Source organism: Paenibacillus sp. J22P169 (assembly GCF_059691995.1).
In genome coordinates this window covers 1-364,608 of sequence record NZ_JCAUAO010000007.1, presented here as the reverse complement: position 1 = coordinate 364,608, position 364,608 = coordinate 1, and the positions used below count along the sequence as shown (strand labels likewise).

At 45.2% G+C, this 364,608-nt stretch carries 324 protein-coding genes, 1 pseudogene, 4 riboswitches and 1 other annotated feature; of the genes and pseudogenes, 65 read left to right on the top strand and 260 right to left on the bottom strand.

What is annotated here, in order from left to right; genetic code table 11:
- Positions 1–329: 329 nt before the first annotated feature.
- From AC58QG_RS27555 to citZ, 4 genes are all read right to left on the bottom strand, one after another.
- The gene (locus tag AC58QG_RS27555) at positions 330–764 is read right to left on the bottom strand and encodes a hypothetical protein (RefSeq protein ID WP_497365283.1); all 435 of its coding nucleotides are present in this window, start codon (positions 762–764) and stop codon (positions 330–332) included.
- Between the two features lie 268 nt (positions 765–1,032).
- Positions 1,033–1,974 (bottom strand): malate dehydrogenase, encoded by a 942-nt coding sequence (gene mdh, locus AC58QG_RS27550; protein ID WP_497365282.1) that lies wholly within the window; start codon positions 1,972–1,974, stop codon positions 1,033–1,035.
- Between the two features lie 50 nt (positions 1,975–2,024).
- On the bottom strand, positions 2,025–3,323 hold the full coding sequence (icd, locus tag AC58QG_RS27545) for an NADP-dependent isocitrate dehydrogenase (RefSeq protein ID WP_236286047.1): 1,299 nt from the start codon (positions 3,321–3,323) through the stop codon (positions 2,025–2,027).
- Between the two features lie 153 nt (positions 3,324–3,476).
- Positions 3,477–4,589 carry a citrate synthase gene (gene citZ, locus AC58QG_RS27540; protein ID WP_497365281.1) on the bottom strand — a complete coding sequence of 371 codons (1,113 nt, stop codon included), beginning with the start codon at positions 4,587–4,589 and terminating at the stop codon, positions 3,477–3,479.
- A gap of 299 nt (positions 4,590–4,888) precedes the next feature.
- Between citZ and AC58QG_RS27535 the strand changes: the two genes are divergently transcribed.
- A complete protein-coding gene (locus tag AC58QG_RS27535; protein WP_497365280.1) occupies positions 4,889–6,427 on the top strand; it encodes a Ppx/GppA phosphatase family protein in 1,539 nt (512 codons plus the stop codon).
- Here the strand turns inward: AC58QG_RS27535 and AC58QG_RS27530 are convergent.
- Positions 6,393–8,525, bottom strand: coding sequence for an RNA degradosome polyphosphate kinase (locus AC58QG_RS27530; RefSeq protein WP_497365279.1), 2,133 nt, complete (start codon positions 8,523–8,525; stop codon positions 6,393–6,395). The two genes, AC58QG_RS27535 and AC58QG_RS27530, sit on opposite strands and share 35 nt — an antisense overlap.
- Before the next feature lie 186 nt (positions 8,526–8,711).
- On the opposite strand from AC58QG_RS27530, the gene ytvI (AC58QG_RS27525) reads away from it, so the two are divergent.
- Complete coding sequence (ytvI, locus tag AC58QG_RS27525; protein ID WP_497365278.1) at positions 8,712–9,848, top strand: sporulation integral membrane protein YtvI; 1,137 nt, start codon at positions 8,712–8,714, stop codon at positions 9,846–9,848.
- A 33-nt stretch (positions 9,849–9,881) separates the two neighbouring features.
- Here ytvI (AC58QG_RS27525) and AC58QG_RS27520 read toward each other — a convergent pair whose 3' ends face one another.
- The 8 genes from AC58QG_RS27520 to AC58QG_RS27485 all read right to left on the bottom strand — a co-directional run bounded on the left by AC58QG_RS27520 (position 9,882) and on the right by AC58QG_RS27485 (position 19,177).
- Positions 9,882–10,277 (bottom strand): FxsA family protein, encoded by a 396-nt coding sequence (locus AC58QG_RS27520; protein ID WP_497365277.1) that lies wholly within the window; start codon positions 10,275–10,277, stop codon positions 9,882–9,884.
- Positions 10,278–10,281: 4 nt separating this feature from the next.
- Positions 10,282–10,722 (bottom strand): acyl-CoA thioesterase, encoded by a 441-nt coding sequence (locus AC58QG_RS27515; protein ID WP_497365276.1) that lies wholly within the window; start codon positions 10,720–10,722, stop codon positions 10,282–10,284.
- Between the two features lie 135 nt (positions 10,723–10,857).
- Positions 10,858–12,612, bottom strand: a complete 1,755-nt coding sequence (gene pyk, locus AC58QG_RS27510) for a pyruvate kinase (protein WP_497365275.1) — start codon at positions 12,610–12,612, stop codon at positions 10,858–10,860.
- Positions 12,605–13,585: an acetyl-CoA carboxylase carboxyltransferase subunit alpha gene (locus AC58QG_RS27505; protein WP_497365274.1), complete on the bottom strand. Its 981-nt coding sequence runs from the start codon at positions 13,583–13,585 to the stop codon at positions 12,605–12,607. The genes pyk and AC58QG_RS27505 overlap by 8 nt, the downstream gene beginning before the upstream one ends.
- Positions 13,575–14,441 carry an acetyl-CoA carboxylase, carboxyltransferase subunit beta gene (accD, locus tag AC58QG_RS27500; RefSeq protein WP_497365273.1) on the bottom strand — a complete coding sequence of 289 codons (867 nt, stop codon included), beginning with the start codon at positions 14,439–14,441 and terminating at the stop codon, positions 13,575–13,577. The genes AC58QG_RS27505 and accD overlap by 11 nt, the downstream gene beginning before the upstream one ends.
- A gap of 66 nt (positions 14,442–14,507) precedes the next feature.
- Positions 14,508–14,696: a glutamate decarboxylase gene (locus AC58QG_RS27495; protein ID WP_497365272.1), complete on the bottom strand. Its 189-nt coding sequence runs from the start codon at positions 14,694–14,696 to the stop codon at positions 14,508–14,510.
- 262 nt (positions 14,697–14,958) lie between these two features.
- Positions 14,959–15,459 carry a phosphatidylglycerophosphatase A family protein gene (locus AC58QG_RS27490; RefSeq protein ID WP_497365271.1) on the bottom strand — a complete coding sequence of 167 codons (501 nt, stop codon included), beginning with the start codon at positions 15,457–15,459 and terminating at the stop codon, positions 14,959–14,961.
- A 112-nt stretch (positions 15,460–15,571) separates the two neighbouring features.
- Positions 15,572–19,177: a DNA polymerase III subunit alpha gene (locus AC58QG_RS27485; RefSeq protein WP_497365270.1), complete on the bottom strand. Its 3,606-nt coding sequence runs from the start codon at positions 19,175–19,177 to the stop codon at positions 15,572–15,574.
- A gap of 123 nt (positions 19,178–19,300) precedes the next feature.
- On the opposite strand from AC58QG_RS27485, the gene AC58QG_RS27480 reads away from it, so the two are divergent.
- From AC58QG_RS27480 to AC58QG_RS27470, 3 genes are all read left to right on the top strand, one after another.
- Positions 19,301–19,633, top strand: a complete 333-nt coding sequence (locus tag AC58QG_RS27480; RefSeq protein WP_477590243.1) for a YtrH family sporulation protein — start codon at positions 19,301–19,303, stop codon at positions 19,631–19,633.
- A complete protein-coding gene (locus AC58QG_RS27475) occupies positions 19,630–20,121 on the top strand; it encodes a sporulation membrane protein YtrI (RefSeq protein WP_497365269.1) in 492 nt (163 codons plus the stop codon). The genes AC58QG_RS27480 and AC58QG_RS27475 overlap by 4 nt, the downstream gene beginning before the upstream one ends.
- 85 nt (positions 20,122–20,206) lie before the next feature.
- Positions 20,207–20,500 carry a YtpI family protein gene (locus AC58QG_RS27470; protein WP_497365268.1) on the top strand — a complete coding sequence of 98 codons (294 nt, stop codon included), beginning with the start codon at positions 20,207–20,209 and terminating at the stop codon, positions 20,498–20,500.
- On the opposite strand, the gene AC58QG_RS27465 is transcribed toward AC58QG_RS27470, so the two are convergent.
- From AC58QG_RS27465 to AC58QG_RS27435, 7 genes are all read right to left on the bottom strand, one after another.
- Complete coding sequence (locus AC58QG_RS27465) at positions 20,497–21,825, bottom strand: DRTGG domain-containing protein (protein ID WP_497365267.1); 1,329 nt, start codon at positions 21,823–21,825, stop codon at positions 20,497–20,499. The two genes, AC58QG_RS27470 and AC58QG_RS27465, sit on opposite strands and share 4 nt — an antisense overlap.
- 175 nt (positions 21,826–22,000) lie before the next feature.
- Positions 22,001–22,402: a hypothetical protein gene (locus AC58QG_RS27460; RefSeq protein ID WP_497365266.1), complete on the bottom strand. Its 402-nt coding sequence runs from the start codon at positions 22,400–22,402 to the stop codon at positions 22,001–22,003.
- Positions 22,389–23,117: an oxygen-insensitive NADPH nitroreductase gene (nfsA, locus tag AC58QG_RS27455; protein ID WP_497365298.1), complete on the bottom strand. Its 729-nt coding sequence runs from the start codon at positions 23,115–23,117 to the stop codon at positions 22,389–22,391. The genes AC58QG_RS27460 and nfsA overlap by 14 nt, the downstream gene beginning before the upstream one ends.
- A 584-nt stretch (positions 23,118–23,701) precedes the next feature.
- A complete protein-coding gene (locus AC58QG_RS27450) occupies positions 23,702–24,757 on the bottom strand; it encodes an acyltransferase (protein WP_497365265.1) in 1,056 nt (351 codons plus the stop codon).
- Positions 24,758–24,873: 116 nt separating this feature from the next.
- Entirely contained in the window at positions 24,874–25,446 is a 573-nt protein-coding gene (locus tag AC58QG_RS27445; RefSeq protein WP_497365264.1) for a ferric reductase-like transmembrane domain-containing protein, read from the bottom strand.
- Positions 25,443–26,408, bottom strand: coding sequence for an FAD:protein FMN transferase (locus AC58QG_RS27440; protein ID WP_497365263.1), 966 nt, complete (start codon positions 26,406–26,408; stop codon positions 25,443–25,445). Before AC58QG_RS27440 ends, AC58QG_RS27445 begins: the two co-directional genes overlap by 4 nt.
- Positions 26,409–26,438: 30 nt before the next feature.
- Positions 26,439–26,756: a hypothetical protein gene (locus AC58QG_RS27435; RefSeq protein ID WP_497365262.1), complete on the bottom strand. Its 318-nt coding sequence runs from the start codon at positions 26,754–26,756 to the stop codon at positions 26,439–26,441.
- Between the two features lie 412 nt (positions 26,757–27,168).
- On the opposite strand from AC58QG_RS27435, the gene AC58QG_RS27430 reads away from it, so the two are divergent.
- From AC58QG_RS27430 to AC58QG_RS27410, 5 genes are all read left to right on the top strand, one after another.
- Complete coding sequence (locus tag AC58QG_RS27430) at positions 27,169–28,557, top strand: YheC/YheD family endospore coat-associated protein (RefSeq protein ID WP_497365261.1); 1,389 nt, start codon at positions 27,169–27,171, stop codon at positions 28,555–28,557.
- Positions 28,558–28,571: 14 nt separating this feature from the next.
- The gene (locus AC58QG_RS27425) at positions 28,572–29,678 is read left to right on the top strand and encodes a YheC/YheD family endospore coat-associated protein (RefSeq protein WP_497365260.1); all 1,107 of its coding nucleotides are present in this window, start codon (positions 28,572–28,574) and stop codon (positions 29,676–29,678) included.
- Between the two features lie 105 nt (positions 29,679–29,783).
- Positions 29,784–31,148, top strand: coding sequence for a YheC/YheD family endospore coat-associated protein (locus AC58QG_RS27420; RefSeq protein WP_497365259.1), 1,365 nt, complete (start codon positions 29,784–29,786; stop codon positions 31,146–31,148).
- Positions 31,148–32,275, top strand: a complete 1,128-nt coding sequence (locus AC58QG_RS27415; RefSeq protein WP_497365258.1) for a YheC/YheD family endospore coat-associated protein — start codon at positions 31,148–31,150, stop codon at positions 32,273–32,275. The genes AC58QG_RS27420 and AC58QG_RS27415 overlap by 1 nt, the downstream gene beginning before the upstream one ends.
- A gap of 6 nt (positions 32,276–32,281) precedes the next feature.
- Positions 32,282–33,391 carry a YheC/YheD family endospore coat-associated protein gene (locus tag AC58QG_RS27410; protein ID WP_497365257.1) on the top strand — a complete coding sequence of 370 codons (1,110 nt, stop codon included), beginning with the start codon at positions 32,282–32,284 and terminating at the stop codon, positions 33,389–33,391.
- A gap of 63 nt (positions 33,392–33,454) precedes the next feature.
- Here the strand turns inward: AC58QG_RS27410 and AC58QG_RS27405 are convergent, their stop codons facing one another.
- On the bottom strand, positions 33,455–33,814 hold the full coding sequence (locus AC58QG_RS27405) for an ArsR/SmtB family transcription factor (protein ID WP_497365297.1): 360 nt from the start codon (positions 33,812–33,814) through the stop codon (positions 33,455–33,457).
- A gap of 45 nt (positions 33,815–33,859) precedes the next feature.
- A complete protein-coding gene (locus AC58QG_RS27400) occupies positions 33,860–34,891 on the bottom strand; it encodes a cation diffusion facilitator family transporter (protein WP_497365256.1) in 1,032 nt (343 codons plus the stop codon).
- Between the two features lie 55 nt (positions 34,892–34,946).
- Between AC58QG_RS27400 and AC58QG_RS27395 the strand changes: the two genes are divergently transcribed.
- On the top strand, positions 34,947–35,087 hold the full coding sequence (locus tag AC58QG_RS27395; RefSeq protein ID WP_497365255.1) for a hypothetical protein: 141 nt from the start codon (positions 34,947–34,949) through the stop codon (positions 35,085–35,087).
- On the opposite strand, the gene AC58QG_RS27390 is transcribed toward AC58QG_RS27395, so the two are convergent.
- The gene (locus AC58QG_RS27390; RefSeq protein ID WP_497365254.1) at positions 35,084–35,308 is read right to left on the bottom strand and encodes a spore germination protein; all 225 of its coding nucleotides are present in this window, start codon (positions 35,306–35,308) and stop codon (positions 35,084–35,086) included. The genes AC58QG_RS27395 and AC58QG_RS27390 overlap by 4 nt on opposite strands.
- A 75-nt stretch (positions 35,309–35,383) precedes the next feature.
- Complete coding sequence (locus AC58QG_RS27385) at positions 35,384–36,055, bottom strand: HAD family hydrolase (RefSeq protein ID WP_497365253.1); 672 nt, start codon at positions 36,053–36,055, stop codon at positions 35,384–35,386.
- Between the two features lie 249 nt (positions 36,056–36,304).
- Here AC58QG_RS27385 and nagB point away from each other — a divergent pair, with 249 nt between their 5' ends.
- Positions 36,305–37,033, top strand: a complete 729-nt coding sequence (gene nagB, locus AC58QG_RS27380) for a glucosamine-6-phosphate deaminase (protein ID WP_497365252.1) — start codon at positions 36,305–36,307, stop codon at positions 37,031–37,033.
- Positions 37,030–38,202: an N-acetylglucosamine-6-phosphate deacetylase gene (nagA, locus tag AC58QG_RS27375; protein ID WP_497365251.1), complete on the top strand. Its 1,173-nt coding sequence runs from the start codon at positions 37,030–37,032 to the stop codon at positions 38,200–38,202. The genes nagB and nagA overlap by 4 nt, the downstream gene beginning before the upstream one ends.
- Positions 38,203–38,651: 449 nt before the next feature.
- Here nagA and AC58QG_RS27370 read toward each other — a convergent pair whose 3' ends face one another.
- The 11 genes from AC58QG_RS27370 to AC58QG_RS27320 all read right to left on the bottom strand — a co-directional run bounded on the left by AC58QG_RS27370 (position 38,652) and on the right by AC58QG_RS27320 (position 50,072).
- Positions 38,652–39,221 carry a manganese catalase family protein gene (locus AC58QG_RS27370; RefSeq protein WP_497365250.1) on the bottom strand — a complete coding sequence of 190 codons (570 nt, stop codon included), beginning with the start codon at positions 39,219–39,221 and terminating at the stop codon, positions 38,652–38,654.
- Between the two features lie 15 nt (positions 39,222–39,236).
- Positions 39,237–39,503, bottom strand: a complete 267-nt coding sequence (locus tag AC58QG_RS27365) for a spore coat protein CotJB (RefSeq protein ID WP_497365249.1) — start codon at positions 39,501–39,503, stop codon at positions 39,237–39,239.
- Positions 39,496–39,732, bottom strand: a complete 237-nt coding sequence (locus AC58QG_RS27360) for a spore coat associated protein CotJA (RefSeq protein WP_497365248.1) — start codon at positions 39,730–39,732, stop codon at positions 39,496–39,498. Before AC58QG_RS27360 ends, AC58QG_RS27365 begins: the two co-directional genes overlap by 8 nt.
- Positions 39,733–39,894: 162 nt before the next feature.
- Positions 39,895–40,941 (bottom strand): sporulation integral membrane protein YtvI, encoded by a 1,047-nt coding sequence (gene ytvI, locus AC58QG_RS27355; protein WP_497365247.1) that lies wholly within the window; start codon positions 40,939–40,941, stop codon positions 39,895–39,897.
- A gap of 14 nt (positions 40,942–40,955) precedes the next feature.
- Positions 40,956–42,293, bottom strand: coding sequence for a hemolysin family protein (locus AC58QG_RS27350; protein ID WP_497365246.1), 1,338 nt, complete (start codon positions 42,291–42,293; stop codon positions 40,956–40,958).
- A gap of 25 nt (positions 42,294–42,318) precedes the next feature.
- A complete protein-coding gene (gene yfkAB, locus AC58QG_RS27345; protein ID WP_497365245.1) occupies positions 42,319–43,446 on the bottom strand; it encodes a radical SAM/CxCxxxxC motif protein YfkAB in 1,128 nt (375 codons plus the stop codon).
- Positions 43,447–43,573: 127 nt separating this feature from the next.
- Positions 43,574–45,799, bottom strand: a complete 2,226-nt coding sequence (locus AC58QG_RS27340; protein ID WP_497365244.1) for an MMPL family transporter — start codon at positions 45,797–45,799, stop codon at positions 43,574–43,576.
- Between the two features lie 66 nt (positions 45,800–45,865).
- Positions 45,866–46,963, bottom strand: a complete 1,098-nt coding sequence (locus AC58QG_RS27335; RefSeq protein ID WP_497365243.1) for an HD-GYP domain-containing protein — start codon at positions 46,961–46,963, stop codon at positions 45,866–45,868.
- A gap of 153 nt (positions 46,964–47,116) precedes the next feature.
- A complete protein-coding gene (locus AC58QG_RS27330; protein ID WP_497365242.1) occupies positions 47,117–47,929 on the bottom strand; it encodes an undecaprenyl-diphosphate phosphatase in 813 nt (270 codons plus the stop codon).
- Positions 47,930–47,977: 48 nt separating this feature from the next.
- On the bottom strand, positions 47,978–49,432 hold the full coding sequence (locus AC58QG_RS27325) for a bifunctional metallophosphatase/5'-nucleotidase (RefSeq protein ID WP_497365241.1): 1,455 nt from the start codon (positions 49,430–49,432) through the stop codon (positions 47,978–47,980).
- A gap of 169 nt (positions 49,433–49,601) precedes the next feature.
- Positions 49,602–50,072: a molybdopterin-dependent oxidoreductase gene (locus AC58QG_RS27320; RefSeq protein ID WP_497365240.1), complete on the bottom strand. Its 471-nt coding sequence runs from the start codon at positions 50,070–50,072 to the stop codon at positions 49,602–49,604.
- A gap of 123 nt (positions 50,073–50,195) precedes the next feature.
- Between AC58QG_RS27320 and AC58QG_RS27315 the strand changes: the two genes are divergently transcribed.
- From AC58QG_RS27315 to AC58QG_RS27305, 3 genes are read left to right on the top strand one after another with little or no spacing between them, the layout of a single operon-like run.
- Entirely contained in the window at positions 50,196–50,900 is a 705-nt protein-coding gene (locus AC58QG_RS27315; RefSeq protein WP_497365239.1) for a molybdenum cofactor biosynthesis protein MoaE, read from the top strand.
- 21 nt (positions 50,901–50,921) lie between these two features.
- Positions 50,922–51,986: a ThiF family adenylyltransferase gene (locus tag AC58QG_RS27310; RefSeq protein WP_497365238.1), complete on the top strand. Its 1,065-nt coding sequence runs from the start codon at positions 50,922–50,924 to the stop codon at positions 51,984–51,986.
- Positions 51,987–52,032: 46 nt separating this feature from the next.
- Positions 52,033–53,082, top strand: a complete 1,050-nt coding sequence (locus tag AC58QG_RS27305; protein ID WP_497365237.1) for an HD-GYP domain-containing protein — start codon at positions 52,033–52,035, stop codon at positions 53,080–53,082.
- A gap of 12 nt (positions 53,083–53,094) precedes the next feature.
- Here AC58QG_RS27305 and AC58QG_RS27300 read toward each other — a convergent pair whose 3' ends face one another.
- The 6 genes from AC58QG_RS27300 to AC58QG_RS27275 all read right to left on the bottom strand — a co-directional run bounded on the left by AC58QG_RS27300 (position 53,095) and on the right by AC58QG_RS27275 (position 57,465).
- Positions 53,095–53,484, bottom strand: coding sequence for a DUF350 domain-containing protein (locus AC58QG_RS27300; protein ID WP_497365236.1), 390 nt, complete (start codon positions 53,482–53,484; stop codon positions 53,095–53,097).
- On the bottom strand, positions 53,481–54,131 hold the full coding sequence (locus tag AC58QG_RS27295; RefSeq protein WP_497365235.1) for a signal peptide protein: 651 nt from the start codon (positions 54,129–54,131) through the stop codon (positions 53,481–53,483). The genes AC58QG_RS27300 and AC58QG_RS27295 overlap by 4 nt, the downstream gene beginning before the upstream one ends.
- Positions 54,128–55,324 (bottom strand): glutathionylspermidine synthase family protein, encoded by a 1,197-nt coding sequence (locus AC58QG_RS27290; protein ID WP_497365234.1) that lies wholly within the window; start codon positions 55,322–55,324, stop codon positions 54,128–54,130. Before AC58QG_RS27290 ends, AC58QG_RS27295 begins: the two co-directional genes overlap by 4 nt.
- 4 nt (positions 55,325–55,328) lie before the next feature.
- The gene (locus AC58QG_RS27285) at positions 55,329–56,009 is read right to left on the bottom strand and encodes a hypothetical protein (protein ID WP_497365233.1); all 681 of its coding nucleotides are present in this window, start codon (positions 56,007–56,009) and stop codon (positions 55,329–55,331) included.
- A complete protein-coding gene (locus AC58QG_RS27280; RefSeq protein WP_497365232.1) occupies positions 56,006–56,227 on the bottom strand; it encodes a hypothetical protein in 222 nt (73 codons plus the stop codon). The genes AC58QG_RS27285 and AC58QG_RS27280 overlap by 4 nt, the downstream gene beginning before the upstream one ends.
- Positions 56,228–56,349: 122 nt before the next feature.
- Positions 56,350–57,465, bottom strand: a complete 1,116-nt coding sequence (locus AC58QG_RS27275) for a C40 family peptidase (protein WP_497365231.1) — start codon at positions 57,463–57,465, stop codon at positions 56,350–56,352.
- Positions 57,466–57,656: 191 nt separating this feature from the next.
- On the opposite strand from AC58QG_RS27275, the gene AC58QG_RS27270 reads away from it, so the two are divergent.
- The gene (locus AC58QG_RS27270) at positions 57,657–58,082 is read left to right on the top strand and encodes a PH domain-containing protein (RefSeq protein WP_420874465.1); all 426 of its coding nucleotides are present in this window, start codon (positions 57,657–57,659) and stop codon (positions 58,080–58,082) included.
- 56 nt (positions 58,083–58,138) lie between these two features.
- Here the strand turns inward: AC58QG_RS27270 and sufB are convergent, their stop codons facing one another.
- The 8 genes from sufB to AC58QG_RS27230 all read right to left on the bottom strand — a co-directional run bounded on the left by sufB (position 58,139) and on the right by AC58QG_RS27230 (position 65,004).
- Positions 58,139–59,536 (bottom strand): Fe-S cluster assembly protein SufB, encoded by a 1,398-nt coding sequence (gene sufB / locus AC58QG_RS27265; protein WP_056624188.1) that lies wholly within the window; start codon positions 59,534–59,536, stop codon positions 58,139–58,141.
- Positions 59,537–59,598: 62 nt separating this feature from the next.
- Positions 59,599–60,033 (bottom strand): Fe-S cluster assembly sulfur transfer protein SufU, encoded by a 435-nt coding sequence (gene sufU / locus AC58QG_RS27260; RefSeq protein WP_057310356.1) that lies wholly within the window; start codon positions 60,031–60,033, stop codon positions 59,599–59,601.
- On the bottom strand, positions 60,020–61,246 hold the full coding sequence (locus AC58QG_RS27255; protein WP_497365230.1) for a cysteine desulfurase: 1,227 nt from the start codon (positions 61,244–61,246) through the stop codon (positions 60,020–60,022). Before AC58QG_RS27255 ends, sufU begins: the two co-directional genes overlap by 14 nt.
- Positions 61,243–62,538 carry a Fe-S cluster assembly protein SufD gene (gene sufD / locus AC58QG_RS27250; protein WP_497365229.1) on the bottom strand — a complete coding sequence of 432 codons (1,296 nt, stop codon included), beginning with the start codon at positions 62,536–62,538 and terminating at the stop codon, positions 61,243–61,245. Before sufD ends, AC58QG_RS27255 begins: the two co-directional genes overlap by 4 nt.
- Before the next feature lie 53 nt (positions 62,539–62,591).
- The gene (gene sufC, locus AC58QG_RS27245; RefSeq protein ID WP_497365228.1) at positions 62,592–63,422 is read right to left on the bottom strand and encodes a Fe-S cluster assembly ATPase SufC; all 831 of its coding nucleotides are present in this window, start codon (positions 63,420–63,422) and stop codon (positions 62,592–62,594) included.
- Positions 63,423–63,588: 166 nt separating this feature from the next.
- Complete coding sequence (locus AC58QG_RS27240; protein ID WP_497365227.1) at positions 63,589–64,158, bottom strand: DUF1802 family protein; 570 nt, start codon at positions 64,156–64,158, stop codon at positions 63,589–63,591.
- A gap of 129 nt (positions 64,159–64,287) precedes the next feature.
- Positions 64,288–64,446 carry a hypothetical protein gene (locus AC58QG_RS27235; RefSeq protein WP_497365226.1) on the bottom strand — a complete coding sequence of 53 codons (159 nt, stop codon included), beginning with the start codon at positions 64,444–64,446 and terminating at the stop codon, positions 64,288–64,290.
- Between the two features lie 99 nt (positions 64,447–64,545).
- On the bottom strand, positions 64,546–65,004 hold the full coding sequence (locus AC58QG_RS27230; protein WP_497365225.1) for a Dps family protein: 459 nt from the start codon (positions 65,002–65,004) through the stop codon (positions 64,546–64,548).
- Between the two features lie 239 nt (positions 65,005–65,243).
- On the opposite strand from AC58QG_RS27230, the gene mtnK reads away from it, so the two are divergent.
- Positions 65,244–66,464, top strand: a complete 1,221-nt coding sequence (gene mtnK, locus AC58QG_RS27225) for an S-methyl-5-thioribose kinase (protein WP_497365224.1) — start codon at positions 65,244–65,246, stop codon at positions 66,462–66,464.
- Positions 66,461–67,558: an S-methyl-5-thioribose-1-phosphate isomerase gene (mtnA, locus tag AC58QG_RS27220; protein ID WP_497365223.1), complete on the top strand. Its 1,098-nt coding sequence runs from the start codon at positions 66,461–66,463 to the stop codon at positions 67,556–67,558. The genes mtnK and mtnA overlap by 4 nt, the downstream gene beginning before the upstream one ends.
- 571 nt (positions 67,559–68,129) lie before the next feature.
- On the opposite strand, the gene AC58QG_RS27215 is transcribed toward mtnA, so the two are convergent.
- Together AC58QG_RS27215 and AC58QG_RS27210 are read right to left on the bottom strand one after the other, a co-directional pair.
- Positions 68,130–69,092, bottom strand: a complete 963-nt coding sequence (locus AC58QG_RS27215) for a cupin domain-containing protein (protein ID WP_497365222.1) — start codon at positions 69,090–69,092, stop codon at positions 68,130–68,132.
- 35 nt (positions 69,093–69,127) lie between these two features.
- A complete protein-coding gene (locus AC58QG_RS27210; protein WP_497365221.1) occupies positions 69,128–70,144 on the bottom strand; it encodes a Gfo/Idh/MocA family protein in 1,017 nt (338 codons plus the stop codon).
- 248 nt (positions 70,145–70,392) lie between these two features.
- On the opposite strand from AC58QG_RS27210, the gene namA reads away from it, so the two are divergent.
- Positions 70,393–71,397 carry an NADPH dehydrogenase NamA gene (gene namA, locus AC58QG_RS27205; protein WP_497365220.1) on the top strand — a complete coding sequence of 335 codons (1,005 nt, stop codon included), beginning with the start codon at positions 70,393–70,395 and terminating at the stop codon, positions 71,395–71,397.
- Between the two features lie 46 nt (positions 71,398–71,443).
- Here the strand turns inward: namA and AC58QG_RS27200 are convergent, their stop codons facing one another.
- The 13 genes from AC58QG_RS27200 to AC58QG_RS27140 form a co-directional block, all read right to left on the bottom strand.
- Positions 71,444–72,331: a M15 family metallopeptidase gene (locus tag AC58QG_RS27200; RefSeq protein ID WP_497365219.1), complete on the bottom strand. Its 888-nt coding sequence runs from the start codon at positions 72,329–72,331 to the stop codon at positions 71,444–71,446.
- 178 nt (positions 72,332–72,509) lie between these two features.
- Positions 72,510–73,805 (bottom strand): homocysteine synthase, encoded by a 1,296-nt coding sequence (locus AC58QG_RS27195; protein WP_497365218.1) that lies wholly within the window; start codon positions 73,803–73,805, stop codon positions 72,510–72,512.
- Between the two features lie 155 nt (positions 73,806–73,960).
- A complete protein-coding gene (locus AC58QG_RS27190) occupies positions 73,961–74,845 on the bottom strand; it encodes an ABC transporter ATP-binding protein (protein WP_497365217.1) in 885 nt (294 codons plus the stop codon).
- A gap of 2 nt (positions 74,846–74,847) precedes the next feature.
- Positions 74,848–77,748 carry an FtsX-like permease family protein gene (locus tag AC58QG_RS27185; protein WP_497365216.1) on the bottom strand — a complete coding sequence of 967 codons (2,901 nt, stop codon included), beginning with the start codon at positions 77,746–77,748 and terminating at the stop codon, positions 74,848–74,850.
- Positions 77,749–77,812: 64 nt separating this feature from the next.
- Complete coding sequence (locus tag AC58QG_RS27180; RefSeq protein WP_497365296.1) at positions 77,813–78,847, bottom strand: efflux RND transporter periplasmic adaptor subunit; 1,035 nt, start codon at positions 78,845–78,847, stop codon at positions 77,813–77,815.
- Positions 78,837–79,526, bottom strand: a complete 690-nt coding sequence (locus AC58QG_RS27175) for an ABC transporter ATP-binding protein (RefSeq protein WP_497365295.1) — start codon at positions 79,524–79,526, stop codon at positions 78,837–78,839. The genes AC58QG_RS27180 and AC58QG_RS27175 overlap by 11 nt, the downstream gene beginning before the upstream one ends.
- 148 nt (positions 79,527–79,674) lie before the next feature.
- On the bottom strand, positions 79,675–81,255 hold the full coding sequence (locus AC58QG_RS27170) for a response regulator (RefSeq protein WP_497365215.1): 1,581 nt from the start codon (positions 81,253–81,255) through the stop codon (positions 79,675–79,677).
- An 8-nt stretch (positions 81,256–81,263) separates the two neighbouring features.
- Complete coding sequence (locus AC58QG_RS27165; protein WP_497365214.1) at positions 81,264–82,934, bottom strand: sensor histidine kinase; 1,671 nt, start codon at positions 82,932–82,934, stop codon at positions 81,264–81,266.
- Between the two features lie 723 nt (positions 82,935–83,657).
- Positions 83,658–84,389: an amino acid ABC transporter ATP-binding protein gene (locus AC58QG_RS27160; protein ID WP_497365213.1), complete on the bottom strand. Its 732-nt coding sequence runs from the start codon at positions 84,387–84,389 to the stop codon at positions 83,658–83,660.
- Between the two features lie 3 nt (positions 84,390–84,392).
- Positions 84,393–85,040, bottom strand: a complete 648-nt coding sequence (locus AC58QG_RS27155) for an amino acid ABC transporter permease (protein ID WP_497264576.1) — start codon at positions 85,038–85,040, stop codon at positions 84,393–84,395.
- Positions 85,041–85,124: 84 nt separating this feature from the next.
- A complete protein-coding gene (locus AC58QG_RS27150; RefSeq protein ID WP_497365294.1) occupies positions 85,125–85,865 on the bottom strand; it encodes a basic amino acid ABC transporter substrate-binding protein in 741 nt (246 codons plus the stop codon).
- Between the two features lie 275 nt (positions 85,866–86,140).
- Positions 86,141–86,443: a YunC family protein gene (locus AC58QG_RS27145; RefSeq protein ID WP_497365212.1), complete on the bottom strand. Its 303-nt coding sequence runs from the start codon at positions 86,441–86,443 to the stop codon at positions 86,141–86,143.
- Positions 86,444–86,904: 461 nt separating this feature from the next.
- Positions 86,905–87,090, bottom strand: coding sequence for a hypothetical protein (locus AC58QG_RS27140; RefSeq protein ID WP_497365211.1), 186 nt, complete (start codon positions 87,088–87,090; stop codon positions 86,905–86,907).
- 104 nt (positions 87,091–87,194) lie between these two features.
- Between AC58QG_RS27140 and AC58QG_RS27135 the strand changes: the two genes are divergently transcribed.
- Positions 87,195–87,689: a hypothetical protein gene (locus AC58QG_RS27135; protein WP_497365210.1), complete on the top strand. Its 495-nt coding sequence runs from the start codon at positions 87,195–87,197 to the stop codon at positions 87,687–87,689.
- A 43-nt stretch (positions 87,690–87,732) separates the two neighbouring features.
- Here AC58QG_RS27135 and AC58QG_RS27130 read toward each other — a convergent pair whose 3' ends face one another.
- The 8 genes from AC58QG_RS27130 to AC58QG_RS27095 form a co-directional block, all read right to left on the bottom strand.
- Complete coding sequence (locus AC58QG_RS27130) at positions 87,733–89,598, bottom strand: putative bifunctional diguanylate cyclase/phosphodiesterase (protein ID WP_497365209.1); 1,866 nt, start codon at positions 89,596–89,598, stop codon at positions 87,733–87,735.
- 191 nt (positions 89,599–89,789) lie between these two features.
- Entirely contained in the window at positions 89,790–90,158 is a 369-nt protein-coding gene (locus AC58QG_RS27125; protein ID WP_497365293.1) for a DUF423 domain-containing protein, read from the bottom strand.
- 35 nt (positions 90,159–90,193) lie between these two features.
- The gene (locus AC58QG_RS27120; RefSeq protein WP_497365208.1) at positions 90,194–90,496 is read right to left on the bottom strand and encodes a hypothetical protein; all 303 of its coding nucleotides are present in this window, start codon (positions 90,494–90,496) and stop codon (positions 90,194–90,196) included.
- Positions 90,497–90,594: 98 nt separating this feature from the next.
- Entirely contained in the window at positions 90,595–91,515 is a 921-nt protein-coding gene (locus tag AC58QG_RS27115; protein WP_497365207.1) for an AEC family transporter, read from the bottom strand.
- 39 nt (positions 91,516–91,554) lie between these two features.
- Positions 91,555–91,995, bottom strand: a complete 441-nt coding sequence (locus tag AC58QG_RS27110; RefSeq protein WP_497365292.1) for a MarR family winged helix-turn-helix transcriptional regulator — start codon at positions 91,993–91,995, stop codon at positions 91,555–91,557.
- 120 nt (positions 91,996–92,115) lie between these two features.
- On the bottom strand, positions 92,116–93,714 hold the full coding sequence (locus tag AC58QG_RS27105) for an extracellular solute-binding protein (RefSeq protein ID WP_497365291.1): 1,599 nt from the start codon (positions 93,712–93,714) through the stop codon (positions 92,116–92,118).
- A 74-nt stretch (positions 93,715–93,788) separates the two neighbouring features.
- Positions 93,789–94,679 carry a carbohydrate ABC transporter permease gene (locus AC58QG_RS27100; protein WP_497365206.1) on the bottom strand — a complete coding sequence of 297 codons (891 nt, stop codon included), beginning with the start codon at positions 94,677–94,679 and terminating at the stop codon, positions 93,789–93,791.
- A 13-nt stretch (positions 94,680–94,692) separates the two neighbouring features.
- Positions 94,693–95,616 carry an ABC transporter permease gene (locus AC58QG_RS27095; protein WP_497365205.1) on the bottom strand — a complete coding sequence of 308 codons (924 nt, stop codon included), beginning with the start codon at positions 95,614–95,616 and terminating at the stop codon, positions 94,693–94,695.
- Between the two features lie 272 nt (positions 95,617–95,888).
- Between AC58QG_RS27095 and AC58QG_RS27090 the strand changes: the two genes are divergently transcribed.
- From AC58QG_RS27090 to AC58QG_RS27080, 3 genes are all read left to right on the top strand, one after another.
- On the top strand, positions 95,889–98,174 hold the full coding sequence (locus AC58QG_RS27090) for a helix-turn-helix domain-containing protein (RefSeq protein ID WP_497365204.1): 2,286 nt from the start codon (positions 95,889–95,891) through the stop codon (positions 98,172–98,174).
- Positions 98,171–99,109 (top strand): hypothetical protein, encoded by a 939-nt coding sequence (locus tag AC58QG_RS27085; RefSeq protein WP_497365203.1) that lies wholly within the window; start codon positions 98,171–98,173, stop codon positions 99,107–99,109. Before AC58QG_RS27090 ends, AC58QG_RS27085 begins: the two co-directional genes overlap by 4 nt.
- A gap of 76 nt (positions 99,110–99,185) precedes the next feature.
- A complete protein-coding gene (locus AC58QG_RS27080; RefSeq protein ID WP_497365202.1) occupies positions 99,186–99,425 on the top strand; it encodes an NHLP leader peptide family RiPP precursor in 240 nt (79 codons plus the stop codon).
- A gap of 51 nt (positions 99,426–99,476) precedes the next feature.
- Here AC58QG_RS27080 and AC58QG_RS27075 read toward each other — a convergent pair whose 3' ends face one another.
- The 7 genes from AC58QG_RS27075 to AC58QG_RS27045 all read right to left on the bottom strand — a co-directional run bounded on the left by AC58QG_RS27075 (position 99,477) and on the right by AC58QG_RS27045 (position 110,317).
- Positions 99,477–101,381 carry an ATP-binding protein gene (locus AC58QG_RS27075; RefSeq protein ID WP_497365201.1) on the bottom strand — a complete coding sequence of 635 codons (1,905 nt, stop codon included), beginning with the start codon at positions 101,379–101,381 and terminating at the stop codon, positions 99,477–99,479.
- Positions 101,382–101,661: 280 nt separating this feature from the next.
- A complete protein-coding gene (locus tag AC58QG_RS27070) occupies positions 101,662–101,901 on the bottom strand; it encodes a hypothetical protein (RefSeq protein WP_497365200.1) in 240 nt (79 codons plus the stop codon).
- Positions 101,902–102,186: 285 nt separating this feature from the next.
- On the bottom strand, positions 102,187–103,143 hold the full coding sequence (locus AC58QG_RS27065) for a 3'-5' exoribonuclease YhaM family protein (protein WP_497365199.1): 957 nt from the start codon (positions 103,141–103,143) through the stop codon (positions 102,187–102,189).
- A gap of 349 nt (positions 103,144–103,492) precedes the next feature.
- Entirely contained in the window at positions 103,493–104,101 is a 609-nt protein-coding gene (locus tag AC58QG_RS27060) for a hypothetical protein (protein WP_497365198.1), read from the bottom strand.
- A 176-nt stretch (positions 104,102–104,277) separates the two neighbouring features.
- Positions 104,278–106,116: an FAD-dependent oxidoreductase gene (locus tag AC58QG_RS27055; RefSeq protein WP_497365197.1), complete on the bottom strand. Its 1,839-nt coding sequence runs from the start codon at positions 106,114–106,116 to the stop codon at positions 104,278–104,280.
- 213 nt (positions 106,117–106,329) lie between these two features.
- Positions 106,330–107,577, bottom strand: a complete 1,248-nt coding sequence (locus AC58QG_RS27050; protein WP_497365196.1) for an NAD(P)/FAD-dependent oxidoreductase — start codon at positions 107,575–107,577, stop codon at positions 106,330–106,332.
- Positions 107,578–107,671: 94 nt separating this feature from the next.
- Positions 107,672–110,317: a winged helix-turn-helix domain-containing protein gene (locus AC58QG_RS27045; RefSeq protein ID WP_497365195.1), complete on the bottom strand. Its 2,646-nt coding sequence runs from the start codon at positions 110,315–110,317 to the stop codon at positions 107,672–107,674.
- Positions 110,318–110,609: 292 nt separating this feature from the next.
- On the opposite strand from AC58QG_RS27045, the gene yhbH reads away from it, so the two are divergent.
- Entirely contained in the window at positions 110,610–111,767 is a 1,158-nt protein-coding gene (gene yhbH, locus AC58QG_RS27040) for a sporulation protein YhbH (protein WP_497365194.1), read from the top strand.
- Positions 111,764–113,197, top strand: a complete 1,434-nt coding sequence (locus AC58QG_RS27035) for a SpoVR family protein (protein ID WP_497365193.1) — start codon at positions 111,764–111,766, stop codon at positions 113,195–113,197. Before yhbH ends, AC58QG_RS27035 begins: the two co-directional genes overlap by 4 nt.
- A 143-nt stretch (positions 113,198–113,340) precedes the next feature.
- Here AC58QG_RS27035 and AC58QG_RS27030 read toward each other — a convergent pair whose 3' ends face one another.
- Together AC58QG_RS27030 and AC58QG_RS27025 are read right to left on the bottom strand one after the other, a co-directional pair.
- Positions 113,341–114,444, bottom strand: a complete 1,104-nt coding sequence (locus AC58QG_RS27030; RefSeq protein ID WP_497365192.1) for an ABC transporter permease — start codon at positions 114,442–114,444, stop codon at positions 113,341–113,343.
- Positions 114,441–115,388: an ABC transporter ATP-binding protein gene (locus tag AC58QG_RS27025; RefSeq protein ID WP_497365191.1), complete on the bottom strand. Its 948-nt coding sequence runs from the start codon at positions 115,386–115,388 to the stop codon at positions 114,441–114,443. The genes AC58QG_RS27030 and AC58QG_RS27025 overlap by 4 nt, the downstream gene beginning before the upstream one ends.
- Positions 115,389–115,613: 225 nt before the next feature.
- On the opposite strand from AC58QG_RS27025, the gene AC58QG_RS27020 reads away from it, so the two are divergent.
- Both AC58QG_RS27020 and AC58QG_RS27015 read left to right on the top strand, forming a co-directional pair.
- Positions 115,614–115,826 carry a hypothetical protein gene (locus AC58QG_RS27020; RefSeq protein WP_173111184.1) on the top strand — a complete coding sequence of 71 codons (213 nt, stop codon included), beginning with the start codon at positions 115,614–115,616 and terminating at the stop codon, positions 115,824–115,826.
- A 158-nt stretch (positions 115,827–115,984) separates the two neighbouring features.
- Positions 115,985–116,779, top strand: coding sequence for a hypothetical protein (locus AC58QG_RS27015; protein ID WP_497365190.1), 795 nt, complete (start codon positions 115,985–115,987; stop codon positions 116,777–116,779).
- Between the two features lie 351 nt (positions 116,780–117,130).
- Here AC58QG_RS27015 and AC58QG_RS27010 read toward each other — a convergent pair whose 3' ends face one another.
- The 7 genes from AC58QG_RS27010 to AC58QG_RS26980 form a co-directional block, all read right to left on the bottom strand.
- On the bottom strand, positions 117,131–117,910 hold the full coding sequence (locus AC58QG_RS27010; protein ID WP_497365290.1) for an aldo/keto reductase: 780 nt from the start codon (positions 117,908–117,910) through the stop codon (positions 117,131–117,133).
- Positions 117,911–118,121: 211 nt separating this feature from the next.
- Entirely contained in the window at positions 118,122–119,591 is a 1,470-nt protein-coding gene (locus tag AC58QG_RS27005) for a nicotinate phosphoribosyltransferase (protein ID WP_497365189.1), read from the bottom strand.
- 39 nt (positions 119,592–119,630) lie between these two features.
- Positions 119,631–120,179 (bottom strand): cysteine hydrolase family protein, encoded by a 549-nt coding sequence (locus tag AC58QG_RS27000; RefSeq protein WP_497365188.1) that lies wholly within the window; start codon positions 120,177–120,179, stop codon positions 119,631–119,633.
- Between the two features lie 190 nt (positions 120,180–120,369).
- Positions 120,370–120,690 carry an SPW repeat domain-containing protein gene (locus AC58QG_RS26995; RefSeq protein WP_497365187.1) on the bottom strand — a complete coding sequence of 107 codons (321 nt, stop codon included), beginning with the start codon at positions 120,688–120,690 and terminating at the stop codon, positions 120,370–120,372.
- A 138-nt stretch (positions 120,691–120,828) separates the two neighbouring features.
- Positions 120,829–121,941: a stalk domain-containing protein gene (locus AC58QG_RS26990; protein ID WP_497365186.1), complete on the bottom strand. Its 1,113-nt coding sequence runs from the start codon at positions 121,939–121,941 to the stop codon at positions 120,829–120,831.
- 117 nt (positions 121,942–122,058) lie between these two features.
- Positions 122,059–122,337 carry a hypothetical protein gene (locus AC58QG_RS26985; RefSeq protein ID WP_497365185.1) on the bottom strand — a complete coding sequence of 93 codons (279 nt, stop codon included), beginning with the start codon at positions 122,335–122,337 and terminating at the stop codon, positions 122,059–122,061.
- 120 nt (positions 122,338–122,457) lie between these two features.
- On the bottom strand, positions 122,458–122,745 hold the full coding sequence (locus AC58QG_RS26980) for a hypothetical protein (protein WP_497365184.1): 288 nt from the start codon (positions 122,743–122,745) through the stop codon (positions 122,458–122,460).
- Positions 122,746–122,971: 226 nt separating this feature from the next.
- Between AC58QG_RS26980 and AC58QG_RS26975 the strand changes: the two genes are divergently transcribed.
- Positions 122,972–126,760: a response regulator gene (locus AC58QG_RS26975; protein WP_497365183.1), complete on the top strand. Its 3,789-nt coding sequence runs from the start codon at positions 122,972–122,974 to the stop codon at positions 126,758–126,760.
- Between the two features lie 81 nt (positions 126,761–126,841).
- The gene (trhO, locus tag AC58QG_RS26970; protein WP_497365182.1) at positions 126,842–127,747 is read left to right on the top strand and encodes an oxygen-dependent tRNA uridine(34) hydroxylase TrhO; all 906 of its coding nucleotides are present in this window, start codon (positions 126,842–126,844) and stop codon (positions 127,745–127,747) included.
- Positions 127,748–128,046: 299 nt separating this feature from the next.
- Here trhO and AC58QG_RS26965 read toward each other — a convergent pair whose 3' ends face one another.
- Both AC58QG_RS26965 and AC58QG_RS26960 read right to left on the bottom strand, forming a co-directional pair.
- Positions 128,047–128,589 (bottom strand): hemerythrin domain-containing protein, encoded by a 543-nt coding sequence (locus AC58QG_RS26965; protein WP_497365181.1) that lies wholly within the window; start codon positions 128,587–128,589, stop codon positions 128,047–128,049.
- A gap of 274 nt (positions 128,590–128,863) precedes the next feature.
- Positions 128,864–131,071, bottom strand: a complete 2,208-nt coding sequence (locus tag AC58QG_RS26960) for a methyl-accepting chemotaxis protein (RefSeq protein WP_497365180.1) — start codon at positions 131,069–131,071, stop codon at positions 128,864–128,866.
- 348 nt (positions 131,072–131,419) lie between these two features.
- On the opposite strand from AC58QG_RS26960, the gene AC58QG_RS26955 reads away from it, so the two are divergent.
- Genes AC58QG_RS26955 through AC58QG_RS26945 form a run of 3 tightly spaced genes read left to right on the top strand, consistent with a single transcriptional unit; the run spans position 131,420 to position 134,728 of the window.
- Positions 131,420–132,874, top strand: coding sequence for a circularly permuted type 2 ATP-grasp protein (locus AC58QG_RS26955; RefSeq protein WP_497365179.1), 1,455 nt, complete (start codon positions 131,420–131,422; stop codon positions 132,872–132,874).
- A gap of 34 nt (positions 132,875–132,908) precedes the next feature.
- A complete protein-coding gene (locus tag AC58QG_RS26950; RefSeq protein ID WP_497365178.1) occupies positions 132,909–133,868 on the top strand; it encodes an alpha-E domain-containing protein in 960 nt (319 codons plus the stop codon).
- Positions 133,865–134,728, top strand: a complete 864-nt coding sequence (locus AC58QG_RS26945) for a transglutaminase family protein (protein ID WP_497365177.1) — start codon at positions 133,865–133,867, stop codon at positions 134,726–134,728. Before AC58QG_RS26950 ends, AC58QG_RS26945 begins: the two co-directional genes overlap by 4 nt.
- Positions 134,729–134,786: 58 nt before the next feature.
- Here AC58QG_RS26945 and AC58QG_RS26940 read toward each other — a convergent pair whose 3' ends face one another.
- Positions 134,787–136,013: a GNAT family N-acetyltransferase gene (locus tag AC58QG_RS26940; RefSeq protein ID WP_497365176.1), complete on the bottom strand. Its 1,227-nt coding sequence runs from the start codon at positions 136,011–136,013 to the stop codon at positions 134,787–134,789.
- 178 nt (positions 136,014–136,191) lie between these two features.
- Here AC58QG_RS26940 and AC58QG_RS26935 point away from each other — a divergent pair.
- Positions 136,192–136,260, top strand: a pseudogene (locus tag AC58QG_RS26935) (AraC family transcriptional regulator); the annotation flags it as partial.
- A 57-nt stretch (positions 136,261–136,317) separates the two neighbouring features.
- Here AC58QG_RS26935 and AC58QG_RS26930 read toward each other — a convergent pair.
- The 7 genes from AC58QG_RS26930 to AC58QG_RS26900 form a co-directional block, all read right to left on the bottom strand.
- Positions 136,318–137,286, bottom strand: a complete 969-nt coding sequence (locus tag AC58QG_RS26930; RefSeq protein ID WP_497365175.1) for a GNAT family N-acetyltransferase — start codon at positions 137,284–137,286, stop codon at positions 136,318–136,320.
- A gap of 1,013 nt (positions 137,287–138,299) precedes the next feature.
- A complete protein-coding gene (locus AC58QG_RS26925) occupies positions 138,300–139,382 on the bottom strand; it encodes a Gfo/Idh/MocA family protein (protein WP_497365174.1) in 1,083 nt (360 codons plus the stop codon).
- Positions 139,383–139,412: 30 nt separating this feature from the next.
- Complete coding sequence (locus AC58QG_RS26920) at positions 139,413–140,318, bottom strand: helix-turn-helix transcriptional regulator (RefSeq protein ID WP_497365173.1); 906 nt, start codon at positions 140,316–140,318, stop codon at positions 139,413–139,415.
- A gap of 98 nt (positions 140,319–140,416) precedes the next feature.
- The gene (locus tag AC58QG_RS26915; protein ID WP_497365172.1) at positions 140,417–141,598 is read right to left on the bottom strand and encodes an N-acetylglucosamine-6-phosphate deacetylase; all 1,182 of its coding nucleotides are present in this window, start codon (positions 141,596–141,598) and stop codon (positions 140,417–140,419) included.
- Positions 141,588–142,370 (bottom strand): glucosamine-6-phosphate deaminase, encoded by a 783-nt coding sequence (locus AC58QG_RS26910; RefSeq protein WP_497365171.1) that lies wholly within the window; start codon positions 142,368–142,370, stop codon positions 141,588–141,590. Before AC58QG_RS26910 ends, AC58QG_RS26915 begins: the two co-directional genes overlap by 11 nt.
- An 18-nt stretch (positions 142,371–142,388) precedes the next feature.
- Positions 142,389–143,405, bottom strand: a complete 1,017-nt coding sequence (locus tag AC58QG_RS26905) for a Gfo/Idh/MocA family protein (RefSeq protein WP_497365170.1) — start codon at positions 143,403–143,405, stop codon at positions 142,389–142,391.
- Between the two features lie 2 nt (positions 143,406–143,407).
- Entirely contained in the window at positions 143,408–144,262 is an 855-nt protein-coding gene (locus tag AC58QG_RS26900; RefSeq protein WP_497365169.1) for a sugar phosphate isomerase/epimerase family protein, read from the bottom strand.
- Positions 144,263–144,541: 279 nt separating this feature from the next.
- Between AC58QG_RS26900 and AC58QG_RS26895 the strand changes: the two genes are divergently transcribed.
- Positions 144,542–144,778, top strand: coding sequence for an AbrB/MazE/SpoVT family DNA-binding domain-containing protein (locus tag AC58QG_RS26895; protein WP_497365167.1), 237 nt, complete (start codon positions 144,542–144,544; stop codon positions 144,776–144,778).
- A gap of 242 nt (positions 144,779–145,020) precedes the next feature.
- Here the strand turns inward: AC58QG_RS26895 and AC58QG_RS26890 are convergent, their stop codons facing one another.
- A complete protein-coding gene (locus AC58QG_RS26890; RefSeq protein ID WP_497365166.1) occupies positions 145,021–148,137 on the bottom strand; it encodes a beta-galactosidase in 3,117 nt (1,038 codons plus the stop codon).
- Positions 148,138–148,382: 245 nt separating this feature from the next.
- Here AC58QG_RS26890 and AC58QG_RS26885 point away from each other — a divergent pair, with 245 nt between their 5' ends.
- The gene (locus AC58QG_RS26885) at positions 148,383–149,453 is read left to right on the top strand and encodes a LacI family DNA-binding transcriptional regulator (protein WP_497365165.1); all 1,071 of its coding nucleotides are present in this window, start codon (positions 148,383–148,385) and stop codon (positions 149,451–149,453) included.
- Positions 149,454–149,518: 65 nt separating this feature from the next.
- Here the strand turns inward: AC58QG_RS26885 and AC58QG_RS26880 are convergent, their stop codons facing one another.
- The 8 genes from AC58QG_RS26880 to AC58QG_RS26845 form a co-directional block, all read right to left on the bottom strand.
- A complete protein-coding gene (locus AC58QG_RS26880; protein WP_497365164.1) occupies positions 149,519–149,791 on the bottom strand; it encodes a hypothetical protein in 273 nt (90 codons plus the stop codon).
- 116 nt (positions 149,792–149,907) lie between these two features.
- Positions 149,908–150,477 carry a peroxiredoxin gene (locus AC58QG_RS26875; RefSeq protein WP_497365163.1) on the bottom strand — a complete coding sequence of 190 codons (570 nt, stop codon included), beginning with the start codon at positions 150,475–150,477 and terminating at the stop codon, positions 149,908–149,910.
- Positions 150,478–150,503: 26 nt separating this feature from the next.
- A complete protein-coding gene (locus tag AC58QG_RS26870) occupies positions 150,504–150,743 on the bottom strand; it encodes a glutaredoxin family protein (RefSeq protein ID WP_497365162.1) in 240 nt (79 codons plus the stop codon).
- A gap of 27 nt (positions 150,744–150,770) precedes the next feature.
- Positions 150,771–151,694, bottom strand: a complete 924-nt coding sequence (locus AC58QG_RS26865) for an NAD(P)/FAD-dependent oxidoreductase (protein ID WP_497365161.1) — start codon at positions 151,692–151,694, stop codon at positions 150,771–150,773.
- A gap of 187 nt (positions 151,695–151,881) precedes the next feature.
- A complete protein-coding gene (locus tag AC58QG_RS26860) occupies positions 151,882–152,313 on the bottom strand; it encodes a hypothetical protein (RefSeq protein ID WP_497365160.1) in 432 nt (143 codons plus the stop codon).
- A gap of 97 nt (positions 152,314–152,410) precedes the next feature.
- The gene (locus AC58QG_RS26855; protein WP_497365159.1) at positions 152,411–153,355 is read right to left on the bottom strand and encodes a copper amine oxidase N-terminal domain-containing protein; all 945 of its coding nucleotides are present in this window, start codon (positions 153,353–153,355) and stop codon (positions 152,411–152,413) included.
- 41 nt (positions 153,356–153,396) lie between these two features.
- On the bottom strand, positions 153,397–153,960 hold the full coding sequence (locus AC58QG_RS26850) for a hypothetical protein (RefSeq protein WP_497365158.1): 564 nt from the start codon (positions 153,958–153,960) through the stop codon (positions 153,397–153,399).
- A gap of 37 nt (positions 153,961–153,997) precedes the next feature.
- A complete protein-coding gene (locus AC58QG_RS26845) occupies positions 153,998–154,720 on the bottom strand; it encodes a hypothetical protein (protein ID WP_497365157.1) in 723 nt (240 codons plus the stop codon).
- A gap of 220 nt (positions 154,721–154,940) precedes the next feature.
- On the opposite strand from AC58QG_RS26845, the gene AC58QG_RS26840 reads away from it, so the two are divergent.
- Complete coding sequence (locus AC58QG_RS26840) at positions 154,941–155,078, top strand: hypothetical protein (protein WP_497365156.1); 138 nt, start codon at positions 154,941–154,943, stop codon at positions 155,076–155,078.
- 253 nt (positions 155,079–155,331) lie between these two features.
- Here the strand turns inward: AC58QG_RS26840 and AC58QG_RS26835 are convergent, their stop codons facing one another.
- The 38 genes from AC58QG_RS26835 to AC58QG_RS26650 form a co-directional block, all read right to left on the bottom strand.
- Positions 155,332–155,460: a hypothetical protein gene (locus AC58QG_RS26835; protein ID WP_268796258.1), complete on the bottom strand. Its 129-nt coding sequence runs from the start codon at positions 155,458–155,460 to the stop codon at positions 155,332–155,334.
- 46 nt (positions 155,461–155,506) lie between these two features.
- Positions 155,507–155,594: riboswitch (cyclic di-GMP riboswitch) on the bottom strand.
- Positions 155,595–155,691: 97 nt separating this feature from the next.
- On the bottom strand, positions 155,692–156,747 hold the full coding sequence (galE, locus tag AC58QG_RS26830) for a UDP-glucose 4-epimerase GalE (protein ID WP_497365155.1): 1,056 nt from the start codon (positions 156,745–156,747) through the stop codon (positions 155,692–155,694).
- A gap of 247 nt (positions 156,748–156,994) precedes the next feature.
- The gene (locus AC58QG_RS26825; RefSeq protein ID WP_497365154.1) at positions 156,995–158,521 is read right to left on the bottom strand and encodes an MATE family efflux transporter; all 1,527 of its coding nucleotides are present in this window, start codon (positions 158,519–158,521) and stop codon (positions 156,995–156,997) included.
- A gap of 91 nt (positions 158,522–158,612) precedes the next feature.
- Positions 158,613–159,671, bottom strand: coding sequence for a polysaccharide pyruvyl transferase family protein (locus AC58QG_RS26820; protein ID WP_497365153.1), 1,059 nt, complete (start codon positions 159,669–159,671; stop codon positions 158,613–158,615).
- A gap of 5 nt (positions 159,672–159,676) precedes the next feature.
- The gene (locus tag AC58QG_RS26815; protein ID WP_497365152.1) at positions 159,677–160,687 is read right to left on the bottom strand and encodes a glycosyltransferase; all 1,011 of its coding nucleotides are present in this window, start codon (positions 160,685–160,687) and stop codon (positions 159,677–159,679) included.
- Between the two features lie 139 nt (positions 160,688–160,826).
- Positions 160,827–161,960 (bottom strand): O-antigen polymerase, encoded by a 1,134-nt coding sequence (locus tag AC58QG_RS26810; RefSeq protein WP_497365151.1) that lies wholly within the window; start codon positions 161,958–161,960, stop codon positions 160,827–160,829.
- Between the two features lie 515 nt (positions 161,961–162,475).
- The gene (locus AC58QG_RS26805) at positions 162,476–163,549 is read right to left on the bottom strand and encodes a glycosyltransferase family 1 protein (protein WP_497365150.1); all 1,074 of its coding nucleotides are present in this window, start codon (positions 163,547–163,549) and stop codon (positions 162,476–162,478) included.
- Between the two features lie 22 nt (positions 163,550–163,571).
- Positions 163,572–164,771, bottom strand: a complete 1,200-nt coding sequence (locus AC58QG_RS26800; RefSeq protein ID WP_497365149.1) for a glycosyltransferase — start codon at positions 164,769–164,771, stop codon at positions 163,572–163,574.
- Between the two features lie 42 nt (positions 164,772–164,813).
- The gene (locus AC58QG_RS26795) at positions 164,814–165,947 is read right to left on the bottom strand and encodes a glycosyltransferase family 4 protein (protein ID WP_497365148.1); all 1,134 of its coding nucleotides are present in this window, start codon (positions 165,945–165,947) and stop codon (positions 164,814–164,816) included.
- A 3-nt stretch (positions 165,948–165,950) separates the two neighbouring features.
- A complete protein-coding gene (locus AC58QG_RS26790; RefSeq protein ID WP_497365147.1) occupies positions 165,951–166,799 on the bottom strand; it encodes an NAD-dependent epimerase/dehydratase family protein in 849 nt (282 codons plus the stop codon).
- Positions 166,796–167,425, bottom strand: a complete 630-nt coding sequence (locus tag AC58QG_RS26785; protein ID WP_497365146.1) for a sugar transferase — start codon at positions 167,423–167,425, stop codon at positions 166,796–166,798. The genes AC58QG_RS26790 and AC58QG_RS26785 overlap by 4 nt, the downstream gene beginning before the upstream one ends.
- A gap of 58 nt (positions 167,426–167,483) precedes the next feature.
- Positions 167,484–169,190, bottom strand: coding sequence for a polysaccharide biosynthesis protein (locus tag AC58QG_RS26780; protein ID WP_497365145.1), 1,707 nt, complete (start codon positions 169,188–169,190; stop codon positions 167,484–167,486).
- 139 nt (positions 169,191–169,329) lie between these two features.
- Positions 169,330–170,019 carry a CpsD/CapB family tyrosine-protein kinase gene (locus AC58QG_RS26775; RefSeq protein ID WP_497365144.1) on the bottom strand — a complete coding sequence of 230 codons (690 nt, stop codon included), beginning with the start codon at positions 170,017–170,019 and terminating at the stop codon, positions 169,330–169,332.
- Positions 170,000–170,764, bottom strand: a complete 765-nt coding sequence (locus AC58QG_RS26770) for a YveK family protein (RefSeq protein ID WP_497365143.1) — start codon at positions 170,762–170,764, stop codon at positions 170,000–170,002. Before AC58QG_RS26770 ends, AC58QG_RS26775 begins: the two co-directional genes overlap by 20 nt.
- Positions 170,765–170,893: 129 nt before the next feature.
- Positions 170,894–173,296 (bottom strand): S-layer homology domain-containing protein, encoded by a 2,403-nt coding sequence (locus AC58QG_RS26765; protein ID WP_497365142.1) that lies wholly within the window; start codon positions 173,294–173,296, stop codon positions 170,894–170,896.
- 35 nt (positions 173,297–173,331) lie between these two features.
- Positions 173,332–174,102: a tyrosine-protein phosphatase gene (locus AC58QG_RS26760; protein ID WP_497365141.1), complete on the bottom strand. Its 771-nt coding sequence runs from the start codon at positions 174,100–174,102 to the stop codon at positions 173,332–173,334.
- A 443-nt stretch (positions 174,103–174,545) separates the two neighbouring features.
- Positions 174,546–174,869 carry a hypothetical protein gene (locus tag AC58QG_RS26755; RefSeq protein ID WP_497365140.1) on the bottom strand — a complete coding sequence of 108 codons (324 nt, stop codon included), beginning with the start codon at positions 174,867–174,869 and terminating at the stop codon, positions 174,546–174,548.
- The gene (locus AC58QG_RS26750) at positions 174,841–175,062 is read right to left on the bottom strand and encodes a hypothetical protein (RefSeq protein ID WP_497365139.1); all 222 of its coding nucleotides are present in this window, start codon (positions 175,060–175,062) and stop codon (positions 174,841–174,843) included. Before AC58QG_RS26750 ends, AC58QG_RS26755 begins: the two co-directional genes overlap by 29 nt.
- Positions 175,063–175,210: 148 nt before the next feature.
- Positions 175,211–177,106, bottom strand: a complete 1,896-nt coding sequence (locus tag AC58QG_RS26745) for a PrkA family serine protein kinase (protein ID WP_056624593.1) — start codon at positions 177,104–177,106, stop codon at positions 175,211–175,213.
- Positions 177,107–177,283: 177 nt separating this feature from the next.
- Positions 177,284–179,572: a glycoside hydrolase family 95 protein gene (locus tag AC58QG_RS26740; protein WP_497365138.1), complete on the bottom strand. Its 2,289-nt coding sequence runs from the start codon at positions 179,570–179,572 to the stop codon at positions 177,284–177,286.
- Positions 179,573–179,583: 11 nt separating this feature from the next.
- Entirely contained in the window at positions 179,584–181,419 is a 1,836-nt protein-coding gene (locus tag AC58QG_RS26735; RefSeq protein ID WP_497365137.1) for a cache domain-containing sensor histidine kinase, read from the bottom strand.
- Entirely contained in the window at positions 181,416–182,435 is a 1,020-nt protein-coding gene (locus AC58QG_RS26730; protein ID WP_497365136.1) for a response regulator transcription factor, read from the bottom strand. Before AC58QG_RS26730 ends, AC58QG_RS26735 begins: the two co-directional genes overlap by 4 nt.
- Before the next feature lie 78 nt (positions 182,436–182,513).
- Positions 182,514–184,634, bottom strand: a complete 2,121-nt coding sequence (locus AC58QG_RS26725; protein ID WP_497365135.1) for a glycoside hydrolase family 31 protein — start codon at positions 184,632–184,634, stop codon at positions 182,514–182,516.
- Positions 184,635–184,652: 18 nt separating this feature from the next.
- Entirely contained in the window at positions 184,653–185,615 is a 963-nt protein-coding gene (locus AC58QG_RS26720; RefSeq protein ID WP_497365134.1) for a Gfo/Idh/MocA family protein, read from the bottom strand.
- 164 nt (positions 185,616–185,779) lie between these two features.
- A complete protein-coding gene (locus AC58QG_RS26715; RefSeq protein ID WP_497365133.1) occupies positions 185,780–187,357 on the bottom strand; it encodes an extracellular solute-binding protein in 1,578 nt (525 codons plus the stop codon).
- A gap of 251 nt (positions 187,358–187,608) precedes the next feature.
- Positions 187,609–189,174: a type 2 periplasmic-binding domain-containing protein gene (locus AC58QG_RS26710; RefSeq protein WP_497365132.1), complete on the bottom strand. Its 1,566-nt coding sequence runs from the start codon at positions 189,172–189,174 to the stop codon at positions 187,609–187,611.
- 171 nt (positions 189,175–189,345) lie between these two features.
- Positions 189,346–190,215 carry a carbohydrate ABC transporter permease gene (locus tag AC58QG_RS26705; RefSeq protein WP_497365131.1) on the bottom strand — a complete coding sequence of 290 codons (870 nt, stop codon included), beginning with the start codon at positions 190,213–190,215 and terminating at the stop codon, positions 189,346–189,348.
- 28 nt (positions 190,216–190,243) lie between these two features.
- Positions 190,244–191,200: an ABC transporter permease gene (locus tag AC58QG_RS26700; protein WP_497365130.1), complete on the bottom strand. Its 957-nt coding sequence runs from the start codon at positions 191,198–191,200 to the stop codon at positions 190,244–190,246.
- A gap of 101 nt (positions 191,201–191,301) precedes the next feature.
- Complete coding sequence (locus AC58QG_RS26695) at positions 191,302–192,504, bottom strand: glucuronate isomerase (protein ID WP_497365129.1); 1,203 nt, start codon at positions 192,502–192,504, stop codon at positions 191,302–191,304.
- 152 nt (positions 192,505–192,656) lie between these two features.
- Positions 192,657–193,649, bottom strand: a complete 993-nt coding sequence (locus AC58QG_RS26690) for an aldo/keto reductase (protein ID WP_497365128.1) — start codon at positions 193,647–193,649, stop codon at positions 192,657–192,659.
- Positions 193,650–193,688: 39 nt separating this feature from the next.
- The gene (locus AC58QG_RS26685) at positions 193,689–195,476 is read right to left on the bottom strand and encodes a glycoside hydrolase family 36 protein (RefSeq protein WP_497365127.1); all 1,788 of its coding nucleotides are present in this window, start codon (positions 195,474–195,476) and stop codon (positions 193,689–193,691) included.
- Complete coding sequence (locus AC58QG_RS26680; protein WP_497365126.1) at positions 195,473–195,847, bottom strand: cupin domain-containing protein; 375 nt, start codon at positions 195,845–195,847, stop codon at positions 195,473–195,475. Before AC58QG_RS26680 ends, AC58QG_RS26685 begins: the two co-directional genes overlap by 4 nt.
- Before the next feature lie 4 nt (positions 195,848–195,851).
- Positions 195,852–198,062, bottom strand: a complete 2,211-nt coding sequence (locus AC58QG_RS26675) for an alpha-galactosidase (protein ID WP_497365125.1) — start codon at positions 198,060–198,062, stop codon at positions 195,852–195,854.
- Positions 198,063–198,086: 24 nt separating this feature from the next.
- The gene (locus tag AC58QG_RS26670; RefSeq protein ID WP_497365124.1) at positions 198,087–199,469 is read right to left on the bottom strand and encodes an MATE family efflux transporter; all 1,383 of its coding nucleotides are present in this window, start codon (positions 199,467–199,469) and stop codon (positions 198,087–198,089) included.
- Positions 199,470–199,482: 13 nt separating this feature from the next.
- Positions 199,483–200,868 carry a family 4 glycosyl hydrolase gene (locus tag AC58QG_RS26665; protein ID WP_497365123.1) on the bottom strand — a complete coding sequence of 462 codons (1,386 nt, stop codon included), beginning with the start codon at positions 200,866–200,868 and terminating at the stop codon, positions 199,483–199,485.
- Between the two features lie 166 nt (positions 200,869–201,034).
- Complete coding sequence (locus AC58QG_RS26660; protein WP_497365122.1) at positions 201,035–204,538, bottom strand: fibronectin type III domain-containing protein; 3,504 nt, start codon at positions 204,536–204,538, stop codon at positions 201,035–201,037.
- 118 nt (positions 204,539–204,656) lie between these two features.
- On the bottom strand, positions 204,657–205,460 hold the full coding sequence (locus AC58QG_RS26655) for a hypothetical protein (protein WP_497365121.1): 804 nt from the start codon (positions 205,458–205,460) through the stop codon (positions 204,657–204,659).
- A gap of 355 nt (positions 205,461–205,815) precedes the next feature.
- On the bottom strand, positions 205,816–207,114 hold the full coding sequence (locus AC58QG_RS26650) for a sn-glycerol-1-phosphate dehydrogenase (protein ID WP_497365120.1): 1,299 nt from the start codon (positions 207,112–207,114) through the stop codon (positions 205,816–205,818).
- Positions 207,115–207,231: 117 nt separating this feature from the next.
- On the opposite strand from AC58QG_RS26650, the gene AC58QG_RS26645 reads away from it, so the two are divergent.
- Positions 207,232–207,945: a DUF2161 domain-containing phosphodiesterase gene (locus AC58QG_RS26645; protein WP_497365119.1), complete on the top strand. Its 714-nt coding sequence runs from the start codon at positions 207,232–207,234 to the stop codon at positions 207,943–207,945.
- A gap of 67 nt (positions 207,946–208,012) precedes the next feature.
- Here AC58QG_RS26645 and AC58QG_RS26640 read toward each other — a convergent pair whose 3' ends face one another.
- The 5 genes from AC58QG_RS26640 to AC58QG_RS26620 form a co-directional block, all read right to left on the bottom strand.
- Entirely contained in the window at positions 208,013–208,963 is a 951-nt protein-coding gene (locus tag AC58QG_RS26640) for an NAD(P)/FAD-dependent oxidoreductase (protein ID WP_497365118.1), read from the bottom strand.
- A gap of 74 nt (positions 208,964–209,037) precedes the next feature.
- Complete coding sequence (locus tag AC58QG_RS26635) at positions 209,038–210,267, bottom strand: MFS transporter (RefSeq protein ID WP_497365117.1); 1,230 nt, start codon at positions 210,265–210,267, stop codon at positions 209,038–209,040.
- 104 nt (positions 210,268–210,371) lie between these two features.
- Positions 210,372–211,694 carry an ABC transporter substrate-binding protein gene (locus tag AC58QG_RS26630; protein ID WP_497365116.1) on the bottom strand — a complete coding sequence of 441 codons (1,323 nt, stop codon included), beginning with the start codon at positions 211,692–211,694 and terminating at the stop codon, positions 210,372–210,374.
- Between the two features lie 159 nt (positions 211,695–211,853).
- A complete protein-coding gene (locus AC58QG_RS26625) occupies positions 211,854–212,690 on the bottom strand; it encodes a carbohydrate ABC transporter permease (protein WP_497365115.1) in 837 nt (278 codons plus the stop codon).
- Positions 212,690–213,559: a carbohydrate ABC transporter permease gene (locus AC58QG_RS26620; RefSeq protein WP_497365289.1), complete on the bottom strand. Its 870-nt coding sequence runs from the start codon at positions 213,557–213,559 to the stop codon at positions 212,690–212,692. Before AC58QG_RS26620 ends, AC58QG_RS26625 begins: the two co-directional genes overlap by 1 nt.
- Before the next feature lie 198 nt (positions 213,560–213,757).
- Here AC58QG_RS26620 and AC58QG_RS26615 point away from each other — a divergent pair, with 198 nt between their 5' ends.
- Genes AC58QG_RS26615 through AC58QG_RS26600 form a run of 4 tightly spaced genes read left to right on the top strand, consistent with a single transcriptional unit; the run spans position 213,758 to position 218,744 of the window.
- A complete protein-coding gene (locus tag AC58QG_RS26615; protein WP_497365114.1) occupies positions 213,758–215,557 on the top strand; it encodes a cache domain-containing sensor histidine kinase in 1,800 nt (599 codons plus the stop codon).
- Position 215,558: 1 nt separating this feature from the next.
- A complete protein-coding gene (locus AC58QG_RS26610; RefSeq protein ID WP_497365113.1) occupies positions 215,559–217,187 on the top strand; it encodes a response regulator in 1,629 nt (542 codons plus the stop codon).
- 52 nt (positions 217,188–217,239) lie between these two features.
- The gene (locus AC58QG_RS26605; protein ID WP_497365112.1) at positions 217,240–217,671 is read left to right on the top strand and encodes a hypothetical protein; all 432 of its coding nucleotides are present in this window, start codon (positions 217,240–217,242) and stop codon (positions 217,669–217,671) included.
- On the top strand, positions 217,671–218,744 hold the full coding sequence (locus tag AC58QG_RS26600; protein WP_497365111.1) for a phosphodiester glycosidase family protein: 1,074 nt from the start codon (positions 217,671–217,673) through the stop codon (positions 218,742–218,744). Before AC58QG_RS26605 ends, AC58QG_RS26600 begins: the two co-directional genes overlap by 1 nt.
- Positions 218,745–219,021: 277 nt before the next feature.
- On the opposite strand, the gene AC58QG_RS26595 is transcribed toward AC58QG_RS26600, so the two are convergent.
- Positions 219,022–219,276 (bottom strand): AbrB/MazE/SpoVT family DNA-binding domain-containing protein, encoded by a 255-nt coding sequence (locus tag AC58QG_RS26595; protein WP_497365288.1) that lies wholly within the window; start codon positions 219,274–219,276, stop codon positions 219,022–219,024.
- A gap of 194 nt (positions 219,277–219,470) precedes the next feature.
- Positions 219,471–219,935, bottom strand: a complete 465-nt coding sequence (trmL, locus tag AC58QG_RS26590) for a tRNA (uridine(34)/cytosine(34)/5-carboxymethylaminomethyluridine(34)-2'-O)-methyltransferase TrmL (protein WP_497365110.1) — start codon at positions 219,933–219,935, stop codon at positions 219,471–219,473.
- A gap of 142 nt (positions 219,936–220,077) precedes the next feature.
- Between trmL and AC58QG_RS26585 the strand changes: the two genes are divergently transcribed.
- The gene (locus AC58QG_RS26585; RefSeq protein WP_173110967.1) at positions 220,078–220,791 is read left to right on the top strand and encodes a response regulator transcription factor; all 714 of its coding nucleotides are present in this window, start codon (positions 220,078–220,080) and stop codon (positions 220,789–220,791) included.
- Between the two features lie 79 nt (positions 220,792–220,870).
- Here the strand turns inward: AC58QG_RS26585 and AC58QG_RS26580 are convergent, their stop codons facing one another.
- The 23 genes from AC58QG_RS26580 to liaF all read right to left on the bottom strand — a co-directional run bounded on the left by AC58QG_RS26580 (position 220,871) and on the right by liaF (position 245,792).
- Complete coding sequence (locus tag AC58QG_RS26580; RefSeq protein ID WP_497365109.1) at positions 220,871–222,424, bottom strand: MDR family MFS transporter; 1,554 nt, start codon at positions 222,422–222,424, stop codon at positions 220,871–220,873.
- A gap of 57 nt (positions 222,425–222,481) precedes the next feature.
- Positions 222,482–223,222, bottom strand: a complete 741-nt coding sequence (locus AC58QG_RS26575) for a hypothetical protein (RefSeq protein WP_497365108.1) — start codon at positions 223,220–223,222, stop codon at positions 222,482–222,484.
- A 25-nt stretch (positions 223,223–223,247) separates the two neighbouring features.
- Positions 223,248–223,928, bottom strand: a complete 681-nt coding sequence (locus AC58QG_RS26570; RefSeq protein ID WP_497365107.1) for a bactofilin family protein — start codon at positions 223,926–223,928, stop codon at positions 223,248–223,250.
- A 13-nt stretch (positions 223,929–223,941) separates the two neighbouring features.
- Positions 223,942–224,571, bottom strand: coding sequence for a YhbD family protein (locus AC58QG_RS26565; protein WP_497365106.1), 630 nt, complete (start codon positions 224,569–224,571; stop codon positions 223,942–223,944).
- A 215-nt stretch (positions 224,572–224,786) separates the two neighbouring features.
- Entirely contained in the window at positions 224,787–225,773 is a 987-nt protein-coding gene (gene nrdF / locus AC58QG_RS26560; protein WP_497365105.1) for a class 1b ribonucleoside-diphosphate reductase subunit beta, read from the bottom strand.
- Positions 225,774–225,794: 21 nt separating this feature from the next.
- Complete coding sequence (gene nrdE / locus AC58QG_RS26555; protein ID WP_497365104.1) at positions 225,795–227,879, bottom strand: class 1b ribonucleoside-diphosphate reductase subunit alpha; 2,085 nt, start codon at positions 227,877–227,879, stop codon at positions 225,795–225,797.
- Positions 227,866–228,225 carry a class Ib ribonucleoside-diphosphate reductase assembly flavoprotein NrdI gene (gene nrdI, locus AC58QG_RS26550; RefSeq protein WP_497365103.1) on the bottom strand — a complete coding sequence of 120 codons (360 nt, stop codon included), beginning with the start codon at positions 228,223–228,225 and terminating at the stop codon, positions 227,866–227,868. The genes nrdE and nrdI overlap by 14 nt, the downstream gene beginning before the upstream one ends.
- Before the next feature lie 592 nt (positions 228,226–228,817).
- Positions 228,818–229,906, bottom strand: coding sequence for a 3-phosphoserine/phosphohydroxythreonine transaminase (gene serC, locus AC58QG_RS26545; protein ID WP_497365102.1), 1,089 nt, complete (start codon positions 229,904–229,906; stop codon positions 228,818–228,820).
- A gap of 79 nt (positions 229,907–229,985) precedes the next feature.
- Entirely contained in the window at positions 229,986–230,495 is a 510-nt protein-coding gene (locus tag AC58QG_RS26540; protein ID WP_497365101.1) for a mismatch-specific DNA-glycosylase, read from the bottom strand.
- An 18-nt stretch (positions 230,496–230,513) separates the two neighbouring features.
- Positions 230,514–231,746, bottom strand: coding sequence for a DUF1501 domain-containing protein (locus tag AC58QG_RS26535; protein ID WP_497365100.1), 1,233 nt, complete (start codon positions 231,744–231,746; stop codon positions 230,514–230,516).
- Positions 231,747–231,757: 11 nt separating this feature from the next.
- The gene (locus tag AC58QG_RS26530) at positions 231,758–233,086 is read right to left on the bottom strand and encodes a DUF1800 domain-containing protein (protein ID WP_497365099.1); all 1,329 of its coding nucleotides are present in this window, start codon (positions 233,084–233,086) and stop codon (positions 231,758–231,760) included.
- Between the two features lie 124 nt (positions 233,087–233,210).
- On the bottom strand, positions 233,211–233,768 hold the full coding sequence (locus AC58QG_RS26525) for an NADPH-dependent FMN reductase (protein ID WP_497365098.1): 558 nt from the start codon (positions 233,766–233,768) through the stop codon (positions 233,211–233,213).
- Positions 233,769–233,955: 187 nt separating this feature from the next.
- Positions 233,956–235,380 (bottom strand): type I glutamate--ammonia ligase, encoded by a 1,425-nt coding sequence (gene glnA, locus AC58QG_RS26520; protein WP_497365097.1) that lies wholly within the window; start codon positions 235,378–235,380, stop codon positions 233,956–233,958.
- Positions 235,381–235,619: 239 nt separating this feature from the next.
- Positions 235,620–236,663 (bottom strand): 3-deoxy-7-phosphoheptulonate synthase, encoded by a 1,044-nt coding sequence (gene aroF / locus AC58QG_RS26515; RefSeq protein WP_497365096.1) that lies wholly within the window; start codon positions 236,661–236,663, stop codon positions 235,620–235,622.
- A 154-nt stretch (positions 236,664–236,817) separates the two neighbouring features.
- Positions 236,818–237,333: a DUF2062 domain-containing protein gene (locus AC58QG_RS26510; RefSeq protein ID WP_497365095.1), complete on the bottom strand. Its 516-nt coding sequence runs from the start codon at positions 237,331–237,333 to the stop codon at positions 236,818–236,820.
- A gap of 60 nt (positions 237,334–237,393) precedes the next feature.
- Positions 237,394–238,350: a 4-hydroxy-3-methylbut-2-enyl diphosphate reductase gene (locus tag AC58QG_RS26505; protein WP_497365094.1), complete on the bottom strand. Its 957-nt coding sequence runs from the start codon at positions 238,348–238,350 to the stop codon at positions 237,394–237,396.
- A gap of 46 nt (positions 238,351–238,396) precedes the next feature.
- Complete coding sequence (locus AC58QG_RS26500) at positions 238,397–239,890, bottom strand: sensor histidine kinase (protein ID WP_497365093.1); 1,494 nt, start codon at positions 239,888–239,890, stop codon at positions 238,397–238,399.
- Between the two features lies 1 nt (position 239,891).
- Positions 239,892–240,581 carry a response regulator transcription factor gene (locus AC58QG_RS26495; protein WP_497365092.1) on the bottom strand — a complete coding sequence of 230 codons (690 nt, stop codon included), beginning with the start codon at positions 240,579–240,581 and terminating at the stop codon, positions 239,892–239,894.
- 121 nt (positions 240,582–240,702) lie between these two features.
- Positions 240,703–242,298 (bottom strand): S1C family serine protease, encoded by a 1,596-nt coding sequence (locus tag AC58QG_RS26490; RefSeq protein ID WP_497365091.1) that lies wholly within the window; start codon positions 242,296–242,298, stop codon positions 240,703–240,705.
- A 139-nt stretch (positions 242,299–242,437) separates the two neighbouring features.
- Entirely contained in the window at positions 242,438–242,851 is a 414-nt protein-coding gene (locus AC58QG_RS26485; RefSeq protein ID WP_497365090.1) for a YugN family protein, read from the bottom strand.
- 103 nt (positions 242,852–242,954) lie between these two features.
- Entirely contained in the window at positions 242,955–243,605 is a 651-nt protein-coding gene (locus AC58QG_RS26480; protein ID WP_497365089.1) for a response regulator, read from the bottom strand.
- A gap of 12 nt (positions 243,606–243,617) precedes the next feature.
- Positions 243,618–244,640, bottom strand: coding sequence for a HAMP domain-containing sensor histidine kinase (locus AC58QG_RS26475; protein WP_497365088.1), 1,023 nt, complete (start codon positions 244,638–244,640; stop codon positions 243,618–243,620).
- A gap of 9 nt (positions 244,641–244,649) precedes the next feature.
- Complete coding sequence (gene liaF, locus AC58QG_RS26470) at positions 244,650–245,792, bottom strand: cell wall-active antibiotics response protein LiaF (protein ID WP_497365087.1); 1,143 nt, start codon at positions 245,790–245,792, stop codon at positions 244,650–244,652.
- A 272-nt stretch (positions 245,793–246,064) separates the two neighbouring features.
- On the opposite strand from liaF, the gene AC58QG_RS26465 reads away from it, so the two are divergent.
- Complete coding sequence (locus tag AC58QG_RS26465; RefSeq protein WP_497365086.1) at positions 246,065–247,354, top strand: ammonium transporter; 1,290 nt, start codon at positions 246,065–246,067, stop codon at positions 247,352–247,354.
- 47 nt (positions 247,355–247,401) lie between these two features.
- Here AC58QG_RS26465 and AC58QG_RS26460 read toward each other — a convergent pair whose 3' ends face one another.
- The 10 genes from AC58QG_RS26460 to metA all read right to left on the bottom strand — a co-directional run bounded on the left by AC58QG_RS26460 (position 247,402) and on the right by metA (position 259,600).
- A complete protein-coding gene (locus tag AC58QG_RS26460) occupies positions 247,402–247,779 on the bottom strand; it encodes a hypothetical protein (RefSeq protein WP_497365085.1) in 378 nt (125 codons plus the stop codon).
- Positions 247,780–247,857: 78 nt separating this feature from the next.
- Positions 247,858–249,381 (bottom strand): methyl-accepting chemotaxis protein, encoded by a 1,524-nt coding sequence (locus AC58QG_RS26455; RefSeq protein ID WP_497365084.1) that lies wholly within the window; start codon positions 249,379–249,381, stop codon positions 247,858–247,860.
- Positions 249,382–249,708: 327 nt separating this feature from the next.
- Complete coding sequence (locus AC58QG_RS26450) at positions 249,709–250,359, bottom strand: 3D domain-containing protein (RefSeq protein WP_497365083.1); 651 nt, start codon at positions 250,357–250,359, stop codon at positions 249,709–249,711.
- Positions 250,360–250,546: 187 nt separating this feature from the next.
- Positions 250,547–252,481 carry a threonine--tRNA ligase gene (gene thrS, locus AC58QG_RS26445; protein WP_497365082.1) on the bottom strand — a complete coding sequence of 645 codons (1,935 nt, stop codon included), beginning with the start codon at positions 252,479–252,481 and terminating at the stop codon, positions 250,547–250,549.
- A 351-nt stretch (positions 252,482–252,832) separates the two neighbouring features.
- On the bottom strand, positions 252,833–253,780 hold the full coding sequence (locus AC58QG_RS26440) for a putative sporulation protein YtxC (protein WP_497365081.1): 948 nt from the start codon (positions 253,778–253,780) through the stop codon (positions 252,833–252,835).
- Between the two features lie 410 nt (positions 253,781–254,190).
- A complete protein-coding gene (locus AC58QG_RS26435; protein WP_497365080.1) occupies positions 254,191–254,820 on the bottom strand; it encodes a Pycsar system effector family protein in 630 nt (209 codons plus the stop codon).
- Positions 254,821–255,001: 181 nt separating this feature from the next.
- A complete protein-coding gene (mqnC, locus tag AC58QG_RS26430; protein WP_497365079.1) occupies positions 255,002–256,138 on the bottom strand; it encodes a cyclic dehypoxanthinyl futalosine synthase in 1,137 nt (378 codons plus the stop codon).
- 136 nt (positions 256,139–256,274) lie between these two features.
- Complete coding sequence (locus AC58QG_RS26425) at positions 256,275–257,453, bottom strand: trans-sulfuration enzyme family protein (RefSeq protein ID WP_497365078.1); 1,179 nt, start codon at positions 257,451–257,453, stop codon at positions 256,275–256,277.
- Entirely contained in the window at positions 257,450–258,619 is a 1,170-nt protein-coding gene (locus tag AC58QG_RS26420; protein ID WP_497365287.1) for an aminotransferase class I/II-fold pyridoxal phosphate-dependent enzyme, read from the bottom strand. The genes AC58QG_RS26425 and AC58QG_RS26420 overlap by 4 nt, the downstream gene beginning before the upstream one ends.
- A gap of 36 nt (positions 258,620–258,655) precedes the next feature.
- Positions 258,656–259,600: a homoserine O-acetyltransferase MetA gene (metA, locus tag AC58QG_RS26415; protein WP_497365077.1), complete on the bottom strand. Its 945-nt coding sequence runs from the start codon at positions 259,598–259,600 to the stop codon at positions 258,656–258,658.
- Positions 259,601–259,712: 112 nt separating this feature from the next.
- Positions 259,713–259,841: riboswitch (SAM riboswitch) on the bottom strand.
- Positions 259,842–260,084: 243 nt separating this feature from the next.
- Between metA and AC58QG_RS26410 the strand changes: the two genes are divergently transcribed.
- Positions 260,085–260,312 carry a hypothetical protein gene (locus AC58QG_RS26410; protein WP_497365076.1) on the top strand — a complete coding sequence of 76 codons (228 nt, stop codon included), beginning with the start codon at positions 260,085–260,087 and terminating at the stop codon, positions 260,310–260,312.
- Between the two features lie 305 nt (positions 260,313–260,617).
- Positions 260,618–261,556: a magnesium/cobalt transporter CorA gene (gene corA / locus AC58QG_RS26405; RefSeq protein ID WP_497365075.1), complete on the top strand. Its 939-nt coding sequence runs from the start codon at positions 260,618–260,620 to the stop codon at positions 261,554–261,556.
- Positions 261,557–261,631: 75 nt separating this feature from the next.
- Here the strand turns inward: corA and tyrS are convergent, their stop codons facing one another.
- On the bottom strand, positions 261,632–262,891 hold the full coding sequence (gene tyrS / locus AC58QG_RS26400; RefSeq protein WP_497365074.1) for a tyrosine--tRNA ligase: 1,260 nt from the start codon (positions 262,889–262,891) through the stop codon (positions 261,632–261,634).
- A gap of 56 nt (positions 262,892–262,947) precedes the next feature.
- Positions 262,948–263,204 (bottom strand) — a binding site (T-box leader).
- A gap of 71 nt (positions 263,205–263,275) precedes the next feature.
- Entirely contained in the window at positions 263,276–264,289 is a 1,014-nt protein-coding gene (locus tag AC58QG_RS26395) for an HRDC domain-containing protein (RefSeq protein WP_497365073.1), read from the bottom strand.
- Positions 264,290–264,494: 205 nt separating this feature from the next.
- Between AC58QG_RS26395 and AC58QG_RS26390 the strand changes: the two genes are divergently transcribed.
- Positions 264,495–264,788 (top strand): DUF3055 domain-containing protein, encoded by a 294-nt coding sequence (locus tag AC58QG_RS26390; protein ID WP_436238221.1) that lies wholly within the window; start codon positions 264,495–264,497, stop codon positions 264,786–264,788.
- 52 nt (positions 264,789–264,840) lie between these two features.
- Positions 264,841–265,152 carry a hypothetical protein gene (locus AC58QG_RS26385; protein ID WP_497365072.1) on the top strand — a complete coding sequence of 104 codons (312 nt, stop codon included), beginning with the start codon at positions 264,841–264,843 and terminating at the stop codon, positions 265,150–265,152.
- Between the two features lie 65 nt (positions 265,153–265,217).
- On the opposite strand, the gene AC58QG_RS26380 is transcribed toward AC58QG_RS26385, so the two are convergent.
- A complete protein-coding gene (locus AC58QG_RS26380; protein WP_497365071.1) occupies positions 265,218–266,702 on the bottom strand; it encodes a tagaturonate epimerase family protein in 1,485 nt (494 codons plus the stop codon).
- A 177-nt stretch (positions 266,703–266,879) separates the two neighbouring features.
- On the opposite strand from AC58QG_RS26380, the gene AC58QG_RS26375 reads away from it, so the two are divergent.
- Positions 266,880–267,728: a helix-turn-helix transcriptional regulator gene (locus tag AC58QG_RS26375; RefSeq protein ID WP_497365070.1), complete on the top strand. Its 849-nt coding sequence runs from the start codon at positions 266,880–266,882 to the stop codon at positions 267,726–267,728.
- Positions 267,729–267,840: 112 nt separating this feature from the next.
- Here AC58QG_RS26375 and AC58QG_RS26370 read toward each other — a convergent pair whose 3' ends face one another.
- The 11 genes from AC58QG_RS26370 to AC58QG_RS26320 form a co-directional block, all read right to left on the bottom strand.
- The gene (locus tag AC58QG_RS26370) at positions 267,841–269,952 is read right to left on the bottom strand and encodes an alpha-galactosidase (protein WP_497365069.1); all 2,112 of its coding nucleotides are present in this window, start codon (positions 269,950–269,952) and stop codon (positions 267,841–267,843) included.
- Positions 269,953–269,981: 29 nt separating this feature from the next.
- A complete protein-coding gene (locus tag AC58QG_RS26365) occupies positions 269,982–270,800 on the bottom strand; it encodes a carbohydrate ABC transporter permease (protein WP_497365068.1) in 819 nt (272 codons plus the stop codon).
- Positions 270,800–271,678, bottom strand: a complete 879-nt coding sequence (locus AC58QG_RS26360) for a carbohydrate ABC transporter permease (RefSeq protein WP_497365067.1) — start codon at positions 271,676–271,678, stop codon at positions 270,800–270,802. The genes AC58QG_RS26365 and AC58QG_RS26360 overlap by 1 nt, the downstream gene beginning before the upstream one ends.
- A 62-nt stretch (positions 271,679–271,740) precedes the next feature.
- Positions 271,741–273,069: an ABC transporter substrate-binding protein gene (locus AC58QG_RS26355; protein ID WP_497365066.1), complete on the bottom strand. Its 1,329-nt coding sequence runs from the start codon at positions 273,067–273,069 to the stop codon at positions 271,741–271,743.
- A 127-nt stretch (positions 273,070–273,196) separates the two neighbouring features.
- Positions 273,197–274,804, bottom strand: a complete 1,608-nt coding sequence (locus tag AC58QG_RS26350; protein ID WP_497365065.1) for a response regulator transcription factor — start codon at positions 274,802–274,804, stop codon at positions 273,197–273,199.
- The gene (locus AC58QG_RS26345) at positions 274,797–276,596 is read right to left on the bottom strand and encodes a sensor histidine kinase (protein ID WP_497365064.1); all 1,800 of its coding nucleotides are present in this window, start codon (positions 276,594–276,596) and stop codon (positions 274,797–274,799) included. The genes AC58QG_RS26350 and AC58QG_RS26345 overlap by 8 nt, the downstream gene beginning before the upstream one ends.
- A 202-nt stretch (positions 276,597–276,798) precedes the next feature.
- Positions 276,799–278,139, bottom strand: a complete 1,341-nt coding sequence (locus tag AC58QG_RS26340) for an ABC transporter substrate-binding protein (RefSeq protein WP_497365063.1) — start codon at positions 278,137–278,139, stop codon at positions 276,799–276,801.
- Positions 278,140–278,322: 183 nt separating this feature from the next.
- Positions 278,323–279,198 (bottom strand): 5'-3' exonuclease, encoded by an 876-nt coding sequence (locus tag AC58QG_RS26335; RefSeq protein ID WP_497365062.1) that lies wholly within the window; start codon positions 279,196–279,198, stop codon positions 278,323–278,325.
- A 130-nt stretch (positions 279,199–279,328) separates the two neighbouring features.
- On the bottom strand, positions 279,329–279,871 hold the full coding sequence (gene ssuE / locus AC58QG_RS26330; protein WP_497365286.1) for an NADPH-dependent FMN reductase: 543 nt from the start codon (positions 279,869–279,871) through the stop codon (positions 279,329–279,331).
- 163 nt (positions 279,872–280,034) lie between these two features.
- The gene (locus tag AC58QG_RS26325; RefSeq protein WP_497365061.1) at positions 280,035–283,277 is read right to left on the bottom strand and encodes a glycosyltransferase family 39 protein; all 3,243 of its coding nucleotides are present in this window, start codon (positions 283,275–283,277) and stop codon (positions 280,035–280,037) included.
- Between the two features lie 82 nt (positions 283,278–283,359).
- On the bottom strand, positions 283,360–283,587 hold the full coding sequence (locus AC58QG_RS26320) for a DUF7667 family protein (protein WP_057315431.1): 228 nt from the start codon (positions 283,585–283,587) through the stop codon (positions 283,360–283,362).
- A gap of 278 nt (positions 283,588–283,865) precedes the next feature.
- Here AC58QG_RS26320 and AC58QG_RS26315 point away from each other — a divergent pair, with 278 nt between their 5' ends.
- Positions 283,866–285,620 carry an alpha-glycosidase gene (locus tag AC58QG_RS26315; protein ID WP_497365285.1) on the top strand — a complete coding sequence of 585 codons (1,755 nt, stop codon included), beginning with the start codon at positions 283,866–283,868 and terminating at the stop codon, positions 285,618–285,620.
- A gap of 24 nt (positions 285,621–285,644) precedes the next feature.
- On the opposite strand, the gene AC58QG_RS26310 is transcribed toward AC58QG_RS26315, so the two are convergent.
- The 6 genes from AC58QG_RS26310 to AC58QG_RS26285 form a co-directional block, all read right to left on the bottom strand.
- Positions 285,645–285,833: a hypothetical protein gene (locus AC58QG_RS26310; RefSeq protein WP_497365060.1), complete on the bottom strand. Its 189-nt coding sequence runs from the start codon at positions 285,831–285,833 to the stop codon at positions 285,645–285,647.
- Entirely contained in the window at positions 285,817–285,945 is a 129-nt protein-coding gene (locus tag AC58QG_RS26305) for a hypothetical protein (protein WP_497365059.1), read from the bottom strand. Before AC58QG_RS26305 ends, AC58QG_RS26310 begins: the two co-directional genes overlap by 17 nt.
- 362 nt (positions 285,946–286,307) lie before the next feature.
- Complete coding sequence (locus tag AC58QG_RS26300; protein ID WP_497365058.1) at positions 286,308–287,879, bottom strand: alpha-amylase family glycosyl hydrolase; 1,572 nt, start codon at positions 287,877–287,879, stop codon at positions 286,308–286,310.
- On the bottom strand, positions 287,876–288,724 hold the full coding sequence (locus AC58QG_RS26295; RefSeq protein ID WP_497264409.1) for a sugar ABC transporter permease: 849 nt from the start codon (positions 288,722–288,724) through the stop codon (positions 287,876–287,878). The genes AC58QG_RS26300 and AC58QG_RS26295 overlap by 4 nt, the downstream gene beginning before the upstream one ends.
- Positions 288,721–290,034, bottom strand: a complete 1,314-nt coding sequence (locus AC58QG_RS26290) for a carbohydrate ABC transporter permease (protein ID WP_497365057.1) — start codon at positions 290,032–290,034, stop codon at positions 288,721–288,723. The genes AC58QG_RS26295 and AC58QG_RS26290 overlap by 4 nt, the downstream gene beginning before the upstream one ends.
- 93 nt (positions 290,035–290,127) lie before the next feature.
- A complete protein-coding gene (locus AC58QG_RS26285; protein WP_497365056.1) occupies positions 290,128–291,447 on the bottom strand; it encodes a sugar ABC transporter substrate-binding protein in 1,320 nt (439 codons plus the stop codon).
- Between the two features lie 636 nt (positions 291,448–292,083).
- Here AC58QG_RS26285 and AC58QG_RS26280 point away from each other — a divergent pair.
- Entirely contained in the window at positions 292,084–293,109 is a 1,026-nt protein-coding gene (locus tag AC58QG_RS26280; RefSeq protein ID WP_497365055.1) for a LacI family DNA-binding transcriptional regulator, read from the top strand.
- Between the two features lie 91 nt (positions 293,110–293,200).
- Here AC58QG_RS26280 and AC58QG_RS26275 read toward each other — a convergent pair whose 3' ends face one another.
- From AC58QG_RS26275 to AC58QG_RS26145, 27 genes are all read right to left on the bottom strand, one after another.
- Positions 293,201–293,392, bottom strand: a complete 192-nt coding sequence (locus AC58QG_RS26275; protein WP_056609441.1) for a hypothetical protein — start codon at positions 293,390–293,392, stop codon at positions 293,201–293,203.
- Between the two features lie 173 nt (positions 293,393–293,565).
- Complete coding sequence (locus tag AC58QG_RS26270; RefSeq protein ID WP_497365054.1) at positions 293,566–294,741, bottom strand: DNA sulfur modification protein DndB; 1,176 nt, start codon at positions 294,739–294,741, stop codon at positions 293,566–293,568.
- Positions 294,741–295,907: a DNA sulfur modification protein DndB gene (locus AC58QG_RS26265; protein WP_497365053.1), complete on the bottom strand. Its 1,167-nt coding sequence runs from the start codon at positions 295,905–295,907 to the stop codon at positions 294,741–294,743. Before AC58QG_RS26265 ends, AC58QG_RS26270 begins: the two co-directional genes overlap by 1 nt.
- A 90-nt stretch (positions 295,908–295,997) precedes the next feature.
- A complete protein-coding gene (locus AC58QG_RS26260) occupies positions 295,998–297,173 on the bottom strand; it encodes an aminotransferase class I/II-fold pyridoxal phosphate-dependent enzyme (protein WP_497365052.1) in 1,176 nt (391 codons plus the stop codon).
- Between the two features lie 25 nt (positions 297,174–297,198).
- The gene (locus AC58QG_RS26255) at positions 297,199–298,299 is read right to left on the bottom strand and encodes a site-2 protease family protein (protein WP_497365051.1); all 1,101 of its coding nucleotides are present in this window, start codon (positions 298,297–298,299) and stop codon (positions 297,199–297,201) included.
- Positions 298,300–298,306: 7 nt separating this feature from the next.
- Entirely contained in the window at positions 298,307–298,672 is a 366-nt protein-coding gene (locus tag AC58QG_RS26250) for an arsenate reductase family protein (RefSeq protein ID WP_497365050.1), read from the bottom strand.
- A 127-nt stretch (positions 298,673–298,799) separates the two neighbouring features.
- Entirely contained in the window at positions 298,800–299,741 is a 942-nt protein-coding gene (locus AC58QG_RS26245; RefSeq protein ID WP_497365049.1) for an RluA family pseudouridine synthase, read from the bottom strand.
- Positions 299,738–300,307: a cob(I)yrinic acid a,c-diamide adenosyltransferase gene (locus AC58QG_RS26240; RefSeq protein ID WP_497365048.1), complete on the bottom strand. Its 570-nt coding sequence runs from the start codon at positions 300,305–300,307 to the stop codon at positions 299,738–299,740. The genes AC58QG_RS26245 and AC58QG_RS26240 overlap by 4 nt, the downstream gene beginning before the upstream one ends.
- A gap of 1 nt (position 300,308) precedes the next feature.
- Positions 300,309–301,907, bottom strand: a complete 1,599-nt coding sequence (locus tag AC58QG_RS26235; protein ID WP_497365047.1) for a cobyric acid synthase — start codon at positions 301,905–301,907, stop codon at positions 300,309–300,311.
- On the bottom strand, positions 301,900–303,015 hold the full coding sequence (gene cobD / locus AC58QG_RS26230; protein ID WP_497365046.1) for a threonine-phosphate decarboxylase CobD: 1,116 nt from the start codon (positions 303,013–303,015) through the stop codon (positions 301,900–301,902). Before cobD ends, AC58QG_RS26235 begins: the two co-directional genes overlap by 8 nt.
- 30 nt (positions 303,016–303,045) lie before the next feature.
- Entirely contained in the window at positions 303,046–303,867 is an 822-nt protein-coding gene (gene cobS, locus AC58QG_RS26225; RefSeq protein WP_497365045.1) for an adenosylcobinamide-GDP ribazoletransferase, read from the bottom strand.
- Positions 303,843–304,841 (bottom strand): adenosylcobinamide-phosphate synthase CbiB, encoded by a 999-nt coding sequence (gene cbiB / locus AC58QG_RS26220; RefSeq protein WP_497365044.1) that lies wholly within the window; start codon positions 304,839–304,841, stop codon positions 303,843–303,845. The genes cobS and cbiB overlap by 25 nt, the downstream gene beginning before the upstream one ends.
- A 37-nt stretch (positions 304,842–304,878) precedes the next feature.
- Positions 304,879–305,439, bottom strand: a complete 561-nt coding sequence (gene cobU / locus AC58QG_RS26215) for a bifunctional adenosylcobinamide kinase/adenosylcobinamide-phosphate guanylyltransferase (RefSeq protein ID WP_497365043.1) — start codon at positions 305,437–305,439, stop codon at positions 304,879–304,881.
- Positions 305,440–305,464: 25 nt separating this feature from the next.
- Complete coding sequence (locus tag AC58QG_RS26210) at positions 305,465–306,583, bottom strand: nicotinate-nucleotide--dimethylbenzimidazole phosphoribosyltransferase (RefSeq protein ID WP_497365042.1); 1,119 nt, start codon at positions 306,581–306,583, stop codon at positions 305,465–305,467.
- 23 nt (positions 306,584–306,606) lie between these two features.
- Positions 306,607–307,383 (bottom strand): ABC transporter ATP-binding protein, encoded by a 777-nt coding sequence (locus AC58QG_RS26205; protein ID WP_497365041.1) that lies wholly within the window; start codon positions 307,381–307,383, stop codon positions 306,607–306,609.
- A 5-nt stretch (positions 307,384–307,388) separates the two neighbouring features.
- Positions 307,389–308,426, bottom strand: a complete 1,038-nt coding sequence (locus AC58QG_RS26200) for a FecCD family ABC transporter permease (protein ID WP_497365040.1) — start codon at positions 308,424–308,426, stop codon at positions 307,389–307,391.
- A complete protein-coding gene (locus tag AC58QG_RS26195; RefSeq protein ID WP_497365039.1) occupies positions 308,426–309,442 on the bottom strand; it encodes an ABC transporter substrate-binding protein in 1,017 nt (338 codons plus the stop codon). The genes AC58QG_RS26200 and AC58QG_RS26195 overlap by 1 nt, the downstream gene beginning before the upstream one ends.
- Positions 309,443–309,594: 152 nt before the next feature.
- Positions 309,595–309,747, bottom strand: a riboswitch (cobalamin riboswitch).
- Between the two features lie 32 nt (positions 309,748–309,779).
- Positions 309,780–310,310, bottom strand: a complete 531-nt coding sequence (locus AC58QG_RS26190) for a hypothetical protein (protein WP_497365038.1) — start codon at positions 310,308–310,310, stop codon at positions 309,780–309,782.
- A 59-nt stretch (positions 310,311–310,369) separates the two neighbouring features.
- Entirely contained in the window at positions 310,370–310,627 is a 258-nt protein-coding gene (locus AC58QG_RS26185) for an aspartyl-phosphate phosphatase Spo0E family protein (RefSeq protein ID WP_497365284.1), read from the bottom strand.
- A gap of 77 nt (positions 310,628–310,704) precedes the next feature.
- Entirely contained in the window at positions 310,705–311,907 is a 1,203-nt protein-coding gene (locus tag AC58QG_RS26180; RefSeq protein WP_497365037.1) for an aminotransferase class I/II-fold pyridoxal phosphate-dependent enzyme, read from the bottom strand.
- A gap of 15 nt (positions 311,908–311,922) precedes the next feature.
- Entirely contained in the window at positions 311,923–312,414 is a 492-nt protein-coding gene (locus AC58QG_RS26175) for an Lrp/AsnC family transcriptional regulator (RefSeq protein WP_497365036.1), read from the bottom strand.
- A 199-nt stretch (positions 312,415–312,613) separates the two neighbouring features.
- A complete protein-coding gene (gene cysK / locus AC58QG_RS26170) occupies positions 312,614–313,534 on the bottom strand; it encodes a cysteine synthase A (RefSeq protein ID WP_497365035.1) in 921 nt (306 codons plus the stop codon).
- A 63-nt stretch (positions 313,535–313,597) separates the two neighbouring features.
- Positions 313,598–314,824 carry an MFS transporter gene (locus AC58QG_RS26165; protein WP_497365034.1) on the bottom strand — a complete coding sequence of 409 codons (1,227 nt, stop codon included), beginning with the start codon at positions 314,822–314,824 and terminating at the stop codon, positions 313,598–313,600.
- A gap of 123 nt (positions 314,825–314,947) precedes the next feature.
- The gene (locus AC58QG_RS26160) at positions 314,948–315,448 is read right to left on the bottom strand and encodes a hypothetical protein (protein WP_497240717.1); all 501 of its coding nucleotides are present in this window, start codon (positions 315,446–315,448) and stop codon (positions 314,948–314,950) included.
- A 138-nt stretch (positions 315,449–315,586) separates the two neighbouring features.
- The gene (locus AC58QG_RS26155; protein ID WP_056609395.1) at positions 315,587–316,006 is read right to left on the bottom strand and encodes a DUF350 domain-containing protein; all 420 of its coding nucleotides are present in this window, start codon (positions 316,004–316,006) and stop codon (positions 315,587–315,589) included.
- 125 nt (positions 316,007–316,131) lie between these two features.
- Positions 316,132–316,812, bottom strand: a complete 681-nt coding sequence (locus tag AC58QG_RS26150) for a PspA/IM30 family protein (protein ID WP_497365033.1) — start codon at positions 316,810–316,812, stop codon at positions 316,132–316,134.
- Positions 316,813–316,904: 92 nt separating this feature from the next.
- The gene (locus AC58QG_RS26145) at positions 316,905–319,265 is read right to left on the bottom strand and encodes an endonuclease MutS2 (RefSeq protein WP_497365032.1); all 2,361 of its coding nucleotides are present in this window, start codon (positions 319,263–319,265) and stop codon (positions 316,905–316,907) included.
- Positions 319,266–319,504: 239 nt separating this feature from the next.
- Here AC58QG_RS26145 and AC58QG_RS26140 point away from each other — a divergent pair, with 239 nt between their 5' ends.
- Both AC58QG_RS26140 and AC58QG_RS26135 read left to right on the top strand, forming a co-directional pair.
- A complete protein-coding gene (locus AC58QG_RS26140) occupies positions 319,505–319,873 on the top strand; it encodes a phage holin family protein (protein ID WP_497365031.1) in 369 nt (122 codons plus the stop codon).
- 174 nt (positions 319,874–320,047) lie between these two features.
- Positions 320,048–320,500 carry a cupredoxin domain-containing protein gene (locus AC58QG_RS26135; RefSeq protein ID WP_497365030.1) on the top strand — a complete coding sequence of 151 codons (453 nt, stop codon included), beginning with the start codon at positions 320,048–320,050 and terminating at the stop codon, positions 320,498–320,500.
- A gap of 468 nt (positions 320,501–320,968) precedes the next feature.
- Here AC58QG_RS26135 and AC58QG_RS26130 read toward each other — a convergent pair whose 3' ends face one another.
- The 4 genes from AC58QG_RS26130 to pheS form a co-directional block, all read right to left on the bottom strand.
- Positions 320,969–321,523: a CvpA family protein gene (locus AC58QG_RS26130; protein ID WP_497365029.1), complete on the bottom strand. Its 555-nt coding sequence runs from the start codon at positions 321,521–321,523 to the stop codon at positions 320,969–320,971.
- 6 nt (positions 321,524–321,529) lie between these two features.
- Positions 321,530–324,025, bottom strand: a complete 2,496-nt coding sequence (gene zapA / locus AC58QG_RS26125) for a cell division protein ZapA (RefSeq protein ID WP_497365028.1) — start codon at positions 324,023–324,025, stop codon at positions 321,530–321,532.
- Between the two features lie 94 nt (positions 324,026–324,119).
- The gene (pheT, locus tag AC58QG_RS26120) at positions 324,120–326,612 is read right to left on the bottom strand and encodes a phenylalanine--tRNA ligase subunit beta (RefSeq protein WP_497365027.1); all 2,493 of its coding nucleotides are present in this window, start codon (positions 326,610–326,612) and stop codon (positions 324,120–324,122) included.
- Between the two features lie 25 nt (positions 326,613–326,637).
- Entirely contained in the window at positions 326,638–327,672 is a 1,035-nt protein-coding gene (pheS, locus tag AC58QG_RS26115) for a phenylalanine--tRNA ligase subunit alpha (RefSeq protein ID WP_497365026.1), read from the bottom strand.
- 531 nt (positions 327,673–328,203) lie between these two features.
- Here pheS and AC58QG_RS26110 point away from each other — a divergent pair.
- Together AC58QG_RS26110 and AC58QG_RS26105 are read left to right on the top strand one after the other, a co-directional pair.
- On the top strand, positions 328,204–328,632 hold the full coding sequence (locus AC58QG_RS26110) for a MarR family winged helix-turn-helix transcriptional regulator (RefSeq protein ID WP_497365025.1): 429 nt from the start codon (positions 328,204–328,206) through the stop codon (positions 328,630–328,632).
- Positions 328,633–328,661: 29 nt separating this feature from the next.
- Positions 328,662–330,317: an MDR family MFS transporter gene (locus AC58QG_RS26105; RefSeq protein ID WP_497365024.1), complete on the top strand. Its 1,656-nt coding sequence runs from the start codon at positions 328,662–328,664 to the stop codon at positions 330,315–330,317.
- A 60-nt stretch (positions 330,318–330,377) separates the two neighbouring features.
- Here the strand turns inward: AC58QG_RS26105 and lepB are convergent, their stop codons facing one another.
- Entirely contained in the window at positions 330,378–330,920 is a 543-nt protein-coding gene (lepB, locus tag AC58QG_RS26100) for a signal peptidase I (RefSeq protein WP_497365023.1), read from the bottom strand.
- A 121-nt stretch (positions 330,921–331,041) separates the two neighbouring features.
- On the opposite strand from lepB, the gene AC58QG_RS26095 reads away from it, so the two are divergent.
- Together AC58QG_RS26095 and glsA are read left to right on the top strand one after the other, a co-directional pair.
- A complete protein-coding gene (locus tag AC58QG_RS26095) occupies positions 331,042–331,962 on the top strand; it encodes an aldo/keto reductase (protein WP_497365022.1) in 921 nt (306 codons plus the stop codon).
- Positions 331,963–331,986: 24 nt separating this feature from the next.
- Complete coding sequence (glsA, locus tag AC58QG_RS26090; RefSeq protein ID WP_497365021.1) at positions 331,987–332,940, top strand: glutaminase A; 954 nt, start codon at positions 331,987–331,989, stop codon at positions 332,938–332,940.
- Positions 332,941–333,028: 88 nt separating this feature from the next.
- Here glsA and AC58QG_RS26085 read toward each other — a convergent pair whose 3' ends face one another.
- From AC58QG_RS26085 to AC58QG_RS26030, 12 genes are all read right to left on the bottom strand, one after another.
- Positions 333,029–333,214 carry a hypothetical protein gene (locus AC58QG_RS26085; protein ID WP_497365020.1) on the bottom strand — a complete coding sequence of 62 codons (186 nt, stop codon included), beginning with the start codon at positions 333,212–333,214 and terminating at the stop codon, positions 333,029–333,031.
- Positions 333,215–333,256: 42 nt separating this feature from the next.
- Entirely contained in the window at positions 333,257–334,912 is a 1,656-nt protein-coding gene (locus tag AC58QG_RS26080) for a copper resistance CopC/CopD family protein (RefSeq protein ID WP_497365019.1), read from the bottom strand.
- Positions 334,913–334,922: 10 nt separating this feature from the next.
- Complete coding sequence (locus tag AC58QG_RS26075; RefSeq protein WP_497365018.1) at positions 334,923–335,327, bottom strand: DUF2203 domain-containing protein; 405 nt, start codon at positions 335,325–335,327, stop codon at positions 334,923–334,925.
- Positions 335,328–335,379: 52 nt separating this feature from the next.
- Positions 335,380–335,868 carry a nickel-responsive transcriptional regulator NikR gene (gene nikR, locus AC58QG_RS26070; RefSeq protein WP_497365017.1) on the bottom strand — a complete coding sequence of 163 codons (489 nt, stop codon included), beginning with the start codon at positions 335,866–335,868 and terminating at the stop codon, positions 335,380–335,382.
- Between the two features lie 148 nt (positions 335,869–336,016).
- Positions 336,017–337,780, bottom strand: a complete 1,764-nt coding sequence (locus AC58QG_RS26065; protein ID WP_497365016.1) for a response regulator — start codon at positions 337,778–337,780, stop codon at positions 336,017–336,019.
- Positions 337,781–337,839: 59 nt separating this feature from the next.
- Positions 337,840–338,214, bottom strand: a complete 375-nt coding sequence (locus tag AC58QG_RS26060) for a response regulator (RefSeq protein ID WP_497365015.1) — start codon at positions 338,212–338,214, stop codon at positions 337,840–337,842.
- 90 nt (positions 338,215–338,304) lie between these two features.
- Positions 338,305–338,688: a gamma-glutamylcyclotransferase family protein gene (locus AC58QG_RS26055; protein ID WP_497365014.1), complete on the bottom strand. Its 384-nt coding sequence runs from the start codon at positions 338,686–338,688 to the stop codon at positions 338,305–338,307.
- A 115-nt stretch (positions 338,689–338,803) separates the two neighbouring features.
- Positions 338,804–339,091 (bottom strand): CD3324 family protein, encoded by a 288-nt coding sequence (locus AC58QG_RS26050; RefSeq protein ID WP_028556449.1) that lies wholly within the window; start codon positions 339,089–339,091, stop codon positions 338,804–338,806.
- 959 nt (positions 339,092–340,050) lie between these two features.
- Positions 340,051–340,812, bottom strand: a complete 762-nt coding sequence (locus AC58QG_RS26045) for a LamB/YcsF family protein (protein WP_497365013.1) — start codon at positions 340,810–340,812, stop codon at positions 340,051–340,053.
- A 120-nt stretch (positions 340,813–340,932) separates the two neighbouring features.
- The gene (locus AC58QG_RS26040; RefSeq protein WP_497365012.1) at positions 340,933–341,925 is read right to left on the bottom strand and encodes a 5-oxoprolinase subunit C family protein; all 993 of its coding nucleotides are present in this window, start codon (positions 341,923–341,925) and stop codon (positions 340,933–340,935) included.
- The gene (gene pxpB, locus AC58QG_RS26035; protein WP_497365011.1) at positions 341,915–342,694 is read right to left on the bottom strand and encodes a 5-oxoprolinase subunit PxpB; all 780 of its coding nucleotides are present in this window, start codon (positions 342,692–342,694) and stop codon (positions 341,915–341,917) included. Before pxpB ends, AC58QG_RS26040 begins: the two co-directional genes overlap by 11 nt.
- Positions 342,691–343,494: an alpha/beta hydrolase gene (locus AC58QG_RS26030; protein ID WP_497365010.1), complete on the bottom strand. Its 804-nt coding sequence runs from the start codon at positions 343,492–343,494 to the stop codon at positions 342,691–342,693. Before AC58QG_RS26030 ends, pxpB begins: the two co-directional genes overlap by 4 nt.
- A gap of 99 nt (positions 343,495–343,593) precedes the next feature.
- Between AC58QG_RS26030 and AC58QG_RS26025 the strand changes: the two genes are divergently transcribed.
- Positions 343,594–343,914, top strand: coding sequence for a YbjQ family protein (locus AC58QG_RS26025; protein WP_497365009.1), 321 nt, complete (start codon positions 343,594–343,596; stop codon positions 343,912–343,914).
- A 328-nt stretch (positions 343,915–344,242) separates the two neighbouring features.
- On the opposite strand, the gene AC58QG_RS26020 is transcribed toward AC58QG_RS26025, so the two are convergent.
- On the bottom strand, positions 344,243–345,847 hold the full coding sequence (locus tag AC58QG_RS26020; RefSeq protein ID WP_497365008.1) for a bifunctional metallophosphatase/5'-nucleotidase: 1,605 nt from the start codon (positions 345,845–345,847) through the stop codon (positions 344,243–344,245).
- A 140-nt stretch (positions 345,848–345,987) separates the two neighbouring features.
- Here AC58QG_RS26020 and AC58QG_RS26015 point away from each other — a divergent pair, with 140 nt between their 5' ends.
- Positions 345,988–346,965, top strand: coding sequence for a phosphate/phosphite/phosphonate ABC transporter substrate-binding protein (locus AC58QG_RS26015; RefSeq protein WP_497365007.1), 978 nt, complete (start codon positions 345,988–345,990; stop codon positions 346,963–346,965).
- A 216-nt stretch (positions 346,966–347,181) separates the two neighbouring features.
- The gene (locus AC58QG_RS26010; RefSeq protein ID WP_497365006.1) at positions 347,182–347,436 is read left to right on the top strand and encodes a hypothetical protein; all 255 of its coding nucleotides are present in this window, start codon (positions 347,182–347,184) and stop codon (positions 347,434–347,436) included.
- Positions 347,437–347,515: 79 nt separating this feature from the next.
- Here AC58QG_RS26010 and phnE read toward each other — a convergent pair whose 3' ends face one another.
- From phnE to AC58QG_RS25995, 3 genes are all read right to left on the bottom strand, one after another.
- Positions 347,516–349,090 carry a phosphonate ABC transporter, permease protein PhnE gene (phnE, locus tag AC58QG_RS26005; RefSeq protein WP_497365005.1) on the bottom strand — a complete coding sequence of 525 codons (1,575 nt, stop codon included), beginning with the start codon at positions 349,088–349,090 and terminating at the stop codon, positions 347,516–347,518.
- Positions 349,087–349,860 (bottom strand): phosphonate ABC transporter ATP-binding protein, encoded by a 774-nt coding sequence (phnC, locus tag AC58QG_RS26000; protein WP_056609336.1) that lies wholly within the window; start codon positions 349,858–349,860, stop codon positions 349,087–349,089. Before phnC ends, phnE begins: the two co-directional genes overlap by 4 nt.
- Before the next feature lie 167 nt (positions 349,861–350,027).
- Entirely contained in the window at positions 350,028–351,059 is a 1,032-nt protein-coding gene (locus AC58QG_RS25995) for a HoxN/HupN/NixA family nickel/cobalt transporter (protein ID WP_497365004.1), read from the bottom strand.
- Positions 351,060–351,232: 173 nt separating this feature from the next.
- Between AC58QG_RS25995 and AC58QG_RS25990 the strand changes: the two genes are divergently transcribed.
- The 3 genes from AC58QG_RS25990 to AC58QG_RS25980 all read left to right on the top strand — a co-directional run bounded on the left by AC58QG_RS25990 (position 351,233) and on the right by AC58QG_RS25980 (position 353,453).
- Positions 351,233–352,054: a sensor histidine kinase gene (locus AC58QG_RS25990; protein ID WP_497365003.1), complete on the top strand. Its 822-nt coding sequence runs from the start codon at positions 351,233–351,235 to the stop codon at positions 352,052–352,054.
- Positions 352,054–352,725, top strand: coding sequence for a response regulator (locus AC58QG_RS25985; protein WP_497365002.1), 672 nt, complete (start codon positions 352,054–352,056; stop codon positions 352,723–352,725). Before AC58QG_RS25990 ends, AC58QG_RS25985 begins: the two co-directional genes overlap by 1 nt.
- 98 nt (positions 352,726–352,823) lie before the next feature.
- Positions 352,824–353,453, top strand: coding sequence for a YcnI family copper-binding membrane protein (locus tag AC58QG_RS25980; protein WP_497365001.1), 630 nt, complete (start codon positions 352,824–352,826; stop codon positions 353,451–353,453).
- 263 nt (positions 353,454–353,716) lie between these two features.
- On the opposite strand, the gene AC58QG_RS25975 is transcribed toward AC58QG_RS25980, so the two are convergent.
- Positions 353,717–354,199, bottom strand: a complete 483-nt coding sequence (locus AC58QG_RS25975) for a dihydrofolate reductase (RefSeq protein WP_497365000.1) — start codon at positions 354,197–354,199, stop codon at positions 353,717–353,719.
- Between the two features lie 33 nt (positions 354,200–354,232).
- Entirely contained in the window at positions 354,233–355,027 is a 795-nt protein-coding gene (gene thyA, locus AC58QG_RS25970; protein WP_497364999.1) for a thymidylate synthase, read from the bottom strand.
- 157 nt (positions 355,028–355,184) lie between these two features.
- Here thyA and AC58QG_RS25965 point away from each other — a divergent pair, with 157 nt between their 5' ends.
- Positions 355,185–355,742: a DJ-1/PfpI family protein gene (locus tag AC58QG_RS25965; protein WP_497364998.1), complete on the top strand. Its 558-nt coding sequence runs from the start codon at positions 355,185–355,187 to the stop codon at positions 355,740–355,742.
- 201 nt (positions 355,743–355,943) lie between these two features.
- A riboswitch (PreQ1 riboswitch) is annotated at positions 355,944–355,987 on the top strand.
- 11 nt (positions 355,988–355,998) lie between these two features.
- Positions 355,999–356,496, top strand: a complete 498-nt coding sequence (queF, locus tag AC58QG_RS25960) for a preQ(1) synthase (protein ID WP_497364997.1) — start codon at positions 355,999–356,001, stop codon at positions 356,494–356,496.
- Between the two features lie 77 nt (positions 356,497–356,573).
- Here the strand turns inward: queF and AC58QG_RS25955 are convergent, their stop codons facing one another.
- The 5 genes from AC58QG_RS25955 to sdaAB all read right to left on the bottom strand — a co-directional run bounded on the left by AC58QG_RS25955 (position 356,574) and on the right by sdaAB (position 364,130).
- On the bottom strand, positions 356,574–359,951 hold the full coding sequence (locus AC58QG_RS25955) for a cadherin-like beta sandwich domain-containing protein (RefSeq protein ID WP_497364996.1): 3,378 nt from the start codon (positions 359,949–359,951) through the stop codon (positions 356,574–356,576).
- 164 nt (positions 359,952–360,115) lie between these two features.
- Positions 360,116–360,361 carry a hypothetical protein gene (locus tag AC58QG_RS25950; RefSeq protein WP_497364995.1) on the bottom strand — a complete coding sequence of 82 codons (246 nt, stop codon included), beginning with the start codon at positions 360,359–360,361 and terminating at the stop codon, positions 360,116–360,118.
- 53 nt (positions 360,362–360,414) lie between these two features.
- Positions 360,415–362,472 carry a molybdopterin oxidoreductase family protein gene (locus AC58QG_RS25945; RefSeq protein ID WP_497364994.1) on the bottom strand — a complete coding sequence of 686 codons (2,058 nt, stop codon included), beginning with the start codon at positions 362,470–362,472 and terminating at the stop codon, positions 360,415–360,417.
- A 96-nt stretch (positions 362,473–362,568) separates the two neighbouring features.
- Positions 362,569–363,453: an L-serine ammonia-lyase, iron-sulfur-dependent, subunit alpha gene (sdaAA, locus tag AC58QG_RS25940; protein ID WP_497364993.1), complete on the bottom strand. Its 885-nt coding sequence runs from the start codon at positions 363,451–363,453 to the stop codon at positions 362,569–362,571.
- Positions 363,450–364,130 carry an L-serine ammonia-lyase, iron-sulfur-dependent subunit beta gene (gene sdaAB, locus AC58QG_RS25935; RefSeq protein WP_497364992.1) on the bottom strand — a complete coding sequence of 227 codons (681 nt, stop codon included), beginning with the start codon at positions 364,128–364,130 and terminating at the stop codon, positions 363,450–363,452. The genes sdaAA and sdaAB overlap by 4 nt, the downstream gene beginning before the upstream one ends.
- Positions 364,131–364,608 lie beyond the last annotated feature (478 nt).

Here is a 364,608-nt window from a genome sequence, read left to right as displayed (position 1 = left end):
CTCATTATATCGTTGTCTTGATTCGCTCATGGACAGACACCTCTTAGTTAATAGTTAAGGTTATTATTACTTCTACACTAAGAGACGTCCACTATTAATTCTAAGTGCATTCATGTAGTTAATTTAGTCGATAAACGTCCATTTTGCCGTTTAGCCTAAGATTAGCTGTACAAAATCCATCTATTTCAATAATTCCAAGGTTTCCTCGGAAATTAACTGTACCAATTCCATCTATTTGGCTAGCTTACGAATCTACCCCCGATCAACAAAGAACCCCTTACGCCGCATGAACCATGCGACATAAGAGGTTCTTTGTGTATCTTTATCAACTACGACAAAATTTGTGGATTTGTCATAATCAGAATAGCTAGGATAACCGCAATAGAAGCGATCCAGCTGAACGTTTTGATTTTAGCAGCATCAGATGCAGTACTTTTCCCTGCTGCGCTGTTGGCTTTCAACTTTTTGATGCGACCACCGATCATGCCAGTAACTGCCCCAACAATAACTAGAAGAATGACAGCTATCGCCATCCACAAAGCAGACGGCATAGGATCGATTTGACTTACCATCGCTCCACCGGAAAGGAAGGTAACAATCAAAGAAAATTGACCAACACGATTCATCGTAGATAGCAATCCCATGAAGCTTTCTTGTCCTGCTCCAGATAAGCTTGCAGCTCGTCCCACAATGAAAGGGAAAACAACATAAGAGCCAAGCATTAAAGCACTAATTACGTGTAAAAAAATCATAACCTGGTACATTGAGTCGACCTCCGCAATTTTAATTAGAATCGTTCTCTTGTAGTATACAGAATCGGAATGGACGTAACAAGAAAGCGATGTCATATTATTAGTAAATTCACCATATCTCCATATAAATGTGACCAAATGCGCAGAAAACAACCCGAGATCTCCTAGGGAGCGCCCTTGAACATCGACATTGGAGCTATCTTTCGGAGGCCGTTCCATATCGATACAAAAAAGACCAACCTCCCAAAACCTAGGAGGTTGGTCTTTCATTTTACAACGATTAACCCGCTACAACTTTAATTACATTGCGTACGGATTCCGCTGTTTTGTCCAAAGCAGTTTTCTCTGCTTCAGTCAATTCGATGTCCATGATTTTCTCGATGCCGTTAGCACCAAGTACCGTCAGAACACCCATGAACAGGTTATTATACCCATACTCGCCTTCAAGAAGTGCGATTGTCGGGATGATCCGCTTCTTATCTTTAAGGATTGCTTCTGTCATCTGCACAAGGGAAGCCGCTGGTGCGTAGTATGCACTACCGTTACCAAGCAAGTTCACGATTTCGCCGCCGCCAGTACGCGTACGTTGAACGATGGCTTCAATGCGATCAGCTGGAATCAGCTTCTCAATTGGCACACCGCCAGCGTAGGTGTAACGTACGAGTGGTACCATGTCATCGCCGTGTCCGCCGATAACAACCCCTTTTACATCCTCAACGGATACGTTCAACTCTTGCGAGATAAACGTTAAGTAACGGGCTGTATCGAGAACGCCGGATTGACCAATGACACGATTTTTCGGGAAACCAAGTGCTTGGTAAGCGACGTAAGTCATGGCATCAACAGGATTACTCAAAATGATCACGATGGAATCTGGAGCAACTTCTTTCACGTTCTCACAAACGGATTTCACGATACCCGCATTGGTGTTAACGAGATCGTCGCGGCTCATCCCAGGCTTGCGAGCGATACCTGCCGTGATGATGACAATGTCGGAACCAGCTGCATCCGCATAACTGGATGTACCTGTGATTTGAGCGTCAAAGCCTTGCACAGGACCTGCTTCAAGCATGTCAAGTGCTTTCCCCTTAGTCGGGTTTTCTAATTGCGGTATATCGAGTAGAACAACATCACCAAGTTCTTTTTGAGCTAGCATTAGAGCAGTAGTAGCACCTGTGAAACCCGCGCCAACAACGGTAATTTTATTACGACGAATAGCCATTTAAAATATACCTCCTTATATCTTTTGTCTAACTCAACTATAGGTAAAAATTAAGCCATGTTTTTGATGATTTCGTTTGCGAACTCGGAGCACTTAATTTCTTTCGCGCCTTCCATCAAACGAGCAAAGTCATAAGTAACAGTTTTGTTGTTGATGGATGTTTCCAAGCCTTTGTAGATCAGCTCAGCAGCCTCCAACCAACCAAGGTGCTCAAGCAACATTACGCCGGAAAGGATTACGGAACCTGGGTTAACAACATCAAGTCCAGCATATTTAGGAGCTGTACCGTGAGTTGCTTCGAAGATTGCGTGACCAGTCAAGTAGTTGATGTTAGCTCCTGGAGCGATACCGATACCGCCAACTTGTGCAGCTAGTGCATCAGACAGGTAGTCACCGTTCAGGTTCAATGTAGCGATTACGTCGAAATCAGTAGGACGCGTCAATACTTGTTGAAGAGCGATGTCAGCAATCGCATCTTTTACGATGATTTTGCCAGCAGCTTCTGCGTCTTTTTGTGCTTTGTTCGCAGCTTCTGCGCCTTCTGCTTCTTTGATACGGTCGTATTGTGCCCATGTAAATGTTTTATCAGCATATTCACGCTCAGCCAACTCATAACCCCAGTTTTTGAACGCGCCTTCTGTGAACTTCATGATATTACCTTTGTGAACCAATGTTAATGTTTTACGGCCATGTTTGATTGCGTACTCGATTGCAGCACGAACCAAACGCTCTGTACCTTCGGAGGATACTGGTTTAACACCGATACCTGAAGTTTCTGGGAAACGGATTTTGTTAACGCCCATTTCATTTTGCAAGAAGGAGATTACTTTCTTAACAGCTTCAGAACCAGCTTCCCACTCGATACCAGCGTAGATGTCTTCTGTGTTTTCACGGAAAATAACCATGTCAACCAACTCAGGACGTTTAACTGGAGATGGAACGCCATCGAAGTAACGAACTGGACGGGAACATACGTAAAGATCAAGCTCTTGACGAAGTGCCACGTTCAGGGAACGGATACCGCCACCGATTGGTGTAGTTAGAGGTCCTTTGATGGATACGATATATTCTTTCATTGCTGTCAAAGTATCATTCGGCAACCAGCTGTTGAATTTGTTGAATGCTTTCTCACCAGCGTAAACTTCGTACCAAGCGATTTTCTTCTCGCCTTTGTATGCTTTCTCAACTGCTGCATCTAGTACACGAACGGAAGCTGCCCAGATGTCAGGACCTGTACCGTCACCCTCGATGAAAGGGATGATTGGATTGTTAGGTACTTGAAGTACACCGTTCTCGATCGTGATTTTTTGACCTTCTGTTGGAAGTTCGTAAGCTTCGAATTGTGGCATGATAATAGTTCCTCCTCAAATTTGTCTAAAATGGTTGCTTCTATATGATGTGCATAACTAGGCACACAAAAAGTGCCGGGAGTCACAGTACTCCCCCAGATGACCTGAGGTTGGGTACCGAACGCCCGCACCTTGAGCTTAAAGCATGAACAACTAGCGTTGGCTAATTGGGATATATTTTTGGTTAACTGGACCTGTGTACTCTGCGCGAGGACGGATCAAGCGGTTGTTCTCGTACTGCTCAAGAATATGAGCTGCCCAACCGGAAGTACGGCTGATCGCAAAGATCGGCGTGAACAAGTCACGTGGGATTTCCAACGTCGTATATACGGATGCCGAGTAGAAATCTACGTTTGGTTTCAAGCCTTTAAGACCTGTTACCAACTCGTCTGCTTTAATGGACATTTCGTACCATTTCAAGTTGCCAGTCAATTTGCCAAGCTCATAAGACATTTTTTGCAAGTGCTTCGCACGAGGATCGCCGTTTTTGTATACGCGGTGACCAAAGCCCATGATTTTGTCTTTGCGCTCTAATTTGCCGTTAATGTAAGGAACAACATTCTCAACCGTACCAATCTCTTCAAGCATAACCATAACCGCTTCGTTCGCACCACCGTGAAGAGGTCCTTTAAGCGTGCCGATAGCGGAAGTAATACCGGAATAGATATCAGTTAATGTTGCAACAGTTACACGCGCTGCGAACGTGGATGCATTCAACTCGTGGTCAGCATGAAGTACCAATGCTTTGTCCAACGCTTCGATAGCTACTTTATCTGGCTCATTGCCTGTAAGTTGGAACAAGAAGTTAGCAGCTACGGAAGAATATCCTGGGGAAGCTACTGGCTCTTTGCCTTCACGAATACGAGCGAAAGCTGCGATAATAGCAGGGATTTGCGCTTGCAATTTGATGGCTTTACGCACATTGGATTCCGAACTTGAATCATTCGCTTCGGCATCATACAGAGCAAGTGCAGAAACTGCTGTACGAAGCGCAGCCATGGAATTCACATCTTTCGGGAATGCACGAATGAGATCAATTACCGCGTCTGGTACTTTGCTGTATGCGTTCAGGTCGCTTTGCAATTTCTCAAGCTCAGCTTGAGTAGGCAATTTGCCGAACCAAAGTAAATAAATAACTTCTTCAAAAGTCGCATTTTCTGCGAGGTCATCAATATCAATCCCGCGATACGTAAGCACACCATCTACAATGGAGCTGATCGACGAGGTTGTGGCTACAATTCCTTCTAAACCTTTGGTTGCAGACATGGGAATCTCTCCTTAGCTACTCTATTAGCATAATATTGCTGTTTTCTTCTTTTAATAATAAAGTATTTTACTTGGTAAGTGAACAAAAGGGGTCATAGAAGTTCATTATCACTACCATAGAAATTCTTTTTGGCGGAATTTTCACACCATTTTTCGTACACAGGTTCCGAACGCACGATACAAGTTTTTGTTAATTTCCCCGAATTATGCAGTGTACGCGGAAAAATTTGTAGACATAGTGCGAGCTTGATACAATGAAACAAATGAATCCGTGAAATGAGCTTAAAAGGAGCGACACTATGAGCAACCATGCAACTAGGATTGGCATCATCGATATCGGTTCCAACTCCATCCGACTTGTCATTTATGAAATAAGTGCCCAAGGAGCATATCGCGTAGTTAGTGAGCATAAAGATTCAGCTAGACTTAGTGAGCGAATGGGTCATGATGGCACTTTACATAACAAAGATATTATATCAATCGTTCCTATCTTAACTCATTATGCCATGTTATGCCAGTCTCAAGCTGTCACCACTGTTAGAGCCGTCGCAACAGCAGCCGTTCGGAACGCTGCTAACACTGCAGATATCGTACGTGTACTAGAGGAGCAAACCGGGCTCCGCATTGAGGTATTGAGTGGTTACGAGGAAGCTCGATTTGGCTATCTCGGCGTCATTAACTCCATGGATATACGCGATGGCATGATCATTGATATCGGTGGCGGAAGTACCGAGGTCTCTTTTTTAAAGGATAGAGAATTGATCCACAGTGTATCCTTTCCTTTCGGTGCAGTCAATACCACTCGGAACTATATGAAGGGTACTAATCTGACTGATCAAGAGATTACTGATATACGCAAAATGGTGCTTGAGGCGATTGCTTCGCAACCTTGGATAACGCATTCACCTGATCTTCCTATGGTCGGACTTGGCGGGACAATTCGAACACTGGGTAAAATGAGCCGCAAAAGAAATAAATACCCTCTTCAGCTTGCGCACAATTACGTCATGAAGCCTGGTGAACTTCAGGAATTTTCACTTCTTTTATCCTCGTTGCCCATAGAAAAAAGGAAGAAAATCGAGGGCCTCGCCAAAGAACGAGCCGATATTATGCTGCCTGGTCTACTCATTTTAGAGACGATCTTCGAAGCAGCTAAATCTTCAGCCTGTCTCATCAGTGGGTCAGGCTTGCGCGACGGTCTTTTCTTTGAAACCTATAATCCGAAGCAACCCATTAAAGCCAATGTATTGGAAGCGAGCATACAGAATGTGCTCACGCTCCACCCTAATGCGGCTGTCACACATGTCCGTCATATCGATACCTTTGCGATTCAGCTGTACGATGCGCTTGCACCATCCTCAGATATCGAAGCACGCGGCAGGCTGTTGCTGCACACGGCTGCGCTATTGTACCGTATTGGCGTGAGCGTGCATTTCTACCAATACCTTAAGCATACGGAATATATGATCCAAGAAGCTCATATTGACGGCCTAAGCCATCGGGAGATTGTCATTGCGTCTCTGATCGCAACATTCAAAACAAAAAATCGGACCCAGCAGCAGGTTCTTGTGTACAAGGACCTGTTACTGGAATCCGATGTATCCTTAATCATCAAACTGGGTGCGATCCTAAAGCTTGCCATTGCCTTGGATGTAAGCGAGACCCAGCCGATTCAAGAACTGAACATCCTGCGCAGAGATACAGCGATGCGTCTCCGTCTACTTTGTGTACACACCCCTTATTTGGAGCTTAAGGAGCTTAACGCATTTACCAAGGACTTCGATAAAATCTGGGGAGTAAAGCTTACGATTCAAGCCGAAGTTTCTTCCATGAAGTAATCCGCATCGCCTCGAACTGGCTCCGATATGGGGTCAGTTCATTTTTGATGCGTGAGTACATCCCATTAGACATCAGCTCTCTTGCTTTCACATTATCATGGAGTGTCACATTAAGAATTTGAATCATCATCTTCTTCATTTCACGATCCAAAACTGGACACATCAACTCAATTCGCCGCGTTAAATTCCGCGTCATCCAATCTGCTGAAGACAGGTAGACATCGACATGGCCCCCATTTTCGAAATAGTAGATCCGCGAATGCTCCAGAAATCGGTCTACAATACTCCGAACGGTAATATTCTCACTAAGACCAGGTACTCCCGGCCGCAAGCAGCAAACACCACGAATGATGAGTTCAATCTTCACGCCAGCCTGTGACGCCGCGTATAACGCATCCACCATTTCTTGATTCGATAGCGAATTCATTTTTGCAATAATCTGAGCTGGCCGACCTGCTCTAGCATGCTCTGTTTCACGAGCGATGAGCTCGAATAGCTTATCCTTCAGGTCCGTTGGCGCAACGGCAAAGGATTGCCAATCATGAGGGGCTGAATACCCCGTAATTTCGTTGAAAAGCGCAGAAGCATCTTCACCGATGACACTGTTGGAGGTGAACAAACCAACATCCGTATAGAGCCGTGCCGTACTATCATTGTAGTTGCCTGTTCCGACATGTACATAACGACGAAGTGTATGCTCCTCTTGACGAACGACGAGTGTGATTTTGGCATGCGTTTTGAGTCCAACTAGCCCGTATACCACGTGACAGCCCGATTTCTCCAGCATTCTCGCCCAAGCAATATTCCGCTCTTCATCGAACCTGGCTTTCAGCTCGACAACTACCGTCACTTGCTTGCCTGATTCTGCCGCTCTTGCCAACGCTTGAATGATTGGTGATTTACCACTCGCCCTGTAGAGCGTCATCTTGATGGCCAATACATGAGGATCATAAGCGGCATGGACGATAAAGTCCGTCACTGCGTCAAAGGTCTCGTACGGATGATGCACGAGTACATCCTTCATTTTAAGAATATTGAAAAAGTCGGCCGAATCCGCGGAATCCTCAAATTCAACAGGATATTTGGCTACAATGCGTGGATAGCGAAGATTATCAAACCCATTCAAGGAATTGGCTAGCTTCATAAAGTAAGTGATATCAAGCGGTCCATCAATCTCAAATATTTGTTCTTCTATTTCAAACTCATCCTGCAATTGCGCTAAGGCGTAAGGGTGGATCCCTTCTTGGACCTCCAACCTCACTGGAGAGCCCCAGCGTCTGCGTCTAAGCTCCTTTTCGATCTCTTCCAGTAAATCCTCCGCTCCTTCTTCATTGAGCGTTAAATCCGCATTTCGCGTCACTCGGAAGCCATGCACAGAAATAGGTATGTAACCACTGAAAAGGGATTGAATATGATGCTCGATTAGCTCTTCAAGCAGAATAAACTCAGTCTTTTTGCTATTGGATCGTGTAGGTACTGGGATGCAGCGGGATAAATTACTTGGAATTTGAACAATGGCAAAGTATGGTTCTTCATCCAAATCCTCTCCCTCGCGTACAAGCAACACGGCCAAATATAAGGATTGATTATGTACAAGTGGAAACGGGCGGCTCTGATCGACAGCCATCGGCGTTAGTACGGGAAAAATAATATCGTGGTAATAGGCATCCATGGCTTTCTTCTGAGACGTATTCAGATCTTCATATTCGGTGAACACAATGCCTTCCTTCATCAAAAGGCGCGTTACTTCACGGTACGTTTTGTACTGCTCTGTCACCATTTTCGCCGTACGTTTCATAATACGTTTAATGAGTCCTGCAGGTGTGTAGCCGGTAAAATCCTTCTTGGTATAGCCAGCCTTAATTTGATCCTTGAGTCCTGCGACACGAACGCTCATGAATTCATCGAGGTTGCTCGATACGATCGACAGAAATTTCACACGCTCTAGCAGTGGTGTACTCGCATCTTGCGCTTCCTCAAGCACACGCCAATTGAACTCGATCCAGCTCAAATCACGATTTAAGTACTTGGTTGAAATCTCTTTGACTTCTTTGAGTTCTTTAACATCCTTCAGTTCTGGTTCGCGCGCAATACTCATAAATCCTCCAGTATTTTCCCATTTTGATTGATCTAATATCTTCATTGTACTATGCGTATTAGGGGGGCGACAATCCAATTCCCTGTATTTCAATATATTAAGATTTTGTAAATATCATGATATTTCCGTATTTATCCATGTTCATGTTACAATAAAAAAGACTTATTACAAGGAGTGATTCCTACCATGGGTATCCTAAATCCGCGACTGGTTCACCAAATTTTCAGGGGCATTTGGGTGGCGATCATACTATTCGTAGTGGCCTTTGCCTTTTACTATATCATCCCACTAATTTACCCCTTTATTTTTGGTTGGGTCATCGCACTTATGCTCAATCCGCTTGTTAATTTTTTTCATTTCAAATTAAAGCTGCCCCGATGGCTGTCTGTCACGTTATCGATGCTCTTATTCTTGGGTGCGATGGTGACCATCATCACGTTACTTGTAGCCAATATAGTTGTTGAGCTAGGCTCACTCGCGGATACGATCCAACTGCAAATCAACCGATGGGTAGAAGAATTTAATGTGTTTATTAACTCTGTCACCTTCCAGCAATGGATTGAGCGTGTGAATGAATTTTTTGAAAATAATCCGAAATATCAGGAGACGGTTAACACTAATCTCTCGTCCACAGCGGGCTCTATTGCCGACGTTAGTAAATTGGTCATTACCTATATCTTTGCAGCACTCAAGGCTTTCCTGACCTCGCTGCCTAATATTGCGACGATCACAATCATTGTTATGCTGGCCACCTTTTTTATCAGCAAGGACTGGTATGGGCTTATCAAACGCTATAAAGGCATCTTCTCGGACATGATCGTCAAAACGACCAAGTTAATTCGAACGGATTTGCAGAAAGCGTTGTTCGGCTATCTAAGAGCTCAGCTGATTCTCGTTTCTCTAACAGCACTCGTGGTGATCATCGGCTTACTTATTCTCCGAGTTGATTACGCGATTACCATCGGCTTATTAACTGGCTTGGCTGACTTGATGCCGTATCTAGGAACAGGTGCGGTCATGGTACCATGGATCCTCTATGTTTTCTTTGCTCAAGGTAATATCGTGCTTGGCATTGGGCTTAGTGTTCTGTATGGGGTTATCGTCATTGCACGGCAAATTATGGAGCCCAAAGTATTAGCCTCTTCAGTCGGCCTAGATCCATTAGCTACACTTATCGCCATGTTCGTAGGTTTAAAGCTATTCGGACTATTAGGACTTATCATTGGGCCCGTGTCGCTTATTCTTATCACCGCCTTCTATCGAGCGAGAATCTTTCATGATATCGCATCTTACATACACAAAGGCTCGGCACCTCCGAAATAGGAGGATGACCGAGCCTTTGGTTTACGATCACACTTATCTGCGATGGATAATGTGCATGTTACCTTTTCCGATTTGCTTACGAATAATGGCCAGCAGTAGTACCTTGAATATCGGCCTTGTGTAAGGAAAGACAAGCAGGAACCCCAAAATATCCGTTATGAAGCCTGGCGTAATGAGCAAAATGCCTCCAAGGAAAATACAGATGCCATCCAGTATTTGCTGCGCTGGCAGCTGACCTTGCGACCACTCAAACTTCGCATATTCCATCACCTTACGCCCTTCGCGCTTAGCAAAATACGCACCCAAGAAGCCGCTCGCTATGATTAACAGGAAGGTCATCCAACCTCCGACTAGATGTCCAAGCATAATCAACATTGTAATTTCGATTGCAGGCACGAGAATAAAAATAGCAAGAATCCAACGAAACATAAGTTTAGCCTCCTTCAGAATACTTCGCAATGAGCTGCCACAATTCTGGCGCTTCCTTCTCTATACGTACTGGCCTCCAAGAAGGATTCACCCAAACATGACCAGTTGTTCCGGTCACCAGCAATTCTTCGGTGAGATCGTCGTTTATTCTGCGAATTTCATAAGCGAATTGCAGCCTAACGCTGCTCGTTTGTGATACACGTGTATAAATTCCCACAAGATCATCGTACCGAGCAGGCTTTTTGAACTTGAGATCCGCTTCTGTAACGGGAAGCAAGAGTCCCTTTTCCTCTATTTTACTATAGGGATACCCCAAGGATCGAATGAGTTCGGTACGTCCAATTTCAAACCAGGTCAAATAGTTCGCATGGTACACAACCCCCATTTGATCCGTTTCCTGATACCGTACTCGTAGCTGTTGTTGATACCACCGTTCCTGACTCATGAAAATATCCTCCCACAATGACTTGGTGATTCCATTATAACATAGGTAGTGCGTGAGCCATGAATTTGGCGCCGTAGACGCAAAGAAGAGTGAAGCAAGATCCCTCTCGCTTCACTCTTCTTATTATCCCTTAACTTACAGAACGCTCGCTTGACCTGAGTAGATAACGCCTACTTCTGGGTAAATCGAAACTTCTGTACCGTCTTTAATTAATTCAACTGCGTTTTCCACGCCTACGATAACTGGAATTCCAAGGCTAAGTGCTACGACTGCCGCGTGAGAAGTAATGCCGCCCACTTCGGTAATCAAGGCAGATGCTCTTTGAACAGCCGGCATGTACTCTTTATCCGTTGAAACTGTTACAAGCACAGCTCCATCTACCATTTTCGCGTTAGCTTCTTCTGGTGTGCGTGCCGTTACGACAGTACCTGTCGCTGTTTGCATACCGATGCCTGTCCCTTTGGCAATCATCTCACCAACGTGATGAACCTTGATGAGGTTCGTTGTTCCAGAGCGGCCAACTGGCACACCTGCCGTAATAACAACGATATCGCCAAGTGAAACGATACCTGTTTTGATGGAGCTTTCTACTGCTAGGTTGAATAGCTCATCTGTCGTTTTCGCTTCTACGCCCATCACTGGAATAACGCCCCATACTAGGGATAAACGACGAATCACTTGCTCACTTGGTGTTACAGCAATAATCGGGGATTTCGGACGGTATTTGGATACCATACGTGCTGTGTATCCACTTTCTGTTGCCGTTAGAATCGCTTTGGCACCTAGCTCCAATGCGGAGTTCGCTACCGCTTGCGAGATCGCTTCTGTCACTGTCACTTGTTGCGCTTGTGCTTGACGAAGGAAAATTTCTTTATATTCCAAAGCCGCTTCTGCACGCTCAGCAATACGAGCCATCGTTTCAACGGATTCAACTGGGTATTTGCCAGCTGCTGTCTCGCCGGACAACATCACTGCATCTGTTCCATCGAATACCGCATTGGCTACGTCACTTGCTTCTGCACGTGTAGGACGCGGGTTACGTTGCATGGAATCCAGCATCATTGTAGCTGTAATAACCGGTTTACCTACAATGTTACATTTTTTGATCATTTGCTTTTGAACAACTGGAACGTCCTCAGCAGGAATCTCAACACCAAGATCTCCACGAGCAACCATCAAACCATCGGAAACTTCAAGAATTTCGTCAAGGTTGTCAACGCCTTCTTGGTTTTCAATTTTACTGATAATTTGGATATGTGAAGCGTTGTGACGCTCCAACAATTCACGAATTTCCATGACATCACTTGCTTTACGCACGAAAGAAGCTGCGATGAAGTCTACACCTTGTTCGATACCGAACACGATATCATTCGCATCTTTTTCTGTGATACCTGGAAGGCTGATTTTCACACCTGGTACGTTAACACCTTTTTTACTTTTGATCGTTCCGCCATTGACGATACGGCACTCGATCTCTGTTCCACGAATATCAACAACCGTAAGACCGATCAAACCGTCATCGATTAGAATCGTCGATCCGACTTTAACGTCACGCGGCAGGTCTGAGTACGTAACTGAGATACGGTCTATATCCCCTAGAATTTCTTCAGTTGTCAAAATGATGTGCTTGTCCTGAACAAGCTCAATTGGTTCTTCTTTAAGCTTACCTGTACGGATTTCAGGTCCTTTGGTATCAAGCAAAATAGCAGCTACTTTGCCTGTCTCAGCGGATGCAGCGCGAAGGTTGCGAATACGTGCACCGTGCTCCTCAAAATCTCCGTGGGAGAAGTTAAGACGAGCTACGTTCATGCCCGCTTCTAAAAGCTTTTTAAGATTTTCTTGTGATTCGCTTGCTGGTCCAATGGTACAGACAATTTTCGTTTTACGCATGGTTACTGTTACCCTCCTGATTGAATGTGAACCGACCGATATCTCTAAATTTCCGGTAACGGTCCTCAAGCAGCTCCTGTTCGTTCAAACTTAGCAGTTGCTGAAGCTGTTCCCAGATCGCTGATTTAATGTGTTCGGCTTGTGTGGCTAAATCCCGGTGAGCACCGCCCTTAGGCTCCGGTATTATCCCATCGATGACACCTAGCTCAAGGATATGATCCGCCGTAATTTTCATAGCTTCTGCTGCGTGTAATGCTTTAGAAGCATCTTTATAAAGAATCGAAGCCGCGCCTTCGGGACTAATAACCGAATAAATCGCATTCTCCAACATTAACACCTTGTTTCCTAGTCCTAACGCCAAAGCACCGCCGCTGCCACCTTCACCGATGACGATACAGATGATCGGCACACGAAAAGAGGCCATTTCCAGCAAGTTTCTGGCAATCGCTTCTCCTTGACCGCGCTCTTCCGCAGCATTTCCAGGGAATGCCCCTTTGGTATCAATAAATGTCACAATAGGACGCTTAAATTTGTTAGCTTGACGCATCAAACGCAGCGCTTTACGGAACCCTTCCGGATGCGGACATCCGAAATTACGTGCGATATTGTCCTTCGTATCTTTCCCTTTTTGATGACCCACAACTGTCACGGGTACCCCGTTCAGTTTCGCCAGTCCACCAACAATAGCTAGATCATCGCCATATAAGCGATCACCATGAAACTCGATGAAATCCGTGAAAATCGTATGAATATAATCAATCGTCGTCGGTCTTTGCGGATGGCGAGCCAGCTGCATTTTCTCCGCAGACGTCATCGTTGTATAAAGTTCATCCTCTAGTTGAACGTATCTTTCTTCCAAACGGCGAATTTCCTCCGAAAAGTCGATTTGCTTCTCTGCCCCAAATTTACGCAGTTCCGCAATTTTGCTTTTTAGTTCCGCCAGTGGCTGTTCAAACGGCATTTCACCCGCCATAAGTCGCCTCCTCCTTCGTACCGTGCATGTCGAGCAGCTTAATTAACGTCGGTCTCATATCCTTGCGGCAGACGACCTTGTCGAGCTGACCATGCTCGAGATTGAATTCAGATGTTTGGAAATTATCTGGAAGCTTCTGCTTAATGGTTTGCTCGATAACGCGGCGGCCCGTAAAACCAAACGAAGCAGCCGGTTCTGCAATAATAATATCGCCAAGCATCGCAAAGCTCGCCGAAACGCCGCCAAAAGTCGGATCTGTAATAATCGATATGAATAATCCGCCTTCCTGGCTCAGCTTGGACAATGCTGCGCTAGTTTTGGCCATTTGCATAAGGCTAAGAATACTTTCTTGCATACGTGCGCCACCAGATGTGGAATAAATGAGAATCGGAAGCTTTTTCTCAATCGCAATTTCGACGGCTCTCGTCATTTTCTCACCGACAACGGAACCTAGCGAGCCTCCCATAAAATCAAAGCTCATCGCAGCAACGATAACCGGATATCCGCCAATTGTTCCTTGACCCGTCATAATTGCGTCCTGAAGCTTCGTTGCGTTCTTGGCTTTGTCCAATTTCTCGACATAATCAGGAAACTGCAATGGATCTTCTGAGATCATATTCGCATCAAATTCAACAAATTGACCTTCATCGAGCGTAAGTTGGATCCGTTCGGATGCGCTTAAACGATAATGATAACCGCAAGACGTACACACTTTTAGATTCTTCTCAAGCTCTTTGCTTGTTTGAATCGTGCCACACTTCGGACATTTATTCATTAAACCCTCAGGAATCTCCCTTTTCGTTCTCTCGGAAGGAATCGTTGCATATTTTCGCTTTTGAAATAAATCCTTTAGCACATTTCCACCTCTACTTGGCTATGATCTATATTCCCTGTCAAGCCACGATTCTTAGTTCTACTTTAACTATCTATGTAAAATAGAATTGAGCACTTCTTGTACTTCTTCCAGTTCCCCTTCGGGAACAACAATTTCAAACTGATTTTTGGATAAAGAGATGCCTCGTACCTGAACCAGAAAACCTTCTTCCGTCAGTCTGTGTTTAATCCGCTCTGCAATTTTCGCAGTAGGAGCTATATAGATCACCGTCCACATGAATAAACCTCCTATGACGTGCAACTACAACCACTAAGGCAACTAAGCAATGACGATATGAACATCCTTTATACGCATAGGAACACACAATGCAATAATGATAGCATAATTCCACTTTTGCTCGCAACAGAGCACATCGATATAACGAAATAAACGACTACACAGTCCACTTCGGACGTGAGCGTTTATCTAGAAATATAGCAGATTTATCACGTGAAACATATTATTTCTATATTTAAAGTAAAGCCTGAACTATTTTGGCTTAGTCCAGACGTTGTTTACTGCTATAATCAGGCGCATGCTCATTCTGATGAGCGATTCTGGCTGAGGCTGCCGCGGCTAAACCGCAAACTAAGTCATCTAGAAATACGTGCACGCGACTTCGGTCATCGTTCAATGCGCGAATAATCCCTATTTTTTCCTTATCTAAATAGCCAAAGCTGGTTAAACCAATCATTCCATATACATGAACAATCCCAAGTGCCAGGGTCTCGTCTACCCCATAAAGTGGTTCATCTACCTCAAGAATCGATTGCAGCGGCTCAGGCAGCAGCTTCTTCTCTGCTAATTCATCTAGTGCAATGCCTGTATAGAGGGTATATTGCACTTCGCGCTTCGAAAGCACTGCCATCACACTGTCTGCACATTCTTCAATTGTAAGTTGATCATTATACGGCTTCTGCAGCTTATATACGATTTCTGAAACTTGCTCCACGGACACGCCGCGTTTCTGGAGTAGTTGGATCATGTGTTGTTCGGTCATAAATCCTCCTCCTAGCAATGGGATGCCTATATGAAAAAGAAAAGTCGGGTTCCTATTCATATGCGGAGGAAGTTATTTTTACCACAAGAGAAAAACCATGTTAGAGATTTTCTCATTTCACTCGGACGGAATCTTTGCCCATAATCGTTTCAATCATACGCATAAGATCCTTGGTAGGATCGACCCGATACTGGTCGCTCAAGGCCAAGAGCTTGTTGCTGCTTTCATAGAAAAGCGCAACCGCGAGCTGGCCCTTATGCAGCTTCAGCAGCGCCTTCAGCTGTAAGAGCTTATCCGGCTGCTCGCAGTCAGCCGTGATCTTGACGAACACGCGCTGCGGCTTCGCCTCAGCAGCCGCAGTGCGGGGCTCTGGGCGGCCCGCTGCGGGGGCCGCCTGCCTTGCTGGAGCGGCGCTGCGCGTGCCGCTCTGCGGGGCAGCCGGGCGCGGCGTACGATCCCTGACGTCGTCAGGGGATCGCCTAGCCGCAGGCTGCCTGCGAAGCCGCTGGACGGCCTCCGTGTCGTCCAGCGCTGCAAGCTGCTCCGCGAGCAGCTTGGGCGGGTCCTCGTCCTGAAGCTGCAGCTTCGCACGGATGAGAACAAGTCTGCCCTTCTGCACGAGCGGAGCCGACTTCTTCCAGGTCTCGGGGAACAAGACCACCTCGACCTTATCAATGCGATCCTCCAGCTCCATGAACGCCATGGGATCGCCTTTTTTGGTGACGATCGTCTTATTCGAGAGGATCATCCCGGCAACCAGGACATCGCTATGATCTGGCAGTTCCGTTAGCTGATGCAGCATCACGGCATCCAGCTCTGCGAGCTGCTCCGCATAGGCATCCAGAGGATGGCCAGAGATATACATGCCGAGCAGTTCTTTCTCGAGCTCGAGCTGCTTGGTTTGCGGCATCGGAGGGATGTTCGGCACTTCAACCTCCCAATTCGGTTCTTCCACGAATCCGAACAGGTGAAGCTGCAAATCATCTCGTTCCTTGCGCCATTTCGTAGCGGAAGCGATGGTTTCATCGAGAATAGCGAGATGCTGAGCACGATGGCCGCCGAGCGAATCGAAGGCGCCCCCTTGAATGAGCGATTCAACCACGCGTTTATTACACACGCGGAGATCGACCCTGCGGCAGAAATCCAGCAAGCTCTCAAAAGGAGCCTTCTTTCTTTCGCTAAGAATGGCATCTATGGCTTGTGTTCCGACATTTTTGATGGCGGCCAAGCCGAAACGAATCGCACCAGCGCTCGAATCCGGCGTAAACACCGTTCCACTGCCGTTCACATCGGGCGGCAATACAGCTAACTTCACACGTCGACATTCATCCACATACTCAGCAACCTTGCGATGGTTCCCCATGACTGCGGTTAGCATCGAAGCCATGAAATAAATGGGATAATGCGCTTTGAGATAGGCTGTTTGGAAAGCAAGAACCCCATAAGCCGTCGCATGCGCTCGCGGGAAGCCGTAATCGGCGAAACGTACAATCATATCGTACACATGGTTCGCCTCATCGGCATGAAAGCCTTGTCGCAAGCTCCCCGAGACAAAATGCGTCCGTTCTTCATCGAGTACTTCCCGCTTCTTTTTGGAAACAGCTCTACGTAAGAGATCTGCTTCACCCAGGCTGAAGCCTGCCATTGAAGAGGCAATCTGCATAATTTGTTCTTGATAAACGATGATCCCATAGGTGTCGCGAAGAATCGGTTCCAGTGTTGGATGCGGATATACAACTTCCACCTGTCCATGTTTACCGGCAATATATTTCGGTATAAATTCCATCGGGCCTGGACGGTACAAGGCCAAGACAGAAATAATATCTTCAAATTCAGAGGGCTTCAAATCCTTCAGAACCTTGCGACAGCCTGTTGACTCTAATTGGAAAACCCCTGTGGTTTCCCCTCTGCTAAGCATCTCATAGGTGATATCATCCGAATCCATGTTGAGGAGATCAAAGTTAATCTGAACCTCTTCCATTTGGGCAAGCCAATCCACGGTTCGTTCAATGATTGAAAGGGTCCGTAGTCCCAGGAAATCCATCTTGAGAAGCCCGATCGCTTCCAAATGCTCCATCGTATACTGCGTAAGCGCCGTCTGTGTCGTCCCTTCTTGCAAAGGAACATAATGTGTAAGAGGTTCACGCGAAATGACTACGCCAGCCGCATGCGTTGAGGCATGTCGAGGCATTCCTTCCACTCGCATGGCCATCTCCAGTAGTTCTGCGGTCTTAGGCTGTCTGGCTACCATTCCTTTCAAATCTGAACTCATCTGAAGAGCTTCCTTCAGTGTCATTCCAAGCTGATTAGGAATCGCTTTAGCAGCTCGATCCACATCTCCATAAGGAACATTAAGGACACGCCCTACATCCCGAACAGCGGCTTTAGCCGCCATCGTTCCGAAGGTAATAATTTGCGCAACATGCTCATGGCCATATTTGGCAACGACATAATCAATAACTTCATCTCGTCGTTCATCACTAAAATCGATATCTATATCGGGCATAGATATCCGTTCCGGGTTCAAGAACCGTTCAAATAGCAGCTTATACTGCAGTGGATCGACATTCGTTATGCGCAGTACATACGCAACCAAGCTTCCTGCGGAGGATCCCCGCCCTGGCCCAGTCATGATCCGTTTCTCATGAGCGAATCGAATAAAGTCCCATACAATTAAGAAGTAATCGGAGAAGCCCATGTTCTCGATGACACCCAGCTCATAGGCTAGGCGGTCTTCCGCCTGTTTCCGCATCGGATGGCTCGCATCATGCCACTCTGGCTTACTCGCATAACGCTGCTCCAACCCTTGTCTGCACAGCTCCTGCAGATAAGTCCCAGCGGTTAGCTGCTCTGGTATCGGCCTGAAACTTGGCAAAATCGACTTCCCGAACGTCAGTTCTAATTCACAACGCGAAGCTACCACAGCTGTATTCGCAAGCGCTTCGGGCACATGGACGAATAAACGCCGCATCTCTTCCTCGCTTTTCAAATACATCTGACTCGTCCCCATCTTGAGCCGATCCGTGTCTTCCACGGTTTTGCCAGTACCAATACAAATGAGGATATCCTGCATCACATGATCCGGCTCTGTTACGTAATGCACATCGTTCGTCGCGATTAATGGAATGCCGGTTTCTTTGCTTAATTCAATCATGGAAACCATTACTTTTTTCTGCTCAATCATACCGTGATCTTGAATTTCCAGAAAGAAATCGTCACCGAAAATGTCACGATAGCGCTCTGCCGCTTTACGAGCCTCGTCGTATCGGTTATGAAGCAAATGCTGGGAAACCTCACTGCCTAAACAAGAGCTTAGGCAAATCAGCCCCTCCGAGTGCTGGGACAGATGTTCTAAATCAATACGCGGTTTATAGTGAAAGCCCTGTAGATGTGCAATCGACGTGAGCTTCATTAGGTTCTGGTAGCCTTTGAAATTCTTCGCAAGCAAGATAAGGTGATAAATGGGCTGCTCCTGGCGTGTTCCTTTATCGCGAATGGAACCCGCAGTGAAGTAAACTTCACACCCGATAATCGGTTTAATGCCACGTTGTTTGCAAGCTTTGTAGAATGCTATCGCCCCATACATGACACCATGATCCGTCAAGGCCAGAGAGGTCATGCCAAGATTAGCCGCTTGTGAAACAAGCTCCTCCATCCGTGCCGCACCGTCTAACAAACTATATTCACTATGCACATGCAGATGTACAAACGAGCTCATCCGCAATTCCCCCCTTCTTTTCGTGATTTATTCCTTACATTTTATCATATTGCAGCTAGCCAGTCCCATACAGTAGTAGAGAGAGTTTGTCCTTCAACTCAGTAGAAAGGAAGCGATTGGTACATGGCTGGCTTTTGGGCAAGTATTATCATGTATTTCTGTATTGCATTTGGTGTCGTATTCGGAGGCAGTATGTTAAGCGGCATCGCAGCCGTATTAACATTGCAATCTCCCACAGAGAAAATGCTGACCATCTCTGAAAATATCAAGATCTGGGCCATGGTCGCTGCAGTTGGGGGTACCATTGATCCAATCCGTTATATTGAAAGTCACGTGGCCATCGGCCATCTCAATCCGGCAATCAAACAGATTGTCTATATCATCGTTGCTTTTACAGGGGCACAATTCGGAACTGCACTCATTCAAATGATCTGTAAAGGAGGGCATCAGCCTTGAGAATACCTCCTTTTGCAAGGTACCAACGACTGCTTTCCAGCTTTGGACTGCTGTTGTCGGGTGCGATCATTGGGAGCGCCGTATATATGAGTATTCATCAACACACCTATAATGAGTTATACGTGCAATTACATAAGGTTTTGCAGGAGAATTATGATCTCCAAGATGATATCGCTAGCTTGAATAAGACGAAAAACAATCAAACCTTAGTGAATGTCATTAATGTTCATCTGCTGCCCAAGAATCAAGATGATCTCATCAGCGAGGATATTCAAAAGGAAATTGAAGGCGATGTAAAAGGTGAACTCAAGCTCGTCATAGGTCAAAAGGCAAGCTTTGTACGTGATTCTCAGCCACTCTACGAGCGTCTGATTACGCAAAGAACGTATTTTTTACATGATAAGAAATATGTTGTTGAGGTCAAATCCATCGTTCTCATACAGACGGAATTAACCATTTGGATTACGGCGCAAGAGAAAAAAACGTAACGTGAACTGGCCGCTTATCTTGCAATCCAGTCCCAAAATCGCTAAAGTTAATTGTAAATTCATTTAAAAGGGACGGATTGTCGTTATGCACGCCATACAATTGACGTTATTCATTCTTATTTGCCTCTTGCTCGGGCTTACCTTGTTCTATAGCATTCGCTCACGTCGTGAGCCAGATGTCGCCAAACGAGGCTTGTATACAGCCCGCATGAACATTTGCATGGGATTCATGCTCGTTCTCATTGCAATTACGCAGATCTTCTTCTTCAGCGAATCCAGCTTCCGCCGTATCTTCGGCACCGTACTCGTGTTGATCGGTGTTTTCAATGTTTTCGTTGGTATCCGCAATCACGGTCACTTCGATCGCTTGCTCCGCTAGATCACTTGAGCGGTTAGCATCGCCTTGGAGACCAGAGTTCCTGCATGATAAATCTCTACATCGATCTTGCCAAATTTACGGCTCACCTCAATGATGGTGGGTCGTATTTCTATTTTAGAATCAATCTGAAGCGGCTTCAGAAAATAGGTCGACATGTTATCCATAACGAGGTCACCCTTCTTATGCTCCTGCACAATTCGGTAAGCTGCCTGCGTCATGAGCGTCGTAAGAACCCCCTCCGAGACCGTCCCCAAATGATTCGTCATCTGCGGTGTAATGACACCATGAAATTGCAATTTGCCCTTCTCATCTCTAACTTCTTCCATCCCTGACCAAATCAAATCTTCGAAGGTTTCACCGTTCTGCGGCTGCTTCTGAATCGACTGCATCGCCTTCAAGATATCGCTGCGGTTAAGTACGCCGACGATTTTTCGATTTGTATCCACGACCGGCAAAAGCTCAATCCCTTCCCACACCATCATGTGGGCGGCAGAAGCGACCGAGGTTTGGGGGGAAACGGTCAGCGGATTGCGTGTCATCAATTTATCGACGGATTGCTGTGCGCTCGCACCGACCATATCTTTGGAAGTAACGACACCGATAATGCGGTTCCACTCATCGACGACTGGAAAGCGGCTGTAGCCCGTATCTTCAGACATACGCTGCCAATCCTTCAATGTGCTGTTTGCCTTTAGTGCGAAGAGCGCTGCGCCAGAGGCGAGAATATCTTCTACGAGCATGATTTTCTTTTTGATCAAGCGATCGTAGATGGCACGGTTAATCATCGATGCGACGGTAAAGGTATCATAGCTGCTTGAAATAATCGGCAACTCCAATTCATCCGCCAGTACTTTGACCTCCGTGCTCGTGTTAAATCCACCGGTAATCAAGACGCCAGCACCTTGCTCTAAGGCACACAAATGCGCCCGGTTACGGTTACCTACAATTAGTAAGCTGCCTGCCTCAATGTAACGCATCATCGCATCTTGCTCCATGGCGCCGATGACGAACTTGTGCAGCGTCTTATGAAGCCCCTTCGCCCCGCCAAGCACCTGACCATCCACCATATTCACAACCTCGGCAAAGGTCAGTTTATCAATGTTCTGTCGCAGCTTCTTCTCCACACGCACGGTTCCGATCCGCTCTTTGGTCGAAACAAGACCCTGATTCTCCGCCTCTTTAATCGCGCGGTAAGCCGTGCCTTCGGAAACTTCCATATTCTTGGCGATCTTACGTACAGAAATCCGACTGCCTAGCTTCAAGTCTTCGATATGCCGCAAAATCTGCTCATGCTTCGTTAATGTATCGACCGAATGTGTATCCAACTGTTACACCTCATTCACTAAATCCTGTATTAGTCTGTACTACTAGTATAATCGTTCTAATGGCTAAGAACAATTAGGTTGGGATGAAGCAAAAACATCCAACCCTATTGGATTGGATGCTCTTAATCATTATACCAAACATATGTTCGAAGTCAAAGGTTTACCCATTCTTACTTTACTTGCGGAACTGCAGAAGCTTACGTCTGCCTTGTACGAGCTGCTCCATTTGCCATTTCTTCATCCGGTTGATTCGGAGCTGTTGCTTGCGTTTCTCCTCATCTACACCAAGGATTTGATGCAAATGCGCGGCAATGATGAGCAACGCCATCACAAGCCAGATGACGCTAAAAATCATCGGTAATGAGCCCACTTCACGAAAATTTAATTGGGGTATGGAATAAAATAGCATGCCGACTGCCAAACTCATGTACACGACATTTTTGAAACCTTTCAACCGAATCACACGCCTTTCGTTCATAATAACCTCGAACCTAGCTCTACCTACTTCCATTGTATGAGACAAGTAGTGGATATATGAACGCAGAGGGCGCGTTACGGCCAAGTTATTCCGCTTCATAGCCTTGGCTGCTGAGAAAGGCTTTCATATGCTTTCTTGGACGCTGCGCTTTCGCAGCCATTTCCTTGGTCCAGGTCGTATCGACTTTGCCGCCGGTACGCACGTTCATGTAGTCGCGGATCGTCTCGTCGTACGACTCGACCGCGGTTTGGTTCAGTGTATACCGATTCTCGTGGTATACGGCTTCTAGCGGGAGCCGCGGGCGGTGCAGCGGCTCTTGATCCGGCATGCCGATGCACATGCCGAAGATCGGGTACACGAGCTGAGGGAGGCCCAGCAGCTCGGATACTTCAGCGGGCTTGTTGCGCAGCCCGCCGATATAGCAGACACCGAGGCCTAGTGACTCGGCGGCAATGGCTGCATTTTGCGCAGCTAATGCAGCGTCGACGGTGGCAATGATGAGATTCTCAGCATTGCCGGTAACCGGCGTGTCCACGTGTTGGTGGACCGCCTCCGCGTAGCGGTGCAGGTCTGCACACCACACGAGGAAGAGCGGGCACTCGCTGACGTAAGCTTGATTGCCAGCTAGCTCGGCTAGCTGGCGCTTTAGATCAGCATCCGTGACATGAATGACGCTGAAGGCTTGCATATTACTCGATGTGGAGGCAGCCTGGGCAGCCTTGATAATCGCTTTACGTTGCTCGATGCTAACAGGCTCATTCGTAAACTTCCGGATGGAGCGATGATTAATTAGGAGATCAATAATGGCATTCATTCTCGGGATCCACATCCTTTATCTAATTTCTCTCAGTATCCCTGAAAGATCAGCAATTTTCAAATCCTTATCAGCGTGAAGTATATCAGAGGCGTGGAGATGGGACTGGGACGGTGACGGAGGTGGATGCAGGTGATGGGGATGCAACTGGTTACGAGTCGAAGTGGATGCAGGGTGATTGGGATGGAACTGGTTTAGAATCGGGAGTGGTTTCAGGGTGATAGGGGTGGAACTGGCTTGGAATCGGGAGTGGCTGCAAGCGATGGGGATGGTACAGATGCAGAGGCCGGTACTGGTGATGGGGCGGGAATGTAGATCAAAAATGCAAATGTGCATCTTTTTTCCACATTCCAACTTCATAACTAGTAAATTAATGCAAATAAGCAACCTTTTTCGATGAAAACCCGCTATCATTGAGAAATAACATAGAATAACTGCTTTTTTGCACGCATTTCCCTATTTCCATGAAAAGACTCCCACCAAAGCTGCATTTTCGCAGTTTTGGTGGGAGCTATTTTTGTGTAGTTTGTTCTTGTGTAGTTTGTTCTTGTGCAGTTTGTTTTTGATGTAGTCTATCTACGACCTTACTTCAACAACACTTTTCTTCCCTTCCGATACAGTAATGTCAATATCCACGGTATCGCTACAATCAATACAAACACAACACCATTGTAGAGATTAAATAGTAGAATCGAGCCGGGCATGTGCACCTTATATTTCCATAAGGAAAGTAAGGCCGGATGCATTAAGTAAACGCCAAAGGAAACCAACCCCAGCGAAACGAAAAATCTCGCCACTCGCTTCCATTTTAACAGGAGTTCTTTGGCCATCCAGATCATGCTCACTCCTATGCCAAGATTGTACATCAGCCACGTAATCTCAAACCAGGTATTTTCAAAGGAATATCCCCTAGATGCTAATATGTAGAGACCCGTGTACACCAATCCGCTCACAATCGTGGCTGGAATGACCCACCCTTTGTTGCGATCCAGCCACGCTCGGAAATTAGCATAATTCATACCTATGGCGCCGCCGACAAGGAAATAACCAAAATACGTGATACATAGCTCAGGTTTATGGCTGATTGGACCGACCCAATGACTGTAAATGTAGACTCCAGCCTGAATCGCTAACCCCCAAAGCGCCAGCGTTTTACGAAACCATGCTGCATTTCTTACAGCCCATACGAGAAGCGGAAACAACAAGTAGAACTGCACGATAATGATCATAAAATACAAATGATAACCTGAATCTGCCCATTTTAACTGTTCGAGAAAAACGCGTAGATCCACCTTTATTGGATGCCCAGGCGTCCATAGCCATGGATTATATATATAGTAGAAAAAGGACCAAACAATATAAGGGACGAGCACTTGCCGAACACGTTTCCAATAGAAAATGCCTGCTTGCTTAGCGCTCCAATTATCTGCATAAATATAGAACAACACAATACCGCTTAAAAAGATAAATACAGGAACCGCAAAATAACTAATTTTGTTTAGAAATAAAATAAACAGCTGCGTGCTGCTGCCTTTCAAAGCGGGATCCACTGTCCAGTCCGCCGTTACATGAATCAGAACAACGGCAAGGATCGAAATTGCTCTGACAATATCAAGCTCCGTGATTTTTGCTTTTGCCATGTCGTTTTATTATCCTCATTTCCTAATAAATACCCTTTAACTATAGACATTTTCGACATATTTCGCAACAAGGGAATAAGTAAAAGAGCCCCGATCATATCGATTGGAACTCTACATCACATTTGTTTGGTTTGCGCTAACTTAACTTGACGTTTCCGTGATGATAATTGAAATCTCAGTACTGTTAAACCAATAAGGATGATCGCTGTTGCCAAGTACATTATCGTTGCCCACCCTTGCTTACTATCGGTTCCTAGAAAGAAGCCGTGCAACAAGGACAATACAAAAATCGGGTAGGACAACATATGCAGAGCAAGCCATAGCTTTCTTTTCAACTTATGCCGAATATCCGTTGTAAATATGACTAGAAGTAAACCATACATAGCGATAGTACCTAGGCCGTTCAAGATAGGATTATTTACCGCTGTAAAAGGGATTAAGAGCTCAGCCCAGTCGAAAGGCATGAAAGTATCTATAATAAGAAGTACCGTATGAAGGAGTGCGAAGCAGGTCCCTGTTATATTCGCATAGGTATGCCATCGGAGCAGTTGACCCTTTTTGTATCCTTTGATCTGAGGATAACTATAGGTGATACCGATTGCCATGCCAACGAACAAGGATAGATAGGAAAGTATACCAAAGGTTCGAATGAGTATCCAGGTAGGTAATTCAATAAAAAAATGAATCATAGGCATCTTGCTCCTTTCAACCCTGTCCAGGTTAACTCCTTGCTGGCGAGTAGTGGCTTCACATGAAACACATCACCCACAGAGGTATATAGGAGGGCTTCCATTCCCTGTGTTCTACGCTGAAAGAGGGGAACTCCGACCTCAACTCCCAACATACACAACACTTTTGCCCATACTTCGCATGCAATCAAATCTTGGCCGGCAACGGTGCACTGCACAACCGAGGATAGGCTTGGCCTCATCGTTCGCGTGTCAATGAGGTGATGCATCTCCCCTTCGCTAGTTTGCCACCGTCTACGCAGTTTACTTGAAGTAGCTACAGCGCCTGATATAAGTTGAACAGTTGCTTCTTGGGAAGTATCCGATCCGTAGGGGTTTGCAATGCCAATACACCATGGCTCATTCTCCGACGCTCCTCCCCACACCTCCACATCGCCGCCTGCATTTATGAAGCCTCTATGGACTTGCCAATCCATCTGCAGTTGATTCGCAACCTGGTGTGCTGTCCAGCTTTTCACAATACCGCCGAAATCCAACTTGTGGCCGGCCGAGATACGAGCCGATTTCATCCTAGCATCCACTAGCAGTGACACACCTGAGCTTGAAAGGGGAGGCTGTTGTTCGATCTCTACGGTACTTTCCTTGATTCTCTCAAAGGATTGTCTATATCCTGCTTGCTCGATCGCATGTCCAACACCAATATTAAAAGCGCCATTCGTTTGTTCCTGATAATACTTCGCTAACTCAAGCACCTCGATCATGCTGTCAGAAACGAAACTCAGCTGCCCGCTTCTCGCATTGAGATACGAACATTCACTTGTGGTAAGAAACCGGCTAAACCGTTGTTCCGCAAGAGCGAAACTATCCAATACGGGAATTTCAAGCTGAGCTAAAGGTGTAGCGGACTCCAGGAGGAGCTGTACGTGTGCATTCATGGCGCGAAATGTGAGCTCGTGAAACATGTCGTCATCAACTCCCTTCCAAACACAAGACTAGGATGCATGACTTCTAGTGTGGGACTTCGTTTGCGGAAGTGATTGTGAGATCGAATCGTCTGTCTGATTAAGCTGGTCGCGACTCCTTCCACTGCTCTCCATCTTCGTATCTGAATTTCTACCTAATGTTTCTGAGTTAGGCATATCTAGATTTTTCTGTGTAGTCACCGAGGTTATAGGCAGTTTAGTATTCGATGCCTCTCGAACAGCCGATAGAAACTCTGGGCTTTCTTTGACTTCCTGGAACAAATAGACCACAATCATCGCACTTACGAATCCGATCTGCCATTTGGTCCATTTCGAGGATGCTTTCATACCTAACCCATCCCATCTCTATGAATAAGAATCTAAGCTCATTATACGCGGTTAAAGACCTAAAATCCTGAGTAAACCCTAAAAATTAGCTGAATACTCCCTGAAGTTATGTTTGAAGAATGGGCGCTTTCCTTCCGAAGCCTAGGCACAAAGGGAAATATGTCCTCATATGATGGAGTAGTTTACTTTGCTTGAGCAGCAATGCCATTGTGTCCATATAAGAAAAGATACGTTTTCGGTTAACGAAAATTGCTTTCTTGTTGGCGATAAAATCTACCAGATATAGGGATCTTTGGTCGAAGACCAAAGTCTCTCCTGTCCCGGGGCCCCCACTTTGTGGGGGAGAATAGCGGTCGATCATCCTTGAATGACCTCGATAGGGATTTTCTTATGCTGGAAGGAGTGTTCACTATTGACCAGAACGAAAGTTGGCGTATCCATTCAAAGCACCAGCATTTATTTGGATGATCGGACCGTTGTTCTAAGTGAAGCCATTGCAAGAAAATGGAAAGTTCCATCCAATCAAATGATTAACATGCGATTCGGCTCATATCAGCAGGATGTCAAAGTGGTCACAGCTGCTGTACCGAATAGCCTCCGCGTCGACCCTGCACTTGCATCTAAGATAGGTCTTCATCAAGGGGCTCGGCTTACTATCAACTATAAGCCAACTTCGAATACTATGTCGATTGGACCCTTAATTGGCGTTATGATTAGCCGCGTTAATGCGAGTTCCCCCAGTCGCCCTTTCGGTCCTATCACCACTTTTTGCAAAGAATTGACCGATGCTTGTAATCAACTAGGGGCTAGTGTGTGTTTCTTTCCTCCCAAAGAAATGCACGCCAACCCTCAGTCAATTTCTGCCTATTCCTATGCAAATGGTTCTTGGAGTAAAAGAACGTTCCCGATTCCGAATGTCATTTACAATCGTCTCACCTCACGTAAGTACGAGAATATGACCAATGTTCAACAGTTCATGAAGGACGTCAAGTCCCGCTATGGTACGGAAATCTTTAATGAGAAATATTTGAACAAAACAGAGGTTTTTGAAGCTTTGCGCAAAGATAGCTCGTTGCATAGCTACTTACCCGAGTCTTATCTCTTCAAAAACTTTCAAATGCTGAAATCTATGGCTGCTCGCCATAGTGCTCTATTCCTCAAACCAATTACCGGAAGTCTCGGCAATGGCATTATTCGTATCCGCAAAGAAGGTCTCGGTGAATCGTATACGGCTCACTCAACAAGTCTTGCAGGTGTACGTAGACAGACATTTCCTTCCCTTCTGGCTGTCTTCCAGTCCATTTCCGGGAAGCTCAAGACACAGCGTTATCAGATCCAGCAAGGACTTGATCTCATTACAGCGGAGGGAAATCCAATTGACTTCCGAGCACTTGTTCAACGGGGAGAAAAAGGAGAATGGGAGATCACTTCGATTGTAGGTCGAATTGCAGGCAGCCAGCACTTTGTCTCTAATCTTGCACGCGGTGGAACCTTATCAACGGTTCCTGAAGCATTAGCCAAAGCTGGCTTCTCCACTCCAACGCGTGCCTCAATTATACGGAAACTACGCAAAGCCTCTTTGGATATAGCCAAAGGAATAGAAACCCAAATCCCCAGTCATTTCGGTGAACTAGGGATTGATCTTGCCGTTGATCGATCAGGGAGAGTTTGGCTGCTCGAAGTTAACTCCAAGCCTTCTAAAGATGATAATACAGCACTAAACACCGACAACACTAAAAATAAAATTAGACCTTCAGTAAAAACGTTAGTCAAATACGCTCGTTTTTTAGCGAAGTATTGAGGTGAAACATGCGATTGCGAACACAACGCCCTTTATTAGGCATCATGGTTACCGAACTGAACCGCGACCTTCCCTTTGCAAGCTCGATCTTTTATCAGAATTTGACCACACATGGCGCTAACAAAGGGATCGATGTGTTTGTTTTCTCACCTAATCGCATCGATTGGATGCAAGCCATGGTAAGGGGCTATATGTACGATAGGACACAGTTGGCATGGATTACCAAGCTGTTCCCCCTCCCCTCCCTCATCTACGATCGTTGTTTCTTCAGCAATAAACATAGCTATCTCACTTATCAATATCATGTGCGTAAACTGCGTGATATCCCCTCCATTCGATTCCTTGGCTACGGACTTGGCGGCAAGTGGGAAGTGGGGCAGATTCTGCAAAAAGATCCTGCTTTACTACCCTTCTTGCCAGAGACCAGTAGATTACGAAATGGACATCAACTTGAAATGTGGCTGCAGAGCCGACCTGACGTATTCTTAAAGCCTCAAGGCGGAAGTCAAGGCAAAGGTGCGATACACATTCACAAAGAAGGTCTCCTATTTCAAGTGCAAGGAAGAGATGGACGTAATCATCCCGTCACAGCAGAGTTTAAGGAGTGGCCTGTTTGTTGGCAATGGCTTAAGAGCTTGTTAGGCTCACGTCCTTACCTTCTTCAACAATATTTAGATCTTCACTCGATGAAAGGGATGTCCTACGACGTTCGTTCTTTAGTACAGAAAAATGGTCGCGGAGGCTGGGAACTCACAGGGATGGCCGTTCGCGTTGGTCAGCCTGGAAGCATAACCTCCAATCTGCATGGCGGAGGTTCTGCCGAAGATGTGAGCGATTATCTAACTAGAGAATTTGGTGAAATAAAGTCCACTCAACTGATTGACACGCTTGAGATGCTCTCCAAGCACATTCCGTCTGTTCTGGAGTCTTATCACGGTCGATTAGCCGAGCTTGGCATTGATTTCGGCATTGATACCAGCGGACACGTGTGGATTCTAGAAGTAAATTCTAAGCCGGGCCGAACAATTTTTGCCCGTTTGCATAATGAGCGAGCACGTACGAAATCAATTGCAAATCCGATCCACTATGCTGGATTTTTGTTAAACAAACAGCTGAGCTGAAGTTAGCTAAGCTTTGTTTGAACGTGCTCATGGGGGCAGAAAGTCATATCTGCTTATTTGGACACGGAAAGCCCCGTAGGGCAACAAGTTTAGGAGGGTAACCTAATGAGTTTGACATCGTGTATGCTCCACGCCGTACAACGAACAGATAGATCGGTCTACTTAACGAGTGATCTCGCCAAAGCTTTACGGTTAACCGGAACTAAATCCATTACTGTAAAGGTTGGGAGTAAAGGGACTTCGTTACCGGTCCGTTTGATCAAAAAAAGTGGTCAGCATATGTACATCCCGCTTTCCCTAATGGCCTCCTTGCGTATTCCTCGCACAGGGAATGTGTTAGTAGTTAATACCAATAATAAAGAGCTTCGCATCGGTCCACTTATTGGCGTTTTAACCAATGTGGAAAACGGTACATCGCCTTTCGGTTCCAAAACTGGCTTCATCCGTCAAGTCATCAACACAGGTTCTCAACGTTCTTTCAGTTTTGCATTCAGTCCAAGGAGTGTGAACTGGATTCAAGAGACCGTGTCGGGCATTATCCCCAAAGAAGGCGGAGGTTGGACACGTAAAACATTCCCACTGCCCGATGTGATCTATAATCGGCTATCCAGCCGTAAAGCAGAGAAATCAGCAGGTATGGAGGGATTTAAAAATCGCTTCGTGCAACGAGGTATCCCGATCTTCAACTGGAGTTTCTTTGATAAATGGGATGTTTACAAAATGTTAGACGGCGACGAAGCCTTCCGTTTCGTACCTGAATCCAAAATTAATCCCACTGCCGAACAGATCAAAGAAATGCTCGATAAACATAAATTTATTTACTTGAAACCAACAGCAGGCAGCTTAGGAATCGGTATTTATCGGGTTACTTATAATCCGAAGCGTGGTTATTTCGTCCGCTATCGGAAAGCGAATAAAAACGTGCTGATTCGTTACTCCAAATTTGAAGGCTTGATGCAAATGCTGGGAACAGGACGCGGCCGATTAGCAAGCTACGTCGCCCAACAAGGAATTCGACTCATCGAAATTGATAATTGCCCAATTGATTTCCGATTCCACTTGACGAAAAACGGTAATAATCAATGGGTTGTCGCAGCAATTGGAGCTAAGAAATCCGGCAAAGGCAGTGTGACAACACATATCCGAAACGGGGGTCAACTCATGACACCTGAGCAGGTTCTTCGTTTAGTTTATGGGGCACGCGGGGAACAGATTCTTGATAACGCCAAGGAAACAGCAATTAAACTCGCGCAAGGCATTGAAAATAATTACAATCATTTGCTCGGAGAGCTAGGTTTCGATATCGGGATTGACCAAAATGAAAAAGTATGGATGTTTGAAGCCAATGCGAAGCCTGGTCGATCGATTTTCAAACATCCCTCACTGAAAGACGGAGATACTGCCACGCTTCAAAGTGTTTATGAGCATTGCCTTTATTTGAGCCGCTTCCGCTCAAGGAGGGAAAACTAATGGGTTTTACCCTTCACGAAAAAGCACCTAAACCTACATTAGCCATCCTCACGGTGAAAGACAGTTCCCGCGTATTTCGCGGAAACTTAGATAACTTTCTAGATCTAATTAAAACAGGAGAACGATATGGTCTCGACGTGTATGTCGTGACTACGAAAGACTTTAGTATTTCGAACTCTGAGATGTACGGTTATCGTTTTCATCCAAGCGCGAAGAAATGGAGCAGGGAACTCGTTCCCTCTCCTCAAGTCGTTTATAACCGCATTCCCTACCGTAAAATGGAAATGAAACCAGAGGTCCAACAAACTATTCAAGCCTGTAAGCGCAGCACCAACATTCATTTATTCAATCCTTCATTTTTTAACAAATGGACATTATTCAGTTGGTTAAATAACGCGAAGGAAAGTAAGCCCTACATGCCAGATACATTGCAAATGAACGAGGTAGCTGATCTCTCCCAATTATTACAGAAGCACCCTGTGCTTTACTTGAAGCCTGTTAAAGGTAAAGCCGGAATGGGTATTATGCGAATAGATCGTGTGAGCACCAAGGGAAGCAATGGACACTATCGTCTAAGTCGACTAGAAGACAAAAAAATGGTCTATAGCTTTCACAACTCCTCGGATGACATTTGGGATGAATGGGACAGTCATCGCGGTGGCCACGATTATATCGTCCAACAAGGAATTGCGCTAACCAGATTTAAAGAACGCGCTTATGATCTGCGTGCTTTAGTCCAGAAAACCGCTAAAGGTGAATGGAGTGTTTCTGGCATTGGAGCACGAGTAGCTGGTAAAGCAAGCATAACAACACACGTTCCGCGCGGTGGGTCGATTGATGAGCCGCGGAAGCTGCTTACGTATGTTTTTGGAGCCAAAGAAGCCAAAAACATTCTAAAACGCGTTCGAAATGCGGTTGTTACACTAGCCACCCAAATAGAGAAATCATCTGGCAATCCACTTGGCGAAATGTCCATGGATATCGGTGTTGACACTTCTGGACATATCTGGTTTTTTGAGGCAAATTCGAAGCCGATGAAATTCGACGAACCCCGAATCCGCCAGAAATCACTAGAACGGATTATTCAATACAGTTTGCATTTGATTAATACTCGGAGAAGAAGGTGATTATGCTTGGCTCAGGAACGACTAGGCGTACTCGCTATCTATTTAAACAACTCACGACTTGAAGAACTGGCTTATTTCAAACGACTAAGCAAAGAAGGCCAACGACTAGGCGTTCAAGTCGAAGTATTTACTCCGGCGGATGTACAGGGAAACACCGTGCGAACACTCACCTTTGATTCCAGTCGCGGAAGATGGCTTCGGAAACACACAACCTTACCTCCAATTATCTATGATCGCTGCCGCTACAAAGCCGCAGCGAATTATCATATGCTTCAAGCTTTTCGCAATCGCCATGCCAAGCTCATCTATTTAAGTAAACCACTCGCCAATAAATGGGCAATGCATCAAACACTTTCCCAAAGCGCAGCCATTCGTCCTTATCTCCCCTCCACCGTTCGCTACAGCACGATCAATGAGTTGATGAAGTTTCTAAAGAAACATAAGCTCATCTATGTAAAACCGAAGAATGGTACTGGGGGAAGAGGGATTCTACGGATTGAACAAATTTCCCACGATCTCTATTTGTTGCAAGGTAGAAATCAATTTCGCAACATCATCGCGCCTTTCAGAGCCAATGAAAGACAGCTGGCCATTAAGCTGCATACGTTGAATTTAAGCCCCGACTATGTCGTTCAGCAAGGGATCCATCTGACACTGAATGATGGTCGCGTGCATGACTATCGTTTGCTTATTCAGAAAAACGGTCAAGGGGAATGGGAAGTGACGGGCTGCGCAGGAAGGATTGGTCCTCATCGCAGTATTACTTCCAATCTTCATGGTGGTGGCACTGCCGTAACGCAAGATCGCTTGTTAGGATATCGTTTCTCTTCGCAAGAGAAAATAGCATCCATCAAGGACGAGATGAATGAGTTTGCATATAACCTGGCTGATTATTTGGAAGTTAAATTCGGTAAGCTGTGTGAACTGGGCATGGACATCGCCGTGGATCTCAAAGGTAATGTATGGCTTCTTGAAGTGAATCCGAAGCCTTCGCGGGAAGTATTTCGCAGGATTGGTCAGTACGCCACCTACCAAAAGGCCGTAACAAGACCATTGGAATACGCCCTTTGGATGCTTGGGCAAAAAAAAAGCATTGATGATAAGAATGATTCATAGGTCACAAAAAATAACAAGCGTTTCACCCAACTTGGTGAACGCTTGTTATTTTTTATATATTGCTTATTCATGTCCTAGATGCCCCATCGTTTGTACAAAAATCTGCTCAATGTGCTCATCATCTAGAGAGTAATAGACCGTCTTTCCTTCTTTGCGTCTTTTGACAATATGCAGATCTCTCAAATACCGTAGTTGATGTGAAACAGCAGATTGCTCCATTCCTATCCGCAAGCCAAGATCATGAACACAGAGTTCCTTATTCAGCAAAAAGTAGATGATCTTCACGCGCGTTGGATCTCCTAGGGCTTTGAAAATCTCAGCAATGCCAATCGCTTGCTCATCGGCGAGCCCGCTCTCTCGCTCCGCTTGCGTTAGATCGGTATGCTCGCAACTGCAATCATCAGCGACTATCCTTGCTTCCAGCAATCCTTTATCCACCCTTAAACCCTCCTGTCTTCGTCACCTATTTTATACCGGAAGAGCCTGGTGGTTGTTCGTTGACTTTTCAATTTGAATCGTCGCATGCGTAATGCCAAACTGCTTCTCAATGACGGTAATCCCTTGCTGCAGAATAGCTTGGCTGTCCTGATCGTCCTTAATCAACAGATGGCAGCTTAAAGCTTCTATCCCCGATGTAATCGTCCACACATGCAAATCATGTACGTCAACGACACCATCAATTCCTTCTAGGACTTCTTTAACAGAAATCATCGAAATCGAATTCGGTGTTCCTTCCATCAAGATATGAAGGGTTGATTTCAGAACGCTCCATGCCCCCTTCAAAATAAGAAGAGACACAATGATGCTAATAATAGGATCCGCCGCATACCAACCGAAAAGCAGCATCACAGCGCCAGCTATAATCGCACCTACAGAACCTAAAGCATCTCCCAAAATATGCAGATACGCGCTGCGTATATTGAGATTCCCATGAACATCTCCCTTACGCATGAGTGACCAAGCACTTAACAAATTGGCTAGTAGACCAATGCACGCGATCAACATCATGGACCCGCTAGCAACGACGGTAGGATGAAGGAATCGTTCAATCGCTTCCCATATAATGAGTCCAGCAATGACGAATAACGTCACCGCATTAAAAAGTGCTGCCAATATCTCAAAACGGTGAAACCCGAAGGACAATCGAGCCGAGGTTGGCTTCGCTGCAAACCACAGTGCCAATAGACTCAAAGCTAGTGCGCCAGCATCACTTAACATATGACCTGAATCAGAGAGTAGCGCCAAGCTATTCGTCCAAAGACCTCCAACAAATTCAAGTAACATGATGCCAGCGGTTATGCTTAGCGCAATGAGCAATCCCTGCTTATTGCCAGGGTGTCCGTGATGATGGCCATGCCCGTGATGATGTCCGTGGCTGTGGTCATGTCCGTGGCCATGATGATGGCCGTGGCTCTCATGCACATGATGCTCATGGCCTTTCTTCTCATCCCCATGGTCATGTCCACATGCGTGTTCCTTTTCCGAATCATGCTGATGCATGGCATTCCCTCCCCAGCTGCTCACAAATGATGTCGTTATACCTAGAAATTTATATATGAGTGATTGTTCATATGTTTATAATAAATACGCAAGCTTGCCAGTGTCAATAGGCTTCACCAAAAATAAAAGACCGATTCATCAACCCACGCATAGTGAGCTTGAATCGGTCAAAATCATGTACGACCTGACGGGTTAGGTCCCCGTTGCTGTTTTATTCGCCCCTGCTTCAATCACGTCAGGATCTAACGTAATTGTCGCACTGAATACGGTCGTGGATATCGAGAAATCACCTGTGATTCCTCCGCCAGCCCCTGTATACGTTTTGGAGGCACTTGTCGGGGCAATGACACACGTATCTCCGTTAATCAGGTTTCCTTCATTCCTTATGATATTAAATATTCCTACAAAAGAAGGCATTCTGATCAGCACCTTTATCTCTCAATGTGCTACAGTGTATGCCCAAGGATCCCGCTTTGCGACAACCTGCGAGAATTAGGATATATAGTCGAGCAGTTCTGCAAACCGTCTGATTCGGACATGTGCGCCCTCGAGCTCACCGCTTTCTCGGAAACCAGCATAATCGCATGCTGCAACAGTCAGGTTATTGCGAAGACCTGCCTCTACATCGGACGAGCGATCTCCAACCATCCAAGCGGACTGAATGCCGTGTTTTTCAAGCAATATTTGAACTAAATCTACTTTGGATCTCGTTTGATACTCTCCCGCACTGTATAAGCCTTCGAAAAGATGTGCAACTCCCATCGCTTCAATAACTTGTTTGACATAATCCTCTAACCCATTGCTTGCTACAAATAAGCGAACACCTTTGGCATGCAAGGTCTGCAAGGTTTCAGCCACACCTTCATATAACACTCCGCGGCCTTCCAGAAGTCCTTGAACCTGGTATTTGATCAATAACTTGTCCGCTTCCTGATGCACGGCAATAGGCGCCTCTGGCATAACACGCATCCAGATATGTTCAAGGAGCATGCCCAAAGCCCCTAGAATTCGTTCTTCTGGCGGTGTCTCTCCCTCGTATATACCTCTTGCTCGAAGTTCGTCGAATGTCGCATGGTACGCTGGTAAAAGTAAGGTTTCCGTTTGAAAAAGAGTCCCATCCAAATCAAAAAGCATTGCTTCTGGCAGTTGTCCCCGAGTAGTCATCTTCTTACTCCTTTATATGGATAAAATAGTTGTAATGATCTAAGTTAAGAATGGCAAACATACCCATGTAAGTCAATGTACAATCATGGAAAATGGTTATTGCCGATCTTAATAAATTCAGTTATGATTGAAATGAGAATAATTTGATCGAAAAATGAAATTTTCATGCAAAATAAATTCTAACTTCATCTAAATTGCAACTTGAAACCTACCTTCCACTAACATCCATGAAAGCGAGGAATAAGAATTATGAATCTTCATATTTTCCAAAACCAACAAGAATTGAACGAAGCAGGTGCAGGCATTATCACCTCCTTAGTTCAAATGCAGCCGAAAGCAGTTCTTGGCTTAGCCACTGGTGGCACGCCCGTCGGGATTTACGAAGAGCTTGTAAAAGCCTACGAGAAAGGCCGCGTTAGTTTCAAACAGGTAACAACTTTTAATTTGGATGAATACGTTGGCTTACCTGAGGACCACTCTGAAAGCTATCACGCATACATGCAGCACCATTTATTTGCTCATATCGACCTTCCCGCTGAATCCGCTCATATTCCCAATGGCAATGCACCAGATTTAGAAGCGGAGTGTGAGCGATTCAATCAACTTTTAGACGACGCCAAGCAAATTGATCTTCAAATTCTTGGTCTTGGTCATAACGGACATATCGGCTTTAATGAGCCTGACGATTCCTTGATCAGTGGTACTCACCGTGTGGAATTAAAAGAAGAAACACGCGAGGCGAACGCGCGTTATTTCGATTCGATCGATGATGTGCCTACGCATGCACTTACGATGGGCGTTGGTACGATTCTAAAAGCCAAAACCATCCTATTGATTGTACGCGGTGCCGATAAAGCCGAAATCGTACATCGTGCTCTAACAGGGCCTATTACAACCGAAGTTCCTGCCACACTATTGCAAACTCATCCACACCTTGTTGTTCTGCTTGATGCTGAGGCTGGGAGGTTGTTCGAATGAGCGAACTTATCATCTCAGGTGCCAAGGTAGTCACGGAACAAAGCATACTTGAAAATGGATTGGTTCACGTGGTGAATGGCAAGCTGACTTATGTAGGCGATCTAGCTGGTTGGGCTGCTGAGACAGCTAGTCCCAGCGCTGTGCGTATTGACGCCAGCGGCAAATGGCTGCTGCCCGGCTTCATTGACGTTCATGTACATGGCGGCTACGGCGCTGATTTCATGGACTCGAATGCAGAGAACTTAGATACCATCACACGATATCATGCCAATCACGGCACAACCGCCATGCTGGCCACCACGATGACAGCTACGCGTGAAGCGATTGATCGCGTACTTGTCGAGGTTCAGCGCTATATAGACCAACCTATGCCTTATGCTCAGCTGCTTGGTGTGCACTTGGAAGGACCTTTCATCTCGCCTAAATGGGCAGGCGCTCAAGATCCGAAGCTCATGGTCACGCCGCAACTGGCATGGCTCATCGATTGGCATGAGCGGTTCCCACAGCTCATGAAGCAGTTGACATTGGCCCCTGAACGCGAGGGGGGCCTTGAGATGGTCGCGTGGCTGCGCGATCATGGCATCGTAGCCGCATGCGGCCACACGGACGCCTCTTACGCCGACATTCAGTCGGCGGTGGCTGAGGGGCTCTCGCATGCGGTGCACACCTTCAACGCGATGAAGCCGCTGCATCATCGCGAGCCTGGGACCGTCGGTGCAGTCCTCACCGACGCACGCATCAGCGGCGAGGTCATCGCCGATGGGATTCACGTTCATCCAGCAGCTATCAAGCTGCTGACGATGGTGAAGCAGCCGCATGGCTTGCTGCTCATCACGGACGCCATGTCCGCCGCCGGGCTCGGCGACGGGCAGTACGATCTTGGCGGCCAAGCCGTGACCGTGAAGTCGGGCGTTGCCCGGCTGACGGAAGGCGGATCGCTCGCCGGCAGCACGCTGACCATGATCGATGCGCTCCGGTTTATGGTACGCGAGGTCGGTGTCAGCATCGCAGACGCGAGCCGCTATGCGAGCGGCAATCCGGCGAGGCTTCTTGGTCTCGCGGAGACGCACGGCTCGATCGCGGAAGGCAAACACGCCGACTTGTTGCTGCTCAGCTCGGAGCTTGAGCTTGAGCAGGTTTGGGTGCACGGCTCGGCGATGAAAGAATAATTATGCACATAGGGGGAACCCAGTCCCCGTGCTCTTAAGAAAAAAGGCCCTCTCGGGCCTTTTTTTGCTTTACGCCGGCAGCGGCGGGCCTTTTCTCAGGCTTTAACGCCGCTTTTGGGCGCTAAAGCCCTGCTTTCGAAGCGCTCCCACGCCAATAAGGCCCGAAAAGGGCCTTATTCCGCTGTGCGCCGGCAGCGGCGTGCCTTTTCTCAGGCTTTAACACCCCTATTAGGCGTTAAAGCCCTGCTTTCAAAGCGCTCCCGCGCCAATAAGGCCCGAAAAGGGCCTTATTCCGCTGGGCGCCGGCTGCGGCGGTCCTTTTCTCAGGCTTTAACGCCCCTTTTGGGCGTTAAAGCCCTCTTTTCAAAGCGCTCCCGCGCCAATAAGGCCCGAAAAGGGCCTTATTCCGCTGTGTGCCGGCTGCGGCGGTCCTTTCCCCTGCCCCGCAACTAAAAAATCTTCTTCTCCACCCGATCATCCTTCAGAATTTCAACAGCCTCCCTAAAGCGAAGCGAATGCACAATCTCCCTTTCTCTTAGAAATTTCAAGCTATCCTGTAAATCCACATCATCCGTGAGGTCGATTAACCACTGATACGTCGCTCTCGCCTTCTCCTCTGCCGCTATGTCCTCGTAAAGGTCGGCGATAGGATCACCCTTGGCTTGTATGTAAGTCGCTGACCAGGGCACCCCTCCGGCGCTCTGATAGAAGAGGCCACGATCATGGGCTACGTAGTGATCATCCAGCCCTGCCGCCTTCATTTGCTCGAGCGTAGCGTCTTTCGTCAATTTGTACACCATGGTTGCAATCATCTCAAGATGAGCAAATTCCTCCGTCCCAATATCCGTCAATAAACCTACAACCTTATCGGGAATCGAGTAGCGTTGGTTCAAATAGCGAAGTGCGGCAGCGAGTTCCCCATCTGCTCCCCCATACTGTTCTAAAAGCAGTTTGGCCATCCTAGGGTCACATTTACTAACCTTGACCGGATATTGCAGCTTTTTCTCATAAATCCACATTGGCTATCCTCCTTCTTAAACTTGCCACGGCCAAGGTGTTTCTCCCCACTGCCATGGCGCCTTCGTGAAGCTATGCCCATAAGACATCAAAGGACCAAATTCCAATTCAAACTGTTGAACCATATGCATCCGCTTATGGGCAAATTGATTATATTGTTGGATCACGCTCATATCTGTAGGGTGTGTATCCAAATACAGCGTCAATTCGACCAGCACAAAATCAACGGCTTGCAAATCACGCAGCTGCTTGTAATACGCTTCAGGAAGCACACGCTCACTCATGTATATTGGCCTCCTTCTGTTCTCTTGGCTCATGCATTGGGTAAGGCCCATAGAGCGCAGGCCAAAGTGTCCCTATTTTCAAAGCATCATAAGGGCTAAACTGTGGCAGTCCTGGCGGTTGAAATTGAATATATAATTGCGGCGGCGTATTATACCATTTCACACGGATCGGTGGACAAGGGTCGCACGGTCCGATATACGGGTACCAACTTTTAAATTGTGTGTACATACGTCTCCTCCTTTTCAGAGCCTATATGACTCGTTATATGCGCCATAACTTGACCAAAATCACTGATTTTCCCATCTTTTCGAGCAGATGGTCTTGGATAACACAAAAATCCCTCTCCGATCGCGCTAGACGCATATCGAAAAGGGATTTTGTTTACTCTCGTTAATCTAATTTAATATTATATTTCAGCACGTCTGCTTTGCGTAATGCTTGATAAATAATGACGACCAAGGGACCGAGGAACAATCCTGCAAAACCAAGCCACTCGAATCCGATGTACAACGAAATGAGCGCCGCTAACGAATTGATCCCAACGGCATCGCTGAGCACTTTCGGCTCTACAATCCGGCGGAGAATGATCAGTACCAAGAAGAGTATAAACAATCCAATACCCATCCCCGTATATCCCATCAACAGCTGATAAATAATCCATGGTATGAAAATAATACCGGTCCCAATCACGGGCACGAATTCCATCACCATGACGAGTAGTGAAATCGCTAGTGGATACTCGGCTCTAAGAACGAGTAATCCAATGAAAGTCAACAAATATGTAAATATCGCCATGATTAGCTGTGCGCGAATGAAGCCAAAGATAGCCTCTCGCAAATAGACCAACACATGCTCCATTTTATCTTTGGCTTTCGTTTCAAACATGGAGAGAAACGCAATCTTCAACTTAGGCAAGTTATACATGCACAAATACAGGGCGATCACATATACGATCAACAGCATGAATAAATTCGGGATTTTCCCAGCCATATTGAGGAAAAAACCTGATATACCGCTCAGTATACTTGTCAAAGCACCTGTTAACGTTTCTGTACTACGTTCCACCCAGGTCTGTACCTGCGCTGCCATTTCCGGCGATAAGGAATCATAGAATACTTGGGTTCGCATAACAGCTTGATCCACGTATTTATTGACATCCTCCATATAATTAGGCGCTTTACGCCCAAGATCGATTAACTCGGTTACGACATTCATCCCAATGAAGTAGATTAAGGCCACCATTAGAAGCGTGAATGCTGTACTAACGATGGTTGCAGCGATAAGGCGGCTCATTTTCGCGACACGCATCAAGAGAGATGTTAATGGGTCTAAGAAAATAGCTGTCACCAGTGCTAGAAGAAAGGGCAGCCCTACGGTGAATAAACCGTATAGCAGCAGCAATCCTAACACCATGAGTATGGCTGTCTTAGGTGACATAGAGACTCCTCCGATTATTCATTTCCCGGTTTAACAGTGTCGATATTCGTTATATGTATACGAACAATACGTAATCGATCTACCTCGGTCACTTCGAAAACATGATTAGCATAAGGCACTTTCTTCCCTTTGACAGGCGCGCCCTCCACTTTCTTAAACAACCATCCGCCAATCGAATCCACATCATCGTCTTCAATTTGGAGGTCCAGCATATCATTCAGGTCTTCAAGCAATACACGACCATCCACAGAGGTGTATTTGTCCTTCACTTCCACACCTGGGCGTTCATTCACATCGAATTCATCATGCAGTTCCCCCACGATTTCCTCGATGATATCTTCTAGAGCCAAGAGCCCTGCCGTCCCCCCGTACTCATCTACTACGATTGCGAGTTGGGAATGCTTTTTCTGCATGAGCTTGAGTACGCGACTAACTTCCATCGACTCCGGTACATTCAAAATAGGACGAATGAAAGTCTTCAGCTCCTGCTCGACATCCGGATCTGCTGTCAGTAGATCAGCAATATGTACAAAGCCTACAATGTTATCTTTGTGCTGATCAGCAACCGGATAACGCGTATGCTTCGTTTCGTGAACGAACCGTAAATTATCAATAAAGCTTACTTCTAGAAAGAGACAATCCATATCCGTCCGCGGCAGCATAACTTCACGAGCGATAAGATCGGAGAATTCAAAAATATTATCAAACAGCGTCATCTCATCTTCGTTGATATGACCGCTTTTGACACTCTCATCCATCAGGATGCGAATTTCTTCCTCCGTGTGCGCAGCCTCATGCTCACTCGCAGGTTCGACACCAATCATCGCTAGAAATTTATTCGCGGCTCCGTTAAGTACCCAAATAATCGGGCTAAATAGTTTATAGAAAAACAAGAGAGGTGCTGATAGCCACAAGGATGTCAATTCTGGCTTTTGAATCGCAAAGGATTTAGGCGCCAGCTCACCGAGCACGATGTGCATAAACGTAATAAATCCAAAAGCAACAATAAAAGACAAAGTCGTTGTATACATAGATTCGCCTAAGCCAAATGCGTGAAACAGAGGCTCCATAATCAGTTCATCAATCGCCGGTTCTCCAATCCAACCAAGTCCCAAGGAGGCAAGTGTAATCCCAAGCTGCGTAGCGGATAGATACCTATCGAGTTGGGAAGTTACTTTAATCGCGTATTTGGCCTTACCGCTGCCTTCATTGACCAGTTGTTGAATTCGAGACTGTCGAACCTTCACAAGCGCAAACTCCGCTGCTACGAAAAATCCGTTTAGCAGAACGAGTATGATAACTAGGAAAAGATTAAGTACGATGGAACCGAAATCGAACGACGTATGTGACAAATGTATTTCTCCTTCAGAAAGATGATTAGATAATAGCTTTACGGCTTTTGAAATCCACATCTCGATAGTACGAATCAGCAACAAGCAGGTTGGGACCGCAGCAAGATGCGGCACTACAGAAACAATTCACGCGCTGATTCAGCGGGTTATCCTCCCAACGTGCAAAGATGGCATCTAGCCCATCAGCATGTATATTGCCAAGCGGCGGCTCATTAGCAAAATCGGTGACGAAAACTTCGCCAGTGAATGTACTGACGTTCAAGCGGTTTCGTCCATCCGGGTCATTACGAACCGTAACATTCTGTTCTTCACGCAGACGGTTAACTAAAATGCGATCTTCTGCTAGTTCATTACATGCGAAGAAAGGCAGTGTTCCGAACAGCATCCACATCTCTGGATTACGCTTATCTAACAAGCGATGGATACTCGCACGCAATTCATCCAGTGAAACCATCGGAAGATGTGAGGCAAAAGAGCTCGCATACATCGGATGTACCTCGTGACGCTTGCATCCCATTTCATTAATCAGCTGATGAATCTCAGGCAATTTCAGATGGGTCCGTGTGTTAATCATCGATTCCGCAGAAACGTACAAACCGCCTTTACTAAGCGCGATTGTATTATTGACCATTCGCTCATACATTCCTGCAGCCGTTGCATGACCTACAGGACGGCTTGCGTTCACAAATCCTACTTGATGAAAATCATCAGCATTCAAATAATTAAACGAGATATGCATCACATCGAGATAAGGCGCAAGCAGCTCATAACGCTCCAAATCTAACGTTAAATTCGAGTTAATTTGAGTGCGAATGCCCCGATCCCGCGCATACTTCAAGATCGGAAGCATATAGTCCTTCACGATCTTGATATGATAAGACGGCTCGCCGCCAGTAAGGCTGATCGTTTCCAAATGCTCAATTTCATCCAGCTTTTGCAAAATGATCGGCAACGGGATACGTGGCCCTTCTGACATCGTAAGTGAATCCCCAACTGCACAATGTTCACAACGCATATTACACAGATTGGTGATGGTTAGTTCAATGCTTGTTAGTACATGTTTCCCGTATTTCCGATACGACCGAATGGGGTCCCAAGGATCATACTGAGGAGTTAGCTCCGGTAAGATGGAGTGTGTTACGTTCCTATTCATGCTGTTTACACCTGACCTATCATTTCCTATTCATGAACTTATTACTACCTATTATGCCTATACCTATGCCCTTTATTGTAACTTATGATTCACAAAAAAGGAAACAGTGGCAGGAATCGCCGAGGGGCTACTGCTTCTCCACTTTGGCTTGTGGCTTCACTCGGAGCCACCTCGGTGCCCACCAGTTCGCATCACCAAGCAGTTTCATAAGCGCAGGCACGAGCATGACGCGTACGATCGTGGCATCGATCAATACAGCAAGTCCGAGACCTAGTCCCAGCGCCTTCATAATTTCGATATCCGTGAAAATAAAAGAACCCACAACGACAACAAGAATGAAAGCTGCGCTTGTAATTAAACTCCCTGTTTTTTTCAAACCTTCTGCCGTACTCTTATCGTTATCGCCGCTTGCTTCATATTCCTCCATGATACGAGAAATGAGGAATACTTCGTAATCCATGGAAATCCCAAAAACGACACAGAAGATAATCACAGGCAAGGTTGCGCTCACATATCCGATAGACGTGATGTGCAGCATATCCGCCATATACCCATATTGAAAAACGACAACAACAATACCTAAACTAGCCCCTAGGCTAAGCATATTCATTAGTACAGCCTTAAGCGGAAGCAGAACAGAACGAAACGCGAGCAGCAGAACGAGATAGGTAATTCCCATAACGAAAATGAGCACTTCTGGAATTTCCTTCTGAATACGGTCAATGATGTCCAATCGGTAGGCAGGCCCACCAGTAACTGCAGTCTCTAGTCCTTCATGCTTCAACTTGCGAAGCTCATGAACAAGCGCATCTGTCGCAGGATCATCGGTATCCTTCTCAGGCACAACGACCATCAAAGCCGTATGGCCTTTCGCTAATTGTGCGTCTTCCAGCTGCTTTTTAACATCCGATTTCGTAAACATACCTGCAAGCTCTGCATCCGAATGCGACCCTAGGACACTCAGATAGCTCTGTACTTCTTTAACGCCTGCTACAGCTTTGACCCGATCTCCAAATGCATGAATCTCCCCAATCGCAGCTGATGACCATATCTCATCTTTCGTATGTATCACAATTTGAATCGGTCCGGTCATGCGAGGATCATAGGCTGTTTTCAGGAGCTCCGCGCCATAACGGGATTCGTAACTTGGAGGAAGCACCTCTGCATTGGGTACGCCTAATTTCATATGTCCGATGGGGGTCATACTATAGATCAATACACCACCTACTAGAACAACCAGTACGACAGGACGCTTCATCACTGCGTAGGCGATTTTTTCCCAGAACTTCGATGTCTCTTGTTTACGGAATCGTTTAGGAACGACCTGCAAAGAGTTAATGCGATGACCTAGAATACCTAGAAGTGCAAGCAGCACCGTATTGGCCACAACCACAGATATAGAAACAACGATAACCCCACCGAGACATAGGGACCGGAAGAAGGTCAAATCCACAAACATCATACCCAACAAACCAATGAGTACAGCGATACCCGAGAAGAAAATCGATCTTCCTGCTGTTTGACATGTCATTGCTACGGCAGCAGCTACACTTCCTTGGACCTTGAGCTCCTCACGAAAACGGCTGACCAGAAAGAGTGCATAGTCAATACCGACAGCAAGCCCCAGCATCGTAACCATATTGGGCAAAAAATTCGATAAAGATTGATGCTGTGCGATAAAATAGGTCACACCCAGTGTGAGAGTTACACTCATTATGCCCACAATCATGGGTAGGAGTGCCGCAACGAATGTCCCGAAGACAATAAGCAGAACAAGAAGTGCAATGGGTAAACCAATGGCTTCCGACTTGGCAATATCATGTTTGCTTGCCACCTGCATGTCATACAGAATCGCTGGCCCTCCGGTTACATATACATCCATACCTGCTGGCGCATGTACAAGCGACTTGAGCTCTGGGAATTTCTCTAGAGCAGGATCTGTATCCAACACGAGTGATACGTTAACCGCTTGCACATCCAGATGTCCTTCGTTACGTGGTGTCGTTACAAATTTCACATCTTCCACATAAGACAGTTCCTTCAGTTTTGTAAGTGAAGCCATAATCGCATCTTGCTGCGCTTTCTCCGTTAATTGAAGCCCATTATGCCCCGTGTAAACGAGATTCAACTGTGTTCGCGGCACACCTAGCTCGTCCCGCATTTGAATCAAACCCTGATCGGATTCACTCCCTTTTGGTGTAAACCCGTTATCTTTAAGCATCCCTGGCGTTTTCTGAGCAAACACAGCAAAGATGAGCATTAAACTGATTCCGATCGTCAGCACTAGCCAGCGGAACCGAAACATGGCGTGCCCCCATCTCCAAAACCTTCCTTGTTCCATGGTCTCGCGCATCGTGCATCCTCCCTTGATCTACAAAAAGAACCTGGTTTCCCAGGTTCTTCATCCAAAGTGACTATTCTAAAGAAGTGTTGGCATACTTGCATCTAATTCCGATTCGCTTACCTTAATTTCCCCAATTTCGGAAATTAATATCGACAACTTACTTGAAAGGTCGATTTCGTAAGGTTCCTTAAGCACGGTACCAGCCTCATCTTGAAGCACGCGTATCGTCGGTCTATGCGGCACCGACATGTTCAGCTTAGATACAATGCCATATTCCCCTGTATTCAAGCGTACCGTAATCCCTAATGGGTAAATGGCAATTTTGTCTCGAAATAGGGCAATCTGACTTTGATCATACATCGTGCCAGAGCCTGCAAATAACTGCTCCATCGCTTCATGCGGCAATAAAGGTCTTCGATAAACCCGCGTAGTCGTCATGGCATCATAGGAATCGACAAGGCCAATCCATCTGGCGAACTCATTAATTTCATTCCCTTGAATCCCCCGTGGATATCCGCTGCCATTAATCCGTTCATGATGCTGCAAGGCACAATGTGCAGAAAGCAATGGGATATTCGGCTCATCTTTCAATAGATTGAAACCATAGGTTGTATGATTCTTCATCTCAGTGAACTCTTCAGGAGTTAACTGTGAAGGCTTGCGCAGGATACCCAATGGAACTTTCGTTTTCCCAATATCATGCAATAATGCACCCAAACCAAGTGTCTCTAGCTTCTCCCTGCTATACCCATAACTTATGCCCAGCATAATCGCGTATATACTTACATTCACAGAATGCTGGAATAAGTAATTATCTTTGACATTCATATTATTGAGCATGAGCATAGCTCCCTCATGAGCACTGAGGTCATCAATAATCATCTTCATCACATCACGGAAATTTCGCCCAATATTGTAATAATTAACGGCTCCGCGTTTGTTGGAATCCTCCATTACTTTCTTGAAGGTGTTACGAATTTCGGTAACTGCTCGGCTTCTTGTTTCATCTTGAATCACATCTTCTTGAATGATGTCATTCGTTCTAGCGTCTTCTATGTAGATATAATCGATACCATAACTAAAAAGGCGATCAAGGAGTCTCTGTGTAAGCTCAACATTAACAGCCAGCAGGACCATACCATCATCGTTGTATATATTCTTGGCCAGCCTCATTCCAGGTTGACACATGTTGATCGGCATAAACAGCATTTCAGGACCCCCGCCTAGGTGAGCATTACGTTCTATCTAAATGTAATAGATTTTAGAAAAAAGTTCAATACAAAAAACCGCGCCTTTCGACGCGATTCGCTAGTCTTACGCGCTTTTTTACTTAAGAAACATATAAAGCGCAAAAATAATCGCAACGGCAAAACGATAATAGGCGAAGTAAGTTAACTTCATCTTTTGAACGAATTTAATGAAGGATACAACGGCCAGCAACGCAACAACGAAAGCCACTAAGAATCCAACAATAAAAAAGGCTAAATCATCGGACGAAAGCGCCTCATAGTTTTTCAAAAAGTAGACGCCTGAAGCACCAAACATAATCGGAATCGCCATGATGAACGTAAAGTCAGCAGAAGCCGCACGGCTTACGCCAGACAGCATGCCCCCTGCTATCGTTGAACCTGATCTTGAAAAGCCAGGCCAGATGGAAACGAGCTGCCATAGACCGATCGCAAAGGCTTGACGATACGTCAAGTCATCCAGGACCATCGTTTTAGGTTGTTCCTTCTTCTTCTCTGCAATGATCAACAGAATACCACCGAGCACAAGTCCAACTAACACGGTTGTTGTGTTGAAGAGCTTCTCGTCCACAATATCATTGAATAGTACACCAATTACCCCTGCAGGCAGGATACCAATTAAGATGTGAAATAAATTCAGCTTTTTCCCTGTTTTACTTTCACTCTGCCGATTCGCAAGTCCAAATAACGAGAGGATTCGCTTCCAATAGATAATGACGACCGCCATAATGGCACCTAATTGAATCACGAAATCAAATGTTTTCATAACCTCGTCATTTTGTGTGTTTAATAAGCTTTGTGCCAAAATCATATGCCCTGTTGAGGATACGGGTAAAAACTCAGTCAAGCCTTCAACGATCCCAATAATGATCGCCTCAAAAATTGTATGCATAATTGCCCCCTATAATCTGATAACTATCAGAAATCTTGCTCCAGTTTTCTATTCTACCTGTTTGTGACTGGGTCTGACAACATCTGTGAATCTAAGGCTATGGCTGTGAGCGATTGCAGCCTCGTCTTGCAATTGATCTGCTAGCACATCACGGATAAATTCTGGCAGCATGTATACGATCTCTTTGCCCCTGCTCAGTGATACATAGCCGGAGCCGAACGTAAACATATCGATCGTACCTACGAGGTAGGATCGTTCTGGGTCTAACATTTCCTCACCGACATACACGGCGAGGATGCGCTCATACGGAGGGCGCGCGGCATCCACTTGGACGGTTATCCCGTCCACACAGAGTACGCCAAGCACCTCTCCGCGGAAGCCGTACCCGCGTATCGGCTTCTCCATGAATTCGTCAAGCAGCGACTCTTCGAGCGCTTGACGAATATCCGCGCCGCTGAGCAGCATGCGGCAGGGATTGATCGGGCCGGGGCAGATTTCCAGCAGCCGGCCCCGAGTCAAGCCCCCCTCCTTCAGTCCCTGAAGGAGCTGCCCGCTATTGACCAGCCCGATCTCGGCGCTGGTCCAGCGGCGAATACCCGCGGCAAGCAAGTTGCCGAGCGGGGATTCGCCGTACCAATCCAAGCGCAGCGGCTGCCGCAGCTGCGCCACCTCCACCGCCAGCGACGCGCTGCTGGCGATGCGGTAGTGCTCCAGCAGCGTGATGACGCTGCTGTCTTCTTCGCTCGCGTCCGTCATCGGGACGACGCGGCCCTGCAGCTCCACGATCCGGCGCTGCGCCGGGTCGTAGGCAAGTTCGATGTGGCCGGCATATTGACCGAACTTGCCGGCCGCACAAATATAAGTGCCGCCGAGCAAAAGCGGCTCTTCGAGAAGATGATGGGTATGTCCGCCAAGGATGACATCGATGCCCTCCAGCTCCTCAGCCATCCGCTGATCCGTTCTCAGGCCCAGATGCGACATAACGATTAGAATATCCACCTTAGGGCGCAGAAGGCTCACATGGGCGCTTACAGCCTTCATAGGATCAGTTACATGCCAACCGAGCAACTCATAGTAATCTTGGTAAGCTGCTGTGACCCCGATCAGCCCGATACGAAGACCTGATTTCTCAAGCGTAAGTGATGGCAGCATCCAATCCGGCGTTTCCTTCGTCTTGATTTCAGTAATATTACTGCCAATAATCGGGAATTGCGCGTGCTCCAACACAACTGCTCTAAGCCAATCCGGTGTGAAGGTCAGCCCCTCATTATTTCCTAGAACCATCGCCTCATAGCCTGTGGCATTCATGATTTCTAAATTCGCGATCGCATTCGTTCCTTCTGTCTCTGGAAACATCCGATCCATATGATCGCCAATATCAAGTGTCAGTACCTGATCCGGGGGCCAGAGGCGGCGGACACGATCAAAATAGGCACTTATTTTGGGCATCTGTTCAAAATGACTGTGAATATCGTTCGTATGTAAAATTACTAGCCGTTGCAAGGGGGCCGACATCCTGTTCACCTCTCTTCGTAGTGAGACCAAACATCCCTATATATGGTAGGTGTTATCGCCAATAAGAAAACTGTTTTCGGAAACCGAAAACTTTTGCTTTTCTTTTGTTGGCAACTAAATCCTAGCATGTCTCTATGTTATGCAAGTATCCGCTTGCTCATTTCTTGAATTTGAGATCATCGAGAGATACTTTGTTCTTAAACCCATACGTTGCTTCTTCACCCAAGGCGGGTTCGTTCAGAAACCACACTTTGACAATACTTTTTACATTGAGACATTCACTGCTGCCATCTGGCACGTATAGACGAATAGGATACCCTTTCTTCAGCGGAAGTCCCTCCTGTTCATAAAGAAATAAAGCTTGATCCATTTGACCCCACGGAATCAAGGCTTGAAACTCATCTACAGCTTCCACCTTCACATGGGTAGGTTCCTCTACCTCAATCTGTTGCCCCCGGCTTTCCCAGCTTCGATACCAGGATTTAAGATCAAATGCCTCCCCTTCCACCGAGGGTACGCGATCTTGAATAGGCAATCGCTGATCCGCCAATGCCACCATTTCGTTAACGGTAAAGAGCTCACTTTTCCTATGTATGTCAGTCACTTCTATGCGTAAATTAGCTTGCATGCTGAATTCCCCTTCCCTTTTCCCATGGCATTTCCTTCCAAAGGATCACTCCATTATACCATTTTCAGGGCAAAATATGATATGCTGTAAGGGATTCTAACATCTATCGCTAGGAGAAACAAATTGAACCTACACATTCAACTTTTCGCAGGTCTCGTAGACCTATTTGGGACTTCGGTTTTGACGATTTCCCTTGAACAAGAGTCCGTAACCATCGCACAATTGAAGGATAAAATCATGACTGACTATCCTGCGGCATCGGCGCAGCTTCCTATATGCTTTTTCGCTAAAAATCAATCTTATGCCAGCGATCAAGAGACCGTTTCCGCTTCCGATGAGCTCGCTCTCATTCCACCTGTTTCAGGAGGACAGCCTTCCCTGTATGAAATTACCGATGCAACGATTGATGTTGTTTCGGTGACCTCAAAGGTGAATCATCCGAATCACGGCGCTTCACTTGCTTTCATTGGCACGACCCGAGAAATGACTTATGGACAACGAACTGTCCTGTTGGAATATGAAGCATACATTCCGATGGCCTTGAAAACGATGGCGAGCATAGGGGAGGAAATCGATTCCAAATGGCCTGGCACTCTATGCGCCATTACACATCGTTTAGGTAAGGTTGCGATTGCAGAAGCAAGTGTCGTGATCGCTGTATCCTCCCCTCACCGTGCGGATTGCTATGAAGCAAGCCGTTACGCGATTGAGCGCTTGAAACAAATCGTCCCTATTTGGAAAAAAGAAATATGGGAAGACGGGTCCGAATGGAAAGGTAATCAAACTGGACCCTGGAACCCGCTTCAAGTACCGAACGCTGACAACTGATTTGATCGGAGATGACCTATTTTGGAACCACATTTACATACAGAAACCACTTCAGATGTTGACCCACGTTACTCGAGACAAATTCTCTTCCCCCCCATTGGCATGGAAGGTCAGCGCAAGCTAGGCTATGGCCGCGTGGCCATTGTTGGTATGGGTGCTTTAGGTACCGTTCTTGCCAATCATATGGTGCGTGCAGGCGTTGGGTATGTCCGAATTATTGATCGTGATTTTGTTGACAAGAGCAACCTGCAAAGACAAATGTTGTACGATGAAGAAGATGCTTCCGCTACGATTCCCAAGTCGATTGCCGCAGCTAAGCGTCTGAAGTTGGTCAATTCCGCTGTCGTTATTGATCCGCATGTTTGTGATCTTAACGTTACAAATGCCGAGCAGCTGCTTCATGATGTCGATGTCATTCTAGATGGTACAGATAACTTTGCCGTTCGTTTCCTGCTCAACGATGTCAGTATGAAATTAGGGATCCCTTGGATCTATGGCGGTGCCGTTGCCTCAAGAGGGGTCTCTTTGACGATTCTCCCTGAACAAACACCTTGCTTACGTTGCCTCTTCCCTCAAGCACCAGCAGCAGGTACGACAGACACTTGTGACACGGCCGGAGTCATAGGTGGGATCATCCACGTTGTCGCTTCATTTCAAGCCACTGAGGCGCTCAAACTGCTCGTTGGAGCTACTGAACAACTCAATCTCAGCATGCAGCAATGGGACTTATGGTTCAATCAGAACTCTGCGATACGGGTATCCGGGGCTAAGAAGTCGGATTGTCCTGCTTGTGCGCTAAAACGTTATGAGTACTTAGATGCTCATCTTGAAAGTGATACCATTCAATCTTTATGCGGGCGTAATTCGGTTCAAATTCATCCGGTTATTCCGAGCACGCAGCCACTGGAATACTGGGAGGAAAGGTTAAAACCCCTTGGCCTTGTTGAGAAAAACCGGTTTCTATTAAAGTTTCACGCTTCTGAGGATATTCAAATTATTCTATTCCCTGGCGGTCGTGTTCTCATTCAAGGGACTGAGGATTTAATTCAAGCCAAAAGTCTTTACAGTCGTTATATTGGGATGTAGTATTACATTATACCTACCTGATACTAGGACTTGGAGAGGAGCTTCTATGCGTGTACATGTGCTTCAACTAATCGTTGGTGACAAATTAATTTCCGATTCCTACAATGTAGTAGGTCTACATCTTCTATCATCCGGGACCGTTCTCGATGCTGGAGACATTTCGATGCTCAATCGCCACAGTGTGGATTATGTTGATATAGCTCCAAGAAGCAATGAAATTGAGAACGTCGTTGAGGAAACACCTTCCAGACAAGCTAACATGTTACAAGTTGCCTCATTTAACAATGCTGCCCAGGGTATCAAAGAACTATTTGAAGTTTTGCAAGACGGAGGTTCTATTCGCAATGATGCTGTAGAATCCGCTTTCAATCCGATGATTGAGAGCATTCATGAGGAGAAGGATGTTGTTTCTCTACTCCTTTCTTTGCACAGTCAAGATGACTATACCCTTCAGCATAGTGTCCAAGTAGGAATGTTATCCTATTATATTGCCAAATGGATGAACAAATCCGAGAAAGATGCTTTAATAATTGGTAAAGCAGGCTATTTACACGATATTGGGAAATGTAGAATTCATCCGGATATTTTGAATAAACCAGGCAAGCTGACGAAGGAAGAGTTCGAGGAAGTTCAGAAGCATACCATTCACGGTTATGATATCATTCGTAAATCGTTAAAGGATGAAACACTCGCTCTCGTTGCCCTTCAGCATCACGAGCGTATGGATGGTTCAGGCTATCCACTACGGAAGATCGGTACGGACATTCATTCTTACTCACGTATTGTCGCGGTCGCAGATGTCTACAGCGCCATGATATCCAGCAGAGTGTATCAACAGCGACGTGATCTTCTGTATGTTCTAAAGGAACTTCATCGTATGAGTTTTGGCGAATTGGATCCCAAAATCACCCAAGTATTCATACGCAACATGATTCCCAACTTTATTGGCAAAAAAGTGTCTTTGAGCGACGGACGTGAAGGTACGATTATCATGACGAACCCTACTGATTTCTTCCGACCGCTCATCAACATCGACAATCAGTTCTTGGATTTATCGCAACTTGCTAATGTAGAAATTACGAAAATTGCGATCTAGTACATAGGAAAGTTAAATAATTAGACTGCTCACCGAAATCGCAATACCAATATATACAGAAGCTAGTAGGGTACCTACGGCCACATTACCTTGCTTCAACTGATCTGATAGCTTCATACCTGGGGTTAACCAATCAAAAACCCAATATGAAGCTATTAAACATGCGTACCCTACCGCAAACCAAAGGCTCATATGCCAAATGGAGGAATTCGTATAGGCAGCAATTGCTAGAATAATCGCAGTAGCAACGAATTTACCTCCCATCGTGATACCCACGGCCAAATTTCCGCTGTTTATTTCTTCCATATCGCGGTATGGGGTCATTAAACTAAAAATATACATCCCTGCAAACTGCAGCAAAACAATTACAAATAAACTAATGATAAGATTCAATACGATCACTCTGCCCACCCCCGAAATTTAGCCATGGATTGATCAAAATCTGTATAATCATGTACTTCTTCTAGAACCACACTAACTTCTTTTTTATCCTTAATGGTTGTATAGCGATCTTCTGGAATCGGCTGTTTAACCTTCTGTCCGGTTGGCAATTCTACCACGGCAAAGTACCTAAATTTGCTATCCATCTCCGTTTTATAAACCCCGACCAATTTCACATCCGTTTTTATCTCTACTTTCAACTCCGCTAAATCTTTATCGGCTTCATCTTTTGTTTTGAAGGACTTTATAGGCTTCCATTGCGACAAGGTGACCTCATTTTTCCCTTGACTGTCCGCTTTCATCGTTGCTTGCATGAAGCTCAATACCCAGATGCTATCTCCGGTTGCGAAATTCTGATCGTTGGAAATCCGATCATTGTTAGGCAGCAACACCATATCACCATCGATGAGATCACCAACCTTGACTTGTTGGACCTGATAGTCCCATGGCACGTCACCGTTAGCATAACTCGATATTGTCTCCACGTTGCCTGATGTTGTTTGGCTTAGAACAGATGGCTTTTTATCGAATGCCGTGCTGATCAGCCATATGATAGCAATGATACCGATAAGTCCTATTGCCAATAGCATGAATCTTCCTTGTTTCAAGGCGCTTTCACTCCAATCGCCACAAATTGACTTGCATTTCCTGTTATGATTCCGCCAGCTCTTCCTAGAAGCCCGCAAGGCGTACCATTCAATACAAATAGGCCGGTTAATAAATGACCTTCACCATGCTGGAAGGTAAGCCGCGGCAAATCCGCACGCTGTTGATACACACGCTTAAAAAACACACTGGTATCAAAGCCTGCTTCATCCTTGAACTCCAGCTCTCCATGCTCGTTATACAGCTCAACAGAGCCGCCTTCGCGACCAAACATCGATTTGGACACATAATGACCTTCGAGGATACGGTCCATATACGTTGGCAGCATGTAGGTCTTAATCATTTCGTGTTCTTCTTGCGTAAATAGGTCCGAATGGCTCGTATGAAGATCCCAGATTAATGCCTGTAAGCCTTTGGATTGCAAAATCACAGCGTGCAGGGAGTTAAACAAGTGTACGAATTGTTCTTCGATCGCATACGACAGCGCTTCTCCCCCGTCGTCAACCCCCATCCATTCCTTCGGATATAAGGCAAACATACGCTCAATGATCTGATCGGCACCAACCTTGACGACACCCTCATCAATCCATAGATCCAAACAATCCACACACGTCATCTTTCGCTCGCTATGCGCGACAAGTGCATTTATCGTACCGGTGTCTTCTGCATGCTTACCGTAGGCTATACACGCCGCGTATTCGGGTGCTTCAACTTCCCATGCCGCTCTAATAAGCTCCTTCATCCTCAGGTTCGGTGATTCCAGACCATATTGTTCGCAGAGCCATGGGGTAGCAATTGCTGCCTCGACATAGCCCGTAGGTGTATCTGCGTTTAGTTCCAGTAGTTTAATATTACCTGCCTGATCGACAGTGAAATCAAATCTTGCATAGCGGCTCATGATTCCTACACCATTCGGCTCAAGTCGATCTAACCCATCCCATAGCACTTCTGGGATCGATAAGTTTGCATATAGCTCCCTATTCCGATGAACGAAACGTGCCGCTTTATCGAACACCTGCCACAGCCCTGTTGCTGCATGGATCAGATCCTGATAAACCTCGTTCGGTATAACAACAAGTTGATCAATCCAGTACTCTTCGTTCTCCAAATTGGCCCAGGTGAACCCTAGTTCAGCTAACTGTTGAACGCGAGAATTTCTATCTGAGGCTGGTGTTCCAATCACTTCAAATCCCATTCGATTAACCCCCAGAGCTTGAGCTGGAGGATGAGCTAAATCCACTTGATTTACCACCTATGCTGCCCGAAGAAGTTGAAGTCGACTTGGATCCGCTGGATGATGTGCTTCCACTCGAGTTCGAGCTGTTAACGGAAGAACCGGTCGTTCCCGATTTGGTGGTGGTCGATGATTTATTCGAATTCGAAGTAAAAGTTCCACTTCCGCTTGAGGTTGTTGGTGTCTTCGTGGCCGAACGATTCGTAAACGAGCTTGGTTGATAGGTTTTATTAACATAAGGTGTATTGGATCGATAATAATACGAGCGATGATTGCTCCCCCAGTTGCTAGATGAATAAGGACTTACTGTGTTGAAAATAAGATGATACAGAAGCAAATCATCCCATCCGAAACCACCACCTGATACTTGATTCACAATAATAGGAGCCGTGCTCCCACCTGTGGTTCCCGGTGTAGGAGTTGGCGTTGGTGAGGGTGAAGTTATACTCTTATCAGGAAGAATAGGTAAGCTCCAATCTACCTGAGGATCGTAATAGGCTTTCACATCATCATTCGACCATTCCACCAATTTCGCTGAACCTGTGTTCGGACTTGGCGTCTCTGCAGCCTGAGCCGATCCTATTAGCATTTGACCTAACAGGATTAGACTGAGTGAAGCTGATAATACTTTAAGCGGTCGTTTCACCCCTTGCTCCCTCCCCCTTCTGAACTGGCTGCTACGAGAAGCAATTCAAACACATGGAGATCTAAATTCAATCGCCCCTCAATCATTTCGTATTCCTTCCCGCCAACGAGAATAAAATTAGCCACATTTAAGGCTTGAATAAGTTTATCATCCCATGCACGTTCACCGAGTCGCAGCAGCTGCCCATCAAGCAATTTTTCATAAAGTACAATTGTCATTCCACCCATGCCTCCTCAACAAAAAAACTTCCTACACAATTAAACGCAGAAGGGATTCAATTGTTTCAAAATTAACAAAAATAAAAGCCTATCCATGGGATAGGCTTTTACCACTACTTCCATTAATAGGCAATTCGTTTCGCTTTTAGAAATGTTTTTTTCCAATATGCTTTATTAATATCTGTTATTTGTACCCCATTTTTAGGCTCAGGAGACGCATGCAGCATCTTCATATTGCCAATGTAAATACCTACGTGCCCAACCGTTTTATTGGATTTGAAACGTCCTGGCACATAATAAAACATCAAATCACCTTTACGTAACGATTTACGTGATACTAAATTGCCTTTAGCACCTTGTTGTCGAGCTACGCGCGGCAGCTTGATATTATATTTCCCATAAATATATTGGGTAAATGTGGAACAGTCGAATCGGCCTGTTTTTGGGTATGGCCCCGTACCAAACTTATATTTGACTCCTAAATAGTTCCTTCCTTTGTTGATCATGGCATTGATATCGACATTTTTCAAAACCGGTATGACCTCATCTGGATTATTTGCTGACCAAACTGGTAGATCACCATTCGTTTGATTAGACATCCATGCAGGGTTTGCCCCTGCTCCATTGTCTTTGAATGGATCAGACGGATCATCCCCGAAATTCAACTCTGGCGAGTTGTCATTCGCACCGGCAGGATCATCTTCATGTTCGATGATTGCAATAGGTGAAGCATGAATAATGACATCACTATTCCTAACTTCATACGACATGTCGTCTTGAAATAAATCAGCCAAATCTGAGACAGGTAAATAAGCCGTCGCGCCTTCCTTCACAACAGGCTGGCTTAGTTGAATATCCGCCCCATCCTTAATGGCTTTATTCGAGTTCATGATCAATTCAAAGTTAGCATCATTATCACCCAAAATCAGCTTACTTTCCGAATCTTCCCAATCTGATTGGAATTTCAGTGTTTTAATGAGGTCTTGGGCAGATACATAATTTACATTCCCGATTTGTTTCATTGGGAGGACTGCATCATTATTTGCAAGCCCAATAATATCTTTGCCCGCTTGAGATAGACTCTTCGTAACTGAATTGCCAGTTCCAGTTAGACCAGATGGACTTTGCGTTGGTGATGCATTTCGGGTATTCCCAGAATCCTTCCCACAAGCCGCTGTCGAAATCGCCAGCACGACGACCATACTTCCTATTGCTGGTGCCTTTAGCTTACTCCACATGAATTTCTCTCTCCTTCAGGAACTCATTCTTATCCTTTATAGAGTTGGACAAGTGGCATGCAAATATGCAATTCCTGCGTTCAATCTGACTTGGCGTATGTTGGAAAGCAGCTATCCATTTGGTAAAAAGGTAAACACCGTATAATTGTGGAATCCATACATATATTTGTTCAAGGAGGGAGTGATGATAGATGGGTATTTTCAGTGGATTACTAGGGAATTTATCAGAAGTTTCTGTTGAGGAGCTCACGAGGCAATACGGTGCTTATCTGATGCCAAATGAAGTCATCTCTACAGGCTTTAAGCTAGTTCGGGATTCTTTCGTAATCACGGACGAGCGCATTATCTTGATTGATCACCAAGGTGTCACGGGCAAGAAGACCAAAGTTTCCACTATCGATTTGGATGCCATTTATGAAGTATCTATGGAGTCTGGCGGCACAGGATTTGATGACAGCGAGCTAATCATCCATTACATAACATCCCCTTATTACAAAGCGAATAATATTACGACTGCAGCTTATCGTTTCGAATTTAAGAAAAAGTTCAATATCCAATCGTTGTATGTGGCTCTCCAATCAGCAGCAACACAGAATCGTAAGCGGATCAATGGTTAGATAAAAAAAGCGTGCCTGAGAAATTCTCAGGCACGCTTTTTGACTTATTTATGCGATTAACCGATAGATCCTTCCATCTCGAACTTGATGAGACGGTTCATTTCCACGGCATATTCCATTGGAAGCTCTTTGGTGAATGGCTCAATGAAGCCCATAACGATCATTTGCGTAGCTTCTGCTTCTGTAAGTCCACGGCTCATAAGGTAGAACAATTGATCCTCAGACACCTTGGATACTGTCGCTTCATGCTCAAGCGTAATGTTATCGTTCAAGATTTCATTGTAAGGAATTGTATCTGATGTCGACTCGTTATCCAAGATCAGCGTATCGCACTTGATGTTAGCCTTGGAACCTTGGGAGTTACGTCCGAAGGAAGCCAAACCACGGTAGGTTACTTTGCCGCCGTGCTTGGAGATCGATTTGGATACGATTGTCGAAGTTGTATCTGGTGCCAAATGTGTCATTTTCGCGCCCGCATCTTGATGTTGACCTTTGCCCGCAACAGCGATGGAAAGAACCATCCCTTTAGCGCCGCGGCCTTTAAGAACAACTGCTGGGTACTTCATTGTCAGCTTGGAACCGATGTTACCATCAACCCACTCCATGGTTGCTCCTTCTTCTGCAACCGCACGTTTGGTAACGAGGTTGTAGATGTTAGGTGCCCAGTTTTGGATCGTTGTGTAACGAGCACGGGAGTTCTTCAAACATACAATTTCAACTACTGCGCTATGAAGGGAGTTTGTGCTGTAAATTGGAGCTGTACAGCCCTCAACGTAATGCACGAAGCTATCTTCGTCCGTAATAATCAAAGTACGCTCGAATTGACCCATGTTTTCGGAGTTAATGCGGAAGTAAGCTTGCAAAGGCACTTCACATTTAACGCCTTTTGGTACGTAGATGAAGGATCCGCCAGACCAAACAGCACTATTCAATGCTGCAAATTTGTTGTCGGCTGGAGGAATGATTGTTCCGAAATATTGTCTGAACAACTCTGGGTATTCACGAAGAGCTGTGTCTGTATCTGTGAAGATAACACCTTGATCTTCAAGCTCTTTTTGCATGCTGTGGTAAACAACCTCAGATTCGTACTGTGCAGAAACACCAGCTAAGAACTTTTGCTCTGCTTCAGGAATACCAAGCTTGTCGAATGTTTCTTTAATTTCTGTAGGAACTTCTTCCCACGTTTTACCTTGTTTCTCGGATGGACGAACATAGTATTGGATATCATCGAAATCCAAGTCATCCATGTTTCCGCCCCAACGAGGCATAGGCATTTTGAAGAATTGCTCAAGTGATTTCAGACGGAATTCCAACATCCATTCTGGTTCGCCTTTAATTCTTGAGATTTCTTCAACGATTTCACGAGTTAAGCCTTTACCGGATTGGAAAATGGATTTGTGCTCGTCTCTAAAACCATATTTGTAATCCTCTAAATCTGGCATTTGTTTAGCCATGGTTGATTCCTCCTTAACGTTCTCTTTCTTCCTTATATCTAACCTATTCCATCGCAAATGCGTTAGTTATCGGTCTTATGAGAATGTTCAATCCCTTTGCGAAGAGCATTCCACGCAAGAGTTGCACATTTAATCCTCGCTGGGAATTTGTTAACGCCCGACAGAGCCTCAATGTCTTCATACTCAAATTCAACGGATTCGCCCTTCATCAAGCCAGAGAAATCATCAGCCATCTTCAGTGCTTCTTCGATTGTTTTGCCCTTGACTGCGTCCGTCATCATGGATGCAGAGGATAAGCTAATCGAGCAGCCTTCACCTGTGAATTTCGCCATTTTCACGATTCCCTCTTCAACTTGCATCTGCAGTGAAATTTTATCTCCACAGGTTGGGTTGTTCAGGTCAATCGTAACGGACTCGCCGGACTCAAATTTCCCACGGTTGCGAGGAGTTTTATAGTGATCCATAATTACTCTACGGTATAAATCATCCAATTGCATCGCCGAAGTACTCCTTTGTTTTCAGTAAAGCCGTCACAAGACGGTCTACATCATCTTCCATATTATATAGATAAAAGCTCGCACGAGCTGTGCTGCTTTGTTCTAACCATCTCATTAGCGGTTGGCAGCAGTGGTGACCGGCACGAATTGCAATGCCCATGGAATCCAACACAGTTGCCACGTCATGAGGATGAACATCCCCAAGATTAAAGGTAACAAGACCTGCACGATTCGTCGTCGGTCCGTAGACAGATAAATCTTCGATCTGCTTCATACGGTCTACAGCATAATTCATAAGCTCTACATCATGTTTATATATATTATCCATCCCGACTTCAGTTAAGAAGTCGATTGCTGCACCAAGACCTACTGCTCCTGCTATGATAGGTGTTCCGCCTTCAAATTTCCACGGAAGTTCTTTCCAAGTTGACTCGTAAAGATCGACATGATCGATCATTTCGCCGCCAAACTCAACGGGCTCCATGTTATTTAACAAAGACTTCTTCCCATACAATGCCCCGATTCCAGTAGGACCACACATCTTATGCCCTGACAGGGCATAAAAGTCACAATCCAAATCCTGTACATCCACTTTCATGTGCGGTGTGCTTTGCGCACCATCGACCATGATTTTGGCACCATGCTTATGGGCAATGGCTGCAATTTCCTTGATCGGGTTGATAACGCCTAACACGTTGGATACATATACAATCGAAACGATTTTCGTACGATCCGTAATCGTATTTTCAACATCAGCAAGAGAAATGGATCCGTCAGGTTGTAGCGGGATATATTTTAAAGTAGCGCCTGACTTCTTAGCTGCTTGCTGCCAAGGAATCAGGTTGCTGTGATGCTCCATCGGAGTAAGGACGATTTCATCGCCCTCACGAAGTACCGATTGGGCAAAGCTAGCTGCCACAATATTAATAGCCGTTGTCGTGCCTCTAGTGAAAATAATTTCTTGTTCACTGGCTGCGCCGATGAACTTAGCCACTTTGGCTCTAGCTCCTTCGTACGCATCCGTTGCTCTGGAACCTAGGGTATGAACCCCGCGATGAACGTTAGCATTATCCCACTCGTAGTAATGCTTCAGTGCCTCAATCACCTGAATAGGCTTCTGGGAAGTAGCAGCACTATCCAAGTAAACCAGCGGATGACCGTTCACTTCTTGCTTCAGAATGGGAAAAAGTTCACGTATCTCGGCAGATATCATTGTCCTAGCTTCCTCTCCACTAAGCTTTGCAGCTGTTCTTCAACGCTCTTAACAGGAATTTCGGAAACGACTGGTGCTAAGAATCCGTAAATGATTAAGCGTTGAGCTTCTTCCTTTGTAATCCCACGTGACATTAGGTAATGAACTTGTTCTGCATTCACTTGCCCAACGCTCGCTGCATGACCAGCTTTAACATCATCTTCGTCAATAAGAAGAATCGGATTCGCGTCTCCGCGAGCTTTCGGGCTAAGCATCAAGACTTTCTCAGTCTGTTGACCATTACAGCCTTGTGCGCCTTTTTCGATCTTCGTGATCCCGTTGATGATCGCTGTAGAGCTATCACGCATAACTGCACGTGTAATCATATCGCTTGTCGACGCTTTGCCCCAATGAACAGCGCGAGTCGTCAGGTTTAGTTTTTGTTCATGTGTGCCGACACAGATGATTTTGGCATCGGAGTCAGACCCTTTACCTTTGAGAATAGATGTCGTATCAGACATCGCATTCCCATAGTTCAATTCACCAACAACCCAGCCAATTCGGGAATCATCTTCAAGGATCGCACGACGGTACGTGAGATCTGTTACAGATGCTTCCAAGCTGTGGATGGAGGAATAGCTTACGCGTGAACCTGGTTTTGCAAACACTTCAACTATCCCGTTCTGTACAAGAGCAGCGCCGCCAACGGAGGACACAAAGTTATCTACATACGTAACGGAGCTGAATTGTTCAGCAACAATCAGAACATGCGGAGCAAATGTGGCTTCTGCATCATCTGCTACAAACAAGGCTTGAAGTGGGATGTCTACAACAACGTTTTTCGGAACGTAGATGAAGATACCGCCATTCCACAATGCTGCATGTAAAGCAGTAAGTTGGTTCTCATTCGCTTGAACAGCCTTCATGAAATAAGGTTTAACAAGGTCCGCATGATCACGAACCGCTGTTTCTAGATCTGTGAAAATAACGCCTTGCTTTTTCAATTCTTCAGACACCTGATTGAACACAATTCCGGAATTGCGTTGAACAATCAGGTTATCGGAATTCGTTAATCCCTTGGTCACTTCAGGTAATGCATCAAGTGAACTCAAGACTGCTTGCTCTTTATAGGAACCGTAGGCGGAAATGCTCCAACGGTCGATTCTTGTTTTTTCTAGTATAGGTAATTCCAACGAATTCGCTAATGCTACCCCTTCAGTACGAAGGGCTGTCATCCACTCCGGCTCTTGCTTGCTGCGGGAGAGCTCAATAACAGCATTAGAATCGATGGAAATTGTTGTTTTAGTGCTCATGATTTCCTCCATTTATAAGTATCTTTGACCCTAAGATCAAAGTCTCTCATCTCCTAGTACTTCGGCCCTGGTGTGTTCATTGGAACTTTGAATTCTTCCGTATCTTGACCAACAGTTTCATCAACGATGCCGAGTTCTTCTTTGATCCAATCGTAACCTTCCGCTTCCAGACGCTCAGCAAGCTCAGGACCACCGGACTTCACGATGCGACCTTGCATCATAACATGTACAAAATCAGGTTTAACGTAGTTCAACAAACGTTGGTAATGCGTAATGATCAAGAATCCGCGCTCTTCACTGCGCATAGCATTAACACCTTCAGCAACGATACGCAAAGCATCGATATCTAGACCGGAGTCGATTTCATCAAGGATAACAAATTTAGGCTCAAGCAAAAGCATTTGAAGAATTTCATTACGCTTTTTCTCACCGCCGGAGAAGCCTTCGTTCAAGTAACGGTGCATGAACTCAGGGTTCATTTCCAGTTGCTTCATTTTCGCTTCCATTTGACGAATGAATTTGATCAAGGAAATCTCGTTACCTTCGCCGCGGCGAACATTCATTGCGCTACGTAAGAAATCAGCATTCGTTACGCCAGTGATTTCGCTTGGGTATTGCATAGCCAAGAACAAGCCAGCGCGTGCTCTTTCGTCAACAGCCATCTCAAGAACATCTTCGCCATCTAATGTAACAGACCCCTCTGTTACTTCATATTTCGGGTGACCCATTAACGCGGATGCCAATGTACTTTTACCAGTACCGTTCGGCCCCATAATCGCGTGAATTTCGCCGCCTTTGATTTCTAGGCTAAGACCTTTCAAAATTTCCTTTCCTTCGATGGTCGCTTTCAGACCCTCTATTGTAAATGTTGATGAATTTGCCATTTTCTTTAAGCCTCCATAATGTTTGAGTGTACTAGATAGATGACAATCCTGTGTAGTGATTATCACTGATTCTCATTAGAATAATTCTATTATAACTTACTGTAACAAATCAAGAAAGGGCAATCCCATGAAAAAGGCGAGCGTTTTGTGAAATACTACGTAAATTTTACGCCAAAGTACGTTTTATTTCAGCAACTTGTGCGGTAAATTCTTCCTCATTCAACACAGGAGTCATCGAGGAATCATCCGGTACCGAAACCCCAAGCTGTATCCATGATTTGCAGCCGATATAGGCCTGTTCGATCTCAATTTGAATCGGTTGGCTGAGCGTATACACCCGTAATATCATTATATGCAGCGGGTTTTTACGTTTCCACCTCAAACGCTCTTCCGTGAAATTTTCTGTCCAAATATGAAAAGAAAATAACTGATTTAGCTTATCTTGATCGCTGACTTCGATATCTTCCACCACTCGAGCAAAGGAGTTAATAGTTACGTGTGTATCTGTTGTGTTCCAATTCACCAATGTTTCATCGATAATCCCGCGATACTGCTCCTTCAGTAGTTCTTTTCTCTGGTGTTCATATGTCGGATAGAGAAAGAAATCATTCGATTCCACTTGGAAATCTCTTGTTTCTTCGACAATACCTCCCTTGCGCATAATAAAAATTTGCGAGCCAGCTTCCAAAGCTTTGACCGCAGATGCCCATTCCTTTAAAGCCATCCCTTGCCCCATGCCGTCAACTCCTCGTTCCCCACATTAATCTATCTATTATAAATAAACTTTGTAAGCAAAACAAATCAAATTGACATTTTTCAGGAAAAACAAAAAGGAACAGCCCTCAATTTCGGCCATTCCTTCTTCTTATTTCTCTGAATCGGCGTTATACGTAAGCTGCATTCGGGTAAACTGTTCTTGATTATGTTTCACAGGATTGGGATCATGGGTCCCATTAGGCGCGTCAGCATGATAGGCAAGGAGCAAAAAAATGAGACATACAGCCATTGCCAGTAAGACATTCATGAATTTCAACAATCCCACATCCTTTGAAAACGTTTGACTCCAGATTAACTGTATTTCATTAGGTGAGTATTCGAGAGTAGTGAAGATTGTGTAAATATTTTAGCCGAGAAATGATTGCAGCATCCAGCGATGCTTTTCTAAAGAAGTTTGGATCGCTAAAAGCATATCCGATGTCGTATCGTCACTTGCTTCCTCACAAATTTGCATACCCGCCTTCAGCTCTTGGGTGAGGATAGTGAAATCTTCAATAATCGCTTCAACCATTTTGGTGGCTGTCTCCGTGCCGACGGCTTCTTTTAAGGAAGAAATCTCTAAATAAGCTTTCATCGTCGCCGCAGGTTGTCCCCCAATGGCCAGTAATCGTTCAGCCAACTCATCGACATGAAGCGCAGCCTCATTATAGAGCTCTTCGAATTTTACATGGAGCGTGAAAAATTGATTCCCTTTTACATACCAATGGAAATTATGAAGTTTAACGAAAAGTAAATTCCAGTTTGAAATTTGCTTATTGAGAACAGCTTGAATCGATTGCGTTGAAACTAAGATTGCACTTGTCATCTGAATCCTCTCCTTCATTTTGCCTGAAAATCGTCCTTGTACATGCTAATTTACGTTTATTTGGCGGATTTTATGTAAAATAAACGACATTTCTGAAAAGTGTATTTCATGCGGAAACAATTTGTCTTATACTAGGGAAAGACTATTAATACTCAGTAAATTAGTTGGAATTAATTCCAATCACTTAAAGCACGCTTACGAAGTCAGTTTTCTGACGAAAACTTTTAGGAGGTTCATTCATGTCCACTTATCATCCGTTATCGGAAGCGCAAGCCATTGAATACGCTCGCCAGATTCCACAATTATTTCAAGCTGGTGCTGATCTGACTAGTCAAGAAATCGGGGATGGGAATTTAAACCTCGTATTTCGCATAACAGAAGGAGCTACAGGAAAAAGTATTATTTTGAAGCAAGCTCTCCCTTATGCCAAAGTTGTTGGCGAATCTTGGCCGCTGACACTTGATCGTGCCCGCATCGAGAGTGAAGCATTGGTTATTGAAGAAGCATTAAATCCTGACCTTGTTCCTCACGTCTATGCTTATGATGCTGATCTTGCTCTGACTGTCATGGAAGATTTGAGCGATCATGTCATTATGCGCAAAGGGTTAATCGAGGGCAACCAATACCCACTATTTGCTGAGCATATTGGACGTTTTCTAGCTACTACGTTGTTCTACACATCGGACTTAGGGAAAAATCAACAAGAGAAAAAGATTCAACTGGGACGCTTCATCAACCCAGAGCTTTGCAAAATCACGGAAGATTTGATCTTCGATGATCCCTATCGCGATGCGGAAACGAACAATATTGAAGCGCCAATCCGTGATGCAGCGGAACAGCTTTGGGCAGACAAAGAGCTTCACTTCGAAGTAGCGATTCTGCGCAACAAGTTCCTTACACAAGCGCAAGCCCTTCTTCATGGCGACTTGCATACAGGCAGTATTTTCATCAAACCGGATTCAACAAAAGTCATTGACCCTGAATTCGCGTACTATGGTCCGATGGGCTTCGATATTGGTGCTGTATTAGCAAACCTACTTCTTAACTTTGCAGCCCAAGAAGGTTGGAGCACTGATGAAGGAAGTCGAACTGCTTATCGCGCTTATTTAACGCAAACCGTTAAGGATGTTTGGACGCATTTCGAACAAAATTTCCGTGCACTATGGAACGAACATGGCGTAGATCGTGTGTTCACAGCTCCAGGATACCAAGACTATTTCATGACCAACTTGCTGCGTGATACGGTCGGCTTCACTGGCGCCAAAATGGTGCGTCGCGTAGTCGGTCTTGCCCACGTCGCTGATATTGATAAAATTGAAGATGCTGCAGCGAGAGAGCGCGCTCAGCGTATGGCACTAACAATCGGAACTGCCAGCATTCGAGCTAACCGTCAGGTAACGACGATTGATGAGCTAATTGCAATCGCAACACGAGTAGCAGAGAGAGGTTTTGTACTATGACAACGACGAACAACGTAGAGGGTAACAACGTAAAGGATGAAAACCAAGTGCAAGGTGCTTTGCAATCCTTGCGCTGGAATGGCCAGCAGCTAGATTTGCTGGATCAACGACTGCTGCCGGAGGAGATCGTCTATTTGCCGCTGGAGACACCGATTGAGGTGTGGGAAGCAATTCGGCACTTAAAAGTTCGCGGCGCACCTGCGATTGGGATCGCCGCCGCGTATGGTGTGTACCTCGGCATCCGCGGTGTGGATGCCGCAGTTGAAGGGCTTCTGGCGGAAGTCCAGAAGCAAGCGGACTACCTGGCGACGTCACGTCCGACAGCAGTGAACTTGTTCTGGGCGCTCGATCGCATGCGCGCGAGAGCAAGTGCTTTGGCAGCCGAGGGCGTGAGCCCGGATGCCTTCAAGGCTGCGCTTCTGACAGAAGCGCAAGTCATTCAGGCGGAGGACGAAGACACCAACCGCCGTATCGGCGAACATGCGCTCACGCTGTTCGAGGATGGATTTGGCGTGCTGACGCATTGCAACGCCGGCGGTTTGGCAACAGCCAAGTACGGCACGGCTTTAGCGCCGTTCTACTTGGCGAAGGAGCAAGGGCTGAACATCAAAGTGTTCGCCGATGAAACTCGCCCCGTGCTGCAAGGCGCGCGGCTGACAGCCTTTGAACTGCAGCAAGCCGGCGTAGACGTCACGCTGATCTGTGATAACATGGCCGGCGCGGTCATGGCCAAAGGCTGGATTCAAGCGGTCATCGTCGGAACGGACCGTGTTGCGGCTAACGGCGATGTAGCCAACAAAATCGGCACGTACAGCGTAGCTGTGCTGGCAAAGGCGCATGGCATCCCGTTCTATGTGGCAAGTCCGCTGTCCACGATCGACTTGAACACGCCAACCGGCGGCGATATTCCAATCGAGGAGCGTCATGAGGACGAGATCACGCAAGGCTTTGGCAAACGCACGGCGCCTGTTGGCGTGAAAGTGTTCAATCCTGCCTTCGACGTAACACCGAATGAGTATGTCACCGCGATTATCACGGAAAAAGGGATTGTTCAAGCACCTTATGGTGAAAATCTGCGTAAGCTTTTCGAATAGGTCTTGAAAGTCGATGCCAGGGACCTGCAGGGTTCTAATTAACTGGAAAACATCCAGTTAATTTCTCGAATTTCAACTAATATATGAACTTAGATGGAAAAACTCCAGTTGAATTCCGGCTATCTGCTTCTTTTGCGGAGAAAGCCTGAAAATAGCTGGAGTTTTTCCAGTTATTTGGATTAAAGTGCGAAATTGGCTCGAAATAGCTGTATGTTTTCCAGTTAGTAGCGTGCTAGTGTGGTGGGCTGAATGGATTGCGGAGTGCTGATTGCTGATTGTGTGGTTGGAGTAGCTAGGGGTTCCGATGTGATTGAGGTGCTTGATATTAGTTTGCTTAAGTGCTGTGCTCAATGCTGATTTGTGTGGTTGAAGTAGCTAGGGGTTGATCTAATTGAGGTGCTATATGCTGGTTTGAAGGGACCTATGCTACTTGATGCTGGATTGCGGAAGGCGGGAGGTAGCTGCCGAGTAGCTGTTGTGCTGACTACAGTGGGGGTGATTTGCTTAGGCGTAACCAAACAGAGCTGTCCAAAAGTAGATTATCTACTTACGGGCAGCTCTGTTTTTTGGTTTACATCGTGCTGGCTTGCTGAAGCAGTTTATTTTCACGATAGGCGTTTGGCGTTGTGCCATGCGCCTTTTTGAATACATAGTGCAAATAATTGCTAGAGGTGAAGCCGCTGCGCTCTGCTATTTTTTCCAACGTCAGCGTGGTTTGCTGCAGCTCGCTGCATACGAATTTGAGTCGAACTTGTTCCAAATACTCGCTAAATGAAACATCCGCCTTCTCCTTGAAAATCCGTTGAAGCTGTCTTGAGCTGATCTGCACACGTTCTGCTACCCCCTCCAAGGTCAGGGGACGGCGGAAATTGTCTGCAATGAATTGAACGGCCATGTGATAGCGGTAGCTTTTCATATCACGGGCTGGCAGGTTAACTCCCTGCTGTTCCGGTTTATACGCGCTGACCGTTCTTAACAGCATCTGGAGGATGGACTGTTTGATAACCGTATACTGACCTAGCTGGTTATTCCGCCATGCTTCATAAGCAACGAGGAAGCATTTCATCGCTTCGTGGCGATCAACGGCCGGGATAAGGGGCAGCCTACTGAGCTGTCCAATACACGCTTCCGCTTCTGCGATCTCCCACTCCTCGCCCCAACCGGGAGCAGCGGTTGACGCAGCTTCCTCCTTGTCAGTTAGCTTCACAATATCCACGTGGAGACACAACTCGCCCATCGCTTCATATTCATCTGCTTCTTGCCGATGAATGACCCCAGGCGCTGTGACATAGAGCAGCCCATCATGGAGTGGATGTGTAATCCCATCCAGAATAACTCTCCCTTTGCCGCAGGGGATATAGTGAATCTCGTACTCAGAATGCTGATGATAATTTACGATTGCTCCCGCTGGAAAGGAAGTCAGATGACAACGCAATACTCGAATGCCGTAAGCTCCCCAACGAAAGCTCAACTCCAGGCGATCTAGGGCCATCGGATTTTCAAGCATAGGTTCGAAGTAAAAGGGTTGACTCATGAGGTACACACCGCTTCCTTTCCAGTCTGAGAACGTTAGTTTACCAAGGAATCCAATCTTACTTGGCTTTTGTTGGCAACGGATAAATTGGAAGCTTCCATAAGCTTCGTTAAGTCTACAGCAAGCCCGATATTTTCAGTGGCTTTGGTACCATTTTGAATATGAGCTACCCATTGATCAAAAGCAGTCGGCTTAGCTTCAGGCAATGACTCATAGGCCACCCATTGTCCCGTAGCTTCTTCCAGCTTGTTCGTACGCAGCATAACGCGGCCATCTTGCTCCGAATATAGTACACTTCCTGCTGTGCCGTGAACTTCGATGACGAAAGGCGAGAATGCATTCACAAAGCCCGCTTCAACAATACCCAAAGCACCGTTGTCATATTGGAGTAGCGATACTGCATTATCCTCAACTTCTCTTCCTGTCACATAACCATAAGAAGCGCTTACAGAAACAGGTAATCCTAGCAAAAGTCGATTGAGATACATCGGGTGACAGCCAAGATCGATGAGCGCTCCGCCACCACATTGCTCGGCATTATAGAAATGCTGCGGCAACCAGCCATTCGGATTCGCAGTAGTCGAAATTCCGCCATTATGAGAAAGGCGTGTGCGCACAAGCGTAATTTGACCTAACAACTCTTTCGCAACAATCTCTTGAATAGCTAACGTAGATGGTGAATTCAAACGCGGCAAAGAGACCGTTAAGGTAACGCCCGCTTCTTCCACAGCTGCGAGAATCTCATTCACTTCGCGAAGCGTAGGAGCAATGACTTTCTCTGTGAAAATATGTTTACCTGCCCGTGCGGCAGCGATGATTACATCTCGGTGAAGGTTGGTAGGTGTATCTACAACAACAGCTTCGATTTCTGGATTGGCTAGTAACTCTTCAAGACTTGCGTAGAAAGCCACACCGCGTGCTTCGGCTTCTTGCTGACCTCTCTCCACAATCTCGTCCCAAATCGCAACAATCTCCGTATCCGGGTGTTCGTTTACCTGTTTGGCATAATCCTTTGCATGTACATGCCAGAAACTTAACATTGCTACTTTCATCTTGAATGACCTCCAAATAAGTGACTTGGGATCATTGTATCATGCGCACAGAAGCGGATAAATTTCGAATTAGTGACAGATGAAGGTGCAAAATTACGACACACTTACGATTATTATCTTACTCGAAGATTATGATAGAATGGCTAGAACGTCAAGCTTTTTCAATACCTAATTTAAATTTGATAATTCCAATAAGATTAGTATACAATGTAGGGATTATTTCCATCCCCTGAAAGGAGTGATTTCATATGTTATTTACCCCCTATACAATTGCCGGCATAACTCTCAAAAATCGTATCGTGATGTCCCCCATGTGTATGTATGCATCTGATGATTCCGGTGAAGTCAAAGACTGGCACCATGTTCATTACGCTACACGGGCCGTCGGCCAAGTTGGACTTATTATATTTGAAGCAACCGCTGTCACTGCACAAGGACGAATTTCGACGCGGGATTTAGGCATCTGGGAGGATGCGCATATCGAAGGCCTAAAACGTGTTGTCACTTCCATTCATGGACATGGCGCCTATGTGGGCATTCAACTCGCGCACGCAGGCAGAAAAGCAGTCCTAGACACGCCGATTATAGCCCCTTCTGCCATCCCTTTCTCAGATACGTTCAAAACACCTGAGGAAGCTACACTTACAGACATTCAGGATACGATTCAAGCATTCGCTGATGCGGCTGACCGTGCCAAGCAAGCTGGATTCGATGTCATCGAAATTCATGCGGCGCACGGCTATCTCATCAATGAATTCTTATCTCCGCATTCGAATCATCGTCAAGATGCTTACGGCGGTGACCAAGAGGGGCGGTTCCGCTTCTTGCGGGAAACCGTGCAAGCCATCCAAACACGATGGGATGGTCCGTTGTTTGTCCGTATTTCAGCTCATGAGTATGTGGAGGGTGGGCTTACGCCTCAGGATCAAGTTTACTTCGCCACAAAACTCAGAGAACTTGGCGTCCATCTGATCGATGTCAGTTCCGGCGGTAATGCCCCGGTCGTTCCACACTTTTACCCAGGCTATCAAGTGCCATTCGCCGAAGAAATCCACACCAAAGCGGCAATCCCTGTTGGTGCTGTCGGTCTTATCACGGAACCGCAGCAAGCAGAAGAAATTCTTCAGAATAACCGCGCGGATCTCATCTTTCTAGGCAGAGTACTTTTACGTGATCCTTATTGGGCAAGATCCGCTGCTCATGACTTGCGCGTTGAGCTCGCTCCTCCGGCGCCTTACCAACGAGGATGGTAAACAAACACCCCCACTTGGACTTTGGGTCCTAGTGGGGGTGTTTGCGTTATTTCGATACTGGCACTGTATGGTAATACTCTTCCATGGTCAAATTCTTTGACTGGATTTCGTTGGCAATATCGTTTCCTACATATCGTAAATGCCAAGGCTCATATTGATAGCCTGTAATTGATGCTTTTCCTTGTGGGTAACGGATAATAAAACCATACTCACCTGCATGCTTTTCTAACCAAACCGCTTCTTTCGTTCCCCCAAAGCAATCTGATGCCGCACATTTCCCATTACTGCCCGACACATCAATGGCTAGCCCCGTTTCATGCTCACTAGTTCCAGGAACCGCGCTGTACGTTTTGGCCTTTTCTTCCCCGTCTTTTTTCACATAGCTTTCAAAGAGCGCTTTCTGTGTCGCATACGAGCGATACGCAGAAACACCTGCTAAGTGAATGCCATCCTTTGCCGCTCCAGCAAATAGCTTCTCAATGGCCGTTGCCGCTACTTGTCGCATTTTACGCTTATCATTTTTTTCGGAAAAGGTAAATGCAATGTTTGGATAGACAAGATCCGTCGGCTCATAACTGGATGGCAATGCGTTTTGCTTATTGACCAGAACGGTAATACTTTCCGGTTTGGCAATCACTTGAATCGCGCCATTCTTTGTTGGCGTACTGCTTGCAGCAGGAGAAGTCACAGGAGTAGATGATGGCTTCGTCGTAGCCGCAGGTGAAGCAGTCGCTGACGTCGTTGGTGTCACTCCACTACTTGGAGAAACCGTTGGGCCCGCTGTTGCACTTACTCCAGATGTTGGTATAGGTGAATTCGTAGACGTGGCTTCATTCTTATCCCCACAACCTGCCACAACAATAGATAACGCTAAAAGAATGGCAATCGATACGTTCATTTTGATTTGCATGTTGGCTTTCAATGTTCCCTTCATTTCTTGTCGTCATGCCTCCTAGAAGTTGTAAAAGCTTTTCAAAGTAATAGACCGCTATTTCAATGAAAAAGTTTCATGCCTGTCGGTATATTAATTCAAATGAAAAAGACTGCATTTAGGTTGAGCTCCTAATCGCAGCCTTCTCATATTTTATGCGGAACGGGTTAACGTTTCAAGTTTACTTTTGACTAGCGATGATCGCTTGTTCCAAATCATAAATAATATCCTCAATCGCTTCTGTACCAACGGATAAACGTATTAGTCCTGGAGACACACCCGCTGATGCTTGTTCCTGCTCATTCAATTGCGAATGTGTTGTACTTGCGGGATGAATAATTAAGGATTTAGAATCTCCCACATTGGCCAAATGAGAGAATAGCTCCACTGCGTGTATCAGCTTTTTGCCTGCTTCTATGCCCCCTTTGATGCCAAAGCTTAGAATCGCGCCTTGTCCTTTCGGTAAGTACTTCTTAGCTAAGGAATAAGACGGGTGGCTTTCTAGACCTGCATAGCTTACCCACTCCACGGACTCATGGGACTCTAAGTATTGGGCAACCTGCAGCGCATTGGAGCTATGACGCTCTAGACGCAAATGCAACGTTTCTAAGCCTTGAAGTAAAAGGAAGGAACTATTCGGTGACAGCGATGCTCCCAAATCTCGCAATAATTGCACGCGCGCTTTGATTATGTAGGCAATCGGGCCGACAGCTTCTGTGTACACAACGCCATTGTAGCTTGGATCCGGCTTCGTCAAACCTGGGAATTTGCCGCTTGCTGCCCAATCGAACTTCCCTCCGTCTACAATTACGCCACCGATGGTCGTACCATGACCTCCGATAAACTTGGTCGCAGAATGCACCACAATATCGGCTCCATGCTCGATCGGTCTAAGCAGGTAAGGGCTCGGGAACGTATTATCGACGATCAGCGGAATACCATGTTCATGCGCAATGGCTGCGACCGCTTCAATGTCCAAGATATCCCCTTTGGGATTGCCAATGGATTCGGCGTAAATGGCTTTCGTTTTGTCAGTAATGGCACTTCGGAAATTATCAGGATTGCTAGAATCTACGAATTTCACCGTGATCCCTAATTTAGGTAATGTATTAGCAAATAAGTTGTAAGTTCCGCCGTATAAAGCTGATGCTGATACGATTTCGTCACCGACTTCAGCAATGTTCAATATCGAAAACGTAATCGCCGCTTGACCGGATGCCACAGCAAGCGCGGCAGGCGCACCTTCGAGTGCTGCGATACGCTGTTCAAACACATCTGTTGTCGGATTCATAATCCGTGTATAGATGTTGCCAAATTCCTTGAGCGCGAATAGATTAGCGGCATGCTCCGTGTCGTTAAATACATAGGACGTCGTTTGATAGATGGGAACCGCGCGTGAATTAGTCGTAGGATCAACCTTTTGACCTGCATGAATCGCTAGTGTTTCCGGTAAGTGTTTACGTTCAGAATTGGACATGAGCATGCCTCCTAGGATTATGGTTCATTTGTCGAGCGATTAAGAAATAGATTATTCAATAATTCCTACTGGAATAGTATGTTATAATTTTACTGGCATTTTCTTCCTAAAGTCAATACCAGATTTCAGAAAACCGTAGGCCTGACAAACTTTCCTCAAACTTTGTCCTGTGGAAGAAGAATAATTCGTCCATTCTCCATCTCTACACGAATTTTATTCGTACCTGCAGCACCTATGGATTCAAGATAGTTCGCCGGAATCTGTAGTCTGCCTGCCTTGTCAACGACTGCATATTCTACGTGAGAATCTTCTTCCGACGAAATAATCCCCTGCTCAAGCTCCAACAATTCTTCTTGATAGGATTTGCGCCGCAGTATTTCGGAGGAAGTTTTGCCATCTCGAATCGCTACTACACGATCCACCTTCTTGGCCAGAAGCGGATCATGGGTAACAATGACAACTGTCAAACCGAAGTTTCGGTTCAACTCTCGAAACAGATCAAGAATCTGATTCGCCATCTTCGTATCGACGGATCCTGTCGGTTCATCTGCCAGCAAAAGCCTCGGCTGATTAGCGAGCGCAATCGCGATCGCAACGCGCTGCTGCTCCCCGCCAGAAAGCTCATTGAGCTTGTTATTTCGCCGATGGCTCAAGCCTACTGCCTCCAACAGATCCAGTGCACGATAACGCTTGCGCCGTCCCTGCAGCAGAATCGGCAATTCCACATTCTCCATTGCCGTCAAATAGGGAATCAAGTTTCGAGCATTATTTTGCCAGACGAAGCCCACGGTTTCCCGTTTATATTTGACCAAATCCGCTTCTTTAAATTTCAGCAAATCTTTCCCATCCACACTGAGATTACCTGCTGAAGGTCGATCAAGCCCTCCCAGCATATTGAGTAGTGTCGACTTCCCACTGCCGCTGTTGCCGATAATGGCCATCAACTCACCCTCTTGAATATGAAGGTCAAGTCCTTGCAGAGCAACGACTTCAAGATCAGCTGCTTTATAAATTTTAACTAAATTTTCACAATGAATCATATTTAATCCTCCCCAAGCTTAACGGCTTGATGAATCTTAATTCTGGAGAGCATCGTGCCGAGAAGTAGTAATCCGATTCCAATCATGATGATAACAATGAGATATAAATGCAGCTGATCTTTCGGATCAAAACGGACTTGAAATGGCGGTACTTGGCTTGACGAATCGAACGTTAATTGGAATAAGGGAACGAACAATCGGCTAGCTGTATTCCCCGTAATCATGCCAATGATCACCGCTGCGCCTGAAGTTAGCAGCTGTTCGGCAACTAGCATTCCGATCAACTGCCGAAAGGATATCCCCATTGCTCGGAGCACACCAAATTGTAAGATTTGACCATACAAGGAGAGCAGCCAGTACAAGAGAAAACCAATGAAGCTGATACTTATCGCTATCAAGAAACCGAGCGTCATAACGCCATTCACGGCTAGCTGGAAGGGGTCGTTCTTCGAACGAATCACCATCATATTCGTATCAACTAAACGTGTGACTGACATGCGCTTCTGTTCCAGTGCTTCATATAAGGCTTGACTCGTCATATCCGGCTTCAGCTTTAGCCACACATCATAAGGCTCTACAGCTAAATTATTTTGGATAAATGATAGATGTCCTATGACAAGCTTCGGTGCATCTACTTTACTTTGCTTTGATGTATCCGTTTTGCCTGACGAGCTCGTTGATGCGGTCAATATCGGATTCGGATTCCAGCTAGGCCAATAGTCGATAATGCCATAGATCACAGAGGTAGCTCCCTCCACATCATTCCACCCGATCCGCACCACATCGCCCACTTTGGCGCCTGTTTCCTCGGCAATGGACCTAGAAATCAGCACCGCTTTGGAATCCGTAGCCAACACGTTCAAATAGTCATAGAAATGGTGATCTAGCAGATGGTCACGGAACCAGGCTGTACGTCCGAAATCATCCGTATCAATCCCCATAAGCGTTGTTCTTTTCGTATCTTTGCCAAGTGCGATATAGGCATCTGGTTTCTTAAAAACACGAGCAGCTGATTCTACCCCTGTCAGTTGCGAGAAAGGCATAAACGGAGGCTCCACGTATTGGACTCTTTTCTTACTACCACCTGCGCTGCCTAACGCTTTCTCTTCACCAGAGGACCCTGGTGGCCCTGTTTGTGGTGGAGGGGCATCATTATCCCATGCCGTCTGCAGAACAATATCGGCCCCATTGTTATAATGAATTTTCTCTTCCACATTCTTATTCATCGTCCTTGCTGCGCTTGCGCTAAAGATCCCCGTTGCAAGTGTCATAATAATAAATAGCATGATGAATTGATATTGTGTCGTAGATCTCCCAACCTGCAGCAGGGTTGAATACAAGTAGGGCGGCCACCATTTTCGGCCAATGACATAGATGAGTTGAATGATCCAAGGATAAATTCGCAACACCACTAGGCCCAGAGCGAAGATGAAAATGGCAGGCACCACGAAAAGAAGCGGATCCACCTTCAGGTCCATAGAATCCAATCCCAGCGCGACCAGATCATCCATTCGTCGATTAAAGCTTTGTAATAAATACATGGAAACAGCCAGAAGGACGACATCCAGATATATTTTATGAACAAAAGAAAGCTTATTCTTCCTCGCAAGTGTTTGCTTATGACCTACGATGCTCACGCGCGTTGCTAGAACTGCAGGAATGAGCGTCATACCCACAGAGGCAACAACGGCAATTAAGCCGTATTGATAAGCCTCCCCATTCAGCTTCACTTCCATCGCAGCACGCTGGACAAACGATAGAAAGCCGTTCGAAGCGCCTAAGATTTGCGTTAATTGGAGTCCCAATAAAGGACCTACGAGCAGTGCAATCCCACCAAGCAAAACACCCTCAATCACATACCCCAGCAAGATCTGCGCTCGACTAGCACCTCGACTCCGCAGAACGGCAATCTCTGTTTTCTGTCTTTCCGTTATCAAATTAGCAACCATAAATAAATAGAAAGCAAGCAGAATGCTAACGGGCACATTCAGTGACCAGAGTAAGATGCGGAGCTTTTTCTCTTTGTCATCATACGTTGTCAATGTAGTAATCGTTGGATTAAACGATTTATAGGTTTCTAATTTATTCCAAGCGTATAGCTCCATTTCTGAATAGGCTGTGATGAATGTGTCTAATCCTTCTAATTTCAATTGATGATAATCTAAGGCGTAGTTCCAGTATGAAAATAGATCGACAAAATGACCTTCCTGCGTTAATTCTTGCTCAAATAAGGAAGAAGGAATGAAAAATCTTGAACCCAAATCCGTCATTGGATTGGTCGTCCAATACATATCAGCATAGTCAGCGCGATCAATCACAGCTACCGGCTTGATGCGAATGTTTACTTTCAATTCACTATCCTTAATGGTTACTTCATTGCCAAGCACGATTTTCAACTTCGTTAATAGTTCTGGAAATACCCATGCCTCATAGACACCATCTACGAGCTTGGCAGCAGGCATCACACCATCAACGAGGCGTATGTGCTTTTCCAAATCCGTTATAGCGGCAATTTCACCGTAGCGTTTCTCTTTTGGATCGACTTTGCTTGGATCGCTAGGCGTAAGTTCAAATGTCTTGGTGCTGCGCGTAATCGTAGACTGAAGAATGGGCAAGCCGAAATGCTGGATTTGCTCCGACATATAAGCATCCGTATCACGCAAACGGTTAGCACCGTCTTTGGTCACGGTGAAGAAGGCATGATTGTTCACTAATCCAGGATACCTCTGGGTGTCCGTCTGCTGTACTTCCAAATCTTTGATCAACATACGTTGCAAAATGGCATGTGTATAAATCGGCATTGAGCTCGCTAGGGCAACGGAGATGATTAGCCCTAGTAATAAGCTCAGCTCTAACCAACGATTTTTGGCCATTTTACGGAGAATCATCAGAAATAAAGCCATTGTAATCCTCCTAAGCATTTTGCTTTAGCAAAACTAGCATCGTAAGCATAAGCTCGAAAACGTGCTAATTATTTAAAATGACTTGCTGACCTTCCGTGAGTCCCGCTCGGATTTCCACTTCCGTCGCTGTGACAAGCCCTTTCTCCACATCGACTTCTTTCCGGCTTTCACCATTCAGCACTTGCACATAATCGCGACCTAGATAAGAGCGAAGTCCTGTTCTTGGGATCACGAGGACATTTTCTCGTTTCTCCACAATGATCGTCATGTCGCCAGATGCTCCGATCTCGGCTCCTGCCGTCCCTTCTGGAATACCTACAATAATCGTTTTGGCATTTCGTTCAGCTTGCTGTTTATTATCGGATCGAGGAGCGCTTGAAGGGGTTTGCAGCACTTTACCTGCTACAGCACTTCCATTTGAGCCGAACTTCACTTCGACATTCATGCCAACCTCGATACCAGAAAGTGTACTGCTATCTGATGATTCATAAAATAACTGCAGCTTGCTTGGATCTGACACAACAACTAGCGTACTGAAGGCATCGATGATATTTCCTTGCTGAGCATCCGTTACGAAGGTAACAACGCCTCCTGAAGCTGCTGTAAGCTTGGTTCTCGCCAATTCAGCCTGCAGATTGGCAAGCTGCAGCTGCGCTGCTTCCACATCTATAGCCTTAAGACGAAAAGAAAGCTCTTGGTCTGGCGAAGTCATCTTGACCTGCAAGCTTGCGATCTGTGCCTTCTCTAGGTTCAATTTTTGCAGGGCGATTTTCGTTTCTAAATCACCCTGCTCTAGTTCAGCAAGCACATCCCCTTGCTTGACGATATCGCCTGATTTGACGCGTAAGCCAGCTAAGCGGTGACCAGATTCTTTGAAGAAATAACTAGTCGTTTGGCTGGATCTTAATGTCGCAAGCGCACTGAGTTTTCTCGTGATCGTGCTTTTTTTCACTTCATACAGCTCAAAATTTTCTTTGACCGGTTTAATTAAAGGCGGCTTCAGCGCTTCTTCCTCCTTCGGCAGCAAGGAACAGCCCGCAAGTATGAATAAAGCGCCCGTTATAAGTACAAGCTTTGAAGCGATTGTATTAACCTTCATCGACAATGGAACCATCCTCCAATGCATAGACTTCATCGACAACTTCCATGATCGCCAAATCATGTGTAGTCAAAATAATGGTCATCCCTTCTTGCACCAAATCCTTGAACAACTTGAGGATCTGAAGACCCATCCTACTATCTAACTCCGCCGTAGGTTCATCTGCCAAAATTAGCTTAGGCTTATGAGCAATGGCTCTTGCTATCGCAACTCTTTGCTGTTCGCCCCCAGAAAGCTCATAAGGACGATGCTTCATTCTCGACTTTAAGCCCACGAAGTGCAGTGCCTCTTCGGCTAATGATTTATACTGACTGGGATGAATGCCCGAAATGCGCAATCCGAACTCTACATTTTCGTAAGCGGACATATACGGTACTAAGGCAAATGATTGAAAGATGAGACCGATCTGCTTCCGTCTAAGTTCATTACGCTTGGACTCGGAGAGTGTGCTGATCTCCATCCCTTCCAGATAAACGGCACCTTCCGAAGGATGGTCCAAGGCTCCTATGATGTTGAGCAGGGTTGTTTTACCAGAACCAGACCTCCCGCGCAATGCCACTAGCCTGCCTCTAGGTATCGAGAGATTCGCTCCACGTAAAGCATGAACCGCTCCAGATCCCTTCCCAAATATTCGTGTGACACCAATGGCTTGCACCATGGGCACCTGATATTCATGCATAGTCAATATTAACACCTCATCTTTACACTAATCCTGCAGCTTCACTATAAATGTAAACCTTTACATTACAAATAAACAGACCACCTTTGTTGGAAAAGGTGTCACTTTGTTCGTTTTTTCACGAGACAAAGCTATAAGGTCGAAATCATTAGTAAATAGGCTTCTCAAACTCTTTCGGTGAACAACCTACAACGCGCTTGAACGTCTTTGCAAATGTTTTGGCGTCAGGAAAGCCTACCGCATCCGCTACTTCGTATACCTTCATTTCGCCCGTTCGCAATCTCCGCTTCGCTTCCTCCATCCGAATGCGAGTCAACGTTTCACTCAGAGATTCTCCCATTTCTTTACTAAATAAATCACTTAAATAACTGCGACTGAGTCTTACATGATCAGCCATATCAGATGTGCTGATAGGCGAGGCATAGTTCTCTTGCATATAGGTCAGAACCTTGCGTATAAACGTATTGTTTGAGCGTGGCTGTTGATCATTCCCTATTGCCGCCACCGTGTTCACCATGAGCATGCTCAGCGCTTGCCGAATAAGATGCGTGACCTGTTCGAAGCTGACACAATGGCTCAGCGCTTTGTTGTGTACGAACAGCTCTTCATAGCGATCAATCTCTCTGTAGCCGCGTTCGCGCGCATAGCCGGCGGCAAGCGCAAGCAGCTCTTGGATAAAAGGCAGCACCTTCTCCTTCTCAGGGCGCTGCTCCCTCAGTCGGGCACATAAGGCATCCGCATGATGCAGATATCCGTCGCTGTTATCGTGCACGATACAGCGTAGCAGGTCGCTGCGTATATCATACGGCAGCGACGGTGGTGCCTGCCTGCTTGCTGCCTCTGGCGCAAGCACAACCCGGCGATTCCGGCTCACGCCGTAGAATCGCTCATGCAGCTGCTGCGCGTGGAGTGCCGCAGCAGGCTGCACGTCTTGGAGCCGGCGAATGACGACGCCGGCTCCAATGAACCAGTCCGGCGCATGCGCGAGCCGGACCTGCGCCGCGTGCTCCAGCGCGGCGGCAGCGGCGATGGCGCCGCCATCTGAAGCTTCTGCTGCCGGCATGAGCAGCAGCACGCTGTCAGCGGCCAGCGGCAGCGCCGCGATGCTGCCAGTCCAGCGCCAGCCTGTGGCAGCGGCGCTGGACCCGGTGTGTAGCAGCAGGCTCACTAAGCTGCCTGTTGTGCGATGGGTACGACTTGCGCTTTCCGTTTCAGCGCCGAATAGTTCTTCTTGCAGCTCCGCTTCCCCAAGCCCCGTCTGCAGATACATCTGCAGTCGATTCGCAAGCTGCATCTGCAGCGTCGACGCAAGCTCAAGCTCTCGGATCTCCTGTTCCCTTCGCTCATTCCGTTGAATTTCGAGATCTCGCTTCACACCAAGCAGAATGTCCATTAATGACTCGGGCTCCATAGTAGGTTTCAGCAAATAATCCTTAGCCCCCAGCTTCATCGCTTCTTTCACATAGGTGAAATCATCCATGCAGCTCAGTACAACGCTGCTTATCGGTCTTGGACTATCTTTTAACTTACGTATTAAGGCTAAGCCGTCCATTCGCGGCATGATGAGGTCTGTGATCACGATGTCGATATGCAAAGCTTCTAGAAGCTCGTACGCCTCCAGACCATCCTCCGCATCACCTGCATAGGTAAAGCCATAGAGCTCCCAATCCACTAACTCACGTAATCCTTGCCGAATGATGGGTTCATCATCCACTACAAGTACATTCATACTCCCCTTCACTCCTCGCCCTGATGGATGGGAAGAAACATCCTGACCGTGGTTCCTTCACCAGGTTTGCTAGTAATATGCATTTTAAATTCTGGCCCATAGATCAGTTTAATTTTCTCTCGAATATGTGAAATCCCCACGCCGCTCATCCGCTCTTTCAGCATACGATCAGCATGTGCTCCTCCTATTGCTTGCATAGCTTCCCAGGCAGAGCTGCCCTCTGCGACCTGCATCCCCACACCATTGTCTTCCACCTGGCAAAACAAAAGATCCCTATCTATCCATGTTCGAATCGTAATGATACCTTCTTGTTTTGTCGGCCCAATACCGTGAATAATGGCATTCTCTACAAGCGGCTGTAGGAGCATTCTTGGAACTAAACAACCTAACGTGATTTCATCCACATGCGTTTCGATCTGAATCCGATCCCCGTAACGAAACCTTTGGATGGCCATATAATCATGGGTCAGACCCATTTCATCACGCAACGAAATAAAATCTCCTTTTTTACCTAAGCTAGCTTGCAAAAGACGTACTAAAGCGCTAACGACCTCTGAGATCTGAGGCGTCTTATGGATCTTAGCCACCCATTTTATCGTATTTAACGTGTTGTAAAGAAAATGCGGATTCAATTGATAATGGAGCGCTTCCATTTCAGCTTCTTTCTTGAGGGACTCTTCCCGCTTCACCTGCTTGATCAAATCTTCCAACCGATTCAGCATTTGATTATAGCTCTGACCTACCTGCATCCACTCATCGGCGCTTTTGAAGGTCCAATACGCCCGCAGATCACCACGCTCAGCTCGATTCATTAACGCTTTCAGCACATGAAGCGGCTTCGTCACCATTGTGACAAAGAGAAGAATCCCTCCTACGCTTAATGCGATAACTAAACCAATTATGGCGATAAGCGAAGTACGGTAAACAGGAAATACAGCTAGACTATGCAATGGCAATGGAGCTTCGTAATAAGATAACCATGTGACATCACCGCTCACTTCTACTTGTTTCACAGAATGAATTCGTGTTCCATCCCTTTGCACGTTGCCAATATCCTGGACTACACCTTGCCAATCTCCTGTGTAGACACCATCTCGGAAAATCACCTGTCTATCTGGGGCCAACAACACATACGCATGCGAAGGGCTCTTTCCAGTGATCTCCTTCCATAGCTTGTTCATATTCACCCAAATGGTCACCTTACCAAGTTCCTGAGTACCTGCACGATCTATCATAGACTCCGAATACGTCAACAAGTAGGCGTTAGAATGACTAACACCATCTCCTACCGGCTCAAAGCGTTTATTCAGACTTTTCCCCCGTGTAACCAAAGTCCCATCCATTTCCCCATTTTGCGCACATAGCGTTCGGTTGGAAGCCTGAACCGTCAGACATACCTGATCGATATAACGCGTGTACACAGTTTGCTCGGATAGCAGGCTATTCACGTAGTTACTTAATTCAGTCGAAGTCTGTATAGATGACTCTTGGCGTTTGGCAAACGACATGATGCCATAATCGGCTGCAAGTCGATGCGTTATTTCCTTCAAATCAGCGAGTTCTCGCTGTAATCCTGTAACGATTTGATCATGTTGTTGATCTACGTCCTGCATAATCGTTTGCTCCATGTACGATGAGAATTGCTGATTGCCTATAGAGAGCACGATAAGCAATGGCAAGGATATGGCCAAAAGTAAATACAGAAACACACGAAGTTGAAATCTGTTAATGAGGTGAGAGAACAGCGATGGCATACGTCACCTTTCGTTTCCTAATAGATGGGATAATATATTTCCATCATAGCATATTGGAATTTTTTCCATCTTCCTTTTTTGGGAGAATAAATGAAGAGAATTTCAATTGAAGTCCTTCGAGGATAGACGACCGCGTTTTAAATGTTCTTTTATCGCCATAAAAAAACCAGTTAACATCCGATTTTGCGGATGCTAACTGGTTTATTGCATAATTCGTTCAAAACTTAAGGCTAGGTGAGTGCTCGGTATGGACGCACGGGTTGCGGACACAGGATCTCGGCGATCGAACGTTGTTGGTGGAGTTTGAATGTTTGGAGGGGCTAGTGCCCTACACACTTGTATTAACTGGAAAATATACAGCTATTTATGAGAAATTTCCCTGAAATCTCGATTTAACTGTAACACATGTAGTTAAAACTACCTTTTTCGTTCATATCGGGTAAAATGTATAAAATTAACTGTACGTTATCCATCTAATCAGCGTTTGATCAAAAAATCAAAAAAATTAACTGTAGAAAATCCATTAATTCGCCCGTCACAGAACTTCAACCTATGATTTCTCCAACGGTTCCCTGCCAGCTAAGAGGCGAACTAGGCGCGCTCAATGTTTAAAGGGCCGCACTAGGCGCGACCCTTATTGTGTATACCCTATAACACTTTAGACAAGAACGATTTCGTTCGTTCCTGCGTAGGTGTTTCAAAAATTTGTTGCGGCTTGCCTTCCTCGACAATAACACCTTGCTCCATGAACATGACGCGATCGCCTACCTCACGCGCAAACCCCATTTCATGTGTAACGACTACCATCGTCATACCTTCTTTGGCCAATTGCTTCATGACGTTGAGCACCTCGCCAACCATTTCGGGATCAAGTGCTGAGGTTGGTTCATCAAACAGCATGATCTTCGGCTCCATCGCAAGTGCACGTGCTATCGCGACGCGCTGTGCCTGGCCACCGGATAAGGAGTCCGGAAGCGCGTTAGCTTTATCTGCGAGTCCGACTTTAGCTAGAAGCTCCATGGCTTTCTTCCGTGCTTTATCTTCCGGCCATTTCCGTACTTGAATTGGCGCAAGCATAATATTATCAATTACCTTCATATGTGGAAATAAGTGAAACCGCTGAAAAACCATACCCAATTCCATGCGGATCTCATTAATTTTATTCGTAGGATCCATGAGATTCCGACCTTCGATCGTGATCGTCCCGCCATCTGGCTGTTCCAAGAGGTTCAAGCATCTTAGAAAGGTGGATTTCCCTGAACCTGAAGGTCCAATCACAACCAGCACCTCTTGATGATGAATTTCTGTACTGATGTCACGCAGGACAACATTATCTCCGAATGCTTTTTTCAAGTTCTTTACTTCTATTAAAGCTGGCATCTGTTATACTCTCCTTTCGATATAGCCAAGAAGCTTGCTAAGAGAGTAAGTAAGAATGAAATAAATAAGTGCAGCTGTTAAATACGGCTCCCATACCTTGAAATATTGGCTGCGCATCGCATTCGACCAATACATAAGCTCAGGTGCCGCGATGATCGCAAACAAAGAAGAATCCTTGATCAAAACGATGAATTCATTCCCGAATGGCGGAATCATCCGTTTAATGGCTTGCGGTAAAATAACGGATTTCATCGTTTGGAAATGCGTCATACCAAGTGAATGCGCGGCTTCGGTCTGACCTTTATCAATCGATTGAATACCTGCACGGAAAATCTCCGCCATATACCCCGCTGAATTCAAAGACAAGGCCACAATAGATGCGATGATGGGGTTCGTCGACCCTATGAATAAAGGGACAACTCCGAAGTGAACAAGCAATATTTGAACCAGCAACGGTGTGCCACGGAAAAAGTTAACATATATGCTTGTCGGCCATCTCAAATAGCCGCGGTGTGACATTTTACCTAAACCAACTGCCAGCCCCAATACAGAACCGAAACAGATGGAGAGAATGGAAATACCAATCGTCCATAGCGTACCTTTCAGAAGCAAGGGTACATAATCAAGAATGATATCAAAGCGAAAATCCATTCCACACTTCCTTTCTACCAATTATTCTGCTACTTACAGAAGAAAAGCATGCGTAAGGTTAAGTCACGCATGCTTTTGAACTTTTTATTTTTGATCGAGCAATTTCTTTGTATCTGGCTCTTGACCGAACCATTTTTTGTACACAGTCGCGTACTTGCCGTTCTCAATTACTTTCTTAATCGCTGGATCAAGCTTCGCTTTAAGGTCGCTGCCTTTAGGAAGCAAAATGCCGTAGTACTCGGATTCGAAGTTTTTCGAATCTGCAATCGAAACGAATTTTTTGTTTGGATTATTTTTAACATACTCACGAATAATAGCAATATCCGCAACAACCGCGTCAACACCATTACTCTCAAGCTCCAAAAGTGCAAGCGTGTTATTATCCATACGTTTCAGAGACTTGTTATCGCCACCCATGATTTTCGTCATAAGTGTATCGGCTGTAGTAGAGATTTGAACCGCTACTTTCTTATCTTTCAAATCGGCTGCACTTTTGATCGGGCTGCCTTCTTTAACAAGAATCATGTTCGTTGACTCGAAGTATGGAGCGGAATAATCATATGTTTGTTTACGCTCGTCTGTAATCGATACACTGGAAATTCCAGCTTGATACTCTTTACCTTGTTGAACACTTGTCAACATCGTATCCCAACCTGTGTTGGTAACCGAATAAGAAAGACCTGCTTCTTTCATCACTTCAGCAAGGAAGTCGATATCAAAACCAGCCACCTTGTCTTTATCCATATATTCCATCGGTGCATAGGCTGCATCTGTTGCAAATTTAATTTTTGTGCCACCGCTATCTTTGGAGCCACAACCTGCCATTGTTAGAACTAAAGCTGCTGCTACAACAGAAATCATTAATTTTTTCACTGTTTTTCCCCCGTTCTATGTATTGGACGAATCATATATTAACACTTGGTTAATAAAATAACAACACCTTTATACTTAAAATAGGCTAGGAAATTACAGGAAGTGTGAATTTTTATTCATTTTCAGTTTCATGCACAGATGACCAGCTCTGCTTTGTTAACGTGCATGATGCAAAAAAACGCCAAGGCTCTAAGACCCCAGCGTTCATGCTTTCCATTTCATATGAATTACATCATTTTCAATATAGCTTCTCTACCTGTCATTCCAGCAAATATGCCAAGGTCTTCCGCCGTATAGGTCACTGATTCAAGCGGTGCTTCTAGAAGCTCCTCGATCGTTCGAACCCCAGTTGCTCGCGCCGCTACAATATTCCTGTCACTTAATCGCTCATTGAGCAACGCCACATCGAGGGCGCCACACATAATGTAACCTTTATCCGTCGTCACTACTAGCAAGGTCGTCTTCGGCAATTTGACCTCTATCGCGATTGCTGTATGGCCTTCAAGAAGAATGGGTTCTACGCGCATCATGCTCTGCACAGCTCCTCTTCGCAGTCTTACGGTAGTATATGCGCCTGCGGCTAGTACGGTGTGAGGTTACTGTAAAGATTCTGTGTGAATTTCCATTTTTCGTGAAATGGTCACGAACTTTCCGTTATCCGTTATCGGTCATTCGTCATAATCGCATTAAAGCTCTCCGTTCTGCTTGTGGCCTACAGACCATACATACGCCAACAACCCTCCCCTGCTCATCGGAGTAGAAAGAGAGTTTCTTTTGCTTTTTACGACAAAACGAACATGTTTGCTTATTCAGCTTCGAAGATTTCTTGGCGTGTAAAGACATTTTAATAATTTTCCTAGCCTCAACCTTATCTCTTACTTTCAGAGTACTGTAATAAACCAAAATCAGGATAACAAATAGCAGAATAACTAGTACTATCCATTTCATGGCTCAACCTTCCTTCATTTAATATCGATTCAGGTTTAGAGGGTTACTGAAGATGAAGACCGGAGTTAGCTTTAATCATTCGAATTTTTTCTTTCTGAATCTTAATAATATCTTCATATATTATTAATTGGCTTACGAATAAATCATATTCTTCCTCTGCTTCTTTGAGAATGGCTTCCGCTTCCATCAATTTTAATCTCAAATCTTCTCTCGCGGCATAATCATCCAATCGGGTTCCTCCACCACAACGATTTATTGAAAAACGAAGCTACATTTGCTAATGATATCATGATATAGTTAAGACAAGTGAGATTTCAGTGCAGTTAGGAGGCTATGATGAACCAACGGTATTCAAACACAAGTCCAAAGAATGGGCATTTATTCACCGTAGAGATTTTAATTGAAGATGAAACAAATGGCCTTGCAATGGAAAAGCTCCTTCATTTATTAAATGTTGACACCGTTAAAGATTATCAAATCCTTAAAGGCATTCAGCTTGGTCAACTTATTGAATTGAACACGAAACAAGGAAGTTCAGCTTCCTTACATTCAAATAAAAAGCCTTCCGTATCTTCGCCAGCTTCAGCCGGCAGAACGATCCATTCCGAAGCTGCTATGAACATCGTTGAGCAGTTAGAGAAATTCAAAGCCAATAATACCTTGATCCGTTTGACGGTGATCAAAGCGCAAGGTATTAAATTGAATCTTCCCTGTCGCATCCTCAATTTTGATACCATCAGCCAGAATGTTACTGTCTATCATGTCGACGAGAAGAAGGTCTATCTGTTCAAGCTCAATGAAATTGAAGACTACGTAGCCACCAATTAATAAAAAAGGTACCTTTGCTGATCTTCCGCAAGGGTACCTTTTTCTATTCACCTGATGCAGCCGCAGACGCAACAGAAATACCGTTTATAAGCATATGCTCAAGCTCTATACGGTCAACAGGAGGACTAAACCAATAGCCCTGCACCTCATTGCATCGATTCTGGTATAAGAATTTCAACTGATCTTCTGTCTCTACACCTTCAGCAATTACTTTCAGATTCAAATGGTGCGTCATGGCAATAATCGTCGCAACAATGGCTGCATCGTTGGGATCCACCATGATATCACGTACGAAGGAGCGGTCAATTTTCAGCTTATCAATCGGAAATTTCTTCAAATAATAGAGTGAGCTGTATCCCGTGCCGAAATCGTCGATACTCACATTCACACCAAGCTCTTTCAATTCTAGAAGTGATTGAATGGCATGCTCAACATCCATCGTCATACTTTCGGTGATTTCCAACTCCAAATATTGCGGATCCAGTCCTGTCTGATCAAGCACATGGCTGATTTTCCCTTTCAGATTATGCTGAAAGAATTGTCGCATCGATAAATTAACCGAGATGGGGATAGGAGGATACCCCTCGGATTGCCAAGCCTTATTTTGCTTACATGCGGCTCGGAGCACCCATTCGCCAATGGGTACAATCAACCCGCTTTCTTCCGCTAATGGAATAAAATGATTCGGCATAACCATCCCCTTATCTGGGTGATTCCACCGAATTAAGGCTTCTACACCAACGATACGCCCCGATTCAATTTCCACTTGCGGTTGATAGTAGAGCACGAATTCTTCATTGGTTAGCGCTCGGCGAAGCTCATTCTCCAGCCTCAACCGATTAATAGAAACAGACTTCATATCCGTATTGAAGATCTGAAAATCATTTCTCCCCTTCTCTTTCGCCCTGGCTAAGGCAATATCCGCATATTTCATCAAGATGTCAGCCTCGTCTGTATCTTCCGACGAAATGGCGACACCTATGCTTGCAGTGACATGCAGCTCGTATTGTTCCAGCAGGAAGGGCTTCTCTAACACACGATTAATCTCCGCTATGACGGTCATTACATCATTGACATCTTCAACATTCGAATAGAAAAAGGCGAATTCATCACCTTCCGTGCGTGCCAGGAAATCCTCCGCAGTTAAGCATCGCGTGAATCGCTCGGCGAGTTGAAGCAGCAGCATATTACCATAGTCATGGCCAAAGCTATCATTGACCAGCTTGAAGCGATCAATATCTAAATAAAACACCGCGACTTTATGTCCTTCCGCTTGACACAAACGAAGTCGTTCATTCAGATGATCTTTAAATAACCGCCGATTCGGAAGCCCCGTCATATCATCGTAATAGGCCATGTAGCGGACTTGCTCATCGCCCCGCTTGCGCTCCGTCACATCCTGACAAATCAGAATATTACCTTTGGCCTGTTGATGGATATCGACGGGGACAGCTGTTACATGCAAATCAACGCGATAACCGAGTTGGTGATGCACAGAAGTCTCAAAGGTATAAGGCATCCCATTTTGGCTTTGCTGTAATTGCCACTCCGTGCGCTTCAGTTGTTCTTCCGTTACAATGTCCGTAAATGGTTGATGCAAGAGATCTGTGACCGAATACCCCAGTACCGATTCCGCCGCATGATTCATCCGAATGAATTTACCCTCAGCATTCAAGATTCCGATCGCATTAGGATTATGTTCAAATAGGGAATCCAGTACATTGAGATAGGCATGATCCCTCGGTAGTTCCTTGAGAATCGGCTGTTGTTGCCGCATTCCGTTAGCACGCAGGAGGTAAAGCAATGCGAGTGCGCCCAATAGACAAATCCATGGTGCGTACGGCTTTACGAAAATGCTAACAAATATGGCTGCGACGACATATATGCCAATATAGAGCCGATTTTTCACGAACTGGCCTCCTTACATTGTTCTATCTTCGTTAGGGAAGCCTTTCATGGATGTCCGACCTAGCTCCCAGATGTTGTCAAGCAATCACGTACTAATTACCAATCATTGCTTTCTTTCTACAAAGGTTGTGCCATTTCCTGCTAACCTGCCATAAAATGCGAAAAAGAGCCAGATTTCTCCGGCCCTTTTTCCTAATTCATTTTAAGCGCAGCTAGTGCTAGCAGGATCCAGCCGACTAGGAAGCTTAATCCACCTAACGGTGTAATAGGTCCAAAGACCTTAATACCCGTTAAGCTTAATCCGTAGAGACTGCCAGAGAACAAGATAATTCCGATGAAGATTGCCCATCCAGAGGCATTCACCAGTGAAGTATTTCCCAGCTTGTCCGAAAGCAGCGCGATCACAAGTAACGCAACCGCGTGAATCATGTGATAATGAACCCCTGTTTGAAACACATCGATCTTATCGGGGATTTTCGTTTTTAAATAGTGGGCGCCAAAAGCACCTAAAGCAACGGATAGGAAAGCATTCAAGCTTCCAATCAGCATAAACAATTTCATCATAAGACTTTATTTCCTTTCACAGCTAAAATGGATTACTCGACTTCACCAATATCATGTTGACCAACAATCAATCGAACAGGCTCCAAGAAAACACGTGTTACTGTAGGCTGCTCGATTAAATTCACTTCAATATCCTCGATCTTATAACGAATCGTCTTCCCCTCACGTTTGTCATAGACAACGTCGAACTGCTTCAAGCCTAACTCGTAAATCAGGACGGAGGAACCAATTGCTACTGCATTTGATTCATATTCTCCATGCTCAAATAACACCTCAGACATAATCTCATCATTCATATCGACAATCGTGACGTACTGGCAAAATTGGTATCTCATCGTTAGAAATCCCCCTTGAATTGGATTGATTTAGGTATTATTACCCATTCGCCGAAAATTGTCGATATTCCTGCTATTTTCATGATTCCCCACAATGTTCACATAAAATCCAACAAATAGATGACAATTGGGATGGTAAACATACTAAATAACGTTGATGTAAAGACAGCCTGAGAGGAAAACTCCGCCTCATTTTCATACTCAATAGCCAGAAGTACACTGCTCAATGAAGTAGGAACCGCGCAGGACAGAACCAATGCCTTCGCCGTCAAACCTTCTATCCCCAACATCCATACGACGAGAAAACCTAGCAGCGGCCCAATTGCCAAACGCAGCATATTCGATAGCAGCACATTCGAGAAGTGAAATTCCCATTTCATAGCGCCAAGCTGTACACCCAAAGTCAGCAATGCAGTTGCCATAAAGGCATTCGCTATGTAAGTCAACGGTATATGAATGGACGATGGTACCGGTACATGGTAATAACGCAGCAACAGGGCTATGGGAATCGCATAAATGACTGGTAACGATAGTATCGTTTTCGCGGTAGCTTTCCAAGAGGCTTTATGTGCATTTAACGTATAAATCCCATAGGTATTCGGGATGAGTGTCTGCATAATCATAATGACAATTTGAATAGCTAACGTATAGGCATTGCCGCCAAATACGGTTTGATTCAGAGGCAGCGCGTAGTTCGCACTATTATAGAAAATAACACTATTCCGCATGGCAATTCGCATGCCGCGCTGCAGCTTCTGAATGCGAATGATCAGTTCAATGATCGCGAATAACAAGCTGAAGAAAATAACAAAAAATAAGAGCACCTGCATAAGGATCGATAGACTCATTTCGGATTCATAGAGCTTCACAAAAACAAGTGCAGGGGAAAACACATAGAAATTGAGCTTCGATAATGTTCGAATATCAATGCGAAAGGCGCGATACATGGTCACGCCAATCGCGATCATAATACAAATCGGAACAATATTATTAATAAGAATGTACACGAAGTAATTCATTTCAAAGCCTCGATTCGTCGAGAATCCCCAAGATGCTCCTTACATTGAGGCATTCACGCTAGTAATAATTCGTTTCAACTGTGCATTGAAATTCGCAATTTCCTCTGGAGACAATCCACTCGAAGCAAACAAGGTCTGTGGAATGCAGAGTGCCTGATCATAGAGAGCTAGTCCCGCCTCTGTGATGCGAATGAGGACTACGCGCTCATCTTCCTGCGAACGGTTCCGAACAAGCAGCTTCTGCGCCTCCATCCGCTTGAGCATCGGAGTCAACGTTCCTGAATCCAAGTCAAGCTTCTCACTAAGCTCCTTCACCGTACTTTCCTGTTGTTCCCAAAGCACAAGCAGAACGAGATATTGCGGATAGGTGATGCCGAGCTCCTCGAGAAATGGGCGATACATGCGAGTTATCGCTCTCGAGCTCGCGTATAAGCTAAAACAAAGCTGATTCTCCAGCTTCAAAAATTCACTGCTGCTCATTGTCGTTTCCTTTCCCTCCGTCATATTGTGAACAATCGATTTGCTTCCAATTTAAACAAAATGCCTCCAACTGTCAATATAAAACGAAAAGAGCGCCCATGCGGGACGCCCTTCAGCTACTTATTTAATATTTTGACTTTTCACATACTCCAGCCATTGCTTCTTGTATTCCGCTTGGATTTTATCAAGTCCGGCTACTTTTGCTTTTTCCATAAATGTTTTCAGTCCGCCTTCAACATCTGCAACCAGACCTGCTTCAAGTGGATACAGGTATTGTTTCTCCACTTGCTCCAAAGCTGCTCTTTCAGCTTGATAGCTCGTGTAGTCTTCTGCAAAGCCTGTGTATTTATCAGGAGTTGCAATTTTATCCAGATCAGCGAAGATCTTTTTCACGCCATCATAACCTTTATCGAATAACATAAACTCTGGATTTCTCCAAGCCCAGCCCTGCATAGCTTCTCTAGGGAAACCGTTGCTGTTCGTGTCACCGATCATTGTGTAGTAGCCATTATCAACGGAGTAGTTTTTACCTAAGATACCATACTCTGTCAATTGATTGTATGTTTTATCTGTAACCATTTTTTCGTAGAACGCAAGTGCACGTTCAGCGTTTTTACTGCTTTTTGGAATTGCAAAGCCATTATGGATCGGGTGAACTGGCTCAGCATGGCCTTTGATCATTGGAGCCGGGTAGTATTCAAGCTTCCAATCTGGGTGTGTAGAAGCAATTTTCAGCTTTTGATCGTTAAAGCGGCTTGGATTATCTCCCAGGTTCGCTGCTGCTTTACCGCTTGTAATCAAATCGGTCATAGCATCCTTCGTATTCAGGACGTTCTTCGTAATGTAGCCAGCATCCTGCCATTTTTTCATCGCTTTCAGCTCATTTAAGTGCTCTGGGGAGCCCCAATACAAGCCAACCTCTGATGGCGTTTTATAACCAATGTTCAACCCATAAGGAACGGCTCCAATTGGATCGATTGTTAAGTTTTTATATTGATCAGATAGGCTGCCTTTTACATCACTATTTGCTGCCAAAGGCACCATGTCCGGTACATTTTTCTTAATTCCAGCTAGATACGCTTCAAAATTAGCAAGGGAATCCGGCTTCGGCAAGTTGTATTTCTCTCTGAGATCCTCACGCCAGATGAAGCCTGTCGTTACGTACTCTTTATAAGTGGCAGGAACGGTGTAGATCTTGCCATCAATTTTGACGGCTTCCCACATGTCCTTCGGTACAAAGCTATTCAATTTAGGTGCGGCTTTCGGCAGCAATTCATCAAGTGCCAGGAAAGCTCCTTTTTTGGCATAGGATTGGTATTGTGTCCACTCTGCTGTGAAGATCAAATCCACCGCTTGACCGGAAGATAATAATAGCTTATATTTCTGATCCCAATCCGTCCATGTTGTGAAATTGAATTTGACGGTTGCATTCAAATCCTTCAAGGCTAGCTTATTAATCTCTTCTTCAATGACCGGAAGATCCTTCGGTGCTGGTCCTAACATATAGAATTGCAATTCCACTTTCTTAGATATATCTAAACCTGCTGGCTTAGCTGTAGCTGCTGCTGCTGTAGCTTCGGGTGCTTTCGTTGCTGCTGCTGCGGAAGGACTTGGAGAACTTGTGGATGTGGAACTGCTACACCCTGCAACAACGGAACCGGCAAGTGCTAATGCCATTGACACACTGTACATCTTTTTCGCATTACTTTTCATGTAAATCCTCCCTTTATTTGTGCATATTTAAAATAAGTCAAACAATCTATGTTAGCTGACGGAATGATTCCGTTACAGTTCTAACCTTTGACAGCGCCTATCGTTAAGCCTTTAACGAAGAAACGTTGAACGAATGGGTACAGGAATAGAATTGGTCCCGTTACGATAATAGCCATAGCTAATTTGGTAGATTCCGATGGAATATCCTCACTCATCGTTACACCTGTGCTTACACCAAGCTGTGAAACCGCTGCTGCCGTATTAATGATGTTATACAAGAAGTACTGCAGCTCATATTTGTTCTGATCATTAATAAAGAGCGATGTCGAAAACCAGCTATTCCAATAATGTAAAGCCAGGAATAATCCAACAGTCGCAATCCCAGGCATAGCCAGAGGCAGTACAACACGGTAATAAATCGTGAAATCATTCGCTCCATCAATCTTTGAAGATTCTGTAAGCTCTTCTGGAATGGACGACTTAATGAAGCTGCGCATTAATATAATGAGAAAGGGAGACATGAGCCCTGGGAAAATCAATGCTGCGTATGTATCTGTTAATTGCAAATATTTCGTCATCATGATGTACCAAGGCACAAGTCCGCCTCCAAAAAGCGTCGTGAAGTAGATATAGAAGGAGAGCTTATTGCGATATTTAAAATCCTTCCTCTGCAGCACGTAGCCAGCCATCGTCATCATGAAAAGCCCCAGAACCGTCCCTACCACCGTAACGAAGATCGTAACACCGTACGCTCTTAATACTTTTTCCGGAAAGGTTAGGACAGCCTTATAGGCGGTCATAGAAAAGACTTTCGGTATAAGATGATACCCATCTCGTATAATGGATTCATTGTTCGTGAAAGAACCGGAAATAATGAGTAAGAAAGGAAACAGACAGACCACTGAAATCGCGATAATGACGAGATAGGCAATGATATTAAATGTAATGGAATCAATTCCCCTGGTTCGCAAGTGCAATCACCTCCTAGAAAAGTGCATATTCATCATTTGATTTTTTAATAAGATAATTCACTGTCATAATCAGCGCAAAGCCGAAGAGGGATTGATACAAGCCAGCAGATGTCGCCATTCCAATATCAAACGTAACCTTCAAGGAGCGGAAAACATAAGTATCCAAAATGTCAGTCGCGTTGTACAGGATGCCGTTATTCCCAATTAATTGATAGAAGAGATCGAATTGACCTTTCATAATGCTGCCCAGTGCGAACAGAAGCAATATAATGAAGGTTGGCTTCAACATCGGAATTGTAATGTACCAAACCCGCTGAAATATATTCGCTCCGTCAATCGTAGCCGCTTCGTAATACTCATCACTAATACCTGTTATCGTGGCGAGATAGATCACCATGGTGTAGCCCACATTTTTCCATACATAGAACATAATCAGCAGAAAAACCCATGAAGAAGGTGTGTTATAAATGTCGACAGGATTAGAACCCCATGATTTCAGGGTTGCATTCACAAAACCAGTATCATAATTAAACATGTTGTAAGCGATTGCATTAAGCAGAACAAATGAAATAAAATAAGGTAAGAACATCACGGACTGCGTAAGTTTCTTGAAGAACTTGCCTGTCATTTCACTTAATAGGATCGCGCAGAAGATAGCTGTCACATTTAAGAACACGATAAATGCTAGGTTGTAAGCTACCGTATTGCGCGTCAATGTCCACAACACACCAGATTTCCATAAGAATTCGAAATTCTCCAATCCTACAAATGGACTTCCGAAAAGCCCCCCATTAAAGTCAAACCTGGTAAATGCGAAGTAGATCCCCACCATCGGTACGTACGAATTAATAAAGAAGAAGATCAATGTTGGCGCTATCATGAGAAACAACAATTTATTTTTGTTTAACTCATAGAAAAATCCTTTCTTCCGGATCATGCTGTAAACCTCCCTGCGTTAATGTGTCCTGTAGTTCTTGTCGGTTGCCATACTCGAATTATAGACAGAATTGTATCGTCGGCGATACTGAAGATCTGCTAACATTTATGAACGAACTAACCAGAGATGGCCCAATTCACATATGCACAATCTAAACTTTCATGGAAAAACTGGCTTTTCTCGTGCTTTTCAGCCCCCAGGACTATCTGTTTCCGTTGCAAGCAGTATATAGTTGGGATATACTTTTTTTACTAAAGGGGGAGACAGATCGTATGATGCTTCGCAATCAAGAGAGTAAATTTATGTACCGCAACATCCTGCTTAGTATTGTTTTATCCATTGTTATCACACTGCTTGTCTCCTCAACGATCCTCTATGTCAATTTTGATAATATTGCACTCAAACAAGTGTATGAATCCGATTCCAACTCCCTGCTCCAAACTAGTCAGGAAATTAGAACTATTACGGAGACCGCAACCTCCCTTTCCTTTCAAATATATCGTGATTTCGTGATCAGCAAATTGTTGTTTTACGATAAACCAGATATCTACGACGTTCAAGGCAGCATGGCCCAACTGAACTTATATCGTTTAGCCATGCCTTTCATCGAATCGATTTATGTGTATAACGGGAAATCTGAGCTCTTTTATGTCAGCTCCAACAATTTTCAGAGCGGCATCCAGACGAAAGCCACGCTAGGCGATCCTAGCATGGTCGATATTCTCGATCATTTTCAGGAATATATTCCGTTCTTGCCGATTCCGAGATATTTCAAAGCAAAAGATGCAAGCTCACTTCAGTCAACTTCAGTCGGGATCTATTCCTATTTGTGCTATGATGCCATTAATTTGAATAATTCTTTGAATTCAGCTGTTGTCGTCAACATTTCAGAATCATTCTTCAATAAATCTTTGAAGAACGTGGCAAACAATCGGGCAAGCAACGAAATCATTATTAATAAAGAAGGCATTCTAATTTCCACGGATGGGACAAATCCTGTACTGTCCAATTATTCAGACAAAGGCTACATTCAAAAAATTATCGCTAATCCTTCCTCACCAGGTTATTTGGTCGATAATGTGAATGAGACGAAGTCTTTAATTTCGTATACAGCACCTGATTCTCTAGGCTGGCGTTATGTCCGCACAACCCCTTACACGATTATTACCGAAGAAATCAGAGACATGCGTCTCAAAACGATTTATATCTCGCTTAGCATCCTTCTCGTGGGGCTACTTATTTCACTCTTTATGTCCAAACGACTATTCGATCCCATCGATAAAGTCATTCGAAGCTTAAAAACGTTAGAAATTGAAAAGCGTGATAATCTTCAAATTTTGCGACAAAATTTCCTGAGAAATATTATTATGGGTAGAGATGCATATCACCCCCAGGCTTTACAATCGAAATTAACGTATTTCGGCTCCAAAATCACAGTCGGGCATCCCTCCTTACTTCTCATGGTTAAAATGGATCGCTACGAAGAAAACATCCGCACCTATAAGGATCAACTGACATTGCTGCGTTATGCAGTTATGAATATATGTACGGAAATCAGCTCCTCCACCTTTCACGCGGAAGGTATTGATATGGGGGATGACCACATCATCTTGGTTCTTTCTGCTAAGGAAGCAGATTTCAGCTGGGAGTGTACGGCTTTCACTGAGTTGCTCCAGAACATGCAAGCATCCATCGCATCTTTCATTAAGTTATCGGTATCGATAACCGTGAGCCCGCTGCAGGATGAGGCCACACAAAGCTTCCAGCTATACAAACAGCTGCTAGAAGCCTCCTATCATCGTTTATTCAGAGGCCATGGTTGTATCATTTGGTCGGACGAAATCATTGCGTACCGTACCAAAGAGTACAAGTTCCCGTCTCAGAAGGAAAAACAGCTTGTCGATTGTCTCATGACTGGTGATTCCGAAGAAGCTGAACTCATTTATACCGAGATCATACAAGAAACGTCTTTATATCCCTACACAGTTGTTCATTTGGCTATTTCCCATCTGACGTTAACAATTAATAATGTACTAACGACAATCAATAAGAATAACGCACTAGCCTTTCCCCTCTATTTGGATGCTGCTGTCGCTTCTCTGACCCATGTGGAGACGATTGAAGAAATTAACACGCAATTCATTGACTTATTCAGGCAGCTTCAGAAAAAGCTAGACGAAAAACGAAGCTCTAAGCATGTAGAACTCATCAAGAAGATGAACGACATTATAGATCGGGACTATGCGAATCAAAATTTGTCGCTCAATTCCATTGCCGACGAACTCGCGATGTCTTCCATCTATATCAGCCGCTTATACAAGCAACATACGATGATCGCCATTACCGATGTTATACAAGATGTTCGCATGAATAAATCCAAGGATCTACTATTAAACACATCACTCTCCGTAGCTGAAATCGCTGAAAAAACGGGCTTCACAAGTGACTCGTATTTCTATCGCTTGTTTAAGAAATACAATGGCATCACACCGAATGATTTCCGCAAGCAGTTGAAATTTGAGAATACCCTCAACCAGAAAGGGGTTGAAGAACGATGACATGGCTAAGTGCTCACGACAACCAATTACATGTTATTTTCGCAGAAGCGAAGGAAGCTGTACGCCAATACCCTTCGCCACTAGACCAGTTGGGGCTTGCCTACTTAGCCAAGTTTGACGCAACTCGCGAAGGGACTACCAAAAATTATATTTGCTATCTCCTTCCATATTGGATGGAAGATATCAGTGAGCTGACTCCTGAAGAGTTCAACAAGCTGTCACTGGCAAATATATTCGTCATGCTCTACTTCTTCATTCAAGACGATATTATGGATGCTGCCAAAGGGGAGCACGTTAGCAAGCTGCCACTTGCTAACCTCTTTCACATCCAATTCCTGTCTATCTATCGCGAGCTCTTTCCTTCACATTCCCCCTTCTGGAGCTATTATGAAACGTATATCATCGAATGGTCCAAGAGTGTAACGAATGAGCTGCAGTCGGATTATTTCCATCATGACAAGCTGCAAATTGCTAAGAAAGCTGGTCCTGTTAAAAATGCCAGCACGGGAGCACTTCTCCTCGCGAATCAAGCCCATCTCATCCCCGTTGTCACAGCTGCGGTTGAACAAACGCTGGTTACCCTTCAAATGCTAGACGACTGGGCAGACTGGGAAGAGGATCTAGAAGAAGGCTCGTATAATTGCTTATTAGCTTCCATCCGCAAGCAATTGCAGCTTTCGACAGCAGATGTGCTTACGCCTGAAATGGTCAAGCAGCAGCTCTATGTCCATGACTTTATTACCACATATGCCGGGATTGCTGACTCCCATCACGAGCACCTGCTAAGTTTGTCTATAGGCATGAGGCAGCTTATAGCTTTCCATGATTCGCTAGTCCAAAATATTCATCGGGTAGCTAATGAAATTAAAGAAAGAAGGGCTGCATTAGTTTCTGGCAGCTTCTACTATTTTTTGTCTAATTCTGATAGATTTTGATAGATTAATAGATATGAACATGGTATACTTTTTCTTGTAGGCAAAATTACCCAAGTGACTAGGAGTGAATATACAAATGTCCACAAATGAAAGCGTAAAAGCCAAAATTATTCAAAAAGCTTGGGAAGATGAAGCCTTCAAACAACAACTTCTATCCAACCCAAAAGCTGCGCTGAAGCAAGCATTTAACATTACACTCCCAGACGACATTAAGGTTAAAGCTGTTGAAGAAACATCGACAGAATTCGTTCTAGTAATCCCTACAAATCCAGCTAAGATATTGGTTACAACCACTGGTGCAGAAGGTATATGGTAGTCATATAAAAAGGTGTCCCGCATCGTAAGCGGAACACCTTTTTTTCTCAATTCACACAGTCACATAGGGAAAACGCATGATAACCTCGGTACCTGAATTTTTTTGACTTTTAAACTCAATATGCCCTTTCATAATTTCAATCAACCTGAATGTGACCATTAAGCCTAACCCTGTTCCCTTCGTTTTCGTCGAATAATAGGGCTCTCCAAGCTTCGCCAGTTGTATCGGCTCGATCCCTTCACCGTTATCCTTGATATGAATAAATACTTCGTCATTTTTCTCATATGCCCAAATATTAATTTGACCATCCACTTGGAACGCTTCGATACTATTCTTGATAATGTTGATTAGAATTTGCTTTAGCTTCGAAGAATTCCCATAGATGTGCAAATCAGACGGTACACTGACGGTAATCCGACCACCATTCATTGTCGCTAAGGGCACAATGATTCCTTCGATTTGACTAATTTCCTTACTCACATTCAACTCCACAATCTCATCCAATTGCGGCTTCGCAAAGGTAAGAAAGTCGGTAATGATCACAGAAGCCCGATCTAGCTCTTCGATCGCAATAGTCATATATTCTTTATTCTTGTCATCCGTTCTAGCTGCAACAAGCTGCAGGAATCCGCGTGTAACCTGAAGTGGATTTCTCACCTCGTGCGCGACAGATGCCGCCAATGAGCTAATCATTTCCATTTTCTCTGACAGCTGAAGCTGATGATTGTAGAATTCAAGTTCCTTGGAATAGTTAGCCATCTGCTCCTGATTAATCGCAAATCGTCTGCCCAGTATGACAATAAGTGCAATTATGAACCCCACTACACCAAATTTCCAAAGGAAAAACTGATACTTTTGGTTATTTGCATAGTAGAGAATAAGATCAAACATCCCCATTAGCGCAAAAATAGCGAAGCCTGAAGAGAAAATAACAGCCTCTCTGTTGCCTTTTATTACAAAAAAGATAGAAAGACCAATAATCGAGATAAATTGGATGATCATTATTGCACCTAGTAGAGTAACCGTGAACAAATAGTAGGCGCCGATAAATTGATAATCATTGAGTTGATTAATTAGGGTCAATACAATACAGAAGGACGAATACACGATTTGAAATTTACGAAAGCGTCGAACCCACTTAAAGTGGCCATTGTCGAATATTTTCTCGAAAAAGTAAGTCAAGGCGGGTAATAAAACGGCCAGAGAAATATCGAATATATCCAGGAATATTATCCCGAATTGAGTGAAATTAGCATACAGAAATGGCGAATAGGTAAGAAAGATCGTACCGAGTGTAAGAATAATTAAGCTCAGAGAAATCCATGTAGCTCGCCCTATTTTATTCAAGTAAAAGGAACAAATAAGCATAATCACTGCTATAAATAGAAAACCAAATCCAAGAATAATATTCTGCAAATCACGGAAAATAAATGTTCGCGTCAAGGCGGAGTAATGGTCTATTCGGATATCCGATTGAATTCCTAAACGATCCATGGACGTTTGAAGCTTTAAATAAACAATGCCTCCGGCATCTTCTGCACTAAGTGGAAACAAACTGCGTTGTTGGTCCGTAAGAAAGTCAAATTTAACCTCATGCAGGAGTCGATCGCCTATATACACCGATAGTTGTTGTGCATAGATACGATCAATATACATGCCATAGTCCTTAGGCAACTCTTTCGGAAGTTGGATGCGAACCCATGCTGTAGAAACCTCATCTGGTTTATCTGGCATCTCAGCTTCACTCTCGATTGTCATCCATTGATCTTCACGTGGAGAAGCGATAATGTCCTGGATCTTATCATTGGGACTTCCCCAAAGTAAACCCCAGTTTGGAATCGCTTTCATACCTTCAGGTTGCTCCGCGAAAGCATGATTAGCCATAAATACTAGGCCAATAACGATAACTAACCATGTTTTCCATCGTAATTGATGTCTTTGAAGCAATTGTTGCATGTATTCACCTTCCCCCAAGATGCCTGTAAGTAATTTACATTAAATGAATTCGACGGGGTTATGTGCTTTCCTTCTTACCAAAGTAAACATTCTATAAACAAAATGAAACGCTCGCCCCACTCCAGTTGGGCAAACGCTCCTTAATGATCTGTGAACCAAAAGGTTTGTGCCGGTAAGGTTTCGGTGATAAGCTGGCCCCGGCTAGCTACATTACAGCATGGGGGTTGCCCAAACTTTTACAATCTACATGGTGTTGTGCGGGTGAACACGGAAATGGTCATTAAACGATACAAACAGGGAACTGGTTTGAAGCTTTGATTTGATTGGTTGTGGTTTTGTCGGCAGGAGAGGCTGCTGCTGGTACTGCTGGTACTGCTGGTACTGCTGCTGCTGTGTTGCTGCTTGCCCCCTCTCGGGCTGGATTAACTGGAAAAACTACATCTTTTTTTTTGAATAATAGGGAAATGTAGACAATAGATGGAAAAACTACATCTAATTCTTCCCCTTCTGCCACTTTCATGGGAGTAGCGAGATATTAACTGTAGTTTTTACAGTTAATTCAAATAAAGAGCGATATTTCAAGAAATTAACTACATAATTTCCAGTTATTCTACTCAAGCGTGCTGCTAGTTGTTGGGGTTAGCGGGTGTGTTCAGGTTCAGGTTCAGGTTCAGGTTCTCCCCTCCAAGTGACCATTGAACGCACCTGCCACCTCAATCTCAAAAAAACCATTCCCAAGAAGTTCTCTCTCCTTGGGAATGGCTCTTTTCATCTTTCCGTTCTTACATCTCATCAACGCTCTGCTCTACAGCTTCAAGCGATACATCGCTTTGTTCTCCAACCCGCGGATCATCGGCGTCCAGGGCTCGGACTCCGGTGTGATAAGCAGCGTGTCCTCGACCATTTGCAGCTTCGCATCCATCGAGTCGATGTAATGAAGGGCTACAGCTTCCGGAAGCTGCGGCAGTACAGGACTTCCCCACTCCGGCAAGTTGTGGTGGGACAAGACAATATGCTGCAACCCAATGACGAGGTCCGATTGGAGATCAACGCCATGGTGCAGAGCAGCCTCTGTAATCCAATTGGACGCCATGGAGATGTGACCCAACAGCTTCCCTTGCACGCTATAGTCTGACACGATACCAAGCTGTGCAATCATTTCCTCTGGCTTCGCGATATCATGAAGGATAATGCCCGCTTTGATCAGGTCCGCATTGAGAAATGGCCGCTGCTTGCAAATAAACTCCCCGAGCTCCAGCATCCGCACGATATGATAGGCAAGTCCCGCGAAATACGCATGGTGATGCGTTTTGGCCGCTGGGTAATGGTCTAGTTTGTCTTGCACCTTCGCCACACAGAACGAGACGATCGACTGAATCGTTGGATTCGTAATACTTGCTAAAACATGGTTGATTGTATGAATGAGATCCGCTGGACTGATCGGTGCAGAGCGGATAAAATCAGTGATTTGCACGCCATCTTCCGGCAGCGCTTTACGAATTTTCCCAATCTTCACTTGCAAGCGTTCGCGGTACATTTGAACGAGCCCCTGCACCTTTACTAAGGTCATTGGGAAAAAGGTCTCTTTATCCGCAATGCTGACGTCCCACATTTTTGCGGAAACCTGTCCGCTCGCATCACAGAGTACAATATCCATGAAATCTTTGGCAGGTGTTGTGTTCGTCTGTTTAATTTCCAACTCTTTAATTAAGTAAAAGCCCGTGAATTCATCTGGTGCTTGTAAATGTTTAATTAATGTCATGTATGTGCCTCCAATAATCAATAGGAACATTATACTACGAAATACACCCAATTGATTAGTGGCCTGCCTAGAAATTTATACCGTATCCCTCCCCGCATCCGTTTCCATGTCTATTCCCGCTTCTGCTCGGCCTGAATGGATTATTCTGTTGGTTGTGCGCTTTCGTTCTTTCCTATAATGAAGCGTTTGCAGCCATATATCCATTATTGATAGGAACGAGCGCTGAAGGAGATAGGTTGGATTCGAAAAGCTCGTTTTCCTCTGCTAGGCTTGTCTAATTGCCAAGCAACAAAAGCACCTCGGGGATCCTGCCATCGCAGGAATCGGAATGCTTTTGACCAATAACCAATCACATGACATACTCACGAAAAACTTCATTTAGATACACATACTTACTCTCTGGATATTTAAACCCAAGAAAGAAGCCAGAGAAATCAATGTGGACAGAGACTAATCTCCGACTTGTTACCTTACTCCGTATCAAACGCTTTAACAGTGCCTCATTCTGCGTATTGATCGCCTTCACTATTAGCGCCGCGTAATAGGGATTGCAAATAATCTCCTTATATAGCGGAATGACAGCCTTCGCGATCGCGCGATTTATCGTGGCGCTGAATGTGAACTGCACTTGCCCTGGACGAATGGTGGTCCCATTGGTGATTACAAGAAGCGGCTTCGGCAGCGGAAAATCAACGAACCACCCTACGCCATTGGATGCTAAGGCCGATAAAGGTTCTGAGCCGATGACCGAACGCAACAGCTTGTTCATGCGAGCAATATCAGTCTCCCGCACAGCCGTCGCCCACTGGACGGAAAAAGTACGGCTGCTCGCTAGCTTACGATAGAATGGCAGCATTACCTTAGCAACCTTGCGAATGGCGTACACTCGTTGTTTGATTGGCCTTGCTGCCTGTAAGCTAGCCTTCGAAGTTAACTGCCGTTTTCGATTAATCCCCATAAATGCCACACTCCCCAAACTCCGTTTATAGAGTAGACTATTGCTTATACGCGGAGATGGTGTGGGCTTGGGATGAAACGTTGGAAACTAAAAAATCTGCCATCCTCCAATGGAGAATCGACAGATTTTCGTTTTTCTACTGCATGACTACCTGATCATACCAATGAACTCAGCCTCTACAATCGCCTAACAATGACCTCGTCTCCAGCCTTGTTCCACTCCCAGTTATAACCTAACACTTCTGCGAGCTTGGCCCAGCTTACAAGTACAAAATTGTTCAGCACATGGACGTCTGCCGATTCAATGGTTCCGGAACTACCCTTGGATGTGTATAGGATCCGTTTGTTTTCTTCATCGTATGTTGCATCACCAAGGCCTATCTTCTCGAAGGTTTGAGTAAGCGGCACCCACGGGATGCCTCCGATGACAATTGGCTTGATTCCGTTGTAAGTGAGGGCCTGGCCTTCCAGACTGATTCGGATAAAAGGCAGATGATGAGCGATCTTATTGCCTTTCAGCAGCGTAATCCTCCCACTATTCAACTCCGCTTTCTCCCCCTCAGACAGATGAGCAATTTTGTCCTTCGCGACTTGACCTTTCAGCTTGATGTGATACTTACGCTCCATCCGCTCATGAAGTCGAGCTATTTCCTCTGGCGTTGTCGACTTCAAGCTTCTTCCTTGCATTTGCGCCATGAGCACACCAATAGACTCCCCAGCCATCGCCCCGTTCGGCTGAATTCTTGCGCTTCCATAGGCCACAGCTGATGCCCCAACCAGCTTCCCAGTTGTTATCACGTTATCGTAGTCGTGAAGCAAATAGCTTCGCAGCGGAATCCCATATTTATCCGGCCGCCCGATAGCTAACCCCTCCCGATTGGAGCGCGAGCCTTGAATGTCCATGAAATAACCGCCGATGCTCACGTTATCCCAGAACATACGGCCGCTCATTAAATCCGACGCCTGCAGGACATATTCGGTTGGGTAGTGGTTAAACTCTCGAACGTACAGATCGTTCGGCTCTCCACCTAATTCCAACTGCTCGAAGCCCACCATATGATTACGTAGATGATCCCGTATGAAGGGCATTTCTGCTTGGGCCAGCTGCATGCCACGTTCGATCGTTTCCTTCTGGCTCGGATCGATGCCATATACCTGAAGTGCGTTAATGATAATTTCTCCGTTACCCTGATTTAGGATATTTAAGCCACGTAAATTGAGTTCGCCCTTGTTGCGCAGTTCATAAGCCGATACGATTGGCGGAAACCCATAAGCGATGTGTGAATTCACGTAACTTTCTGGTCCGTATTTATGCGCTCGCTCTACTTTATTCATTGCCCAAAAATGTGATTGAAACTTGTCCCAGTCGACTCCCCTAAATTTCATCATATACGTACCGCTCATATATTCGCGTTCCTTGTTCCCGTATAGCGCTTCCAATCCTGGAAGCGGCTCCACATCAAGCTTGCGGATCAAGGCGGCATCATCCGAATTATCTACAACATAGGAGGGCTTCACCATTCGCCTTTTCCCATCACCGTCTAGATAGGTAAGAGAATCAACCTTATTCCCGGTCATGCTCAAGTCTTCAAGCACAACATTTTTCTCAAGTGGAATGCCCTCAATTAGCTTATGAAAATAATGAGCAAAATCTGTTTTGGTGCGAATACTTCCCTTCGTATACTGCTGAAACAACTCCTTCATGCCCCCTTGCATGAGCTGGTTGCCTTCATCATCGTAGGTTCCATCAAGATAGAGCATTTCCCCTTGGATGAGTTGTCCGCCTAATCTGCCTTTCGTTTCGAGGATTAATACGCCGAGGCCTTCCTGCTTCGCCTTTTGTGCGAGGTACATCCCTTCAAGCTCTGTTCCCATCACAACGACATCAGGCCGAAAAGTCGATTGCGTATGCAGCGTGAATCCCCCATCACTATCTCGGTGCAATCCGAAGTATCCTAACACTCCGCCAACCGTTGCAACAATTATAAGAACGCCTAAGAACACTGTTGATTTCATATTACGCTTAAACCAATTTTTCAATATTCATCACCTGCTGCATCGAATTCGTGCTTCCCTTATTGTATGCATAAAGAAGAAAAAAACCAACAAAAATGTCAACTGAAAAGCTTCAGGAATATGGGTAACTAAAATGACAAAAAGGGTTAATCGATTTCACTAATGAAATCGACTAACCCTTTTTTGGTTATTACCCCAGCGGTCATTGGCAGCTCATTCTCCCAAGCCAACTCCACCTTGAAGCAAACGCATGATAGTCTCCTGTAACAATTCGGGCTCATTCGCGTAATTGTAAATGCCAAGAAAGGCTTGCGATGCATCGGGATGACTTCCGATCAATTGATTTACCATCGATTGTTCAATTGTGACGGGTGTATTCTTCGTCATTTGGCATGCCAATTGGTAACGAGACATCATTTTTGACTCCATTGCGGTCTGGTATTTATCAGCCATTTCGCTCCAGCTTGTTTCCCAGTCGACCGTTTCGGATAAAATGCCCCGCAATAAGCGCGCTCCGTAGATCGCATCATGCATACCTTGCCCAACCGCAGGATCCTTGAACGAAACACTATCCCCAACAAGAGCCCATCCCTTACCCATGCCTTGAAACCAATCATTATCATAGCCAAGCAGCCCTTTAATCGGCTCATCTAATGAGGCTTCTCTCAGCCTCTCCGGGAAAGTAGTATTACTGAAACCTATATCTACTAGCTCGCGTATGCCTGCTTCTGGATGATTCCGAAATTTCTCGCTCCATTCCTTATTTACTAAAGGAAACATAATCCCAATCACGACGAGATTATCACTTGTCGGAAACACAATCCCTATATTATCCTTGATTTTATAGAATTCAACACAGGGCTCACCTTCTTGGCGAAAATTAGAAAAGTAACCCACATACGAGGCGAAATCAGTAGGAACAGCCATTTTCCTTTCACTGTTCACCAATCTGCGCAAAGTAGAGTTGCGGCCGTCGGCACCGACAACCAACTTGGCAGTAAACTGTTCGGTTGTGCCATCGCGTTTTATACCAGCAATCCCCGACACGGTATCATTCTCATAAAGTAATTCGGTTACTCGAAATCCCTCTACTGCTGTAACGAGCTCCTGATTACATGCGTGCTCGAACAGAATTTGATCCAAATGCTTGCGCCGCACACATAGACAGTGGGTTTCGCCGTCTACCTCAGGAAAAATCCCATCAACAACCATTTCGTCCATTTGAATATAAGCTCGGTTGTACATCGGAGTGCCCGTCTGGACCAATTTCTCCAATACCCCCATCTCTCGGAGCATAGCTACCGAATTGTTAAAAAAATTATGCGTAGACAGGATATCACTTGGAAAGGTACTGCGATCCACGAGCAGCACCTCATACCCGGCTTTCGCTAGTTCATAAGCTAGCGTTGAACCGGCAATTCGCGCTCCGATTATAATAACATCATAGTTTTTTGCTGACATTTATTTCCTCCTTCATTCTGAATGCTATCAGCTTATCAGAAGGGAAGGAGAGAGCCATCCAACGAACGATATATACGATGGTTATATCTTTTACTCAAAGCAACCGATGTTGATTGGCCTTCTGAATAGCTTGCGTCCTGCCGTTTACTTGCAACTTACTGTAAACACGATGGAGATGAAGCTTCACTGTACCTTCAGCCAGCACTAACTTTTCAGCTATCGCTTTGTTGGACAATCCCTCCACGATGAGTTGGAGCACCTCTTTTTCACGAACAGTCAGCATAAACACAGAGGATTCCACCTCATTGTTTCTTCGTTCAGCTTGCCATTTCTCAGAGGAAAGGGATTGAACGACTTGAAGGTAGTGAAGGGAAACCCCAGTTGCTTGCAATTCTGCCATATATTTAAGCTTCCGCACATCCGCATACTGTTTCAGCAGATGTTCTAAATCTATATCGATAAATGTACGTAGGTAACCTTCCCGCTCACCCAATAGAAGTGCATGATGTAAGTGAAGCATACTAGTATGCGGGTTATTCATTTTATCATGTATCAGTGATAGTACTAAGTGAACTTCCAGTTCTGTCATGATTCGACCGGAGATTTTCGATTTCTTTAAGAGTTGTTCACACCAAGTAAGCGCTTCTGCCCAGCATTTTTTCACCAATAAAACCTGGATATAGATTAGAAGCTCAAAGTCTTGATCTCCAATAATCTCATTCTGTCTGCTCCATGGCGACGTTAGCATCCAGTGATCTACGGCCTCCATCTCTCCCATCTCAAGTTGACAGCGAGTCAGAAAAGCATTCAGTAAACCATGCCAATGCGAGCTATGATGATGGGTCAACTTAAGATGATCCAACGCTTCGTAAATAATGGCTATCGCCTCTTCTTTGTCCTCTCTTTCCCAAAAAATTTTCGACTGAATGATGACAGCGGGAACATAAGCCCCGATGACATGATTCCGTTTTGCGAGGCGAATAGCATCCTCAGCTAAATGTAAAGACACCGTTAACTGGTTACGTTCATAACATACCTCACAAAGGGCCGCCCGCTGATAGGCCGTAAAAGGATATTCATGGAACCCATTCTTATCAATAAATTCACCATAAAATCGGTGATAGCGTTCTGCCTTCTTGATTCGGCCACTAAAACCATAATAGCTTCGGATGAGTGGAATTGTCCCGTCATTCAGCTCCATGCCTAAACCAAATAGCATCGGCAATCCTTCAATATTGGGGAGATTCTCATCGACATACATCTCCTCCAATAGGGAATAGCATTGCTTGAAATCACCAAGAAGCATCGCTTGAAAGTTTTTAACAACCTTCATATCTTCCCGGATGGCAATATAAAGAGAGTCGTCTACATGATTGGGTACATTGAGCCCCTTTTGCAAAGTTGCCATGTGCTTATCCATTTGCTCTTTGTGACCCATGAACAGTTCCGTCCATATTTGAATAATCAGTAACGCGGGACGTTCTCGGATCGCAACAGGCAATTGAAGTAACCAACGATGCAATGTGGTTAATTCCCTTCTTTTTAACAGCTCCGTCGCAATCGTTAGAATGAGCGCACATGCTTTATCAAACGCACCGGCAGCCATAGCATGTTCAATGGCTTCACCCAAATAGCTGTGCTTTTCAAACCATTCGCTTGCCGCTAAGTGCAAAGCAATGATTATTTCAGGATGCTGCTGCTTTAGGCGGCAACGTAAGAAATCAGCAAATAAGTGATGGTAACGGAACCATTTACCTTCTGCGTCCAAAGGAATGACAAACAAGTTGGATTTCTCCATTTCTTGCAGTCGCCCCCTGTGAGCAGGTTCATCAGTCAACTCGGCGCAAAGTTCCGCATTCATCCTCTCCAATAGAGATGTTTTTAATAAAAACGAACGAATTTCCTCCGGTAAGTGGTCAAAAACTTCTTCCATTAAGTAATCAACTACATATCGATGGTCGCCTTTAAATTGGTGCAGGGCATCCTGTTGACCCGATAAATGGGATAAAACAGCTAGTTGGATACCAGCAACCCACCCTTCCGTGCGATCAGACAACAGTTGAAGTGATAACTCGTCAGGCAAGCCCCCTGTTTGCCGAAGCCAAAAATCCGCTATTTCCTGTTCCTTAAATCTTAATTCCGAGAGGCTGATTTCATTGAGTTGCCCTTTAACGCGTAATTGACCCAGAGCGATTGGAGGTTGTTTACGACTGAGTAAACACAAGTGTATTTGAGGAGGCATACGCTCAATAAAAAAAGCAACCAAACGATGAACCTCTTCCGATTCAATCAGATGATAATCGTCAAGTACAAGTAGGATTGGATGCGGGATTTTAAATAAATCGTTGAGTAGCCATGAAATCATTTGTTCTGGTGAAAAAGACATCGTCTTCAGTAAAGAAAACGATTTATGACCAGCTGCAGGGCAAATCTTATTAATTGCAACCATGACATACGTCCAAAATCGAAGCAAGTCATTTTCGCCCTGATCCAACGAGACCCACGCCACTGGTATTTCTCCTGTTAATGACCAATGACTAACCATCGTCGTCTTTCCAAATCCAGGTGGGGAAGTGACTACCGTCACTTTACAATGCATCGCCCTAGACATCTTCTCCATCAAGTGTTCTCTGGTAACCAGATAAGAGGGTTGATGCGGAATATACAATTTTGTGGTAAGCAAAGGATAGTCATCAAATAAAGGTTTGCTAAATTCATCATTCGGTTTCTGACCAAGCACAACCTAGTCCTCCTTTTTGCAAATACCCATCCATACGATTTATCCAGAATTATACTGCCTCTCATCATACCACTTAGCAGGATAAATGAGCATTATTTTCACGCTCTAGTTCACCGGAATTTATCATTCTCCAGGCTTGTTCTTCCTTACGCATATCCACATACATAATTATCTTATGCTTCTTCCAATTCACCACATATCCCCCGCACACTTGAATATATTTAATAACAAGCTTTATTTCCCTATGTCTGAATAGCGTTCTGCTTATCATAAACGCCAAGGAGGTGTCCCCATGACAGAGCCCTTATTTATCGTTTCCAAAGAGGATTGGTCACTCCACCGCAAAGGATACCAAGATCAAACCAGACATCAAGAGAAGGTCAAAGAAGCCATTAAACAGAACCTTCCAGATTTGGTGACAGATGAAAGCATTGTGATGTCCAATGGTAAACAAGTCGTGAAGGTACCGATAAAAAGCTTGGACGAATACCGCTTCCGCTATAATTTCAACAAAGGCAAGCATGTTGGTCAAGGCGACGGCGATTCGCAGGTTGGGGATGTACTGGGAACAGACCCGCAGCCTGCACAAGGTCCTGGTAAGGGCGAGGGTGCGGGCGATCAGGCCGGCGAGGATTACTACGAAGCCGAAGTGAGCATGGAAGAGCTGCAAGCGATGCTTTTCTCCGAGCTGGAACTGCCGAATTTACAGCAAAAAGAGAAACGGAATATGACTACCACGGAAGTTATTTTCAACGATATTCGTAAAAAAGGGATCATGTCCAACATTGATAAGAAACGGACGATCCTTGAAAATATGCGCCGAAATTCACGAGGCAGCTCGCCGGGTATTCATCATATTTCACCGGACGATCTGCGTTTCAAAACGTGGGAAGAAATCGAGAAACCGCATTCCAATGCGCTTATTATCGCGATGATGGATACCTCTGGATCCATGGGCTCATTCGAGAAGTACATAGCTCGCAGCTTCTTTTTCTGGATGACCCGCTTCTTGCGCACGAAATATGAGAACGTGGAAATTGTGTTCATCGCCCATCATACAGAGGCTAAAGAGGTTACGGAGGAAGAGTTCTTCACCAAAGGCGAAAGCGGGGGCACGATCTGCTCCTCAGCCTACCAAACAGCCATTGATATTATTGATAAAAGGTACCCCCCTTCTCAATTCAATATTTATCCCTTCCATTTCTCAGATGGCGATAATTTAACCTCAGATAACGAACGCTGTGTGAAGCTGATCACGCAATTAATGGAACGCTCGAACATGTTCGGCTACGGGGAAGTGAATCAATATAACCGCAGCTCTACACTGATGTCTGCCTTCCGCCATATTAATAACCCCAAATTCTTGCATTATGTCATCCGTGAAAAAGGTGAAGTGTACAAAGCTTTGAAAACCTTTTTTACCAAAAAGGAAGGAGTGCCTGCACAGTGAGTAAATCCGAAATCCAAAAGCTGGAATATGCCATTGATGAAATTACGGAGATCGCGAAGGGCTTTGGGCTCGACTTCTTTCCGATGCGGTACGAAATCTGTCCGGCAGAAATCATCTACACCTTCGGTGCCTATGGTATGCCGACACGTTATAGTCACTGGAGCTTTGGCAAAAACTTTCATCGTATGAAGACCCAGTACGACTTTGGACTCAGTAAAATTTACGAATTGGTCATCAACTCCGACCCCTGCTATGCCTTCCTTTTGGACGGAAACTCCTTGATTCAAAATAAACTGATCGTCGCGCACGTGTTGGCACACTGCGACTTCTTCAAAAATAACGCCCGCTTCTCCAAAACGAATCGCAATATGGTCGAAAGCATGTCGGCAACGGCCGAACGCATCCGCCAATATGAAATTGAGCACGGAATCGATGAAGTTGAACAATTCATAGATGCCGTACTTGCCATCCAAGAGCACATTGACCCTGTATTAACGCTAACGTATGGCCAGACTCGGAAACGCCAAGAAAATAACAAAGCTGCTACACCAACGGTTCGAGGCGAAGCCACATACGGATATGAGGATTTATGGGACTTAGATAGCCGAAATAAACCTTTGGTTTCACTGGATAAAGAAGATACGAAGCGTTTTCCGCCGAAGCCGGAGAAGGACCTTCTTCTTTTTATCGAAGAAAATGCCCCTTACATGGAAGAATGGCAACGCGATATCTTGACCATGCTGCGCGATGAAATGCTCTACTTCTGGCCGCAGCTCGAAACCAAAATCATGAACGAAGGCTGGGCTTCGTACTGGCATCAACACATCCTGCGTGAATTGGATTTGACCGAGGAAGAGACGATTGAGTACTCCAAGTTGAACTCCTCCGTCGTCGTTCCCTCTCGCCATTCTTTGAATCCTTATTATCTGGGTGTCAAAATATTTGAGGACATCGAAAAGCACTGGGATGCCCCGACGGATGAGGAAATCCGCAGATTCGGACGGACGGCTGGGCAAGGCAGGAAGAAGATCTTCGAAGTACGTGAATATGAATCTGATACCTCGTTTATCCGCAACTATCTGAATAAAAACCTGGTTGAAGAATTAGACCTATACGTGTTTGAGAAGAAGGGACCTGAGTGGAAGATCACGGATAAAACGTGGGAAAATACGCGCGATCAGCTTATTTATTCCAGGGTGAATGGCGGTTTCCCCTACATCGTTGTCGAGGATGGGGACTATCAGCGCAATGGCGAGTTGTATTTGAGGCACGCTTTTGAGGGCGTTGAGCTGGATCTGAAGTATGTGGAGCGCACGCTTCCGTACATTTATAAGCTGTGGGGTAAGACCATTCATATGCATACAGTTGTGGAAGATAAGCCGGTGTTGTTTAGCTTTGATGGGAAGAAGCATCATCGACGGTTCTTGTGAGAAAAAGAGGGTGCCCCAAAAGCCATGAAAATGGCGAGGGGCACCCTCTTTGGTTGTTTGCTTGCTGTAACGGTGAATTTCACGCTTACGGCGGGACACGCCGATTAAACTCATGCTGCAATTGGTGTTTCCAATCGCTCAGCCTACTCCCACTTAAACGTGAACGTAGCCACGATGAACGATACGACCAACCAAATGGCCAGCATCAACCCTTCCTGCCACAGATCCCCGATGCCTGCGCCCACATTCATAACCTGCCGAATGGCCGTGCTGAGCTGGGTAATCGGGATTGATTTCACGATCGGCTGCAAGAACTCCGGCATGCTGGAAACGGAGAAGAACACGCCGCCTAAGAACATCAACGGGAATGAGATCAGGCCGGAAATCGGACCGGCACTCTCCGGTGTTTTGGCCACGCCAGCGATGATGAAACCGATGGACATGAACGTCAAGGTACCCATGACGATAAACAGCAGAAGCAGCCACCACGAGCCATTCACCTGTGTCCCGAAAATCAAAGCGCCTACAAGCAGGACGATCAAAGCTTGTGCCGTGTTCATCACCAAGCGCGCGGTAATTTGTGCGGCGATGAATGTGGATGCCTTCAGCGGTGTACTTTGCATCCGTCGCAACACACCTCGCTCACGCCAGGAAGCAATTTGCCCCGAGACGCCGTTTAAGTTGTTGGTCATGATCATCATCGCCAAAATGCCTGGCACAAGGAAATCAATATAACGGAGCTGCAAAGCCTGCACGCCCACCGGCTCGATTTTAACAACTGGGATGTAGTTAGAGATTTGTTTGGAAACACCATCCGCCACTTGACTAATGGTTTGCAGACCAATCTGCGCACTCTGTTGGTTCGTCTGATCATAATAAACCTGAAGGAAGCTTGCCTTTGTGCTGTCAGCCCCTTTCAGAGCTACCGCCTGCCCGTAATTCTTCTGAATAATAACAACAAGCTTCTGATCCCCATGCTTCAGCTGCTCTAACGACTTATCCATGTCATCCGTAGACTTAAGCTTCAGAATACTGTTCGTTTGAAGTGCCTCTACCATGATCCTAGATTCCGCACTCTGATCCTGGTCAATGACAACGCCGTCTACGATAATATCATTCCCCTTACCTAGAAAGGAGCCGAGCATAATCATGAAGAACAGCGGCATGAACAAGGTGAATACGAGCACTTGTCGGTTACGTACAAAAAAACGAAGCTGACTTAACGTTAATTGGATATAGGCATTCATTCTTCTTTCAAGCTCCTTCCGGTCATGGAAATAAACACATCTTCCAACGTTGCCGTACGTGTCTGTAAGTCTGCCAATTGCCAGCGACCACCCGCGCTTTTCTCAATCAGGTCGATTAACGATTCCTGCAGCTTATCTGTGTAGAGGACGAATACGTCCTTCCGTACGTCGATTCCCTTAACTTCACGGACTTCGTGTAGCTCCTGAAGGACGGATGCTTTGTCCGTTTCTGCCAAGTCTTGCAGCCTGAACTCAATCGCACTGTCCGATTGCAAGCTGCTTACCAGATTACGCGGCGTATCCAATGCGACGACCTTCCCTTGATCCATTAAACAAATCCGATCACAAAGTACGTGCGCTTCTTCCATATAATGCGTGGACAATACAATCGTCTTGCCTCGCTCCTTCAGCTTCAGAATAATCTCCCACAATGTTCGTCTTGCTGTCGGATCCAGCCCTGTTGTCGGCTCATCCAAGAAGATAACCTTAGGATCATTCAGAAGTGCAAGCCCAATGGCGAGTCTCTGCTTTTGCCCACCAGACAAATGCTTGACACGGCCGTTCCTTTTATCCGTCAACGTCATATCTTCTAACAATGGCTTAATCGGAATCGAGCTCGGATAGAAGCTGGCATACATGCGCATAATTTCCTCAACCGTCAACAACTCGAACAGCGAAGTTGATTGCAATTGAACGCCGATGACTTCCTTGACCTTGCCCAAATCCTTCTGCGTATCAAATCCAGCTACTATAGCACGGCCGCCATCAGGCTTCCGCAGCCCTTCGATCATCTCCATCGTGGTCGTTTTCCCAGCGCCATTAGGACCGAGCAATCCGAATACCTCGCCTTGATAGACCTGAAAATTAACGCCTCGCACGGCCTGGAAGGATCCATAATTTTTAATTAAACCATCCGCTTCAATAACAATGTGTGAAGAATCCATAATGCTTTCCCCCTCCGCTTCCAAATTTTCGTAACTCAACCTATCATATAACAAATGAAAGCACAGTTACACTTTCTCATCTAGGGGATCTGCTAGAGAACATGGCATGAAATATCTACTGACAGAACTAGTGGAAATCCGACACCGTCAATCGACGAACTTATTGAGAAAGGTATGATAATCTTAATATCTACTTAATAAAAAATCAGAAGGAGATGTGTTGTAGTGAGAATGAACATTTTATTTAATAAGAAGCCGATTTCCGTTAATTTCGTCGGCACGGATCATAAGTTAATTCCTTCTTTGATCAACGCACTTCGACATAACAAGTTCACTACCATGAATTTAGTTAATTCGTTAGAGCGTGTAGATTTATTTAGCTCAGAAGCGATTTTATATGCCAAAGATGGGAATAAGGCCCGTATACCAATTTTTTAATCTTTGTCGTACATAGATGTTTCGAAACCAACGCCTCCGAATGGTAGATTCATTCGGAGGTTTTTTTTCGTAGACAACTAGAATAACTAGGCATATCTTCCCTGCTCTTTTCATAGACTAATAGAAACAAGACCATTACAGCTGGGATGGAGAACGCTATGTACCTTATCCGCCTTTTCAAAGCACATGCTGCTCAGCTACTAATCTATCTACTTATCGTAATCATCAGCTTCGTATGGACCTTAATTTGGGGGCTTCACACCACCACTCAACCGCCTCCTCCAAAGACAACTGCCGCGTATAGCATCAAACCTGCAACAAATGGTGTCCTACTCCACGTTATACAAACTTCACCCGAGAACATAGGGCTCAAAGCAATAAAGGCCAATGTGACCGAACGAGCGGACAATGGGATTAATGGCGGTTTTTTCTGGCAGGGGTATTTGCTGAGCATCGCTGTGACCAATGATCTGCCTGTGAAAGGCCAACCTGGTGATTACGGCTCGGGCTGGTACAATACGGATCGGAAACGAGGGACGCTCGTGTGGGATGAGAAGGCACAAACCTTTACCGTCCAAGTTGTCGAAAATGCAAGTGAACTCAAGGTAATGGATCGCACGCGATATTGGGCGCAGGGAGGCGTAAGCATGGGGCTGACGAATCCATTTGGCTGGGCCGAGCAAGCGATTTCAGAAGAAATGCCAGTCATTAACGAGAAGCGCATGCGCTCTGGCATCGTGTATGATCGAATGAACAACGTGTATCTCGTTGTAGCGCCTACCCCTTGTACGGGGGATGAGTTCCGAACAGCGGTACAGGAGCAAGTAGGGGAGAATCAGCTGGTCGACGGGCTATTTCTCGACGGAGATGGTTCCTCTCAGCTGAAGGTTGCGAATTTCTTATTGCCGGGCGATCACCGCGAGGTGTATCAAATGATTGCTTTATTGCAATAAGCGGAGGGAGGTCGCCGTATCCGGCACTAGACGGGTTGCGCAGACCTCTTTGGATGAGTAAAATCCTTGCTAACTGTAAAATATCCAGCTATTTTCGAATATGAACAACCAAATGATAGATGAGATGGAAAAAGTACATCCATTTCACAGCTATCTTCCGTTTTCATCGTTTCAGCTAATGATTAACTGTATTTATTACAGTTATTAGGAGGAAAACGGCATTTCGGGCGAATTTAACTGCATGTAATCCAGTTATTTCGCAAATCGGAAGTTCAAAAAGAGGAAACCCCGTGCAAACGGGCGTTTCCTCTTTGGAATTCCACTGTATGTCTTCGATATGTCCTCGCAAATCTAGAATGTTACGTTATCCGGATCCGGACCGATACGCTTATTCGCATTCATCGCATCAATCAAAGCCATATCCTCCGCACTCAGTTCAAAATCGAAAATGTCCGCATTCTCCCGAATACGATGCTCAGTTACCGACTTCGGAATCGTCACGACGCCATGCTGAATGTCCCAGCGCAGCACGATTTGTGCAGCCGATTTCCCGTATTTAGCAGCGAGCTGCGCCAATTCAGGCTGATCCAGTTTACCCTGCATAAGCGGGCTCCACGCTTCTAATTGAATGCCCCGTTCACGTGTGAACGTGAGCAGCTCCTTTTGCGAAAGCTCCGGATGATACTCCACTTGATTAACCGCAGGAATAACACCTGTATCTTCGATCACGTGCTCTAAATGAGAGATTTGAAAATTGCTCACGCCAATCGCACGAACGTGCCCCTCTTTGTAAAGGTGGACGAGCGCTTTCCAAGTCTCGCGATACGTTGCGGACACGGCCCAGTGGACCAAGTACAGATCAATCGTCTCCAAACCAAGCCGTTTGCGGCTTGCTTCAAATGCTTGCAGCGTAGACTCATAGCCCTGATCAGCGTTCCACACTTTCGTGGTTACGAAAATATCCTCACGCGGCACACCGCTTTGGCGCAATCCTTGACCAACGCCTTCTTCGTTGCGATATACAGCAGCTGTATCAATGCTTCGATAGCCTAATTGCAATGCAGTTTGAACCGCTCCAATGACTTCTTGACCTTCTTTGCTTTTATAAACACCGAGACCCAGCCAAGGCATATGTACACCATTGTTGAGCGTAACACCTGCTGTTAATGCTTGATTCGCTTGCGTTGACAATGTTAACAACCTCCATCGGAATAAGATTAGAATGAGCGCATCTTTACCGTGTAGCTCATATTAATCATACCACTGAAGTCGGATATTACATAATTGTACGGACACCACACATCCGTATCCAATACATCCAGCACATCCCCAACCCAACTACTTAGCTTTGATGCTCGTGTATTAAGTCCATTTTCAGCTGCCACAAGGCTGAGCTCAAATTGACACGATATACCTCAGGATTCAGCATCCGCAGATATTGCGGCCAAACGGTCTGCATTTGCTCCGCGTGGTAGTCACGAATGTTATCCAAAGTAGGAAGATCATAGACCAACTTGCCGCCTTCGAAAATGGGTTTCAACAGCGGAATCGCCTCATAATCCTCGATATATTTGAACAGATACGGATGGATGGGGTCGAATAGCTTAATTCGCTGCCCTTCCCGAATATCAACCTCATCCTGCAGAGCCAAATAGTCGGCTTCTGCTTTGCCCGTCGCTTTGTTCATAATCCGGTAGGCTTCCTTGAATCCCGGATTCGACACCTTCTCCGGGTTGCCCGAAATCTTAATGACCGGCACGAACGCGCCGTCCTTCTCACGGGCAACAAGCTTATACACGCCGCCGAGCGCAGGCTGGTCGGCCGCTGTAATCAGCTGGGTGCCAATGCCCCAGCTGTCGATCTTAGCCCCCTGGGCTTTCAGCCCGGCGATGATGTGCTCATCCAAGTCATTGGATGCCACAATCTTCACCTCCGGAAAGCCCGCCTCATCCAGCATGCGCCGCGCCTGCTGGGACAGATACGCCAAATCGCCGCTGTCGAGGCGAATGGCGTTCAAGCGCTTGCCGCGGCTCGCGAGCAGCCGTGCCGTAGCAATAGCATTCGGCACGCCGCTGCGCAGCGTATCGTAGGTGTCCACGAGCAGCGTCACCAGCTCGGGCAGGGCCTCGGCATACGCACGGAAGGCTTCCTCTTCCGTGTCGTGGGCCTGCACCCACGCGTGTGCGTGGGTGCCTTTGGTCGGGATGCCGAAAAGCATCCCGGCTCGCAGGTTCGATGTCGCGTGAAACCCCGCGATATAGGCTGCTCTTGCGCCCCAAATGGCGGCGTCAGCTTCTTGGGCGCGGCGTGTGCCGAACTCCAGTAGCACATCGTGCGGAGCAACGCCTTTCATACGCGAGGCTTTCGTCGCAATGAGCGTCTGGAAGTTCACGAAGTTGAGAATCGCCGTCTCCACGAGCTGCGCTTCGAAAATACTGCCGATGACACGAACCAACGGCACATTCGGAAATACAAGCGTGCCCTCGGGGATGGCTTGTATATCGCCCTTGAACGTAAAAGCACGCAGCGCGTCGAGGAATTCTTCCTTATAGTTCTCCTCTTGCTCACGCAAATAAGCGATTTCCTCCTCACCGAAATGCAGGCATTGTACATAATGAATCACCCGCTCCAATCCAGCGAAGACCGCATATCCCCCGTCAAAAGGCAGCTTGCGGAAATACACTTCGAACACAGCTCTCTCCGTATGTGTCCCTTGTAACCAGTGGGCGTACATCATATTAATTTGGTATTTATCCGTGTGCAGTGTTAAGTTATTCATCGCATCCATGGCGTGCCATTTCATCGGATTCATCCTTTCCATCGCGCATTAGCTCATCCAATGCCTCATCAGTTAATTTTTCCAATCACGAACAACCTTAGCCCCTAGTGTATATTCAAAATGCCGTAATGCCCAGTCATGACCTTGCACATCAAAGCTAGCAACCGCATCTTCATGAATAATGAGGGAGAAACCTTTATTATACGCATCCACCGCCGTATGTAAGACACAAATGTCGGTACACACCCCCGCCAGATGTAGCTCCTGAATGCCTCTAGCTCTAAGCTGCAGCTCAAGATCTGTCCCGCAGAAAGCACTGTATCTCGTTTTGTCCATCCAATAGATGTCTGCGCTATGAGCTTCATGCACTTCTTTTAAACAACCATAAAGCTCTCTCCCCGCCGTATCACGTATATTGTGAGGTGGGAACAAGGCTGTCTCAGGATGAAAGGGATCTCCTTCTTCATGCAAATCAACAGCCATCACGACAAAATCCTTTCCTGTAAGAAAGCTATCGGTTAACTCACAAATCCGGGATTCAATGGCGACAGCAGGGTCCCCGCATGGCAGCTTTCCTACTACGAAATCAACTGTATAATCAATGAGAATAAAGGCTTTCATGTTCATCAACTCCTTATATTGTATATCTAATATTATTAGAACGACTTTATCAATTAACAAAAAGAGAAGCCTTACTGTAAACCGACAGCTAAGGCACTTGATCAGAAAATTAGCCGCTCATTTAATAATGTCATTTCGATAAGTTCATTATGACATAATTAATTTCAGTTTTCAATGGGCACTTGCGAGATTATTGTGAATCCGGGTACAGATTGGCATAATTAATGAGGATTGTCATAAACCCAAGTGCAACGAATGAGAAAAACGCCAAAAAAGATAAATGGAAAACATTAGGGAATACGATAAATACGGTGCCGGTGGCGACACAAACCCAGTTCTGCCACATATGCTTCCCAGATTTCCCTAAAGCTAGCATAGAACTTACGAATTGCAGACTTCCGAACAGTGCACAGGTGAAAAGCGCATTCGTTACATCTCCAAACCCAAACACCCAAGGCGTTAACAGAAACCAGAGTCCCATGAGCGCTGACAAACTATTTTTGAGATACATACCGATCACACCTCCTAAATGCGGGATGTTACAGTATATGCAAACGCTTTCAGATTCGTGTTATATGAAAAAGCCCTCGGTTCACCGAAATCGGCAACCGAAGGCTTAGCCTTACTCATGATCCATTTTTTTTCACGATTATTGTTCGATATGAAGTCCTGTGGAAACGTTGGTCACATCAGCTTTTAGAATATCCGTTACGAATTTAACGGGAACATACAGGGAATCGTTCAGAATAACCGGAGCCGCTCCTAGCGAAACTGGCGTCATTTTGGCAAAGAAATAGCTATCTTTCCCCACACTCACACTCGTCCACTGCGCACCTTTTGATAGTTCAGCAGCATAAGTATCTTGATTCCATTTCACACTGTAGCCAAGACCTTCTGCTACTTTACGGAAAGGCACAAGCAAGACACCCTCTGCATTCACGACAACATCGCTTGTTACCAGATCCAACTTCACCTTATCGGAACCAGGCAACGGCGTAGGATTCGGCTTAATGCTTACATTTTCAGGCAAGCTGAAGCGGAATTCTGGACTTCCAGCTACACCAGCTGCGATTGAATATTTCGGGAACACCACAACCGCTTCACCTTTTTCTACATAAAAGCCTTGCTCCGTGCTGATTCCCTTAAATTGATCTTTAAAGAAATATTGCGGATTCTCGTTAATCTTGGCAATAACACCTGCATCAATCGTTGCCTTGTAGTCCGCGCCAAGCAGATCCTGCAGCGTTACACGCTGAGCCGCTGCCGCATTCAACACATTATACGTATCCACTCTCGGCATTCCTGTGCCACCCGTTTGTCCGTACGTAGTAACTGTAAGGGAAACAACACCGGAAGGATTACCTGTGCCATCCGATTTCAATGTGTAGATAATCGTTAGCTCATACGGGCGGTATGTATATCCTTTTTCTTTGGCTGCTGCAGCAGCCTCCGCAGCCTCCTTTTCCCAGCTCGCTAAATCTTTGTTCGCATGTGAGAGAATAATATCATTCAGTTCATCCTGGTATCTCGTATCCAACATGCCTGTCAGCTGAGGAACTTTGATGTTGGTCGTTAAATCTGTGCTTTTGGACGTAAGCACCACTTCTTTGATGACGACTGGTGCAGCCGTAGTTGCAGAAATGGCTACAACGGTATCTGCTGAAGCAACGCTCGCAACTGGTAATACAGAAGCACTTACACCTACAAGCACTGCGCAACCAACAACACCCATTTTTAACATGTTCCACGGATTTTTTTTCATTTCCTATTCACTCCTTCTGAGTTATCGTGTTTTTGTCTCTTGTTCTAACCTTCACGATAACTAGACGCACCAGCTTTCGGAAAAGTCTGACAGACACAATTTGTTCACAATTGAAAATTAAGCAAGACGGAATGTGCCAACTACTTGATTCAGATCCGTGGCAATGCCGGCTAGATTTTTGGCTGAGGCTGTGATTTCTTCGGCAGACGCGAGTTGCTCCTCAGTCACTGCTGCGACGGACTGCGCTGTACCTGAAGTTTGCTGTGCAACGAAACCTACATGAGCTACTGTCGCTGCTACTTCTTCCGAGCTTGCTGCCATCTGCTCCGCTGCTGCCGCTGTTTCTTGAATTTTGCTGCTCAGAGCTGGCGAATAGCTGCTGAGAGGAGGCCGCAACGCTTGTCGAGGCTAGCTGCATTTGTTCCACAGAATGACGTAGATGATTGACCATTTGATTGACAGCCCCAACGAGCAGGCCAATTTCATCTTTATTTTTAACAATAATCGGCTCGACGGTTAGATCCCACTCGCAATTCGATTCAATGCTAATGAAGCTTTGCGTACAGGTACCGAAATAATTCTAACTAGCACGTAGCAGGTTGCGATCATGAATAAGATCATTACGGTCAATACAGTTACCGACATGGTTACACTTTCTCGATACACTTTTTGACTATCTTCCTCAGCTAGCAGTCCCCCTTGTTGATTATAGGTAACCATATCTGACATTGTCTTTTGCGCCTTCGCCCAATGCAGTTGACATGGCTTGGAGACTATCTTGCGCTGCTTTACTCGTTGGGTCATTAGCATATTGCTTATTTGCTAGAAACGCTTTTTTGAAGCCATCTCAATGCGAACGGTCAGTTGCATGTCCAAATCCCCCCTATAAAATGTCTAATTCCGAAGACTTTGTGTATACGTCTTTCCTCTGTTGGATATATCATAGATTGAATTCATTAAATTTGTTCTGTTCTAAACATGATTTAACTATGAGTTTTTTTAACAATTACGTTGCATCAGGAGGTTGTTCATGTCATCATCTTTACGTTTCAAACTGGTTGCCTGGCTGGTTCTCATCACCTCTATCTCCCTCGCTGTGGTAGGGATTACCAATTATAAACTCTCAAGCAATAAGTTATTGCAGCAAATGAACGAGCAGTCTCTTAGTTCGGTCTCGAACTCCGCTCGGAACTTATATGATTTCATGTCTATTCGTTTGGCTGAAGTCGAGCTCATAAGTCGGGTAAGCATTATGAAACAGGGAACGCAAGCGGAACGTCTGAGTTTCCTGACCCATGAATTACAAACGGATGGAAATCGTTATCATGCTATGGCTATTGGCGATTTGGCAGGTACCCTTCAATTCACCTCTGGAACGACGATCTCCATTTCGAATGAACTCCGATTCCAGCAAGCCATGAATGGGAAAACTTTTATCTCCGACCCTCATCTAAGCAAAATGAAGGGCATTTACGTCATCTCGATTACAGCCCCTATCTTTGATGATCAACATAAGGTCGTTAGTATCATTGATGTTTCCTTAGAAGCTGCGCCCTTATTCCAAGAACATTTGATTGCTCCGCTGAACAACGGGGAGCTGTTAATTGTCAATCGTGAGGGCCTCACGCTGTATGATACCGATCCATCCGCCATTCTAAAGGTAAACATTTTAACCGAATATCCTAAGCTTGGACCCGCTTTTCAACAAGCCTTACGAGAAGGTAATGGGTTTATCGACGAATCCTATCTCAATGGAAAAAAGAACAGATGGTTCTACGCTCGTATCCCACAGCTAGACTGGTTTCTCGCTTACTCCATACCAATCACGGCCATCGAGGCCCCTACGAGCCTTCTCCTTTGGTGGACCGTGGGATTAATCGTGATGGCTGCCCTGATCATTTTCCTCCTTATTTACCTCACAACGAACCATCTGATTATCAAAAGAATCAAACAAATCCTCCAAGTAACCGAGGCGGTTGCGGCTGGTAACTTTCACACGAAACCCATCGTGTTTAAAAGTAAAGATGAATTAGGCGCACTCGCCCTTTCTGTCAATGGCATGATGGAGAATATCCGCGAGCTCTTCGAGCCCTTTGAAGCTTTTATTCGTCATAATCAATATGCCATGATCGTAATGGATCCGAATTTTATGATTAACCATCTCAACAGCAGAGCTACGCAGATGCTTGGGTATAAGTTAGCAGATGTGCATAAAATCGCCACCCCCTCAATCTGGTTAGATCAACATCAGCTTCATGAACGAGCGATTCAGTATTCCGCCGAACTCGGCGAGATGATTCCCGCTGACTGTACAACACTCGTGATTCGATCCTTGCGCCATCTGAAGGAGGATTCCGAGTGGACCTGGTATCACAAAGATGGTACTCGACTCTATGTGCAAGCAAGTGTTAGCTGCATCACGCATCCGAATGGCGAATTGAAAGGGTATGTCCTCATTGCACGCGATATCAGTGACATTAAGGAAAGTAATGAGACCAAGGAACGGCTGTTCACGATTGTTGAGAGTGCACGGGATGCCATTCTCACTTTTGACCAAGATGGGTACATCTTCTATATTAATCCCGCAGGCATTCATTCAATGGGATTAGACGGCACCGACTATGCGCGCACGCATTTTCATGAGTTTGTCGAAATCCTGAATGACATTAATTTCGAGGAAGGACTCCAAACGGCAATCCGAGAGGGCTTCTGGGAATTCCAAGCAGAGGTTAGAACCAAGAAACAACAAAGCATCATCGTTTCGTTGATCATCGTACCCCACGTCCCCCTAGATAACGGCGAGCTGTATTTCTCCGCGATTACGAGAGATATTTCGGAACAAGTTCACGCTAAGGAGGCACTTATTGTAGCCAAACAAGAGGCGGATGAGGCCAATTTGGCCAAGGGCGTTTTCCTCGCCCGAATGAGCCATGAGATACGCACACCGCTTAATGGGATCGTCGGACTTTCCCACCTGCTGGAGAAAACCGTGATGACCGAATTGCAAATGGATTACATTCGCAAAATCTCTCGTTCCGCCATCTCTCTTTCACATATCATCAACGATATTCTGGACTTCTCTAAACTGGAAGTAGATAAGCTTGTGATTGAACATCACCCCTTCCAACTTGATGAGACCATTGATCGTGTGTGTGAAACGCTGAGTGTACTGCTGGGGCATAAGCCTGTTGATTTCATTTGCGATATCCCTGACCAAGTTCCGGTAGGATTGATTGGCGATTCCTTGCGGCTCTATCAGGTGCTTCTGAATCTATCCAGCAATGCGATTAAATTCACCGAGCAGGGAACCGTCACACTTCGTGTTCGAGTCGATCAGATGGCCCAGAATGAAGTTACCCTCCGATTCACCGTCTCTGACACCGGAATTGGCATGGACGAGAAGCAGTTGGCCAATTTGTTTCAACCTTTTATCCAAGGTGATGAAGTCACGAGTCGCAAATATGGCGGAACTGGGCTTGGGCTGGTGATTTCCAAAAACATTATCGAGAACATGGGAGGCTCAATCTCTGTCTCTAGCGCACAAGGTACGGGGAGTGAATTTCTTGTTCTTCTCACCTTTACGTTATTACCAATCACTAAATCGTTACTTCCCTTACCGCTCACTATGCTCGTTGTCGAAGATCATCCTGCACTCAATAAGGTGCTTGTCCAAAGCCTTCAATCCATGTGCATGGATGCGGCTGGTGTTCATGCGTGGAAGGAGGCCCTCCAACTCATTGATCATATTCCGTTCGATATTCTTCTACTGGATATGGAAGCTGATGATATGTACGGAGAAGATGTGTGGTTGACCATGCTGGCCTCAAGCAAACGTCAAGAGATTAGAACGATCATTTACACCTCATTATCAGGAAGAGATGCGCTCGAACAGCTTCCTGCTGAGTCCTCACCGGATGCCATTCTGGTTAAGCCTATTTCTCGAAGTCTGTTGTACAGGACGCTTGCCTCACTTCATGCTGATAGGGAGAATGTTCATTCCCATTTGACTGAGACGTATAAGCAAGAGAGTGAGCAAGTGTTAGCTTCTAACCCTGTCTCAACCAACGAAGTTCCGCTCCGCATTCTCATTGTTGAAGATAACGAAATTAACCAAACCGTTGCACGCTCTCTATTGGAAAGCATGATGAACTGTCGCATCCAATTGGCTGGCAATGGTTTCGAGGCTCTGCATGATTTGGACAATCATCCGTATGATTTAATCCTGATGGATATCCATCTGCCTGAGTTGGACGGAATTGAAACAACCAAACGCATACGTCTTGAGCCAAAGTGGGCGCACATTCCGATCATAGCCATCACGGCTGATTCGACGCTTGATAATCGGTTGGCATGCATGGAGGCAGGGATGAGTGAGATGATCTCCAAGCCTATCATTCCCGAACGGCTGAAAGCTGCTATTGAAGCTACGCTCCAGTTGCGCAAGGAAGATCTGTCCAAACCTCATCTTCTTATAACGGAGGCGCTCAAACGCATTGGAGGAAAAACAGAGATTTATCGTGAGATGCTGCGCAAATTCCAAGATCAAACCAACCCTATTATGGCGCAATTGCAAGTTGATATTGATACTCAGAACCTCGAAGGAGCTCTTAACTTACTGCATGGCATACGTGGTTCTTCTAGCAACCTATCGGCTAATCGTGTGTTTGCCGCGGCAAGCGATTTGGAGGATTGTGTGAAGGAGCAAGCGGAGCTGCAAGCAGCAGATCGAGATCTCACTAGCATGTTGAAATTGCTTCAAACATTAGCGAATGAGCTGCAGGCTGTGTATCAAACGATCCAAAAATTGCTACTTGATTGAAAAAAACATGAATTTATGTCACTATATGCGTATGCTCCCTTGAGGAGCGTGTCATTTTATACGTATAGGTGGTTAATTGTTATGACTGAACATGGCGCTTCATACCGCATCTTGTTGTATTATAAATTCGTCGCTGTTGCTGATCACGAAGCATTAGCGCGAGAACATCTGGCTTATTGCAAAAAGCTCGGTGTAAAAGGACGCATTCTGATTGCTCCTGAGGGTATTAACGGCACCCTTTCTGGGACCGTAGAGCAAACGGAAGCCTACATGGCGATGATGAATCTCATGCCATTGTTTAAAGATATGGTTTACAAGATTGATGAGCATGAAGGACATGCCTTCAAGAAACTTTTTGTCCGTCCGAAAAAGGAGCTCGTCACCTTCCGTCTTGAAGAAGATGTGAATCCGAATGAGCTAACGGGCACGCACTTAAAGCCGAAGGAATTCTATGAAAAGCTCAAAAATGAAGATGTCATCGTGCTCGATGGCCGTAATCACTATGAGTATGATATCGGGCATTTCCGTGGTGCCATTCGTCCTGAAGTCGAAACTACCAAGGAATTCCCGGAGTGGATTCGCAACAACCTGCAAGAGTTCAAGGATAAGCCTATCCTTACCTACTGCACAGGCGGCATACGCTGCGAGAAGCTTTCTGGCTTCCTGATTAACGAAGGCTTCAAAGAGGTATATCAGCTGGACGGCGGTATCGTCACCTATGGCAAAGACGAAGACGTTCAAGGTCGTCTTTTCGATGGGAAGTGCTATGTATTTGATGAGCGCATCTCCGTACCTATTAACCGAACAGATGAAGACATCGTTGTAGGCAAATGCTACCACTGCGGAACCGCAGAGGATCGCTATATTAACTGTGCGAACGACCTGTGCCACTTGAAGCATATTTGCTGCGAGGCTTGTGAAGAGGAGCATGACAGCTTCTGTTCCAAGGAATGCGAAGAGAAAACGTTGAGCTTGTTGGAGGCTTAGGGTGGAGTTCGTTGGAGTGCATAGATCAGGCTTCACTTCACTACGTTGCCTGAGCTTATCCAAACCTTGCCTCCCAATCTGCGATTAGCTGGAAAAACTACAGCTAATTTTGCTAGATTCGGCTGATTACCCCATTTACATGTAAAAACTCCAGTTCAATTTCACCCTTATCGCGATTAGCGATCAAATGGTTGAAATTAGCTGGAGTTTTTCCAGTTATTCTCTTAAATCGGGCGAAGCATCCCGAAATAGATGTAGATTTTACAGTTAGTTCAGCGAACGGCACTTCCCCCTAACTCCTAGCCAGTCTGTTCCTCTATTTGGTCCATAATCCGATCAATTAAAGGGTAGACAAGCTCCTCTTCCAACGTAAAATGTTTCAACAGAATGAGACAGGCCGTCAGCAACTCAGAAGCCATTACATGAACGAAATCCATATCGATCGGCACGGTCATGGCATTGACACCGTTGACGTATGACTGTACGACTCTTTTAGCCAAATCATGATCCTGCTCTAACACATGCATGGACCGCGACACCGAGATGGCCATCGTCGGATGTAAATAGGTTTGCAGACTCGGGAATAAAACCTGCTCTTCCCATTCCGAATGCTGCTCCAACTCCTCCACCAAGGATAGAATGCCGTCCTGAAGTTCGATCAGACGACACATTCCAATTGAGCAATCATCAAGGGAGTACAAAGCTGCAGCTAGCGTTCGAATGTCGGAGAGCTGCTCACGCATTTGCACATGCTCCTCCTTCAAACGCTGGGCTAGCATTCTAAATTCACTAGGATTCACATTTTCCGCCCGATTCGTTTGAATGCTCAAACGGTCACTCATTCGACATCCTCCTCCGAGTTTTCGTAAGAAAACTTTCTTCGTAAGCATCTCCTTAAAGTTTCTTTAGAAACTTGCTTCGTATGTAACAAAACCTCTTTCCCTGATAACCCATGACGCGGCAGCCGGGAGAGGCAGGTTTCATCACCAGTAAGAGAGTCGTTTTCGCGTCAGAAAGCCTCATCTACTTATATGGTCAGGAAAAACCCCATACCGCATTATCATTGTATGCGGCATGGGGCTGTTAACATGCGAAAGAATGTCTATTTATAACCTTTTAACGAATCCGGCTCTCCGTCAAATGAAACTGATTCACAAGCAGCAGCATAGAATGCGTTATCGCGCCTACATCACCCGTCGTTTGACGCACATGATGCATGTCCTGCAGAAGCTCCTTCACCGTATGCTCAACCTCCGCCGATATTTGACGGTTCTCTTTGCTCACCGCTGCAATCTTCTCCATGAGCGCAACGACTTCCTCTACAACCTGTGTTTTCATGGTATCGTGAGCGTTCGCCGTGCTAAGAATCTCAGAAGCCGCAGCAACAATCTGCGTCCCCTCCAGAACGACCTTCGTGCCTTCTTCCATGGAGATGAATGCTTCATTCGCATGTCGTTCAATATGCTCGATCGTCGCATTAATTTCCGTGGTTGATTTCTTGGTCAAATCCGCCAACTTACGAATTTCGCCAGCAACGACGGCAAAGCCTTTGCCATGCTCACCTACACGCGCCGCCTCAATGGAAGCATTCAAAGACAGTAAATTCGTCTGCGCGGAGATTTCTTCAATGACCTTAAGCAGCTTCGGAATTTCTTGCGTCGTTTGCAAGAAGGTTTGAATCGTTTGATTCGTTTCTTCCACCTTCGCCGAGATATCCGTCATCTTCTGACCGATGCGTTCAACCTCGTCTTGTGCGACAGCAATTTGCCCTGAAGCCTTCATTTCCAGTTCGCGTAAGGTTCCGCTCATATTTAACGTAACATCCTTCGCGACATCAATATCCTTTAGCTGTCCACGCAGTGAACGAATCATATCGTGGATCTTCGTACTCATCCGTCCCGTAGAACGCTCGGTTGAGCCAGTTGAGTCATTCATCCGTTCTTGGCTAACTTGCACCTCAGCAGCAGCCTGCTTCACTTGCAGCATGATGCCTTCCAAGGAATCAATCATATTATTGATCCACTTGGCCAAATCCCGCGTCTCATCACCAGCGAATTCATCCACCTTCAGACGCTGTGTCAAATCCCCTTTTCCCTCTGCGTTAATCCGGATAAATTTATTGATTTGTGCAAGCTGTCTCGCAATCGGCTTACTCCCTTTTCGTCGAATTAAGCTTGCGCCAATCCCGCCGAAGAGTAGACTGGCACCCGCCATAATTGCAGCACCAACACCATTCGATACTTGCCCATTTAACAGCCAAAATCCACCAGCGGACAGAAGGATGTAGAGCGTAATAAATCGCATTTGTAGACTGAACATTTTCCAATCAATCGAACGAATCCGATACACTTCTTCCAAATCCCCTTCGCACATCATCCCCCATACATCCGGGCAATGAGGCAGCTGGAAGGTCACACCTTTTCCTATAACAGAAATATGACGATAATCGGAATAACCTGGATATTCCACGAATAAATTATTTCCCTTAGCAATAGTTCCAGCTACGCCTGGATGCAGTTGTCCTGTCGCAGGATCTGTGAAAACAAGCTCCAGCTCCGTGTGCTCTTTGACACCAACGATACCGTAATCGGTGCGAACACCATCTTTTAAATTATCGCCATGGGTAAAGGTTAAATCTTCAAATCTGCTTCGTGATAACGCCGTTCCGGGGATAATTTGTTTATTTAACATAGGCTTTGCCATGAATAAATAGTTATCACCTGAATCTGGATACACGTGTCCCGACTCGCGTTGGATCAGATCTCCGAGCACATCGTTAGGCACGCGCCCGCAAACAGCACCCTTCCATTGCCCGCCTACCACAATAGGTGCAATGAAAGCAATCGTCATTGCATCATGAAATGGCGAAGTACTTGGACCGATTTGAAGTGTAAGCGGGTCAGAGAACGGTCCGAATAAGCATTTTACACCTTTGCGCGTTTCTTCCAGCCCTTTCCCTAGCACACCGCCTGCCGAATAGGATCTTCCCACATGAGCCTGGTGTGTGGAATATATTACAGAAGCTTTGTCATTCAAAATGAATATCTCGGAGAAGTCTGCTCCACTCTTCATTGTTGCTGCCAGAAGTCTTCCTACTACCGATGGGTCCTTCGAAACAGACTCCGTCAAGGATTCAGCTCCTGTTAACTGTTCCAGCAACCGATCCAAATTGGACCAGTAAGCAAGGGCCCAGCCACGTAAAATTTCCGTTCTTGTGTGCGCAATTCCTTCGAAAATATGCTCAACATCTTCCTTGATATGACGATTCAGGCGGTAAGACCACCACAAAGGCAGACCTTTTCTAACCCCCAGCCAATCAAACATACCACAACACCCCTTTTATCACATTTGATGTGACTTTGTTTAACATTCGCTTATTCGACAATATTATAGTGATTTCCATCGCAAAGCAAGACAAATAACAGAGTTTTCATGAATTTTCCGAACATTCACATAAAATTTATAAAGAATGTCGGTATTTTTACCTGTTAGTTATATTGACATAATTTTCTGAAAAATTTACAATATAAGAAAAACCACATCCTACCAGCTTCACATGTTATTTTATCTAACAAATAAAGAACTTAGATCAGAAAGGAGGCCTGGTTTCTGCTTCGGGCCGTTAGCTTCATACAGCTTCCGAAAGCATAATGATGAAACCAGGGAGCTGCGATGTCTAAACCTGAGAATCTGGTCACTACCCCTTATGATCCTCGTCCTTTTTTTGATGAGATGTTTATGAACGCCTACTCGGTTCGCCCTCATTATCAGAGTACTTTTCTTCAATTCATGTCGATGAAATCAGGCAATTTAAACAAACGCCAAACCGCTACAATGAAACGGATGATGGAAGAAGGCATTACCTTCACCCTCTATAGTCCCGATCAAACAGAGGCGCTAGAGCGCACACTCCCCTTCGATCCTATCCCTAGGATTATCCCGCAAGAAGAGTGGATTAAGCTCGAACGTGGGCTCAAGCAGCGCGTAAAGGCACTTAACCTGTTTCTCAAAGATATCTATCATGAGCAGTCCATTCTGAAGGATGGGATTATTCCTAGGAAAATGGTGCTTTCGAATTGTTACTTCCGACCTGAGATGATGCGCCTTTCGATTCCAAATGATGTCTACGTTACGGCTTCTGGGATTGATTTAATTCGTGATGAGCAGGGTGAATATTTCGTACTTGAGGATAACCTCCGTTCCCCTTCTGGCTTCTCTTACTTATATAAAAGCAGATCAATTATGACGCACTTATTCCCTGAACTCGTGTTTAGTCATTCCATTCAAGATATCGAACATAGCTTAAATGTGTTTCTAACCGCACTGCGCAAGCTGAGTCCTTCTGGAAAATCCGATCCAGTTATCGGACTATTGACACCAGGCTGCTACAACTCCGCTTATTTCGAGCACACATTCCTCGCACAACAAATGGGGTTAGAGCTGGTCGAAGGACACGATCTCGTCGTCATCGATCATAAAGTGTATATCCGCGGAATCAAGGGACTTCGCCAAATCGATGTTCTCTACCGCCGGATTGATGATGATTTCTTGGATCCCCTTGCTTTCGATCCGAACTCGATGCTTGGTGTCGCTGGCATTATGAACGCCTACCGCGCGGGTAACATCAACATCGTGAACGCACCTGGTACAGGTGTAGCCGATGACAAAGCCATCTATGCCTACGTGCCGGATATGATTCGTTACTATTTAAATGAAGAGCCTATTTTGAACAACGTACCGACGTATATTCTTTCTCGGCCAGATGAGCGAGAGCATGTCTTGCAGCATTTGCCTGAAATGGTTGTGAAAGAAACTTCGTTATCGGGGGGCTATGGCATGCTAATTGGGCCAACGGCTTCTGAGAACGAAATCGCTGATTTCCGCCTCAAGATTATTGCCAACCCTGATCGCTATATCGCGCAACCAACCGTTCAACTATCCAGAGCCCCCGTCATGATAGATGGTCAAATGGCAGCTAGGCACATTGATTTGCGAGCTTTTGTCATCGCAGGAGAAGACATTCAAGTGATTCCAGGTGGACTCACACGTGTTGCTTTGAAAGAAGGCTCCCTCGTCGTGAATTCTTCGCAAGGCGGGGGCTGTAAAGATACGTGGGTTGTTCGCTAAACATGACCTACAATTTGAATGGAGGCCAAGGGATATGGTAATGATGGGACGAACAGCGGAAGCTTTATTCTGGATCGGTAGATATTCGGAAAGAACAGAAAATCACGCTAGGCTGATCGATGTGTATTATCATATCCGTGAGGACAGAGAGACCAGCGGCGGTCAATCCTGGAGCCGGCTCATCGATACAATCGGGGACCGTGCTGTTTTCACAGAGCAGTACGGCAGCTTCACCGAGCAACATGTGCTTCAATACATTACACTAGATAAAAATAATGCCAACTCCCTACTCGCCTGCACGAACCATGCACGTGCTAATCTACGAAACATTCGGGAAAAAATGCCTTCCGAACTGTGGGATATTTTAAACGGACTCTATTTATGGCTAAAAGAAAAAGAAGTCCGCGATATCACGAATGATTCGCCTCATTTGTTCTATCGCTTTATCCGGGATACGCTGTCCATGTTTCAAGGTGCCGCTACGTCCGTCATGCCGCGTCAAAACGAATGGCATTTCGTCGAAGCTGGGCGCTATCTAGAGCGGGCTGAGAATCTGCTTCGCTTAATTCAATCGCTCTGTTCGGAATATGCCAAAGAGGACTTTTCGTCCTATCCGCTCATGCTCGCGGTTTTGAAATCGGTTAGCGGATACGAATCGTATCGAAAAGAATATGCAGACACCGTTAATCTGAATAGCATTATCAAATTTTTGTTATTGAATGAGACCTTCCCGCGTTCAGTCGCTTTCTCCATTCAATCATTGGAGCGCTCCTTCAAGGGCATTCAATTGGATGATCCCGAGCTCAACAACGCCGTGCATAAGCTAGCTAAACTTGCAGGGAAAGTGAAGGCGAATTTGGCTTGCATGGATGAGGAGGATTTGAGATCGGGGAAATTGGAAGCAACATTACAATCACTTCTCGACTCCTGTAATGGGATGGGCGCAAGGATGTCGAAAGTCTTTTTTCCCTCTCGGGAGGAGGTTATCGCATGAAGAAGCTGGAGATCACGCACATTACTCGCTATTCCTACACAGAATCCGCACAGGACAGTGTCAATGAAATTCGGCTAACCCCTTTAACGGACAATCGTCAGTCCTGTTATCACCATGCGATCACAACGGAACCCGTGTCGGCCTTCTTCACGTACTCGGATTATTTTCATAACCGCGTACATGCCTTTACCGTCAACAAGCTCCATCGTGAGCTCACAATCAAAATGGTCTCCACCGTCGTTACACATGAAAATGATAACAATCCTGTATCCGTCCCCTCTCCCTACGAGGATAAAGCTTCGAGATACGGAGATAACTTTCAGAATGAATACGCTGAATATTTATTATCCACCAGTTATACCGGGCTAACGCCGGAGTTGAAAGCTTACTCCGACGCTATTGTCGACGATGGAGTACCTTTATATGATCTGCTCCAAACCATCTATACCACTATCAATCGTGATTTCACCTATGATATTTCAGCCACCTCCGTGCAGACAACGGTGGGCGAGATGTTGAAACTGCGGCGTGGTGTTTGTCAGGACTACTCTCATTTCATGATTACCATCTGCCGTGAAAAAGGCATTCCAGCCAGATACGTGAGCGGCTACCACTTTGTTGGTGATTTGCAAGGAGGCAGTGCCGATTTCACGCAAGCCTCCCACGCTTGGGTCGAATGTCTCATCCCGGGATCAGGCTGGTTTGGTTATGATCCGACGAACAATTGCGAAGTGAATTGGCGCTATATCAAGCTCGGTCATGGGCGAGACTATAACGATATCGTTCCTGTCAAAGGTGTTTATCGCGGCTCGGGCACACAGGATTTGGAAGTTATTGTGGATGTTAAGCTTGTGAATTAGACTTGCGGTAAAAGGCACAAAAAAGGCACGGATCTCTGATCCATGCCTTTTTCCCATTTTAAAAGAAATCCGTCAGATACGTTGTTCGCTCCGGAATGCATCGTTCCAATCTAGAGATCTCGCCTGTGTCACCGTGTAGACGGCCAATGCGATGCAGCAACGATGCTCGTTTATATCCCGTCAACAGCGCCGATAAAGTTTGAATATCACACGAAATGACATTCCGTTCTTCTACTTCTCCGACGCCACTCGCCTTCGCAAACGTATGTTCTTCATCTATTTTAACGACGTCATTTCCTTCGCCATTTCCTAGTTGAATACGGAATATCCCATTATTCCACTCGGCGTACCCGTCACGGAGCTGAAGATAAAATGGCTTGCTAACCTCGGTCCCCTCCGCAACTACGTTAAATGGATACAACCGAAGAAACGCAGCAGCATCAACGACTCGTGCCATAAAATAAGGAATGATCTCTTGCTTGATCCGGGGATCGTCCAACAAATAAGGCAGCGGGTCGCCTAGCGGCGCCTGACATACTACTTTATCAATCATGGAGTCATGATTAGAAATCAATCGCCATAGCGCACGATTAGCATCCTCCGTTAGTGCAATCAACTCATGTACAGTGAGCACCTTTTCTTTCACTTGATAAATGATATAGCCTTCAGGCTCTCCAGCAGGATTCAGATACAGGGTTACGATCCCTTTCTTCCTGTTGAAAACTCTCTTGGGCCACCAATCCTCGGTCCGAACGAGCATGCCGTTATAACGCCCTGCATAGGCCTCGTAGATCGGATTCAGGACTGCCGCTTCCGCTTCGATCCGTCGCAGCGTACTGCCTTCTGCCACCTCTGGCTTCGGTAACTGGTCGGTTGCAATTTCATATCGCATGTACTCGATATATGCCTCCCAACCATATTTGCGATAAAAAGCAAAGGCAAACGGCGCTAAGAAAGATATGACCTGCCCAGAATCTTTCATCACTTTCAGTGATTGTGACAACAATTGGCCGACCATTCCTTGACGACGATATTCCGGCCATGTCGCAACCCCAGCAATACCGCCCATATCAAATGCTTTGCCGTTAATCCAGGTTTTCAGATCCAGAATCGTTAATTTGGCTGCTAACCGATCTTGGGCGAAATATCCCCATATCTGTTGGGACGCCATCACAGCCAGACGTTCATCCCGCTCCTCCGTTACTACTGTAAATTGAAAAGCAAACTCCGACAAGGCAAGACTGTCATTAAAATCTTCCTGTTTCAACAATCTGATCTGATCCATTGTGCCTCCTTATGGTCCATTTGCTTCTATTCTAACATGTAAAATTCAATATAATCCATATAACCCGATTTTCACCAACCTTCTTAAAGGCAGCATGAGTTTGTTCTGCGTAGTGGAGATATTTCGCAGACGATGAAGGAGGGTGATGAACGTAACGTCGCAAGTCTAGAACGGCCAACGTTCGTTCAACCGCGTTTTTAAGCGACATACGGGGATTACGCCGAGTGAGTTCCGCAGACTTAACTAAACAAAGAGGGAGCAATTACGCCTGGTCGGTGTAATTGCTCCCTCTTCGCTTTCTAGCTTATATTTCCTTGGCATATCTCGCATAACTCTTCCAAGTCTGATAGCCCAGCTTTCCGTAGAAATCTACGAAAGGTGTCGTATCAATGACCACATTGCGTACGCCACGCTGCAACAAGTAATGAATCGCTGCTTGTACAATCGAGATGCCGTACTTATGCCCCCGGAAGCTCTCGTCGATACCCAACGGCCCAATGCCCCCTAGTTCTCCCTCGAAGAGTGGCGACCAGTAGATGTTCTGAGCTAACAAGGGGGACTGCGCATCATTCATCCGGCAGAACCCAATGATCGAGCCCTGTCTCTCCAGCAGGACGAATTCCCGACCTGTTCCTCCGCGCTCCCAATAATCACGATGCTGATAATCCCATGTTCCCGGGAAGCATCGGCTCATGAAAGCAGTTAAGTCCTCCCTGTCGCACACACTGGCGACTCGGAATGTCGCATCATGAACTACAGGCAAAGCAACAACCTTATCTTCCACGTATGCGTTCAGTAAGTCGAATGACCTCTCTAGGAAGGCGTAGGTTCGCTTCTCGAACCATAGCTTCGTTTCCTCGAGAGGGTCAGGAATACCTGGAAATAGGCGACCATAGAGATCATTCCCCAGCATGATCCGCTTAGCGCCAGCGTTCTGCAAGGCTTGTTCGGCTTTGCGAAGCAACATAGTTCCGATTCCGCTGTTCCTAAACGGACGGTCGACCATGAGCGCATGAATCCAACCCAAATCCCCACGAATCCCAAACTGTTCTGTTGCATCACTAGCCATCTTCGCTACGACGAACCCGACGACACGCCCCGTCACTTGCTCTAACGCCACCCAGGATCCTTCCTGCAGCCAAAGGCGGTCTTCTACCGTATTCTGTTGCAGCAATCGAAGCCTCATCGGAAACGAGTCCGACAACTCCCTATTCCAAAGCGCCACAATATCACTCAGATGCGACACGTTCAATTGTTCAAAATTCAAGCTCATTCTGCTCCTCCTCTGGTCCCATCCACCATTTAAAATATATGACACCACGGCGATCTAGCCTATAAGTAAATCTTTCGAATGTTGGTAGATGATAAGAATCAGCCCACGGAATGACGCCAGTTATTTCAACATCTTAGCTGATTTCCTATTTGTGCCGCTGTAGTTGAGGCATTAACAACTCCTACTATTAACACGCTACACGACCACTTACACTCTTATACACCAACCACTTGCCTACACTCATATTTACTAACCACTTACCCACCACTCACCTACACACATAGTCACTAACCACTTGCCCTCCTCTCGCCTACACTCATACTCTCTAACCACTTGCCCTCCTCTCGCCTACACTCATATTCACTAACCACACGCCCTCCTCTCGCCTACACTCATACTCTCCAACCACTTGCCCACCACTCGCCTACAATCATACTCTCTAACCACTTGCCCTCCTCTCGCCTACACTAATACTCTCTAACCACTTGCCCACCTCTCGCCTACACTCATATTCACTAACCACATGCCCTCCTTGCCTACACTCATACTCTCTAACCACTTGCCCTCCACTCGCCTACACTCATACTCTCTAACCACTTGCCCTCCACTCGCCTACACTCATACTCTCTAACCACTTGCCCTCCACTCGCCTACACTCATACTCTCTAACCACTTTCCCTCCACTCACCTACAACTAACTGCATAAACTACATCTAATTTTTTGAAATTTATAGAGGATAATCAATTAACTGTAAAAAATACAGCTAATTTAGCCAATTTCCACCACTCCCCTCACATTGAGCTCAATTAGCTGTAGGAAATACAGTTATTCATTGAAAATGGGAAAAAGGTGCAAGATTAGCTGTAAGAAATCCAGTTATTTCAACTGATGGACCACTTACGAACCTTAGTAAGCGTGCAAAATAAAGGGCTGCGCCGTCCTGTCCGAACGAGTTATCTCAAAAAGCCCCTCCCCCGCCTGGATAGCGGGATCAGGGCTTAGTCTTTATTACTTATTCCGTATAAATGTGCGGATTCTGACGTTGGCATTCCTCTATGACCCACAGCTGCCTGCGCACCTGCTGAGGCGTAATCTCCAGTTGTTTCCCCTCTGTTAGGGTCTCATACAGCATCAGATACAGCTTCTCCGTCATATGCTCGAAAGCTGTCTTACCGCCTGGAATCGCAACCTCCCAGCTTTCCGTTTGCCAAGGCAGCGTTTCTCTGCAATACGCAGGCTTACCATCCGCTGTGAATAACGGCTCTCGGATCAGCTTCTGCTCTGGCGCTTCTTCCGGCTTGAAATATTTCCACTCCAGTTTATCTCCCGTTCCGTGAAGACCTCCATTCGTTCCTTGAACGTTGAACTGTTCGTGAGGGAATGCGGAACTGGATGAAATTTCCATATCAATAGTAGGTCTTCCTTTTCCGCGCAGCAAAAGCTTCACGTAATCCTCCGCATCACCGAAGGTATTCGTTCTGTCCATGATACACATGACCTCTGGCTGCGCATCCGTACCAAACAGCTGCAGCGCCTGATCCAGTGGGTGAGGCCCCGTATTCATCAAACTTCCGCCATTATTGCTTTGCAGTGTTTGCCAATCCCAGCGACGAGCAAAGCCGTTCAGGCTGAAGTCGATCTGCACGATGCGTCCCAGCACGCCAGATTCAATCACTTTTTGCACTTGAACAAAAGCTGGCTGATAACGGGATTGCTGGAATACCGCCAAAACACTGCCCGTTCGCTCCGACGCCTCAATCAGCTGATCCACTTCCTCCGTGGTCTTAGCCAACGGCTTTTCGCACAAGACATGCAGTCCGCGATTTAGCAGCTCCAGCGTGATCGGAAAATGTTGATGACTTGGGGAGGCATTAACGATGAGATCCAGCTCCTCATTCGCCACCATATCCTCCCATGATGCGTAAGCAGCTTGGCAACCATATTCTTGTTTGGCAAGCTCTTGACGTTCTGGTATGGAGTCCGCAACAGCCGTAATGCGGTAATGCTCAGGAAGTTGAACGAGCAGATTGCCGTGGATATCTCGCCCGCTGCGTCCTTGTCCAATAATACCAACCTTCACAATTTTCTTGGTCATCGTCCGTCGTTACCTCTTTCCATCATGAATTTAGGGGGTATTCCCAAACGTTTTCTTATATTCAGTAGGCGTGATGCCTGTTCGTTTTTTGAAGGTTCGGATGAAATGGCTGAGATGGTGAAAGCCGACCTGAAAACCAATTTGCGTAATGGTATGCGTATTGCGCTGAATCAGCTCCATCGCTCTTTCAATGCGTACCTCATTCACATAGTCGACGAAGTTCTGACCTGTTTCTTTCTTGAAAACAGTACTGAAGTAGGCAGGCGCCATATTTGCCAGAAAAGCCCCTTGCTCCAGTGGAATATCCTGACTATAGTTGTTTTGGATATACCGTTTCACTTCCTCGATCGGATGCTGGCTCGTTGATGTCGACTGTACACTTTGCTTCCGCCTCGCCCTCCGGTATTCGCGGTCCATGACGATGAGCAGTTTGACAAGGCTCGTACAGATGGCATATTCAAAACCCGCTTCACGATGCTCAAATTCATCCTGTATATCTTGAAGTAGCTGCTCCACTAGAAGCTGCTTCGGCTTGGCGATATGCAGCCAAGGTTGCGGCAAGATACCTAGCTCCGGCACTTCAGAAGTATCGTGAAGAAAAGGCTGCAAGGTATCCGAAAAAGGCTTCAACTGCTCCCGCACCAAGTACGGTAGGAAATCAATCAGCACCACTTCGAACTCGCGCTCTTCAATGGCGCTTAAGCTATGCTCCACCCCAGGCAATATAATAAACATATCCCCTCTGCTGACATTCAGCGATTTGCCGCGCAGCTGATGGTTGCACACGCCCTTGAGCACATAAGCAATCTGCATATATTCGTGGATATGCAAGGGTTGCTTCAGTGCTATGCTGGAGTAGCGGAATATTTTAAAAGGAAACTCCTTTTTCAGTGTGGATTTGCTTTGAAAATAGGACATTCCCTTCCCCATGCTCATACGATTACCACCTGTCCGAAGCCATATTTCCTTCAAGCATATGCCAATTGGCGGAATAGAACAACCCTTCTGTACAGACGCGCAAACAAGCGCTTCCATTAGATCGCTTGGCTTCCATCATAGACAAGTTTGCCAGCTTTGTAGGTCTGCCGCAAAGGGATTCGACCGTTCGCTTGCACCCTGCCCAAGAGAACAAAATCGGCCGGAGCTCCTGCTGACAAGCCTTCCGCGACAGGTAATCCCATCAAGCGAGCCGGGCGTGTTGAGGCCATTTCCCAAGCTGCTGGGAAATCGGCTAAGCCGCGTCGGTTCAGGTGTGCTATGCTCCACAACAGCATCTGGGCCGAGCCTGCAAGAAGACGAGGATCAGCGGCTAGGTGAAGCTTGCCTTCTGACGTAAGCACAACATCTCCTCCGATGTGTGTCTTGTAGGCGCCCGGCTCGAGGCCGCTGATTGCCACAGCATCGCTGACCAGCAGTGCCTGATCGCCTTTCACTTTCAGCACGACCTTCAGCACTTGGTCCGGCAAATGAAAACCGTCGGCAATGACACAGCCCCACAAATCATCCTGTGCCAACTGCTCCCACAAGTAATTCGGATGGCGCGGGAGCATCAAGTGAGCCCCGTTCCCTAGATGCGTCGACATTCGTGCGCCGGCCGCAACAGCTTCGCGAATCTGCGCAGAATCCGCAGCCGTATGACCAATGGACACGGTCACTCCACTGCGTACGCAGCACTCGATGAACGAGACACTGTCAGGCCATTCCGGCGACAGGGTCACAATCTTGATGCGGCCGCCCGCCGCTTCCTGCCAGCGGCAGAAGAGGTCCCAATCCGGCGGCCTTACGGCATCACGACGGTGAGCGCCGCGCGCCCCGTCATCCAGTGATATGAACGGGCCTTCCAGATGAATGCCCGCAATGCCTTGTTCCGTCGTCGGATCCGCCGCGCAGGCGCTAGCAATACTGCCGAGCGCACTTTCGATCGCCTCGGGACTGTTCGTAATGACGGTGGGGTAACTGGAGGTTATCCCTTCCCGCCATAGCATGCGGATGATCTGGCTGACCGTCTCCGCTTGCAGCGGAAGCGCGTTGAAGTCGCAGCCCGCATAGCCATTGATCTGCAGATCAACCAAACCAGGCGCGACAATCGGCAGTTCCTCTGACTCTGAAGCAGCAAGCTCCAGCACTTCAGCAATCCGTCCATCGCTGATGGTAATCGCGACAGGTGCTCCTGTGGCATAATGGCGTGCGCGAATAACGCTCGTACTATCGGCCATAGGAATCTCGGTCCAGATACATGGTGCAGTCCGGATGTCTGCGGAGAATCGTCGAAGGGCACTCGGTCGAAATGTCTCCGTTCAAAGTGCGACGTACCGCTTGATGTTTCGTAATACCAGGTACGGAGCAAAACAGATGCGTACCCGACATCAGCGCTGGAATGGTTAGCGTTAAAGCATGGGTCGGCACGTCTGCAAAGCTGCCAAAACATCCATCATTCACCTGCTGCTGCCGGCACATGTCATCCAGCTCCACACGCTTGATCAGCTCAGGATCTGCAAAGTCGGCTACAGGCGGGTCATTGAAAGCGATGTGACCGTTCTCGCCAATGCCGAGGCACACAATATCAATCGGCGCTTCTTCAAGGAGTGCGCCATACCGTCTGCACTCTTCCTCTGCCTGGTTCGAGCTATTGATCAGATGCACGGTGCCCGGCTTAACCTGATCGAACAATCGATTATTCAGAAAGTACCCAAATCGCTGCGGCGCATCCTCACGGAGTCCGATGTATTCATCCATGTGAAACACGGTGATCCGCGACCAATCGATGGCTTCATCCTGAGCCAGCGTTTCGAGCATTTCATTTTGCGAGGGCGCTGCCGCGAAAATAATACGGATAGCCGCTTTCTCGGCAAGCAGCGACTTGATTTTGTTGGCTGCATCTAGCCCAGCAGCTTGCCCCAACGCTATCCGGTTCTCATAAACGTTAACCTGTAACGCATCGATTCGTGCATGCCAGATTGGCTGCACCTGTAATTGTGGCTCACGCATAGATTCGTTCCTCCATTATCATATAGTCAATTGTCGACCTTCCGCCGCGCTCTTATAAATCTGTTCAACTAGCTGCACCGCCCGCAGCCCAGATTCCCCCGTAACCAGCGGCTCATCGCCGGCTTCGATAGAAGCCATGACATCCAACAGCTGGCTTTGATGGAAATCCGACACAATGCTGCGCGGATCGGTAATACCGCCGTAGGCGCCGGCCTGCATCCAGGTCGGCTCGCTTCGACCCGGCACTGTCCAATGGACAATTGTCGAGCCTTCCAGCTTAATCGTCCCTTTTTCCCCATACAAATGGATGGTTGCGGCAAAACCCGGACTTATGCTGGTCGATGCCATAATCGTCCCGAAAGCTCCATTTTTAAATTGCAAAATGGCCAGTCCTAGATCTTCCGCTTCCATCTCGTGTGTCTGCGTAGCGACTTTGCCGAAAACAGTGTGAACCTCACCTGCGAACCACAATAGTAGATCCAAACAATGAATCCCTTGGTTCATCAAAGCCCCGCCATCCTCGGCGATCGTTCCGCGCCATTCTGCGCTATCGTAATAAGACTGGGATCGGTGGAAGGGCAGCGATACCTCGACAAGCAGGAGCTTTCCGAGCGCCCCTTCGTCTAACACCCTTTTAATAGCTTGATTCTGCGCCTCGAACCGTCGCTGTGAGATGACAGAGAGTGTCACATTATTCGCTCGTGCCGCTTGCACAAGTCGCTCCGCGTCTTTCACATTCATGCTGATTGGTTTCTCGATGATCAAATGCTTGCCCGCGTTCACGACTTCCAATCCGATCGTCGCGTGGCTGCCGCTTGGGGTCGTGACACAGACGATATCTACATCGGACCTAGCAAGGAGCTCGCGATAGTCCGTCGTCCAGAAGCAGCCCTCTCGATCAGCGATCGCTTGCGCTTTCGACTCCGTACGGCTGGATACCGCAACCAGGCTTGCCTCTTCGATTTGACGGATAGCCTCGATATGAAAATCAGCCACCGAACCGCAGCCTATGATGCCGAACCTCCAGTTAGCCAATCCTACACCTCCTCTAGCAAAGTCCGAAGCGCATCCAGTGTCATTCGCGTGCCTGTTAACTGACTGCCGCCATCCGGTACAAAATGCGTTTCAATCGTATATAAACCAGTGTATCCATCTGCCTCAAGCGCCTTTATCTGAGCTATGACTGCCACATTGCCAGAACCGAGCGGAACACATTTCGCAGTTCCATCCGGACGAACATAAGCATCCTTCAGATGGACATGTGCCAAAGTATTTTTCATGAATTGGTAACCTCTCGGGAATGCCTCTCTAGCCCCATACGCCTCATTGCCAGGATCCCATAGGCCCCGCACAGCTGGAGAATCAATGCCAGAAACAAGCGAGGCCACTTCCTCAGCAAAGCCTCCATTACAAGATGGCTCATTCTCTAGCAGCAAAATCACGCTTTCCCTCGCGGCGATTTCTCCTGCCCTTTTTAGATGATGAATAATCTCCTCACGATGCTGCTGCGGGTCAAGCTCTCGCCAAAACGAGAAAATCCGGATCCGTGATGTCCCGAGCAGCTTAGCGATCTCAATCACCCTATCCAGTTTATGAAAATGTTCCTCAACACTCTGTTCCTTCTGCCCGAAAGTGTCCCCCGATTCAACCAATCGCTTTGGATCTAGTGCGCATTTGAACACAGGAGATGCAATGGCCGAAACGTATAATCCGTGATCTTCCACTACTTTGCGGATGTCGACGAGCTGCGCATCAGCCAGTTCCGAAACATTGGTGCCATTCACAACTCTTACTTCAACATGCTGTAAGCCCTGTTCGGCAGCCCACTTCACCGCTTTTTCGAAATCGGGAGATACCTCATCCGTCAATACGCCTAATCGATTCCAAATCAATGAAAAACCTCCACCTTCGCTTGAGAATGCGATTCTGAATTTTTCTTATTTTCCTAACTATACCAAGATTGTCTTGGGGAAAGTTGACGTTTCTATTGAACTAAGTTTACATTTTTTTCGGTTTCGTTTGGCTGTGAAAAAAGAGGCCAATTTATTAAAATCTCGACCAGTAAATAAAAGGAATTTGAGTGCATATGTGGAATAGATGTATATATAAAATATGAGTCTTTGTAACTAGGTGAAGTAGTTCCTTGGTTTAGGAAAATAGGAGGTAATTGTATGAAATCGACGGGAATTGTAAGAAAAGTAGACGAGCTGGGACGGATTGTTTTACCTATTGAGCTGCGTCGGACACTCCATATCGAGATCGGTGACGCCATCGAAGTCTATGTGGATCCTGAGCGCATCACGCTTAAGAAGTATATGCCTGCTTGTGTGTTTTGTGGGAATTTCGAAGACATGACTTATTTCAAAGGCAAGCTCGTTTGCAGCAGCTGTATTGATGCGATTGCTTAACAGCAAGCGTGTGGATGAACATCGGTAAGACCGCAAAGAAGCCCTCAGGGATTTGTGATCCTGATGGGCTTTTTTTTCGGAAGAACGGTTGGAGTGTGTGGACTGATGTAGCTTTTTGGAGGAGAGTGGCTGGAGTGTGTGAGGCTGTTGTGGCTTTAGTCCGATTTAGCCTGCTTATTTGGGACTTATGGACCAAAAACCCCCAAATGAGAACTTCTTCTCATTTGAGGGCTTCATCCTCGCTACTTCACCTCGACCTGCACCTGCTCAGGTCGATACACAGCCAACAACTCGCCCGCAGAATTCGCGGCGAACATCACTGTCCGCTCGGCTTCCAGCTCGAACGCGTAGCTCCGGCCCGTTGCCGGATCGGTCACTTCAACCTGCGTGTCGACGCCGAACTCCGAGACGAAGATAAACAACGCGCCGGCATCGAAGCTCAGCTTCCGCCCATAAACGCCCGGCAGCTGTCCGCCCTTCACCCACGTCAGCTCCGCCTCAACACCGGCTGACTTCATCGCATAAGCGTACAGCTTCTCTAACACATCGCTGCGCTCACCCAGCTCCACTGGGAGTGGACACCAGATCAGCTGGCCTTTGCCTAGCTCGTAGCTGCGAACAACACCATGCTGCGAGTTCCAGCCTCCGTCATCGGAGAGTGTGACCTCTTTATTCAACTGAGCAATCCGTGCTCCACCGAAGGACACAGGAACCATCTCGCCCTCCAACACCATCGCCTCTTCACGGACAATGTTACTGAGTACCGTTTCACCCACGATATCGGTCAAACGTGCAACAGGTGCCCAGTACTCATTCAAACCAAGCGGCCCCGTAAACAATAGCGTTCCTCCATTTTCGCGAACATGCGTCGTCAACTTCTCCAACGCGGCGTCACTGAAATTATGTGCGCTTGGCACGATAATCAGCTTCGGCTGATCCGACGACAAAACCTCCAGATGATACTCGCTCACCCCACGGAAAGGTACGTTCATCCCATAAGCTAGCGTACGAGTCAGCTTAGCTGTTGCGTCACCGGCTACTTTACGCGTGGAAAAATCATTCGAATACGGGAACACAGCAACAACATCCTCTAATTTACGTCCCACGAAGAGATCACGAATCTCGCCCATGAATGCTCCGAAATCATAGGAAACATCCGCTTCCGGCTTCTCCGTACCGTCTGCACGAAGCGCACCAATATGCGACTCATTGATGTTGTTCATATAGAAGTTGATATTCCAAATCCACTGAACAGCACCCGCTCCACCTGTCGAGAAGGCATAGGCATATTTTCGCTCCAAAATATTACGCAACTCATACTCCGACCGCTTCGCTCGCCCATCCGCAGTCTCGACATACATAATGCCCGTTTCTTGAATCAAACTCGGCTTCGTTGGCGCCTTAGAGAAAATTCCATCCCACACCAACTGATCCATCAACCACCACGTATGCACCGTTGTATAATCCACAGCTTCTGCGTAAAAGAATGGCGATGGCCGCTGTGCCCCTAATCCTTCATCTTGGCCTACTGTAGCCAGCTGCGCTGGATTGATGCTGCGAATCGTCGCGATCAATTCCTTCGCCCACCGATTGTGCATGTCCATGGTGAAAAGCGTGTAGTCCAGCCATGGTGAGCCTTTTTTCTCCACCGTTTCCGTGGTACCCATGTTCACCTGGGATGGATCGAGCAGACGGACACTAGCAAAACTCGGCAGCTCCGCCGGAGACATATTCCAACGCTCTTGCAGCTTGCGAATATCCCCATGACGCTCCTCCAGCCAAGCTATGTACGCCTCACGCTCGAAAGCATCATGCGCCGACTGCGGCCCACGGAAAGGCTTACTCGGATTAAACATCGAAGGCTCATTGATCAGATCCCAATGCACATTCGTCGTTTCCTTATGTCTGGACACCACCGAAGAAATAAAACGCTTCTGCGCCTCCACGCTGCGCGGATCCAAGTACGGATTCACGCCCTCCCACAGCTCTGGTGTAAAAGAGAAGAAATTGAACGCGACTTCGATCCCATGTCTTTTACAAGTCAAAATAAAAGCATCAATGCTGCGCAGCACTTCCTCATAAGGATGCCCGTCCACGAACATGATTTGGCGCCACGCCGACCACACGCCAGTACGCAGCAGGTTTATGCCCGCTTTGACCATTTGCGCAATATCGCGATCCCACACGGAAACGTTCGGCAAGAACAAAAATTTCCTCGCCACATCGCTCGTCATATACGTCATCCCAACGATCGGGAGCGGACGTCCGTCCTTCCAGAAGTAGTCGCGATCACAGGACATCGGCGTCCCTTCGCGAAGCAATTCTGCATCATATCCCCAGAAGCCTTGGTTGAAGATGCGCGTCTCCCCCGTATTCGCTACTGCTTTACAAACCGCTGTATAATAACCCGCTTCGATATCAATGGGCATGTTTACCTTTTTAAAAGAGAGCTCGCGCGACGCGTTCATCGCGAATTCCGTCGTCCAGATTGGCGTTCCATGCCCCTCTTTCATCACCTGAACGTGGAATGTCCATGAGACATTTTCCGAAAAAGCGCCCGTACGATCCGCCAGCGTCTGCAATTGAACCGTCAAAGCAGCTCGGTCGCCCGGATCATAACAAGCATAGTTCGGCTTGAACCAAATTTCAGTTACACCTCGCTTCGTATACGCAGCCAACTCACTTACTAGCGCTGCTCCTCCGTTACCCCAGAAGGTTTCATCCGTGACCACATTGGCGAAAATCCAACGGCTCCCCGCGTAAGCTCCTTTCGTATTCTCAAGAAGCACGATCGGTGCCGCGACCTCACGTCCCTCTTTTGAAATCCCTTTCAGAAGTGGCGTGAAGTGAGCATCCATTGGACCACTTGAACCAATTTGACCTGGATGATCATCGGTCCGTGTGACATGCAGCGCGAATCCAACCGTCGGTTGAATGGCGAACAACTCCTCCTTGCCAGCAAGCAAGGGTAACTCGGGATTTGCGGTATAGCGAGTAATTGGTGCGTCATCCACAGAAAGAATTTCATGAATTTGAAGCTGCTGATGGTACGTCGTCTGCTCAATCTCTAGCTCCCAGCCCTCTGCGCCTAGGTATGCCGGTACTCGAAAAGGTGCGCTGCCTAGATGTACAAGGCCTTTGCCCTTACGTGCATGCGTTAGGATCCCATGCCAAGCCGACTTCGGAAAATAACGTCCATGGAGATGGATGAAGTTATCTACCCCTTGCTGCAGCGCTTCTTCTAGCCCTTCCGCGCTAACCACTCTTCCTATCTCTCCAAGCTGTGCAACAGCTTTGTCATCGGGCCGAATACCTTCATATGGAAATGTGGGATCGTAAAATATGATCGTTGTAAGCATGCTCTCATCCTCCAAGTCGGTGTGTGTTCCTAAGACATCTCATTCATTTTTTGTTATTTTTGTTAGGCTAACAACCTATAATTATGAACATAATTTACTCACTTTCTTCGTCGAGGTCAATCTTTTTTTTGCATAAACCGCTTATATACGTGTACATTGACAATTTCTACGTAATCAGGAACAATAGATTTGTTAGGTTATACTCATACCAATAACGTATTTTCAACATAAAAGGATGTCTCTATATGAGCAAAAAAGTATCCATGCAGCAAATCGCCGACCGACTCGGCATGTCCAAATACACCGTTTCCCAGGCTTTATCAGGTAAATCAGGTGTCAGCGAGGAGAATCGGCTTCGTATTCAAGAGACAGCGAAAGCCATGGGCTATACGCTCCAGCAAACTCACGCACAACGCTCACCAAATCATCAAGCTGTGAACCACACGACTAGTGAAAGTACGCACTCGGGGACTGGAATTACTCCCTTTATCTTGGTCTGGATTCAGTCTACCTATTTGCAGGACAATCCCTTCTGGGGTAAGGTTCTCACCGGTATTGCCGCTGCCAGCAAAGAGCTCAGCTATGAACATCTGATCGTCCCCATCGCGCCGAATCACCAGCTTGGGCTGCAGATACCTTCATATATTGATCTGTCGCATTGCATAGGGCAACTGCTCGCAGGAACTTTTCCTGCGCAGTCCGTCATTTCGTTGAAGCAGAGTGGGATTCCGCTCGTCCTCATCGACCACAATGAACCGCTCATCGAAGTGGATAGTGTGCTTAATAACAATTTGGACGCTGGCAAAATGGCCTGTCAACGCTTGCTCTCCGCTGGCGCGAAGCGCGTTATTTTCATAGGCGATGATCAATTCGCCGTTAGCTTCAAAGAGCGATGGTGGGGCTGCCGTATGGCGCTGGAAGATATGGCCGGACCCGCTGATCACTACCATTTGAAGAAATGGCAAATCGCCTACTCTGGGCCACACATGCTCCACCAATTAGAGCGCAAAGTGGCTGCATTGACCGAGGACACCATGCCCGATGGCTTTGTTTGTGCCAATGATCACCTCGCGCTAGATTTGTTGCCTATTTTGAAACGTCACGGCCTCGACGTGCCTAATCGAGTCAAAGTCATCGGGCTAGACAATATCGAAGCAGCCGCCTATGCGACTCCGGCCTTAAGCACAATCGAGCTCGGCAAGGAAGCACTAGGCATTCGAGCTGTAGAAACGCTGCTTTACCGACTCCAACACCCGGGCAGACAAGTGGAGAAAGTGGTGTTATCTTCTCGTTTTATCGCGAGGGATTCCGGCTAACCGCCGCCCACCAAAAAAAGCGTACAGCACTCATCATGACATGAGCAGCTATACGCCTTTTTCAACTAACGATTTGATAAATAACTTAACCCTATAGAGACCAGCATTCCCGCAAGCGCAATCCAAAATAAGTAAGAACGCCCGATTCGTTTCAGACTTTTATCTTGTCGATCCATAACGGATTTCTTGCGACTGCTGCTCGTCTTCGTTTCTCCATCTAGCTCATTGGTCACCTGCGATTTCCAATTCACGAATTGAAAGCCAATCCCGCTAACGACAACAGCTACCATCATCAAAATTAATGAACCCATAAATACCTTGTCCGCAATGGACGCCATGCTGCACTCGACCTCACTATCTAACTGTAATCTCCATATTATACTTCAAAAGAGAGCACGAATACGAATTCAAGAAAAAGCCCCAACCGACATCCTGTCGATTAGGGCTCCTTGGCTTATAACGTGCGATCGCCTGGCTTCCAGTTCGCTGGGCACAGACCGCCAGCTTGCAGTGCTTGAAGCACACGAAGTGTCTCGTCAACCGAACGACCTACATTCATGTCCGTGACGACTTGATAGCGAAGCACGCCATCCGGATCAATGATGAACAAGCCGCGGTGCGCAGCACCTGTCTCATCATCTAGGACGCCATAGGCACGTGCAGTTTCTTTGGAGAAGTCACTGACCAGTGGGAACTTCACAGGGCCGATGCCGCTTTGATCGCGCGGTGTTTGTGTCCAGGCACGATGCGTGTAGACACTGTCTACTGACGCACCTACGATGTCACAATCGAGGTCCAGGAACTGCTCGTAATTGTCGCTGAAAGCAGTAATTTCCGTCGGACACACGAAGGTGAAATCGAATGGCCAGAAGAAGAACACGAGCCATCTGCCGCGGTAGTCCTCGAGCGAGATTTTTTCCTCGAGCGTTTCCATATTTTTCGTAGAGAGCAGAGAGAAGCTAGGTGCTGGCAGCCCTATTTTAGCAAAAGTAGCATTGGATTGAACGATTAGTTGTTGTGTCATGGTGTAATCTCCTTTGAGGTTATGATTTAGCTAGCGATTTCGGCTAGTGCTTTTTTGAGTTTGGTGACGTTGAGACCTAGAATTTTGTGCTCACCGATCACGGTGACAGGCAGTGACATTAAGCCCATATCGTGCAGCTCTTGTCCGAATTGATCATTCAGATCGATGTTTCTTTCTTCAAAACCGACTTGCTGCTCTGTTAAATATTTTTTCAATTGGACGCAATAAGGGCAGTTGGAACTGGAATATACGATTACATTAGACATGGTTGTTCATCTCCTAGTAGGTTTGGTTTATTTGTATTGCGGGATCAATTGAGCCCGTTTATTAATAAATTTATCGACCGCCATGGCGGCAATCGCACCATCTGCAGCGGCTACAACAGCTTGCTTAACCGGTGTGCGTCTAACTTCTCCTGCACCAAATACACCCGCAACCGGCGACTGCATCGAGCTGTCCAAAATCATAAAGCCTTCCTCATCGAGAGGGACTTGCTCTTGCAAGAAGTCTGTACCTGGCTTACTGCCAGATAGGAAAACAAACACACCATCCACATCCAGCACTTCCTCGCCGCCAGAGCTTGTACGAATTCTGAGACCTTGAACTTGCTTATCGCCCAGAACTTCGAGCGGCTTCGTCTTGTAGAGGATGTTCGTGCCTTTCAATTCTGGAACGTGGTGAACGCCTTGCAATTCAGGTCGAGGAACTACGAAATGGATGGATTTAGTGAACTTACTCAACGCCTGTGCTTCTTCCAGCGCCTCTTCGGAATCACCGATCACAGCGACCGTCTTCCCTTCAAAAAAAGCACCATCACAGGTCGCACATGTGCTTACCCCGCGCCCCATCAGATTCTCCTCACCTGGCAGCATGCGATTACGTCCTTTAGAGCCAGTTGCAATGATGATGGACTTGCCTTCATACATCCCGTCCGCGGTGAACACATATTTCGTCTCGCCTTCCACATCTACATCCGTAATCGTCGTCTGAATGAACTCAGCTCCGAAGCCTTTGGCTTGGTCGCGCATCGTATCCAGCAGATCCTTACCCGACAGCTCGCCAATGACGCCGGGGTAATTCGCAATTTTATGCGTAATCGCTAGCGCTCCTGTATTCGGTGCTTTATCGATAACTAAGGTTTTCAAGTTCCCTCTTGCTGTATAAATCGCTGCAGAAGCTCCCGCGGGACCAGCTCCAACAATAATGACATCATACATCGGTGATGCACTCCTTCCTTATGACTTTATATGTTTCAGTTGTTTTGTTGATAATCGATATCAGATAATAATTATTATAAATAGAATAAAAACAAAGTCAAGCTTATTTATAATAATTCTAAATAAAGTAAAAAGCTGTCTTTGCAAGCAGGGGATTCCTACTTGTTAGGCAGCTCTGATTCTTATACTATTCTGATTGTTGATCATCCCTTATCACGGGATACGGAGGATATGGATATTGCTGATAGTATGGCGGGTATGGATATGGGTACGGATAATATGGTGGGTATTGGTAGTACGGTTGTGTCGCTGCACCATATAGCAGTGGGGCCACTACCCAAGGCAGCACATTATTAAAGCCGCCGCCATGGTGGGGAAAGTGCCCGGGTCCTCCTGGGAAGTGCCCTGGTCCTCCCGGGAAATGACCTGGACCGCCAGGCCCTCCTGGGAAGTGTCCTGGACCGCCAGGTCCTCCAGGGAAGTGACCTGGTCCTCCAGGGCCTCCAATGCCGCCTGGACCGTGTCCAATACCACCGGGTCCATGTCCTATACCGCCTCCAATACCGCCGCCATGCCCTCCGAGCGGCGGACGAAATTCTTGATCTTCACGCTTCGTCATATCGGAATCACTCACATTCTCTGTATAGTTTGATTTTCTACTATACTGTATGTGTGCGATAGCCTACTCGGTGAACGAAAGCCCAAAAATGGGCGCGTTACTTAGTGATCTTAGCCATTTCATCTTCCTTCATTTGCTCATATTGATCTTCGTATGTATTTGTAATGGAAGTACCATAACCGTTCGCACTTAGCTTAGCTTTCGTGTCATTAATAATTTGATCAAATTGACTATCAATTTGATCGACTTTCGCAAATCCTTGCGCAATTAAACTCGGACTTGGATTTGCCTTATATTGATTATATAGATCTTGTAACGCTGCTTTAGCATCTGCTTTAAGTTGGGACAATCGAGCTTCAGCATCCGCTTGAATCGAAGCTTCAGACGGTTTAGTTACAGGAGCTCCGCCCCCACCGCCGCCGATACCCCCAGGTATTACAGGCTTCGTCTCAGGTTTCACTTCAGGCAACTTCTCCTCGGGTTTCTTCTCTTCCTTGGTATCCGCGGACACCGTGTAAGTTTCCGGATTCCAATTGATCGTTTTGCCTACAGATTCAGAGAAGAAACGAATCGGTACAAACAAACTGCCGTCAACAATATACCCAGGCAATTCATCAGAAGGGCTCTTATTAACACCATCGAAAACATAATTAATTTTCTCTTTGTATACTTTCAAATTGCTAGGCGCCAGCTTCGATTTATCGAACTTCTCATTGCTTTTCGAATAAACCTGCGCATTCATTTTATACTCACTAATATTAATTTTATCTGTCGCCTTAGGCTCCGCAATCGTCACTGTGTACGTATTCGGGTCCCAGTTGACCGCTTTATCCAAGGAGTACGAGATGAATCGAATAGGAACATACGTCGTGCCTTCATAAATAAATCCCTGCTGACCTTCTGGCGGCGCATATTCCTTCCCATCAAACGTAAAATGCATCGGAACCTGATACACATCCACATCCATTGGCGCTTGTGCTGCTGACGCTTGCGCAGAAATCCCTATCATCACGGCAAGGGATAAACCTGTTATTACTTTCATACGTTGACTCGCTTTCACTACCTGAACACCTCTTCTATGTATTATTGGGAGGAAACCACTTTCTGTACAGCCGAAATCTCGGCTGATGTAAACTTCGTATAGGCGATTTTCTTTAACTCCGCCTTCTTCTCAGGCGTCAGTCCACCGCTGGCCATTTGCCTAAGCCTATTCAGTTCTGAGGCAGAAAACCGGCTCATCACGAACTTCACAGCATCCTGCTTACTTTCGAATTGAACAGCTTCCTTCTTCACCGTTGTAGTAGGCTTCTTCTCTTCGTTCGCTGGCCCTTCTTGCCCCTTCACTGATTGAGGGGGAGAGACTTGCTCATCCGAGCTGATAGACTTAGCGTTTCCATTGGACTTCTCATCAGTTGCAGCCTTCGGCTTCTCAGTAGCAATTGGTGTAATAGAAGAAGGAATTTCAACCGTCTCTCCAATTGCTGACAAATCCACGGACGCCAACCATTCCTGGCTTACCCCGCCTTCCACAACGAGTTGGTTGGCAATCTTATCTGCAATCACATTCATCGCATAGGTATAAGCCGTATAACCGCCAACGCCTAGAATACCTAGCCCGATGACTGTCAGTATGAGTTTCTTTCTCATCTCAACCCCCTACTGCCGTTAGCAAGCTGTGTTTTCATTACTTTGTAGATTTCGTCTGAGTCTCTTGATACTTCTTCCCTTGACTTAAGCCATATTTCGCAGCGATTCCAATCAATTGGTTATACTCGTCTTCCGATAGCTTCTTTAGAATGATTTCCTTGGCCTTCTTCTTTTCATCAACGGATAAGCCATTACCAGCCATCTTCGCAAAAAGTTGGAGATCCGACGCACTCAGTTTTTTTAAAAGAACCGAAGTCACAGAAGCTTTCTCCTTGAGCGTGATCGCATCCTGGACCTCTTTCGCCTTCTCTGTCGTAATTTGAGCCTCATAGCCTGTCCCATTCTTCGTCGCTGTTGGAGATGCTATAGGGATCTGTTCAGCCTTCTTAGTTTCGTTAGCATTCTGCGTCGATGAACTTGTAACTTGCTTCTCAGCAGGAGTTTCAACCGGAAGTGTCGTCCCTTTCGGTTGAAGCGTAGGTGATGCTCCATCCACCTTCTTCACATCGGGAACCGAGGACTCCTCAGGTGCAGCTGTCGCGTTTATCTTACTATCAGCTTCACTTCGGTTGCTATTATTGGAAGCTACCAAACTAGTATCAACATCTGCAGCTTGACTAATTTCCAATGGAATGGAGGGAATCATCGAATCCAGGAAATAAGACATAGCGACGTTCATGCCAAAATACCCAATAATCAGCAGTACAGCAGCACTACTTCCAACCCATACTAGTCGTTTCGTCCAGTTCTTTTTCTTCATATCTTCACCAACCAAGTCACATTATGGATATGTTTATTATAAACTTTATACGTCCAGAAGTCACATATTGTCGGGAAAAAACAAAAAAAGCACCCAACGGGTGCCCTTAAATGCAAAAATAGATCGTCTATTTAATGTGACGACAAAATTCGACATACTTTTTAAATGGTAACAGATATATTAGAGAGTAATATACACCATACGCGGGGAGACGATGCACATGCCTAATTATTACTTTACTGAAGTATGGACCCCACTAAGATTTATCGGGATCAAGATATTCAAAGATGATGAAGGCACGATTTGGATCAAATATTGGGGTTTTAAGCGCAGACGATTCACGAACAGTCAAGAATAGCTAAAGCTGTTGGACTTCATTCAAGATGAAAGTCTTGAAGTAAGATTTTCTATTAATGCCATTATACCCGAGGATACGACATTTGAAGAGGGACTAAAGTCAGGGTCGATAGTCCTATTTCTAGTATCCAAAGGAAGCTATTCCATTCACATATGTTTTCTTTGCCGCGCGGCTGCTATACAGCCAAGCACATAACGGAATAGGATCGTTCCTTAAAAGAAAAAGAAAAAAGCACCTTCTGGGGTGCTTTTCTTTATGTATACAGTTTCGTGCGATGATAACTAATTTTATTGAAAATCTTCGTACGTTCCACATCACAGATGCAGCTATCCAGAATTACCTCATTAAATCTCAACCAAAAAGAATGCCAAAACTTATCCATATGATTTCCTCCTCGATTTCACATAAATCAATGGGAGGCACGATGATTCGGAAGCTGGCTGACATACTGGCATAACCACCTTAGTCCCTATAGCTTTGCGTCACTGATTTTCATCAGCTTTGCCATTATCGTCCGATTTATGTGATTGACTATATACTATTGTAGCAAATCCACAATTTGCGGCAATGGTATATAAGTCGTGTTTTCGGGATCGAGGGAGGGGCGGAAGAACTAGGTTGTAGTAAACTTAAGGTTATCTACTTCAGAACTATCCATCTCACTATAGCCATTTGGATTATATAACTGCCATCGCCACGCGTCGGCGCACATTTCTTCTATACTTTTTTTTGCTTCCCATCCTAACTCTTTCTTTGCCTTTGATGGGTCTGAGTAACATTCTGCTAGATCCCCTGGTCTTCGCTTCGTAATAACATACGGTATCTTTCTTCCCGTCACTTCTTCAAATACACGTACCATCTCCAACACACTATATCCTTTACCTGTGCCTAAGTTATAGGCATCAACTCCAGTTGTTGACATCACTTTTTCTAACGCTTTTAAGTGTCCTAATGCTAAGTCAACCACGTGAATAAAATCTCTTACCCCAGTTCCATCTATTGTTGGATAGTCATCACCAAAAATTTGTAGATTCGCCCGTTTTCCTACTGCTACTTGGGTGATGTAAGGTGTTAAGTTATTGGGAATTCCATTAGGATCTTCACCAATTCTGCCGCTTGAATGAGCTCCTACTGGGTTGAAATAACGTAGAATCGAAATACTCCAACTATTGTCAGAAGTATAGAGGTCTCTAAGGATATCCTCGATCATTAATTTTGTGCGTCCGTAAGGATTCGATGCTCCCAAGGAATACTCTTCTGATATAGCCTCTGATAAATTCTGTGAGTATACAGTAGCCGAAGAACTAAACACCAATCTCTTTACATTGAATTTTTGCATCACCTGACAAAGAGTAAGTGTTCCAGTAATGTTATTTTGATAATAATTAAGTGGAATCTGCACAGATTCACTGACTGCTTTATAGCCAGCAAAATGAATAACAGCCTCTATCTTATTATCTAAAAAAATAGTTTCTAGACTATCTTTATCCAATATATCTACATTATAAAACTTTATTATTTTACCTGTGAGTTCTTGTATTCGATATAAAGATACCAACTTACTGTTTGACAAATTGTCTACTACTATTATTTCATTGTATTCGTTTAATAACTCCACACAGGTATGGCTACCAATATAACCAGTCCCTCCAGTAACTAATATTGCCATCTATTAATTCCTCTTTCTAATTAATTTTATTTCGGAGCACTTCTACTTCTAATATTGCTAGATCCTCCATATTTATCTTGGTCCATTTATAAGATGTGGTGCATCAAGCTTTCATATTTAGGGAGGTCATAAAATGCTTATTCTAAAGTGCTAATTAATAGAGAAATTATGGATGATTTAAATTAGAACAACTATAATAAATTCCTAGAAAGAAAAATATTATTGTAAACTCAACATATTTTTCTGATTATTTTCTAATTATTTTTCTAATTATTTTTATAATTAAATTCTTCATTACTTTTTTCTCATCTATATTTAAAAGAAAAAAATAAGAAAATAAACAGTAACATGTTGAAATAACTAATCCAACCAATATGAGATCTAGCCAATTTTCAATATTATGAAAAAGTTGAATAACAAAACTAAATAAAATAGCAAATACAAAGCTAGTTATTGGTTGAAATATACCTTTGTAATACATATGAAAGGCTTGGCCAGTTATATAAGAACTGTATAACGGTATAAATATAAGATTTTTTAGAATTAAAGAACTTGCACCAGCAATAACTATTCCATAAAGACCTAAACCTAGTGGCCCAGATAATAAGTATGCAAGTACTAAGTTAATAATACCCAATAGTATAGTAACTAAAGCAGGTAATCTTAATCTATTAACTGCAGTAAAGATATGGTTAAGTGGCATTATACTTAATACAAATACCAAGTATGCTGAGTTTAGAATTAATACCCATTTATATATTTCAAATTCTTCCCCTAACCATACTCTTAAAAGTGCACTACTCATTCCACATATTAAAGCTGCAGGTAATGCTATTAGTAACCCGTTTAGTCTTACTGCTTTATTTGAATACTGTATCAAGCCATTAATATTTTCCTTTGCGAAAAGTGTAATAATAACAGGTGCAAAAACACCAGCTGTAATTCCAGCAAGTGTTCTTAAAAGTAGAGGAAATTGTAAAATTGCTGCATAAATACCTGCTTTTTCAGCCCCTAATGTTATATTCGCTACTAGGATATCGATTGCAAGAAATAGAAGCACCCCAATTTGGCCTATAGAATTCCATATTCCTGCACCAAGCAACTCTTTTAATTTACTTAACTGAAAATCTTGATAATTAAATTTTATTTGAGGCAATAGCTTTCTAAAAAAAAATATACCTAATATAAAAGATAATCCCCCTGCAATAATCGTCCCAAAATTTACATACCAAACTTTTGGAGTAAGAATAGTTAAGAGTGAATAAATACAAATAGTTTTCACAATAGCATTTAATGCTTCTATTCCTTTTGTTATATATAATTTGTTAGTGCTGAATGGGGCTGCATCGAAGACGGCCCCTACATATGTCATTACTAATAAAAAACCACTAATAAAAATTGATATTCTAACATCTAATATTAAATCTGTAGGAATGTTGATAAAACTATCAATCAACAATGATAAAACAATAAATATTATTATTAAAAATCCAGAAAATATTATTGATGAAAATAGATAAGTATTAAAGAACTTTTGAGCATTAGAATAGTCATCTTGTAATATAGCAACAGTAAAAAAACGAGCAATTACAGAACTTAAAGAAACAGTTAGAACAGATAGTATACTAATAAAATTTTGCGTCAATGGGATAAAACCATATGCTTCTGCTCCGATAGTACTAATAATATAAGGTGTCATCCATAAAGAGATCAAAACAGAAAGTGTAAAAGTTGTTAAAGATGCTATTAAGTTATATACTAATTTACCTTGCATTGATGATCTCCTTCAATATTAAAACTTCAAAAAGGTCTGTAAAGTTAATCACGTAAACTCTTAACAAGCAATCCTGTTTTTCAAAAATCTCCTATAGCTTACTAAGTGATTTGAACTTTTTACTTAAATTGACTTCAGCAATAGCATTTGTGTCAAGATTCCACAATAGTTCAATCTCTTTCTGAATTTCATCCAGATCAAAATGTTCAATCATTTTAATATATGTCGAATCCTTAAGCCATGCATTATATACCCCAGATATTTTATGATTAGAATTATCTAATGCTATACACGGGGTTTTGGTGATAGCACAAAATATCATGCCATGGAGCCTATCTGTAACTACTATTTTGGATTTTTTAAAGACAGTCCAAATTTGATGTAATTCAAACTCTCTTTCTTGAATGGACAAGTTATTTTTATTTATATGAGTATCATAATAATTCACTTCATAACATTCTTTTAGAATAGTTTCTAAAAGAAGTTCATTTGACTTATCTAACTTTTTTTCCCTATCATTGCGAATACACATTGTAATGCCTTCTCGTCGATACGTTGGTTCTTGTTCATTTAAGTAAAGAACTATATCTGGTAAAAACATAATATTTGAAAAGTATTTCTGATATATTGCATATGACTTTTTTTCTCTAGCTGTTATTACTAAATCTTTATGTTTACTATATACACGTTTCGCTCTTTGAAGTGCCTTGTTACCATAAACAGTCTCAGAAAAGTCTATAGTTTGGGGGAAAGAAATAATCTTGTTTTCTGGAAATTGTTCAATGATAAATTGGCGACAGTATTCAATATCATCGTACATATCTCCTGTATTTCCTCCGCCTACAATTGTAATAATGTCATTTGGAGTGCAAACTTTTTTTAGCGCCTTCATATCTGAAAATGTGCTACTTATCGGGAAATCAATTATTTCGTAGTCGGGAAATTCGTTTTTTAAAAATTTTGTCTGTGCATAGGTTATTGCAACGTCTCCTAAGTTCCCATAGTTAGCTGCAAGCGTTACAATAATTTTCTTCTTTTCTTTAACAATATTAGAATATTTATTTCCTTTATTGCTATTGCTTAATAGATACTTTAAATATAACTTTTTTCTAATTAGTGATTTATTTTGATAAGCGTTAATATTAGTCATCCCCTTTATTTCTGGAGTAATTTATAAAATAGAAGCAATGCATAGCTTTGTTTAAGTTTGATTAGTTTATAAATAAATTTATCTATTATAGATGAAAGTTCAACATTTTCTAATTTGTTTATTATTGTTGGATTACATAATATCTTATCTAAATATTCTTTTTTATTATTTCGCGAAAGAGTATTTGCCCTACTTAATTGACTAATTGTTGTTCTTAAAGAACCCATCACCAAAGCAGCTATTATTTTCGAAATTTCATTACTATCTTGATTCCAAGACTTTAATAAATTTTCAACAGCAACTATACCTTTCTGTTTTATTTCAAAATAATCAACATAAAATTTATTACCCAAAGTCACTCTGGGACGTTGCACATAATGGATCAGTGGTACATCTACAAACGCAATTTTCTCACTCCCAGCAAGCACTGGAGAATTAAAAACAATATCTTCAACTAGGGAAAGACCCTTAGTAAATTTGAAATTATTTTCTCTTAAGAAACACACCTCATACATTTTATTCCATGCATAACCTAAATTACCGATTAGATCTTTTCCAAACACTATATTTTTATAGTCACTTCTTATAAAAATACCTGGTTCATGTTTATGAATAACTGATTTTATTAAGTTTTCATTTACATCTACATAATCGGCAATAAATCCCCATATCACTACATTACTTTTACTCGAATGTGCTAACTCTGTTGCTTTTTCAACCATATTTAATTCTACATAATCATCACCATCAATAAATATAATAAATTTTCCTGTAGCTTTATCCATCCCGGCATTTCTAGCATCTGATAATCCACCATTTTCTTTATGAATTACGCTTACTCTATAATCCATTTTCGCATAATCATCACAAATAAAGGGACAATTATCTGGTGATCCGTCATCTACTAAAATAATTTCAATATCTTTATAAGTTTGATTTAATATTGAACTCACACACTTATGAATATACTTTTCAACATTATAAATAGCTACAACAATAGAAACTTTTGTCAACATAAAAACACCTCGTTTATATGAACAAAAAATTATTCGATCTAAAGCTCTAAAACCAAATGGTTGAATTTTAACTTTATATTCACAAAATTTACATTCACATATTTTTTTGGACCTGTCACTACGATATTAATAAACCTAATTAAAACGATTTTCTTCGTTTTATTATAAGCAGTAAAATAATCCATAAAAAAAACATATTAGCAAATGCTGCTATTTGTAAAACTAGAAATAAAGAGGCAATCAATACGGTCAATAGATATATTAATTCATGATTTTTGCCCTCCCCTAAGCGACAAATTATAGAAATCAATAACGGCCCGATTAACATTCCAAACCATCCAAAATTAGAAATTGCTTCTTCGATAATGCTTGTTGTCATTCCCCAACCTATATATTCAGGAGGGTAATCAAAAATAGCTGAAGTCACATAAACTGCATAAGGCCAAGGTTTATTAGTCCATAACTCTCTTGGTATATACATACTAAAATCAAATAGAAAACTTTGACCAGTATACTCTAAAATTGTCCCTTTTTCGGGGTTTAGTGTTCTATTAATTGCAAATTTAGTAACAGCGTCTCTACCAAAATCAATTCTAATATTTTCATATATGTCAGAGAAATTATTAATTCCTAAGCTTCCATATCGGAGATTAAATTGATAAATACTAGTGAATAATGCAAAAAAAGTAATTGCCAAAATAAGAGAAATATAAAATTTTTTCCCTCTAATATACCCCTTTTTCCACAGAATATATCCAATTATTACTAAAAGGACAGCAACAATTGCTCTTTTTCCATTAACCCACATACAAAGGAACATTATAGGACTTAAAAAAATAATATTTCTAAGAATTTTATTTTCTCTAAATATTAGCAAACAAATAATGGAAATTACGCTAACGTTAACCGATAAATTTACTATAAAATGATAACTTTCACTTTCATTCATAAACAACCCGTTGGCTGCAGCACCATACTTTAAATAAAGCGTAGGGTCTGGTGAAAAAAGTACAGCTATTATAGGAATAAATAGCAGAAAATAAAATATGGGATAAATCCTTTTAATGAAAATATTCACACTCGATGACTCAAGTTTATTTTGTTTCTTATTTAGTTTACTAGTCGTTAGCCATATAATGGGGATAACACTTATATATATTGAATATATATATTCAGTTATGGTATCTCTGGTGGCATCTCTAAAACCAGGATAAATATAATAATTCGGTTTTCCAATTATGAAATCCATAAGTAGAGGCATGGCAAAAAACATGTAATATACCATGTATACAAATAAGATTACATCTTTGTATCCTTTTGACAATCTATTAACAACGAACAATAAACATAAACTCAACCATACAAACGTTAAAAAGTTTACAAATTCAAGCATAATATTCCACCATTCTGCCAAGCTTCTGTATAAAATCTTACGAATTTATTAATCTGTGAACTATACAGACATTTTAGATTTCTTTATAATTTATTACGCAGTGAGAAATGATTTAGTTTATTGATAAAGAATTGATTCCTTCTAAAATCTTGTAACTTAATGGTATGACATATCCTTGATCTTTATTGAATTATTAATAATTTGAGTGTCTTGTGTGAAATTATCTATTTCCTCTTTTGAGACCGTTGCCTCTATAAATAGATTGATTGCCTAAACAAATTTCTAATAAAGATTTTTCAATACATTCATTCCTCTATGTAATGTTCATTACAAGAAATATTGTTATTTGAAAATACTTTCCTAATTTATATAGATGAATTCTTCATTTGTAACAATTAGCATTTCAAGTAAATTTCAGTTAAACGATTTACAACAATATCTATATCAAATCCTGCACTTACAATATTCTCGTTTTGGCTTCTCCTAACATAATTTTCTTTCAATGCTAGAATCTTATCAACCCAAGTAGATACCGGGGAAGTTAATTTAACATATTCAATATTATCTGTAATTTTAACTTGCTTTGTAATGTTGTCAGAAACAATGCAGGCAAGACCAGCTGTTTGTGCTTCCACTAAAGTAACTGGTAACCCTTCAAAGTGGGAAGGAAATATTAAAACATCCATAGCTTGAAGAAGATCTGCGATATCATCACGCATTCCAGTTAATATTACTTTATTTTCTAAATTTAAATTCCTTATCTTCTGCTCGATTTGTCCGCGTAATTCCCCTTCCCCAACCAAAATCAACAACGAATTGGGCTCCTTTTTAGAGAAAGCATTAAATATTTCAATAAGGAATTCATGATTTTTGGGATGAGTGAGTCGACCCACATGTCCTACTATAAACTTTTCATTAACTCCTAAGTTTCCCCTGACCATTTGTCTTTTTTCTATATTAAATGTAAATTTTTTTATTTGAATTCCATTATTGATTATTCTGTAGGAGTTAGATTTTCGGATTTCTTTTCCAAACATCCATTCTCCAGCAAGATCTGAACATGCAAAATGATGGGTAGCATTCAATTTAATAAATAACTGATTCCATTTGTGAACATATTTATGAAGCAGACTGCCCCCCTCTTGAGTGCTATGGCCATGAACGATGCGTACAGGTAAATTATGCCTTTTGGCAGCTATTAATGGTTCAACATAACTAAGTGAACTTGAATGCATATGTATTACTTTATACTCTTTATGTCTCGCAAAAAAATCATCTAAGGATTTTTGATTTTTTAAAATACTACTATGTCGAGATGGTATATCAAATATTTTTCCACCAAGAGCAATAATTTCGTCATCAAAATCACATTTTTTATCTGTATGTACTAAAAAATCAAATTGAATTTGTGCTCTATCAATACTACGATATACATTCATTATGAAGGTTTCTAACCCTCCACGATTCATTCCATGAACACAATGCAAAACCCTAATCATTAGTTTCCCCACATTTCAGTAACTCTTTATAAAATGTTATTCTTTTATTATCTAATAACTTTTTATCAAATTCTTTTGCTTTTTCAAAGCTACGTTTTGCCTCATCTAATAATGTTAACTTCTCAATTATTGTATTGAGTGTATTATAGATTTCCACTACAGACCCTTTTTGGAAAATAAACTTTTTATTTAGCAACTCTGGTATTCCACCAACATTAGATCCAATACTTGGACAACCTCTACTCATTGCTTCTACCAACGCACGAGGTAATCCTTCTGTCTTACTTGGTTGAACATAAATGTCAATATTATCTAGATATTCAAATACTTTTTGATGCGTTAAAGATCCTATAAATATCACTTTATCTGAAACTCCATATTTCTCAGCAATAGTTTTAAGGAACGAATTATCTCCAGCACCAGCTAAGTGATATTCAAAATTGTATCCATTATTATTTAAATTAGAAATTGCTTCAATTACAAATTCGTGCCCCTTATACCTCATGTTAACAACTGCTGTTGTACCAAGTATAATTGGCATCCCATTTCGCATATTTCGGATTTTATTCAAACGTTTTTCTAATACACTATTATCGAAAGGAGGTATAGCAACATCAGAACATCCTATTGTCTTCCCTTTAGAAGGATACCTCTTTTGTAAAAATTCATTTGTAACATAGAAAACAAAAGGAGCGCTTTTAACAACGTTTTTTGTTTTAAACCATATATATGGAGCAACTATTTTACCTTTTATACTATGGTTCCAATAGGCATCCCATGGACATCCAACTACTTCAATTAAATATGGTTTTTTATGTTTCAATGCATATTTAATAGCTGTATTTCCAGTAGTACTAGGCAACCTTACTATTAAGATATCAGTTTCTATTATAGCTCTTTCTATTATTTCATTTGTATTCTTCCTTAGTTTCAGGCTTAAAAGCGAAGAAAAATTAGTAGTTGGATCTGGAACTTCTATAAAATTTATTTTATTCCTATCAAAGAATTGAAATTTCTCTTTGGCGTAACTAGGGTCATAAATAATATTATCTTTCCTAAACATAACAGTCATTTCGTTAATTAGTGATAAGTATCTATCCCAAACCTCTTTATTGTAGCTACCACTTGTATAATATTCCCCATTCATATCTTCTTTTAACCTTTCAAACCCATGAACAAACAATAAGTTCATACCATGCTCCTAATAAAAATCTTAATATATTTAAATGAAATTTCATTTATTGCTTTTAGCGCTCTCATAACTGTCTGCCATAATATCCAATACATTTTCTATACTAAACTTTCTTATTAATTCAAGATTATTTCTGCTCATCTTCTCTCTCATTGTTCTGTTACTAATTAATTCATTTATGACTTTAGTAAAAGAATTAATATCGTCAGCTTTAATCAAATAACCGCCATTGCCATTATGAACAAGGTCCTTATTTCCACGTATATCAGAGCATATTATTGGTAGCCCTGTCGCCATTGCTTCCATTAGAGCAACTGATAATCCTTCTCTTTTTGAAGGAAAGACAAATAAATCAGCAATTTTGCAAATTTCAATAATATCGCTTCTAAAACCAAGTAATTTAATTTGATCTGCCACTTGCAGTTTCTTTGCCAAATCGTACAAATAATCTTCTAAATAGCCTTGACCACAAATTACATAATATATATTATTGTTTTTTAATTTTGCTAATGCTTTGATTACAATTTCATGATTTTTATTTTTATTCAACTCACCAACTGATAACATCACAAATGAATCTAGTGGAACTCCAATTTCATTACGTTTTTCTATTTTTAAAACTGAAACATTCTTAATTCTTTCAATATCAATTCCAACACCTGGAATATAATTTATTTTTTTTGCTTTAAAGTATTTTTTAGCTAGTATGTAATCTTCATTATTAATGGTTATTAGTATGTCTGTATACTTTGACAGCCATTTTTCTATAATGAAATAAAACACCCAACTTTTTAATGGAGATCCTTTAAAGAAATGAAAACCATGTGCTGTATATATTACTTTCGTTCCTTTCTTCCGTGCACTTAATGCTGCAAGTCTTGTAATTACACCTCCCATAGGGGTATGGCAATGAATTATATCATACTCCTCAAAATCAATTATTTCCTTTAATTCTTTATATACCTTCAAATTACTTAAGCCAGTTGGAGAACGATGAAATGGTAAATCAATAAACTTATCACAAAATGGTACTATTATATCTTCTTGTATCTCATAATCATTTTTTGCACAAACATGAACTTCATAACCGACTTTTTTAAGCCATTCTAAATAAGGAAGATGAAAAACCATAATGTGTTTTTTTAATACAGTGGCAACAAATAGTACTTTCCTCATTACTTATTCCTCTTTTTTTGATTGAATAATAGTATCATTAAAATTAAATCGACAATATTTTTCACGATAATCACTTAAATCCTTCTCGTAGACTAAATTACCAAACATTTTTTTTATTATATTTATCTTTAAAAGCTTTATTATGAAATTAAGTGCTCTAGTCATTTTAATATTTCTTCCATGCGACTCAGCAATTAATTTAACCATTTCCGAAGTATTTACGTATTCTTCATTCTGTGGAAAGAATAATCCCTCGCTACAATCATCTATAACTAACTTAACAAATTCACACAGATGATCAATATAAATCATACTTCGTTTATTCCCGATGTTAGGAAATAATGGAGATTTAATCGCGAATTTTACTAACCTTGAATAGTTCCCTTTGCAACCTTTCCCATATATCATTGGAGGTCGAATTGTTGTAATAATAAATTTATCACTACCCAGTTTAGAAATTAATTGCTCAGCTTCTAATTTCGACTTCCCGTAGTTGCTTGTTGGAGTTAGAGGCGAATATTTGCCAATAACTCCATTTTCAATTCCATATACGCTCATAGAACTCATAAAAATAAACTGTTTGACTTTATCCTTTTTTGCTTTAAAAGCAACTTCATAAGTCAAATCGCGATTGACTTTATAATAAATATTCGCATTCACTTGTGATTCTTTAATATGCGCGATACCTGCTACATGAAATATAACATCATATAATGAAAAATCCTTTTCCCGCCATTCATCGTTTCTTATACTAATAAAATCTATTAAGTAATCATTGGAATAATTACCCAACCAACTCTCTAGGCTTTTACCTATGTAACCACTTACTCCGGTAACAAGTATTTTTTTCATATGAATTTTCTCTCCGTATTTACTTCCTTCTTTCCGTGTCCAATACTCACACCCTCAATAATTCCCTCACTCTTTACTACACTGAAAATAGTCCAAATAAAACATTTTACATCCAGCAATAAATTCATTCTCTCCACATAATCACCATCTAACTTAGCCTTATGTTCAATTGAAAGCGCGTCCCTACCATTAATCTGCGCCCAACCAGTAAGCCCTGGCAAAATATTATTAGCACCAAACTTATCTCTTTCATTGATTAAATCATACTGATTCCATAAAGCTGGTCTAGGTCCAATAATACTCATATGCCCTAGGAGTATATTCCAAATCTGAGGAATCTCATCCAGCGAAGTCTTTCTTAGAAACTTCCCCATTCTAGTAATGTATTGTTCCGGCCGCTTTAGAAGATGTGTAGGAGTATCCTTAGGAGTATCTATTCTCATTGTTCGGAACTTCAAGATATAAAAGTAACTCTTATTTATTCCTACTCGCTTTTGCTTAAATAGTACGGGACCCCTGGAATCTAACTTTATTGCTATAATTAATAATAAGAAAACCGGCAATAGAATTAATATTCCAATTAGTGATAAAAGCACATCAATTAGTCTCTTAATTTTCAAATACATAAAAGAACTACTCCTCTATGAATAAATCTGTAGTATAGAACTTACTCCCAATATCCCTCTAACCCACATTACTAAAACTCGGCACCAAATGCTTCAAAGCCTCATGAACGGTCCCATGTTTATCAGCAATTACATTCTCTAGTAGTATGATCTTCAGAGCTAGTTCACTCTGACTTATCTTCAAAGGACTTCCCACAAAGATTCGATCATGCAAAGTGTTTCCAAGCCCTTCTTCGCTTAATAACAGTTCTTCATATAGCTTCTCCCCTGGGCGAATGCCAGAGAATTGGATCTCGATGTCGACTCCCGGTTCGAAGCCGGAGAGACGAATAAGGTCAGTGGCTAGATCTACGATTTTGACTGGTTCGCCCATATCTAGAACGAAGATCTCGCCGCCTTTCGCGAAAGCGCCTGCTTGGATAACAAGCTGCACAGCTTCTGGGATAGTCATGAAGTAACGCACCATCTCAGGATGCGTAACGGTCACAGGTCCGCCTAAGGCGATCTGTTCTTTAAAATGCGGGATCACGCTGCCACGACTACCGAGAACATTACCAAAGCGAACAGCTACGAATTTGGTTAGGCTTATGAGATCCATGCTTTGAATGATTTGTTCAGCAATACGCTTGGTTGCACCCATAATACTGGTCGGATTGACTGCTTTATCTGTTGAAATGAGGACGAATCGCTCAGCTTTAAATTGATGAGCACATTCTGCAACATTTCGGGTCCCGAATACGTTATTCTTAATAGCTTCTGCTGGATTGCGTTCCATGAGGGGAACATGCTTATGAGCAGCTGCATGGAAAATGACCTTTGGCTGAAAAGCTTGAAACACTTCTTTCATCCGTTCCAAATCCTGAACGTCTGCGATAACTGGCTCTATTTTTAATGTCGGAAAAAGCCTATGTATTTCTTTCTCGATTAAATAAATGCTGTTCTCACCGTGCCCCAACAGAATTAATTTATGGGGTTGAAAAGGTGCAATCTGCCTGCACAATTCGGAACCAATAGAGCCACCGGCACCGGTAATCAGAACAACTTTACCTTGTACATAATTAGCAATGCCATCCAGATCAATATTAATAGGGTCGCGTCCTAATAAATCTTCAACCTGAACATCACGAATCGCATTTATGGTGACTTTGCCTTCGATTAAATCATTAATCTTTGGAATGATCTTCATTTTGGCTTTGGTATGCTTACAAATCGTAATAATTTCAGATACTTCTAATTTCGAAACGGAAGGCATCGCAATAATTATTTCGTCTATTTCATTGGATTCCACGATTTGAATAATCGCATTACGGTCACCAAGTACAGGGACGCCCATGATCAAATGCTTAAACTTAGAAGGGTCATCATCAACGAAGGCAACAGGATACACAGGAGAATTCGAATTAAATTTCAATTCTTTGGCAATTAAGATCCCGCAGTCACCGGCCCCAATGATTAACGCTTTCCTTTGGTTAGATTTCTTCTTATAGTATTTATCTCTAACCACTCGCCAGACAAAACGACTTGCTCCTATAATAAGAATCATGTTCTCCATCACCCTGACGTAGACAGCGAATGGAACATTTGGTTCGTGTAGCAAAAGCATAACGAAATAAGACAGCGTACAGGTAGCTACGACTGCTTTGACGATCGAAATGACTTCGCCTATACTTGCATATTCCCATACGCGTCTATACATCTTGAAGTAGATCAAACAGGCGGATCCAATAACCATGGATATAGCCGAATATTCCATCCACTGTCTCATATACGTACTAGGAATATGCAATTCAAACCTCAACAAATAGGCAATCAAAACGCTTATCCAAATCAGAACCATATCGAGCAAAACGAGTATTATGTTTTTGCTGCCAAACTTCACGGGAATCCCTCACTCGTAGGTGATCTTATTGACTTTCACCATAATAATAGTAATAGTAGGCATCTTTATTTTTGCGATCCACATTATTTAAGACGACTCCGAGAATTCTCGCTCGTACGTTATCTAGATTTTGCTTCGCTTTGAGCACTGCATCTCTCTTCGTTCTATCTGAATTAACGACCAAGATAACACCATCTGTACGAGAAGCAATGATCTGTGAATCCGTTACGGCAATCGCAGGTGGAGCATCGATTAGAATAACATCAAAACGTTGTTTCAACTCATCGATCGTGCTTATCATCTTCTTAGAAGCAAGGATCTCCGATGGGTTAGGCGGGATAGGTCCCGACGTAATAATTTGCAAATTTGGAACAAAAGTGTCTTGAAGTACTTCACGAATGGTTAATTGATTCGTTAGCAAATTGGTGAGTCCCCATCTATTGGATACACGCAAAGTATGATGCATGGTGGGCTTTCTGAGATCCCCATCAATGATTAATACTTTCTTATCTGTTTGCGCATAAGCTACAGCTAGATTGATTAATGTTGTTGATTTACCCTCACCAGGTCCTGCCGAAGTCACCATGATAACTCGCAATTCTTCATCAATGGATGAGAATTGGATGTTCGTTCTAAGTGCTCTGTACGCTTCGGAAATGGGAGACTTGGGATTCTGATGCGTAATAATGGGCCTTTTATTGGTTGAGTTTGACATCCGATCGTCCTCCCACTACTTCTACTTGTTCGTTAGTTTGTTTGCTATGATGATTTTGGAAATCTTCTGGCTTCATCTTCGTAATCATGGCTAGTGTTGGCAATCCGAGGAACTGCTCTACTTCTTCCTCTGTTGTAAGCTGATCGTTCAAGTATTCCAACAGGAAGGCAATCCCTAAAGCAATCATTAACGACACTACAAAAGCGATAGCTACGTTTAGCTTTTTATTCGGCTTAACAGGCACTGGATGTTCCATGTCCTTGGCCTCATTCAGCAATGAAATATTATCGACTTTCATAATCTTAGGAATTTCATCTTGAAATACGATCGACACGGCATTGGCAATACTCGCTGCGCGTTCGTACGAAGGATCTTGTACAATCAGAGTCATAACTTGTGTATTGTTAACTGAGCTGACTTTGACCGTATTAACGAGCTGCTCAGCAGTCATATTCAAATGTGGGTAATCGGCAATAACCTTATCCATGATTCTTGGTGTGCGAATAATCTCTTTATACGTGTCGATGAGTCTAATATTTAAATTAACTGTATTGATATCAACTTGAGATACGCCTACTTGATCATTTGATTTGTTTACAATTAACTTAGTTGAAGCCTGGTACACTGGTTGCAAAAAGAAATAGCTGATAATCCCCGTTGCTACTGTTGCCAGCACAACAATTGAAAGTATCATCCACACCCTTTTCCTAATAATTTTCAAGTAATCCTTTAAATCCAATTCCATGCCATTCCCTCCGTCTACATGATGTCATGTCTCGCCTTGGTCGTTGGTCTCATCTTATTTTTATTACAAAAGATAAGGAATCCCCCTCTATCTGGTAGAGATGAGGATTCCTCCTGAAATATACGGTTACTATTTATTCAACAAACGATAGATGACAACCGCCGCTTGTGCACGAGTAGAGTTGGCATTTGGATTAAATGCATTGCCTTCCTCGCCAATGACAATTCCTTCACTTGCTGCAAGTGCAACGCCAGCTTTCAAAGAAGCGTTAATCGCATTCACATCCGTGAATCCTTTGAGTGCTTCGTCTTCCTTAGCTGGGCTCAAGGAAATCCCTTTAAGTGCAAGTGCTCTGGATGACATTACTGCCATTTCAGCGCGAGTAATGTTGCCATTCGGGTCAAATTTGCCTGCTTCTTTACCGTTGACAATGCCATTCTTAACTGCGGAAGCCACGTAGACTTTGAACCAGTCAGAATCATTCACATCCGTAAAGTTCTCAGTTGCTGTTACGCTTTCCAAGGAGAACGTTTTTACGATCATTTTCGCAAATTCCGCACGTGTTACTAGACCGTTCGGTACGAATGCTTGATCAGCACGACCTTCTACGATCCCTTTGGATGCTGCAACTTGAATTTGTCTGCCAGCCCATACTTTAACGGAAGCTGTATCTCCGAAATCAACTTTATTTTCGACTACTGTATAAGTGGAGAACCCTGTACGCAGGGCATTCAATACGCCATTTTCATAGCTACCACCGTAGAACTCTAATTTACCGTCTACAATTTTGGCTAGGGATAATAGCTCAGTATCGAATTTGCTGCCATTAGGAACTGGAATCGTCACTTCAACTGGTGTATTGAAGTTGCTGATTTGACTGCCACCTGATGTAAATTCAAACTCGTATACCCCTGAAGCTACTGGTAGTTGTGTTGCACTTGTTGCTACTTTGCTATCTTGATTAGTCACTTTAAGTGATGTATCAGCACCAAATTCGGATGGATTCATACCTAATGTAAGACCGTTCATGGAAATGGCTAGCGTATCTACGCCATTAGCAATTGCTGCATCCAATAAGGCTTTATCTAACGGAATTTCCGTTGTTTTAGCAGAGATTGACCCGAAATCAAGTTTAAGTTGAATCTTCTCCACTTTTGCATTTGGATTCAATTTTTTCAATTGATCGTTAAGTTCTTTGGCTTTCGCAGCAATTTCTTTCATCTTGTTTGCTAGCTCGGCAACATTTAGAGTTGGTTTAGCTGTATCGCCTTCAACTTTAATAAGTGATTGTAGATCAAGTGTAGCTAGTTCACGAATGGCATTGGCGACTGCTTCTTGTGCTTGTTTGAAGATTTCGTTTTTCTGTGCTTCAGTTGCACCCTCAAGTTTTTTAGCAAGATCACCAAAATCTACCTGTGTTGGGTCAGTAGGATTAACTGGAGGAAGTACAGTGTTACCGCCAGTGTTACCATTACCTCCGGTGTTTCCACCATCTCCATCGTCTGTGCTATTCAATGTTTGTTCAGGAGAAATATACAGCAGAAGACCAAATTTGGTATCGTGTGCTTGGAGAACACCTTTTCCTGTTTCAGCACCGTCAAGTATAAGTTTACCTGATTCAAATTTCACACCAGTTCCGCTTTGTTTGCTCCAAGTCAGAAAAGAATTTAATGGCAGGTCAAATACAGTAAGTTTTGGTTGGAAGACTGTTGAACTCGAATCCAAATCTTCAAGTTTGAACTCGTCTGCCAACACGTAACGGATACCAGCAGATTCAATGGCTGATCTTGCTGCAATGGCTTGCACGCCAATTTTATTCGCAATTCTATTCTGAACTGCATTAAGATCACCAAGTGTAATTCCATAATGATTTAGGAATGTACTGATCAATAAATTTTTCGACAAAACGTCTTTATCAACAATATCACTCAGTGCATCCTTGATATCTTGAGAGGAACCCCCGAAGAAAGCTTTCCCAACACTTTCAAGTAAGTCATTCTGGTTTTCTTCCGAAGCTAGCGCTTGAAGTGCAACTTCTTGGAAAGCAATGACATCAGCCTTAGTTAAGGTTCTTCCGCCAGCTTCTTTAAAAATAGCGTCAATTGCTATTTTAATATCCGGATCGTTAAGCAATGTATCAATTGTTTCACTAGACTTGTCATAGAATAAATCCAAGCTATTAATTAGAACAAATATCGGATCTACATTTACGCCTACACCTGGACTTACTTCAACCTCACTCAATTTAGTCCAGACATTCCCAAGTAAAACCTTCATTTCATCCTTCGTAATGTCATGGTCAGCAACAAGATCTCTTGTCGCCTTTACAGCTGCAAGCCCATCAGCATCCTTAGCTAGCTCATCACGCAAACCATCCAACTTATCTTGTAAGGAACTTTCAGCCGAAGCCACACCTGTTGTAATTCCCAGTTTATTAGCTAGACCTTGCTCGCTTAATGGAAGTCCAGCAATGGATGCAAACATGATGCTTGCTGCCAATGTTGTTACGGTTAATTTCTTTTTCATCGTCATGCTAAAATTCACCTCATTAAATTAGTTGTGTTGCTTTATTTAGATTTCCAAAACTGAAACCACTTCGGTCTCGCCCAAACAGGGGGTTGCGTCGCGATAGTAAGATTATGTATGATCCTGTTGGCATTGTTTTGAAAAGAACTCACAATAGGTTGTCCCAGCTCAGCACGCAAAGCTTCATACCCTTCGGCAAGTGCGAACCCGCGATTGGTCGTGTTGTGCGCATCAGAAGAAATAAAGTGAGCCAAGTGGTTCCTACATAAATCAAACGAGAAGGATTGAATAGATTTGCCAAAGTGACCCAGCAACGAATGAGCCGTTACTTGAGTCAAAGCTCCTAGTTGCACCAATTCAAGTAGTTTCGTAGGATCCTGGACAATCTCACGATTGCGTTCAGGATGTGCAATGATAGGCACAATGTCCAGCAACAGCAGCTCATGAATGATTTCATGAATCCCCGTGGAAATGTGGTCCGATGGGAATTCCAAAAGCATGTAATTAGACCCATCTAACGTGGTTGTGCGCCCAGCTTCAACATCGTCGATTAATCCCCGATATATGCGAATCTCTTGACCTGCATGAATACGAAGAGGAATTTTCCTGCTAGCCAGCTCTTCCTGGAACGATATCACGCGATCTGTAACCAAGTCTGCGTCATTTGTAAATCTACCATTCTCGTGATGCGGGGTAGCTATTACGGTATGTATGCCTTGTTCCACGGCTGCCTTTGCCATGTGAACGGCTTGCTCCAAATCAGATGCCCCATCATCTAAATCTGGGAGGATATGACTATGTATATCAATCATAGGAAACCCCAATCATTAAAACTATCTTCAAAAATTTCGACAAAATATTAGTATATTTACCATCGTTCTGTTTAAACTCTTAGTGAAAGTGTAACATATATACGATGTGTTGCCTACCTTAAGAACTAGGAAATTAGCACCACATCGGCATTCTTTATGTAATATTAATCAAATTTTTACCTTTGTAATAGTTCCGAATTTTATGTGCAATTTAGGCATAATTCGTTACGATATACCAGAACAGTCTAAAATGTCCCATATTTCCATATCATTCGACAAAATACTACAAATTGCACTTATTATTCGACATTAAACAACATGGGTCAGGTGCTTGAATTTTCTGTAAACTTAAGTTTACAATTTAACATAAACTAGCCTAAACACAGGAAGCCTCTTTGCATTTTTTTTTACGAAAGAGGCATTTAGCGTGGATTTCATCTCTATTATTTCTTTAATTTCATCAAATCGCACAGCCCTACGAAGAAAACAACAATGGTTGTGAGTACGATCATTCTGAAATCCCAAGCATTCGGAAATTCATTCATTTTGGTATCTGTCGCACGTAGAATGAGAATAAAAAACAGTAAAACTAAATCAAAAAACATACAATAGGCCATTCTTGCGGAGAGTTTATGAAGTGGGAGTTTGTCCATCATTTTGCCGAATCCAAATAAATCACTCCACTTCCCGGATTCAGACTTCGACTTCTGGGGGGTGTTGTCTTTATCCTCTTGTTTATCAGCGATCAGTTTTGGCTCGTTTGTCATCCTCCGCGCCAACTCCTTGCAATGATTCGACTGCATCCTGCCACATTAGAACAGCCCCTATGAAGCTTACACCTGCAATGAAAATCCCCCCCAAAGGTGTCAATAGCTTCAACTCCCATGTCAAGATGATAGCTAGAAAGCTTACTAAGATTAAAATATAAGCGCCTGTTATTTTCATTGAGTTCCCTGCCATGATCTTCTACACCTCCTCTATTATGAAGCTAAAGTAGTATATGAGAGATTCATAGATTACGTGTTAGGCAACAATCGGCATCCTGTGCACAGTAAAAAAGACCTAAGGGGTCGTCACCCGCTCAGGTCTTTGGCTTCAAGACGTTCGCCTATCTATTCAATAAGCTTCCTACATACCGCAGTAATTCATTGGCGCAAACCGGGCAATAGCCGTGCTCATCAATGAGCTGCTTTGTCACATCATTAATTTTCTTCAGCTGCTTCTCATCGGGTGTTTTCGTCGAGGTCGTAATCTTCACGATGTCCTTCAGATCAGCGAATAGCTTCTTCTCAATTGCCTCACGCAGCCGCTCGTGACTGCTATAATCGAATCTTCTGCCTTTGCGCGAGTAAGAAGAGATACGAATCAGTATTTCTTCGCGGAATGCTTTTTTCGCATTTTCCGAAATGCCAATCTGCTCTTCAATGGAACGCATGAGACGCTCATCTGGATCCATCTCCTCGCCGGTCAACGGATCCTTAATTTTACCCCAGTTGCAATACGCTTCAATATTATCCAAGTAGTTATCGAAAATCGTTCTAGCCGACTCTTCGAATGAGTAGACGAAAGCTTTCTGCACTTCCTTCTTGGCAATATCGTCATATTCCTTACGGGCAACGGAGATGAAGTTCAGGAAGCGCTCCCGCTCATCCTTGGTAATCGATGGATGCTGATCCAGACCGTCTTTCAAAGCACGCAGCACATCTAGCGCATTAATACATTGGAGATCCTGGCGGATCAAGGCACTTGAAATTCGGTTAATAACATACCGTGGATCAATTCCGCTCATGCCTTCTTCTTGGTATTCATTTTGCATTTCCTTCAGATCAGCTTCCTTGTAGCCTTCAACAACTTCTCCGTCGTACATGCGCATTTTCTTGATCAAATCCATGCCCTGCTTCTTCGTTTCCTTCAGACGCGTGAGGATCGAGAAGATCGCGGCTACACGCAGCGCATGCGGTGCAATATGAATGTGGGACATATCACTCTGTCCGATAAGCTTGTAGTAAATTTTCTCTTCATCAGATACACGCAAATTATAAGGGATCGGCATGACAATCATACGAGACTGCAAGGCCTCATTTTTCTTATTCGCGATAAAAGACTTATACTCCGTTTCATTCGTATGTGCGATAATTAACTCGTCAGCACTGATCAGGGCGAAGCGACCCGCTTTGAAATTACCCTCTTGGGTAAGTGAGAGCAAATTCCACAGGAACTTCTCATCACATTTCAGCATTTCCTGGAACTCCATGATCCCCCTGTTCGCCTTATTGAGCTCGCCATCGAACCGATACGCCCGTGGATCAGACTCAGAACCAAACTCTGTAATCGTCGAGAAGTCAATGCTTCCCGTTAAATCCGCGATATCCTGCGACTTGGGATCTGAAGGACTAAACGTACCAATCCCTACCCGGCCTTCTTCAGAGACAAAAACACGCTCTACATGCACATCTTCAATACAACCGTTGTACTCCGTTTTCAAACGCATTTGGCACGATGGGCATAAGCTGCCTTCGATTTTCACATTCAGCTCGCGCTCGATCTCTGGTCGCAACTCCATCGGAATCAGATGAAGCGGCTCTTCGTGCATCGGACACCCTTTGATCGCATAGACTGCCCCTAAATCCGTTTTGGCAAATTGCTCTAATCCGCGTTTCAGCATGGTCACAATTGTGGATTTCCCACCGCTTACAGGACCCATTAGCAACAAAATACGTTTACGAACATCCAATCGACGGGCTGCGGAATGGAAATATTCTTCCACCAGCTTCTCAACGGCACGATCTAGACCGAAAATCTCTTGGTTGAAAAACTTGTAGGATTTGTGGCCGACTTGGTCGTTGATGCCTTGCGAAGCAATCATGTCATAGACCCTTGAATGCGCAGTTCTCGCGAGTCCAGGATTACTGCGAAGCAATTCTATGTACTCCGCGAACGTACCGGTCCAGCTCAATGAATCCTTCTCCGTACGATGCTCTGAAATTCTTTTGAATATGTCCATGGGTACCTCCTTTCACTGCTGCCTTTACTGGCAATAGGTCAGCTCGTGATGGTGAATTGTGTACTACAATCCTATGCACCCAAGAAGGATAACTTGCCCGAAATTTTAAATTGTCACTGATTTCTCTCTTAGTGATTTTTGAAAATGGAAATGACTAGTATTCCAAGTCAATGTTCCCTATTTTCTGAAAATGTCATACGTGCAGCCCGCTTCAACTCGAAATTCGATAACCATTTGATCCCTGTTCACTAGGATGTCTTCTCCTCCACAGCGCACCAGAACGGCTTCACGAGTACGGACCCTGCACTGTCCAGACTTAGCTGCACGGATTACCGCTTCCGTTAATTTGCCATCGGACCACGTAAGATCAATCACATATCCATTGCGCCCTCTCAAGCCGCTCACAGCCCCCTGTGGCCACGCAGACGGCAGGGCAGGGAGCAAACTCAGCTCACCCGCATGTGACTGCAGCAGCATCTCAACGATACCAGCTGTGGCTCCGAAATTGCCGTCAATTTGAAAAGGTGGATGCGCATCAAACATGTTGGGATACGTTGATTTTCGCAGCATATGACTCAAATGCGCATGCGACTGTTCACCATCCTCTAGCCTCGCATACATATTAACGATCCACGCGCTGCTCCAGCCCGTATGCCCACCTCCGTTATCTAATCTGCGCTGAAGGGTTGCTGAAGCTGCTTTGGCCAATTCCGGCGTACGATGCGGGCTTATTTGCGTTCCCGGATGCAGGGCAAACAACTGTGAAATATGACGATGCCCTGGGTCCTCCTCTGCATAGTCCTCCAGCCATTCCATGATCTGACCATGTCTGCCTATCTGAGGCTTAGGCAGCCGTTCTAGCAGCGCGGAGAGCATATCTCGCAGCTCACGATCTACCTGCAGCTGATCGCTGCTCTGGATACATGCCGTGAACAACTCATGGATGATCTGCGAATCCATAGCGGGTCCCATGGTCAATGCTCCTCTAGTTCCATCCGCCAATACGTATACATTTTCGGGCGAGACAGAGGGTCCCGTCACAAGCTGACCATTCGGCGCTTCCACCAAATAATCAACGAAAAAGGCTGCAGCTTCCTTCAAGATTGGATAGGCTCTATGCTGCAAAAATTCCTTATCATGGGTAAACAAGAATTGCTCCCAAAGATGCAAGCTTAGCCATGCTGCTCCCATTGGCCAAATCACGCAAGTCGGAAACAAGCCCTCTGGCCGTGTTTCGCCCCATAGGTTTGTGTTGTGATGAGCGACAAAGCCGGAGCATCTATACAGCTCCCTTGCTGTTTGCCGACCGCTCACTTGCATGCGTTCAATATGATCGAACAAAGGTTCATGACATTCGGATAATCCGCATACCTCTGCTGGCCAATAATTCATTTGCGTATTGATATTAATCGTGTATTTGGACTCCCAAGGCGGTGTAAAGCTGTCATTCCAAATGCCCTGAAGATTCGCTGGCAAACATCCCGGGCGGGAGCTGGCGATAAGCAAATACCGGCCGTAGTGAAAGTAAAGCTCCGTCAATCCAATATCCACATTCGAATGTGATTCTTGCAGCAGCTTTAATCGCTCATCGGTAGCCAAATCATCTAACGGATCATGCTCCGCCAGTTGCAGACTCACCCGATTGTACAACGTTTGATAATCGTGGATATGCCGGCGCTCTAGTTCTTCCGCTTTAAACTGATCCGCAGCCGCGATATGCAGCTGGCATGCTGCTAATGGATCCGACTCTCGAAATGTGCTGGCTGCGGCAAGCATCAACGTCACAGAGCTAGCCCCTTCCACGGACAGGAAATCGCCAATGACAGAGACAGAACCGTCCTCGGCTTTCGCCTTCAACACACAGGCATATTCAACACCGTGCTTCCCACATTCGCCGCTCATCCAGATGCTGTCAGCCGATAACCTGCCTGATTCCCCCTCGTAGGGTCTGCGGTTGAGATTCGCCGAGAAGTTCAGCTGCCCAGGTTGATCACATTCCAGTCGGATAATGATCACTTGATCTGGATTGCTGGCATACATCGTACGACGATAAGTGACTCCGCCAACCTTATAGCTTGTCCGAGCTACGGCGTTCTTGATATCCAATTCTCGGCGATACCCTTCAACTTCACCTTTTTGACCATGAAAATAAAGCCTCAGGTCTCCCAAAGGCTGATACGGATTATAATATTTAGGCGTGGAGAAAAGGGACATTCGCGTTAATCGCGTGGCCTCTTCCACCTTACCTCCAAATAGCAAATCCCGAATTTCTCCCAAATAATGAGACCCATCAGGGTTCAGTCCATCCTTAGGACCTCCGTACCAGATGGAGTCTTCATTTAACTGAATTCGTTCTTCCTGAACGTGACCAAAGATCATCCCGCCCAACCGACCGTTGCCAATCGGAATCGCCTCCACCCACAACTTAGCAGGCTGCAGATACCACAATTTCTCACGATTGTTCAAGAATACGCCCCCTATTCAACGTTTGGCTTATCAAGCTGTTTAGGCGATGCAGGCATCACCATGATCATTTTCGTTCCCTGCTCAGCCACACTTTCAATCCTCAGTCCATAGCTCTCCCCATAGACCATTTGAATGCGGCGATGGACGTTGAGCACGCCTATGCCGCCCTTTTTGCCCGCTTCATCTGTTTCCGCATCTGCCAACCGGTTTGCGCTCAATTTCTCTTGGAGCTGTGTTAATTTGGCCTCCGTCATCCCTGAGCCATTATCCTCAACGCTGATCCAAAAAATCCCGTCGACGACGCCTCCGTCAATGCGAACGAAGTGATAATCTTCCAAGCCGTCCGGAAATGCATGCTGGAACACATTTTCCACTAAAGGCTGGAGGGTCAAACGAACCATAACATGAAGCAGATACTCCGGCTTTATCGCAACATCAATCTCAAATTCACGGCCAATTCTGTGCTTCAGAACAACAATATAATACAAAACATGCTTCAATTCGTTAGCAACGGTAATCTCCTCGAGATTGGTTTGAACCGAATATCGCAGCATGTAAGCCAAGGCCTTCACAATTTCCGATATCTCCTCTGATTCTTGGATCGTGGCATAGCAAACAATCGTCTCGAGTGTGTTGTACATAAAATGAGGATTGATCTGCAGCTGAAGGGATTGAAACTCCGCTCGCTGACGCTCCATGCGAATCTCTGAGTTGCTGATTTCAACCTGAACCACGCGGTCAACGGCTTCGGATAGCCGATTAACCATCAAATTGTAGCGGACCATGAGCTCAACAATCTCGTCCTTGTGAGGGGGTAATGGAATCGTGGCCCAATTCCCTTTCTCCGTCTCTCTCATCCCGGTTTTTAACACTTGAATCGGCTTCGTAATCGACTTACCGAATCGATACGCAAGTAAAATCGCCAGCACCAACGTAAATAAACCAACGATTAGCGTTGTAGAACGAATGTTCATCAAAGGTTTACGCAGTTCACGCAGCGGCATGGACACAACAAGCTGCCAATCCGAATAATCGGACTTCCGGCTTACATACATGCGCTCGTCACCCTCACTCGTGTCGACGAAGGCAGAAGTCCCTGCTTGCTCCAGCTTCTCTACAAACGCTTGCGGCACATCGGATCCGACTTTTTTCCCATCCGGGTGATAGACATATCGTCCTTTATTATCAATGATAAACAGATAGCCGTATTTCCCTAAATCAATCCCTTTCCATAGGGCCGATAGATCAGCCGATCGCATCTCGATGGCGAGGATGCCACTCAATTCAGGTGAGGTGAATCCTCGAAAACGGCGAACTAACGTAAGCATTTGATTATCTTGACCTTCAATGATCGTATGGTTCAAAATACTTAGTTTGCCATCAGCTGCTGTATTGGCAAGAAAATATTCGCGCTGCTTCCGCTTATCCTCCAAATTGAAAGATTGCTCGTTCACACCATTATAGTAATAAACCGCATTCAGCTTATCACTGAGCAAATAGACAGAAGCCAACTTCGGATTACGAATAAATAACGGATCGACACTTAGTTCGAGAATCGTTTTCCGAGCAATATAATAGTCATATTCCTCTCGATCGGCCTTCAAATCAATAAACTCCATGACCTGTCTGTTCGTCAAAAGCGATACAATGGAGCGTTCATAATCTTTCAAATACAGATCGGTATGATGAACCGCATTTCCGACGATCTGGTTCATTTGATTCTCAACCATTTCCGTTAATTCACCGGAAGAAGTCATGTAGGAGAAAATACCAACACTGCTAAGTGAAAGAATGATAACGATCAAAAAATAAACAAATATCTTCTTCGTTAACCCTCTAATTTTCATTTGATACCAAGTCCTGCACGATATTCAGAAGGCGATACGCCTACAATTTTTTTAAAGGTTTTCGTAAAATGCGGGTAATCGTCGTACCCGACATCTGCAGCTACATCCACGATTCGGACATAAGGAATAGCCAGCATTTCTTTTGCCTTCATCATTCTTTTGTTAATCCGATATTGAACAAAGGTTTCCTGTGTTACTTTTTTAAAAAGCGAGCTGAAGTACGTCGGTGTCAATCCGACCATGGCAGCAACTTGATCTAACGAAATGTCTTCCGATAATCTGCTGTCAATATAACTTTTGGCCTCTTCCATCGGATCTTTGAAGCTTCCGCTTCGAACAGCTTGCAGTCCCTTGGCCATTTGAATCAAACCTCTATTAAACATGTCTAAGGCTTCCTTCACACTATCTGCCTTCCTATAGGCTTGCGTGATAGACGGTGAGTAGTTGCGGGCTTGGAAGCGCTTGACTAACAGGGCATGGCAATCATCCAATAGTTCTTTAAGTCCAGCCAGCGATACATTCACTGAGAGACAATAGTCTCGCCAACGATCGATTAAGCTGCCAAGCTCCTCCATTTGCAAAGCCCATATTTGCTGCTCCATTTGATCGATCCACTCAATGTAACGGGAGGGCGGCATGTAGCCGCGTGAAGGCTCTTTAATTAACTGATTCAGCATGTCATGTACATCTGCTGTCGTGACGGGTTTCAACATATAATGACGAACACCATAATTCACACTTTTTTGTGCATATTCAAAATCACTGTATCCGGATATCACAACCGTTTTGATTTGCGGGAATTCCTCATGAATGATTCTGCAGAGCTCTAATCCGTCCATTTTCGGCATACGAACGTCTACCAGCACAAGATCAGGCTCGCAGGCACGAATGCGTTCCAACGCATCCACGCCATTCTCGGCTGTCTGAATTCGTGAGAAAGCAGGTTGGTACATTTCCGCCATCTTTACGATTCCTCTGCGAATGACAGGTTCATCGTCTACTATTAATACGTGCATGTCCAGACCTCCTTGCATGTCTCAGAATCAATATCCAATTATGATAACTCACCGTGATCGGTTCTTCAACGGAGGGTGCTACAAACGCTTTTGTGCAAAGCGCCACGTGACAGAACTGTATGCTTGCGGCTTCTCAGTCGGTCCAATAAGCTGTCCCTCGAAGGAGCCATCTGCATGTCGAGTGACTGTTGCTTTCCACATGCCGCATACACCTGACTCATAGTCAAACGTTTCCCCGTCATCGTCGTACAAATTCCCTTCACCAGCTGCATCACCGAAATGAATGATTTCAAGCGGGACTTTTGTACCCATCGGTGGGACATGCGACAGCGCAGGCATCAACGGAATGACAGCTCCGTTCTTAACAAACACTGGAATTCTTTCCAAACCACATTGTATCTGAATGATGCATCCACCTTCGTATCGTTCCCCAGTCTCTAATCCATACCAGATTCCCGGGGGGAGTAGGACTTCTCGCTCAGATTCGCCTTCGACAAGAGGGGCTACTAACAGGGCATCGCCGACCATGTATTGGTCATCCCATTCTCTCACTTTTTTCTTGCCGTAAGCGCCATCTGTCGTGTTCAAGGTTTGCTCAGCTGCTGCCGCTTCCATCGCCTCGGCTGCAGCAATTTCTACTGGGGACATCACAAATGGCATGGCACGGAAAGGAGGAATTCCCTTTTCTCGATATGCTGCAAATGCGGTATACAAATAGGGCAGCAGTCTCATCCGCAGCTTGATATAGTGGCGAACGGTATCCTCAACCTCTGGGAAGGACCACGGTTTCGTTCCGTCTCCCCAAGCATTGAGCATCGCGAGTGGCGAGAAGATGACCGTTTGCATCCGTCTAACCCAATCTTCGGCATTTCTAGCTCTTCGCACTTCCGGCGTCCACAACAGCCCGCTGAAAGAGGCGTTACATACACCGCGAATGAATTGCTTATGATCATAAAGATCCGAATACAAGACATAAGGCATAGAAGAAGCCGCGGCATTCGATGCCCTAACAAGTCCGTATGTTCGCCGATTTTTGCTGCGGAATAGCTCCGTCGTCATCATTTGGAACATTAACCCATACATTTGTCTCATCTGCTCGCCGTCCAGACCGGATGGAAACTGAGCATGTCCTGGAAACATCCAGGAGTTGTTGGTCAAATCACTGCCGTCACATTCATCCAGCTTGTAACCGGCTACCCCAATATTGACATGCTGCTCTTCATGCTGCTTCTTATAAAGCGCCACAGCTTCAGGCAGCGAATAATCAGGAGCAAGCCCTCCCCATACCGAGTGACTCCCCGAAAGTGGCTTCAATTCCTCATATATCTCACTCTCCGGTGATACAAAAGGATGCTCCCACAGGTTCACACGAAAGCCTTTACGGTCCAATTCTTTGACGAACTGTTCAGGTTCAGGGAATCGGCTGTTTTCCCATTCATAGCTGACCGGGTAGCTATGGCTGTGCCAACCAGGTTCGAGTCCGATCACATCACAAGGCATATCGTGCTGGCGGAACTGCTCAGCTTCTTCGAGCACTTGCTCGTCTGTATACAACGTCGGAACACGATGCCAGAAGCCAAGTCCCCACTTCGGAGGCAATGTACCTCCACCGCAAAATAAATTATATCTAGCCACCACGTCCGAAAGCGTTGGACCGCCAAACAGATAAACATCTGCACCTTCTTTAGGTATCTTGATCTCTACGCGCGTTGCGACTAAAGTGGCTTTCCATCCCTTATCAGTGTTTCGATCACGTATATCCTCGCTTAGCGTCTCCTCTTGTCTTACGGTTGAGCCGCAATACATGGTAACGATTCGTGAAGTATCCACCAACACGCCATACCCGAGATCGCTTATGTAGAAAGGCACTGGCGCATGCGTCTCCCCTGTATCTTGCTTAGGATCACTGTTTACCCGCAAATAACGGTTTCTTCCGCGTTGATTCATTCTTAATAATTGCAGGCCTGTCCCATACAGCTTTTCCGTACGATTAAGCGGTATAGATAGCATGCGATAGTCACCTAAGTCCTCGATTTCGAGGCTTTCTACTGCAAATGGAGGATTCACCTGCGGCAGCTGTTCCAGAGCCTCTGATTTCAGTGATACTCCCATCAAAGAGAGCGGTGTCATGCCCTGCGGATTTCCTATCGTAAGTCGCCATACGCCTGGTGCCGATTGTTGCCAATTCGTTGTCTGCATGTTTATTTCCCCATTTCTCTATAAATTTGGAACCTCAATGTACATGGTTCTGCCGGACTCATTAGCCAGCTTTGTGTAATGAACAAGTGCTTGGGTTTTCAAATAATCCCTGCCGCTAGTTTCCGCTTCGCGTCCCTCACGGAGAGCTGCCAGAAATTCAGCCAATGTATCTGTCTCATCGACACCACTTAGATCATCAACGACCACGACTTTACCGTCCCAAATGAGGCGGATTTCTTTATCGATGACTTCCATCGCGCCTTCGGTTCCTTCAATTCGCCAATTGCCGCTCCATGGCGTCTCCGTCCCTCTGGCAGAGATGGATGCGTTGTAGGCCGCTGTAATGCCACCTTCCATTTCAAAGAAAGCATACGCATTGATAAGCGCTCCTTGCTCTTTCCAGGCGCCAATTGGATTGTACAGCTTCGATTGAACCGATTTCCCTTCTTTCCCGGTGAAATAGCGAATCATATCTAAGTGATGGACCCCGATATCATCCAGAATACTCACGGTATATCTCCGCTGAACATGGTGGTATCTGTAGAACTGTATATCCATAGACGAAATATTACCAATAACACCTTCGTCCAAAAGCTGTTTCATTTTACGAATATAAGGCATCCTGCGGTAATTCTCTGCGATCATAAAGGGGATCTTTTCCCTAGCCGCTCGAGCTACGACATCAATGGATTCCTCATAATCAAAGGAAATCGGCTTCTCGCACAAAACAGCCAGATTATGGTCAAACGCCGCATGGTTCACCACGGTGTGCATCATAGGCGAAGTCACGTTTACTAGAAAATCAGCCTGTTCGTTCTGCAGAGCATCTTCTAATGACGTGTAGAAAGGAAAAGAATCATTCTGCATCTTCTCTTTCATTGCTATATCAACTTCAACAACAGCTGCTAATAATCCTTGATCTCTCAGACGTTTATACCAGCTGAACCCAGCTGAACCTAAACCAACCAATATCGCTTTCATATGTACGACCTCCCAAAGGCTTCAATGGATTTATTATAGGGGAATATTCATCCAAGCAGAACGGACTAAATTAAGACAACATGTGTTTTTTTACGATTTCGGCAGATGAAAGGCATCCCTCCGCAGAATCTTCTGCATGTGGGATGCCTCTTTGGAAAGACTGTTTATTTCTTTATGTCAATCATAATCGCGCCTTGCTTCTTGTTCCAACGATCAGTCGCTTCTTTAATAATTTCGTTGCCGCCTTTGGCTTTATACTCTTCGATCACCTTCGGCCAATCCGTGATTGGTTCTTTGCCATAAATCATTTTGATCATGTGATCAATGACGATTTTCGGGCCTACGTCAGGCTGCGGAGCTGCAAGATCTGGGAATTTAGCAAAGCTGCTCAAATCCGGATAAAATCCGATACCGGGCAAACCTTCTTTAGCGAGAACGTCATCGAATGCTTTCAGCGTTGCTTTTCCATCTTCGTTCAGCAGCAATCTAGGTTTATTATAGGTGGAGTCATGCACAGCCCACATCGTTCCGCTACGGAACCCTTCTTCATCTGTCTGTTCCTTTGTCGTCGGGAATTTGTATGTGATATTCCCGCTGCTATCCTTCGTATAGGAATCCCCTTCGATCCCAAAGGTGAAGAATGTCTCAGCTTCTGGCGAAACCATCCAATCAAACATTTTAATAATACCTGCAGCCGTATCTGGTTTCACATTTTTATTAACAAAGAAGGAACGAATGACGGGTGCATAATAGAAATATCCGCCTTTTCCTTCAGGTCCTTTAGGTGATGGAATGATATCAACTTTTGACCCTGCAGCAGCTTGTTGGATCTTCGTACGGTAACCAGGTAATCCCGAAGCATTTTGCGACCAGATGCCCGCTTTGCCTGATTCAATACTTTTCGTGAAATCGGTAGAACTGATGGTTGCGAATTCCTTAGGAATCAAACCTTCATCATACATCGTTTTATACGTGGCAAGTGCCTTTTGAACATTTTCTACATCGAAAAATTTCGGTACGACTTGACCATTTACTAACTCAAATTGATCCTTATACGGCAAAACATCGAAAGCTCCTAGAATAATGTCCGCATACTTGAAGTTTTCTCTCATTTGATATGGACTCTCTACACCCATCTTCTTAAAAGCTCGCAGCACATTCAGAAACTCGTCAACAGTTTTAGGTGCTTGCAGCCCTGCCTTTTCCAGCAAATCTGTACGAATATACGTCGAACGGCGGGATGGATTGCTCAAAAATTCGGGAACGCCATAAATCTTCCCTTCATACGAAACACTATCCCACGCCGATTTGGGTACCAATTTTAACAAATTAGGCCCATTTTGCTTCAGAAGATCATCCAACGGCATGAAAACACCGTTCTCTACAGAGCCGGACATTGACTTACTCCCAGGACCTCCGATACTTCCAACAACATCGGGAATATCATTACTTGCGAACATAACTCCGAATTTGGCATCCTCCACAACCTTGACGTCCAAATCCGTATTGGTCAGCTCCTCAAGTTTCAGTATCCACTTATCCTTGTTCAAATCTGGAACGACGGTATGGTACCCCGTGCTGACCGTCGTTGGATACAGCATCGAAAACTTGACTGGTGCTTTCTTCACATTCCCTGATGGCTGCGGAGAAGCATTTCCATCTACTTTTCCATCAGATGAACATGCCGTTAAAGCGGAAGCCGCCAGAACGACAGCCAGACTAAGACTAATTGTTTTTTTCATGAAACTCCCCTTCTTTCCCTACAGAGTGCAAGCGATTTCATAATTCTGTAAGTATCATAACGAATATTTGTTATTACCAGTATGTATAAATTTAAGCTGACTTGTCATTTTATACGATTAAGATTTGACGTTCTCGCACCTCAAATTTAGCATGAAATATCAAAAAATAAAAACCACCCACACACACGAAGACACTGAAGAACTTGTCGTTTTTCAGTACCTCCGCATCCGGGGCAGTTTTTTATTGATTACTATTTCTTACCTAGGAATAGAACTCCCTTTTTACTGTTGTAGCGGTCGGTCGCTTCCTTAATGATCTCGTTGCCGCCTTTGGTTTTATACTCTTCAATAACTTTTGGCCAATCCGAAATCGGTTCCTTGCCATAAATCATTTTAATCATATGATCCATAATAATTTTCGGAGCAGCATCCGAACCTGGTGAAGCAGCATCCGGATATTTGGCATTGGCCTCCAAATCAGGCGCAAAGCCGATTCCTGATAAACCTTCTTTAGCCAGAATATTGTCAAATGCATTCAGAATGTACGGTCCATTAGGATCCGTTTGCATTTTCAGACGGTTCACGGTACTTTCATGAGCAGAGTGCAGCGTACCACGGTGATCCTGCTCTTCTTGCTCCTCTTTGTTAGTCGGTTCCTTATACTTAATTTTACCGTCTACAACCGTATATGTATCTCCTTCAATACCGAAAGTGAAGAATTTATAGGCTTCTTCTGACGACATCCAATCAAAATACTTGACGATATCAGCAGCTGTTTCAGGTTTCACGTTTTTATTAATATAATGCGCGCTTGTTACTGGCAAATACATCAGGTAACCGCTCATGCCATCAGGGCCCTTCGGAGAAGAGATGACATCGATCTTTGCGTCCTTCACCGCGTTTGGAATGTTTGTCCGGAAGTCATTCAAGCTAACCAGGTTGGAGGACCAGATACCAACCTCACCAGAACGTATATTTTTCAACCAATCCGTTGATGATGTTGTCGCGAACTCCTTCGCCATCAAGCCTTCATCAAACATGGTTTTATATACGGTTAGGGCTTTGGTCATATTCTCCACATCGAAAAATTTCGGTACCACTTGACCGTTCACCAATTCGAATTGTTCTTTATAAGGGAGCACATCGAAGGCGCCAAGAATCGTATCGGCATATTTCAAGGTTTCACGGCCGCCGTAAGGATATTTGACACCCATATCTTTAAACTTTCTGAGTACGTTCAGAAATTCATCGACTGTTTTAGGCGCTTGCAGACCGGCTTTCTCCAGCAAATCCGTACGAATAAAAGTTGCACGTCTGGAAGGATTGTTTAGCCAGTTCGGAATCCCGTAAATCTTCCCATTATAGGATACCGAATCCCAGGCTTCCTTGGGGACATTCTTCATTAAATACGGTGCATTCTGCTTCAGCAGATCATCGAGTGGCATGAAAACGCCCGCTTCTATGGAGCCTGACATCGCTTTATCTGTCGCTGTACCCAAGCTTCCAACTACATCGGGAATATCGTTGCTCGCGAACATGACGCCCATCTTGCTTACTTCCGTTACTTTAAGCGTGAGGTCTGTGTTGGTCAACTCCTCTAGTTTCTTCACCCATTTGTCATTATTAATGTCAACTCGAGTATGGTATCCAGTATTCGTCGTGGTCGGATAAGAGATAGAGAACTTGGTCGCTGGCTTTTTTACTGCTGGTGTGGCTGTTGTGGACGTTGCTTGCTGTGGATCAGTTTCTGTTGAACAACCCGCTAGTGTACCGACAGACAATACAGCGATGAGTGCGACATTTGTAACTTTTTTCAAAAGAACCCCTTCTTTCCTAAATGTTATGAATGACTTACCATTCACAGCATACACAGGATACAAAAATTTGAAGATTGGTAAATTTATGATGTGCTGTCGTTTTTTGTGATTTTAAAAGAAAACCTGAACGAGGCCATTCCAAAATGAGCGACAGCGTTCAGATGTAGGTGTTTAAGATTTCACCGATCCAACCATCATACCTTGGATAAAGTGTTTTTGCAGAAACGGATATACACATAGGATTGGAATCGTAGCTACGACAATGACCGCCATCTTGATCCCTTCCGGTGATATGAATTGCATTAATTCCGATGATACGTCTGATTGCCCCAACTGATCGGTAAATACAATTTCCCTCAGCCGCACTTGCAGCGGAATCCATTGACGATGGTCGATATAAAAGACGGCCTCAGCATAACGGTTCCAGTGACCCACGGCATACATAATGCCCATCGTAGCCATCGCAGGTTTAGATAGAGGCAATACAATATTCCAAAGGATCCGGAATTCTCCGCAGCCGTCAATTCGCGCCGAATCAAGCAGCTCCGATGGCAGGTTAAGGAAAAACGAACGCATAACGAATAGATTAAAAGCGCTTATCGCCATTGGCAGCATTAAAGCCCAGAGGGTATTCAGCAACCCTAATTGCTTGATTAACAAATAGTTAGGAATTAATGGTGCGCTGAAAATTAACGTAAACAGCACCAATAGCAGAACCGATTTACGGTACAAATACTCGGGTCTGGACAAGGAATAAGCAAGTGTTGTTGTCATAAACAAATTAATGAACGTACCAAATACGGTAATGATGACACTATTCCGAAACCCAATCCATATCGTCGGATCCTGTAAAATAAGCTTATAGCTTCCCAATGTGAAGCCTACTGGCCAGAACGATACATCACCTGCATTAATCGCCGTGTTATTACTTAAGGACTGAGCAATAATGTGAATCAAGGGCAGCACCATACTCAATCCGAGTGCCCCTAACAATAGAATGTTGAATACATTAAAAATTTTATGACCTCTTGTCATAATCATAGCAATTCACCTCCGGTCTCCTTCCGAATCAGTACAAGCCTTCTCCAGTCATTTTTTTACTAAATGTATTACTGATCATGATAAGTATAAGACCCACTACCGACTTGAATAACCCAATCGCAGTCGTGTAGCTGTATTGTCGATCAACAAGCCCTGCCCGGTAGACAAACGTATCAATAATCTCCCCATTCTCATTATTAAGCGGGTTAAGAAATACGAAGACGCGTTCGAAACCGAAATCGAGAAAATTACCAATTTGAAGCAGAAACAAAATGACGATGGTTGGCAGGATACTAGGAATCGTGATGGAAAATACTTGTCGAATGCGACTGGCTCCATCAATTTGTGCAGCTTCGTACAGATCAGGATTAATGCCTGCAATCGCTGCCAAATAGATGATCGTCCCCCATCCGCTATCCTTCCAAATCCCTGAACTAATGAGAATGGTCCGAATATAGCTGCTTTCCCCTAAGAAATATATCGGCTCAACACCAAACAAGGAGAGTAAATGATTGACGATTCCCGTAGAAGGCGACAATACCCCAACAACAACGCCACCGACGATGACCCATGACAGGAAGTGCGGCATATAAACCACGGTTTGTACAATCCGTTTGTAAGCCATGATGCGAACTTCATTAATGAGAAGCGCCAACAGGATTGGTACTGGAAAAGCGAAACAGATATCGTAAATGCCGATGATGATCGTATTTTTTAAAATCTGCAGGAAATCGGTATAGGCAAACATGCGTTGGAAATGCTCTAAACCTACCCATTCACTTGCTTTAATTCCTTTGAAAATGTTGTAGTTTTGAAACGCGATGACCGAACCGAATAATGGGATATATTTAAAAAGTAAGAAATAAATAATTCCCGGTAATGAGATCACATAAATTGGCCAATGTTTTCGCATAAAAGCCCATTTCTGACTCTGCGATGTGAAATTATACATGGTTTGATCGGATGGCTGTATTTTGCTGGCCATGTTGTCCTCCCCCTCTTGCCTGCTGCATCGTTTTGACTTCTTCATCTTACTAGGGTTGTTCCAAAGTGGCGATGGTGAAACTTATAGCGCTTTGTGTTTTTTTACGATTGAGCAGCCCCGTACCGCTTCGCTGCACTTTGGTACAACCAATTCTCCGCAACATAGATGGCTGTATCGTAATCGATCCAACCTGCCTCGATTTGCCCCCACAGGAAATCACTCACAAGCTTTTTGACAAGCACGATCTTGCCGTAACTCCACTCCATACATCTGGCGTCAGAAACAATGAGTGAGCTTTTGATCGCCGGCAGCGCCTCTAACCGGTACTGCATACTATCGCGATATGTACTCGCACGGAAGTTAAACCACCAATGTCCACCAACATGAACGTTCGGGAAGTTCCATGCGGCTTGAACAATATCCAAATTGTTGAGTTCCGAGGCCACCACAAGCTCGAAGGTACAGGCATAGGCTTCAAACAAGGCTGATAGCTTTAGGATCCGAGCGGGGTCATTGACTGGAGTGGCTGTTCCACACCAGGAACGTTCCACGCCGAGAAACAGCTGTATGAGAAGACCCCTTTGCTCCGCTGCGGCTCCTAATTCGTGCAAAAGCATCATGAATATCTCATCCTTGGTGCTGCCTTGCCCGACCACAACCTTCCGGTTCGCGCTGGCTTCGTAACTTGGCAATGTGGTCATGATGCCCGCGTAACCCGCTTCCTTATAGGAATCCAATAGCTGAGACAATTGCTCTCGCACTTGTGAGAAAGCTCGGGCTGGATCATGCGACAACGCGACTTCTTTGACCCATCCGCCGATTTTCCCATCAATTCGCGGGATCAGGATGGCGTTCTCTCGCATGTTTTGGAACGCTGCATGTTCGGCAATATTCACGACGAATCTCTTTACGTTCAATCGGTCTGCTACTTCCTGCGCCCACGTAGCACGCTGCGCAGACTGTTTCACGGCGGCGTCAGCCTCCCTGATTGATGCAGCGTCACGGATGACAACGCCGTATAAATCTCGGAAAATATGCGTCATCGCCACATTCATCATCGTATTTCTCGACCCATGATAAGCTTCCAAGAAAGCAGCGATACGTTCGTCCTCCGGAAGTTCCATGGCATTCGCTGGGTAACCGGCAGCCTGCAGTTCACGAAACAACCAGAAATAGTGGGCTATCTCCCAGAAGTCGCCCGCGCAGAGCCGATCCCCCACTAGGTGGGTGTGCGTATCCACAACAGGCAACTGCATAATCTGCGCCTCAAAATCTTCCTTTCCCCGCTTCATCTGCTTATCCATTCCTCTTCCTCCTTTTACACGCTATATGTCCTGATGGTACATGGATTGCCTGATCTGTTACATGGGATAACTTCCACTGGGTTGTGATTTTTTATGATTTTTGAAAATAAAAAAAACCGAATGGACAACAATGTCCACCCGATGCTCTTAGCTCATTTACTTAATATGTGATCAATAAGATCCAATTCTTCCTGCGTGAAATCAGGCTGCTTCAAAGCGGCCACATTATCATCCAGCTGACTCACTTTACTTGCTCCAATTAAAGCAGAAGTCACAAGTCCCTTACGAAGAACCCAAACTAAAGCCATTTGGGCCAGACTTTGCCCTCGCTCCTGAGCTAGTACATTTAAAAGACGTGATTTTGCGATCTTTTCCTCCGTAATATCCTCAGGTCTTAGGAACACACTGACGCCTGCAGCACGGGAATCCGCCGGAATATTTTCCAAATAACGATCCGTCAGAAGTCCCCTAGCGAGAGGACTGTAGGCGATGGACCCCACACCTTCTCTTGCCAAAATATCTTGCAGCCCCTGCTCCAACCGTCTTTCGAACATCGAATAATGTACTTGATGGATGATAAACGGCGTGCCAAGACCTTTCAAAATAGCTGCGGCTTGCTCCGTTTGCTCCGCATTATAGTTGGACACGCCGACATACAGCGCTTTTCCCTGACGTACAGCCTGATCCAAAGCACTCATCGTTTCTTCCAAAGGTGTGTCCGCATCGAAACGGTGCGAATAATAAATATCCACATATTCCATGCCTAGTCGCTTCAAGCTTTGATCAAGGCTGGCCAGCATGCTTTTACGGGAGCCACGCTCCCCATATGGACCATCCCACATGCGGTAACCTGCTTTTGTAGCAATAATTAACTCATCACGATAGGGATGCAAATCTTTTTTCAAAATTTGCCCAAACACTTCTTCCGCTGAGCCTGTCGGTGGACCATAATTATTCGCAAGATCGAAATGCGTAATCCCCAGATCAAAAGCATGACGCGCAAGCGCTCTGCTATTCTCGAATAGATCGACACCACCAAAATTGTGCCACAATCCAAACGAAATCGGCGGCAGCTTTAAGCCACTCTTTCCGCTTCGATTGTATGGCATGTCTGCATATCTTCCTTCATTTGCTGCATAGTTCATCGTTGACCCCCCAATTTATGACTATCGTGTTTCTACTCTTTATCTGATAGAGATGGTTGCAAGACCTGACGCCGGAATCGCAAGCTTATGAATACCTGCCGTCAATTCGACATACAGCTCCTCCGTGATTTCACCGCAACAATTGCGAATGGTCACCCTTGCTATCCCTATTTCACCTGTAACCTCTACATAGAGTCCATCCTGCCTTCTACCGTTCACAACGATCCATTGAGACACGGGCATGGCTGCATCGATAGCATCGATAGGCACAATTTGCTCATGATAAGCAACGATAATCCCTCGATCCTCATGTACAGCCCGGACTAACGGATATAACAATTCCGGATTCATAGGTTCGATTCGGCCGTCCAGCAACAGCGTACGATTCTCTTTCCAGAACGCAAGCCAGTAGGTAAGCATTTTCAAATGATCAGAAGGCAGTTTATCCAAAAGGACAGAAACCTGCGGCACCGAGAACAAACAGTTAATCAACTGTAAGGCGGCGCTTTCCACGGGTTCTTCAGGATGCCACATGATCATATCGGCATGAGCCGCCGTGTTTCCACAAATCAGCCTGAGATCTAGCGTTCGCACGCGATTTTGAATGCTGTCGTTCGGACAGTCGGAAGCACGGAACATGTTGCCGTATTTGCGCATCGCCGGACCGATATACATTTGGCGGAACTCAATCATGATAGCAGGGTTTAATTCTCTCAATCTACCAATAGAGTCCGTCAGTAGGCGGTCAACAGCAGCAGGTATCGACTCATAATCCTTACCTTCCACTGTGGAAGGTAGCTGCAGTTCAGGCGAATAGAACGTATCAATAAAATCAAGCTTGAAGCCGTCCAAGCCCCACTCTTTGACCGCTTTTTCATAGGTATTGATTATATATTCCCGGACATCCGGATATCTCGGATCCAACACGGCTGCTCCGTGTCCTTCATTAAATCGAAGGATTTTATTATTGAACCGATTCCATGCCTGACTATATTTGCCGATAAAAGGAACGGAATACCAGAGGATAAATTTCATGCCTAACGCATGAACCGCGTCCACATGCCGCTTCATATCGGGGAATTTGCCCTCATAGGTCTCCCAATCCCCGCAATAGGCATACCCTCTGCGGTTATCTGCCGTCTGCCAGCCATCATCTACGATGACAGCTTCCATCCCCAACGTCTTAGCGATACGGCACTGTTCTTCGATATGGGCATCTGTTACATTCTGGTGCATGCTATACCAGGTTGAATACATCGGTTCCTTGGCAGCCTCAGGGACGAATGCTGGTTGATATTCCAGCATCTCACTCCACCACGCTTGAACGCCATCAAGGCTTTCATAGTAAGGAACATCTCTCGTATCTACGAGAAGCTTCGCTTCATACGATTGGAAAGGCGCCGTCGTCTCTGTAAACAATTGGACGCAGCAATGGAAATCAGCGGTTTCCTCACTGATGCCACCCGAGTAGTGTACCGTGTTAAGTGCATCTGAATAGGCAAATGTTAGCCTATTACGACCCACACTATTAAATAACGCATACACAGGAGCCGATGCAGCAGCATTGGAGCGCAAAGTGCGCATCCAATCGGCCTTAAAGCTCTTATTCCGGTCCTGGGCTGGATGCCAGCTGCCTTGAATGTCACAGGCGGGATGCGACCATCGAAGTGTGAATACGGGGGGCGCTAGCGCCTCCTCCGCTTCCAATCGCAGCGTGATGAGATCGATCCCCTTCTGGAGCTTTGTCGTATGCAACGTGACGGTAAACCCATGCTCCTCACTCGATAAAGCAAATGAATGGGTGTCCGTGGTTATGATTTTGTTCACACTACATCCTCCTGCTGTTGATTCTTATGGCGATTCGCACCTGCATGGCACCAAACAGTGACAATTGGGTCGTCCTCACTCGAAATAAGGTGATGATCCTCACCTGGTTCAACAATCACAATATCTCCGGTAGTTACCGGAATAAACTCCCCGTTCAATTCCATCGTTCCAGTTCCTTGCAATATAAGGAACGCTTCACAATCTCCGTGAACATGGTAGTCTCTCCCCTCAGGACCATCATTCGTATGGCTGCGGTCGCCCCGTTTCGCGAAAGACAGACCGCCTGAGGATAAATAAGCACCTGGTAATACATCCTGCAAAATGTGACCGTTCCTCTTATCCTGTAAATCGCTCAAACGCAGCTTTTTCATCTTGTCATTCCTCCATTTTCAATCGGTAAAGGCGGCTTCGATAATCGCCCTTCCAGATCGGTAAATTAAGACCTACGTGCATGAGTTCGTCTCCTCCAAATATTTCCACACGCTCATCCGGATCTCCCGCATCATATAGTAAATAATTACTCTCTGGTGCGAGGCCCTTCAATCGCAATTTCCTGAGAGGTGCGTTTGGCTCTGACAGCACTTGAAAAAAAGCGACCAAAGCTTCCTTCTTATCCTCCGAAATAAACATCCAAGCCGCGCTAGTGTGTTCAAATGGATTGATTAGTCGGTAAAATTCACCGAACTGGATCAGCGGCCGCAATTGTTTATACAGCACGACTTGCTGCTTAACGGCTTCCTTGTCTGCTTCCGTGAATGTGGTCAAATCAAGCTCGTAGCCGAAATTCCCCGACATCGCCACATGCCCACGCATATCAAGCGGCGTGGTCCGATGCACTTGATGGTTAGGAACTGCGGAAACATGAGCGCCCATCGTGCTGATTGGATACACGATACTCGTTCCATATTGAATTTTCAGCCGTTCAACGGCGTCCGTATTATCACTCGTCCATGTCTGCGGCATATAGTAGAGCATTCCTGGATCGAACCGCCCTCCGCCGCCAGAACAACTCTCGAACAATACATTTGGAAATGCCGAGGTTATCCGTTCCAACACTTCGTAAAGCCCGAGCATATAACGATGTGCCGTTTCCCGCTGCCGTTCTGGCGGGAGCTGGGCAGAACCAATTTCCGTCATATTGCGGTTCATATCCCATTTCACGTACGTGATGAGGCTGCTCGCAAGGATATCGGTGATGACTTTCACGATGTAGTCTCTGACATCTTGACGCGAATAGTCCAGAATTAACTGCTGCCGGGCTTCTGTCCTCCGCCGCCCTGGTACATGCAGGCACCAGTCGGGATGAGCCCTATACAGGTTACTATCCGGGGACACCATTTCAGGCTCGAACCATAGACCGAACTCTAGCTCTTGCTGCTTCACACGGCTTACCAAATCCGCCATGCCTTGTGGAAGCTTGTTTCGATCAACGAACCAATCTCCGAGTGAGCTTTTATCATTGTCACGTTTGCCGAACCAACCATCGTCCAGCACGAGAAGTTCTAAACCGATCTCCTTCCCCACTCGCGCAAGCTCTTCAATTTTATCCGCGTTGAAATTGAAATAAGTGGCTTCCCAGTTGTTGATCAGAATTGGCCTGTGACGATCACGGTATTGTCCACGGCATAATCGTGTGCGGTACAACTTGTGATAGGTGCGCGACATCCCGCCGATGCCTTCGGCAGAATAAACGAGAACTGCTTCGGGCGTTTGGAAGGCTTGCCCTGGCTCCAAAAGCCACGAAAAATCAAACGAATTGATACCCATCACGACACGAGTCGTTCCATAAGGGTCCACTTCGGCTTGAGCAACAAAGTTCCCGCTGTAAACAAGGCTGAATCCGTAGACCTCTCCGTGATCTTCATCCGCTTGTTTCGAAAGCAGCGCCATGAATGGGTTAAGCGAGTGGCTGCTAGCCCCCCGACGGCTCTCAATCACAGATCCGCCTGTGACAAGCGGGCGTCTTTCGATATGACGCTCGCGCGCCCATGTACCAGATAAATGAAGCATATCGAAATCGCTGCGAGAAATATCGATACCGAAGCTCAATGCTCGCAGCAGCTTGATGGACTGATTACTCTCATTCAAAAATCGAACAGACCGGGTAATCGCGTCTAAATCACGAAATACGGTATAGGTAAGAATGACCTTTAAACCGATCAACGGATCACTCAATACGATATCGATGCTTTCTGCTTCGCTCTCATCCTCCGTATAGGTCGACGGCAGTCCCTCTAACGGTGCTTTTCCCGCGTAAATCCGGTGGGACTCATAGACAAGTTCACTGACTGTCGTGCCGTCTTCCATTTGAACCTGATAGGCCGGAACTCGATAATCACTCCCTCCATATCCCGGAAATTCCTGCGGTAATGTATCCAAAGATAGTGTCAGATCATCCGGATCCGTGGATGGAGAGAAAGAGCAGCGTCGTCTCGTAGCGAGCAGCCCTCCCGGATTGCTTCCACGCACTTGACGCCCCCAATGAACGTGGGCCACATATTTGGATTTGATCAGTTGCATGATATAGCTCGATGACTTCCCTTGAAGATGGAAGGTTTGTGAATTCGAATCGTACACAATCCCCATTTTGTCGCGTCCCCTTTGTGCGTATTAAACCTTGAGATACTTCCAAGCCCCGCGTTTAAACCTCAAATAAATCAGATTAGATCTGAGAAACTGATCACTTGCAACCGCACTCCATAAGCCAATCATGCCCCAATGGAAGACATATACAAACAAGTAACTCAGTACAACCCTGATTCCCCACACGCCAATGAATGTTGAATATAAGGGATAACGGGTATCTCCTGCTCCTCGTAACGCGCCTCCAAGAACAAATTGCGATATTTGCGACACTTGGATACATCCTACGATTCGAAGGGCCCAAGCCCCTTCACGAATAATCGTTTCATCGTTCGTATACAGCCTAAGGATATGCGGAGCGAACAAAATGAATAGCGCTCCCATAAATCCGGCCACGATCATGCCGTATTTTCGAACCTGCCATACGTATCGTTCAGCAAGATCGGGTTTGCTTACACCGAGGGTTTGCCCAACTAGCGTAGAAGCTGCTATGGCAAAAGCAGCCCCCGGCATAAATGAAATGCCAATGATGCTCGTTACAATTTGTGATGCCGCGACGGCAACGGTCCCCAATCCGGCACAAATTTTTACAAACGTCATAATCCCTAATCGCATAATCAACTGTTCAAGACTGCTCGGTATGCCAATCCTTAACATTCGGCTGATCATTGCTTTATCCAAACGGCTTATCTCTGACCAGCCAATGCGGACCGTAAATCTTCCGCTGAACATAACAACGATAAAGCAAATCATCGCTCCGGACTGAACCACCAAAGTAGCGATTGCCGCACCCGTAATGCCCATTTGTGGTAAATCGAGATGACCGTAAATCAGCAGGAACCCGAGGGTTACATTCACGCAGCCTGCCAGCACATTGATTTTCATCGGTGTTCGGGTGTCTCCCGAGCCTCGCAGAATAGCTGATAAAGCAGACGAGATGGAGGAAAAGCCGATCGAGAAAAACATGATCTTTGCATAGGGCAACCCAACTTGAACGACCTCATCACTAGCTCCCATCAGTTGAAGCAGACTCTCCGCAAAGGTAACTCCAAGGGAAACAATAAGGACAGATAGAACAGTACCGAGCATAAGCGATTGCCCTGCAGCCAAATTTGCGTCCCCCATCTTCCCCGCTCCAGTGGAACGAGCAACGATAACGGTTGTACCCGAATTCAGCGCAGCAAATAGTACGCCCAATAATAAATACGGTTGGCTTGTTAAGCCAACAGCTGCCACAGCAACGGCCCCGAGGTGTCCGACTAGGATCATCATCACCATTTGGGTTGCATTCATGAGCAGCATTTCCGTCAAAGATGGACCTGCCAATTTGAAAATCATCCGGCGAACAGCTTTATCGTCCTGTGGATTGATGGAGGCGGATTCGCTGTATATCGCTGCATCTACACTCATGGCTGACCCGCCATCAGATGTTCCATCCAGGCAAATAAGCTTTCGTATTTTGCAGCATGTGATCGAACAATACTTCCGCATCATGGATATCGATCTTCACTAGCGGATCGTTGACAAACGCTTTGAATGCTAGGTTTTTGTCCTTTTGGAGAGCAGCTTTCAAAATTAACTCCTGATTCAGCGTATGCTGCAAGACCAGATTATTCACTTCCATCGGAAGCTCACCTGCGTAAACTGGACGCAAGCTATTCGCAGCGAACACAGCATTCGTTTCTACAACTGCTCCCAGCGGAATACCTTTCATTTGACCAACGTTCGGAACGTTAATATTGGTTACAAATTGCTCAAGTCCGATTAGGCCTTTTAATTGTCTAACTTCTTCTTCTCCGGATGTCTTGAGCGGTAGTTTCTCCTCACCACTTAACAGCTTCCCGTAAAATAGCTCGGTTGCAGCATGCTTTTCGACACGGCTTTGGACTGTTGTTAAACCGAACTTCCATGACCGAACCGTCTCTGGATCTTTCATATACCAAGGAGGCATAAATTCCGCCAGATGGCGGTCCCCTGCCGCAGCAATAACGCCATAACGCCGAAACAAATCAAACTTCACACGGTTAGCGGCTGTATACGTATTCGTCATCCAGGCATCTTTGTTATGTTCGAAGCCCGATTCATAGTACTTATCTACGAACTTCCGGTACATCGGAATTAGGTCCATATTTTGATATGTCGCTTGATCAATCCATGTGAAATGATTAATACCAAGCACATTCACTTTCACTTGATCGCGATGTACACCTTCTATGCCCTCCATATCACGCAGCATGCGAATCAACAGCCCTTGTGTACCGAATATCTCATGGCAGCAACCAAGTGCTTTAATTTTTGGAAACACTTCATAGAGCGTCCGTGTACAGAGCGTCATCGGATTCGTATAGTTGAACACCCAGGCATCCGGCGAAAAGCGCTCAATGGCTTGGGCAATTTCTACGTACATGGGAATGGTGCGCAACGCTCTGAGCACCCCCCCAGGTCCAGTTGTATCGCCAACCGCTTGATAAATACCGTATTTTTCCGGCGCATGGACATCGGATGCCATTTCCTCGAAAGTGCCTGGAAGAATCGAAATAAAGACAAAATCGCATCCATGCAGCGCCTCTTGGAGCGTCGGATACGCTTTGTATGTCCATTTGGACTTCGTCTCTGCATAATCAGAAACCGAATTACCCAGCTTTTCATTATTTTTGGCTTTCCCGTAGTCAAGATCATACAAGCGAATCGTGCCCGATAATTGACCATCCAGCGCCAAGTCGGCAATCAGATTTTTAGCCCAATACATCGAGCCGCCGCCAATATAAGCGATTTGAATATCGCTGACTTTCTCCTGAGCAAATTTCATGTTGCCCCTCCTTCATCATGTAGAACCAACTAGCATTAGCTACCAGTATAGAAAACAATTCCGCATAACGGGATGGCAAAAATTAAGTGGGGTTGTGATTTTTTACACTTTTACTATCGAAAAAACGGCACCCCTCATCTAGAGGACTGCCGTTTGGATCATGCCATTAATGCGGAACCACCACTTGAGTCGAGGCTTTTGCTACGTTGCCGGCCGTATCAGTTACCGTATACGTGATCGTATAGATGCGGTCGTTTCCTTTACCGGAACGCTCTGCGCGGAGGCTAAACGATTTATCGAATGTTCCGAACGCCGCGTCTTGGATGTCGTTAACCGTATTGCCGTCGCCTTGCCCGTTATCCTGCTCGTTCGAGACAATCGACGTCAACACGACGGATGCAATATCGGAGCCGGTCCCATCCGCATACACGCTCGCAGTGACCGTCACCATCTTGTGGTTCGGAGGGTTAAGCACTGGCTTGTCGACCGATAGCGTAAGCTTTGGAGCGATCTTGTCGATATTCGCAACCGCCGCCGTTGCCGTACCTTTATTGCCTGCTGCATCGACGAACTCAAACGTGAAGCTTCCGTTGTCGCTGAACGTATGGCTGAGCGAGCCGTCGTTATTCGTGACCGTAACTGACTCGCTCGGCGTAATCGTGGCAATCACGTTCCCATTGGTCAGCGAAGAGGTGCTATATGCAACGGCAGCTGTCGGAGCTGTCTGATCCGCCAAAGTTGTTACATGAAGCGTCAGTCCACCTAGTGTCGAGTATTCAGAACTATTCACAGCTTCACTGACAGCTTTAACCCTGAATGTATACTCCGTATTTGGCGCAAGACCGATAGCAGTATATGTAAAAACGTTAGCTGCCAAGGTTGCTAGCTTCGTATTTCCATTATAAATCTGATAGCTTGAAGCCGGGATTGACGTATTGGAACCGGACCAGCTAAGTGAAATACTGGTATCTGTTTTCGCAGCAACCGTTAAGGCAGAATTCGGGACAAAGGATATAGGTCCAAAAGCCTTAACTTCATTTACGTTAATGTCACCATCAACTTCATCAACCGTAAATTTAATAAATCTTGCATTTACAGGCGCAGCAAGTGTAATCCTCTCTGCAATTTTAGTAATGGCGGGATTGCCATATTTACCTTGTCCCACGCGGTCGTCGGTAAGTATCTTAATCCATTTATTACTGTTTGGATTCGTGAATGCTTCACCCTCCGTTGCATAATAGAAAGAAACTTTTTTCAACTTGTTCTGATAGCTATAGTATTCCAGCACACTAACAGGGGTTGTTTCTCCAATATCAGCCATCATCCATGCCGATGTGGAACCTTTGAGAGAAACCCATCGGGAACCATCCGCATCATTATCAAGTGCCTTATTAGCTCCATAGCTGCTTGTATCATCGTTCCAGACTCTCGGATACTGTACTTCCTTATTAAATAAAAGATTATCGGAACCGTTCTTTATACCGGAGGTTGTAACTTGGTCCTCTGCCGCTGCAGCAGACAATGTACCTCTTCTTATGGCGTAAACCTTTACTTGATACGACGTTCCAGGGGAAAGATCTTTTACCGTATAGGATGTACCCTGATAATCATCCAGCACTACTCTCTCAACAGCGTCAGTAACCAGTGCCACTCTATAACTCTGAGCATCAGTTACTGCATCCCAGACCATGTTTATGGATTTATCCGATGCGGCTGTCGCTGTCACTGATGATGGAGGATTGGGAACAATCGGATTGCCATCGGTCTGTAATAGTTTAACTTCACTTTCTGCTGAAAGCATCGGCTTGAAAGAATATGGATCTGTATATACGGTTTTCACAGAAAGATTGTAAATGGCCCCGGGGTCTAACTGTGTTAGGTTATAACTATTTGAACCAGCATGATCTACAAGTAACTTTCCGTTATCATAAATAACGAAATGATCAGCAGGAACACGATCCCAAGAAATAGTTGCTTCTGAACCGCCAGAGTAACTGATTGTCACATTTTTAGGTTTTTGAGGCGCATTGTAAATCTCAAGCTCCGTCATACGTGGCGGACCCGTCATTGTAAATGTGGAAGCATTCGTCGTGTTGGAGCCTGAACCGTTTTCAAAAAATAATTTCACATATCGGGAACTATACGTTCCTCCCAAATCTATGAGATATTCTTTATCTACGGTATCATCGCCGGTGTTAGGACCCGTATAGATAAATGATGGAATTGAACTAAATACGATGTTGTCAACATCTGTACGATCATTTTCTTCATTTGAGACATAAATGTTAACGGTTTTTAATCTTGAAGTTTCAGCAAAGAGCTTAATTTGACTAAAGTCCATTTTCTTTCCTAAATCGATAATAACATTACCCTTTTTGGAGCTTTCTGTACCTATCCAGTTCAAAACGCCAAGTGCGGAATAATTGTTCTGGGGTACTGTCGTCGAATAAGTAACAGGGTCTTTTTGTACACCATCGGTTAGTCTTTCTGCCTTAGCGTTAGCTATTTGGAACGCATTACCAGTTGTAGGGCCAACATTGTAAGCTTTTTTACCGTAAGCAAGGTTAACTGGAGAAACACCTACCGCAGACTTATAAAGCGTCATATCAGAAAGGTAAATTTTGGCATCCTTGACATTCGGATTCGACTTATCAGCCTTACGGTAAATCCCCCATTTAGGGCGGTTAATCATATCGTCAACTGCAGGATACGGCCCCTCAAACGTCGTTTCGTTATATTTCACCTCAGGGCGTCTCCAGATATCAAGAACTCTGTTAGGATCATTGTATTCCATCAAAATTTGCCCGGTTTCATTGTCTTTCATCGTCATTGTGACCCAACCAGACTCAGAGTTAAGAATTTTGACTGTAATATCAACCCATTTGTCCTTAATGGCATTCAGTGGGTAACTAGCAAGCGTCTCTTGCCCCGCATCCGTACCAATATCAGCATAACGGAACTCCAAATTTTGCGTAGCTGATGATGAAACCGTAAACGTAAGTATCGGATTTCCATCCTCAGCGCTAGAGAAGTTCGGATATTTAACTGCGTCATGAAGTGGTAATGTGCTTCCAACTAGACCATAAGAGTTGTACGCCTTGTATTGGAATATATGAAAGAAACCATCAGGCTTTGTAAGCTCTTTATCTATCTTTAGCTTCCAGTGATAGGCTGTAATATCATTTTCCAAGCCTATCCGATCTCTGCTTTCTTCAGGTGGTCTAATTTCAATTCTTTGTCTGTCGTCGTTACCACCGATAAAAGTGCCGGTAGCGCTGTCGTAAGTCGTATTATGCAAATAACAGGAATAGCAATCGCTTCCATTCACTTCTACCTTAAAAACGTCTTTACCTAAAGTTTGATCATAGAAATTTGCAACATGTCTTTCCGCTTCTTCCCCGAGGATGTCTCTTGCCGTTTTTGTAGCACCCTCGACAGGATTATCCGTACCAAAAGCTTCGCCAAAGACTGCGTATGGTGACTTGTTTGGATCGGCATTTATGGAAACAGAATTGCCGCCATGGCTATTCATAAAACCCGGATCAAGTACATCAATAGGGGATGAACTAGCTGCTGACAAAACTGAAACAGGCCATATTCCGATATCAGAGACAACTAATAATGCTAATAATAATGCTGAAATTTTCCTGAAACGCTTTAAAAAATTCATTGTAGTTGACCCCTTTCATTGAATAAAAAATGAGAAGGCAAGACTAACCTTACCACCTCATTTCTTGCTATGCCACTAAGTGATTTAATTTACTTTTGGGACACCACGTTGACAGAGATTATTCAGTAATTTGGAAGTTGGCGAACTGGATTTTGGCTTCCGGCATACCGGAGTAGATTTTGCGATAAATGCCCCATTTCGGACGGTTGATCGATGCTCCTTCTCTCCAGTTATCCTTAGTGCCGCTATAGGACATCAATACGGTGCCATCGAGTTTCTTGAGAGTCATATTAATGGAACCGCTATCTGTATGCTTCACCGTAATTGATGCTTCTACCCATTGACCGTCAATGTTAGAGAATGCAGTTTGGGCTAGCGTTTCCACTTCATCCATCGTAGCCCCAATCGGGCTATGTCTAAATTTTAGGTAACCGTCATCTAACGAGAAAGTTAGTATCGGAGCACCGTCATCCCCGTCCTGTGCTTTCAATTGAAAAATATGGTGAAAATTTCCTGTCGGCGACATCGGATATGGGCTTACCGCTCTAAACTGCCATTTGTAAGTAGTCGTTTGTCCGTTAGTTGCCGTTACATTGCTCGGTGAGCTCTTGTAGGCTTTTACTTCAAGCCGTTGGCGGTCGGTATTGCTGCCGTCCAATGCTGCGGTATCCGAAGAGGTGCCTACTTTGAATTGGAGTACGTTACCAACATGAGTAGAGGTGGATTCGTATAGATGGCTTGAATCGGTTGGCCCGTCGATCGGGTCTGAACCCAGATACTGCTGGAAGATTTCGAGTGCAGTCTTTCCAGTATTCGGACCATCGGAATTTATCGTTACGGTAGCTGCATATACGGTAGCTGCAATTGCAATCGTGGATACGAGCGTTAAGCTGGAAATAATCAATTTAAACTTTTTTTTCATTACATTTCCCCTCCATAACTGATTGATATTTCTGAGAAACGGTTAGCTAAACTGTGTTGATTTGATCGTTAAGATCGTTAACAGATAAAGTCACACGTTCGTTCCACTTTAAGAGCCGCCATCCTCCTCTCGATAGTACCTAGGCCGCTTCAAGGCTTTTATTATGTCTGCGCTTACATTCCCTTGAATGTTAATATCATAATCCCTATTAGAATTAAGCTGTATGAAGTAATTTACGATAGGAATGTATTTTTTTAACATTTTGGCCTCTTTGTCTAAAATAACCTGAGGTTCAGTATGAAAAAATCCTCCCGACAATATGGGAGGATTGGGACATGCATGCTATAGAAGATGCTTACAGCAGACGCTGTAAGCGTAAGATCGTGAACCGGTTGCGCACGAACAGCGCATCCTGCAATGACGCCTCCACCAGCGCTGGCTCTACGCCAAGCTGGTCCGGCGTTACCGGCCCCTGCACCGCCGCGAGCCACGCAGCAAGCTGCTCCGGCGCCGGAACCGCGCGGGCGATGCTCTGCACATCGCCCCAGTGCATCACGATGCGCGCCCCCAGCGCACGCGCATCAACCCCCATCGCCGACGCATTCTCGGCGATGATGGCCTCGGCCATGGCCCCGTAGGCCGCCCGGATGCGTTCCGCATCCGTCTGCGCACTCGGGGCCTGCCCTTGCGCTAGGCGCGCAGCGGCCTCGTCGGCCGTGAGCCCCAGCAGCGCCTGATAGCGCTGCGCCATGAGCACGGTCGCGACGCCGACCTTCGCGCCGTGCAGCAGCGCCCGACGGCGCTGCTGCAGAAGCACCATCTCCCAATAATGGGAGAGATGGTGCTCAGCCCCGGAGGCCGGCCGAGAGTGGCCGACCAAGAGCATGGAAAGGCCGGATAGGATCAGGCCTTCCATTAATCGACGCATGCCCAGCTCGGTGCGCTGCGCGATCTCTTCCAGATGTGCGGTGCACAGCTCCACCGATTCCAAAGTCATACGAGCGCTGAGCTCGCAGTAGTGCTCGTCCAGCAGCACGCGGCCGAGTGCCCAGTCCGCGAGCGAGGTATGCTTGCCGAGCATGTCGCCAACGCCTGCGGCAATCATCGCCTGTGGCGCCCCAGCGAGTATGCCCAAATCGGCGAAGATCGCCTCGGGCGCTGAGCACGGGATCGTCTGTTTGAAGCCTCGAACGATGAGCGGTGCGCCAACAGAGGCAAACCCGTCAACCGACGGTGCTGTCGGCACGGAGAGAAATGGCCTATTCGTGCGATGACTGACGAATCGCACAATATCATGAATCGTCCCCGAACCAACGGCGATCAAGACTTTCGACGTTAATGAGGTGTCCAACATCAATTGAACGATAGCTTCCTCATCGGCGGCCACTTCCCCCATCCCGTTCTCACGAATCACGCTAAGGCCAACGCTCACCTGGGCATCTTCCAACAGGGAGTGCAGCTTTTCACCAGCCACAGCATATGTATTCGCGTCCGCAACTAGCGTTACTTCCGCATAGCCTGCTTCCCTCACATAATCAACAATAGCAGCTAAAGCCTCTCGTTCTATGACAATCCGGCGAATCGGAATCTCATGCTTTTGTCCGCAGACGCACGCCAAGCTTTTACCCAACCATTCATTTAATAATTCACTCATATCCTCATCTCCTGACTCGTACGTACAAGTGATTCTCCCTCCTATTCTAGCGTAACCTATGCTATAATGAAAGCCATTCTATCAGACTTTTCGCACGAAAAGAGGAGACAATCCCTCATGCCGATCCAATCCGAAACAGAGCTGTATGCCCCGATCAAACACTTCTTCGAACAGCGTGGCTATACCGTCCGCGGGGAAGTTAAGCACTGTGACTTAGTGGCCATTCGAGGCGAAGAACCGCCTATTATTGTTGAATTAAAAAAAAGCTTTAATATCCCGCTTCTCGTTCAAGGTATTGAACGATTACGGCTTACACAAGACGTATATGTCGCCTTCGAGCTCCCTAACAAGGGGAAAGCCCCCCATCGTGTGCAATGGGAGGATATTCGCCGGCTTTGTCGCATGCTTGGGCTAGGTGTCTTAACGGTCCAATTCTACAAACGCAAACAGCCCACAGTCGATCTCGTCTGTGAGCCTACACCTTATACCTTGCGCCCCAACAAGAGGGCTTCTGGCAAGCTGATGACCGAATTCCATGAGCGCAGCGGTGACTATAATGTCGGAGGCAGCTCCCAGCAGAAGCTAATGACAGCTTACCGCGAGAAATCGCTGCATTGCGCCTATCTAATGCAGCAGCACGGTCCTTTGAGTCCGCGCAAGCTGCGTGAGTTTACGAGTAACATGAATGTAAGCTCACTACTCCAACAAAACTACTATCGTTGGTTCGTCAGACAAAGCCGAGGCATATATCATCTGACCCCTAGCGGCGAGAAGGCCCTAGTAGAGTATGCTCACGTAGTAGCAGCTTTCCCAACTGTATCTGCCCCGTAGTGTTTATCTAATGTTCAATTCACTATTGTCCGATCTTCTGTCCTTCATCTCTTAATCCTTCGTTTACCTAAGACCGAATAACAACTCGATGAACATTCGCCTCTTCGTTCATTCTGAGCAGCGCCTTGTTGATCCAAATGGCCGCCTGCGAGCCTTCACCCATCGCGATCGTCACTTGTTCCGCATGAACCCCAACATCGCCAGCCGCCCAGACGAAAGGAACACTCGTCATTTTACTGCGAGGATCGGTCATAATATGCCGATTCTCCATGCGTTCTGCCCCAAGCTGACGCGCCAGATCCGACTTCACTTCATTGCCACCGAAGGCAATAAAGCCTCTCTCCGCTTCAAGTCGTCTGCCATCTTTCAGCACAACTCCCTGGAAACGTCCTGGGGAATCAGCAATAATCTCGGCAAGATCTTCTGTCATATAGGTAATGCCTTTATTTTTCATTTCCACTAGATATTCACTTTTTACGGCTCGTTGTTGATGATTCACATACGTCATCTTATCTGTTCGATGGCGGAGCTTGATGGCCATAGCTGCTCCTGCATCACCTGATCCCATCACCAGCGTACTGCGATCTTTGATCTCATATCCATCACAATCCGGGCATACATACACGGTCAATCCCAAGCATTCCTTCAGGTTCGGTAACTCAGGCATTCGGTCTATTAAGCCCGTCGCCAGCAGAAGCGTCCTTGCTTCATAGCCGCGGCCACTTTTTCCCCATAGCTCGAAGCCATCCCCGATTCTTCCTTTTGCCACAGCCTGTACAACTTCATCTTGAACAAAAGCAACCCCTAATCGCTCAGCTTGCAGCCTGCCTAATCGCCGCAGTTCTTCCCCTGATACCCCATCTGGCCAACCTAGAATATTATGATAGCTCCTGCATAGGGTAGAACGGCCATAACCTGCGTCAACCACAAGTACCTTATGTTCATATCTGCCTAATTGAACCGCCGCTTGAAGTCCTGCAATGCCTCCTCCGACGATCAAAGTATCTACTTTCTCCATCTGCACAATGCCCCTCTTCTCCAATTCACTATCTTCTAGGATATCCGAATTAAGGGGCTCTCATCCTTATATGCCTATCGATTCTTGATCGACCATATCAAGCCAAATTGCGTCAAAGCGGCTATCAGCAGGATCCATGGAATCAGGCCGCCATCCAAATCGCTCCCGAAGGTAATGAGCACGAGAATGGAAATAACCCGCCCGACATTCAAGAAAAATTCCCGAACAACCACGCTTTCTACCTTTAATTCCCCTTTAAGAGGAAGTCGCGCAATCAAACTATAGTAGAACCCCGTCATGGTATTCCCTTGCAACGGTGCAAAGATGGAGTAAAGAATCATAAAGCCGACCACAGACCACACATTTAAACTTCCTATAATACAGCAGACCCCAACGAGGTAACCCACTGTCGAAATGGTCAAATACATCCGTGCCCTGCCTGCATTCGCATATTTCGAAATAAAGATGCCCATGACAATACTTAAACTCGAATAGAGAACACCGAGATATCCCACCAAGTCTTCACGCGGCAGCACTTTAAATAGAAGAATGTTCGGCAGAAACAACATCGTACCCTGCAATAAGCCCATACCGAAGAAACCAAGCAGTGCTTTCGACCACTCTTGCTTTTTCTTCATGATGAGTCCCGTATATTTCAAATAGTACACACGATGGTGCCCGCTTGATGCCTTAATCTTCAGGGAGATGAATGCCGCCAATACGAACATGATGAAAGCAATCGAGAAGACGATGGTGTATCCGCTTAATCCTTCTTTTAACCGAATAATGAAGCCAGCAAGTGCTGGTCCCGCCAGTGTAGCCGCAGTGAAAAACATCATATTATAGGCCAGATAACGAATTCGATTCTGCTCTGTCGACACATCATACATGAGAGTTAAGTAACCGACCCAGTAGAAACTTCCTGCAAGTCCATTAAATATGGCAAAAAGTATGTAATAATCGACAAGCCGCTCCCCAGCGATACTCACACTTAAATAGAAGATACCGATCAGTACTATACCTAGCCGGTACGAGACCATTCGATCCTTCTTCTTAATCATATAACCACCAACGGCGAACCCAATCGGTGTTAAAATATACACGATCATGCTATAAGTCCCATTCACGACAACACTATGCGTTAACCGCCATAAGTATAAATTAAGAAACACCCCTGACATGGAAGCTCCGAATTGAAAAATGGAATGAATTAATAAGGAAATAACCGCTTCTCGAGACAGCTTTTTCTCTAGTGGAAGCGTATTCCCTCTGCTTTGCAGCCAAGCTCTAATTTTAAGATTCATGATAATCCCCCAGTCCTCTTCATTGTAACAGCCATTGTCACATCTGTTAAACAGCAAAAAGCCTCAGCATTGGCGCTGAGGCTTTACGTACGTCTAGATTCGGGTTACTTCTTAAGGCTATCCCATGTTTTCTGGAATTCTTCCAACATTTGATCCTTCGTATACTTCTTCGCAACATATCCTTGCATAACATCGCCGAATTTCTTACTGGATGCTTCTCCACCTGGGAATTTGAACCAGTTCCAGCTCAGTGTTTTACCAGCTTTGCTGTAAGTGATGATGTCTGCTGCTAATGGGCCAAGTACTTTCTCGTCAGCAGGAATTGTTTTGAAAGCTGGGATAAACTTGAACTCATCTGTGATATATTTCTTACCGATATCGGAGCTAACCATCCAATTCAAGAATTTCTTAGCTTCGTCTTTAACTGCAGAGTTTTTGTTGATAACCCAGTTATTCGGAACGCCTACGAACAATTTGTCGTTCGCTGCTGCGTCATCGCTGATCGGCATTGGCAAGAAGCCAATTTTGATGTCTGGGTTTGTTTTGGAAATTTGAACTTGTGTCCAGTTACCTTGTTGCGTCATAGCCGCTTTACCCGTAGCAAAATCCGTTACTTGTGTGTTGTAGTCGGTTTGTAGAGGGTTCTTGTTGCCATATTGCAATTGAAGGTCGAACAATTTCACCCATTGATTGAACACTTCGTTGCCAGTAATCTTCGCCGTACCTTTGTTCAAACCATCGATGAATGCATTCGGATCCTTCTGATAAGCAAATGGAAGGTTCACGAAATGGTTTCCAAGTACCCACCACTCGGCATAGCCAGTTTCAAAAGGTGTGATACCCGCATCTTTCAGCTTTTTAGCCGCTGCTTCTAATTGAGAGAACGTTTTAGGAAGCTCTGTGATGCCAGCTTTAGCAAATAGGTCTTTATTGTATTGGAAGCCGTAACCTTCAAGGTTAAGTGGTTGACCGTATAGCTTTCCACCTTTAGTCATAGGCTCTTTCGCAACGTCTACAAGATCTTTCACCCAAGGTTGATCGGATAGATCTTCTAGGTTCTCGATCCATTTATCTAGATCTGTGAAACCGCCGTTGTTGAAAATATCCGGTTTGTCACCTGCATTAAACTTCGCAAGCAAGGCAGCACCGTAGTCAGCCCCACCGCCGACTGTGTCGACTTGAATTTTCACGTTCGGGTTCAGCTTCTGATATTCTTGCACCATTTTACCAAGTTGATCTGCGATCTCTACTTTGAATTGGAAAATTTTAATGGTGACTGGCTTGCCGCCAGCAGCAGGTGTTGTTGTCCCTGTTGATGCACCCGTAGTTGGAGCTGGACTTGCTGTCTCGTCTTTTTTCCCGCAACCAGCTGCTAGTACGGACAAGGATAATACTGCCGCCATTGAAACCATTGTTAATTTTTTCATCTAGGTATTGCCTCCCTTTATCTTGTTCCTTTGTTTAAACCCACTTGCTTATTCTTGCCTTGCTTCCTTACATGATTCATTGTAAACACTTACATCCTGGCTTAACACCGAGTATATTGAACATAAAGGTGGAAAATCTTGAACTTATTTGCAATTTTGTTATCCTTTTACTGAACCTGCCGTAATCCCTTCTACGATGTGTTTCTGTAAGAACAAGAAGAAAATAACGATCGGCAACACGCTTAATGTTAACCCAGCAAGCGCTAAATCCCACTGCTTCGTATATTGTCCAAAGAACGAGAAGGTTGCAAGCGGAATGGTCCGCAGCTCTGGATTGCCCAGTACTAGAGATGGAAGCAAATAGTCATTCCAAATCCATAAGCTGTTCAAGATGATAATGGTAATCGACATTGGCTTGAGCAGTGGAAATACGATTTTCCAAAACACACCGTAAGCTGAACTACCATCTACTTTGGCGGACTCCTCAATTTCCAGTGGAATGGACTTGATGAAGCCATGGTACAAGAACACATTTAATGAAACACCGAATCCGTAGTAACATGCAACCAAGCCTAACTTACTATCCATAAAGCCTACTTGACTTGCTACTCGAACCAGCGGAATCATAATCGACTGAAAAGGAATAACCATCGCAGCAACGAAAGCCAAGAAAACAAGGTTATTGAATTTACTTGCTCTCCTCACCATGCGATACGCCGCCATAGAAGAGATGATCACGAGGCCTACATTACTCAAAACAGTAATGAACAAAGAGTTGAAGAACGCCTTTGGAAACTTCATGATGCTCCATACTTTGGTGTAGTTATCTAGATAAAGAGAGCTTGGAAGCTTAGCTGTATTCGCTGCAAGCTCAGGGAACGTCTTCAAGGAATTAGCGATGACAAAATAAAACGGAATTAAGAACAATATGGCGACTAGAATGCCAAGAACTTCAAGAGCAAATAATCGACCCGTATATTTTTTGATGGAAGCCATTAGACCTCAACCTCCTTGCGCTTGGTGTACATCACTTGGATGGTTGAAATGATGGCAACCACGATGAAGAATACGAGAGCTTTGGCTGTACCTAAGCCATAACGATTATTACGGAAAGCTTCTTGATAAATATTGATCGAAACCGACTCCGTGGAATTGAACGGCCCGCCTTTCGTTAAGGAGAAGTTCAAATCAAAGATCTTGAACGACCACGAAATCGTTAGGAACAAGCAGACTGTGACTGCTGGCATGATGAGCGGAACGATAATGCTTCGCAGTACTTGCAAGCGGGATGCCCCATCGATATAAGCTGCTTCGAGCATATCCTTAGGAACGTTCGACAAAGCTGCTATGTAAATAATCATGAGATATCCAGCGCCCTGCCACACACTAACAATAACGATTGCCCAGAAAGCTGTCGGTGAGTCACCTAACCAAGGCAGTTCGAAAAAGCCGATATGCGTGAGATTGCCTAGGGTTGCAAACCCTTTTACAAAGATAAACTGCCAGATAAAACCAAGCAATAAACCACCAATCACGTTAGGCATAAAAAAGATTGTGCGCAGCACATTTCTTGTTTTCAGCGCTTGCGTGAGCAATAAGGCGAGCAAGAAGCCGACGAGGTTCGTCAAAATGACGTTGGTCACGGTCAAGCGTGATGTAAAGTTAAAGGCATTGCGATAATCCTTATCATGGAAGAGGATTTGCTTGAAATTCTCCAGTCCATTGAAGGTCACTTTCGTTGTTACGCCATTCCATTCGGTAAACGAATAATAGATGCTCATCAGAAATGGAATCAAGACCACGATGCTAAAAAATATTAACGCAGGTCCGATAAACACCCATTGCTGAAGCCATCCTGAAAGCATTCTTTTTGTTTTCACTGGGAAGTCCCCCTTACCATTCTGCTACTATACCCAAGTATAGAGTGCCTCAGTACCCCAAAACACAGACGATGATGACGCATTAGGTGGAATTTGTTGACCTCTCCTGCTACAATGTAGGGGAAAATCCCATTATAGAAACCGAGCTGATGAAGCCTGATACGACACAGTATTCGTAATAAATTGATCTTATTTCTGCTCATTGCCACTCTCGTTCCCTTCCTTACCTCCCTTGGCGTCTCCTATTTCTTCACCAAACAGAAGGTGACCGAAGATACGCTGACCAACAATTCCGCCTTACTCTCACAAGGTAAAACGAATCTCGTGAACTATCTGGATGGCGTGGTTCAAGCCTCCTCCACGATTTACACAGGCAGAAATATTGCTGAGCTTGGCCAATTTTATGAGATCATTCAAACGCAGCCCGAGATCAATTATCAGAGCGATAAAGTGATCAAAAGCGGTCTACAGGTCATGTCACATTCGGTTAAGGAAATCAAACAAATTTACCTGTATGCCTCCGTTAGCAACAGTTCATTTCTTACCCACAATGACATTCAAGTAAGCATGGCTGGTAAATATGAGGGACTGCAGCCGTTCCCTGCGGGCAAGCTTGTGTATTTCGAAATCAAGCATCAGAACAATTTGTATGGCATGTCACTCTCTGCATATTCTAACCCAACGCCAGTTATTTCTATGCACCGTAACATCATGTACTCACCTAGTAATCAATCGATTGGTGAGCTTGTTATTGATTTGAATTTGGATCTAGTATCTGATATTTCACAAGGCCTATTCACCCATGATCAAGAGGAACTCTACATATTAGATGAAACGGGACATATCGTATTCGGTCCAGATCCAAGCAAATGGGGACTTCAATTAGACGGCAATTGGGGTGATGAAGCTGTTCACAGTACCCTTGACAAAGGCAGCTATGAATGGTCGAACGGTGCTTTTGCGGGGATTAATATGTATGAGAAAATGCGCACAGACTATCTGAACTGGACGATTGTTAAGCGTCTTCCGTATGAGCAGCTCACCAAGAACGCTCGCCAATTGACCTTCATTAACGCTCTTATCCTTTCGTTCTCCATGCTGATTGTTATGGCTGGAACGGTCTATATTAGTATTCGTTTTACGGCTCCTATCAAGCAATTGATTCGTTACATTACACGGATTCAAACAGGACAAGTTGGGCTTGGAGATCCGCACAGCGACATTGAGTTGACCAGAACCGATGAGATGGGGATACTCGCGAACCGCTTCCATGGACTTATGCAGGACTTAAATCAAATGGTCATGCGCGAATATCGGTTGGAGCTAGCGAATAAATCGAATCAGCTGATGGCGCTGCAAGCACAAATTAATCCGCATTTCTTGAATAATGCCCTGCAATCGATCGGAACACTGGCTTTGCAGCATGAAGCCCCTAAAATTTACACGCTAATTAATTCCTTAGCCAAAATGATGCATTACAGCATGAACACGAACGAATCTATCGTTCCACTACGGAAAGAAATCGACCATATTAAGGCTTATTTAGAGCTGCAGAAGCAGCGTTTTGAACACCAGTTTGATATTGTTTATGCGATTGAAGAAGGAACCCAAACCATTACTGTACCTAAAATGATCCTACAACCGCTTGTCGAAAATTATTTCAAGCATGGTTTTAAACCAAGCCATTCGCAAGACGTCGGCCTGTTGCGTATCGAATCTGCGAAGCTGATTACTCCTGACGGGGACTACTTGAAGCTCACCGTGGCAGATAACGGTATTGGGATGACGGATCAGCGTATGAATGAGGTCCGCAGTCGATTGAAAGCTCCAACGGTCGCGGATGATTCCTATATCGGTTTACGAAATGTTCTTACGCGCGTCCAGCTCTATTTCAATGATGATGCCACATTGGAGATTGACCACGTACATCCCCAAGGCCTGCGGATTGTCATCCATATTCCGATGAAAAAGGGAGTAACCTGAAATGAAAGTTTTACTTGTAGATGATGAGAAGCATGTTCGTGATGCCATCCGATTGCTTGTGGATTGGAAGCATTACGGGATTGATACGATTTTGGAAGCACCTGACGGAGAAGCCGCCATTGCCTTAGTTGGCAGTGAGAATCCTGAGATTATTATGACCGATATGATGATGCCGATCATGAATGGCGTGAAGCTGCTCGAATGGCTGCATCGCTATGCACCTGATGCCAAGACCATCGTCATCAGCGGTCACGACGACTTCTCTTTACTTCGACATACGGTGAAGTTTGGCGGAACGGATTATATTTTGAAGCCGATTGATCCGGACCAGTTGAATGAAGCTTTAGATAAAGCCATTCAGACTTGGCTCAAGGAAGAAGAGCAACGGCATGCCAATCGCGAACTGAATATTGAAGTGAATCAATTCAAGCCCATTTACTGGGATAAGCTGCTTTCCGCGTTAATTGCAGAACCGAATACGTATGAGCCCGTCGCTGACCAACTGGAGCGCGAGCTTCATTTATCCAGAAGTGTTGCAACCTGTCGTGTTGCCATTCTCTCTCTAGATACGATGGAGGCTAGTATTAAAAATAAATTCAGTCAAAATATCGATCTCCTGCTCTTCTCTTTGATTAATATTTGCAATGAATTTCTCGTTCCACATCAGCGCGGCTACGCCTTCCGGCACCTGCATAATTCGAATGAAATTGTACTCTTCTTATGGTCAGATCCTTCTGCGGCTGAGGAGCTGCTCGCGACAATTAATGATGGAATTCGCACTGCTTTGCATGCTCGTGTGGACTTTGGGATTGGGCGTGCTCATAGCTTTCCAAGTCAATTGAAGCTATCCTACCAGGAAGCACGGGATGCACTCCGACAACGTAATCTGAAATCCAAAGAAACATGGATTCATACGAACTGGCTCCCGGCCAAGGTTACTCAACAAACGTTGACCTTTCACCAATTTGAAGAGCAAATTTATCTGGCACTGCGTAGTGGCAATGTCGAGCAAATCCAAGATATCGTTCAAATCTGGATTGACGCAATCAGAAGCTGTGACATTATTACACCTGAGCAGCTCGAGCATTGGTGGGGGGAATACCGGGTGATGATGCGTCGTTGGGTCCAGCAATTGGTACCGAACAGCCGCGAGGAGGACATCCATCCATTGCTCTTGGAGGATAGCGCAGCCACGATCATTACGCTTGACGAGAAAGGCATCCTGTCCTTATCGCTCTGGCAGCAAGAGCTAACCCGCAGCCTCGTTCAGGTATCCAAGCTACATCTGGAGAGTCAACATAAAGATAACAATGTTATTTTCGAAATTGCTAGCTTTCTAGAAAAGCATTATCATGAGGATATTTCGCTTGCGGATATTGCCAGCCGCTTTTATCTTAGCCGCGAGTACATCTCCCGCAAGTTTAAACAGGAGTTCGAAGTCAATCTGTCTGACTACTTGGGACAAATTCGCATGAGCAAAGCCAAGGTGCTGCTCTGCAATCCGAATCTTCGCATTTCACAAGTTGCTGAGATGGTTGGGTATCAGGATGAGAAGTATTTCAGCAAGGTTTTCAAAAAAATGTCTGGTATGACCCCCAATGAATATCGAAAAACAGCGAATTCTATCTAATATTCCGAGAAAATAATGGAATATGCTATACTAGTAGTAAGAGGTGATTTTCATGAGTATGCCCATTGAGAGCGCAACGGCGAATTCTTTTCCCCGCACGGCGAAGGCAACTAGGGTCAAGAAGAAAACGTATGTTTACCTATTCGTGGGTTGGGTCATGCTGGTCGCAGTCGGAGTAACAGCTACGATGATGTACACAGAACATCTGAGGCAACAAATATCGACCGATATCGCACAGCAAACCCAGCAGCAATTACAAGTTATTCAGCAAGATTATCAGAAGCAAGTCTCTCAATTGAAGGATAGTGTGACTTCCGACATGAAGGCTTTGCAAGCCAAAGTAGATTCATTGAATGAATTACTGGCTTTCACCAAAGATAGCGCTAACAGCAAGACCGATAATAGCAATCAACTGTATACGCAGCTCGCTGACGTCAAGAAGAAGCTAGATGAGCTGACCAAAAATCTGGATGTGTTAAAATAATGACAGCGAATTCGATTCAGCAACTCAATCGTGTTATGTTGCTTGCCTGCGCCCCTTTCCTCGGAATGCTGATTTGGCTGCTCTTCGTATCCCTGCATATTTCCATTCCAGTCAAGTCTCCTGTGGCGTCAACACCGATCAATCTGGGGCAAGAGACGAGTACCTTGAACAGTCTGTTGACCCAAGCGAATACGGATGCGGTCCAAACCAAAACCATTATTCAGCAGTATTTCCAGCTGTACGAGAAAAGCACGGCAGAAGTAGCCGCCATGCTCCAAAGCGCGGCTTCGCAAGTCGCCAAACCCGGACTTATCTATGATGCACGCATTACAGCCAAGCTCGGCAACCCCATCCGCCAAGCCACTTCTGGCAATATCGACATTCAGCTGTTCGCTTTGAATGAAAAACATTATTCAGGTTATGCTCTTAAAGTGAACCTCAAAAGCGATAAAGCGATCAAGCTCGTGTTAGGGAATGATAAGCTCGGCTCCAGTGAAACGACTTTGGCCGCAGCTTCACGCTATGGCGCTGTTGTCGGCATTAACGCTGGCGGCTTCGCGGACGATAACCGCGGAAGGCGCTATCCGCTTGACACCACTGTGATGAACGGGAAATATGTCAACGGCTTCTTCCCTACCAACAATGACACGGCTTTCATCGGCTTGAACAAAGATCGCAAACTGATCGGCGGCAAGTTCAGCTCTCAATCGGAACTCGACAAGCTGAACCCTCTGATGGGTACGACCTTCGTCCCCGTGCTGATGAAAAACGGCAGCAAGACTTCCATTCCGTATCAATGGCAGAGCTCACCGGCAAGAGCAGCACGAACGGTGATGGCTAATTACAAGCATGATCAGCTTTTATTCCTTGTCACGGATGGTTACGACGAGAGCGGCAATTCAGGTGCTACACTGGCCGAACTGCAGGACAAAATGCAGCAACTAGGCGTCGTAGATGCTTATAATTTGGACGGTGGAGGTTCTACCACACTAGTCTGGGGTGGCAGCGTAATCAATCGTCCTTCAGATGGCAGGCTCCGACCACTCGCTACGAACTTCTTGTTTTTCAAATGACCCAAATTATTCACACAATATTCGTTTCTTTTTTGGGGATGGTTGGGTATAATAAGCCTTAACTATGTGCAAAAATGTTCTTTAACCCTATAGGAGGTGCAGCAATGTTCGGTTTATCCACAACATTTTGGCTCGTTAATTCCGTTTTTCTATTATTCATCGTCGCTATGTTGACGGCTTCCTATAACGAGGACAAAACAAAAGGCCTATAAGCCAATAGAAAAAGCATCGCCTACTCCACTTGGAGGAAGCGATGCTTTTTTCATTTGTTCAACTACTAGACTTTCGCCTTAAGCAGGTTCATTTCAGTTATACAAACGCCGCAAATATAACGATCTTTGAATTCACTGACACTTTCCATGCTACCGCAGAATACACATTTCGGACGATATCTCTCAAGAATGATATGATCACCCTGCACTAGGATTTCTACAGGATCTCCCTCATTCATTTGGTATCGCTTACGTAACGATTTAGGTAATACGATTCGTCCCAATTGATCGACTTTACGTACGACTCCAGCTGGCTTCATCATAGGACTTCACCTCTCTTTTCCCAGACGTGTTCTACACTTCCGGCAATTTCACATCGACCAACATTTCCATATCGAGCTTACGGATACTATTCGCCGTGATTCATGAAATTCCTTCTGCTAAAGCCCTAAAAACTTTCTTTTCTTGTCAAAAATGTCGCTTGAGCACCAAAAAACATAGGTCGTAAGCCTCCCTACTCGAGACCTACGAACCCAGTTTGGCGTAATCCCTCATATAAAATAATAGCCGCAGAGTTGGAAAGATTTAAGGATCTTACCGCGTCGGACATTGGCAGCCGTATTAAGGTATCAGGGTGCTGACGCAGCAACTCCTCAGGCAGACCTTTGGTCTCTTTCCCAAACACGAAGAAATCGCCATCTTGGAAGGTAAAATCTGAGTAACGTTTGCTTGCCTTCGTCGATGCGAAGAAGAATCTATGACCCTCGTATGCTGCCAAGACTTCATCGAATGAATCGTGGTAGTCAATCTTCACCGAATGCCAATAATCAAGACCAGCGCGTTTCAGTGTCTTATCATCGGTATCAAAGCCAAGGGGTCTCACCAAATGAAGATGAGTACCTGTTGCCGCACATGTGCGAGAAATGTTGCCTGTGTTCGCAGGAATTTCAGGTTCTACTAATACAATATGAAAAGCCATCTTTGTTCATTCACCTCATTCTCTATCCTATTATAACCTGTTCTGGAATGCAATTTAACACAGCGTTAACTTTATCTTAATATCGCGATGATAGAGGTACGTCATACTAGAGATATCCTTCATTAAAAGGAGCCTACTGACAATGAAAAAGAAAATTCTAATTGTTGATGACGAACCTTCCATCTCCATGCTGATTGAATTCAACCTGAAGCTTGCTGGCTTCGAGGTACATTGCGTATTCGACGGAGAAGCTGTCTTTAGCGCGATTCAATCGTTTCGCCCTGATCTCATCGTCCTTGATCTCATGCTGCCCAAAATGGACGGCTTACAAGTATGCCGCAAGCTGAGAAGCCAGAATAACCTCGTTCCAATTATTATGTTGACGGCCATGCAGGATCTGACCGATAAAATTGCCGGTTTGGACAACGGCGCAGATGATTACATGACGAAGCCTTTCTCACCGCTTGAGCTCGTCTCCCGCATTCAAGCAATTCATCGCCGCATCCAGACCTTGCCTTCTACGACGGAAGAAGCACCGATTGCGATCGGCCAAATCTCTGTCAAAGCAGAGCAACGCGAAGTGACGATGAATGGCACGCCAATCGAGCTTACGCCTAAGGAGTTCGAATTGCTTCTATTCCTTTGCAAGCATCGTGGCAAAGTGCTTAGTCGGCAACAGCTGCTTCATGGCGTATGGGACTATCACTTTCTTGGGGATACGCGCATCGTTGATGTCCACATCTCTCATCTGCGTGACAAGATTGAACAAAATGCACGTCATCCTGAATACATCATGACCATTCGCAACGTCGGGTACAAGCTGACCGAGCCTGTTATCAAGGAGTCCTACGCTTGATTTGCGATATACAAAGAAACATCCCAGAACATGACTCATGTTTTGGGATGTTTTTTTGCATTACAGCTTTATTAAAAGCTTAGTGATTATGCTTTAGTTCTGCTGCGGCTTGCTCAGCTTGCTTATGCTCCAAAGATTCAGTTAAGCGTTCTTTACTCATAAGTACTGCCGCTACGACAGCCAAGGCTGTTGGTATCAATGCCCACATGAACGTATACGAAATCGAGGATGACAATCCTGCTGTAATTTTCTCCAGTACAGGCGTAGGGATTTGGGCACGCATTTCAGGTGCCAGCAGTACCCTAGGATCACTAAATGCTGGATTGTCCGCCATGTTCCCTTGCCCGCTTCCAGCGAAAATCTCCTCGAGCTTCGCTGTGAAATCATTCCGTTGAATGATTCCGAATAGCGTAATCCCTAATGTCATACCTAGGGAACGAATGAAAGAGACTGTTGCGTTCACAGAACCACGTTGCGACGGATCGAAGTGATGAATCGCCGAGTTTGAAAGAACGGAGAAGCTCGCACCGATCCCTACACCGACGACGATCATGCACATCGTCACATACAAGCGGCTTGTATCTGGGTCAAGCTGTGTCAGCATGACCATACCTGCTGCTAGAATCACAACAAAGACCATCATAATGTTACGATATGGAATCTTATTCATTAAGAAACCGCCGCCTACCGCAGAGAAAACGGAGCCAACCATCATCGGCAATAGGACGAGACCAGAATTGGTAGCAGTTCCGCCAAGTACACCTTGAATATAAATCGGGATATAGACAGAAGCCGTGATAAAGCCCATCCCGCTCAATAAACCAAGCGCATTACTCGTTGTAAACAAACGTATCTTAAACATCGGGAATGAAATAATAGGCTCGATGACTTTTCTTTCAATGATGATAAAACAAATTGTTAGCACGGTGAAAGCTGCAAACAGTCCGATAATCAAGCTGGAATCCCATGCATATTTATTTCCACCAAGCTCAAGGGCAAACATCATACTGACAACGGCACCAACAAGCGTCACAGCACCCCACCAGTCGATCTTTTGCTTCGTATGAATCGGTGATTCTTTGTAGAACATAGCGATGAAGATAAGCGCAAGTACGCCTAGTGGTATATTCACATAAAATACCCAGTGCCAGTTAATATAATCCGTAATGTATGCACCAAGCAACGGTCCAAAAATACTGGACAAACCGAATACCGCACCGAACAAACCGCCTAACTTCCCGCGCTGTTCGACGGGAACGGTATCAAACATGATCGTGAACGCGATTGGAATCAGCGCACCGCCACCGATACCTTGAAGCGCACGGTAAATACTCAACTGTACAATGCTTTCGGCTGTACCACATAACATGGAAGCACATAAAAATACAATCAATCCAAAAATGAAAAATCGTTTACGCCCGAACATATCGGACAACTTACCAAAAATCGGCATACCCGCCATTTCAGCAACCATATAAGCGGATGTCACCCATACGAACTTATCTAGTCCGCCTAGATCTCCTACGATGGTTCCCATCGCTGTGGCAACAATCGTGTTGTCCATTGACGCCATCAACATGGCCAAGAGCAGACCCGCTAAAACAAAGCCTACTTTATTATTTGAATTCGTCATTCGTACACATTCCTTTACAATTTCTTTGTGTCTTACCACCCGAATCTAACAGGTGTACTACAACTTGCGTGATTCTTTCACAATGGCACCCTTCTTTTTCTCCAGATGCACCTTGTATTCAACCAGATCGACTTCACAACCAGGACCTATGACGACTTGGTTACCGCGAACAACCTTCGCTTTCGTATGCTCCAAGTAAATATCATCCCCTTCAATAACCGAAACCATTACTCTGGCATGCGGTGAGGGTCTGAAGAAGAGGCTTAACGGATGAAGCATACTCGCTTTGCGAATTCTAATTTTCTCTCCGCCAATCTCTTTTACCGTTGAATCTTGAAATAGTCTGATGTCGATCTCCCCTGCGTTAAGCAGTCCTCCGATATCAAACATACCCTTCAGATGAAACACATCGACTTCGCAATCCCCTCCTGCAGTGACATGGCCCTTTAGTGCGATCTGGTTGCCTTGCATATGGCCTTTCACTTCAATCGTCCCTGAACCAGTAAGTGAGCCAATTTCAGCATCACCACTGATACTCACCGTCCCCGAATTTTTCATTGTATCGCTTTGAACATTACCCGTCAATGAAAATGTGCCCACAATGCCTGATTGGCCTGCCTGCAGATCACCTTCCATCTCAATGGTTCCAATACATTTCAGAAGACGGCACTTCATATCACCTTCAATGATGCCTTCTCCAACAATTTTCACACGATCATATAGGCCTCCTGCCGCGGTGGAGCTGCCTGTAATGTTCAAATTACCGATTGTCGAACGTTTGTTTGTATCTTTTTCCATTGTACCTCAAACCCTCCTCTCTTCGCTACAATTTTTCACTGTGCTTTACTTTCGAACTCTTATCCTGCTCAAGCTTGATCGTATATTCAATCAGTCCGATCTCACAGCCAGGTCCAATCGTAACATTCGCTCCTCTTACAACCTCTGCCGTCGTGTACTCCAGATAAATGTGATCGCCTTCAATCGTTTGGCTTGTCAAATGATTACCGATAGCCTTAGGTAGAATCTTCAACCAACGAACAAAACCAATGCCTGACTGCTTACGTATCTGGATTCGTTCTCCACCGATCTCAGCTATTTTACAATGACCATGCAAAGTAATAAGGATCGTATCCGCATTGAGCGTGCCTACTTGCAGCTTACCATTCGCATTAAACTTCTCTGCCTCACAGTTACCTGTTATCGTTGATGCGCCATTTATTTCAAGGCTCTCGCCAACATAATTGCCCTCGATCTTGACTCTGCCGTGAATCCGAGTACGCTTCGCCTTCAAATCCCCCTGAATCGTAAGGGTTCCATTCATCTCAGCAGTTTCAGATATGATGCTGCCGTTCACTTCTGCTCGACCATTTAGATTAAAATCGGAGCAAGCAATGTCCCCTTCCAGACGTCCAATGCCATCAATTTTCACTGTCCGAAAGCTTCCGCCGTTCGAAGAACCTATCCCTGAAATCATCAATTTACGCTTTGGTTCCGCTGTATGCATGGGTTCCACCTCCTTACACTGCTGTTATTTTCAACTTCAGCTCTTCAATTTTCTTCGCCACCTGCACGCGGAGCACAACCTTCACACCATGTTCGAAAAACAGTTCACTCCCCGTCGTAACGAGCAGAAATACAGTCATACCCATCTTTCGGATAAAAATCAAATCACATGGCTTTCCTTCAAACTTGGCATATTGCTCTTTCATCGTCAGAAGCAGGTGCTTCCCTTCATCGAGGCTCATTTCACCGGATTGTAAGCAATCCTCTAATAGGAACAGAAACAACGTTTCTTCAAAGCTGTACACCGCTGTCGTACCTAAAAATGGGGCAGCATATTCAATCGTCACCAAAGAAACAATGTTTCGTTTCACTAATTCCAATTTGTCTATTTTCAGATCGCTCGGAACGATAGAGAACACATCCGCTAATTCGTCCAGCGATAAATCATCCTTCATATTTAAAATTTTATCGATACGCGCCAGCATCTGCACCTTAGGGAAAAACGTCTCCTGCCCAGTAAACGCCGATTTACGTATAAACCATTCCTCAGGAACTAAGTTTTTGCGTTTCCATCGGTATAATTGACCATAAGATATCCCTGTTAGCTCGAGCAACTCTTTTTTCGATATCAAATCTTCCTCCAACGTACATCCCTCCTTTGCCATTTCAATGTAACATAACATTGTTACGCTGTAAATCAGCCTTGAGACTGACCCCTTCCCGTGCGGAACACGATTCTATGCAAGTTAGGATTAAGTCGATTTTTACGACTTAGAGGTCTCCATCGAGCCTGCTTGGCTGAGCGCACACAAAAAAAACCACCCAGTCACCCTGAGTGGTTTGTTCTTCCTCTATCCGCTTAAAATACAAAATCATCGTCCGTCAAAGCCTCGACATGAATCGTACGCACATAACCATTTCCTTTTTTGGAGAAAAAGTCATGTTGCTTCGTCTTCGTACTCAGTCCGTTCAATACAATCGGGTTGATCTCTTCTTCAGGGAACATCGGCTCAACACCCAGGTTCATAAACGCTTTGTTCGCGTTGTAGCGCAGGAATGCTTTCACTTCGTCTGCTAGACCTAGCGGTCCGTACAGACTATCCGTATAGCCTTCTTCATTCGCATGAAGCTCTTTCAACAGCGCACACAACGTCGCATAGGCTTCATCCTGCTCAACAGGGCTTAGCTCCGCATAGACCTCTTGTGCCAGCACACCGATGTACAACCCGTGGATGCTCTCATCGCGTAGAATCAAGTCAATGATTTCGCCGCTGCTCGTCATTTTACCTTGCCCAGCCAAATACAGCGGATAGTAGAAACCGCTATAGAACAAATAGCTTTCTAGCAGCACAGATGACGCCATCGCGAGATACAGCTCTTTGGTCGTTGTAATATTTTCATAGTAATGTGAAATCTTATTCGCCTTAAACTGTAAGTGTGGATTACGCTCCACCCACTGGAACAGCTCGTTAATCTCTTCTGTCGTAGACAATGTAGTGAAAATCGAACTGTAAGACTTTGCGTGGATCTGCTCCATCATCCCCATGAAGCTGAGTACAGCCTTGCGCTGCAGCCCATCAACATGCTCGAGAATCTTCGGCATTCCAACGCCGCCTTGCATCGTATCTAGCAAAGTCAGGCCGCCAAGCACCTTCATATATAGCTCACGTTCAACGTTGCTGAGTGTAATCCAGGACATTTTATCATCAGACAATGGAATTTCTTCATCTGTCCAAAATTGCATAATATTTTGATTCCAGAACGTAATCGTGAAATCATCATCTGGCCGGTTCCAATTCACCGCTTTTTTGACGATGGGCTTATTAATGGTTGGTGCACTTGTCATGAATGGTAATCCCCTTCCTAATTATACTGAGCAGCTTACACATTCCTCAACGGATAGCTGATTGGTTCGTGTGTAGTAGAGCGATTTAAGTCCTTTGTGTGCCGCATACAGGTATAATCTAGCAAGTTGTCTTGTTGAAACATCACTGTTTACGTGTAAAATGGTCGAGATCCCTTGATCCACATGTGTTTGAATCTCCGAAATGAGGTCAAGAATCTTGAATTGATCCATTTGATAAGCGGATTTATAGTAAAAGAAATTGTCACGTGCCATGAATGGCATCGGATAATACGTTGTTGAGTTCGCATACGTACGTGTCTCAATCGGTTCAACAATTGGCATCACGCTGGATGTTGAATTTTGGATATACGAAATACTTTGCGTCGGCGCTACAGCCAAACGGTAAGCATGATACAGACCGTGCTTCTGAACGTCCGCTTGCAACGCTCTCCAATCGCTTCGCGACGGAATCGGCATGCCCTCGAATAAAGCTTTTACTTTATCCGACAGCGGGCGGTAATCTGTTTCTGTATAACGTGTAAAATAGTTCCCATTCGCATATTCGGAAAGCTCAAAGCCTTCAAAGGTTTGACCGGAGTCTTTGGCAATCTCCATGCTTTTTTCGATGGAATAGAAATTCATCGCTGCGAAGAAGGTACGAACGAAATCCTTCGCTTCGGCACTCTCGTAAGCAATTTTGTTCTTGGACAAATAACCGTGCAGATTCATAACACCAAGACCGACAGAATGCAGCTCACGGTTCGCTTTGGCGACACCTGGCGCATTGCTAATCGTCGTCATATCACTCACCGAAGTTAAGGCAATCATGCCTTCGTGAACGGTTTCGCGCAGCTTTTTACGATCCATCACATTCGCAATGTTCATGGAAGCTAGGTTACAGCTAATATCGCGAAGTATGACATCCTCTTGACCATAATCATTGATTTCAGATGTTTCTTGTAGTTGGAAAATCTCCGTGCAGAGATTGGACATCTTGATCGTCCCAATCCCCTTCAGGGCATGATCCTTATTCGCATTCGTACGATTCATCATATATGGATAACCGGATTCCAGTTGAGTTGTCGCAATTTTGGTCAGCATATCACGTGCCTGCATGACGACTTTCTTTTTTACCTTCGGGTTCGCTAGGAGTTCATCGTACATCTCATCCATATCAAGATCATCCATATGCTTGCCATAGGCTTGGAGAACCGTATAAGGTGCGAAAATATGTAGAGGCTTATTCTCCTCCGCTAGCTTATAAAACTTATTCGGAACAATAAGTCCGATCGAAAGAGTTTTCAAACGGGATTTCTCATCCGCATTAATTTTCTTACTATCCAGGAACTCCATGACGTCCCAGCCAAAAATGTTGTAATACGCCGCGCCTGAACCTTTGCGTTGACCCATTTGATCCGCATAGGAAAACGCATCCTCCATAAGCTTAAGAACAGGTATAATGCCTTTGGCCGCGCCCTCAACACCTTTAATCGTTTCACCGCGCCCACGAAGCTTCGATAAATTCACGGCTACACCGCCGCCAATTTTGGAAAGCTGCATACAGGTTGCTAATACATAATTGATCGAATTTAAGGAATCGTCCATTTCTAATAAGAAACAAGATACTAATTCACCACGACGGCTCTTGCCTGCGTTCAGGAAAGTAGGTGTCGCTGGCTGCAAACGCTGCTCCATCATGGACACAGCAAGAACGCGTGCTGTTTCTGCGTTTCCGCGCCCCAAGTACAGAGCTACAATTGCTACGCGATCCGGGAAGTGCTCCAGGTATAACGTCTTATCATCACTGCGCAAAGCGTAATCTGTATAAAATTTCGATGCTGCCATATACGAAGCGAACTCGAATTGATTATCATGTGCGACTTGATACACGCTATTAACTTCAGCTTCGGTGTATTTGTCATAAACGTTCTCATAGAAGTTATTGTCGATCATATAACGAACCTTCGAAGAGGTATCGGGGAATGTGAGGCTTTTGCTGTGGACTTCCTTCATAAACACTTCGACAGCTTCTTTATCCTTCTCTAATTGGAAGAAACCATCCGTACCTCGTTGCATTAATTCATTATTAAGTTCAATGTGCCGCAATTGCTTGTACCCCCTGAACAAATCGTTCTACATCATTTTTGGTGCCGGACAATTCGAATTTCGATAATACAGGAACATCGTAAAGTGCTGAGATCGTATCTGCGCTTTTGGCGAAGCCGTCTCCCCAGTTGCGATTACCGCTAGCTGCAACGCCTTGAAGACGAGAGGAATTACTTTCTAGGAAAGAAGCCACCTTGGGAGGAATTTGACCAAAACCAGTTGTATACGTCACGAGAACGAATGGCTCGTCCATTGTCATCGCTTCCTCAATTTGAACCGCGGGCATTTGGAGTTTCGCAATAAAACGGCGAACATTTCCAGTCTTCGAATCGTAAGCAATTAACATAGCTTCCGTCTCCTATCATTCTCAATTCTCTCTATCTTGTGCTAACACTTGCGGGTAACCTATATGTAGTGAAGATACCAATTCTATCGTCTGTCATTCGTGGGTGAAGCTACCCTGTAATCGACAGAATCTGCGTTTTTCTAACGACTCCGTACGCGGTCAAAAAAGCTTAAAACCTGCGATTTCACTTGATTTCCGGCTCTATTTGAGCCTTCGGCTAGCAATCTCGTAATGCGCTTTTTATCACGACATCTAGTTGATAGATTCAAATTTATATCAATATATTGTGTTTGTCAACGAGCAAAACGACCTATTTACATTTCCAAAACACCTAATCCTAGACGGGGCGTGGCTCGATGGGTTTAGAAAAAATATTTTCATTTTTTACTTGATTTTTTCGGATATGTCGAAATGACTAGGACGTTAATCCCCCACTAGATCTAGTTTCAACTTCTGGCTCAATTACCGCCTTTAAACCTTCTCAGAGACCCTCTACAGGCTTCCAAACCCTACAATCGATAACTCCATGCCTCCAACAAAAAAAGCTATTCACGCGCACACGAGGGTGCCATGAATAGCTTATTTCAATTTCTTAACTGTTGCGTTGTTGGAAATCCGTCATGAAATCAGCAAGTGCTTTACAAGATGCGTAAGGGACTGCGTTATACGTAGAAGCACGTAAACCACCAACACTGCGGTGACCTTTCAATCCAACGAACCCTTGTTGTTCGGTTTCTTTAATGAATTTCTTCTCAAGCTCTTCATCTTGTAAGCGGAACGTAATATTCATCGCAGAACGGCTTCCTAGATCTACCGGTCCACGGTAGAAGCCATTGCTGCTATCAATAGCGCTATAAATGAGGCCTGATTTTTCTACATTATTCTTCTCAATAACCGTCAATCCGCCTTGCTCTTCAATCCATTTCAACACCAGATTCACCATATAAATGGAGTATGCTGGCGGCGTGTTGTACAAGGAATTGTTTTTGCTATGCGTTTCATAACGCATCATGGTTGGGATTGTTTTTGGCAAATCAGTTAGTAAATCGTCTTTGATAATAGCAACTGTCACACCAGACGGTCCAAGATTCTTCTGTGCTCCCGCATAAATCATGCTGAACTTCGAAACATCGACTGGACGGCTCAAGATATCACTGGACATGTCACCGATCAAAGGAATGTTGCCTGTATCCGGAAAGCTTTGGAATTGAGCACCTTCAATGGTCTCATTGGACGTGATATGCAGATAAGCTGAATTCGGATCTAGGTTAATGTCACTCAATGCAGGAATTTTCATAAATTTCTGCTCTTTCGAACTAGCCGCAAGAGAAACTTCTCCGAATAGTGCCGCTTCTTGCACAGCCTTCTCGGCCCAAGCGCCTGTCAGCACATAGCTGCCAACCTTGCCTGACTTCAAGAAATTCATAGGGATCATGGAGAACTGAGAGCTCGCTCCACCTGTCAAGAAGAGAATTTGGTACCCATCCGGAATACCGAAAATACGCTTCAATAACGCTTGTGTTTCATTATGTACTTGCTCATATTCCGCACTACGGTGAGAAATTTCCATGATGGACATGCCAATACCTTTAAAATCAACAAACTCCTCTTGCGCTCTCTGAAGTACTTCGAGCGGTAACGCCGCAGGCCCTGCGTTAAAGTTATAGGCCCTGTTTCCCATGAGTGACCACACCTTTGCTTTTGTATTATGGCTATGATAGCAATATTCTGATCAAGCATCAAGTAAAACCTCAAACAAGCTATTCAAGAGCAGGTCGAATACCACTGTAAATCGCAACCATTTCCTCCAGCTTCATCCGAACAAGTCCACTCGAAGACGGGCATACATAATCAACAACACCTTCTACCATCGGATTCGGTTGTATCCCCCATGCAATGCCTCTGCGGCCGCTATACTGCTCATAAACACCCTTTCCAACAAAGCAAACAACCTTAGGGCGGAAGCATTCAATTTTCTCTTTTAAAATACGTCGGCCCTCTCGATACTCTTCTGCCGTGATTTCCGCTGCTGCCAGAGAGGGACGTGACACGATATTCGTGAAGCCGTAACCGATTTGCAGCAGATCACCATCCTCTTGCGGCTTGTAGAGCCGAGGTGTTAAACCCGCCTGCAGCAGAATGCGATAAAAACGATTGCTCGGATTCGCATAATGATGCCCGGTTTCGCCTGATCGGATACTCGGGTTATAGCCAACGAAGAGAATTTGCAAACCCTCCGCAATATGATCTGAAATTGCCGCTAGCTCCAACCGTGCACCTCCTACTATTTAAATAAACTTCAAATTCTCATAAGATTTACCCAGCACGCTTGATGTATCCCCATTTAACCACGAGTCAATTAACGTGCTATATACGGAACGGAAATCCACTTCATATTTCAAATCACCATTGTCCAAATTACTCAGATTCGGGTAGGTCCCATACAGTCCACCATTTACCTTACCGCCAATGACGAACATCGGCGCCGCTGTACCGTGGTCTGTGCCACCGCTTCCGTTCTCTCTAACGCGACGACCGAACTCGGAAAATACCATGACAACAACACGATCCTGCAGTCCTTGTGCCTGCAAATCCTGATAGAAGGCAGTCAGCCCTTCATCGACCTGCGTGAGCATTTGGGCATGCTGCAGCTTCTCATCCGCATGATCATCAAATCCACCCACTTCTACATTGAAGAGTCGCGTTCCCGACTTTCCAGCCAACAGCTTCGTTACGAGCTGCAGGTCCCTCGCAAAATTCGTATTCGGATACTCAATTTTCTTCGTATAAGTGGCAGCAAGCGATTGAATCGCTTCAACGCTCTTATACGCTTCCGACCCTCGAGCTGATGCGACACGCAGTTGCTCCAATTGATTTGATGCCCCATACATATCCAGGAACGCTTTGGTTATTCTATTCTTGTCCATTAAGGCCGTCTTAGGATCAAATACATGATAGGACTCCAGGGATTGAATCACTGGAAAACTCGACTTATCCGAGGCGAAGGCTTTGCTGCCTGAACCGCCAATTTGAATCACCTTTAGCGGATTAGGATTACTTTGTAAGCTAGCTTCTGCATATCGAGCTAACCAGCCGCTGCGACTCATTCTCGCAGGCTCTGCAGTTTGCCAGATTTCCATGGAGCGAAAGTGAGAATGATTAGGCTCCGGATATCCAACTCCTTGTATAATAGCCATTTTGCCTAACTTATACAACGCCGCCAATCCAGTGAGACTAGGATGCAGGCCAACTTGATTATTTAGCGCCAGTACTTCCTTCTGCGCATACGCGAGTGTTGGACGTGAATCATAGTAAATGCCTTGTCCATATGGAATCAATGTATTAATGCCGTCATTACCGCCGCTTAATTGCACAACAACCAGCACCGGGTCATCCACGCCGGATTCAGAGCTTCCAGCCCATAGTGATTTGCCCGTATCTGTGAAAAGCGCACCACCAAGCCCAAGGGTTGCGAATAACGCCGTGCCTTTGATCAAAAAATCTCTTCTCGTTAATTTCACAAGGTTCCCCCCTATTTCATCTGAGCTTCAGGACTGATCAATACAAGCTGTAAGAGGCCGCGCAAGCCTGGAGTTTTCTGCTTCGTCTGGCTGGTATGTACAATGGTATCGTCTGCGTAAGCACTCAAGCTCTTTTGTGTTTGTTCTGATAGTTCTGTTATTCCCATGAGCTCAGCACAGAACTTCGCCCATGCCATTGGAGACTCCGCTTGATCGGGCTTGAAAGCAGAAGAAGCAAGCTGTTGTCCATTCATTTGCTTCGCAATCCCTTCAGCAAACTGATATCTTGCCAACAAACAGTTCGTTGTAAGCCAAGAGGCGCCGCCTCTCCAGCCTGCAACATCAGGTGGGACGAATAGTTCCTGCCCCATCTTCCTCATTGCTTGAGCATGCCCCTTGGCGACGGAGAGCTTGCAGCATTTCAGGATACCCGCTACATAATCAGCCGGCGTTTTAATGAGCGACATCCTATGATTCTCCGCGTAGAACTCATCGGATAGGAACAGCTCTTGCAGCACTTCTCCCACGGTTTGTTTCTGCGTGATGAGTCCTGCTAGGGTCTGAATCCAACTATCCGATGGCGTATCGGTTGCAAAATAATTCAACAGCTTTGCAGCTAGAAAAGTTGGCAATGCTTTTTGATGAAATAAGATATCAATCACATCATCTGCATCTAGCTTGCCGCTTTCTCCCAGCAAAGTTTTGGAGTCGTTATCGTGCTGCTTAGCATTGTAGTTCACCTTATGTTCATTCTTATTGTACGACCAGCCTGTGAACGCCCGCGCGGACTCCTTCACGTCCGTCTCGGTATAATGACCGATACCCAGCGTGAATAGCTCCATCACCTCACGGGCATAATTCTCATTCGGCTTGCCCTTCTTGTTCTGATTCACGTCCAGCCATATCATCATGGCAGGGTCCTTACCGATTTCAGTGAGCAGCTCTTTGAAATTCCCTAGGGCATATGTTCGGAAGAGTTCATTTTGCCCCACCATGAGCGACGCATCCTTCACCTTATAATTCGCCGTTGCGAAATGACCATGCCAAAATAACGTCATCTTCTCGACGAGGGGCGTAGGTGAGTTCACCATCCGATAGAGCCAGTACATCTGCTGATCCGCTAAGAGGAGTGGGTCCAAGGCCTTCTTCCCGTCTGCGTGGAATTGATCAAAGGAAGCGAGCTTCGGGGCATTATCGATCAAATTTTCACCGCTAACTAAGCGTCGAACCGTTTCCTCTCTTCCAAGGGCCAAGCAGGCTGTAATTTCCTCTTTCGTTGAACCAAACCCTGCGCGCAGTAAAAGATGAACAACTTCCTTGTTCGTCCACTGGACTCCCATGATCTCCCCACCGTTCATTTTTTACCATACTGTACCATATAAATGTGTCAAAAGTGTGTAAAAATACAAAAAACCAAGTCTGTTGACTTGGTCTTTACATGCTTCTGCTAAAGTGCAGAAGCTATTACACATTCGGTCGTCCCGAAAGCTGTTCGGCGAGCTGTAAAAAGGATCCTACAACACGTTTAACTCGCTTGTCCACATCCGGGTGAATGTCCTCGTAGCTTGCATCTCCGCGGAAGCTCTTGCGTTGATCGCCACCAATAGATATCCATTCTGGGCAGTTAATCCCGTGTAGATTACGAACTGTCGTCTGCATCTGTGTCAGCGAGCTGACAGCAACCGCCCCGCCAGAGGAGCTGACGGATAGCACAGCTTTATTCTTGAAATGGTCCTGTCCAACATGATCGAGCGCATTCTTCAATACCCCCGACATTCCACTGTGATACTCCGGCGTTGCTAATACAATCGCATCAGCGGATAGCATCGCATGTTTAAATGTCTCCAGTGCAAGATGATTGCCCCCCTCATCTTCAGGGGTATAGAACGGTAACGGCGTTCGGTACAAATCTATAAGTGTTACGTCATGTTGTTCTTCCGTTGCCAAATGCTGTATATATGCAGCAAGTCGTGTACTTGTGGCAGCTCCATGGTTGCTTCCTGCTACAATTGTAATTTTCATCGTCAATTCATCCTTCCTTTGCTCATCGTTTAACGATAATTATACCGAACAATTCAACTTTGTATATATTTAATTATAATAATTATAAAACAATAATTACTATCGTTTTGAATAAAAAGAAAACTGCTCCTCCATAGCGTCCTATGAAGGGGCAGTTCCTATGATTGTATCGTAAAAGTGCTAAAGATTAGCAATCGAAGTAAAGGTTGTACTCGTGTGGGTGAATACGAATTGCAACTTGTTTCGCTTCGCCACGTTTCAAGTCGATGTAGTTATCGATGAAATCTTGTGTGAATACGCCGCCTTCAAGCAAGAAGTCGGAATCAGCTGCAAGAGCATCCAAAGCTTCGTCTAATGTACCAGGAACGCTGCGGATTTCAGCTTTCTCAGCATCGGACATTTCATAGATGTTTGTATCGAAAGGACCGTATCCAAGAGCACGCGGATCGATTTTCTTTTTGATACCATCAAGACCAGCCATCAACATTGCTGCGAAAGCAAGGTATGGGTTAGCTGTGCTGTCAGGTGTACGGAACTCAATACGACAACCTTTAGGTGTCACAGCTGCGATTGGAATACGAACTGCTGCGGAACGGTTACCTTTAGAGAATACAAGGTTTACCGGAGCTTCGTAACCAGGAACTAGACGTTTGAAGGAGTTTGTACTTGGGTTCGTGATCGCGATCAACGCTGGAGCGTGATACAGGATACCACCGATGTAGTTGATAGCCATTTCGGAAAGGTTAGCATATGCGCCTTTTTCGTAGAACAATGGGCTACCTTCGTTGAAAATGGACATATGAACGTGCATTCCGCTACCGTTGTCACCAAATAGCGGTTTCGGCATGAAAGTTGCAACTTTACCATATTCTCTCGCTGTGTTAGCAACGATATACTTGTATTTAAGCAGGTTGTCTGCTGTTTTAGTCAATGTGTCAAAACGGAAGTTGATTTCAGCTTGACCAGCTGTTGCCACTTCATGGTGATGACGCTCAATGCGAAGACCTGCGTCAGCAAGCTTATTACACATTTCGGAACGGATATCTTGTTGGGAATCCATCGGAGCTACTGGAACGTAACCGCCTTTAACTGGAACTTTGTAACCAAGGTTACCGCCTTCTTCTTTACGACCAGTGTTCCAACCAGCTTCTTCGGAGTCAACTTCGAAGTAGGATTTGTTCATACCATTCTCGAAACGAACATCATCAAAGATGAAGAATTCGGATTCCGGAGCGAAGTATGCAGTTGTACCTACACCAGTTGTTTGCAAATATTCTTCAGCCTTTTGAGCAATGCTACGTGGATCACGGTCATAACGGTCGCCTTCAGGTGTATGGATGTTGCTCATAATTACTAGAGTTGGGTGTGCTGTGAAAGGATCCACATAAGCAGTTTCCGTATCTGGCATCATTACCATGTCAGATTGTTCAATACCACGGAATCCTGGGATGGATGAACCGTCAAAAGCTACGCCATTCACGAATGTTTCTTCATCTACTTCTGTAGCTGGCAAAGAGATATGCTGCGCTTTACCGGAAAGACCAACGAAACGAAAATCTACCCACTCAATATTTTTTTCCTTGATAAGGTTCAACACGTTTTGAACTGACATTTAAAAAACCCTCCCATTTCCGTACATTCAACGTACTTTGCATGATTAATGTTCTTCTTTTGCTTGTTTTCTTTCACATATTATATAGCGATTCCTCTAACACAGTCAATACTTATGTCAGGTATTTTTTATCGATGTGTTAGCTATTCTTACACTTACACACAATTTTCACATGTATCCAAAAACAGGAAAGAGGTTTCTCCACTTCTAGAGAAACCCGTTCCTGTGAAAACCGTATATTACGCCAAAATGGCTTCTTTTTTCGTATCAAACTTCTTACCAAGTAATGGAGCAAGCTTCTCAAGATCATTCAGCAAGTGAGCAAATTGATCTGGGAACAAGGACTGTACACCATCGCCTGTCATTGAATTGTCAGGATCTGTATGCATTTCGATAATCAATCCGTCCGCTCCAGCTGCAACTGATGCCTTCGTCATTGGAACGACTAGCTCTCTGCGCCCTGTTCCATGACTTGGATCTGAGATGACTGGCAAGTGACTCAACTGTTTAAGTACTGGAATGGCCGATAAGTCTAACGTATTGCGTGTGTAGGTTTCGAATGTTCGGATTCCGCGCTCACAAAGCATAACGTTCGGATTACCGCCAGCAAGAATGTATTCAGCTGCATTCAAGAATTCATCGTAAGTGGAACTAAATCCACGCTTAAGCAATACGGGTGTTTGAATCGTGCCTAATTTGCGAAGCAGATCAAAGTTTTGCATATTACGCGTACCTACTTGGAGAATGTCCGCGTATTGCGCGCAGACATCAACATACTCCGGCGTCATGACTTCTGTAATGGTAAGTAGACCATGCTTCTTACCCGCTTCAGCCATCATGATCAGCCCTTCAACGCCAACACCTTGGAAGCTGTAAGGACCTGTTCTTGGTTTAAAAGCACCGCCGCGAAGCACCTGTCCGCCCGCTGCTTTCACCAATCGAGCAATCTCATCGATTTGCTCTGGTGTTTCTACTGCGCAAGGACCACCCATTACGACAAGTTGCTCTCCACCGATTTCAACACCTTTAATAGAAATAACTGTATCCGCTGGATGGAAATCGCGGCTAGCTAATTTGTATGACTTCGAAATTTTCACAACTTGCTCAACGCCTGACATTTGACGAAGTTGTTCAGCTAATTTCGGATCCGCTTGACCAATGATGCCAATTACCGTACGATCCTCGCCTTTGGAAACATGCGCTTGAACCCCTTTGCTTTCAATAAATTGCACGATTTCCTGAATACGCTCATCCGAAGTTTTGTTTGATGTAATTGCGATCATGTGATCCACGCTCCTAATTAGTATGATATGGGATAATTTATTATTATTTCACTTACATGCTTCAACGCTTGTTCGCTTCTACGCTTCTATGCTTTTAACCACTAAAGCAAATATACAACGCTTGACGATAATTCGTCAAGCGCTAATTTATTTACTATTCACTTGTATCCGAAGGAGCCAACTGATCTTTACGTATTCTACGCTTTTCTTTACGGCGATTCGTGTGGTATTTAAGCAAAAGCACAACGGGGAAATAAGCAATGATACCTAGGAAAAGACCAACGACCATACCCCCAACAATTAAATCTAGCCCGCTCCTAATTATATTAGATAATAGATGAGGTAGATGATGGATGAGATAGATCTTAAAATGCTTCGGCACTAAAGCTTCCCCGACTTGCTTATTAAGAATGGAAAAAGGTATATAGATGACTTTACCGAACACAAAGCCAATTAATGCTGCAGGCAGGTTCGCTCTCAATAGGTAAACCAATGGAAAGATGAGAACAAATGCAAATCCTGCAGTCGGCAACGTGAACATCTCAACGAATAAACCAATCGAAAAGCCCCTTGCTACCTTAGAAGGACCGCCCTTGGCACGTAAAAGAAGTAAATATTTGTACCTAAACCAACGTTTAGTACTTTTCCAATCGTAGCGAGCTTTCATCATTTTCACCTTCTGAGTACTTTGCATGCTAGTTTCAATCCCGTCGAGTGGAATAAGCAGGAATTACACGGTACTTGCTGCTTTGGATTTAACAGTAGGAATTAGTTTCTTCATATTAATAGTACGTTTTATTTCCCAACTGGTTTCATCTTTCGCATCGTAGTTCTCCAAGTAGGTAATCACCTCTTTGGTTATCGGTGTTGGCGTGGAAGCCCCAGAGGTTACACCGACTTTACGAACATTTGCTAACCATTCTATGTTCAATTCAGAGACGTCTGAAATTCGGTACGCCATCACACCAGCGATCTCTTGAGAAACCTGTGCCAAGCGGTTGGAATTGTTGCTTTTCGGATCTCCAACGACAATGACAAGATCAACTTCCTTGGCTTGCTCCGCGACAGCTTCTTGACGAACCTGCGTTGCTAAGCAAATTTCGTTGTGAATTTCGGCTTTGGGGAAAAGATCCAATAACCGATTCATGATATGCTTAATATCCCATTGGCTCATGGTTGTTTGATTCGTAATAATAATTCGATTCGACTTGAGATTGAGCAACTCAGCTTCCTCAAGCTTCTCGATGAGATGCACATGTTCAGGAGCTACGCCGATTGCACCTTCCGGCTCTGGGTGGCCCTTTTTGCCAATATAAATAATGTCATAGCCATCCGCGACCTTCTCACGAATCAAATCGTGCGTCTTCGTCACGTCAGGACAAGTCGCGTCAACAACCGTTAACCCTTTGTCACGCGCCAAACGCCTTACTTCAGGAGAAACCCCGTGTGCAGTAAATATGACAGTTCCCGTTTCGACTTTCTCCAAAATCTCGAGACGATTCTCGCCATCCAGCGTAATGACGCCTTCTTCTTTGAAGAAATCCGTCACATGTGCGTTATGAACAATCATGCCTAAGATATATATAGGTCTGGGAAGATTTAAATTTTTAGCAGTTTGCATAGCGAGCGCCATTGCGTCAACAACCCCATAACAGTAGCCTCTGGGGGATATTCGAACAACTTCCATTTCTTCCACCTGCCTAAGCCATCGTATTTCCTCTAATTATATCTGATTATATAGCATGAGGGAAGTTTGCTGGAATCCATATTAAAAATGTACTTCCTTCGTCCTTCCGTGTGGTGACTTCAACAGACCCATCATGTTCATCAATGATCCATTTGGCAATGGAAAGCCCCAATCCCGTCCCTGTTGTTACACCTCTAGACAAGTCAGCGCGATAGAAGCGATCGAAAATATGTGGGATATCTTCTTTATCCATCCCTATGCCGGTATCTGATATCCGTATGCCAACGAAGGTGTTCCTACGTATTGCCTCAATCGTAACAGTCCCTGTGGGCGTATATTTGAACGCATTCTCAATAAAAATAAACAACAATTGCTGCAGGTAATCACGGTTTCCTTGCACAATCGCATCCTCTAGCGCATCTAGATTGCCAACTTGCCATTCGGCAGTATGCTCGAGCAGCTGTGCTCTACGTACCACCTCATGAACTAAAGGCTTGAATTCAATCGGTTGTTTCTCCATGAGAACACCAGCATCCGCCCTCGCAAGTGCGAGTAAATCGTTGACTAATCTACTCATCCGCTGCGCTTCCCCAGCAATATCGTGCATAGCCTCCAAGGACATCTGGACTTGATCGGGCGTTGCCAGCGCTTTGGTCCCCGAGGTTTGCTTCCACATTTTCTCCAGCAAATCTACATTGCCTCGAATTGTCGTCAAGGGCGTTCTAAGCTCATGAGAAGCGTCGGATACGAATCTTCGCTGTGCGCGGTAGGCCTCATCTAATTCCACATACGTAATTTGTATGCGCGCCAGCATGCCATTAATCGTATTCGTCAACCGGCCTATTTCATCTAGAGGTCCATCATAGTGTATGCGCTTCTCAAGATCATCTCCACTCTCGATTTGGTTCGCAGCATCAATGACACGCTCGATTGGCTTGAGTGCCTTACGAGCCAAGAACCACCCCAACGAAGCGGCAACAATAATGGTTAAAATAGCCCAAATGATGAGTGTATAACGAAGCGTAACTGCCGTTCTCTCATAGCTGCCAATAGGCACTGCCGATTGCAGAACCCCTATGAGCATCCCTTGATTATCGGAAGCTATCCCTAAGTAATAAATAAGAAAATCCTGATTGAGGATCTTTGTTTTCTCGAAAAAGCCAACCTCATCTTGCTGCTTACTTAGCTGCCGTTGCAATTTATCAATGGACGCCTGGTTAATGGGCAGGGTTTGATCATAATATTGTAAATTAGCCGATCGGTTATAGCTCTTTAATGCGATATTATATAATTGTAAAAAAGTATTTGTAGAGTAGAAATCTCTGCTTTCTAACTCCAGATCGACAACAAGACCTTTCTGGGAAAGCGCAATACTTTTCTGGATACGAGTAGAGCTGTTAACAGCTTCCCTTTTTACATCTTGACGAATTTGATCATAAAGGAAATAGTTCAAGAAGAAATAGAGAACAATTCCAAAAAGCAGCATCGTAATGGCCAATATGCCTGAATACCAGAGCGTTAGCCGCAGGCGAAGCGACATCTTAATTTTCCCCTCTCAATACATAGCCTGCTCCTCGGACCGTTTGAATCAAACGTTTATGGCCAAATTCTTCTGTCTTCTGACGCAATAGCGCTATGTAGACCTCTAGGACATTGGACTCGCCACTATAATCGTAGCCCCATATTTTCTCCATAATAATATCCCTCGACAGAACTCGCTTCGGATTCTGCATGAATAAATGCAATAAATCGAACTCTTTCGTCGTTAATTCGATCAGTTTCTCGCCGCGAAAAACCTCACGTGTATCTAAATCCAGCACAGCATCTTCAAAGCCGAGCCGATTGTTCATCTGTTCAGGTCGTTCTGCTCTTCTACGCAGCAATACACGTACTCTGGCTAGCAGCTCTTCCAAAGCAAAGGGCTTGACCAAATAATCGTCAGCACCCAAATCGAGCCCTTTCACGCGATCACTAATATCGTCTTTCGCAGTCAACATGAGGATCGGCACTTCACTTCCGCTTTCACGAATCCGACGAACAACTTCCCAACCATCGATATGCGGCATCATGACGTCCAAAATAATAAGCTGTGGCTCTGTCACCAACATCTGCTTTAGACCCTCTAAACCATTCGCTGCTGTCGTTACCAAGTAGCCTTCAAAGGCAAGTCCTCGTCTCAGCATGGATGTGATTTTCTCATCATCATCAATGACCATAATGTTTTCTCTCATTGCTCCGCCCCCCGTTCTAAATCCTATTGTAGCAAAATTACCGCTTAGCAAAAAGAAGCAGAGCCTGCAAGCTTGAGGCCGCGGACTCTACTCCTTTCATATAATTCTGTATACTTGCAGCTTACTGAGCTGGTGTCTCGGTAAGTGTATTCTTATCTCCAACTGTAACTGGGACTTCCGTGCGTTTACCATCACGAATAATGCCCAACGTTACTTTGTCGCCAACTTTCGTTGCTTGAACCTTCGTAATCAACTCTTGTGAGTTTTTGATCTTCGTTCCATTCAAATCTACGATCACATCATATTGACGAAGACCTGCTTGGAAAGCTGGACTCTTACGTTGAACACTGCCAACCAAAGCGCCGTCTGTGTTAGAAAGCTTCAACTCACTAACCCAGTCTTTACCGATATCTTGCAGACCAACCCCAAGGTAAGGAACTGGTTCTTTCGGAATCGTGACATTGTTTTTCAAATTATCTAAAACGGAAGAAATCGTGCTAGTCGGAATAGCGAAACCGATACCTTGCGCTTGAGAGCTTACTGCTGTATTGATCCCGATGACTTCACCGTTCAAATTAAGCAAAGGACCGCCTGAGTTACCAGGGTTAATGGAAGCATCGGTTTGCAATAGATGTTTGTACTCGCGAGTACCTTTCTCATCAGGAATACTAATTGGACGTTCCTTCGCGCTGAGCACACCAACGGTTACCGTATGGTCGAATCCGTAAGGATTCCCAATCGCAACAACCCAATCACCTACGTTAACGTCGTCTGCTTTGCCAAGAGGAAGGATAGGGAAATCCTTCGTTCCTTCAATTTTCAGCACCGCTAAATCCAAATCGTAGGAGCTGCCTTGTAGTTTCGCTGTGAAAGGCTTGTCGTAGCCTTCTACAGTCACTTGAATTTCATCCGCACCGTCAACCACATGCTCGTTCGTTAAGATATAACCTGTTTTCTCGAAAATAAAACCAGTTCCCATGCCCGCTGGTTGCAACTGTCCACTTCCTGCGTCATTTTGACCACTCTTAGGCGTGGTTTGACCACCGCCATTATCGCCAAAGAACTGGCGGAAGAAAGGATCATCAAAAAGTGAATTACCACCATTGCTGCGGCTCGAGGTCTTCGGCTTTACAAGGGCTTCGACCTTAACAATAGCAGGTCCAGCATTTTGAGCGATCGCCGCGATGTTACCAGGGCGAACGACATCTAAAGCTGCATTCTTCACTTCGCCGCCATTGCTATTCGAACTGCTAGCTACGGTTGCTGCTGAATTCGAACCGGAAGCAAGCGGCTGGTTACCTGAGAACATGTTCGTTTTATCCGCTGTAAACATCAACGCACTGACAACAAGCGCCCCTGCCATGAAGGCTGCAAATATGCTCTTGACCGAGGAACGCTTCTTAGCGTTCGGGTCCCAAGCTGCTGGACCTTGTGGTGTATTCTCTGATCCGAAGCTGAAAGGACGAAGCGTCTTCGGAGGTGTTACTTCGACATTCGAAGTGCCTTCCGAGCTGGAGGAAGAAGTCGTTAAGGATTGTCCTTCATTTTCTTCATTAAAAGCGGATTTGTAAGGCCCATATGAATAATAGTAGGAAGGTCTCTCTTTGTTCGGCTCTTGTCCTTCAGTTGCTTGAGAGTGCTCCTGCTTCGTATCCTCGTTATTATCATTATTCTGCGGCTTGAAAAAGTCGCTGTAGTCCTTTTTGTTATCTTCCATGGGTCTTACCTCCATTGATTAATGTTATAAGTGCATGCTCTCTTGAAGGATCATGTTGTTCTCTATGTGTCTATCATGCACTCACAACCTTAAACGAATATTAAAAAACAATAAAATGGAGGTAAAAATAGGACATAAATTAATGAATCCAGGCGTTTTCAACTTTTTGGAGTACACTCGCAGCTTCTTTCACCCATTTATCCTCGATACCGGCATCGGAATCCACTGGTGATTGGAACTGATCAATCAATGCGCCTGCTGTCTCGATGTCAGCCTCAGGATCAAGTCCTTCATTATAGACATGCTTTAGCACAAAAGGGGTACCTACCTCGACAACGGCATCCGTCGCTTCAACATCGCCTTCGATTCTGCCGGTAATCACTTGAACAGGAATTCGCAGCCATACTTTATTCGCTTCATCTAAAGAACGATCAAAGTAGCCATGGTCGTAATCCCAACCGCCGCCCAAATTAAAATCAAACTGTTCGAGCTGGGCACGCACCTTGTCAAATGTTTCTTGAACTTGTTCCAGAGAGGAAGATAGTGGTTTCATTGCAATTGGACACTCCTTAAGCGCTCATATTATTTTACTTACGCATAGAATGTGCCAAATTGACGTTTTTATGTGCAATAATTCCTCTATTTCTTTGTTCGGACTAAACCCATCCTTTCCGATGAGCGAATATGGCTAATTGGGTCCGGTCGTCAAGCTCACACTTCATCAACAAGTTGCTGACGTGTGTTTTCACTGTTTTAATACTGATAAACAGCTCTTCAGAAATATCCTTGTTGCTTTTCCCTTCAGCAATTAAGAGGAGCACTTCACGTTCCCTCGCTGTCAAACCCTCTTGCTCTGGCAATTCACTTCGCTGCCTAATGCCTCTAGTTAGGGCTTGCGACACTTCAGCATTCATAACAGGCATCCCGCGGTACGCGCTCTGAATAGCGTGAATCAGTTGATCGGAAGAAACAGTCTTCAACATATAACTAATAGCTCCGGATTCAACAGCTTCCAAGACCTTGGCTTCCTCCAGAAACGACGTCAGCATGATCACTTTAATCTGTGGAAACTTGTCACAAATCAGCTTCGTCGCACCAATACCGTCCAATACCGGCATCGTTAAATCCATCAGAATGACATCAGGCAGTGACGCAATGCTTACTTCATTCAATTGATCAAAGGCAGCTTGACCGTTCGATGCCTCACCAACTACTTCTAAGCCAGGCTCCAACGAAATATAAGTACGCAGCCCCACTCGTACCATGTCGTGATCATCAACAATCATGACTTTAATGTTTGGATTCATTCTTAGTTCCCCCTATTGCCCAGAAAATCGCGGAATGCGAACGCGCACACGAGTTCCAGAACCTAATTTGCTATCAATCTCCACTTCGCCGCCTAGCTTTTGTGCACGTTCTCTCATCGTTGATAAGCCATGGGAAGCAGAAGGAATATCTCTTCGTTCAAAGCCTTGACCATCATCCTGCAATTGCAATACATATTGATGCTCTCTCTCGTAGATCGCCAATCGAACCTGTTTGGCCGAGGCATGTTTAATGACATTCGCAAGTCCTTCTTGGATAATGAGAAAAAACTGATGTTCAATCGCTTCCGAAATGATTTCAGGCAGCGAAACATCAAGTTGACCCTGAAGTTCATGGGTCCGGCAATATTCCGGGAACCATTTCTCCAGGGCTTCTTGTAAGCTCATATCTTTTAATTCGATCGGTCTTAGCTGTGAAATGAGACCCCTCATCTGCTTCTGAGCATGATGGGACATCTCGATGAGCTGATTCATCAACGCTGGTGCGGCCGCTGGATTTCTTTCCAATATTTTTGGAAGAGAGGAAGCCGACATATGAATAGCAAACAGTTCCTGGCTGACAGTATCATGGAGATCACGCGCTAGTCGGCGCCTCTCCTCCATCACGGCATTTTCCGTTAGCTCTTGATCCCGAATCGCTTCGGCTTCCCCTAACTTTTGCATGAGCTGTACGCGCTCTTCAATAGAAGTCGCCATGCTGTTAAAAGCATCATACAAGTACAGGAAAGGCTCAACAGGCTCCATATCGATTCGAACCGAGAAATTCCCTTTTGACAATTCCAACATGGCGACATGAAGCTCATCTACCTTGCGCTGCCACCTTCTCGTTGCAATAAAACCTACGGTTAAGCTCACTACAAGAATCGCGAAAGCGAACCACAATCGGAACTCCCAAGAAGTCAGTTCCTTCTCGTAATATTCAAGTACGATATAAATACCTGAAACCGTTAGTACACTCGAGATTAGAAAGTAATTCAGCAGCTGCCACTTCATATTGAACATTCGCAATTTGTACATGCTCCATCCTTAACCTATCTTTTTAATAGTGATATCACCAATAAACATGCTTGTCGTTACAACGATTTTGTGTTCAGCTTCTTCGTAATGTGAGGTTTGCGTTCTGATGTTTCGCAGAAACCCACTTTCTCGACGATCAAGCACCTTCATATCGCCTATAAAGGAGCTTGCCATGACCCGAACCTCAACATCCATGTCATTTGGAATGAAAATCTTCACATCACCAATAAAAGCAGTGACATGAATCGTTGTTTCACCACGAGGAATTGATGCACGCGTTAGATCAATAACAGAGTCGCCAATAAAATGCGAGATCTGAACGGGCTTTAATTCCCAAGCCTCTTGACCAAGATGAACATCGCCAATAAATCCATGACGGTGTAGAACATTACCTGAATCGAAGTTGCGAACGAAACCATCGTATTTATGCTGGTGATCGTCTTCAAAGCTGCGCGTCTTGGGCTGACTATTCCGACCTGCACGTTCAACAGGTTCCCGCCCTGCCTTTTCCTTAGCGTCTAGTTCGTCCGAAACCTGCCAATCATCAAGCTTGTTTTCTTCCGGATATGCACCATGAATATCCTTAAGTACTTCTTTTTCTTCATCGGTTAGTCCATATTTCAAGTTACTTGTCGCTGAGTGATCCATACGATCTTTCGGATTGCCTGTTAAATCTTTGGAGGTGTTCCAAGAAGCCGACTCCCAATCTTTCTTATGTTGTGCATGGCGCATTCGATTCGCTTCTCTCCGCGCCTTTCTTTCTTCATCTCTTGCTTTCTTAATAGAAGGCCAATCAGGTGACTCTTTTTTGCTTGGTCTAAAAATCACATGTAATCCAAAAAATATTAAAGCAACCGGAGCTAGAAATTTAAACATTTCTCCAATGGATAGATCGGTTAGATTTAAATTTTTCAGTAGAAAAATGGTCCCAACCCCGCACATCATCAAGCTGCCGATGGATCCACCCCAATGGTATTTTCGCTGTGAGACAAATCCAACGAGCCCATAGAAAATAAGAATGGCTGGCCAATAAGTGGAAAACAAATAACCAATGTCCACTTGAACGATTCCCAATTGATTTAGTAAAAAGAGTGTTCCCGCGGATACGAGAACTAGACCCCAGATCACTCTTTGAAGCATATGCGGATTCATACGTTCTTCCTCCATTTGTGTAAAGCGTTGTTAAGATAACTCTAGTTTATAAGATACGAGGTGATATGAAAAGAGACGTTAGATTGAAGGCGGCCTCCGTCTTGAGACCGATATTCCAGAGGCCCTCACACTCAAACCTCACATCACTGTCGTATAAGACGAACAATTCGTTGTCCATGTTATGTATTCTTACGTAATCCGTTGACATGGTTATCATCAGAACCGTATAATTGGTGCTGAGAACGCTAGTATTATAAGGAGAGATTACAGGGATGGATCAAATCCAACAACTAACTTCTGGCTTAGACACAATTTGGGTTGTTTTGACTGCTGCTATGATTTTGCTAATGGAAGGCGGCTTCGCCTTACTAGAAGCAGGGTTTGTCAGACAAAAGAATGCTGTAAGTATCATCATGAAAGTGTTCGTAGATATCTCATTTGGTGCGCTTATATTTTACTTTTTCGGATTTGCACTTATGTATGGCAAGGATGTAGGAGGGATCATTGGCACAACAGGCTTCTTCATGGGAGGAGATTTAACACACATCGCGTTAACGATCTCACATGATACCTACTGGCTATTCCAATGCGCCTTTGTTATCGCTGTTATTTCGATTGTATCCGGAGCTGTAGCAGAACGCATCAATTTCCGTGCTTATATCCTTTATACCATTGCCATGACTGGAATCATCTATCCTGTAGCTGGCCACTGGGTATGGGGCATTAATGGTTGGCTTGGCAAGCTTGGCATGGTCGACTTCGCTGGATCAGCCGTAATCCACGGGCTTGGCGGATTCTCTGCTTTAGCTGCTGCGATGATTATTGGACCGCGGATCGGCAAATTCTCTGCTGATGGAACAGCTAACATCGTCCCTCCTTCTAATCTGCCACTTGCCTCAGTTGGCGCATTTATCTTGTGGTTCGGATGGTTTGGTTTTAATTCCGGTAGTACGTTAAGCGCTACCAATACGTCGATCGGACACATCGCGGTCACCACGATGCTATCCGCCGCAGCTGGCTGTGCGGCCTGTATTCTCTTCACCATGTTGCGCTATCGCAAGGCAGATCCGCCCATGGTTATCAATGGCGCGCTCGCCGGGCTCGTCGGAATTACCGCAGGCTGCGCCTTCGTCAGTGACGCCGCAGCGATCTGCATTGGCGCGATATGCGGAATCGCCATGGTCTACGCAACGGAAATGCTGGAAGCTAGACAGATTGATGATCCTGTTGGCGCCTTTCCCGTACATGGGATCAGCGGAAGCATCGGTACACTTGCTGTTGGCTTATGCGCGAAACCGGACGCTATTCGCGAAGGAACAGCTGGATTATTCTATGGCGGAGGTTTCCACCTCTTAGGTGTTCAAGCACTTGGACTTGTCACTGTCTGTGCATGGGGCTTCTTCATCACTTGGGTATTCTTAAAGCTCATTAAGCTCATTGTTCCTTTACGTGTAAGTCGCGACGAGGAGTTGGTCGGTCTAGATGTTGGTTCCCACGGGGTTCCTGCGTATAGCCAAGAAGAAGGATTCTTGGACCTGCAACACTTAAAGAATAACCAATAATACGACTAAAAAGAAAAGGACACTGCACCCGCAGTGTCCTCTTCTTTTTATGAAAATATATCTTCGAATTCGTCCGGGAAGGTGATATCGTCCCCTGGCTTAGAATCATTCATGATTTGTCTAGCTTGCTCAATTTCGGCACGAAGCTTTCTTACTTGCTCCATAGGTTTCTTTACATAATGGATATACTCAACAGCAAGATGATGATCAGGCTTCTTGCCAGAGAACATGCGCCGAAATGATGACATGGTTTGATAAGCCCGTTCTTCCTTCATTCTCTTGACTTCGTAACGCTCAACAACCTGCTCAATTTCCCGAGCCTGCTGTTCTTTCCGCGTAATAAAAGCTTCCAAGAAGGGAAGTACCTCCGCAGCTTTCCTTGGTGTTCTTAAGGGCTTTCCATCCGCTCGTAATGCTTGTAGCATGAACCGTCACCTATCTCTCCGTGTCAAGATTTATAACAGTAATCTTATTTTACACTAAAAAGAGTGGTTTGAGAACCATTAATTTAACACTAAATCAATACCAACGACACCAATTGGCGTTCCCATGTCATCTATGACGGCTTTTGACAACGTGATACATGGTTTTTTCGTAATAGCTGACACGTACTCGTCCGAAATGAAGAGCTCACCTGCCATCGCGCGCTTCCACCACTCTCTTCCTTTGGCATTCACCAAGCCTGCCTCTGGTTCAGAATAGATGAAGGTTCCATCCCCACGATTTGACCAAATCGCTTCAATCCCTGCTGTTTTCTTCAATATTCCGTGCAAATGAGAAGTATGCTTATCTTCCATCAACGATTTGATGTCAGGTACGCGAACAAGCGCGTTCAATACTTGCTTCATTTCTTCAATATTCACATGAACGGTTCCTCGCTTACTCTTCATACCAACCGCTTGGATCGCCTTAATGAGCTCTGCGGAAGAGCGATCTAAATTCTGATTAATATGCTGCAATCTTGAGACCTCATGGCGCTGCTTTTTCATTTGATCCAAGGTATGCTCCACACTCGACATCGTATCATCCATCAAATCCACGACTTCACCTAAGGATACCCTAGTCCCAGAAACCAGAGAAGATTGGTGCTTCGTTGAACTCGTGGTACTTGCCACTAAGCTATTCACGTGAAGGATCAATGAAAAGATCGTATCAATCTTCCCTTTCATCACCTTCATCTCATCAATACCATGAGTAACCGAAGCTTTCTCTTCTGCAACTGCAGCAACAACCTGCGATACGCCGCTCTCAATATCAGCCAGAAGCTCAGAAGACTTCTGAACCGCTTCATGGCTTTGCGCAGCCAGCTTCTTAATTTCCTGTGCTACTACCGAGAAGCCTCTTCCATGCTCACCGGCTCTAGCAGCTTCAATAGATGCATTTAAGGCAAGCAAGGATGTTTGAGCAACGACTTCGGTAATGAACGTATTAATTTCTTCAATCTTCGAGGTATGTGCAGTTAAATCTGAAATCTTCTTCTGCATCGTATCATTGTTCACGTGTAAATCATTCATTACTTCATCTGTCGCATTCAAGGAGCGGCACACATCAACTACCGTATCTTTGGTTTGTTCACTTTCACGATGCATATGCAACGACGAATCCAAGATCTGATCAGCCGCTGCAGCCACCTGTTGAATCGCCGCAAAGGCTTCTTGGAGTTGTCCTGCGGCGTGCTGGCTTCTACCCTTCAATTCCTCTTCCCCTTGAATAGAAGCGTCAGCAATTTGAAGCAGATGGCCGATGGAGCGATTGACCTCTTCAACTGCCGCTGCTAGTCGATCCGCAACTACTTGTGATTCTTGCATAAAGGTACGAAATTGTTCTTCGTGATCAAGCACTCCCTGTTCATGTGCTTTACCTGAAGCTCTAGAACTAAGTAATGCGCTTACACCCATCACGAGGAAAACAGCGACACTAACTACGGTTACCCATCCCGAAGCAGAAAATAAAGCGAATACATTTACACCCATACCAATAACCACAAAACCGTAGAACCAAGCTCTTTGCCTTGAATCCGTCCACATGTGCAACCGGAACTCCTCCCAAAAGGAACAAAATGTTAGTTTTTGTTACATTATATCGAATATAGAAGGGCTTGAAAAGAAATAAAAAACGGAGACCCTTTCGGATCTCCGTCTTTCCTATCAGCTATTTTTTTATTTATTTTGGTTTTGTGTGTTGTTTTGTTGCTGCTTGTTAGGTACCGCTACTTCAGTAGCAAATTCCGTGTCTTGCGCTGCTTTCTTGTTGTTCTTGTTCTTTGCCATGTCAATCACCTCCTGTATGAGTATCTTTTCCCAAACAGGATTTTTTATGAATTTCTTTTTCTAGAAAATTAAACAAATTGAACATTACAGTGCTTTGGCAGGCGTCAGGATTTCATCTTTTAGCTGCTTCCAAATAACCTCTGTAACCTTGCCATTTCCTTTTTTCACTACGAATACCTTGACAGTCTTTTTACCCCATTCTTTATAAACCTGATCCTTCGTGTCAAAATACAGATCGATTTTCTTCCCTTTAATCGCACTTCCTGTATCGGCTACAACCCCATAACCATAACCTGGGATAAATAGCACCGTCCCTAATGGAAACACCTTCGTGTCTGCAGCAATCGTGGATAAAGCTTTATCATCACGTTTGACTTTAATCCCTGAATATGTAATTCCATAGGCTTGATGGTCTGGATTCTTCCCCGTTGATTCTTTACCTGCAAAGTACCCTGTCGCAGTCACTTCGACTGCCGTGTATTTAGAAAGATCTGAATCAAGATTGGGTATAAAGCGGTAACTCACTTGTTGTTGATACTCTTGAGCAACAGGCCATGCCGCAGGAAGCACATTTCCTTGCTGTTTGCCCTGCTGATCTCGTATATGGGTATTGGTGATTACCACCCTGTCGTTACCTGAATGACTAGCCTCTTCTCCGAAAAACACGACCAAAACGGTAAGCACCATCCATGCTAAAATCCATTTGGATTGCACCTGCGCATCGGTTATTCTCATTGTTTTAAGCCTCCCCCTACTAAAGTAGGTTGTCCATTTCCTTTCATCACTAAACCTCCACATACAGACTCACTGTTTAAGATGTCTTCGTTTTAGTTATTTATGCATATAGAAATGACATTTTTGGGAACGCAAAAAAGCAGAGAAGTGACGCACACTTCTCTGCTTTGATTTAATCAACTGGGTATTACAGTTTGTTTTTAATTTCTTCTTGAATCATGTTGATAACCTCAGCAATCGGCTGAGTACCCAGATCCCCTTGTCCACGCTTACGGATGGATAAGCTTTCATTCTTCACTTCGTTCTCGCCAACGACGAGCATGAATGGAATTTTTTCCAGCTGAGCTTCACGAATTTTGTAACCAAGCTTCTCATTGCGATTATCCGCTTCAACGCGAATTCCTGCTTCTCTTAGCTTCTCTGTTACTTGATTGGAGAACTCTTCAAAGGCCGGTGATACTGGAATAACTTTCGCTTGTGTTGGCATCAACCAAGTAGGAAGAGCCCCCGCGAAATTCTCAAGCAAGAAAGCTGTCATACGCTCCATAGTAGAGATAATTCCTCTATGGATGACAACTGGACGATGTTTCTGACCATCTTCACCTGTGTACTCCAACTGGAAACGTTCAGGCAGCAAGAAATCAATTTGCGCAGTTGAAAGTGTCTCTTCTTTCTTCAGTGCAGTCTTGATTTGAACATCCAACTTAGGACCGTAGAACGCTGCTTCTCCTTCTGCTTCGTAGAACGGCAAGCCTAGCTCTTCTACTACCTCACGCAGCATGCGTTGGGAAGTTTCCCACATTTGATCATCTTGGAAGTACTTTTCAGTATCCTTCGGATCGCGATAGGATAGACGGAAGCGGTAGTCCGTAATGCCGAAATCAGCGTACACTTGACGAATCAAGTTCACAACGCGGGAGAATTCTTCTTTGATTTGATCTAAACGGCAGAAAATATGCGCATCATTCAAAGTCATTGCACGCACGCGGTGCAAACCAGTCAATGCGCCTGACATTTCATAACGGTGCATCGTGCCAAGCTCAGCGATACGAACCGGCAAATCACGGTAGCTGCGCATATCACTTTTATAGACCATCATATGGTGAGGACAGTTCATTGGGCGGAGGACAAGCTCTTCATTGTCCATAACCATTTTCGGGAACATGTCTTCTTGGTAGTGCTCCCAGTGACCCGATGTTTTGTATAGCTCTACATTGGCAAGCACTGGTGTATAAACGTGTTGGTAGCCTAGACGTTCTTCCAAATCAACAATGTAACGTTCCATTGTGCGTCTAAGCTTCGCGCCATTTGGCAACCAAAGCGGTAAGCCTTGTCCCACTTCACGTGAGAATGCGAACATTTTGAGCTCGCGGCCTAATTTACGGTGATCACGTTTCTTCGCTTCTTCCAATAGGTGCAAATGCTCATCCAATTGCGCTTTTTTAGGAAACGCTGTGCCATAAATACGTTGAAGCATTTTGTTTTTCGCATCGCCGCGCCAGTAAGCACCAGCAACACTCAACAATTTGAACGCTTTAATGCGTCCTGTTGACGGCAAATGAGGGCCGCGGCACAGGTCAAAGAATTCACCTTGATCATAAATCGTAAGAACAGTATCCTCAGGGAGATCACGGATCAATTCCAGCTTGAACGGATCTTCCATCTCTGTAAAAATACGAATGGCTTCCTCACGTGAAACAGTGCGGCGCGTAATTGCCAAATTCTCGTTCGAGATACGCTCCATTTCCTTCTCGATTTTGATCAAATCTTCAGGGTTAAGCGGAGTTTCCAAATCAATATCATAGTAGAAGCCGTCTTCAATGACAGGACCAATTCCTAATTTAACCGCTTTGTTGCCATAAATGCGCTTGATTGCTTGTGCCATCAAATGTGCTGTGCTATGACGGTACATTTCTAGGCCTGCTTCTGTATCGAGCGTTAAGATTTCAACATCAGCATCATTGTCCAAAGCGAAAGATAAATCAACGGATTTCCCGTTTACTTTACCACCCACTGCATTTTTCTTCAGACCGGATGAAATGGATTCAGCCACTTGCTCAATAGTCGTCCCCACTGCATATTCCCTTACTGCGCCGTCTGGTAATTTTACTTGTACAACCATCTTCCATGCCTCCTAAATTGTGTAAGTGAATTGAACGCAAAAAAGCACACTTCATCCCATAAAGGGACGAGTGCGCTCAGCTCGTGGTTCCACCCTAGTTCGATTCGCTCATACCCAAAGGGTAAGTCGAATCCTCATAAGCATTCGTTAACGGGAATGATTCCGGTACTGTATAGTATCGCACCTGCAAGTCAGGTCGAATTCCACAATACGGCTACAAAGGGGTAAACGATCCGATTTGCTGAAGGAGATTGCAGCCTGGTCTCCTCTCTCTGAGCAGTTCATACAGAAAGTTCATGTCTTTGATACTAACGCCTTCGATCACTATTATAAATGGCGAGAAGGGCAAGGTCAAGGGGATAGTTGATCCTGCTTTTTGGCATCCCCCAAATAGAGGTCGCAAGTACGGCAATAGCTGCACACGGATGTACGGTCCTCGAAGATCTGCCGTATCGTCTTAATAATCGTTAATTCAGGATCCCGTGTATGAATGTAAATGTTGGCGGGTGAGACCGTAATAAGTGTACTCACGATCATATCCTCGAAATTGATATCCTTCTCCAACATTTCCATTCGAAAGCTTGCATCAAATTCATTCGCATCAATAGGCTCCATTCGGTCATTCAGAATGACAAACTCATGTCCGCCTTTATGAATGAGATGTGCTGCGGGGATTTTGGCCTCTTGAATATAGACGAAATATTGCAGAAGCGAAATAAATTCCTGATATTGGCGATCCATCATAAACTCATCAATCGCATACTCGGCAATTTCCCGCAACTCTTCCTTGTATTCCTGAATCCGGAATTTCAGAAAGCCATCTAAGCTGAACTGCGGATTCTCCTCAAACAAAAGGATGATCTGATCCTTCAGCATTTGAATGCGGCGAAGCCGGCTCGGGCTACTGTTCACCAGCGGCAACCCTTCCAGTTCGCTCTCTTGTTTCAACGATTGCTTACAGTAGCCTTCAATGGCTTCGATGTCCGTCTGCTTTTCATATTTAAAATCCTTTGTGATCAGGTTACGTAAAATGCCGGATTCCTTGTCCGCTACAATGTGGCTCGCCAACACTTCAGCTGTGCAAGCTCTCACTTGAGCTTCATGGATATAGGGATCGTGGATCACACTCCCGGCTTCCGCTTCCACATAAATAAAAGCACGTGTTTCACACCAAGTATAGGTAGCTTTTAAACCATTTTGGGCGATATGTAAATGCTGCAGCGCTTGATTCACCTGTGCGCTCAGCGACCGTACATAGGATTCCTCGACATTGATTAGGGCAATTGCAAACAGTTCCATGTGCTCACTCCTTCCATCTATGCATCCTCCTCTTAAGAGTATATGGTCGATAGGAGGGAGATATACAACGAACAATTTGCCATTTGCGGAAGGGCTTATGCATGCAAAAAAGGAGCAGCACAAGGCTGCCCCTCTAGAAAGTAAGAATGTCTTGTTACAGTTGTTCTAACAGAATCTTCACTAGTAAGAAGGGGAGAGCACCAATGGAGACGAAAGCATAAAGGAACCCTTGGACAAAGCTTTTAAACAGCTTCACAAAAATCACTCCGATCTTTAATCTCAAATTGTGGTGTTACCTCATTGTACTCTTATTGACCGATGGTTACCTGAAAATAAGATTAAATTTTCGCTACAGGGACAAAAAAAAAGCAGCCGCGGCTGCTTCTTCTTACAATGATCTATGTATGATATCAAAAAAAGCTTTTATTGATTATAAAAAGTAAAATAGTAACTGTGTTCCATATTAAAGATAAAATGATCCCGGAAACAGCAGGTCGGTAATAATAATACTTTTTTTCTAACAATTGCAAAGAAGACAGATGTGCCTTCTCTAGATTCAATAAAATATCATGATCATCTAGGTTTTGTAAGATTTTATTGTAATTTTCTTTTTTCGTGTTATGTCCTGCTACAAACCACATTATATAATTTTCATTATTACGATGGGTGCTCAGATTCACTCTACTTTTCCTTTTATGCTCACTTTGAGGAAACAAACTTTGTAGAAAGTTCTTTATTAACCCTTTTTCTGGGCGAATTGTTTGGATCAAGTGTAAAATGACATTAAACATAATTAGCAAGCTAATACAGATAAAGATCATTGAAGAGTAACTTACTATGTTTTTGTATTTTAATAGTTGATCTACACCACCTACGATATCCTTTGCTACACTAACAAAAAGTAAATATAGCCCACCAGTTATTGCCATTAAAATACTTGCTTTTTGATCCATAGCGGTTATTCTTTTTTCAGCATAATCTAGTGCTGTCTTTAAAAATTCGATCTTATTGTTTGATAACTCACTCACTCCAACACTCATTAAAACTCTCCTCAATCAGTAAAGTTACCACTTTCCGAGCACACAAATTATACCATATTATACGATGAGGTTCTGAGAATATTTAATTCATTACAAGTCATCAGAAAACAAAAAACGCTTATTCATACAAATCCTACGAGCGGATTTATTATGAAATAAGCGTTTTGTTTATATATTAATCCTAGTTCTGCATCACAAAATCACGATCAATCTTCACATTCTCGTCGTCAAACACACGCAGAATCTGATACTTCGTATTCCGCTGAGCAGGGATCTTGCCTGCTTGACGGATAATGTCCAGCGTCGAGGATACGTTGACTTTGTGCGTGGTGCCCGCCGCGGATACTACGTTCTCTTCGATCATCGTGCTGCCGAAGTCATTACAGCCGTAGCTAAGCGTCTGCTTGCCAACCTCAGGTCCCATTGTGACCCATGAGGATTGGAAGTTCGGCACGTTATCCAGCATGATGCGGCTAATTGCCAGTGTTTTTAAGTATTCTTCAGGCGTAACTTTCTCCGCCTTCATATTCGTGTTGTCCGGTTGGAACGTCCACGGAATGAACGCCAAGAATCCTGGTGTGTTCAGCTTCTGCAGCAGCACATCGTCCTGCGCATCGCGGATTCGCAGCATATGAAGCGCACGCTCTTCCATGGATTCGCCGAAGCCGATAACCATTGTTCCAGTGGTATGCATGCCAAGCTTATGAGCCGTCTGCATGACATCCATCCAATCACGCCATGAGCCTTTCAGCTTGGAGATCTTGCGACGTGTACGGTCATCAAGAATTTCCGCTCCACCGCCTGGCAAGGAATCAAGTCCCGCTTCGTGCAATTGGCGAACGATTTCCTCTAGCGATAATCCACCGGAAACGTCTTTCATTTTCATAATTTCAGCGGGTGAAAAGGAGTGCATCGTTATATCGAAACGCTTCTTAATTTCACGTAAAATATTTGTATAATAGCTAAACGGCAGATTCGGGTTCGTACCACCCTGCATCAGAATTTCTGTACCATCAACATCTAATGTCTCTTGAATCTTCTGGAAAATCGTTTCATCCGGCAGCACATAACCTTCCGCCGACCCTGGTGCACGGTAGAACGCACAGAATCTGCAATATACATCACAAATATTCGTGTAGTTGATGTTACGCCCGATCACGAATGTCGTAATTGGATCCGGGTGCCACTTCTTCATAATCTGATTGGCGGTGTCACCAATTTTCTCTATTTGATCGGATTCGAACAGTGTAATACATTCTTCTACATCAATTCGTCCGCCTGCTTGTGCTTTACTTAAAATGCGATCGATCGGTTTCATAGCAACTCACTCCTTTACTTTCTGAAGGCTCGTATCCATTAATCGTACCATACTCATGCCAAAAAAGCAGCAAAGGGCTGCTTTTTCCAGTCGTTATTCCCAAGTAAATATGGATAATTTCTGAATACCGAGTGGACTAACCTCGCAAGGCTTGTTCCAAATCTTCAATAATATCTTCGATATCTTCAAGTCCTACGGAATATCTCACGAGACCGTCCGTAATGCCGCGCAATAAGCGAACTTCCTTCGGCATCGCCGCGTGCGACATCATCGCAGGGTACGATAGAATACTCTCGACAGCACCCAGGCTCACTGCTACGAGTGGAATCTTCACTTTACTTAGCAATTTCTTCGCTTTCTCCCCAGAACCTACGTCAAATGAGACGACAGCTCCGTAGCCTAGCGATTGTTTCTCATGTATTTCTCTGCCAGGGTGGTTAGGAAGACCTGGGTAGTAGACGACATCAATATCCGGTTGTTCCGACAACCATTGCGCTAATCTACGAGCACCCTTCTCGGACATTTCCATCCGTGCTTGCAATGTTTTCATGCCGCGAATGAGCAGCCATGAATCTTGAATGCCGAGCACATTCCCCATGCCGTTCTGAATTTGCTTCATCCGACGGCCGAGGCTATCGTTCGCTACGACTGCTAGACCCGCTAGCACATCACTGTGCCCGCCTAGGAACTTCGTTGCGCTGTGCAGCACGATATCGATGCCAAGCTCAATTGGACGTTGATGATAAGGCGTCATAAACGTGTTATCCAGCATCGTGAGCAAATCATGTTCCTTCGCAAACGCAGCAATCTCACTGATATCTGTAATGCGAAGCGTGGGGTTCGAAGGCGTCTCGATGAATACGGCTCTCGTATTCGAACGAAGAGCTGCTCTCACCTGAGCGATGTCTGTCATATCCACGAAAGTGGATTCCACACCCATGCGATTCATAATCGTTGTCAGTAAACGATAGGTACCGCCGTACACGTCCTCCGTACAGATGACGTGATCCCCCTGAGACAACAGCATCAACGCAGATGAGATTGCCGCCATCCCAGAGGCGAACGCAAAGCCGCGCGTCCCGCCTTCTAGCAAAGCAATGTAATCTTCCAACGCCTGACGCGTCGGGTTCCCAGATCGCGTGTAGTCGTACTCTTGGTTCGCTTCCAAATCAGCCTGATGAAAGGTTGACGCCTGGTACAAGGGCACGCTCGATGCCCCTGTCGCTTCATCAATTTCAGCACCGAAATGAATCAATCTTGTGGCAAATTTACCTTGTGCTTTGCGCTTTTCTTTGTCTGATGATGAATGGCTCATGATTGCGAAGCTCCTTCCAGTTCGGCTTGCGCGGACTCAAGGGCATTCGACAAATCTGCAATCAAATCATCGATATGCTCAATCCCTACTGAGAAGCGAAGCAGACGGTCATCGACACCAATTTGCTGTCTAATTTCAAGCGGAATATCCGCGTGTGTTTGTACCGCTGGGTAAGTCATCAAGGATTCAACTCCGCCTAAACTTTCAGCAAAAGCAATCAGCTTGATATGACGAAGAATCGGTTCTACCAATCTTGCATCTTTAACCTTGAAGGAAAAAATTCCTGTATTTCCACTAGATTGCTTATTTTGAATCGCATAACCTGGATGAGACTCTAGCGCAGGGTAGTAAACATCTGAAATCAGACGGTGCTCTAGCAAGAAGTTCGCGATTGCTGTTGCATTCTGCTCATGACGTTCCATGCGAAGCGCAAGGGTTTTCATCCCTCTCATGAGGAGCCAGCTGTCTTGTGGTCCAAGCACAGCGCCAATGGAGTTATGAAGAATAGCCATTTGCTCAGAAAGCTCTTTCCCTTTTGTAACAATCAGACCCGCTAGCACGTCATTATGTCCACCCAAATATTTCGTCGCACTATGGATAACGATATCAGCACCTAGCTCAATTGGGCGTTGTAGATACGGCGTAAGCAACGTGTTATCAACGATCGAAACGATGCCCTTTTTACGGGCCCATGTACATACAAGCTCAAGATCTGTAATCATCATCAATGGGTTCGTTGGCGTTTCAATAACGAGACCCTTCGTATTAGACTGATACGCACCTTCTAGTGCATCCAAATCATTCGTATCTACATAGGTAGCAGTCACACCAAAACGGGACATGATTCTTTCTAATAAACGATACGTACCCCCATATAAATCCAAGGAAACAATCAAATGATCCCCTTGGCTGAAATATGCGAAAATCGTTTGCAATGCCGCCATGCCTGAAGAGCAAGCAAATCCTGCATCTCCGGATTCAAGCCCGGCAATGGCATCCTCTAACACTTTACGGGTCGGGCTCTTCGTACGTGCATAATCAAATCCTGTGCTCTGTCCAAGCTTAGGATGGCGAAACGCAGTTGCTTGATACACTGGAAAACTAACAGCACCTGTAACAGGTTCTTCAATTGAGCCAATTTGAGCGAGACGACTTTCGATTTTCAACAAGGGAATTTCCTCCTCAGGGGTATGGGTTCGAGTTTACAATTGCGAGCTTGCCAAGCTTTCATTAATGTTTACCGTCAACTCAAAAGGTGTTTCTTGATATACATAATAGTTCAGCCAGTTCGAGAACAGCAAATTCGCATGTGCTCTCCAAGTGTTGTAAGGCTGTCTACTTGGATCGTTGTTCGGGTAATAATTGTTCGGAATTTCGATTGGCAGCCCTTTGGCTACATCACGGTCATACTCCCATTTCAAGGAGCACGCATCATATTCCGAATGTCCTGTTACGAAAATATGCTTACCGTCGCGCGTTGCAACGATATAAACCCCTGAATCTTCGGATTCAGATAAAACTTCCAAATCCGGACATCGTTCAATATCTTCTCGGATAATGTCCGTATGGCGTGATTGTGGAACATTGAACACTTCGTCGAAACCGCGCAGCAGCTTCGTGTTCGGAACACTCACCGTATGCGGGAATACACCGAAAGTCTTCTTATCCAGCGCATATTTTCGTACACCGAAATGATGGTATAAGCCTGCTTGAGCAGCCCAACAAATGTGCAGTGTTGAGGTGACGTTACGCTTGCTCCATTCGAGGATCTGCGTTAGCTCCTCCCAGTAATTCACATCTTCGAAGTCCATTTGTTCTACGGGCGCACCAGTAATAATCATACCATCAAGCTTATCGTCTTTGATATCATCGAAGGTTTTGTAAAACATATCTAAATGTTCGAGAGATGTATTTTTGGAAGTGTGAGTTTTAGGATGTAATAGCACGAACTCCACTTGCAGTGGCGTGTTTCCGATCAAGCGCAACAACTGCGTCTCCGTCGTTTCTTTGGTCGGCATTAAGTTGAGCAGGGCAATGCGAAGTGGACGTATATCCTGGTGATACGCGACAGATTCGTCCATGGTGAAGATGTTCTCTTGGTTTAAAATTTCTTTGGCAGGCAGGTTGTCAGGAATCTTGATCGGCATCCTGTTCACTCCTCTTCTTTAATTTAGGTTAGGTACAAATATCTATTAAAATGCAAAAATGACCTTCTCTGGAATCAGAGAAAGGCCATGAAAAATCAAAGTCAATGTCCTTCTCTTATCTCCCAGATTCACTGTAAACAGCGTTTCCGCAAGAATTAGCACCGTGCTCCCCTTTGCTTGCAAAGGTTTGTCGGTTGCCGGGTGTCATAGGGCTAGTCCCTCCACCTACTCTTGATAAGAAAACGTAACGTATGCGATTAGCATTATCATACTATAAATTTAACGAAAGTCAAGATGGTTGGGCTAGTACGTTTGCCAAGACTAGTTAGAAATTTTGTAAAAGTAGCCAATCAATCCTTTGTATGATACAATTTGTATCAATTAAGACTGTTTAAGTTTTGCTGCTTAAGGTTATTAATAAGGACTAGCTTTTCACAGCAGATGTTTCTAAACGAAAAAGATTTTATAAGAAATGAGGGCTATTATGTCAACCCAAACATCGGATAATTTCTCTGCATTCGCTTCCTTACATCGCTATTTTGCCTTAATCGAAACCGACAAACCTACATTAGAGCAAGCCGAAATTGCTGTCTCACAGCTTCACCTCGTCTACGGGGCTGAAAGCGAAGATGATCTACTACAGCGCGGCGGACCCGAGATCATTCAAATGTACACAGACACCAAAAATAAAATTTTAAATGCCGCCAAGTAAGTTTTGGCGGTTTATTTTTTTGGAACAGACCTAGCCTTGCAACCATACCTTATCTAAACGGCAATTCCCCATGTTTCATGTAACTTTTTGGCTTGAAACGCGGTATATGAACGGGTATACTAGACAAGTATTCGACACGGACGGAAAAGGAGGGCATACGCTTGGACGGAGAACCGAGGAGTAGTACCTGCAAGGTCATCAGTAAACAATTTCTAAATGTAGGAATGAAGTCGGTTATTCCATCATCCAGAGCATTGCTCTTCTAGATGAACTAACCGGCTGATTCCATTCAAAGGGGTGGGCAGATGAAAACACGGTTGGTTCAAAATGGTATTTTTACGTTAGTTGAAGATGTGACCGCTGCGCTTACACCTCCAAGTCAAGGCTTCTATTGGATTGATGCGGGGATCGAGGATCTGGAATTACTTCAGCCTCTGTTCCATTTGCACGATTTGGCTGTAGAAGACTGTCTAAGTGAGGAAGAACAGCGTCCTAAAATAGAATTTTATGATTCTCATTATTTCATTGTTATTAACAGCATTAGGTTCGATGATGAAGAAATTTTCCTCCGCGCACTTAATTTATTCCTAAGCAAGCACGTGATCATAACCGTAACACGACAAAAAATTAATGAACTGCGCGCACTCAAGCCCTTCCTTTGGGAGGAAGAAGTGAACAGCGCTGATCGTTTCTTATATCATTTGGTCGATCTTGTTGTCGATAACTATGTGGCAGTCGGTGACCGAATTGAAGCGAAGATTGAGAAGCTGGAAGAAGACATTCTCATGGCGACGAAGAAGTCGCATTTGAATGAGATTATTGGTCTTCGATCCGAGATTCTATGGCTGAAAAAGATGCTCGTGCCTCAACGTGACGTCATCGGGACACTAGGTAAAAAAGAATTAAGACTCATCGATCATCAGCTCCAAAAGTATTTCGGCGACATCTATGAGAATGCCGTCAAAATCGTCGATACGTTCGATACACTCCGCGATCTCATGGGGAACTTACGAGAAGCTTATCAATCCAGCTTGGCGAACCGCGCGAATGATATCATGCGTGTGTTTACCGCGTTGACGACGATCTTCATGCCCTTGACCTTCATTACCGGTGTGTTCGGGATGAATTTCGATAATATTCTTGGCTTACATCTAACCCCTCATGGGGATGAAATCGTGCTAGCCTTTATGGGTGTGCTCGGCATCGCCATGTATGTGCTTTTCCGTAAGAAAGAATGGCTATGAGCCGATCAGATAGATTTGTATAGAGGGTGACTCCAAGCAGAACGTTGCTGAGAAGTCACCTTTTTTGCATGCAGTTTATGTTAGCTTGATTTTGACAAATTTCCGTTTGCCGACTTGCAGAATATCGCCGTCCACTGGCGTGATTTGCGCATGAATATCAGTCAGCTTCTGTTCGTTAATTTTCACAGCTCCTTGTTCTACGCTCCTCCTGGCTTCCCCATTCGACGCTTGCAAAGCTAACTGGACTAACAGCTTAATGATCGAAATCCGTCCTTCCTCCAAATATTCGAGGCTCAGGCTTACTTCCTCAATCTCATCAGGTAAAGCGCGCTTCTGAAAAACAGTAATAAAATGCTGTTCTGCCTCCTCAGCAGCTTGTTCACCGTGGTACATCCCAACATACAGTTTCGCCAGCCTCAGCTTGGCATCTCTTGGATGTATCGCACCAGAAGCAAGTCCTTGCCTTAGCTCTTCGATTTCCGCATTCGAAAGTGCTGTCGATAACTCAAAATATTTGAGCATCAGTGTGTCTGGAATGGACATCGTTTTGCCGAATATCTCATTCGGTTGCTCATCGATTCCGATGTAGTTGCGCAGGCTTTTGCTCATTTTCTGAACGCCATCCAGCCCCTCAAGCAAAGGCATCAGGATCGCCACTTGACCTTCTTTGAGCTCATATGCACCTTGGAGTGTGCGCCCCATTAAGATGTTAAAAGTCTGATCGGTTCCACCTAGTTCAATGTCGCTCTCTAAGGAAACTGAATCATAGCCTTGCATAAGCGGGTAGAAAAACTCGTGCACATGTATGGGCTGATTGGACGCATACCGTTTAGCAAAATCATCTCTTTCGAGCATGCGAGCAACGGTTACTTTACCTGCAAGTCGCAGCACATCATCAAAGCGCAGTTCACCCAGCCAAGAAGAATTGTAGTAGAAGGATGTCTTGGTTAGATCCAACACTTTAGCTAGCTGTGTCTGATAGGTTTGCGCGTTATGCTTCACATCCTCTTCCGAAAGCTGTTTACGTGTCTCGGATTTCCCTGTCGGATCGCCGATGCGCCCAGTGAAATCACCAATAATGAGTTGAACCTCATGGCCCAAATCTTGAAATTGACGGAGCTTATGCAGGACGACGGTATGTCCGATATGAATATCGGGCGCAGATGGGTCTAAGCCCAGTTTAACTTTTAGCGGAATCCCTGTCACAACAGCCTTCATTATCTTCTGCTTCAGCGCTTCTTCCGGCACGATTTCTGCTGCACCTCGTTTGAGGATACACAATTGGTGATCCACTTGCTGCTGTTGCTCTACCGTGAGCTTATCCCATGAAAACATATGATCCCTCCGTTCAATTGGTTAAAAGAACACAAAAAAGACAACCTCAACGTCCACAAAGGGACGAGAAGGTTGTCTCGCGGTACCACCCTAATTAAAGAGATTGGTTGCTCGCCTAATGGCATGCTAGTTCTCTTTCACTTAGAAGATTAACGACAAATAAATTGCCGGGTGCAAGCTACTGATACTCGAATGAGTACGTTCCCTCCACCAACTCAGAACTGTAATTCGGAAAACATGCTTGCATCGGTTTGCACCTTCCACCGACTCTCTGCAGCAGCGGCATTTCTCCTACTTCGGGCATCGCCCATGTTCGTCATCGCATTGACGGTTATTAGATTATTGACCATTTAAACATATCTGTTTCACCTTTGTCAATACGCATTAACTAGCTGTTTGCATTGTATTTCTTTCCTTCTCTCTGCGAAAGCGCAACCGAAGCAGACGCAGCCATTCATAGGCACGGTCTAGTTCTTTACCTTTCAGTTCTTCGGTCCCGGTAAGGCTCTTGAGTACTGGCTTTAAGTAGCGGTCACCTTCCGATTCATAGGCATTCCATGCCTTAATCTGTTCTTCCTCTGGGACCGCTGCGAGCTCAGCTTCGACGAGAGGATCCATATCGTAGCCTTCACGATCCAAATCTTCTACCCATAGCAGCAATTCTCTTCGCGGCATCGTCAGATTCGTTTGAAGATCGGCTAAACTGCCGCCTCCAGCAACGATTTCGAGCAGCTTACGTTTACTGACCTCACGATCAAGCTCGATTCGCAGCTTCTGTTCCTTCTGAGCAAGGAGCCAACTTTCGAATTTCATCATATCCACATAGTTGGCAACCCAATCCAACGGAAAACTATTCGTACGTGTGCACTCACCGATCAGTCCAAGCAATTGCTCCGCGTACATCGCAGTTTTTTGCTCGCCAAAGCCAGGAATCTGCTGCAGCTCTTCCTTGGTCTGAGGTAAGAAGACAGAAATCATCCTCAGAACACGGTTCGTTGCGAGGATATAAGGAGCTTTCTTCTCACGAGCTGCCTGTTCGCGGCGCCATGAGCGTAATGTCTCGTACATTTCTTCATTCGGATTTTCCTCACAGTAATAGGTGAGCATTTGAGTCATTTTCGCTTTGCCCGTCAGCCCTTGTGTAAGATCTAACTCCGTGTGAACTAATGGTCGGAAGCCGATCCGAACCTTCTCGCGCAAGCCTTGGCGGAATGCATACAGCATCTCATCCCAGCTTATGCCCTGGTACCATTCGGCCTGCCCAAGCTTACCATCCGAGTCAGGCTCACTCCAATGAACGCTCCAAATCCCCTGTTCTTCCGCAATGGAAACTTGCGCAGAGAGCACTTGCTGGTCCCCCGAATTCTTCTCCAACGTGTTCAGAAATACAATGTTCATCTCTTACATTCCTCCAGACGTTTTCACGACATTAGTTTCAGAAAAACGAAAAAGCACCTCTTCCGCCCGTTAGGACAGAAAAGGTGCTTCCTTTTTCTAATATCCAAATCATACCATGTTTGTAAGTTAGGCGCAAGAACCGTTTTGCCCCCAAGCCTTTATCGGTTATAATAGACCCATACTAGAAAGAGAATGGAGGGCCCTCATGTCTGATTATGACTTTTTATATGATCATCAAGAAGAAACAACAACGCGGTTTGTCTGTTTCGTAGGCAATGCTTTACATCGTTTTGACCTCGCAATCATGACCACTACCCGTTATTATGGCAAAAAGCTGGTCATTGATTTACAATCGGGACGCAGCGCAGTTATTGGTCCAGATGATTTAGCCGAAGAAGGCTATCTCGAGCATGTGTTCAAAATCAATGAGGAACAAGCCCAAGAGCTGAATGAATTCTTATCTCAAATTATTGGATCTATTCATTTCACGGATATTTAAGGGAGTGACGGGGGACACTGGAAAAAGCATAACCTGAAAAGGAGGCTTATCCATGCGTAAGAAGTCACCACAGAATAACAATGTTGAGGGATTAGGCTTCCTCTCAGAGGACCGCCTCGCAGCGTACACGGACCTCAAGACTGTAGAGTCCCAACGGAACGACATGATCCCAGAGGAGTTTCCGGAAGGGGCCTACGGCACAAGCATGATGTCTGAGTCTCTTGGGAAAAGCACCCCTTGGCGAGAAGATCAACGTCCCACCAACCGGTTCGCTTATGAGAATCGCGAATTGCATGAAGGCATTACAAGGGACTATCCCGGAGCAGATGATGCGAACGGAGAATCTACTGAAGGTTTATCCTAGGTAAAAAAAGAAATGCCACGAACACCCGTCAATGGGATGTTCGTGGCATTTTTTTGATCAATTGATTATTTACCCAACAGCTCCAAGTGTCTGCCAATATGGTGACGAAGCCCTTCTGCAAATGTATCTTCTTGCTCAGCCATCGTTTGGAAGAATTCGTCCGCAAACGTGCCACTTCCGTCTTCATTTTTCGCTTGAAGAAGCAGACCATACGTGATGTGCAGCAATTGACGTGCATTATTTTCTTCCATGTAATCAGGCAGCTGTGCATCAGTAACATCGCTAAGTAGAGCAATCGCACTGATATCCGTCGTTACGTGGTAGTAAGCTGTTGCTTCAACAAAGTGATCAAGCGCATATTGGTGCATACGGCGGTATAACGTAGGATTCACTTTCGCTACAACACGCACTGCTTCAAGCCAGTTGGTACCAGCTGTTTTGATATGGAACAAGCCATTCGTATATTGCCCGATCAACGGGAACACACTGAATTTATCACTGCCGGAATGGATGCTAAGCTTGTATTCAAAATGAACAGCAATCGCTGCATGACTAGCTAGCTCACGTTCAAATTGCGCGATATCGCCAATGTAGTCGATCCCTTTTTGGAATTCGCCGCAGAAGCGCGGCGCCATGCTGAAAATCGCAACTCCGCGATCACGAAGCTCATTCGCAACTAAATAGTGTGCCTCAGGGGAAGTCGGTGTCGCTGTTTCATCAATGGAAATTTCGAAATCAACCGCACGATCAAGTGTAACGATATACTTGCGGTAGATGGCTTCCATGAAATTAATCGCAGCATCATAAATTAGGACATCTTTCTTCAAAGCTTCAGCTGTATATGCAAGCGTTGCTCCTGGAACATTAGGTACTGTTTGCAGGTAGCGTTCTTCATAGCGGCTGCGCAAGCTAGCAGGTAGTTGCTCGTATTTCGCAGCGATTTCTGCTTCGCTCATGGATTCAATCGTATTGTCGATATTCTCGGAGCAATCCAGCGTCAACATCGTAAAACCAAGACGCAACGCGTACTCGATGTCAGCTTCTTTCTTTAGGTGATCGCCGTCAGCGCCGTATCCGTCTGTGTAGCCCTCTTGCAGCACGGCATAAGCCGCTGCATCTAACACATCCTCATAGGTGCGGCCCGTCAAAGCAAGCTCACGAATACTTTGTTGCGCTAGAACAGGACGAATATCCTTACCGCGGATCGTTTGGATATGGCCAGGACTTGCAATACCAAGTCGATCGCCTAAGCCCATCGTTGCTACTTGTGTGCCGAAAGCTTGGGGAGCTGTATGTGGTAAAAACTGATTGATAACCAGTCGATTAGCATGTGTTAACGGAGCAACTTTCCCGCCTTCTACAACGTCACCTTGCAGTTGGTCGAACAATTCTCCTGAGCCCACGACGATTAGTCGCTTCCCTTCTGTTGTGCGTACCATAAGCAATGTTGTATCTCCTACTTGCGTTAGGGAAGATGCATAAACTTTAATAACCTCGGATGAAAACTCGTTTACTTTCCCTGCGCGTACTGCCTCTATAAGTGCGTTCATGTTAAATTTCCTCCTATTTTTGCAAGCGTTTGCTAATAAGTCTATAGCTTCATTTTATCGCAAGTAAGGAGCGTTTTCTCTTCATCAATTCCTATTTTCAGCAAAAACTATTCATATTTTTCACTAATTTCATGATATACTTCAGTTACCTCACTTCCAAATAAGGAGTATCCCTATATGTCACGTACCGTCACCTTCGGCAATGAAGATGAAGGCCCTTTTTACATTCAGCATATTCATCGTTCCGGCCCCTTCGAGAGGACTCAGCATATGCACGATATGTACGAGCTCTATTATTTATACGAAGGTGAACGTATGTATTTTATCCGTGATCGCTCGTACCTCATCCTTCCGGGAGATTTGGTCCTCATCAATCGCCGTGAGCTTCACGCCACTTCCGATTCAGATAAACTAGGACATGCACGAGTTGTTATTAACTTCAGCGATAGCATTTTAGAAAAGACGAAAGAAGAGGCTCCATTCCTCCTAGATGCCTTCACACATGCTACGCCTGTACTGCGATTGGATCTGCCTACTCGGAGACTAGTCGAAGACATTCTCGGCAAAATGATTCATGAAGCGAAGGAGCCCCATATTGGACAATCTTTCGCCATTACGCACTTTCTCGTTGAGCTGCTATTGTTTACGGCACGATTCGTACGTATACATCCCGTCACTTCGCCTGAACATGTCTCACCTTTGCACCGGAAAATATCTACCATCGTACGATTTATTAATATCCATTTTGCTGATGCGATGCGTTTGGAAGAGCTTGCTGAGCAGTTTGAAATCAGCCCCGCTTATTTAAGCCGCATGTTCAAGGAAATTACTGGATTTTCACTCGTTGAATATGTGAATCTCGTTCGCGTGCAAGAAGCTCAGAGACTGCTGGCAACGACGAGGCTGAAAGTCATCGTGATCGCCGAGCAAGTTGGATTCGGCTCTCTCGTGCAATTCGGACGTGTTTTCCGTCAAATGACGAAAATGACACCGCTGCGATATAGGCAGTCCGCTGTTGTACGTTAAGTTAGTACAGAGCCACTTTTTGATGAGTAAGTCGATTATTTCGACTTACTCACGGCTGCTAGCCTCGTTACTCGACAAAAAAAGCCCGCACAATGCGGGCTTCACTTTCAAGCTAATCCAATCTTTTTATGCGTATCATCGTACTCTTATAATCTCCGCGAAGCGTCAACGGTACACCAAGGTTCATGAGCGTAGAACCATGTCGAACGCAGGATACGCCATCTTCGCTTAACACCTCATAGCTGGCATGAGGCACAAGTCCTTGCAGAGGTAGATGCCGAACTTCCGCACCAAAATGCTGCGATTGCAAGAACGTAAAAACAACACTCTCACTACAACCCGAGCTGTTGTACTGATAAGCCGCTACATTGGAATCTCGCAGAGAAGACAGCCGGTACAAGTCGCCATTCAGTATTACCGACCTGATCTCCTTATACAACGCCACATACCGCATCGCCTCATCCAATTCCTCTGTCGACCATTTGCTGATGTTCGCCCCAATGCCCAAACCACCCATCATCGCGCTATGGAATCGATACGATAGAGGGAGGCTCCTGCCGTTAAAACCATGCGGTGATTCCGTCACCCAACACATCATGACAGACGGACTGTAGGCGTAGGAGAACCCCTCCTGAATCGCTAAACGGTCACGCGCATCGGTGTTATCACTAATCCATGCTTGATCGGCATAGCGCAAAATGCCCAGATCAATTCTCGCACCACCGCCCGCGCAAGTCTCAAATTCCACATGGGGGAAGCGTCCCCTGAGTTCAGCCCAAATGGCGTACAAGTGCTCGACATGTTTGATCCACATGGAGGTATCAGCATCCTGAGCTAAAGCAATCGTGCCTGGCTCTGTCACCGTTCGATTCATATCCCATTTGATAAATCGGATATCATACTTCGTAAGCAATTCGGTCATAAAATCAAGCACGAATTGTTTCACTTCAGGAAGCCCCAAATTCAACAACAGTTGATTGCGCAACTGTGTACCTTCGCGAGTCGGGAATTGATACACCCATTCGGGATGCGCTCGGTACAAGTCACTGTCTGGATTGACCGACTCTGGCTCTACCCATAGCCCGAATTCCATGCCCAGTCCCTTTACATGCTCAATGAGTTCCTCCAGGCCATTCGGAAACTTCTCTGCATTGACATACCAGTCGCCTAAGCCCGCTCGATCGCTATGGCGCTGACCGAACCAGCCATCGTCAACGACGAAACGTTCCACGCCCAGACGAGCTGCCTGCTTTGCCAGCTCCTTTTGCCCTTGCACGGTAACGGCGAATTCAGTCGCCTCCCACGAATTGTACAGCACTTTGCGCAGCTTGCTTGTCGGCAGTACGTAATCCTTTGCGTACTTGTGCAGGTTGCGGCTCATCTGACCGAAACCGCCCGCTGTGAATCCGCCCACGAATACAGGTGAAACATATACGTCGCCAGGTGCCAGCACGAAGGAACTGTCAAAATCGTTCACACCTCCTACGATTCTCACGTGCCCGAACGTCGTTTTCTCCGCAACGATTTTCCAGTTCCCGCTCCAGCCAAGAGCCCCAAACCACACGCCCCCTGTTGTTTCATCCGCCTTCCCATTATCGATCGCTAACCATGGGTTGGCATGAGGACCCGTGAAGCCTCTGCGTGATTCCAGCACCTTTTTCCCTTCGGACAAGACTGTCGATCTTAGTTGATACTCACCCGCCCAGCGACCTGTCACATGTGTCATTCGGTAATCAGGCAGCCCCTGTACCGTCCAGACAGCCGCCATGACCTGCTCTATGCGAACGGACTCGTTCAGTCCATTGTGCACCTGCACATATCGTTCAATAAGATCGTACTCCGGGATCGCTTTATAGTGAACTTCGATATTTAACGGGTAATAAGCATCCACCATCCGAACTACGATTTCATTTTCACCCACTAGTCGATATCCCTCATACCTCAGCTTCAAGTCCCGTACACCGTCTGTAAACGAAACTTTCAACGCCGGTTCAGCATAATTGCAGCCGCCCCAGCCTCCATACTCCTCCGTCTCCCGATCGATTTCCGCATCGAAGGAGCTATGCAGCCTGCTTGTCAGTAAATACCTGCACTCCAAAGCCTCAATGTGTGCTCCCCAATACAAGTGCTGAATGGTACCTTTATCATTAATCCCGAACACATACGACGATTTATCAGTGCGAATTTCGAAGATGTTCTCTTGTTCCAAAACCGTTACAGACACCTACAGCGCCCCCTCTAATCTCCATAAATCTAACCTTTGATCGCCCCAGCGGCAATCCCTTTAATGATGAATCTCTGCATGAACAAGAAAAAGATAATAATCGGAATCATGCCCATAACCGCGTAAGCAAAAGCAAGATTTAAGTCGCTGCTATATTGACCGAAGAAAAAGTACTGCTGCAGCGGGATCGTACGGTAGTTTTTGTCCTGCAGGTAGAGCAATGGAAGTAAGAAGTCGTTCCAAATGTACAATGCATTAAGTACGAGCACCGTAGCCGTAACCGGCTTGAGCAATGGCATCACAACTCGGATAAAAATACCCGGTGTCGAACAGCCGTCAATCCTAGCGGCTTCTTCAATTTCACGGGAAATACCTTTCACAAAACCGGTGTAGAACAACACGCCCATCTGCACACCGAAACCGCCATAGATCAGCGCGAGTCCCCAATGTGAGTTCACGAGATGAAATGATTTTCCGATCTGGTACAACGGCAGCATAATCACTTGAAAAGGGACCATCATACCCGAGAGGAACATGATGAAAACTAAGCTATAAAACGGCTTATTTCTGCGTGCTATTGCATACCCAGCCAGTGCTGAAGCAAAGATAATCAGCGCAACGGAGATGATAGTAACAAACAAGCTGTTTATAAGCGCTGCGGGATACTTGGACGTATTCCATGCATGCGTGTAATTAGCAAAATTCAAACTCGTTGGCAACGAATAGAAGGAATCAAAGGTTTGTTTCGCTGTTTTGAGTGACATCAGTAACGCAACATACATCGGAAATACAAAAAGAATAGCTAAAACTAAAACCGCAATGAACGTGCTGATTCGAGTTATTTTCATTACATTTCCACTTCCCGTCTTCTGAAAATGGATAATTGGATAATGGTCACGATGACCAGTATGACGAAGAATATCATCGATAAGGCCATGCCGTAGCCTGCTTTAAAGGAGCTAAAGGCCGTTTTATAGATAAACGTTGTAATAACCTCCGTAGCAAAGCCCGGTCCTCCCTGAGTGGTTACCCAAACGAGATCAAACACTTTGAGTGAACCCGTCAACACGAGCAGAAGATTAATGGTAATCGAGGGCGCAAGCAGTGGTAATGTCACATGCCAGAACGCTCGACCTGCTCCAGCTCCATCCATTTTGGCACTCTCCACAAGTTCACTCGGAATGCCTTGTAAACCAGCGATATAGATAATCATAGGTGCACCCACGCCCTGCCACAGAGCTACGAGAATCAATCCAAATAGAGCATGATCCGGATTGCCAAGTGGACTTGTCACATCTAATCCGAACATGTTCAGCAGCTTGGGAAAGCCTGTGCTGAAATTGTATTTCCAAATAAAACCGGATAATACGATGGAGAGGATGCTCGGCAAGAAGAAAATGGTCCGAAACAAGTTCTTAAACTTCAAATAAGAATCCAGAAGCAATGCCAGCAGAAGAGATAGCACATTAACTAGCACCATTAGAATAAATGCATATTTAAACGTATTTCCAAGCGCGGCCCATACGTCCGAGTCTTGAAAAGCATGCACGTAGTTTTCCCACCCAATATACGTCAGCTTGCGTGAAACACCGTCCCAACTGGTGAAGGAATATCGCGTTCCTATCACAAATGGAATGAGGACTGCTAACGTAAATAAAAGAATACCCGGAATAAGGAACAGAACATACCAGAACTCACCACGGATCATCCGTTTAATATTTCCCATAGGTTATCCCTTTCTCATGAATAACGGCATAGGCAGTAGCCTATGCCGTTATAACGCTTTCGTTATTTGTGGTTTTTGGCAACCCAGTCATCCAGATCCTTGATGATTTGCTCAGGCGTTGCTTTCTTGAAGAACACCTTTTGAACATATTGAGTAAATTGTGAGTTCCAATCGATTGTCGTGGTAATAAAGGATTGAGAGTCATACGTAAGCCCTTTATCGAAATACGGCTTAAGATCATTAACCGCTGGCGCGATGTCGGTTGAGGCCCCTTTGACAAAGCTCAATGAGTTAATATTTTTCACCCAAGCATCCCCGCCCTCTTTGCTAGCCATGAAAGCAAGGAATTTCAACGCTGCATCTTTATTCGCTGATTTGCTGTTCACTGCGAGAGAGGCATCAGGGTTAAATTCAAGCTTATTCAAGCTTTCATCATTGCTGAACGGATACGGGAAGTAGCCTATGCCTGTTTTATACAAATCCGGATTTTTCTTCTCAATATCCGCTAATGGCCAAGTACCCATATACATCATACCGACATCGCCTTTGGAGAAGAGGTCAACGACACCGTTGTAATCAACACCAAGCTGATCCTTGTTACCGAGATCAAACAAATCTTGTGCATGAGCGATAACCGTTTTGGAAGCAGGGTTGTCAGCAAATTTAGCCGTCCCCTTTTCCACTTTGGTGAAAAAGTCCGCTTGTTTCTCTACCAGCACCGTGTTACTTGGCAGATCTCGGCTCAACCACATGCCTAACGTCCAGTTGTCTTTCCATCCAAGGGCGAACGGTGTTTTGCCCGCTTCTTTTATTTTTTTAGCCGCAGCAATCATCGCATCGTACGTTCTAGGAACTTGAATTCCGAGATCGCTAAATATTTTCTTATTATAGAAAACAGCAATTGGCGTGGCGTTAACTGGCATGATGTAGTTTTTTCCGTCGGTTGCTTGCGCTTTCAGTACGCCTGGATCAAAGTTGGACATGAAAGCTTTACCCGTCAAATCTTCGAGATAACCGCCGTCATGCATCAGCTTTGTTTGACTGCCTGCATTTAACGTGAACACATCCACGATGTCGCCGCTAGCTATTTTCGTTTTCAATAAGGTGTAGTAATCATCATATTTAACAGGTTGTACATCGACCTTGATGTTGGGGTTCTGCTTCTCGAACTGCTCGACGATTTTGGCTACACCGTCCGTGACATCGCTCTTGAAATGCATGAAGGAAATCGTAACAGGCTTCTCTACTTTTGCTGTTGCGGTAGCAGCGGGCTTACTTTCGCTGCTGGCAGCTGGCGTTGCCGTGCTTGCTGTATCGCTGTTGTTGCCGCAAGCTGATAATAATAGCGCCACCATCGTTGCCGAAACACCTACACTTGCAAACTTGTTCATATCTTTTACCCCTCTTCCTCGTTTTCGGTTTAGAACAGTGATCTCTCGTTCTGAATCCTATCTTACGCGTAGAAAGAAGGAATCGTAATAAAATAAATTGTCGTTCGGATGTTCAAAATTTTGGTATTTATGATTTGGCGGTATGCCTCTCTCGGTATTCCGAGGGTGTTTGACCCGTGAACTTTTTGAACACTTGGCTAAAGTAACGTTGATTCTCATAGCCCACAAGCTCGGAGATCTCGCTGATTTTATATTCCGACATGTTAAGCAGCTCACATGATTTTTCCATCCGTTTACGTGTCACATACTCGATAAAATTTTCAGAGGTCACCGCTTTAAATTGCTTGCTCAAATAACTCGGGTCGAGATGAAAGCGAGTAGCAACATCAATCAGACTGATATCCTCAAAATAGTGCGCGTCTAAAAAAGAAGCAATCTCGTGTATGGAATGGACAGATGGCGTTATTCCCTTGCTCGCATGATATTCCTCAATGGCTTCGGTGAACTGTGCCATGAAGTGGCTGAACTGACTGCGATCCACGACGCCTGTAACTGAACGGGCATCGAAAAGCTGAGGATACGTAAGCATCATTTCTGACAACTCTGCGGCGGCCAGCTCTGTTAGTTTTTTAAGCGTACGCTGACCTTCACGGATGGTCAGTCCATTCATCCTATCTACTTTGTGCAGGAAATTCCCCAGCAACTCGCGACTCTCGGCACTATTCCCAGCGGCAAACGCTTGCTGCAAGGTCTTCAGCTCAAAAACCGTTAACAGTTCCGACGAAGAAGCTGCCGCTGCTGCGGGTTGTTCAGGGGAGCTCAGGGAGAAGCTCGACGCATGCAGCACGTTATTTCTCAGCTGCTCATTGGCCGTTTCAAATGCGTCTGGCAACCGTTCTAACTTATTGAACACACTGCTTAAACCAGCTACTACATCTAGCTGCAGCATCTGGTTTATCACGCTATGAAAAGAAGCGAGTACATGTCGGACCCGAGACTCGTCATAAGCCGACTCGGGCGCATACAAACAAAGGCTCATTCTATCGTCCGATTTGTAGATGAGCGGAGCCACGTCCGGCTCCGTCGATAAGAGCACTTCAGCCAAAATATTTTCGATGCTATACATCAACAAATCCGCATTTCCATGAAATTTCAACGTTGAAATATCATGGAAATTGCGGAACATGCACACGGCTAACCGAAAGCTGTCTCTAGCGCTGGAGACCGTAAGTTCTTCCGCTTGTGTCTGAATATCAGTCACATTCGTGATACGGCGGCTGGTTACATGTTGAAGAAACACTTCTCGGCGGAGCTGCCACATGTCTTGGGTGAATTTCTTTTGCTGCTGCAGCGTCAAATGGTTATGGCTTGCCTCCATGGCCTTCACTAACGCACTCTTTAAATCCAACAGGGATATTGGCTTCAACACGTACTCACAAGCCTGATAAGTCACCGCAGCTTTCATATATTCAAATTGCGAATAACCGCTAATAACGATCACCTTAATCTCGGCATAGTTGGTATACAAGGCTTCGAGAAACTGTTGTCCATTCATTACGGGCATGTTCATATCCGTCACAATAATGTGAGGCTTGCTAATGCGTATAAGCTCTAGCGCTTCTTCGCCATGTCGGGCTTCTGTAATAACTTCCACGTCCAGAGCGAGCTCACTAATCATTTTACAAATTGACTTCCTTCCCAAAGATTCGTCATCCACGACCATAACTTTATACAAAGCTGTCACCCCCATTGTGATTATTAGGAATTCGTATGCGAATCGTCGTTCCGATGCCCCTCTCACTCTCTATGTCTAAACCGTATGGAGATCCGTAAACCAGTCTTAATCGTTCATGAACGTTCTTGAGCCCAATCGATACGCCATAGAAGACATCGGATGACTTATTCTCAAACGATGTCTGCAGCGCAATGAGCTTTTCTGTTTCGATACCAGGTCCGTTATCTTGAACCGTCAGTACAACGGAATCAGATTCCCGCAGGACGCTTACGCCAATCCGTAGAGGTTGCTCCTCCTCCCGCTTGCTGAACGCGTGCACGATCACATTCTCAATAATCGGCTGCATGACGAAGCGAATGATTGCACAGTCCATCAAATCAGAGGAGACGTCAAATTCGATCTGCAGCGTTTCCTCGAAACGAAGCTGTTGGATGTACAAATAATTATTAACGTGTGCAAGCTCCTGACCAATCGTTGACGCTACATTCCCTTCATAGAAGCTGTACCGGAACATGTCGCCTAAAGCACGGCACATCTCATGAATTTCGTAATCCCCGATGAGCACGGCCTTCCCGCCGATTGTCTGCAGCGTATTGTACAGAAAATGGGGATTGATCTGCATTTGCAGTGCGAGAATTTGCGCTTCTTTATTGCGTAGCTGCATTTCATATTTGGATTCGATTAGCTCACGGATTTTATCCGTCATGAAATTAAAGTTTCCCGTCAATTCCGAAATATCGTCCCGATAATTGGCATTCTGATGTAGGCTGACATGAAAATTGCCATTGCGAACAGTCTTCATCGCTTTTCCGAGCAGTTTGATGGGTCGCGTAATATAATGCTGTGCGAGAATCGAGAGCAGTGAAATGCTAAGCATCACGAAAATAAACGCCACAATTGTCGTAAGCAAAATGTTTCTGCGATTCTGTTCCAGTTCCGGGTTCGGATACACGATTGAAAGCGAAATATTGCCATAATTGAGTCGGGAGGTAGCGACAAATAAATCCTTCTTTTTTATAAACTGTATGGCTTTGGGATCATTTTGCGAGTTGAACTCCGGCTTCTCGTATTTCGGTACGATATCTGCATATTGGCCATTCGTCTGATAAAAAGGTTCGCCGCTGGCATTCTGCAAGACGATGACGTTCGGCGAGTGATTATTCGCCTCAATCATTCTCGATAATTCCTTGCTCTGGATGTAGAAAACAAGTGTACCGAATCTCGTTCTATAGTACGGATCATAAATAGGAATCGAATACACGAAAAAATCCTGTTGTAAGTTGGCGTCTTTATACGTAAACATTAGCGCTTGTTGAAATGGCAAATCGAGCATCTCCTTATAATGAGGTATGCTCTGATCCATTTTGACCGACTCATAACTAGCCGCTCTTGACCACGAATCTTCCAGCTTATTTTCTTTGCCGAAAATCATGATCTTAATAATGTCTTTGTTTTTATTTTGAATCAGCAAATCATAATTTTTAATTGATTCTCTAAGCAGTATGATGTCGGCATCATTATAATTAGCCCCATGCTCCATGAGATTTAGAATGCGTTCAAAACCATATATTTGCAGGGCAGATGAAGAAATATTGCTAAAATATTGATCCAGATACCCCGATAAATATTCCGCATTCTGGTCCGAGCTTCGGAACATCGAGTTTTCCAAAGAACGGGTGCTCGACTTATAAAAAATCATGGAGAGTACAAGCATGGGGATCAAGGAAATCAGCACACTGCTCCAAACAATTTTGGTACGGATGCTCCTATTGATAAATAGCCACCTGATCATGCCATCCCAACTTCCCCTGATGTTCAAATTAAAATTGGATCGATTATACCACATTGTAACATCTATCCCGCTTCTGACAATTCAACTTTTTGTATACTTGATGTTCAAATTTTTGTTTCACGTATTACGCTAAACAGGTACCCACCGTCTAAACACTTGTTCAAAGTGTTCAACAATGGGTACCTGTTTTTAAAATTTCATGTTACTTTTTGTTTTTGTCCAAAATTGCTGTTGCATCCTTACGGAAAGAGACAGCCGCTTCTTGAACCGTTATTTTCTTGTACATTATTTTCTCAGCTGTATCTTTTAGCAGCTTCTCGACTTCGATGGAGCCAACTGGGTTTGGAGGATCCATTGGCGCACTGTTTTTCTCAGCCCAAGCGACATAGTCAAATACTTTTATTTCATTAGGGCTTAACAGCGGTTTCAAAGCTTCTTTCACTTTGGATGCTACAGGTACGCCGCGCTCGCCTTTAATGATTTTATTCGCTTCAATATCATTGATCCAGAAATCAATAAATTTTGCCGCTTCTTCTTGTACTTTGGAACTGCTTGATACGGACCAGTACATACTTGGTTTCAAGAATAACCCTTTGTTTGCATCAGGACCTGGCATTGGCTGCAGGACAAGCTCACGTTTCGATGCTGTAGCTAGACCAATGAATTGATTCGACCAACCATTGGAGGAAATGGAATTACCCAATGTCAACTCGTCATCTTCTGGCGTGCCTTTCTTTTGCGCAGCCTTATCAAGCGCCAACACACTTCCAGCGTCATAATATTTCTGAGAGCGAGTGAAATAATCAACAAACAGCTTATCGTCGGTATAACCAAGGGCTGTCCCTTCTGCGTTATACATTTTTTGACCAAGTGTACGCAGGTAATAAGGGAAGAAAACGTCATCTCGGAAGCCGCCTGTGATTTTGCCCGCAGCTTTCGCTTTTGCAGTAATCGCATCCATATCATTCCATGTCCAGTTCTTTTCAGGAGGCGTAATATTTGCTTTTTTCAACATCTCGAAGTCCATGATACTGGTCAAAGCATTAACGCCTAAGTTCATAGCTACGAGCTTCCCGCCTACTTGACCACCTGAAACAGCATTTGGACTAACGTCATCCACGTTAAGTATTTTACTCTTCGTGAAAGGCGTCAAATCCGCCAGTTGGTTTCTTCCACCGTATTGCGTCAAATAAGAGATGTCCATTTGTATAATATCTGGAAGTTGATTCGCAGCAGCTTGAGGAGCAAGCTTTTTCCAATAATCATCGAAGGCCGCATATTCAGCTTCAATTTTCACGTTCGGATGTGCTTTCTCATACATTTCAATGACTTTAAGCGTATAATCGTGCCGAGCTTGACCGCCCCACCAGGCCATACGAAGCTTTACTGGGTCCTTACTTGCACTTACTGTTGCACTAGGAGTCGTTGTTGTTGTTGGCGCTGTTGTAGCTCCTCCACTTTGGTTACTAGAAGTACCCGAAGAACAAGCGGTTGCTGTGAAAATCATGGATAATGACATTAATGTGACTACTGCCTTTTTCATGTTTTTTCTCCCCTTTGTACGTACATTTCAGAAACCGTAATCGCTTACATTTCTATTATCTGCTATAAATTAACATTCGGTAATCAAAAAAACCGTTATCTTTGTTCAATTTTCCGTTTCAGCTTATCGTGAAACAGAAAAAAGACAGTACCTCGTTACAGGTACTGTCCCCTATATGATGTCTTATCCGATCAATCTCATTAGACCTTTATATTCTAACTCCTCGAACTTGCTAATGACCTTCTCCCGCTCCATCGCCCACGCGCAATCTTCAAGTGCACAAGCAACTGGCGCATCCAAGCGAATTGTCGCCAAATCAAGCGATAGATGAAGCATTTCCAGCTCAGCCTCAATCTTAGCCCTTACACCTTTCGGAAGTGCGGCTAAGTTTTCTAAGATACCTGCAATGTTCTCGTACTCATTGAGCAGCTTGGTTGCCGTTTTCTCCCCAATCCCTTTGACCCCAGGATAATTATCCGCTGTATCTCCAGTTAACCCCTTCAAATCAATGATTTGTGCTGGTGTTAGGCTCTTCTCTTCCATGAGCGTTTCTAGTGTGTACACCATATAGTTAGATTGCCCTTTTTTCATAATAATGACTTCCGTGTTCTCATTTACAAGCTGAAGCATATCATGATCACCCGTTAGGATCTGCACTTTCGTCTCTGAGCTGTATGTACGAGCCAATGTGCCGATACAATCATCAGCTTCATAGCCTGCAACGCCTACATTCGGAATATTAAAGCTAGCTGTCACTTCTTTGACCAGATCAAATTGTGGGATTAACTCCTCGGGAGCAGGTCCGCGATTCGCTTTATAGGCTTCAAATTTCTCCGTACGGAAGGTCTTGCTTCCCATATCCCAACAGCACACAACGTGAGTCGGTTTGAAGGTTCCGATCGCATCGAGCAAATATTTCAGAAACCCGTATACACCGTTGATCGGCACGCCTTTTTCGGTTCTCATAATATAACCGCTAGATGAAGTAGCGTAAAAACCGCGAAACAATAACGCCATGCCGTCTACAAGCAGCACAGATTCAGATGAATTTTGTGACATTTTCATTTGCTCCCATTCCTATGAATATATGAATTCGATACGAGTAGTATAGCACGGGACAAGGGTTGCAGACACGTAAAACCCGCCATCAGTAAAAGTTACCAATGACGGGTTTGTAGGCGTTATGCGTTTAGCGGCTCGTATGCCATTTGATTTCCTGGATGAATTCCGTTAGGGATTCGTTCAATCGTGCGGAGATTTCATCATCGAGAATCGCTTGTCCTTGTTCGCTCCATGTCACTTGTTTATCAAGCACGTATACACCTTGCAAAATGTTCTGTGCGCCAAGGACAGACAGAACCGGTTTAAGCGCATAGTCGATCGCCAGCAAATGTGCGTAAGTTCCGCCAACCGCTAGTGGAAGTACAATTTTACGCTCAAGTCCTTTTTGCGGTAATAAATCCAGGAAAGCTTTCAATACGCCTGTATAGGAAGCTTTGTAGACAGGTGTGGCTACGAAAACAGCATCTGCCTCAGCCACTCGCTTGCTTGCATTCACAATTGCCTCGCTATCGAACTTGGCATATAACAAATCCTCAGCAGGCAGGTCGCGAACTTTGATCCAGTCTACTTCCAGACCAGCTTGTAGAAGCACGCTTTGGGCTGCTTCAATTACACCATGTAATCGTGAGGTTGGGGTTGGACTTCCTGAAATGATGACTACCTTCGCCATTTGATTCACTCTCCATTTGCAATGTGTGGTAAAAAAAGAGACTCCGCTACCATGTGTTCGATACATAGTGGGAGTCTCCTGCTGTTCGGTCGACTTTTTTAATTCATAGTAATTCACTTGGGATTATATTACCATGGCTTATGAGTGTCGTCAATCCGTTGGTTTAAAAGAAATTCCAGCCCGGCATCCACCGTAAAAAGAACGAGTATTTAGACGGTATAATCATCCCTGATAGAATCGGATAGAACAGCGCGAAAAGCACGAAGACCGCAGCTAAGTAGCCGTATACCCATCTTCTTTTGTGCAAAGGACCTTGTTCTAGATAGTCCTTGATGTAATAGGTCAAGATCAGTACTAGGAACGGTACCATAGCAAAATAGTGGTAAATAAACGTAAGTCGCGGCACCAACATCCATGGCAAGTACTGTGAGCAGTAGGCAATTAGCAGCATGCGCAGCAATTTATCCTTGCGTTTGAACGCGAGATAGAAGGACATCAGCACGGCAATAAAGCCTGGCCACCACACCAGTGGATTACCGAATGAAACGATGCTCGAAAGCATGCCCTGCGGCATCAGCTTCGCTTGGTAGTACCAGATCGGGCGTATCATCATCGGCCATTCCCACCATGGTGAGGAGAACGGATGCGTGGCGACGAGATCCTTGTGGTATTTGTACATATGTACCTGATAAGTCACAACATCTTTCAATTGATGTCCAGGACCTGGAACCATCATGAAAGGAATATAAGATAATGTATAAACACCTAACGGCACAATAACAAACATGAGTACGCACCAGAGCAAGGTAAGCAAGGTGTTTCGTACGAAAACCTTTTGTACACGTTGGAGCTTCGTAGATTCCTCTACGGAGAGAAGATCTTCATAAACCCCCTCAATCTCCTCCAATTCAGGTTCATCACGACTGTTCTCCCTCAGTACTCGCTTGGCAAATTGGTATTCTCTAGACCGCTCCCAGAGTGAGATGAACAATAAGACGGCTAAGCCGGCACCGCCATAAATGACGATCCATTTAGAAGCAGCACCGATGCCGAAGAATAAACCCGAAAGTCCCAGTGGAATCAGCGTCGTCCAAAGCTTTTCGCGGAAGAAGCTCAATGTCGTATACCGATACATGAAATAGAACATCAGCATGATGAAAAATACACCATACACATCAATCGTGGAAATTCTTGTTTGCGCAAAGTGCATGAAATCAAAGCTCAGTAAGAAGGCAGCAATAAGGGCATATTCGGAGCGGCCAAACATCCGCTTAGCGAACACATACATAATAGGAATCATACCAACACCGAATAAAGTACCGATAATACGCCATCCAAATGGATTTAAACCGAATACATAAATACCGATAGAAATAAATATTTTGCCTAGTGGCGGGTGCGTGCTTTCATATGGCTCGATCTTGTGGAGATGCTCGTAAGCCGTTCTTGCATGATAGATCTCATCGAAATACGTACCATTCATATAGGTAGGCGTATATGGGACGACACTTGCTTCATCAAATAAATGAGCCGTTTTCCCCTTATCAGAGGCGTCGACATCTATTTCCTTTACGCTAGCGATCGGTAAAGGCGTCGTTCCCCCTTCTCCGAAAATCCCGATTTCATGAAGATGCAGCTTAGCACTCTCTTGCGTGTCGATCACAATTTTCACATAACGAGCTTCTTTATTGGCTTCAACAGTATGCCAGGTGAACACCTTCGTATGGTCAGATTTAACCGCCATGGCGTCCTGCCACTGCTCACCATCATTCGAAAACCAATAGGAATAGGCGCCTTCCCCAACACCAGCAAAACTATTAATACGTGTAATCTGGTGCGAACCGCCGAGATCAGCAATGACCGTCTCTCCTCCACGTGTTGGTTGCCAGAAAGTCGTTGGATCCTTATGCCCGCCGAGATGGAACAGTGCAATGATCGCATAGACCACCACAAGAGCGCCTAAATATAAGAAATCTTTACGTGTGAAGAAGCGTCCGCGCTTACTTCTTTCTATATGATCCTCTGTAGGATGGAAAATCGCCTTCCACAGCGAGGTCTCTCTTACATTCGTTGCTTTCACTTGGGGGTCATCATCCACCTGAAACACGTCAACCTTGTCTTCAATCGGAGGTATTGTCTCCTCCACAGTGCCATCCTGATCTGATTTCACGAAAAGCCTCCATCCCAATATACATGCATAGACAAACATCATAACATTGATCCCCGAAACCGTCAGCATCAAAGGATTATATCGCGGAATGTGATAGTCCTGATGAAAGCTCCGCAAGAGCACATCGCCGATATTGATAAAATGCGTGATACTGAAGCCGATAAAAAGCCATAAAATCCGGCGATCCTTTATATAAATAAAGCTCGTTAAGGCTAGCAATAGACCATAGTGCAAATAACGCTCGTGCATTTTGGTCATACACATAAACATGGCTGTAATAAATAAGAAGGAAATATACAACACGGCACCGCGCCGCTCCTTACCCAGCCAGTAGAGTAGACAGACATAAAGAATGGACAACACCATCAATACAAGCCCGATCCATTTATAGGACAAATGCAAGAAACCGCTGTTGATGTCCACGAAATTCCCGCCAATCAGCGCGAACAGATTAAACGCGTTGAGCGACGCATACGGATAAGAAGCTAAAGTACCCGAATACAATTCGATCATCCAGCCATAGCCTCTGCCCACTGCGAAAGGAAGTGAAAGAACGGCCATTGTGGCTACGCCTGTCAACACGCTAAGCAGCCAAACCATCAAATTGCGTGCCCGTATCACATCGATTAATAGGAAGATGCCGAACAGCAGAGCTTGAGGTTTAAGTAGCAGAGCAAGTGCAATAAAGAAGGCCGCTTGAGGCAGTTTGCCTTTCATCTGCATCAATAATGTAGCAACAATAAACAGCATGAAAAAAGAATCTACCTGTCCCCATACCGCGGAATTCGCCCAAATGGCTGGGTTGAAGGCAAATAGAGCAGCAATCCAGAGCGCCTGCTTCCATGTTCGTGCACCCTCGTGCTTACTGATCGCTAGTCGAAATAACAGATAAATAGTTCCGAGATCCGCAAGGATTGCGGGTAGCTTGAGAATGAGTAAGGAGCTCCCACTCTCCCAAGGAATCGACAGCTTATGATGTAAAAAGCCCACAACGTATAGGACATACATGTAGCCAGGAGGATAATCCAAGAAATAATCTTTGGCATTCGTATATAGGTCCTTTAACCCTACCGTATAAGCGCGATCTGCCCACGCCATGAACGTTCGCACGTCCGTATCATATCCCACCCAAGTGGGGGCCAAAACAAGTCTAAGTATGAGGGCAATCACAAGCATGAATCCTAATAGAAAGAACGTATAGGGAGCTACTCCCCGTTGCTTGAACCAGCTGACCATGCGACATCTCCTTAGCTTTGAACTATCCTCATTATACCTGTCCACACTCTTGCAGAAAAGGAAAAAAGCACCGACGCTAAGGTCAGTGCTTGGGTTCAATCTTTTCGATGCGCTCACAAATGTCATGCAACCACTCATAATCCCCTGTTAGGGAAGCGCAGAGCGATAAATTTTCTAATTTTAACCGGTTCCATACATAAGTCGCGTTCGCTTCCATGCACAGCATTAATTCCTCTTGCTCGCCTCGAGTTAACTCTCGGGCTCTACGTAGTGTCCATAATTCCGCCATACGTTGATGAACGGCTAACATCGTTCTTAGCCCCCTGCTCCGTGAAGTCGCTTTCATTAGCTAGTATGGACAAAGTAAAGAGTCTCGAAACAGGAGGCTTTTACGGCAAAAGGAAAAAGTTCTAGACCGGAAAGGAAAAAGTTCTAGACCCGATGCGTTTATTTTCTTATAATAAAACTAATATAAAGGCAATGCTACCTAACAGGTACAACCTCGGATTCGAATCATTCGAATGCAGGTCAGTACCTGTTTTTTGCGTTTACTTTTACAATTACCCAGAGGGGGCTTATTTGATGTCGATGGTCATTGAAGCGGTCTATCACCGCCCGAAATTAAACTGGTCTTATGCCTATGACGAGAAAACCGTACATATAAGAATCCGAACGAAACGGGATGATGTGAAAAAGGTTTATGTGTATGCAGGCGATAAGTACGCTTGGGAGCGCACTTCCGATTATTTCGAAATGCGCATTTTAACAAGTGATGCGTTGTTTGACTATTGGGAAGCGGCGATTCAGCCGCCTTATCGGCGCTTGCGTTATGGTTTTCAGCTGCAAAATGGGAAAGAAAAACTCTGGTTAACAGAGCAAGGTTTTTTTCCAAAGGAACCAGAGGATTCCACCGGAATGTTTGAGTATCCTTTCCTTAATCCTGCAGACATTCTCAAGCCGCCAGCTTGGGTGAAGGATGCTGTGTTTTATCAGATTTTTCCTGAACGTTTTGCAAATGGCGATCCAAGCTTAGATCCTTCCAATGTTGAGCCTTGGGGCGGTAAGCCCACTCCTACGAATTTCTTTGGCGGGGATTTGTTAGGTGTGCAGCAGCACTTGGATCACTTATCTGAGTTAGGCATTACTGCGATATATTTCACGCCGGTTTTCGAAGCGACAACCAATCATAAGTATGATACTAGGGATTATAGGAAAGTAGATCCTCAATTCGGAACCAACGAGACTTTAAAAGCGTTAATCGAAGCTTGCCATCGTCGGGGGATCCGCGTGCTGCTAGATGCCGTATTCAATCATTGTGGACATACCTTCCCACCGTTCGTCGATGTTATGGAAAAAGGAGCTGACTCTGTCTATGCAGACTGGTTCCATGTCAGAGAATGGCCACTTCGTGTTGATGACGAAGGTATTCCGACTTATGAGACATTTGCCTTTGAGCCGATCATGCCCAAACTGAATACAGAGAACGAAGAGGTCAAAGCCTACTTGCTGGAGGTCGCTGAATTCTGGGTAAAAGAAATCGGCATCGATGGCTGGCGCCTCGATGTTGCCAATGAAGTCGATCACCACTTCTGGCGTCAATTCCACGATAGGGTGAAACACATCAATCCGGATGCTTATATCCTCGGTGAAATCTGGCACGATTCTATGATGTGGCTGCAAGGCGACCAGTTCGATGCAGTCATGAACTATCCGTTCACGACGGCGGTGCTCGACTTCGTAACCACGGGTAAGCTCGACGGCTACGGCTTCGCTAATGCGATTGGCGCCCAGCTGGCCAGTTATCCGCAGCAAGCGAATGAAGCTGCGTTCAATCTGCTGGACAGCCACGACACACCTCGCCTGCTCACGCAGTGTGGCGAGGATAAACGCCGGATGAAGCTAGCCGCGCTGCTTCAGTTCACTTTCCCGGGGACGCCGTGTATTTACTACGGCGACGAGGTCGGGCTTAGCGGCGGCGGCGACCCCGATTGTCGCCGCTGCATGGAATGGGACGCGTCCTTGCAGGACCGCGACCTGTTCGAGTTCTACCGCAGGCTCATCGCCCTGCGGCGCAGTTCCGAAGCGCTGCGCACCGGCGCATTGCGCTTCCTGCACGCCAAGCCGGGCGATGCGCGGCTTGTGCTAGAGCGCGTTAACGAAGATGGTGAGCATCTGCTCATCTTCGTTAACGCAGGCAGACGCTCTGCGCAGCTGAGCGTCAAGGTCTTCGGCGAGCGCCGCTGGCGCGATGCGCTCGAGGGCGGCGCCGCGGCCGAGCCGGTCGGCGGCAAGCTGCGGCTGCAGCTGCCGGCGTACGGCTACGCTGTGCTGCGCGCGGAGTAGCCGCTTGGCATAGCCGCGGGAAGTTTACTGACTTCCCGCGGCTCCCCAATCTGCAAACGTGTTTTTCATCACTACGGGGCTCATTTCTCGTGTTTCCCTCTCTGTAGTGATGAATTTCATCATTACAGCGCACTCTTCTCCCTCTTCCCTCTCTGTAGTGATGAATTTCATCATTTCAGCAGGAAATTCAGAGGTTTCATGCCCATCTTTCATCTGTAAGCGTGTTTTTCATCATTTCAGCGCACTTGTCTCGCGTCCCCTCATCAATAGTGATGATTTTCATCATTACATCAGGAAATTCAGAGGTTTCGTGCCCTTCCTTCATCTGTAAGCATGTTTTTCATCACTACAGCGCACTTTTCTCACGTTTTCCTCTCTGTAGTGATGAATTTCATCATTACAGCAGGAAATTCAGAGGTTTCATGCCCTTCCTTCATCTGTAAGCGTGTATTTCATCACTACTCCGCACTTTTCTCACGTTTCCTCATCTGTAGTGATGATTTTCATCATTACAGCAGGAAGTGAGGGGATCGTTCTCATAGACGATAGATAAGCTCGTTTTCCAAGCCTATCACTCTCGCTCGCTCTACTTAAGCCCCTTTTCCAAGCCTATCTCTCCCGCTCGCCCACCACACAAAAACCCCCATCTCCGCACACAAAGTGCCGACGATGGGGGTTCCAATTCCTTTACTTCTTCAAAATCATACTCGAATAAGCAGGCACAACCAGCTTATTCCCATCCATTTTCCAACCCTTAACCGTGAACCGTTTTACCTTCGTAAAACCGGTATTCACTTGTTCCTCACTCAGATCCAGCACTTGCTCCTGGCCCGAAAGGTTATGAACAACAAGGAGCGCTTCCTTAGCTTCGCCTCTCACAAAAGCCGCGATGTGCTCATTACTCGCCTTAAATTCAGTGATTTTCCCGCCCTGCAGAGCAGGCTCCTCATTTCGCCATTGAATCAGCTTTTTATACTGGTTCAGCAGGGAATTGCCGTCTTTCAGCTGATCTGCCACATTCGGTGCATCTTCCTTATTGTAACGCGGAGCTTCCCAAGTGGTCTGCCCAACACCGCCCGAAGCGGTCCAATGTATCGGCTCACGCAAATACTCGTCCGGCTTCATTCCCAGCATGCCGATTTCTTCGCCGTAGTAGAGAAACGGGTTGCCTGGCATGGTTAGCAGCAGCGCCGCGGCCATTTTTGCATGGTCCACATTGCCTTGTAACGCACTCATCACCCGCGTCTGATCATGGTTGGACAGGAATGGCGCATCAATGAATTTGCCGCCAGAGGTTTTGTCATATAAGCCGTATGCCCTTTCAAGGGTAAACGCGATGTTCCCTGCGGTCTCGGAATTCGCTGAGCTAATCAGTGTTTTCGCCAAATCGAAGTTAAACCCAGAATCGAGCGCATTGTCCAAGTAAGGCGCAATAGTGGCAATACTATCCCAAATTTCTCCGACCACATAGGCATGCTCTTTCACTTCCCGCAGACCCGCGCGAAATTCTTTCCACCAAGCTACATTTTTCAGCGAGGTTTGAGGATCCTTTTTGGAATCCGTGAAATCTTCATACACATGCTTAGCCGCGTCTAAACGGAAGCCATCGGCACCTTGCCCCAGCCAGAATTGGCCGACCTTAATCATTTCCTTGCGAACATCCGCATTGTCAAAATTCAAATCCGGCATACCTTCCCAGAAAATACCGAGGTAATGGCTGCCATTCTTAAGATGCCACGCCTTGTCTCCAGCGGCACTTTGCCCTGAAGCAGGTTTGCCTTGATCCTCCGCCCATGTATACCAATTGCGATAAGGACTGTTTTTATCTTTTGCAGCTTCAATGAACCAAGGATTCTCGGAACTAGTATGGTTCGCGACCAAATCCATAATAACCTGAATACCGCGTTTATGCGCCTCTTTGGTTAATGCCTGAAAATCAGCCATCGTACCAAACTCAGGATTAATTTGATAATAATTTGTCACATCATAGCCGTGATAGCTAGGTGAAGTCATGATCGGCGTTAGCCAAATGCCTTTGATCCCCAGATCCTTTAAATAGTCGAGTTTGGCCGTAACCCCATTCAGATCACCGACCCCATCGCCATTCGAATCTTGAAAAGAACGAACAAAAATCTCATAAAACACGCCATGGTTACTGCCGCTTGCCTCGTTCCCCATGTCTTTCGAGCATCCTGTCACTATCAGCACAAGAGCCATCCCGAGCATCAAGATTAGATTCAGCCTACGAAATCTACTCATCCTTTCGAGGCTCCTGCCGTTAAGCCATCAACGAGGAAGCGTTGTAAAAATACGAATAGTATCGTAATCGGTAAGGCAATTAAGACCGACCCTGTCGCAAATAACGCAAAGTTACTGCTTTGTTCCTTATCAACCAAGTCGAACAAGCCAACAGCGACGGACCAGTGATCTTTGGAACGCAACACGACTTTGGCCAAAATAAAATCGACCCACGCACCTGTAAAGGACATTAATGCGACATAGGTTAGCATTGGCCGGGACAAAGGCAGCATGATTCTTGTGAAAATTTGCAGGTTCGATGCGCCATCAATACGTGCCGACTCCTCCAAACTCCGTGGGATCGTATCAAAAAATCCTTTCACCACAAAAGCTTGCAGCAACCCAGCTGCCGAATAAATAGCTACAAGCGCATAAATGTTATCAAATAATTTCAATTGCAGTAGTAAGACATAGAAAGCAGTTAAGCTCATGAACGTTGGGAACATACTCAATATGAGTACACCCGTCATGATTGTTTTTCTGCTTTTGAAGCGGAACCTGGACAAGGAATAACCACTGATCGTCGTTAGAATCGTCGAGAAGATCATCGTCAATGTGGCGATTTTCAGCGTGTTCCAATACCAGGTTGTAAATTTAAAACGCGTCGAAGTTAATAGCTCGTGATAGTGGTCTAAGGTTAAGCTTTTCGGAATCAGAGTTGGACTATACAGCGCAGCACCTGGCCGGAAAGAGGCTAGGACGACCCAAAGCGCAGGATAAATGCAACAAATCGCTATAATAACCAGCACGATATAGCTTAGAAGCAGGCCGAAGGTGAATTTGGATTTTTTGCGAGTTGTACTCATTGGATCATATCCTCCTCTTTGAACGAGCGCGTCTTCCGATAGCTCCAGATGGAAAGCGAAGCAATCATAAAGAAGATGATAATCCCGACCGCTGCCGCGATATTGTACTTCTGTTGATCCAACGTCAGTTTATACAGCCAAGTCACTAGTAAATCTGTACTTCCGCCATATTGGAATTTACCGTTAACTGGATCACCTTTGGTCAATAAGAAAATAACGTTAAAGTTATTGATGTTACCTGCAAATTGAATGATCAGTAATGGCGCTGTTGTAAATAAAATGAACGGCATCGTGATGAGACGAAACTTCAGGAATGCCGATGCTCCATCTACCTCTGCAGCCTCATATAGATCTTTGGGAATCGCGGTTAATACGCCCATAATGAGAATCATGGAAACCGGAATACCAACCCACATGTTGACGATAATTACGGTAATCTTCGCCATCGTGGGATCTGTCAGCCAAGGGAGCTTGCCTAAGCCGAAGTAGCCCAAGTATTGATTAATCGGACCAAATTGTCCGTTAAACATATTTTTCATAACCAATAAGGAAACCAACTGCGGAATCGCATAAGGAATGATGAAAATCGTTCTCCACATGCCTTTTAGGCGAATGCCTTTTTGATTTACAAGTAAAGCTACCAGCACTCCACCCATGTAAGTAGTAAAAGTAGCCACTACCGCCCAAATAATGGTCCATCCTAAGATGTGGAAAAAGGAATAGCTCCAAGTTTTGAACATAATCAAATCATGAAACGTTCGGAAGCCAACCCATTTCAGTACCTTCGCTGGCGGTAGATTATCGGGGCCTGAATAATTAGTGAAGGCAATTAATATTGTGAAAATAATCGGCAAAATCGTTACGAACAACACACCGATGATAGGAATGGAGAGGAAAATCTCCGGAAAACGCTTATCTAACACATGTCGCACAGATTGCACAAAGTTCGCGGTCTGCTTACCCTCTTCCCGCTTCTTCCCTGTTAGGTAAGCGTCTTTAATACTCATCACATACACGACAGCGAAGAGGAAAAGCAGCAGCAATGTAATCAATCCACCCAACATCAGGAAGATGGAATGATCCCCTTTCACTGTCTTTGCAACACCATTTATCGTTTCAAAATGGGTTGGGGTTTTCCCCAGTGTAAACAGTCCCCAGATCGCGTGACTCAAGTTTTTGATAAAATAATTGAGTCCTACAACTTCGATCAGAAGCAGGAGGAGCCCTTTCATATACTGGCGATTATACAATTGTCCAAGGCCAAGACTAATTACAGATAAAGCAGCCGCCATGCGACGATGAGTTCCCATTTTCTTCAGCCAGCTCCTTCCCTATCCTAGAATGGAATCACCCGCCGATTCCTCGACGGGTGTCCGCAACCTATACAAGTCGTTATACAAATCTTATTTTGTTGCTGCGTTCGTATCTTTAATTTGTTTAACCGCGTTGTCTAGTGTTGCTTTCGGATCTTTGCCATCGTTCCAGATGTCGCCAAGTGCTGCTCCCATTGGTGTCCAGATGTTTCCCATTTCCGGAATGGAAGGCATCGCTTGGGACGTTTTCAATTGTTGCAGGAAGCCGTTAGCCAGCTCATCGTTTTTCACACTAGCATCTTCCGCTGCTGCTTTATTAGAAGGAAGCTGACCGGAAATTTTGAAGTTTTCCAATTGAGCCGCTTGGGAAGTGGCAAAGTGAGCGAATAGTTTAGCTGCATTCGGATATTTCGTATATGCGTTAACACCTAGAATTTTGATACCTGCAAAGGAGACAGCTGGCTTCCCATTAATTGTAGGGATAGGTACTACACCAATGTTGATTTTTGCATTTTTGTAATCAAGAATTGTCCATGGTCCGTTCAGATCCATTGCGAGTGTACCGCTTGTGAAGAGACCTTTTTTGATGTCGTATGTCACATCACCGGATTTAACAGGCAGAACATCCTTTTTCAAAGAAGCAAAGAACTTCGCTCCGGCAACGGCACCCTCATTGTTAAGACCGATATCCGTTTTGTCTGTCCCATTTTTACCAAATACGTATCCACCAGGACCCGCTAGGAACGCGTAGTCAAAATAGAAATTGCCAATATCAAACATGAAAGCGAATTTGTTTTTCCCAGGGTCATTGTACGTTTTAGCAAAAGCAACAACGTCATCAAATGATTTTGGAGGCGTTTTCACCAAATCTTTGTTATAGATCAAAGCGTAAGTTTCAACGGATTTCGGGTAGCCGAATAGTGTATTATTGAAGGTCGCTCCTTGTACAGCAGCTTCTGCGTTCTCTTTTTTAGTTTGGTCTGCAAACACATCATTCGGCAGATACAAGCCGGCAGATACCATTTTGCCTAAGTTATCATGTGGGATTACAGTTACGTCAGCCGCTACACCAGCTGGACCATCTGCTGTTAATTTAGCCGGTTGATCCGGTGGGTTAACTTCTTCGAATTTAACAGGCACTTTATATTTCGCTTCGAATTGTTTCGCAACGGATTCGATGAATGCTTTTTGATCTGGTGCATCCCATACGACTAATTTGGCACCAGCTTCTGGTTTAAGCCCCATGTCGTTATCAGTTGTTGTTGCTGTCGTTGCCGCTGCAGTAGCTTTAGGCGCTTCTGTTGCTGCAGCTGCTGAAGGCTTCGCCGTTTCCTCTGGTGCGGAAGAACAAGCCGTTACAGATAAGGCAACAACGGATACAGCAGCAATCATGGATAGTGATTTTTTCATTTTTTGTAAAACCCCTCTCATATTAGGTAAATAGTCAATCTTAGCGTAGTATTGCTGGAGTTCGAATAAATGTAAGCGACTTCATTAACTTGTGCAAACGTTTGCTCAATTCCGTCTAAAAATAGCTTTCGACTTCTATTTCATCGAATAATAGTGCTTGATCACTGTGTAACAATTCTTTGCAAGCGCTTTATTCATGAGTTATCATACAACACACCTTTTCATTTGTAAAAACGTTTGCACACATTAAAATAGGCCATTTTTCCGAATAAATACTATATTTTCTTTCATTTACTCTTATTTTCAAAGTATCTCAAAATAATTAAGAATGACAATGTCCAACAATTTGCACAACATTCAATGCAAAGTGCACTTGTTATACGAATCTAGCAATGCTAACCTTTTCTGAGACATCTACAAGTTACAACCTCTCCCGTACCCCCACAAACGATAATTGGATTTTGTTTCAAAGACTATGTTCACTTTGTCAGATAGAATTGCGGTTGCACATCGGCGAAGGACTTTGATAAAAGCTAATCTCATACAAATGATTTACTTTTGTAGTGGAAATAGCTAACATAGAAAATAACGCTTCACAATCCGTGAGCACAATCGTTTGCACTGGAGGTTCGGATCATGTCCGTTACGATTATTGATGTCGCCAAAAAAGCAGGGGTTTCCCCCTCCACCGTATCCCGTGTAATATCCGGACATTCGCGCATTAGTTCTGCAACAATTCGCAAAGTGAAAGAGATTATGGACGAATTAGGTTATCATCCGAATGTGATGGCTAAGAGTCTTGTATCCAAAACAACGCAAACGATCGGGATTCTCCTACCGCGTTCCGCAGAAGAACTCTTCTTAAATTTATTCTTCTCCGAAATTATCCGTGGCGTCGTGACACAATCTACACGCAGCGGCTATGACCTGATGATGACCACTGGTACTTCTGAGCGTGAAGAGGTCGAAGCGATTACGAGACTTGTCAAAGGACGCAGAGTCGACGGTATCATTCTGCTTTATTCTCGTAAATCCGACCCTGTGATCTCCTTCTTGCAAGAGATGAAATTCCCATTCGTCCTTGTGGGTAGAAGCGAGGATTTCCCTGAGGTATTATCGGTTGATAATAATAATGTCCTGGCTGCTTATGATGCGACGCGGCACCTCATCGCCCAAGGCCATAAGCGAATTGGCTTTGTGAGCGGTCCTCCAAATCTCATAGTTTCACGTGATCGGATGGATGGCTATGTACAAGCCATGCGTGAAGCCAAGCTGGAGATTCAATCCGAGTGGATTGTTGAAGGTGAATTTCTCCAAGAGAGCGGCTATCGCGCTATGTCCTTTTTCATGAATCTGCCTGAGCGCCCGACTGCGCTTGTTGTCATTGATGATATCGTTGCCTTCGGCGTCCTTCGCGGGGTGACCGAGCTTGGCTATAAAGTACCATCTGACCTAAGCCTAGTCGGTTTCAATAATATTCCTATGTCAGAGCTATCCTCTCCTCCGATCAGCTCTATCGATATCGGCATCTATCAGCTTGGTTATACGGCTTCACAAACCTTAATTAAAGCCGTAAAGGGAGAACCGATTCATCACAATCACATCATCATTCCACATCGATTGATGACAAGAGAATCGTCTCTTCATTCCATTCATCATTGATGTGATTACTAGACATATACGAACAACATGAAGAAAGCAAGAGAGCTCGTCCGCTCCCTTGCTTTCTTATTCTTTCATTTTGTTACGATCATTAAGGAATATGAACCACAGCAATTTTATCAATAGGGAAATAGAATACAGTACCAGCACCATTTGCAATAACAACATTACCATTTTGGATACCTAGAAATCTACCTTGATGATTTGGAGTAGTACCTGCGTGAATTGTGATGACTGTTCCAAGACCAACATGAGCCAAAGTAGCGTATACGGAGCAACTCATTGTGTTTTCCTCCCTTCAAACTTTATATGATATCGTATGCTAGTTTTATACTTTTGATATAGACGAATGAAGAGTTGGATGCGTATATTTTAAGAGTTTGACAGAAAGACACACAAAAAAACCTTTCTATCTCTCAACTTGCATTGAGATAGAAAGGTTTCCTATGTCTCTAACTACGCGGAGGATACTTCTTCTGAATCCGTTGCCGAATCCGTGCCTTCTAGGAAGAATTGCACGAGCTTCACATGTTTTTTCAACGATTTCTCGTGAATGAGATTGATTTTTCCGTTATCCAACGAGCCAAATACATAGATCAACTCTTCATTATCATGTGACCAATCGAAGCCATCTAACAGCTGTAAGGACTGTGTCCACTCATCGTTATATTCGCCATTTGGGAATAAGAAACGATTAGCATACAGGGCAATACTTTCCTGAATCACACGATTCGCGGAGGTATATTGTGCCAAGCCTGGCTGTTCTGGCATCATTGGCAAGATGGTGTTGAAAAATTGATGCAAGATTTCAACATACGTCGATGGATCATGTCGAATTTTACGTTGCAGTTCATAAGAAGGCTGCATTCTACCTGAGAACAGCATCGTCGCCGTCGCATATAACCAGCTGAAGCATGTAAAGTTACGGTTAAAAGAGGTCAAGTTACTGCGTCTCTCCACACCTGCTGCCTTCAGATACACATTGTGGTCCACGACCTGCTGGATAACCAGATTAAGCGGATCAATGGAATCAAAAGAGTGACCAAGTTCTTTACTAACCAACTGCACTTTGGAGTTGATGTCGCCAAATAACTGCTGCTCTTCTTCCTCCGTTAGGCCGATATATATTTGCACAGCAAGCTGTGTTTCCATCAGGTCTAAGCGTCTACCCTCAAGTTGATTAATCGTGCCTTCTGTTTCCTCAACCTCTTGCTTAACCTCCGCATCGTCACTAAACTTCCGTTGCTTAATCTTCAGCAGAGCCAGCTTCTTCTCGTAACGGCGTACTTCTTTTTGCATTTGATCATTCACATAACCAAGTGCTAGAATACGGTGCTGACCGTCCAAAATGGATAGCTTCGAGCCATGACGCAAGAGGAATTCCTTCGCTCCTTTGGAGAGTTGGTTCACTTCGCGAAGCGATAGCGTTACAGGGCCGAAGAAAACATGGTCAAGCTCGCGTTCTTGCAAATAAGTGGAGATCTTCCGGCGCTGCATATTACTCAGCTTCCGTTGAACCATCGGATCAATCATCGTATAGTTCAGCAAGTCCTGAACGCGCAAGGCAACAGTCGCCAGACCGAACCTTTCGCAGAAAGGATGGATAGTCATTTTCAGGCGTAATCCTTCCATTAGCTCACGTCCTCCTTATTTGCAAAACTAGCTTTATAGGCTTCAGCGTCACTGATTAGAAATGCATTTTGCTCTTGATAGAAGCTCTTAATATGGTTGTAAGCCTTCATGATACGTGTACGTCTTGGTAGACGGTCTTTTTCTTCCCCAGCATAAATGCTATTCCAATTGACATGCGGTAATATTTTCAATGCATGCTCAAGCGCATAACGATTAAAGCTTCCTGTTTTCGTCGCTTCTTCATGCATGAACAGGGCTAACGCAATTTGGATATTCTCGGACCAGACGATTTCCCCCTTTGTCGGTGACGGCAAATGTGTCAATAATCCGTTAAAATAACCACCTGCTAGTGAGATAAGCTCCTGCAAGTCTTTGTCCGCATATTGATAATTGTTATTGCGAGCGGCTGATTTCATTCTACCTTCAAACAAGCCCACTAGAATCTCAATTAGCAAGTGGTAGGAGAATAAATACTCTGGTGATTTCCCGCGCTCGGAGAACATATCGACAGTCAGCTTCTGCATAGCAGGCGCTTTCGCCGCAAGCTCAGTCGCAGCAACATGATAGAACCGGCGCTGATCACGAAGTACAGCCAAGTTCCCTCCAAGCTTACGAGGAAGCTTGTTAATGTCGGAGAACAATTGACGTTCCTGACGCGCATTGATATCCAGATATGTCATTGTCGAGATTGGGAACGCATATAAACGACGCAGCTTTTCCGTAATCTCTTCCATTTTATCGTATTCCCGACGATCCTTGGCACGCGCCATCTGACTTTGCAGCGTTTCCATAATTCGTTGGAAGGCAGCCAAGCGATGTTGGCCGTCAACTACGTACAATTTCTCAATCGGCTGTAATCGAAGGGCTTGATTATCCTCATCGTAATGCCCTGCGCCTCTTGCTGAGAAAATAATGCCAGGGAAATAGATAGGCTGGCGATCTTCTAAATATAGATTCACATAGTCAATTAACTTGGAGAGGTTCCGTGGAATGATCGCACGTTGTACTTCTAAATCCACCTCAAAAATAGAAAATAGTTTGCTAACAGGTAATGTAGCTGCTATTGTCGCTTGACCGAACGTCTGGCCTAAAATCCCGGGAATCTCTACGTACGATGACGGCTTCTGTTCAGCTAACAACTCCGATAGTGAAGAAATGGCATCCATATGCTTACCCCTTTCAACGTATAAATTTTCTCTTAACCTTACACCTAAATATGTCTCTCATTCTCCTATTTTTACCAAAATCTCTAACTTTCATTCTAAGGACTGAAGCCAATCTCCTATTCGCCTTGCTGCCTCAAGTAATCGAGCTTCATCTTGCACTAAAGCAATACGGACAAATCCTTCTCCTTCAGCGCCAAATGCATCACCAGGGATCACAACAACACCTGTCTGAAATAACATTTCCCGGGAAATTTGTCGAGACGTCCAACCCTTGGGAATTGGAGCCCAAATAAACATCGTTGCTTTCGGTGGTGGAATAATCCAACCCGCATCATTTAATGCCGAAATAAAACCATTTCGTCTCTTCTCATACATACTTGAGACAGTGTGATCGTTTTCCATATCTTCTTCTAAAGCTGCAATACCTGCTGCCTGAATGGCCCCGAATACGCCATAATCAATATTCGATTTAAGCGTCTTGAGCGCTTTGACCGCATCTGCATGCCCTGTTAGAAATGCGATGCGACAGCCTGCCATATTGAAGCTTTTAGATAAAGAATGGAATTCAATGGCAACCTCCTTAGCACCTTCAATTTCCAAAATACTCATAGGCTTATAGCCGTCAAAAGCCATTTCGGAATAGGCAAGATCATGTACAACAAGCAAATCCTGCTTCTTGGCATAGGATATCAAATGCTCAAAAAAAGCACGATCTGCAACAGCAGACAACGGATTGCTTGGATAGTTAAGCAGGATGAATTTCGCCTTAGCAGCCACGTCATCTGGAATGTCCTCTAATTGGGGTAAGAAATCATTTGCTGCACGCAGCGGTAGTAAGTAGGGTTCAACACCCGCAAGTACGAGACTTGCCGAATATATGGGGTAACCTGGATCAGGGACAATTGCGATATCCCCAGGATCACAGAGTGAAAGCGCTAAGTGAGCGAGCCCATCTTGCGAGCCCATCAGGGTTAAGATTTCAGTCTCAGCATCGAGCTCCACTCCGAAACGATAGTTATACCATTTCGCAACGGCTTCTCGAAAGGCTAAGCTCCCTTCCGATGATGGGTAACCATAATGAGCAGGGTTGCGCACGGCCTCAGCCATGGCTTCCAAAATGCGATCAGAGGGAGGCTGGTCAGGACTTCCTATACCTAAATCTATGACGTCCACCCCTTGGTTCATAACCTCTCTCTTCCATTCTGCCACTTCCGAAAAAATGGCCGAGCCTAGCTGTTGCAGCCGCTTAGATCCTTTAAATGTCATGGATAACTTCCTCATTATGTAAGTGTCATGAAATAATGCCGACCTGATGAACGAGCCTAATCATATAAAGCAAGAATAAAGCTAATCCCAAATATGAGATACCAAACTTCCAGCGTGTCTTGACTGGCACGTCATAATAGTGCTCTTGTAACCCTAGCGGTGAGTATTCCACTTGAACTTGGAGACCAAGGTGCAAGCCATCCTCTTTATTCATACGTTCCACTTTTACCAATTGGACTCGCTTAACGATCGCCTGTACAGGCAAATACGCATGTCCCTCAAAACCAATGCCTTGCCAGTACATATGCAAGGTTTGTCTGCCGGAACCTGGCCCTTGCAACTCTGAAAACGTGATATAGTCCAAATCACGTGTGTGATTCTCACCTGGAATCATATAGCCTTGTTGTAACAAATGATTCGCTGGAAATTCGAATCGCGTAGCAACGGTTACGCGCTCTTCCTTATGCCGATATCGCACATATTTCTTATACAAATCCCAAGCAAACATTGCCCAGATGATTAAGAAAATAATTTTACTCGAGAAATAACTATCGATGTAGACAATAAATACGAGCCCGCCAATCAAACCAAGCAACCATAGCCAGCGTGTTACCGCAGTCGAGATTCGTCCACCGTCCAAAGGGTGAATTGGCAATAAATTAATTAGATTCAGATAAAAAGCAGCATAGGCAACGGAAACGATCACAGCTGAATCGAAATACACGCCTACTCCAAAAGCGGCAACGCCTCCGAGGGTACCTAGAATAGGACCACCAATGCCGATAAAAGCTTCTGTAGCCGCATCGGTTGGATGCTTCTTCATCGTGATCAAAGCACCCAAAAATGGGATGAAGACCGGCGCCGAAACGGGCAACCCCTTCATCTTCGCTGCAAGCACGTGGCCTAGCTCGTGAATCAAGATCATCAGTACGAGTCCAATCGCGAACGGCAATGGAGCCAAATAGGCGTAAGCCCAGATCGTAACGAACATCGAGATGATAGCGCCGCCAACTTTGCCAAACTTTAAAGCAGCAAGCAGCAGCTTGCCTTGCGATAAGAGGACAGCGATAAATCCGCCGATGGCAAGCGGTGACTTTTTGCGTGCTGGTTTCTTGTCGTCAGCCATGTCCAGATCACCCTTTCGCCCAAACGTCCTCAAACACATCTTCTTTGAAGCCAACCGTCACTTTATGGCCATCCGTTACAATGGGTCGTTTGATTAAGCGACCATTAGACGCTAGCAAATCAAGCATTTGTTCTTGTGTCATACCTGGAAGCTTGTCTTTCAAATTCATCTCTTTGTAGACTTCACCTGATGTATTGAAAAACTTCTTAATTTCAAAACCGCTTAGCTTAAGTAATTCTGCAAGTTCCATCGCTGAAGGCGGCGTTTCAAATAAAGGGACCTGATCTGTAATTTCAATTTCGTGTGCTTTCAGCCACTTTACGGTACTCCGGCACGTCCCACATTTATCGTAACCATACACTTTAACTCCCACGTTGTAATAACTCCTTTATGCTGTATGATGATCAAATAGAACTACTTAAAATTTTGGGCTAATTGCCAAGGAAAGTCAAGTAATTGCAAAGAAAAACCATCCAGAAATTGGAATGGTTTTTGATTTTTCACCTTTTTTCTGCTAACCATTGCTCAAGTTCAGATAAATCGGCAGGCAAAGGTGCGTTAAACTCGGTCCATACCCTTGTTCCTGGGTGCACAAAGCCCAGTTTATACGCATGTAGCGCTTGACGATTTAAGCGTTCGCTAGCTTCAAGTTCAGCCGCAAACTCCCCGTACTCAGACAGTGTGTACATCTTATCCCCTAGCAGCGGATGACCTAAGTGCCGCATATGCACACGAATTTGATGCGTACGCCCCGTTTCCAGCCAAATCCGGACGAGAGTCGCCTTCTCAAATTGTTTCACAACCTCATAATGCGTCACCGCATGGTATCCGTCAGGCCTAACAATCCGCACATGCGGCTGATCAGGATCGCGATCAATGGGTTCATTAATCGTCCCTGTAGGTGAAGCAACCGTGCCCCAGACGAATGCGAGGTACTCTTTTTTCACCTGATGCTGAATCATTTGCTCGGAAATTTGCTGATGCACATAAGGTGTTTTTGCGATGGCTAGGACACCCGAGGTTTCTTGGTCAAGTCGATGAACAGGGCGAAAACGGCACGTAATTCCCGCTTGCTGCCAATGGTACACAACCCCATTCGCAATCGTATTCACATAATGACCATGCGTTGGATGGACAATGATCCCCGCATCCTTTGCGAGAATCAGCAAATGCTCATCCTCGTGCAGAATGTGCAGCGGAAGATCCTGAGGCAGAATATCCTCCGATTGCTCTTCCTCCATCCGAATTTCCACACGGTCGCCAGCTTTCACTTTGATATTGATGTATTGCCTTTCCCCGTTCACCGTAATCCCACGCTCAGTTAGCTTGATGCGGGATAACAATTTACGTGAGACCATCAATCTTTTTTGAAGCACTGTTTTGAGAATGAAGCCCTCTTCCTCTGGCGGGACAACATATACTAATGGTTCATAGTAACTCATGGTTTACGTTTAAACACCTCAGCGCTGCGTATATATTCCACATCAGCAATCCCCTCGCGGAAATTCGCTGTGCGGGCAATCGTAAAGAAAAAGTCAGACAGTCGGTTCAAATAACGACGTACCTCGGGATTAATCTCCTGCGTGCGCGCCAGTGTAACAACAAGACGTTCGGCTCTACGGCATACCGTACGACAAACATGCAATGTAGATGAGACAGTCCCGCCTCCTGGCAAAATAAAGCGCGTGATATCTGGCGTCTCGGCATCGTATTTATCTATCCAAGCTTCTAACGCATCAACCATGTCTGCCGTTACTTTATAGGGACGCAAATCCTGCTTCAGCAGCGCAAGATCTGCCCCGCAATCAAACAGCTCATGCTGAACCTGCAGCAAATCTGGCAATAAATCCGGGTATTTCTGTGGATCCATGAAGCTCATCGCTTGACCTAGAAAGCTATTCAGCTCGTCCGTCGTCCCGTAGGCTTCGACTCGGTCATCATCTTTGTCCACACGACCACCGATCACACTAGTTTGACCCGCATCTCCAGTACGCGTATATATTTTCAACTTAGAACCCCTCCCGTTTTGTAGGATGTGTTACTCCCATCATCTCATAGATTCGCGCCATATCCAAGTGAGCTCTTACGTGCTCAGCCAATCGATCAAACGCTGTTTCACGGCGCTCCTTATAACGAAGCCCTTGTGAGACTTGAGTTAATCCCTTATGTAAACGAATCTGATTCAACCAAGCCCTACGGAAATCATCATTATGCAAAATACCATGAATATAGGTTCCCCACACACGTCCACCTAGGGTGACTGCTCCATCAGGATGTAGGCCGGATTCGGGATAAATGGAGGCAATTGCGTTTATTTCAGAAATTTGGAATGGAGCAACGATATCTTGTACATATTGCGTCCGTCCCATGTGGATTTCATAGCCATCGATTTCTAAATGAGAGCTATCCGTGGCGAAAAGCGTGCTTACCCCTTGTACCCGAACCGTTCGTTTATCCGGCGTGAACACAGTCTTTGTCGGCAACAGCCCTAAGCCTTCAAGCTCAGCATGCTCCGATTCGTACCTGCCAGGATCCGAAAGTGTGACACCCAGCATTTGATATCCCGCACAAATACCTACGATCCAACCTTCTTCCTCTTGAGCAAAAGAAATGAGTCTCTCAGCTAAGCCTGATTCCTTCAGGTACTGCAAGTCTTCCATCGTATTCTTGCTTCCGGGAAGCAAAACGACGTCCGGCTCTCCCCATTCAGCGAGATGCACAATATAACGGAAATGCACATCCGATTCCTCTTGGAGTGGATCAAAATCCGTGAAGTTAGAAAGGCGAGGCAAGCGAATGACAGCGACGTCCAATTGGTCCGATTTTTTCCCATGACTGTTAGGAGTTCTTCTGGTTTGGGCACGTTTGGAATCGAGTGATGCCGAGTCTTCGTCCTCAATACCCAGCTGCTGTAGATAGGGGATTACGCCGAGAACTGGCTTCCCTGTGCGCTCTTCCAACCAATCCAAGCCAGGCTTCAGTAAGCTGACATCCCCGCGAAATTTATTAATAATAAAGCCTTGTACGCGGTCTCTTTCCTCTGGGGTCAAGATTTCAAGTGTGCCTACAATCGAAGCAAAAACCCCGCCACGATCAATATCGGCAACTAGCAGAACCGGTGAATCTGCCCATCCAGCCAGCCTCATATTGACGATGTCGCGATCCTTAAGATTAACCTCAGCGGGACTTCCTGCCCCTTCCAGTACCACAATATCATATTCGCTGCGCAGGCGTTCCAATGCATCTTTCACGATTGCTTCCGCATGTGGCAAATAGGATTCTCTATACGTCCTTGCATCCAAATCTGCATATGGCTTACCATGAACAACGACTTGTGCGACCATGTCCTGCTTAGGCTTCAGAAGAATCGGGTTCATGTCCGTCGTAGCAACAATGCGGCAAGCATCTGCTTGCACACCTTGCGCCCTGCCAATCTCTTTGCCATCGAACGTGATGTAGGAGTTGAGGGACATATTTTGTGATTTAAAAGGCGCTGTCGGCCAGCCGTCTTGAACAAAAATACGGCATAAGGCCGCCGTAAGAATACTTTTGCCAACATCGGAAGCTGTGCCTTGAATCATGAGAACCGCTGACTTCGAGTCAGGCATGGTCTGCACCTCCATTCCTAGATAAGTCGTTCAACATGTTTTGTAAAGCTTGGAGTAAACGCTCATTATCCTCACGAAGACGAATGGCAACACGACAATAGCGTTCGTTCAGCCCTTCGAATAAAGAAGCATCCCGAATAAGAATCCCTTGAAGCCCCATATGCTGTTGCGCTTGTTTAACGCTAATCCCACTCGACGCAGGAAAAGAAAACAACAAAAAATTCACGTCACTCGGGACAACTTCTAAACCTAAATTACGCAGTTTCTCCATAAGCCAAGGCTTCTCGACGCGCAACCATTCTCTGGTGGACCGCTCAAAGGCCTCATCTTCCAGAACCGCAACACCCATACGTTGTGCTAGGTAATTCACACTCCACTGCACCTGCTGCTGTCGCAATTGCCGGGTGAGATCAGGGTGTGCCACCATAAAACCTAAACGAATGCCTGGGATAGAATAAAATTTCGTCATCGAACGGATCACGATCAGGTCGTGGCTTGTCGATGCAAGCTTAAGCAACGAATGCTCGGACTCCTGAGGGACAAAATCCATAAAAGCCTCATCGAGAACAAGCTTACGCTGACTCTGGAGCAGATTGCTTAGTACGTTGTTAGGAAGTAGTCTACCTGTCGGATTGTTGGGATGCCCAAGGAAAAATAACTCAACAGCTGGCAATACGGCCTCAATGTCAGACCATTGCAGCTCAAATTGATTCTGCGGACGTAACGAAATGTTGGTTAATTCACCACCCGCTTTGTGAACTGCTTCCTCATATTCGCTGAAGGATGGTCTAGCAAGTCCTGTCATCCTTGGCTTCAACACACGTATGATCAAATCAATCAGCTCTGCAGCACCATTTCCAACTAAAATGCTCTCGGGATCAATCCCGTATTTCAGCGATAAGCTTCGGCGGAGATCACGAACAGCAGGATCTGGATATTTGACAATATCGCGCCAGCTCGCAGTCAGAATCTCCTTGACCACTTCAGGAGGCCCAAGTGGGTTCATATTAGAACTGTAATCCAGAAACTGCTCCTTCGGCCGATGAAACGTTTCCTCAGCCGTCCACAGATCGCCTCCGTGTCCGTAACGCTCTAACATAATGCTCATTCCTTTCACGATAAGATTACAGACCTAACCCTACATGCCTATGATGATGATTACTGCTAACAAAAGCACGCTCTCCAGCAGCTCATTTAAAGCGCCATAGGTATCTCCAGTAAGTCCGCCAAGCTTACTGCTGATGTAAGCGGCAAGCCCGCTTCCAACAAGCGTAGTGATGGCCATAAAGCTTAGAACGATGCTCCAGTTGGGTAAAAGAGTTATGTCACTGATGCAAATACATAGCGTAGTAGTTAATAGGGCTACTAAAAGGGATAGCATGACATGCTTGCTGTTAACGCCACGGAACAGACTGCCTAACCCCGAATTCGGCCGTGCGTAAGGCCACATTCTAATGGCTGCAACCATGAACCAGCGACTCCATATCGGTATGAAGACTAAGAAGATAAGCAGACTGCTTCGTCCTCCTAGTTGATGAGCATCCAGCATGGTAAATAGCAAGGAAAATTTTAGTAATAAGTGAAGAACACACACGATGACGCCCATCGCGCCAACGCGGCTGTCCTTCATGATCTCGAGCATTTGCTCACGGGGTCTGTGACTAAGAATGCCGTCTGCTGTATCCATCAGGCCATCCAGATGCAGTCCGCCTGTGAGGACAACCCAGATTGTGAGAAGCAGAAGAGCCGCAGGCATAGCTGGCAACACGTGGATGAGCCCTTCTCCTGTCAATAGAAGAAGCAGCCCGATCACGCAGCCAACAAGCGGATAAAAGACAGAGCTGCGCTGAAATACGCGCTCGTTATAGTCAATCTGCACCGGAATCGGCAGACGCGTTAGGAATTGAAAGGCGGCTAGACAAGCACGCAGCCAGTCTACCAAAGCACGAGTATGACGCACAGGAGTCCTCCCATCACTACAAAACTGACGCCGTAAAGCATGCTCACGGCGTGCACAATATCCCGCTGCGTTCGTGGACGCAGCGGCCAGCCTAGGCGGGCGCGCTCACTCGCCGCGCCGCCATAGACGTTCAGCCCGCCAAGCTCGATCCCGAGTGCTCCGGCTACCGCCGACTCCGGGATCCCGCTGTTCGGGCTGGGGTGTAGATGCGCGAAGCGGCGAATCGCCGCCGCTGCGCGTGCTGCTGAGAGGCCCGGCTTCGCCAGGGCCACGAGGATCAGCAGGATCCCGGTGAGCCGCGCCGGGATCCAGTTCATGGCGTCGTCCCAGCGGGCCGACGCGGTGCCGAAATGACGGTATCTGTCATTTCGGTAGCCTACCATCGAATCCAGCGTATTCGATGCACGGTATAGCATCGCCAGCGGCGCACCGCCGATGAGCGCATAGAACAAGGGCGCGATGACCGCGTCCACGATGTTCTCCGCGACCGTCTCCACGACGGCTCGCGTCAGCTCCTCCTCGTGGAGTGCATCCGTATCCCGGCCAACGATGTAGCCGGTGTACTTGCGAGCATCCGCGAGATTGCCTGCGCGCAGCGGATGGTAGACCAGATACGCGGCGTCCTTTAAGCCTTTGATCGCCACCGTCGTGGAGATGAGCCAGGTTGACACCGCATAACCTAACCAGGGATGAATATCGTTTGCGAAATGTACAAGCACAAGAACTACAAGAAAGCTCAGTGTGATGGTGGAAAGCGTGAGTAGGACACCTTTCATTCGCACCCATCTTGTGTGTTTACCTACTAGCATACTCGCTGTCATTTCTCTAGGATGCAGTCTGTCCTCTACCCAGCGTATCCAGCGGCCAATCATAATAACAGGATGAGTGGGCCATCTCGGATCACCAATCATCCAGTCCAATGCAATTGCAGCAGCCGTCATCCAGACGATTTCCTGCCATGTATATATCCACATATGGGCTTCACCATTCCGTACTTACTTCAAGTATCTATTAGTCGAAAATATAAGCACTGCTCTTTAGTTCCATTGGGATACCAACCGTAACCAGAAACACCTGCTGGCATACTTCAGCTACTCGCTGATTCATCCGTCCAGCCAAATCTCTAAATTGACGGCCAAGTGGGTACTCAGGCACAATACCGTTGCCAACTTCATTTGTAACTAGGATGAGTTGTCCACTGTAGGAGGACACGACGTCCACAAGCTCATCAATTTGCGTTGTAACGAGTTGCGCTGCATCGCTCATGCCTTCGTAGTGGAGCAGCCAGTTCGTCAGCCACAACGTTAGGCAGTCTACTAAAACCACAGCACCCTCGCTGCTCTCGTGCAGCTGCTCAAGACAAACCTGCAGCGCATACGGCTCCTCCCGGGTTTCCCAAGGGAATCCCGAGTGAAGCCTCTGCTGCTGGTGCAGACCAACCCGCTCCCTCATTTCTTCATCGTAGATGTGGGAGGTCGCGATATAAACCCCTCGCTGGCAGCGATGCATCGCCAGCTTCTCCGCGAAGGAGCTTTTGCCGCTGCGTGCGCCGCCTGTTACCAGAACCGCCATCGTGTCGCCTCCTTCTCTCTGCTTGTTACTCCCTCGAAACGCCTGCGCTTTCGAAAGTCGCCATTTCCTTCATGATCTTGCCTGCGGCATCGATCAGATTAAACACAAGCACTGCGCCCGTGCCTTCGCCTAGTCTCATATCCATCTGCAGCATCGCTGCGAGGCCAACCGACTCGAGCACCTTCGTATGTCCCTGCTCTTGTGATAAGTGCGAGGCGAGCATGTAGGACGCGCTTAGCGGGGCTAATCGGCTCGCCACGAGGGCCGCTGTCGACGAGATGAAGCCGTCGACGACAACTGGGCAGCGATGCTTCGCTGCGCCCAAGATCACCCCAACAAGTCCGGCTATCTCCAATCCGCCGACCTTGCTTAACACCTCAAGCGCAAAATCACCGCTTGAGCCTTCACTTGCACTTGCACTTGCACTTGCACTTGCATTTGCACTCGCACTCGCCCCCCGCCCAAACAGCCCATTCACGTCCAGCGCCGTATTCACAACCGACTGCTTATGCAGCCAAGTGGCATCGTCGATGCCCGTTCCACGGCCTACAGCAAGGCCAGCATCTAAACCAGTCAACGCACACAAAATTGCTGCGCTTGCCGTTGTATTACCAATCCCCATTTCGCCCGTAGCGAAAAGTCGATAACCTTTTGCCACCAAATCATCCACAATCTCACTGCCCGCTATAATCGCTTCTACTGTCTCCTCCAGGGAAAGCGCCGCTTCTTTCGCCATATTGCGCGTACCCTTTCTAACCTTGCGCGATACGAGATTCGGATGCTCCAAATCCGCATTGACCCCCATATCTACACAAACCACATCCGCTCCAGCATGTCTAGCTAATACATTTACAGCTGCCCCGCCATACAGGAAATTGAGCACCATTTGAGGTGTCACCGCCGCTGGAAAGGCACTGATGCCTTCCTCGCAAACACCATGATCACCCGCCATGACGATAACCGCTTTTTTCTCAAAAGTCGGCATCACTTCCCCTGTAATCCCTGCAACTTGGCGTGCGATATCCTCAAGTTTCCCTAAGCTTCCTTGGGGCTTCGTCAATTGGTTCAAATGATCATTGGCTTGATGTGCCACCTCATGATGGATAGGCTCAATCGCGTTAATCAAGTTATTCAGTCTGTTCATTTATCTTCATCCTCCGGAATCTTTTATTTGCCTGGTTGTAATAAGATCTGAGGTACCTCACTCACAGGGTGCTTAAGTACAATTGGCTCTGTTCCGTACACCTCTGCGATTTGCTCACTCGTAATAATCTCTGCTGGCGTTCCAATAGCGGTTACCCGCCCCTCGTGCACGATCATCAATCGCGTACAATATTGGGCTGCCAAATTCAAGTCATGCAGCACAGCTACAACCGTAAGCGCCGTTTCTTGCTGCCAGCTTCGAATGAAATCCATCATTTGTATTTGATAACCGATATCTAGAAAGGTGGTGGGCTCATCCAGCATGAGTAAGCTTGGTTGCTGTGCCATTACTTTAGCCAGTGCAACACGTTGACGTTCTCCACCACTCAGACGCTCAATTGTTCGATCAACGAACGTTTCCAGCTCAAGCTTTCTAATAATTGCATCAATGAGTCCATCCGCTTCTTTTGTATCTTCGCCAAGCCAATTCTGAAACGGATAACGCCCCATTTCTACGACTTCACGAACAGTGAACCCAACGGGAGGCAACGCATCCTGCTGAAGAACAGCGAGCCATTTGGCCAGCTCCTTTCGCGAATACGATGATACTGGGTTTCCTTTTACACACACTTTCCCATGCAGGACAGGATCCATGCCAGAGAGAAGTCGAAGCAGGGTTGATTTCCCGCTGCCATTGGGTCCAATGATCCCAAAAAACTCCCCCTGCCCAACCTCAAAGCTCATATTATCCAACACCTGTTGCTCTCGAAAGCTCTGAAAAAGCTGCTCCACTTTAATCATTGTGATCAACCTCTTAACGTTTTCTTATCTTTATGGAGCAGATAGGCAAAAAATGGCGCACCCAGAAACGCCGTGATCACTCCGAGAGGAATTTCTGTAGGACTAAGGAGAGTTCGAGCCAAGGTGTCCGCCCACAACACATAAATCCCACCGCCTATTGCAGATAAAGGAATGATTAGTCGATAATCTGGACCAACCAACAGTCGCACCAAGTGCGGCACGATCAGTCCAACAAAGCCGATTACCCCTGCCACAGACACAGCTGCAGCCGTGATCAACGTCGAAGCAATCAGTACAATTAATTTCGTTCGCTCCACATGAACACCGAGATGAGCCGCTTGACGCTCCCCCAGTGCAAGCAGATTTAATGATCTCGCATAGCTTAACAGAATTACGACACCTATTACGAGATAGGGTGAAATCATATACGTATATGTCCATCCGCGCATCGCTAGACTGCCCATGAGCCAAAAAATAATTTCATTAATCGTTTGGTTTGATATTGCAACTAAGAACGACACGAACGCGCCAAGAAATGCTTGCATCACAACGCCGGATAGAATCAGCGTCTCCATCTTCAGCTTCCCTTCAATCATCGCCAGTTTCAATACCAAGAGCAGGGAGATAAGCCCCGTTACGAAAGCCACAATCGGAATCGACCATTGTCCGAACCAGGCGAATTGCAGCCCAAAATATATGAGAAACGCTGCCCCTACAGAGGCTCCTGAAGATACGCCCAGCGAGTAAGGATCGGCGAGCGGATTGCGCAGAACCCCTTGGAAACCAGCGCCAGCTATGGAGAGTACTGCCCCAACAAGAATACCCAGAAGCACACGAGGGATTCGTACTTTATTTATGATTTGTTCCGAGGATTGCGGCCATTTCACTTCAATATGACTTCCTACCCAAGGAAGATGTTTCGCCAGAATCCCCACAATATGTGAAATTGGAAGCTGAGCTGAGCCGATGGATAAACTCACCACAATAGAAAGAAGAAGGAGTATAACTCCCACTCCTCCCCCTAGCATCAATTTTCTTTTCATTATTTCACCAATTCAGGATAGATCCCTTTCGCCATTTCCAGCAGCCCGTCTGTCAATCTCGGACCTGGACGACTTACGGAGTTCTGATCGAGACCAATCACTCGTTTATTTTTCACGGCATCAATGGCATCCCACCCACCGCGCGTACGAATAATTTCTTCTAACGGCTTCTTACTTTTGATGTCGATGATCCCATTTGCGAATAAAATGACGTTCGGGTTTTGCTGGATGATCTTCTCTTCACTGATCTCATACCAGCCTGCTTTATCGCCAGCTACGTTAATTCCACCTGCGATTTTGATTAACTCATCCATGAACTCTCCGCTTCCCACGGTCCAGCCTGGTGCAAATTCCATGTACACTTTTTTCTTATTCTCTTGTTTCACGTCTTTTACAGCATCGATAACCTTCTGACGATCCGCTTTCATTTTTGCGACAACTTTCTCTGCTTGCTCTTGATGATCGGTAATAAGTCCGAACGTTTGAATATTGTTCATCGCATCATCTAACGTTTTGGGCTCTACTTTAAAGACATTAATGTTCATCTTACGAAGTGCCTCAACCGAGTCTGCCTTCATGGAAACACCTGTGAAAATCAGATTTGCATTGGAAGCAATGACGGCCTCCATATTTGGTTTCGTGATGCTGCCCAGCTTCGGCTTCGTTTTAGCCGCTTCGGGATAATCATCGAAATCCGATACACCGACAATATTTGCTTCAAGTCCTATCGCAAACAGCGCTTCTGTCTCTGATGGCGACACGGATGCGATTCGTTCTGGCGCTTTGTCGAACGTAAACTCTTTGCCTGTCGCATCCTTCACCTTTAAAGGATAGGTCGTTTTCTTTGCAGCTGCAGGTGCTGCCGACGATGTTGTAGTTGGTGCCTTCGTCCCTTCACCGCCAAGTTTGGACGGATCCGTTAATTCTGCTTCCTTCTTAGCACAAGCTGTTAAAGAGATCGCTGTCGCAACTGCTAATGTAAGAATAAGACCTTTTTTGAACCTGTTTTGTGTCATCACATAGACCCTCTTTCCTTATTTTCGATCTTCAGCCAAATAAAAAAAGTCCCCTTGTTCACTAGGAACAAGGGGACGATAAATCGCGGTATTGGGCAACGAACTGACGTGCGCTGCTTCCTGATTTAACGCGATCCTTTTCCTCGAAGGATGTTGTATCGGCACCATAGGCAGGTATCCTGACTCTTCAGACTTTCGCAAGACTGAATTACAGTGGCGGGACCGTGCCGGATTTGAACCGGCTTCCCCTAAACTAATAACCTTCCAAGTGGAAGCTTACCAGTACCTATAGTTGCAAATTATACGATCAAGCTATTTGTCGATTATAGACGTTCTCTTATTTTTGCGCAATAATCTTAAGGACTTTCAAAGCCTCGTCCATTTTCGGAGCATTCTGAGGAATGAACGCAAATAATCCTTTACCTTCATACCCTTGATCCTTCATCCATTTGTTGCCTGTGAGCGGAATGCCATACAAGTGCTTCTCCGCTGCTTTACCTTCTTCTTTGATTTCGATAACCCCATCTGGGTAATCCGAAGGATTGATCGTGTTATCCAATGACACAAATCCCGCTTGATTGCTCAAGCCCTTGAACTGCTCTTCGCCCAAGATGAAGATGCCGTTACCGCCAGCAGCTAGCTCAACAATCATCTTTTCCAATGAAAAAATAGGAGATGTATTTAGCTTTACTGTCGGCAGTTCTCCCACTTTATCTTTCAAAGATACTTCCAGCTTTTCCGCCGCTTCACTTGGAAAACCATTAGGTCCCATAATAAATACCGATACATCTGCTTTCGGTCCACCACAAGCGGTCAGCAGTATCAGCATCATTCCTAACATAACAACGCATAACCATTTTGCCTTCATGTATGTAATTCCCTCCGTAAGTACTCTCTCTTATCGATAGTCGCCAGAAAAGTCGGTTTTCACCGACTTTTCTTTCCAGATGTCATATATTCATTTATTTTTTGATCCAACATTGTGCTTAATTCGACAACCTCATCAGATGTCATTTCTCGACCTTCCATGACCATCTGTTCCATTTTTCTTCTCAACGTGTTGATCTCTTCTTCGAGTTTATTCAGGGAATTTTGCTTCTTGGCATTTCTGGTCAGCCAACGCTGTCCGAACTCTTGCTCTCGAATTTGAAATTGCTTCTGAAAGTTAGTAAGCTGATATTCCATAAAAGCCACGCTCATCCCTCCTTACTCTTAGAATACCAGTTTTCGTCTCCTATGAACATATGAATTTATGAAGAATATTATAATTTCCTTAAGAAATTACCGATTCTCTCTAATGCTTCATTCAGTTGGGAAACACTATAGGCATAAGAGCACCGCAGGAATCCTTCTCCACCTAAACCAAATACATCACCAGGCACTGCAGCAACCTTCGACTCATACAAAAGTCGTTGTGCAAATTCCTCAGAAGTTAGCCCTGTTGCGACAATACTTGGGAACGCGTAGAATGCGCCCTGTGGTTCATGGCATTCGAGTCCTACTTCACGGAAGCCTTTGACAACTAATCGTCTCCGCTGATTATAGGATTCAATCATCCGGTCTTTCTCTTCCAATCCATTCGTTAACGCTTCATGTGCTGCTACTTGCCCCATGACAGGTGCACACATGACCGTATATTGGTGAATCTTGGTCATAGCCGAGATAAGCTCTCTGTGACCGCAAGCATACCCCATGCGCCAGCCTGTCATCGCGAAAGCCTTGGAGAATCCGCTAACGAGAATCGTCCGATCCTGCATTCCTGGAATGGCTGCGAAGCTCACATGCTTCTGACCATAAGTCAATTCCGCATAAATTTCATCGGAAATGACAATCAGATCATGCTCTTCGACAACTTTGGCAATCGGCAGCCAATCCTCATAGTTCATAATGCCGCCAGTCGGATTGCTTGGGTAGCATAGGATTAAAATTTTGGAACGTGGCGTAATCGCATCACGAAGCGCCTTTTCCGTCAGCTTGAACTGATCCTTCGCGAACGTTTCGATCCCCACTGGCACACCGCCACTAATGGCCGTGATTGGCGAGTACGAAATATAACAAGGCTCTGGAATCAGAATTTCGTCTCCCGGTGTAATCAATGAGCGCAGTGCTAGATCAATAGCTTCACTGCCGCCAACTGTTACGAGCACTTCATTCGATGGCTCATATTTCACTTTAAAGGATGTATACAAATAGTTCGCAATCGCTTCGCGGAGCTCAGGAATACCAGAGTTTGGCGTATATTTGGTTCTGCCTCTCTCTAAGGAATGAACAGCAGCTTCCCGAACGTGCCAAGGTGTAGAGAAATCCGGTTCGCCCACACCCAATGAGATGATATCCTCTTTACTGTTGCTTACGAGATCAAAAAACTTCCGAATGCCCGACGGCTTCATTTCACGTACCGCAGGAGCGAGGTAGTCCTGCATCGATTTTTTGCTTGATTGAATCGTAGTCTCATCCTTGATCATAGCGCTACCTCTCCCTTATGGCGATACAAGCATTCGATGATCATCTTCCTGATCTTCGAAAATAATGCCGTCTTGTTTGTATTTTTTCAAAATAAAATTCGTTTTTGTAGAAAGCACACGGTCAATTGGCGACAGTTTGTTGGAAACGAAAGAAGCTACTTGTTTGAGCGAGCTTCCCTCAATCTCTACGAGTAAATCATAAGCTCCAGACATGAGATAAACCGATTTGACTTCCGGATATAAATAGATCCGTTCCGCAATCGCATCAAACCCGCGCCCGCGCTCCGGCGTAATTTGCACTTCAATTAGGGCGGTAACCTTTTCGTCATCTACTTTGCTCCAGTTTACGACTGTCGCGTATTTGACAATGACCTTATCCGCTTCCATCTCGCTTATCGCTCGCGCAACTTCGTCCTCCGCCGTTCCTAACATGGTGGCGATCAGATCCGCGCTCCTGCGGGCGTCTTCCTTTAGTAAATCGAGAATTTTAAGCTTCAAAGTATCCATGGTTAAACCTACCTTTCTGAGATATGTTTCGTTCATCCATTCATCTTACAATGAATCGCTGTCCTAATTCAATTACTGATCGCGGAAGATAGGCAGAATATTTATATATATTTGAAAATTCCACTTCGATTGACAAAATAAAAAGCCACTGGATGACCCTCCATGTGGCTCTTAACTCCCTTATTCACCTCATACGAGGTTAAAAAAGATCCATACTTAAATACCGTTCACCTGTATCTGGCGCAATACAGAGCACGCGTTTGCCTGCCCCTAACTTCCTTGCCACTTGTATCCCTGTCCATACCGAGGCTCCAGCTGAAGGACCGACTAGGATGCCTTCCTTACTTGCCAAATCCCTCATCGTTTGGATGGCATCCTCATCCGTCACTTGCACAATTTCATCATAAACGCTGGTGTTCAAAATAGCCGGAACGAAGCCAGGGCTTGTACCCACGAGCTTATGAGGTCCTGGGCTTCCACCAGAAAGTACAGGTGACCCCTTAGGCTCTACGACATAAATCTGGATATTCGGCAGCTGTTCCCGGAGTACCTCGCCCGTTCCCGTAATCGTGCCGCCCGTTCCCGAAGTTGCGACAAATGCATCTAGCCGCCCCTCCATTTGCTGCAAAATTTCAGGCGCTGTCGTTATTCGATGAATACTTGGATTCGCCGGATTTTCAAACTGTTGAGGGATAAAGCTGCCAGGAATTTGATCCCTTAGCTCAATAGCCTTAGCAATTGCACCTGGCATCCGCAAAGCGGCTGGCGTTAGAACGACTTCGGCGCCGTAGGCTTTCAGGATATTTATGCGTTCCTTACTCATATTATCCGGCATAATCAAAATCGCTTTATAGCCCTTGGCCGCCGCGTTCATCGCAAGTCCGATCCCTGTATTTCCGCTTGTAGGCTCAATAATTGTCGCTCCTGGTCCAAGGAGACCCGATTTCTCAGCCTGCTCAATGAGATTCCATGCAGCACGATCCTTCACGCTTCCGCTCGGATTGAAATACTCCAATTTCACGTACAGCTCAGCAGCTTCCGGTTCCAATAAACGGTTTACGCGCACCGCGGGGGTATCTCCGATCAGCTCTGTGATGCTATTCACCATTTTTGGCGGCATTGGTGCCCCCTCCTCATCCCATAATCATGCTACTCACATTTTCATGTGAAAACCTAGTCCCTGTCAAGGCTTGGATGCCCGTAGCTGATTTCGTATGAATACCCAAGAGAAGAATGTCGAGCTTCCGATTGCCAGCAGCAGCACATTGATGACGAGCGGCTCCTTACTCCAAGAAATCACACATATAAATATAAGGACGCCACATACTCGCCCCACATTCAGTGACAACTCACGTAAGACAATGTATTCTTCCCTTTGCTTCGCACTCTGATCATCCGATCCAATCAAATCAAAGACAATAGAAACCATAGGAATAGAGTACATTGGGAAAAAGAGCGCTGACCCTATCCCAAACATCAGCAATGTACTGAATGTTATCTTCCAAAAAAACGGTAATATCACGAGAACAACCATAACCGAACCTATGAACATACTCATTTTGCGAAAAGAAGGTCGAATGAAACGACCTGCTGCCCAGAAGCTCACTAGCGCTACGGATGAAGTAATTAGAGCGAAACTACCTAAGCTTGCCTCACTTGAAGTCGATATGTACACGAGTAAACCGATCATAAAGCCAAATACGCCCTCACGAACTCCCTGAAAAAGTAAAGCCAGACTTACTCGCTTCCACGGTGTTTCCGCTTGTCTCAATATCCGCAGCGGCAACAACCATTCGTAGGTTCCACTCAATTTTCTTTTTTTCAGAAAAAAACTAATGACTACACCTAATACAAATATACCTAAGGAGATAGAAAAGATGAGCCGATACCCCGCTCCATCGCCTAAATTGACAATGAGTAACCCTGAAATCCACGGAGCAATAATGCCAGCTCCTGCGCCCAGTAGTCCGACCCAACCATTGAATCGATCCCGGTTATCAGGATCTGTCACTTCAAAGTAAACGACGTTGAAGGCAATCCAGAACAAGCCTACAGAGATCCCTTGGACCATGCCTAACCAAACGAAATAGTGGACACTGCTAGTCCCCATCCAAAGCACCAGCATGTAAAAACACGCTGATATGGATACACCAGCACGTAAGCAATTCATTTTATTATGTTCTTTCACCCATTTTCCAGCTAACCAAAAAGTAATAGCCATCGTTAAATGGGTCGTTAATGTAAACCAACCGATTAACGTAAAATCGTTTTTGGCTTTCCATAAATAAACGCCGACAAATGTACCTGATAAGGCATTGGCTCCGCCAAATAGCGCATGAACAACTAGCAAAAGGATCGCTTGAGCATCCAGCTTCCCTTTGCTTTTTACATTCGTTTGATTCGTTTGCATACGCCTCCTCCTCACTTAGATTGAATATTGGCTTTTGTTAAGCTTCCCCTTTAGAGTGAAAATATGAGGCGAATGCACGCAAAAAAACCGAATCCATAAGGACTCGGTTCAATTTAATTGCGATTATTCCGATTTGATTCGTTCAACCATTAGTAAACGGTCTGTATCTGATAGTACTTTTTCCACCCGGAAGCAAGAAGGACACACATATACATCCGTCGTGAACGGACCTGTTAGGAACGCACTTCCTAACGTCTTAGGGATACTTGGCGTGAAGGAAGCTCCGCTCGTCACTTCTGTTCCTGCAAGGAGCAAGAATTCATGACAATTCGAACACTCTGGTGCTTCTTCCTGTTCATCTGTTAATTGTTGGACCTTTTCACCGTACTTATCTAGCGGCTCATCGGAATCATCCCAAGCCAATGATAAATCCTCGTCGGATTCGGCATATTCTTGCTCATTGAAACGCAGCTTTTGACCTGTTTGCTTAACCTTCAGATCAATACTGCGGTAATCATTCAATTCATTAAAACAGTGTGGACACTCGTCTTCTGGTCCAATCTCAGGATCCCAAACGATCTCTGTCTGACACCACGGACATACGACTTCTTCATTGCTACTCATTGCGAAATCCTCCAGCTAATTGCATCTAGGCATATTTCCATACATAATAAACCCCTGCCGCTACAAACACAAGCGCGATAGCAAACAAGGTTCCCCACAGGTATTTCATTCTTCAAGCCTCCAAGACTATGTATGATACTAAGTTACACATGCTCCAACCACATAGGATAAGGACACGGATAACGTTAAGGACAAGAATCCAACCGCGCGATTATCCTTTTTAATTTCCTCATCAATTTTGAAATAAGGCGTTAGAAACTCAAAAATAAAGTAAGCAACCAACAAAAGCACGAAGCCATAGCCAGCCCATACAAGAGAGTGAATCATGGTGTCATTGTTTAAAATGGCAAAGCGGAACAAGTTACAAATCCCAAAAATTTTCCCACCAGTTGCCATAGCGACCGATAAATTACCTTTTTTAATTTCAGCCCAATCGTCATACTTCGTAACCATTTCAAAAATGGTAAGGAAAACCACAAGCGCGACCACTGCTACAGCAAAAAAAGCAAGCGTTGCTAAATACGGGTTACTTAACAAGACATCCACCTCTTCGTTCATATCATCTCCTGCCTTCCTTTACACAGTAGAGAGACTTTAACTTCGATTAAAGATCCCTTAATCCCTATATATGGTAGTAGAGACTGAGTATGACTCAGTCTCTCGCAGGTACACCTAGTATAACATTAGGATTGTTTTTTTTCAGCAAGCTTTGCTCGCATAGCTGCCAGTTCATCATCGATTCCACTGCTGCTTGCGCCTAAACTATCCAACTCATCATCTAAGCTGCGGTTTTTCGCACGAATCTCTCCGCTAGCTTGTGCTTCAGCTTCCATTTGAAGAACTTTCTCGCTCATGCGATCAAATCCTTTAGCCGCGTTGTCAGTACCAAAACCAGACATCGCTTGGTTGATTTGTTTTTGTGCTTTCGCTGTTTCAGCGCGAGCAATTAACAAATCCTTTTTGTTTTTCATTTTCGTGAACTCGTCTTTCATCTCCGTCAATTGTGCACGAAGCTGGTCCGCATTGGTTTTGGCAAGGTCATATTGACGTTTCAATTCATCATAACGAGCAGTGTGCTCTTTCTTATCTTCCAGTGCGCGGCGGGCTAGATCTTCATTCCCTGCTTCAAGGGCCTTCATAGCCTGCTCTGTACGTTTAGTAACCATTTCTTCGGACTCTTCAAACTGCAATTTGAATTTCTTTTCGATCGCAATTTGCTTCGCTACTGCAGCTTCTGCTTCCATGATATCTTCTTCCATATCGCGCAAAAACTGATTTAACATTTTGACAGGATCTTCTGCCTTATCCAATAAATCATTAACTGAAGCCATAGTCATATCACGAAGTCTTTTGAAAATTCCCATCTAAAATTCCTCCTAAGGTTTAATACTCTTCTATACCTATTTCATACGCAGTACCGAAGAATGAGTTTCAAAAAGGATGTAAATTTATAAAGTTATTTCAATTCGACTACTGTAACCCCGGCTCCACCTTCATTGTAATTACCCATCCGATAGCTTTTCACGTGCTTATGGCGACGCAAATAATCCTGCATCCCCGTCCGTAGCACACCTGTACCTTTGCCATGGATTAAATACACTTGCCCGAAATTACTCAAGAAGGACTCATCCAAGAAGCGATCTGCCTCGATCAAAGCTTCCTCCATGTTCATGCCGCGCATATCCAATTCCATTTTCAAATTATCATCACGAGTACGCTTCAGCGTAGTTGCCGTTTTTTGTGGTTGTTTTGACTGAGGCGCATTGCCTGTTTTCTCTAGATTAGATAGCTGCACCTTCATTTTCATAATACCCAGCTGGACATTAGCTTCGGTTGTTCCTACAAGCTCAACGACGTGACCCTTTTGTCCTAACGAAATGACTCTCACTTCATCCCCTGCTTCAATTCGCTCAGGTCGCTTCTTCAAGGCACGGACTTGCTTACTGCGCAGCTCAGGCGTCGCTTGATCTAATCGACGTTTGGCCTCAACTAGCTTGTGGTCCTTGACCCCTCCGGCTTCTTCCAGTGCCATGCGCCGTAGATCCGCAATCACTTCATCGGCTTCGCGGCGAGCTTTGATGACAGCCTCGCGTGCATCGCGTTCTGCTTTTTCTAGCAGCTTATCACGCTGCTCATCGAATTTGAGCTGCTGAGCCTCCAGTGATTTACGCATCGCTTCAGCTTCTCTACGCAACTCTTCTGCAGCATGACGCTCGGATTCAGCGATCAGGCGATTCTCCTCGAGCGAAGCAATCATCGACTCTACCCGCTGATCCTCCTCACCTACTTGAGTGCGAGCATGCTCAATAATACGACGAGACAATCCAAGTCGCTCAGCAATCGCGAACGCGTTACTCCGCCCTGGCACGCCAACTAACAAACGATAAGTCGGACTAAGTGTTTGGATATCAAACTCCATACTCGCGTTAATCGTTCCTTGCTTTTGGTAGGCGTATGCCTTCAACTCTGAATAATGCGTCGTTGCGATGATTCGGCAGCCTATTTGATGAATATAATCCAAAATCGAAATTGCCAAGGCAGAACCTTCAGCAGGATCCGTACCCGCACCTAGCTCATCCAGCAATACTAAGCTTTTCGGCGTCATATCACGCAAAATGCTTATAATATTCGTCATATGGCTTGAGAATGTACTTAAGTTTTGCTCAATACTTTGCTCATCACCAATATCCGCATATATCGCATCGAAGACACACAGTTGCGTGCCTTCCTCGGCTGGAACAAACAGTCCTGACATCGCCATCAGACTCAAAAGTCCTACCGTTTTAAGAGAAACCGTCTTACCTCCTGTGTTAGGGCCCGTGACAATAATTTGCGAGAAGTCATTACCCAACTCCAAGTCCAGAGGCACTACAGCGTCGGCTGCAATGAGCGGATGTCTTCCTTTTTTAATTTTAATAAAGCCGCGGTCATTCAATCTTGGCATGGTAGCCTTTAATTCTCTGGCTAAGCCTGCTTTGGCAAACGTAAAATCAAGCTCCGCCAGTTGATCAACATCCAATACAAGAACTTCCACTTGTTCGGCTACCAGCTCAGTCAACGCTCGCAAAATTTTCTCGATCTCAGCTTCTTCTTTGAATTTGAGTTCGCGAATTTTATTATTTAACTGCACGATGGCATCTGGTTCAATATAAAGCGTCGCCCCCGAGGCAGACTGATCATGAATCATACCACCAAAGCTGGAACGATACTCCGATTTCACTGGAATAACAAAACGGTCATTTCGAATCGTAATGAGCACATCCTGCAACATCTTCTGAACAGAAGAATTACGTATCATCTGCTCCAATCGTTCACGAACTCTTCCTTCACCCGTTCGAAGCTCACTTCGAACACGCCCGAGTTCAGGGCTTGCTCCATCAACAACAACTGCGTTCTCATCGATACAGCTATTGATTTTATCTTCTAATTGTTTGTTTTCGGTCAACAATTCCACTTGCGACTTTAGCATCGGAATCGCATATTCCTCATGTGCAGAAAGCACAAATCGCTTCAATCTACGTGATCCAAACATTGTAGTTGAAATTTCTAGTAGCTCTGTTGGATTAAGCATCCCGCCAATTCTAGCTCTATGCAGAGGTGCCCGAATGTCTCGGATTCCGCCAAAAGGTGCATTTCCTTTTAAGCGCTCTACATTAACTGCCTCGTCCGTTGCTTGTAAACGAAGCTTAACAAGCTCAAAATCCCCTTTAGGCTCGAGCTTCTCCGCGGCATCCTTACCCAGCGAAGTGGACGCATGATGAGCTACTTTATGTAAAATTTTCTGATATTCTAATGTTTTTATTATTTTCGGATTCAATGTTCCAACCTCTTTTCTCTAACCTATATTATAAACCAAATGGAACCTGATTAGCTACGGAGACAATGATTATATGGAAGATACTGCCCACCATAAATATCGCAAATTTGGATACACTAAGTTGTGCATCTAATCCTCTGCCAAAGGAATTGCAAATCGTCACAATCAAAGCATTCTGCTCAAAAAATCGCTTCTTGTCAATGGTCTTAGGCCATGACAGAAAGAAGGAGGTTCACGACATGCATCTTCTTGGACATCTGGTAAGGTTTATTGTTTCAGCTTTGGTTTTAATGTTTGTAAGCTGGTTAGTCCCAGGATTTAAAGTCGGTGGTTTTTGGAGTGCTTTTTTCTTAGCACTTGTCATCGCTATCGCGGCTTGGATCATCGAGGGAGTCTTTGGTAAACAAATCACCCCATTTGGCAGAGGTATCGTAGGTTTTATAGTGAGCGCATTAGTCATTTGGGCCGCTCAATTTGTTGTGACCAATGTGTCTACGAGCATGATAGGTGCCATTTTAGCTGCTTTAGTCATTGGGATCATCGACCTATTCATTCCAGTGAAAACCCCTTTCGAACAAGGGATCACAGGTAGAGAAGATCGTCGATAAACTTGTCAGTTTCCATAACTGATAGCTAAGGTAAAGCCCAAAAAAAGATCGGCCTGCAGCGTTCTCACTCGCCGGGCCGATCTTTTATTTGTGGTTTCACCAGTTTGTCACTGTAATTTGGAAATAGGTCGTGTACAATAATGAGGAAATCATTATGTATACGGAGGGGTACGCATGAAAAAACTTACAATTCTTTTGATGGGAATAGCAGTAATCATCGCCATCACAGCATGTGGAAACAAAGACTCCAAAACAACAGAAGCAACAACCACACCAGCTGCATCTGCACAAACTACCACAAAGCCAGCAGCAACCACACAATCTACTACAACACCAGCTGCTTCTGCCACAGCTTCAACCAGTGGACAACAAGTCGTATTAAAAGCTACAAATTTCCAGTTTGACAAGACTGAATATCGCGTCAAAAAAGGGGAATCTGTAACAATAACGCTCGATAATTCCCAAGGTATTCACGGGGCAGCCATTAAAGAGTTTAACATTAATCTCAACAATGGTAATAAAACCGTTACCTTTACACCAGATAAAGCAGGTTCATTTCCGATTAACTGCTCTATCATGTGCGGATCTGGCCATGCGTCTATGAAAACAACACTTATCGTTGAATAATCTATAGCTCTTGTTGGACAAGCCTTATCACGACTATCGTGATGAGGCTTTTTGTATATTCAGTTTGCTATTGCTTTCAAACTACTTGAAAATATCGCAAAAAGGTGTTTCCATGTAAAGGAAAATTTGTTTATTTAGGTGAAGAGTACTTCGGAGTTTTGTATTTTCTGAGATATCTACATTTATTAGCTCAATTCACATTACCAATTACAGCAAATACTAAATTAACTTTTACTTACCACTCAAGTGAAAAATCTCACACCATGGAAATTGACATCTGTGGTTTTGGACTAAAAAATCTAGCTGAAAGAGATGTGTCGGCAGAATTTGTAGATACTTCAGAAAATAGTTTTTGCGATATATAGCCCCTCCGCCATTCATCCATCCACCCTTCCTCCCCCGCTGTATTAAGCTATTTCCAGCCAAAATAAATAGAAACTACCGCTTTTTTTCAAAAGGCAGTAGTTTCTATAGGGATATTCCTTGTTTCCACAGGTCATGAAGTTTTCCAGCTACCTGCGGCAGCTCGTTAATCAAATAAGGTGCGATGGATGAGCTTGCTAAAAGCTTTTGGGGGCCATCAGAAGGAATGATGGTCATGACATTCACTGCAATCACGATGATAAGCAGAGCTTCTGCTAGCCCCAGTAATGCGCCGCTCCAACGGTTGATTGCGTTGAGTCCCGGCGTTTTAGCAAGAATATTCAACGCTCTACCAATGATCACAAGCGCGAGTTTAACACTGAAAAATAGTAACGCAAAGGCAATAGCATTTAAGATATATACATCTAAATTAAGGCCTTTAACGATAAATTCATATTTTTCATAATTTTGATAAGTTGGCAATGAAATTGCGCTTTTGAGTAATGGTGCTAGATCTTTATAAAAGTAAAAGGCAACAAGGTAGGCAAGGATCATACCCGAAATGGAAACGATTTGAGCGATAAATCCTCTAAAGTAGCCAATTAGCAGTCCCAAGGCAACAACCGACATTAAGACGTAATCTAGTGTGTTCAGTGTCACTTAGTGCTACCCGACCGGGCTATCCGCTTCAACAAGCTCTATCCATTCGTTGTATTCGATTTGCAGCTTAGCATATTCCTCACGCAATTTCCTATACTCTTCTTTAATAGCTAGCAGTTCTTCTTGCTGTGCTTCGTCATTCATACTCATCTGGAGAAGATCTTCTTTCTCCTGTTGAACTTGAGCCAGAATACGCTCTTTCTCTTCTTCAAATTGCTGTGTGCGTGTATTTCGCTCAGCCTGCATCTGTGCAAGCAATTCTTCTATTTTCCCTTGATAATGCTGAATAATTGTTGCTTTTTGCTCTTCGAGCTGTTGTTTAAAGGCTGTTTGTTGTTCTTGCAAGTGACCTTCTAGATCCCCTTTTTCCGCTTCATAACGTCGAAGCTTCTCCTCTTCTTCTTCCTGATAAAGCAACGCCAGTGAATCTATATCCTCTTGATGCGTGCTAGCTGCAACCTCGAGATCGGCTTGATGCTTCTGCTTAACGGCATGAATCTCAGCGTTGTGTCCACGTACGATAGCCGCAATTTCATCATGATGTTTCTTTGTGTTAGTGACTAATTCATTTCGGTGAAGCTCAGAGAGCGATTCCAATTCTGTTTGATGTTTCTCTGAAAAAGAGTTCAACTCGTTTTGGTGCTTTTCTGAAATGGTATTCAGTTCGAGTTGGTGGTTCTTTTTGATTGAATCTATTTCACTGTGATGACTTTCAGTCAATGAGGCAATCTCGAAATGGTGCTCATCTGTTTGATTTGCTAATTCATTTTGAAGTTTATCTGCGATTGCAGTCATCTCTGTTTGGTATTCCTCTGAAATCGTTTCAATTTCACTTAAATGACTATCTGAGATAGCTACTAATTCAGCTTGATGTTCTTCTGTTAAAAGAGCGATTGCAACTTGTTGTTCTTCTGTCAAGATCTCAATTGCTACTTGTTGTTCCTCCGCCAAAAGGGCTATCGCAAGCTGTTGTTCCTCCGCCATAAGGGCAATAGCTGCTTGATGCTCGTCTGTTAGGTTCACAATAGCTGCTTGATGCTCTTGTTTCAGGGAGGTTAGCTGCGATTGATGCTCACGAGCCATGGACGCTTGTGCTTCTTGGTGCTGTTTGGTTATGGATTCGATTTGCGCTTGGTACTGCTGGTGGATACCGTCTATATCTGAACCGCTTTGCATGGACAGTAAGGCCAGCGCTTCTTGATGCTGTAGCTCTACACTTTCTTTGTCCTGTAGATGCAATTGGATAAGTGATTGTTTCTCTTCTTGCAACTGGTGTTGCAGACTTTCATTTTCTTGGCGATGCGTGTCCGCAATAGCAGACAATTCTACCTTGTGCTGTTCAGCCAACTTCAAAAGCTGTTGTGATTTCTGTTGCTGAACTTGCGCAAGCTGCTGTTTGCTTTGTTGATGCTGTTGTCTCTCTTGCTCAAGCTGTTTTTTGCTTTGTTCATGCTGTTGTTTTTCCTGGTCCAGCTGTTGTTTGCTTTGTTGGTGCTGTTGCTTTTCCTGGTCTAGCTGCTGTTTACTTTGTTGCAGTTGTTGTTGTATATCTTGCTCTAACTGCTCTTTAACCTGTAGGCTTTGGCTTTTCTCTTGTTCAAGCTGCTGTTTTACTTGTAGGCTTTGGCTTTTCTCTTGCTCGAGCTGCTGTTTCACTTGTAAGCTTTGGCTTTTCTCTTGTTCAAGCTGCTGTTTCACTTGTAAGCTTTGGCTTTTCTCTTGTTCAAGCTGCTGTTTTACCTGTAGGATTTGGCTTTTCTCTTGTTCAAGCTGCTGTTTTACTTGTAGGCTTTGGCTTTTCTCTTGTTCAAGCTGCTGTTTTACTTGTAGGCTTTGGCTTTTCTCTTGTTCCAGTTGCTGTTTTACTTGTAGGCTTTGGCGCTTCTCTTGGTCGAGCTGTTGCTTGAATTGATCTATTTGTTTATTAACTTGATCTTGTTGTTGTTTAGCTTGATCGATCTGTTGTTTGGCTTGAACCTGCTGTTGTTTAACTTGTTCGAGTTGCTGCTTGGCTTGCTCTAACTCTTGCTTCCCTAGCTCATGCTTTTGTTTCATTTGCAGCATTTGCTGATTCGATTGTTCTTGTTCCTGTTTTACTTTTAGTATTTCTTGCTTCTGTTGTTTTTCTTGTTCTGTAATTTGTTGCAACTTCCCGTTCTGTTCAGCGAGAAGTGCTTGATTCTTATCATCTTCTTTTTTAAGTTCATCAAACCGCGATGTAAGCCTCTCATAGGCGATTTTCGTCGCTTCTTGCTCTCTCTGCACTTTGCTAAGCTCTTCCAGGATTTCATTCATTCTGAAGCATTCGTCCGCCATGTTTACTGCGGCCAAAACAGCGATTCGCTGCGAATCCAAACGAGGATAACCTTTGGCAATCCGAAACATTTGGTCATTAACATATTCAGCCACACGCTTCATATGATTCGTGCTTGTATCTGCTTTGAGCTTATATTGGTGTCCATATATATCAACAGTAATTCTTGTTTTATCTTCAATAGTCAATTTAAAATCCTCCCTTAAGATGAAAGGCTGGCCCTATCGAGAATAATTTCGATAAGACCAGCCTATATTCCTGCAACCTATAAGGAAAGTTACACTATTTTCTTAACTCTGCCTCAAATTGTTGTTCAAGCTTTGCCACAACTTTGGCGTGGAGTTCAGTCACTTCTTCATCCAGCAATGTTCTGTCCGCATGACGGTACACAAGTGCGATTGCTACGCTTTTGCGATTAGCTCCAAGACGCTCTCCAGTATAGATATCAAATACCTGAATGGATTCCAACAATTCCCCTGCAACTTCGGAAATCGCTTGCTCTATAAGCCCAACTGGGACGCTTGTATTCACCACAACTGCAATATCGCGCCCGATAGACGGATAGCGCGGTAACAGCTTATAGACAATCTCGTCGCCAGCAGCTTCCAAGATCGGAGACAGTTCTACTTCTAGCACATACGTATCGTCTAGATCACGCTGTTGTTGCGCAGTCGGATGCAGTTGGCCTACGCGACCAATTACCTTCGGACCTTCAGCGGAAGCAAGTAAGATTTCAGCTGTACGACCTGGATGGAAGCCCTCTGGTGCAGCTGATGTATAGGTAAGACCCTTGATTCCTAGGTATTGCACTAAACGATCGAAAATCCCTTTGATATCATAGAAATCAACAGCTTCTGATTTCTGAGCCCAATGTGCTTGACGGCGTTTACCTGTCAGTACGATGGACAGAAGCATTTTTTCTTGCGGCAAAGTTGTAAGCGACGCTTCGTCTGTAATGAATGCTTTGCCAATTTCGAAAATGGCAACGTCATCCATTGTACGATTGCGATTATAGCTAACGACATCGAGCAAATGCGGCAGCAAGCTAGTGCGCAGCTGACTGCGGTCTTCGCTCATTGGCATCGCAAGTGAGATCGGCTTCGCTGTCGGGTAAAGACCAGGAATTGCATCAACTTGGGATTGGTGATTCACTTCTGTACCTGCGTTACCGTGGGTACGCGGGTTTGTGAAGGAATACGTAATCACTTCATTCAATCCGCTTTGCGTTAAGATATTCCGTGTAATGCGGCGGATGGATTGCTCCTTGGACAATGACCCTGGTGTTGTAACGCCGGTCATCAAGGTTGTCGGGATGTTATCGTATCCGAAGAGACGTGCCACTTCTTCGATCAAATCGACATCACGTGTAATGTCCCCGCGGCGGCTCGGCACATGCACGAGCAGTTTGCCTTCGCCAGCTTGCTCGAAAGTGAAATGCAAGCGCGAAAGGATTTGCCCCATCTCGGTCAAGGAAAGCGCTGTGCCGAGATAGTTGTTCACGCGGTCAGCTGCAAGCTCGATGCTGACCGACTTGTGCGTTCCGCTAGCGGCTTCTACGATGCCGTCAGCGACTTTACCGCCTGCGTATTGCGCAATCAGCGCAGCAGCACGGTTCAGTGCCGGAATCACCGATTCCGGGTTCACTTCTTTCTCGAAGCGAAGGCTCGCTTCTGAGCGTAAACCCAGCTGGCGCGACGTGCGGCGCACGGAGCTGCCAGCGAACTTCGCGGATTCAAGCAGGATCCGCGAAGTTCCATTAGTCACTTCGGAGTTGGCGCCGCCCATAACTCCAGCGATCGCAACAGGCTTGGTGCCGTCCGTGACAAGCAGCATGTGCGGTTCAAGGGTACGTTCCACATCGTCAAGTGTTACGAGCTTCTCGCCAGCTTTTGCGAGTCGTACGTCGATGTGTCCGTTGTTCAGCTGCTCCACGTCGAAAGCATGAAGCGGCTGGCCATACTCCAACATCACGAAGTTCGTGATGTCGACAATGTTGTTGATGGGGCGGATCCCGGCAGCCATCAAGCGGTTCTGAATCCACAGCGGAGAAGTGCCCACGCGCACGCCTTCAATCAAGCGAGCCGCGTAGTGCGTGCACTGCTCAGTCGCTGTGATTTTCACGCTAATGCGATCCGCAGCCTTCACACCAGCAGCTCCTGCTGCTTGCAGCGCAGCTTCCGCATCAGGCAGCTTCACTTCGCGGCCAAGGATCGCCGCGATTTCGTAAGCCGCTCCGAGCATGCTCAAGCAATCGGAGCGGTTCGGTGTCAAGTCAAGCTCCATAACTTTGTCGCTGATTGCCAATACATCAAGAATTGAGCTTCCGATTTGCGTATCCTCAGGCAAGACCAAGATGCCTTCTTGAATTTCTTTTGGAAGCAGCTTGTCGTTAAGCCCTAGCTCTTTCGCGGAACAGATCATGCCTTGTGATTCCACGCCGCGAAGCTTCGCGCGTTTGATTTCTAGTCCGCCTGGTAGGACGGCACCGATCATAGCGACAGGAACCTTTTGTCCAGCATCTATGTTTTTAGCGCCACACACGATTTGCAAATCTTCGCCTTGCCCTGCATCAATTACACAAACGCTTAGTTTATCCGCATCTGGATGCTTCTCGCGTGATTTAACGAATCCGACAACAACATTCGATACACCTTTATTACGATCCTCAACAATATCCACTTCGATCCCGCTGCGGGTTAATTTTTCAGCTAATTCCTCGGCCGTGAAGCCTGTTACGTCAACATATTCTGATAACCATTGATAAGAAACGTTCATGCTTATACCCTCCTTTTCCTATTGCTTACACATGTAAAAATTGCTTTAAGAAACGTAAATCATTCGTATAGAAATGGCGAATATCTTCGATGCCATATTTCAACATAGCGATACGTTCAACACCCATACCAAATGCGAAGCCCGTATATTCTTTCGGATCATAGCCGCCCATCTCAAGAACGCGTGGATGTACCATACCTGCTCCGAGGATTTCCAACCAACCTGTTTGCTTACATGTACGGCAGCCCTCGCCGCCACACATCGCACAGCTCACATCGACCTCAACGCTCGGCTCTGTGAACGGGAAAAAGCTTGGACGCATGCGTATTTTCGTCGTAGGGCCATACATTTCTTGTACGAATTGCAGCAATGTCCCTTTGAGATCACTCATCCGCACGTTGCGGTCAATGACCAGACCTTCAATTTGTTGAAACATGTGGGAGTGAGTCGCATCATCGTCATCGCGGCGGTATACTTTGCCTGGGCAAATGATTTTGATCGGAACCTCACCTTTACGCTTCTCCATTGTTCTTACTTGAACAGGGGATGTTTGCGTGCGCATCAAAATTTCTTCTGTAACATAGAACGAATCCTGCATATCACGAGCAGGGTGATCCTTAGGCAGGTTCAATGCTTCGAAGTTGTAATAGTCTTGCTCAACCTCTGGACCCTCCGCAACGGTGTAGCCCATCCCGATGAAAATATCTTCAATCTCTTGAATGACTTTGCTCAACGGATGAACAGCACCTTGGTGTGAAGGACGTCCTGGCAACGTAACGTCGATCATTTCCGCACGAAGTCTGTTTTCAGTTTCTTGTTTCGTATAGGCTGCTTGTTTTTCTTCGATAACAGCTTCAATCGCTGCACGAACATCATTCGCCACTTGGCCGATGACTGGTCTTTCCTCAGCGCTTAACGCGCCCATGCCGCGAAGAACCTCCGTTAACGGCCCTTTTTTGCCTAAATATTTAACTCTTAAATCGTTCAGCTCTTGCTGACTTCCAACACCGCTAAGCTCCTGCAGCGCTTCCTGCTTCAAAGCTTCTAACCGCTCTTTCATTGAAATCCCTCCTGAATTAGGCCTCTGAATCACCTTTTATGAAAACACAAAAAAGACTTTCCGCTCCCTCGCAAGGGACGAAAAGCCGTGGTACCACCCTAATTAGATTCGTCCATGTCCAGTTGACAAATAAACGAGTCTCACTTCATTCCAGATAACGGACGATGTGTCCGGTTCCCTCTATTGAGAAGCTGCTTAAAGCCTCTGTTCAAAGGACTGCTCGGGAGCGAACTTCCACAGCCTGATTCTCGGGGCCAGCTCTCAATCATTGGCTTTCCCTCCCTGTCAAGAAGCACTGCGTACTCTTCTCCGTCAAAGCATTTCCACGTATATGTATCAGTTATTATATGCAAGATACAAAGGATATGCAAGTACATACATCCTTTGTTTCTGAAAATTTTCAGAAATATCCTATTGACTTCATACATCGACAGGTCTATATTTTACTTAAATAGTTTAAAGGTTATTTGATTTAATTATTATATTGTTTAATTATTAGACAATTCTAACAATTTGCAAGGAGGATATGACATGGAAGATGAATTGATTAACTATACCAATCGCTTCCGCTCAACATTTGAACTGGCTCATCGCAAAATATCTCAAAGGGTCCTCTCAGAGTTGAATTCGGAGTTAACGGCTCCCCAATTATTCATGTTAGCGATGATCTCTAAGGAACAGACACCGAAACAATCTCATCTTGCAGATAAATTAGGCGTTAAACCAAGTGCGATCACGGTGATGATTGATCGACTTGTTCAAAGCGGGCATGTGATACGTAAACATCATGAGACGGATCGTCGAATCGTTCTAGTCGAGAACACTGCTGAAGGGACTGCTGTCCTCGCTCAGGCTAATGAAGTCCAGAAGAAAGTGATTGCAAGTGGATTGTCACAGCTTCCTTCGGATGAACTGCATATTTTCGTAAGTGCATTCGAAAAATTTACTTCATCTTATTAATCTTATTACAACAAAGGAGTGAAATACACATGGAAAATATTCAAAAAGCAGCACCCAAGGACGTCTTGGAAGCTGCAGCACCTGAGCTCAAAAATCGTGGGCTCTTGCTCACTGGTTTGATCATCGCCATGCTTTTCGGAGCCTTGGACGGTACGATCGTTGGTACTGCAATGCCACGTATCGTTGGGGAATTCGGTGGACTCGGTTTGATGACCTGGTTAACGACAGCTTACATGCTGACATCAACCGTTATCGTACCTATCGCGGGTAAATTGGCCGACTTAATAGGCCGCCGCGTCATCTATGTAACAGGACTCATTATCTTTATCGTTGCTTCAGCGCTTTGTGGTATGTCTCAGAATATGACGGAACTTATCTTGTTCCGTGGTCTGCAAGGTCTTGGCGGTGGTATCATGATGCCAATGGCTATGATTATTATCGGGGATTTATTTACAGGTAAACAGCGTGCCAAATGGCAAGGGGTTTTCGGAGCAATCTTCGGTTTATCCTCTGTTATCGGCCCGCAAGTTGGTGGCTGGATCGTAGATGCGTGGGACTGGCGTTGGGTGTTCTACATCAACCTACCCGTTGGTATTCTCGCTGTTATTTTGATCGCGATTGCTTTACCGAAGCATACATCTGTTGGAAAAGTTAAATTCGATATTCCCGGCATTATTACCATGATCGTCGGTGTTGTGAGCTTACTTCTAGCCCTTACATTCGGGGGAAAAGATTATCCATGGGGCTCTTGGCAAATCATTGGTCTATTCGTATTAGCTGTTGTTTCTTTAGTTTCCTTCGTATTCATTGAAAGCAAAGCACAAGAACCTATCCTTCCGGTGCGATTGTTTAAAAATAGAACGTTCTCCACGATTAACGGCGTAGGCTTCTTGATGGCAGTGGGTATGTTCGGAGCCATTATGTTCGTGCCCCTCTTCATGCAAGGCATCGTTGGTATTAGTGCATCGGCTTCTGGTACTGTCATGACTCCGCTCATGATTACGATGATTATTGCCAGCGTGATCTCGGGGCAATTCATTGCCAAAATTGGTGTTCGTAAGCAAATGCTGATCGGTATGATCGTGATGGCCGTCGGCTTCTTATTCCTAAGTTCAATGGGCATCTCAACAACCAAGTTGATCGCTTCCAGCTACATGATTCTTCTAGGCTTAGGAATGGGTCTTGTCATGCCAATTCTTACACTTGCTCTGCAAGAAAGCTTCCCGAAATCAGAGCTTGGCGTTGTAACGTCTTCCAGCCAATTCTTCCGTCAAATTGGTGGTACTTTCGGGATGACGATTCTCGGAGCTATCATGAATCACAAATCAACCGTCCTGTTAGAGCAAGATCTTGAGCCTGTCGTGAAACAGCTTCCCGCGGAAGCAAGTGAACTAGCGAATTCAATGACCGATATGATTCATACGAATCCGCAGGCCCTGTACTCTTCTCTACTTGTTCCTGAATCTTTGGCCAAAATGCCTAAAGAATTCGTAGAGCACATGTTGCCAGTGCTGAAAAATGCACTAGTAACGTCACTTCACCAAGTATTTATTTACGGCTTGGTCTTCGTGCTTCTGGGCGCGATTCTTACGCTATTCGTAGGGAACATTAAGCTTTCCGACCGTAAGAAGAAAAATGAAGGCGACGGTGAAGATGAGAAACAAGTTACACCTCATCTTGCTTAAATCATGAGAAAAAGCTCCCTTCCTCAAAATGAGGTTGGGAGCTTCTTTCATTTACATTGTTCAATCAATTGTCCCTATTTGACTCAGTGGGAAAATTCGAAATACGGCTTTACCGATAATATCTTTTTCAGCTACAAAAGGTGTGGATGGCCACAAATGGGAATCATAGCTGTCGTTACGGTTATCCCCAAGGAAGAAATACTTCCCTTCAGGCACAGTAACCTGATGATACGTGTATGTCATTGGTTCTTGGATATAAGGCTCGTCTACTTTGGTTCCATTTCGGTACAACGCGCCGTCTTTGATTTCTATTGTATCGCCAGGCAATCCAATCAGACGCTTCACATAGCGGTCCTCATTTCCCTCAATAGGCGGCCAAAACACAACGATATCACCGAACTCAAAGTCGGTTAATGGCTTCATTTTCTCAACAATAAGCTCGTCTTGTAATTGAATTGTCGGCAACATGGAGCCTGTTGGAACTGTCATCGCCTGCGCAACATACGTATTAACAACAAGTGCGATGATGATAGCAAACGCTATAGTAGGCACCCATTCTTTCAATAGGCTTAGCACATACTTTTTGACCAAAAGTACCAACATCCTCTCGTTATTATTCATTCCCTCTTTACACCATAGCCCATTTATGGAAAGCTTACATTAAGATTAAATAAAATGTTGTTGTATAATGAATTTGGATACCTTACTAAGGAGAGTGCACGACATGAAATATCGTAGACTTGGCAAAACAGACTTGAAAGTTTCCATCGTTGGTGTTGGTACTTGGCAATTTGGCGGTGAGTGGGGATTAACCTATACACAAGCAGAAGCAGACGCGATTCTAGATCAAGCCGCTGAGCTTGGCATCAACCTGATCGATACGGCAGAGTGCTATGGCGATCACCTGTCTGAGTCGTTTATCGGTAATTATTTATCCCGCCGCGATCGCGATAAGTGGGTTGTCGCAACGAAATTCGGCCATCATTTCCATGATTTATTTACTCGGACCGATGAGTTTAGTGCCGAATCTGTCGTCAAGCAGCTTGATGCGTCACTACAGGCTTTACATACGGATTATATTGACTTATACCAATTCCATTCCGGTCCTGATGCCTTGTTCGATAATGATGATCTCTGGACAACGCTCGATAAACAAGTGCAGGCTGGCAAAATTCGTCACTTAGGCACGTCAATCGGCAGCAATGCCAATATTCATCAGACTGCTAATTCAGGCAAAGCGAATTCGAAAGCGATTCAAGTCGTTTATAACCGCTTGGATCGTGCGCCGGAAGATCAGGTATTCCAATCTTGTATCGATCAAGACCTTGGTGTACTCGCGCGTGTACCGCTGGCTAGCGGCTATTTAAGCGGAAAGTATAAACCAGGCGCCGTATTCAGTAACACGGACGTTCGCCATCGCCACGATGCCGACAGCGTAAGACAAAAGCTAGAAGAAGTTCAGCGCATACAGCAAAATGAAGTGCCTGAGGGCATGGACATGGCTAAATGGGCATTGGCTTGGTGTTTGAAGCATAATGCTGTCACTTCCGTTATTCCAGGCTGTAAGAACCCTGAGCAAGTGATTGCGAATGCAGCGGCAACGGAGCTTATCAGCGATAATCACCCGCAAGCTTGGAAAGCCTAGAGAAGAGGAAGGACTGACTTCGCCATGTCTCACCAACAACACGATGAAACCTGGATGAAGCTTCATGCTCATATCGACGAATGGGTTGCTGTTAGCAAAACACATACTTCGGAAGGTCATGTTGCTTCCTATATCCCTGAACTAGCGAATGCTTCCGGGGATATTCTCGGTATTTGCATAATGGATAGTGACGGGCAGACCATCACATCAGGGGATTCTGACTTTCGCTTCACCCTGCAGAGTATTTCCAAAGTTTTTTCACTGATTCTAGCCCTCATGGACAATGGCGAAGACGTTGTCTTCTCAAAGGTAGGAATGGAGCCAACTGGTGATGACTTCAACTCCATGCTGAAGCTCGAGCTAATCGAGCCAGGCATTCCATTCAACCCGCTAATCAATGCAGGAGCTATTGCGATCTCCTCTTTAATTGCGGGGAATAGCACGGATGAGCAGGTCGATCGTATCGTTCATTTCTTTAGGGAAATTGCCGATAATCCTACGCTTACCATCAATCAAAACGTGTTCAAGTCCGAATCCGATACGGCCCATCGGAATCGTTCCTTAGCCTATTTCCTGAAGGATAATGGTGTCTTAGATGAAGAAGTAGACGATGTGCTTCGTGTCTATTTCAGTCACTGCTCCGTCGAAGTGAACTGCACGGATCTAGCCAGAATGGCCCTCGTTCTCGCCCATAACGGCGTGGATCCGATCCGCAAGCAACGTCTCATCCCGCGGCGCTTCGTGCAAATCGCCAAGACCTTTATGTTTACCTGTGGGATGTACAATGCCTCTGGCGAATTTGCGATGAATGTCGGTCTGCCTGCGAAGAGCGGCGTGTCCGGCAGCATCCTGACGATGGTGCCGGGACAATACGGCATTGGCCTCGTCGGACCAGCTTTAAACCGCAAGGGGAACAGCACAGCTGGTGTGCACCTTCTCGGCATTCTCTCTCAGGAGTTCGACTGGAGCTTATTCTAGATCAACACGGCCTAGCTATTGAAAAAAAAAAACCTTCCCTTTGACTTCTTTCCGTCAGGGGAAGGTTCTTTCCATATATCCGGTACCTTTATTGCATCGATTGCTTGACTCGTTGGAGCGCTTCAATCAACTCATCCACTTCATGCTCATTCAGCCGAATCGTCACATAGTTGGGTGAAATACCGCCATCATTGATTTCAATTAGCGCGGAATCATCTTTATTATCGAGTTTGACTGACAGATAGTCCTTATCTAACATTTGAACCCAAGCCATCGTCGTGTTCCTCCCCGTTATATGAATCTGACTTCTTTAGCCTCAATACACAATGAAGTCTTTGCTATACACAGTCTCATTATCTTCTGTATCCATGACGCGCATCTCTAGCTCCCAATTGCCTCTAAATGGCAGATACGGCCCTTCCGATTTGTAGCTAAATTTAGCAAAACCGTACGACTCCTCTTCCTTCGTATCCTTATAGAGCGTTAACGGAATAGAAATCGGTGCGATCTCCTTGTCATCCTTATTATGCAAAATCAAGAGCACCTGCTTCGGTTGGCCTGATTTCTCTGGCAGCCATACTTTTGCGACGAAAGCGTTATTACCAGGGACTTTAGGCGTGATGTCCACCGAAACATGGACCTTCTCCCCCATCTGATGCCACTGAAGCGGCTCATTAGCTGGGATCGGCGCCATATACGTAAGTAGTCCGACAAGGACAACAATGACGACCATGAGTGACAGATCTAGCTTAACCCAAACGATGGATTGATTCACTTGCTTTCTGCGAAGGAAAAGGCGAATCACGAATCCAATTAGTGCAACAAGCACCACCACGCCTATTTTCACAAGCAATAGAATTCCCCAAGTCGTATACGTCAAGTATCGTAAACTCGGTAAAAATAACAGGACAGATAAGACCCCTGAAACAGTTAACACAAGGATCGAGATCAGTGCGAATTTTGAAAATTTCTGCATATAACTGCCGAGATCCATCTTGTTATGACGCCATTTCGCATACAGCAGAATTAATCCGCCTACCCAACAAGCTGCAGCGATGAGATGAATAAAGTCGAGCCCAATCGTCGCCCACAGTGGAGAGAAGGAGGCAGCGTGGCCGCTAAAGCTTTTGACAGCTAATAGAGCTACAGCCCAACCCACATCAACCCAAGCCAACCTCCCTAGCAAAACAAAGCCTAAGAAGGATAACACGAGAAGCAGTACCCACGAAATCCCGATATTCGTTGCGCTTAGCAGCTGCCATATTTCATCGACACCACCGCCACCCAACAAATCCTCGATATGCGTGAAAATCAGCAGCAATAGTGCAACTATATGTGCGCGTTGGAGATTGAGCGTCCAGGCGGAAACGAATTTCTGTGCTTCATCGCCCTGCGGTCGCATCAATCGCAACCAGAATGCCCATCCGGTCAAGGCTAACAGCATCAAGAACCATAAGCCCCGTGAGGCGTATTGCAGTAATCCTTTTGTCGTTAGTGGCCCAGAGCTGTGTTCGTGCCCCGTATGGGCGGTTGGCACATCGAGTACGTCCTCTTGAGGCGGATTCCCGACCGTGATCGGATAGCTTCCACCTACCGGATGACCGTCTGCTGAGATCACGTGATAACTAATTAAGTACACGCCTTCCCCCAGCTTCGGCACATCCAGCTTAATGCCCATCTGATCCTTATTCATCACCGCTTTGCGATTGGTTATCTCTGTTCCACTATGATCATAAACCTTGATATAAAAGAGTCCGCTATCTAATTGTTCATTGAACGTAACGGAAATTTGCGTCGGTGAGCTTTCCAGCTTCGCTCCCGCCTCTGGCGTCGCTTCGACTAGTGAGGCATGCGCAGAGACTGATTGCGGCGCTATGACAGTACTCAGCAGCATCATCGCCATTACAGCAAACAAGACGACTGGCAGTCGCAGGAACCACATCTTGGTTCGTTGATTGAATAATCCCGTCATCAGTATCCCTCTAATCCGCTATTGGTCTACGGCCAGCAAAACCATCTTGCTCCCCGTGATAATAACGAATCTGATCCTCTCCTTGCTTCCAACACAGCAACACTTCTTGTCCATTCATCACCGCTGGAAAATCGACAAGTCCTGTATCGATATCCTTCAGCTCAATGCCTGTCTTCTGAAAGCTTTGAATAAGTCCACGCGCTTCAATTTGCAGAAACTCCAGAGCGGCTTCCATGACAAAAAACGGATCCTTTTCCGTGCTTGGCTTCTCCGCGTATTCATTCTTCTTATGGCGTAGTTCCATATATTTGTCCTCAAACTCACTCTTCAAGGCTTGCATTTTCTTTAGTTCCTGATCAACAAAGGGTAATAAACCGTTGGCCTCTTCCAAAGAGAACCATTTCTTCTCAGACATAACGCACCTCCATGTCCTTTATTTTAGCAAAAATACGGAAGAACTACGAATTCTACTCATGCGTATGAGGCTTTTCCTGAACGTGATGATGATGCCCGTGGCTATGACCATGGCTCTGACTATGCTCGTCTACATGTGTAACAGACAGTTCCGCGTAGCCAACCCCTTTTAACACCTGAATCCGCTGCTGCAGTTCTCTTAGCTTCTGCACTTCACCGCGTACGACGAGTATTTCCAAGCATTGCTGATGGTTTAAATGGATATGCATCGTTGAGATGATGGCATGGTGATAATCGTGCTGAAGCTCCATTAACGTAATTGGCAGATCTCTAATCTCGTGGTCATACACCATGACAATCGTTCCCGCAACCATTTCCTCTGGCTGCATACTACTCGAGGTTAAAAGCGCCTTGCGCGCAAGATCTCGAATGGCCTCCGAGCGATTATCATACCCTTGTAAGGCAATCAACCGGTCGAATTGCTCGATTAAAGATTGCGGCATCGAAATTCCAAAACGTACCAGATTGTCTTTCTCCGACATTCATCTTGCTCCTTCGTATGTAACTTTATCTTTCATTCTACTGTATCAGAAAGTGCTGAAGTCGCAAACCTCCATCACAATGATTGAATCACTTACAACCTTATTATTGTCAAAATAGCAAAAAGGAGAGGCCGTCTGCCCCTCCTACTTAGTTAAGTTTCATCAGTTGTTTGACGCGGTTTTCCAGCTCTACGAGCGAGAACGGCTTCGTCATATAATCGTCAGCACCCATTTGAAGTCCCTTCGCTACATCCGATTCTTTCTTTTTCCCCGAAAGCATCAAGACCTTCATATCCTTGGAGTGTGCGTTAGCATCTGTCTTGATCTTCTCCAGCAGCGTAAATCCATCAAGACCAGGCAAGACGCCATCCAAAATACAAGCATCAAAGGCTTGATAAACTAGTAGTTGCCAAGCTTGTTCACCATCTGAAACTTGCGTAATCACAATCGGCAAGTGCTCCAATTGGGAAGTCAGAATCGCTCTTAGAATCGGATCATCATCCACAATTAAGAGCTTCTTCTTCTGCAGCTGTGCATGCGCATGTGCGACAAGCTTCGTAAATTGCGCTCCCTCATCCTCTAAGTCAGCGAGTACTATGCGATTTTTACCCTGCTGCTTCGCTTGATACATCGCGTCGTCGGCCTTAGCAACCCACTCGGCAATTGTCATCCCCACCTGCCATTCGGCTACGCCAGCTGAAAACGTGATAGAGAACGATTGACCGTCGTTTTTTGCTACAGCTTTCACACGGACTTTATCTAGAATATCCTGCATAATGGATCGGGCCTGATCCACGGTCGTATTCGGCAGCGCAATAACGAATTCTTCTCCGCCAAAACGTGCCAACAAGTCCGTTGATCGCAAATTCACCTGCATTAAGTGCGCCAAGCCTTGGAGTACCAAATCCCCTACGTGATGCCCGTACGTATCGTTGACGCTTTTAAAACTATCAATATCAATGAATACAAGCGATATTGGCGCTGGATAGCGTTCAATACGCTGCAGCTCTAACCCAATCTGCAGATCGAAATATCGACGATTAAACACTCCTGTCAAAGGGTCGCGGAACGCCAACTGTTCGAAATTCCGAGTCCGCTTGAGTAGACCATAGATGCGTGCCGCCAATTCCTCATATTGGAAGGGCTTGGTCACATAATCGTCCGCCCCCAAATGGAAACAACGAACTTTATCGGATACATCGTCACGTCCTGATAGAACAATAAGCGGCAACCATTTGAGTGTTGGATCTTCCTTTAGAAACTCAAATAGCTCATAACCCGACTGCGGATGCATCATAAGATCTAACGTAACGAGGTCATACGTATGCTCTCGTAGCAGCTTTTTAGCCGACTCTACATCAGCAGCTTCATCAACAACACAATCATCGAGTTGCAATCGTCTTGTCAAATAGGAGCGAAGCACATCGTCATCATCAACTAATAAAATACGACTTTTTAGCGTTCGAAGCATAGAGCCTGCAACAGGATCTTGCTCCTCATCCATCTGAATTTCCGTTAAGCCGATGTCCAGTTCCATTTTCAATTGAAGCAATAATCCGACCGATCGTTCTATGCTTTCATAAACAGGGCTCGTCGATAAAAGTAACTCATCGTCCTGCTTCTCTATGGCTAGTGTCCATTCCCAGTTCCGCACTAATTCTTCTGCCAGTTTGCCTATTCTCACATAACCAAATACAGGCGCACTACCTTTGAGTGTGTGTGCAATCCGATAGCACTGCTGCAAATCCTCTAGGATTGGCTCAAGCTGAACCGCTGTCAGCAAGGACTGAAGCTGCTGAAGCTGCTTATCATATTCACGAATAAAAAGTTTTCTTCCTTGCTTGAGGATTCTTGCCTCTCGATCCGATTCTGCCCCAGAATCTTTGGATCTCTCTATGTTTCTATGGCTCATAACAGACAATCACCCTTTATAAGCTTAATTAATCTGACCCCAGCGCTTGCTTGTTCAACCTACCGTTGTAACAGCTGCCCTATCGTGTCTAATAATTGAAGTGGACTGAAAGGCTTTACAATGTACGTAGTGACACCGGCTGCCTTCGCTTTCTCTTTATCTTTCTCCAAGGCTTTGGCTGTCAAAAGAATAACCGGCAAGTCCTTATTCACATTATCACTTTGTCTCAACCATGAGCAGACCTCTACGCCCGTACGTTCCGGCATCATGTAATCCAGAATAATTAAATCGTAAGCTTCCTTGCCCAGCTGATCGATCGCTTGTTGGCCATCCTCAACCTCTGTGATGACGTATCCCTCATCAGATAACGTTTCCGTCAGCAGAAAGCGAAGCGCCAATTCATCGTCGGCTAGCAATATTTTGTAAGCTGACATATTCTCTCTCCTCGAGTCTATAAATTAGTACTAATTATAGCATCATATCTGAGGGCAAGATAGGAAAATGTCGGAAAAACTCGAAAGAAATCACACTTTCTTGTGGTGTAGATGGGCTTTCCAAGAGGAGCCAGGAATGGCTGGAAGTCCACGCGGACTTATATAGACATACACCCAACCTTCCCGCTCCCCGTTAACATCTTTTACCCAAATTCGCTCGTATTCATTATCTGGATGATCTGGACTATAGTACGTTTCCAAAATGTCCATGGCGGCTAGTCCCTCTTCTGTAACTTCAATCCATTCCCCTACAACCACATGGTTATCAGCTGTGTGAACTAACGCCGGATAAGAACCTACATCATATAAACGTCCGTTGATCGCCCCAGGTTGCACATCTAGTAAATACGGAGAGACAACAAAATGATTACTTTCACCCACCAGTAACGTTCCATACACGAATACAGCTATCATCTCTATTCCTCCTAATCGTCTACATGCTCTATAAAAATGATTTCGTCGTGGAAACCGCGGATTCCTACGGGAATAGGTATAAAAGAAAAAAGCAGCATCACGATGGATGCTGCTTCTATGCCTGATTGGCTGTTAATTCGCGTGTTTTAACAATAATTTTGCGGATGCTGTCTTCGGACAAATGAAACACCTTGATCAGCTCCAAAACCGTCGAACCCGTTTGGTACAAACGGAAAATCTCACGATTTCTCCGCTCAATAATGATGCGAGTTCCGTTATTTTCTCCCCAACCTGCACGTTTCTGCTCTTTCTTAGGGATATACACGATTTCGCCTTGGATATATTCTTGTAATTGTTTTAATAGGTTAGGGGGAAGAACATCTTTCCCGTTCTTATAACTCATGGATGAAAACCTCCTCAAATTGTGCAAAGCTTAACTTTGACTGATTTGCAGAGAGTATCTTCATCGCCCCTTAACCTCCTACCATTCTCAAAAATGGAATAAAAAAAACACGATCATAATCGTGCCTGTCGGTTGTATATGCAATTATACAATTCAGGTGAACGGTTATTCCACGAATGATATTCAGTTAGGAGACGAGTACCTCTGCGGCGGCCGCAACATTCATCGCTACTGTCATTGTCATTGTGTTCATTAATAAGCACTCCCTTCACCGTAGTTTATTGTTGTGTTCACTTTGTGTTCACATTTCTCATTATATGTAAAAAGCTTCTCGCTGTCTACTCGTTCGTTAAAGTTATGCGAGGGCCTAGGGCCCCCGCTTGGAACAGTGACCTCTGCTTACGCAGAGATCACCTCTGTTTGCGTTGTAATCACCTTGATCACTCCTTTCCGAAGGAATTAGCCGGCCGGCTACATACCTATTAACTCATATTGCCGAGCGGCTCTCAAGTGAAAGAATGGTTATAGGGATTCTTTCCTTGTTGGGGGTGTGGAAGGAGTGGAGGATGTGGGTGCCGTACTGGCAGGCAATATACTCTTCGAGTAATTGGGTTAGTAACAAATTTCAAATAATGTCAGTTGTTTTTTGAAGCTCGTTAGTGACTGATCTTGAAGTTCCATTCATCGCTCACCTGCTCACGTTTCCTGCGAGTAACTGAAAAAATTATAAATGGCGCAATACCAGCTAGATGAGGGAATCGCAGAACGTAACTGCAAATGGGAGGATGTGTGAGGAGTAGATGATGTTGAGGGCTGGATGAGTTGTAAGTGGGTTGTGGTGAGTGGTTGTTGGGGGGATTGGGGGCTACTTGGTGGGGGGAGTTTGGGTTGGGGAATAATGCTGGCTGGTAGACGGAGTTTGGGTTGTTACAAATGAAAAAAAGGACCTAGCATCTGCACTAGGTCCCGAGCGGCAAGACCGCGATGCCGCCTTGCTCCAACAGCGCGCGGATATCGCGCGCGAATTCCACGGCGTGAACGCCATCGCCGTGGATACAGATCGTGTCCGCGTGCATGCTAAGGTCCTCTCCCTCAAGGGAGAGAACCTTCCCTTCGCGGACAAGCCGCTCCACCTGCGCCGCAGCCTCAGCGGCGCTCTCAAGCAACGCCCCCGCCTGGTCGCGGGGCGTCAAAGAGCCGTCCCGCTGGTAGCTGCGGTCCGCGAAAGCCTCGCTCGCGGTCCGCAGCCCCGCGGCGGCGCCCGCCCGCAGCAGCTCGCTGCCGGGCGGACCATACAGCGTCAGCTCCGTGCTGACGCTGGCCGTTGCAGCCGCAATCGCGGCGGCTAACTCATGGCGCTTCGCCGTCATGTGGTAGAGCGCGCCATGCGGCTTGACGTGCTGCAGGCGTCCGCCTTCGGCGTGGACGAACGCCTGCAACGCCCCGAGCTGATACAACGTCAGCTCGTAAGCCTCTGCCGGCGTGATCGCGATTTCGCGCCGGCCAAAGCCCTGCAGATCGGGCAGGCCCGGATGGGCCCCGATCGCAACGCCCTTGCGCAGGCACAGCTGTACCGTGCTGCGCATCGTTGCAGGGTCACCTGCGTGGAACCCGCAGGCGATGTTGGCTGAACTGACGTAGTCGAGCAGCTCCGAATCGCGGCCGAGGCGATAAGCGCCGAAGCCTTCACCCATATCACAATTCAAGTCAATGCGCAGCATGACTTCTTCACTCTCCCACCTAATTCTGCTAAGCCTTGGCCTAGTAGAATTAGCATCTCATTTGATTTAATTTAATTTTATTTGCATTTCATTTGATTAGTTTGTCACCAGACGCATATCTCATTTCAGCCCTAACAACCAAGCCCTCATCCCCGCCTCCAACAGCTGAAGATCCATCGCTTGCAGCAACAGCTGTTCCTGAGCTTCGACATGCGTAACCTCCTGAAATCGCAACATGCCTCCAGGCTTCACCTGAGCGACCAAAGGAAGATCTGCGGTGATCACATGACCGATTCGAGGATATCCGCCTGTTGTTTGACAGTCAGCAAGCAATAGAATAGGTTGGCCGCTTGAGGGAACCTGGATTGTGCCACAAGCCACAGTTTCTGAAATCATCTCATAGGGAATACCAGCTTCGAGCTCAAGCCTAGGTTCACTCGACAACCGATATCCCATGCGATCCGATTGCGAGGTAACTAGAAAACTTTGAGATAATAATCGCGACCAGCTATCTGGTGTAAATAAAGAGGCTTCCTTACCTCTAACAATCCTTATTTCTGGATTATCGTGATAATTTGGACGAAGCCTTGGACTCACAGACCTGGATCGATGCTCAACACCGTTCATGAGCTGTTCATGCCGTTCATCCTTACCAACTTTCAATACATCTCCAGCATGAAGAGCCCTTCCCTCGTATCCACCTATACCAGCTCTCTGATAGGTGCTACTACTTCCCAGTATGTTATCAGCCATGAATCCTCCACGCACGGCCAAGTAAGATCTACAACCCTCTACTGCGTAGCCAAAATGCAGCTCGCTTCCAGTACGAATAACGAAGGGTTGCCACATGGGTGCTGAACTTCCATCCACTTTCGCTTCCATATCTGCACCGCAAATGGCAACTAGCATATCTCTCCGGGCAACCAATGTAGGCCCGCTAAGCGTCATTTCTAAAGCTGCCGATTCGCGCCCATTGCCAACCAACAAGTTGGCGGTCCGGTGAGCAAACCGATCCATCGGTCCCGCCACAATTACACCGTGTTTTCGATAACCATAGCGCCCCTCATCCTGAAAGGTTGATAAAAGACCCGGTTTAATGACCTCAAAGCTCATTGCTCGCATTCCCTTCTTCTATCGCATTGAACTCCTCAGATGTGATCGCCACAAATTTCACTTGATCGCCAACCTTAAGCAAGGATGGGGGAACCATGTCCGGACGAAACAAACGGAGTGGCGTTCGACCGATAAGCTGCCAACCGCCTGGTGTTTCAAAAGGATAGATGCCTGTTTGCGCGCCGCCAATACCCACAGAACCGGCTGGAATTTGTGTGCGAGGCACTGATTTGCGCGGTGTTGTAAGCCTTTCATCCATACCGCCTAAATATGGAAAACCAGGTGCGAAACCTATCATGTACACCGGATACACACGAGAAGTATGCCAAGTTACGATTTCCTCTGTACTCACCTTATGAAATTTCGCTACTTCCAATAGATCGGGTCCATATGCCGCCTCATAGCAAACAGGAATATTAATGATAGCTCCTAACTGCCCAGCTAATCCTTCGTTCTCCTCATAGACATCTAGCAACTGTTCGATGTGTTGCAAGACATAATCATAAGGATGCCAAGCCGCCGCCCATTGGGATCGTCCACTTTTTAACACAGCTTCGGAAGAATAGTTATATATGCGGAAAGCATCATAATAAATTGTAATGGTTGTATAGGCGGGGACTAGCTCAATGAAGCCCTCCTGCCAGTTATTTTCTAAGTAATTCGCTACCTGCCTGATCTTTTGTAGATTCGTTAACGAAATGTCCGAGCCGAGTCGAATCACAATCGCCGAGTCTCCAAGCGGATGGCATTCGTAGACAAGATTGGTCATGCAAAACGCTGCTTTTTCAACCAATTTGCGCAAACCACAGGCCAGACATACGCTTCTGGATGATCAGCTGCGATTCCAATGCCGTGACGTCCTGATTCAAAGACATGTAGGTCGAAAGGAATTTTATTACGGCTAAGCGCACTAGCAAAAAGTAAGCTATTTTCAACGGAAACCGCTGCATCATCCGCTGTATGCCATAGGAAAGTTGGCGGAGTATCCGTCGTTACTTGAAGTTCATTGCTCAAATCTTTGACTAACTCTTCACTAGCATCTACGCCGATCAGATTCGTTCTTGAGCCTTGATGCGCATTAATGCCGAATGAAATGACTGGATAACACAGCACCATAAGATCAGGACGAGAGCTATGATGTTCAATCGGATCTGAGGAGGTTTGATCTCCCGCATCGTAGTGCGTACCCGCGGTTGCGGCCAAATGCCCACCTGCAGAAAACCCAAGAATACCAATGCGGTTCGCATCGACTCCCCATGCCTCAGCATGATGTCTCACGGTTCGAATAGCCCGCTGCGCGTCAAGCAAAGGAATTGGATGTTTATACGGAGCTACGCGATAGTTCAACACATAGGCGGATATGCCTAAGGCATTCAGCCACTTTGCGATGGGCTCTCCTTCATGAGGGGCACGTGTACCGTACCCTCCACCAGGACATACAATAACTGCTGCTCGCAAGCCATCCCCTTCTGCTGGATATAAGGTTAGGCTCGGGCAGCCTTGATTGTTCTCACCTTGACTATCTTGTGTAGCTCCTGGCCATAGTTCAATCGTTGTCACTGCGTTCAAATTTGAAACCCCCTCATGCGATTAACGTACTAAGTTAATAATAGCCAATCCTTATCCAGTAGAAAAGCATCTATTTCAACTCAAAAGGAGCGATTCGACATGATTGTAGTTACAACTGAAAACATTGCCGGTTATGAGGTTACGGAAGTTTTGGGTAGCACCTTTGGCGTCGTCGTGCGGGCTAGAGGCATTGGTGGGGATATTATGGCCTCTCTGAAAGGGTTAATTGGCGGAGAAGTCACGCAATATACGCAAATGGTAGAAGACGGCCGCAGGCAAGCCATGGATCGACTGGTCAAGAATGCAGCTGCCATGGGTGCGGACGCCATCGTCATGATGCGGTTTGATAGCGGGGATATTGGTCAAAATATGAGCGAAATCGTCGCGTATGGCACTGCCGTTCGGACGCGAAGGCTATGAGCGGGAACTTCTCAATTTTGCTCATATACGGCTTATGGATTGTTGGCTTCCTAATTTTACTTCTTCTAGGTTATCTAGTTTACGACAAACGATACAAAACAGAGGGTGCCGCGACACCCCAGTCGCCTCCAAACGGCTTTCTATATACATCTGAGGTCTTCATTGATCCCAAAGACGGATTCACCTATCGAGTCTACTACAACCCTCGAACGGGTGATCGAGCCTATATTCGCGAGAAATAATCTTCACACAACCAAAAAAGCCTTACAAAAGCTGAGAACACGACGATTCTCTTGCTATTGTAAGGCTCTTTTCATGGAAGCACGATCTACGTCCAAATCACTTTCCAATTCTGGTTTACACTTGCCTCGATGGTACCTCGCTCCATAATATAACCTGCTAGAAGCTCTGCTACATCCGTTGGGATATCCTTAACAACCGGCTTATTCTGGAACATTGCGTAATTGCCTCCGCCAGCAGCCCGATAATTGTTCATGACCACTTCGAAAGAGGCCTCAAAATCTATTGGTTCCCCTTTAAAATCCAGCTGTACAACCCGACTCCCAACAGGACGGGAAATGTTTAACGTGTAGGAGATTCCTTCCCACATATCATAGTTGTAATGAGCAGGCTTTGGTTCCATGAACGCTTTGCTTACTTGAAGATCGCCATTTTCGGCCAATTCAAAATACTCTGCAGACTGCTCCAAGGCATCCTTAATATCTTGACCTGAGATTCGAATGACCTTCAGCGTGTTCGGGTAAATATAGTTGGACACAATATCCCGCATGGTAATATCCGAAGGAAACCCTGGAGAAATGTTATCGAACAATGCCGTGTTTGATATCTGAGCACCAGACAACTCCATCTGGACTTTGTTAATAAACTCAATCAGTGCATTGTCTTCCGTACGAATCTGCATAGGATCTTTCACGAGCATGTCCCCGGTAAGCTTCCCGATTGGTTGATCCAGCCATAGCTGTGTCTTCGCCTCGTAAGAGCTGATCTGCTCCAACAAAACCGTGTCTTGCTCCACATTCGCTACTGATAGAAGCTCTGATTGCTTGGAAACAATACGCCACTTTCCTTCTACCTGCTCTAGCACGATGTCTACCTTCCCAAGCGTAACACCTGCCGAGCCTGGTTGTACGATGGTTACACCGTTAATTTGGGAGCCAGCAATACTTCGATGCTGATGACCTGTAAGTAGAACGTCGATCCCCTCTACTTCCATACATAGCTGATACCCTTGATTCTCGCCTGTTAACGGCTCTGTAGGCTCTCCAGTTGCTATATCTCTTTCGAATCCACCATGGTAGGAAACAACAACGACATCTACATGTTCCTGCTCCTTGAGGAATTGTATCCATGTACGAGCTGCTGCAATAGGATCTTCAAAACGTAAGCCTACTATATGTTTCGGGTCCTCCCAATTCGGAATATAGGGGGTTGTTAATCCAAGAATCCCTACACGCACGCCATCCGGGTAATGCTTAATTAGATAGGGCTTGCCAAAGAAAGGCTCTCCCGTCTCATCATTCACAATATTGGCACATAACCAAGGGAACTTAGATTCCCGAACTGCTTTCTGAAGTACGTTCATACCATAATTGAACTCATGATTCCCTAGTACTGCCCCATCATATTTCAAATAGTTCAGACCCAGCACCATGGGATTCATAGGTTCATTATCCAAACGCGCATGGTGATAGGCTAGTGGCGTACCTTGAATCAGGTCTCCATTATCCAACACAATCACATGCGCTTCCTTAGCACGTTCCTGTGCAATTAAGGTAGCGATTTTCGATAATCCCACATCATTGGGATGATTATTTGCGTAATGAATGGGAAGCATATTCCCATGGAGGTCGCTCGTTTCTAAAATCGTAATATGTCTTCTTAAGCCTTGCCCTGTCTGCGTCAAGCGATTCACTCCATTGCATTTTATTGTAAAGTTTTACATATCAATTGTCAGTTTAACAAATACTTCACACTATCTTCCATATCTCTTATGATAATGTTATAGTACAACATAGATAAAAAGTAAATATTTAAACGGAGGTCAAAAAAAACATGAAAAAATTAACAGTACTTAGCTTGTCCATGGTTGTAGCTGCAGGTGCACTTGTAGGCTGCGCGAAAAAAGAAGAAACAAAACCATCTGCTTCAGCTACTGCAGCAGCAACAGCGGCGGCAACGGCTACTCCAGCAGCAGCTGCAGGTTTCATTCCTAAAGAGCTTAAAGTACAATTCGTACCTTCCCAAAATGCAGAGACACTTGAAGCAAAAGCTAAGCCGCTTGAAAAATTGCTTGGAGATAAACTAGGAATCCCAGTTAAGGTTTCCGTTTCCACAGATTACAACGTCGTTATCGAAGCAATGTCTTCCAAACAAGTTGATGTTGGATTCTTGCCACCAAGTAACTATGTTGTTGCCCACGATAACCGCAAAGCTGCTGATCTACTTGTACAAGCACAACGTTTTGGCGTTGATGATGCAACGGGTCAACCAACGAAAGAGCTTGTTGATTTCTATAAATCCGAAATTCTTGTTAAAGCCGATTCACCAATTAAATCCGTTGCTGATTTGAAGGGTAAGAAAATGGGCTGGCAAGGTGTTACTTCCGCAGCTGGTTACGTTTACCCAGGTCTTGTATTAAAGCAAGCTGGTGTTGATCCAGTGAAAGATGTAACTGGCGTTCAATTCCAAGGACATGACAAAGCTGTTATCGCACTTCTTAACGGCCAAGTTGATGCAGTAGGCGTGTTCCAAGATATCCGTACTAACATGCTTAAAGATTACCCAGAAATCTTCAAACAAACCAAAGTTCTTTCTTACTCCGATAAAATCCCTAACGATACAATCGCAGTTCGTTCCGATATGGATGCAGCTTGGAAGAAGAAAATTCAAGATGCTTTCATCGCAATTGGTAACGATCCAGAAGGTAAGAAAGTAATTATCGATGTATACACACACCAAGGTTATGTTGCTACAACTGATGATAAATTCAACATCGTTCGTGAAGCTAACAAAGCAATGGGCTTGAAATAATTTGAATTAAGATTATACGCCACACAAAACAAACCACCGCAGCATGAGCCTTGCTTCCATGACGCGGTGGTTTTTTCCTTCTAATTTTACATTCTATACCAGACTTTCCTTGCATATTATGAATGTGGCACGCCCGTCCAAGATTATTTTTTACTTTTTCTATGGAACGTTTACTAAGCTGGTCGTGTCATAATTCATAGTGGGGTGAATAACAGGATGTACGAAATGCTGATCATGCGTAAGACAGAAGTCATTATTCGGTGCGGCACCGATGAAGTACACGGCATCATTTCGCAGTATTACCCAGAATTTCAGCTTTTAAAAATAAACAACATTATGATCCCAATCACGTTAATTGACCAAATTGAAATCTTAGGGCCCGACGAACCGATCTCTCAAGCTTCTCATCGTTTTCGTGAGCCTCGTGTTCTTCACTTGGTAGCTCATGGTGGGAATAGCAAGTCAGTTTGACTCTTGCATGAATAAAAGGCAGTTCTTGAAGGTTATAACCTTCAGGAGCTGCCTTTTATTTGTAACTACTAGCTCGTATTTAAACGATTCGTTTCCGTAGTGTTCCCGAGATATAGTCAATGATCGATACGGTGACGATAATACCAATCAAGATAATCCCTACACGCGGCCACTGCCGGGCATTCAATGCGAAGATCAACGGTGTCCCGATCCCTCCAGCACCAATGACTCCAAGCAAGGTCGCCGAACGGACATTGATTTCAAAACGGTACAGCGTGTATGAAATGAAATCCGGTATGACCTGTGGAATTACCGCGAAGGACATCCGCTGCCAGAAGTTCGCTCCAACAGCCGTCATAGCCTCTGTAGGCCCCATATCCATGTTCTCAATGGCCTCGGCATACAGTTTGCCCAACATCCCTACAGAATGCAATCCAAGCGCCATTACGCCCGCGTAGGCGTTCGGTCCAACTGCTTTAATAAAGATGAGCGCCATAATGATCTCAGGGATCGTCCGAACGACACTAAGGAACAATTTCCCTGTGCCAGAAACAGCACGATATCGACTCATATTCGCCGCGGCCCAGAAAGCAAAAGGCAGACAGACAATCGCTGATACGAAGTTTCCTAAATAAGAAATCGACAAGGTTTCAAGCAGGGAACGAAGTAAATCTTCCCCTTCAGGAATATAGACATATGCCCAGTCTGGGTGGAATAAACCACTGATCATCGCTTTTGTAAGAATCCAAGTGGTTGGTTGGAAACCTGTTAATTCCAAGCCAGTTAACGCCCATACAAGGAGACCGATAACAGCCACTACGCCAATAATTTTATACGTATTGGCTTGTGTTTCAGACATCGGCTTAGCACTGCCTTTTAGCAAATACGTACGGAATCGTGTGCTCACCAAATCAATGATGACGACGATCAGCAACGTATAAATAACAATGGCACAAGACTGATCATAGCGGAACAGATCGAGTGTATTTTTGAGCAATAAGCCGATACCACCCGCGCCAACTAATCCAAGGATTGCGGAAGCACGAATACTCACTTCAAACGTGTACAGAAAATGCGCCAAGTAAGTAGGAGCAACTTGTGGAAGAACACCGAAACGGATCAGTTTCAATTTATTAGCTCCAACTGCCGTCATCGCTTCTAGCGGACCAGGATCGATGGCTTCCGTTGACTCATATGAAAGCTTTGAAATAATACCAAAGGTAAAGAAAATTAGCGCTAACGTACCTGCTGTTGGACCAAAGCCTACTAATACGGCAAATAAGGCTGCATAGAGCAAATCAGGAATGGTACGAACAAAATTCATAATAAAACGAGCTGGATAGGACAACCATGGTGACGATGTTACGTTACGAGCAGCCAACAGCGCCATTGGGAACGCGAATAGTGCTCCAATAATCGTACCCAGGATGGACATTTGTATGGTTTGAGCCATCGGCTTCCAAATGTCTGCGAAGAATAGCCAGTCTGGCGGAAACATTTCTGCGATGAATTTCAAAATCTCCGGCGTACCCGTAGCTAATCTAGTCAGCGTCGCATCTGTCTGATAAATGCTGCCGATCAAGAATAGCACCATGATCGCAATAATCATGTAAAACTTCGTGCGTGGAGGCTTTTTGACGGTTGCTACACTCATCCCTCCTGCACCCCCAGCAGCTCATCTTTCTTGATGGCGCGGCCGTAGATCTCGGAGAACACATCGTCCGTCGCATCCGCAACAGGTCCATCATACACGACCTTACCTGCACGAAGTCCGATAATACGTGTTGCGTACTCGCGAGCCAAGTCAATGAAGTGAAGGTTGACGACGGTTGTAATGCCAAGGTCTTTGTTAATCCGCTTCAGGTCATCCATAACCTGACGGGTTGTGAGCGGATCCAGTGAGGCAACCGGCTCATCCGCGAGGATGATTTTGGCTTCCTGTGCAAGCGCTCTTGCGATGGAAACACGCTGCTGTTGACCGCCGGACAATTCGTCTGCGCGCGAATATGCTTTTTCACGAATGTTAACCCGCTCCAGTGCTTTGAGCGATAGCTCAAGGTCCGCTTTAGGGAACAAACCAAACATCGTGCGAAGTGTGGAATGGTAGCCAACGCGACCGGAAAGAACGTTACGAATAACTGTGGATCTTTTGACTAGATTAAAGGTTTGGAAAATCATCCCGATATCTCTACGCATCCGACGCAGTTGAGCGCCGTTCGCTTTGGTAATGGATTTCCCATCGATTAGAATTTCACCGCTTGTAGTCTCATGCAGACGATTGATCGAACGAAGCAGCGTAGACTTCCCAGCCCCTGATAAACCTACAATAACTACAAACTCCCCTGGGTGTATGGTAAGGTTAATGTCATTTAAACCAACAGTACCATTTGGATAAACTTTAGAAAGATGCTTAAACTCAATCATATTCGTCCTACTTTCTTTTACACAATTTCGAAGTGCTCGACAGACTACTTTCAACGAATAGTGGGAAAATCCTTTTTTCTATCATTACCTTTAGAAAAAATTCATATTCCATTGTTCACCATGCACAAAAAATGACCCCATGCGCATGCGCAGAGGCCCCATGTCTTCTATGGATTGTACTTAGCGCCCCAACGCTCCTCGATCTTCATGCCTCTCCAGACGGCAATCGAAACGATCCACGCGATGACGAACATCCCAACCAGAATAAAGCCTAACGTACCAAAATCAATCTCTTGCAGCCACGTCCAGAACGTTCCTTCCATACTGAATTCTTCGGAAAGCACCTGTCCGAGCTCGATCACACCAATAATTAATGCCGCAACCACCGCGAGTGCCGTTACCGTCAAATTGTAGTAAAGCTTGCGCACCGGCGTATGAAATGCCCATTTGTACGCTTTCGTCATGAACATGCCATCTGCCGTATCGAATAGGCTCATCCCAGCCGCGAACAAAAGCGGAAGTGAGATGACACCGATAAACGGGATCGCATCTTTCGCCGCGTGAGCAGATATGGCCAATAAGGCGATTTCACTTGCGGTGTCAAAACCTAAACCGAAGAGAAAGCCTAACGGATAGACATGCCAGCTTTTGGTGATGAACGAAAACAGCGGCTTAATCAATCGTGTAATAAACCCGCGTGACTCTAATAGCTCTTCAAACTCGTTGTTGTCGTACTTGCCGCCGCGAAACTTCAGAAACATTTTGTACAAGCTAATTAGAATCAATAAATTAATGACACCAATAATGACGAGGAAAAGTCCTGAAACAGAAGCCCCGATCACACCGCCGAAACGCTGCATCCAAGGAAGCTCGCGGGCAGCCCATTGTACCGAGAATGCGGTCACAATCGCCATGACGAACACGACAGACGAGTGGCCCAATGAAAAGTAAAAGCCAACACCAAGCGGATTTTTCTTTTGTTGAACAAGCTTCCGTACCGTATTATCGATAGCCGCAATATGATCAACGTCGAACGCATGACGCATCCCTAATGTGTAAGCCAATAGCCCAATTCCCCAGAATGCAGGAGATGATTTGGCAACGGTGTATAAACCGATCAACCCCAGTACGTGAAGGAGGATAATAAAGCCAACGTATCCGGCCCAATTTTTTCTCTCCTGAAGCAATGATTTCCACATAGTAATTCAACCACACCCTTCTCATCCGTGTTACGATTTACTAATAATGTAGCACACGTGTGCATGAATTGAGAAGTACCCATCCGATTATTTGTGAAGAATTCTAAATCAGATCTGATATAATAGAAACCGTTCCAATCCTACTTTATTTCGAAAAGGAGCTGATTCCCTGCATGTCTATGCGTAAATATAAGCTTTTTACGGTGCTGGTGCCCGTGTTTATTATCGGTGGTTTTGAATATATCCGCCATGAATATTTACTTCGCTATTTAACGATGGAGGCCGGCAATTTTACGATTACGGTGATTACGTTATTCTTGTCGTACCTCTTCGCTTCCTGGATGTTTGGCAGCATTGAACGCAGTAATGAGAAAATTCTGCACAGTGAAGCCCGTAGGGCGGTTTTTGAAGAGCGCGAGCGGTTGGCTCGAGAATTACATGATGATTTGGCACAAACGCTTTTCTTCCTTAATGTAAAACTACGGCAAGGGGACATCGAAGAAGCGAAAGCCGCTGTTTCCGAGATCGACAATTCGCTGCGGCAGGCTATTTTTAATCTGAGAACCCCGCCAGAAGAAGGCACTTCCTTTGGGCAACGCATTCATACCTACTTAGAGAACTGGCGGTTGGTAACAGGCATTTATCTTAAGGAAACCGTGGAAATCGAAGAACACAGCTTCTCTCCAAGTGAAGAAGTTCAATTATTCGGTATCATGCAGGAGGCTTTTACGAACATTCGTAAACATTCCATGGCGACAGATGCTACTTTTCATTTGGAAGCTGCACCTGATCACTGGAGACTACATATCACGGACAATGGATGTGGGATGCAGCTCGGATCGGAGAAAGTTGAAAATAAGGAAAAAAGCACGACCTACGGCATCGACCTCATGCAAAAACGCGCTTCCGAGCTTGGGGCTACTCTGGAGCTTCTGAGTGAGAAAGGCTGCGGCACGGAATTGATCGTACAAGTCGAAAGGAAGGTGAATAGCTGATGACTGAACAGATGCCATTTCGCGTTCTGATTGTTGATGATCATCCCCTAGCACGCAAAGCGATACAAAGCATGCTGGCGCCATGCCCAGATTTCTTCATCGTCGGAGAAGCCAGCAGCGGCGAAGAGGCGATTCGCCTTTGTGGGGAGTTAGCTCCAGATGTCGTTTTAATGGATATCCATATGTCGCCGATGGACGGACTCCAAGCAACTCGGCACATTAAACAAGCCTATGGCGGGATACGCATCGTTATGCTCACGGTTTCGGATGATGTTGCCGATCTCTTCACGGCATTGCAATTCGGTGCCCAAGGGTATTTGCTCAAAAATATGGATCCCGATGAATGGCTGAACTATCTGCGTGCTCTGCTTGACGATAATTCAGAGGTGGCTCGAGGGATGGCGGACAAGCTATTCGGACGCTTTCGTTCTCCAGTAGGCGCACACACGGAAGGCCCAAGTCCTCATATGCTCACTTCACGTGAACAAGAAATTACCGCCTATGTCGCACAAGGGGATAATAATCGCGTGATTGCCGAAAAGCTGCTTATCTCCGAGCATACCGTGAAAAATCACATGAAAAATATTCTCGTGAAGCTCTCCTTAGAGAATCGCGTGCAGCTCACCGCTTTTGCTATCAAGCATGGGCTGACACGAAAAGGACAAAACTAGTCGAAAAAATAGCCCAGTCGAGTCATACTCTTATGCTTGTCGATCAGGTAACATGGACAACATGGTAAGAGTTGATATCGAAAGGGGAATAGTATTCCATGTTTAAAAAGTTCATGTTAACCGTAAGCTCGATGATGATCGCATCCATGCTTCTTGTTGGAATAGCCAGTGCTCACGTCGTTGTATATCCGAAAGAAGCTACGCAAGGCAGCTATGAAGTTTTCACCGTACGTGTACCTTCCGAGAAGGAAAGTGCTACTGTTAAAGTCGAGGTCAAATTCCCCCTTGATTCTGTAGCTGTTTCGCGTTTTGAACCTAAAGCGGGTTGGAAGTACGACATTGCCAAGGACGCTGCCGGGAAAATTACTGGCGTTACTTGGACAGCAACAGGTGATGGACTAGGAGCAACTGAATTCGGTGATTTCAGCATGCAGGGTAAAGTGGCTGATACAGCTACTCAAATCATCTGGAAAGCCTACCAAACTTACAAGGATGGCACTGTCGTGGAATGGGTAGGGGCGAATGGCTCCGACAAGCCTGCTTCGGTCACAACTATTAAAGCTAAAGCAGCTGCTGGTGCAACGACAGATAGCCATGGGAATGTAACAGCTGGGACCGCATCAGCTGGGGGTAGCTCGGAATCGAACACGGCGCTATATCTCTCCATTGCTGGCGTAGTGCTTGGCGCGTTAGCGTTGATCGTATCCTTGGTTAGAAAACGCAGATAATGTAAGTGAAGCTTCTTCATAAATGAAAGCCCCCAGTGGTTAGTCTGTTTCGGACAGAGTAACTACTGGGGGCTTTTACAGTTTAATCTACTCTTTTTCCACTAACTCCAACCCAATTGCCATTGACGCACTCGAGTTAGTCGGTTTCATCGACTATTGGATTTATCCAGTGGAACCGTATTTGTTGCTAAACAATCAAAAAGCCCTGAGCTCCCATCTGTGAGAAACAGTGGGAGTGCTCAGGGCTTTTTTTGGCAGATGAACTAGTTCCGCTCGTAAATCCGGAAATAGTACTCATACGGATTTTTCTCGTTGCGCTCGCCTTGCTCACTCGACACCAAGGTCCAATCGGACAAATCGAGGTCAGACATAAATGTGTCGGCTTCGAACTCTTCTTCGATGTAAGTGATGTACATGCGAGACACGCTGGCGGCAAAAAGATTAAAGATTTCTGCACCGCCGATCACGAATAGCTCTTGGTCACGAAACGCTTCGATCGCTTCGGCTACCGAATGAAAGATTTCGCAGCCTTCTGCCTGGTACGCAGTATTTTGCGTGAGAATGATGTTGCGTCTTCCGGGAAGCGGCTTGCCGATGGATTCGTACGTTTTGCGCCCCATTAGGATGGGATGCCCCATCGTTACTGATTTGAAAAACTTCAGATCTCCTGGCAAGTGCCAAGGCAGCTTATTATTGACGCCAATTGCCCGGTTACGATCCATGGCGAATATAAATGAGATACTCATGCAGCGAACACTCCTTTCGTTACAACAGCTTCCTTAAATTGCAATCGGCGCCTTGATGCCTGGTAGTGGTGTGTAGTTAAGAAATTCAAAATCATCGAATTGGTATTCAAAGATGGAAGCTGGCTTCCTTTTGATATGAAGCGTTGGCAGCTCTTGTGGCTCTCTCACTAACTGTTTATTCACTTGTTCAACATGATTCTGATAAATGTGCACATCGCCGCCGTTCCAGATCAGATCCCCGACCTCCAGATCGCACTGTTGAGCAATCATATGGGTTAATAGGGCATAGGAGGCCAGATTAAACGGCAAACCTAGGAACGTATCGACAGATCTCATTTGGAACATACACGATAACCGGCCATTTGCTACATAAAATTGAAACGCATAATGACAAGGCGGCAACGCCATATGATCTACTTCTGCAGGGTTCCATGCGCTGACCAAGTGTCTGCGTGAATCGGGATTCGTCTTGATTTGGTGAATCAGCTTCTCAATTTGATCGATAACCTGCCCGTTCGGTGCAAGCCATGTACGCCACTGAGCGCCATACACGCGGCCAAGATTTCCATTTTCGTCAGCCCACTCATCCCAGATCGTAACACCGTTGTCGCGTAAATATTGGACATTCGTGCTGCCGCTCAAGAACCACAATAGTTCATGAACAATAGATTTGATGTGCAGCTTCTTCGTTGTTAAAAGAGGGAAGCCTTCTTGCAGGTTGATTCGCATCTGACGACCAAATACTGAAATCGTACCTGTCCCCGTGCGATCCCCCTTCTCTACACCTTGATCTAATACATCTTTAAGCAGTTCCAAATATGCTTTCATAGTTCAACTATTCCCCACGCTTTCGACATTATTTTTCTATTATAGCATTATGCTTGATCCACTTCGACAATGCTTTTCAATTTCACCCCGTTTACAAGAAAACCAGGTTTGTTCATAATTAAAGTTGAATTACCATCTATTTCCAAGGAGTGATCTCGTGTCCAAAAGGATCTTATTTCTAACTGGTGATGCTGTAGAAGTGTTGGAAGTGTACTATCCGTATTTCCGTGTGCTAGAGGCGGGCTATGAGGCTGTTCTTGCTTCACCTACTAAGAAAGTGCTTCGCACGGTCGTTCATGACTTCGTGGAAGACTGGGAGACATATACCGAAAAGCCTGGACATCTTCTCCCCTCACACGTTGCTTTCGCTGATGTAGATCCTAGTCAGTTTGATGGACTCATCATTCCTGGCGGCAGAGCCCCGGAGTATATTCGTTCGAATGAGGATGTTCCTCGCATCCTTCGTCATTTCCTTGAAGCAGATAAGCCTATCGGCTCCATCTGCCATGGCGCGCAAGTATTCGCCGCACTGAAAGACAGCTCCCTCTTTGAAGGCCGCACGATGACGGCGTATAACGCGTGCCGCTTGGATGTTGAAGCGCTTGGTGCGACATATACAACAGATACGCTTCATGTCGATGGGAAGCTCGTCAGCGGTCATGCGTGGCCGGATTTGCCAGGCTTTATGCGTGAGTTTTTGAAATTATTGGCTTAATCTAATTACATAGAAGATCGTAAGGGGCTGTTTCCGAAGTAGTTTCATCTACTTATGGAACAACCCCTTTTTCATATCAAAAGTCCACTGAACTGTAATAATTGCCACTCGTCTGAAAGATGCTTTTTCCTCTGAAGTATGATACATTTTTTTAGAAATAGGTAGTCACCTCTATGAGCGGACCTACGGACCTATCTGCTTATAGAAGAGGTTCGCAAACTCCCTCTCTAAAAAACTATGAAATGAGGATTTACCCATGGCAGGCAGAAGCAATGAAGATTTAAAAGAAATTACCCTTTTAGGTAATCAAGGCACGAAGTATGTGTTCAATTATGACCCTACACTCTTAGAAGCATTTGATAATAAACACCCGGACCGGGCTTATTTCGTCAAATTTAACTTCCCTGAGTTCACTAGCCTTTGTCCTGTAACAGGACAGCCGGATTTCGCCACACTCTACATTTCGTACATTCCAACGGTCAAAATGGTCGAGAGCAAATCCTTGAAGCTCTATCTATTCAGCTTCCGCAATCACGGTGATTTCCACGAGGATTGTGTCAATATTATTATGAATGATCTCATCGCTTTGATGGATCCGCGTTATATCGAGGTATGGGGCAAGTTCACACCTCGCGGCGGCATCTCCATTGACCCGTACTGCAACTGGGGCCAACCGGGTACGAAGTACGAGGCTATGGCTGAGCATCGCTTGATGAATCATGATCTATATCCAGAGAAGATCGATAACCGTTAATAAAGAGAAAGGCTTCGTCATTCCCAGCAATTTGCTGAGAGTGAACGAAGCCTTTTTCAATCTTATTAATCCTTGTCTTAGTCCTTACCCCGGACTACCTGCAAGTGATAAGTCTTCACTGACGAATCTTCTGCGGTAACGACAATAGCAATCTCATTTGCACCTGGATGCAATTTGATTGTTTTAGAAGGAGAGCCGCTTACAACTGTTTCTCCGTCTACGGTCACAGTAGCCGTGCTATCTGATGTGGAAGGTGTTACTAGGATTTTAGAATTTCCAGTTGATACATTAGCAGTTTGAGTTGTTAGCATAGGATCAAATACAAACGTTCCCGAGCTTATGACTAGGCTACTTAGATTCGCATTATCAGAGAGTAAACGTGTTACCACTAGACGATAGGTCTTCGTCGACATATCTTCTGCAGTAACTACAATTATAATGACATTTTCACCCACGTTTAAATGAATGGCATTGGAAGGTGATCCGCTAACCAGGGGAGCACCGTTTACAGTCAAAGTCGCCTCGCCGCTCCCTGTTGTTGGTGTAAGGATAAGCTCAGATGTTGTTTTCGGTACGGAAGACACATATTCCGTCACTCCTGAATCAAATGTAGGGCTTAAAGTACCTGCGCTAATGCTCAAACCATTTAACGTGCTGTCCGTCGAAGGCCATACCTCCGTTGCCGTAACGGCAGCAGCCCTATCGTAATTTGTACCAATATTGTTTAAGTGATTCTTACTTACCAGAATGTTGTCGCCAGCTTGTAATTGAATCCCATTTGTATTACCAGTAATCACATTTCCTTCAATTTGTACATTCTTAGGGTCACCTGCTCCGATAAAGTTAGCATTCTGGTCTCCTCTATCATGTTCGAGTAAGATACCCCAGTAATTGGTCGCCGTATTATTTCGAACGATGTTATTTACAATACGGGTGCCTGGTCCATTCAAAATATTGATACCTACCGCATTCTCAACGGAAGTCGTATTTTCAATGATGTTGTTCTCAATTAACGTATCCGGTGTACCCATTGTGACAACAATGCCTTCTCGCGAATTACTGATCACATTGTCATGAATATGGTTTTTAGGGCCGGATTTACTATGGTTAGAGGGAGCTGTCCCTCCTGTATTGCCTAGTCCTATACCACCACCAGTCAAAATATTCTCGATGGTATTACCATATACTTCATTCAAGTATTCCAACTCACCGTGGAGGTCGATGGAGTCTAATTTGGTATTGATATAGTGATTGTTTCGCAGAACGTTATTGTGTGCCACATTCTGAATAAGGGAACCATGGCGTAAATAAGGGCCTTCAAATATGGAGTCTTCCACAACATTCCAATACGTATCATTATCGAAACCAAGTCTGTCTACCTTCGGCATCCCTTGAATAGAGGTCCCGTAACCTGCTCCACCTCCTCCAAGATCTGTTGCATTACGGAAGGTACTATGGCGTACGATCACATCGTGACTGTTCTCAATACGGATTGCCATCCGTCTAAAACGTTCCACGGTTACATGATCAATCGTCACGTTATAGGACGGGATCTCGCCATAGTTAGCTACAGCAATACTGCTGTCAGGACCACCTGCATCGGGATTGTTCGTCGCATGTTCTAACGAAAAGTTGCGATTCCAAGTAGATGTGATCGTCAAGTTAGAAACCTTAATATCGTGTTGACTCGATGATTTTACAACAGAACTATTTTTAATATCATCGATGCTCGACTTTAATATGGTGCCAGCTTCACTTTCACCGCGTACATTCACGCCGGACTTCAGCTTCAAATTAACAAAGCCATCAGGCGAAGTGATGAGGTTATACACGCCATTCGGCAAATAGACTTCATCCCCTGGTGAAGCAGCATTAATGGCATTCTGAATCGCAACACGGTCATCATTCGCATTATCAGCAAGATCCGCACCATAACTGGTTACATCTATCGTTGCACCTGTGACAGGATTCGGCGTATGAAGCGCATGCGCAGTGCCATCTGGATTCGTTAATCCTGCTTTCGTGAATGGAACTGTACCCGCAGGAGGTGTTGGTGTAATATTCGGAACAATAGCAACTGGCGTATCGCCCGTTACATAAGGTGCGTAGATCATAACATCGGTTAAGCTCGTAAACGTGCTGCCATCTGAATTTCCATGCCCAACAATCCGCACGAAACGGGCATCTGTATCGGGGATATCAAAAGCTTGCATATTCGCTGTGGTCGCGCGACTGCTTCCACTAAATACATTTGTCCATGCTATAGCATCAATTGAGGTTTCAATATCTATCCGAGTAGAGCGGAGATCTCCTTTATAAAAAGCAATTCCTACATAGCCAATTCGCTTCGTTTCACCTAGATCAAACATCACATACTGACCGTCACCAGAGGCTGACCAACGACTAAATAAGTTATTATCTAAGGTGTTGCTTTCTACATTTCCGTCGCTGCTGCTCGCGTTAACTTCAACGACTGGAATCGGCGAAACCGGTGCTGACAGCGTCGTTGTCTGGTAAGTCAACGGCACATTGGACACATTTCCAGCAATGTCTACCGCATAGACCGCATATGTTACATTGGCATTCGGAGACAAGCCTTGAGCTGTATAAGTCGTACTACCCAAAACGGATGCTGCAAGTCCATCATTTTGATAGATCTGATAACTAGCTACCGAGCTATCATCGGTTGCCGCTGGCCAAGCAAGTTGAACAAAATCAGTTCCAAGATTAATTGACTTTAGTGCAGCATCTGCAGGCCATTGAGGCGGGGTGCTGTCGCTTTGTACGATACGTTTAACAAGAAGCTGCGTTTCTGGATTAGAAACGGACGTATTGTCTTTCGAATAGAAGTTAACGGATTTCCCTGTTAACAACGAATCCGCGACTACAAATGTCACCACTCCATCCGCTAAATGACGTCTCACATAATCGGAGACATCGATATCGTGATAAATCGGTTTGGCACCATTTAACGTTGTGATCGTGAATTGACCTACTCGCTCCATTTGCGATAGATCTTTTTGAAGGACAGTCGCATTGTTCCAAGTAAACGTGCTTTCTTGCCAGGAATTATCGGTTAGGCCGAAAACCTGCAAATCTGCTGTGGTAAGATTGCTACCTAATTTAGCTGATACTTGCAATGTATATGTATAGCTCGGATCTGAAGCCGTTGCCACATCAAACTTCATATACATTTGTTTCTTTTGCGTACTCGTTGAGGAGATACTAAATAGCCCATCCGTGGATCCATTCTTTTTATCATAGTTGGTATCTGCCAGCGTTGGTGTAGCGGTATCTCCGCTCTTCCACTGGATTGCTGCATCAGCAGACGGAGGAAGCGTATTGACAACAACCTCAACATCCGCCGCCATCCCAGCTACCGGAAGGAGCAAAGACAATATTATTGAAAAAATCAACATAATGCTTATCTTACTTTTAAATAAATGAAATTTCATTATAGCAAAACTCCTATCATCCTAAATTGTAAGCGTATACAAAGATGATGATACATGCTTTCCGCTCAATTGAATTGTCATTTATTTAGGTTAGGGAGTGACTAAATTAGGATTTAACACAAAAAACCGACCCTAAAGGGCCGGCTTCATAGGTAAACTTCATATTAGTACAAAGGCTGCGTTGTATACACAGGCGGATACGGCTGCGGGCATTGCGGGTACGGTAAAATATCTCTCACTTGATTGAACGTATAATGTTTGGTAGCAAATTGCGTATGGTATAAATACTCAATGACATAGATCGATCCACCTTGTACACTGCACAGAATACCAGAAACGCCGGTACCATCCATCAGGGATATGCCTACTGGCCTCCCGATTAAGGCGTAAGCTTTTTGCTGAATGGGCATAAGTCATCATCTCCTGATGTACCCTATGCCATCTTCCGCCCAAGGGTTCAAGATCATTTCAATTTTTCCACGCCTACCCGTCCTGAGAAAAAGGTAGCCCCGCCGCCCATATCGGCCACGCGATCTGGCGTCAATACGTTTACGCGCGTCTTGCTTCCTGGGCTATCTGCCCAAAGCCCTTGACTGACAACTACCCCGGACTGCACATCGCGACTAGCCATCACGACCAGCTCACACTCGCCGCGCTCGTTCCACACCCGTGCGAGTTCGCCGCTGGCCAAGCCTAACGCCGATGCATCGTCTTCATGCATATGCAGCTTCGGCATTTTCTCCATGCGGACATGCTTCTCGTTATGCGCGAAGGTTGAATTCAAGAAGTTATGATTCGGCGCTGGAATGAACATAAAAGGCAAATCACTGTCCTCAGCAAGCGGTACATACGTAGGAAGTGCAGGATAACCCTTACTCGCCATTTCAGCCGAATACAGTTCGATTTTGCCGCTAGGTGTCCGTAACTTCCCAGGAAATAAGGGGACAATCTCCGCCTTCATAAATCCCGTGTTCAACAAGGCATCGAAGTTAATTTCTGCTAAAGCTGGATTTCCAGGATGATTCAAAGCCTGACGAACCATGTCCTCATCGCTGTCCCGCAGCGCTTCATCCTCGTAGCCCATCTTCTCCGCAAGCAGTCGGAACACGTCTACATTCGCTTTACTCTCGCCGTAAGGCTCAATCACTGGGAGCTGAAGATGCACATAGTGATGCCAATAAGAGCGATAGAAGTCTGTATTTTCAAAAGAGGACGTCGCTGGCAGCACAATATCCGCATACTTGGCTGTCTCTGTTAGGAACAGATCATGCACGACGGTGAATAAATCCTCTCGCTCCAGCCCTTCTTTCACTTTATTCGCATGGGGCGCGACCAACGCAGGGTTGGAATTATACACGTATAGCGCATGAATTGGCGGCTCTAGCTCCAGCAAGGCACTGCCCAGCAGGTTCATATTGATTTGACGCGCTTCTTTTGAACGCAAATCCGGCCGCTGCAATGCCGGGATATTATGCTCCAAGTGGCCGCCATTTCCTTTGATCGCGCCGCCGCCTTGATGCAGCCATTGTCCTGTCAACGCTGGTAAGCAAGCGATTGTTCGCACGCACATGCCGCCGTTATCGTGGTGCTGAATCCCGTTCCCTATGCGAATAAAGGACGGTGAAGTCTCACCATATAAACGAGCAAGGCGATAAATGTCCTCTACAGGTACGCCGGTAATCTCAGATACGCTGGCAGGATCATATTGCTGCACATGCAATCTAAGCTCCTCATACCCTAGCGTGTATTGCTGTAGAAAAGCTTCATCCGTCAAATTCTCAGCGAATAGAATGTGCATCATGCCAAGTGCTAGAGCCGCGTCCGTTCCAGGCAAAATAGGAATGAACCAGTCCGCCCAGCGGCCTGTTTGGTTCTTATGCGCATCAATGACGATGATTTTTGCGCCCTGTTTGCGGGCTTTCTCAGCCAGCATCACTTGATGCATATTCGTGCTGACCGCGTTGATGCCCCACATGATGATCAGCTTCGCGTTCACCGTATCCTCGGGATCGGTCCCATAGCTGCCGCCCATCGTGTATTTATAGCCCTCGGTACCGGCTGATTCGCAAATCGAGTACAGCAGCCGGCTTGCTCCCATCCGATGGAAGAAGCGACGATCCATGCCTTCCGTCCCAATCCGTCCCATATTGCCATAGAAACTATAAGGCAATATAGCTTCTGGACCTTCCGAGGCGATCAGTTCCTTCCAGCGACTCGTTATAGTGTCTAATGCTTCATCCCAGGAAATTCGTTGGAAAGAGGCCTCTTCCCCTTTGGGGCCGACACGTTTCATGGGATACTGCAGCCTTTTATCATCATAAATACGTGCCGTCATGTTGCGAACTTTGTTACAAATAGCTCCCTGTGTCACGGGGTGATCAGGGTCTCCTTCTATTTTAACAATCTTCCCGTCTTCTTTATGAAGCAGCAAACCGCACTGATCTGGACAGTCCAGGGGACAGACAGCTGGAAAGATACCTTGTTGTTTATCGGTCATTGTCGTAGTCATAGTTGTGCGCATGATTTTCTTCCTTTCCACTTCAATATGTCTACTATATACCGAAATGAAGGGAAGTTAAAACAAAAAAGCCTGCGGATTTTCCCACAGACCTCACGGCTACCTTTTTTTCCCTAAATTCAATTCCTTCATAATCTTCCGCCCTGTCGGTGTCTGAGCTAAGCCGCCTTTGGCAGTTTCCCGATGCTTCTCTGGCATAGCCGTGCCCACCTCGTACATGACTTGGACGACCTCATCGGAAGGGATCACCGATCTGACGCCTGCTAATGCCATATCCGCTGCAGCCATGGCGTTAACTGCACCAAAGCCGTTGCGAACGATGCACGGGATTTCCACCAGTCCTCCGACAGGATCACAGATAAGTCCTAATGTGTTCTTCAGCGCTAGCCCTACCGCATGCATCGCTTGCTCCGGTGTGCCGCCGCGCAGCTCGACAAGCGCTCCAGCCGCCATCCCGATGGCTGAGCCGACCTCAGCTTGGCATCCACCCTCTGCACCAGAAACGAAGGAATTATTGGCGATCACATAACCAATCGCACCCGCACATAGCAGCCCTTTGACCAAATGATCATCATCCCATCCAAAACGCTGCTGAGAGCTGATGAATACACCTGGAATAATCCCGCAAGAGCCTGCTGTTGGTGTAGCAATGATTCGCCCCATCGATGCGTTGACTTCCGAGACCGCAAGCGCATAGGCCATAGCTTTGCAAGCCTCTTCTCCGAGAGACGCCTCTGTTGTTGTCAAATAACTGGCCACACGCTGAGCATCCTTCCCCGTTAACCCACTCCTAGACGTTGTGTCTTCGGTGAGGCCTTTGGCCACAGCCTCTTTCATGATTTGATAATAAGCACGCATCTTATCAAACACATACTCCGGTGGTTTACCTGACTCATGACTTTGATCAGCCAGCATCACTTCCGCAATCGTCAAGCCTTCCGCCGCACACACTTCAGCCAGTTGCTTTAATGTCCGGAATCTCATTCGTCGCCTCTTTCTGCAAGATCAACTTTTCTAACGTCAGTGATCATGTTTAGACGTAGAATTTGTTCTACTAAAGTATCCGGGATGGACGCATCGGTCTCAATAACCGTCATCGCTTCTCGATTGCGCCCTTTACGGTCCAAATCCATAAATCCAATATTAATAAGGTTGCTGCCTAGAAGCGTGGTGATATCCGCGATCATTCCCGGCCGATCATGATGCGAGATGACCAATGTAGGATAATTCGCAGTGAATTTCACGTCAAATTGATCCACATTGATAATTTCTACGTTGCCTCCACCGATCGAGGCCCCCTTCATGCTCACTTTCCTCGATTCTGAGGTAAGTACAATTCCCACCGTGTTCGGATGATCCGCTTTATCTTTACTGATATGAAAAGCTATAGTTACGCCTTGCGCTTCCGCTTCTTCAGCCGCTTGAGGAATACGTGGATCATCCGTTTCAAAATCCAATATCCCGCCGATCAGTGCGAGATCCGTGCCATGCCCTCGATACGTATCCGCGAAGGACCCATATAGCGTAATCTCCGCTTTCAGCGGAAGTTCGCCAAGGAGCTGCCTTGCAACGCGGCCTAATCGAATCGCCCCCGCGGTATGAGAAGAGGAGGGACCTATCATCGAGGGGCCGATGATGGAAAACACATCTTTAAAACGCATCACTCAGCGCTCCAATCCTAAGGTGTTACTTACTATCTTATCCTATTGTATGAAAGTGGACATATAAAAGACAAGTCTTTAATTTGTCGATATAAGGAGAAATGATTGCTGGGGAGTTGGCTTGTTCGAGTAGCTAGTTTGCTCAGGAGTTGGCTTGTTGGCATATTTGGGCGAGGCCCGGCTAGGGATACCAATTAACTGGAAAATATACAGTTATTCTATTGATTTTCGCTTGAAAACTCAATTTAGATGGAAAAAATGTAGTTAATTCTCCCATATCTCCACAAATCGGCGTATTAGCTTATTTTTACTGTATGAAATCCATCTAATCGATGAATACGAGAAAATTCCGAAGAATTAACGACAGAAATGCACTTAGAATTAATAGTGGACGTCTCTTAGTGTAGAAGTAATAATAACCTTAACTATTAACTAAGAGGTGTCTGTCCATGAGCGAATCAAGACAACGATATAATGA

Bases quoted from the DNA above. Each gene is read 5' to 3' on its own strand.
- AC58QG_RS26010 (WP_497365006.1), top strand. From the start codon at position 347,182: ATGTACGAAATGCTGATCATGCGTAAGACAGAAGTCATTATTCGGTGC.
- ssuE (WP_497365286.1), bottom strand. From the start codon at position 279,871: ATGGCGAAGGTAGTCATCATTTCAGGAAGTCCAACCCCAACCTCACGA.
- AC58QG_RS27195 (WP_497365218.1), bottom strand. From the start codon at position 73,805: ATGTCCAATTCTGAACGTAAACACTTACCGGAAACACTAGCGATTCAT.
- sufB (WP_056624188.1), bottom strand. From the start codon at position 59,536: ATGGCTAAACAAATGCCAGATTTAGAGGATTACAAATATGGTTTTAGA.
- AC58QG_RS27420 (WP_497365259.1), top strand. From the start codon at position 29,784: ATGAGTTTGACATCGTGTATGCTCCACGCCGTACAACGAACAGATAGA.
- cobD (WP_497365046.1), bottom strand. From the start codon at position 303,015: ATGAGCATTATGTTAGAGCGTTACGGACACGGAGGCGATCTGTGGACG.
- AC58QG_RS26080 (WP_497365019.1), bottom strand. From the start codon at position 334,912: ATGACGGGATTATTCAATCAACGAACCAAGATGTGGTTCCTGCGACTG.
- AC58QG_RS26940 (WP_497365176.1), bottom strand. From the start codon at position 136,013: ATGGATCAGATCAGATTGTTGAAACAGGAAGATTTTAATGACAGTCTT.
- AC58QG_RS27385 (WP_497365253.1), bottom strand. From the start codon at position 36,055: ATGACTACTCGGGGACAACTGCCAGAAGCAATGCTTTTTGATTTGGAT.
- AC58QG_RS26595 (WP_497365288.1), bottom strand. From the start codon at position 219,276: ATGAAGCCAGCTGGAGTCGTACGTAAAGTCGATCAATTGGGACGAATC.
- AC58QG_RS27145 (WP_497365212.1), bottom strand. From the start codon at position 86,443: ATGATGCGCGTAGAACCCATTCTTCTTGAAGGCCATACAGCAATCGCG.
- AC58QG_RS26200 (WP_497365040.1), bottom strand. From the start codon at position 308,426: ATGAAAAGAAAATTGATGCTAGGGGGAGGAGTGGGAGTTATACTCCTT.
- AC58QG_RS27280 (WP_497365232.1), bottom strand. From the start codon at position 56,227: ATGACAATTGTACTTTATGAAAAATTGCTTGATGGGCAGCTGCTGCGA.
- AC58QG_RS27370 (WP_497365250.1), bottom strand. From the start codon at position 39,221: ATGTGGATTTATGAGAAAAAGCTGCAATATCCGGTCAAGGTTAGTAAA.
- AC58QG_RS26305 (WP_497365059.1), bottom strand. From the start codon at position 285,945: ATGAAGGAAGGGCACGAAACCTCTGAATTTCCTGATGTAATGATGAAA.
- AC58QG_RS26975 (WP_497365183.1), top strand. From the start codon at position 122,972: ATGTCATCATCTTTACGTTTCAAACTGGTTGCCTGGCTGGTTCTCATC.
- AC58QG_RS26310 (WP_497365060.1), bottom strand. From the start codon at position 285,833: ATGAAAGATGGGCATGAAACCTCTGAATTTCCTGCTGAAATGATGAAA.
- phnE (WP_497365005.1), bottom strand. From the start codon at position 349,090: ATGAGTGTAGCAACCGTCAAAAAGCCTCCACGCACGAAGTTTTACATG.
- AC58QG_RS26880 (WP_497365164.1), bottom strand. From the start codon at position 149,791: ATGGCGTCCATTGCGGACAAGGTATTTATGGGTTCATTAATTTTGATG.
- AC58QG_RS27495 (WP_497365272.1), bottom strand. From the start codon at position 14,696: ATGTGGACGGTGATCTATATAGCTCCTACTGCGAAAATTGCAGAGCGG.
- AC58QG_RS27490 (WP_497365271.1), bottom strand. From the start codon at position 15,459: ATGACCGAACAACACATGATCCAACTACTCCAGAAACGCGGCGTGTCC.
- AC58QG_RS26380 (WP_497365071.1), bottom strand. From the start codon at position 266,702: ATGAACGCACTTATAGAGGCAGTACGCGCAGGGAAAGTAAACGAGTTT.
- AC58QG_RS27515 (WP_497365276.1), bottom strand. From the start codon at position 10,722: ATGAGTCAGGAACGGTGGTATCAACAACAGCTACGAGTACGGTATCAG.
- pxpB (WP_497365011.1), bottom strand. From the start codon at position 342,694: ATGACCAATCTTGTCTACGAATGCCATCCGCTTGGAGACTCGGCGATT.
- citZ (WP_497365281.1), bottom strand. From the start codon at position 4,589: ATGTCTGCAACCAAAGGTTTAGAAGGAATTGTAGCCACAACCTCGTCG.
- AC58QG_RS26365 (WP_497365068.1), bottom strand. From the start codon at position 270,800: ATGAAAATAACTCGAATCAGCACGTTCATTGCGGTTTTAGTTTTAGCT.
- AC58QG_RS26850 (WP_497365158.1), bottom strand. From the start codon at position 153,960: ATGAGAAAGAAACTCATACTGACAGTCATCGGGCTAGGTATTCTAGGC.
- AC58QG_RS26235 (WP_497365047.1), bottom strand. From the start codon at position 301,907: ATGCCTGACTCGAAGTCAGCGGTTCTCATGATTCAAGGCACAGCTTCC.
- AC58QG_RS26845 (WP_497365157.1), bottom strand. From the start codon at position 154,720: ATGAAGAAAAAGAACTGGACGAAACGACTAGTATGGGTTGGAAGTAGT.
- AC58QG_RS26280 (WP_497365055.1), top strand. From the start codon at position 292,084: ATGTCCGTTACGATTATTGATGTCGCCAAAAAAGCAGGGGTTTCCCCC.
- corA (WP_497365075.1), top strand. From the start codon at position 260,618: ATGAAAACACGGTTGGTTCAAAATGGTATTTTTACGTTAGTTGAAGAT.
- AC58QG_RS27400 (WP_497365256.1), bottom strand. From the start codon at position 34,891: ATGCATCAGCATGATTCGGAAAAGGAACACGCATGTGGACATGACCAT.
- AC58QG_RS27005 (WP_497365189.1), bottom strand. From the start codon at position 119,591: ATGAATCCGATGAAATGGCACGCCATGGATGCGATGAATAACTTAACA.
- AC58QG_RS26665 (WP_497365123.1), bottom strand. From the start codon at position 200,868: ATGAAATTTGCTCAGGAGAAAGTCAGCGATATTCAAATCGCTTATATT.
- AC58QG_RS26680 (WP_497365126.1), bottom strand. From the start codon at position 195,847: ATGAAAAAGCTGCGTTTGAGCGATTTACAGGATAAGAGGAACGGTCAC.
- AC58QG_RS26510 (WP_497365095.1), bottom strand. From the start codon at position 237,333: ATGATGAAAGCTCGCTACGATTGGAAAAGTACTAAACGTTGGTTTAGG.
- AC58QG_RS26810 (WP_497365151.1), bottom strand. From the start codon at position 161,960: ATGTTTTTTGCCATGCCTCTACTTATGGATTTCATAATTGGAAAACCG.
- AC58QG_RS26735 (WP_497365137.1), bottom strand. From the start codon at position 181,419: ATGAAAATTAGAGGGTTAACGAAGAAGATATTTGTTTATTTTTTGATC.
- AC58QG_RS26440 (WP_497365081.1), bottom strand. From the start codon at position 253,780: ATGGAACTGTTTGCAATTGCCCTAATCAATGTCGAGGAATCCTATGTA.
- AC58QG_RS26890 (WP_497365166.1), bottom strand. From the start codon at position 148,137: ATGCTTACAACGATCATATTTTACGATCCCACATTTCCATATGAAGGT.
- AC58QG_RS27270 (WP_420874465.1), top strand. From the start codon at position 57,657: ATGGGTATTTTCAGTGGATTACTAGGGAATTTATCAGAAGTTTCTGTT.
- AC58QG_RS26780 (WP_497365145.1), bottom strand. From the start codon at position 169,190: ATGAGACAGTGGATGGAATATTCGGCTATATCCATGGTTATTGGATCC.
- AC58QG_RS27485 (WP_497365270.1), bottom strand. From the start codon at position 19,177: ATGAGCTCGTTTGTACATCTGCATGTGCATAGTGAATATAGTTTGTTA.
- AC58QG_RS26635 (WP_497365117.1), bottom strand. From the start codon at position 210,267: ATGAATCTTAAAATTAGAGCTTGGCTGCAAAGCAGAGGGAATACGCTT.
- AC58QG_RS26730 (WP_497365136.1), bottom strand. From the start codon at position 182,435: ATGCACGTATTAATAGTAGACGATGAACCTGTCATTCGCAGAGGAATC.
- AC58QG_RS26755 (WP_497365140.1), bottom strand. From the start codon at position 174,869: ATGACAAACGAGCCAAAACTGATCGCTGATAAACAAGAGGATAAAGAC.
- AC58QG_RS27415 (WP_497365258.1), top strand. From the start codon at position 31,148: ATGGGTTTTACCCTTCACGAAAAAGCACCTAAACCTACATTAGCCATC.
- sufC (WP_497365228.1), bottom strand. From the start codon at position 63,422: ATGGCAAATTCATCAACATTTACAATAGAGGGTCTGAAAGCGACCATC.
- AC58QG_RS26480 (WP_497365089.1), bottom strand. From the start codon at position 243,605: ATGAATCCAAACATTAAAGTCATGATTGTTGATGATCACGACATGGTA.
- AC58QG_RS26055 (WP_497365014.1), bottom strand. From the start codon at position 338,688: ATGATAGCTGTATTCGTGTATGGAACGTTACTGGTGGGTGAAAGTAAT.
- AC58QG_RS26300 (WP_497365058.1), bottom strand. From the start codon at position 287,879: ATGAGTAGATTTCGTAGGCTGAATCTAATCTTGATGCTCGGGATGGCT.
- AC58QG_RS27435 (WP_497365262.1), bottom strand. From the start codon at position 26,756: ATGAAAGCATCCTCGAAATGGACCAAATGGCAGATCGGATTCGTAAGT.
- AC58QG_RS27365 (WP_497365249.1), bottom strand. From the start codon at position 39,503: ATGAGTGAGCGTGTGCTTCCTGAAGCGTATTACAAGCAGCTGCGTGAT.
- AC58QG_RS27340 (WP_497365244.1), bottom strand. From the start codon at position 45,799: ATGCGCGAGACCATGGAACAAGGAAGGTTTTGGAGATGGGGGCACGCC.
- AC58QG_RS26965 (WP_497365181.1), bottom strand. From the start codon at position 128,589: ATGAGTGACCGTTTGAGCATTCAAACGAATCGGGCGGAAAATGTGAAT.
- mtnK (WP_497365224.1), top strand. From the start codon at position 65,244: ATGTCCACTTATCATCCGTTATCGGAAGCGCAAGCCATTGAATACGCT.
- AC58QG_RS26495 (WP_497365092.1), bottom strand. From the start codon at position 240,581: ATGAGAGAAAACATTATGGTCATTGATGATGATGAGAAAATCACATCC.
- aroF (WP_497365096.1), bottom strand. From the start codon at position 236,663: ATGATCGCAATTACATCAAACAAAACTTCGGATGAGCGTATTCAGGAA.
- AC58QG_RS27275 (WP_497365231.1), bottom strand. From the start codon at position 57,465: ATGTGGAGTAAGCTAAAGGCACCAGCAATAGGAAGTATGGTCGTCGTG.
- AC58QG_RS26915 (WP_497365172.1), bottom strand. From the start codon at position 141,598: ATGGCCGATAGTACGAGCGTTATTCGCGCACGCCATTATGCCACAGGA.
- AC58QG_RS27330 (WP_497365242.1), bottom strand. From the start codon at position 47,929: ATGCATACAATTTTTGAGGCGATCATTATTGGGATCGTTGAAGGCTTG.
- AC58QG_RS27015 (WP_497365190.1), top strand. From the start codon at position 115,985: ATGTACCTTATCCGCCTTTTCAAAGCACATGCTGCTCAGCTACTAATC.
- AC58QG_RS27110 (WP_497365292.1), bottom strand. From the start codon at position 91,995: ATGAGCAGCAGTGAATTTTTGAAGCTGGAGAATCAGCTTTGTTTTAGC.
- AC58QG_RS26260 (WP_497365052.1), bottom strand. From the start codon at position 297,173: ATGACATTTAAAGGATCTAAGCGGCTGCAACAGCTAGGCTCGGCCATT.
- AC58QG_RS26655 (WP_497365121.1), bottom strand. From the start codon at position 205,460: ATGAAAAAAAAGTTTAAATTGATTATTTCCAGCTTAACGCTCGTATCC.
- tyrS (WP_497365074.1), bottom strand. From the start codon at position 262,891: ATGTTTTCATGGGATAAGCTCACGGTAGAGCAACAGCAGCAAGTGGAT.
- AC58QG_RS26790 (WP_497365147.1), bottom strand. From the start codon at position 166,799: ATGAAAAAAATACTTGTTACCGGAGTAAGTGGTTACATAGGTAAAAGC.
- pyk (WP_497365275.1), bottom strand. From the start codon at position 12,612: ATGCGTAAAACGAAAATTGTCTGTACCATTGGACCAGCAAGCGAATCA.
- AC58QG_RS26475 (WP_497365088.1), bottom strand. From the start codon at position 244,640: ATGTACAAATTGCGAATGTTCAATATGAAGTGGCAGCTGCTGAATTAC.
- AC58QG_RS26050 (WP_028556449.1), bottom strand. From the start codon at position 339,091: ATGAGTTATAAGAACGGGAAAGATGTTCTTCCCCCTAACCTATTAAAA.
- pheT (WP_497365027.1), bottom strand. From the start codon at position 326,612: ATGAACGTTTCTTATCAATGGTTATCAGAATATGTTGACGTAACAGGC.
- AC58QG_RS26490 (WP_497365091.1), bottom strand. From the start codon at position 242,298: ATGGAAGATAACAAAAAGGACTACAGCGACTTTTTCAAGCCGCAGAAT.
- AC58QG_RS26275 (WP_056609441.1), bottom strand. From the start codon at position 293,392: ATGAGTTGCTCCGTATACGCTACTTTGGCTCATGTTGGTCTTGGAACA.
- AC58QG_RS25950 (WP_497364995.1), bottom strand. From the start codon at position 360,361: ATGCCCATTCAGCAAAAAGCTTACGCCTTAATCGGGAGGCCAGTAGGC.
- AC58QG_RS27050 (WP_497365196.1), bottom strand. From the start codon at position 107,577: ATGTCAGCAAAAAACTATGATGTTATTATAATCGGAGCGCGAATTGCC.
- nrdI (WP_497365103.1), bottom strand. From the start codon at position 228,225: ATGTTAATTGCTTACGATTCGAAGACTGGAAATGTTCGCCGTTTTATT.
- AC58QG_RS26570 (WP_497365107.1), bottom strand. From the start codon at position 223,928: ATGCATACAGCGGAACCAAAGCGTAAATTGATGATTTCAGGGATAGGT.
- AC58QG_RS26160 (WP_497240717.1), bottom strand. From the start codon at position 315,448: ATGAGTAGCAATGAAGAAGTCGTATGTCCGTGGTGTCAGACAGAGATC.
- AC58QG_RS26205 (WP_497365041.1), bottom strand. From the start codon at position 307,383: ATGATTAAAGTGGAGCAGCTTTTTCAGAGCTTTCGAGAGCAACAGGTG.
- AC58QG_RS27080 (WP_497365202.1), top strand. From the start codon at position 99,186: ATGTCCACAAATGAAAGCGTAAAAGCCAAAATTATTCAAAAAGCTTGG.
- cbiB (WP_497365044.1), bottom strand. From the start codon at position 304,841: ATGTGGATATATACATGGCAGGAAATCGTCTGGATGACGGCTGCTGCA.
- AC58QG_RS27095 (WP_497365205.1), bottom strand. From the start codon at position 95,616: ATGATCCGGAAGAAAGGATTTTTCTATGAGTTAAACAAAAATAAATTG.
- AC58QG_RS27065 (WP_497365199.1), bottom strand. From the start codon at position 103,143: ATGACATTAATTAAACATTTACAAGCACCAGATGAATTCACGGGCTTT.
- AC58QG_RS27215 (WP_497365222.1), bottom strand. From the start codon at position 69,092: ATGAGTCAACCCTTTTACTTCGAACCTATGCTTGAAAATCCGATGGCC.
- AC58QG_RS26015 (WP_497365007.1), top strand. From the start codon at position 345,988: ATGAAAAAATTAACAGTACTTAGCTTGTCCATGGTTGTAGCTGCAGGT.
- AC58QG_RS27240 (WP_497365227.1), bottom strand. From the start codon at position 64,158: ATGGGGCAAGGGATGGCTTTAAAGGAATGGGCATCTGCGGTCAAAGCT.
- AC58QG_RS26530 (WP_497365099.1), bottom strand. From the start codon at position 233,086: ATGGGAGTCCAGTGGACGAACAAGGAAGTTGTTCATCTTTTACTGCGC.
- AC58QG_RS27115 (WP_497365207.1), bottom strand. From the start codon at position 91,515: ATGAATTACTTCGTGTACATTCTTATTAATAATATTGTTCCGATTTGT.
- AC58QG_RS26085 (WP_497365020.1), bottom strand. From the start codon at position 333,214: ATGGCTTGGGTTCAAATGTTAGATAAGGACTATCTGTCAGTCAAACTC.
- AC58QG_RS26295 (WP_497264409.1), bottom strand. From the start codon at position 288,724: ATGAGTACAACTCGCAAAAAATCCAAATTCACCTTCGGCCTGCTTCTA.
- AC58QG_RS26955 (WP_497365179.1), top strand. From the start codon at position 131,420: ATGTCTAAACCTGAGAATCTGGTCACTACCCCTTATGATCCTCGTCCT.
- AC58QG_RS27030 (WP_497365192.1), bottom strand. From the start codon at position 114,444: ATGAATGCCTATATCCAATTAACGTTAAGTCAGCTTCGTTTTTTTGTA.
- lepB (WP_497365023.1), bottom strand. From the start codon at position 330,920: ATGTTGGTACTTTTGGTCAAAAAGTATGTGCTAAGCCTATTGAAAGAA.
- AC58QG_RS26075 (WP_497365018.1), bottom strand. From the start codon at position 335,327: ATGTCTGAGAAGAAATGGTTCTCTTTGGAAGAGGCCAACGGTTTATTA.
- AC58QG_RS27440 (WP_497365263.1), bottom strand. From the start codon at position 26,408: ATGTTTCACGAGCTCACATTTCGCGCCATGAATGCACACGTACAGCTC.
- mqnC (WP_497365079.1), bottom strand. From the start codon at position 256,138: ATGAAACCGATCGATCGCATTTTAAGTAAAGCACAAGCAGGCGGACGA.
- AC58QG_RS27530 (WP_497365279.1), bottom strand. From the start codon at position 8,525: ATGAGTATTGCGCGCGAACCAGAACTGAAGGATGTTAAAGAACTCAAA.
- sufU (WP_057310356.1), bottom strand. From the start codon at position 60,033: ATGCAATTGGATGATTTATACCGTAGAGTAATTATGGATCACTATAAA.
- AC58QG_RS25955 (WP_497364996.1), bottom strand. From the start codon at position 359,951: ATGAAATTTCATTTATTTAAAAGTAAGATAAGCATTATGTTGATTTTT.
- sdaAA (WP_497364993.1), bottom strand. From the start codon at position 363,453: ATGAGATTCCGGACATTAAAGCAACTGGCTGAAGTGTGTGCGGCGGAA.
- AC58QG_RS26140 (WP_497365031.1), top strand. From the start codon at position 319,505: ATGCATCTTCTTGGACATCTGGTAAGGTTTATTGTTTCAGCTTTGGTT.
- AC58QG_RS26460 (WP_497365085.1), bottom strand. From the start codon at position 247,779: ATGCTACAAGCATTACGAGCGGATGGAAAGCCCTTAAGAACACCAAGG.
- AC58QG_RS26610 (WP_497365113.1), top strand. From the start codon at position 215,559: ATGAAAGTTTTACTTGTAGATGATGAGAAGCATGTTCGTGATGCCATC.
- AC58QG_RS26815 (WP_497365152.1), bottom strand. From the start codon at position 160,687: ATGTTGACAAAAGTTTCTATTGTTGTAGCTATTTATAATGTTGAAAAG.
- AC58QG_RS25980 (WP_497365001.1), top strand. From the start codon at position 352,824: ATGTTTAAAAAGTTCATGTTAACCGTAAGCTCGATGATGATCGCATCC.
- mdh (WP_497365282.1), bottom strand. From the start codon at position 1,974: ATGGCTATTCGTCGTAATAAAATTACCGTTGTTGGCGCGGGTTTCACA.
- AC58QG_RS26110 (WP_497365025.1), top strand. From the start codon at position 328,204: ATGGAAGATGAATTGATTAACTATACCAATCGCTTCCGCTCAACATTT.
- AC58QG_RS27390 (WP_497365254.1), bottom strand. From the start codon at position 35,308: ATGCCTTCTTTTGTAGGAATATTTAATATCATAAGGAATGAAGGAAAC.
- AC58QG_RS26150 (WP_497365033.1), bottom strand. From the start codon at position 316,812: ATGGGAATTTTCAAAAGACTTCGTGATATGACTATGGCTTCAGTTAAT.
- AC58QG_RS27155 (WP_497264576.1), bottom strand. From the start codon at position 85,040: ATGGATTTTCGCTTTGATATCATTCTTGATTATGTACCCTTGCTTCTG.
- AC58QG_RS26630 (WP_497365116.1), bottom strand. From the start codon at position 211,694: ATGAAAAAATTAACAATGGTTTCAATGGCGGCAGTATTATCCTTGTCC.
- AC58QG_RS27180 (WP_497365296.1), bottom strand. From the start codon at position 78,847: ATGAAGGTTAATACAATCGCTTCAAAGCTTGTACTTATAACGGGCGCT.
- AC58QG_RS26725 (WP_497365135.1), bottom strand. From the start codon at position 184,634: ATGCAGACAACGAATTGGCAACAATCGGCACCAGGCGTATGGCGACTT.
- pheS (WP_497365026.1), bottom strand. From the start codon at position 327,672: ATGAAAGAGCGGTTAGAAGCTTTGAAGCAGGAAGCGCTGCAGGAGCTT.
- AC58QG_RS26345 (WP_497365064.1), bottom strand. From the start codon at position 276,596: ATGATCAGGTGGCTATTTATCAATAGGAGCATCCGTACCAAAATTGTT.
- AC58QG_RS26525 (WP_497365098.1), bottom strand. From the start codon at position 233,768: ATGAAAATTACAATTGTAGCAGGAAGCAACCATGGAGCTGCCACAAGT.
- AC58QG_RS26775 (WP_497365144.1), bottom strand. From the start codon at position 170,019: ATGTCAAACTCAACCAATAAAAGGCCCATTATTACGCATCAGAATCCC.
- AC58QG_RS26290 (WP_497365057.1), bottom strand. From the start codon at position 290,034: ATGGGAACTCATCGTCGCATGGCGGCTGCTTTATCTGTAATTAGTCTT.
- sufD (WP_497365229.1), bottom strand. From the start codon at position 62,538: ATGAGCACTAAAACAACAATTTCCATCGATTCTAATGCTGTTATTGAG.
- AC58QG_RS26095 (WP_497365022.1), top strand. From the start codon at position 331,042: ATGAAATATCGTAGACTTGGCAAAACAGACTTGAAAGTTTCCATCGTT.
- nfsA (WP_497365298.1), bottom strand. From the start codon at position 23,117: ATGAATGCCATTATTGATCTCCTAATTAATCATCGCTCCATCCGGAAG.
- AC58QG_RS26180 (WP_497365037.1), bottom strand. From the start codon at position 311,907: ATGATCAAGGATGAGACTACGATTCAATCAAGCAAAAAATCGATGCAG.
- AC58QG_RS27185 (WP_497365216.1), bottom strand. From the start codon at position 77,748: ATGGCTTTATTTCTGATGATTCTCCGTAAAATGGCCAAAAATCGTTGG.
- AC58QG_RS26045 (WP_497365013.1), bottom strand. From the start codon at position 340,812: ATGCTGCGCATTGACTTGAATTGTGATATGGGTGAAGGCTTCGGCGCT.
- AC58QG_RS26355 (WP_497365066.1), bottom strand. From the start codon at position 273,069: ATGAACAAGTTTGCAAGTGTAGGTGTTTCGGCAACGATGGTGGCGCTA.
- AC58QG_RS26640 (WP_497365118.1), bottom strand. From the start codon at position 208,963: ATGGAGAAAGTAGATACTTTGATCGTCGGAGGAGGCATTGCAGGACTT.
- AC58QG_RS26835 (WP_268796258.1), bottom strand. From the start codon at position 155,460: ATGGATAAGTTTTGGCATTCTTTTTGGTTGAGATTTAATGAGGTAATT.
- galE (WP_497365155.1), bottom strand. From the start codon at position 156,747: ATGGCAATATTAGTTACTGGAGGGACTGGTTATATTGGTAGCCATACC.
- AC58QG_RS26875 (WP_497365163.1), bottom strand. From the start codon at position 150,477: ATGACACAACAACTAATCGTTCAATCCAATGCTACTTTTGCTAAAATA.
- AC58QG_RS27200 (WP_497365219.1), bottom strand. From the start codon at position 72,331: ATGAAGGGAACATTGAAAGCCAACATGCAAATCAAAATGAACGTATCG.
- AC58QG_RS27450 (WP_497365265.1), bottom strand. From the start codon at position 24,757: ATGGCAAAAGCAAAAATCACGGAGCTTGATATTGTCAGAGCAATTTCG.
- AC58QG_RS26500 (WP_497365093.1), bottom strand. From the start codon at position 239,890: ATGTCGCTTCGCCTGCGGCTAACGCTCTGGTATTCAGGCATATTGGCC.
- AC58QG_RS26135 (WP_497365030.1), top strand. From the start codon at position 320,048: ATGAAAAAACTTACAATTCTTTTGATGGGAATAGCAGTAATCATCGCC.
- AC58QG_RS27290 (WP_497365234.1), bottom strand. From the start codon at position 55,324: ATGGGATTTGAAGTGATTGGAACACCAGCCTCAGATAGAAATTCTCGC.
- AC58QG_RS27000 (WP_497365188.1), bottom strand. From the start codon at position 120,179: ATGAAAGCCTTTATTCTCATTGATTATACAGTTGATTTCGTAGTAGGA.
- AC58QG_RS26360 (WP_497365067.1), bottom strand. From the start codon at position 271,678: ATGGGAAATATTAAACGGATGATCCGTGGTGAGTTCTGGTATGTTCTG.
- ytvI (WP_497365247.1), bottom strand. From the start codon at position 40,941: ATGTCACCTAAGACAGCCATACTCATGGTGTTAGGATTGCTGCTGCTA.
- AC58QG_RS26505 (WP_497365094.1), bottom strand. From the start codon at position 238,350: ATGGAAGTTGTTCGAATATCCCCCAGAGGCTACTGTTATGGGGTTGTT.
- AC58QG_RS26705 (WP_497365131.1), bottom strand. From the start codon at position 190,215: ATGATTATGACAAGAGGTCATAAAATTTTTAATGTATTCAACATTCTA.
- AC58QG_RS26040 (WP_497365012.1), bottom strand. From the start codon at position 341,925: ATGAGCTTTGAGGTCATTAAACCGGGTCTTTTATCAACCTTTCAGGAT.
- AC58QG_RS26425 (WP_497365078.1), bottom strand. From the start codon at position 257,453: ATGAGCCATTCATCATCAGACAAAGAAAAGCGCAAAGCACAAGGTAAA.
- AC58QG_RS26575 (WP_497365108.1), bottom strand. From the start codon at position 223,222: ATGGAAAAAGATACAAACAAACGTTCGACAATCGGTAATTTGAACATT.
- AC58QG_RS26785 (WP_497365146.1), bottom strand. From the start codon at position 167,425: ATGTATTTGAAAATTAAGAGACTAATTGATGTGCTTTTATCACTAATT.
- AC58QG_RS26895 (WP_497365167.1), top strand. From the start codon at position 144,542: ATGAAATCGACGGGAATTGTAAGAAAAGTAGACGAGCTGGGACGGATT.
- queF (WP_497364997.1), top strand. From the start codon at position 355,999: ATGGCAGGCAGAAGCAATGAAGATTTAAAAGAAATTACCCTTTTAGGT.
- AC58QG_RS26700 (WP_497365130.1), bottom strand. From the start codon at position 191,200: ATGGCCAGCAAAATACAGCCATCCGATCAAACCATGTATAATTTCACA.
- AC58QG_RS27170 (WP_497365215.1), bottom strand. From the start codon at position 81,255: ATGAATGTACTTGTAGTGGATGATGAACCCATCATTCGGCAAGGATTA.
- AC58QG_RS26670 (WP_497365124.1), bottom strand. From the start codon at position 199,469: ATGAGTGTAGATGCAGCGATATACAGCGAATCCGCCTCCATCAATCCA.
- AC58QG_RS26820 (WP_497365153.1), bottom strand. From the start codon at position 159,671: ATGACTAATATTAACGCTTATCAAAATAAATCACTAATTAGAAAAAAG.
- AC58QG_RS26285 (WP_497365056.1), bottom strand. From the start codon at position 291,447: ATGAAAAAATCACTATCCATGATTGCTGCTGTATCCGTTGTTGCCTTA.
- AC58QG_RS27505 (WP_497365274.1), bottom strand. From the start codon at position 13,585: ATGGCGGGTGAAATGCCGTTTGAACAGCCACTGGCGGAACTAAAAAGC.
- namA (WP_497365220.1), top strand. From the start codon at position 70,393: ATGTTATTTACCCCCTATACAATTGCCGGCATAACTCTCAAAAATCGT.
- trmL (WP_497365110.1), bottom strand. From the start codon at position 219,935: ATGGCTTTTCATATTGTATTAGTAGAACCTGAAATTCCTGCGAACACA.
- glnA (WP_497365097.1), bottom strand. From the start codon at position 235,380: ATGTCAGTTCAAAACGTGTTGAACCTTATCAAGGAAAAAAATATTGAG.
- AC58QG_RS26945 (WP_497365177.1), top strand. From the start codon at position 133,865: ATGAAGAAGCTGGAGATCACGCACATTACTCGCTATTCCTACACAGAA.
- mtnA (WP_497365223.1), top strand. From the start codon at position 66,461: ATGACAACGACGAACAACGTAGAGGGTAACAACGTAAAGGATGAAAAC.
- AC58QG_RS26580 (WP_497365109.1), bottom strand. From the start codon at position 222,424: ATGACGAATTCAAATAATAAAGTAGGCTTTGTTTTAGCGGGTCTGCTC.
- ytvI (WP_497365278.1), top strand. From the start codon at position 8,712: ATGGGTATCCTAAATCCGCGACTGGTTCACCAAATTTTCAGGGGCATT.
- thrS (WP_497365082.1), bottom strand. From the start codon at position 252,481: ATGGTTGTACAAGTAAAATTACCAGACGGCGCAGTAAGGGAATATGCA.
- AC58QG_RS26765 (WP_497365142.1), bottom strand. From the start codon at position 173,296: ATGACGATGAAAAAGAAATTAACCGTAACAACATTGGCAGCAAGCATC.
- AC58QG_RS26435 (WP_497365080.1), bottom strand. From the start codon at position 254,820: ATGAGTGTTGGAGTGAGTGAGTTATCAAACAATAAGATCGAATTTTTA.
- AC58QG_RS26855 (WP_497365159.1), bottom strand. From the start codon at position 153,355: ATGAAAGTAATAACAGGTTTATCCCTTGCCGTGATGATAGGGATTTCT.
- yhbH (WP_497365194.1), top strand. From the start codon at position 110,610: ATGACAGAGCCCTTATTTATCGTTTCCAAAGAGGATTGGTCACTCCAC.
- AC58QG_RS26315 (WP_497365285.1), top strand. From the start codon at position 283,866: ATGGTCATTGAAGCGGTCTATCACCGCCCGAAATTAAACTGGTCTTAT.
- AC58QG_RS26325 (WP_497365061.1), bottom strand. From the start codon at position 283,277: ATGGTCAGCTGGTTCAAGCAACGGGGAGTAGCTCCCTATACGTTCTTT.
- phnC (WP_056609336.1), bottom strand. From the start codon at position 349,860: ATGATTGAGTTTAAGCATCTTTCTAAAGTTTATCCAAATGGTACTGTT.
- AC58QG_RS27010 (WP_497365290.1), bottom strand. From the start codon at position 117,910: ATGCCTTGGCTGGGTCTCGGTGTTTATAAAAGCAAAGAAGGTCAAGAA.
- AC58QG_RS27070 (WP_497365200.1), bottom strand. From the start codon at position 101,901: ATGAAAGTGGCAGAAGGGGAAGAATTAGATGTAGTTTTTCCATCTATT.
- AC58QG_RS27120 (WP_497365208.1), bottom strand. From the start codon at position 90,496: ATGAGATACCAATTTTGCCAGTACGTCACGATTGTCGATATGAATGAT.
- AC58QG_RS26065 (WP_497365016.1), bottom strand. From the start codon at position 337,780: ATGAGCCATAGAAACATAGAGAGATCCAAAGATTCTGGGGCAGAATCG.
- AC58QG_RS26695 (WP_497365129.1), bottom strand. From the start codon at position 192,504: ATGGATAAGCAGATGAAGCGGGGAAAGGAAGATTTTGAGGCGCAGATT.
- AC58QG_RS27160 (WP_497365213.1), bottom strand. From the start codon at position 84,389: ATGCCAGCTTTAATAGAAGTAAAGAACTTGAAAAAAGCATTCGGAGAT.
- AC58QG_RS26340 (WP_497365063.1), bottom strand. From the start codon at position 278,139: ATGAAAAAGGCAGTAGTCACATTAATGTCATTATCCATGATTTTCACA.
- AC58QG_RS26175 (WP_497365036.1), bottom strand. From the start codon at position 312,414: ATGGATACTTTGAAGCTTAAAATTCTCGATTTACTAAAGGAAGACGCC.
- AC58QG_RS25995 (WP_497365004.1), bottom strand. From the start codon at position 351,059: ATGTGGAAATCATTGCTTCAGGAGAGAAAAAATTGGGCCGGATACGTT.
- AC58QG_RS26885 (WP_497365165.1), top strand. From the start codon at position 148,383: ATGAGCAAAAAAGTATCCATGCAGCAAATCGCCGACCGACTCGGCATG.
- AC58QG_RS26930 (WP_497365175.1), bottom strand. From the start codon at position 137,286: ATGAGCTTGAATTTTGAACAATTGAACGTGTCGCATCTGAGTGATATT.
- AC58QG_RS26450 (WP_497365083.1), bottom strand. From the start codon at position 250,359: ATGAGAATAACCGATGCGCAGGTGCAATCCAAATGGATTTTAGCATGG.
- nrdF (WP_497365105.1), bottom strand. From the start codon at position 225,773: ATGACAAGTGCACCAACCATTAATAAGCCCATCGTCAAAAAAGCGGTG.
- AC58QG_RS26265 (WP_497365053.1), bottom strand. From the start codon at position 295,907: ATGGATGCCATTTCTTCACTATCGGAGTTGTTAGCTGAACAGAAGCCG.
- AC58QG_RS26805 (WP_497365150.1), bottom strand. From the start codon at position 163,549: ATGAATCGTGGAGGGTTAGAAACCTTCATAATGAATGTATATCGTAGT.
- AC58QG_RS26650 (WP_497365120.1), bottom strand. From the start codon at position 207,114: ATGAGTGAATTATTAAATGAATGGTTGGGTAAAAGCTTGGCGTGCGTC.
- AC58QG_RS27480 (WP_477590243.1), top strand. From the start codon at position 19,301: ATGGCTGGCTTTTGGGCAAGTATTATCATGTATTTCTGTATTGCATTT.
- AC58QG_RS26825 (WP_497365154.1), bottom strand. From the start codon at position 158,521: ATGCAAGGTAAATTAGTATATAACTTAATAGCATCTTTAACAACTTTT.
- AC58QG_RS26960 (WP_497365180.1), bottom strand. From the start codon at position 131,071: ATGTTTGATTGGCTGGGGGTTAGAAAAGGTCTGCCTTTGTGGTGGTCT.
- AC58QG_RS26795 (WP_497365148.1), bottom strand. From the start codon at position 165,947: ATGAGGAAAGTACTATTTGTTGCCACTGTATTAAAAAAACACATTATG.
- glsA (WP_497365021.1), top strand. From the start codon at position 331,987: ATGTCTCACCAACAACACGATGAAACCTGGATGAAGCTTCATGCTCAT.
- AC58QG_RS26410 (WP_497365076.1), top strand. From the start codon at position 260,085: ATGTCAACCCAAACATCGGATAATTTCTCTGCATTCGCTTCCTTACAT.
- AC58QG_RS27210 (WP_497365221.1), bottom strand. From the start codon at position 70,144: ATGAAAGTAGCAATGTTAAGTTTCTGGCATGTACATGCAAAGGATTAT.
- AC58QG_RS25990 (WP_497365003.1), top strand. From the start codon at position 351,233: ATGTCTATGCGTAAATATAAGCTTTTTACGGTGCTGGTGCCCGTGTTT.
- AC58QG_RS26660 (WP_497365122.1), bottom strand. From the start codon at position 204,538: ATGAATTTTTTAAAGCGTTTCAGGAAAATTTCAGCATTATTATTAGCA.
- AC58QG_RS27025 (WP_497365191.1), bottom strand. From the start codon at position 115,388: ATGGATTCTTCACACATTGTTATTGAAGCGGATGGTTTAATTAAAAAT.
- AC58QG_RS26455 (WP_497365084.1), bottom strand. From the start codon at position 249,381: ATGTGGACGGATTCAAGGCAAAGAGCTTGGTTCTACGGTTTTGTGGTT.
- AC58QG_RS26620 (WP_497365289.1), bottom strand. From the start codon at position 213,559: ATGCTTTCAGGATGGCTTCAGCAATGGGTGTTTATCGGACCTGCGTTA.
- nikR (WP_497365017.1), bottom strand. From the start codon at position 335,868: ATGTCGGAGAAAGACAATCTGGTACGTTTTGGAATTTCGATGCCGCAA.
- AC58QG_RS26195 (WP_497365039.1), bottom strand. From the start codon at position 309,442: ATGACACAAAACAGGTTCAAAAAAGGTCTTATTCTTACATTAGCAGTT.
- AC58QG_RS26465 (WP_497365086.1), top strand. From the start codon at position 246,065: ATGGATCAAATCCAACAACTAACTTCTGGCTTAGACACAATTTGGGTT.
- sdaAB (WP_497364992.1), bottom strand. From the start codon at position 364,130: ATGCGTTTTAAAGATGTGTTTTCCATCATCGGCCCCTCGATGATAGGT.
- AC58QG_RS27335 (WP_497365243.1), bottom strand. From the start codon at position 46,963: ATGAGGCTGGCCAAGAATATATACAACGATGATGGTATGGTCCTGCTG.
- AC58QG_RS26690 (WP_497365128.1), bottom strand. From the start codon at position 193,649: ATGAACTATGCAGCAAATGAAGGAAGATATGCAGACATGCCATACAAT.
- AC58QG_RS27235 (WP_497365226.1), bottom strand. From the start codon at position 64,446: ATGAATGTCTTACTGGCAATGGCTGTATGTCTCATTTTTTTGCTCCTT.
- AC58QG_RS27470 (WP_497365268.1), top strand. From the start codon at position 20,207: ATGCACGCCATACAATTGACGTTATTCATTCTTATTTGCCTCTTGCTC.
- AC58QG_RS26390 (WP_436238221.1), top strand. From the start codon at position 264,495: ATGTCTGATTATGACTTTTTATATGATCATCAAGAAGAAACAACAACG.
- liaF (WP_497365087.1), bottom strand. From the start codon at position 245,792: ATGAATCCGCATATGCTTCAAAGAGTGATCTGGGGTCTAGTTCTCGTA.
- AC58QG_RS26720 (WP_497365134.1), bottom strand. From the start codon at position 185,615: ATGAAAGCGATATTGGTTGGTTTAGGTTCAGCTGGGTTCAGCTGGTAT.
- AC58QG_RS26190 (WP_497365038.1), bottom strand. From the start codon at position 310,310: ATGAAGGCAAAATGGTTATGCGTTGTTATGTTAGGAATGATGCTGATA.
- AC58QG_RS26925 (WP_497365174.1), bottom strand. From the start codon at position 139,382: ATGACCAAGAAAATTGTGAAGGTTGGTATTATTGGACAAGGACGCAGC.
- AC58QG_RS27090 (WP_497365204.1), top strand. From the start codon at position 95,889: ATGATGCTTCGCAATCAAGAGAGTAAATTTATGTACCGCAACATCCTG.
- AC58QG_RS26990 (WP_497365186.1), bottom strand. From the start codon at position 121,941: ATGAAAAAAAATCCGTGGAACATGTTAAAAATGGGTGTTGTTGGTTGC.
- AC58QG_RS26395 (WP_497365073.1), bottom strand. From the start codon at position 264,289: ATGAACATTGTATTTCTGAACACGTTGGAGAAGAATTCGGGGGACCAG.
- AC58QG_RS27535 (WP_497365280.1), top strand. From the start codon at position 4,889: ATGAGCAACCATGCAACTAGGATTGGCATCATCGATATCGGTTCCAAC.
- AC58QG_RS26605 (WP_497365112.1), top strand. From the start codon at position 217,240: ATGAGTATGCCCATTGAGAGCGCAACGGCGAATTCTTTTCCCCGCACG.
- AC58QG_RS25985 (WP_497365002.1), top strand. From the start codon at position 352,054: ATGACTGAACAGATGCCATTTCGCGTTCTGATTGTTGATGATCATCCC.
- AC58QG_RS26995 (WP_497365187.1), bottom strand. From the start codon at position 120,690: ATGTATCTCAAAAATAGTTTGTCAGCGCTCATGGGACTCTGGTTTCTG.
- AC58QG_RS26980 (WP_497365184.1), bottom strand. From the start codon at position 122,745: ATGACCCAACGAGTAAAGCAGCGCAAGATAGTCTCCAAGCCATGTCAA.
- AC58QG_RS26155 (WP_056609395.1), bottom strand. From the start codon at position 316,006: ATGAACGAAGAGGTGGATGTCTTGTTAAGTAACCCGTATTTAGCAACG.
- AC58QG_RS27055 (WP_497365197.1), bottom strand. From the start codon at position 106,116: ATGAAATCAACAGTGTTCTTAGGCGTTCTTATAATTGTTGCAACGGTT.
- AC58QG_RS26060 (WP_497365015.1), bottom strand. From the start codon at position 338,214: ATGTCAGCTTACAAAATATTGCTAGCCGACGATGAATTGGCGCTTCGC.
- AC58QG_RS26245 (WP_497365049.1), bottom strand. From the start codon at position 299,741: ATGAGTTACTATGAACCATTAGTATATGTTGTCCCGCCAGAGGAAGAG.
- AC58QG_RS26600 (WP_497365111.1), top strand. From the start codon at position 217,671: ATGACAGCGAATTCGATTCAGCAACTCAATCGTGTTATGTTGCTTGCC.
- AC58QG_RS26865 (WP_497365161.1), bottom strand. From the start codon at position 151,694: ATGTATGATGTCATTATTGTTGGAGCTGGTCCCGCGGGAGCTTCTGCA.
- AC58QG_RS27395 (WP_497365255.1), top strand. From the start codon at position 34,947: ATGAGTGATTGTTCATATGTTTATAATAAATACGCAAGCTTGCCAGTG.
- trhO (WP_497365182.1), top strand. From the start codon at position 126,842: ATGACTGAACATGGCGCTTCATACCGCATCTTGTTGTATTATAAATTC.
- AC58QG_RS27175 (WP_497365295.1), bottom strand. From the start codon at position 79,526: ATGCATGAATATCAGGTGCCCATGGTGCAAGCCATTGGTGTCACACGA.
- AC58QG_RS26750 (WP_497365139.1), bottom strand. From the start codon at position 175,062: ATGGCAGGGAACTCAATGAAAATAACAGGCGCTTATATTTTAATCTTA.
- yfkAB (WP_497365245.1), bottom strand. From the start codon at position 43,446: ATGAATAGGAACGTAACACACTCCATCTTACCGGAGCTAACTCCTCAG.
- AC58QG_RS27520 (WP_497365277.1), bottom strand. From the start codon at position 10,277: ATGTTTCGTTGGATTCTTGCTATTTTTATTCTCGTGCCTGCAATCGAA.
- AC58QG_RS26950 (WP_497365178.1), top strand. From the start codon at position 132,909: ATGGTAATGATGGGACGAACAGCGGAAGCTTTATTCTGGATCGGTAGA.
- AC58QG_RS27230 (WP_497365225.1), bottom strand. From the start codon at position 65,004: ATGACAAGTGCAATCTTAGTTTCAACGCAATCGATTCAAGCTGTTCTC.
- AC58QG_RS26375 (WP_497365070.1), top strand. From the start codon at position 266,880: ATGTCACGTACCGTCACCTTCGGCAATGAAGATGAAGGCCCTTTTTAC.
- AC58QG_RS26185 (WP_497365284.1), bottom strand. From the start codon at position 310,627: ATGGAATATCAGCTTACTAACTTTCAGAAGCAATTTCAAATTCGAGAG.
- AC58QG_RS25945 (WP_497364994.1), bottom strand. From the start codon at position 362,472: ATGCGCACAACTATGACTACGACAATGACCGATAAACAACAAGGTATC.
- AC58QG_RS26385 (WP_497365072.1), top strand. From the start codon at position 264,841: ATGCGTAAGAAGTCACCACAGAATAACAATGTTGAGGGATTAGGCTTC.
- AC58QG_RS26715 (WP_497365133.1), bottom strand. From the start codon at position 187,357: ATGAAAAAAACAATTAGTCTTAGTCTGGCTGTCGTTCTGGCGGCTTCC.
- cysK (WP_497365035.1), bottom strand. From the start codon at position 313,534: ATGCCGCCAAAAATGGTGAATAGCATCACAGAGCTGATCGGAGATACC.
- icd (WP_236286047.1), bottom strand. From the start codon at position 3,323: ATGCCACAATTCGAAGCTTACGAACTTCCAACAGAAGGTCAAAAAATC.
- AC58QG_RS26335 (WP_497365062.1), bottom strand. From the start codon at position 279,198: ATGTCACAAAATTCATCTGAATCTGTGCTGCTTGTAGACGGCATGGCG.
- AC58QG_RS26645 (WP_497365119.1), top strand. From the start codon at position 207,232: ATGCCGATCCAATCCGAAACAGAGCTGTATGCCCCGATCAAACACTTC.
- nagA (WP_497365251.1), top strand. From the start codon at position 37,030: ATGAGCGAACTTATCATCTCAGGTGCCAAGGTAGTCACGGAACAAAGC.
- AC58QG_RS26025 (WP_497365009.1), top strand. From the start codon at position 343,594: ATGATTGTAGTTACAACTGAAAACATTGCCGGTTATGAGGTTACGGAA.
- AC58QG_RS26255 (WP_497365051.1), bottom strand. From the start codon at position 298,299: ATGGCTGACGACAAGAAACCAGCACGCAAAAAGTCACCGCTTGCCATC.
- cobU (WP_497365043.1), bottom strand. From the start codon at position 305,439: ATGGCGGTTCTGGTAACAGGCGGCGCACGCAGCGGCAAAAGCTCCTTC.
- AC58QG_RS26585 (WP_173110967.1), top strand. From the start codon at position 220,078: ATGAAAAAGAAAATTCTAATTGTTGATGACGAACCTTCCATCTCCATG.
- AC58QG_RS26745 (WP_056624593.1), bottom strand. From the start codon at position 177,106: ATGGACATATTCAAAAGAATTTCAGAGCATCGTACGGAGAAGGATTCA.
- AC58QG_RS25975 (WP_497365000.1), bottom strand. From the start codon at position 354,199: ATGAGTATCTCATTTATATTCGCCATGGATCGTAACCGGGCAATTGGC.
- AC58QG_RS27255 (WP_497365230.1), bottom strand. From the start codon at position 61,246: ATGATATCTGCCGAGATACGTGAACTTTTTCCCATTCTGAAGCAAGAA.
- AC58QG_RS27555 (WP_497365283.1), bottom strand. From the start codon at position 764: ATGTACCAGGTTATGATTTTTTTACACGTAATTAGTGCTTTAATGCTT.
- AC58QG_RS26165 (WP_497365034.1), bottom strand. From the start codon at position 314,824: ATGCAAACGAATCAAACGAATGTAAAAAGCAAAGGGAAGCTGGATGCT.
- AC58QG_RS27320 (WP_497365240.1), bottom strand. From the start codon at position 50,072: ATGCAAGCTAATTTACGCATAGAAGTGACTGACATACATAGGAAAAGT.
- AC58QG_RS27135 (WP_497365210.1), top strand. From the start codon at position 87,195: ATGATGAACCAACGGTATTCAAACACAAGTCCAAAGAATGGGCATTTA.
- AC58QG_RS26320 (WP_057315431.1), bottom strand. From the start codon at position 283,587: ATGTTAGCCGTTCATCAACGTATGGCGGAATTATGGACACTACGTAGA.
- AC58QG_RS26760 (WP_497365141.1), bottom strand. From the start codon at position 174,102: ATGATTGATATACATAGTCATATCCTCCCAGATTTAGATGATGGGGCA.
- AC58QG_RS26485 (WP_497365090.1), bottom strand. From the start codon at position 242,851: ATGAAACCACTATCTTCCTCTCTGGAACAAGTTCAAGAAACATTTGAC.
- AC58QG_RS26800 (WP_497365149.1), bottom strand. From the start codon at position 164,771: ATGAACTTATTGTTTGTTCATGGGTTTGAAAGGTTAAAAGAAGATATG.
- AC58QG_RS26920 (WP_497365173.1), bottom strand. From the start codon at position 140,318: ATGAGCATGGGGAAGGGAATGTCCTATTTTCAAAGCAAATCCACACTG.
- AC58QG_RS27360 (WP_497365248.1), bottom strand. From the start codon at position 39,732: ATGTACACACAATTTAAAAGTTGGTACCCGTATATCGGACCGTGCGAC.
- AC58QG_RS26870 (WP_497365162.1), bottom strand. From the start codon at position 150,743: ATGTCTAATGTAATCGTATATTCCAGTTCCAACTGCCCTTATTGCGTC.
- AC58QG_RS27445 (WP_497365264.1), bottom strand. From the start codon at position 25,446: ATGATTCATTTTTTTATTGAATTACCTACCTGGATACTCATTCGAACC.
- AC58QG_RS26270 (WP_497365054.1), bottom strand. From the start codon at position 294,741: ATGGAAGGATTACGCCTGAAAATGACTATCCATCCTTTCTGCGAAAGG.
- AC58QG_RS26860 (WP_497365160.1), bottom strand. From the start codon at position 152,313: ATGACGAAGCGTGAAGATCAAGAATTTCGTCCGCCGCTCGGAGGGCAT.
- AC58QG_RS27305 (WP_497365237.1), top strand. From the start codon at position 52,033: ATGCGTGTACATGTGCTTCAACTAATCGTTGGTGACAAATTAATTTCC.
- AC58QG_RS26105 (WP_497365024.1), top strand. From the start codon at position 328,662: ATGGAAAATATTCAAAAAGCAGCACCCAAGGACGTCTTGGAAGCTGCA.
- AC58QG_RS27460 (WP_497365266.1), bottom strand. From the start codon at position 22,402: ATGAAGCGGAATAACTTGGCCGTAACGCGCCCTCTGCGTTCATATATC.
- AC58QG_RS27190 (WP_497365217.1), bottom strand. From the start codon at position 74,845: ATGATTCATTGTGAAAATTTAGTTAAAATTTATAAAGCAGCTGATCTT.
- nagB (WP_497365252.1), top strand. From the start codon at position 36,305: ATGAATCTTCATATTTTCCAAAACCAACAAGAATTGAACGAAGCAGGT.
- AC58QG_RS26675 (WP_497365125.1), bottom strand. From the start codon at position 198,062: ATGGGGATTGTGTACGATTCGAATTCACAAACCTTCCATCTTCAAGGG.
- AC58QG_RS27125 (WP_497365293.1), bottom strand. From the start codon at position 90,158: ATGAAATTGTTTATGCTGATTGGAAGCTTGAATGCTTTCCTATCCGTT.
- AC58QG_RS26210 (WP_497365042.1), bottom strand. From the start codon at position 306,583: ATGAACAGACTGAATAACTTGATTAACGCGATTGAGCCTATCCATCAT.
- AC58QG_RS26840 (WP_497365156.1), top strand. From the start codon at position 154,941: ATGCCTAATTATTACTTTACTGAAGTATGGACCCCACTAAGATTTATC.
- AC58QG_RS27150 (WP_497365294.1), bottom strand. From the start codon at position 85,865: ATGGCAGGTTGTGGCTCCAAAGATAGCGGTGGCACAAAAATTAAATTT.
- AC58QG_RS27060 (WP_497365198.1), bottom strand. From the start codon at position 104,101: ATGGGGATTAATCGAAAACGGCAGTTAACTTCGAAGGCTAGCTTACAG.
- AC58QG_RS26625 (WP_497365115.1), bottom strand. From the start codon at position 212,690: ATGGCTTCCATCAAAAAATATACGGGTCGATTATTTGCTCTTGAAGTT.
- AC58QG_RS26770 (WP_497365143.1), bottom strand. From the start codon at position 170,764: ATGGAATTGGATTTAAAGGATTACTTGAAAATTATTAGGAAAAGGGTG.
- AC58QG_RS27085 (WP_497365203.1), top strand. From the start codon at position 98,171: ATGACATGGCTAAGTGCTCACGACAACCAATTACATGTTATTTTCGCA.
- metA (WP_497365077.1), bottom strand. From the start codon at position 259,600: ATGCCGATCAAGATTCCTGACAACCTGCCTGCCAAAGAAATTTTAAAC.
- serC (WP_497365102.1), bottom strand. From the start codon at position 229,906: ATGGGAAACAGGGCCTATAACTTTAACGCAGGGCCTGCGGCGTTACCG.
- AC58QG_RS27075 (WP_497365201.1), bottom strand. From the start codon at position 101,381: ATGCAACAATTGCTTCAAAGACATCAATTACGATGGAAAACATGGTTA.
- thyA (WP_497364999.1), bottom strand. From the start codon at position 355,027: ATGAAAGCATATTTGGAACTGCTTAAAGATGTATTAGATCAAGGTGTA.
- AC58QG_RS26910 (WP_497365171.1), bottom strand. From the start codon at position 142,370: ATGCGTGAGCCACAATTACAGGTGCAGCCAATCTGGCATGCACGAATC.